Origin of the sequence: Kosakonia arachidis (assembly GCF_900116535.1) — a bacterium.
Lineage (GTDB): Bacteria > Pseudomonadota > Gammaproteobacteria > Enterobacterales > Enterobacteriaceae > Kosakonia > Kosakonia arachidis.
This window is the reverse complement of sequence record NZ_FPAU01000001.1, coordinates 569,358-916,812: the sequence shown is the minus strand read 5'-3', so window position 1 is coordinate 916,812 and position 347,455 is coordinate 569,358. Positions and strand designations below refer to the sequence as shown.

Here is a 347,455-nt window from a genome sequence, read left to right as displayed (position 1 = left end):
CGGCAACGTATCGGGGGTTCGAATCCCCCCCTCACCGCCATCATTTCAGATAAGAGCCTGTACGAAAGTACGGGCTTTTTTCTTTTACATTCTCCACACCTGGGGGGATGAGAATCCCCGACCGGGGTTCGACAACGGGCAACTGCCCGTTGGACAGACCACGAATAACATGAGTGGGCTGCTCGCACAAAAACGCCGGGAGCGTTTTTGAACAACGCCTGCGTTGGCCCCAGGGGGGCGAGGCCATGGGAAGGGTCGAGTAAAGCGAATCAATCCCCCCACACCGCCATCATTTGAAGAAGAGCTCGCACGCAAATGCGGGCTTTTTTTCGTATGTCGCAGATGCGTATCCACAACCTGCATTCAACAATCGCAAAAAACATGCTCATATAAGCTCAGAAGAAAAACCTCTGACCTTGCTCACTTTGTTTCTCACACAGCTCTCACCGGTGCATTACTATGGCGTTCCATAAGCGAAAACGAGAGCCGCAATGAAAGAACGCAATAGCGTAAATGGGAAATTAACGCTGCTGGCCATTATTGGCGATCCCATTGCACAAGTGCGAGCCCCTTTGATGATCAATGCCGCCATGGAAGAGCGGCACATCCCGGATACACTGATGGTTCCTTTGCATGTTGCGCCGGGTAACGTACAGCAAGCAATTGAAGGTCTTAAGGCTGTACAGAATTTCGCTGGCGCCATTATCACCATGCCACATAAAAAAGAGGTTATGCGCCTCCTTGACTCAACGAGTACAGCGGCAGCGCGTTGCAGTGCCTGCAATGTCATCCGCCGTGACCGGCACGGGAAAATCCATGGCACCATGCTGGATGGCGAAGGTTTTGTCGCCAGTCTGCTGGAACGTGATATTGCCGTAGGGCAAAAGAAAATCTATTTGGCAGGAACCGGTGGCGCAGGTACCGCAATCGCACATGCGCTGGCTGCTTATCAGGTTGCAGAATTGGTTATCTATAACCGTACCGTCAGCCGGGCCGAAGCACTTATCCGTGAACTGTCGTTTTTCTATCCGCAGGTGCAGTTTCGTCTGGGCAACGATAAACCCGCAGAAGTTGATATAGCCATTAATGCCACTTCCGTTGGCATGGGTGAGGTGCAAGAACTCCCGTTCTCGCTTATGGCGCTCAACCCGCCGACTGTGGTTTGCGATATCATTATCTTCCCGGAGACGACAGCTTTACTTGCTGCGGCACAGCAGCGCAATTTATGCATACATTCCGGACGGGCCATGCTCGCAGCGCAGATTACATTGATGCTTGAGTTTATGCTGCATGGTAAAAAGGCATAAAAAAACCCGGCAAAAGCCGGGCTCTTTCGTTGAGATGGCATCAATCATAAGCCAGCAGCGTACGCTGACAGAGAGCGGAGCGTACGCAGTCATCTTTGTTAAAGCGTACCACGCCAATCATTTCATCTTCCTCAAAACGCGCCAGCGCATCGCTCAGCCCCGATTTAACTCCGGAAGGCAGGTCGCACTGGGTGATATCGCCGTTGACGATTACCGTCACGTTTTCCCCGAGGCGAGTCAAAAACATCTTCATTTGCGCAGCGGTGACGTTCTGAGCCTCATCAAGAATGACGACCGCGTTTTCAAAGGTACGTCCGCGCATATAGGCGAACGGCGCGATTTCCACCTTACCAATCTCTGGGCGCAGGCAGTATTGCATAAAGGACGCGCCAAGGCGTTTAACCAGCACATCATAGACGGGCCGGAAATAGGGCGCGAACTTCTCCGAAATATCGCCAGGTAAGAAGCCGAGATCTTCGTCAGCTTGCAGGACCGGCCGGGTAACAATAATCCTTTCCACGTCTTTATGAATCAGCGCTTCCGCCGCTTTCGCCGCGCTAATCCACGTTTTCCCGCATCCCGCTTCACCGGTTGCGAAGATCAGCTGTTTACTCTCGATAGCATTCAGGTAGTGCGCCTGAGCTTCATTGCGAGCGGCAATCGGAGAGGTATCACGGCTGTCCCGCGCCATGCCAATTGCTTCTACGCCACTCATCTGCACAAGCGAGGTGACCGACTCTTCTTCACGTTGTTTATGGCTGCGTGAATCACGTCTCAGCACGCGTTTCGCTTCACGACGAGCTTTGATCACTGCTTTTTGTCTTCCCATGGATAGCACCTTGAGTTGTTGGTTTACATCACGCGCGTCTGTTTCGACACGACTATGCGCACAAACGTCTGAGGGTTGGCTTCCTTGTAAGCCTTTTCTTGCCTTTGAATATGATGTGGCTGAGCGACAGGCAGCATCGCCGGTCACATCGTTGAAATCGGGTATGAACAAACAGGAGGAAAATTCAGGGGCGAAGAAGTCGTTGCCGGAGGGGGTATCTCCGTGCCGGGTCTTACGTGGTCTTTTTGCGTGTCCGCTACAGGACTTTACCATCCGCGATCTCCTGAAGAACTTCATCACCACAGGGAAAAACGCTTTAAACTAATTACATCAAAACTTAGCATTATTGCAACATTATTTTCACCCACCCATAACGTGCAAGCACTCTGTGTGGTTACAAAGAGTGTCGGATATGAATATTACAGAAAGATAACAGATACTTTCTCATACGAAAAAATGATATCTGGATGGCAGAAAAAGTATGTCGAAATGCAACGAATGATAGAATATCCTGCCCGCAAGCGGGCAGGATAGGATCTTTACGCTTCGAGCAGAGATTGGGCAAGATAGTGGTTTGCGTCTTTCACGCCGGGCAAAACAAAGAAGTAGCCGCCGCCAATCGGACGAATATATTCTTCCAGTGCCTCGCCATTAAGCCGTTTTTGCACCGTCAGGAAACCCTTTTCCAGATCGTGCTGATAACAGACAAACAGCAAGCCCATATCCAGTTGGCCAGAGTTCGTCACCCCGAGCGAATAGCTATAGCCCCGGCGCATCATCAGACTTGATTGTGTCTCTTTGGTACGCGGGTTCGCCAGACGAATGTGGCTGTCGAGAGCAATCACATCGCCGTCCGGATCTTTCGTGTAATCCGGAACATCGTGCTCTTGTTGCATGCCCAGCGGCGCGCCGGAGTGTTTATCTCGCCCAAAAATCGTTTGCTGTTCTTTAAGCGGCGTGCGATCCCAGAACTCAACATGGAACTGGATAATCCGCACCGCCTGATAACTGCCGCCAACGGCCCAGGCTGGTTCACCTTGATCGCCAGTGACCCAGACCACTTCATTCATCAAGGCGTTATCATGGCTGTCTGGATTGGCGGTGCCATCTTTAAATCCCAGCAGGTTTACCGGTGTCTCTTTGCCTTTACTGCGCGCCGCATGATCGGAAATAAACCCTTCCCGCTTCCAGCGCACGCTGAGTAAATCCGGCGTGTGCTTAATGAGATCGCGCAGCGTGTGAATCACCGTATCCTGCGTATTAGCGCAAATCTGGATGAGTAAATCACCGTGGCACAATGCCGCATCCAGCGAATCATTGGGAAAGCGTTCCATCTTTTGCAGTTTTTTCGGCATCTGCGTCTGCAAACCAAAACGCGTATCGAACAGAGACTGACCAACGGAAACGGTAACCGTCAGATTATCCGGCGCAATGTACGGCCCTAGAATACCGGAATCCATTGGCGGCAACCGTGGATTTGGTGTATCCGGCGCCGGGCCGCCGGAAGTGAGAAAAGTGATGCGCTGTGTCAGTAAGCGAAACAAACGTTCCAGATCGGTCTTATCCGCGGCCAGCACATCAAAGGCAACCAACATCATTGACGCCTGCTGCGGCGTCAAAATCCCGGCTTGATGTACTCCGAGAAAAGGCTGCTTTTCCATCCGCGAATCCGGCGACAGCGTCCCCGGCGCACTCTGTGATTTTGCGGCATGGGCAACCGGGCATCCGCCAGCAATTGCGAGCGCGCCTCCCAGCGCACCCATCCCTTTCAGTAAACGGCGACGCGAAGGCTCACTGACGCCATGATCATCATGTTGCTTCATAGTGTTAATCCAGCCCAAGCACGCCGCGCAGTTGCGCCAGATCTTCCGCCAGTGTGGTGATCGGCCCTTTCAGCGCATTACGGTCGGCATCAGTCAGCTTGTTGTACGTCTCATAACCCTCTTTAGTGCGGTATTTCGCCAGAATGGTATCCACTTTCTTGAAGTTGGCATCGACTTTCGCCAGCAACGCCGCATTCTCTTTTTGCAGTTGCGGGCGCAGCAGATCGACAATTTTCTGTGCGCCATCAACGTTGGCCTGGAAATCCCACAGATCGGTGTGGCTGTAACGATCTTCTTCGCCGCTGATTTTGCTGGCCGCGACTTCTTCAATCAAATCGGCTGCTCCGCCCACCACTTTTGACGGCGGGAAAGCCAGTTCGTTAATGCGCGTTTGCAGCTCCAGCACATCGCTGTTGAGCTGATCGGCATATTTGCCCATCTCTTTGATGCTATTATCGCCAAACAGGGCTTTTTCCAGGCGATGGAAACCGGTGAACTTCGGATCGTCCGCTTTGTGCTCATAATCATCCTCACGGGCATCAATACTGCTATCCAGATCGGAGAAGAGTTCAGCAATCGGTTCGATACGTTCATAGTGCTGGCGGGTTGGCGCATACAGTGCTTTCGCTTTTTCCATATCCCCGGCTTTTACCGCGTCGGTGAAGGCTTTCGTGCCGGAGACCAGCTGTGCGGTTTCCGCCACTACATAGGCTTTATAATCTGTAATGGCCCCGCTCAGGCTCAACAAGGCATCATCTTTTCCCGCATCTGCGGTTGCCGAGCCTTTGACTACCAGTTTCCCTTTCGGGTTAGTGAGCAGGCCGCAGGTCATATCATATTCGCCGGGCTGCAGATTGGCGGTCAGCTTCTGGCTGAAGCCCGGTGCGATGTTTTCACGCTCTTCCACCACCATCACACCTTTGAGGATCTCCCATTCCAGCGCTTTCTGGCTGTGGTTGACGATAATGAACTGCGTTTTGCCCGCGTTAACGGTCAGATTCATCGGTTCACACTGCTTGTCCGTTACCGTGACCTTCACCTGCGGAACATCCGCAGCATGTACCCCGAAAGCGCAAGACATCAGCGCCGCGATCCCTACCTGCAAAGCACTACGACGAAAATGAATAGCCATGACCCTTCCCTTAAGTAAGTATGTTGTAACTACAAAGCAGTGAATGTCATCAGGAAGCCGCCTGCGAAGGCTGCGTACCTGAGCGTGGAGGCAAAACAAACAGCACCAGCACCGGGATCAGGTAGGCAAAGTAGACAAAGACTTCGCTAACGCTCGGTGCTTCCTGATAACCAAAAATGCCTTCCAGCAAAGTTCCCATCAGCGAATGCGTGGTGAGCACGTTGCTTAAATCGAACGCCACATCCTGGAATTGATTCCACAAACCAGCTTCATGGAAAGCGCGGATAGCGCCAGCGGCCAGACCGGCGGCCACCAACAGGATAAACAGGCTGGTCCATTTGAAAAACGCGCCGAGATTAAGACGGATCCCACCCCAGTAGATCAGAAAGCCCAGCACCACGGCCGTTGCCAGCCCAAGCATTGCGCCAAGCGGTGGCCAGATACCGAGATCTTGCTGGAATGCGGCCAGCAGAAAGAACACTGATTCCAGCCCTTCGCGCGCGACGGCGAAAAAAACCATCAAAATCAGCGCCCAGCCGTGATGATTACTGCGCGCCAGGGCGTTATCCACCGCTTGCTCAAGCTGTACTTTGACGTTACGCGACACCTTGCGCATCCAGAACACCATCCAGGTGAGGATCACGACAGCAATCACCGCGACAATCCCCTCAAACAGCTCCTGCTCTTTTTGCGGAAACTCACCGGTGGTTTCGTTAATGGCAATCCCCAACCCCAGGCAGAGCGCGGCGGCAAGGAAAACGCCAATCCACATGACCCCGATCCAGCGTCCGCGTTGGGTTCGTTTCAGGTAGCTGGCAATCAAACTGACGATCAGCGCTGCTTCGAGACCTTCACGTAACATAATAAGAAATGGAACAAACATGGAGAACGCCCCTGAGTCATGTGCAGTCAACGCTTGCAAAGAAAAGTAAATTACATTGATAGTGATTATCATTACGTAAAAAAGAAACTCAAGCGAAATATGACAAGAATAATAACTGGATGTAAATGGATAGCAGGCTAACTCTGGCGAAGCACCCCTTATGCAGAAGTGGTTGAACTGAAGCAACAACTTAGCTTACAAAGCATTAACTTTATGTTTACCGCATCTCGCGGCTATGGCTAAATACTCTCCCATTTATCTGCAAAATTAGAGATATGATTAATTTTCTACACTTTCTGCTGGCGCTGGTGGTGATCCTCGCGCTTGCCTGGCTGGTGAGTTTCGACCGGCGACAAATTCGTTTTCGCTTTATTCTGCAATTGATCGTCATCGAAATGGTGCTGGCCTGGTTTTTCCTGCATGCGCAAAGCGGGTTAACGCTGATTAAATATGTTTCCGGTTTCTTCGAAGCGCTGCTGAAATTCGCCGGAGAAGGCACGGGTTTTGTTTTCGGCGGCATGAGCGAAAAAGGGCTGGCATTTATTTTCCTTGGTGTGCTGTGCCCTATCGTTTTTATTTCGGCGTTGATCGGCATTTTGCAGCACTGGCGGATCCTGCCCGTTTTTATTCGTCTGATAGGCACATTGCTGTCGAAACTCAACGGTATGGGCAAGCTGGAATCCTTCAACGCCGTCAGCTCACTTATCCTGGGTCAGTCCGAAAACTTCATTGCTTACAAAGGAATACTCGCTGACCTCTCTTCACGCCGCCTGTTCACCATGGCCGCCACGGCAATGTCGACGGTTTCACTGTCGATCGTCGGCGCTTACATGACCATGCTTGATGCGAAATATGTGGTCGCAGCGCTGATTCTGAATATGTTCAGCACCTTTATTGTGCTGTCGGTCATTAATCCCGCACGCCCGCAAGCGGAACCCGAAATAAAACTGGAAAAACTCCACGAATCACAAAGTTTCTTTGAGATGCTCGGTGAATATATTCTGGCAGGTTTCAAAGTAGCGATGATTATTCTGGCAATGCTGATCGGCTTTATCGCCCTGATTAGCGCCATTAACGCACTTTTCTCTGCATTGTTCGGTATCAGTTTCCAGCAAATCCTCGGCTATGTTTTCTATCCGCTAGCCTGGCTAATTGGGATTCCACTCAGTGATGCGCTGCATGCTGGTAGCATCATGGCAACCAAGCTGGTGGCTAATGAATTTGTGGCGATGATTGAACTGCAAAAAATCGCCGCACAGATGACGCCGCGCGGATTGGGAATTTTGTCAGTGTTTCTGGTGTCGTTTGCCAACTTTGCCTCAATTGGCATCGTTGCGGGCGCCATTAAGGGGCTGAATGAGCAGCAAGGCAATGCCGTCTCCCGCTTTGGCCTGCGCCTGGTTTACGGGGCAACACTGGTGAGCCTGCTCTCCGCCGCTTTTGCGGGTGTGGTGCTGTAAGTGATTTACCCCTCTCCCCTGCGGGAGAGGGATTTAAAATCAGAACTGAACGCAAACCGGCTGATCCACACGCATCACCGATTCCTGCGCGAAACGTGATTTATAAATCTCGCGCAACGTATCAATTTTCGCGTTAGTTTGTGCATCCACGCTGTGGATAAGCATCAGCGCCTTGCTCGGTTCCTTCGACACTTTCCCGTTGCTACCCAGCCACTGCCCCTGAGCATCGAAAACCGTTAAGCCATCACGAAAACGCGGCGTGACATCGTTATCAACATACTGTTGCCACTCCTGAGCGGTAATCAGTCTACCGCCCTGGCGGCTTAAACCGTAATAGAGCGTGGTTTGTTGCATTTGGTTTTCAACCTTGCAGGTTTGCGTGCTCACACTCGACTTCGATGTTGGCACCGCACAGCCTGCCAGCAAACCTGCAACCACCAGCGCGGTGAACCCTGTCTTTAACTTCATATTGCTATCCTCATTGTTATTTATTCTGAGATAACAGCGTAATTACAATTATTTAGCAAATAAAAAAACCGCCGCAGCGGTTTTTTCGTCAATGGCGCGTTATTCTGCCTGCAAACGGGACGGCGGCGCAGAGTGGTAGTGCGCGTCGGCCTCGGCAAAACGCTGCTGCATCGTCGCAGAAGGCGCTTTGCCCAGCAGGCTGAACACCACAATCCCCAGGCTGCCGAACACAAAGCCCGGAATAATTTCATACAGATCCAGCCAACCGTAGTGTTTCCAGATAATGACCGTTACCGCGCCAATAATCATACCCATCAGCGCACCGTTGCGGGTCATCCGCGACCACATCACTGAGAACAGCACCACCGGGCCAAACGCTGCGCCGAAACCGGCCCACGCGTAACTTACCAACCCCAGCACGCGGTTTTCCGGGTTTGCCGCCAGCGCAATAGCGATAACTGCCACCAGTAGCACCATTGCGCGCCCGACCCACACCAGTTCACTCTGGCTGGCACCTTTACGTAAAAACGCTTTGTAGAAATCTTCGGTGATCGCGCTGGAGCAAACCAGCAACTGGCAGCTCAATGTAGACATCACCGCAGCCAGGATAGCAGAAAGCAGCACGCCCGCAATCCACGGGTTAAACAGCAGTTGCGCCAGCTCGATAAACACGCGTTCGGCATTCTGATTAACCGCGCCCGCCACCGACGGATTGTTATTGAACCAGGCGATACCAAAGAACCCTACGGCGACCGCGCCAGCCAGGCAGAGGATCATCCAGGTCATGCTGATACGACGCGCATGCACAATCGTGTGGTGAGAATCGGCGGCCATAAAGCGCGCCAGAATATGCGGCTGACCAAAATAACCCAGCCCCCAGCCCATCAAAGACAGAATAGCGACAAAATTCAGCCCCTTCAGCATGTCGACGTTTTCGATGCTTTTTTGCTTAATCACCTCCAGCGAATCACCGAAACCGCCAACACTAATAATGACAATCACCGGCGTCAGGATCAGCGCAAAAATCATCAAGCTGGCCTGCACCGTATCGGTCCAGCTAATCGCCAGGAAGCCCCCAATAAAGGTGTAAATAATGGTGGCTGCCGCACCTGCCCAGAGCGCGTGCTCATAGCTCATGCCGAAGGTACTTTCGAACAAACGTGCGCCCGCCACAATGCCGGAGGCACAATAAATGGTGAAGAAGACCAGGATTACCAGGGCAGAGATAATGCGCAGCAGACGGCTTTTATCTTCAAAACGGCCAGTGAAATAATCCGGTAACGTCAGCGCATTATTGTTCACCTCGGTGTGTACGCGCAGACGTCCGGCGACCAGTTTCCAGTTGACCCACGCGCCAAGCACCAGGCCAATCGCAATCCAGCTTTCAGAAATCCCGGAGATAAAAATCGCGCCCGGCAGCCCCATCAGCAACCAGCCGCTCATATCGGACGCCCCGGCGGAAAGCGCAGTGACCATCGGCCCCAGGCTGCGACCACCGAGAATATAATCGTCAAAATTCTTCGTCGAACGCCAGGCGAAAAAACCGATCAATATCATGCCAAAGATATAAATAAGAAAAGTCACCAGCATCGGTGTGCTCATTGCCATAAAGCAGTCTCCAGGGTTCTTCGTCAGCAAAATCATTTTGCTGCTTTATCCATCACCGGAACGTCGTGATGGCGCGTATTGATTATCAGAAGCGCCCGTATCCTGCCGGAAGCCTCCCTTATTCACAATTGATTTAACACAGCATTTACATCAAATTCATCCTGAGCATGATAGCATTTTGCGATAGGTTGCACTGCGTCACACTTTTCAAGGTTGCACCTTTTAAAAGTGTTATCCACCGCATAAAACCTGCTTTACCAGTGAAATATCCAGCGCCTTTTCCTGCTACCAGTAATTAACATTTAATTCATTTTTAACCTTGCCAGCCACGTCACATTTAACAAGGTTGCACAAAGTTGCAACATGGTGGATATTTCTGCCTGAACAGCAAAACAGCCAAAAAAACAGGAGCAAAGCATGGGCACCACCACGATGGGGGTCAAGCTTGATGACGCTACGCGCGAAAGGATTAAAGCCGCTGCAGCGACGATCGACCGCACGCCGCACTGGTTAATTAAACAGGCCATTTTTAATTATCTGGAAAAGCTGGAGCGCAGCGAAGGATTACCAGAACTGACTGCCGCGCCAGGGGGCGCGTCACAAGACGAAGAAAGCGGTGTTCCCGTTGACGAGAGCCACCAACCATTCCTCGACTTTGCCGAGCAGATCCTGCCGCAGTCTGTTTCCCGTGCTGCGATTACCGGTGCCTGGCGCTGGGCGGAAACCGATGCGGTGCCGATGCTGCTGGAGCAGGCTCGTCTGGCACCGCCGATAGCAGAAAATGCCCATAAGCTGGCTTACCAGTTAGCGGAAAAATTACGTCATCAAAAAACCGCTTCCGGCCGTGCTGGTATGGTGCAAAGCCTGTTGCAAGAATTTTCGCTCTCCTCACAGGAAGGTGTCGCGCTGATGTGTCTGGCAGAAGCACTGCTGCGCATCCCGGATAAAGCTACCCGCGACGCGTTGATCCGCGACAAAATCAGCAACGGCAACTGGCAGTCGCACATTGGCCGCAGCCCGTCGCTGTTCGTCAACGCTGCGACCTGGGGCCTGCTGTTTACAGGACGACTGGTCTCTACGCACAACGAAGCAAATCTCTCGCACGCCCTGAACCGCATTATCGGGAAAAGCGGTGAGCCGCTGATCCGTAAAGGCGTGGATATGGCGATGCGCCTGATGGGGGAACAGTTTGTCACCGGAGAAACCATCGCTGAAGCGCTGGCGAACGCCCGCAAGCTGGAAGAGAAAGGCTTCCGCTACTCCTACGATATGCTGGGCGAAGCGGCACTCACCGCCGCCGATGCGCAGGCTTATATGGTCTCCTACCAGCAGGCCATCAACGCTATCGGTAAGGCATCCAATGGTCGCGGGATCTACGAAGGGCCGGGCATTTCAATTAAGCTTTCTGCTCTGCATCCGCGTTACAGCCGTGCGCAGTATGACCGCGTAATGGAAGAGCTTTATCCGCGCCTGAAATCCCTCACCCTACTGGCGCGCCAGTACGATATTGGTATCAATATTGATGCCGAAGAGGCCGATCGTCTGGAAATCTCCCTCGATTTGCTGGAAAAACTCTGCTTTGAGCCAGAGTTAGCAGGCTGGAACGGTATTGGCTTTGTGATTCAGGCCTACCAGAAGCGCTGCCCGTTTGTCATTGATTACCTGACCGACCTGGCAACCCGCAGCCGCCGCCGTCTGATGATCCGCCTGGTTAAAGGCGCGTACTGGGACAGTGAAATCAAACGCGCGCAAATGGAAGGCCTGGAGGGGTATCCGGTGTACACGCGCAAGGTGTACACCGATGTTTCTTACCTCGCCTGCGCAAAAAAATTACTCGCGGTGCCGAACCTAATCTACCCGCAGTTCGCCACCCACAACGCCCATACGCTGGCGGCGATTTACCAGCTTGCAGGACAAAACTACTACCCCGGCCAGTATGAGTTCCAGTGCCTGCATGGCATGGGCGAACCGCTGTACGAACAGGTGGTGGGCAAAATTGCCGACGGCAAACTGAACCGGCCATGCCGCATTTATGCCCCCGTTGGTACCCATGAAACTCTGCTGGCCTACCTGGTGCGGCGTCTACTGGAAAACGGTGCCAATACCTCATTTGTTAACCGCATTGCTGATACGACATTACCGCTCGATGCGCTGGTAGCCGACCCGGTGGCAGAAGTGGAAAAACTGGCCGCGCAGGAAGGTCAGGTGGGTCTGCCGCATCCGAAAATCCCTCTTCCCCGCGCCCTGTATGGTGAAGGACGCATCAACGCCGCTGGTCTGGATCTGGCGAATGAACACCGGCTGGCATCGCTCTCTTCGTCGTTGCTGAACAGCGCCACGCAAAAATGGTATGCCCGTCCGATGCTGGAGCAGAGGGTGATGGAAGGCGAGCTTCTGGCGGTGATCAACCCGGCAGAGCCGAAAGATGTGGTGGGTTACGTGGTGGAAGCTGGCGATGAAATCGTGGAACAGGCGCTGAATAATGCTGTTAATCATGCTCCCGTCTGGTTCGCCACACCGCCGCAGGCGCGCGCTGCCATTCTGCAACGTGCTGCCGTGCTGATGGAGGATCAGATGCCGCAGTTGATGGGCATTCTGGTACGTGAAGCCGGGAAAACCTTCAGCAACGCGATTGCCGAAGTGCGTGAAGCAGTCGATTTCCTGCGCTATTACGCAGGACAGGTTAGCGCCGATTTTGATAACGAAACTCATCGCCCGTTAGGACCGGTGGTCTGCATCAGCCCGTGGAACTTTCCGCTGGCGATCTTTACCGGACAAATTGCCGCCGCGCTGGCGGCAGGGAACAGCGTGCTGGCGAAACCCGCGGAACAAACCCCGCTGATCGCCGCACAAGGCGTGGCCATTTTGCTGGAAGCGGGTGTGCCCGCCGGGGTATTGCAATTGCTGCCAGGACGTGGCGAAACGGTCGGCGCACGACTCACCTCCGATGCGCGGGTGCGTGGCGTAATGTTCACTGGCTCGACTGAAGTAGCCAGTCTGCTGCAACGCACCCTCGCCACACGACTCGATGCACAGGGTCGTCCGACGCCTTTGATCGCCGAAACCGGCGGCATGAATGCGATGATTGTCGATTCGTCGGCGCTCACCGAACAGGTGGTTGTCGATGTGCTGGCCTCTGCGTTCGACAGTGCCGGACAGCGCTGCTCGGCGCTGCGCGTGTTATGCCTGCAAGACGAGATTGCCGATCACACGCTGACCATGTTGCGCGGCGCGATGGCCGAATGCCGGATGGGCAACCCAGGCCGTCTGACCACCGATATTGGCCCGGTGATCGATGCCGAAGCGAAAACGAATATCGACAAACATATTCAGACAATGCAGGCCAAAGGGCGCAAGGTATTCCAGGCGATGCGCGAAAACAGCGAAGATGCCCGCGAATGGCGTACCGGCACCTTCGTTGCGCCAACGTTGATTGAACTGGAAAGCGTCGACGAGCTTCAGAAAGAGGTCTTCGGGCCGGTGCTACACGTAGTGCGCTACAACCGTAACCAGTTACCGCAGTTGATTGAGCAGATCAATGCTTCCGGCTACGGTCTGACGCTCGGAGTACATACGCGCATTGATGAAACCATCGCTCAGGTGACCGCCAGCGCACATGTCGGCAACCTGTACGTTAACCGCAATATGGTTGGCGCAGTGGTCGGTGTGCAACCGTTTGGCGGAGAAGGGTTATCCGGTACCGGGCCGAAAGCGGGCGGACCGCTCTATCTCTATCGTCTGCTCGGTAGCCGCCCGGAAAATGCGGTACTGAAGACGCTTGCCCGCCATGATGTTACCGCGCCGCTGGACACCCGGTTGAAAAATGCCATGGTGCAGCCGTTGGAAGCGCTCAGCGCATGGGCCGCCGATCGTCCGACATTACAGGCGCTGTGCCGTCAGTTTGGCGAGCTTGCGCAGAGCGGGACACAGCGTCTACTGTCAGGCCCGACCGGTGAGCGTAATAGCTGGACGCTGGTCCCGCGCGAACGCGTGCTTTGCATGGCAGATAACGAACAGGATGCGCTGGTACAACTGGCGGCGGTACTCGCCTGCGGCAGCCAGCTATTGTGGCCTGATGCCACGCTGCAACGCGATCTGGCAAAACGTCTTCCGCCGATCGTCAGCACACGCATCCAGTTCGCCAGGACCGATGAGCTGATGTCGCAGTCGTTTGACGCCGTGATTTTCCATGGTGATTCCGATCAGCTGGTTATACTGTGTGAAAACGTGGCCGCACGCGACGGTGCCATTGTCACAGTGCAGGGGTTTGCTCGCGGGGAAAGCCATATCCTGCTCGAACGCCTGTGGCTGGAACGTTCGTTAAGCATTAACACCGCCGCCGCAGGCGGTAATGCCAGCCTGATGACCATTGGTTAAACCCGTGAACAGGCCCGATGGCACTACGCTTATCGGGCCTGCAAAACCATCACCACTGCAGGTGGTGATGGTTAATAGCAAATGCACAATACCCTGTAGAACGGATAAATCGTTATTGTTTCAAGGCGCTTTGTTTCTTAACGTTAAGCCAACATCGCCGCCCGGGTGCACGGCGAGCAATGTCTCCTTCGAATAACCGCTTTCGCTCATCAGGCATGCACAGGCAGCATCGAATATCGCCAGAACCAGCACAATCGAGGTGGTTGCCAGCATATTCAGCGGATCGATCTCGCGGCGAACGCCGGTTGAAATCACCAACCTTGAGGCCTGTGCTATCGCTGAATCCGGGTTTTCCGTCACGCTGATAAGCGCCACACCTTTCGCCGCCACTCCGGGCAGCAGCCGCGTTAGCTCATCGGAATTCCCGCCGCGCGACAGCATAATCAGCAGGTCATTAGCCTCCAGAAAACCCAAATCGCCGTGCGCAGCATCGGTGGCGTTGAGATACATCGCCGGACGCTCAACGCAGGCCAGCATATGGGCGATTTTGCGGGCCGCAATGCCGGATGTGCCAACGCCGGTGACGGCAATTTTGCCGCGACAACCGCGCAGCTCCTCTATTAGCGCCTGCCACTGCGTTTCGTTAAGATGGCGATTCAGCGCCGCCATCTCTTCGCTGTAGTTTTGCCACGCGGCGCAGGCCTGCTGCCAGCTACTGCTCATGTCGGCTCCTGCATTAACGCGCGGTACTTCATATGATCCTGATACATTTCATGGAACACGGTGTATTTAAGATCGTAATACTGCTTAATACGGTTGGTTTGCGGTGTGACAGTTTTACCGATGCGGCTCATCGCCGCCATAGCTTCCGGGAAGCTATCAAACACCCCGGCTGCCACGGTGCCCATCATCGCGCCGCCAAGCAGCATCGCTTCGCTCTCCTCCGGCAACAACATCGCACAGCCGGTCGCGTTGGCATGCTCTTGCACAAAGATCGGGTTTTTGGTGCCGCCGCCGCTGGCCATCACCGTATCGATGCTGTAACCACTCTGATTCATGGTCTCAATAATATGTCGCGTACCCAGTGCGATGGCCTGGATGGTTGCCAGGTACTGCAATGCCATATCTTCCGGCGTGCGCGATAGCTTCAACCCGCTGATTACGCCAGTTAACGTCGGATTAGCGCGCGGTGAACGGTTGCCGTGGAAGTACGGCAAAATATGAATATCACGGGTCAAAAACGCGATATTCTCCGGCTCGCCCGCCATTTTCCGCAGCAATGCGTTCAGCACTTCGTAAATGGTTTGCCCCTGCGTTTTTGCCTGTCCGAGCAGCGTTTCGTAGCACGGATGCGACTGAATAATATGGTCGATCAAAGCGCCGGTTGCCGACTGTCCGCCCTCATTCAGCCAATAGCCCGGCAACACCGCCGAGTAGTACGGCCCCCACACGCCGCCGATAAAGCGTGCCTGTGAGGAGATCGCCATATGCCCGGTGGAGGTACCGCCAATGAGCGCAATGCGCCGGTCGAAATCCGCTACCTCGCCAGAAACACCGCTTGCGCCGAGCGTACCGAGCGTCCCCGCATGAGCATCAATAATCGACACGCTTACCGCCGTGCCCGGCATCAGCCCCATCTCTGTCGCTGCGCGCTGTGTCAGCCCGCGGCCCAGCGGTTCGCCCATGGTTTTCACATAACGGCCAATTTTTTCGGCGTCATGTTCCAGCAGATCTTCAAGCCCAATTTCATGGAAATAACTGTTGTCCCACTTGTCTTCGTGGCCCATGTACGTCCACTTACACACCGTCGAGCAAAGCGAGCGGGTATCATCGCCCGTTGCTCGCCAGGTCAGAAAATCCGGCAAATCAAAGTAGTAACCGGCGTTCGCCCAGGTGTTTGGCATATGCTGTTTCAGCCATAGCAGTTTGGGGGTTTGCATCTCCGGCGAGATAATGCCACCGACGTAATCCAGCACCCGGTGGTGCGTGGCGTTGATGCGGTTGGCTTGGGAGATAGCACGGTGATCCATCCACACGATTATATTCTGCTCACTGCGTCCGGATGGACTAATCGTCAGCGGGTTGCCCTCTTTGTCGAGCACCACCAGCGAACAGGTAGCATCAAAACCCAGACCTTTAACCTGGATCGGGTTGATATCCGCCTGATTCACCGCATCACGCACGGCGTTACACACCGCCAGCCAGATATTGTCAGAGGATTGCTCAACAAAGTCGGCCTGTGGACGATAGATCTCAATGGCCCGGCTCGCCTGGCTGACCATTCTGCCAGTCAAATCAAAGACGCCTGCACGGGCGCTGCCGGTTCCCACATCCACACCAATAAAGTAGCTCGCCATTATTTTCTCCTGAGATCAGGCTTTACGATTTTGTAATGCGATAAAGAGAATCAGCACAGCGCCCCAGAGCGCCATCGTCAGATAGCTGCTGATACCCAACAAGTTAAAGCCGCTCTCCAGCATTTGCAGCACCACCAGCGCCAGTACCAGCCCCAGCACACGCCCAAAGCCGCCGTCGGGATTAATCCCGCCCAGCACCGACGCCAGAATGGTCACCAGAAGATAAGATTCGCCGTAGCCTGCTTTCGCAGAGTTGAATTTCGCCATCATCAGAATGGCCGCCACCCAGCCCAACAGCGCCGAGATGACATAAACCGAAACCTGCACTCGCACCGTGTTCACGCCGCTAAAACGCGTCGCCTGTTCGTTCGAACCCACAAGATAAAGGCTTCGGCCCAGCGTGGTATGTTCCAGCAATACCCACAGCAATAGCGCCACCACAATAAACAGCAACAGCGCTACCGGAATACCGAACAGCGTGGCATTGCCGAGAAACTGGATCGCAGCCGGGAAACCGGAAATAACCGTGCCGTTGGAGAGCAAAATATTAAGCCCGGAAATCAGCGTCATTGTGCCGAGCGTAGCAAGAATGGGCGAAACGCCGATCCATGCCACCAACGCGCCATTCAGTGCGCCAATCGCCACGGCCACCAGCAAACCCGCCAGCAGCGCCAGCGCGAGAAACAGTGGATTATCGGGGTGAGCGACAATCACCGCGGCCATCACCAGTGAACAGGCGTTCGCGCCAGCAATAATCGACAGGTTGATGCCGCCTGTCAGCATGGTGATGCCCATGCCCAGCGCCAGCATGCCAAGGATCGGTAGCTGCGAGCCGATGGACTGGAAGTTGGCGACGCTGAAAAAGCGACTGCCGAGCAGGGCAGGAAAGACCACCGCGACAACGATGATAATCACGCATTGCAAACGGATGATGGCATCACCGGGAAAGAGTCTGGCGATTGATTTCATCTTAAAGCTCCCTTGCGAGTTTGCGTTTTTCATTCCACGCGGTCGCGCTGATGCTGCCGAGAATAATCGCGCCGCTAAAGACCATGTGCCAGTAGGAGGAGACGCCGAGCAGCGTTAAACCATTTTGCAGGAAGGCCAGCAGAACCACCCCCAATAGCGTGCCGGTGAGCGTACCGCGTCCGCCGGACATACTGGTACCGCCAAGCACCACTGCTGCCAGCACCGTCAACTCAAAACCGATCAATGAGTTCGGGGCGACGGACTGGGTAATCTGCGCCTGTACCACTGCGGCCACACCGGCCAGAATGCCCATATAGCCGTAGACATAAAAATGCAGTTTCAGCAGATTAAGGCCCAGACGCGACGCCGCATCGCGGTTGCCGCCCATCGCATAAATCTGGCGGCCCAGTCGGGTGTAATTCATCAGCACGGCGGTGATCATGATCACCAGACCCAGGCACAGCAGCGGCAACGTCAGACCATAGTCATAGCCATCCGCCGCGGTGAAAGAGAACCAGTTAATGCCGTTCATAAACCAGTCCGGGAAGCCATACAGCCAGGTGCCTTTAGTGGCGTAAACCAGCAGCCCGTAATAGACGTTCAGCGTGGCAATCGTGATAATGATCGCCGGGACGCGTAGCCAGTAAACCAGAAAACCATTCACTAAACCGAGCAGCAGCCCGACGGCCATGGCTAATGCCAGCGCCAGCGCGAAGTTGCCGCCGTGGGCGATCACCCAACTGGCCATTGCATATTGCGCAATCGCCGTCATCGCCGGAAACGAGATATCGATCCCCCCGGAGATCAGCACCACAAATAAACCGCAGGCCAGGATACCGAGAATGGCGTAGCTGGTTGCCACGTCTGTCAGGTTGCCCAGTGATAAAAATTCATCGGTACGAACGCTCAGCCCTACAGCTAGCGCAATCACCAGCAGTCCAAGCCAGAATTCATGTTGCCCGACAAGGCGGGAAAGGGATGCGTTACGCATTGACCACCTCTGCAATCTCCTGCTCCGTGCAGCGGTGCGGATTAAATTCCGCCACCAGTTCACCCCGGCGCATTACCAGCACGCGATGGCTGTTGTAATACGCTTCCGGTATTTCGTCGCAAATCATCAGTACCGCCATCCCCTGCTCCGCCAGTTGGCGGGCAATCTGGTAGATCCCCTCTTTGTTAGCGATATCCACCCCAACGGTAGGCGAATCGAGGATCAGGATGCGCGGATGGGTCGCCACCCATTTGGCGATGGCAATACGCTGCGCGTTACCGCCGGAGAGCGTTTTTACCGGCAGTTGCGCATCGGAAACTTTGATATTCAGATTGCGAATCAGCTCCGCGACCAGGTGCCCGGCTTTAGCGTGATCGAGCAGGCCACCGCGCGTATGCAGTTTGTCGAACACAGTGACGATGGTGTTGTCGTAAATCGACTGCTCCATGATCAACCCCTGTGTCAGCCGGTCTTCCGAGACATAACCAATACCGTGACGAATGGCGTCATGGTTATTCCGCAGCTTCACCGGCTTACCGTTAATGCGCATCTCACCATCTTCCGGGTGCGTCATGCCAAACAGGCTCATGCACAATTCGGTGCGTCCTGCGCCTAACAAACCGACAATGGAGACGATCTCGCCGCTGCGCAGCGCCAGATTGATATCGCGATACTTGCCTTTGCGGCTCAGATGACACAGCTCCAGCATCGGTGCCTGATCCACCGGCGGTTTTTCCGGTAGCGGGCTATAGTGGAAACGCTGTCCGGTCATCAGATACGCCAGCTCATGACTATCCAGTTCGTTTGCCGGCCAGGTTCCAATCAGCTTGCCGTCACGCATCACGCTAATGCGGTCGGCCACTTCCATCACCTCATCAAGACGGTGGCTGACAAATACCACGCAGATCCCTGCGGCTTTCAGTTCGTTCACCACACGCAGCAGCCCATTCACTTCCTGGCGGGTCAGCGAGGCGGTCGGCTCATCCATGATCACCAGCCGGGCATCGGCAGCAATCGCCCGGCAAATCGCAACTAACTGGCGATCGGCGATAGAGAGTTTCTCGACTTTTTTATCCGGATCGAGACGCACGCCGATGCGCGCCATCGCGGCCAGCGCTTGCGTACGCATCGCACTGCGTCGCACCCAGATATCGCCACCAGGCAGATAACGGTGGATGGCGATATTTTCCGCCACGCTAAAATTGGGGAATAACGAGAGATCCTGATAAATGACCTGAATGCCGTAATGCGCTGAGAGTTGTGGCGTCAGATGGTGAAAAAGTTTACCGTCCAGGGCAATGCTGGCGCCTTTTTCCGGCTGATAAACCCCGGAAATCACTTTGATGATGGTGCTTTTACCGCAGCCGTTTTGCCCCGCCAGGCAGTGAACTTCGCCTTTTCCCAGCGTCAGGTTCACATTGTCCAGCGCCCGCACGCCCGGAAATTGTTTACTGATATTCTCAAGAGTGATAAATGCGGTGGTGTCTGTCATTGACAATACCCCTGCCAGCGCCCGTAAGGGGCGCGATGGTTATCTGTGCTGCAAAAAGAGCCCGGCCTTACGGCCGGTCTCCGGTTCCCTGGTGTGGCCTGAAAAAATCAGAAGCCGAGTGATTGCGCGTTATCTTTAGTGACTTCGAGGATTTTGTTAAAGCGGATGACTTTCTTGTTCATATCGACGTCGGCTTTGCCCAGCCCGTCGATGGTCAGATCGGGCGTGACTTCCTTGCCCTGCAACAACTGGTCAGCGACGGTAACCAGCGCATAGCCCGCATCACGCGGGTCCCACAGCAGCACTTTTTTGATATCGCCACGCATCAGATACGGCGCAGCCTGGCCCGGCATAGCAATCCCGACAACGGCCAGTTTATCTTTCGCACGTTTTTTCTGTACCGCCTGCCCTGCGCCAATCGGCCCCAGCGAACCAAAACCGATCACCCCTTTCATCTGCGGATAGGTTTTCATTAAATCGAGAGTGGTGGCGTAGGATTTGTCGATGCTTTCGGCCACCGGCAGACGCGAGGTGACTTCAAACATATCCGGGTATTTTTCTTTTTGATATTTAATGGCGTAATCAGCCCAGGCGTTGTGCAACGGTACGGTCAATGACCCGACGTAGATCGCATACCCCCCCTTACCGCCCATATCTTTGGCTAACTCATCAACGTTGGCCTGCGCATATTTTTCGCTGTCGATGGTTTCGATATCCCACTGGCCAATCTGTTGATCCGGGGATTCATGCGTCAGCACCACAATGCCTTTGTCACGGGCTTTTTTCAGCACCGGCTCCAGCACTTTTGCATCGTTTGGCACCACGATGATGGCGTTAACGTTTTTCGCGATCAGATCTTCAATCACCTTCACTTGCTGCGCCGGATCCGGGGTAGAAGGCCCGGTCTGGTAAGCGTTAACGTTTAGTTTCTTCGCTGCGTCATTAACACCGGTCTCCATGCGGTTAAACCACGGAATACCGGTCACTTTTGCAACCACCGCGATCTCATACTTTTCTGCTGCAACGGACTGGCCCGACACCATGCAAGCAGAAATAAGCGCTACGCTGAGTAATGCGAGTTTGAATTTCATAGTTTTACCTTTCTTGGGAACAGAGGAAAGTCGCGACGGGGAGATTAACAACGAAGGGAAGAGGCAAAATAATGTAAAAATTGAAAATGTGATTTATGCCCAAAAAAGTTAAATTTCAGAAAAAATATTGTTAAATTTTAGTAAAAAAAGACCACTTAACCTTCCTGAATAGAATCTCATCTGTTAAAAAAACCATGAAATAAAACATTTTATTAACACTTAATTATCAAACACCGATAAAAGCAGGTATTTGTGCGCTGAATGAATGGCTATAGCGGCGGGGAAAGTTTGCAAATTTGAGAACTGAAACGAGTAAGGCCACACGCAACATCGGCATACTGTTTCCCCTCTTTCAATGCCTTACTTTTTTCTGCAGGAGCCGCATATGCGTTATGCCAGCGCATTAGAAACGCTATTACTCACCGATCCCCGGCGCAGGAACATACTCCAAATCGTTCACGCTATATGCCCTGAAAGCTGGATTGGTGCAGGCTTTGTGCGAGATGCCGTCTGGGATCATCTGCACCATAGTGCGCCACAGCCACCGGCAGGTGATGTGGATGTCATCTGGCTTAATCCACATGAGATGGCGATCGAGGTGGATATCGAGATGGAAAACCGCCTGAGCGCGCACGCGCCAGAGGTTAACTGGTCGGTAAAAAACCAGGCACGCATGCATCTGCGCAACGGCGATGAGCCGTATTCATCACTACTTACGGCACTGCGGCACTGGCCGGAAACCGCCACCGCCGTGGCGGTGCGCCTGGTCGATAAAGTGCGTCTTGATATTATTGCCCCTTTTGGCCTGGACGATCTGTTTGGCTTGCGTCTGCGTCCGACGCCGCACTTTAAAGGGCGTAAATATCCACAGTTTCGTCGGCGGGTCGAAGAAAAACTCTGGCTGGCGCGTTACCCGCATCTTGAACTTATCGCGGCAGATGACATTCCCACGGGGCTATGCTAATAAAACGGCTGAATCAGAGCCTTGTACGGAAGGGGACAGGATGAAACGTTGCATGCTAGCGCTGACCGCGCTGTTAATGAGCAGCCCACTGCTCGCGGACGAGTGCGAGAACGCCTCGACACAGGCTGAACTGAATAGCTGTACTGCCGCACAATATCAGGCCGCGGATAAAAAACTGAACCAGACATATCAGAGTGCCATTAAACGCGCCACTTCCGCGCAGGCGGCACTGCTGAAGAAAGCGCAACAAACCTGGGTAACACTGCGAGACAGCGATTGCGCCTTTGTGAGTTCCGGCGTCGAGGACGGAAGCGTGCAGCCGATGGTGGAAAACCAGTGTCTGGCCGATAAAACCAACGAGCGCGAAGCCTGGCTGGCCTCCTTGCTACAGTGCGGCGAAGGTGATGTCAGTTGCCCACTGTCCCCTGGCCATTAACGGACGCGGATGCCTTCAATGATCATGCTCTGCACATTATCGACCGTGCGCTGAAAGAAGGCCTCATCCTGTAGCGTTGCGCCAGTAACAGCTTCCACCTGGATGGCAAAATCCGCGTAGTGCTGGGTTGAGGCCCAAATCATAAAGATCAGGTGATGCGGATCGACCGCCGCCAGTTTACCGCTGGCGATCCAGCCAGCAATAATGGCTGACTTCTCCTCCACCAACGTTTTTAAATCCCCTGTCAGCTCCGCTTTTAGCAACGGCGCACCCTGCAACATCTCCTGGCAGAAAAGTTTTGATGCCTGCGGATAATCGCGTGACACCTCCAGCTTCAGGCGGATGTACTCCTTAATCGCCACCAGTGGTGTGAAATCTGCGCGGAAGGCTTTTAGCGGTGCCAGCCAGATATCGAGAATCTGCCGCAGCACGGCAATATAGAGCGCCTCTTTCGACGGGTAGTAATAGAGCAAATTGGTTTTCGAAACGCCCGCGCCATCGGCAACCTGCTCCAGCCGTGCGCCGTGAAAACCCACGCGGGAAAAGATCTCCAGCGCCGCGGTCAAAATCGCCTGTCGCTTCTCATTAACTGCCTGCGTACGTTTACCGACCCGCTTCACCGTACCCTGTGCCATTTTCTCTCTCCTTTTGGTTGACAGCAGCATAGCAAAAGGTGCACGTCGACTCGACCCTGTGCACTCTCAATGCACATGAGTGCCTGTTTTTTGTGCACCGTTTTTGACCATTTAGTCCACTTTTTCACGCCTCATTTCATCAACTTTAAGTTAACACATTAATAACAATAATCTTTTTATTGTTGGCATCCAGTTTGCAAACCTTTGATTGCGCGGCTGAAAGGAAAATGCAGGATGCAACGCCACGCCAGACATTCACCTGACAACGCGAGGTAGGTAATGAAAATTGGTGTTTTCGTTCCCATTGGCAACAACGGCTGGCTGATTTCAACTCATGCGCCCCAGTACAAGCCGACTTTTGAACTGAATAAAGCGATTGTGCAGAAAGCGGAGCATTACCACTTCGATTTTGCGCTCTCGATGATCAAGCTGCGCGGTTTTGGTGGCAAGACCGAATTCTGGGATCACAACCTCGAATCTTTCACGCTGATGGCCGGACTTGCTGCGGTCACTTCTCGTATTCAGATTTACGCCACCGCCGCGACCCTGACGCTGCCGCCGGCCATTGTCGCACGGATGGCGTCGACCATTGATTCCATCTCCGGTGGGCGTTTTGGCGTCAATCTGGTGACCGGCTGGCAAAAGCCGGAGTATGAGCAGATGGGTCTGTGGCCGGGCGATGACTATTTCTCCCGTCGCTATGACTATTTGACGGAGTACGTGAAGGTATTGCGCGATCTGTGGGGAACCGGAAAAAGTGACTTCAAAGGCGAATTTTTCACCATGAATGATTGCCGTGTCAGCCCGCAACCCGGCGGCCCGATGAAGGTGATCTGCGCCGGGCAAAGCGATGCGGGAATGGCATTTTCCGCACAATACGCTGATTACAACTTCTGCTTCGGCAAAGGTATTAACACCCCAACCGCATTTGCGCCTACTGCCAAACGCATGCAGGAAGCGGCCAGCGCCACCGGGCGCGATGTCGGCTCCTATGTGCTATTTATGGTTATCGCCGATGAAACCGACGAGGCGGCGCGGGCAAAATGGGAGCATTACAAAGCAGGCGCTGACGACGAAGCGCTGGCATGGCTTACCGAGCAGAGCCAGAAGGATACCCGTTCCGGCGCGGACACGAATGTGCGCCAGATGGCCGATCCGACATCGGCGGTGAATATCAATATGGGTACGCTGGTGGGTTCGTATGCCACGGTAGCGCGCTTACTTGATGAGGTTGCCAGCGTCCCCGGCACCGACGGCGTGTTGCTTACCTTTGATGATTTTTTACAGGGCGTCGAAATGTTCGGCGAGCGCATTCAGCCGCTGATGCAGTGCCGTAGCCATATTCCTGCCCCAACACGCGAGGTTGCCTGATGATTACCCTCAACGCACGCCCGGAATCGGTCGATTTTTCTCCTGAGCGCAGCGCCCTGATTGTGGTGGATATGCAAAATGCCTATGCCAGCGTCGGTGGCTACCTCGATTTGGCCGGGTTTGATGTTTCGGCCACAAGGCCGGTGATTGAGAATATCAATATTGCCGTTGCCGCAGCTCGCAAAGCCGGGATGCTGATTATCTGGTTTCAGAACGGCTGGGATGATCAATACGTGGAAGCCGGTGGCCCCGGTTCGCCGAACTACCACAAATCCAATGCGCTGAAGACCATGCGCAAACGCCCGGAATTGCAGGGCAAATTGCTGGCAAAAGGCGGCTGGGATTATGAACTGGTGGAGGAACTGAAACCGCAAGCCGGCGATATCGTACTGCCGAAACCACGTTACAGCGGCTTCTTTAATACACCGCTGGACAGCCTCCTGCGCAGCCGCGGCATTCGCCATCTGGTATTTACCGGTATTGCCACCAACGTCTGTGTTGAATCCACGCTGCGTGACGGCTTTTTTCTCGAATACTTCGGCATCGTGCTGGAAGACGCTACCCATCAGGCTGGCCCGGCATTTGCCCAGCAAGCTGCACTGTTCAATATCGAAACCTTCTTCGGCTGGGTGAGCGATGTGCAGACTTTCTGCTCCGCCCTGGCGCCTCAAAAACTGGTCAACATTGCGTAAGGAGACTCATCATGCCAAAACAGGTCATTATTCCGCCGGGCACCACCACCCCTATTGCCCCGTTTGTTCCAGGTACGCTGGCTGACGGCGTAGTCTATGTCTCCGGCACGCTACCGTTTGATGCCAACAATAACGTGGTCTTTGTTGGCGACCCAAAGGCGCAAACGCGCCACGTACTGGAAACGATCAAGCGCGTGATCGAGACCGCAGGTGGCACAATGGAGGATGTGACATTCAACAGCATCTTTATCACCGACTGGAAAAATTACGCCGCGATTAACGAAGTGTACGCCGAGTTTTTCCCTGGTGATAAACCGGCGCGTTTCTGCATTCAATGCGGCCTGGTGAAACCCGATGCGCTGGTGGAGATCGCCACCGTTGCGCACATCGGTCTGTGAGGATGCCATGAAGCTAACCTTGGGCGATGCGCCGTATGCAGGCGCGCCAGTGGTGGTGCTAAGCGCCGGGTTAGGCGGCGCTGGCAGCTACTGGCTGGCACAACTCTCGGCGCTGGAAGCCCATTATCAGGTCGTGCGCTATGACCAGCGCGGAACCGGCAATAACCCGGACACGCTACCGGATGGTTATAGCATGCAGGATATGGCAGCTGAGCTGCACCAGGCGTTGCAGGTGGAAGGCATCACCCGTTTTTGCCTTATCGGCCACGCGCTGGGCGCTCTGATTGGCCTGCAACTGGCGCTGGACTATCCGCAGGCGATAAGCGGGCTGGTGCTGGTGAATGGCTGGCTACGGCTGAACGACCATACACAGCGCTGTTTCCGCGTGCGTGAGCGGTTGCTGGCGGCAGGGGGGGCGGAAGCCTGGGTACAGGCACAACCCCTGTTCCTCTATCCGGCGGACTGGATGGCCGTTCATGCACCCCGACTGGAGGCGGAGGAAGCACTGGCACTGGCGCATTTTCAGGGTACCGGCAATCTATTGCGTCGCCTGACGGCGCTGAAAAATGCCGACTTCAGCCACCGTGTGCAAGAGATTCGCTGCCCGACAAACATCATTTGCGCGCGGGACGATCTGCTGGTGCCCTGGACCTGCTCTGCCGACCTGCAAGCAGCAATCCCCGGTAGCCGGTTACAGGTGATGGAGCGCGGCGCGCATGCCTGCAATATCACCGAAAGCGAAGCATTTAATACCCTTTTACTCGATGGGCTGCACAGCATGCTGCCCGTTTTGACCCTGGCTCAGAAGGAGAGTTTATGAGCGAAGCCGTTAACGCTGCGGCGCTGGATACCCTGTTCAACCAGGCGCGCACCCACAATGGCTGGCTGGAACGGTCGGTTAGCGATGAGACGCTGCAACAGATTTACGATCTGCTGAAAATGGGGCCAACGTCGGCCAACTGCAGCCCGGCGCGGTTAGTGTTTATCCGCACACCGGAAGGTAAAGAGAAACTGCGTCCGGCACTTTCCAGCGGCAATCTGGCAAAAACGCTCAGTGCGCCGGTGACGGCTATCGTTGCCTGGGACAGTGAATTTTATGAACAATTGCCGGTGTTGTTTCCCCATGGCGATGCGCGGAGCTGGTTCACCTCCAGCCCGCAACTGGCGGAGGAGACGGCATTTCGCAACAGTTCCATGCAGGCGGCCTACCTGATTTTCGCCTGTCGGGCGCTGGGGCTGGATACCGGCCCGATGTCCGGCTTCGATCGCGCCGTTGTCGATAGCGCATTTTTTGCCGACAACGGCTGGCGCAGCAACTTACTGGTCAACATGGGTTATGGCGATGCCAGCAAACTCTACGATCGGCTGCCGCGCTTGCCCTTTGCTGATGTCTGTCAGTTTGCATGAGGGTTATGTTATGAGTATCGATAGCACCACCTTTCGCGACGCGATGGCCTGTGTCGGCGCGGCGGTCAACATTATCACTACCGATGGTCCGGCGGGCCGTGCCGGTTTCACTGCCAGCGCCGTGTGCAGTGTGACCGACTCACCGCCGACGCTGCTGGTGTGCCTTAACCGTTCGGCGTCTGTCTGGCCGGTATTCAGCAATAATCAGGCGCTGTGTGTGAATACGCTGGCGGCGGGACAAGAAAGCTTGTCGAATCTGTTTGGCGGCAAAACGCCGATGGATGAACGTTTTGCCGCAGCACATTGGCAGCAAGGCGAAACCGGCTGTCCGCGTCTGGCGAATGCGCTGGCCTCGTTTGACTGCCATATCAGCCAGGTAGTGAGCGTTGGGACGCACGATATTCTGTTTTGCCAGATCGTTGATATTGTCCGTCATCCAACGCCGGAAGGGCTGGTGTGGTTTGACCGGCGTTATCACGCCCTGCCAGCTAACCTTCCGACTGTTTAATGCTGTTTTCAGGCGCTGGCAACGGCGCTTTTTTCTTTTTCAGCTTCAGTTCGCTGACCAGCACACCCAGCACAATTAATGCCCCACCGAACAGCGTCAGCAGCGGCAAACGCTCACCGGCCAGACGACCAAATACACCTGCCCATACCGGTTCGCCCGTGTAAATCACCGTCGCCCGTGTGGGCGATACGCTGCGCTGCGCCCAGTTCATGACGACCTGAATAATGGCGCTGAAAATCCCCAATCCCAGAGCGACAAGCAGCAGCCCCGGAGACAGGGTCGGTATCGATTCGCCAGAAGGGATCATGGCGGCAAAGGACACCAGCGAGGCCGTCAGCAGCTGAACCACCGTTACCCGCCGGACATCGACTTTGCCGGCCCAGGCGCTGATCAGAATGATCTCGGCAGCAATCGCCACCGCGCTGGCAAGTGTAATGATTTCACCTTTCCCCAGTGCCAGCATATTGCCTTCCGGCCCGGCCAGCAGCAACAGCCCGCTAAACGCCAGCGCGATCCCAATACACGGCATCAACCCCGGTATCCGTCCCAGGCACAACCACTGCAACAGCGGCACCAGCGGAACATACATGGCGGTGATAAATGCCGATTTACTGCTGGGAATAAATTGCAGCCCCCAGGTTTGCAGGCTGTAGCCAAGGGCGATGGCGATACCGATCACCCCGCCCGCTTTTATTTCCAGCCAGGTGATGTCATTTAAGACTCTCAATGAGAGTAGCGCCACGGCCAAACCGGCGGTGGCAAAACGCAGACCAACAAAGAAAAACGGGCCGCTCATTGTCACAGCATACTGCACCGCAAGAAACGTACCGCCCCAGAATAGCGTGATGACAATCAGTAACGCTTCCTGGGGTTTGATGGTAAAGGCGTAACGAGAGAGGGACATAACACACCGACCAGAGGAAAAACCCGTAGTGTGCGTTGGCGCGACGGGTTGCGCAAGCGCAAAAAAACCGCCGGGGTTCCCCGGCGGCGGGCATAACGACAACCAGCAAAGTTATCAATATCCGACGTTAGCTTTCGCGGCTACCGTGGCTATTTTTGCCCCCTTTTTTACCGGCTTCAGATGCGCGCTGAGGATCGTTTTTGAAATTGCCCCCGCTTTGTTGCCCACCTTTGCGGCCTGCTGCTGATGCTCTTTCACGGTCTTCAGCGAAGTTTCCTGCTCCACCACGATGGTTTGCCATGTCTGACCTCCGGATATGTGAAATGTTAGACATCATACTGCATTCAGTAAAAGAGGATTCTTTCACCTCACGACGTAAAGGCCACGCCTTTATCTGCGCCGTGTGGAACTAAGCTTAGTGGAACATAATCATTCATCCAGCGAATGGTAATATCCTGTAATAGCTTCGCTGCCCGATATCCAATATTCCCTAAGCGAAACCGATAAGCTCCTCTTAATGCTTCAGAATAATGCCGCTACCAATATGTGTCTGATTGTAACCAACAATCAGTCCATGCTTAACTTATTCTTTATCAAAGAAATGGTGCTATTACTTGCACTCTGGCGATCACGTCATACGCTTAAGAAGAACGCAGCGAAGTGCTGCCGAAATCAGCTAATCAGGAGTGATGCAAATGGCTAAAGTGTTGGTGCTTTATTATTCCATGTATGGACACATTGAAACGATGGCGCATGCGGTCGCAGAAGGCGCACAGAAAGTAAATGGCGCAGAAGTGGTCATCAAACGTGTTCCTGAAACAATGCCTGCAGAGCTGTTCTTAAAATCTGGCGGTAAGACGCAAAATGCTCCCGTCGCCACGCCACAGGAGCTGGCCGACTACGACGCGATTATTTTCGGTACGCCAACCCGCTTCGGCAATATGTCCGGGCAAATGCGTACCTTCCTGGACCAGACTGGCGGATTATGGGCATCCGGCGCACTGTACGGCAAACTGGCGAGTGTCTTTAGCTCCACCGGTACGGGTGGCGGCCAGGAACTCACCATTACCTCGACATGGACGACGCTTGCACATCATGGAATGGTCATCGTGCCGATTGGTTATGCCGCGCAAGAGCTGTTTGATGTCTCGCAGGTTCGCGGCGGTACGCCTTATGGCGCAACCACCATTGCCGGCGGTGACGGTTCACGCCAGCCCAGCAACGAAGAACTGTCAATTGCCCGTTACCAGGGCGAATATGTTGCGGGGCTGGCAGTAAAATTGAACGGTTAACCTTCATCAGGAGGAGACAAATGCCAACTCAAGAAGCGAAAGCCCATCGCGTCGGTGAATGGGCCAGTTTACGCAATACCTCGCCAGAGATCGCCGAGGCTATCTTTGAAATCGCCGATTACGACGAGGTGCTGGCAGAGAAAATCTGGGAAGAAGGCAGCGACGATGTGTTACTTCGCGCCTTTGATAAAACCGACAAAGATGAACTCTTCTGGGGTGAACAGACGATAGAACGGAAAAATGTATAACCACTCATGCCCCCGCCTCTGCGGGGGCTTTTTTCATTTCGCCGCATCACGCATCAGCGCATTAAATTTATCTACCGGGCAGAAACCATTGCTGTCTACCGGGCAACCTTTCAGCGCCAGAGTGACGCGCTGCGCCGGAGAAGCCAGCGATAACGGCTCGGTGTTTCGCAGTTGTTCTGTGCTTTGATAAACGTATTCAATTTTCATGACATCGCGTTTACCCGCTGTGTCATGCCAACGCTGGAACACAATTTTGCCGCCTATCGGCGTACGCTCGTACTGGTTATGCAACTGGTAAGGCTCGAAATTGAGCGCGGTCAGCAGGGAAGCAATGTTGGAATCATGTCCGACAAGAACAGTGATTTTCGGTGCGCTGCTTGCCTCTTCCACCAGCGTTTTGTCGAGGTATTTCACCAGTGGTTTTGCGACATTGCGCGCCACTTCCGGCGAGGTGAACAGCGTGTCCTGATAACTGTTTTTCAGCTTCGATAATTCGCGCCATTGCGCATCGTTTTTAATCTCTCCCCACGCCACCTGATCCAGCGGGAAACCTTCGTAATATTGCAACGTAAAAGCGTCCACCAGCGAATTGCCGACTTTCAGCGGCCCGGACACGCCCGGTTCTTGCTGATATTTTGCGCTAAAGGTATCTTTCTCATTGGTGAGCGAGCATTGCTGTTTCTCTTTACAGGCCGGAGAGGTGCGATAGCGCGTAATTTTTTCCAGCAACTGGTAACTGTCATTCAGCGCAAACTTCTGGCGCTGTGCCTCCATTGCGTTGACTGCCTGTTGACTGAATTCAGCCGAATCCTCAGTGATCACCGGATTGAAAGTGGGATCCATGGTGCCCATTTTTTCCTGATGATGAACCTGAACATCACAGCCGGGAAACGCGCCGTTGGTGAAGAACTGTGCCGTAGCCACCGTGCGTTGCAGGCTGTTGGCCCAGACATAGACACTGTTTGCGGATGGACACTCTCCCGCTTTCAACAACTGTTCTTTGACCAGCCATTCGCGCATAAAATGGCCCATATACACTTCCAGTACGCCGCCTTTGGTGGTCAACTCGCCGCCCGGTACATCCCACTGCGGCCAGCGGTTTGGCGTCGATTGTTCCAGAACGCTGCCGTTATTGGCTAACGGCGCACGCAGGTTGTGGCGGCTCATGATCAAAATCTGTTGTAATTGATAGCCCTGGGGTATTTCCTGCGCCAACGCGACCGGTGCGGACATAGCAATCGCCATCGCACTTACCCTAATCAGCTTTTTCATTCTTTTCCCTCGTTTCACGGCCTGAAAGCAAAGATTGTGACACATTTATGACATTTCGCCGGGTACGGTTGTCCGGAGTGTGCACTGGCGCAAAAGGTGAGTTTCAAAAAAACCTCGGGATCGCCAAAAATAGGCTCACCCCACCCTTCGCGCTGCGCCAGTGACAAACCCGACTTTTTATCCCTTTACGCCTCCTCAATGTGGGCTTTGTGTGGGGCGAACAATCATTTCGCTGACATCGACGCCATCCGGCTGTGCGATAGCCCACGCAATGGCTTTAGCGATTGCGTCTGCGGGCAGCGCATGACGACGAAATTCCTCCATCGCCGCTTTTGTACCTTCATCGGTGATGTGATCGGCTAGTTCCGATTGCACCACGCCGGGGCTGATGACGGTAACGCGGATCGTTTCCGTCTCCTGGCGCAATCCGTCGGAGATGGCGCGGACCGCGAATTTACTGGCACAATAGACCGCTGACGAGGGGAAAACAGTATGTGCGCCAATTGACGCCACATTGATGATCTGCCCACCGCCCTGCTGTTCCATAACTGGCAGCACCGCAGCAATACCATTGAGAACGCCGTGCACATTAACATCGAGGGTTTGTCGCCACTCGTCCACTTTCCGCGCCGCCAACGGCGAGAGAGGCATAATCCCGGCGTTATTGATCAGCACATCGATGCGTCCATAGGTCGACTGCGCAAAATCCGCCATCCGTTGCAGATCGCCAGCCTGTATTACATCCACCTGCAGCGCATCGATATTGTCCAGCTCCTCCTGCAAACGCTGTAACTTTGCCAGTCGCCGTGCGCCGATAATCACATGATGCCCTTCCTGTACCAGTTGCCGCACAGTGGCTTCACCAATACCACTACTGGCACCGGTCAGCAGGATAATTTTGCGCTTCTTCATACCGTTTTTTCCTGTGTAGTGTCACCCGCCACAGAGTAGGCGGCGAGGGGGAGACAAAACAGGCCCATTCTTCTCTGATGATTGCCTGTTTCTCTTTGGCTTGTTCACATAACGGGCGCAAAACGGCAGAATAGTTGCTTAATTGTAATGAAGAGAGAAACCATGAGCACTGAAATGGTGTCGCTGCTCAGCAGCCTCGCGCCCAACGAGGGGTATACGTGTTCGCGGCTGGAAACTGTACGTTTCATGCGCGCGGATCGCCCGTTGGGACGCACGCCGGTCGTCTATGAGCCATGCATCGTGATTGTCTGCCAGGGATATAAACGCGGTTATTTGGCCGATCAGGTTTACCACTACGATAAACAACATTACCTGGTGCTTTCTGTGCCGCTGCCCTTCTCTACCGAAACGGAAGCCAGTGCAGAAGAGCCTCTGCTGGCTATTACCGTGCGGCTGGAAATGAGGGTGTTGCTGGAGTTAATGGGTGAGCTGGAGCATTCAGTCCTATCGGTGACCACTGCGCCGGAAGGGATCATTTCCACGCCGCTGGAACCCGAATTGGCGGAGACTACGCTTCGGTTACTGCGAGTGCTGACATCACCACAGGAGGCCAAAATCCTTGGCCCGCAGATCGTTCGCGAACTGTATTATCGGGTTTTGATGGGCGCGCGAGGCGGTGCGATACGCGCCGCGCTGGCCAGCCAGGGACAGTTCGCCGCTATCTCCCGCGTCCTGCAGCGAATCCACACCGAGTTTATGCAACCGCTGCACGTCACCCGGCTTGCAAACGACATCGGTTTAAGTGTGCCCGCTTTCCATAAACACTTTAAAACCGTGACCGGGACTTCACCGCTGCAATACATCAAATCGGTTCGGCTTAACCAGGCACGGCTAATGATGATCCGCGATAATTTGACCGCCGCAAGTGCAGCATTCCGCGTGGGTTATGAAAGCCCCTCGCAGTTTAATCGTGAATTCCGCCGTCTGTTTGGTCGCAGCCCTGGCGAAGAGGTGAAAGAGATGAAAGCGGCATTTTCACTGTTTCCGCCGATCTAAATCAGGAGTCGGGTTTCCACAACACAACGCAGCGAACAGCCCATCACCTCCCGTCAGGTCAAAACCCACCACCGCGCAGGTTATTCTGCGGCGGCCAACACATTCACCGCGCGGCTGAAGGCATCAATGGCCAGTGCGACATCGTCTACCAGTACCGATTCCGCCGGATGATGGCTAATTCCGCCTTTGCAGCGCACAAACAGCATACCCACTGGCCAGCGTTCCGCCATAGCGATGGCATCATGCCCTGCGCCGCTGGGTAACGACAGCGTCTCGCCCTGCACAACCTGAACCGCATCAGCAAGCAGGGTTTGCAGCTTTTGATTACAAGGCGTGGCGGCAATACGGTAAAACTCCTCGGCGCTAAATTGCAGATGGCGGCGCGCTGCAATGGCCTGTGCCACCGCCAGCAATTCATTGAGCAAAGCATCAAGTGGCGCATCCTGCGGGCCGCGGATATCGAGCGACAATGACACCTCGCCAGGGATGACGTTCACCGCACCAGGCAGAACCCGCATATTTCCCACGGTCGCCACCAGATTACCGCCTCGCTGTTGTGTGGTGCGCTCAACTGCGATTATCCATTCGGCAGCCGCGGCCAGCGCATCTTTCCGGTGATTCATCGGCACCGTGCCAGCATGTCCGGCCTCACCGGTAAAGCGGCAATTCAGCCTGCGCGCGCCATTGATCGCCTCGACCACCCCCAGCGCCAACCCCGCCTGTTCCAGACACGGCCCTTGCTCAATATGCAATTCGAGATAGCTGCTGAAGGCCGCCGCATCACGCGCCGCCTGCGGGATCCTGTACGGATCCAGCCCGGCATTTACCATCGCCTGTGCCACGCTCGTCCCCTCCGCATCAGTTTGCGTGAGCCAGTGCGCTGGCCAGCTTCCAGTCAGCCCACGGCTTCCCAGCAACGTGATGCCAAAACGCGTTCCCTCTTCATCACAAAAACCGACAATCTCAATCGCTTGCGCCAGACGTAATTCCTGCTGATGCAGGCTCTGCACCACTTCGATGGCTGTCAGGACTCCGAGCATCCCGTCATAACGCCCGGCGTTACGCACAGTATCAAGATGCGAACCAAGCAACACCGCCGGAGCGCCTTCCTGTGCCGCTTCATAGCGACCACAAATATTGCCCACGCTATCCTGCCAGACGAGCATTCCCGCCTCGCGCATCCATTCAGCAACCCGTTGGTTAGCCTGTAAATGCTGTGCGGAAAGATAAACCCGGGTCAGCGCGTCCGGGGTTTCACTGATCGCGGCCAACTCATCGGCGCGGGCCATCACACGTACTGCCGCCTCGAGGCGTGCCAGTTGAATCATCACACGTCCTCGCAGCGATAGTGATCCCACGCGGCCTGCATCGCCGCCCCTTGCGTGGTGGCGAATTTCAGGTAATTCAGCACCGACTCCAGAGCGCTCAGGGTGTTCATCACACAGGCTTTACGCGCGTTGTAGCCCATGGTGCCGATACGCCACACTTTGCCATGCAGCGGGCCGAAAGAGGTGCCGATCTCAATACCGAAATCCTCCAGCATCAATTTGCGTACCTGGTCACCGTTCACGCCCTGCGGAATGACGACGCCCAGCACATTGTTCATCTTATGTTGCAAATCGCCGTAGGCCTCAAGCCCCATCGCCTGAATCCCTTTCAGCAACGCATCGCCATGCAGCTTATGACGCGCAATGCCATTATCGAGCCCCTCTTGCAGGATCAGCCGTGCGCATTCACGCGCGCCGAATAGCGCGGTCGTCGCTTCAGTGTGATGATTCAGTCGTTCCGGCCCCCAGTAATCCATCACCATGCCGAGATCGAAATAGTTGGAGTAAACCATCTCATCCACACCGTCGAGATGCGCATCGGTGCGAATGCCCTCTTCAACACATTTACGGCGGCGGATAACCTCCTCCATACGGCTACTCAGGGTAATGGGCGACGTACCGGATGGCCCGCCCAGACACTTCTGCATCCCCGCGGAGACGGCATCCAACTGCCAGGCATCGGTTTCCAGCGCATTTCCGCCGAGTGAAGCGGTTGCATCCGTGTAAAACAGCACATCGTAGCGACGGCAAATAGCACCCAGTTCCGCCAGCGGTTGCAGCATGGTGGTTGAGGTATCGCCCTGCACCGTTAACAGCAGGCGCGGACGCACGCGCTTAATGGCATCTTCAATCTGATCCGGTGTGAAAACCTCGCCCCACGGGACTTCAATGGTATGCACGTCGGCGCGGCAGCGGCGGGCGATTTCACACAGCAGATGACCAAAGCGACCAAACACCGGTACCAGCACTTTATCGCCCGGCCGGATTGCGGAAATGAGGATCGCCTCTATTCCAGCGCGAGATGTGCCGTCAATCAGCATCGTCCAGCGGTTTTCCGTACGGAACACGCCACGATAAAGTGCCATCACCTCATTCATATAGTGGGTCATCGCCGGATCGTACTGGCCGATCAGTTGGCTCGACATGGCGCGAAGTACGCGCGGGTCAGCATTGATTGGCCCCGGTCCCATCAACAGACGTTGCGGTGGATTGATTTGCGGAAATTGAGCGATATCCATCTGAAATTCCTTACATTAATTAAGACCGCGCACGGAAGAGATAAACTGCTTCAGCTCGGTGGTCTGCGGGCTGGCAAACAGCGTTTTGCTGTCGCCCTGCTCCCACACCCGCCCCTGATGCATAAACACCACGCGGTCGCCCACTTCGCGGGCAAAATTCATTTCATGAGTGACGAGGATCAGCGTCATCCCTTCGGCGGCCAGTTGTTCCAGCACTTTCAGTACTTCGCCCACCAGTTCGGGATCGAGCGCGGAGGTTATCTCGTCACAGAGTAAAACTTTCGGCGACATCGCCAGCGCACGGGCGATCGCTACGCGTTGCTGCTGGCCGCCAGAGAGATTCGCCGGGTAGTAATCGAGGCGGTCGCCAAGCCCTACTTTCTCCAGCATCCGTTGCGCCAGTTCGCGACACTCGGCGGCGCTTTTTTTCAGCACCCGACGTGGTGCCAGCATGACGTTCTCCAGTGCGGTCATATGCGGGAACAGATTAAAGTTCTGGAACACCATCCCAATGGAGCGGCTGATCTCGCGCGCCTGTGAATCACGGTCAGTAATGGTCACGCCACCCAGCTTAATGCTTCCGTCCTGGTAGCCTTCGAGGCCGTTAATACAACGCAGCAGTGTGCTTTTACCCGATCCGCTACGGCCAATGATCGAGATCACCTCGCCCATATCGATGTCCAGATCGACACCCTTCAGCACGTGGTTGTCGCCGTAGTACTTCTGTACCTGATTAATGGTGATGAGAGGCATTGAATTTATTCTCCAGGTAACGGCTGTAACGGGACAGCGGATAGCACAAAATGAAGTAGCCCAGCGCCACCAGCGCAAAGACTTTAAACGGCTGATAAGTGACGTTCGTCAGCATCGTCCCGGCCTTGGTCAATTCAACAAAACCAATGATTGACGAAAGCGCAGTGCCTTTTATCACCTGCACGGCAAATCCGACCGTTGGCGCAATAGCGATGCGCAATGCCTGCGGTGCCACCACGCGGAATAACGTCTGACCAAAGCTCAGCCCCAGGCAACGAGAGGCTTCCCATTGCCCTTTCGGCAGCGCACGAATGCTGCCATAGCCAATATCCAGTAAAAACGCGCTGGTATAAAACGTCAGCGCCAACGAGGCCGCCGTCCAGGGCGACACATCGATGCCAAACAGCGCCACACCGAAAAAGGCGAGGAATAACTGCATTAACAGCGGTGTGCCCTGGAACAGTTCGATATACGCGCGGATCAGGCGTTTCACCTGACGCCCGCCAGTGAGTCGCAGCAGCAACAGCGGCAACGTTACCAACGTACCGCCCAGAAACGCCACCAACGACAACAACACCGTCCAGCGCCCGGCCAGCAGCAGGTTGCGGATAATGTCCCAGTCAGTAAATGTGGTCATCATGCCTGTACCCCCAACCATTTCCGTCCCGCCGCCATCATCAACTGACGCATGGCAATTGAGAGCAGCAGATAAATACCCGTGGTCACCAGATAGACCTCAAAACTGAGGAATGTCCGCGACTGGATCAGGTTAGCGGCGAAGGTTAGCTCTTCATAAGAGACCTGCGACACCACGGACGATCCCAGCATGACAATAATGCACTGGCTGACCAGCGCCGGATAAATGCGCTGCAATGCAGGGGGAAGCACCACGCGAATAAACGTCTGGCTTCGGCTCAACCCCAGCACGCGCCCCGCTTCCCATTGCCCTTTTGGCGTCACCTGGATCCCGGCACGTACGATCTCCGTGCTATAAGCGCCCAGGTTGACGATCATCGCCAGTAACGCCGCTTCGCCTGCCGTCATCTTGAAACCGATATTCGGCAGACCAAAGACGATAAAAAAGAGCTGCACCACAAACGGTGTGTTACGGATCAGCTCCACATAACCACCCCAGATCCGGCTGAACCACGTTGGCCGACCACTACGAATCGCCGCGCCGAAAATGCCAATCGCCAGACCGCCGACCGTCGCCATCACCGTCAACTGCACGGTGACCCACATTCCCGCCAGCAACTCTGGCCAGTGCGGCCAGAGTGCAGAAAAATGAAGTTGTTCCGTCATTCACACGCCTTATGCGCCAAGGTTTGCCGGCAGCGGCGCTTTCAGCCACTGCTCAGAGAGGCTGTTCAGCGTACCGTCCTTAATCCCTTGCTCAATCAGCGCATTCACCTTCTCTTTCAGCGCCGGTTCGTCCTTTTTCAGGCCGATAAAGCACGGAGAATCTTTCAGCATAAAGCTCGGTACCGGAGCTTTACCCGGGTTCTGCCGGGCAATCGCCGCGACGACAAGGTTACCGGTCGCGATATACTGCACCTGCCCGGAGAGATACGCCGAGAGCGTGGTGTTGTTATCTTCATAACGTTTCACATCGGCATCTTTCGGTGCGATGCTGGTCAATACCATGTCTTCAACCGCACCGCGCGTTACCCCAATACTTTTACCGCTCAGCGCTGCGGCATCTTTCAGTTCCGCCCCTTTCGGCCCGAATACGCCGAGGAAGAACGGTGCATAGGCGCGGCTGAAATCAATCACCTTTTCGCGCTCAGCATTTTTACCCAGGCTGGAAACCACCAAATCCACTTTATCGGTTTGCAGATAAGGCACACGGTTAGCGCTGGTAACCGGCACCAGCTGCAGCTTGAGTTTCATCTGTTTGGCGAGGTAACGCGCCATATCGATGTCATAGCCCTGAGGTTGCAGATCGGTGCCTACCGAGCCAAACGGCGGGAAATCCTGCGGGACAGCAATGCGGATCACGCCGCGCTTTTCAATATCCTGTAATTGGTCGGCCTGCACAGCTGCAGCATAGGTGAACAGACAAGCGGCCCCGGCCAGTGCAATAAAAAGTTTTCTCATGGTGATTACCCGTTACGTTAACATGAAACAAAAGATTCCTTAAATTGATATCTGCAACTAATGTGCCAGCGATGCACAATAAAAATGCCGACACTGAAATCGGCATTTATCGCAGAGAAAACAAAGAAAAGACACCGGAAGCAGGAACATTTCGCGATGATTAAATGCACCATAATGAGGCGTAATCACCACAATGGTGCCCCATTATCGCTGTTCCAGTTCATCCAGCTTCTGGTACAGCGTAGCAATGTCATGTATGCGCGGACGTCCTTTATCGAGAATTTCATGCAAAAACGCATTCGCCAGCAGGTTGATCAAACTGTTGACCGATGCATAGCTGTCATAGGCAGAAACGCTGTCCAGCGGTGCGCAAAGGTGCCAGCTCGCCAGAGGGAAAAGGTTGTGCGCCTGCGGCTCGCACAACAACAGTTGCGGAATGTTCGCGTCCTGTAGCTGCTGCATCAACGGGCGGATAATGCGCGGACGACGACGAAACGCCACCATCACCACCAAATCGTCCGGCGTTAAATCCACCAGTTCTTCACTCAGGCTCTGCCCCGGCTGCGGCAGCACCAGCACTTGTCCGCGCGCCTGCAATAACTGCTGGCGCAGATGCAGCGCCACCGGCCAGGAGTTACGCATACCAATAATAATGATGCGTTGTGCCTTCACTATGGCGTCCAGCGCACCGGAAAATTGCTGCGCATCCAGCGCATTAACCCACTGTGTCAGGTTCGCCATCTCTTGCTTATAGTGGCGCGCCAGCAGTGTATTGCCCTGTACCGCATCGCGGTTATCCGTCAGCGGCATCCCGCTTTGTCGCAGCGTGCGCAGTTCATCGCGCATATCTTTGTATTTTTCATACCCCAAACGCTTGAACAGGCGGCTGACAGTCGCCTTTGACACCCCGCTGAGCTGTGCCAGCTCAGCGCTGTTATAGCTTATGAGATCATCAAAGTGATCGAAGATAAAATCGGCCACCCGCTGTTCCTGGGGCGATAATGCGGCATATTGCCCTTTCAGTCGTTCATCAAGCTGTTCCATAAGACCCCTGTAACTTTCGTTTCATCGCACTATACCGATTTCCCCTTTCACAATGCATGCCAGCCCGGCAAAAAAAGCCATTTACCCTCTCGGTGAAACTTTTTATTCAGAGATGGAACGGCTTTTGCAACCTCAGGCTACTTTTCGGCTTTCGAGGACAGCTAATGCAAAGTAATGTCTCCACCCACGGGATGGCGGTCGCCCCCCACCATCTGGCCAGCCAAAGTGCGCTGTCTGTCCTGCGCGAAGGCGGCAGCGCCATTGAAGCAATGGTTGCCGCTGCGGCGACCATTGCGGTGGTTTATCCCCATATGAACAGCCTCGGCGGCGACGGTTTCTGGCTGATTGTGCCGCCTGAAGGCGAACCGATTGCTATCGATGCCAGTGGTGCTGCGGGTTCGCTGGCGACACTGGCGGCCTACAGCGATCTGGCGACGATTCCACATCGCGGGCCGCGCGCCGCGCTCACTGTTGCGGGCACGGTCAGTGGCTGGGATGAAGCGTTGAAGGTTTCGCACGAAATAACCGGGAAAGCGCTGCCGCTGTCGCGTTTGCTGGCGGATGCGATAGATTACGCCCGGCACGGCATGCCAGTGACACTTTCCCAGGCCACTGCCACTGCGGATAAGCTGGCAGAACTGCGCGATCTCCCTGGCTTTGCCGACACGTATCTGCACAACGGTCAGCCGCCAAAAGCGGGCAGCCTTTTCCGTCAACCGGCACTCGCTACCACCCTGCAACACCTTGCTGAAGAGGGGCTGGACAGTTTCTATCGCGGCCCGCTGGCGGAGAGCCTGGCACGCGGCATGGCGCAATATGGCCTGCCTGTGACGCGAGAGGATCTTCAGCAGCATCACGCACGCCGCACCACGCCGCTGCACTTGCAGCATTCGCAGGGTGACGTGTGGAACCTTGCGCCACCGACGCAGGGGCTGGTTTCACTGGCAATTCTTGGTATTACCGACTGTCTGACGATGGAAAACGCGGACGATGCGGCCACCGTACACCGTATTGTAGAGGCCACCAAGCTCGCTTTCGGCCTGCGCGATGCCCACATCACCGATCCGCGCCATCTGAAAACTGACATACAAAGCCTGCTGGCCGCAAGCGAGCTCCAGGTGCTGGCTAACCGTGTGGATGATCAACAGGCTGCGCCGTGGGGTGCAGGCAAAGGGCCGGGGGATACCGTCTGGATGGGTGTGATGGATAACAGCGGTCTCGCCGTGTCATTTATTCAGAGCATTTATCATGAGTTTGGCAGCGGCGTGGTGCTACCTGACACCGGCATCGTCTGGCAAAACCGTGGCGCGTCGTTCAGCCTCAACCCCGATCACCTGCTGGCGCTGGCACCAGGCAAGCAGCCGTTTCATACCCTCAACCCGGCGGCGGCACGACTGTATGATGGCCGCGTGATGGTCTACGGCTCGATGGGCGGTGACGGCCAGCCGCAAACCCAGGCGGCGCTTTTTACCCGCTACGTGATGCAAGGCGTACCGCTGCAAGAGTCAATCAGCCGCCCACGCTGGCTGCTGGGGCGCACCTGGGGGCAAACCTCGGATTCACTGAAACTGGAAGGTCGCTTCTCGCCCGAGACTGTCGCTCACCTGCGCGCGTCAGGCCATGATGTTGATGTGCTCGCGGATTTCACCGAAGTGATGGGCCACGCAGGCGCGATCGTCCGCCATCCTGACGGCCTGTTTGAAGGGGCATTCGATCCCCGTAGTAACGGCTCCGCCGCCGGTTTTTGAGGAGAGAACCATGAACAATTCACAACCCGAATGGGACGTCTATCTGGACGCCATGATCCGCATTCATGGCATCGAACTCACTGATGAGCGACGCGCCGAGCTACTGCTACAGTTTCGCCGCATTGCCGCGATGGCTGAACCGCTGATGGCGCTGCCGCTGGACGATCGTCTGGAAATTGCCGGAGTGTACAAAGCATGAAGCTGCATGAGATGAGCATTGCCGATATCCGGCAATCACTGGCCGCAGGGGATTTGAGCGCGAGCGACATTGCCCGCCAGACGCTGGCGGCGATTGAGCAAATCAACCCACAGATCAACGCCTGGACGACGGTAACTGCGGCACGCATGCTCGACGAAGCGCAGCGCATCGACACCCTGCGCCAGCATGGCCAGCCGCTGCCGCCACTGGCGGGCATTCCTTACGCGGTGAAAAACCTGTTTGATGTCGCCGGGCACACCACGCTTGCGGGCGCGGAGTTATTCAGCCATCGCTCCGCCGCCACGCAAGATAGCCGGGCCGTGCACCAGTTACAGCAGGCTGGCGGGCTGCTGTCGGGCATGGTCAATATGGACGCTTACGCCTACGGTTTCACTACCGAAAACAGCCACTACGGCGCGACGCGCAACCCGCACGATTTGGCACGCATTGCCGGCGGTTCTTCTGGCGGTTCCGCGGCAGCAGTCGCCGCAGGGCTGGTGCATTTCTCGCTCGGCAGCGATACCAACGGTTCCATCCGTGTGCCTGCTTCTTTGTGCGGTATCTTCGGGCTTAAACCGACATTTGGTCGTCTTTCACGTGCCGGAACGCACCCGTTTGTCGCCAGCCTCGACCATATTGGACCATTCGCCCGCCGGGTCAGCGATCTGGCGGCGGTTTATGACGCCCTACAAGGGCGTGATCCGCAGGATGCTTTTCAGGCGGAAACCGCCAATGAAGCGGCTCAACCGCTGCTGTCACGCGGAATGGAGGGGTTACGCTGCGCGGTGCTGGGTGGTTATTTCACCACCTGGTGCGACGACGATGCCAGAGCCGCGCTCAAGCGCGTGGCACACGCTCTCGATGCGCGCGAAGAAGTGTTCTTTCCCGAAGCGGAACTCTCGCGTTCGGCGGCGTTCATTATCAGCGCTTCGGAAGGCGGTAATCAGTATCTACCCGCGCTGCGCCGCGAACCCCAGCGTTTTGAACCACACTCGCGCGAACGCCTGCTGGCAGGCGCGATGATCCCGGCGGCGTGGTATTTACAGGCGCAGCGTTTTCGTCGCCACGCGCAGCAGGAAAGCCGTGCACTGTTTGCCCATGCGGATGTGTTGATCGCCCCGGCTACACCACGCAGCGCCACGCAGATCGGCGAACAGACGATGGAGATAAACGGCCAGCCGCTGCCTATCCGTGCCAGCATGGGCATGCTGACACAGCCGATTTCGTTTTTAGGCCTGCCGGTCGTAACCGTGCCGCTGCGTACTGCATCCGGAAAACCGATTGGCCTGCAACTGATTGCTGCACCGTTTAATGAACAAGCCTGTCTGCGCGCCGCCCGCGCGCTGGAAGAACAGGGCATCACCGATGCCCGCCCTGCGGAGATAACACTATGATGCATCAGGACGACATTAACCGCCCATGGGTACTGGCGGAGGTCACAGCCGCGTTTTACCGCTATGAAGACGCACTGGTCAGCAACAATATTGCGGTGCTTGATGAGCTGTTCTGGCACGATGCCAGCACCGTGCGTCTCGGCGCAGGCGAGAATCTCTACGGCATTGAGGAGATCCGCGCCTTTCGCACCGCGCGTCCGGCCACCGGCTTGCAGCGCGAACTGCGCCATACGGTGATCACCACTTTCGGCGAGGATTACGCCGTTTGCAGCACCGAATTCACCCGTGAAGGCAGCGATCGCATTGGCCGCCAGCAGCAAAGCTGGGTGCGCTTCCCCTACGGTTGGCGCATCGTGGCCGCCCAGGTCAGTTTGATGAGTTAACAATCACCACCTCCACGGAGGTGGTTTAGGGGTAACAACAAAACGCCCGGATTTTCCGGGCATTTTTTATTGCGCGTAGGGATGGACCTGCCGCCAGTGATCGGCAATTTGCTGGCGGGTACAGACCCAGACGCGATCGTGCTGCTGGATATAATCAAGAAAGCGTTGCAGCGCGCGAAAACGACCAGGGCGTCCCAACAGGCGGCAGTGCATGCCGATGGACATCATCTTCGGCGCGCTTTCACCCTCGGCGTAGAGCACATCAAAGCTGTCTTTCAGATAGGTGTAAAATTGTTCGGCGGTATTAAAACCCTGAGCGGTAGCAAAGCGCATATCATTGGCATCCAGCGTGTAAGGCACAATCAGGTGCGGTTTGCGCGTGCCATCTCGACAAGTGACTTCGCTCCAGAACGGGAGATCGTCACCATAGTAATCACTGTCATAGTCAAAGCCGCCATGCTCGACCACCAGTTGGCGGGTATTGGGGCTGTCGCGCCCGGTATACCAGCCGGTGGGCGCTTTACCAAACAGATCGCGCAGCACCTGCACCGCTTTTTGCAGGTGTTCACGCTCTTCATTGATATCCATGTTCTGATAGTGGATCCAGCGCCAGCCATGGCTGACTACGTCATAATTCGCCGCTTTAATGGCCGCAACGATCTCCGGCTGACGCGCCAGTGCCATCGCCACGCCAAATACCGTCAGCGGCAACCCACGTTTACTGAACTCCTGGTGGATGCGCCAGAACCCGGCGCGACTGCCATATTCATACAGTGAATCCATCGACATATGCCGATCCGGGTAGCTGGCCGCGCCGATAATATCGGAGAGAAATTGCTCCGATCCAGCATCGCCATGCAGCACATGGTTCTCTGAACCTTCTTCAAAATTTAGTACGAACTGCACGGCGATGCGCGCTTGCTGCGGCCACTGCGCGTGCGGTGGTTTCCCTGCGTAACCACGCAAATCGCGCGGATAGTTGTCGTCGAAAAGTGTCATTCTCCCTCCACTCGCTATGGCATTAATGCCTGAAATTTACCGCTCAATGTTTTAGTTTCCGGAAAAGCCAGATCGCCACGCTTGCTGGTCGATAAGCCCAGCGCCACCAGCGATTCCACCATTTTTACCGCCGCGCTGACGCCATCGATCACCGGCACATGCAGTTCACGCGTCAACTCCTGCGCAAGCTGTGCCATTCCGCCGCAGCCGAGCACAATCGCACCACAGCCATCTTCTTTTAACGCCTGAATACAGCGCGCACGGACTTTTTCCTGCGCCAGACCGCTGCCGTCCTCCAGCGCCAGCACCGGTAAATCAATGGCGTGCAGCGCGGCACAGTGCTCCTGAAAACCGTACTGCTGCAACAGATGACGAGCGATAATCAGCGTGCGCGGCAACGTGGTGACGATGGAAAAACGGGTCGCCACCAGCGTCGCCATATGCATCGCGGCTTCGGCGATGCCGACCACCGGCCCCTGCGCCAGCTCGCGTGCCGCCAGTAATCCCGGATCGCCAAAACAGGCAATCACATGGCCATCCACGCCCTGCTGACGCCCGGCCTTCACCTGTTCGAGCACGCCGATGGCGGCAATCGCTTCATCAAAATGCCCTTCGATCGACGGCACACCTTCACTCGGGCACACTGCCAGAATTTCGGTACCCGGTGCAGCCACTGCCCGTGCCGCCGCGCCAATGGTTTCGGTCATCGCCAGGCTCGTATTCGGGTTGATAACTTGTATACAAACGGCAGACATTACGCCTCCTTGTGACCGGCAAACAGCCGGGCGAAATCCGGCAGACAGACGCCAGCCCGCTCGAAACAGAGGCTGTCGACGATATGTTCAAAATGGTGCGTCAGCGCCGCGCTTAGCGCCTGAAGATCCTTTTTACGCAGTAAATCAACCAGCTGTTCGTGATCATTACAGCGACACCCCTGACGCCACGGCGATCCCCAGGTGGCGATCACCAGCGAAGAGCGCTGGCTCAGGCGGGTGACCATCTCTGTCAACACCGGGTTGCCGGAAACAGCCTGAAGCTGAATGTGAAACTCAGCGGAGTAGCGGATGGCGGCCGGGCCGTCATAGGCTTCGTGCGCCTGCTGCTCCTGGCGGATAATGGCTTCCAGCGCCGCCAAATGTGGCGACTGGCAGTGTGCCAGCACGTCAGACAGATTGGCTACTTCCAGCAGCGTGCGGGTTCGGAAGATCGCCTGCGCCTCTTCTACTGTTGGGCTGGCGACGTGTGCACCACGTTTGGGCGTTAAGGTGACCATTTGCACAGCATTGAGTCGTTGCAGCACTTTTCTGATCCCGGTGCGGCTGACGCCAAACACCTCCGCCAGTGCCTCTTCCGGTAATTTGCTCCCCGGGAGTAATTGATGTTCAACAATCGCGGTCATCAGCGACTGGTAGATGGTTTCATCCTTGTCCTGCAAGGCAGCTGCGGCTTGCAGACTGTTTTCATTACTCATTAACCACTCCGCTTTTTACTTTTCGATATCGGATCGTATACATAAAATTAAATTATTGGATACAAGATTAATCATTTTGGCCTGGATCCTGCAATAACCTCAGCACTCCCTTTTCACGGGCTTTTATTGACAGGAGCAGGTTTCATGCCAAATACACAAAACACTCATCAGGTTAAGGCCGCTGATTCCGGAGCGGTATACAGCCCACGGCTTTGTAATGAAGATCTGGCGCCGACGCGCGATCAGAACTGGAGCTGGTACAACATCTTTTCGTTCTGGATGTCGGATGTACACAGTATGGGCGGCTATGTCGTCGCCGCGAGCTTCTTTACGCTCGGGCTGGCAAGCTGGCAGGTGCTGCTCTGCCTGCTGGTGGGCATTTGCATCGTGCAGCTCTGCGCTAACCTGGTCGCAAAACCGAGCCAGATGGCAGGCGTGCCCTATGCCGTTATCTGCCGCCAGGCATTTGGCGTCTTCGGTGCCAACATTCCGGCGGTGATCCGTGGTCTTATCGCCTTCGCCTGGTATGGTATTCAGACCTATCTGGCGGCAAATGCCTTAATGCTGGTGCTGCTGAAGTTCTGGCCGTCGCTCTCTTCTTTAACGCAGGGTTCGCTGTTGGGCCTGTCGCCCCTCGGCTGGCTGTGCTTCGCCACGATGTGGATTCTGCAGGCCATGGTGTTCTGGCACGGGATGAGCGCGATCAAGCGCTTTATCGATATTGCCGGTCCAGCCGTGTATGTGGTGATGCTGTCGCTGGCGGGCTGGATTGTATACAAGACGGGTTTCGACGGTATCTCTTTTACTCTCGCCAGCAAATCACTCAGCGCTGGTGAGCAAACCTGGCAAATGATCACCGCAACTGCGCTGGTGGTTTCCTATTTTTCCGGGCCGCTGCTCAACTTTGGTGATTTTTCGCGTTATGGCAAAAGCATGGGCGAAATTCGTCGCGGCAACCGCTGGGGCTTACCGTTCAACTTCTTGCTGTTCTCGATCGTGACCGTGGTGATTGTATCCGGCACCCAGTCGCTGTTTGGCCGCATGATCACCGATCCGATTGAAACTGTCAGCCGTGTCGGCAACGATCTGGCGGTGGCGATTGGTCTGCTGACCATGATCACCGCCACCATCGGCATCAACATTGTTGCTAACTTCGTCTCGCCCGCGTTTGACTTCTCTAACTGCTCACCGCAGAAGATCAGCTTCCGCACCGGCGGTATGATCGCGGCTGTCGGCTCGATTCTGCTGACACCGTGGAACCTGTTTAACTCCCCGGAACTGATCCACTACACCCTCGACGTGCTGGGAGCCTTTATCGGTCCGCTGTTCGGCATCCTGATTGCGGATTTCTATCTGATCAAACGCGGGCAGGTGTCTGTCGATGACCTGTTTGATGACACACCAAAAGGCAAATACTGGTATCGCAACGGCTTTAACCCAAAAGCGATTGGCGCGTTGGTGCCGTCGGTGGCCGTCGGGTTAATCATCAGTTTTATTCCGACGCTGCACGAAGTCGCCAACTTTAGCTGGTTTATCGGCGTACTGCTGGGCGGTGTCACCTATCGCTGGCTGGCACGCGAAGAGCGCATTGTTGTCACGACATCACGTTTCAACACCAACATCGCGGCACAAAAAGAGTAACCCTTCTCCTCAGGCCGCGGCGTTTCTCGTCGCGGCTGGCACTCATTTTGCTTTACCACTTCACCTGGTATGGAAACGACGAAGGCTGGAACGATGATTGATTATCATGCCGCGATCCGCGGCGCACTGTTTGACATTGCCGACGTCTGCGACAACGCTGACGATATCTCCCGCCACGCACGTTTTATTGAAGACGGTCTGCTGTTTATTCGCGACGGCAAGATTCAGGCGCGAATGAGCTGGCAGGAGGGTGAGCAACATCTGGATGCGCACAAAGGCTACACCGACCGGCGCGGCAAACTGCTGCTCCCCGGCTTTATTGATGCCCACGTGCATTATCCGCAAACCGAAATGATTGGCGCCTTTGGTGAACAACTGCTGGAGTGGCTGACAACGTACACCTTTCCGGTTGAAAGCCAGTTTGCTGATGAAGCTTACGCTACAGAAATTGCCGAATTCTTTATCAACCAGTTACTGAGCCACGGCACCACCACCGCGCTGGTGTTTTGTACGCTGCACCCGGAATCCGTCAACGCGCTGTTTAGCGAGGCGCTGCGCCTGAATATGCGGCTGATCGCCGGTAAGGTGATGATGGATCGCCATGCGCCGGAGTACCTCAGCGAAACGGCTGAACAGAGCTACCAGCAAACACGCGAACTGATCCAGCGCTGGCAGCATCAGGGGCGACTGGGTTATGCCATTACGCCACGCTTTGCCCCGACCTCCTCGCCGGAACTGCTCGAGGCAGTACGACGTTTACGCGAAGAGTTTCCGCAGACCTGGCTGCAGACGCATTTAAGCGAAAATCCGCATGAAGTGGCGTGGGTCAATGATCTCTGGCCGGAGCATCAACGTTATCTCGATGTTTACCACCACTATCAACTGACCGGCGAGCGCAGCGTGTTTGCACACGGCATTCACCTGCATGACGAAGAGTGGCAATGTCTGCACGATACCGGTTCAGCGGTGGCGTTTTGCCCTACCTCGAACCTGTTCCTCGGCAGTGGGTTGTTTCGCCTGCCCGCCTGCTGGCAGAACAAGGTGCGCATGGGCATCGGCACCGATGTCGGCGCTGGCACCACCTTCAGCATGCTGCGCACGCTGGGCGAAGCCTATAAAGTGGGACAGTTGCAAAGCTACCGCCTGCGGGCCAGCGAAGCGTTTTACCACGCCACGCTCGGCGGCGCGCATGCTCTGCGTCTGGAGGATAAAATTGGTAATTTTGCGCCCGGCAAAGAAGCCGACTTTGTGGTGATTGACCTGGACGTTACGCCCTTGCAGCGTCTGCGTAATGCGCGCTGCAAGGACATTTACGAGCAATTGTTTGTGCTGATGACCCTCGGTGATGAGCGCAATATCAGCGAGACGTGGATTAACGGTCAGTGCGCGTGGTCAACTGCCACGGTAAGTTGACCAGCCGCCGGGCGCAATTAAGAACGGCAGATGGAAATGCTCCTCTGCCGTTTGCGCAATCACAAAGTCAATTTGCGCGCAGGGAAACAGGGTCGCCACACCGCGCTTTGCAAACCACTCCCCCGTGTGTGCCACCAGCCGATAATGTCCCGGCGTCAATGAAGATGAAAACTCACCGATTCGCCCGTTCGCATCGGTAACGCCGCTCGCCACCGTCTGTTCGTCGAGTAACAGATAAACCGTCACCCCCTGCGCGGGTTTACCGCTGGAAATATCCAGAATATGGGTACTGAGGCTGTTCATTCGCCAATCGCTCCTGCCAGTCGTAATAAGGTGATTTCTCGTAACTGCTCCAGCGCCGCTGTGATCTCTTCGGCGTCGCTGTTGGTCAACCGCTGTTCCAGCGCGTGCAGAATTTCTTCTCCGCTACGGCCTTTGGCGCGGATCAAAAATACGCGACCAAAACGCGCTTCATAGCGCGCATTCCCTTCACGCAGCGCCGCGGCCAGTTGTGTGTCCCGGTCGTCCACCGCCGACTGCTCCTGGCGCGATAACGCAGCATGCGCCTGCGAACCCGCGGGCTTTTCGCCAATGCGCGGGTGTGCGCTAAGCGCCTGCTCCAGCTCGGCGTGGCCCCAGGTGGCGGCGATGTCACCCGCGGTTTGGTGCAGTGCGGCGATCGAAGCAAACGGACGCGCGGCCACCAGTGCCGCCGTCCAGCCGGGGATCGCCACACATGGCTGCAACAGTGCTACGGCCTCGTCGTCCGGTAACTGATTAAAGTGATTCAGCGCGATCATCATTGCTCCTTGCGTCATTGGCGATGACGGTTTTTTCTTGCGGAATAATCAGGTTCAGGACAATCGCAACGAAACCGCCACAGGTCGCCGCCGAGCCAAACAGATTAGCGATAATGGGCGGGAAATGGGCAAGAAAGGCCGGTACCGCTTCGACCCCCATACCAAAACCAAATGCCAGTCCAACAATCAGCATGTCGCGGCGGGTTAACGGATTCTGAGTAATGATGCGGATCCCGGCCGCCACCACGCAGCCAAACATCACCATCGTTGCGCCGCCCAGCACCGGCAGTGGGATCTGGCGTAATATCTCGCCAAACGGCGGGAACACCCCCAACAGGATAAGGATCACGCCAATATAGCGGCCAACAAAGCGACTGGCGACACCCGTCATCTGGATCACGCCATTGTTTTGCGCAAAGGTGGTATTGGGAAAAGCACCCAGCATCGCCGCAATCATGCAACAGATGCCGTCAGCAAGAATGCCGCCCTTCAGACGGGAACGAAACGCGCTGTTATCGATAGGTTGGTGCGAGATCAAGCAGTTAGCGGTGAGATCGCCGACCGCCTCCAGGATGCATACCAGCGATACCAGCGCCACGGGCAGAAAGATAGCACTATTAAACTGGAAACCAAACGGAAACAGCGCCGGTAAACGAAACCAGGTATCGCCGGTGCCGCTGAAGTGAAACTTACCAACAAGAGCAGCGGCGATGCAACCCAGTGCGATGCCGACCACCACGGAAGAGAGACGCAGCCAGCGGTTTTTCGCGCAACTCAGTAACACAATCGCTGCCAGTGTGCCTGCGCCGAGGCCAATGTTGCTCATACTGCCAAAATCTTTCGCCTGTACGCCGCCACACCAGTTATTCACGCTGACTTTAATCAGGCTGATGCCGATCAGCGCAATCACGCTGCCGGTGATAATCGGCGTAAAAATGCGCTTCAGCGGCTCAATAAAACGGCTGATAATTATCGGCACCAGCGCGGCCACAAAATTGACGCCAAACAGCATCGCCATCACGTCCTGCGCCGTGCCGCCCTGCCCTTTTACCCACATCCCGCCTGCAATCGCAACACCAAGAAAGGCAAAGCTGGTGCCCTGCATGCAAATCATGCCCGCACCAACGCCCCATACCCGGCTGGACTGTAAAAAGGTGCCAATCCCGGAAGCCAGCAGCGACATGCTAATCAACCACGGCATCCACTCCCCCAACCCCAGCGTCGCACCAATGATCAGCGGCGGTGTGATGATGCCCACTAACCCGGCCAGTACGTGCTGTAAGGCGCTGAAGAAAGCCGGAAGCGGCGGGATACGCTGCTCCAGCCCGTACAATAAGGTGCTGTTCGTTTCATCTGACATGGCGTTCCATCCTGTTGTCAATTCGCATCAACGCCCTGATGCACAAAGCAGGCCAGAGTCGCTCCTCCGGCGTCAGCGCTGTGAAACTTTAGATTCCCTGCACCAAATTTGGAAATTTTTGATTCACAAAAAGGCAACATTAATACAAATACGCACTGCAAAGGTGCAACACAACATCACATCGCCTGTTTTATCCCACGCCAGCGCCCGCCGTCATTCTGGTACGCAAATTGCTCAATCAGTCACATGCATGTAAAAGGAGAAGAGAATGAAAGCATTGGTGATTGGCGCAGGTATCGGCGGCCTTAGCGCGGCAGTGGCGTTACAGAACGCGGGCATCGCGTGTCAGGTATTCGAAGCAGTAAAAGAGATCAAGCCGGTCGGCGCGGCGATCTCCATCTGGCCCAACGGCGTGAAGTGTATGAACCATCTGGGGATGGGCGAGATGATGGAAACCTATGGCGGTCCGATGCGCTTTATGGCTTATAAAGATTACCGCAAGGGCGAAACGCTGACGGCGTTTAGCCTCGCGCCGCTGATCGAGCGAGTGGGAGGACGCCCGTGCCCGGTATCGCGGGCGGAATTACAGCGCGAAATGCTCAATCACTGGGGACGCGACCGGGTGCAGTTTGGTAAACGGGTCAACGAAGTGGAAGAGCATGCCGACGGTGTGACGGCGTGGTTCAGCGATGGCACCTGCGCCCACGGTGATTTTCTGATTGCCGCCGACGGCAGCCATTCGGCGCTGCGCCCGTATGTGTTGGGCTATACGCCAGAGCGTCGCTATGCAGGTTACGTTAACTGGAATGGCCTGGTGAAAATCGATGAAGCCATCGCGCCCGCCGAGCAGTGGACAACCTTCGTGGGTGAAGGCAAGCGGGTGTCACTGATGCCTGTCTCCGACGGTCGCTTCTACTTCTTCTTTGACGTGCCGCTACCCGCCGGGCTGGCCGAAGATCGCAGCACACTGCGCGACGATCTGACGCGCTACTTCAGCGGCTGGGCACCGCCGGTGCAACGGCTGATCGCTGCGCTGGATCCGCAAACGACGAACCGCATCGAGATCCATGATATCGAACCGTTCGACACGCTGGTACGCGGTAAAGTGGCGCTTCTGGGCGATGCCGGACACAGCACCACGCCGGATATCGGCCAGGGCGGCTGCGCAGCGATGGAAGATGCAGTGGTGCTGGGAAACCTTTTCCGCGAGCAGAGCGACATCGAAAATGTGCTGCGTCAGTATGAAGCGCTACGCTGCGACCGGGTGCGCGATCTGGTGCTCAAGGCGCGCAAACGCTGCGATATCACCCACGGCAAAGATATGGCACTCACGCAGGCGTGGTATCAGGAACTGAAAGAGGAGACCGGCGAACGCATTATCAATGGCCTGTGCGATACCATTCAGGGCGGGCCGTTAGGCTGATGCGCCAACGCTCTGCATCGCTTCCAGCACCTGGGTCAGTTTTTGGATCGCCATTAGCGCCGGGCGGGAAAGCTGGCGCGATGGTGCGGTACAGAGCGCTAGCGTCAGCGGGCGCAGCAGTTTGTTGCGCAGCGGCACAAACGCCAGTTGCCCGCTTTTTACTTCATCCAGAACATCCAGCAGGCTCAGTACCGTGATACCGCTCCCCTTCAGCACCAGCGACTTAATCAACCGGATGTCATTACAGCTGATGGTATTCGACGGGGCGAGATCGTAGTGGCGATAAAGCATGCCAACACGTTCATGCACAATGAGCGGCGCACCGGGCAGAATATGCCGCGCCTCGCTCAGCTCGCCCAGCGATAACGCCGAAGCGGTTGCCATTTCGTGATCCGCACGCATCACCACGCCCATCTCCAGCTCGGCGAAGGCCAGAACATTCAGCCCTGATTGCCCTTCCGGATCGAGGATCAAACCGAAGTCGAGATCGGCCTGCCGCACTCTCTGGCTAACGGTATGGCTGTCCGCGACCCGAAGTTCCAGCTCCAGCCACGGTTGCCCGGTGATAATGTCGGCCAGTGCGCTGGCAAAGCTCCCCTCCGCCAGCGCCTGCACCATTCCCACACTGACGGTACCGCGTTTCAGGCCTTGCAGCTCATCAAATTTTTGCCGCGTGAGCTGAAACTCTTTTTGCCAGCGCAGCAGATTGTCATACAGCAACTCGCCGGCACTGGTCATGCGTAAACCTTCCGGCAACCGCTCAAACAGCGGCGTACCAAACTCCTCCTCCGCCTGCAAAATCTGTCGGTTAATCGCCGATGCGGAGATATGCAGTTTTTCTGCGGCGCGGCGCAGGCTGCCGCTGCGGGCAACTTCAGCGAAATAGACGGCGAAACGGGAAAATGGACTCATGCTGCACCTGTACACTTTTTTGCAACGCCATAGTGAATTAATGGCGATGGATGTGAACACCCTAATATGACAACAATAAAGTTACAACAATTAAACAATAGCTTTTCCGTGAGCAGGAAGGACGACCATGAAAACAGCACTCCCCACCCCACCCGCCCATTGCACCTTCGAGCCGGAGGACTGGTTACGTCTGGCAAAATGCTGGCATCCCGTCGCCCGTGCCTGCGATATTGGCGCAGCGCCGGTGAAAGCCACGCTGCTTGATGAACAGCTCGTGATTTATCGCGTGAAGGGCCAGGTGGTGGTCGCCCGCGATGTCTGCCCGCACCGCGGCGTGCCGCTGACGCTCGGTTTCCACGATGAAGAGGGCATCGTCTGCCCCTACCACGGGCTACGTTTCGGTGAAGATGGCCGCTGTAACCGCATCCCTTCCAGCCCCGATCAGCCAGTACCGGCGAAACTCAACCTGTTGACGTTTGCCGTTGAAGAGCGCTTTGGCCTGATCTGGACCTGCCTGGCGTTTGACGCGGAGAACCCGCAGCCGCTCCCGACAATGCCGCACTGGGATGATGAAGGTTTTCAGCAGATCAACTGCCCGGCCTTTGAGGTGAACGGCTTTGCTGGCCGCCAGGTGGAAGGCTTTCTCGATGTCGCCCACTTTGCGTGGATCCACACGGACACGTTTGCCGACCCCAATAACCAGTTCGTTCCGGATTACAGCCCGCAGGAAACCGAGTTTGGTTTTATTGCTGATTACTGGAGTTCGGTCGGCAATTATCCGGCGAGTTCTGACTATCGCGCGCCGGAAGGTTTTCGCTGGCTGCGCCATTTCGAGATGCACCTGCCGTTTACCGCCACGCTAACGATTCATTTTCCCGGCGAGGCGCGGCTGGTGATCATGAATGCCGCCTCGCCGGTCTCCTCGCGCATTACCCGCATGTTTGCGCCGATCGCGCGCAATTTCGATCTGCATATCCCGATCGAGGAGGTACAAGCGTTCAACTTGCGCGTGTTTGAAGAAGATCGCCTGATGGTGGAGACACAACGGCCGGAAAGGTTGCCGCTGGATCTGACGCTGGAAGCCCATATTCCGGCGGACAGAAGTTCGATTGCCTATCGCCGAGGCCTGAAAAAAATGGGCTTTGGCGAGTTCTTTCTGGTGTGAGGTGTGCGATGAATGACGTGCTGAACGTGGTGGTTGATGGCTTGTGGCGCCAGGGCGATAAAAACCTCGCTGTGCGACTGGTCGCCGCCAATGGCGAACCGCTTCCAGGCTGGCAGCCTGGCGCACATATTGATGTGCATCTGCCATGCGGCCTGATCCGCCAGTATTCGCTGACCGGGGAGAGCACGACGGAAAGCTACTTGATCTGCGTGGCACAGGAAAGCGCCTCACGCGGCGGCTCACGCTATATCCATCAGACGCTACGCCCCGGCCAGACGCTGATGATCTCAGCGCCGCGCAACCTGTTTGCGCTACGCGATGACGGCCCGGTGCTGCTGCTCGCTGCAGGGATTGGCATTACGCCACTCTATGCGATGCTGCTGCAACGGGAGGCGCAAGGTGTGCCGTTTACACTGCACTATTTCGTCAAACGGCGAGAAGAGGCAGCATTTGCGCGCGAACTCGACCATTCGCTGACGCACGGAGTTTGTCTCATTCACTGCTCCTCGGAAGGCAAAAGCCCGCGGCAGACGCTGGCGGCAACGATCCCCGCTCCCGGTGCCGGGGAGCGCATTTATACCTGCGGCCCGGCGGGTTTTATGGCGGCGGTAAGAGAAGTTGCGGCGGCAAAAGGCTGGGCGGAAACGCAGATCCACAGCGAAGCATTTGCGCCTGTTGCACCCGTTGTGGCGTCGCAACAGGAAGAGACCTTTACCATTACGCTGGCCTCCAGTGGGGAAAAATGGCCCGTTCCGGCCAACAAAAGCATTGCGCAGGTGCTTCAGGATAATGGCGTGGCTGTGCCGCTTTCGTGCGAGATGGGAATTTGCGGTGCCTGTCTGACCCCGGTACTTGATGGCGTGGTCGACCACCGCGATACGGTGCAATCGGCAGCAGAGAAAACCGCCGCCACACAGCATATCGCGCTATGTTGCTCTCGCAGCCACTCGCGGGATTTGGTGATTGATTTGTAGTCGCCGTGGCGGCAAAACCGGCAGCGTTGTTCCGGGGCCGAAGCCTGATGCTTCGGCCCCGGGTATTTTTCACCGTCAACATAGCGTTTAGCGCATCTCTTAATCCGCCAGGCGCTACAACAGAGTGTGGGAAATCTCTTTAATGGCTTTCAGATCCGAGCCAAAACGCATGATGGCATCGCGGTGCTTTTCCAGCTCGCTGTAGGGCAACCAGGCCATATTAAGATCGGTAATGCGGCTGAAGGCCGGGCGCTGTAGCTGGCTTTTAACGTCGTTCTCGCGGCTGTCCGGCGCCACCAGAAAAAGCTCGGTCGACGCGGACAAATCATTGCCGTTGAGTGCCAGATCCAGCATCCGGCAGATCCCCGAGTAGATGGATGTTGAATGCTCAACTTCAAATGCCGCCGCCACCTGGCCACCTTCGGGTTTCAGCCACAGGACATCGATCAGACGCGTCGCTTCAGAACCCTTTACCGACAGGATATGTTCCGGCAGTGCTTTCAGACAGCCATGCGACAGCGCCACGCCCTGGTGCAAACGGCTGCGGTCGTTGGCGGCAATCCATACGTCGTAACCGAGCGCTTTGCCGATATCCCGCAGCCAGGCCTGGATTTCCGTGTGCGTACGTTCATTTTCCCCCTCCTGTATTTGCGCTTTATTTTGCGCCACCGGCGGACGAGCCGCCTCCAGATATGCATTCCAGTCCGCATCGGCAACGGCGGAATTTTCCAGCGGCGGCGCAGGATAGCGACCCGAACCGATATCAAAAAGCAGCCCGCCAATAGCCCCCAAATCGTTTGACAGTAACTCGCGGTACTGTGCGTTCAAATTCAGGATCCCCTGACGCATAGCGAGAAAATGCGGCCAACTGCCAAGTTTAACTTTCGCGCCGGTAAGCGCGTTATAGCCATTCACAATGGCGGTATTAAACGGGGGAATGTGCGTGGGATGGAGAAAATAGAGCAGATTCGCGACCGCCGGTCCGAGACCTTTAATTTTCAACGCATCGATAGCATTGATATGTTCCACAATTTCATCTGCACGCGCCGCGCAGGAGCAGTGATGCAGAAGCCGGGCAAAGGCTTTCTGGTTGGCGCTGTTTTCATAAATATCCGGAATGCGCAACTTCGGTTTCCACAGAAAAGCGTGATCGGCACCTTTGAAGATCTGCTTCTGCTCGGCAATGGAGTGAACAATCGTCTCCAGCGAGGAACCGCGGTAAGCAACACCAAATTTTTCCTGCTCAATTTCATCCACTACTACCGCAATGCCGCTGCGGATCGAGCGGAAGTTTTTCAGCCTCTGCTCCCACAAAAACCACGTCTGATAGGTGGCTTCGGGATCGTTGCGCCAGCGTTGAATTAAACGACGAACGCGATCTGAATGTACTGACTGACGCTGTGGAACAGCATTTTCCATGACCATAACCAGATTGTGTTAATTATCGAAGAGCGGTGCAAACCGCATGCCGGGCAAAAAATCTGCTCTGGTATTCAACAGCGGCATCGCAAGGGAGAGGTTGATATCTGTCAAGATAATGCGGGAGGAGGTGAAAACAGGTGAATGGGTTTTAATTAACACTGTTTTTCGGAGTGTGTTTACCGTTTTTACGAGGATTCAGTAACAACCTGGCGAGACCTAAGAAAGAGAGCGTTTAGAATTCTTGTCACGTTAAAAATTCTACAGCGTCATCACATTATTCAGTCGTCCCTCAAAATAAATGGCTAATTGCGACAATGTCAAATTCCAGCCCTGGATCGGCATTGTCCATTTTTCCTGTGCGTTCATTATCCCCACATAAAGCAGCTTCAACAGACTGTTTTCATTCGGGAAAGCGCCTTTAGTTTTCGTCAGTTTCCTGAACTGACGGTGTACCGATTCGATAACATTCGTGGTGTAAATGACTTTGCGGATATTCGCCGGATAGCGGAAGTATGCTGACAGATTTTCCCATTTGCGACGCCACGACTGGAGCACTACCGGATACTGCTGGCCCCATTTGGCCTCCAGCTCATCCAGCGCCGTTTCTGCGGCTTCTTTCGACACCGCGCGATATACCGGTTTCCTGTCGGTCATGAAGGCTTTATGGTGCTTTGAGGCCACGTATTTAATCGAGTTACGGATCTGGTTAATGACGCACAACTGAACCTCTGTCTGCGGATAAATGCTGTTTATTGCCTCCGGGAAGCCGGTCAGCCCGTCCACGCAGGCAACCAGAATGTCTTCAACACCACGGTTTTGCAGGTCACTCAATACGGATAACCAGAAGTTAGCGCCTTCACTTTCCGACAGATACAGGCCCAGAACTTCTTTTTTGCCTTCCAGATTCAGCGCCAGAACGGTATAAACCGCTTTGCTCTGATAACGGCCATCCTCACGGATTTTATAGTGAATAGCGTCCAGCCAGATGAAGGGATAAACCTTCTCCAGCGGGCGCTGTTGCCACTGTTTTAGTTCAGGGATGACTTTATCGGTTACTGCACTGATGGTGGCGGTGGACACGCTGAAGGCATATAAATCTTCAATCTCCCGGCTGATGTCCTGGTAGCTCATCCCCAGTGCAAACAGGCGAATGATCTTGCGTTCGATCTCGTCGGACAGCGTGATCTGGTGCTTCTTCACTAACCGGGGTTCAAAAGTACCATTACGATCACGCGGAGTTGCCAGTTCAAAGCTGCCGGTAGGGGCTTTAATGGTCTTTTTGCCGGAGCCATTTCTACGGTTAGCTTCAACGTCCTGAGCCAGATGAGAGTCAAGTTCAGCGGCCAGAGCGGCTTCAGTTAACTGTTTGATTAATGGCGTTAAGATGCCATCTTTGCCGGTGAGTGCCTGACCGGACTGGAGGGCCTTAAGCGCTTTGTCAAAATCGAAGGGCTGGGACATGTGTCATTCCTTTTTAATTGTATATTACTGGAATGACACAGAATTTCTAACACTCCCGCGCTCTATGGACGGGCTCTATCACCGATAACCGCAATACGATACCAGAAGCAGCCGGAGCGAGTCATCATATGGCTCCGGCAGAGATCATACTTTTCAAAGCTGTATGGTGATAAGTTGCCATACCGTGCTAATATAAGTATGTTGATAATAGAAATAAATAGCAAAACTTAATATCTTGTTTTTAAATTATTTTTTATATCTGAAAATAATCCTATACGTATTCGCGGGCGAGTTCAAAAATCACTCACCTCTATGCCTGTAACAGGTGTAGCACCGATACGGGATGTTGTAGCTGATTCCTCAACGTGGTTCATCCTTGATAACGAAAATCTTGCCTGACTAAGGGTTCAAAATTCTGCTCCCAAAGTTCTTTCTGCCACTCCTGCCAATCTTTAGGCGTTGTTCAGCGAGCCAGACAATTGCGAATGGCATGGATTGCTATATTAAAATCGGTAGGTGAGAGCTCATCGAAATTGACTTGATCCAGCGGCAACGTTTCCATGATTTTTTCGTGGATTGCCGGATACGTTTCCTGTAAGGCCTCATCAAATAACGCTTCCATGAGATTAGAGGCCTGCCGATTAAGGCCGATATCCAAATTTCTCACACCACTATTTTTACCTTCAGGTTTCAAGCCTACGAAAAAAAAGCCCCCATAGCTACCTCATCAAAATAATTTTATCTTTCTGTGCTTGAGACAGAGTTTTTACAAAATCTAAAAATATCTTTTGAACTCCAATCGAATATCTTTCCTCTCTACTAAAAAAGCGTCTTCAAATTTTATTGTATTATTTCAATTCAATTTAACAGGAGAAACCGTGTAACCACTGATTAAAAATGCCCTGCATTAATTATAGTTTCGGTATTATTGTTGAATAATCGCCCTCCCGGCATCACCGCTTGCCAGTGCCTGTATCGCGGCGGCTGCGGTGGTTATTATTCATGCCAATGCCATTGCCATGAAGGCAATAACATTTAAGTCCACTCCAGTGAACCATCCTTAAGTACCCAGACTGCGCCCCCCGGACATGCCTCATCAAAAAACCAGATACCATCCTCCATCTCTGGTTCTGTCAGGGGGAACGCCCGTCTGAAAAGTTCAACCTGCTCCTCAACACTTCCTTCAAGGAACTTACCGTGCTTGGCAAGTCTAATTCGTCCATCATTCAAAAGCCGTTTTAATACCCAAAAAAATAATTCTCTTCGTTCACTAAAAGTAAAGCCAGGTGGACAGGGATCTGGTACTGCATAACATAAAATTGCATCAAGAGTTTGGCCCTCAGCCGCATCTGCCAGTTCCTTATATTCCTTTTCACTTAGCTCACTAATCATTTAAATTTAATCTCCACACGCGTATATTTATTCCCTAATTCACTGAATTTTTGACTATTCCGTATATCAATAGTCCAACGAGCACCTGTCTGAGCTTCGGACGTAGATACATTTCTGAGTGTTATCACCGATCCATCTGGTAATTTTGAAGTATAGATCCCCTCCCTCACTTCATTCAGTGGCGTTTCTCCTGCAAGTTGCTGTGCATAATTTCGTATTTGATCATCACTAAGATTTTGACTTTCATAAACTTTTGTCGTGCCATAGTTATTACTGGCCTCTCCCTGACGGATAGTCTGGCCATCTATTGTAAGGTCTTTTGATGGATTGCTTTTGTCAAAAATATCACTTAATTCATTAAACCGATTTTGCTGCTGTTCCCTTGCGCGAGCATTCTCCTCATCTTCCGGCCCATGACCTCCCGGCGTTCCTGAACCTGCACCGCCCAGCGCTGCTTTTTCCTCATCCGTCATATTCCCTGCGACATTTGGTGTCGACTCCTGATCCGGATCATCCGAGGAGCACACACGTCCAAATGTGCACTGGGTGGCTTTATCGATGGCCTGACCCAGTTCCTTCAGTTTCTTCGTTAACCCCGATGCAGCGTCTTCTTTCGCTTTTGCTATCTCCACATCGCCTGGTGTGACGCCATACGGAACAGGCCGTTCCTCATCACTCATCGCGTTGTTTTCAACTGTCGTTTTCCCGGCCTGTGCTGCTGCAACCGCACTGGCACCACTGTCTCCCACCAGTGCACCCGCAAGACCCGACGCTAATGTGGCCAGCGCTGAAACGGTCTGTTTCTGCTCCTCGCTCAGTTGGCTGACATCTTTTATGCCCCAGGCGTCGAGGGCAATGATCCCGGCCAGTTCCCCCGTCGCCGCCCCTGCTGCCGCACTGCCTGCATCCTTCCCGCTGGCGGCAGCCAGCGCGGCGTTGACCACCGCGTGCGCCAGAACACGTCCGGCAGGATTGCTTTCCGGGATATGCGCGGCAATTTCGTTTGCAATATACGGCGCGGCAGCCCCGGCCAGCACAGATTTGATATCGCCGCCCGCCAGTGCCTGTATCGCGGCGGTGGCGGCGGTGATGCCGCGTTGCAGGGAGCTTCCCGTACCGTATGCGGCCTCTGCTGTCCGGCCTGCCTGAGCAGCGATTTCCTCTGGCGCAGGATTGCGTTAGCGTTGAATCGCCCCCTTGTACCCACAGCGAAAAGCAGACATGACTTAGACTGATGACAAAGGAGTTCAAAAATGACAGGTGCGGATTTCCGATACACTTACATCGGTCTGACACTATTTCCCACACAAGATGGTGACCCGGGTCTGCAGTTCGGCCTCATGGCAATGTCATCTCGCACCGGAAGTGCATTATGGTTGATAATCTTCATATTCCCAGAAACTGAATCTACTCAATTTTATTGCAGCTTTTGACCAATCCCTATCATCACAGGCGATGATCTTTTTTTCTAAGTAAGAAAGTATCTCATCATAATCATAGACTTCGATAATGATCATTCCCTTACCAGACAGAACCTTATTTGATGCAAGCTCTTGTTGAAGCCAAACTGGCGTACATACCAGCATATCAAAAGCTTCTGCACCGTCTTGATCTTTAGGTCCTATCATTACTCTAACCCAACAACTGAAATTGACAGGGTCAGTTGGCCAATAGTTTATTAAACTGTCTTCCAGTTCCAGCGATCTTAGGCTTTTCAATTCAATATTCATTTGGTTATATCCAGATGCCCATTGCTAATAGGTCTTCCTGTTGGCGTAAGTTTTTGTTCAAAATTAGCCTGAACTCCCGTTGTGGCGTGAGGACTATTAGGTTTGGATGACGGTGGGCGGTAAACTCTCAACCCATCAGAACTTACCCAAGCAGTGCCATCACTAGATACTCGATATCCGGGCCCTACCCATGCTTCACCCAATGCATTAGCATCCTTAGCAGTCGCCTGACCTAAACCAAAATTACCTTTATTTCCTTTTGCAGCATCTCTCAATATACCTATCTGCTCTTCGACAGGAAGGGAAGCGATGTTACTGATATCGGATTTATTTGATTGAGTCTCTGTACTCCGTGTCTTCGCTTCATCCTCAGGCCCCCAGCCTCCTGGTGTTCCCGAACCAGCCCCACCATATTCAGCCTTTTCCTCATCCGTTAGATTCCCTGCGACATTTGGTTTCGACTCCTGATCCGGATCATCCGAGGAGCACACACGTCCAAATGTGCACTGGGTGGCTTTATCGATGGCCTGACCCAGTTCCTTCAGTTTCTTCGTTAACCCCGATGCAGCGTCTTCTTTCGCTTTTGCTATCTCCACATCGCCTGGTGTGACGCCATACGGAACAGGCCGTTCCTCATCACTCATCGCGTTGTTTTCAACTGTCGTTTTCCCGGCCTGTGCTGCTGCAACCGCACTGGCACCACTGTCTCCCACCAGCGCACCCGCAAGACCGGACGCTAATGTAGCCAGCGCTGAAACGGTCTGTTTCTGTTCTTCGCTCAGTTGACTGACATCTTTTATGCCCCAGGCGTCGAGGGCTATTATCCCGGTCAGTTCCCCCGTAGCCGCCCCTGCTGCTGCACTGCCTGCATCCTTCCCGCTGGCGGCAGCCAGCGCGGCGTTGACCACCGCGTGCGCCAGAACACGCCCGGCAGGATCGGTTTCCGGGATTTGCGCGGCAATTTCGTTTGCAATATACGGCGCGGCAGCCCCGGCCAGCGCAGATTTGATATCGCCGCCCGCCAGTGCCTGTATCGCGGCGGTGGCGGCAGTGATACCGCGTTGCAGGGAGCTTCCCGTACCGTATGCGGCCTCTGCTGTCCGGCCTGCCTGAGCAGCGATTTCCTCTGGCGCAGGATTGAGATTCCCTTTGCCGATCAGCGTTTCTTTTGCCGCCGCCAGTGCCGCCGGATCGCTCACAGCTTTCGCTTTCGCTATATCACCTTCCGTACGGGCGATATCAGCCACCTGCGTGCCAATCTCGCTAATCATCTGCGCGGTTTGCAGGCGGCGTTGTTCTTTTTCCTTGTCGAAAATCGGATCGATGCTGCCGTTGGCATGCACGGTGTCGCGGCTCAGCGTGTTCACATCCTGCTGCTGGCTGGCCTGGTCGCGGATCACAATCGCGCCGTCAGCCACCGCCGACTGCGTGGTGCCCTCCGCGTGCCCCTTACCGCCCCCACCGGCCAGCAGGGCGTTCGCCATGTTCCCGAGAACATTACCCGGTACGCTGCCGCCGGTGCTGAACCCGGCACCCTGATGTTCCGTTTTGTAGTCGGCTTTATTGTTGATATCGGAGAAGCCCAGCGTTCCGGTATCAAGGCTGTTTTTGTCCGGTGTGGCGGTGGAAGTGATAACCGCGCCATCAAGCTGCGTATGATTACCGACGGTAATATCGAAGCCGCCTTTGCCCGCGTAGATCCCGGTCTGCTCCTGCACCGAGTCGTAATTGCTGTTCATTTTGTCGCGGCTGTAGCTGAAACTGCCGCCCGGGCCGCCGCCGCCAAAGGTGTAACTCAGCCCGGCGCTGATACTCTGCTGTTTACTGTTGTAGTTATTGCTGTCCTGCTGCCGCCCCCTCGCCAGTGATAGCTGTCGCTTTCCCGTTCGCATCCACCCGGTTCGCCCCGGTGGTCACGGTTAAGTCCTTCGCATGGATGGCGGCATTCACTTCGGTGGCGCGGGAGATAAGGGATAATGCGTCGCTGCCGCTGGCATTCAGCCCCTGGCCTTCGACGGTGATGGTGCCTTTTGTCACCTCGAGCGATGAGAGGTTGCCCGCCGCGTCAAACTGCGGTTTGCCGGTGGTCAGGGTGGCGTTCGGCGTGTTGATAAAACCGCAGCCGTTACAGGTGATGCCGTACGGGTTGGCGACCATCACGTTCGCCGCCTTGCCCGCCACTTCGGTATAGCCCTGCAACTGCGATCGGCTGCCGCCGGTCACTTCGTTGATAATGCCCTGCGCTTCCTGCCCGGCGCGCAGGTTCGGGTTGTTCTGGATAAGCCCGCCAAGCTGCGTCTGCGTCAGTTGCCCGGTGGCGTTATTGAGGATCAGCCCCTCGCTGCCGACGTTGTAGTCATGAAACTGGTTGTGCGAGATGCCTGCCCCATTCGGCGTGGCGATATTGACCACCGGCACGCCGTTGCCGGCTTTATCCATGGTGGCCGGGCCAGTCGGCGTGATGGCTGCCGCGAAGGAAGGTGCCACGGGCTGCCAGACCAGCAGGCCGATAATCAGCCAGCTGAGTGCGCGCTGCGAGAAACGAACCGGTTTATCGGTATTCATCCTTGTCTTCCTTTAAAAAGTAACAGCCACACGCCAGTTAACGGTCAGGTGATCCGGGCCGAGCCAGTCCGGGTAACGCAGCGGTGTGCCAACGGTGATCTGGCTGGCGAACCCGCGTCCTGCGCTGCCAATCCCCGCTGACGCGCCCCATAGCGTGCCGGAGGCATAGCGATCGAGCCGGTCTTTTTCCAGCCAGCCTCCATCCACTGCCGCCGTGGCGCTGATCTGCCCGAGTACCGGCAGCGTGAAGAGGGTGTAATTCACTTCGTTGCGCCAGTAACCGCCGTTATCGCCGGATATGTACTGCTCTTTGAAACCACGCACCGAGCTTTCACCGCCAAGCGTCAGGCGTTCGCTGCCGTAGAGCCGGTCCGGCGACCACTGCGCATACAGACTGGTGAGCCAGACCATGTCGGTACTGAACGGGCGCTGGAAGCTGGCGCTCAGGCTACCTTTGCGGAACTGCGCGCGCGGTTCATCGCCATTTTTGCCTTCATCGGTTTCAGCGTTAAACCACGGCATACCGTGGCTGAATGTCGGGTTGAAGGTCGCCACACCGCCCAGTATTTTTTGCGTATGGCTGATGCCCAGTTGCAGGCTGGAGAGATTGCGCGAGCTGCTGGCCAGCGGGGCATCGTTAAGCCAGTTGCGTGAGGAACGCTGCGTGACACCAGCGGTAAATGCGGTTTTGATATTGCCGTTGCGTAACACCACCCACGAACCGTTCAGGCGGTGCGTTCGGGTGTCGCCGGTGGAGATCCACGGAAAGCCCTGATTGATGAGGGTGGTACGGTAGTTGCTCCATGCATAGCTGTAATCGAGCAGGCCGTAACCGTATGGTATGCTGAACCCGGCCTGAAAATTTTGCGCGTCATAGCCGGTGGCGAAATCGCTGCTGCGCCCGCCGCTCACCTGCCACTGTTCCGCCAGCCCCAGCAAATTACTGGCGGTCAACGAACTATTTAATTGATCGTCACCGGTACTTTTCTGCCCGCTGTTATCCAGCGAAACAAAAGCACTTAACGGAAATTCCGGTGTGGCGGTTAAATTCACGGTGGAATAACCGGGTTCGCTGTCCGGCACTATTTCAATCTGCACCGGCTGACTGCGCAGACGGTTAATCTGCTCCATGCCCTGTTCAATATCCCGCAGATTGAGAACTTTTCCCTCCAGTCCCGGAAATACCATTTTCAGCATGCGCGGGGATTCACCTTCCAGACGTATATGGCGTAATTTTCCTTCCAGCACGACAATGCGTAATTCACCGTGGGATAAATCCTGCTCGGTAAGAAACGCGCGGCTGGTAATATAGCCCCGGCTGATATACCAGTCGGAAATCGCGGCGGTCAGTTCGGTTATTTTCGCCATATTCAGGCACTGGTTCTGCCAGGGTGCCGTCAGTTTCTGCTGTGCTTTTTCGCTGATAAGCGTCACACCGGAAAGCGTAATCGTATGGATGGTAAAACAGGGACCGCCTGGCTGAGAGGCAGACGTGCTCTGGCCTGAACGTGGCAGCGTAGTGCTGCGCTCCAGTTCATCACGCTGCTGCTGGCTCTGACGAAGCAGCTGTTCCTGCTGTTGACGGACTGCATCACGGTCTGCCGGAGATAATGGCGCCGCCTGTGCCGTAAACGCGAGCAATAAAAAAAGAGCCGAACTACGAATGTAATTCAACGGTGGTATCATCCTTGCCATAAAGCAAATTAATCAACGAGTCTGTTTTAATTTCCCATTTAAGGATGCCATCAAAGAGAAAAAATAGAAACAATTAATATTTCTGGAATACCGCCATTGCATTTGTCAGTTTGGCTTTGGATGTGAATTTTATACTGCGCTTATCCTGGCATGCTGGATCGAATCTGAGCTATTCGTGCTATCTTCACGAAAGTAGTCAACCCCAAATAAAACTTAAAGAAAATTCCTTATAAAGGTTTTAGTGTTACTGCCGCTAATTATATAACGCGACTCCGTATTGAGAAACCTCGCCGGGCGACGTAATAAGTAAAACGATTGATGCGCGTTAACTATTAATAATAGTGAAAGGGAAAACATGAAAGTTCAGCTTTTGATTACCGGTGCTTTATCCGCAGCTTTCTTAAGCGGCTGCACGACTAATACGACGTCACATGCCGTGACCGCAAGCAACGGCAGCAAAGTGAATGTTGCTGCCATCTTCAGCCCCGCCGAGATGAACAATAACCTCTATCCAGACGTTAAATTGCGCGAAGTCTCTCCGGCGCCCTCTGGTACCGGAATGGGGCTTGCGGTTCTGGGCGCAGCACTCGGCGGCGGCATCAGCAGCAACGCATTCGATAAAAATGTCTATAAAGGAAACACCATCGATAACCTGCCTGAACCGACCTCTCGCTATTTAGCGCCGAAAGCGGAAGCCAAAATTCACGACTGGCTGGAAAAAAATGGCGGCGGTTACGCCTATCAGGAAACGCTGTACATCGCCGCATCTCAGTGGTCACTGATTTATACCGATATGTCGACCAGCAATAGCAATTACGATCTCACCTACCGGGTTAAATTTTATAAACGTCCGGAGGGCGGCAATGCATTCAGTACTTATGTTAGTGCGGAATGCGCACCGACGGTGAAAACCGCGCCGTTAAACGACTGGAAAGCAAATAACTACGCGAAAGTCAGCGAAGAGACGCAGAAAATGATGGATGCCTGCGTGCTTGAACTGGAGAACCAACTGCCTCGTCTGCTGAAAAAATAAAGGGACTATCGGTCACAGGGGATATCCTGCCACTCACTGGCAAATCGTGTCGCGATAAGCCGCATGTTGTCTGGAATAAGGTGGCTGATTTAAAGCGCAGCACGTTTGCAAACGCACGAATGCATGGTGACGTGATAGCCACTCTGTTCCCCAAAAAAGTACGCTAAGTCTGATCCGGTGAAAGAGCAGATCTCTTTCACCGGTGAACATTAGTTAACCCAGCAACGTGTTGTTGCGTTATCAGGCATTGTGCGGAACACGGAATACGCTGACCAGATCCTTCATGACTCTGGCCTGTTCGTTAAGCATTTCAGAAGCGGCAACCGACTCCTCTACAAGCGCGGCGTTCTGCTGCGTAGTGGTATCGATCTGCCCGATGGCGATATTAATCTGGTGAACGCCATCGCTCTGCTCGAGACTGGCCTGCTCTATTTCTTTCAGAATACTGGTGACGCTATCGACGTTTTGTACCAGTTCATCCATTTTTCCATTTACCTGCCGTACCATCTCCAGCCCGCGGACACTTTGCTGCGTTGAATTCTCGATCAACGTCCTGATCTCCTTCGATGAATTGGCCGTTTTCTGGGCAAGATTGCGAACTTCCTGCGCCACGACTGCAAACCCTTTACCATGTTCACCCGCACGCGCGGCTTCAACGGCAGCGTTAAGTGCCAAAATATTGGTCTGGAAGGCAATGGAATCAATCAGATTAATGATGTCAGACATTTTGTCCGCTGAGCTGCTGATATTCTGGATCTCTTGCGTCAGCGAAGTCATCAATTTTCCGTTATCCGTCACCGCATCACTCGCTTTCGCCGAGAGTTGCGAAGCATTCGCCGTATTATCGCCAGTATTTTTTACCGTTGCGGAGATCTGTTCCATTGACGATGCCGTCTGTTCTATAGAGCTGGCCTGCTCTTCCGTGCGGGCCGATAAATCACGGGTTCCGGCCATAATTTGAGAAGCGCCGGTTGCAATATTTTCGGCTCCGCCACGTATTTCCGTGACTATTTTTATTAACTCATCCTGCATATGCGAAATAGCGCTGGTCAGTTGCCCGGTTTCATCTTTTGATGTCACCTTTATTTCTTCCCCAAGGTTGCCTGCGGCGATGCGCGTAGCTGCCTCAACCGCATGTATAATGGGAGTAACAATAGCGCGTGAAATAACGATCGCCATAGTGGCGCCAAGGATCAGGCAAACTATCGCGATAATGATCATGACCATTTTTGACGTACTGTAATCATGCAAAAAATCAGTATATGACGTTTGCATTTCATCTCGTTGAAGATTGATAAAGGTGGTAATTTTATCAATATACTGTAATTCTCTTTCACGCGTGTTATTTGTATATTCATCAATTGCCGAAGCAGGATCTGACTGGATGTTCTGTACCACCTTATTTCGTGACTGAATATAGAGTTTCCGCATATCCGTAACATTGGCCAAAAGTGCCTGAGAGGCTGAATCGTCTGCCGCAGTATTGAGTTGTTTATAAATCTCGTTTATTTTTTCCGATCGTGAAGTTACTTCCTGCATTAACTGGCTTTGCTTTTGCGGATTTTTTTCTATTAATGCATTGAGAAATAAAACTGTTGATGTATTAACTTCTCTGATAAGATTATTTCCCATTGCCGTGGTGGGATAATCCTCCGTGACAATTTTTGAGATCTTATTTTTAGCTTCGTCAAGGCGATATAATGCATTCCCGGCAATGAAAGTCAGTAACAGGATCAAAATGCCGAACGAAGAAATAATCTTATTTCTGATACTTATGCCTGCAGGCTTTACTATGGTAACTTTGTTTTTCATTATCTTTCCTTAGTGGATTAATAAACATACCCACTGCGCAGTTGCAGAAGGCATAGAAAAATATCGGCAGGATAATGATTTCTCTTAGTTATTGATCGGAATAAACTTAAAAAAACACATATACCATAGGTGGCAGCTATCAAAAACAGGGCATCGATCGTTTATTTATTTCTTATTGCTCGTCAATAAATAATTTATTGATTCCCCCCTCAACTTATCCAAAAATATTGATGATTCTGAAGAGGTTTTTCGAAGTTTTGTAATTAAAAAAATAAAGCGAAATCTATCAGATTGAGTTTTTTCTTGATTAAGAAAAGCTGTAAGCCCTGAGAACTCTAAGGGTAATGCTCAGGGTTATGATATGCATCTACTTATTCCCTCATACTAAATTAAAATCTTTAGCATGACATTGCTAATAGAATCAATCGTGCGGGAAATTCATTATCATTTAAATATCTTTACCTTTTGCAACCTCTTTTATACGAATAAATCCGATATTATTAACTCCCGGAAGTCAAAAACCAAAGTTAGCTACCTTCACTGAAAATCCATGATTTGAACCCCACAGCGAAATCTACTGAAATTCATTTTTTACAACGCACGATAAATAACTTCACTGTATTTCACGCTTCCGGTGAGTTTCTTAATAACTGCGGATGGTAAATGGAAGCATTGTGGGTAATACTTTAATCCATCTGTAAAATTTTCATCGCTATTTCACATTTATTGATCGGACGGAGTCATTTCCCGGGCTGCTTTATCTATCAATTCCGCTACTTTTTCCGGGTGGGATACCATCGACATGTGGCTGGCGTTGAGCATGGTGGTATTTGCACCTATAGCACTGGCAAAACGTGACTGAACCGCAGGCTGAAGTGCATGATCATTTTCAGTAACAAGATACCCGGAAGGTTTGTTTCGCCATGCCGCCTGCGTAATTTTCTCTGAAAAAGCACCCGCTGCAATGGGTTGCTGTACAGAGGCTAATAATGCCGCCTTTTTCTGCGACATATCATTTGCCATAACGTCATGGAATATCTTCGGGTCATCCAGCCAGATAAATCCGTTACTGTCTGCCTGCATCCCTTCCATCGGGGCTTTTAATCGCTGAAGTACATCAGCAACAGATTCGTTGCTGTCTGGCACCAGTGCAGAGAGGTAGAAAAGCCCCTTAACATTTGCCGCGTTTCCCGCCTCGGTAATGACGGCTCCGCCCCACGAGTGACCGACAAGAAGGACGTCTCCCTGCTGACGTTCCAGCACTCTGCGGGTTGCCGCAACGTCATCCCGCAGCGAGGTCAGAGGGTTTTGCACGGCGGTAACATGGTAACCAAGAGACTGAAGGCGTGTTATTACCTCACTCCAGCTTGAGCCATCCGTAAAAGCGCCATGGACCAGGACGATATTTTTAATGGGAACCTCCTCTGCATGCAGTCTGATGGAAAATATAGCGATTAACCCGATGAATGCCAGGCGTTTTAAATTTCGTAACTTAAGGTACATATCTTCGTCCATTCTACAGGTTTCAGCCTGTCCGTGCGCCTAAGTGTAAGGCCGGATAAAGGAGGTATGAAGTGTCTTAAATGACAGATATGATGCAAAATCTGACAACCTGTGGCGGATAAACAATGCATATCGCACTTCTGGCTCTGCCTGGCAGTATGAAATCGGCTATCGCTGGCCTCTCTGACATGTTCTGGCTGGCTAACCAGGCCATCTCGCAAAAGCCTGGCCTTAACACTCCAGCTGACGCTACAGCGCCCTATTTCATGGTCAATGTGATCACACCAGACGGAAAACCGGTGGTTGACGCGCAGGGGCGATTAATTGAAAGCGACGGCGCGTTTAGCTCCGCTGAGAAATTTGATCTGGTGATTGCAAGCGGTATGCGGCTTGATGCCGACAAATTCCCGGTGGATTTTGCGGCGGTAAAAGCGGGCGCAGCGTGGGTTAAACATCACTATCAGCAAGGTAGTATTGTCGCGGGCGTATGTGCGGGAGGGTTTGTGCTGGGTGAGGCAGGCGTACTGAACGGCAGGATGTGCACAACAACATGGTGGCTTTTTCATACGTTGCGTGAACGCTACCCCGCAGCCAACCCCATATGGGGTAAGACGCTGGCGGAAGAGGGAAATGTTATTACCACCGGCGGCCCGTTATCCTGGGTGGATCTTGCCATTCATATTGTGCGAAAAAAACGGGGTAATGAAGCGGCAAGAATGACAGCGGATATGGCCGTCGCTGACAGCCAGCCACTCTCACAGCATATTTACGCTCCCGGTGGATTTCTGAATTCTGTACATCCATTACTTATCAAAGCCGAAAATATTGTTCGTTACCAAAACATCGCTATCTCCGTTGAGCAACTCGCCGAACAGCTGAATATGTCTTCACGGACGTTGCACAGAAAAATGGGGGAATTGTCACAGGAAACACCCAAAAATTTTATCACCCGCGTGCGCATTGAAAACGCCGCTGTGCTGCTGGAAAAACCGGGAAAAACGTTAGCGCAGATTGCCAGCGAATGTGGTTACAGTGACGAAACGGCCTTTCGACGCGCCTTCATTAACGTTATGGGCATGTCGCCTGGCAGGTATAAAGAGTGGATTAAACAAAGAAGCGGCTTACAGCAGCCCTGATACGGGATCATTCCAGCCGTCTGAAGCACGGGTTTACGACAGAGAGGGAAGATGTCGCAGGCGAGTAGAGCAACCCAGCAGCCAGGAGCCGGAAAAACAAAGGGGTTACCTTTCGGTAACCCCTTGTTTAATCTGGCGGAAGCGCAGAGATTCGAACTCTGGAACCCTTTCGGGTCGCCGGTTTTCAAGACCGGTGCCTTCAACCGCTCGGCCACACTTCCGGAATGAGGCGCACTATAAACATCCCCGGGTCGTCTGTAAAGACTGAGAATGCCTGTTTGCCTGAAAAACAATCAAAAACATGTTATTTGTCTGAAATATCAGCATTATGATCGTTTATTCAGCACGCTTCATGGCAAAACTTAGTGTTTCTTGATGTACAAATCTTTTGTCAGATAGACCCCGAGGCTGTCAGGCGCAAAACCACCCACCCACGGTTTCACCAGATGCGTACGCACATAATGGTAAACCGGAATGGCCGGAACATCCTGTCCGAGGATATCTTCCGCTTGCTGGTAGTATTTTCCACGTTCGGCAATGTCCTTCGCTTTCGCCGCATTCTGCATCGCTTCGTCATATGCCGGATTACTGTATTTGCTGGTGTTTTCGCTGTCGCCTGTACGGAAGTTATTCAGGAAGGTCGACGCGTCATCATAATCGGCAATCCACGCATAACGTACCGCATCAAAATTACCGGTATGCATGGTGTCCAGCATGGTTTTCCATTCCTGATTTTGCAGCTTCGCTTCCACGCCGAGATTTTTCTTCCACATAGAACTGGCGGCAATGGCAATGCGCTGATGCGTCTCCATCGTGTTATAGAGCAGATTGAAACTCAACGGATGCGACGCGTTGAATCCAGCTTCGTTAAGCAGTTTTTTTGCTTCGGCTATCCGCTTTTCACGAGGCCATGACGCATAATCCGGCGGCGCAATTTTCACACCGCCGATTTGCGGCTGGCTGATAACCCATGCCGGACGCTGCCCCTGCGCCATCACTTTATCGGCGATGATGTCCTTATCCAGTGCCATATTCAGCGCACGGCGTACACGCGGATCGTTAAACGGCGCTTTGGTGGTATTAAACTCGTAATAATAGGTCGCCAGTTGTGGCGTGACATGCACTTGATCGCCCAGTGTTTTCTGTAGCTGCGCGAACTGATTAACCGGGATGGTATAGGTAATATCGATCTCACCCGCCTTGTAACGGTTAACATCCGCCGTTTCGGCATTAATGGGCAGATAGGTGACTTTATTAATTACCGTCTGTTTGTTGTTCCAGTAGCGCACATTGCGCTCGGCAACGATACGTTCGTTGACCACCCAATCGGTAATTTTATACGCGCCGCTAGTAACGATATGTTCCGGTTTGGTCCACTTATCGCCAAAACGGTTAATCAGCACCGGATCGACCGGCACCAGAGACGGGTGCGCCAGCATCGCCAGAAACGCGGCCGTTGGCTGCGTCAGCGTGACTTCCAGCGTTGAATCATCCAGCGCTTTTACCCCCAGCGTATCAGGCGATTTCTTGCCTAATGCAATGTCCGCCGCATTCTGGATGTGCATGTTGCCAGGAAAGCTGGCGTAAGGCGATGCGGTTTTCGGATCAACCAGACGCTGCCAACTCCAGACCACATCTTTCGCGGTGATGGCGGTACCATCTGACCAGGTGATGCCCGGACGCAGATGGAATACCCACACCGTGTTGCCCTTGTTCTCCCATTTTTCCGCGAGGCGCGGTTCGATGGAACCGTCATTCCTGACGGCCACCAGCCCGTCGAAGATATCGCTGATAATATTAAATTCGACGTCGCTTTCTACTTTATGCGGGTCCAGTGAAGAGGGCTCGCTGCCATTGTTGCGTACCAGTTCCTGTTTTTCTGCCAACACAGTTCCCGCTGGCACGGTTGCGGCAAACACACCAGAGCATGCGCTCAGAATGCCGACAGCCAGGAGAGAAAGTGCAATATGATTACGTGGTTGTGGTTTCATGTCCTTTTCACCTTATTTTCATTTATAGTGTGCCGACGCGTTTACACTCTTAGCGCCCAAAGATTGATATAGCAATAGCTTTCAGTGACATATAAGACACCAATATGGTTCTGCTTCACATTAATCCCTTTATGCTACATGGAGCACATTTCATCGCAGGAAATACTGTGCTGATACCCTTGCTTTATGAGTAAAGATGGGTAAAACAACTTTGTTACAAAGCCAGTTTTTTCTAGACTCAGAAAACAATTACATCCTCATAAGAGAGTGACTTATGGATCGTATTATTACTTCATCGCGTGACCGCAGTTCCCTGCTCAGCACGCACAAAGTTTTACGCAATACCTATTTTCTGCTCAGCCTGACGTTGGCGTTTTCCGCTATCACAGCCACAGCCAGCACCGTGCTGATGCTGCCTTCGCCGGGGCTGATCCTGACGCTGGTGGGAATGTACGGTTTGATGTTCCTGACCTATAAACTGGCCAACAAACCAACCGGTATTCTGGCGGCATTCGCATTCACCGGGTTCCTGGGTTATATCCTTGGGCCAATCCTGAATGCCTATCTGTCAGCCGGTATGGGTGATTTGATTGGGCTGGCGCTCGGCGGCACTGCGCTGGTGTTCTTCTGCTGCTCGGCTTACGTGCTGACCACGCGCAAAGATATGTCCTTCCTCGGCGGTATGCTGATGGCAGGCGTAGTGGTTGTGCTGATCGGTATGGTGGCGAACATTTTCTTGCATCTGCCGGCACTGCACCTGGCAATTAGCGCTGTGTTTATCCTGATCTCCAGCGGCGCGATTCTGTTGGAAACCAGCAACATCATTCACGGCGGTGAAACGAACTATATTCGTGCAACCGTCAGCCTGTATGTTTCGCTGTACAACATTTTTGTTAGCCTGCTGAGTATCCTCGGCTTCGCCAGCAGAGATTAATCGTCACATCCATGCAACAAGCCTCGCTTCTGCGGGGCTTTGTTTTTTGCTACACTGCCGTTGTTGTTGACTGACGTTGTGAAAAACCATGTTGATGTTTGAAGGCAAAGAGCTTGAAACCGATAGCGAAGGCTATCTGAAAGATACCTCCCTCTGGAGCGAAGCGTTAGCAGAGGTTATTGCGCAACAAGAGAGCATCACCCTCTCCCCGGAACACTGGGAAGTGGTGCGCTTTGTGCGCGAATTCTATCTGGAATTTAATACCTCGCCGGCTATTCGCATGCTGGTTAAAGCGATGGGAAATAAATTTGGCGAAGAGAAAGGCAACAGCCGCTATCTGTACCGCCTGTTCCCGAAAGGCCCGGCAAAACAGGCGACGAAAATCGCCGGCCTGCCTAAACCAGTGAAGTGTATTTAATAGCGGATACCAAAATTCGTCCATTCTCTACCGGGTTGATGCGGTTCAGTTAGCACTCTGTCAACCCGGGCGCTGCGCGGTCCACCGGCTTTAAGCCATGCCACCAGTCTGTCGACGTTTTCCGCCTCTCCGCAAGCCACCACCTCGACACTGCCATCGTCCAGATTGCGTGCATATCCCGTTAGCCCCAGACGCTGAGCTTCATGTTGCGTACAGTAACGAAACCCGACGCCTTGCACCATTCCGTGTACCCAGGCAATTGTGCAAACTTGTGTCATATTGTTCCTCCCTTTCTGTTTCTGTGCAGGCGCGTTGCATTTTCCCGACGAACCCGTACCCATAGCGCCCATATACTTCTAGTTTACAGAATAGCTGAGTATGACCGTACGTTTGGTTTTGCAAAAATAGCAGCAAGGAGCACTGACGTGATCCCATTTACCCAATCCCTTTGATTAATGTGAATAGCACGTACCCCAGCGGTTACAATGCCTGCGACTATTCGAATTCGTTGCATTTCCCTGAACTAACCCGGAAAATGACGCCCAATTCTTAGCAATAAAGCATAATAAATTATGAGCGTACGTTTAGTGTTAGCCAAAGGGCGCGAGAAATCGTTGCTGCGCCGTCATCCCTGGGTTTTCTCCGGTGCAGTCGCACGGATGGAGGGCAAAGCCAGCCTCGGTGAAACGATTGATATCGTCGATCACCAGGGTAAATGGCTGGCGCGCGGAGCGCTGTCACCGGCCTCGCAAATTCGCGCTCGCGTCTGGACGTTCGATAAAGATGAAAGCATTGATATCGCTTTCTTTACGCGTCGCCTGCAACAAGCGCAGCAGTGGCGTAACTGGCTGGCCCAGCGCGACGGGCTGGACAGTTATCGCCTGATTGCCGGGGAATCTGACGGACTTCCCGGCGTGACTATCGACCGCTTTGGCAATTTCCTTGTATTGCAACTGCTGAGTGCAGGCGCGGAATACCAGCGTCCGGCGCTTCTCTCCGCGCTGCAAACCCTCTATCCGCAATGTTCTGTTTACGATCGTAGCGATGTCGCAGTGCGTAAAAAAGAGGGGCTGGAACTGACGCAGGGCCCTGTACTCGGTGAGCTACCGCCTGCGTTGCTGCCTATCGAAGAAAACGGCATGAAGTTGTATGTTGATATTCAGGGTGGCCATAAAACCGGCTACTACCTTGATCAGCGCGACAGCCGCCTGGCAACCCGCCGCTATGTCGCAGACAAGCGTGTCCTGAACTGTTTTTCCTATACAGGGGGCTTTGCCGTTTCTGCACTTATGGGCGGCTGCCGCCAGGTTGTCAGCGTGGATACCTCCCAGGAAGCACTGGATGTGGCGAAGCAAAATGTCACACTCAACAAGCTTGATCTAAGCAAAACAGAGTTTGTTCGCGATGATGTGTTCAAGCTGTTGCGCAAATACCGCGATCAGGGCGAAACCTTTGATGTAATTGTGATGGATCCGCCGAAGTTCGTTGAAAACAAGAGCCAGTTGATGGGCGCATGTCGCGGTTATAAAGATATCAACATGCTGGCGATTCAGTTACTGAACCCGGGCGGAGTACTGCTGACATTTTCCTGTTCTGGCTTGATGACCACCGATTTATTTCAGAAAATCATCGCCGATGCCGCAATAGATGCAGGCCGTGATGTACAATTTATAGAGCAGTTCCGTCAGGCCGCCGATCATCCAGTGATCGCCCCCTACCCGGAAGGGCTGTATCTGAAAGGGTTTGCCTGTCGCGTCATGTAACTTGAATTTTGGAGCTGCACCCTCATATCTGAGGGAACAGAAAGTTCCCGGGAGGTGACAATGATAGCCAGCAAATTCGGTATCGGTCAGCAGGTTCGCCATTCACTGCTGGGATATCTTGGCGTGGTGGTCGATATCGACCCTGAATATTCACTTGAGGAGCCGTCGGCAGATGAGCTGGCGGTGAATGACACGTTACGTGCTCTGCCCTGGTACCATGTCGTTATGGAAGATGACGACGGTCAGGCGGTTCACACCTACCTTGCTGAGGCGCAACTCACCAGTGAAGTGATGGATGAGCACCCGGAACAGCCCTCAATGGACGAGCTGGCGCGCACCATCCGCAGACAACTTCAGGCGCCACGCCTGCGTAACTGAGCATGCCCCGCCTATTGCGGGGTATTTTTTTACTTCGCCAGGCCCAGCCGGGGTATTTCAATCGCCGGACAACGATCCATCACCACCCGTAATCCTGCCTCACGCGCCAGCACTGCTGCCTGCTCGTTAATCACCCCCAATTGCAACCACAGCGTTTTCGCACCGGCAGCAATGGCTTCCTGCGCCACACCCCAGGCCGCTTCAGAGTTGCGGAAGACATCCACCATATCGATTTTTTCCGGTACTTCTGCGAGCGTTGCATATCCCAGTTGCCCAAGCAGCATCTTCCCGGCGACTTTTGGCGAAACAGGGATCACGTGATACCCCTCATCCAGCAAGTATTTCATAACGCGATAGCTCGGGCGATCAGGCTTATCACTTGCCCCCACCAGCGCAATAGTCCGGGTCAATTGTAAAATATCAGCGATGTCGGTTTCTTTCATGGTTTCCTCCGGGCGATTTCCCCAAAGTGTACGTCAAACAGCGCCACTCAACCATTTTCAGTTTTTTTTATCTACTTCTCTTGCAGCATCAGGCGCTTCCAGTAATCTGTAGCGAAAATAACTGACGGGAATCAATGATGGAATCAACAACTCGCACCCTACCCGTGCGCAAACATATCGCACTGGTGGCACATGATCACTGCAAGCAATCGTTAATGCAGTGGGTTGAACGGCACCAGCCTGTGCTGGCAAAACATGAACTTTATGCCACCGGAACGACCGGTAATTTGATTCAGCGTGCAACAGGTCTTGAAGTAAACGCCATGTTGAGCGGCCCCATGGGCGGAGACCAACAGGTAGGTGCGTTGATTTCAGAAGGGAAAATCGACGTGCTGATTTTCTTCTGGGATCCGCTGAATGCCGTTCCGCACGATCCAGATGTCAAAGCGCTGCTGCGCCTGGCAACAGTCTGGAACATCCCGGTGGCGACTAACTTATCGACGGCGGACTTTATTATCGCCGCACCGCAATTCAACGACAGCGTGGACATTTTGATCCCGGATTATCAACGCTATCTGGCCGAACGACTGAAGTAAACACAGGCGGCAAAGGCCGCCTGCTGTCAGGGTTTTCTCGCCTGAGGAACATCCAGCGATTTGAGGATATCGACAAAGCGCGACGGGTTTTCCTTATCAAACAGCAGCCAGACACGCTTACGCGCCCGCGTTAACGCTACGTACAACAATCGCCGCTCTTCCGCGTCAGGAAACGTTTCTGTCTGAGGTAGTAGCGCCTGCTCCATAACCGACTCGCGTGCCGGTGCAGGAAAACCGTCCGGGCCTTCATCTAAGCCCACCACAATCACATAATCTGCCTGCTGACCTTTACTGGCATGAATGGTCATAAAATCGAGCTGCAACTTCGGCCAGCGGGTGGCAGCCTTCGCAATACCTGCCGGTTTACGGTGATGGTAACGCGCCAACACCAGAATGCGATCCTCGGGCGTCGCATAGCCGCTGAGTTTATCCAGCAAGGCGTCGAGTTGATCCTCAGCCATCAGCGTTACCGCGCGTTTATCCCCTGCTGTCAGGCTGTTAAGCGGTTTCACCAGTTGCCACGGGTTTTGCTGAATAAAGCGATTTGCCACATCACCGATGCGTGAATTGAAACGATAAGTGGTATCGAGCGCACAAAGATCGCCCTCACCAAAATTGTCATGAAATGCTGTGGTCAACGAAAGCTGCGCCCCGCTAAATCGGTAGATAGCCTGCCAGTCATCTCCGACGGCAAACAACATAGTCTGCGAGTTTTGTTTACGCAAAGCAGCGAGCAGCGCCGCTCGCTGTGGGGAGATATCCTGAAATTCGTCCACCAGGATATGCTTCCATGGGCTGATAAAACGCCCTTTCTCCAGCACATTGATGGCCTGGTGTATCAGACCTGAGAAATCGACCGCGTTTTCCATCTTCAGCGCTGCTTTCCAGGCTTTCAATAGCGGAGCCATCAGCTTAATACGTTTACTGAACAGATCGCGCACCTCTTCAGGCGCGTTAGCAATCATTTCAGCCTGCGAACCACCATGCATTCGCATCAGGCCGATCCAGCGATCGAGACGCGGCCCTATGCGGCGCTGGAGTTTGTCATTTTCCCAGAAATTGCCTTCCGGCACGTTCCAGGCCAGCTCCTCGTCCAACCATTGCCGCCAACCTTTTGCCTGCGCCTTTTTCTCGCTGCATTGCTGACACCAGGTTTCCGTAAGTAGCGCCAGGCGCGCGGCAGTATCGTTCTCCAGTTCGCTTAGCGCAGGCACTTTTTTACTGCCCTGCTGGATGATATACAGCGCCAGTGCATGGAAAGTCCGTGCGGTAATCTCTTCGGTGTGTAGCCGTTCGCGAATGCGCTCATCCATTTCCTGGGCAGCTTTGCGACCAAAAGCTAACAGTAAAATCTGATCGGGAGCCGCCTCGCCGCGCGTAAGCAACCACCCAGCGCGGGCTACTAATACGGAGGTTTTACCGCTGCCGGCTCCGGCCAGCACCAGCAATGACTGTTCGCCATTTACCACGGCTTGCGCCTGCGAAGGGTTGAGCGGGGAACTTTCTATCTGCTCAAAAAAAGCGGCATATTCCGTGAGCATCGACTCGGTATAGGCCTTATTATGCTGCGTCCTTCGTTCTTCCACATCGTTCAACCATGCCTGGCATTGCTGCCAGAGTTCACGGCAGTTCTCAAATTCAGTCAGTCGACTTACGGGCATTGGCAGCGCAGTAAAAGCCTGCTGCAATTGCTGTTGTAGCCCGGTAAGCTGTTTGCGCGTCAGCCATTTCGCCCGATCAACACGCCCGGCAATAAGCTCAAGCTGTTCCGATAGTACACCAGCCGCAACTTCACTCATCTCCGCGCTCCATTTGCGCCAGCGCTCATCAAGATGGTGATAAAAACGTTGGGTTTCGTTCCACTCCGTACCGTGAAGACGCACCACTTTCTTATCGGCAAGCTGAAACTCCATCTCGCCCCAGACCAGGCCGCGTTTGCACTCAATTGCCAGCAACTGATTAAAGGGAATAAGGTATTCATGCCGGTCACCCATGACTTTTATGCCCGCGTTCAGAATTACGGCGCGATCGTACGGATGCTGGGCTAACCGTTTTCCTAGTGAAGTCGCTTTCAGTTCCATGACTTATTGTTCTCAGCCTGTGACAATAAAAATCAGTTTACCTGCCAGAGAATTGTCGCTCCAGTCCAAAAAGTCGTTACAATTGCCGGGATACTCCACACATAGGGTTGTTCTGAGGTTTTATGCGTACTGTTCTGAATATTCTGAACTTTGTTCTTGGCGGTTTCGCCACCACACTGGGCTGGTTGCTTGCAACTGTGGTCAGTATCGTGCTGATTGTGACCCTGCCGCTGACGCGTTCTTGCTGGGAAATCACCAAGCTCTCGCTTATTCCGTGGGGAAATGAAGCGATCCATATAGATGAACTGGAACCAGAGCGCCAGAATAGCCTGCTGAACGCGGGGGGAACGGCTCTGAATATTATCTGGTTTGTATTGTTTGGCTGGTGGTTATGCGTTATGCATATTGTCGCTGGTATCGCGCAGTGCATCACCATTATTGGCATCCCTGTAGGTGTGGCGAATTTTAAAATTGCGGCGATTGCACTCTGGCCAGTGGGCCGTCGTGTGGTTTCCGTCGAAACCGCCCGCGCAGCCCGCGAAGCTAACGCCCGTCGTCGTTTTCAGTAACCGGATCAAGCCGCTATGTTAAGCCCTCTGCTTCGTCGTTACACATGGAATAGCGCCTGGCTGTATAACGTCAGAATTTTTATTGCCCTCTGCGGTACAGCAGCGCTACCCTGGCTGCTTGGCGAGGTCAAATTGACTATTCCCTTAACCCTGGGCGTTGTGGCTGCCGCCCTGGCAGATCTGGATGATCGTCTGAGCGGAAGGCTGAAGAATCTGATCATCACATTGATCTCCTTTTTTATTGCTTCCGCTTCCGTCGAATTACTGTTCCCATGGCCATGGCTATTTGCTATCGGGCTTGTCAGCTCCACCTGCGGCTTTATCTTGTTGGGCGGGCTTGGGCAGCGCTACGCCACCATTGCCTTTGGTGCCTTGCTGATTGCTGTTTACACCATGCTGGGGATTTCGCTTTTCGCCCAGTGGTATCAACAACCACTGCTGCTACTGGCTGGCGCAGTGTGGTTTAACTTCCTGACGCTGGTTGGGTACCTGGTTTTCCCCGTTCGCGCTTTGCAGGACAACCTTTCACGCAGTTATGGACAACTGGCGCACTATCTTGAACTGAAATCACGTCTGTTTGATCCGGATATTGAAGATGAAAGTCAGGCGCCACTTTACGATCTGGCTTTGGCTAATGGTCAGCTCGTTGCCACGCTCAACCAGACGAAGACAACCTTGCTGACGCGCCTGCGTGGCGATCGTGGACAACGCAGTACGCGTCAGTCCCTGCATTACTATTTTGCCGCGCAAGATATCCATGAACGCGCCAGCTCATCTCACATTCAATACCAGACGCTGCGCGAACATTTCCGTTACAGCGATGTGATGTTCCGCTTTCAGCGTCTGCTATCAATGCAGTCGCAGGCCTGCGACAGGCTATCACGCGCCATTCTGCTGCGAACGCCCTACCAACATGATTCACACTTCGAGCGGGCGTTTACGCATCTTGATGCCGCGTTAGATCGCATCCGCGCCAGCGGTGGGACATCAGCCGATCATCTGAAAGCCCTGGGGTTTCTGCTCGATAACCTACGGGCGATTGACGCACAATTAGCCACCATCGAAACAGAACAACCACAGTCCCAGCTTCTGAGTGAGACAGAAAACCAGTTAGCCGATGACAGCCTGAATAGTTTTAGCGATATCTGGTTGCGGCTTCGCAATAATTTGACGCCGGAATCTGCGCTTTTCCGCCACGCCGTCCGTATGTCGCTGGTACTGTGTATAGGCTACGCATTTATTCAGATCACCGGCTTACAGCATGGTTACTGGATCTTGCTGACCAGTCTTTTCGTCTGCCAGCCAAACTATAACGCCACCCGCCATCGCCTGACCCTGCGCGTCATTGGCACGCTGGTGGGTGTAGCGATAGGTTTACCAGTGCTCTATTTCGTTCCTTCCCATGAAGGGCAACTGGTGCTGATCGTGATTACCGGCGTACTGTTTTTTGCTTTTCGCACCGTGCAATACGCCCATGCTACGATGTTTATCACCCTGTTGGTGCTTCTCTGCTTTAATCTGCTCGGTGAGGGCTTTGAAGTGGCGATTCCCCGTATCATCGACACTCTGATAGGCTGCGCGATTGCCTGGGCGGCGGTAAGTTTTATCTGGCCTGACTGGCGTTTTCGCCACCTGCCACTGGTGACAGAACAGGCTTTCGATGCCAACTGCCGTTACCTCGACGCTATTCTGGAACAGTACCATCAGGGGCGCGATAACCGGTTAGCGTACCGTATTGCCCGGCGTAATGCCTACAACCGTGATGCTGAGCTGGCGTCGGTCGTATCCAATATGTCTTCAGAACCTGGTACATCACCTGAACTCCGCGATATGGCATTCCGTTTACTCTGCCTGAACCATACCTTTACCAGCTATATTTCTGCACTGGGTGCGCATCGCGAACAGCTCACCCATCCCGATATTTTGCATCTGCTTGATGACGCCGTCTGTTATGTAGACGACGCGCTGCATCATCTTCCTTCCGATCATGCGCGCGTGCAGGAAACGCTAAGTTCCCTGTCGCAGCGCATTAAACATTTAGATCCGCGTCCGGATAGCAAAGAACCTCTGGTTCTTCAACAGATTGGCCTGCTTATCGCCTTGTTGCCGGAAATTTGCCGACTGAAAAGCCAACTGGTTCATTGAGGATTAGCCGTTTTCTTCATCACAATAGCGAACCATTCCATCAGTTCCTGGCGTGTCTGCGCCGGGAGCGCCGCTTCGTGCAGCCCAGCGATAGCGCCTTCCAGCGCCAGAAGAATTTTCACACCCAGATGGCGGTTCACCTTCCGCAACCTAAGCCAGCTGGCCTTGGCGCCAAGAAGACGCAATGTCTGCACATCCATAATCCCTGCATCACGAAGCTGCATTTCTAGCTGAAACGTCAGATTGGGTAGATCGCGCAGACGTTTCCGGGCGCTGCGTTGCGCTTTTTCACGCCGGGCAGCATCGAGAGAGTATGCCGAAAGTTCCAGCAGCATAGGGCGATCGTTCCATAACGCCTGATCCACAAAGTAGTAATTTAACGAAACCTCCCGTCCGCGTTTGTTGAATACTAAAAGTGGTGCATGGTGCGTTATTGCATACTGAGCACTTTGTTCACAGGCTCGCAGGTAAAGCTCTCCTTCGGCCACCATCGCAAAAACCGTATCATCCACCGACAAGCTATAACCGCCAAAATGGGCGCGGTGACGAATTTCGCCAAGCGATGTGAGGCATTCACATGATTGATGTATACGCTGATAAGAAAGGTCTTCCATGATTTTTTCCTTATAAATCACACAGTAAAGTCACCACAATGTTAGCTGTTTCGTTAGGCAGGAACATAGGCAACTGTGGGCAGGACAGCAAGCGAATTTTACGTTGTGCGCTAAAGACAAAACAAAAATGCGAGATAGTTTCAGAAATTGAGGTTGATCTTTGAACATTCAGGGGTTACTGTATGTTTATACAGTAACCCACAGGGCTGGATTGATTATGTACACTTCAGGCTATGCTAATCGTTCAACGACATTCGATTCCGCACCCACTCCATTAAATCATGCTGAACCCTCCCGCGGTGCGTCCGGGCTTATTAGCGAAGTGGTTTATCGCGAAGATCAGCCTGGAATGACGCAGCTTCTTTTATTGCCCTTGTTGCAGCAACTCGGCCAACAGTCCCGCTGGCAGTTGTGGCTAACGCCACAACAAAAACTGAGCCGTGAATGGGTGCAATCTGCTGGCCTGCCACTCACCAAGGTGATGCAGGTTAACCAGCTTTCACCTTGCCTGACGCTGGAATCAATGATCCGCGCATTACGCACAGGGAACTATAGCGTCGTAATTGGCTGGCATGCGGAAGAATTAACCGAAGATGAGCACCACCGACTGGTGATAGCGGCAGAAGAAGGCAACGCGATCGGCTTCGTTATGCGTCCAGTACGTCACGATCCTCTGGCTGCGAGACAGCATTCCGGGATAAAAATTCACTCAAATTTGTATCATTGAGTAAATTTAAGAGTATTCCTGGTATTTTTTTTGCCTGTAGCTTGCTTTTGCATTTTATCTGCAAAATACAGCAACCAGGCCTGCGTGGCGCGCTTTTCAGTCTAATCGCATCCTAATTACATCGGACAAAATACCGACAGAATTGTTAAATATTGTGTATACAACCCTTTTTTTTCATATGCCTGACAGAGTTCACACTTGTAAGTTTTCAACTACGTTGTAGACTTTACATCGCCAGGGGTGCTCGGCATAAGCCAAAGATATAGGTAAAGATATCTGCTGAATAGTTTTAGTGAGCAACGCCCCCGGTGAAGGATTTAACCGTGATTTCTCATCGAGATTTTCATGGCGATTTTTGGATGATAACGAGGCGCAAAAATGAAAAAGACAGCTATCGCGATTGCAGTGGCACTGGCTGGTTTCGCTACCGTAGCGCAGGCCGCTCCGAAAGATAACACCTGGTATGCAGGTGGCAAACTGGGTTGGTCCCAGTATCATGACAAAGGTGCGGCATGGCAGAACGACGGCCCGACCCATACAAGTCAGCTTGGTGCAGGTGCGTTCGGTGGCTACCAGGTTAACCCGTACGTTGGTTTCGAACTGGGTTACGACTGGCTGGGCCGTATGCCGTACAAAGGCGACACCGTTAACGGCGCGTTCAAATCTCAGGGCGTACAGTTGACAGCTAAACTGGGTTATCCGATCACTGACGATCTGGATATCTACACCCGTCTGGGTGGTATGGTATGGCGTGCTGATGGTCAGAGCAACCAAGGCTTCAAAGATCACGATACCGGCGTTTCTCCGGTCTTCGCTGGTGGTGTTGAGTATGCACTGACTCGTGATATCGCTACCCGTCTGGAATACCAGTGGGTTAACAACATCGGTGACGCAAGCACCGTTGGTGCTCGCCCGGATAACGGTATGCTGAGCGTAGGCGTTTCCTACCGTTTCGGTCAGCAGGAAGAAGCAGCTCCAGTAGTTGCAGCTCCGGCCCCGGCTCCGGCTCCGGAAGTGCAGACCAAACACTTCACCCTGAAGTCTGACGTTCTGTTCAACTTCAACAAAGCAACTCTGAAACCGGAAGGTCAGCAGGCACTGGATCAGCTGTATGGTCAGCTGAGCAACCTGGATCCGAAAGACGGTTCAGTAGTGGTTCTGGGCTTCACCGACCGTATCGGTTCTGACGCTTACAACAACAGTCTGTCTGAGAAACGTGCTCAGTCCGTTGTTGATTACCTGGTTTCCAAAGGTATTCCGGCGAACAAAATCTCCGCACGTGGTATGGGCAAATCCAACCCGGTTACCGGCAGCACCTGCAACAACGTGAAAGCACGCGCAGCGCTGATCGATTGCCTGGCACCGGATCGTCGCGTAGAGATCGAAGTAAAAGGTAGCAAAGACGTTGTAACTCAGCCACAGGCTTAAGTTTACGTCTTAGCAAAAACCCCGCCAGAGTGCGGGGTTTTTTATTGTCTGAAATACTTATCACGTCTTCGAGAAAATTCACTCTTTACCTAGCAGCGCCTGCAAATCATGTTTTAGGGTGGACATCTGCGAAGCATACTTCTCTTTATGTTCCGCATCCTCAATCAGTTGCACAATCGTTTCAGACAGTGTTTTTCCTCGCCGCTGCGCCAGACCCGCAAGCCGTTGCCAGACGACGAACTCCAGGTCGATTGACTTTTTACGCGTATGCTGGTGTTCCGCATTAAAATGGCGTTTACGCCTGGCGCGGATAGTTTGTTTCATTCGGTTAACCAGCGCTGGGTTGATATGAAAGGTAATCCATTCATTCACCTGTACCGGCTCATTTTCGAGGGTCAACAATACATCGACGGCTTCTTTCGCAGCACTGGCCTCTATATAACGCGTGATCAGTTCCCCTTCACGGTGTTTTTTAACCAGATACTTCCATTTCCAGCCGCTTTCGAGATTTTCCAGTTGTTGATATTTCATTGCTCTCTCAACGTTACCGTGTCACTCAGTTCAGAATATCAGTTTTTTGTCACTCTGCTTAAAAGAAATCGTCCACTGTGAGCTATCGTCAGGTTACACATCGCGAAAGTGTGTAATCCCGGTGTGTTAAAGAAGGGTTTACGGTATAATCTCGCCCTTTACACCAAACTAAAAAAACGACTTTGACCATTACAAAACTTGAATGGAACGACCTGGTTCCTGATACTGAAAGCTATCAGGAAGTGTTTGAATCGTCCGAATCAGCGCACGAAGCAGACTTCTCGCTGGCCGATACGCAACCCCGATTACAATACGCGCTGGAGCAACTGCTCTATCCGCAGGCAACGTCACGCTTTTTACTGGCAAAAGCGCCAGAGGAAGCTGAATACCTGGCGCTTATTGCCTGCGCTACCGGAGAAATGATTCCTCAGGATCGCCCGCTTATCGGTGGGCAATACCACATCAACGGCGCATCCGTAAGTTTTGACCCAGCCCCCAGTGCACAATCTGCTTTCACAGGGAGCAAACCAGTAGTGATTGCCGAGTGGATCGAAGCGGAGCAACTGTTTGGTTGTTTGCGTCAGTTCAATCACGAAATTACTTTGCAGCCGGGCCTGGTACATCAGGCAAATGGCGGCGTGCTGATCATTTCCCTGCGCACGCTGCTTGCGCAACCGCTGCTGTGGATGCGTCTGAAAACAATGGTGACGCAGCGCCGTTTTGACTGGGTCTCCTTCGACGAATCTCGCCCTTTGCCTGTCAGTATCCCGCCTATACCATTGGATCTGAAAGTTATTCTTGTTGGGGAACGTGAGTCGCTGGCTGATTTTCAGGAAATGGAGCCCGATCTGGCCGCGCAGGCAATTTACAGCGAATATGAAGAAACACTGCAAATCGTGGATGGCGAAACAATTGGAACCTGGCGTCAATGGGTCGAGCAGGTTGCACACAACGCGCAGCTCCCCTCACCCGGTACCGATGCGTGGCAGCCGTTAATTCGTGAAGCAGTACGTTATACCGGCGATCAGGAGACGTTGCCACTCTGCCCATTATGGCTGGCGCGCCAGTTGCGGGAAGTCGCGGCGACAACCACAGGCTCTACATTCAATGGCGAAGAGCTTCGCTCGATGTTTGCTCAACGTGAATGGCGCGAAGGATTTCTCGCCGAACGGATGCAGGACGAAATTCTGCTGGAACAAATTCTCATCGAAACCGAAGGCGAGCAGATTGGTCAGATCAACGCGCTGTCTGTCATCGAGTTTCCGGGTCACCCACGTGCGTTCGGCGAGCCTTCACGTATTAGTTGCGTCGTTCATGTCGGTGACGGCGAGTTTAACGATATTGAACGCAAAGCCGAACTGGGCGGCAATATCCACGCGAAAGGCATGATGATCATGCAAGCGTTCCTGATGGCGGAACTGGAGCTGGAACAGCAGCTTCCCTTCTCGGCTTCGCTCACCTTTGAGCAATCTTACAGCGAGGTTGATGGCGACAGCGCCTCAATGGCGGAACTGTGCGCCTTAATGAGCGCCCTTGCAGAAGTGCCCATCAAGCAGAGTCTGGCGATCACCGGCTCCGTGGATCAGTTCGGTCGTTCACAGCCGGTTGGCGGATTGAATGAAAAAATCGAAGGCTTTTTCGCCATTTGCCAACAGCGGGAGCTCACAGGTAAGCAAGGAGTGATTATTCCTTCAGCAAATGTGCGTCATCTTTCGTTGCAGCAGGAGCTACTGGACGCGGTTCAGGCACAACAATTCTTTATCTGGGCCGTAGATGATGTCCGTGATGCACTACCTTTATTAACAGGCCTGCCATGGGAAGCTGAAGGACAAAATAACCTCAAGCAACTCATTCAGGAACGTATTGCACAGGCGACGCAACAGGATGGACGCCACCGTTTCCCGTGGCCGCTGCGCTGGTTTAATTGGTTTAACCAAAACTGATCGGACTTGTTCAGCGTACACGTGTTAGCTATCCTGCGTCCGAAATTACAAATAAGGCTTATTGAGAACATGGTAGATAAACGCGAATCCTATACAAAAGAAGATCTTCTTGCCTCTGGTCGCGGCGAACTGTTTGGCGCAAAAGGCCCGCAATTGCCGGCACCAAATATGTTGATGATGGACCGTGTGGTCAAAATGACCGAGACCGGCGGTAACTTTGATAAAGGCTATGTCGAAGCTGAGCTGGATATCAATCCGGACCAGTGGTTCTTTGGCTGCCATTTCATCGGCGATCCGGTGATGCCTGGTTGCCTTGGTCTGGATGCCATGTGGCAGTTGGTTGGTTTTTACCTCGGCTGGCTTGGCGGCGAAGGTAAAGGCCGTGCGCTGGGTGTAGGTGAAGTGAAATTTACCGGTCAGGTTCTGCCGACAGCAAAAATCGTTACTTACCGTATCCATTTCAAACGTATTGTGAACCGTCGTTTGATCATGGGTCTGGCCGATGGTGAAGTTCTGGTCGATGGTCGCGTGATCTACACCGCTTCCGACCTGAAAGTGGGTCTGTTCCAGGACACCTCCGCTTTCTGATAGCGAATTCCCATCTGCTATAAAGGCGAAACCTCCGCAATGCGGAGGTTTCTTTTTAAAGAGACAGAATCAGGCGATAACTACCCTGTCTTCCATGGCCTCTCGCCAGCCTCCCAGCCACTCGGACCTTTGATTCAGGGTTTGGTATGGACACATTTCTTTTGGGCGTCCAGTAATACCAGCCTGATAACCACGTTGATGTGCCCGTTCCAGGCGATCTCGTTTTTGTCTCTTCATGCCTCGTTTCCCTCATTCTTTGATCTGGTGGAAAAGAAAACAGTGGTTACTTAATGTGCAACCACAGGTAACGAATACCTTGAATAAGCGTTGTCGTCAATGCGCAAAATTCACGCCAGTGTCATAAATGTGAGCTATACAGAAATTCATTTGTACAAAAAATGTGAGCCAGCACAGCTAATGTACGGAGCATAATGACAAAAAAACCGCCACAGTTTTTAACTATGACGGTTCATTATCAATTAAATTTACTTATTGCAGACGATTTAGCTGCGCAGCTATGCTCACCGCCTCCTGCTGCCAGCCCTGAGCCAACATTTTCACCATTTCGTCATACCCGTCTTGTTGCTGCTTGAGCGTAATATAGAATGGTCGCTTAATCAGTTGCCCCTGGTGTTTGAGCAACCACTCGCCGCTGACGATAACGCGGCCATCATAACGCCCGTGAAAACCGGTCACCGTCACATTCAGCGTGTCCTGTTCATTGCCCAGCGGCTGCGATGCCACAACCCAACCCGGCAACTGATTGCTCAGGTTCGCGACCAGCGTAGTGCGCAACTGCTGGTCAAGTGGGCTGGCCCACAGATTGTTATTGGCAATAACATACTGCACATCCGTGGTTTGATACACGACGCCATTCCCCGCCAGGTAATCCGGCACTGAAATCTGGTCAACCCATAACTGACGATTACTCTGGCTCTGCCCGCTGCTGGCCTGTACTGCCATTTGTGGCGGCGACGGTAACTGGTAGTAACGTTTATTGTTACCGCTGCTGCTACATGCCGTCAGCAATAGCGCCACAATTATTATCGCGCTCTTTTTCATTGTTTCGCCCTCTTCGGCTGCGGATCGTCTTTCCCTTTCGCTTCGAATACCAGCGCATTGCTCTTGTCGTTGAGTGTTTTCAGCACGGGTTGCAATTCCCGCAGTACCTGATCCAGGCGCTGCATATCCGCCACCATCTTGTTATAGGCAGCAGAGCCAGGCTGGAAGCCCTGCATGCTGCGATTCAGTTCACGCAGCGTGGATTGCATATCAGCCGGTAGCTGCTGCATTGACTGGCTGGCTGTCAGTTTGTTGAGATTATCCAGCGTCGTTTGCAGACGTTTAAGCGTCTGCTGACTTTCAGAAAGCGTTGACGTCGCCTGCTGGATCATCGGATTCAACGGCAGATTATTGATCTTATCCAGCGTATCCATCAGACGCTGCTGGATCTGCGCCAGACCGCTGCTCACGGTTGGAATAACCGGGTAGCCCAGAAATTCCCGCATGCCACTTACGGCAGGTACGTTGTTATAGAAGTCGAGGTCGACATACAGCGCGCCAGTAATAATATTCCCGGTTTTCAACGAAGCGCGCAGACCACGTTTGAGCAGTTCATTTATACGCCCTCTCACGTCGGGATCTTCGCCCAGTTGATTAATCAAACGTCCCGGTTCAATATGAACCAGCACAGGGATCCGGTAATCATCATTCAGCGCCTGATCCAGGCCTTTAGTGGAGAATGGCACCCTACTTACTGTGCCCAGACGAATGCCACGAAATTCAACCGGCGCGCCGGGTTGCAGGCCGCGAACCGAATCTTTGAAGAACATCAGATAGTCAATGTGGTCGGTATAGAGCGACTCCTGAATGCTACGCTGATCGTCATACAGCGTGAAAACGGATTTCTCTGCCACCGGCTGACCAAGATCCACGCCTTCCGGAACGTCAAAACTGACGCCGCCCCCAAACAGCGTGGTCAGAGACCCCATCTCCACGCGCATCCCGTCGGAGGACAAATCAACAGCAATGCCGCTGTCTTTCCAGAAACGTACATTGCTGGTCACCAGCCGATCGTTCGGCGCGTTGATAAACAACTGATAACTCATCGTGCGTTTTTGCGTATCGAAAGTGCTGGTCTCAACCGAACCGACACGATAACCACGGAACAGTACCGGATCGCCAGGGCTCAGTTGCCCGACTTTGCTGCTGTCGAGGATCAAACGTATGCCTTTGGCATCAGGCGGTGCCAGCGGCGGAGAATCGAGCAAGTTATAGCGATCCGGCACACTGCCTTTTGTACCCGGCTGCAGTTCGATATAAGCCCCCGAAAGCAGCGTGCCCAGCCCGCTAATACCTTCACGGCCCACCTGCGGTTTCACAACCCAGAAAGCAGAGTCCTGATGCAACAGCTTTTTCATCCCGGAATTAAGCCGCACCTTGATTTCCACATGGGTTAAATCGTCAGTAAGCATCGTGCTTTCAACCATACCGACATCAACGCTGCGACTCTTGATGGTGGTCTTACCGCCAATAATTCCCTCGGCATTGGTGGTGATCAGTGTCACCTCCGGCCCCTGGTGGCTGTAATGATAAAACAGGATCCATGCACCAATCAGCGCCGTAACAATCGGAAAAATCCACACCGGCGACCAGCTTCTCACCTTTTGTACGTTGGCTTCCCCACCCTTATTCTCCATGCTCTAACGACTCCTCATGGTGCATTTGTGGCTCACGGTCCCAGCTTAAGCGCGGATCGAAAGTCATTGCTGCAAACATCGTGATAATAACGACCAGCGCAAACATCAGCGCACCCATCGCAGGATAAATATTCATCAGCCCGCCCATTCGCACCAGCGCGGAGAGCACGGCGATCACAAACACGTCAATCATTGACCAGCGCCCGACAAATTCCACCACTTCATAAATAAAATGCATCCGCTCGCAGTCTCGTAGACCATGACCTTTTGCATCAATACAGAGCCAGGCAATACCTATCATTTTCAACGTCGGTACCATAATACTGGCGATAAAAATCACCAACGCCACCGGGTAAGAGCCCTCGCTCCACAGTAAAATCACCCCGGCGAGAATGGTCGATGGCATGCGATCACCCAGTAGGTCAGTTACCATAATTGGCATAATATTGGCGGGCAGATAGAGCATCACTGCCGTCATCAACAACGCCAGCGTCCACTGGATACTGTTGCGCCGCCGGACATGTCCACGCGTATGGCAACGCGGGCAAACGGGGTGATCCATCGCGATAATCGCCGTACAGCACGGGCAGGAACGCAGCCCCTGACGAATACCCGTCACACCGACGCGCAATGCCTGTTGCAGCTGCGGCGCAGGTGCAATGTCATCCCACAACCAGTGACGATCAACGCACTGGAAAGCACGCAATTGCAACAAACAGAACAGACACCAGGGAATAAAACTGCTGCCAATGCCAATATCGCCATAGGCCATCAGCTTAACAAAACTCACCAGCACGCCTGCGAGAAAGATCTCCGCCATTCCCCAGCTTTTTAGCTGGAATAACACCCGCGCCAGGTTAATGCGCAGACGAAAATCCATCGGCACACGATTCACCAGCAGCAAGATAGTCACGAGGCAGAATGCCGGAACCAGTTGTACGAACAGCAGGAAAAAAGTGCCGAGACTGGCGTAATCTTCAGAAAACAGCACGCCGGGTATTTCCAGCAGTGTGACCTCACTGGCGACACCGGCGACCTGCATATTAACGAAGGGAAAAAGGTTGGCGAGCAGTAACATGAACAACGCCACGATGGCATAAGCTGTGGGACGCTGCCGGGGCGCATCCCACTCGGTTGTCAGTGTTGTGCCACAGCGCGGACACGTCGCTTTATAACCGTGCTGCAACGGCGGCAACGCCACCAGCATGTCACATTGCGAACAAAGAATGTGCTGTGTGGCGTGATGGTGTTCACACATACTGACTCCCTTTATGAGCCGCTTTTCAAAGCCTCAAGATACTCCCAGCGTTCAAACGCCTCTTCCAGCGCCTGTTCCGCCGCAGCCATATCAGCTAAGACTTTTTGCGTATGATCGTGTGACTGGCTAAAGAAGCTGGCATCAGCGACCTGTGCCTGCAAAGCACCCAGTTCCGTTTCCAGCTGTTCCAGCTTTTGCGGCAATTGTTCCAGTTCTCGTTGCAGGTTATAGCTCAGTTTGTTACTGCTGCGTTTAACAGTTTCTGTTTTTACGGGAACTTCCACCGTTTTCTTCGCTACTTCCTGTTTAAAGGCCTGCGAAGCCGCTTGCTGGCTACGGGCATCGTGGTAACCGCCAACATACCGTCCAATACGGCCTTCACCTTCGAAAATCCAGCATTCAGTCACGGTATTATCAACAAACTGACGATCGTGGCTCACCAACATAACGGTGCCCTGATAACTATCAATCAGTTCTTCCAGCAGTTCCAGCGTTTCCACATCCAAGTCGTTGGTCGGTTCATCGAGAATCAACAGGTTGCTGGGTTTCAGGAACAAACGCGCCAGTAACAGACGGTTGCGTTCCCCGCCGGAAAGCGCACGTACCGGCGTCATGGCCCGTTTCGGATGGAACAAGAAGTCCTGCAAATATCCCAGAATATGGCGTGGTTTACCGTTCACCAACACTTCCTGCTTGCCTTCAGCCAGGTTGTCCATCACCGTTTTATCCGGATCAAGTTCAGCACGGTGCTGATCAAAGTACGCCACTTCCAGCTTGGTACCAATGTGCACGCGGCCGCTGTCGGCTTTCAGTTGATCCAGCATCAGCTTCAGCAAGGTGGTTTTACCGCAGCCGTTCGGACCAATCAGCGCAATTTTATCGCCGCGCTGTACCTGCGTAGAGAAGTCGCGCACCAGCACTTTGCCCTCCACGCCATAATTAACGTTTTCTATCTCAAAGACGATCTTGCCGGAGCGTGAAGCCTCTTCGACCTGCATCTTCGCGCTACCCATCACTTCACGGCGTTCACTGCGTTCACGACGCAACGCTTTCAGCGCACGGACGCGGCCTTCGTTACGAGTACGGCGCGCTTTAATCCCCTGACGGATCCACACCTCTTCCTGCGCCAGTTTGCGGTCGAACTCGGCGTTTTGCAGCTCTTCAACGCGAAGATTCTCTTCTTTCTCCAGCAGGTAGGTGTCGTAATCACCAGGATAGGTAACCAGTTTCCCGCGATCGAGATCGACAATGCGCGTCGCCATATTGCGGATAAACGAACGATCGTGCGAGATAAAGATAATGGTGCCGCTAAAGGTTTTCAGGAATCCTTCCAGCCAGTCAATCGCTTCAATATCCAGGTGGTTCGTTGGTTCGTCCAGCAGCAGCACTTTTGGCCCGCTGACCAGCGCACGGCCCAGCGCCGCTTTACGCAGCCAGCCACCAGATAACGCCGACAGCTCCATATCCGGCACCAGACCGAGTTGCCCCAGCACCTCGTTGATGCGGTCTTCCAACTGCCACAGGCCGTGGTGATCCAGCATCTCCTGCACTTTTGCCAGCTCGTTGAGATTTTTATCACTCGGGTCGGTCATCATCAGATGGGAGATTTCGTGATAACGCTTCAGATACTCAGCCTGTTCTGAAATCCCCTCCGCAACGAAGTCATAGACGCTACCGGCGACATCACGCGGCGGGTCCTGCTGAAGACGCGAAACAATCAGATCCTGTTCGTAAACGATACGGCCGTCATCCAGCCCTTGTTCGCGGTTGAGGATCTTCATCAGCGTCGATTTACCTGCGCCGTTACGACCGACCAGACAGACGCGCTCATTTTCTTCGATATGCAGTTCAGCATTATCGAGAAGCGGCGCATCGCTGAACGACAGCCATGCGCCATGCATACTGATTAATGACATTTATTTATCCTTTCAGGCTGCGGTAATCAGCCAGCAGTTGTGGATTTGACGGTTGCGGGCAAAATCCTGCGACTGCGTTTTTTGGGTAATTTCTTGTGCCTGCAGACCCAGTTTCGCCAGCCCGTCGAGATCCATACGAAAACCGCGTTTGTTATTGGAGAACATAATGGTGCCGCCTTTGCGCAGCAGGCGTTTCAGATCCTGCATCAGACGCATGTGATCGCGCTGCACATCAAAAGAATCTTCCATACGTTTGGAGTTAGAGAAAGTCGGTGGATCGATAAAGATCAGATCAAACTGCTCATCCGTCTCACGCAGCCAGCTCAGACAATCGGCCTGAATCAGGCGATGCATGCGGCCACTCAGGCCGTTAAGGCGCAGGTTGCGCTCGGCCCACTCCAGATAAGTGCGTGACATATCCACCGTGGTGGTGGAACGCGCACCGCCCAACCCGGCATGCACACTGGCACTGCCGGTGTAGGAGAAGAGATTGAGGAAATCTTTACCCTTACTCATCTGCCCCAGCATACGGCGGGCAATACGGTGGTCAAGGAACAAGCCAGTATCGAGATAGTCCGTCAGGTTGACCCACAGGCGGGCGTTGTACTCGCTCACCTCCATAAAGTCGCCCTTCTCGTCCATTTTCTGATACTGATTGGTACCCTTCTGCCGCTCGCGGGTTTTCAGCACCAGCTTGTTCGGTGCGATACCCAGCACCTGGATAGTGGCAGCAATGATATCAAACAGGCGCTGACGCGCTTTTTGCGCATCAATAGTCTTCGGCGCGGCATACTCCTGTACCACCACCCAGTCGGCATAGCGATCGACCGCCACGTTGTAATCCGGCAGATCGGCATCATACAGACGATAGCATTCGATGCCTTCCTGGCGCGCCCATTTCTCCAGCTTTTTAACGTTCTTACGCAGACGGTTGGCGTAGTCTTCCGCCATTGCAGGCGCTTTTGCTTCGCCGGTATTTTCTGCCAGATGGTAATTTTTCTGTACGCAATCCAGCGGGCCATTCTTGGCTTTGAACTGGCGCTCAGCACGCAGTTGCAGGCAGTTAAGCAGATCAACAGAGGCGCTGAACAGCGACAGATTCCAGCCGCCGAACTGCGCTTTCAGCAGGCGGCCCAGCAGGCTATGCAGCGCGATCAGCGCCGGTTCGCTCTCCAGACGTTCACCGTACGGCGGGTTACTGATCACCGTACCGTACGGACCTTTCGGCAACGGGTTGCTGAGCTGGGCGACATCTTTTACTTCGAAGGTCACCAGCTCGCCAATCCCGGCGCGGCGCGCGTTGCTGCGGGCAAGTTCAATGACGCGCACATCGCTGTCGGAGCCATAAAAGCGAGATTCATAACCGGCCAGCCCCTGGCGTGCGCGCGTTTGCGCTTCCGCTTTCACCTCTTTCCACAACGCATCATCATGCTGCGCCCAGCCGCCAAAACCCCAGTGGCTGCGATGCAAACCCGGTGCGCGATCGGTTGCCGCCATGGCGGCTTCGATCAGCAGCGTACCAGAGCCACACATAGGATCGAGCAGCGGTGTACCCGGCTGCCAGCCAGAACGCATCACAATGGCTGCCGCCAGGTTCTCTTTGATCGGCGCAATACCCGTGCGATCGCGGTAGCCGCGCAGGTGCAGACCCTCGCCGCTCAGATCGAGGGAGATATTTGCCGTATCCTGATTTAGCCAGACGTTAATACGCAGATCCGGCAGTTCGCGCTCGACATTCGGGCGCGGAAGGTTTTTACGGGTAAAGCTATCAACGATGGCGTCTTTCACTTTTAGCGCGCCGTACTGGCTGTTGCGAATCTCATCATTCAGGCCACTAAAGTGCACGGCAAACGTCGCACCGGGAGTGAAAATCTCTGTCCAGTTGATCGCCTGCACACCGAGATAAAGATCAAGATCACTGTAAACCTTGCACTCTCCGAGCGGCAGCATAATGCGCGAAGCCAGACGACTCCACATCAGGCTCTGGTACAGAAGCCGCGTGTCACCTTCAAAATGGACACCACCCTGAACCACACGGCACTCCTGCGCACCGAGTTTTTCCAGTTCAGTTTTTAACAGCTCTTCCAGCCCGCGGGCCGTACTGGCAAACAGAGAAATCATAATGTCACTTATACTCAACGAAAATTGTTGCGCATTATAGCTAATCTGGCGGCCATGTCATAAAGTTGAGGGCTTATTTTCGACTTACTGGGAGCAAGACGTGCCAACGATTTCGCGTCTCTTTATCCATCCGGTAAAATCCATGCGCGGTATTGGGCTGACGCATGCGTTTGCCGATACCAGCGGCTTTGCTTTTGACCGTATTTTTATGGTCACTCAGCCCGATGGCACTTTTATTACCGCGCGTCAGTATCCGCAGATGGTGCGCTTTACGCCATCACCATTAACCGACGGCCTGCATTTGACCGCACCGGACGGCAGTAGTGCGATAATTCGTTTTACCGATTTTGCGCCTGACGGCGCACCAACGGAAGTGTGGGGTAACCATTTTTTCGCATTGATAGCACCGGATGAGATTAATCGCTGGCTCAGCGGTTTTTTCGCCCGCGAGGTGCAATTGCGCTGGGTAGGCCCGGAATTAACCCGTCGCGTTAAGCGTTATGAAGATGTGCCGCTCTCTTTTGCTGACGGTTTCCCTTATTTATTGACCAACGAAGCTTCACTGCGTGATTTGCAAAACCGTTGCCCGGCCAGCGTGAAGATGGAGCAGTTTCGTCCCAACCTGGTGGTCACCGGCGCGCAAGCGTGGGAAGAGGATAACTGGAGAGTCGTGCGTATCGGCGATGTGGTGTTTGATGTTGTCAAACCCTGTAGCCGCTGCGTGTTGACCACCGTGAGCCCGGAACGGGGGCAAAAACATCCGACCGGTGAACCGTTAGCCACACTGCAAGGGTTTCGAACCGCACAGGATAACGGCGACGTCGATTTCGGGCAGAACCTGATTGCGCGCAACAGCGGCGTCATCCGCGTAGGCGATGAAGTGGCCGTGCTGGCGACCGCACCCGCAAAAATTTACGGCGCGGGTGCCGTTACAGCAGCACTAGAACCGGAAGTTCAGGCTGCGGGAACAGTAGAGATTAACTGGCAGGGGCAAACATTTATTGGCAACAATCAGCAGGTGCTGCTGGAGCAACTGGAAAATCAGGGGATCCGCGTACCCTATTCCTGCCGCGCAGGTGTATGCGGGTGTTGCCAGATCAAGGTAATTGAAGGTGAAGTGAGCGCGATGAAAAAATCGGCCATCAGGCAGGACGGTACCATCCTCTGCTGCAGTTGTATTCCGAAAACAACACTTCGACTAGAAGCTTAAACCGCCTGTTCGAAACGGAGACTCTCAGTATGAAGCTGGGGTTTCAGGCGATCGTTCATTACTTTAATCGCATCACCCAGTTGCATCGTGCGCCCGGCAATCACCACGCCGGGTTGAGCCAGCAGGCATAGCGCGGCATTTTCGCCTGGCTCAACCACCAGCAGGTTTACGCACTCCTGGGTGTCGCTCAGCCAGACACAGGCACCTTCACCGGTCGTAGGCGACCAGAGCACATCGTGCGTCATAAAATGCCAGCTTTTCGGCATTTGCGGTTTCAGGAAGCGAATCGCCACCAGCGCATTAAGCACCAGTTCCGCACGCTGTTCATTAGAGAGTGCGAGGTTGCGGCATTTTTCCTCAAACGAGAAATATAAAGCAGCGTCATCAACACAAAAACCGGAGGGTAAAAACGCATCCGGCGTCAACATTTTTCGGGCAAAACGGGAGCGAAATAGCATACCATTGGCTAAATCGAGCATCATACGATCATGCTCTTCATCAAAATACCAGCGCCAATTATCATCAGGTTTAATTCGCATTGTTCTCTCCCCTCCCCGTAAACTTCCTGTCGCTTTTTTATCCTGTCGCTGTCTCGCTTATTGCTCTAATAATAAAGACCACAATGTACAAATTAGCAACAGTGAGGGAATATAAAACAACCAGGGCCGGAAATAAAGCCCTGGATGTGCACTGGCAAAAAAAGATTAGATATGGGTGACAATTTCTTTAATCAGCGGCGGGCCTTTAAAAATAAAGCCGGAATAAATTTGTACGATGGACGCACCCGCAGCGATCTTCTCGCGGGCAGCAATCACTGAATCAATGCCGCCAACGCCGATAATTGGCAAACGACCCTTTAATTCCTGCGACAGACGGCGGATTATTTCCGTGCTTTTTAATTGCAGCGGACGTCCACTTAAACCACCCGTTTCATCACAGTATTTCATTCCCTGCACCAGCGATCTTTCCAGCGTGGTATTGGTAGCAATAACACCATCAATATGGTGGCGAACTAAACTGTCGGCTACCTGGATCAATTCTTCCTCAGAAAGATCGGGCGCGATCTTCACCGCCACCGGAACATATTTATGGTGGATGTTTTGCAGCTCGTTCTGTTTATTTTTAATTGCCGTTAAAAGATCGTCCAGCGCTTCGCCATATTGCAGCGAGCGTAAACCTGGGGTATTCGGTGAGGAAATATTAATGGCGATATAACCGGCATAAGCATAGACTTTTTCCATGCAAATCAGATAGTCATCTTTCCCCTGCTCTACCGGCGTGTCTTTATTTTTACCGATATTAATGCCCAGCACACCGTCAAAATGCGATTTTTTGACATTCTCAACCAGGTTATCTACACCGAGATTATTAAACCCCATGCGGTTGATCAGACCTTCAGCATCCACCAGGCGGAAGATCCTCGGCTTGTCATTTCCCGGCTGAGCGCGAGGCGTAACAGTACCGATCTCAATGGAGCCAAAACCCATCGCCCCCAACGCATCAATGCATTCACCGTTTTTATCCAGCCCGGCCGCTAATCCCAGCGGGTTCTTAAACGTCAGTCCCATGCACTGCACAGGTTTTTCCGGCACGCGCTGACGAACCAGCGCCTCAAAAGGCGTTCCGGTAATACGGCGTAACTGCTGGAAGGTCAATTCATGGGCACGCTCTGGATCGAGCTGAAAAAGGGCTTTACGAACGAAAGGGTAGTACATGAACTCTCCTGAATTCCCGGGTGCAAACCGGGGGCGTATTATCAGTGAAAGTGCCGCGAAAGGGAATTGACCTGCGGCAAAAAAAAGCGCATCCGACGCAATCGTTTACTCTCGCTATTTTGCTTTATGCATTTTTCAGCAATTTTTTCTCGAATAAATCATTTAGTGGAATAAATCGCCTCTGCCACACTGGGGGAAATTGTTATGGATGTTATCAAACATAGAACAATTAGTTATAAGGAGCGATTATGCGAGTTGTTACCCTGGCGGGAAGCCCACGCTTCCCCTCCCGCTCCAGCGCGCTGCTGGAATATATCCGCGAGCGCCTCAACGCGCAAAAAGTCGAAGTCTGCCATTGGCACCTGCAAAATTTTGCGCCGGAAGATCTCATTTATGCGCGTTTCGATAGCCCTGCCCTGCAAACCTTTATTGAACAACTTCAAGAAGCAGACGGACTGATTGTCGCTACGCCTGTTTACAAAGCGGCTTATGCCGGAGCGCTGAAAGCCCTGCTTGATCTCCTCCCTGAGCGAGCGCTGGAAGGCAAAGTCGTATTGCCGTTAGCGACCGGCGGCACTGTGGCGCACATGCTGGCGGTGGATTACGCCCTGAAACCCGTGCTCAGCGCCCTGAAAGCACAAGAGATTCTGCACGGCGTGTTTGCCGATGATACCCAGGTGCTGGATTACCAGCACAAACCCAGCCTGACAACAAACCTGCAAATGCGCCTTGATAATGCGCTGGAAACCTTCTGGCAGGCGCTGCACCGTCGGGAGATTCAGGCACCGGATTTTCTCCGCTCACAAGGAGTTACTCATGTTTAATCGGTTCCCCTGGCTGGCGCTGGCCGGGCTGCTGTCGTTTTCCGCTTTATCGCAGGCCGCAGATCCCGCACCGGGCTCGCTGCGCATTGGTTACCAAAAAGGCAGCGTCAGTATGGTGCTGGCAAAAAGCCATGAGCTGCTGGAAAAGCGCTATCCGGGCACAAAAGTTTCCTGGGTTGAATTTCCGGCCGGTCCGCAAATGCTGGAAGCACTCAATGTCGGCAGTATTGATCTTGGCAGTACAGGCGATATTCCCCCCATCTTTGCGCAAGCAGCAGGCGCGGATCTGGTGTACGTCGGCGTAGAACCGCCGAAACCGAAAGCCGAAGTGATTCTGGTGGCGGAAAACAGCCCAATCAAGACGGTAGCCGATCTGAAGGGGCATAAAGTGGCCTTCCAGAAGGGTTCCAGCTCCCATAATTTGCTGCTACGCGCTCTGCAACAGGCTGGGCTGAAGTTCAGTGATATTCAACCTGTGTTTTTGACTCCTGCTGATGCGCGCGCTGCTTTCCAGCAAGGGAATGTGGATGCGTGGGCAATCTGGGATCCTTATTACTCTGCGGCATTGTTGCAGGGAGGAGTACGGGTACTGAAAGACGGCACCACACTCAAGCAGACCGGTTCCTTCTATTTAGCCGCTCGCCCGTATGCAGAAAAGAACGGTGAATTCCTGCAGGGCGTACTGGATACCTTTAGCGAAGCCGATGCCTTAACCCTCAGCCACCGCGACGAAAGCGTGGCGCTGCTGGCAAAAACCATGGGGCTGCCGCCAGCGGTAATTTCAACCTATTTCGATCATCGTCCACCAACCAAAATCGCGCCTGTTAATGAAGCCACGGCAGCGTTGCAGCAACAAACTGCCGATCTCTTTTATGAGAATGGCCTGGTGCCGAAGAAAGTCGATATCCGTACCCGTATCTGGCAACCAACCAAAGAAGGAGCAAAATCATGAGTCTGAATCTGTTCTGGTTTTTACCAACGCACGGTGACGGCCACTATCTTGGCACTGACGAGGGCTCACGCCCGGTGGATCATAACTATTTGCAGCAAATCGCGCAGGCCGTAGACCGGCTGGGTTTTAGCGGTGTGTTAATTCCTACTGGCCGTTCGTGCGAAGATGCATGGCTGGTGGCCGCCTCGTTGATTCCGGTCACTCAGCGGTTAAAATTTCTGGTAGCACTACGTCCAAGTGTGGTATCGCCGACCGTCTCGGCACGTCAGGCAGCAACGCTGGACAGACTCTCCAATGGCCGAGCGCTGTTTAACCTGGTTACGGGCAGCGATCCGCAGGAACTTGCAGGTGATGGCGTATTTCTCGATCACAACGAACGCTATGAAGTCTCCTCCGAATTCACCCATGTCTGGCGCCGCCTGCTGGAGGGCGACACGGTGGATTACGAAGGCAAGCATATTCATGTTCGCGGGGCAAAACTCTTTTTCCCGCCAGTACAGCAGCCACGTCCACCGCTCTATTTTGGCGGCTCCTCGGATGTGGCGCAGGATCTGGCGGCGGAACAGGTCGATCTCTATCTCACGTGGGGTGAACCGCCAGAGCGGGTAAAAGAGAAGATTGCGCAGGTGCGCGCCAAAGCCGCAACCCATGGCCGTGAGGTGCGGTTTGGTATTCGCCTGCATGTCATTGTCCGTGAAACCACCGCCGAAGCCTGGCAGGCGGCGGACCGCCTGATTTCCCACCTTGATGAGGAAACCATCGCCAAAGCACAGTCCGCTTTTGCACGTCAGGATTCCGTCGGACAACAACGCATGGTGGCGCTACACGGCGGTAAGCGCGATCAACTGGAGATCAGCCCGAACCTCTGGGCAGGTGTCGGTCTGGTACGCGGCGGCGCAGGAACCGCGCTGGTCGGCGATGGTCCGACGGTTGCTGCGCGGATTAACGAATACGCCGCGCTGGGGATCGACAGTTTTATTCTCTCCGGCTATCCACATCTGGAAGAGGCATACCGGGTGGGCGAGCTGCTGTTCCCGCATCTCGATGTCGCTATCCCGGAGATCCCGCAGCCACAGCCATTGAAATTGCAGGGTGAAACGGTGGCAAATGAGTTTATTCCCCGTAACGTGGCGCAAAGCTGAGGTTTCTATGGCTTCACAAAACAGATGGTTACTGCGTCTCGCTCCGTGGCTGCTGCCCGCAGGAATTGTGGTGGTCTGGCAAATTGCCTCCTCCACCGGCTGGTTATCTACGCGCATCCTGCCTTCACCGGAAAGCGTCGTAAAAGCGTTCTGGACGCTGAGCGCCAGCGGCGAGTTGTGGCAGCACCTGGCCATCAGTTCATGGCGGGCGGTGATTGGCTTCTCCATCGGTGGCTCGATTGGGTTGATGCTCGGGCTTATCAGTGGCCTGTCGCGCTGGGGAGAGCGCCTGCTGGATACATCCATTCAGATGCTGCGTAATGTGCCGCATCTGGCGCTGATCCCACTGGTGATTTTATGGTTCGGAATCGACGAGAGCGCCAAAATATTCCTCGTGGCGCTCGGTACGCTATTCCCCATCTATATCAACACCTGGCATGGCATCCGCAATATTGACCAAGGGCTGCTGGAAATGGCACGTAGCTACGGCCTTTCGGGTTTTACCCTTTTCATCCATGTGATCCTGCCCGGCGCGCTACCATCGATAATGGTTGGGGTGCGTTTTGCGCTCGGTTTGATGTGGCTGACGTTAATTGTGGCGGAAACTATTTCAGCCAACGCCGGGATCGGTTACCTGGCGATGAACGCCCGCGAGTTCCTGCAAACCGATGTCGTGGTGGTCGCCATTATTCTCTATGCCCTGCTTGGCAAACTGGCGGATGTCAGCGCACAACAGCTGGAGCGTCTGTGGCTGCGCTGGCATCCCGCTTACCACACCAAAGAGGTCACCGCATGAACACTGCCCGGCTGAATCAGGGGATCCCGTTATTACTCAACGGCGTTAGCAAACATTACGACAACAACCTGGTGCTGAATGCGCTGGATTTGCATATCGCCGCCGGGCAGTTTATTGCTGTGGTCGGCCGCAGCGGCGGCGGGAAAAGTACCCTGCTGCGCCTGCTGGCTGGGTTGGAGTCGCCGAATGGTGGAGAGTTACTGGCCGGCAATACACCGCTTGCCGACATTCAGCATGATACGCGCATGATGTTTCAGGAAGCGCGTCTGCTGCCATGGAAATCGGTGATTGATAATGTCGGGCTTGGGCTGAAAGGCCGCTGGCGAAGTGCAGCACAACAGGCGTTGCAGTCAGTGGGGCTGGAACAACGGGCCAATGAGTGGCCTGCTGCGCTCTCCGGCGGGCAAAAACAGCGCGTTGCGCTGGCTCGTGCGCTGGTGCATCAACCGGGACTGTTATTGCTGGATGAACCGTTAGGTGCGCTGGATGCCTTAACCCGGTTGGAGATGCAGGGGCTGATCACCGAACTGTGGCAAACCTATGGTTTTACCGTGGTGCTGGTGACACACGATGTCAGTGAAGCGGTAGCGATGGCTGATCGCGTGTTATTAATAGAGGAAGGGAAAATCGGCCTCGATTTGACCATCGATCTGCCGCGCCCGCGCCGGCTGGGCTCGGTAAGGCTGGCGGAACTGGAAGAAGAGGTACTGAACCGGGTGATGAAACGTGGCGAACGGGAACTGGCTGCATTGCCCCGGACTCGCCACGCTTAACCCGCTTTTTGCCCGATGGCGTATTGTGCCACCGGGCTATACAGCATCACGCCAGCGCTTTGCTGACTTTCTCAAACAGATCGCCCGAGAGATTCGGCAGCGCTTTCAATTGCTCCAGCGCCGCACGCATGAGCGCCTGACGTTTGCTGTCATAACGTTTCAGGCGGATCAGCGGCTCAATCAAACGCGATGCCACTTGCGGGTTGCGGCTGTTCAGCTCGGTTAACATCTCCACCAGGAACTGATAGCCGCTACCATCCTGCGCATGGAACGCCGCCGGGTTGCTGCCAGCAAAAGCGCCGATCAGCGAGCGGATGCGGTTCGGGTTGCTCAGGGAGAACGAACGGTGTTTCAGCAGACTACGCACCATTTCCAGTACGTTATCCGCCGGGCTTGTCGCCTGCAGAATAAACCATTTATCCATCACCAGACCGTCCTGATGCCACTTGTCATCATACTCCTGCATCAGCGCATCACGGCACGGAAGCTGCGCGGCAACAGCTGCGGAGAGCGCTGCCAGCGCATCCGTCATATTGTCCGCATCGTGGTACTGCTGACTAACCAGCTTGTTGGCCAGTTGCGCATCGCCAAACGCCAGGTAGCGCAGCGCAGTGTTACGCAGGGAACGCTTGCCGATATCGGCATGTTCAACATGGTAGCTGTTGAGTTTGTGAGCGTGATAAATCGCCAGGAACTCATCGGCCAGTTCTGTCGCCAGCGTGCGGGTTAACGCTTCGCGAACGGCAGCAATCGCCAGCGGATCGATGATGTCAAACAATTCAGCAATTTCGTTCGCCGATGGCAGTGTGAGGATCTCAGCCGCCAGCGCCGGATCGATTTGCTCATCAAGCAAAATGGCACGGAATGCATCGGCAACATGCAGCGGCAGCGACAATGCCTGTCCTTGCTGGTGGCGGGCAACATTCAGTTTGATATGCGTGGCCAGCAAGCTTTGCGCCGCATCCCAGCGAGAGAAATCGTTGCTGGCATGACGCATCAGGAAGGTTAACTGCTGATCGCTCCATTTATATTCCAGTTTCACCGGCGCGGAAAACTCACGCAGCAGTGATGGCACCGGCTGGAAATAGACATTGTCGAAGATAAAGGTCTGTTCGGCCTGGGTGACATTCAGCACATGATGAACCGGGTGACCCTCTTTCTGCAGTGGAATCACCTTACCTTCGTTATCGTACAGCTCGATGTCGAACGGAATGTGCAGCGGCTGTTTATCCTGCTGCTCAGCGGTTGGCGGCGTGCGCTGGCTGATGGTCAGCGTGTACTGCTCGGTATTCGGGTTGTAATCGTCGGACACCGTTACAATCGGTGTGCCGGCCTGGCTGTACCAGCGGCGGAAATGCGACAGATCGACATTCGACGCATCTTCCATTGCCTGCACAAAGTCGTCACAGGTCGCGGCGCTGCCGTCATGACGTTCAAAGTAGAGCTGCATCCCTTTCTGGAAATTTGCTTCGCCAAGCAGCGTATGCATCATGCGGATCACTTCCGCGCCCTTTTCATACACCGTCAGGGTATAGAAGTTATTCATTTCGATAACTTTGTCCGGACGGATCGGGTGCGCCATCGGGCTGGCGTCTTCGGCGAATTGCAGGCCGCGCATAGTGCGGACGTTGTTAATGCGGTTAACCGCGCGGGACCCCAGATCGGAGCTGAACTCCTGGTCGCGAAATACTGTCAGCCCCTCTTTCAGACTGAGCTGGAACCAGTCGCGACAGGTCACACGGTTACCGGTCCAGTTATGAAAATATTCGTGGCCGATAACGCGCTCAATATCGAGATAGTCTTTATCCGTCGCGGTATCGGTGCGGGCGAGAACGTATTTAGAGTTGAAGATGTTCAGCCCTTTGTTCTCCATCGCCCCCATGTTAAAGAAGTCAACAGCGACGATCATGTAAATGTCGAGATCGTATTCCAGACCGAAACGCTGCTCATCCCACTTCATCGAGTTTTTCAGCGAGGTCATTGCCCACGGCGCGCGATCGAGATTACCGCGATCGACATACAGCTCCAGCGCAACTTCACGCCCGGAGCGGGTAGTAAAGGTATCGCGCAGTACGTCAAAATCACCGGCCACCAGCGCAAACAGATAGCACGGTTTCGGGAACGGGTCCTGCCACTGTACCCAGTGACGGCCATTCTCCAGCTCGCCCTGCGCCATACGGTTACCGTTCGACAACAGGAACGGGTAGCGGGATTTATCGGCAATCAGTTTCGTGGTAAAGCGAGCCAGCACGTCCGGGCGATCAAGATACCAGGTAATGTGGCGGAAACCCTCGGCTTCACACTGCGTGCACAACGCTTCACCGGACTGGTAAAGCCCTTCCAGAGCGGTGTTCGCCGCAGGACTGATCTCATTCACAATGCGCAGAGTAAAACGTTCCGGCAGGCCATCAAGAACCAGCTGGGAGCCTTCTTCTTTATAGTTGGTCCAGGGTTCGTCATTGACATGCACTGAAATCAGTTTCAACTCGCCACCATCAAGGCGCAGCGGCGTCGCAGAGGCGCTATGGCGTGACACGGTACTTAATGCGGTGACGACGGTTTTTGCGGCATCAAGATCAAAAGTCAAGTCAATATCGCTAATCAGGTAATCCGGCGCACGGTAATCGTGGCGGTATTTGGCTTGTGGCTGTTGTGTCATAAAAAAACCTTTAGCATCTTCTGTTTGGTTACGATTCCAGTCTATTCCGGTTGCCCCAATCGCGCCACGCAGAATGTTCATCTTTTCAGAGGGAAAAGCTCTACCTGCTACATTTTTATAACAGGCGGCACAAAATGCCATCGACCCCTTCAGCACGTTATGGTGTGATCAGGGTTCAATAACCTGGTAAACAAGGTATACTCCAGCAACTATCTGCTTTGTTTATTGTACTAAACGCTCCTGTAAGAGGATGCTACTGCGCACCATGACTCAACTCGCTTTCCCTGGTCTGCAAACGCTGCTGGATACCGACGCCTATAAGCTGCACATGCAGCAAGCGGTGTTCCATCACTATTATGACGTGCATGTCACGGCTGAATTCCGCTGTCGCGGCGACGACCTACTGGGTATCTACGCCGATGCGATCCGCGAGCAGGTGGATGCGATGCAGCATCTGCGCTTGCAGGATGAGGAGTACCTGTGGCTCTCCGGCCTCCCCTTCTTCAAAACCGATTATCTCAATTGGCTGCGGACGTTCCGTTACGATCCGCAACAGGTGACGATCAACAACGACAACGGCAAGCTGCATATCCGCCTTTCCGGGCCGTGGCGTGAAGTCATTATGTGGGAAGTTCCACTGCTGGCGGTGATCAGTGAAGTAGTTCATCGCTGCCGCTCGCCGCAGGTTGGCGTGCAGCAGGCCCTGCTGCATCTGGAAGAAAAACTGGCGGATTTTGCTGTTCGCTCACAGCAACTGGATATGTCCGGTTTCCGCCTGATGGATTTCGGTACTCGCCGTCGCTTCTCGCGCGATGTGCAGCAAGCGATTGTCGCACGTCTACAACAGGAACCGTGGTTTATTGGCACCAGTAATTACGATCTGGCGCGTCGCCTGGCACTGACGCCAATGGGCACACAGGCGCATGAATGGTTCCAGGCACACCAGCAAATCAGCCCGGATCTGGCCACCAGCCAGCGCGCGGCATTAGCGGCATGGCTGGAAGAGTACCCCAATCAATTAGGGATTGCGCTGACCGACTGCATTACAATGGATGCGTTTTTACGCGACTTCGGTGCGGAATTTGCCACACGTTACCAGGGTCTACGCCACGATTCAGGCGATCCGGTCGAATGGGGCGAAAAAGCCATTGCCCATTATGAAAAACTCGGTATCGACCCGCTGTCGAAGACGCTGATATTTTCTGACAATCTCGATCTGAACAAAGCACTGGATCTCTACGCGCATTTTGCCGATCGCATTAAATTGGGCTTTGGTATCGGCACACGCCTCACCTGCGATATTCCTGGCGTGAAGCCGCTGAATATTGTTATCAAGCTGGTGGAGTGTAACGGAAAACCGGTTGCAAAATTATCCGACAGCCCCGGCAAAACCATCTGCCACGATAAAGCCTTCGTCCGCGCACTGCGCGAAGCCTTTGACCTACCACAGGTCAGAAAGGCCAGCTAATCACCAGGGAGCCGATGGCTCCCTTCTCTTTTCCGATAATTTATTAATGCTTCCTTGCTAATTCTGCTTGTCTGATGGCGCACGCCAGGTAACATAGAAAACCCCGTCTTTTTGGGCGGACAAAGTGTTTATTTTTTCCGACTATTAATAGAGAGAATATTATGAGCGTTGTGCCTGTAGCCGACGTATTCCATGGCCGCGTTGCCGTTGACAGTGAAGTCACCGTGCGCGGATGGGTACGCACCCGCCGAGATTCTAAAGCTGGTATCTCCTTCCTCGCCGTTTATGACGGCTCCTGCTTTAATCCTGTACAGGCCGTTATTAATAATTCTCTGCCCAATTACAATCAGGACGTTTTGCGCCTGACCACCGGTTGCTCAGTGATCGTCACAGGTAAAGTGGTTGCGTCTCCGGGTGAAGGTCAGAGTCTGGAAATTCAGGCCACCTCCGTTGAAGTAACTGGCTGGATTGAAGATCCAGATACCTATCCGATGGCGGCAAAACGCCATAGCATTGAGTATCTGCGTGAAGTTGCGCACCTGCGTCCGCGTACCAACCTGATCGGCGCAGTGGCCCGCGTTCGCCATACGCTGGCGCAGGCGCTGCACCGTTTCTTCGACGAGCAGGGCTTCTTCTGGGTCTCTTCACCGCTGATTACCGCATCGGATACCGAAGGTGCCGGCGAAATGTTCCGTGTTTCCACGCTGGACATGGAAAACCTGCCGCGTACCGCAGAAGGCAAAGTCGATTTTGATAAAGACTTTTTCGGCAAAGAAGCTTTCCTGACGGTTTCTGGCCAGTTGAACGCCGAAACCTATGCCTGTGCGCTGTCAAAAGTGTATACCTTTGGCCCGACCTTCCGCGCTGAAAATTCCAACACCAGCCGCCATCTGGCAGAGTTCTGGATGCTGGAACCGGAAATCGCTTTTGCCGATCTCGACGATAACGCCCGTCTGGCAGAAGCCATGCTGAAATATGCCTTCAAAGCAGTGCTGGAAGAGCGTCTTGACGATCTGAAATTCTTTGAGGAGCGTGTCGATAAGGACGCAATCAGCCGTCTTGAGCGTTTCATTGCAGCGGATTTCGCGCAGGTGGATTACACCGATGCCGTCGCTATTCTTGAAAAATGCGGCGAGAAATTCGAGAACCCGGTTTACTGGGGCGTTGACCTGGCCTCTGAACACGAACGCTATCTGGCAGAGAAGCACTTTAAAGCGCCGGTGGTGGTGAAAAACTACCCGAAAGATATTAAAGCATTTTATATGCGCCTGAACGACGACGGTAAAACCGTGGCCGCGATGGACGTACTGGCGCCGGGCATCGGTGAAATTATCGGTGGTTCGCAGCGTGAGGAGCGTCTTGATGTGCTGGACGCACGTATGGCCGAAATGGGTCTCAATAAAGAAGACTACTGGTGGTATCGGGATCTGCGCCGTTACGGCACGGTTCCGCACTCGGGTTTCGGCCTTGGCTTCGAGCGTCTTATCGCCTATGTCACGGGCGTACAGAACGTTCGTGACGTGATTCCATTCCCGCGTACGCCGCGCTCCGCGACATTCTAATCAACATCGAGGCCAGCTTCAGCGCTGGCCTTTTTCTTATCCTTTCCTGTCCTGTCAACTTTCGTTAACAACCTTTCGACATCATCGTAGACAATATTGTCACACTTACCTTTCTTTGCGCATTTTTACGCTTGAAATAACTGCGCACAAAAAACACCCCCAAGCTTATTACGGGATATGTCTGACTGTTAATTAGCACATTTGGTCAAAAAACACACAGACATCTGGATAGCTAAATCCTGATTTAAGAAAAAGACAGATGAGAACGGTTCCGGGGCAGTAAAACTCATTAGCTCAATTAAATATAAGTAATTCATATAAATAGGAATGAGAGCGCTGCTTTTATCAGCGGTTGGTGCTGAACTTTGAGATGGTTCACAAAGTTCCCTTAAATTAATACTTTTTTACACAATATTTCTTTTTGTTACTTTTTTAAGACATTTGTAGCACTTTCAGAGTAGCGAAACGATTATATGTTTGGAAAGATGCCTCTCAGACACAGAAAGACACCAAACTCTCATCAATAGTTCCGTAAATTTTTTTTGACGGATTTATTGGCGGCAGTGGCAGGTGTTCATAAAAAACCAATGAGGGTAATAAATAATGATGAAGCGCAATATCCTGGCAGTGGTTATCCCTGCCCTGCTGGTAGCGGGTGCAGCTAACGCTGCAGAAGTCTATAACAAAGACGGCAACAAAGTTGATATCTACGGTAAAGCTGTAGGTCTGCACTACTTCTCTAAAGACAACGGTGCCAACAGCTACGCAGCCAACGGCGACCAGACTTATGCTCGTCTGGGCTTCAAAGGCGAAACTAAAATCAACGACCAACTGACCGGTTACGGCCAGTGGGAATACAACTTCGCTGGCAACAACTCCGAAGGTGGTACTGACGCGCAGACTAACAACAAAACCCGTCTGGCGTTTGCTGGTCTGAAAGCTGGCGATTTCGGTTCTTTCGACTACGGTCGTAACTACGGTCTGGTATACGATGCAATCGGTGTAACCGATATGCTGCCAGAGTTCGGTGGTGATACCGCCAACAGCGACAACTTCTTCTCTAGCCGTAACGGTGGTCTGGCAACTTACCGTAACAACAACTTCTTCGGTCTGGTTGACGGTCTGAACTTCGGCGTTCAGTACTTGGGCAAAAACGAGCGTTCTGACGCAACTCGTTCCAACGGCGACGGTTGGGCTTCTTCTTTAAGCTATACCATCGATGGCTTCGGCATTGTTGGTGCTTACGGCGCGGCAGACCGTACCAATGCACAGCAACTGCTGGCTCGTGGCCACGGTGACAAAGCTGAGCAATGGGCTACTGGCCTGAAATACGATGCTAACAATATCTATTTGGCAGCGCTGTACGGTGAAACCCACAACGCGACCCGCATTACTAATGGTTTTGCGAACAAAACTCAGGACTTCTCTGTTGTAGCACAGTACCAGTTCGATTTTGGTCTGCGTCCGTCCGTCGCTTACTACAAATCTAAAGCGAAAGATGTTGAAGGCATTGGTAGCGAAGACTTCATCAACTACGTTGAAGTGGGCGCGACTTACTACTTCAACAAAAACATGTCTACCTATGTTGATTACATCATCAACCAGATTGATAAAAACAACAAACTGGGCGTAGGCGCTGACGACACCGTTGCAGTGGGTATCGTTTACCAGTTCTAATCAGAGTCACCCCTCGACTGTTATATGCATATCAAACAGGGCCTTTGGCCCTGTTTTTTTATGCCTGAAACCAAAATACCGACGACTTTTAAAAAGCCTCGCGCTTTTTATCGCAAACGGTTGGCAATTCGTGCGTCAGCCGTTACCCTGATAGCGGACTTCCCTTCTGTCATCAAAATGGAACCTCGTCATGTTTGAGAATATAACCGCTGCCCCTGCCGACCCCATTCTGGGTCTGGCCGATCTGTTTCGCGCCGATGAACGCCCTAATAAAATTAACCTGGGCATCGGTGTCTACAAAGATGAAACCGGCAAGACCCCGGTATTAACCAGCGTGAAGAAAGCAGAACAGTACCTGCTGGAAAACGAAACCACCAAGAATTACCTCGGCATTGATGGTATTCCTGAGTTTGGTCGTTGCACCCAGGAACTGCTGTTCGGCAAAGGCAGCGCGATTATCAACGACAAACGTGCACGCACTGCACAGACACCAGGTGGTACTGGCGGTCTGCGCGTCGCAGCGGATTTCCTTGCCAAAAACACCGCCGTTAAGCGCGTCTGGGTAAGTAATCCAAGCTGGCCAAACCATAAAGGCGTCTTTAACTCCGCTGGCCTCGAAGTCTGCGAATACAACTATTATGATGCGCAGAACCACGCACTGGACTTCGACGGCATGCTGGCAAGCCTTAATAGCGCGCAGGCGGGTGATGTGGTGCTGTTCCATGGCTGCTGCCATAATCCAACCGGTATCGATCCGACGCTGGAACAGTGGGAAGCACTGGCGAAGCTCTCCGTAGAGAAAGGCTGGCTTCCGCTGTTCGACTTCGCCTATCAGGGTTTTGCTCGCGGTCTGGAAGAGGATGCAGAAGGCCTGCGTGCTTTTGCGGCGCTGCATAAAGAATTGCTGGTCGCCAGCTCGTTCTCGAAAAACTTCGGTCTGTATAACGAACGCGTGGGTGCCTGTACGCTGGTGACTGCAGACGCAGAAAGTGCCGATCGCGCCTTCAGCCAGATGAAAGCCGTGATCCGTGCCAACTACTCTAACCCACCGGCGCACGGCGCCTCTGTAGTGGCTACCATTCTCAGTAATGACGCGTTACGCGCGATCTGGGAGCAGGAGCTGACCGATATGCGCCAACGTATTCAGCGTATGCGTCTGCTGTTCGTGAATACGCTGCAGGAGAAAGGCGCTAATCGCGACTTTGGCTTTATTACCCGTCAGAACGGTATGTTTTCGTTCAGCGGTCTGACCAAAGAGCAGGTCCTGCGTCTGCGCGAAGAGTTTGGCATTTATGCTGTCGCTTCCGGGCGTATTAATGTCGCAGGTATGACGCCGGATAATATGTCGCCGCTGTGCGAAGCGATTGTCGCCGTGCTGTAAAATGTAACGCATGCAGAAAGGGTCGCCGAAGCGACCCTTTTTTATTCACCACACCGGTAATTCATCCTGCAGGAACGGGTTGTGCAACCGTTCATTGCCCAGCGTTGACATTGGTCCATGACCAGGAATAAAGGTGATGTCATCACCGAGAGGCAGCAATTTACGTTTGATTGAATCAATCAACTGCGCATGATTCCCCTGCGGGAAATCGCTGCGCCCAACGCCGCCTTTAAAGATCACATCGCCGGAAACCAGCAAACGCGACTGGGCATCAAAAAACACCACATGTCCCGGCGTATGACCCGGGCAATGCAATACCTGTAATGTCACCTTACCGACGGTAACCGTATCGCCTTCATTTAACCAGCGATCGGGCGTCAGCGGCGGGCAATCATCCAGACCAAACATCCGGCTTTGGGCAGGCAGCCCTTGTAACCAGAACTCATCATTTTTTTCCGGGCCAATAATCGGCACACCGTAATGCTGTGCCACTTCGGCTGCCGCCCCCACATGATCAAGATGACCATGCGTGAGCAGAACTTGCGTCAACGTCACGCCGGAAGCATCCACCTCGGCGATAATACGCTGCGCATCACCGCCAGGATCGACCACGGCGGCAAGTTGAGTCTGTTCACACCAGACAAGTGAACAATTCTGGGAGAACGCGGTAACCGGAATAATACGATAGTTCATACTGCTCCTGTAGCTCAGGCCTGAGGTTTACCAGTGCCGTACTGGCCCGGTATCAATATGCACAAAGTTGCTGCTGGGGTAGTATCCTACACCACCCGCGCGCAGAGATAACGCTGCTTTGCGAATATTACTCAGAGAAATCCCTTCAATATGGAAATCCATGGCCTGGCCTTTGGTGTGATAACTCTGTTTCGCCACGCCACGGCTATGCGCGCGAAGTTCATTGTTCGTATCGACTGAACGATACCCTGAAATCAGTTGCACAGGCTTGCGTGTTCCCAGCAGCACCTGCAGGCGAAAGATGTGATCAAACAGCTGAGGATCGATGGTTTTAATTTTATTCGCGCGGTAATCACGGAAAAAATGATTCAGTTTTGCTAATTCATCCTGAATATAGCCTCTGCCATCAAAGAACTCGGCTTTAATAGACTCTCCGGTATTCAGATTGTTCAGCGTCAGAATACGCGGTCGTGGCGTGGAAAGGGTAGCAAACGCCTGTGTTGGTAACATGGCGGCGCCAAGAGCAACCCCACCCAACGCCAGCAGTTTGCGGCGATTAGCGTCAAATTTATCCATGATAATAAATTCTATAGATAAGCAAAGTTAAACGTAATTTATGCACTTCTTTAGCGCACGAAAGGCACCTTACCGGGCTACAAACGCCGCGTCAAGGCAGCCTCCCCCCAGCAACGACGGGCTTTGTAGCCTACAAAGCCCATTTATTGCCAGTTATTACGACAATGCTATCTGCCAAACTGCTTCATTTATCTGATTAATTGTTCAGCTTTTGGCAAAATTTGTGCGCCCGATCGTGCAGTAAGATCGTAATTGTAAATATCTGTACGATACTGCGTGCGACCATCGGCCCCCACAAATGCGGTCAGATAGTAGAGATTGACGGGGATGTTGTGACGAATATTTACGTAGCGGGTATCTCCCTGCTTTAAAGCATCGGAGATACGCGTATCGTTCCATCCGGCATCCTGCAACAACATATTTGCCAGTTCAGAGGCCTTATTCACTCGCACACAGCCCGAACTCAGCGCCCGTGTCTCTTTCTGAAACAAGTTATGGTTCGGTGTGTCATGCAAATAGATGGCATCAGAACTTGGCATATTAAATTTGTAACGGCCAAGAGAGTTCTGTACACCCGGCGCCTGCTGGAAACGGAACGGTAAATTCGACGGCGTAATTGTCGCCCAATCAACCATTGACGGATTGATCGCCTCTTTGCTATTCCAGCCGCGCAGCACAGTATAACCGTGGCGTTCAAGGTACGTCGGATCGTTCAGTACTTTCGGAAGAATATCCTGACGCGCCAGCGTTGGTGGTACGTTCCACGGCGGATTGACCACCACATTGTTCAGCGCACTACTCATCATCGGCGTTTTGCGATCGGGGCGTCCTACAATTACCCTTGATGCCAGCACCTGGCTGCCGTTGAGATAATAAACCAGCGAGTACTCCGGAATATTTACCATGATGCCGGTGGAAAGTGTCGCTGGCAGCAGGCGGAGCCGTTGGATATTGAGCGCCAACAAGGCAGCACGCTGCGACGGACTGACATTCAGCCAGTCATGCGTACCCTGGCCAATAACACCATCGGCATGTAGCCCCTGCCAGGCCTGAAAGCGCTTTACTGCCTCAACCAGTTGCCGATCGTAAGCTGCACGCGTCGGTACTTTTTTCCTGGTCGACGCCGCAGAGGTGCTGACTGCGACCCGATCGCCAGGTAGCACGATGTTCGGCCCGCCCTCCAGCATGCCGGTACGCTGCAGGATCTCGCGCAACGCCGGAACATCGTTGCTCCACTGCCCTGGTCGCAGCGTGACGTTACTCACCATTTGTGGCCACGGGCGAGAATCCCCGACCAGCGTCAGCAATGACTGATGCATAGCGGCATATTGCGGATGGTGTGGTGCAAGGTTTTGAATGAATGACGGCAGCGAACCGTTATCCAGCGCCAGTTGCCACTGATTGATCACTGAAATCGCAGGTGTTGCCAGCGCATAGGGTTTGTCGCTATAAAGCCAGCGCTGGCCTTTCGCCTGAATACCGGAAACAAAATGCAGATAGCCCAACATGGCGTCAGAGAGCACCACATCACGCGCCATACCGGAAACACCCGGGTCGGTTAACAGCTCAACCCAGGTGGTGAATTGCGGCTGGAAACCGGCAATCGCTACTTCAGCCAGTTGCTGTTGAAACGCCTGCACCGCATCGCGGTTATCCCACATGGGTTTCTGGCCGCGCGCCGCGTACAGGGCCGCCAGTTGATTCATATAGACGGGCGTCCAGTTGGCGGGCAATTGCGACTGCAATTGTGCGCGAACATCTGCCACAGAAACACCGGCAGGATAAGGCTTAACGCCGATTAACATGGCGGTAGCAGGCGATTGCGCCTGTGGCTGCGGTAACACTGTAGGCTGATCACCCGGCGTGGCGGAACTATCAACCGGCACGATTTCAGGCTCATCGGCCTTCACGCTGAACAGTGGAGCAAATGCCAGTGCCAGACACAAACTCAGCGCTGACACCCGACGACCATTTAACTTCTTAAGCAACATCCCTTGCCCCCTGTTTCTCTTACATTGCTCGTGACCTGTGCGTCACCTTTTCTCAGTATATAAAGACAAAAAAGCATTTGCCTGACCTAATGTAAAGAAATTTAAAGATGAAGCACAGACCGCAGCGGCCCTTTCTGCAATAAAAAAGGCGACACCTCTGTCGCCTTTGTAATCTGCCCTGCCGTTAAGAGGCATCCGCCGTACCAGGGAGCGTTTCCGGCAGTTGAGCAGCAAAACCGCGCAGCCCCACGACGTGTACATGCTCATGATTCTGGAAGACTTTACGCACCAGTTTATAGGTGGTGCCTTTTTCCGGACTGATATTTTCCGGTGCTGCGATGATCAGCTGCATCTGCAAACGCTCGCACAACTCAAACAGCGTAGCGATGGAGCGAGCATCAAGACGCGCTGCTTCGTCGAGGAACAGCAGGCGACACGGCGAAATGTCCTTGCCACGCAGACGACGGGCTTCGTCTTCCCAGCTCTGCACCACCATCACCAGAATCGACATCCCGGTACCGATCGCTTCACCGGTCGACAGCGCACCCGATTCCGCGCGCAGCCAGCCATCGGAACCACGGTTAACTTCCACTTCCATCTCCAGATAGTTGCGGTAGTCGAGCAACTCTTCGCCGATGGTTTGCGGCGTCCGCTGGCCCATGTCGATTTGCGGGTTCAGACGCTGATAAAGTTTCGCCAGCGCTTCTGAGAAGGTCAGGCGGTTACTGTTAAACAGATCCTGATGCTGCTCATGTTGTTCAGAAAGCACCGTCAGCAGCGTCGCGTGGGTTTCCCGCACGTTCACGTTCAGCCGCACGCTATTGACCTGACCAAACGAAACGCTTTGCAGCCCCTGGTTCAGCATGCGAATACGGTTCTGCTCACGCTGAATGGTTTTGCGGATGATGTTCGCTACGCTGCGGGAGCTAATAGCCAATTTCTGCTCGCGCGAGGTCAGTTCTTCCGTCAGACGGCTCAGCTCGATCTCCATTTGTTCGATCGCTTCCACCGGATCGTCAGTGCGAATAATATCCTGACGGATACGTTCGCGCAGATGCTGATACACCGCCACAAAGAACTGGATCTTCCGTTCCGGGCGCTTCGGATCTTCCGACATACGCAACACATCGCGCAGGTGTTCGTTATCCGCTACAGCCAGACGCAGCGCACCCAGCGCTTTATCCGACATGGATCGCAGTTCGTCAGCCGAAAGATAGGCCAGCTCGCGACGGTGTAAACGGCGCTCAACACCATTGTCTTTCACCATCCGCATTACCGCACACCAGCCCGCTTTTGCCGTTACCACCTGCTCCCGCATTTCGTGATAATCGCGCTCCAGGCGACGCAGTTTGCGGGTCAGGTTATCCATCTCCGCTTCACAGAAGGTGAGCGCTTTTTCCAGTTGATTGCGACGCGCACGGTTCGTGGAGAGTTGCGCATGCAGTTCATCACGACGAATGCGTGCCCGCTCTTCCGCGCCGCCATCAGCGCGGACACCGATCTCCTGTAGCTCTTTTTGCAGATCGTTAAGCAGCTCTTTTTTGGTATCAAACGAACTTTTCAGCGAGGCCAGAACCTGGTTGTACTGGCTGAACTGCGCGGCATGGCTGCGCATTGCTTCACGCGCCCGGGTACGTTCAGTTTCCGCCAGCTCCAGACGCTGACGCAACTTCTCGTTCAGATCGTTATTGCCGTTGAACATTTCAGCCGAATCGGCGTAGCTGAAGTGTGCGCGGCGCTGTACCACTTCCGCCAGCGCAAACGCTTGCTGCCGAGCATCGCGTTGTACCTGCTGGGATGTGGCATAGTCGGCTTTTAACTGCTCAAACTGTTCTGGGTCACTTTGCAGTACAGAAACAACCGGCTCCAGTTTTGCCAGTTGGTTGCCAAACTGCTGAATAAAACGCGCGGCTTCCTGCGCTTCGTCCAGGCGTTCCTGTATTTCATCAACGCGATCGGCCAGCGTATCGTCAGCCAGCAAACTCACGCGCGGCAGCAGGCGGTTAAGCTGAGCAACGCCCTCTTTCGCCTGTTCAAACTGCACACGGTTTTGCTGGTTGTCGTTTTCATGATTGCTGATAGCACGTTCCAGCTCGCCGCGGCGGCTGTTGAGCGTACGGATTTCTGCTTCCGGATCGTCCTCAAATGCAACAGCCAGATGGCTGCCGATAAAGCGGCTGAATGCCTGATGCAGACGCTGCGTTTTTTGCACATCGAAAGAAAGCGTCGCAAAACGCTCGGCCAGGGCTTCACGCTCGGCGTGCAGGCTTTCAATTCGGCTTTCGCGCGCCGCACGGCCAAACAGCGGCAGCGATGGGAAACGCGAATAACGCCACTGGCGATCGGCGATTTTCACCACCACCGCTTTTTCCAGCTCGTCGACGGCGAACACGCTATCGTCAAAGGATTGCGGATCCCCTTCGATTAGATAGAGATCTTCCGGGCAATCTTCCAGCCCTTCCAGCATCTCCGCCACCTGCGACAAATCAGGAACTACGATGGCGTGACGCGACGGGCCATACAGCGCTGAATAATAGGGCGCATCGTCGATGCTGACATCGTCATAAATTTCCGACAGCAGCACGCCGCCAAAGCGTTCCGCCAGCGCGTTCAGACGAGCATCTTCCGCACCACCAGGTTGACTTAAGCGTTCAATTTCATCATCGACAGCACGTTTACTCGCGCCAACCTCATCACGCTCAACGATCGCTTCGCGCTCACGCTCCAGCAATTGTTGCAGGTATTCCGTCACTTGCTGGCCAGATTCGAACGCTTCGCCGCTCTGCTCGCTCAGTTGCGTCAGGCTACTCTGCGCCGCCAGCCATACCGGCGCGCGTTTTGTCAGCGTCTGAATGCGCGATTGCAGTTGTTCCAGTTCCTGGCGCAGCGTAAGACGCTGTTCGCCAGCAGTAGCAACGTTATCGGAGAGCGCGGCGATTTGCGCCTCCAACTCCTGATGCAGGTTATCCAGCTCTTCGACATCATACTGTTTGCCCTGACGCTTGCAGAACTCGGCGAACAGACGTTCGGCTTCCTGCTGCTCACGCAGACGCTGTTCCAGCTCATTCAGCCTCATGCGCAGCGGCTGCACCTGTTCAGCCAGATGGCGCTGGTTTACACCATCGCGCAGCAACTCGCGCGCCACTTCCCAGGCTTCATTACGCGCCAGCGGACCGTTGATGGCGGCCACCAGTTGGTAAGCCTGCTCGAACTGGCTGTGCGCGGTCTGAGCAACGCTTAATTTCTGATCCAGCAACAGCAGTTTTTCGGTCGCTTCCTGCTCTTTAGCCTGGAAAGTTTCCAGCCATTCGTTAGCACTTTCCGACGTGAGATCCGGTAACCGACACAGCTCTTTTGCCCGCTCCAGCGCCTGCAATGCCTGGTTGTACTGAATAGCGCGGGTTTGCTGCACATCCAGCGCCTGCTGGTAATCGGCAAGCTGGTTCTTCAACTCATCCACTTCCAGCTCGGCGGCCTCAGCGCGGGCTTCATTCTCTTCGTGACGCTCGGCGGCTTCTGCCACCACTTCGTGCTGTTCTTCGAGGCGAATCTGTAACTCTTCGAGATCCGCTTCGTAGCGTTCGATTTTTTCTTGCTGGCGCAGCGCCGTTTGCACCAGGTTCAGGTGATCGCTGGCCGCCTGGTAATCGGCTTCCAGATCGCCTTCCGCACCGGTATGTTCTGCCAGTTCACGTGCCATATCGACATGCTTAAACTGCTCGGCTGCCAGTTGCTGGCGCGAGGTAAATAGATCACGGCGAAACTCCAGCGCTTTATCCAGATGCACGCGCCGCTCATTGGCATGGCGCATGTAATCCGCCGCCACATAGTTGGTGGCTTCGCTGATCAAATGTTTGAACAGATCGCGATCCGACTGGGTCACGCGAATCGCTTCAAGCGTCATCCGGTTTTCACGCAGCGCCGCTTCCATATCCTGGAACGCTTTACGCACCCCGCTATTTTCCGGTAGCAGATAATCGCGTAGCGAGCGGGTAATGGCGCTGGAAATCCCGCCGTACAGCGAGGCTTCAATTAGACGATAGAATTTGCTGCGATCCGATGCGGAACGCAGACGACGCGCAACGATACCCAGATCGAACATCAGCGCGTGGTAATCGGTGATGGAGTTGAACTGCTTAAACTGTACGCCTTCCATCGCGTCCAGTTTGTCTTTCACTTCCTGCAACGACAGCACGCGCGCCTGACGCTCGTTCAGCGTTTCGGTCAGCAACTGCGTCGGCAATACAGCAGTCGGCAAGCCCTGAATGGCGAAAGGTTTAATATCCACTTTACGATCGCGCCCGGCAACCTGTTGCAGACGCACCCCAACCAGTACGCGCTGATGGCGGGAGTTGATCACGTCCAGCACCGAATAACAGACACCAGCTTTCAGTTTACCGTGCAGCCCTTTATCACGAGAGCCGGAGGTCGCGCCCGCTTCGGTGGTGTTACGGAAGTGCAGCAGCGTCAGATCGGGGATCAGCGCCGTGACAAACGCCGCCATGGTAGTGGATTTCCCGGCGCCGTTCCCCCCGGAAAGCGTGGTAACCAGCTCATCCAGGTCAAAGGTGCGGGCGAAAAAACCGTTCCAGTTAATCAGCGTTAGCGAACGAAATTTACCACGATCGATCATTACTCTTCCTCCGAGCTATCCGGCTGATTTTCTTCAGGCTCATCATTGAGCTGCAAGTGGTTTTCGACTGGCATGGCTTCACCGTCGCGGATCATACGCAGTTGCGCTTCGCGCGGATCGTCGCCAGAGCGGACATCTGCACCAAAGCGGAACACCGATTCCGTGATACGAAATTTGCTGCTGTCATTGCCCATAAACCAGATCATGCCAAGGCGACGCAGACGGTTAAGCGAGGAACGTACCTTTTCCTGCAGCTTCTGCCGGTCAAGATCGGAGCCGGTTGAGCGGTTGTTGACCAGTTTCAACAGTTTCGGTTCATCGGCCAGCGACAGCAGTTCATCGTACAACTCCTGTTGCGTGAAGATCCCTTCATTTGCCAGACGCTCCGGGCTCAGGTACAGGTAGCAGAGAATTTTACCCACCATCATATCCAGCTCGGAAAGCACCGAACGCGGAATCAGCGTGGTGGAGCGCGGGCGAAGATAGAAGAACCCCTCCGGCGCACGGATCAGTTCAACGTTATAACGCGCGTAAAACTCTTCCAGATATTCCTGAAAGTCCATCAAAAAGGCGTGATTATCCAGCTCATCAAGCCCGATATGCCGTCCTGAGCGCAATGCGCTGTCAAGCGCCGGAAACAATGGGTTAGCCAGCGCCTGCGCCAGTTTAACCGGCATCACTTGTTCAATATTTGTCGATGACATGCGCCTGTACCTTGGCTCCGTAATCATTAATCGGCTGCCATTTCGGCGGCAGTCCGGTGAAATCTGCTTGCGCTACGCCAAGACGTACCGCCTGATCGACTACAATACGCGCGATGTCGAAATGCCGGACACGCGGATACTGTGTCAGATATTCGCGGGTGACCAGCCCAAGATCCAGCGGCACACCTTTGGTTTTATAAATCGCCAGTTGCTGCTCAATCATTGCCGCCAACTGTTCGCGGATTTCGTTAAACTCTTCGAACTCCAGATCCGGCGGCAGTTCGCCAGTCACCTCTTCATCGCGTAGCGCCATCTCTTCATCGCGCATATCCAGTAGCCTGTCGGCATTGGCATAGGTCAATGCCCACGGCGCATCAAAATAAGACTGCACCGACTGGCGCAGACGCTGAGCGAAGACGCGGTTTTTATCCATATCGATAGCGGTACGGATAAATTTGTGCACGTGGCGGTCGTAACCGATCCACAGGTCGATCGACTGCTGACCCCAGCTTACAATGCGATCCAGCTTACTTTGCAGGTTGAACACCAGCTGATCGAGGAACTCCAGATCATCCCGGCCTACGGTGGAATCCTGGATGCTCAGCAGATTCGCCTGAAGTTTGTCCCCAGCGGCATCCAGCGTATCCTGCAACTCACGCAGTGTACCGGAGGTTTCTGACAGCAAAAATTCACAACTGGAGATGGCTGCCCGCCAGTCTTTATTCAGCAACTGGGCGATATCATCTTTCACCTGCTGCTGCTGTTCATCCATCAAGCGCTGGGTCAAATCGATGCTGTCGAAAATCTCCGCCACCGAATATTTCAGCGGTGCAAAGACGTTACGATGCCAGTGAAATTCGTCGCCACCCTCTTCCGCCGCGTCAGCCGCGCGTTTTAGCTCGCTTGCTACAATCGACAACTGCATAGAGAGGCGCAGTGTGGAAAATTCACGCTGGCGGATGTAGTAATCAGTGATGCCGATGCCGAGCGGCGTCAAGCGGTAGATCGCATTGCCTTCCACGAGTTCACTGGTAAAGCGATTTAACAAACGCTGACGCACCATGTCATTGATAGCGTTATTGGCGCGCTGAACGATGGTTTCGCTGGTTTGCTCAAACGCCTCGCTGACGTGGCGAAACGCGTCAACCAGTTCGCCTTCGCTCATCTCACCATCAAGACGCTCGCCGTTGAGCGTGGCGATAGCCAGCAAAAAAGAGAGCCTGTCGACTGGCAGCGAGATAGAGAAATCATTCTTCCTGGCCCAGGCAACCAGTTCGGGGACTGTCTGGGAAAATTCACTCATCGTTTGTCCTTCCATCGATTTGCGGCTTAAGCGCTGTCACGTGAATATAGCGGCCAAGGCTGATATATGGCTCCTGACGACAAAAGCGTGTTTCAAGCTCGAGCAATGCGTCAAAACAGTCGTGCTGTTGATGTTTTTCACGCAGGTAATCGTGAAAAACCCGTACGCCGGTTTTACCGGTAATGTGCCAGCCAATCTGTTCGAGCCAGCCGTAAACGTCCGCAGGATTGCGCGGATAGTCCGGGGAAAGGGTGCGTTTTTTACGTTTTGGCATACCTGCTTTCACATAGTCGAAATTCCCTGCCACCATATTGTGCATTAGCAGACCGTCGGCATTATAAAACATCAATGACAACACGCCGCCCGGGCGCAGCATCGACCACAATTTTTCTAATGCAAATAGGGGTTCTGCCACCCATTCAAGCACAGCATGGAACAATATCAGATCAACGGGCGATTCCAAATGCTCAGCCACATCCTGAACGGCGCATTGTACAAAATGCATGTTACCGCTCACACCTTTCGCCTCTGCTGCGATTTGCGCGCGCGCGATCATCTCTTTAGACACATCGCACAGGGTAACGTGGTGGCCCAACTGTGCCATCCGAATCGCTGTTTGTCCTTCGCCTCCGCCAGCATCCAGAACCCGCAACGGAACAGTGCCATGCGTTGCCAGCAGCGCATCAAGATCCTGCCACAGGATCGCCTGGCGCAACTGCCCTTTGGTAGTACCGTAGATGTTGCGCGAGAATTTCTCCGCGATATCGTCGAAGTTACGATCCTGCATGCACGCCCCACGCTTTTGGCAAAACCACTATTTTGTCACAGCCGTGACGAGAATGAACCCTTCTGGTGTAAGATCGGCTGAAATCGCTTGCTGTATGCTCAAAAAGGAGACGGTTCCTGTGCTTTTCAGCCTAAAAAAATTCCTGGGGGGCATGATGCTTCCCCTGCCTTTTTTGCTTTTGGTGATCGGGCTGGGGGTTATGCTTGTCTGGTTCAGCCGCTGGCAGAAAACGGGTAAGACATGTATTACTTTCGGCTGGCTGGTTTTGCTGCTGTTAAGCCTGCAACCGGTCGCGGATGGTCTGCTAAAACCTATCGAAGCGAAATATCCCACGTGGCGCGGCACACAGCCAGTGAAGTATATCGTCGTCCTTGGCGGTGGTTACACCTGGAATGATGCCTGGGCACCCAGCTCAAACCTGATTAATAACAGTCTGCCTCGCCTGAATGAAGGGATTCGCCTCTGGCGGGCCAATCCAGGCGCGAAACTGATCTTTACTGGTGCGGCAGCGAAAACCAACCCAGTCAGCACTGCAGAAGCGGGCGCGCGCGTGGCGGAAAGCCTTGGCGTCCCGCGCAGCGAAATTATGACGCTGAATGATCCAAAAGATACGGAAGAAGAAGCGGCAGCGGTGAAGCGAGCCATCGGCGATTCACCATTTCTGCTGGTGACCTCCGCATCGCATTTGCCGCGGGCGATGATTTTCTTCCAGCATGTAGGGCTGCATCCGCTCCCCGCGCCAGCAAACCAGATGGCAATTGAGTCGCCGTTGAATCCGTGGGAGCGCATTATTCCTTCCCCGGTCTGGCTGATGCACAGCGACCGGGTAGGCTATGAAACGTTGGGGCGTATCTGGCAGTGGCTGAAAGGCAGTTCAGACCAGCCAGGGAAGCAGTGATTTCGAGGCGAGATCGAAATTGACGCGGCTAAATCTGCCTGTGTTCACCAGTTGCGCCACCTCGTCCCAGAGCAGATAGAGCCAGCGCCGCCAGAGGAAGGATTCCGCCACCGGTGCGCGTTGTAAATAGCGCCAAAGCAGCCCTTCCGCCTGCGGCCCATCGACGAGATGAAACAGCTCATATTCACGGGGCGCCCATAGCATAATGCCGGGCCCCACCATCGCCAACAGTTGATCGCTGCGGGCATCCTTCAGCATACTGCGCAAATTAAAGCTGCCGTGCACCAGCACGCAATTATCATTGAAACCGTCAAACAGCGCGGACAGGCATTCGCGGGTGCGAAACAACAGCCGTTTATCCTGCATAGTTAGGCCAGTATTCTGATATTGATTGAGGGTAGTCCACAGCACTTCCACGCGCTGGCGATACCATGACGGCCAGACATTTTCTTGGGTGTTGTCGACCATACCGACGCAGCCGTGGCTGTCCTGACGGTGCCAGGCAAGTAGCGCCTCAACAATTTGGTCCTTTAACTGTTCCCAGCGCTCTGGCGTGCGCGTCGGGGCTTCCACTGGCACGCCGCGCAGACGCTCAATCAGCAACACATCAGGGCCGGGATGTTCTTCATGCGTCATCACCCCGTATACCACCGGCATCCGCACGGCACCGTTTCTTGCCAGCATTGAGATCTTCCAGGCCAGTTGACGAGCAATGCCTGGCGTAGAGAAACTCCGGGCCAGTAGCGGCAGCGGATTTCCCTGACTATCATACAGCGACCAAAGAGCAGAATCAGGCTTTTCACTGACACACTCCATGCGACTCAGTTTTTCTCCCAGCAGATGGCTCAGTTCAGCGCGCAGTTGTTCCATAGCAGAATGCCCTCACAAAAACGACTGCTTTTATAATGAGCGCCTGCAGGACGGATGTCACCCTGGTAAGATCAAAACAGCGCAGGAATTTGACAGGAAACGGAAAATCCCCTCCGGACAGAGGGGATGAAAGGCTTAACGCAGGGCCTGGCGAACGCGCTCAAGATCGTCTGGCGTATCCACACCCGTACCCGGCACAACACTTGCCACAGCAACGTGGATCTTCTCGCCATACCAGAGCACACGAAGCTGCTCCAGCATTTCGATCTGCTCCAGCGGACTGGTTTGCCAACTGACATAACGGCGGATAAAACCAGCCCGATAGCCATAAATGCCGATATGGCGCAGGAAGGTGTCACCAATCGTTTCACGGGAAAGCGCAAAACGGTCCCGATCCCATGGGATCGTAGCGCGAGAAAAGTACAGCGCATAACCTTCAGCATCCATCACCACTTTAACAGCGTTGGGATTGAACGCTTCTTCCGCGCTGTGAATGGGTACGGCGAGTGTCGCCATACCCACATTGCGAATGCTGAGGTTGCTGGCCACCTGACGAATAATCGCTGGCGGGATCATCGGCTCATCACCCTGCACATTAACTATTACCGTATCGTCGCTGAAGCCGCATTTTTCAACGACTTCGGCCAGACGCTCAGTTCCGGACTGGTGATCGGCGCGAGTCATGCAGACTTCACCGCCAGCCGCCTGCACCGCACGCATCACCTCTTCGTTGTCCGTTGCCACAATGATGCGATCGGCACCAGATTCACGCGCGCGTTCCAGCACGTGCACCACCATCGGTTTGCCGTTGATATCCACCAAAGGTTTTCCCGGCAAACGCGTGGAGGCGTAACGCGCAGGAATAATAACAACGAAACTCATGGCCGGCTCTCTTCCGCAGTTAACGAACGCGCTTCAGTTTCCAGCAAGACCGGAATGCCTTCCCGCACCGGGTAGGCCAGACTGTCAATTTTACAGATCAGCTCTTGCTTATCCTGGCTGTAGTAGAGTTTGCCGTTACACACAGGACAGGCAATAATTTCAAGCAAACGGTGATCCATCTTTCCTCCTGAGACACCGACAATTAATGCGTTAAGCTTATCACATCCATTTCTTACACCGCGTCTATTTCCAGCCCGCTTCGGCAGGCTGAAAACAACCCATCCGGCAGACGCGCAAACGTGATCCTTCGGGCCCCCTGCCAACGGGCGAATTCCGTAATGGCGTTTTGCAGCCCCTTTTCCAGCATACAGCCAGGCTTAACCCCGTCCTCAAGATAGAGCGCAATCACTTCCAGTACACCCTCTTTGCGGTGCATTTTGGCATCCATGCGCCCAACCAGCCGCCCACGGTGAAGCAGCGGCAACACGAAATAGCCAAACTGCCGCTTAGGTGCCGGGGTGTAGCACTCCAGACGATAACTGAAATCGAAAAACTGCTCGGCCCGCTTGCGATCCCAAACCACCGGATCAAACGGTGACAATACTGCGCTGTGCGTGGCGGTGAGTTGGTCTTTCTGTGCCGCTGCCAGTAGCGGCAATAGTGACGCATGCAGCCAGGATGGCCCCAGGGTTTCAACATTGACCGGATAAATTTGCCCGGCATCCTGCAACTGCTCCAGTAGTAACGGTAATGCTGGCTGACGCAGACGGTAGTAGTCTGCCAGCCACTGAGCACGAAACACCCCGAGACTACGGGCGCTGTTTTCCAACATCCGGTACTCCGCTGCCTCCTGCGACAGCACGTCTCGCTCATCATCCCAGTGTGGCATTACCCGCTGCGTGAGATCATAGACGCGCTGGAAATTACGGCGTTCGATAACCATCACTTTCCCGGCCGTAAACAATCCCTCCAGATGTCGCTTGTGAGGTTTCCACTCCCACCAGCCACTGGTGCCTTTACGCGGATGCTCAAAATCGGCAGAGCGCACCGGCCCATTTTTCTCAATATGGGCAACAAGCTGCTCAATTTCTTCGGCATGCTCCTGCATCCACTCTTTACGGTACTTCCAGCCCATCTTGTCAGGTGTCAGCATGCGGTGGCGTACAAGGGCAAAATCATCACGCGGTAAGAAACAGGCTTCATGAGCCCAATATTCCATCAGTTCACCACGACGTAGTGCGTCGTCAAGCCACTGCGATGGATACTGCCCAAGGCGGCTGAACAGCACCAGATAAGGGCTACGGGCAACAATATTGATAGTGTCGATTTGCAGCAGCGACATGCGCTGAATCATAGAGAGGATATCGGAAGGTACGGCGCGTCTGGCAGGTTTACGCAGTAAACCTTGCGCGGCGAGATGTAGATGGCGGGCAGATGTTAACGAGAGTTGCGGCACAGACATGGAGATTCCTGTTCAGTTAACAGGGCGCGGCCGATGAAGCGATCGTCAGCGCGCCAGTGTAAGCAATTCCTGCAGTAGCTTATTTGCCTGTTCACCTTCCAGTTGCGCGTCCACAGGCAAATACCACCAGTTATCTTCAGCGAAGGGCCGACATTTCACCGCATCTTTTTCTGTCATCACCAGCGTCTGTCCCGGTTTGACCATCGCCCGAACATCCGAACGGGTTAATGCCTGGTGATCGGCGAGCGCAAAAGTCTGTTCCGGTGTCACACCGCACTCACTGAGCGTAGCGAAAAAACGCGGGGGATGGCCAATACCAGCCATCGCCACGCAAGGCACCAGCTCACGTACTTCACGCCGTTCACCCGTGCGCAAATTAACCGCCATCCCCGGTATCAGGCGCATCGGGATCTCACCCGCTCGTGCTACGCCGCCATTGGCGATCACCGCATCAACCGTTTTCAGACGTGAAGCGCGTTCACGCATCGGACCCGCAGGCAGCCACCAGCCATTGCCAAAACGTCTAGCGCCATCAACAACCACAATCTCTTTGTCTCGCGCCAGGGGATAGTGTTGAAGGCCATCATCGGTCACGATTATCTGCACAGGATGTTGTGCCAGAATGGCTTCCACCGCCTCACGGCGGAGGGGTGACACAGCAACAGGCGCGCCGGTGCGCTGGTAAATCAGCACAGGTTCGTCGCCTGCCTCTTCCGGCGTGGTATCAGACGTCAGCAGCAGCGGATAATGTGCTGCCTTCCCGCCATACCCTCGCGAAACCACCCCTACGCGGATACTACGCTGCTGAAGCTGTTCAACCAACCAGACAACCACTGGTGTTTTACCGTTACCGCCAGCCGTCAGGTTACCGACCACCACCACCGGAACAGGGGCGCGCCAGGATTTTTTGAGCCCCAGACGATAAGCCAGACGGATTGCGCCACTCACCAGGCCATAAAGCCATGAGAGTGGCAATAATAGTAGCCACAGCGGAGATTCACCGGACCAGATACGAGCAATCATGCGCCAAACTGCATTTTATGAAGCTGAGCGTAAACGCCGCGGTGCTCCAGCAACTCGGCATGACTGCCACGCTCAACGATACATCCATCTTCAACCACCACAATCTCATCGGCCTGTTCAATGGTAGACAGGCGGTGCGCGATAACCAAAGAGGTACGGTTTTTCTGCAACTCATTGAGCGCAGCCTGAATAGCACGTTCAGATTCGGTATCCAGCGCTGACGTGGCCTCATCAAGGATCAGGATCGGGCTGTCACGCAGCAACGCTCGGGCAATCGCGATACGCTGACGCTGGCCGCCGGAAAGCAGCACCCCATTCTCGCCAATTATTGTATCCAGGCCACTATCCATTTTATTGATAAAATCAAAGGCATAGGCCATCTTCGTTACTTTCTCAATCTCCTCACGGCTGTATACCTCGGTACGGGCATAGGCAATGTTATTGGCAACGGTATCATTAAAGAGATGCACGTTCTGGGAGACCAGCGCGACCTGGTCACGTAGCGATGTGAGCTTGTATTCGCGCAGATCGTGGCCATCCATCAGGATCTGTCCTTCGTCAATATCATAGAAACGCGTGATTAGGCTGGCCAACGTCGATTTACCAGAACCGGAACGCCCCACCAGTGCAACAGTCTTGCCCGCAGGGATCGTCAGGTTGATATTGCGCAGAGCTGGCGTATCACGGCCAGGATAAGTAAACGTCACGTTGCGGAATTCAATATCGCCGCGAGCACGTTCGATAACACGCGTTCCTTCGTCTTTTTCCTGCTCACTATCGAGGATAGCAAACAGCGTCTGACAAGCCGCCATACCTCGCTGGAACTGAGCATTGACGTTAGTCAACGATTTCAACGGGCGCATCAGGGCAATCATAGAAGAAAAGACGACGGTAATCGTACCAGCCGAAAGCGTCTGCATGACGCTTGGGAAGCTGGCGGCATAAAGCACAAATGCCAGTGCCAGTGAGGCAATTAACTGGATCAAAGGATCGGAAATAGAGGAAGCAGAGACCATTTTCATACCCTGCAAGCGCATTTTGTTACTGACTTTGTCAAAGCGGTGGGTTTCCACTTCCTGACCGCCAAACATCAGCACCTCTTTATGTCCTTTTAGCATCTGTTCCGCGCTGGTGGTCACCTGCCCCATCGTGTTCTGCATGTTTTTGCTGATATTACGGAAACGCTTAGATACCACGCGAATAGCGACAGAAACAATTGGCGCCAGCACAATCAGGATCAGCGACAGTTGCCAGCTATACCAGAACATCATCACGAACAGGCCGATGATCGATGCACCTTCACGCACCACGGTGATCAATGCGCTGGATGAAGACGAAGCCACTTGTTCCGAATCGTAGGTAATACGCGACAGCAATGTGCCAGTCGATTGCTTATCAAAAAATGATACCGGCATACCCATCATGTGGCTAAACAGGCGGCGGCGCATGGTCATCACTACTTTCCCCGAGACCCAGGAAATGCAGTAACTGGAGATATAACTGGTGATACCGCGGAGGATCATCAGCCCGATAACCACCAGCGGCATCCACAGCAGCACCGAACGGTCCGTTTTACCAAAACCATCGTCCAGTAACGGTTTAAGCAGCGATAACATGAATGTATCGCTGGCTGCGTTGAGGATTAACGCAATCCCCGACACGATCAGACCCGTTTTGAACGGCGCAATAGTTGGCCATAGTCGGCGGAATGTCTGCCATGTGGAGAGATCTTTATCGTTCTGCATTCAGAAAACCAGCACTTGTTGAAATAGCCGCATATTCTACCCGTTATCGTTTGGGACGCCAAACCACTGATGATACCAACGCGGTAAAAGTTGATCTCGTAAGCTATGGATTTCCCAGCCCTGGGGAGAAAAAGAGATGGTTATCTGCCCCTGGTGCGGAGTGTCATACCAGCGATATCCCTGTTCCCGGTAACGTTTTACGACCTTTAGCGAAGGGAAGCGCCAGGCGTTATACCGCGACGCAGACGCCACAGCCGCCTTACCTCCAACCCGCTGTAAGAAAGGCAGAGACGACGAGGTATTACTTCCGTGATGAGGTACCTGTACAATGGTAGATTGCAGGTGCTGCCAGTAGTGGCTGAGCATTGCCATCTCGCCCTGTGTTTCGATGTCTCCGGTTAGCAGGATGCTGTGTTGCCCATCCTCCACCTTCACGACACATGAGAGATTGTTCCCCTGCATCTGCGCTTTCGGTAGCGGCCAGTGCACGCTGAACGTCAACCCCTGCCACTGCCATGTTTCCCCACGAAAACAGGGCGTATGGCCAGCCCAACCTAATGGACTGCGTACCCACAGTTCTGGCCAGGTTCTCAGTAACGATGCCAGGCCACCGCGATGATCCAGATGTTCATGGCTCAGAATGATGCCCTCGGGCTGCAGAGCATGCCAGCGCAGCCAGGGAATAATCAGTTGCTGGCCACTATCACCACCAGACCACGCAACGCCGGTGTCATAGAGAATTGCTTTACCATTGCGCTCAATTACCATTGCCAGCCCCTGCCCAACATCCAGCATATGTACGGACCACGCTCCTGGCCGATCACCCCGCCATAGCGGCAATAAGAGCATCGTCAGGCCAGTCAGACACAGGGCAGGAATACGACACCACAGAGACAAGCGCCAGCAGATCAGCATCAACCATGGTACCCAGGCGACTGCCTGCCAACGTGCATCAACGTTGATCCATCCCGCGGGCAACCATCGCAGAAAAGCAAACAAGAGTACGAGTGTTTGGTTCGCCAGGTACCAGCAGGCTTCCTCAATTAATGAGGGCCCGGTCAAGTGCAACAGCATTCCCGTTAAAATCAAGGGTACGGTGACAAATGTGACCAGAGGGATCGCCAGCAGATTGGCGACCAACGAGCTTAGACTGATCCCATGGAACATAGATAATTGTAATGGAATCAGTAATAACGTCATTCCTATCTGCAAATGGATCAGGCTTATACCGTTACGTATAAGCCAGTGTTGTTGAGCTGGCATGGGTAACCACTGATACCAGAACAGTAATGCGGCCACGGCGAAGGCCGATAACCACAAGCTGTATGACAATATGGATAGCGGATCGATAAACAGTATCACGGCGATACAACAGAGCCAGACTTGCCAGGGCGACCACTGCCGACCGGAAAGACGTAGTGTGGCCCAGACACTAAGCGAAATAGCCGTGCGCAATGCAGGGGGCTGTAAGCCGGTGAGACATGCATATCCGATGGCACACAACGTGCCAGCGAGCAGCGGCAAGGCCCAGTTAACCCGATTGGCTGGGAAGTAAAACTGTATACCACGAGTAACAATGCCGCCAAGCATTGCGGCAAGAGCGATATGCAATCCAGATATAGCCATTAAGTGGGCGATTCCTGTCTGACGCATAATCTCTTTTACCGAGCTTTCAAGTGCCGAACGCTCCCCCATTCCCAGCGCCAGAATCACCGGACGCCATAAATAAGGGGAAAGCGTGTGCGTCAGCGACTGCAAATAATCAGCACGCCAGCTACAAGTTGGCTCGATTAAACGCGCATCGCTAAAACGACCGCTAAGAGGAAGATGGCTCGCCAATGCATAGCGCTGAGAATCAAATCCTCCGTCGTTGAGTTGGCCATGCATCGCTCGGACGCGGACGGTCATCGCCCATCGCTGTCCTGTGCAGACCGGGGCAGGTAAATATTGCCCATAGAGCGTTATGCCAGCGGCCGGGAACAGGCGTTTACCATTAAGACTCACTATCTTCGCCTGATGTCGGGTCATACTGTCTGTTTCGGTAATAATGACTTCAACCTGGCGGTTCGCCCCTGGAAGATTCATCGTTGGCCAAAGTGCCTGCATTGCGTTCAAAACGCCCCAGGCAAAAATGAGCAACGTGATACCCCCATAGCGTAAAAACCGTGGTTGTAAGCATGCCAGCAGGCATCCACTAATGATGACGCACCAACTACTGTGAATATCGGGTAATGCTGGCAACCACAACAGCGGCAAAATGCCCAATATAATGCATGCGGCTAATGTAGATAACGCCATGCATACCTCCTTGTGGAGCAGAAGTATGCGGAGCTCTGGTTTGATTCGCTTTCGTATGTTTTCAGGTTTGCGGCGCGAATTGTTGTTTTTTTATCGCGTTACATCACATCAGCAAAAATGTGCGAGGCTGCTTCAGGAAAAGAAACGCATAAAATGAAAAAGGCACCCTTTCAGGTGCCTTCTCGAATGCAATTCTTTGCTTTTCGCTAAGAATTACTCATAAATATTGGCGCGGTCACGTAATTCTTTACCCGGCTTAAAGTGCGGAACGTATTTACCTTCCAGATCCACTTTATCGCCTGTTTTGGGGTTACGCCCGGTGCGAGGTGCACGATAGTGAAGGGAAAAACTGCCGAAACCGCGGATCTCAATGCGCTCACCCTGGGCAAGAGTAGAGGCCATATGCTCCAGCATTTCTTTTACGGCATCTTCCACGGCTTTAGCCGGGATATGCGATTGCTGGCTTGCAAGTCTTTCTATCAATTCTGACTTGGTCATGATTCCTCCGGTTTCCTTCAACGCAATATTCGCTTAATAGCTTTAACAAGGGCGACCGTAGCCGCCCTTTGTCATTGATTACAGGACGAATCCTGTGATCTGTCAAGTAACTCATCGTCGTTCGCACGGTAACTCTGTGACTTTCGTCCTGTTACCAAACAAATAACTCGGGATACTTGATCTTACTCGCCTTTAGCTGCTTTGAAAGCTTCAGCCATAGCGTTAGAGAAGTTGCCTTCTTCCTGTTTGTTGTTAACAGAAGCGATAGCATCTTTCTCGTCAGCTTCGTCTTTCGCACGTACAGACAGGCTAACTACGCGGTTCTTACGGTCAACACCGGTGAATTTAGCTTCAACATCATCACCAACATTCAGAACCAGAGTTGCATCTTCTACACGATCACGAGAAGCTTCAGAAGCGCGCAGGTAACCTTCAACGCCGTCAGCCAGTTCTACGGTTGCGCCTTTAGCATCAACTGCAGTCACTTTACCGTTTACGATTGCGCCTTTCTTGTTCACTGCAACGTAGTTATTGAACGGATCTTCTGCGAGCTGTTTAACGCCCAGAGAGATACGCTCACGCTCTGCATCAACCTGCAGAACAACAGCTGCGATTTCGTCGCCTTTTTTGTATTCACGAACTGCTTCTTCGCCTGCAACGTTCCAGGAGATGTCAGACAGGTGAACCAAACCGTCGATGCCGCCGTCCAGGCCGATGAAGATACCGAAGTCAGTGATAGACTTGATTTTACCTTCAACGCGATCGCCCTTGTTGTGGGTTTCAGCAAACTGCTGCCACGGGTTGGATTTGCACTGTTTCAGGCCCAGGGAGATACGACGACGTTCTTCGTCAATATCCAGAACCATAACTTCCACCACATCGCCAACGTTAACAACTTTGGACGGGTGGATGTTTTTGTTGGTCCAATCCATTTCGGAAACGTGAACCAGGCCTTCAACGCCTTCTTCGATTTCGACGAAGCAGCCGTAGTCGGTCAGATTGGTCACACGGCCAGTCAGTCTGGTGCCTTCCGGATAACGTTTAGCGATAGCTACCCACGGATCTTCACCCAGCTGTTTCAGGCCCAGGGATACACGAGTACGTTCGCGGTCGAATTTCAGCACTTTAACAGTGATTTCGTCGCCAACGTTTACGATTTCGCTCGGATGCTTAACGCGTTTCCATGCCATGTCGGTGATGTGCAACAGGCCATCAACGCCGCCCAGATCAACGAATGCACCGTAGTCAGTAAGGTTCTTAACGATACCTTTAACTTCCATGCCTTCCTGCAGGTTTTCCAGCAGCTGATCGCGTTCTGCGCTGTTTTCGGATTCGATAACCGCACGACGGGAAACAACAACGTTGTTACGCTTCTGGTCAAGCTTGATTACTTTGAATTCAAGCTCTTTGCCTTCCAGGTGCAGAGTGTCACGGACCGGACGAACGTCTACCAGAGAACCTGGCAGGAACGCACGAATACCGTTCAGCTCAACAGTGAAGCCGCCCTTGACTTTGCCGTTGATAACACCGGTAACAGTTTCAGCGTCTTCGTAAGCTTTTTCCAGCGTGATCCAAGCTTCATGACGTTTAGCTTTCTCACGGGACAGCAGGGTTTCACCGAAGCCGTCTTCTACTGCATCCAGAGCAACGTCAACTTCGTCACCAACCTGGATTTCCAGCTCGCCCTGGGCGTTTTTGAACTGCTCAGCCGGAATGGCGGACTCAGATTTCAGACCGGCGTCAACCAGTACAATGTCTTTGTCAATAGCAACAACAACACCGCGAACGATAGAACCCGGGCGGGTTTCGATTTCTTTCAGGGACTCTTCAAAGAGTTGAGCAAAAGATTCAGTCATATTGATAATCTTCAGGATTCTTCAATTTAACGTCCACCTGGCTTCATGCCGGATGGGGTTGTTTCACATGCCTGCTCACATTCCATTGCAGCAGGTACTACGAATTCGGTCGCTTACGCGAGAGCCAATTTTTGGCGTGCATATTGTAGCGCTTTCTCAATCACTTGCTCAATGCTTAAACTGGTTGAATCCAGAACTAAAGCATCAGCAGCGGGAACCAGCGGCGCTACAGGACGATTACGATCGCGATCGTCACGTTCCTTGATCTCGGCCAAAAGGCGTTCAAAGTTAACACTAAAGCCTTTCTCCTGCAACTGGAGCATACGACGATTCGCACGTTCTTCAGAAGAAGCGTCAAGGAAAATTTTTACCGGCGCGTCAGGAAAAACCACTGTGCCCATATCACGGCCATCGGCGATAAGGCCAGGTGCTTCGCGAAACGCGCGCTGGCGGCGTAATAATGCTTCACGCACGCGCGGAAATGCAGCAACCTGCGATGCTGCATTTGCTACTTCCTGGGTACGAATTTCAGCACTCACATCCTCACCTTCGAGGATCACTTCCAGATTTCCATCGGTTGAGATAAATCGCACATCCAGATGCGCCGCCAACGGAACCAGCACCTCTTCCGAGGTCACATCGACGTGGTGATGCAGTGCAGCGAGTGCCAGCACACGATAAATTGCGCCTGAATCCAACAAATGCCATTGCAACGCTTCCGCCATTGCCTTGCAAAGCGTGCCTTTTCCCGCACCGCTTGGTCCATCAATGGTGATTACCGGGGCAATTGCCGTCATCTTTTTCTCCTTAATCAAGGCATATCGTTACGTAAACGCCGCGCATTATACGCGGCAATGCACACAATCGTTACTACTGCGTGCGAATAACAGAGGGGTCTGAAGCTGAGTGTAGAATAAATGTTCGGCAGGCCGGGCTGATTTACACCAGCCCGGAGCAAAGAGAGTTACGCGAGCGTACTAATGCGAGCTAACTGCTCAAAATAGTCGGGGAAGGTTTTCGCCGTGCATTTCGGATCCAGAATGGTGACTGGCGTATCAGACAGCGCCACCAACGAGAAGCACATCGCCATGCGGTGATCGTTATACGTACCAATTTCCGCAAATCGTAATTTTTCCGGTGGAGTAATGCGGATATAATCCTCACCCTCTTCCACCGTTGCGCCCACTTTGCGCAACTCTGTTGCCATCGCAAACAGACGATCTGTTTCCTTTACTCGCCAGTTATAAATATTACGCAGCGTAGTGGTGCCTTTGGCAAAAAGCGCAGCCGTCGCGATAGTCATTGCCGCGTCCGGGATATGATTCATGTCCATATCGATAGCGTTCAGCTCACCGCGTGTACAGGCAATATAGTCATCACCCCAAACCACCGTCGCGCCCATTTTTTCCAGTACATCGGCAAAGCGGATATCACCCTGCACGCTATTGCGCCCAATGCCGGTCACTTTTACTGTGCCGCCTTTGATCGCACCTGCCGCCAGGAAATAAGAGGCAGAGGAGGCATCCCCCTCCACCAGATACTGGCCAGGGGACTGATATTGCTGACCGCCGCGCACCACAAAACGCTGGTAGTGCTGATTTTCGACTACTACGCCAAAGGTTTCCATCAGATGCAACGTGATGTCGATATACGGTTTAGAGACCAGATCACCTTTGATAGTGATAATGGTATCCTGCGGCGCCAACGGCGCAGTCATCAGCAGCGCTGTCAGGAACTGGCTGGAAACGCTGCCGTCCACGCTCACGTCACCGCCGGTAAAACCACCGCGCAGGCGCAAAGGTGGATAATTTTCCTGCTCAAGGTAATCAATTTGCGCTCCCCCCTGACGCAGTGCATCAACCAGGTGTCCAATCGGGCGCTCTTTCATGCGCGGTTCACCGGTCAACACCAGATCGTTTGCCCCAAGACAAAGCGCCGCAGCCAGAGGGCGCATTGCTGTTCCGGCATTGCCAAGAAACAGTTCCAGTTTTTCCGCAGAGTGCAACGGACCACCCACGCCCGTCACTTCACAACGGGTACGGTCGGCAGACAAGGTATAATGAATTCCCAGCGCGCTGAGCGCATTCAGCATGTGGCGCACGTCGTCGCTGTCCAGCAAATTGGTCAGAGCGGTAGTGCCACGGGCAAATGCAGCAAGCAACAAAGCGCGGTTTGAGACACTTTTCGAACCAGGCAGATTGATGGTGCCATCTACCCGCGCGATGGGTTGTAACGTCAGGGATTCCATGAAACTTTACTCTCAACAGACAAAATAAAACCCCGCAGTGCGACTGCGGGGAATACAGACTACAGCAATTAACCGTGGCGACGTTCGAAGTCAACCATAAAGTCGGTCAGCGCCTGTACGCCAGCCAGCGGCATCGCATTATAAATTGAGGCGCGCATACCACCAACGACACGGTGGCCTTTCAGCGCGTGCAGACCCGCAGCGAATGACTCTTCAAGGAAGAGTTTGTCCAGCGCGCTGTCCGCCAACTGGAACGGAATGTTCATGCGCGAACGATTAGACTTCGCCACATCGTTGCGATAAAAATCACTGCGGTCGATTACACCATACAACAGTTCACTTTTTTGCTGGTTGACTTTCTCCATTGCGGCGACGCCACCCTGTTTTTTCAGCCATTTAAACACCAGCCCTGAGAGATACCAGGCAAACGTCGGCGGCGTGTTGAACATAGAGTCGTTTTCATTCAGCACGCTGTAGTCGAGGATAGACGGACAGGCCACATGAGCTTTGCCCAGCAGATCTTCACGTACAATCACCAACGTTAAACCTGCCGGACCGATATTTTTCTGCGCGCCCGCATAAATCACACCAAAACGGCTGACATCAATTTCACGCGACAGGATGGTTGAAGAGAAATCAGCCGTCACTACCACATCATTGGCGAACGCAGGTGTTTCATCGATCGCAATGCCATCAATCGTTTCGTTCGGGCAGTAGTGGAGGTAAGCCGCGTTTTTGCTAAGTTGCCATTCGCTCATCGGCTTCACAGCACGCAGGCCATCAACAGTGATTTTCGCGTCAATAACGTGTGGAATGCAGTATTTTTTCGCTTCTTTGACCGCACTTGCCGCCCAGTAACCGGCATCAACATAATCAGCGGTTGTTTTATCACCCAGCAAATTTAGCGGAATACCAGCAAACTGACCGCGACCGCCGCCGTGACAGAACAAAACCTTATAGTTGGAGGGGATGCCCAGCAGATCGCGAAAGTCCTTCTCCGCCTCTTCAGCCACATGGATAAACTCTTTACTACGATGGCTAATTTCCATCACCGAAGTGCCAAGACCTTGCCAGTCGCACAATTCTTGTTGCGCCTGTTTGAGCACATCCGCCGGTAATACTGCCGGGCCAGAACTAAAATTGAAGACCTGAGTCATTTCCCCTCACCACGCTAAAAAGCAATAAGTTATTCCTGTGACATCGGTTTTATCATTGCGCGTCACGCGCCGCAATGGGTAATAGCCGCGCGGGGGGAAATGTGCGCTCAGTCACATAGCAGAATGTTTTGCACAGCCGAGCCGGGCCCGATAAAAAACCTGTTATGTCACCCGAATTGCCCGACTGGCCTTCGACCATTCCGGATTTGCACAGCGCGCACAGGATCGCTTTTCGCCTGCCTCCAGAGCGACAATTTTACTGCAACGGACGCAAACGTAATCGCCCGTTTCAGGTACCGAGGTATACCGCTCACTGCATCCTTCCGGCAGAATACAGAGCCCGGGTTTAACCTCTTTATCGGGGAAGTAGTAGACGCTGATTTGCCCGTTGTTCTCCATAATAGCCAGCCGAATCTGCCCAAGATGTTCTATGCTCTGGCCGCGCAATTCCATGAAAAACTCAAATTCAGTCATATTCTCTTCATGCAATTTTTCCCATGCAAGCTCACCGTTCTCAACAATGACAATCGGTTTGCCTTCCAGCAGATCTTCCAGCCTTTCGCTGTGGGACATCAGCCACATCACCAGACGGTAAAGCACCGCCAGCGTAATAAAAACCACCAGCACAGGTAGCATTGGAACGTCGTCATAGAAAGCCACATCTCCCGCAGCTGAGCCCAGCGTCAGGATAATGAGGACTTCGAACAGCGACATTTGCCGTACACCACGTCTGCCAGTGATCTTGAGGAATAAAAAGACTAAAACGAAGGTATAGAGGCTACGCAGTGCCACTTCCCACAAAAATTCGAAGGGAACTTTATCCAGTACCATGCGATGAAGGTCGAACGCTTTCATTTTTCCATCCGTGAACAGGCGGTGACTTTCCCTAAGCATAGACCGCTGTTTTATTTTCGCCGGGCAGACGCGGAAGATAGCGCCTGTCACGCAAAACCCGTATCATTGCGCGCTTTACGTACGAAAAAAGTGACCGCCATGACTCAAACATTTATTCCCGGTAAAGACGCCGCACTGGAAGACTCCATCGCCCGCTTCCAGCAAAAGCTCACCGACCTCGGTTTTCACATTGAAGAAGCCTCATGGCTGAATCCGGTACCAAACGTCTGGTCCGTGCATATTCGCGATAAAGAGTGCGCGTTATGCTTCACGAACGGTAAAGGCGCAACGAAAAAGGCTGCGCTTGCCTCTGCGCTGGGCGAGTACTTCGAACGTCTTTCTACCAACTACTTCTTCGCAGACTTCTGGCTGGGCGATGCCATCGCACAAGGCCCATTTGTTCACTACCCGAACGAAAAGTGGTTCCCGCTGGCGGAAGATGACTCGCTGCCCGAGGGGATCCTTGATGCTCGTTTACGTGCATTCTACGATCCACAGGGTGAGCTGACCGCCGGGATGCTGGTCGATCTGCAATCCGGTAATGATGAGCGTGGTATCTGCGCCCTGCCGTTTACCCGCCAGTCTGATGAGCAGACGGTCTATATTCCGATGAACATCGTCGGCAACCTCTATGTTTCCAACGGCATGTCTGCCGGTAATACCCGCAACGAAGCCCGCGTACAGGGTCTATCTGAGGTGTTCGAGCGCCATATTAAAAACCGTATTATTGCAGAGAGCATTAGCCTGCCGGAAATCCCAGAGGAAGTACTGGCCCGCTATCCTGGTGTGGTGGAAGCCATTGCTAAACTGGAGGCCGAGGGCTTCCCGATTTTCGCCTACGATGGCTCGCTGGGCGGTAAATATCCCGTGATCTGCGTTGTGCTGTTCAATCCGGCAAATGGCACCTGTTTTGCCTCCTTTGGTGCACACCCGGATTTTGGCGTTGCGCTGGAACGTACAGTCACCGAACTGTTACAGGGACGCGGTCTGAAAGATCTCGATGTCTTTACCCCGCCGACCTTTGATGATGAAGAAGTGGCTGAACACGCTAACCTCGAAACTCACTTTATCGATTCCAGCGGTTTGATCTCATGGGATCTGTTTAAGCAGGATGCGAATTATCCGTTTGTTGACTGGAGCTTCGCAGGGACCACTGAAGAAGAGTTCGCCACGCTGATGGCCATCTTCGATGCGGAGGATAAAGAGGTTTATATCGCCGATTACGAGCACCTTGGCGTGTACGCCTGTCGTATTCTGGTGCCGGGCATGTCCGATATTTATCCGGCAGAAGATCTGTGGCTGGCGAATAACACCATGGGCAGCCATCTGCGCGAAACTATCCTGTCACTACCGGGCAGCGAGTGGGAGAAAGAGGAGTACCTCAACCTTATCGCCCAACTGGACGACGAAGGTCACGATGATTTTACCCGCGTTCGCGAACTGCTTGGTCTGGCGACCGGTAAAGATAATGGCTGGTACACCCTGCGCATTGGCGAGTTAAAAGCAATGCTGGCGCTGGCTGGCGGCGATATGGATCAGGCTCTGGCCTGGACCGAATGGACCATGGAATTCAACGCGTCGATCTTCAGCGCAGAGCGCGCCAACTACTACCGCTGTCTGCAAACGCTACTGTTGCTGGCGCAGGAAGAGGATCGCGAGCCGCTACAATATCTGAATGCATTCGTACGCATGTATGGCGCGCAGACAGTTGAAGCAGCCAGCGCCGCGTTGAGCGGTGAAGCGCCGTTCTATGGCCTGCAACCAGCAGACGGTACCCTGCAGGCATTCCCGGCGCATCAGGCTCTGTTAGCGGCTTACGAAAAGTTACAACGCGCCAAAGCGGCATTTTGGGCGAAATAACGACAAGTAGTACGACAATATGTAGGCTTCATCGCAGGTCTACGCTATATTACGGGGCAATTTTATTGCCCCTTTTTATTTATATTCTTGCAATGTCAGCCAGTTGTAATAATTAAGTTAAATATGGGTAAATGGTATTATTACCTGCGGACTAATATTGTTACTTCTCATGGCAACTACCCCATTTTAATTAACGATTTTTCGGAGGCTTCATAAAAACAATCAACTCATTTTATAACTTTTAAAATTTATTTTTATTTTGATAATCAATAAGTTACTCCGCATTTGCTGAAAAACCACGCACTTTGCGGTCCTATAAGCCAGGCGAGATATGATCCATATCAAATTCTCTTCTATAATGCTTTGTTAGTATCTCGTCGCCGACTTAATAAAGAGAGAGTTAGTGTGAAAGCTGACAACCCTTTTGATCTAATACTTCCAGCTGCGATGGCCAAAGTTGCCGAAGAAGCAGGTGTCTACAAAGCAACGAAGAAACCGCTGACAACCTTTTTTTTGGCGATTACAGCAGGTGTCTTTATCTCCATCGCGTTTGTTTTTTACATTACTGCCACCACAGGGACAGCATCAATGCCATTTGGCATGGCTAAACTGATTGGTGGGATATGCTTCTCATTAGGGTTAATTCTTTGCGTCATCTGCGGCGCAGACCTTTTCACATCAACTGTGTTGATTGTGGTGGCAAAAGCCAGTGGACGTATTACCTGGGGCCAGTTGGCTCGTAACTGGGTAAACGTCTATATCGGTAACCTGATTGGTGCGCTACTGTTCGTGCTGCTGATGTGGTTATCCGGGGAATATATGGTAGCAAATGGCGGCTGGGGCTTAAATGTTCTGCAAACAGCTGACCACAAACTGCACCATACTTTTGTTGAAGCTGTCGCACTGGGTATTTTGGCGAACCTGATGGTCTGCCTGGCCGTATGGATGAGCTACTCAGGTCGCAGTCTGACAGATAAAGCGCTGATTATGGTGCTGCCGGTGGCCATGTTTGTTGCCAGCGGTTTTGAGCACAGTATCGCAAACATGTTTATGATCCCTATGGGTGTCGTAATCCGTAGCTTTGCTAGCCCGGAGTTCTGGACCGCAGTTGGTTCCAGCCCGGAAAGTTTTTCTCATCTGACTATTACGAATTTCATCATCGATAACCTTATTCCGGTAACAATCGGGAATATCATAGGTGGTGGGTTATTAGTCGGGTTGACATACTGGGTCATTTACCTGCGTGGCAACGATCATCATTAATGGTTGTTTCAGGCAGTAAATAAAAAATCCACTTAAGAAGGTAGGTGTTACATGTCCGAGCTTAATGAAAAATTAGCCACAGCCTGGGAAGGTTTTGCAAAAGGTGACTGGCAGAAAGAAGTCAACGTACGTGACTTTATCCAGAAAAACTACACCCCATATGAAGGCGACGAATCCTTCCTGGCTGGCGCTACTGACGCGACCACCGCCCTGTGGGACAAAGTCATGGAAGGGGTTAAACTGGAAAACCGCACTCACGCGCCAGTTGATTTTGACACCTCTGTTGCTTCCACTATTACTTCTCACGATGCTGGCTACATCAATAAAGCGCTTGAGAAAATCGTTGGTCTGCAAACTGAAGCTCCGCTGAAACGCGCTATCATCCCGTTTGGCGGCATCAAAATGGTTGAAGGTTCCTGCAAAGCGTACAATCGCGAACTGGACCCGATGCTGAAAAAAATCTTCACCGAATACCGCAAAACCCATAACCAGGGTGTATTCGATGTTTATACCAAAGACATTCTGAATTGCCGTAAATCCGGTATTCTGACTGGTCTGCCGGATGCTTACGGCCGTGGTCGTATCATCGGTGACTACCGTCGCATTGCACTGTACGGTATCGACTTCCTGCTGAAAGACAAATACGCCCAATTCCTTTCTCTGCAATCCGATCTGGAAAACGGCGTAAATCTGGAAGCCACTATCCGTCTGCGTGAAGAAATCGCTGAACAGCATCGTGCGCTGGGTCAGATCAAAGAGATGGCAGCTAAATACGGCTGCGATATCTCCGCTCCGGCAACTAACGCTAAGGAAGCAATCCAGTGGACCTACTTCGGTTACCTGGCTGCGGTTAAATCTCAGAACGGTGCTGCAATGTCCTTCGGGCGCGTATCCACCTTCCTGGATGCTTACATCGAACGCGACCTGAAAGCCGGCAAAATCACTGAAAAAGACGCGCAGGAAATGATTGACCACCTGGTCATGAAACTGCGTATGGTTCGCTTCCTGCGTACTCCTGAGTATGATGAACTGTTCTCCGGTGACCCGATTTGGGCAACTGAATCTATCGGCGGTATGGGTGTTGACGGCCGTACACTGGTTACCAAAAACAGCTTCCGTTTCCTGAACACCCTGTACACCATGGGCCCGTCTCCGGAACCGAACATCACTATTCTGTGGTCTGAAAAACTGCCGCTGAATTTCAAAAAATTCGCTGCAAAAGTCTCCATCGATACGTCTTCTCTGCAGTACGAGAACGATGACCTGATGCGTCCTGACTTCAACAACGACGACTATGCGATCGCTTGTTGCGTAAGCCCGATGATTGTGGGTAAACAAATGCAGTTCTTCGGTGCTCGCGCTAACCTCGCGAAAACCATGCTGTATGCAATCAACGGCGGCGTTGATGAAAAACTGAAAATGCAGGTTGGTCCGAAATCTGAGCCTATCAAAGGCGACGTGCTGAAATTCGACGAAGTCATGGAGCGTATGGATCACTTCATGGACTGGCTGGCTAAACAGTATGTCACTGCACTGAACGTTATCCACTACATGCACGACAAGTACAGCTACGAAGCCTCTCTGATGGCGCTGCACGATCGTGATGTCATTCGCACTATGGCATGTGGTATCGCCGGTTTGTCCGTTGCTGCTGACTCCCTGTCTGCTATCAAATATGCGAAAGTTAAACCGATTCGTGACGAAGACGGTCTGGCAATCGACTTCGAAATCGAAGGCGAATATCCGCAGTTTGGTAACAACGACGCGCGCGTCGATGATATGGCAGTTGACCTTGTAGAACGTTTCATGAAGAAAATTCAGAAACTGACTACTTACCGCAACGCTATCCCGACGCAGTCTGTTCTGACCATCACCTCTAACGTTGTGTATGGTAAGAAAACCGGTAACACCCCGGATGGCCGTCGCGCTGGCGCTCCGTTCGGACCAGGTGCTAACCCGATGCACGGCCGTGACCAGAAAGGTGCTGTGGCCTCTCTGACCTCCGTTGCTAAACTGCCGTTCGCTTACGCTAAAGATGGTATTTCTTACACCTTCTCTATCGTTCCGAATGCGCTGGGTAAAGACGATGAAGTGCGTAAAACCAACCTCGCAGGTCTGATGGATGGTTACTTCCATCATGAAGCGTCCATCGAAGGTGGTCAGCATCTGAACGTGAACGTAATGAACCGTGAAATGCTGCTCGACGCGATGGAAAACCCAGAAAAATATCCGCAGTTGACCATCCGTGTTTCAGGTTATGCAGTACGTTTCAACTCCCTGACGAAAGAACAGCAGCAGGACGTTATTACTCGTACTTTCACTCAAACCATGTAATGGTATTGACTGAAATCGCGAAGTAAAAAGCGTACAATAAAGGCTCCACGCAAGTGGGGCCTTTTTAATACCCGAGCCCGCTTTGTCAGAGGTCTATACTTGCTGGATATCTGACAAAACAGACTTAGCGCAAAAGGAAATAAATTGCGTAGACACAGGCCCGGATGGGTCGCATCTGGAGAAAACACCGCAATGTCAGTTATTGGTCGCATCCACTCCTTCGAATCCTGTGGCACGGTCGACGGCCCGGGCATCCGCTTCATTACGTTCTTCCAGGGCTGCCTGATGCGCTGCCTCTATTGTCATAACCGCGATACCTGGGACACGCACGGTGGTAAAGAGATCACGGTTGAAGATCTGATGAGTGACGTGGTGACTTATCGTCACTTTATGAACGCATCCGGCGGCGGCGTAACCGCATCCGGCGGTGAGGCAATCCTGCAAGCGGAGTTTGTCCGCGACTGGTTTCGCGCCTGTAAAAAAGAAGGGATTCATACCTGCCTCGACACCAACGGCTTTGTGCGCCGCTACGATCCGGTGATTGATGAGCTTCTGGACGTTACTGACCTGGTCATGCTCGACCTGAAACAAATGAACGATGAGATTCACCAGAATCTGGTCGGTGTTTCTAACCAGCGTACGCTGGAGTTTGCCCGGTACCTGGCGAAGAAAAATATTAAGGTCTGGATCCGCTACGTGGTCGTTCCGGGTTGGTCAGATGATGACGACTCAGCCCACCGCCTCGGTGAATTTACCCGTGATATGGGCAATGTCGAGAAAATAGAACTGTTGCCCTACCATGAGTTGGGTAAACACAAATGGGTGGCGATGGGTGAAGAGTACAAGCTTGATGGCATCCATCCACCGAAAAAAGAGACCATGGAACGTGTCAAAGGCATTCTGGAGCAGTACGGCCATAAAGTGATGTACTGAGCCACTGAGCCGCAGTAACAGCAAAAGCCACAACACGCCGTTGTGGCTTTTTTATACCGGATTATTTCATCGCCGATGTTACTCAGGCGTGCGCAACCGGAGTGGGATGATGCCCCGCTTTACGCATCAACATCACCAGATAGATAAACGATACGCCCGCAATCATGATAAACAGCAGACTGTCTGAATAGCTTTGCATCAGCATCGCCGTCATCGTCGGACCAAGCAGGCTGCCAATGGTGTAGCTCAACAGCAGGGCCTGATTCATGGCAACCAACTGGTGGTGTTCTACTTTCTCACACGCCCAGGCCATTGCCACCGGGTAAAGCGTAAAACCGGCCGTTCCCAATACAAACAGCGCCGGTGCCATCGCCGCATTACTCAACATTCCCATACAACCGATGATCACGACAAACACCTGCACACGCAGGACCAGCAGCCGGCCAAAACGCTCCGCCAGGCGACCAACAGGCCACTGCCCGATAATGCCTGAGCTCACCATCAGTGCCATCCAGAAACCGATGCCGGAATCACTGATCCCCTGATGTGAAAGATAGAGCGGCATCAGACCATACAATGATCCGAGAATAATCCCTGAGATAATGCAACCATTTACCCCCAGGCGCGCCTGGCGAAGGCGGAGCATCGGCCATACTGAGGTCACGGCTTGCTCGTCGTTCTGTTGATTAACAATACGCGTAAACAGCAGCGGCAGGATCGCCGCCAGCACTAAGCCTGTCATCAAAGGCAGCACGCTCATCAAATCCGTTGGCAATTTGCTGACAATCACCTGTCCCAGCACGGTGCCGACATAATAAACCATCATATAAGCCGCCAGCAGGCGACCACGGTTACGGGAGGTGCCACTGCACATTAATGCGCTTTCCACCACCACCCAGATCATTGCGCAGCCGACACCGGCGATAAAGCGCCAAATCATCCAACTCCAGAAGCCCACCATCAGCCCCAACCCAATGCAGCCAGCAGCGAAAATCAGCGAGGCAATGTAATAGCTACGGTTAAAACCCAGACGACGGATAAGCCGCCCGGTCAATAAAGTGCCGAGTAAATTACCGCTAAAATAAGACGACCCCACCATACCGACCTGCCAGGTAGGTAAGTTTTCATGGGCAAGCCAGAGCGGCACGAGCGTATTCAGCGTCGCGATCGTCAGCGTCAACAGCATCAGGCCACAGAGCAATAGCAGCACCGGCCGGGTATAGGTGGACATGGATTCAAACCGTGAGGAAGTTCAGATTGCGTGCGCATCATGCCACTGGCAAAAGCAAAGTCAATCCACAGAATTCGCGTGCTGGTATGAATTGTGCGTTGTCGATTTGAAAAACTTATCCCGCATCGATTCAACGTATTTCAGATAATATTTATCTGTTTGTTTTTATTATACTAAGGCGCAAAAATAGCACAGAGATCAGTAGAAAAATTTCATGAAAGAAAATTAAAAAGCCGGGCATTTCGCCCGGCCGGGTATAACCCATTAACATATTAGCTGGCAATAGCCATACCTACTGTCATATGCAATCCATAGAACACGCCGCGCCCAATAAGCTCGCCTGCCAGCACCAGGACAAATGCCAGCGACAGCAGCGGCAAAGCAGGCTGGTACCCTTTCAGTTGCGGAATAACCCAGCATGCCAGCGCAATCAGTAGTAGCGCTACCCGCCATGCCATCAGCGAACCGTATGCCGGAACCAGCTCAGAAGCCTGCTGAATCGAGCTATGAATCGTCGCCAGTTCCGTCCCCTGCATCAGTGCAACCATGGCACTGAGCGCCAACGCCAATAGTGAGATAGCAGGCAATAAACGCATCGCCCATCCATCAACGCCCGCACAACGTAATAGCAAGTAACCCAGCAGTGGCCCACCGATAAGCATTGTCAGGAAGAAACCCAGTGAGGTCCAGATGCTGTACCAGGTTGGTACGGTATCAATGCTGTTATAGACGTGTGCCATCATCCACACAAATACCACACCCAGCACCATCGTCACGATCAACCACAGGCTGCGTAACCCTGCAGTTAACTTATCCAGCACTGACAGCAACCAGCCCACACCGCCAACAATAAAGAAAATGGCACCGCTGGCAATTTCATTGCTTAACGCCGATGCGCCCACACGGTTAAGTGCGTTAAAGGCGCGCAACGGTGAGCCGAGGTGCAGAGTCGAGGCAACAAAAGCCACGCCCATGAACACCCATAAGCCAAACATACTCCGTACTGCGCGCCGTTGCTGGTCAACCGGCAGATTGCCTTTCAGTAAAGCCAACGCCAGGACAATAAACCCACCAGCGACACACTGCCCGAAGACCGTGAAGATCATCAGCGGCCACTCATACCATCCACTTCCCATCTCACACCTCCTGCGGATTCGCCAGATAACCGGTGGTGTCCCCTGTCGGGCGGCTATTAGCATTGGGTTTAATTACGATACATGGTTTCGTGAAATGCGCTGCGGGTAGCGGCGCGACAGCCGCCAGTTGGCCATGTTTCTGCCGCAGCTCTTCGATGGGGCCGAAGTCGAGCGCCCGTAATGGGCAAGATTCCACACAAACTGGCTTTTTCCCGTCAGCAACGCGTTCATAGCAACCATCGCACTTGGTCATATGTCCTTTCTGTGCATTGTACTGCGGTGCGCCATACGGGCAGGCCATATGGCAGTAGCGGCAGCCGATGCAGACATCTTCGTCCACCACCACAAAGCCATCCTCTCTCTTGTGCATAGCGCCGCTAGGACATACTTTGGTACATGCCGGATCTTCACAGTGGTTGCAGGCAATCGACAAATAATAGGCAAACACATTCTGATGCCAGACGCCGTTATCCTGTTGCCAGTCGCCACCTGCATATTCATAAATGCGGCGAAAGTTAATGTCGGGAGTTAAGTTTTTGTAGTCTTTACAGGCCAGTTCACAGGTTTTACACCCGGTGCAACGGCTTGAATCAATAAAAAATCCATACTGCGTAGTCATCACTTACTCCTTACGCCTTTTCGACCTGGACAAGGTTTGTATGCGACGGGTTGCCTTTCGCCAGCGGAGAGGGTCGTTGCGTAGTCAGCACATTTATAGATCCTGCCTGATCGACACGCCGGGCATCCGGGTTGTACCAGGCGCCTTCACCCAGCGCGACCACACCGGGTATCATGCGCGGCGTTACTTTCGCTTCGATTTGAGCTTCACCCCGGTCGTTAAAGATACGTACGCGGTCACCGTTGCTGATCCCACGGAGTTGTGCATCTATCGGGTTAATCCACATCTCCTGACGGCAAGCCGCATTCAGCACATCAACGTTGCCGTAGGTAGAGTGGGTTCGGGCTTTGTAGTGAAAACCGGTGAGTTGCAGTGGATAGGTTTTGCTGAGCGGAGCGTCGTAATTTTCAAAACCAGCGCTGTACACCGGTAGCGGATCGATAACATCCTCTTTGTCCAACTCCCAACTCGCCGCAATGGCCGCCAGCTGCGCTGAGTAGATCTCGATTTTTCCTGATGGTGTAGTGAGCGGATTTTTTTGTGGATCGTCACGAAAGGCCTTATAAGCCACATGGTGACCGGCCGGATCGCGCTGTTTGAACATGCCCTGTTTGCGGAATGCATCGAAAGTGGGCATGCCAGGGATTGCCTGGCGAGATTGTTCGTAGAGATAACGCATCCACTCCTCTTGTGAACGGCCTTCGGTGAACTGTTGTTCCACGCCCATACGCTTAGCCAGTTCGCTGGTCATTTCATAGATCGTTTTGCATTCAAAGCGTGGTTTAATTACCTGATCGGCAAAAATGACGTACGACATGTTGCCGCAGGAGGCGTCCAGAGCGAAATCCATCTGTTCCGAGGCGGTACAATCCGGAAGCAGAATGTCGGCATATTTCGCGGAAGAGGTCATGTGGCAATCAATCACCACGATCAGCTCGCACTTCTTATCATCTTGCAAGATGTCATGGGTACGGTTGATCTGTGAATGCTGGTTAATCAGGCAGTTACCGGCATAGTTCCAGATCATCTTGATCGGCACATCCAGCTTATCTTTGCCGCGTACCCCGTCGCGCGTGGCCGTCATCTCCGGGCCACGCTCAATGGCATCGGTCCACAAAAACATCGAGATACTGGTCTGCACCGGATTTTCCAGCGTCGGCATGCGTACAAACGGCAGCTCATATGAGCCTTCACGTGCGCCGCTATTGCCACCGTTGAGCCCAACATTGCCGGTCAAAATCGCCAGCATGGCAATTGCACGCGACACCAACTCGCCATTCGCATGGCGTTGCGGCCCCCAACCCTGGGAGATAAACGCCGGTTTGGTGCTGGCAATTTCACGAGCCAGCATAATAATACGCGCCTGGGGGATCCCAGTAATAACCGATGCCCACTCCGGCGTCTTAGCAATGCCATCATTGCCCTGGCCCAGAATGTACGCCTTATAGTGTCCGTTGGCTGGCGCATCTGCGGGTAACGTTTTTTCATCGTAGCCAACACAGTATTTATCGAGGAAAGCCTGATCAACAAGGTTTTCCGTGATCATCACCCAGGCCAGTGCTGACACCAGCGCAGCATCCGTACCCGGGCGGATTGGGATCCACTCATCTTCACGCCCGGCGCCAGTATCTGTGTAACGCGGATCGATAATGATCATGCGGGCATTCGATTTTTGCCGTGCCTGCTCAACGTAGTACGTTACACCGCCACCACTCATGCGGGTTTCCCCAGGGTTGTTACCGAACATCACCACCAACTGGCTATTTTCAATATCCGACGGACTGTTGCCATCAGCCCATCCCCCGTAGGTATAATTCAGCCCGGCGGCGATTTGGGCGCTAGAGTAGTCTCCATATTGATTAAGGTATCCCCCGCAGCAGTTCATCAGGCGGGCAATGAGTGTCTTGCCTGGCGGCCATGAGCGCGTCAGCGTCCCCCCCAGCGTACCCGTGCCATAATTCAGATAGATAGATTCGTTACCGTATTCTTTAATCAGACGCTGCATATTGCTGGTAATGGTATCGAATGCCTCCTGCCAGCTGATGCGCTCGAATTTACCCTCACCCCGTTTACCCACGCGTTTCATTGGATACTTAAGGCGATCCGGGTTATAGACGCGGCGGCGCATTGAGCGACCACGAAGACATGCGCGCACCTGGTGCAATCCATCATAGTTGTCATCACCGGTATTGTCGGTTTCGACATATTTAATTTCGCCATCTACCACATGCATACGCAGCGGGCACCGGCTACCACAGTTCACGGTACAGGCACTCCACACCACTTTTTCCTGCGCCGGGATAATCGCATCCGCTGCGGATGCCAGTCGGGTAAAAGGCAAGGCGAAAGTGCTACTTGCAACCGCCAGACCACCGAGTGCCGTGGTTTTCATAAACCCACGACGGCTAACCTCAGTATCCAGCAACTCATCAGGCATTTTCATGTTCATAACGACTCACTTTGATTGCTCACAAAGAAAAACCGATATATATGTATTTATATAGCGAAACTGCTTATTATCAGAATTTTGTACTGACTATGCCATTTGAGTACTACTACTTTGGAAGGGGATAATTATTGTTTGGTATCAAGCAAGGACGTAAAAAAAGCGCCAACAGGCGCTTTTCAGGAAACATTTAAGAAGTGTTTAACCGATGAACTCAAGACCGTTCATATACGGACGCAGTACCTCAGGAACTTCGATACGACCATCGGCCAGCTGATAGTTTTCCAGCACAGCAACCAGCGTACGGCCAACAGCTAAGCCAGAACCATTCAGCGTATGCACCAGACGGGTTTTCTTGTCGGACTTGCTGCGGCAGCGTGCCTGCATGCGACGCGCCTGGAAATCCCATACGTTAGAACAGGAAGAAATTTCACGGTAAGTATTCTGCGCCGGAACCCATACTTCCAGATCATAGGTTTTGCATGCGCCAAAGCCCATATCACCAGTACAGAGCAGGATTTTGCGGTACGGCAGACCGAGCAACTGCAACACTTTCTCCGCGTGACCGGTCATCTCTTCCAGCGCGTCCATTGACTCTTCCGGACGAACAATCTGCACCATTTCCACTTTGTCGAACTGGTGCATACGAATCAAACCACGGGTATCACGACCATAAGACCCCGCTTCGGAACGGAAGCACGGTGTGTGAGCGGTCATTTTGATCGGCAGATCATCTTCGTCGATGATCTCATCGCGTACCAGGTTGGTCAGCGGCACTTCAGCCGTCGGGATCAACGCATAGTTGCTGCTGTCAGATTCTTCTTCCAGTGGACGCGTGTGAAACAGATCGCCAGCAAATTTCGGCAACTGGCCGGTGCCATACAACGTGTCGTGGTTGACCAGATACGGTACGTAGTTTTCTGCGTAGCCATGCTGCTCGGTATGCAGATCGAGCATGAACTGTGCAAGCGCGCGATGCATACGGGCGATTTGCCCTTTCATCACCACGAAACGGGAGCCGGTCAGTTTTACTGCGGCAGCAAAATCCAGACCGCTGTGCATTTCACCCAGCGTAACATGATCGCGGATTTCAAAATCAAATTGGCGCGGTGTGCCCCAACGGCTGATTTCGACGTTATCGTTCTCATCGCGCCCGGTCGGGACACAGTCGTCAGGCAGGTTCGGGATAGTCAGCGCAATCTCACGGATCTCGGCCAGCAGGGTTTCCAGCTCGGCTTTCGCTGCGTCAAGTTCTTCACCGAGTTTGTTCACTTCCAGGCGTAATGGCTCAATGTCTTCCCCGCGTGCTTTCGCCTGGCCAATGGATTTCGATCGTGAGTTACGCTCTGCTTGCAGGTTCTCAGTATTAACCTGCAAAACTTTACGACGCTCTTCGAGCGCGCGTAATTTGTCTACATCCAGCTTAAAGCCCCGGCGTGCCAGTTTTTCAGCGACTGCGTCTGGCTCGGTACGCAGCAGATTGGGATCGAGCATGCTTTTCCTGTGCTTGTTGTATTGTAAAAAGAAGAAGTCGATCGCTGCCTGCGATCGATATAATGTACAGCGATAACCTTACCGCAACGCCTGCACTAGCGATAGCGTTTTATAGGGCTTTTATGATCCTGTTCGGCCAGCCAGGCGAGCTTTTCGCCAATCTTGCCCTCAAGACCTCTGTTGGTGGGGTGATAATAACGCGTTTGTGCTAATTCCTGTGGGAAATACTCCTCACCAGCGGCGTAGGCATTGGGTTCGTCATGTGCATAACGATACTCCTGGCCGTATCCCATCTCTTTCATCAATTTCGTTGGTGCGTTACGCAGGTGTACAGGCACATCGAAATCCGGACGATCGCGTGCGTCTGCAAGTGCCGCTTTAAACGCCGTATACACCGCGTTACTCTTCGGCGCACAGGCAAGGTAAACAATTGCCTGCGCAATTGCGCGCTCGCCTTCGGCCGGGCCAACGCGTGTAAAACAATCCCAGGCGGAGATGGCCACCTGCATGGCACGCGGATCGGCGTTGCCGACATCTTCCGAAGCAATCGCCAGACAGCGACGGGCCACATACAGCGGATCGCCTCCGGCAGTGATAATACGTGCATACCAGTAAAGTGCGGCATCCGGTGCACTACCGCGTACCGATTTATGCAATGCGGAGATTAAATCGTAAAAACGGTCGCCTTTGTTATCAAAGCGCGCACTGCGTTCGCCAGCAATTTCGGTCAACAAAGTCGTTTTCAACACACGTTTGCCGGTCGCATCCAGCTCTGCCATATCTGCCATCATTTCCAGCGTGTTGAGCGCCCGTCGGGCATCGCCACCCACCAGTTCGGCAATTGCCCGTCGGGTGTCATCGGGCAAAACGATATCCTGACCGCCATAACCACGGGCTTTATCTTCCATCGCCTGTGTCAATACCTGCTCAATGTCTGCAGTCGTGAGAGACTTCAACAGATAAACACGTGCACGGGAGAGCAACGCTGAGTTGAGTTCAAAAGAGGGATTTTCCGTTGTTGCGCCGATAAAGGTGATGGTGCCATCTTCAATATGCGGCAAAAACGCGTCCTGCTGGCTTTTGTTAAAGCGGTGAACTTCGTCAACAAACAGAATGGTACGCCGCCCGGCATTGCGATTCTGCCGCGCGCGTTCGATGGCTTCACGGATCTCTTTCACGCCAGACGTTACCGCAGAAATGCGTTCAACATCAGCGTTCGCATAACGGGCAATTACTTCCGCCAGCGTCGTTTTCCCCGTACCCGGCGGTCCCCAGAGGATCATCGAGTGCAGATGCCCAGCCTCAATGGCTCTGGGCAAAGGTTTACCCGCCGCCAGAAGGTGCTGTTGGCCTATGTACTGCGCTAAATTTTCTGGCCGCATACGGGCGGCCAGAGGTTGAAACGCATTGTCGGAGAAATCGAGCGACATATTGCTCATCCGCGCCTCTTACTTACGCTGATCGTCAACCGTTACGCCCTTCGGCGGGGTAAAGGTGAATTTAGCAGGATCGATCGCGCCATTTTGCTGTGATTTCAATTGATAGCTGCTGCGCTGATCGTCCTGTTCAATTGCACTGAACTGATGAATGGTGCCATCGCGCCCAACATTGATAGTGAATTGCTTCAGGTTACCGTTGTTACTTTTCGGCGTCAGAACAAAGTCATCGCCCTTTTGCTCTATATTGTACTGCTGCCAGTCGCTGGCCTGATTACGGGCAATCAGCATAAACGGTGTATTGCCGGTGGCATCTTTCAGCCAGGTCGCCGTAGCCTGTTCCACAAACGGATTGTAGAACCACAGGGTTTTCCCGTCAGAAACCAGCACACTTTCGTCCGGCTGGGTCATATGCCAGTTGAACAAATTCGGGCGCTTGACCCACAAATCCCCCTGACCTTCCTGTACCGCAGCACCGCTGCCATCCGTCACTTTTTGAGTGAAGCTGGCATGGAAACTGCTAACTTTATCAAGACGGCTTTTCAGGTCACTGGAAGCATCTGCCCATACGTTACTGGCCAGCAAGCTGCCCATTAACGCACACGCCACAGCGATTTTTTTCATCGTTATTCCTCAAATACGTCACTCCCGACACGGGAGAATACTTCTGTCACTCTAAGCACCGAATGCAAAGAGAGACAGAAGAAAAGACTGAATTTTTACTTATTTACATGGCTTTGCAATCATTCGAACGGCGGAGGGGCCAGCACCTCACGGTTACCGTTGTGTCCTTGCTCGCTGACAATTCCCTGCACTTCCATCTGCTCGATAATACGTGCCGCGCGATTATAGCCGATGCGAAACTGGCGCTGAACGCCGGAAATAGAGGCCTTGCGTTTTTCAGTTACGAAGTTAACGGCCTGATCAAATAACGGATCCAGCTCTTCAGCACCATCAAAACCTCCGCCTGCGCCACCTTCGCTTTCGCTCTCTGACGTAATACCATCGACATACTGCGGGCGACCACGCGCTTTCCAGTCCTGCACCACGGCATGGACTTCCTGGTCACGTACGAATGCACCGTGTACACGTACGGGTGCAGAGGTGGAGTTTGGACCGGAGTAAAGCATATCCCCCATCCCAAGCAGCGATTCAGCACCACCCTGATCGAGGATAGTACGCGAATCAATCTTACTCGATACGGTAAAAGCGATGCGCGTCGGAATGTTCGCTTTAATCAACCCGGTGATAACGTCGACCGACGGACGCTGTGTCGCCAGCACCAGGTGAATACCCGCTGCGCGCGCTTTCTGCGCCAGACGCGCAATCAGTTCTTCCACTTTCTTGCCGACGGTCATCATCAGGTCGGCGAACTCATCCACCATCACCACAATATATGGCAGTTTTTCCAGCACCGGATGCTGCGCATCCATACTGTCGCCAGGCTTCCAGTACGGATCCGGAATTGGACGGCCCATACGCGCTGCTTCAGCGATCTTCTCGTTGTAACCCGCCAGATTACGCACACCGAGCGCTGACATCAGTTTGTAGCGACGTTCCATTTCGTTGACGCTCCAGCGCAACGCATTGGCGGCATCTTTCATATCGGTAACCACTTCGGTCAGCAGATGGGGGATGCCTTCATATACCGAAAGTTCCAGCATTTTCGGGTCGATCATAATAAAGCGCACCTCTTCCGGCGTCGCTTTATACAGCATGCTGAGGATCATGGCGTTCACGCCCACCGACTTACCAGAGCCAGTTGTCCCGGCAACCAGCAGGTGCGGCATTTTCGCCAGATCGGCAATCACCGGATCGCCGGCGATATCTTTACCCAGCACCACGGTCAGCGGCGAAGGGCTTTCCCGGAATTTCACGCAATCCAGTACTTCACGCAGATAGACGGTCTGACGTTTCTTGTTCGGTAATTCCAGGCCAACATATGGTTTGCCGGGGATCACTTCCACCACGCGTACGGCAACGGTGGAAAGCGAACGCGCCAGATCACGAGACAGGTTGGAAATACGCGCGGCTTTCACCCCAGGTGCCAGATTCAACTCAAAGCGGGTAATCACCGGCCCCGGCGAATAATTCACTACATCGGCTTTGATGCGGAAATCGGCCAGACGCGCTTCGACCAGGCGCGCCATTTGCTCAAGCGCAAAGGTATCAACAGGTTCAACTTCCGCTGGCGGTTGCGTCAACAGATCCAGTGATGGCAGCGGCGTAGTCGGTTTCTGCACCGGTCGGCTATCACCATTACGCATCAACAGCGGATGGATCAAACTCTCTTGCGGCTGTGGTGCAGCCTGATGCCGTTGCTGCGCCATAGCGGGCTGCTGAACTGCCTGTTGAACCTGTGGCTGATAGTGCGACTGTGCTGGCTGCTGGTATTGCGGCGGCGTCGGTTGTTGATGATGCGGCTGCTGTACTGGCGGCACTGACTCTGGCATCACGCCTGGCGTGAACAACGGTTCGTGCGGACCATCATCAACCAGCGTTTTCATCGGTGAAAACGCAAAATCTTCAGGCGTAAACGCATGGGCACCTGCTGGTTGGTCCCCCGAATAGCGCTGTTGCTGAGAGGCTGCGAACTGGCTGGCCAGCTCAGCTTCTTCCGCTTCTTCGTCGCTGATTACCGGGCGCTGCGAATGGAACGGTGGTGCTTCGTGCTGGAATTCATTTCCATAGCGATCTTGCTGTGTAGCAGCAAACTGGCGAGCCAGTTCGTTCTGTTGCAGCATATCAGCTTCGTCATCATCATGCTGACGCACTTCTTCCTCGCGGGCGCGCTCTGCTGCCATACGCTGGGAAGGTAATTTGATACCGTAAGACGCCAGCTCGCGGCGCGTCGGAACACGAACGCGGTTCGGACGCGGCAATTGCGGACCAATCCCCTCTTTAACTTGCGGACGCGGCGCACCACCAGAGGCCAGACTAAAGACTGGCGCCACAGCTGCAGCTGCGGCCGTGACATGGCCCGTAGATTGTTGTACACCCGCCGCGACAGGAGCAACGGATGGATCAAATGCTGCGGCCGATGGCGCAGAGAAAACGGCAGGTTTTGTCGCGGGTTCCTCAACAGCAGGCTCAGGGATTGGCTGATACCAGGCGGCAAGTTGTTCGCGCTCACGCGCACGCTTCTCTTCCACTTCTTCAAAGTAGTAAAGCGGCGGACGAGTCTGTTTTACTTCTTCAACGACCGGTTCAGGTTCAGGCGTGACTTTCTGTTCCGGAGCCGGTGCGACTTGCGATTCGCTTTGCCAAGGCAACGGCGCCTGCTGAGCATAAACCTCTTCTTCCGGCGGTACCGGCGCATCAGGCGTCCACACCTCTTCTGCGACAGGTTGCTGCCACTCGGGGAGCGTATGCTGAGGAGAATGAGACGGGACCGTCTGAGCAGCGTCGGCATACTGATCTGGCTGATAAGGCGCTTGCTGTGGCACCTCAGTGGCAGGTGCCTGTGCATATGGCCATTCAACATTTTGCTGCATAGCCGGAACATAAGGATCAGCAGGTGCTGCATACGCCTGCACAGCTGCGGTGGTCGCTGTTGCAGCGGCCACAACGGGTTCAGTAACGCTGTGCCCGTTTAGCAATGGATCGTATTCATGCTCAGCTTCAGTAGCACGATGCCCGGAGAACAGGACGTCGTCAGCATCCGCTGGCACACCGCTCGCGCTGTATGCGATCTCTTCTTCCTCATCGTCCATCCGCTTACCGGAGAACAGCGCTTCGTCAGTTTTACGCCCCATCGGGTTGGCGAATTTTTCAGCCACTCGCTTACGACGTTCCAGCGCCCCACGAAGAATACGAGCACGACGCGACTCACGCGGTTTTTCCTCTTCGTACTCTTCGTCGTCTTCGTATTCATCATCATCAACCCATGTGTCATCGCGACGAGTGCGATTACTGGCGAAGGTCAGAATATTGAGGATGACACTGCCAATTTTCTCAGCGATGGTGACCCAAGACCAGCCAGTAAATAAGGTTAACCCCGCGGCCCAAATGCAGAGCAGCGCGAGCGTACCACCACTGCTGCGCAGCAGAGGTTGCAGTGTCGTACTCAGCAGGCTACCAATCACCCCACCGGAGGCGAAATACCAGATATCATCAGCATTAATTGCGGCCAGACCACAAGAGGTCAGGATCAACGCCAGCGCACCAATCATGCGCAGCGATACGGCAAAGTAATCGATGTAATCTTCACTGGCGCGGTGACGGTAAGCAAACCAGCAACCGCCAATGATGATCACCGGAATGGTGTAAGCCATAATGCCAAAAATAAAAAACAGCGTATCGGCAAGCCATGCACCGGGCACTCCGCCCAGATTATGGATAGGTTCATGCCAGGCCGTTTGCGACCAGCTAGGATCAGACGGGTTAAAACTTAAGAGCGCGGCCATCAACCAGACGGCAGACAGTGAAACGAGAATCAGCAACGCCTCCAGGAGTCGGCGCCCGCTGCTAAGCTTGGTCAGTGTGACTTCTTTGTCTTCGGTGTATTCCTGGCTCAAGACAGGCTCTCCAGGTCCTTGATGCTAAAACGGACAACAGCGCCGGGGCTCCCCGGCACTGTTGCTGTATGGATTAACAGGAGTGTAATCAAAAAACAGCGATTGTGCACCTGTTCCGTATTAGCGCGTCTTAATTACCAGACGATTGCTCTGTTTAACTTCTTCCATCACCACATATGTGCGGGTGTCGTTCACGCCCGGCAGACGCAGCAGGGTTTCCCCTAACAGCTTGCGGTAAGCCGACATATCCGGCACACGCGTCTTCAACAGGTAGTCAAAGTCACCTGAAACCAGATGGCACTCTTGAATTTCTTCAAGTTTTTGCACAGCAGTATTGAATTGTTCAAACACATCGGGCGCGCCACGATTCAGAGTAATCTCAACAAATACCAGAAGTGATGCATCCAGATAATGCGGATTTAGCAGCGCGGTATAGCCCTGGATAAATCCTTGTCTTTCCAGCCTGCGCACACGCTCAAGGCACGGCGTCGGGGAAAGTCCCACTCGTTTAGAAAGCTCGACGTTCGAAATACGCCCATCTTTTTGCAATTCGTTCAGAATATTACGATCAATGCGGTCGAGATCTTTGCCTGGGCGCTTCTTGCTATCTACCATTATTATTGTCTCTCTGTATTCCTTCCCTACTCCTGTCTTGACCCTGTGCACTTCACTGTTCAGAGTCTTTGCCCGTCGCGTTACGGCGCTGCCGAGGCAATATGAAGAAGACCGTTGCCAAAGGCAGCTATCGACATCACGAATGGCGCCTGTCCACGCCATGTGTAGATTTCACTAGCCCGGTAAAAAATGGCATTCACGTGCATGAGTTTGCATCACGCGCGAAACACTGTTTTTTCTTCCTTTGATGTTTTCGCAAATGCGCAGGGGATTGTCAAAGCAAAACATCTTTTTTTAGTACAACGTGCCAGATATTCATCAACACCACTCCCTAATCCTCACTTTATCACCTTATAACAGTCCGATTTTCAGTAGAAATTATTATATTTCTGGCCAAAATCGCCCCCACGTCATCGGCCATTTCTATTACACATATCGTTAACAAAACTGGCGCGCTCTTTTTTTACGATGCTAAATTCCCTACAATTCAGCTCAATGTCTGCCAAACAACAATGAGGATCTCATGGGTACGGCCAAACACAGTAAGTTGCTCATCCTTGGTTCAGGCCCTGCGGGTTATACCGCTGCGGTCTATGCTGCACGCGCAAACCTACAGCCAGTGCTGATTACCGGGATGGAAAAAGGCGGCCAGCTCACCACCACCACTGAAGTGGAAAACTGGCCGGGCGACCCGCACGATCTGACCGGGCCGCTGCTGATGGAACGCATGCATGAACATGCCACCAAATTTGATACTGAAATCATTTTTGATCACATCCACAGCGTGGATTTGCAAAATCGTCCTTTCCGCCTGACTGGCGATAGCGGCGAATATACTTGCGATGCGCTTATCATCGCGACTGGCGCGTCTGCGCGTTACCTGGGGCTGGCGTCGGAAGAGGCGTTTAAAGGCCGCGGCGTTTCCGCCTGCGCAACCTGCGACGGTTTCTTTTACCGTAATCAGAAAGTGGCGGTGATCGGCGGCGGCAATACGGCTGTTGAAGAAGCGCTATATCTGGCGAATATCGCCTCTGAAGTTCATCTGATCCATCGTCGTGACACTTTCCGTGCGGAAAAGATCCTGATTAATCGTCTGATGGATAAAGTAAAGAGTGGTAATGTTGTGCTGCATACGCATCGCACGCTGGAAGAAGTCACCGGCGATCAGATGGGCGTCACGGGTCTACGTCTGCGTGATACGCAAAATGCAGACAACGTGGAATCACTGGACGTTGCGGGGCTGTTTGTAGCTATCGGCCACAGCCCGAACACCGGCATCTTCGAAGGTCAACTGGCGCTGGAAAATGGCTACATCAAGGTGCAGTCCGGTATTCACGGCAACGCCACGCAAACCAGCATTCCGGGTGTCTTTGCCGCAGGTGATGTTATGGATCATATCTACCGTCAGGCGATCACTTCTGCGGGTACAGGCTGTATGGCAGCTCTGGATGCAGAACGCTATCTTGATGGGCTGGCTGAAAGCAAATAATCTTTACAAGTCAGTAACAAAGGTAAAAAAGGCGACTATGAGTCGCCTTTATTTTTGCACCGATGTAACATTGCGCCAGTTAAAAATTCCGATAACTTCACCTGCTAAGCGCGCAATGAACAAAACCCGTCAACAAGAACTCACTCGCTGGTTGAAACAGCAAAGCATTATTTCCCGCCGCTGGTTAATGCTTTCCCGCCTTCTCGGCGTGGTAAGCGGCGCACTGATTGTCGCGCAGGCCTGGATACTGGCGCGCATCCTCAATCATATGATTATGGAGAATATTCCACGCGAGGCGTTGCTGCTTCCCTTCACCTTACTGGTGCTAATCTTCATCCTGCGTAGTTGGGTTGTCTGGCTGCGGGAACGGGTGGGATTCTATGCCGGGGCACATATTCGTTTTGAAATCCGCCGCCAAGTGCTGGATCGTCTGCACCAGGCCGGGCCAGCCTGGATCCAGGGTAAACCCGCCGGAAGCTGGGCGACACTGATACTTGAACAAATTGACGATATGCACGATTTCTATGCCCGCTATTTACCACAGATGGCCCTTGCGGCCAGCGTGCCGCTGTTAATCGTTGTTACTTTATTCCCTGTCAATTGGGCCGCCGCACTTATTTTGCTTGGTACAGCTCCCCTTATCCCACTGTTTATGGCGATGGTTGGAATGGGAGCCGCCGATGCTAACCGCCGTAACTTTAAAGCGCTGGCGCGCTTGAGCGGTCATTTTCTTGATCGCCTGCGCGGTATGGAAACGCTGCGTATTTTTGGTCGTGGCGAAGCAGAAACCGAGAGTATCCGTCGCGCATCTCAGGATTTCCGCAGCAGAACCATGGAAGTATTGCGTCTGGCTTTCTTATCTTCCGGTGTGCTGGAGTTTTTTGCTTCGCTATCGATTGCACTGGTTGCTGTCTACTTCGGCTTCTCTTATCTTGGCGAACTGAATTTTGGTCATTATGGTACCAGCGTTACGTTGTTCGCAGGCTTCCTTGCACTGGTACTGGCACCGGAGTTTTTCCAGCCGCTACGCGATCTGGGCACCTTCTATCATGCCAAGGCGCAGGCTATCGGCGCCGCCGACAGCCTAAAAACGTTTATGGAAGCCCCGCTGGCGCATCCACAACGCGGTGAAACCGTGTTAGTAAGTGATGAGCCTGTTACACTCACCGCACACAATCTGATAATAAAGTCTGCCGAAGGCGCAGAACTTGCCGGGCCGCTAAACTTCACCCTTGCTGCTGGACAACGGGTGGTAGTGGTAGGGAAAAGTGGTTCAGGTAAAAGCTCACTGATTAATGTTCTCTCCGGTTTCTTGCCCTACGAGGGCTCACTGAGCGTAAATGGCGTTGAGCTGAGCGCGCTTGAGCCGGATAGCTGGCACGAAGCAATAAGCTGGGTGGGACAAAATCCACAACTTCCGGCAACCACGTTACGGGAAAACGTTCTGCTGGCGCGGCCAAATGCCGGTGCGGCTGAACTGCAAGCGGCACTGGATAAAGCCTGGGTCAGTGAATTTTTACCTTTGTTGCCGGAAGGGCTGGAAACGCAGCCTGGCGACCAGGCAGTACGCCTCTCTGTGGGTCAGGCGCAACGTGTCGCCGTAGCCCGCGCACTGCTTTCGCCATGTAAATTACTGTTGTTGGATGAGCCTTCCGCCAGCCTGGACGCCCATAGCGAACAACGGGTTATGCAGTCGTTGACCGAGGCTTCTCACCAACAAACCACATTGATGGTGACTCACCAGTTGGAAAATCTGAACAAATGGGATGCCATTTGGGTAATGCAGGATGGCAAGATCATTGAGCAAGGCAGCTATGCTGAACTTGCAACGGCGCAGGGAACGTTTGCCGACCTTCTCGCCCACCGCCAGGAGGAGATTTAAATGCGTGCTTTGTTGCCTTATCTCGCGCTGTATAAACGTCACAAATGGATGTTGTTGCTGGGCGTGATCCTCGCGATTATCACCCTGCTGGCCAGTATCGGGTTGTTAACGCTCTCCGGGTGGTTCCTGTCGGCCTCTGCGGTCGTGGGCGTTGCCGGACTTTACAGTTTTAACTATATGCTACCTGCGGCCGGGGTTCGTGGCGCGGCTATTATCCGTACCGCCGGACGTTATTTTGAGCGTTTGGTCAGCCATGAGGCCACTTTCCGCGTACTGGAACATTTGCGCGTCGCCACGTTCAGCAAACTGCTGCCCCTCTCCCCTGCCGGGCTGGCACGTTTTCGCCAGGGAGAGTTACTGAACCGGGTGGTGGCCGATGTCGATACCCTCGACCATCTTTATTTGCGTGTCATCTCTCCGCTGGTCGGCGCACTGGTGGTCATCATTGTGGTGACGGTTGGTTTAAGCATGCTGGATGCTTCGCTGGCACTGATGCTCGGCGGCATTATGCTGGCGACACTGCTTGTGTTGCCGCCACTCTTTTACCGGGCGGGCAAGCCAACCGGTGAAAGCCTGACAGCCCTGCGTGGCCAGTATCGTCAGCAATTAACCAGTTGGTTGCAGGGCCAGGCGGAGCTGACCATTTTTGGCGCCAGCCAACGCTACCGTGAACAACTGGAGCAAACCGAATTAAACTGGCACGACGCTCAGCGCCGTCAGTCTGATCTGAGTGCCGTTTCGCAGGCGCTGATGTTGCTGATTAGCGGTATAGCGGTCATTGTCATGCTATGGTTTGCTTCCGGCGATGTTGGCGGCAACACGCAACCAGGCGCGTTAATCGCACTGTTCGTCTTCTGCGCACTGGCGGCGTTTGAAGCACTGGCACCGGTTACGGGCGCTTTCCAGCACCTTGGTCAGGTGATCGCTTCCGCCACCCGCATTACGCAAATCACTAACTGCCCGCCAGATGTCACTTTTCCACAAGCCAGTATGTCAGTACCAGAGCGTATAGCGGTGCAATTTAAGGATCTGGCCTTTAGCTATCCCGGGCAGCCACAGCGTGCACTGGAGAATATCGCATTGTCGATAGCCGCTGGTGAACATGTCGCCATTCTCGGCCGTACCGGCTGCGGCAAATCAACTCTTCTACAACTGCTTACGCGCGCGTGGGATCCACAGCAGGGCGAAATTCGGCTCAACGATCGGCCGCTGAGCGATGTGGACGAAGCAACGCTGCGTTCGCTCATTAGCATGGTTCCACAGCGCGTACATCTGTTTAGCGCTACGTTGCGTGATAACTTGCTGCTTGCGGCACCGCAGGCCAGTGATGAAACGTTGAGTGCGATGCTGACGCGCGTCGGGCTGGAAAAGCTGCTCAATGATGGCGGTATGAACGCGTGGCTTGGGGAAGGTGGGCGACAACTTTCCGGCGGTGAATTGCGACGTCTGGGCATTGCCCGTGCACTGTTGCATGATGCTCCGCTGGTATTACTGGATGAACCAACCGAAGGGCTGGACGCCGAAACAGAGAGCCAGGTTCTTGAATTACTTCGTGAAGTGATGAAAGACAAAACGCTGTTAATGGTCACGCATCGTCTTCGCGGCCTGGCGTTTTTTGATCGCATAATTGTGATGGACAACGGACAAATAATTGAGCAAGGTAATCACGCAGCGTTAATGGCGAAACAGGGTCGGTATTACCAGTTTAAGCAGCGTCTGTAGTGGATATTCGTCATTTTGCCGCTTCTGCCGCAGCGCGATTAAAGTGAAATGGCAAAATGACGATATTAAAAGGGGTCCCTTGTCGCGTTGTGGAGCGTTGTTGTCATGCGCCTGGTTCAGCTTTCTCGTCACTCTATCGCTTTTCCTTCTCCTGAAGCAGCGCTACGTGAACCTAATGGTCTGCTGGCGCTAGGCGGAGATTTAAGTCCGGCCCGGTTGCTGATGGCCTATCAGCGCGGCATTTTCCCTTGGTTTTCTCCCGGCGATCCGATCCTCTGGTGGTCACCCGATCCGCGTGCCGTACTGTGGCCACAGACGTTTCATATCAGCCGCAGCATGAAACGCTTTCATAAGTCTTCCCCTTATCGCGTTACCCTCAATCATGCCTTCGGCAAAGTGATTGACGGTTGTGCGCAGGATCGCGACGAGGGTACATGGATTACGCCCGATATCGTGATGGCCTACCATCGCCTGCACGAGCTTGGTCATGCACACTCAATTGAAGTGTGGGAAGGCGACAAACTTGTCGGCGGAATGTATGGTGTGGCGCAGGGTTTGCTGTTTTGCGGTGAGTCGATGTTTAGCCGCAGCATTAACGCCTCAAAGACGGCACTGCTTGTTTTCTGCGACGAGTTTCTCCGTCAAGGCGGCAAACTGATTGATTGCCAGGTACTGAATAGTCACACTGCATCGCTGGGCGCGGTAGAAATACCGCGCAGAGATTATTTGCTCCAGCTTGCTGAATTGCGTGCAGCTCCCCTGCCTTCACATTTTTGGGTGCCGCGTACGCTGTTTTTATCTATTGAATAATGTTTTCGGCACATTTTTTATCAGAGTGTTATAATGGGCGCTCAAAGCAGCTTTTGCCTGTTGCCCCGCCCCATCCGGGAGTTGTTCGTATCAGGGATGCCCTTCGTTTACTCCATCGCTCCCCTTTACGGTTGCGCATTTAGCGCGCCATGGCTGTGGAGGGTAACTGGCAAAAGTCGTTTTGCTGCGTTTTATCAGCACAAATCTTTACTTAACACTAGAACTTCGGCATTATCTTGCCGGTTCAAAAATTATGGTAGTGATACCCCCGAGGATTAGATGGCCAAAGAAGACAATATTGAAATGCAGGGTACCGTTCTTGAAACGTTACCTAATACGATGTTCCGCGTAGAACTGGAAAACGGTCACGTGGTCACTGCGCATATCTCCGGTAAAATGCGTAAAAACTACATCCGTATTCTGACGGGCGATAAAGTGACTGTGGAACTGACCCCGTACGACCTGAGCAAAGGCCGCATTGTCTTCCGTAGCCGCTAAGATCTTCCGCCAGCACAGTTAAGTGCTTCTCTTTTAAAGGCCGGGTAATTCCCGGTCTTTTTTGTTTCTTCGCAACAGAAATAATAGTGCTGCTAAGAGCCTATCCCACCAGGTGTAAAGTGTTGCAGCCAGTTTGGACGCGGACAGCCGGATCGTACATGCAGTACGTGAGGATTACTCGCTTCGCTCGCCCTAAAGGGCTGCCGCAAGCGGCGTTCAAAATGCCAACACATTTTGTGTGAGCACTGCCCAGGACCAAAATAGCAAATGAAATAGCCTAATGGGGTAGGCTCTAAATTAACCTTTAATTAGCTTTTACCCACCGATTTTGTCGGCCCGTTATTTTCTGCCTCTCTACAGTTGCAACATTGGCAAACGGTTTTCTGTCCGATAGTTACGATTTTAAACTGCCTGTGCGGCAGTGAACTGAAGGGAAACGATATCATCCTGTTGTTTTTAATAGATGCCAGGTCTTTATCACAGGTGTTTAGCCAGAAATGTCTCTGTCAGATTCCGAAAAGTTGTTCGCATCTATTTGGTTCCGCACATTGCGCGCCGCCAAGAAACAGAATGCCAGAAGAGAAATTGCAGGCTGTCGCGACATGCAGAATCGCCAAATGAAATCACCCCGGGAGGCCAGCAACCCGCCTGATAGACAAATTACAGGGATAAAAAAACCGGGTTCACATGAGCCCGGTTTTTAGTTGCTAACAGCAGAGATTAATGCGCCGTTTCCGGTTTGTGCTTCTGGGCACTCTGGAAGTCATACTCCAGCACACCGTTTTCCTGATTCAGCGTCACGGTGACCTGACCACCGTCAACCAGCGAACCAAACAGCAGTTCATTAGCCAGCGGTTTTTTCAGGTTGTCCTGGATAACACGCGCCATCGGACGAGCCCCCATGGCACGGTCATAGCCCTTCTCAGCCAACCAATTGCGTGCTTCCTGGCTGACTTCCAGCGACACACCTTTCTGATCCAGTTGCACCTGGAGTTCGACAATAAATTTGTCGACCACCTGATGGATCACCTCAGTAGACAAGTGATCGAACCAGATAATGTTGTCCAGACGGTTACGGAACTCTGGCGTAAAGATCTTTTTAATCTCTTCCATCGCATCGGTGCTGTTATCCTGGTGGATAAGACCGATGGATTTACGCTCGGTTTCACGCACCCCGGCGTTGGTCGTCATCACCAGCACCACATTGCGGAAATCTGCTTTGCGCCCATTGTTATCGGTCAGTGTACCGTTATCCATCACCTGCAACAGCAGGTTAAAGACATCCGGGTGCGCTTTTTCGATTTCATCGAGCAACAGCACCGCGTGCGGATGTTTGATCACCGCATCGGTCAGCAAACCACCCTGGTCAAAGCCGACATATCCCGGAGGCGCACCAATCAAACGGCTGACGGTGTGACGCTCCATATACTCGGACATATCGAAGCGCAGCAGCTCAATACCCAGCGCTTTCGACAATTGTACGGTCACCTCAGTTTTCCCCACGCCAGTTGGTCCGGCAAACAGGAAGGAGCCAACCGGTTTATGGTCCTGACCCAGCCCTGCGCGGCTCATTTTAATGGCTTCGGTTAACGCCTCAATGGCTTTATCCTGACCAAATACCAGCATTTTCAGGCGATCGCCGAGATTTTTCAGCGTGTCGCGGTCGCTCTGAGAAACGCTTTTCTCAGGAATACGCGCGATGCGCGCAACAACCGATTCGATATCCGCCACGTTGATGGTTTTCTTACGTTTGCTCACCGGCATCAGACGCGCACGCGCACCCGCTTCGTCAATCACGTCAATCGCTTTATCCGGCAAATGACGGTCGTTGATGTATTTCACTGCCAGTTCCACCGCTGCACGCACCGCTTTTCCCGTGTAACGTACATCGTGATGCGCTTCATATTTCGGCTTCAGTCCATTGATAATCTGCACCGTTTCCTCAACGGACGGTTCAGTAATATCAATTTTCTGGAAGCGACGCGCCAGGGCACGATCTTTTTCGAAGATGTTGCTGAATTCCTGATAGGTGGTCGATCCCATCACGCGGATTTTACCGCTGGAAAGCAGCGGCTTAATCAGGTTAGCCGCATCCACCTGCCCGCCGGACGCAGCGCCTGCACCGATGATGGTGTGGATCTCATCGATAAACAGAATACTGTTATTGTCCTGCTCAAGCTGTTTCAGCAGCGCTTTGAAACGTTTTTCAAAATCGCCACGGTATTTGGTACCCGCCAGCAGCGAACCAATATCCAGCGAATAGATAGTGCAGTCGGCCATAATTTCCGGCACGTCGCCCTGCACAATCCGCCAGGCCAGCCCTTCGGCAATCGCCGTTTTACCGACACCGGATTCGCCAACCAGCAAAGGGTTATTTTTACGGCGGCGACACAGCACCTGAACCGCTCGCTCAAGCTCTTTACTACGGCCAATCAGCGGGTCAATGCCGCCAACACGAGCAAGCTGATTAAGGTTGGTGGTGAAGTTTTCCATACGTTCCTCCCCGCCTGCTTGCTCTTCGCTGTTCACCTGGTTGCTACTGCTGCTACCTGCATCCGATGACGGTCCCGGTTCGTCTTTACGCGTACCGTGAGAAATAAAGTTCACCACATCGAGGCGGCTCACTTCATGTTTGCGCAGTAGGTAAGCCGCTTGCGACTCCTGCTCGCTAAAAATGGCAACCAGCACATTCGCCCCGGAGACTTCACTGCGACCGGAGGATTGAACATGAAACACCGCGCGCTGCAAAACACGCTGGAAGCTGAGCGTCGGCTGCGTGTCGCGCTCCTCTTCGCTCATGGGTAGAACGGGTGTGGTTTGTTCGATGAAGGCTTCGAGTTCCTGCCGCAGCGCCACCAGATCCACGGAACACGCCTCAAGCGCTTCGCGGGCCGAAGGGTTACTGAGCAACGCCAGTAACAAGTGTTCGACGGTCATAAACTCATGTCGGTGCTCGCGCGCTCTGGCGAAAGCCATATTTAAACTGAGTTCCAGTTCTTGATTGAGCATAGGGCACCTCCCCCAAGTTTTATGCCTGCATTCAGGCTCTTTCCAGCGTACACAGCAACGGATGCTCGTTTTCTCTCGCGTACTTGTTCACCATAGAAACCTTAGTCTCTGCAACTTCGGCGGTGAAAACACCGCAGATAGCCTTGCCGTGATAGTGAACTGTAAGCATCAGTTGCGTTGCACGTTCTACATCATAAGAAAAGAACTTTTGTAGCACGTCAATAACAAATTCCATCGGCGTGTAATCATCGTTCATTAACATGACTTTATACATGGATGGCGGTTTTAGCGCATCGCGCAATTTTTCCTCCGCCAATTGGTCGAAATCAAGCCAGCTATTACTCTTACCCATCGTTAGCGCTTCATCTTAGGTTACAGGTTCCGGCAGTCTTTAATCGGCCGATTACATGAGTCTAGATGTATTTTTAATCTACATCAGATGTCAGATAACAATCATCTATCGTTGCCATACGCGACGGCTGTCACATTCTGTTGTCATAGCGTTAACTGCATCAAAATTTTGATGCGCCGCCTCCCAGAACCCCTGCCAAACGCTTGACGCAGTATACGATTTATCTAAATTGTACAGTCGAGAGTTGGTGAGGTTTTGAACAGCCCGCTCACTCTGCCACCGGTTCATTCCATCTTACTTAAATAAGATTTACGAAGGATGTCGAAGCATGGAAACGGGTACTGTTAAGTGGTTCAACAATGCCAAAGGGTTTGGTTTCATCTGCCCTGAAGGCGGCGGCGAAGATATCTTCGCGCATTACTCCACCATTCAGATGGATGGTTACAGAACGTTAAAAGCCGGACAGACAGTCCGGTTTGATGTACACCAGGGCCCTAAAGGCAATCACGCCAGCGTTATCGTGCCCGTCGAAGTGGAAGCCATGGCCTGACGCCAGCAACCTCATTGTGTACATGCCGCAGTTAAAATGCCAGCCCAATCGGCTGGCATTTTTATTACTCGCGAGCCAACGCATCCACCGGATCCAACCGCGCCGCATTGCGCGCCGGCAACCAGCCAAACAGCACCCCGGTAAACGTTGAACACAAAAAGGCAGTGATCAACGCAACCGCTGAAAAACCAATCTCCCAGCCCGGTAAAAAGAGCTGCAAAGTAAACGCGATCAACATCGAAAGCGCTACGCCGAGCGCGCCACCAACCAGGCAAACAAACACCGCCTCAATCAGGAACTGCGACAACACATCGCCTGCTCTGGCACCCACTGCCATCCTGATACCGATCTCGCGTGTTCGCTCGGTAACCGAGACCAGCATGATATTCATCACACCGATGCCACCAACCAGCAGAGAAATCACCGCCACCAGCGTCAGGAACAATTGAAGAATACGTGTGGTCTTTTCCGCAGTTTTCAATACCCCGTCCATATTCCAGACGAAGAAATCTTTTTTCCCGTGCCGCAAATTCAGCAGCCGGGTGAGCTGCTGTTCCGCCTGCTCACTGCTGTATCCATCTTTCACCCGAACGGTAATAGAGTTTAGCCACGACTGGCCCATAATGCGCCCGGAGAGGGTCGTGTAGGGCAACCAGACGCGCAGGATTTTGCTGCTGCCGAACATGGATTGCTTCTCTTCCACCACACCAATTACCGTTGCCGGCATATTGCCGACCAGAATTACCTCACCTACCACGCTGGATTTATTGGGAAAGAGTTGGCGGCGAGTATTGCTGTCGAGCACAACCACTTGCGCCCGTCCCTTCTCCTGCTCGGTATTGAATGGCGCGCCTTCGCTGAAGGCCATGCCATAAACATTAAAATACTGCCCGCTAACACCATTCGCGCTGGCCGCAACATCAATATTGTCATTGCGCAGACGCAGGTTTTGCGAAACCGCCGGTGTCGCCGAACGCACCCACGACTGTTTCTGGATCGCCAGCAGATCGTCATATTTCAGCGCCTGTTGGTATTGCGGCTTGTCATCACCAAAATCCTTGCCGGGATAGACATCAATGGTGTTAGTGCCGATCGAACGGATATCCGCCAGCACAAGCTGCTTCGCCGCATCACCCACAACCACAATCGAAACCACGGAGGCGATACCGATAATAATGCCGAGCATGGTCAATAACGTGCGCATCTTATTCGACGCCATTGCACGCCAGGCCATGGTTAGCGCTTCGTAAAAACGGCTGATAAACTGCCGCCAGCCCCCCGCCTGCGCAGACACAGCATCGCGGTTATCTGCGGTTATCGCTCGTTCGCGGGCCGGAGGATTACTGATAAGTTCACCATCGCGAATTTCAATCACTCGCTCAGCCTGCGCCGCCACTTGCGGATCGTGGGTGACGATAACCACCGTATGCCCGAGATCACGCAGTTGGTGAAGGATCGCCATCACCTCTTCGCCTGAATGGCTATCCAGCGCACCGGTGGGTTCATCGGCCAGAATGACCTGCCCTCCGTTCATCAAAGCCCGGGCGATGCTGACGCGCTGCTGCTGGCCACCAGAGAGCTGAGAAGGCTGATAATCCGTCCGCTCACCCAGGCCGAGGCGCGTCAGTAACTCCCTGGCACGTATCAGACGCGCTTTACGATCGGTTCCGGCATATACCGCAGGCACTTCAACGTTTTGCATCGCCGTCAGATGCGAAAGCAGATGATAACGCTGGAAGATAAAACCAAAATGCTCGCGCCGCAGTTGCGCCAGCGCATTGCTGTTAAGCGTAGAGACATCCGTTCCGGCAACGCGGTATGTACCGCTGGAGGGTTTATCCAGGCAGCCAAGTATGTTCATCAGCGTCGATTTACCAGAACCCGAAGCTCCGACAATCGCCACCATTTCACCGGCATTGATACTGAGGGTAATCCCCTTCAGCACCTCCACTTGTTCGTCACCTGAAGGATAACTGCGGCAAATATCGCTCAGCTCCAGAAGTGCCGTCATCGGGCAGCTCCGCGATTCATCTCGCCGATCACCACTTCTTCACCGGCATCCAGCCCTTTAACCACCACGACATCGGTATCATTACGCGCACCCAGTATCACTTCACGCTCGCGGGTTTCGCCGTTACGCAGTACTTTCACTTTATAGCGATTATCACCAACCGGATCGCCCAGCGCTGCCAGTGGGATGGTCAGCACATTTTTCAGACTGGTCAGTTGAATATGCACCTGTGCGGTCATATCCAGGCGCAATATGCCCTGCGGGTTAGGCACGGCAAAACGGGCGTAATAGAAGATAGCGTCATTGATCTTCTCCGGCGTCGGCAGAATATCCTTCAGTTCCCCTTCATAGCGGGTACCGGGATCGCCCAGCACGGTGAACCACGCTTTTTGCCCGGGTTTCAGATGGATCACATCCGCCTCTGAAACCTGTGCTTTAACCAGCATGGTGCTCATGTCGGCCAGCGTCAGAATGTTCGGTGCCTGTTGCACCGCAATGACCGTTTGCCCTTGCAAGGTGGTAATTTGCGTCACTTCACCCGCCATCGGTGCCAGAATGCGTGTGAAGTCGAGATTTTTTTTCGCGGTATTCAACGTCGCCTGATTGCGTTTTATCTGCGCATCAATAGTGCCAATCTGTGCCTCTTTAACCGCCACATCAGTGGCCGAGGTATCCAGATCCTGGCGGGAGATAAGATTGCGTTTTACCAGTTGTTGCTGACGCGCCAGCGTCACCTGCGCCAGCTTCAGTTCCGCCTGCGCCTGTCGGCGCTGCGCACGCAGTTCCATCAGCGTGGCATCCACTTCTTTGATCTGGTTTTCTGCCTGGTCCGGATCGATAACTCCGAGCAACTGATCCTTTTTGACTTTATCGCCAATATTGACCAACAGCGTTTTCAGTTGACCATTCACTTGTGCGCCAACATCAACTTTACGTAATGCATCAAGCTTGCCCGTCGCCAGAACACTCTGTTGCAGTTCACCAGGACGGACAATTAGCGTCTGATACTGCACCACCGGCGCGTTTAATTTTCCCCACAGCCAAAAGATGGCCAATAAAATGACCACCACCAGTATGATAAATACCGTCCTGCGTTTTCCCTTACGTTTCATAAAAATCCCGGATAATCTGACTCGCGCCTATAGATAACATTCTTAAACAAACAAAATATCAACGAAACATAAAATCCTTAATCTCTCCATTATTCATTTACATGTTGTTGAAGCACGACCTGCTTAAATGGCGATCTCTGAGATACCGGGATTTCAATATGTCCACCATCGCCGACACAACACATACCGATACGCCTCTACCGAAAACAGCATGGCAATTCTTTCATTCTCTGGCCTCTGGTGAACTGATGCCAGGACAGGCATGGCATCATCCTGCCTATCGTCGCAAATTTCTGCTACGCTCGCTGGCCACGCCCTTCAGCACCGCCCGTTTTCTCACTCGCCTGATACGTCAACCCATGCTGGCCAAAATGTTACAGGTACAGCCTGGTTTACCTTGCCGTCTGCATCGCCCATGGCTGTCCATGAATATCAATTGCGCACAAGCGTCCGACGCGCTGTGCTGGCATTACAACACGATAGCGACCCTGCTCCCCGCCAGAATGGTCAATGGCTACCTTAACAAGTCAGGGATCACCCTTGCTCTGTTGAACGGTAAAGATGAGCAGCAGTATTCGTTACGTCTGTGTTCAGAAGCCATGCTGGACAAGGAAGGCGAAGCAACGCTGGTATTCTGTGATGCGCAGAATACCGTACTGGCCGGGCTGACATTTACCCTGTGCCAATTTGCCGGAAAAAATACGCTGTATATTGGCGGGTTACAGGGAGCCAAAGCCCACGTGCCGCATGAACTTATTCAGACTGCGACCAAATCCTGCCATGGTCTCTTTCCAAAACGCCTGCTGGTAGAAGCGGCTATGACGTTAGGGCAGTTTGTGAACGTACAGCAGATCCGTGCTGTCAGCAACGAAACTCATATCTATCGCAATATTCGTTACCGTCGAAAGAAGCAGGGGCAACTGCACGCGGATTACAATAGTTTTTGGCTATCGTTAGGCGCTGTAGCTGACGCGTCCGGCGATTATATTCTGCCACTGGCGATGACGCGTAAACCGATAGAGGCAATCGCCAGTAAAAAACGCGCAGAGTACCGACGCCGTTACGAGTTACTCGATAGCCTGCATAGCCAGACTGTCAGCCTCTGCCGGAACTAATCCGCTCGCCCGCGCGCCAGCCACAGCACGCGGGAAAACATCCTGCGCAGCAGAGGCGGTACAGCATCTATACCGCGCCGCCCCGCTTCCGTCGCCACTTCTATCGCCAGATCCGGCTTCGATGAGCGGTGAATCGCTTTGATGATCACCCGGCGCATATTCATCCGCACGTTTTCCGGCACTTGCGCCACTCGATGATAAATATCGGCAAAACCTTCCCGGTACATAAAATGTTCCATATCCCGCGCCGGTAACTCAGTCAGATGCTCCCGTGTCTGGACGTGATCATTATCCAGCAGGCTCCGCACCGTGTCGGCATACTTTTTCCCCGCTTCATCGCCGTCCACCAGTACATGCCATTCAATCCCCATACGACGGGCAAACTTAACCAGCGGTTTTAACCCGGACTGGGCAAATTCGATAACTTTCACCCCTTCAGCATCAAAATGATGGCCGCACTGGCGCGCCAGTTCGTTAATCACCCAGGTTTCTGTCTCCCCTTCCACCAGCAGCCAGCAGCGGGCAAACAACGAAGAGGCGCGATTGAAGCGGATATGGAAAGCGATACGTCGCGCATCCTCGGAATTTAAGCCTCCAGGCCCAAGGCGCCAGGCCGCGACACGTGACGACTCACGCACCAGTCGACAGACATGCTCAACCGGCGTCATCGACAACAGCTCACCAGAATTGGTCGTCGTCACCTGCTGCAACGGCAACAAATTCAGCAGTTGCCAGGCGACCGACAACATTATCGGGTGCAGCCGTGTTTCAGGATCTTCCACCAGCAGCAATGGCCGCGCGTCACGGTCGAGACGGACTGTTCCTTTCGCCTGCAATAAGGTGGCAAAAAAACTCAGCAGGATCACCCGGTACATACGACCGCCGGGTTTGTCGATCATACGGTTGATAATATCCAGGTAGCGCCAGCTTCGCTGCTCATCATGGGAGCGACGCCGCATCAGACGCTGGTGCGAAGCTCCACTTCCCTGTTCAGCAAAGTAGTGCTCCAGCAGTTGCACCATCGCGGAGAGACCGTGACGGATCTGCCCGTCGGTCAAATTTTGCGGTCGTGAGACCAGCTCGCGGGAGAGAAAGTCAAGCTGCCTGGCAGTGGTTTCCATTTCGGGTTTATCAGGTATCGTACCACTGCGGATACGCCGTAAAAATCGCGCATCGCGCAGACGCAAAACCGGCATCAATCGCACCAGATGGCGGGCACATTCGTCGATATCGGGAAGATCGAGCAACTCTCCCTTTTCATCCAGAAAACCACGTAATGTCATCACGCTGCCATCCTCAGACAGCTCACCTTCGTGGCGATAAAACAGGCGATGGAACCCGTCGTGACTGGGCACCCAGCATTCGGCAAGAGGACGATAGCGTCGCACACGGTAGCGCCCCGGCTCAGATTCACAGAAAGTCAGAATAATGTGCAGATGGTGCTCACGCCCCAGAATATCTCCCGGTGGGAACCAGAAATCCTCGCGAACAAAATGGTAGAGATCGGTTTCCGGTGACAGTAATAGCGTTAACGCATCAAGCAAACTGGATTTACCCCAGGCGTTCTCGCCAATCAGCACATTATTCTGCTCAAGTAACAACGATAAACGATTGATGCCGCGGAATCCGACAATTTCGACACGCTCCAGAATCATTCTTTCCTCCGGCTAATTCCGTCTTTTCGTCTATGTTTTTCGGGAAGTATAGCGGGGTGAGAAGCGCCAGGATATGCGCTAAGTACAAAATTTTATTGAAAAATATGTAGCAAGCCGCCAATGCGGTCCAGGGAAGGACAACGCTGAGAAAAAAAGAATAAGAACCCAACACTCATCCAAAAATACTATCCGATGCCAGAATAGCTAAATACATAATATATTATATTTTAATTTATTCGTTTTTTTGGTTATCAAATAAAATAGAAGTAACCGCGCATCTATTGGCGCTTTCACTGCGGCAAGGGCATTTGCCCGGTTCTGTTCTTATCAGGTGGCGATATACAGAACAGCAGCAGAGTGCTTTGGCACAGTTTGGCGGCTGCAGCAACACGCTGGGCTTTTCTTTACGTTATTACTACGTCTTTTCACGGCTTTACTCAGTTCCCGCCTTTCGGTAGTGTGTCCGGCGCTTACTCATATTTGCAAGGATTCGGGCTGTTCATGTTTTCAGGATTGCTAATTATTCTTCTTCCGCTGATCGTCGGCTACCTCATTCCCCTGCGTCATACAGCGGCGCTTAAACTGATCAATAAATTACTGAGCTGGATTGTTTACCTGATCCTGTTTTTTATGGGCATCAGCCTCGCGTTCCTTGATAATCTCAGCGCCAATCTGCTGTCGATATTTCACTATTCAGCGGTAAGCGTCGTAGTGATCCTGCTGTGCAATGCCATTGCACTGTTATGGCTGGAGCGTACCCTGCCCTGGCGGCACCAGCATCAGCAGGAAAAACTGCCTTCGCGTCTTGCTATGGCGCTGGAATCCCTGCGGCTGTGCGGCGTGGTGGTTGCCGGTTTTGCCATTGGCCTCAGCGGATTGGCATTTTTACAGCATGCCACGCAAGCCAGCGAATATACGCTGATCTTCCTGCTATTGCTGGTCGGTGTCCAGCTGCGTAACAGCGGTATGACACTGAAGCAGATTGTCCTCAATCGCCGCGGGATGATCATCGCCGTGGTGGTGGCGCTCAGTTCATTGGTCGGCGGTGCAATCAACGCGCTACTGCTTGGCCTGCCGCTCCAGACCGGCCTGGCGATGGCCTCCGGTTTTGGCTGGTATTCGCTGTCCGGGATTTTGCTGACCGAATCTTTTGGCCCGGTCATTGGCAGCGCAACCTTCTTTAATGATCTGGCGCGCGAACTGATCGCCATTATGCTAATCCCCGGCTTAGTACGCCGCAGTCGATCCACGGCGCTCGGTCTGTGCGGCGCAACGTCAATGGATTTTACCCTGCCAGTACTCCAACGCAGCGGCGGTCTGGAACTGGTGCCAGCGGCCATTGTTCACGGTTTTATCCTCAGCCTGCTGGTGCCATTGCTAATGGCCTTCTTCTCTGCCTGATACCTCTTTGGCGGTAACTTTTGGCCGCCAAAATTGCGCTAAATCAATCTCCCTGTAAATTGCACCGAAAAGCGCTTTTAAGGTTTCGCTCACCAGCATAATCTTAAACATGCATTTTAAATATAACTTTAACAACGAAGGTGTGACCATGTTTTGTGTGCAATGTGAACAAACCATTCGAACCCCGGCAGGTAATGGCTGTGCCTACGCGCAGGGGATGTGCGGTAAAACCGCCGAAACGTCCGACCTCCAGGATTTGCTGATTGCCGCGTTACAAGGGCTCTCTGCCTGGGCCTGCAAAGCACGCGACTACGATCTGATCGATCATGAAATCGACAACTTCGCACCGCGTGCCTTCTTCTCGACGCTGACCAACGTAAACTTCGACTCCGTACGCATTGTCGGTTACGCCCGTGAAGCGATCGCCAAACGTGAAGCACTGAAAACGCTCTGCCTTTCTATCGACCCAAACGCCAGTGTTGATAATCCGATGGCCGAGCTGCAACTGGTCAGCGACGATCTGGGCGAATTACAGCGTCAGGCAGCAGAATTCACGCCAAACAAAGACAAAGCCGCAATTGGCGAAAATATTCTTGGCCTGCGCCTGCTCTGCCTGTACGGCCTGAAAGGCGCAGCTGCCTATATGGAACATGCGCACGTTCTCGGGCAGTACGACAACGATATTTATGCCCGCTACCATAAAATTATGGCCTGGCTGGGTACCTGGCCTGCGGACATGAACGCTCTGCTCGAATGTTCGATGGAAATTGGCCAGATGAACTTCAGCATCATGAGCATCCTCGATGCCGGTGAAACCAGCACTTACGGCCATCCGACGCCGACCCAGGTGAACGTTAAAGCCGTCGCCGGGAAATGCATTTTGATCTCCGGTCACGACCTGAAAGATCTTTATAACCTGCTGCAACAAACCGAAGGCACCGGCGTTAACGTCTATACCCATGGTGAAATGCTGCCGGCACACGGTTATCCTGAACTGCGAAAATTCAAACATCTGGTCGGCAACTACGGCAGCGGCTGGCAGAATCAGCAAGTGGAATTCGCCCGCTTCCCGGGCCCGATCGTGATGACCTCCAACTGCATCATCGATCCGACCGTCGGTTCTTATGACGACCGTATCTGGACCCGCAGCATTGTTGGCTGGCCGGGCGTGAACCACCTCGAAGGCGACGATTTTGCACCGGTGATCCGCCAGGCACAGCAAATGTCCGGTTTCCCGTTCAGCGAAATCGAACACCTGATCACCGTCGGGTTTGGTCGCCAGACCCTGCTTGGCGCGGTGGATTCGCTGATAGACCTGGTGAGCCGCGAAAAACTGCGCCATGTCTTCCTTGTCGGCGGCTGCGACGGCGCTCGCGGTGAACGTAATTACTTCACCGATTTCGCCACTCAGGTACCGGATGACTGCCTGATCCTGACACTGGCCTGCGGTAAATATCGCTTCAACAAACTCGACTTCGGCAATATCGAAGGGCTGCCGCGTCTGATCGATGCCGGTCAGTGTAATGACGCCTACTCGGCGATTATTCTGGCAGTAACGCTGGCGGAAAAACTGGGCTGCGGCGTAAATGACCTGCCGTTATCGCTGGTGCTCTCCTGGTTTGAACAGAAAGCGATCGTTATCCTGCTGACCCTGCTGTCGCTGGGTGTCACCAATATCGTTACCGGGCCAACCGCACCGGGCTTCCTGACGCCGGACCTGCTGGCTGTGCTGAATGAGAAATTTGGCCTGCGCCAGGTCACGACCGTTGAACAGGATATGCGGCAGTTGCTGAGCGCGTAAGGAGATAACGATGACCATGCCAACCCCTCAATGCCCGTGGCGTATGCAGGTTCACCATATCCGTCAGGAAACGCCGGATGTCTGGACGCTGTCGCTGTTATGTCACGATTACTATCCGTATCGCGCCGGGCAGTATGCGCTGGTAAGCATTCGCAACAGTGCCGACACGTTGCGTGCTTACACCCTGTCATCCACACCGGGCGTGAGCGAATACATTACGCTGACCGTTCGTCGTATTGATGATGGCGCAGGTACCCGGTGGCTGACCCGGGAGGTAAAACGCGGCGATTATCTGTGGCTTTCCGATGCGCAGGGGGAATTTACCTGTGATAAGGAACCGAACGATAAGCTGTTGCTGCTGGCGGCGGGGTGCGGTGTGACACCGATTATGTCGATGCGTCGCTGGCTGGCGAAGTATCGACCACAGACCGATGTGCAGGTGATCTTCAACGTGCGTTCGCCGCAGGATGTCATTTTCGCCGACGAATGGCGTGAATATCCGGTCACGCTGGTGGCAGAAAATGACGCGACCGCCAGTTTTGCTTCTGGCCGCCTGAGCCGCGAACTGCTCAGCCAGGTGCCGGATCTTGCCGCGCGCACGGTGATGACCTGCGGCCCGGCACCTTACATGGATTGGGTTGAGAGCGAAGTGAAAGCGCTGGGCGTGACGCGTTTCTTTAAAGAGAAATTCTTTACCCCTGTCGCACAGGCTGCCACCAGTGGGTTGAAGTTCAGCAAACTCTCACCGATGAAAACCTTCTACGCGCCGGTGGGCAGCACGCTGCTGGACGCGATGGAGAGCAATAAAGTGCCAGTGAATGCCGCCTGCCGCGCCGGCGTTTGCGGATGTTGTAAAACGCAGGTGATTTCCGGTGAGTACACCGTCAGTAGCACCATGACACTGACGGAGCAGGAGATTTCCGCCGGTTATGTGCTGGCCTGTTCCTGTCATCCACAAGGGGATTTGGTGCTGGCGTAATGTTTTGTGCATAAAATAAAACGCCCTTCCTGTGCGGAAAGGGCGTTTTTCAAGTTTCATTGTCCGGGTATCGTCTTGTCGAACCGGTACTCTGTTAACGCAGTACTACTTCCACGCCGGAGCCACGGAATAGCGGCCCGCGCCAAGAAAAGCAATCACCAGCGCAGCAACAAAGAAGTAAACAATACTCTCAATCGCCCACGCGCCAGTCACATCCAGAGTGCCTGTTTCACCGATGCCGACCAGTAACCAGGCCACCACCATAGTAAACGCCAGCACCAGCGCGGAAGGACGGGTAAGCACACCCAGAATAATCAAGATTGGGCATAACACTTCGCCAATCAGCACGCCATAAGCAATAAAACCCGGTAACCCTTTTGACACCAGCATGCCAGCAATGCCATCAATACCGCCGATTAATTTGTGCAGTCCGTGAAACAACATCAATCCGCCAACCACCAAACGCAGTAACAGTCGGCCAAGATCTTCATGCGAAAACATATTATTAACTGAGTTTAACAATGATTTAACCATTTGAAATGATTCCTGTTTTCATCCACTGTGTCAGAATATTACAGAGCGTAACTGAAATAAACTCCTGTTTTAAAAAAAGCCTCGTTAATCTCATTCCAGGAAGAATCATTGACTAAGCTTGTAAGCAAGATCACAAAAAGGAGCTTTCCATGAAACAGACTGTGGCTGCTTATATTGCTAAAACCCTTGAACAAGCGGGCGTTAAACGGATTTGGGGGGTAACAGGCGATTCTCTTAACGGGCTGAGCGACAGCCTGAATCGCATGGGCACGATTCACTGGATGCCGACGCGTCATGAAGAAGTCGCCGCCTTCGCCGCTGGAGCGGAAGCGCAACTGACCGGAGAACTGGCGGTTTGTGCTGGTTCCTGCGGGCCGGGAAATTTACATCTGATCAACGGCCTTTTCGATTGCCACCGCAATCACGTTCCGGTGCTGGCAATTGCCGCCCACATTCCCTCAAGCGAAATCGGTAGCGGCTACTTCCAGGAAACCCATCCGCAGGAACTGTTCCGCGAATGTAGTCATTATTGCGAACTGGTTTCCAATCCGGAGCAGATCCCGCAAGTGCTGGCGATCGCCATGCGCAAAGCCGTGCTTAATAAAGGTGTGTCCGTTGTTGTGTTGCCTGGCGACGTGGCGCTAAAACCTGCACCGGAAAGCGCCAGCAGCCACTGGTACAGTGCGCCGCAACCGGTGGTCACGCCAACACAAGATGAGTTACAAAAACTGGCGCAGTTGCTGCGCTATTCCAGCAATATCGCCATGATGTGCGGCAGTGGCTGTGCTGGCGCGCATAAAGAGCTGTTGGCTTTCGCCGGGAAACTGAATGCGCCCATCATTCACGCGATGCGGGGTAAAGAACATGTGGAGTATGACAACCCGTATGATGTCGGCATGACCGGGCTGATCGGCTTCTCTTCCGGGTTCCACACCATGATGAATGCGGATACCTTAGTGCTGCTCGGCACACAATTTCCCTATCGCGCCTTCTACCCCACCGATGCCAAAATCATCCAGATCGATATCAATCCGGCCAGCATTGGCGCACACAGTAAAGTGGACATGGCGCTGGTGGGCGATATCAAAGCCACGCTTGCCGCGTTGCTGCCGTTGCTGGAAGAAAAAACCGATCGCCGCTTCCTTGATAAAGCGCTGGCGGATTACAGTGAAGCCCGTAAAGGCCTGGATGATTTAGCGAAGCCGAGCGAGAAATCGATTCACCCGCAATATCTGGCGCAGCAAATCAGCCATTTTGCCGCTGATGACGCGATTTTCACCTGTGATGTCGGCACGCCAACGGTGTGGGCGGCGCGATATCTGAAAATGAACGGCAAGCGCCGCCTGCTCGGTTCCTTTAACCATGGTTCGATGGCCAACGCCATGCCGCAGGCGCTCGGCGCAAAAGCGACCTATCCGGAAAGGCAGGTCGTGGCGCTCTGCGGCGACGGCGGTTTCAGCATGCTGATGGGTGATTTTCTCTCCGTTGTGCAGATGAAGCTACCGCTGAAAATTATCGTCTTTAATAACAGCGTGCTCGGCTTTGTGGCGATGGAGATGAAAGCAGGCGGATACTTAACCGACGGTACAGAGTTACAGGACACCAACTTTGCCCGCATCGCCGAGGCTTGCGGCATTACCGGGATCCGCGTGGAGAAATCCGCCGAGGTCGATGAAGCGCTCCAGCGCGCCTTCTCGATCGATGGCCCGGTGCTGGTGGATGTCACTGTTGCCAAAGAAGAACTGGCGATCCCGCCGCAAATCAAACTGGAGCAGGCCAAAGGCTTCAGCCTCTATATGATGCGCGCCATTATCAGTGGACGCGGCGATGAAGTCATCGAACTGGCGAAAACCAACTGGCTCAGGTAAAACAGACGCTTAACCTGAGACAGAGAAAGGAAATGCCGTGATTGATTTACGTAGTGATACCGTAACCCGCCCGGGGCGCGCCATGCTCGAAGAGATGATGGCCGCCCCGGTCGGGGACGATGTTTATGGTGATGATCCCACCGTTAACGAACTGCAGCGTTACGCGGCAGAACTCAGTGGCAAAGAAGCCGCACTCTTTCTGCCGACGGGAACGCAGGCCAACCTGGTGGCGCTGTTAAGCCACTGCGAGCGCGGCGAAGAGTATATTGTCGGCCAGGGAGCGCATAACTACCTCTACGAAGCAGGTGGCGCAGCGGTGCTCGGCAGCATTCAACCACAGCCAATTGATGCCGCCGCCGACGGAACGCTGCCGCTTGACAAAGTCGCGGCAAAAATAAAAGCCGATGACATCCACTTCGCGCGAACCAAACTGCTCAGTCTGGAAAACACCCACAACGGCAAAGTGCTACCGCGCGACTACCTGAAACAGGCGTGGGAATTTACCCGCGAGCGCGGGTTGTCGATGCATGTTGATGGTGCCCGCATCTTTAATGCCATCGTGGAATACGGCTGTGACCTTAGCGCTATCGCGCAATATTGCGATTCTTTCACCATCTGCCTGTCGAAAGGCCTTGGCACACCAGTCGGTTCATTACTGGTGGGTGACAAAGCCTATATTACCCGCGCCAACCGCTGGCGCAAAATGACCGGCGGCGGTATGCGCCAGGCCGGAATCCTTGCCGCAGCGGGCCTGTATGCACTGAAGCACAATGTCGCACGGCTGAAAGAGGATCACGAGAACGCCGCCTGGCTGGCCGCTCAGCTACAGGAGATTGGCGCCGATGTGATGCGCCACGACACCAACATGCTGTTCGTCCGCGTTGGCGAACCGGCCGCCGCGCTGGGCGCGTTTATGCGCGAACGCGATGTGCTGATCAACGCGTCGCCGGTGGTGCGACTGGTCACCCACCTCGACGTCAATCGCCAGCAGCTAACCGAAGTGGTTCGCCACTGGCAGGCTTTTTTACAGCGCTAAGGAGCGGATGTGGCGCAACAGATCCTGGTGCTGGGTGCCAGCGGTTATATCGGGCAGCGGCTGGTGGCCGCGCTCAGTCAGCAAGGCCACCAGGTCAAAGCGGCGGCGCGACAGTTAACGCGCCTGCAAAAGCAGCAATTGCCGGGCGTAACCTGCCACACTATCGATCTCTATTGGCCGCAGGATCTTACTGCACTGCTTGACGGTGTCGATACGCTCTACTATCTGGTGCACAGCATGGGCGAAAACCGCGATTTTGTGGCTCATGAAAGGCAAATCGCCCTGAATGTGCGCGATGCGTTGCAGGAAACCCCGGTCAAACAGGTTATTTTTCTCAGTTCGTTGCAGGCAAAAGGAACAACAGATTCTGAGCATCTACTGGCACGGCAATATACCGGCGATCTGCTACGGGCAGCCGGTGTTCCGGTTACCGAATTACGCGCAGGGATTATTGTCGGCGCAGGTTCGGCGGCGTTCGAAGTGATGCGGGATATGGTCTTTAACCTGCCGGTTTTGACGCCACCGCGCTGGGTGCGTTCACGTACCACGCCGATTGCGTTGGAAAACCTGCTGTATTATCTGCTGGAGTTGTTGCATCACCCGGCGGCGGAACACCGCGTGTTTGAGGCTGCCGGGCCACATGTGCTGAGCTATCAGCAGCAGTTTGAGCACTTTATGCGCGTCAGTGGCGTACACCGCCCATTGATCCCCATTCCGCTGCCAACGCGGCTGATCTCCATCTGGTTTTTACATCTCATCACTTCCGTGCCGCCAACCATCGCAAAAGCGCTGATCCAGGGATTGAAACACGATCTGCTGGCCGACGATCGCGCACTGCGCCGTTTAATCCCGCAAACGCTGATCCGCTTTGATGATGCGGTGCGCCAGACGTTGCAGGAAGAAGAAAAACTGGTGAATTCCGCGGACTGGGGCTACGACCCACAGGCCTTCTCACGCTGGCGCCCACAATATGGCTACTATCCGAAACAGGCCGGTTATCAGGTAAAAACCACAGCCAGCCTCAGCGCCCTGTGGGAAGTGGTTAACCGTATTGGCGGAAAAGAGCGCTACTTTTTCGGCAATCTGCTGTGGGAAACCCGCGCCGCGCTCGATCGTTTAATCGGCCACCAGCTGCCACGCGGGCGTCCCGATCGCGCCTGGCTGGAAACCGGCGATGCGGTGGATAGCTGGAAAGTAATCATCGCCGAGCCGGAGCAACAGCTGGCATTATTGTTTGGCATGAAAGCACCGGGGCTGGGGCGGCTAACCTTTACGTTGAGCGACAAAGGCGAACATCGGCTGCTGGATGTCCGCGCCTGGTGGCATCCGCACGGTATGCCGGGTTTGTTTTACTGGTTACTGATGTTCCCGGCTCATCTGTTCATCTTTCGTGGCATGGCGCAACAGATCGCCCGTCTGGCAGAAAAAAATAGCGAAAAAGTCTGACGGTTAACGTTTTTCTTTTACTTATCCCATTGCATCGCGGCGTAATTCACGGAAGAATGCGCGCGATAATTGCTTTTCAACACAGTGGATTGATATGAAGGTACTGGTCACGGGCGCAACCAGCGGTTTAGGCCGAAACGCCGTCGAATATCTGCGTCAAAAAGGGATCAGCGTCAGGGCGACGGGCCGCAACGAAGCGATGGGCAAGTTGCTGAGCAAGATGGGCGCCGAGTTTGTGCATGCGGATTTAACCGAACTGGTTTCATCGCAGGCTAAAGTCATGCTCGCGGATATCGATACGCTGTGGCACTGCTCCAGTTTTACCTCACCGTGGGGAACACAGGAGGCGTTTGATCTGGCGAATGTACGCGCCACGCGCCGTCTGGGTGAATGGGCTGTCGCCTGGGGTATACGCAACTTTATCCATATCTCCTCGCCTTCACTCTATTTTGATTATCATCACCATCACAATATTCCGGAAGATTTTCGCCCGGCGCGTTTCGCCAACGAATTTGCCCGCAGCAAAGCCGCGGGCGAGCAGGTCATCGATCTGCTGGCGCAGGCGAACCCCAACACCCGTTTTACCATTCTGCGCCCGCAAAGCCTGTTTGGCCCGCATGACAAAGTGTTTATCCCGAGGCTGGCGCAGATGATGCATCACTACCGCAGCGTGTTATTGCCGCGCGGCGGTGATGCGCTGGTGGACATGACCTACTACGAAAACGCTGTGCATGCGATGTGGCTCGCCAGCCAGCAACAGTGCGACACGTTGCCCTCCGGGCGGGCGTATAACATCACCAACGGCGAGCCGCGCTCGCTGCGCAGTATCGTACAGCGGCTGATTGACGATCTGGCGATCCCCTGCCGTATTCGCTCCGTGCCCTACACCATGCTGGATATGCTGGCCCGCAGCATGGAGCGTTTTGGCGATAAACGCGCGAAAGAACCCGCCTTCACCCACTATGGTGTGTCAAAGCTCAATTTTGATTTCACGCTGGATATCACGCGCGCGCAGGAAGAGCTGGGCTATGCGCCGATCGTGACGCTGGATGAAGGCATCAAACGCACGGCGCACTGGTTAAAAGACCACGGTAAACTGCACCACTGACAAACTCAGAACGGCCCGGATTTAATCTCAGATACCCGCTGGCCGCTCTTATCAATGTAGTACCACTCCCCACCACTTAAAGAGATATGCTCGCCTTCACGCTGCGGTTTGCACCCGATGCAGACCAGCGCTTTGCCGCCATCAAACTGCGAAGCGTAATCATAGCGGGCGGCAATGCGGTTGTGAAAACTGTCATCCCAGTAGCCCACTTTACCGTTCTGCGTTGAGCGCACCAGCCCCTCAACAAACCAGTCAGGCCCGTTATCGAAATGCATCACTGGCAAATACTCGTGCGCAGAACGCACATAATAATCCGCATCCTGCTCCCCCGCTCCACGGGTATAATTGTGCAGCCCGACCCATGACATGCCATCGACATCATGGGTTTTAGCAAATAGCGCGGGTAAAAATTCCAGCTTGCCGTCTTTCAGTACGGCGCACTCATCCAGTGTTTGCACACTGTCACTTTGTTTGTCCCAGTAGGAACATGCGTACGGCGGGTTTGGCGCAGCATGGACAGCAAAAGCCGCCATCAGCAATGCACCTGTCATGATGCGAAACACCATTACCATTGACCTCGTCATAAAAAAACCAGCGGCAATCACCCCTGGCCGTATTTTTCCAGTAATGCCTCGGCAATCGCCTGGCTTTCGGCATCCGCAACACCGTTCCATAACCCCGGACGAAAATGCATTTGAAACGCCTCGATTACCCGTTTCTGCTGCACAGGCGTCATTTCCGGTTTCACTTCATAACCGTAACGCGCCAGCAAATCGAGCAGCGACGCCGTTTCAACCGGTTGGTGGGGAGAACGGCCATTCAGGTAAAATGCCACACGCGCCGCATCCGGCCAGGCGCCAATCCCCTGAGCAGCTAACGCCTGCCATGGGAATAACGGGCCGGGATCGTCTTTACGCTGCGGCGCAATATCGGCATGCGCTACAACATTTTGCGGCGCGATGTTGTACCGCGCGATAATATCTTTTACTAGCGGAATCAATGCACTAATTTGCGCTGGAGCAAATGGCGCGAAGGTTTTTCCACCCGCACTCTGTTGCCAGCCACGGTTTTCTAACTCAATGCCAATAGAGGTATCGTTGATACGCGTCGCGCCGCGCCAGAAACTCACGCCCGCATGCCAGGCAAGATCCTGTTCCGGGACCAGTTGCCAGATGCGCGGTTTACCGTGGTACATCGGCGGCCTGGCGGGTACCAAATAATGAGCGCTCACCTGTTTGTCGGTGAGCGTCGCCAGCGAGACATCAAAATCATCCGCCGTGTAATGAATCACCAGCACCTTGATACGCGGGTAAGCTGCCTGCGCCTGACGCCGCGTATCCAGCTGATAGCCGTTTTTATCGATAATCCCTTTTTCACTTGCACAGCCAGCCAGAAGCAGCGCCAGCATTGCTAATGCATACTTTTTCATTGGCGTATTTTAACCGCCGTACCGCTGACGCTTACCATTAGCATGCTGCTGTCTTTGCCAACGGTTTCATAATCGATATCAATACCGACTACCGCATCTGCGCCGAGCTGCTGCGCCTGTTCACCCAGTTCACGAAAGGCTATTTCCCGCGCTTTACGCAGCTCTTTCTCATAGGCGCCAGAACGTCCACCGACGATATCGCGGATACCGGCAAAAAAATCGCGGAAAATATTGGCGCCCAGAATCGCTTCGCCTGTCACGACGCCGCAATACTCAATAATGGGCTGTCCTTCGAGAGTCGGCGTGGTTGAAAATTGCATAAAGTTCTCCTTTTAAGTGCGCACGTTACGAGACACATTATCAGATCAATACACTATTCTTGAAAGGTCGTGTCTTCTGCAGAGAAATAAGGAAATCAATATGCGCTATTCAGTTTTGACTCTTGTAATGCCGTGCGCGCTGCTGCTGAGCGCCTGTACCACCGTGACCCCGGCCTATAAAGATATCGGCGTCCATAGCGGGCAATGTGTGGAAGGTGGTCCTGACAATGTTGCACAACAATTTTATGACTACCGCATCGCCCATCCGGGCAGCGACCTGACCGCATTGCGCCCATACCTGAGCGACGACCTGGCGAAAATGCTGAATAACGCCAGCCATGATCCGAAAACCGCTGCGCTGCTAAAAACCGATCCTTTCTCCAGCCGCAACGTTGCAGCCGATCATGCAGACGTTGCCAGCGCTTCCACCATTCCCAATAGTGATGCGCGGAATATTCCGCTGCGCGTAACGTTAAGCCAGGGAAGCCAGCACTGGCAGGATGAAGTACTGATGATACGTGAAGGACAGTGCTGGGCGGTGGACGATGTCCGCTATCTGGGCGGCTCGGTACATGCGCCCGCCGGGACGCTGCGCCAGTCAGTGGAACATCGCTAACGGTTTTCACAACATGTGGTAACCCCCGTAAATTGTCTGGCATTCCCTGGGGAATGCCGACATTTATGCCTGCTTCCCCCACCGCCCGGTATTTTGTGCTAACTTCATCGCATAACTTGGTTTATTTTTAAGTTTTAACGCACAAATATTGCATAACTATTCTGTCAACGTTACTATTTGCGGCCTCAATTGCTATCAGACTGCTTCGATGAGTATTAAATTAACCAGCATCAATTGCTTTTATGGCGCACACCAGGCGCTCTTTGACATCACACTGGATTGCCCACAGGGTGAAACGCTGGTGCTGCTCGGCCCAAGCGGTGCGGGTAAAAGTTCGCTGTTGCGCGTACTCAACCTGCTCGAAATGCCGCGTTCTGGCCAGTTAAGCATTGCAGGCAACCATTTTGATTTTGCCAAAACCCCGTCAGATAAAGCGATTCGTGAATTGCGCCAGAACGTGGGTATGGTGTTCCAGCAATATAATCTTTGGCCACATCTGACCGTGCAACAAAACCTGATTGAAGCACCATGCCGCGTGCTTGGTTTAAGCAAAGATCAGGCGCTGGCGCGCGCCGAGAAGCTGCTGGAGCGTTTACGTCTTAAACCCTATAGCGATCGCTATCCGCTGCACCTGTCCGGCGGACAACAGCAGCGTGTCGCTATCGCCCGCGCGCTGATGATGGAGCCGCAGGTTCTGCTGTTTGATGAACCCACCGCCGCACTCGATCCAGAAATCACCGCGCAAATCGTCAGCATTATTCGTGAACTGTCGGAAACCGGCATTACGCAGGTCATCGTGACCCACGAAGTGGAAGTGGCGCGCAAAACCGCCAGCCGCGTGGTGTATATGGAAAACGGTCACATTGTTGAGCAAGGGGATGCAAGCTGCTTTGCCGCGCCGCAGACCGATGCGTTTAAATACTACCTATCTCACTGAAGACTCGGGAATAAAGAAAATGAAAAAAGTACTGATTGCCGCACTACTTGCCAGCGTCAGCCTTAGCGCTACAGCAGCCCAGACCATTCGTTTTGCCACGGAAGCGAGCTACCCTCCGTTTGAATCCACCGATGCTAACAACAAGATCGTCGGCTTTGATGTGGATCTGGCGAATGCGCTGTGTAAAGAGATCGATGCGACCTGTACCTTTACCAACCAGGCCTTTGACAGCTTGATTCCGAGCCTGAAATTCCGTCGTTTTGACGCGGTAATGGCCGGTATGGATATCACGCCAGAGCGTGAAAAACAGGTTCTGTTCAGCACACCGTACTACGATAACTCTGCGCTGTTCGTCGGCCAGAAGGGTAAATTCACCAGCATCGATCAGCTGAAAGGCAAACGTGTTGGCGTACAGAACGGCACCACCCACCAGAAATTCATTAACGATAAACACCCGGAAATCACCACCGTGCCTTACGACAGCTATCAGAACGCGCGTCTGGACCTGCAAAATGGCCGTATTGATGCCGTCTTTGGCGACACCGCAGTGGTGACCGAATGGCTGAAAGCCGATTCCAAACTGGCAGCAGTGGGCGATAAAGTGACGGACAAAGATTACTTCGGTACCGGTCTGGGTATCGCCGTGCGCCAGGGCAACACTGAATTGCAGCAGAAATTCAACGCTGCGCTGGAAAAAGTGAAGAAAGATGGGACTTACCAGACCATCTACAGCAAATGGTTCCAGAAGTAATCCTTAATGAACGAAATGTTTCCATTAGCAAGCGCCGCCGGGATGACCGTCGGCCTTGCCGTTTGTTCGCTGCTCATCGGCCTGGTGCTGGCGATGATCTTTGCCGTATGGGAGTCCGTTAAGTGGCGTCCCATTGCATGGATCGGTACCGCGCTGGTCACGCTGCTGCGCGGCCTGCCGGAAATCCTCGTGGTGCTGTTTATCTATTTCGGCGCTTCGCAACTGCTACTGACGCTCTCTGATGGTTTTACCATCAATCTGGGCGTGGTGCAGATCCCGGTGCAGGTACAGATTGAAAACTTCGATGTCAGCCCGTTCCTGTGCGGCGTGATCGCCCTTTCTCTACTCTATTCGGCTTACGCTTCGCAAACACTGCGCGGTGCGTTAAAAGCAGTGCCGGAGGGTCAGCGCGAATCCGGCCAGGCGCTCGGTCTGTCGAAAGGGGCGATCTTCTTCCGTCTGGTGATGCCGCAGATGTGGCGCCATGCGCTGCCGGGTCTGGGTAACCAGTGGCTGGTGCTGTTGAAAGATACTGCACTGGTATCGTTGATCAGCGTTAACGATCTGATGCTGCAAACCAAAAGCATTGCTACCCGTACCCAGGAACCCTTCACCTGGTACATTGTGGCGGCGGCGATTTACCTGGTGATCACCCTGCTCAGCCAGTGGATCCTCAAACGCATTGATCTGCGTGCGACGCGCTTTGAACGGAGGCCGGAATAATGCTTGCCTATTTACCAGAGCTGTTTAAAGGCCTGCATACCAGCCTGACGCTGACCATCGCGTCACTGATAGTGGCGCTGATTTTGTCGCTGCTGTTTACCGTCGTACTGACGTTGAAAACGCCAGTTTTGACGTACATCGTACGCGGCTATATCACGCTATTTACCGGTACGCCGCTGCTGGTACAGATCTTCCTGATTTACTACGGCCCCGGTCAGTTTCCGTCGTTACAGAACTATCCGTTCATCTGGCATCTGCTGTCGCAGCCGTGGTTGTGTGCGCTGCTGGCGCTGTCGCTGAACAGTGCGGCATATACCACGCAGCTGTTTTATGGTGCGATCCGCGCGATTCCGCAAGGTCAATGGCAATCCTGCGGCGCGCTGGGAATGAGCAAGAAAGACACGCTGGCGATCCTGCTGCCTTACGCCTTTAAACGCGCCCTTTCGTCCTATTCCAACGAAGTGGTACTGGTGTTTAAAAGTACATCGCTTGCTTACACCATCACGCTGATGGAGGTGATGGGACACGGCCAGTTAGTGTATGGCCGCACCTATGACGTAATGGTTTTTGGCGCAGCCGGGTTGATTTATCTGGTGGTGAACGGTCTGTTGACGCTAATGATGCGTCTGATTGAACGCAAAGCGTTGGCCTTCGAACGCCGCAACTAATTGCATAAATAACAAACAAAATAATAAGCAAAGGCGAGATAATCCTTTAATTTCTCGCCTTTTTTATAAATTAATAAATATATTTAAGCGTTTTTATTGCATATAAATTCAATTAATGGCATCGTGGATGCCATGCTGAAGACATAGCAATAACAAGAAGATTGATTGACAGGAGTTCAAAAATGAAAAAACTGATGCTGGCCGCCGCCTTGATTGTGACTTTCGCTGCGAGCGCTTCTGCTGCTGATAAAATCAATTTCGGCGTTTCCGCTACCTACCCGCCGTTTGAATCGCTGGACGCCAACAATAAAATCGTCGGTTTTGATATCGACCTGGCAAATGCGCTGTGTAAACAGATGCAGGCAGACTGCACCTTCACCAACCACGCGTTTGACAGCCTGATCCCATCGCTGAAATTCAGAAAATATGATGCGGTGATCTCCGGTATGGATATTACGCCAGAGCGCGCCAAACAGGTTTCTTTCACCGATCCGTACTACGCGAACTCTGCCGTGGTGATTGCGAAAAAAGACGCGTTTAAATCTTTCGACGATTTGAAAGGCAAACGCATCGGGATGGAAAACGGCACCACACATCAGAAATATTTGCAGGATAAGCACCCGGAAATAAAAACCGTAGCTTATGACAGCTACCAGAACGCGATTATCGACCTGAAAAATGGTCGCATCGACGGTGTATTTGGTGATACCGCCGTGGTTAATGAGTGGCTGAAAACCAATCCGCAACTTGGCGTTGCCACACCGAAAGTGACCGATCCGCAATATTTCGGCACCGGTCTCGGCATCGCTGTTCGCCCGGAAAACAAGGCGCTGCTGGAAAAACTGAATACCGCCCTGAAAGCGATCAAAGCTGACGGTACGTACCAGAAAATCAGCAACCAGTGGTTCCCGCAGTAAGTACTGCCCAGCCCGGTAGCGTTGCGCTTACCCGATCAACGGACTTCTAATCTGTAATTCGGGTAAGACGAAGCCTCAAGATTATAAAAAAGCCGCTTGCGCGGCTTCATTGATTTTTCATCCTGAAAAAGGTACGTTTTCGCCTTCATTCCAGCGTGGACATGTCAGCATTATGCCGATTATTCAGTCTGTTGAACGTGCGTTGCAGATCCTCGACCTGTTTAACGAGCAGGCCACAGAGCTTAAGATCACCGACATCAGCAAACTGATGGGGCTGAGCAAAAGTACCCTCCACTCGCTGCTGAAAACCCTACAGCTTCACGGCTATATTGATCAGAACCCGGAGAACGGCAAATATCGTCTCGGCATGAAGCTGGTCGAGCGCGGCCACTTTGTGGTGAGTTCAATGGATATTCGTCAAAAGGCGAAAGTCTGGCTGACGGAGCTGTCACAGCGTACCGGGCAGACCACCCATCTGGGCATCCTGGACGGTCGCGAAGGGGTCTATATCGAGAAGATTGAAGGCAAGCTGGCCGCCATCGCCTATTCGCGCATTGGTCGACGCCTGCCGGTGCACGCCACCGCCATCGGCAAGGTGTTGATTGCCTGGCTGGGCGAGGTTGAACTGAATGCTCTGCTTAAGGACTATCAGTACACGACTTTTACACCTGCAACGATCGCCTCCCGCGAAGCATTGCTGACTGCGTTGACCCAGACTCGCGAGCAGGGTTACGCCCTGGACCGCGAAGAGAACGAGCAGGGCGTGCGTTGCGTTGCGGTGCCTGTGTGGAACCATGAGTCCCGCGTGATTGCCGCGTTGAGCCTGTCGACGCTGACCTCGCGGGTAGATGATGCCGAACTGGCCAACTTCCGCGAACAGCTCCAGCAGGCCGGGCTCCAGCTCTCACGCGCACTGGGTTACCCGGCCTGAGCCGTTACTCCGCGAGCGGTTCGTAGGTGAAGTAGTCAAAATCAGCGTGGCAGCCGTCACCGCTGATGTCCTCACAGTGCAGCCCCACAAATGCGCCGGTGAAGAAACCGCGCCCGCCGATATAGTCATCCGACAGTTTCCACGCCTCATAGGTGACAGGCACGGTGTACCACGTCTCGCCGTCGAACGAATAGCTGTAGCGATAGACCAGTTTATTCACGTCAACGCGCAGCCAGATACTCTCCGCGCTCTCCGGCACCGGAATGGGCTGCTCGTGCAGCGGCCACGACGGTACGTTGTGGTCGAGCTGGATCACCTTGATCGTTCTGCCTTGCCCCTCCTCATAGTCCACAAAGCAGTAGCTCCAGTTTTTACTGTTGTAATAGCAGGTCATCCCCGCGCTCTGCTGAAAGTGAACCGGTGAGAACTGCATCCGCGTCTCTGCCTGAAAGGCGAAGTGCTGCCAGCGGCGCGCCACGGTCGACTGGGTGAAGGTCGAGTTGAGCGAGTCGTTGCCGTAAAGCCGTAAATAGCCCGCACGCGCGCTGAGCGAGCCAAGAGTTTCGTCGAACGGGATGCGTAATGTCTGCAGCTCCGGGTCGAGCGTGCTGCCGTCAAAATCATCCCGCCAGTTGGCGGAGGCAGATACCGGGCTTTCCGCCACCGGTAGTCCAGGCACGGTGACCTGGGCATGTTTGCCGCCCTCAACATACGGCCAACCGTCGCGCCACTCAATGCGCGCGATGCCGGTCTCACGCCCCAGCGGGCAGTAGCCGCGCCCGCCAGAGGCCAGCAGCGGTATGCCGGGCAGACGCAGCGGTCGGCTGGTGAGGTAGGCCATGTACCACTCCCCGGTGTGGGTTTGCAGCAGCGAGCCGTGCCCGCTTTTTTGCAGCGGGTTTTCTGGCAGATGCCAACTGGTCATCATCGTCACGTCCGGGTGCAGCTCGTACGGCCCGTCAATATTTTTTGAACGCAACACCACAACCGCGTGCTCATAGCTGGTGCCCCCCTCGGCTACCATCAAATAGTACCAGCCATCTTTGCGATACAGGTGCGCCCCTTCGGTGTAGCAGAGCGCTGTGCCGGTAAACAGGGTTTTACGCGCAGGCGAGAGGGTGCCGGTCTGCGGGTCAAACTCCTGCATCACAATGGTGTTGTAAGGGTTGCTGTGGTGGCGCGGCCCCCACGGGCGATAGAGATAGTATTTGTGGCCATCGTCATCGTGGAACAGAGACGGATCGAACCCGCCATTACCCATCGGAGTCGGCTCGCTCCACGGCCCTTCAATGGAGGGCGCAGTGACGAGAAAGTTGCGGCCGTTCTTCCACGGGGAATCGACAATTTTCACATCGGTATAGAGCAGCCAGAACTGCCCGTCGGCGTAGCTCAGGCACGGTGCCCAAATGCCGCCAGAGTCCGGGTTGCCCTTCATGTCCAGCATCGACACCCTGTCCAGTGGCGTGCTGACCAGCGACCAGTTGTTTAAGTCGCGGGAGTGGTAGATGCGCACGCCGGGAAACCACTCGAAGGTTGAGGTGGCGATGTAGTAGTCTTCGCCCTGACGGCACAACGACGGATCCGGGTTAAAACCAGTCAGGATCGGGTTGGTAATGGTTGTCATGTTGCCTCCAGTTAATGGGATGCGGCTGTCGCAGCGGCGGGTATGGCGTCACTTTGTGCTGCACGATGCTTGATCAGCTGCTGGCTGATGGCCTCCACACGGGCGTCGCTGAGCTTATAGAGCGACAGCATGATGAACATGCCTACATAAAGCACCACGGGCACCACGCAGAACAGAATTTTGATGGTAGTCAGCACCTCGACTGGCTGCACGGCACTACCGGCGGAGTAATTCACGTATGCAAGGATCCAGCCCACAATCGCGCCACCAATGGCCAGGCCAATCTTCAGGCTGAACAGATAAGTTGAGAACACCAGGCCATCGAGGCGGCGCCCGCTGCGGCTCTCTTCGTAATCCACCACGTCTGAGGCCATCAGCCACTGCAATGGCGTGGTGGTGTTAAAGACAAACAGGAACAGAATGTTGAGGGCGAAAATCAGGGCCATGTACTCAGCCGGGATGAAGAAAATAAGCAGGCTGATCAACGAGTAAATCACAATGTTCCACTTGAATGCCTTCACGCGGTCAAAGCGTCCCAGCAGGCGGGAGGAGCAGAGCGAGCCGAACATGGTGGCGATGCTGCCGTAGAGTAAAAACTGCGTCGCCATCTCCGGGTGATCCATCACGTACTTGACGAAGTAGAGCGTCGCCCCGCCGCGAACCACGTTGGAGCAGGTCGCCATCATCTTGAATGCGCACATGATCCGCCACTGGCTGTTGCCCAGCAGCAGTTTGAGATCTTTAGAGACCGACGAACCGGGTTGCACCTCAAAGGTGTAGCGCTCTTTGGTGGTGAAGAAGCAGACATACAGCAGCACCACGCCGCTCAGCCCCAGCACGCACATGGCACCAAAGTACCCGATCTGTTCGTTGCCTTTACCGATGATGCTCACCAGCGGCAGTGCGACGCCGCTGATGGCAAGCGATCCCGCCGCAGCGAGGAAAAAGCGCCAGGACTGCAGGGCGTGGCGCTCTTTTGGGTCGGCGGTGATCACGCCCGGCATCGCGCAGTAAGGGACATTAACGAAGGTGTAGACCAGTGTCAGCAGAATGTAGGTCACGCAGGCGTAGATAATTTTGCCCTGCGCGGAGAAATCCGGCGTGTAAAAGGTCAGCACGCAGACGATGCCAAACGGGATCGCCCCCCATAGCAGGAACGGGCGGAACTGGCCGTGACGAGTGCGGGTACGGTCAACCAGCAGCCCCATCAGCGGATCGGTAACCGCATCCAGCACGCGGGAGACCAAAAACAGCGTCCCCATAATGCCCGCCGACAGGCCAAATACGTCGGTATAGAAATAGGCCAGCAGGAACATGGTAGCCTGCCAGACAAATCCACAGGCGGTGTCACCCAGCCCGTAGCCAATTTTATCTTTCATGGTTAATTGCATAATCATTGTACCTTTATTTTCGCATGCTGATTTCACAACATCGTGTTAATAGAGTGTAATGAGCTGTTCAATTAACCAGCAATGGCCGTATCTTATTTCCGAATTACGTTATTTCGCTTTTGTGATGTCACGCTATATATAGTAACTTGTTGTTTGAATTGATAAAAAATAAAAACAAAAGCCGCCCACGGGATATTTCCCATAGGCGACAATCGTTAAATATAATTAAATGCCGAGCGCTTTCTTACCGGCGTTAATTACCTCAATAATTTTATCGGTATCATAAATACAGCCTTTCCATGTGCCACCGCTTATTGACTGCAGGGCTGCCCACAGGCGAGTATCATCCGGTAAAAACTCATGCGCATGTAGCTGTGGATGCACTGCCCGCGCCGCCAGCGCCTGCGCCCCCTCTTCCGGCGTCAGCGGTTTTTCCGCCGTGCCGATGAAGTTGACGCTTCCGGTCAACGTCAGGCGATCGACCGCAATTTCAATGATGTCGTTGTCGCGCAGCTTGCCAATGGGCCCGCCCGCCAGTGCCTCTGGCGACACGTGGCCGAAGCAGGCGCCCGTCGATACACCCGAAAAGCGCGCATCGGTGATAAGCGACACCGTTTTACCCCACGAAATATGCTTCAGTGCGGAAGTCAACTGGTAGGTCTCTTCCATGCCGGTGCCGGACGGACCGCCGCCGATCACCACCATGATATCGCCCTGCGTAATCTCTTCGTGCTTGATGGCTTTAATCGCCTGTGCTTCCGAGATAAACACCCGCGCCCGGCCGGTATGGCGGTATACCCCATCTTCACCCACCACGGAGGGATCGATGGCCGTGGCTTTGATAACCGAACCTTCCGGCGCGATATTGCCCGTCGGGAAGCACACCGTTGAGGTCAGCCCCTTCGCTTTAGCGCGCGCAGGTGGCAGGATCACGTCATCCGGATCCACGCCATCCTGCTCGCGCAGGCACTGGCGGAAACGAGCCCGGCGCTCTGACGCCTGCCACCAGTCGAGGTTTTCCCCCACCGTCTGGCCGGTGACGGTCATCGCATCTTCATGCAGCAGACCGAGAGCGCGCAGATGGAGCATCACCTCCGGCACGCCACCCGCAAGGAAGGCGCGCACGGTCGGATGGTAGTCCGGCCCGTTTGGCAACACGCTGACAAGACGCGGAACCTTACGGTTGATACGCGTCCAGTGTTCAACATCAGGAATAGTGCAGCCCGCCGCGTAGGCAATGGCCGGGATATGCAGCAGCAGGTTGGTGGAACCGCCAAACGCCGCGTGGATCACCATCGCGTTTTCGATGGCTTTATCGGTCAGGATATCCTGCGTGGTAATCCCGCGGTTATCCAGCTCGCTCACCGCCCGCGCCGACTGGCGGGCGATTTCCAGCCACACGGCCTGCCCTGATGGTGCCAGCGCGGAGTGCGGCAGCGCCAGCCCCAGCGCTTCGGCGACGACCTGGGATGTCCCCGCCGTGCCGAGGAACTGGCAGCCGCCGCCGGGAGATGCACAAGCGCGACAGCCCAGCTCGGCGGCCTCCTGCAGGGACAGCTCATGGTTGGCAAAGCGTGCGCCAATGGTCTGCACCTTTCCGGCATCTTCGCCTACGGTTGGCGGCAGAGTTGCCCCGCCCGGCACCAGAATGGTCGGCAGGTTATGCATCGCGGCCAGCGCAATCATGGTGGCAGGCAGCCCTTTATCGCAGGTCGCTACCCCAATGACTGCCCGGCGCGTTGGCAGCGAGCGGATCAGACGACGAAACACAATCGCCGCATCGTTGCGGTACGGTAGGGAGTCGAACATTCCGTGCGTGCCCTGAGAGCGTCCGTCGCACGGATCGCTGACGAAGGCCGCAAACGGGATCCCGCCGTTACGCGTGATCTCCTTCGCCGCCGCCTGCATCTGCATGCCAATTTCCCAGTGTCCGGTGTGATAGCCCAGCGCAACAGGCCGCCCGTCCCCGGCGCGAATGCCACCCTGGGTGCCGATAATCAGCACCTCTTTGCCAGTCAGCTTGTTCGCATCCCAGCCCATCCCGGCGTTTTGCGTCATGCCGAACAGGTTGCCGCTGGGGGATTCCATTAGCATTTGCGGGGTCAGCGGCAACGCGCCCTCCGGCCCCGCCGCATGGGTGATGACGGCATAAAAGGCATCATCCTGCGGGGTGTAAATCTTCTCAATAGTCATGGTTGTCTTCCGACTCAGCAGAGCTTGAGCTGTTGCAACAAGGTTTTCAGTTGCGCTTTACGCGGCTCGTCCAACGGTGAAGCAGGTGGCAGCACATGCGTGGAGATCGGACGCCCGCAGAGCACAATCGCCTCTTTTATCACGTTCACAAACGGCGTATCGAGCTGATATATCTGCGGGATTTGCAGCAGAGTCTGATGATACTTCGCTGCTTGAGCCACGTCGTTCTCACGGTACGCTTTCAGTAGATTGACCGACACCTGCGGAGCAAAGTTACCGCTGGCGGAGATCGCCCCATCGCCGCCGAGCAGCAGCGTATTAAAGAGATGATCGTCATAGCCACACAGCACCGAGAAATGCGGATGTGCCGTTTTGACGGTGAGGATCATGCTGCGTAGATGGCCGACGGAATCAATCGTGTCTTTAATGCCGACAATATTGCTTCGCGAATCAGCCAGGGTTTTGACCAGCTCAGGGGTCAGATCCTGGCCAGTCAGCGCCGGGAAGTTATAGAGCACAACCGGCAGCGTGACGCTGTCGGCTACCTGTTCAAAGTAATGGATTAGGTTCGCTTCCGACACTTTCCAGTAGTACGGGTTGATCACCACGATGCCGTCAGCGCCGCTCTGCTGCGCGTGCTGGCTGAGTTCAATGGTTTCCCTGGCGTTGGTGCTGCCGGTGCCAATCAGTACGGGCACACGACGATCGACATGGTCGATCGCAAATCGGGCAATCGCTTTACGCTCTTCGGCGTTTAGCTGGGAGAATTCGCCGCCGCTGCCCAGAAAAAACAGGCCGTCGACGCCCGCCTGGATAAGATCGTCAATCAGCGCGGCGGTGCCTTGCTTATCAAGCTGACCTTCAGCGGTAAAGATGGTGGAGACAGGGGGAATGATTCCCGTGAATAACGCACGCTGCGACATGAGATCTCCTGGTTGAATCATTTTGTTCTACATTATAGAACAGTGTTCATTAATTTTATAACCATACTATGCCGCAGGAAAGGCGCAGGTAAATGGGATGTGACGAGGGAGTGTGGGAAATTTAACCGCGATCACATATTGTCCCCACTTCCCTCTCCACTGGGGCTGAGGGATCCCCAGAAAATCCATACCAGTAACCCAGCAACCTACTTCGGTAGATGCTGGTTAGCTGACATAATATTTTTTCAGGATCTACCTGCATGAGGATATTAGATAAAGTCCTGACCTCACGGCCTGGACTTTATCAGCAGTCTGAAACCACTTGCGCGGCTTTTTTATTGCTTAACCAACAGCGTCAATACCTCGTAATGCGCGGTATGCGGAAACATATCAAACAGTTGCACGCGTTCGATGCGGTAGCCCGGAAGTTGTTGAATATCCTTCGCCATCGATTGTGCATTACAGCTTGAATAGACGATAAAAGGCGGCGCCATACGGCTTAAGTAGTCACATAATTCCGCCCCGATGCCGCGTCGCGGTGGGTTAACCAGCACCAGATCCGGCACATCCTGTTGCGCAGTAGCGAATTGCGTGGAATCGAGCGCCTGAAAATGCAGATTGTGCAGCCCCAACACCTCCGCCGACTGCGTTGCACAGGCGATCGCTTCCGGGGCGATCTCGATGCCGGTCAGCCGCATCTCAGGGGTGGCGCAGTGAAGACCAAAACCGCCGACGCCGCAGAACAGATCCCACATATGCGTGACCGGTAAAGCGCGCACCCACTCACGGGCGGTGGCGTACAGTGCGCTGGCGACAACCGGGTTGGTCTGAAAGAAGCTTTGCGGGCGGATCCATAGTGGCACACCATTGAAATTTTCCGCCAGCGCCTGCTGTTCGGTGAGGAAAATCTCCGTCTCCCCTTCCATGATCGCCATATGCACCGGCTGGATATTTACCGAAATGATCTTCAGCTGCGGTAATTGCGCCTGCAGCCACGGCAGTGCAGCGCGCAGTTGCGCCAGCTTGCTTTCAGAACGCAATACAAAACGCAGCATCATGCCACCCTCCTGCTGGCTTTCGGTCAGCAGCAGGTATTTCAGTTCGCCGCGCTTACGTGCCACGTTGTAAGGCGTTAACCCCGCGCGGGCAATAAAGGGTTTAAGCGCAGCAAAAACCGGGGCAAAAGAGTCAGGATAGAGCGGGCAATCCGTGAGATCTTCCGGCGTACCGTCGCGATGCAGCATACCGAGCAACGGTTTTTCTACGCTACCACTGACCACCATTTTGGCTTTATTGCGAAACCCCTGCGCCGGGCCGCTCACCGGCGTGCGCCACTCTGCTACCGACACCCCCGCCAGCAGGTGATGGAGATGGTCCATCTTGGCGGTAAGCTGGGTAGCAAGCGGTTGTTCGAGCCACTGACAAGAGCGACAGCGACCTGCATCGTAGAGAGCGCACTGCATAATAAAGCCTTTCATTTTGCGGGGCCGGGATTGTACCATCGTTATTGCAGGCGGAAAAAGCGTCGGCTGGGCGTGGGGATAAACAGCAGGAACAACACCAGCATATCGGGCAGTTTTTGCAGCATCAGCGAACGGAAAATCTCCCGGCGCGATCCGCCAGCAATACTGAACAGTTCCGGATAACCATAACCGAGCGAGGCGGCCCACAAATAGCCAGTGGCCACAAGCTGCGTCAGAAGATAGAGCCAGCGCGCCCAGTTGCGTCCTTTCACCACCGAAAACGCGCAGAGGATCTCGATAAATACCAGCAACAGGCTGCCAAGAAAAATCAGCGTCAGCGCCCAGGTCTGCGCGCTACGCTGGACAAAATCGACAATACCGCGCCCGCCCAGTACATTGAGCACCATCAGCACATCGACACAGCGAATGGTGATGATGGCAATAGCGGCCACCTGCACTATCGCGGGTACATTCAGTTTCGCGTGATGAGTGGTTTTCTTAAAGAAGCCCAATCCTGTGATTTCCCTGTGAAAAAATGCCGCGACAAGCGCGGCATCAGCGACACAATTTCCCGATTTTAATGAGAATGATCTTGTCTTGCACGTTGGATATCACGAACCCGCTGTTTTTCCGTGCGCGCCATCAGATACCAGGCGATTAAACCAACAATTCCAACCACGCCAAGGATCAGCGTCGCCAGCGCGTTGATTTCCGGGTTTACCCCCATACGTACGCTGGAGAAGACCAGCATGGGCAGCGTGGTCGCGCCCGGCCCGGAGACAAAGCTGGCGATCACCAGATCATCCAGCGACAGCGTAAAGGCCAGCAGCCAGCCGGAAATCACCGCGGGCATGATCATCGGCAGCGTAATGACAAAGAAAACTTTCAGCGGCGTTGCGCCCAGGTCCATTGCTGCCTCTTCAATCGAGCGATCGAGTTCACGCAGGCGAGAGGAGATCACCACCGCCACATAAGCGGTACAAAACGTGACGTGCGCCAGCCAGATGGTTAACATCCCGCGATCCGAAGGCCAGCCAATCGCATGCCCGAGTGCCACAAACAGCAGCAACAGCGACAAGCCGGTAATCACATCCGGCATTACTAGCGGCGCGGTAATCATAAAGGCGAACCCGTTGGAGCCACGGAAATGGCCAAAACGCACCATCACGACAGCAGCTATGGTGCCGAGGATCGCCGCCATCGTTGCAGCACAGGCGGCAATGGTCAGGCTTAAACCCACCGCACTCATCATCGCATCATCGTGGAACAGTTCACCGTACCAGCGCGTTGACCAGCCCGCCCATACCGTTACCAGCTTCGAACTGTTGAACGAGTAGATCACCAGCATCAGCATCGGCGCATACAGGAATGAGAATCCAAGCACCAGGATCAGGATGCGCCATGGTGATCGCACTACCGGTAAGTTGTTCATGCGTGATCCCCCGCCTGTTTCTGCTGATGTTTGTGGAACCACATGATCGGTACAATCAGCAACAACAGCATGATCACCGCGACCGCAGAGGCCACTGGCCAGTCGCGGTTATTAAAGAACTCCTGCCACAGCACGCGCCCAATCATGATGCTGTCCGGGCCACCAAGCAGTTCCGGGATCACAAACTCACCTACCGCCGGGATAAACACCAGCATCGACCCGGCGATAATCCCGCCTTTGGTCAGTGGCACAATCACGCTGAAGAAGGTTTTCAGCGGCCGCGCGCCGAGATCCAGCGAAGCTTCTACCAGTGAATAGTCGATACGCGTCAACGCGGTATAAATCGGCAACACCATAAACGGCAGATAGGCGTAAACGATGCCAATATAGACTGCCAGGTTGGTGTGCAGAATGTTCAGCGGCTGATCGATAACGCCCAGCCACATCAGAACGTTATTCAGCACGCCATTGCTCTTCAAAATACCCATCCACGCATACACGCGGATCAGGAACGACGTCCACGACGGCAGGATCACCAGCAACAGCAGTATATTGCGTGTTGACGGCTTACTGTGCGCCACCGCCCAGGCCAGCGGATAGCCAAGCAGCAGACAGCACAGCGTGGAAATCGCCGCCACTTCCAGCGATTGCAGGTACGCCTCGATATAGAGCGGATCGTCGGTCAATTGCAGGAAATTGCCGATATTCAGCGTGACCGTAAGCTGGCTGTCGGCCCACTCAATCAGATCGGTATACGGCGGGATTTGGCGCGCCATTTCCGCAAGACTGATTTTGAAGACAATCAAAAACGGCAGTAGAAACAGCAAAATCAGCCAGATATAAGGCAGTGCAATCACCAGCTTGCGCCCGTGGCGCATCTGCATACTCGCCAGCCACAGTCTTAAACCGCCCACTTTTTCAACGCGGGCCGGCGGCTCCAGTGTACTCATCACCGCTCCTTAAACCGTCAGAACCACACAACTATCGGCATCCCAACAGAGACGAACTTCGTCGCCCCAGGTGGGTGCGCCTTTACGGTAGCGATGCGCGTTTTGCAACTGGGCGCTGATCATCTGCCCGCTTTGCACACGCACGTGATAAATAGAAAGGTCGCCAAGGTAGGCAATATGCACAACTTCGCCGACGGCAAAGTTGTAGCCATCGGCTGGCGGCTCGTCACAGAGCATGATTTTTTCCGGTCGCAGCGCCACGTACACCGGCACGTTGTCCACCACCGAAGCATCCGGATCAACCTTCAGTGGATGCACCAGCCCCGGAGACTCTATCACCAGGCCATCATCCTGACGCGCTTTCAGCAACCCTTCGAAGACATTGACCGAGCCAATAAATTCAGCGCTGTAGCGGGTGGTTGGATGCTCATAAATCTCTTCCGGCTCGCCAATCTGCACGAATTTACCGCGGTTCATGATGGCGATACGGCCAGCCATGGTCATCGCTTCTTCCTGATCGTGCGTCACCATCACGCAGGTCACGCCAACGCGCTCGAGGATATCCACTACCTCCAGTTGCATACGGTCACGCAGTTTTTTATCCAGCGCCCCCATCGGTTCATCCAGCAGCAGCAATTTCGGGCGTTTCGCCAGGCTGCGCGCCAGCGCCACACGCTGACGTTGCCCACCGGAAAGTTGATGCGGCTTACGTTTGGCGAACTCACTCATATGCACCAGATTGAGCATCTCTGACACGCGGCTGGCAATTTCCGCTTTCGGCAACTTGTCCTGTTTCAGGCCGAACGCAATGTTCTGTTCAACCGTCATATGCGGGAACAGGGCATAAGACTGAAACATCATATTGATGGGGCGTAGATACGGCGGCACATGCGCCAGATCGACGCCGTCGAGCATAATTTGCCCCTGCGTTGGCTGCTCAAAACCGGCGAGCATACGTAGCAGGGTCGATTTGCCGCAACCGGACGCGCCGAGCAAAGCAAAAATTTCACCTTTGTAGATAGTGAGGCTGACATCATCGACGGCATGCTGGCCGTCAAACGATTTGGTCAGATTGCGGATTTCAAGCAGCGGCGTCAGATCCTTGCGGCTCTTCGCCTGTGGGCGGGGAATAGCGTCGTTCAATCCAGTGCTCTCCGGCATAAACATCATCCTGTTTCAACAGGTTGACTTACAAATGGCTGAACAGAGGTGCAGTACCTCTGTCCAGCTTTAGGGCAATTGCACCATGGTAGTGCAATCAAATCACCGATCAGGTAATTGATTTACTTGCCGCTTTTAACTTTAGTCCATGCGCGGGTTCTTACGCGGTCAATCTTCGGATCCTGGACTTTCAGCGTAAACAGCTTAGCGAAGACATCCGGCGGCGGGAAGATTGCCGGGTTGTTACGCACTTCTTCGCTGATCAGCGGCACAGAAGCTTTGTTGCCGTTCGCATAGAACACGTGATCGCTGATATGGGCAATCACATCCGGGCGCATCAGATAGTTAAGGAACTGATAAGCTTCATCTTTATTTTTCGCATCAGCTGGCATCGCGAAGACATCAAAGAATGCCAGCGCGCCTTCTTTCGGAATGGTGTAGGTCACGTTGACGCCATTTTTCGCTTCTTTCGCGCGATTAGCGGCCTGCCATACGTCCCCTGCCCAACCAATCGCCACGCAGATGTCGCCATTCGCCAGATCGTTGATGTATTGCGAAGAGTGGAAATAACGGATATTCGGACGCAGCTTCAGCAGCAAGTCCGTTGCCGGACCGGTGTAATCATCCGCTTTGGTGCTATTCGGATCTTTGCCGAGGTAGTTCAGCACAGTGGCAAAAATTTCTTCCGGCGCATCGAGGAAAGAGACGCCGCAGCTTTTCAGTTTTTCCAGGTTTTCCGGCTTCAGTACCAGATCCCAACTGTTCACCGGCGCGTCTTTGCCCAGTATGGCTTTAACTTTATCGACGTTATAACCAATACCGGTGGTCGCCCACAGGTACGGCATGGCGTATTTGTTGTCCGGATCATGCTTGGCAACCATCTTCAGCACGTCCGGATCGAGGTTTTTCCAGTTTGGCAGCTTGCTCTTATCCAGCGGCTGGAATACACCGGCTGCCAGTTGGCGCTCAAGGAAACTGGCCGATGGCACCACCAGGTCGAAGCCGGTGCTGCCCGCCATCAGTTTGCCTTCCAGCACTTCGTTGGAATCAAACACGTCATAAACAACTTTAATACCGGTTTCTTTTTCGAAATTTGCGACGGTATCCGGCGCAATATAATCAGACCAGTTATATACATGCAGCGTCTTTTGCTCGGCTGCGAGCGTGCTGGCAGAGACAGCCATCAACGCACCCGCGACAAGACCTGATACCCATTTTTTGCTCAAGGCGGTCATATCTCATTCCTTCTGGAAAGCCAGTTAACATACGAACCAAATGTACGCATTTTAAGGTATGCAAGAATCATGCATATTTTGTCATTCTGCACAGACTCGGAGGAGAAAACGCTTCCGGCAGACACCACATGCTGTTGTTTACCCTAAATAATTCGAGTTGCAGGAAGGCGGCGACGCAGCCAATCCCCGGGAGCTTACTCCAGTAAGTGACTGGGGTGAGCGAGGAAAGTCAACGCACATGCAACTTGAAGGATGACGGGTATAAACAGCGCAAGAATAACTGTAGCCAGGGTTTGAGGCTATAGGTCAGATTAAAAAACGCGGTTTATCAATTTTTTATGCAGGATATGTCTATGGGATAAGCCTTCACCGCCGGAAGTGCGGTGAATAGTTCTTTAGAGAAAGGTTAAAAGCAAAATAAAAATATTTATTTTGCAGCCGCGTTGGCAGCGACTGCATGAATTACGGCCAGGAGTCAGTGGAGAAAATTGCGCGTTGCGTCACCCTCAACGAACTCTTCCTCGCCTTCTGTCGCAAGAAACAGCATCTGGTGCGCGTTGGCTTCCATAATCACCATGGAAACCTGCTCCTCACTCTGGCGCATAAACCAGGCGAACTGCTCGAAGGTCACACCCGGCCCAATGCATAAAGACTGGCACACCACCAGCTTCGGCAGATTATCATCCTGAATATCGAGAAACGCTTTTACGGTCAGCGAACTGGCGTTAATAGCAGAGAGATCCGCTGACAGCGCCAGCAGCGCCGAAGGTTTCACTTCCGCCATCGCCGTAAACAGCATGATGTCGTTCACCAGGTCGAGCTTCGCATCGAACACACCATCAAAATTTTGCATATGCGGCAGGTGCAAAGCCTGACAGTTATCACACTCAAAAAAAGTGATACCCAGTTCGTCGAGCCAGTGACGAAGCGTGTCCAGAACAGGAACGACGAGTGAATCCATAACGTAATGCTCTCTTACTGAAAAATTGCCCATAGCTTACGCAAAAAGGGCGCCAGCTACCATTAATAGCGCAGGAAAATGCCCTAGCCGCCTGTTTTCAGGCAAAATCCAGGCGTTGCCTGACGTTCAATCCACTCGATCATTCGCCCGGCAATATCCATGCCGGTGGCTTTTTCGATGCCTTCCAACCCCGGCGACGCGTTCACTTCCATCACCAGCGGCCCTCGATTTGCACGCAGAATATCAACACCCGCAACATCCAGCCCCAGAGTATGCGCGGCAGCCAGCGCGATTTCGCGTTCGCGCGGCGTGATGTTGGCGACGGTTGCCTGCCCCCCCCGGTGCAAGTTAGAACGAAAATCCCCCTCTTTCGCCCGGCGTTCAATGGCCGCAACCACTTCATTGCCGACGACAAGACAGCGAACATCGCACCCTTTCGCTTCGGCGATAAATTCCTGCACCAGAATATGCGCATTCAGACCGCGAAACGCGTCAATCACGCTTTCTGCTGCCTGCCGGGTTTCCGCCAGCACCACGCCAATCCCCTGCGTACCTTCCACCAGCTTTACCACCAGCGGCGCGCCGCCGACCATATCGATCAGATCGCTGGTGTCATCCGGCGAATGCGCAATACCGGTCACCGGTAAATCGATCCCCTGGCGTGCCAACAGTTGCAGCGAGCGCAGTTTATCCCTGGCGCGGGTAATTGCGACGGATTCATTGAGCGGATAACTGCCCAGAATTTCAAACTGGCGCAGTGCAGCCGTACCGTAAAAGGTAATGGCGGAGCCAATGCGTGGGATCACTGCATCAAAATGCGGGAGCTGACGGCCTTTATAGTGAATGGACGATGCCGCAGGGCTGATATTCATGTAACAGGAGAGAGGATCGAAAATTTCGACCATATGGCCGCGTTGCGCAGCCGCTTCGCGCAGGCGTTTACATGAATAAAGCGTTCCGTCCCGGGACAATATGGCAATTCTCACCCTGCACCTCGCTAAAAAAGAGCCGTTAAAGCCCGCGTATCATACACGCAGAGAAGTGCAGGATGAACGGGAATTAGCGTGTTGCCCATCCCTGTTTATGCAAATAATCGAGAATAAAAGGACGATTCTCTTTAATCAGTGTGCGACGGATATGATCGCTCCACGTATCGCGGCGCGTATTACTGTCACGCGTAAGATAGTAGTTGGCGAGATCTTCGTCATACTGCGCCAGTACCTCGCGATCCAGCGGCTGATAATGGTTTTCATGCACCAGCAATGACGCTGGCATACGGGGTTTTAAACCCGGATCATCCGCCGGCCAGCCAAGACACAGGCCAAACAGCGGCAGCACATGTTTTGGTACCTTTAACAGTTCGCCCACCGCTTCGATATTGTTACGAATACCACCGATATAAACACCGCCGAGACCCAGAGATTCCGCCGCCGTAAAGGCATTTTGCGCCATCAGCGCGGTATCCACCACACCCAGCAGCAGTTGTTCCGCAAGGCCGGGTTTCGCTTCCGGGCTGATCTCAAAGTTACGATGGAAATCCGCGCAGAACACCCAGAACTCAGCCGCCTGAGCGACATGCTGCTGCCCGCCGGTCAATGTCACCAGTTGCTCACGCATCGCCGTATCGGTTATGCGAATGATCGAGCTACATTGTAAAAAGCTGGAACTGGAGGTCGCCTGCGCGCTGGCGATAATTGCCTCACGCTGTTCCTGGGTGACAGGCTGATCGGTAAAGTGGCGAATGGAACGATGGGCGCACAGCAAGTCAATCGTTGGTGTCATGATGAATAATCCCCGTATAAACAAGACTCCCGAGTATAGGACAGAGACGGAGGATTGCAGTAAGCCGAAATTGTCCTGAAAGGTTGCAGAGATTAATGCAACAGGCAGAACCTGCTTTCCATCTGGCCGCGGGTTGTTCATGATAGCGGTCATTAGCCTTCAGGTTTAAGGAGAGAGTATGTTTGCTGTAATTTTTGGCCGCCCAGGCTGCCCGTACTGCGTGCGCGCAAAAGAGCTGGCAGAAAAACTGACTGTTGAACGTGATGATTTCAACTATCGCTATGTCGATATTCATGCGGAAGGGATCACGAAAGCCGATCTGGAAAAAACCGTCGGTAAACCGGTCGAAACCGTACCGCAGATTTTCCTCGACCAGCAACACATTGGCGGCTGCACTGACTTTGAAGCTTACGCCAAACAGCATTTCGGCCTGTTTGCATAACAGCATGACGCCCGCCCCCCATTTCCGGGGGCGTTTAGTGCCTGAACATTCTGCCGACAAACAGAGACACCAGACCGCCGATACCACACCAGAACACTGCGCTGAACAGCCAGGCCAGTTCCTGCCACACCGATCGCGACGGCAACAGAAACAGATGCATCAGTACAAAGCTGAACGGTAGCGCCAGCAGCGCCCCCAGCAGCGCATTAACCACTCTGCGACGGCGAGCAGCAAGGCCGCTGGCAATACCGGGCAATATGAAAAACAACAAACCTGTTTCAGGTTTACCCGTACCTGGCAAATCCCCTTCCATGCTAACGACCAAAGAAAGGCATACCGCAATAAAGAGTAAAAAACTACAAATAACACCGAGCCGACGCCGCCTGAGCTTCAAACAACCCTCCTGACTCTCTATCACACACCCGTTCGTTCCAAAGAATGTCCGGACAGATAAAGGGGAACGGCAATCCATATCTGAAATGGTCTGGCCGTAAACACGCGATTCTCACTAGCCGTTGTAATCCAATCCGATTAAACTATCGCCCTGTTTTTGTTTTGCGAAAAATGCGTGGAGCAACGCCGCTTTTTTATGCCAGCACACGTTCAAAACACTAGCTCAAATAACCATTCCTTTCAACAACTTACAAGTAAACAAGAAGTTAGCCTCCGTGAATATAAACGTCGCAGATTTGTTAAACGGGAATTACATACTGTTATTGTTTGTCGTACTGGCACTCGGCCTGTGTCTTGGTAAATTACGTCTGGGTTCGGTACAACTCGGTAATTCCATTGGCGTTTTAGTCGTTTCACTATTATTAGGTCAGCAGCATTTCAGCATAAACACGGATGCATTAAATCTTGGCTTTATGCTGTTTATTTTTTGTGTGGGTGTTGAAGCTGGCCCCAACTTTTTTTCGATTTTTTTTCGCGACGGCAAAAATTATCTGATGCTCGCGCTGGTATTAGTTGGCAGCGCGCTACTAATCGCCTTAGGTCTGGGAAAATTGTTCGGCTGGGATATTGGCCTCACTGCCGGGATGCTGGCAGGCTCAATGACCTCAACCCCCGTGCTGGTTGGCGCAGGCGATACGCTGCGTCATACCTCGATGGAGAGCGGTCATCTTGCCAAAGCGCTGGATAACCTCAGCCTTGGCTACGCGTTAACCTACCTGATTGGTCTGGTCAGCCTGATTTTCGGTGCGCGTTATTTGCCAAAGCTGCAACACCAGGATCTGCAAACCAGCGCCCAACAGATCGCGCGCGAACGCGGCCTCGATACCGATGCCCATCGCAAAGTTTATCTGCCGGTAATCCGCGCTTACCGCGTCGGGCCGGAGCTGGTGGCCTGGGCAGACGGCAAAAACCTGCGTGAGTTGGGGATCTATCGCCAGACCGGTTGTTATATTGAGCGTATTCGACGCAACGGTATTCTCGCCAGCCCGGACGGTGACGCGGTGCTGCAAATGGGCGATGAGATCTCGCTGGTCGGTTATCCGGACGCGCATGCGCGCCTCGATCCAAGTTTCCGCAACGGCAAAGAGGTGTTCGATCGCGATCTGCTGGATATGCGCATCGTGACGGAAGAGGTGGTGGTGAAAAACCACAATGTGGTTGGTCGCCGTCTCGCACAGCTGAAATTGACCGATCACGGTTGCTTTCTTAACCGCGTGATCCGTAGCCAGATTGAGATGCCGATCGACGACAATATCGTGCTCAACAAAGGCGACGTGCTGCAAATCAGCGGCGATGCCCGCCGGGTGAAAACCATTGCTGACCGCATCGGCTTTATCTCGATTCACAGCCAGGTTACCGATCTGCTCGCCTTCTGCGCCTTCTTTATTGTTGGCCTGATGATCGGCATGATCACTTTCCAGTTCAGCTCGTTCAGTTTTGGCGTGGGTAATGCCGCCGGTCTGCTGTTTGCCGGTATCATGCTTGGCTTCCTGCGTGCGAACCACCCAACGTTCGGCTATATCCCTCAGGGTGCGCTGATGATGGTGAAAGAGTTTGGCCTGATGGTGTTTATGGCTGGTGTGGGTTTAAGTGCCGGTAGCGGCATTGGTCATGGCCTGGGTGCCATCGGTGGGCAGATGCTGATCGCCGGGTTGATCGTAAGCCTTGTTCCGGTGCTGATCTGTTTCCTGTTCGGCGCATACGTGCTGAAAATGAACCGCGCCCTGCTCTTTGGTGCCATGATGGGCGCACGTACCTGCGCGCCCGCCATGGAGATCATCAGCGATACCGCGCGCAGCAATATCCCGGCACTGGGCTATGCCGGAACCTACGCGATCGCCAACGTGTTGCTAACCCTGGCGGGGACGCTGATTATCATCATCTGGCCGGGGCTCGGATAACTCCGAAGCTGGAAAATATTTCAGTTATGCGCAGAACTTTTTTCTGGGGTGTCAGTCATAACTAGTGCCACTGCTTTTCTTTGATGTCCCCATTTTGTGGAGCCCATCAACCCCGCCATTTTGGTTCAAGGTTGATGGGTTTTTTGTTGCCTGCTATTTAATGATTCATAAATCAGCTAATTAGAGCAGCGCATCGAAGCTGATGGCGATGGAGAGGCGGCAGCGCCAAAATGTGTTGCATTAGTCGAAGCCCCTCCCTCTAAATTTTTCCTTCTCATCACATCTGAAAACCATCGCTTCGCGAAAGCAAATGAATAGAATCGTAGAAAACGCCTGCAAGGAAAGCGCATGTTCGATTATTACCCCGAGAAAATATACAGCAGATCAGAAGCCATGAGCAGGCCAATGCCTGTTCCTGCAGTGAATGGTATCGATTTCTAGTGGTTCAAAGTGATTCACCCCTGGCGTTCCGACTGCGGGTTGTATCACTCATGATGGTTACACACTGCTTTATGTTGGTATTTCACCCAATAAAAAAGGTAAACCTAATAGCCGCGCCAATTTGCGACAGCGAATAAAAACTCATTACAGTGGCAATGCCGAAGGCTCGACATTGAGACGAACGCTCGGAGTATTACTTGCTACGGAAAGTAATTTCCCGCTGCGCCGGGCTGGCTCAGGAACCAGAACGACATTTACCCATTCTGGTGAGCAATGGCTTGACCAGGGGATGGAACAGAATGCAAAAGTTTATTGGGTAGCAGACGAGGAACAATGGTTACTGGAAGAAAGTTTAATTGCCAATATTTCGCTACCGTTAAATATTCAGGGTAACAACCATACTTTCAAGCCGATACTTTCTGGAATGCGTAGCAAAGCAATAGCAGAGGCCAAAATCATGGAGACCGCAGACGAAGCAGGATTTAGCAGACGTCGGATTACGGCGATGGTTTAGCAACAAATACAAAGTGAATAAATTATATGAAGCCCGCCTCAGTATTATCTAATTTATTCTCAAACTGCATTTAGTCAGCGCCACTTAACAGCGTTAATGCTGTAAACGCATCGCTTGCCTGTAGTGCTTTTCACCTTATCAGATAACGCTACGGCGGCGACACGCCCAATTTCAGCGGTAACGCTCATGACATAATGCGGCAACTTCTCTTTTGCCAGTTCACTCGCCGGAACACACGGCAGGTAATGAATCACCGCCAGAAGCCATCGACCAGCGTTGAGCCTTACGTGAGATCGGTCAGCAGCCAGATATCTGCTGCCGTAAATTGATGCGGATGAATTGGGTTCAGCTTGTTACGTAGTGTTTGAACGTTCATTCCTGCACGCGCCGCCAGCCTTGCCATATTGTGGCTTAAAGCAAACGCACAGCAGGCATCATGGATGATGTTCTTGTTGGGAAACTTTAAAATCAAACATAGTTTTTCATATGCAAACCCATCGCAGAATCGAACTGAAGAGGCCATGAAAATACGCATCCGATTTTCAAGCGGACAGTGCATCAACAGTCAAAGCGGCGATGTTAATCATTATCTTTTCACGCTTTTTGTCTTTACGTAAGTGATGGCGAGGTATGCGACCATCGGCCAACTTGTCGTTAACCGTATCGACAGAGAGACTTGTCAGTTCGCTATAACGTTCAATAGTGACGTGGGGAGTATTCAGAGTGGTTGAAATGTTAGGGGTCATAGTGCAACATTCCTTATTAAGTTCGACTTGTGGCTAGCCGTTATCGTTAGTGATTAGTAGTGAAGGCTCCGAAAGAGTACTTCGGGTTCAACTTTAAGATCGCTTTTGGAATCTGTTAATGGATTTTGGTTTGATTTAGAGGACTTATGGATTTCAATAGCGGTGCCAAGAAATTCATTGAGCAATTAGTCGAGGCATATGGGTTTACTACCCGCCAGGCTCTCTGCGACCACTTAGGTGTCTCAAAGAGCACTATGGCGACTCGCTACATGTGTGACATTTTTCCTGCTGATTGGGTTTTGCAATATGTAATGGAGACCGGCGTTTCTATTGATTGGCTGGTGTCAGGCAAAGGGGAGTTAAGGGTTGCCGAAGCCGCAACCTTGGCTGATATCGAAACTCACGAACTGAAAAATGGTGAAATCGTGCCTATTGATACATACAAATTTTCCCCATTTTTGCTTCTCAAAGAAATTAAATCTCCCTTGGCTATAAAATCCCATCAACATATATATAATCAAGGGGATACTGTTATCTCCGATGGACAGTTGTTAGTAAGAATTGAAGGGAAGTTAAGCATTAAAAAATCAATTTAATTCCTGTTAAAAAACAATAATTACTGACATAGCTTTTATTTTGAATGCGATATTAATGACATCGAACCGTTAGTTAGAGTTTTTACTGTAATTAGTGAGGCTTAAATGGATATCAAGTGGGAATGGAATATTCATGATGAATTCTTTGGCGAGCAGTTACCCGTAGATACTTTAGATAGACAGAAGTATGCAAAATATTTATATGAAATATGTGCCGCCCGTGGTGAAAATGCTAATCTTGTAATCAACCTTAATGCTGAATGGGGAGCAGGGAAGACTTATTTTACTAAACGCCTAGCTAAAACAATAGCAGAAAACCATCCAACTATTTATATAGACTCTTGGAAAGAAGATTTTTCTGATGACCCATTACTAACAGTTTTTAGTTCTATAAAAGAACAATTAACAGGGCAGTCAGATCAATTCACAAAGATGATGAATAACACTATAGATGCTATCGGGCCACTTTTAAAATCAGCAGCACCAGCAATTTTAGGAGGGTTAGCGAAAAAATATACAGGTGTTGAGAACATATCAGACATCACCAAAAGCCTTTCGCAAAAACTGTTAGAATTACATTCTGAAAAATCCAAACGAATAGCTACAATAAAAAAAGGAATTAGTGAATGGGTTCGCTATATCAAGCAGAAGGATGGGATAAACAAAGCATTGCCTTTATTCGTCATCATCGATGAATTAGATAGATGCAGACCAAGTTTTGCGATAAGTTTATTGGAAGTCACTAAACATATTTTTAATATCCCAGGTGTAGTATTCATAATTGCTACTGACACAGAACAACTACAACATTCAATAAAAGTTATTTACGGGAGTAATTTCTCAGCGAATCTATATTTAAGTCGTTTTTTTGACAGAAGATTTTTATTACCATCACCTAAAATGGCCAATTTAATAAAAACTCATACACTGAAAGAACTTTCAGATGGGTTTAATACAAAACGAAATATTCTTGTATTGGTTCCACCTTCACTCGATGATTTTATAGATAATTGCACATCCATTCTTGAGGCATTTGAAATTAATTTGCGAGATGCATTAAAGATTTACAATTCATTGATGGATTATATTCTCATAGGAACTAAAAAAATTGATGCTTCTTTATATTTGATATTATCCTGCATATATATGCTTAACTCCGAAATATACTTTAGCATTAAAAATAATAGAGATGTAAAAAGCAGCACATTTTATGATAAGGAAATATTATTAAAATATGATCTTTCAAGTTCAATGACTGGAGTCAATTACTTTTCAAATCCGGACGGTTTAATAACAAACACATTAAAGAATGAAAAAATAAAAATAAATATAAAAAACTACATCACATACAACTTCAGAATACTTGAAGAACGAAACGCAACATCAAATCCCTATAATGCACGCTATCCATTGCCATGGAAAACTGGAGGTTTGAGAGCTACCTTCAATGACATGGATGTATTATTAAAGGTGGGGTGGGCGGACACTAAAGAAAATAATCTAGGTATAACACAATCACAATATTTTGAATTAATTGAGTTGAGCACAACACTGGATAGCGATGTATAAAAAAATAAGAACAAACATTATTCAAATACACAGTTAAATTTAGCCCTCAGATATGAGGGCTTTTTTATGACGGTACGGAAACTCGATACTGGAAAATGGATTGTGAATGCTACCCCACCGGGAGCAGCGCTCGTCATGTGTGTAAGCAGTTCGCCACCAAAGGCGAGGCATTAGCCTTTGAACACCATACAATGGAGGAGGCTGAGGCTAAACTCTAGCTGGGTGAATCGCTAGCTCTCCGGACACTTAAAGATGTCGTAGAACTCTGGTTCAAACTGCACGGCAAATCTCTAACCGCTGGCGAACACGTTTATGACAAGCTACTCCTGATGTTTGATGCTCTCGGAAATCCCCTTACTGCCGCTCTCACTTCCAGTGTTGTTCGCGTACTATCGCGATAAACGCCTCACTGGAGAAATCTACTTTAGCGAGAAATGGAAGAAAGGAGCCAGTCCCGTAACTATCAACCTTTAGCAGAGTTGTTTAAGCGGTGTTTTCAGTGAGCTTGCACGCCTCGGGGATGGACCGTGCCGAACCCGCGAGAGAATATGCGTAAATTCACTATTGCAGAAAAGGAGATGGCCTAGCTGTCGCATGCGCAAATTACAGAACTCTTATACGACTGTAGCCGTCAAAGCGCCCTTCTCGCTTTGGTTGTCAAAATTTGCCTCAGTACCGGTGCACGTTGGCGCGAAGCAGTGAATCTCACTCGTTCGCAGTTCACTAAATACCGCATTACCTTTGTCAGAGCCAAGGGTAAAAAACTGCAGCATTCCGATCAGCAAAGAACTGTATAAAGAAATCATTGCTCTGGACGGCTTCAATTTCTTCACAGATTGCTACTTTCAGCTTTTAGCGGTGATGGAGAAAAACATCGATTGTGCTTCCCTGATGACAACTAACCCACGTGCTGCGCCACACGTTTGCGGTGCATTTTATGATGTCCGGCGGAAACATCCTTGCTCTGCAAAAAATACCGGGGGGCACCACGACATAAAAATGACCATGCGCTATGTTCATCTCGCTCCAGATCACTTAGAAACAGATCTAAAATTCAACCCTCTCGTAACAAGAGAGCATTCTTCTCTTTAGATTAGAATATTTATATTGAGGACTTCTCTAAATTTAGCACTAATTAAATGAAAAAAAACCATGAGCGCTCATTCAGGGATCAAATATTATAAAAAACGATCGATGCTTGCAATAATATAATCTACGTAATTTGACTCTTAATATCCTTCACGTAATCTATGAAATCATTGTCTCCAAAAGATGCCTCAGGAAATTCCTTGCATATATCATCGAAAATTTGAAGTTTAGTTTTATATTTGATTGCATCAATGGCCCCTTCTATTCTCAGTCCATTTCTTACATCTTCAGAACAACCAGAAACAAAAACTTCCCCATCAATAATAAGATGTTCTAGGTATGAAAACCTTTCTATTAACTCTCTGTATCCGAAATACTGATTCCCTTTTTTGGCATGAGCCACATTTATTATTAAAAGAAGCGTAATCTCAGTATTCAAAAATGATCTAACCATGCTTGTATAGAATTTTTTCTTCTTGTAAGCATTTACATAGCCATAATAATTCCTATCAATATGCTTCATTAGATAATAAAGAACTCTAAAATAACTACCATAAAAAGAATCTAAATTATGCATCCGTTGGTTTGCTGATACCAAATCTTTCTCATCTCCAAACCCAAGCACCTCTGATAGATTTTTAGAAAAATCAGGATGGTTTAGAAGAGTCTTTAGCTGTTCGTTATGTTGTTCAAGTAGCAGTGAAAAATTACGTTCAAATGTATCTCGCTTGCTATTTTTGACAGAAATATATAAAGCTACTACGACGGAAGACATCGTACCAAATGCAACAAAAAACTGAACCAGTTGGGCGTAACTTTTTGAAAATACATTTAATGAATTAAAAGCTAAGGAAATTACACTCATTAATTCACCACCAATAGTACCTATAAGAAAAATTATAATTACCGGAGGCCAAAAAAGCCTCTCCACCACTGTCATAAATCACCTTTACCATACCCTTAAGATATGTGTATTAATTTCATTTTTAATTTAAGCACTGAATTCAATATAGCCTATTTTTGAGGTGTCATATAGATTACAATGCCTGTTACTAGCGTATTTTAAGTCTATACTCAACTACAGTCACGTAATATCTGTCAATATAGAAACTGTTTTTTCAACTTAAGTACGACCACTGCCAAATGGCGGCAAAGATTGGTATTACCCCTTAGTTGCCCGTACTTATCAAAAACCTAATCCATTGATTTTTATGCAAGTGATTGTTTTTGAAAACCCATTTATCTAAATGGGTTTTTGTTGCCCGAAATTCACTCCTTAAGGAATTACTCAACGCGCTCCAGTAGCCTTTATTACTCCGCTTACAGGTTATCGTCTTTACCGCTTGCCGCTTTGCCCTCACCGTTAACGGGTGCGCCCAGTGTCTGTTTGAACCATTCGACTACCGTTTTGATCACCTCCTGCTGGAACCAGGAAATATCGCCATGTTCTGCGCCGTTGAGCAGAATGTATTTCACCTTGTCATGCTTCTCTTTTAACGCATTGTAAAGCTGTGCGCTCTGCACTGGCGACACCAGTGTGTCGGCGCTGCCGTGCATAATAAGGAACGGAGGCTCATTACCGCTGATATTCCCCATCGGGCTGGCATTCAGCGCTTTTTGTTTATCGCTGTCGATGGTCGCGCCGGGGAAATGACTGAAAGCCACGCCGTTCACCAACAGCGATTCAGTGACCGACGGGGAGTAATGCACCCGCTGGATCTCTTCCGGGAATCCTTCGCCAATATTCAGCAAGTTTGAAATGCCATATAACGTCGCAACCGCCTGTACTGCCGACGATTGATCGAGGTTGTCGCCAGTATCGAAGGTTTTTATATTGTTGGTTGTGCCGAGCATCTGGGCCATCCAGCCACCAGCAGAATCCCCCAACACACCGATTCGTTGCGGATCGATGTTGTACGCCTTCGCATGTTCGCGTAAATAGCGCACTGCAGCTTTACCATCTTCCAGCGGCGCCGGGAAAGTATCCGGCACAACACGGTACTCCGCCGCGGCGACAACAAATCCCGCCTCTGCCAGCGCCATACGCATTTCAATAAATTGGTCGTAATCGGTGGAAATAAAACCGCCACCAGGGAAGTAGATGAGGGCTGGTTTCAGCGCGCTGGTGCGTGGAACCAGGAGTGACATGTTTAATTGGCGAACGGAACGTACATTCCGAATCTGGCTGTAAACGATATTGCTCAGTAAATCTATCTGCTCGCGGGATTTTTTAACATTAATGACTTCCGCGCCAGGCGTATTGCCCGCCAGTTCATGGTCAGAAGCCAATGCCGAAGCTGAAATATTCGCCATTATAACCACCCCACTATCGTGAATCGACCTCGCATCATGCACCTCTCCATTCTCATTAAAAAATATGGGAGGGCAGGCAAAGCGGGAATGGACATCACAGACGTTACCAGCGATTTTTTTAACGTCAAATCCAATAATCGGATGAAATTCATCTGAATTGTAGATGCGTTTATCCAGGCACTTTGCCAGCAGATCGCCAATGAACTGTTTTTTATCGCACTATTCTGCTTTATTAGCGGACGACAACGAACAGAGGCCTCCCCTGATGAGCAATGCCTGGTACAACCAAAACCCGTTTGAAGTGCGGCTGGAGTGGGGTTTAGCGGCGGCAGAACATCTGGCGCACGAAGCAGATTGCGTGGTGATTGTCGATGTGATGTCGTTTTCCACCTGCGTCAGCCTGGCAAATGATAACGATGCACTGATCTACCCATGGCCGTGGAAAGATGACAGCGCGCTGCGCTATGCACAGGAGAACGATGCAGATGTCGCCAGTTTCGAACGCACATTCAGTGGCGATTGCTATACGCTCTCACCGACCTCATTGCGCGATATTCCCGCCGGGCACCGGCTGGTGCTGCCCTCGCCGAACGGTTCGACGATCGCCTTCAAAGCACGCGATTGCGGCGCGGCGGTATTTAGCGGCTGCTTCCGCAACCGGAGTGCCACCGCACAGGCCTGCGCCGGTTTTCAACGCATTTTGCTGATCCCGGCCGGAGAGCGCTGGCCGGATGGTAGCCTGCGCCCGGCGGTAGAGGATTATCTGGCGGCAGGCGCGATTATTGCCGCCCTCGGCAAACGCCATCTATCCCCGGAAGCCCATGCGGCAGCGGCGGCATTTGGTGAAAGCAGCCTCGCTGATTTGCATCACTGTGCCTCAGCAAGAGAGCTTCAGGATAGAGGTTTTGCCCACGATGTCGCGCTGTGCCTGGCGCTGGATGTCAGCCGTCGTGCCTGCCGGTTGCAGGATAACGCATACCGCTCAGAGCCCGGCGATACGGCCAATCATTAGGCGGATCTCTTCGCGGCTCAGCGGCTGCCTGTCGGTCACAAAGTGCAGCGTCATCCCTTCGATAAAGGCATCCAGCGCGCGTGCCGTGACCGGATCAAACCAGCGTTCAAGTGTCGTCTGGCTGGATCGCATCCAGTTTTGCATCACGCTTTTCAACATTGGCTGGCGGCTCATAAACGCATAGAGCTGGTACATCAGTTCCATATTGCGCGCGGTGGTCACCTGCGCGCCGTAGATCAGGTCTGTAAGCGCATCACAGGCCCGTGCCGGGCTGTCGACACCCTCAAAAAAAGCGGCGTACTGGGCTGACATCTGGCCGGTAAAGCGGCTGAATGCCTCTTCCAGCAGCGCATCAATGCCAGAAAAATAGTAAGTCATCGAGCCGAGCGGGACATCCGCACAGCTGGCGATTTTGCGGTGGGTTACCGCCTGGATGCCGCATTCGGCGATAGTGTCCAGCGTCGCTTCAAGAATGCGGTCGCGCCGCTGCGGGTCGTTCGGTCGTCGTGCCATAGCGCCTCTCACGGATTTATGTACAAATGTACACTTCCTTGCTAGTGTTGTCTTACCTTTTCATTTTCCGACGTTCCGACGTGAAGCTATGACCGCAACCGCCTCCCGCAATGCCCTGCGCAACCGTCTATGGGCGCTGTTTACTTTCTTTTTTCTGCCCGGATTACTGATGGCCTCCTGGGCAACGCGTACGCCTGCAATCCGCGATATTTTGTCCGTCTCGACGGCGGAAATGGGCGGCGTGCTGTTTGGCCTGTCGATCGGTTCCATGAGCGGTATTCTCTCTTCCGCGTGGCTGGTTAAACGCTTCGGCGCACGCAAAGTGATCCGCGCCAGCATGTCCTTTTCCGTGCTCGGCATGATTATCCTCAGCCTCGCGCTGTGGGTCGCTTCACCGCTGCTGTTTGCCATCGGGCTGGCCGTGTTCGGCGGCAGCCTCGGCGCGGGCGAAGTCGCGATGAATATTGAAGGTGCGGAGGTCGAACGCGAAATGAATAAAACCGTGCTACCAATGATGCACGGTTTTTACAGCTTCGGCACGCTGGTCGGCGCGGGGATCGGCATGACGTTAACCGCGCTCGGCCTCACTGCCAATGTGCATATTCTGTTGGCGGCGCTGGTCGCTATTTTGCCGATTATCGTGGCGATTGCCGCTATTCCGGATGGCACCGGCAAAAACTCCGCAGAAGAGAACGCACAGAGGAAGAAGGGAATCCCCTTCTGGCGCGATAGCCAATTGTTGCTGATTGGCGTGGTGGTGCTGGCGATGGCGTTCGCAGAAGGTTCCGCCAACGACTGGTTGCCGCTGCTGATGGTGGACGGCCACGGTTTTAGCCCTACTTCCGGCTCACTGATCTACGCAGGTTTCACCCTTGGCATGACTATTGGCCGTTTTACCGGCGGCTGGTTTATCGATCGCTATAATCGCGTGACGGTGGTTCGTGCCAGCGCACTAATGGGTGCCCTGGGAATTGGTTTGATTATCTTTGTCGACAGCGCCTGGGTGGCAGGCGTGTCGGTGATTTTGTGGGGACTTGGCGCATCTCTGGGGTTCCCGCTGACCATCTCAGCCGCCAGCGACACCGGCCCGGATGCCCCTACCCGCGTTAGCGTGGTAGCAACCACCGGTTACCTGGCTTTCCTCGTCGGCCCGCCGCTGCTCGGTTTTCTCGGCGAGCACTACGGCTTGCGCAGCGCCATGCTGGTGGTACTCAGTCTGGTGCTGATTGCCGCGCTGGTCGCCCGCGCCGTGGCAAAACCGGCCCCGGAAGCACAAGCGGAAACCTGTTAACCGCAAGGCGGCGCACAGACGTGCCGCCGCCTTAACTGTCCAGCGAATTCCCCACGCGCTTATCGCGCAGAAACACCACCATCAAGCCAATCCACAACGCACCGTTTACCAGGTTGAAAAGGCTGAACAGACCATTGCCACCCGCCAGCCAGGCATGTTTGCTGATTTCGATACCGACGGTAAAGATGAACATCTGCAACATGCCCATCGCTGCCGACACCGTGCCCTTACTCATCTCGCTGGCGAACAGTGTCAGGCGCACCAGCCCGGCATTCGCCAGCCCGATGCCAAAAGCGTAGAGGCTCAACCCGGCAGTCATCCACAAATAAGCATGTGATGACACCAACGTCGCAACTGTCGCCAGCAGCAACCCGGCAGCAATCGGCCAGCCGCCCATAATGATCAGAGCCCGTACGGTGCGCCGCGACGTCAAACGCGCCAGCGCCAGGTTACCGAGAATCAACGCGCCGAAAATCGGCACCTGCAACAGGCCGTACTGATAGCTACTGAGTTGTTCACCGCTAATGATGATAATTGGCGATTGGGCGATCCACGCCAGTAACGGCAGGCTGACAAACCCCGTCGCCAGCGCACCGGCGACAAAACGCAGGTTTTTCATGACTTCCGCATAATCGCGCCACAACGCCTTCAGCGAGAGTGGCTCCCCAAGACGGGTCGCCGTTTCCGGCATCGCTTTTTGCAGACCAAAGAAGGAGAACGCCGCCAGCAGCGCGAACAACACAAACATCCCCTGCCACGGCGCGGCATGGACCCAGGCGGCCCCCACCAGAGGGCCAAGCAGCGGCGCAATCAGCGCCACATTGGCCATCAGCGCAGTGATTTTAATACACACTGCCTCTTCAAAGGATTCCTGAATCGCGGCGTAGCCCACCGCGCCAATAAAGCACAGGCTGATGCCCTGTAAAAAACGCAGCAGCGTGAATTGTTCGATGTTTTGCGCCAGCAGCGTGGCAAGGCAGGTCACAATGAACCACACCACGCCGGTCAGCATCACCGGACGGCGGCCAATGCGATCCGACAGCGGCCCCAAGAGCCACTGTAAAAACATGCCACCCGCCAGGTAAGCGGTCATGGATGTTGGCACCCATTCGATCCCAGCGTTGTACTGCTCCACCACGGCCAACATGCCGGGTTGGATCATGTCATTGCCGATGTAAGTCGAGAATTCGTAAAGCACCAGGCAAATGGGAAAGAGTAGCGCCCGTCGTCCCAGACGTTGGCCCGATAAGGAATAGTTTTGCATGCAGTCTCTTCATCTATGAAAAATCGCGCAGAGTGTAATAAAAGCCGTCCGGCAGTGATAGCGCATTTACAGCCATTGCCTAAATTTAGCGCTTTTCGGCCAATTAAGGTTTTCTTAATCGCCTGGATGTAATGTGCGCAATTATTACGGTTTTGTTTAAGAATCGTCTAACTCTCCGGGGTGTAAGATAAAACCCCTTTACCGTTTGTCGACGCGCTTTTAAGGTGGGCGCTTTCGTGCAAATGCGGTCGTTTAATCAAAGAGTAACAAACCTATGTTAGAGAGCCTCAATCACACGCTGTTCTACTGGATTAACGCAACGCCCGACTCCCCACGCTGGTTAATTGCGCTGGCCGAATTTAGCGCCAGCGATCTCATTAGCATTGTACCACTACTGGCGGTAGGTCTTTGGCTATGGGGCCCCCATCATCAGGTTAGCGCCCAACGTCAACTGGTGATTAAAATTTCGATGGCGATAGTAGTCAGCATGAGCATCTCACTGTTATTAGGCCACTTTTTTCCCCACGACCGCCCCTTTGCCGATCATGTCGGCTATAACTTCCTGCCGCATGCGCCGGACAGTTCTTTCCCAAGCGACCACGGTACAGTCATCTTTACTTTTGCCGTGGCTTTCCTCGCCTGGCACCGCCTGTGGTCGGGCGCTGTGCTAATGGCGGTTGGTCTGGCGATCGCCTGGTCCCGCGTCTATCTTGGCGTCCACTGGCCGCTGGATATGTTCGGCGCGCTGGTCGTCGGCATCAGCGGTTGTCTGAGCGCGCAAATCCTGTGGCAAGCTTTTGGTCCGGCGCTCTATCGTATCATTCAGCAGATTTATCGGTTCTGCTTTGCAACGCTGATTCGCCGTGGCTGGGTACGTGACTAACCCCACCACCAAAGGTAAGATGAACGCCCTGCTCAATGCAGGGCTTTTGTTTTATTCAGGGGAAATATGGAAACAAGACGTGACGAACGGATTAGCCAGCTACTGACGGCGCTCAGGCACAGTGACAAGCTGCATCTGAAAGAGGCAGCAATGCTGCTTGGCGTTTCAGAGATGACTATTCGCCGCGATCTCAGTACCAACAGCGCTCCTGTGGTTCTGCTGGGCGGCTATATCGTGCTGGAGCCGCGCGCGGCCAGCCACTATCTTTTAAGTGATCAAAAAACCCGGCTTGTCGAAGAGAAACGCCGCGCCGCAAAGCAGGCTGCGGCGCTGTTGCACGCGCATCAGATGGCCTTCTTCGATTGCGGCACCACCATGCCGTGGGTAATTGACGCCATTCCTGACGATTTACCATTTATCGGCGTTTGCTACTCTCTGAATACTTTTCTGGCGTTACAGGAAAAACCGCTTTGCCGCGCAATCCTGTGCGGCGGCGAATTTCATGCCAGCAATGCTATTTTCAAGCCTCTGAATTTTAATGAGACGCTGAAAAATCTGTGCCCGGACATCGCCTTCTATTCGGCGGCAGGCGTGCATGCACAACAGGGCGCGACCTGTTTTAATCTTGAAGAGTTGCCGGTGAAACACTGGGCAATGGAGAGTGCGCAATATCACGTCCTGGTGGTGGATCACAGCAAATTCGGTAAAGTGCGCCCGGCCTGCATGAGCGCGCTCAGCCAGTTTGACGTGATTGCCAGCGACTGCCGTCCGGATAACAGCATGGTGCAGTTCGCAGAACAGCAGCAAATCACATTGATGTACTGACCGTGCCCAGCGGGGCACGGTCAGTTAACGTCAGGAGAACCAGCCGCCAAACCACTGGTGGAATTTCAACATAACGAAATCCCAGATCCGGCCGATAAACCCGGCCTCTTGTACCGCTTCCATCACCACCAGTGGACGCTGTTCGATGGTTTTACCGTTCAGTTGAAAATTGATCGTGCCCACCACCTGGCCTTTGCTCAGCGGCGCCTGCAGTTCCGGCTGCGTCAGCGTGTAGCTCGCTTTCAAATTATTAAGCTGCCCTTTCGGGATAGTGATCGAGCCCGCCTCACCCGCGCCGAGCTTCGCTTCGCTACTGTCGCCAAACCAGACGCGCTGTGTGACAAAAGTGGCATCGGGTTTGATTGGCGTCACGGTATCGAAGAAGCGGAAACCCCAGCTGAGGAGTTTCTCGGATTCATTAAAGCGGATGCGGTCGGTTTTCGCGCCCAGCACCACCGAGATCAGGCGCATATCGCCCTGTGTCGCGGAAGCCACCAGATTGTAACCGGCGCCGTCGGTCGTGCCGGTTTTCATGCCGTCCACATTCATACTGGTGTTCCACAGCAGCCGGTTACGGTTCGGCTGGTGGATCTTATCAAAAGTGAACTCTTTTTCCTTGTGAATGGCGTACTCATCGGGCACATCATGAATTAAGGCTTTCCCGAGTAGCGCCATATCGCGCGCGGTACTGAACTGGCCCGGCGCATTCAGACCGTGTACGGTTTTAAAGGTGGTATTGGTCAGCCCCAGTTTCTGCGCATAGCTGTTCATCAGGCTGACGAATGCATCCTGGCTCCCGGCGACATAGTCAGCAATGGCGATGCAGGCATCGTTGCCGGACTGAATAATCACCCCTTTATTCAAATCCGCGACCGACACCTGATCGCCCGGTTTCAGAAACATCAGCGTAGAACCACGCAGTACCGGGTTGCCGGTCGCCCAGGCATCTTTACCGATGGTTACCGTATCGGTGAGATGAATTTTTCCGGCTTTCAGCGCCTGGCCCACCACATAGCTGGTCATCAGTTTGGTGAGGCTGGCGGGATCGAGTTTCTCGTCGGCATTACCTTCAGCCAGCACTTTGCCGCTGGCGTAATCCATCAGGATCCATGCGCGTGCGTCAACCGGCGGCGCGGCCGGATCCGAGTTTTGTTCAACCGCGTAGAGTGAAGGAGAAAAGAGAAATAACAGCGCGGAGCCCGCAGCCAGGCTGCGAAGGGATAAAGCGAAATGCGTCATAGATAGCCACCCGAGTATCCATTCAAACAAACGTCACAACACGTGCCGCAACAAACGGTGAGTAATAGCGCACAAACGGAGCGAAAAAAACCGTCGGTGAGTAAAGTTTTTAAAGTTTATGCAATAACAGGGTGTTGCGCTCACTTTGTGCGATCTTTTTCTAAGTCGTTGCCAGAACGTTAACTTTCCCCCACCATGAATCCCCTGACAGAGATCCACTTCAAAGGGGTAAAAATGATAACGCTATGGGGCAGGAATAACTCAACTAATGTCAAAAAAGTTCGTTGGCTGCTGGAAGAACTGGAGTTGCCGTACGAGCATATTCTGGCGGGTGGGCAATTTGGCCTGAATCACGATGCCGAATATCTGGCGATGAACCCGAATGGGCTGGTGCCGTTGCTGCGTGACGATGAAACCGGCGTTGTGCTGTGGGAATCAAACACCATCGTGCGTTATCTTGCCACCCAATATGGTCAGGGCCGCCTGTGGATTGAAACTCCCGCCGTGCGCGCAGAAGGGGAAAAGTGGATGGACTGGACGATTGGCACCCTGGCGCCGAAATATGCCCAGGTGATGATTGGACTGGTGCGCACGCCGCCAGAGCAGCGGGATAACGCCGCGATTGCGGCAGCAATACAATCGCTTGAAGGAATGTTAGCTATTCTTGATAACGCGCTGGCGGAACAGATCTGGTTTTCCGGCGAAAGCTTTGGCTGCGCCGATATCGCCGTTGGCCCATTTATCTACAACCTGTTTGCTATTCCCGATTTAAGCTGGGCGCCACGCGCCAATCTACAACGCTGGTACGCACAACTTTGCGAACGTCCAGGGTTCCGCACAACCGTGATGATTCCGGTAACCTGATACCCGACATTACCGGGCAGGGATGCCCGGTAAACCCGACCGACTCCGCCATATCCATCATCGGCAAACAGGCAAACGGCGCTTCCCCTTCGTCACGAAGCCGGACGCACTTTCCACAGCTCGCCGTCCGAAGAATCGGTCAGCACATAAAGGTAGCCATCCGGCCCCACGCGCACATCGCGGATGCGCTGCTTACGATCAGCAAGAATGCGACCCTCTTCCGTAACGTTGTCGCCATTAACACTCATCACGATGACATCTTCATCTTTGAGCGCGCCAATAAAGAGTTTCTTTTTCCACTGTGGGAAAGTGTCGGCGTTATAGAATGCCATACCACTTATCGCCGGGGATTTCGGCCAGTAGAAGATTGGCTGTTCGGTGCCAGGCACAATCTGCCCTTTCGCCTCGGGAATTTTCAGCCCGCTGTAGTTGATGCCCCAGGTGGCAATCGGCCAGCCGTAATTTTTGTCTTTTTGCACAATATTAATTTCATCACCGCCACGCGGCCCGTGTTCGTGCCACCACAGAGCATGGCTCCATGGGTTTATTGCCATTCCTTGCGGGTTACGAATGCCATATGACCAGATCTCCGGACGGGCATTTTTGCGACCGACAAACGGGTTGTCATCCGGCACTTTCCCCTGATCGGTCAGCCGTACCAGTTTGCCCTGCAATTTATCCAGCGCCTGCGCCGTCGGGCGCTGATTGTTCTCGCCCAGCGCAATCCACAGATATCCTTTGCCGTCAAACACCAGCCGACCGCCAAAGTGGTTACCGGTTGAGAGTTTCGGCTGCTGGCGGAACACCGTTTGAAACGACTCCAGACGGGTGAAATCGTCGCTCAGGCGACCATAACCGACTGCGGTACCGGCTTTGCCTTCTTTGTCCGCTTCCGCATAGCTTAGCCATACCCGGCGCGACTGGGCAAAATCAGGCGCCAGCACCACATCCAGCAAGCCGCCCTGCCCGTGCGCCCATACGTTCGGTACACCGCTTATCGGGTCGGAAAGCCCCTTACCGGGCCGCCACAAGCGTAGTTGACCACCACGCAAAGTGATTAACATGCCATGATTATCGGGTAAAAATGCCAGCGACCAGGGGTGATCGAGTTTGCCTTGCAGAACATCAACCTTCACCGCCGCAGGCTCAGCAAATACCGGGACGGAAAGAAACAGCAGCAACAGGGGAAGACGGCGCATCGGGTTCTCCTTTATTCAGCTATTCAGCAGCTTCGCAGAGTAAAGGGTAGACCGGGACGCAGAAATGAAACGCTGGTTTACAGAATTTATACATTCGACATGAAAGAAAATGGGCAGACAAGAAGGGGGAGTTCCCTCCCCCTTGAAGGGGGAGTTCCCTCCCCCTTGCGCCTAAACCTTTTCGAGCGGTGAATGCTCGTTAAGGTAGAGAATGGCGTGATCAAGCACCTTCAGTGAACGTTCGAGTTTATCGGCATTCACAGAGATATACGTTGGGCAATCCTGTCGCCCGCTCAGCAGGCAAACGGCCGCTGAAGAGAGAGCCTCTTCGGCGCGGTACAATGCACCCCGCGTCTCGCGATCCGGCATGTTGTTCAGCCGTTCCCCTTTATCACGAATATCAAGTGCCAGGGCAAACAGACGTTCACGCAGACGATCGTTTTCGCTGACCGACATATAACCTTTTACCTTCCTCATCTGGGTGTAGGCCACAAGGTCCGTTCTGACAGCAGTCAACTTCGTCAACAGACGACGAACAAGTTCATCAACGCTCATACATATTTCCTCCCTTGTCAGCCAATGGGGCAAGATAATAGTATGGCTGCTATTTGCACAAAATCATGTACGCGGTCAATAATTAATCGATATTGACAATCCTTTACAAAGAGGAAGCCAGCCAGGCGCGCCATCCGCCGTAAGACGTGATCTCCTGTGCCCCCTGCAAACCATAATTTTCACAAATGAATCCACTCAACCAGCGGCCATCTTCCAGCTCAACTTTACCCAGCCCAAGCGGTGCCGGAATACCGGCAAGGAAAGAGCCAACTTCGCTGTGCGGCAGTTCCCACACCTCCACGGCAATCGCTGCGCCTTGCTGCTCGTCACGTACCATAGCCGGTCGTTTACCATCTGCCAGCGCATATAACCGATACTGCGGCGCGCTGCGAGTGGCGCGAAGTAAGGTCGCGCCCCGCTGACGCAACTGACCATTAAGCGCCAACCCATCCAGATGTGCGCCGCACACCACCAGCGCCAGCCGATCGTGGCTCGCGGCGTTTGCCGGAACGGCAGTCTCCATTTTCCGCCCGCCGGGCAAGGCCAGTAACGTGCTGCGCTGCATCGCATCGGCAAGGCTCAGCAGATACTGATCGGTAAAGGCGCGGCCAAACAACGTAACGCCGGAAGGCAAGCCGTTGGCCATTATCCCGTTAGGTACCGCAACAGCAGCGTAATCCAGCAGATTCATAAAATTGGTGTAGTAACCGAGATCGGCATTGCGTTTTACCGGTTCATCGGCCAGCTCCGCCAGCGTTACCGGGCGTGGGTAAGTTGGCGTCAGCACACAGTCCAAATCGATGAGCAGCGCATCGCACTGCGCTTTGTAGGCCTGTAAACGGTATTGCGCATCAAACGCTGCCACCGCATCCGTGGAGGGTGCATTGCTCAGCACCGCTTTGATCACGGGCAGCACTGCATCAGGCTGTTTTTCAATCAGCGGCCCGACGACGTGGTAGCGCTCCGCCACCCACGGCCCTTCATACAGCAGGCGCGCAGCGGCAAGGAACGGGGTGAAATCAAGTGGCACCGCTACACCGCCAAGCGACGCCAGACGAGCTTTTGCCGCATAAAACAGCGCTTCACTCTCTGCACAGCCGAGGAATTCCAGCGTTGCCGGGACGCCAAAACGGAAACCCGGTTGCGGCACGCCAAAGGCCTGTGCATCGTTCCACGCCGGGTTACCACGACTATAGGCATCGTGCGCGTCTTTCACTGCCGTTAGCGCCAGCAAGCGACTGGCTTCAGCGGCGGTAGCGGTAAAAAACGTGACGCAATCGAGCGTGCGACAGGCAGGCACCACACCTGCCGTGGAGATCAACCCTTTGGTCGCTTTCAGACCAACCAGATTATTGAGTGACGCCGGAACACGCCCGCTGCCAGCGGTATCCGTACCCAGCGCAAAGCTTGCCAGCCCCAGCGCCACCGCCAGCGACGATCCGGCACTGGAACCGCCCGCCGGATAATCGGCATGTACGCTGTTACGGCAGGCACCATAGGGTGAACGCGTGCCGTTCAGCCCGGTGGCGAACTGATCAAGATTGGTTTTACCCAGCGGTACCGCACCCAGCGCAATCAATTGTGCGACGATGGTCGCATTCTGTTTTGCGGTATACGCAAATGCCGGGCAAGCCGCAGTGGTAGGAATGCCTGCCAGATCAATATTGTCTTTGATGGCAAACGGCACACCGTACAGCGGCAGAGACTCAGGCGGTACGTTATCCAGCGCCGTCAGATATGGCTCCAGTTCCGCCGCGCTGAGAAGATAAATAAAGGTGTTGAATTCCGGGTTCAGCGCCAGCGCTCGCTCCCGCAACGTCGCTATGACGTCGCGCGGCGTTAAAAGGCCATCGCGGTAAGCCTGTGCCAGTACATCAAGGCGTAAATCAAACGGCTGCATCATACTGTTTTCTCCAGAACCACCACACACTGCCCCGCGCGCACCGAACTGCCCGGCTGCACGCGTACCTGGCTTACCACGCCGTCATGGGCGGCAAGCAACGGTATCTCCATCTTCATCGACTCCAGCACCACCAGCACATCACCTGCGCGAACCTGGCTGCCCGGTGTGACATTCACCTGCCACAAGTTGCCGGAGATTGGGCTGTCGATGCCCTGTTGCCCCGGTTGTAATGGCGCATCCTCACCCTCTTCCGCCAGCGCTTCACTGCTGTCAAAATGTGCCTGGCCGCTGGCGATCCAACGATCGCGCTCGGCGGCGAAAGCGCCCTGCTGATGCGCACGGAATGTAGCAATACTTTGTGCTTCATCGGCGAGAAACTGTTGATACTCTGCCAGCTTCAGCGTGGTGTGCTCAATGCGCAGCGGATAACGCCCGAGCGGGAAGTCGCGACGAATGGTTAACAATTCATCGGCAGCAACCGGATAAAAACGGATCTGGTCGAAGAAACGCAGCAGCCACGGCTTACCGGCAAAATCCGCCACGGTATGGTAGCGATTCCACATTTGCAGCGTCCGCCCGACAAACTGATAGCCGCCCGGCCCTTCCATGCCATACACGCAAAGGTACGCGCCACCAATGCCAACCGAGTTTTCCGCAGTCCAGGTGCGCGCCGGGTTGTACTTGGTCGTGACCAGCCTGTGGCGCGGATCGAGCGGTGTTGCCACTGGCGCGCCAAGGTAGACATCACCCAGTCCCATCACCAGATAGCTGGCGTCAAACACCGTTTTGTAGACTTCATCGATATTCGACAGATCGTTAATGCGGCGGATAAACTCCAGGTTGCTCGGGCACCACGGCGCATCGCGGCGCACGGTGGTCATATATTTGTCGATGGCTTTCTGACATGCCGGGTCGTCCCACGAGAGCGGTAGCCAGACAATGCGCGACGGCACATCCAAATCCTGGCGCTCACACACGCTCTGCCATAGTCCGGCCACCGTCTCCAGCAGTTGCGCCAGCCCCAACGTTTCCGGCTGGTAGTGAATTTGCAGCGAGCGAATACCCGGCGTCAGATCGATCACCCCCGGCAGCGCCAGCGCTTCCAGCGCCTGCATTAAGGCGTGAGCGCGAAAACGCAGCACCAGATCCAGCTCCGGCTCGCCGATCTCAAGCAACAGATGCGTATCGCCGGAAAGTCGCGCCACCAGGCGCTTATCCGCCTCGCCACAGTTCAGAACGATTGGCGAAGCCAACGCCACGGGTTGCCACGCCACCACCTGCGGCTTGAGGCTGGCGATTTGCGCTTCCTGCGCCTGCGCCAGATGGCGTGCAGTGGCGATATCAACCGGGATAAAACGCACTTTATCACCCGCTTTCAGTTGGCCAATGGCCGGTAGATCCGCTTCAATAATGGTCACCGGACAGACAAAACCACCAAGACTCGGGCCGTCCGGGCCAAGGATCACCGGCATGTCGCCGGTAAAATCCACCGCACCGATAGCATATGGGTTGTCATGAATATTGGAGGGATGCAGACCGGCTTCGCCGCCGCTGTCGCGCACCCACTCCGGTTTCGGGCCGATCAGGCGTACGCCGGTGCGGCTGGAGTTAAAATGCACTTCCCAGTCGGTAGCCAAAAAGGTTGCCATATACGCCGGGGTGAAGTACTCCGGCGCACCATGAGGGCCATAAATCACCCGCAACTCACGCACCGGGGAAAGCGGCGTATGCAGCGCCTGCGGCAACGCCGTTTCGCCACATGGTTCCGTTAATGGTGCCAGATGCAGCACATCGCCGGTACGCAGTGCTCGCCCGGCATGGCCGCCAAACTGCCCCAGCGTGAAAGTACTTTTGCTGCCCAGGTACTCCGGTACCTGGAAGCCCCCGCGCAGACAGAGGTAACTGCGCACCCCGTCACCGCTGATGTCGCCGATGTGCAGCGTCATCCCCGCCCGTAGCGTGAAGATACGGTTCATCGCCAGCGGCTCACCATTGAGCGTCAGCGCAATATCCGCGCCAGTGACAACCGCCTGTGCATCGCAGTTAAATTTCAGCGTCGGGCCGCTCAGGGTGATCTCCAGCGCCGCCGCGTTGTCATCATTGCCCAGCAGACGGTTGCCAAGACGCAACGCACGGTTGTCCATCGGCCCGGATGGCGGCACACCCACTGCCCAGTACCCTATACGCCCGGGATAATCCTGCACAGTAGTTTGCGTCCCGGCGTTCAGCACTTCCAGCGTATGCGCCTGATACGTCAGACCTTCAAGGCAGCGCGTCCAGGGTTCACCACAGGCGAACGGGGTAAAGGTTAAGATCTGCTGTAAATAGGTACGGCTGGTCTCCACGCCGTATAAACGGGTGGTGCCCAGCGCGTCGTACAGCGCATGCACTGCCGCCTCACGCGTTGGCTCCCAGGCGATGATTTTCGCCAGCATCGGGTCGAAGAATGGCGGTACTTCACAGCCGGATTCCACCCAGCTATCGATGCGCAATGCCCGGCGATCGTCCGCCGGAAAGGCCACGTCAGTCAGTAAACCGGGTGATGGCTGGAACTGGCGGCCAGGATCTTCCGCATAAACCCGCGCCTGAATCGCGTGGCCGCTGGGCATCAGGCTGTCGCGAAGCTGCGCCAGTGGCGGCAGTTCCCCGGCGGCGAGCGCAATCATCCAGCCAACCAGATCCACGCCCCATACCTGCTCTGTCACGCCATGCTCAACCTGCAAACGGGTGTTCACTTCGAGGAAGTAAAACCGTTTGGCTTCGCTGTCGTAGACAAACTCCACCGTGCCCGCGCTGCGATAGTTGACCGCTTTACCGAGCTTAATGGCCGCACTGCACAGCGCTTCTTCCATGCCCGCAGGCAGGTTTGGCGCGGGGGTTTCTTCCAGCACTTTCTGGTTGCGACGTTGCACGGAACAATCGCGCACGCCAAGGGCAATCACCTCACCTGCGCCATCGCCGAAAATCTGCACTTCCAGATGACGGGCGCGGGCGATGTACTTCTCAATAAATACGCCCGCGTCGCTGAAGTTGTTTTTCCCCAGCCGGACTACCGCGTCAAATGCGTCGTGTAATTCGCTCGCCGTCGTGCAGACTCGCATCCCAATGCCGCCGCCGCCCGCCGTGCTTTTCAGCATCACCGGGTAACCGACGCTTTCTGCGGCACGTAGCGCTTCATCCACATCCGCAAGCAGTTCGGTGCCTTCCAGCATTGGCACGCCCTGTTGTTTCGCCAGTGCGCGAGCGGTATGTTTCAGGCCGAAAACGCGCAGTTGCGCAGACGTCGGGCCAACAAAAGCAATGCCTGCCGCTTCACAAGCTTCGGCAAAGGCCGCGTTTTCAGAGAGGAAACCATATCCGGGATGAATCGCCTGTGCCCCGCTCTCGCGGGCGGCGGCAATGATTTTTTCCGTCACCAGATAGGTGCCTGCTGCCGGGCCGTCGCCGAGGCTAATCGCTTCGTCGGCCTCGCGAATATGCAAGCTGCTGATATCGGCATCAGAATAGACGGCAACGCCGCCAATCTGCATTGTGCGCAAAGTGCGCATGATACGGCAGGCAATCGCCCCGCGGTTGGCGATCAGGAGTTTCGTAAACATAGGTCAGACTCAATCGTGGCAGGTCGTCCTGCCGAACATTGGCTCACCGCATGGTCGTCCATGGGGAAAATGCGATTACAGCAGAATGCGTACCGCGCAGAGGTGGTAACGCGCCAGGCGCAGCCGCTGCCAGCAATTTGGCGTCAGTTCCATACCAGCACTTCCGCAGGCGTTGGGTTCCAGCCATTGCATGGATTGTTGAGTTGCGGGCAGTTGGAGATCAGCACAATGACATCGCACTCAGCGCGTAATTCGACATATTTACCCGGCGCAGAGATACCATCTTCAAATGTCAGCCCACCCTCTGGGGTTACCGGCACGTTCATAAAGAAGTTGATGTTTGCGCCAATGTCGCGCTTTTGCAGCCGACCATCGTGCAGGCAGGCACAGAGAAAGTTATCGCGGCAACTGTGCATGTGCCGTTTATCCAGCGCATAACGCACAGTATTGCTCTCCTGTGCACAAGCGCCACCGAGGGTGTCGTGGCGACCGCAGGTATCAGCGACAATGGTCAGCAGCGGGTTGCCGAGGTTGGAGTACAGTACGCTGCCGCGGGTAAGATAGGCGTTGTTCTGCCGACGCAGGGTGCGCTGGGCATCGTAGCGTTCACGCGGGTTCTGCGCATTGTAGAACAGCGTATCAATGGCCTGGTTTCCTTCCAGATCCAACAGACGCAGCGTCTGGCCTTTTTTCACTTCAAACAGATACGGTTCACCCGCCGGGATCACATGGCGGAAAACGGCATGCTGGGCTTGTTTTTCGCTGGCAACAGTCATCGTGCGGCTCCTTACAGGGCGAAAAGTTGGGTATTAGTAAAAGCGCGGCTGTTTTCCGGGCGCGTCAGCAGGGTATTGATCATCGCCTGCTCATCGTCAGCCTGCCGCCAGCTCAGTTGTACCGGACGCGGTGCATACTCGCGGGAAGGGTCCATCGGATGTTGCAGCGCAGTCAGCACGACCAGCACATCCATCGGCGCAAACAGTTCGACATAGCTTCCCGGTTGAGAATGGCCGCTGTGGAAAGTGAACTGGCCGTTATCATCGACCGACACTTTGCTGAAGAAGTTAACCACCATCAGCAGATCTTCGAGGTTGAGATCCCACTTACCCATTTCCACCAGCAGGTTATCCGCACCGTTACGGAAGAAGCCATTGCGCAGCTCCTGGTAGCGTCCCTGGCCATACTTTTCTGCCACTTCGGCTGCGTTCAACACGCCGCCAAAAGGATCGTGCCAGCCGCTGGTATCGGCAGTGATGCCCGCCAGCACGCGCCCCATATCGGAGTAGAAACAGTGCCCGGCCGTCAAGCGTGCGGTGTGCTGGCCTTTCAGGGTATCCGGCAGGTTCAGGCGCTCACTTTTTTCATGAGCGTTGAACATCATCAGGCTGACGTTTGCGCCGCCTTCGATGTCGGTCATGCGCAGGATCTGCCCGCGTTTGAGGATAAAAGAGAGATGGCCGCCGCCAGGCAGGATCTCGTCGCGAAGAACAGAAATTGGGTTCACAGGATTATCTCCTTAATGCGTAGACGTTATCGGGCTTCGCGCCGCTCATTGCGGAGAGCCGCGTTTCGTTGAGCGGGATGTCATAGGTGATGCGTGCGCCGTAAGCATTGGGTGCTTGCGGATCAATACGCACCTTGTCGAACACCAGCAGACGGGTGCCGAGATTGAAGCCTTCTGAAAGATCGTGGGTTACCATAAAGACCGTCATGCGGGTTTCACTCCACAGTTGCAGCAGCAGCGCATGCATCTCTTTACGGATCCCGGGGTCAAGAGCACCAAACGGCTCATCCAGCAGCAGGACGCGCGGTTGCATAATGAAAGCCTGAGCGATGGCTAAACGCTGTTGCATACCACCAGAGAGCTGCGCCGGATATTTCTTCAGCGCGTGGCCAAGGCCGACTTTTTCCAGCAATTCTCTGGCCTGCTCGCGGGCAGCGTGCTTTTTCGCGCCAAAAAAACGCCCAAAGAACGGGGATTGCGGAAGTTCGAGGCCAATGGCGACGTTATCCAGCACGGTGAGATGCGGGAACACCGAGTAGCGCTGAAATACCACGCCACGGCTACGATCCGGTTCGGCGCTCAACGGTTTACCCGCCAGCGTGATGACACCGCGGCTCGGTTTTTCCTGGCCGAGCAGCAGGCGCAGAAAGGTTGATTTGCCGCAGCCGGACGCACCGACCATCGAGCAAAACTCCCCCTCTTTCACCTGCAAGTTCAGGCGCTCCAGCACCACATGGTCGCCGTACTCCTGCCAGATATTGTCGATAGTGATAAAGCTCATGCCTTCCCTCCTTCCGCCCAGGGAAAACAGGTTTTGTGTAACTGACGCAGCGCCAGATCCATCAGCCACGCCAGCAACGTGATCCACAGGACGTACGGGATGATGATGTCCATCGCCATATAGCGACGCACAAGGAAAATGCGGTAGCCCAGCCCGGCAGTGGAGGAAATGGCCTCTGCCGAGATGAGAAACAGCCACGCCGACCCCAGCAACAGACGCAGCGACATCAGCAGGCGCGATAGCAGCTGCGGCAACACCACCCGCAGAACCAGCGTCCAGCTATTGGCGCCAAGCGTCTGCGCTTTGATCAGGATCTCCGCCGGGATTTCACAGGCGCGCTGCTCCAGATCGCGGGCCAGCATCGGCGTGATGCCAATAACAATCAGCATCACTTTCGACAGCTCATCGAGTCCGAAAACGATAAACAGCACCGGTAAAATCGCCAGTGGCGGGATCATCGACAGCACGGTCATGAGTGGCGACAACGACGCCCGCCACAGCGGGAAAACGCCGGAAGTGATGCCAATGCACAGCCCGATCACCGAGGCGATAGCCAGGCCCATTAACAAGCGGCCGAGGCTCACCAGTGTGTCCATCCAGAACAGGTATTCGCCGCTACGTTTATCCGGGGTAAACGCCATCCGTGAAAGTGCGTCCAGCATCTCTTGCAGGCCGGGCAGCAGCTTGTCCTGCGGGTTGGCCTCCAGCCGTACTGCCGAGCCCATAAAATAGGCGGCCAGCAGCAGGACAAAAGGCAGCAGGATCAGCAGCGTCCGCATGCCAGGGGTGGGATGGCGATTAATTTGTCGCATGGCGAACTCCGTCAGTTATCACAGCTTGCCGGCAGCGGCCATCTTCACGAAGCTGTCGTCAAAGCGCAGTTTCACGTTATTCGCATCGCCCTGCGTAACATTGCCGGGGAAGGTCATACCGATAAAATCCGCGCTCTGCGCACCATCGCCGAGCAGGCCTTTCTCAAAGGAGAATGACGCAACGCGCTGCATGGTTTTCGCCAGCTCTGCTGACGTCACAAAAGCAATGTTGTCCGCCGGGGTATAGAACAGGTGGGTGGTTTTCAGTTGTGCCTTGTAACCGGCCAGATCGGTGCCGGAAGCGGCGGCCATCGAATTAAGTACCGTGGCGTCCTGCGCTTTCATCAAGCCCATCATTTCGTACCATGCGCCGGTGAGCGCTTTACCCAGTGCCGGGTTATCTTTCAGGGTGGCGCTGTTGACCACCATCATGTCGATCAATTCGCCCGGCACTTGCGAGGAGCTAAAGACTTCGGTGGTTTTCGGCGTGGCTTTAATCACGGAGAGCTGCGGGTTCCAGGCGACGGCAGCCTGCACATTTGGCGTACCAAACGCCGAGACAATATCCGCATCGGAGGTGTTCACCACGGTGACGTCTTTCTCCGCCAGCCCGGCTTTTTCCAGCCCGCGCACCAGCAGATAGTGAGAAACGGAGAGTTCTGGCAGGTAGACTTTCATCCCTTTCAAATCTTTGAGGGTTTTGCCCTCGCCTTTCATTACGACGCCGTCGTTGCCTTCGGAGTAACTGCCGAGGATCAGCGCTGTACTGTCAACGCCGCCCGCAGCCGGAATGGTCAGCGCATCCATATTGGTCATGGTGCAGCCATCAAACTGGCCAGCGGTGTACTGGTTGATGGATTCAATATAGTCATTCAGTTGCACAATATTGATCTTGATACCGTATTTGCTGGCCCATTTATCAATGATTTTGCTACTGCTGATGGTGCCCCACGGCATCCATCCGGCGTAGATAGTCCAGCAGATGTTGAACTCTTTTTTCACGGCGGCAAAGGTGGGGAGACTGACCAGCATCGCCAGCGACAACACAAGAGAGCGGAACAATGGAAATTTCTTCATTCTTGACCTCTGATTGGCACAAAGTTAGGGGGGCAGCGCGACACCCATTGGTGCTGCTGTCTCCCGGGTTTTTGTCCCGCCGTGTAACCTCGCAGAGGTCGCCAGCTCTTGGACCAGTCATTCACCAAAGTGAACCGGAACCCTAGCCAGCTATTTTCAAATTGTGTGTTGCACTGCGCTCTCGCTTTTGCAAGTGCTGTGCCAGGTTGTTTTTGCTTTACCGTCATAACGTTAGCGAATTGTTACGTTACGCTGTCCCTGTTTTGGTGAGCCACAACAAGGCACTGCACCACGCTGGTGCTACGGCGCAAGTGGCGGGAATGCATTTAGCTGGTGTATTGTTTTTAAACGATTAATCACGCAGACGGACGTTCGTAATATGCTCAAAATCCTTGGCAAAACTTCTTCTATCAATGTGCGTAAAGTGTTGTGGACCTGCGAGGAAGCGGGGCTGGATTATTTACAGGAAGATTACGGCAGCGGTTTTGCCTCCACCGAGACCGACGCATTCCGTGCACTGAACCCGAACGCCATGGTGCCCGTCCTGCTGGATGATGAGTTTGTGCTATGGGAATCAAACTCGATTTGCCGCTACCTGGCGCGTAAAACGGGGCGCAATGATCTATTGCCTGCCGAACCGCAGGCCTGCGCCATGGTGGAGCACTGGATGGACTGGCAGGCCACCGAGTTTAACAACGCCTGGCGCTATGTCTTCCCCGCGCTGGCGCGCAAAAACCCGGCCTTTAACGATCCAAAAGCCATTGAGGCGGGAATCAAAGAGTGGAACCACTGCATCGGCATTCTGGAGCAGCAGCTGCAACGCACCGGTGCCTTTGCCGCAGGCGATACCTTCACGCTGGCGGATGTGGTGCTGGGGCTGTCGGTGAACCGCTGGAAAATGACGCCGTTTGAACATCCGGAGGTGCCCGCTATCGACGCGTGGTTTGCGCGACTGAACCAGCGCCCGGCATTTTTGCGCCATGGTAATAATGGGATGGTGTGACGAGATACAGAGTACTTTTACGATTTGCTAACCACCTCATTGACACCACCCGCAGGCAATGCTGACTGATCTGCCGGAGCCTACTGGCTCCGGCAATTCGGCTCAGAGAAACACGTCGAGCTCCACTACCCCGTCATCGGTACGCAGCCAGCGCGGCATTTTCAGCGTATCGGCAAAGAAACTGATCAGCGTAGACAGCAAATCGCCAACGACGCGTTGCTGACTGCTTGCCAGTGAGCCGCTTATTAATAACTGCGTCAGCAACTGGCAGTAACGACATAACTGATCGCTTTCGGCCTCAAACACCGGGGATCGGGTAGGGAGATGATCAACCGTCAGACTGGCTTTGATAAGGTCGGGAACAGGTTCCTGCAACGTGGATTGCAGCAGCGCCAGGCAGGCAGAGAGCCGCCCGCAGAGCGCCATTTTATGCGCCGGGTCGTCGCACTCCACCATCACTTCGGTAAAACGTTCGCAGTTATCCGCAAGCTCGGTGAAATCGGTCGCGTAATGAAAAGGGACAGTCAGTAATGCAAGTGGAAAGGTTGAGGGTGTAGCCATAAGAATCGCCTTCTGTATGTGGTATATATCCGCCACCGGAGAGGCTAATCTCGCGGGTGGCAGAACCAGACGGGGTTAGCCTTACCGGCCATACAGAAACCGGTGCGTCTTGCGACGCCCCCGTCCGGCCCACCATTGTGATGCAGCCAGACGCGCGACACTTCTACTACGTGTCACCTGTATGGTCTTCAGGAGGCTAATCCCGACGCCTGATTTTGCAGGCGCGGTGTAACCATAAGGAAAGCCATTACACGCGACAAGGGATTATAGCTAACTTTATGAACTGATTGCTATTGTTGGAAGCACGCTCGCAGAATATTGCAACGTTCAATATACATTATGCAGGGGGGATCTAACACATTCAGTCATTGTACAAACTGCCTGGCATGATGTTTTATGGACAGAGCAGTGGTAATTCGCTGCTTTATCCCTGAATTATGCGCTAACAAAAATTAAAAACGTTCCATCTTCAGATTTATTGAGATAGAAATTAAAGCATATTGAAGAATATCTTCAATAATAGTTATATAAAAACCATTAAGTATTTAATTAATGAAGCAGAGCTCCCGGAAAATACTTTTGACCCCATTAAAAATAGAGATGAATTACGTATCAGTTATTAATACTTCGTTCCGAACTCAAAACAGTTATCTGTCGAATCTGAGACTAATGCATCAATTCAAGAGGTTATTCGGCGTTTTGGTACATTATTTATCGCAATTAAAGTGTAGTGAATGGTAAAAAACCATATCAAGATTTCGTTAATAAAATACAGAATCAATTTTAGCTCTGAACTATATCACTTATTAAATATACATTCTACATGCACGCGAAAAGCCACTTAAATACTCAGAGCAATGTGTATTTCAACGAATGACTGAAACAGAACCCTAACAGCGATGAAAAAGACTTAAGCACAAGTAACCAAAGCATACAAAAATGTTTATCCCCGAAAAAAAAGTATCCCTCTATGCTTTTGCTTACGGAAACTCGACACAGTAACCCCGATACCTTTACCTCCTCATCCGGTAGCACTTAACGCAAATTTTTAATGCATACCCTTATGATTTATGTGACAATAAGTGCTCAAATAAAAACCATAAGTAAAGGGACGTTATGATCAAAAAAATTCTTTTTTATACACCAGCAAAAAACGATGACATCAGCCCAGCTTTACTTTTCTCAGTAGCCCGGATGAGGGTAAATGATGATCAACACTAAACCCCATAAATCACACTACGGCATTATGCTGGTGTTTGGGTTCTCAATCGGCGATTTCAGAAACCTCGTTTTACATACCGATCTTTACCGCACCCTACAATTTCATGGATCATTCCCTATCGGTGATGGCTTAGATTCCGTTACAAATAAAATAACCCTGAAATTCGACGAATTCCTTTTTGAGGGAACGAATAATTATTTGCATGAAGAGTTTGGTCACTATTGTGAGGCAATGGATCACCAGAACTCACTATACATAGATCTGATAAAAGAACATGCCCGTAACGCTGTATCAATGGAACTTGTAACCACGATGCCAATGATCAGTGCTACATCACAATACTGTGTCCACCTACTCCATTGAGAAAAAATGTGAATCGTATCTTCTCTGTCTGTAAATGATTCTAAACCTGCCAATAAACTTCATTAAGGATGATACAATGCCGACTGGTCATTTTCTTCGTAAAGGCGACAAAACAACATGCGGTGGTAATATACTTTCAGGCTCCCCAAATCACAGGTTGGAAGGAATTTCGACCGCGAGAAATGGCGACTCTGTATCTTGTGGTAAAGATGGCAAGTTATACCATATTGTAGGTGGCATCCCTAATTACTGGATTGACGGCGTAGTAGCAGCAGGAACTTTGCATAGCCGGAGTACATGTCCCTGTAGAGCAAGATTCATTTCATCTTTTCCCTACGCATCCTACGGGGTTGAGGAAGCAAAACCATTTAAAGCAGCACCTGGAGTTGCTCCTGCCCCCTTAGCGGTTGCTTTACCAGCAGAAGTGGAAGAACCAGTACAGCATGCTCAAGTTGCAAAGAAACATAATGATTATGCTAAGACATGCACTCCTGATGATAATCCATTACGTGATGGTGTTTATATTTGGGTTGAGGTACAGGAGGCTGGGCATGCTTTTGTTTCTGTACACCAAAGTAATAAAATTTTTGTATATACATACGGACGTTTCGGGCGAGTTGGTATGGCTGGACTAACTGGCGATGGTATATTGCTATTCATGAAGGGTGATGATGCTCGTTTATATTATCGAGAGGAACTTTATCAACGCGAAGCTGTAGTTTACAAAATAAATGATGTTGGCCTTCTACGTGCCAGAGATGTGTTTCAAAAATTATGGGACTCAGGAACTACACCGCAAGTGACTAAAGATATGGGTGAACGTACTAAGAGAAATGGTAAGGTCATTGATGGATACCATTTGACCGGAAGTAACTGTACAACTCATACTGTAAATGCAATTAGTAAAGCAGGTTCACATGTTTTTAATACAAGATATGTTTCAACAACAGGCATACCAATAGAAGGACACGAAGATTTCACAATTCCTACATCACTGAAAAAATATTTAAGTAATAAAAGTAGAGAACTATCGTCAATGAATGTTATAAATTTTACCGAAAAATTCAAAGAGCAATATCAAAATATAAACGGTTTTACTCCATCGAAGTCTGATTTCCGTGGGAAATCGTTTGAATTATCTACTGAGGGTTTATCCAAAGCGGGTTCATCAACAGGTTATTCAGCAGGGTCAATAGGCGGGTTGTTGGGTGGGACTTCTGATGCTAAATAAAACAGTATTAAGGTGGATGGGGATTATTGCTACAGTTATTTTCTATATTATAGCTGTTATGATACCTGTTTTTGGTTATGGATTAACCATGAAATATAACTCACCTCCGTCAACAGGAACTATGAATGTGGATACATGCGATGGCATTATAGATATTCTTTCGCAGTCATTTGATCAATTGCTAATGACATCTCTTATCGGTAATATTGCTTGCGTAGTTATCACACTCTATATTTTTAAAAAAATAAGATGAATTATAGTAATCTTATAAAGCTTTGAGTGTTTTTATATTATTAGCAGATACAGTTATCTTTATAAAAATATAAATCAGCCCCTCCCTATGACTTACACCACAGGGGGATTCTTTATGTTTTTTAAACGGAAGCAATAAAATGGTTGTTCAAAATCCTTTCGACCACATTAAAAAAGAGATGAATGGGAGTTTTTCATGACTAACCCAGAGAAGGAAATAATCAAAAACACGCAATGAGCTTTATTTAAAAATAAGTTTTGACGATTGTATTGGCATGGATTGATCTTATAGAAAAATTTCGCATCAGTTATCGATACTTCGTTCCGGACTCAAAAAAAGGTTATCTGTCGAACCTAAGATCAATGCATCAATTCAAGAGGTTATTCGGCATTTTAGTACTGGCGTACAGCGTTTACCGCCGTTCCGATGGCGGGCAACGCGATCTTCTTCTCAAGGCAAAACCCTCCGTGCGAATCGGAGAACAAAGCCATACCGGATGAGATGGAAAAACTCTCTCGTCGTGGAATACGTTGTGGAATAGATACCTCCACCAACACGGAGGCACTGCGTTAAGCTTGCCGGGACGATTTTTTGGCTCTCAGGTAGATATCCGGTCGGGCAATCGACCAGGTATAATTTGGTCTATTGATTGGCTGATAGCCAAACTTTTCGTACAGCCAGGGCGCGGTGCTGGTAAACAGCATAATGCGGCGTAATTTCTCAAACACCGGATGCGCATGCCAGCAATCGATCAGCCAGCGCCCTAACCCCTGGCCCTGGTACTCTTCCAGCACATAGACATCGCAGAGATACGCAAAGGTGGCGTAATCGGTAATCAGGCGGGCAAAACCTATCTGCGCGCCGTCATGGAAAAGGCCAAAATTGAGGCTGTTTTGCACCGACAATGCCACCGTCTCTCTGTCGATGCCCGGAGCCCAGGTTGAGCGCGTCAGATAGCGGTGAATTTCCGTAATATCCTGTTTTTCTACGTCAGTACTGATCAGAAAGCCGTCTTTATGCCACTCTTGTACCATCTTCCCCACCCTCACCAACTGAAAAAACCATCATGGCATGAAATTTATCCACCAGAGAAGGGGCTGACGTGTAGGCAATACCATCACGATGTTAAAAAATGCGCGGCGCGTAAATTGTCGTCACTTTCACAGCCGCTCTGAACACTAACGAGTATAAATACCTCAGCCCGGTTCATACACGAGGAAATGAGATGAAAAAATGGCAATTTTACGTCAATGACATCACAGTGAATGCCCATGAGAAAAACATAATGTCTGCAGAAAAGCGTCGTCAATTGAAAGAGGAAGGCTTTCATAAAATGCCTTTTGAGACCGAAGCCAAAGATGAAGCGCAGGCGGTGGATAAGATGTTGCAGCATTTCAAGGAGAACACTGCCGACCTTGAAGAATTCACCAAAGATTACTGCATTCCCGCCATGATTTTTGAACTAATTTACGTCTTTGCCCGATAAAGCGAAGGCCGCAGATACGGCCTTTTTTAATACGATGCGAGCAGCGACTCCCCGGACATATGCAAGATGACCACGTTCATCGACGCATCAAACATCGCACCGTGCGTCAGCCCTGGATAGAGCAAATACGTAACAGGCAAATCATCAGCGCGCAGGCGGGAAACTCTGTGTTGTATGGCGCTCAGCACACCAGAAGTCGTGTTTTCATCATCAGCCTTGCGGTCGCCATCACCTTCGAGAAACCACAGCGATTTATGGCTGAATGTCGCTTTTGGCAACATCGCCATTGCGTTAAGCAACGTCTTCTGTTATCACCTGCTGGAACTGCTACTTAAGCGGTAGATACATCTTGTTTATCATTCTGAGGTTTATTACTGTTATGTGAGATATGGATAGGGAGAAACACGGGAAGTTTTCATGAGCTACAACTCGCTTATACTGAATAAACTTGATGCTGATCGCTACATGGCTAACCTGCTAGATAAAAGCCTTGCTGGTGTCCAACAGCAAGCCGTACAACAGGCTCATTTAATATACTTAGGGGTAGAAAGACTTTCGTGGTACAGCTCTTGCTTCTTCGACAACTACCAGGACGTTTGTACACGTTTAAAGCAAGAAGATAAGAGGTTCTTGAAAGCTCTTGTAGTACTTGTAAAGCATCAAGACACTATAAGAGATATGCTTGAAATATATATCAACTATATGTTTGAAAATCTCTCAGACCAGCGTATCAGGAACATCACTCTAACCTTATCTAAAGCTGGTGCTGGTTTCACAACTGCGACCCTGACTAAGTTCACGATTTCCTACAGTATCGCTACGTTGGCGGCCTCTTCGCTTTCTATGCAAGTATCCATTAGTTCAGCACTGACAAAGTGGAGTACCCGTGGTGTAGTTGTTGCGGGGGTTTATGGCTACGTACAAGAAGCATCCCAGGCAGTTGAACGACTTCGCCACACTAACCCACGCTACTATAGAGATCTCTACGGGCGTGATCTTGAAATGTTATATTTCCTTATTGAACCCGTAATTAATAAAGTGAATGTATTCAATCAGTACCAAAAAAGTGATAACGATATTGTTTCTGATATTCTTAGGATTATTCGATGAAAAAGATGCTCTCTGTATTTTGGGCTGAATTAGTTAGGCTTGTTACTCAAGTCTATATACCAATTGGATTATCTATAATATTTGGTATGTTAGCTGTAGCCTTTTGGGAAGATTACGCCCTGATATCTACGGTCATATTTCTGATAGTTGCTTTTATCGTTAGCGACCGTATATTTAAGAAAAAACGCTGATTCATGCTAAACCTACACCTAACAAACCAAACCCCTTTGTAGGTGTAGCGTGAAACCGGAGTGTACGTTATTCGGTGATTAATGGTAAAGTAATTGCACTACCTTTCATAAATTTAGGAACATCTTTCGATGGACTGCAGAAAAGCAAATATCGCTCTTATAACAATAGTTTCTACATTATTAATAATTACATGCTTGGTACTTATAAAGTTTCTTTTTTCTGGCAATGAAGGTTTCGAGTGGGGTTCGGTTAGTGACTGGTTTAGTTCTATTGCCAATCTTATTATGGCTGGTGCAGCCCTATATGCTGCATGGAACGCTAAAAATTGGTTTCAAACTAAAATAAAGGAAAATGAATTAAATCACGTTACTAAATTCTGGACTAACTGTGACCTTTTTTCTTTAGAAGTATTAAAAACATATGAAAATGTACGTAATCTCAATAATACTGAACCAGAAATAGAACCAATAAATTATGCACAGTTAGTTAAAACTGAACGAGAAGTCATTGATCAATTACAAATAAAGTTAGTAGCTTTGAAAAGTGAATTGCAGTCACTTACCTTTTGGAAAGTATCACCAAAGGACGAGTCCGTTTTCGAAGATTATTTCTTTAGCAATCAATTAGCTTTAGAAGGATTACGGGAGGTTATAGGTTTTGATGTAAATGATATTCATGAGCGTTATCATTACAATCAAAACTATGGAAGAATGTTGGTAGAAACTGCTAAAAAATTAAGAAAAACACATGCATCCTTAAAAAATGACATGAATAATCTTTTCCATTTCTCTAATTAGAATCTACAACATTTAACAAGCGGTGGAGTATCTTCACCGCTATAATTAATGTTTCAATATATGGATTAATTAATGATTCGTTAAAGTACTCATCCTTTCGTTCTCTTATGTTTAAGTACTGGAACGGATCACCTAAACCCCTTACCCTCGAATCGGGGGTTTCCATTTGCAAACCATTAATACCATTAGTTTCAATCCGTGCTTCCTCAGTAACGTAGAGAAAATAGTATGTTCCATCCTCATATGTATTAAATTCCATTCTTATCCTTTCGTAAACTCCATAGTAGGTTAGTACTGCTAACCTTTCTATGTATTTACTATTAATTATGAATTAAGCACTAAAACAGAATATATAACTATTTTAAAAATACCCTCACCATATTCAGTGAGGGTACTTAATAAAATGAGGTATTAGCGATTGGCCTGAAACTTTCTTAGTACCAAGCGTGTGAGCAAGAACAGTATGGTAGCGTAGATAAGTACCATCAGGATTAAGGCAACGAACCTTATCGGATCTGCATCAGCTTCATATGACCCACTCAGGCCGGAACCGAAAGTACTATAGGCGGTATCCATGACCCATTGCGTTAGTCCATTGAGAGGTTTACCGAAACTTGATAGCCACCATGCAAAAACAATACAGATACTGTATATGGCCGCATTCTTAACGAATCCTGCACTTCGCATAGTCGCTCCCCCCTTGCACATCAACATAACCATATGCCATCAATCCAGTCCTTGATCCTGTTACTTTAACCTTTTTAGTACGGAGCAACTGACCACGTACAGCATAAAAATCGACCCGATTAACGAAAGTAATGCACCCCTCTGAGATACCAGAACCATCCGGCCTGAGAGGATGTAACCGGAAACTACCACGCGATACACCATTAATCATTATGCTATCCGTCATGGTTTGAGCACTGAAGAGTGCAAACCATTCTGAATGGTCATTTCCTGTGATTGTATCAACGCCCCATGTCCGGATCTTATTCAATGTAGAGCCAGTTGGCCTATCAACTATCCAGTACCGTCCAGTAGGTATTGCACTATTTGGCATGAACGCACAATTGGGATCATTGGTATATGGGTTTTGCCCACTGAATACCGAGAAAGTTCCTATTCCATAGACGTGTAATTTGGCATAGCCATTTTTATCAATGTCGTCGTATGTCATCCTCATTATTTGTATTTTGTTTTCCCTGCTGTTTGCATATGGGGATTCTAACATATGGATAGTGCATTGAGCAGACCTATAAAAATCGTAGGAAGGCAGCTATAGGCACTCAACATAATTGTTTCTCTACAAAGAATTTCACCCCTCTGATTGGAATAATAACAAGGGTATATATAAATACATAAAGGGCTTTAACAGCCCGATACCCTGCCCTTTGAGCGAAGCGGTACAGCGAAATACTTTAGGCACGTAGTGCCGCCCCCTACTTTTATATACTTAATGAAAAAAAGAAATTGAATGATATTTGTATGTACTCGCCAGTATCAGGTACTTTCAAGAAGAAGTACATTAACTACTCAAGCGAGTACCTACAAATAGAAATTCAAAGCCGAACGCTTTAGCATTTGTGCTTCTTTATTTTTATGTCTTTTAAGTCCATTCCCGTGACAATCGTTAGCTCTAAACCTATCAACTCAAGGAATAAACGCAGTACTTCATCTACCTGATCATGTGAAATTCTGTCAAGGTTCTCACAGTAAAGCCAGGAGTCAGACGGTATCGCATTGTTTTTTATGGCGTCTATGAAGTCGCCCAATTTACCCGCCCGATTCTTCCCGCGAAATGCACTGACGCCAGGCTCAATAATTTCAACCCTTTTAAGGCCAGCTTCTTCAGCATAGGCTTTTGCCGCCGCTAGTTGCCTGTTCCTACCTTGTTGTTCCCCTCGCCTGGCGATCTGTTGACCACCTGATGTAGCTATAAAGTTGCGTCATCTATATAATCCCCGGCATTGTGAGCAACTGATTGTACAAAAAATGTCTAAGATTGGATTTATATCACTAGGCTGTCCGAAAAACCTGGTCGATTCTGAACGCATCCTTACCGAGCTGCGCACTGAAGGTTACGACGTTGTCCCGACTTATAACGATGCCGATATGGTTATCGTCAATACTTGCGGCTTTATTGACAGTGCGGTGCAAGAGTCGCTGGAAGCCATCGGCGAAGCGCTGAACGAAAATGGCAAAGTTATCGTGACCGGCTGTCTGGGCGCGAAAGAAGATCAAATCCGCGAAGTGCATCCGAAGGTACTGGAAATCACCGGGCCACACAGCTATGAGCAGGTGCTTTCCCATGTTCATCACTATGTGCCGAAACCGCAGCATAACCCGTTTATCAGCCTGGTGCCGGAACAGGGCGTAAAACTGACGCCACGTCACTACGCATATCTGAAAATTTCCGAAGGCTGTAACCACCGTTGCACCTTCTGCATCATCCCGTCGATGCGTGGCGATCTGGTAAGCCGTCCGATTGGTGACGTGCTGGCCGAAGCCAAACGTCTGGCCGATGCAGGCGTGAAAGAGTTACTGGTGATCTCACAGGATACCTCCGCTTATGGCGTGGATGTGAAACACCGTATGGGCTTCCATAACGGTGAGCCGGTGAAAACCAGTATGGTTGGTCTGTGCGAGCAACTGGCGAAACTTGGCATCTGGACGCGCCTGCATTACGTTTATCCGTATCCGCACGTTGATGATGTTATTCCGCTGATGGCAGAAGGGAAAATCCTGCCGTATCTGGATATCCCGCTGCAACACGCCAGCCCGCGCATTCTTAAGCTGATGAAGCGTCCGGGTTCGGTCGATCGTCAATTAGCGCGTATCAAACAGTGGCGTGAGATTTGCCCGGATCTGACGCTGCGCTCCACCTTTATCGTTGGCTTCCCAGGCGAAACCGAAGAAGATTTCCAGATGCTGCTGGATTTCCTGAAAGAAGCGCGTCTGGATCGCGTCGGCTGCTTCAAATACAGCCCGGTGGAGGGTGCAACGGCCAACGAACTGGCGGATCAGGTGCCGGAAGAGGTGAAAGAGGAGCGCTGGAACCGCTTTATGCAGTTGCAACAGCAGATCTCGGCGGAACGTTTGCAGGAAAAAATCGGCCGCGAAATTCTCGTCATCATTGATGAAGTGGATGAAGAAGGCGCGATTGGCCGCAGCATGGCAGATGCGCCAGAGATCGACGGCGCGGTGTACCTGAACGGTGAAACACGTGTCAAACCGGGCGATGTGATCCGCGTAAAAGTGGAAAACGCCGACGAGTACGACCTGTGGGGCACCCGCGTTTAATCCCATGAAAACCCGGCCAATGCCGGGTTTGTTGTTTCTGCGGTACCCCATTTCCCTCAGGCCGGATAAGCCGAAGCCGCTATCCGGCACGCTATCTGATCGGCCTTACCCTTTAATCTTCGGATCCAGCGCGTCGCGCAGACCGTCGCCGAACAGGTTAAACGCCAGCACCGTCAGAAAGATCGCCAGTGATGGAAACAGCGCCACATGCGGGGCAATCACCATATCCGCACGGGCTTCGTTGAGCATCGCGCCCCACTCCGGCGTTGGCGGCTGCGCGCCCATGCCGAGAAATGACAGGCTGGCGGCAGAGATAATCGAGGTGCCAATACGCATGGTGAAATAGACCACAATCGACGATACCGTTCCCGGCAGAATATGATGAAACAAAATCACCGTATCGCTGGCACCGATGCTGCGCGCCGACTCGATAAACGTCTGCTGTTTTAGCACCAGTGTGTTGCCACGCACCAGACGGGCAAAAGCGGGGACCGAAAACACAGCCACGGCGATGATCACGTTCGCCATCCCGCTGCCCATCACCGCCACCACTGCAATTGCCAACAAAATGCCGGGAAAAGCAAACAGCACATCACAGATGCGCATGATAAGGCGATCCCACCAGCCTTCGTAATACCCCGCCAGCAGCCCAAGCACCGTACCAATGGCTGCGCCAATCATTACGGCAAAAAGACCGGCCGCCAGCGAGATCTGCGCGCCAACCAGCACGCGACTGAAGATATCGCGGCCCAGAGAATCGACGCCAAACCAGTGCACCAGCGACGGCCCTTCATTCAGCCGGTCATAGTCGAAGTAGGTTTCCGCATCGTAGGGGGCAATCCACGGTGCAATCACCGCCAGCAGGATCAGCAGCAACACAAACAGCCCGGCGGCCATAGCCAGCGGCTGACGGCAAAAACGTCGCCAGAACTCATGCCACGGCGTGCGGACATGTCCAGGTTTCACTACCGGCATGGCGTTCAAAATCGCCTGTCGGCGCCAGTTAAACAATCGCATCCTTACTTATACCTGATAGCAGGGTTGAGCGCGGCGTAGAGCACATCAACCACCAAGTTGATAAGAATAAATTCCAGCGAGAAGAGCAGCACCTCTGCCTGGATCACCGGGTAGTCGCGCATTTCCACCGAGTCCACCAGCAAACGCCCCAGCCCCGGCCAGTTAAAGACTTTTTCCACCACAATCGAGCCGCCCAGCAGGAAGCCAAATTGTAGCCCCATCATCGTGACGACCGGGATCATCGCATTACGCAGACCGTGCTTAAGGATCACCCAGCGTTCGCTGACGCCTTTAGCGCGCGCGGTACGCATATAATCTTCATTCAGCACATCGACAAACGAAGCGCGGGTGAAGCGCGCCATCACGGCGGCCACAGCCGCGCCCAGCGTCAGAGAAGGCAAAATATAGTGCTGCCAGCTATCAGCGCCCACGGTCGGCAGCCAGCCCAACTCAACGGAGAAGATTTGCATCAGCAACATCCCCAGCGCAAAAGCGGGGAATGAGAGCCCAGTGACCGCCAGCGCCATTCCCAGATGATCCGGCCAGCGGTTGCGCCACACGGCTGCGGCAATTCCGGCACCCAGCCCGAACAACATCGCCCAGAACATGCTGGTGAGGGTTAGCAGCAGCGTCGGCATAAAGCGGCTGGCGATCTCATCCGCCACCGGGCGGCGGGACGCCATCGACGTGCCGAAATCCCCCTGCAACACGCTGGTAATGTAGTGCCAGAACTGTAACCACAGCGGCTGATCCAGCCCAAGCTGACGGCGCACCAGTTCAATTACCTGTGCATCAGCCTCCTGCCCGGCAATCAGCCGGGCCGGATCGCCGGGCAGTAAATGCACAAACAGAAACACCAGCACGGCCACAATCAGTAGCGTCGGGATCAGGCCCAGCAGACGTTTAATAATATAATTCAGCATCGCTCGTTCCCTCATGCCCCCTTCCATCAAGCCAAGGTGGAATGAGTCAGTTATTTCACCAAATCAGCATTGTCAAAACTGAACCCGGTATCGGGCATGATATAGAAACCGGTCAGCTTCTTGTTATGCGCGGAGACCAGCTTTTCCACCACCAGCGGCACCCATGGCGACTCCTGCCAGATGATGTCCTGCGCCTGTTTATACAAACGCTCTTTCTCTTGCGGGTTGGTGGTTTTCAGCGCATCGGCAAAATCTTTATCCACCTGCGGGTTACTGTAAAACGCGGTGTTGAACTGCGTTGGCGGCCAGTTCCATGAAGCAAACAGCGGCGACAGCCCCCAGTCCGCTTCGCCCGTTGAGGCCGACCAGCCGGTATAAAACATGCGTACACCGCTCTGTTTCTGCCCTTCGGCTTCCACTTGCGCCGCACGCTGCCCGGCATCCATTGCTGTCACCTGCACTTTAATCCCCACCTGCGCCAGTTGTTGCTGGGTAAACTGCAATACTTTCTGCGCGGTACTGTGGTTATGCGACGACCATAGCGTCGTGCTGAAGCCCTGCGGATAACCCGCCTCTTTCAGCAGCTCGCGGGCTTTTGCCGGATCGTAAGGCCAGGGCTGATACGCCTGTGAATAGGGAATCGACGGTGGCAACACGCCGGTCGCGGGCGTGGCGAAACCGGCAAAAGCTACCTTCACCAGCGCCGGGCGGTTGATCGCGTAGTTAATCGCTTCGCGCACTTTCGGGTTATCAAAAGGCTTTTGCGTGACGTTCATGCTGATGTAACGCTGCAAAATCGACGGGCTGGCGACCAGTTCAAGTTTACTGTTTCTCTTCAGCACTTCCGCCTGCTCATAAGGGATCGGAAATGCGAACTGCGCCTCGCCGGTTTGCAGCATTGCCGCACGGGTATTGTTATCCACCACCGGACGCCAGGTGATGGAATCGAGTTTTGGCAGCCCTTTTTGCCAGTAGCCATCGAACTTCTTCACTTTCACAAAGTCGGTCTGATTCCAGGCTTCCAGTTCATACGGGCCAGTACCTACTGGATGAAAACCGATATCTTTGCCGTACTTTTTCAGCGCCGCCGGGGAGATCATCACCGTTGCCGGATGCGCCAGGATATTGATAAACGCCGAGAAAGGCTGCTTAAGAATGATTTTTACCGTGTAGCGGTCCACCACTTCGGTTAAATCGATATTTTTATACAGGTTGTAGCGCTTCAGGCTGTTATCCGGATCGCTGGCGCGATCGAGGTTGACCTTAACGGCAGCGGCGTCAAAATCGGTTCCATCCTGAAACTTCACGCCCTGACGCAGGAAAATAGTGTAGATCAGCCCGTCGGCAGAAACCGTGTAGCTTTGTGCCAGCACATTCTCCAGTTTCATATCTTTATCCAGGCCAAACAGCCCCTGATAAAAGGATTTCGCTACCGCCTGCGACAGCGTGTCATTGGCATCATAGGGATCGAGTGTGGTGAAATTGGAGCCAACCGCGACCACCACGTCTTTCGCGGCAAAGGCCTGCGCGGCGGTCAGCGCGAACAACACGCCTGCAACGAGCCGCCAGTGCCGGTAAACGAATTGTGTCATGTTGCTCTCCTGAATAACCCTGCCACTGCTCAGTTAAAAACGGGACTGCGTACTGCCAGGCGTGGAACAGGCGACATAGTGCCCCGGCCCCACATTCTGCAACTGCACGCGTTGCATAGACTCGCCGAGCTTGAGGATATTGCTGGGCATGTCATCAGATAGCAGCACTCTTTGCGCATGGGTATGCGCAGGATCAGCCACCGGAACCGCCGACATTAATTTGCGCGTATAGGGGTGTTGCGGGTTTTCGAATACCGCGCGGCGCGGGCCAATCTCAACAATCTGCCCAAGGTACATTACCGCCACCCGGTGGCTGATGCGCTCCACCACTGCCATATCGTGGGAAATAAACAGGAACGCGATCCCCATTTCACGCTGAAGATCGAGTAATAAATTGATAATCTGCGCACGGATTGAGACATCCAGCGCTGAGACCGACTCATCCGCTACCACGACACGCGGATTCAACGCCAGCGCACGGGCAATGCAGATACGCTGCCGCTGGCCACCAGAAAATTCATGTGGATAGCGCCAGGCGTGTTCCGGTTTCAGGCCTACACGTTCCAGCAACCACTCAATCCGCTGATGCCCCTCATTTTCCGCTAATAAATTGTGCACCCGCAGCGGCTCGATAATCGAATCGCCTACCGTCTGGCGGGGATCCAGCGAAGCATAAGGATCCTGGAAAATAAACTGAATATCGCGACGCACCTGTTTCAATTTACTGTCCGGCAACGTGTCGATCCGCTGGCCGTTAAAGATAATCGAACCACCCTGACTCTCCACCAGCCGCAGCAACGCCCGCCCGGTAGTTGACTTTCCGCAGCCAGATTCACCGACCAGCGACAGCGTTTCGCCCGGCCAGAGATCAAAGCTGATGCCTTCCACCGCATGCACCTCTTTGGTCACGCGGTTGAGAATGCCGCTGCGCAGCGGAAAGCGCACTTCCAGGTCGCGCACCTGCAAAATCGATTCGCCCGGTACCACGGTATTCTGTTCGGTTTCTGCTTCCTGATACAGAGGGTTTTTCATGGAAATTAGCGGAAAACGACGCGGCAGGTTGCTGCCATTCATCGCGCCGAGTTTAGGCACCGCGGCCAGCAGCACTTTGGTATAAGGATGAGACGGTGCATTGAAAACCTGATCGGCCGAGCCAGTCTCTACTGCTTCGCCATCCTTCATCACCAGCACCCGATCGGCGACATCCGCCACCACGCCCATATCGTGAGTGATAAAAATTACCCCCATCGACATCTCTTTTTGCAGCACCGCGATCAGTTGCAGGATCTGCGCCTGAATGGTGACATCCAGCGCGGTAGTCGGCTCGTCGGCGATCAGCACCGCCGGACGACACGACAGCGCCATGGCAATCATCACTCGCTGGCGCATGCCGCCGGACAGTTGATGCGGAAAACTGGATAAAATGGCCTGCGACTCCGGAATGCGCACCAGGTCGAGCATACGCCGCGCTTCGTTCATCGCATCTTCACGCCCCAGCCGCTGGTGCAGACGAATCGACTCGGCTATCTGCTCACCAACCGGGAAAACCGGGTTGAGCGAGGTCATCGGTTCCTGAAAAATCATCGCAATGTCAGCACCACGCACGCTGCGCATTTGCGATGAAGAGAGGCGGGTCAGCTCCACTTTCTGGCGATTTCGCCGCGTCAGACGCATATGATCGCAGCTCACTTCACCGCCCGCCGGTTCAATCAGGCGCAGCAGCGACAGCGCCGTCACCGATTTACCGGAGCCGGACTCGCCGACAATCGCCAGCGTTTCTCCACGCTTCAGAGAAAATGAAAGGTGACGTACTGCCGGGGCCAGCGCTTTTTCATCACGAAAACCGATATTCAGATTGCGGACATCCAGCACCACATCGGCATCTGTCTCTACCCCGTACGACACCCCACTCTCCTTATTCACGATAAATGCCAACGTTTGGCGCGTCGCCAGCATAGCCCCAGGCACGGTACATGCCTTCACTGTTAAACGGCAATGCGACATTGCCTTCACGATCGATAGCAATCAGCCCGCCGCTCCCCCCCAGCACCGGGAGTTTATCCATCACTACCGCTTCGCAGGCTTCGTGCAGGCTTAATCCGCCGTAGTCCATCAGCGCCGCAATATCGTACGCAGCCAGTGTGCGGATAAAGACTTCGCCGGTACCAGTACAGGAGACTGCCACGCTGGCGTTATTGGCATAACACCCGGCACCCGGTAATGGGCTGTCGCCGACGCGTCCCGGCAGTTTGTTGGTCATACCGCCGGTCGAGGTGGCGGCGGCAAGGTTCCCTTGTTTATCGAGCGCCACCGCACCCACAGTACCGAATTTTTTGCTCTCATCGAGCGGCGCAGAGCCATGATCGAGCACCGTTTGCCCGTTTGCCCGCGCCTGCAACAGTTGCTGAAAACGCGCCGGCGTGGAGAAGATCGTCGGGGAAACCTCGGCCATACCGTGCGAAAAGGCGAAATCCTCCGCCCCTTTGCCAATCATTAAGACATGCGGGCTTTGCTCCATTACCAGACGCGCCGCCAGAATTGGGTTGCGCAGGCGGCTGACGCCCGCGACGGCTCCGGCATGCAGCGTGTTGCCATCCATCACGCAGGCATCAAGTTCGTGGGTTTCATCGCGAGTGAATACCGCGCCGATCCCGGCGTTGAACAGCGGACACTCTTCCAGCAAGCGCACCGCTTCAGTGACCACGTCCAGCGCGCTTTCTCCCGCATTCAGCATCCGCTGGCCGGTTTCGACAATCGAAGAGAGCGCCTCGACATAACACAGTTCTTGTTGCTGGCTCATCTGCGCACGGGCGATAGCTCCCGCCCCGCCATGTATTGCGATTACCGCTTTCACCATTTATGTTGCCCGGGTTCTCTTCGTTTCCGACGATTTCTGAATATAGAAATTCGTTACAACGATGTAAAGCGATGTGATTACAACGAGGTAGCCGCGAAGCGTGTTGGCGACACGCCTTTTCTGCCATAATGTGTCCCTTAACGCATTGTGCAGGACAGTAAATATGGAATCATCAAATGGCCTGATCTCACTGGAGACGGCCCTGTCACAGATGTTGTCACACATCTCGCCGCTGACAGAAAGCGAAACATTGCCGCTCATCGCCTGCTTTGGCCGCGTAGTGGCAGAAGATATTATCTCCCCGCTAAATGTCCCTGGTTTTGATAACTCGGCGATGGACGGTTATGCCGTGCGTCTCGCCGATGTCAATAACGGCAGCGCTTTACCGGTGGCGGGCAAAGCCTTTGCCGGGCAGCCTTTCGCAGGCGAGTGGCCGGCTGGCACCTGCGTGCGCATTATGACTGGTGCGCCGATTCCTGCCGGTTGCGATGCTGTCGTGATGCAGGAGCAAACCGAACAAACGGACGCCGGTATCCGCTTTACCGCCGGGGTACGCCAAAATCAGAATATCCGCAGGGCCGGTGAAGATATCAGCAAAAACGCCGTGGTGTTTCGCGCCGGTACCAAACTGACCGCCGCCGAGTTGCCAGTGCTGGCGTCGCTGGGTATTGCTGAAGTTGCCGTGTTGCGTAAAGTCCGTGTGGCGCTGTTCTCTACCGGTGATGAACTGCAACTGCCGGGGCAACCGCTGGCCGACGGGCAAATTTATGATACCAACCGCCTGGCTATCCATCTGATGCTGGCGCAACTGGGTTACGAGGTGATTAACCTCGGCATTATTCCTGACGATCCGGAAAAACTGCGCGCGACCTTTATTGCCGCAGATCAGCAAGCCGATGTGGTCATCAGCTCCGGTGGCGTGTCCGTAGGCGAAGCCGATTATACGAAAACCATCCTCGACGAACTGGGTGAAATCGCCTTCTGGAAACTGGCGATTAAGCCCGGCAAACCGTTCGCCTTCGGTAAGCTGAGCCAAAGCTGGTTCTGCGGTCTGCCCGGCAATCCGGTTTCCGCTGTCCTCACCTTCTACCAACTGGTGCAGCCGTTGCTGGCAAAACTGAGTGGCGATACGGCCACGTTCCAGCCGCTGCGTTTTCGCGCCCGCGCCATGGAGCGGTTGAAAAAGACACCGGGGCGTCTCGATTTCCAGCGCGGCATAGTAAACCGTGGCGAAGATGGCTCGCTGGAAGTGCGGAGTACCGGCCATCAGGGTTCGCACATATTCAGTTCATTCAGCCAGGGTAACTGTTTCGTGGTGCTGGAGCGCGAGCGCGGCAATGTCGAAGCGGGCGAATGGGTGGACGTTGAGATGTTTACCCCTCTGTTTGGAGTCTAAAGATGGTTGAACTCAGCGATGCGGAGATGATGCGCTACAACCGGCAGATCATTCTGCGTGGTTTTGATTTTGACGGTCAGGAGCGGTTAAAAACTGCCAGCGTGCTGGTGGTCGGCCTGGGGGGGCTGGGTTGCGCTGCCGCACAGTATCTGGCGGCAGCGGGTGCCGGACAGATGACGCTGCTCGATTTCGATACTGTGGCGTTCTCCAATCTGCAACGCCAGACGCTACACAGCGATGCGAATATCGGTGCGGCAAAAGTAGATTCCGCCCGTGAATCGCTGCTGCGCATTAACCCGCACGTACAGTACACCGTCATCAATGCGCTGCTGGATGAAACAGCGCTGTTCGCGCAAATTGCCGCCCATGACCTGGTGCTGGACTGCACTGATAATGTCGCCATTCGTAATCAACTCAACGCGGGTTGTTTTCAGCATAAAGTGCCGTTGGTTTCCGGCGCGGCCATCCGTATGGAGGGGCAGATCAGTGTCTTTACCTGGCAAGAAAATACCCCCTGCTACCGTTGTCTGAGTCGTCTGTTTGGCGAAAACGCGTTGACCTGCGTGGAAGCTGGGGTGATGGCACCATTGGTGGGCGTGATTGGTTCGTTGCAGGCGATGGAAGCGATAAAAGTACTGGCGCACTATGGCACGCCAGCGGCGGGAAAAATCGTCATGTATGATGCGATGACCTGCCAGTTCCGCGAAATGAAACTGCCACGAAATCCCACCTGTGAGGTGTGCGGCGGCTGACGTTATTGCCGGATGGTGCGCCACCCGGCTTATCACTCAGAGCGTGACACGTCCAAAGGCCACCAGCCAGTCCTGTTCAAATTTCCCAACGGCCGCACTCACCGCCGGAGCGGCAATCATCTGCTGTGCGACATCCAGCGGCAGCGTGATAGATGCGCAGCCCGCCAGCAGGCAATCCAGCGCCTGGCGCGGTGTTTTAAAGCTCGCCGCCAGCACGTTCGACTGCGGCGCATGCAGTGTGAGCAGGCGCTGCAAATCCGTCACGGTCTGAATTCCGTCGCCGCCCTGCGCATCCACGCGGTTAACATACGGCGCGATATACTCTGCGCCCGCCAGCGCCGCCAGCAATCCCTGTGCTGCGCCGTAAACGGCGGTCCCGAGCGTTGGGATACCTTCAACCTTTAAGCGCTTGATGGCCGCCAGGCCTTCTGACGTCACCGGTACTTTCACCACCAGATCGGCCACCATTCCCCGCAGCTTATGCGCTTCAGCCACCATATCCGCAGCGTTATTGGCCAGCACCTGGGCAAACAGCCGCCCACGGCCGTCCAGCGCCTCATGCAAGGCGGGCAACAGTTTCTCAATTGGCACTGCGCCGCTGGCAACAATGCTGGGGTTCGTGGTTACACCCGCCAGCGGGAAAATACGCGCCAGTTTCTTCACTGCCGCGACATCAGAGGTATCAAGATAGAGTTCCATCGTTTTCACCTGAAGTGTGAGTTTTCGCATGCTTTAACGCTATCACGCGACAACCTGCCTAAGCGTTGACCTTTATCAAAATAACTTTCATATGAAAGTTATTTAATATTCAAATGAAGTACCGGAGGCAAATTATGATTTTCAATATTCAGCGTTATTCCACCCATGATGGCCCCGGCATCCGTACGGTGGTCTTTCTGAAGGGCTGCTCACTGAGTTGCCGCTGGTGCCAGAACCCGGAAAGCCGATCCCGCACGCGTGATGTGCTGTTTGATGCACGCCTGTGCCTTGCAGGTTGCGATTTGTGTCAGCAGGCTGCACCGCAGGTCATTGAGCGTACGCTGAACGGTTTGCTGATCCACCGGGAAAAGCTAAACGATGCGCAACTTAACGCCCTGACTGATTGCTGCCCAACCCAGGCGCTGAGCATCTGCGGTGAAACGAAAAGTGTGGATGAAATCATGGCCGTGGTGCTGCGAGATAAACCTTTTTACCTGCGCAGCGGTGGCGGTATTACCCTTTCTGGCGGGGAACCATTTATGAATCCGCAACTGGCGCAGGCACTACTGCAAAGCAGCCACCGGCAAGGTATTCATACGGCGGTGGAAACCTGCCTGCATGTGCCGTGGCGCTATATCGAGCCTTCCTTGCCTTATGTTGATCTGTTTCTGGCGGATTTGAAGCACATTGATGACGCGGTGTTTCGTCAGTGGACTGGCGGTTCGGCCAGGCGCGTGCTCGAGAACCTGAAACGGCTGGCGCAGGCGGGGAAAAAGATGATCATTCGCGTGCCACTGATCCCCGGTTTTAATGCTGACGAAGCGTCGATCAAAGCCATTACTACCTTTGCCGCCGACGAGCTGAACGTCAGCGACATCCATTTTTTGCCTTACCACACGCTGGGCATGAATAAGTATCACCTGCTTGGCGAACCCTACAACGCCCCAGAAAAGCCGCTCGATACCCCGCAATTGCTGGCATTTGCCGAGAATTTTGCCAGCCAGAAAGGGCTGACGGCGACATTACGAGGATAACATCATGACTACCCTGCAACTGAACACGCTGACTGACCGCATCAAAGCGCATAAAACGGCGCTGGTTCATATTGTTAAACCGCCTGTCTGTACCGAGCGCGCCCGTCATTACACACAGATTTATCAGCTTAATATGGATAAACCTCTGCCAGTGCGTCGCGCGTTGGCGCTGGCACACCATCTGGCACAGCGTACGATCTGGATCAAGCATGACGAGTTGATCATCGGCAACCAGGCCAGCGAAGTTCGCGCCGCGCCGATCTTTCCGGAATACACCGTTTCGTGGATTGAAAAAGAGATTGACGAACTGGCGGATCGACCCGGTGCCGGTTTTGCCGTCAGCGAAGAGAACAAGCGTATACTGCATGGGATCTGCCCGTGGTGGCGCGGCCAGACGGTACAGGATCGTTGTTATGGCATGTTTACCGACGAACAAAAAGCGCTGCTCGACACCGGCATTATTAAAGCCGAAGGCAATATGACCTCCGGCGATGCGCACCTCGCCGTCAACTTTCCACTGCTGCTGGAGAAAGGGCTGGATGGCCTGCGGCATAAAGTGGACGAACGCCGCACACGCATCAACCTGACGGTGCTTGACGATCTGCACGGTGACCAGTTCCTGAAAGCGATCGATATTGTGCTTGAGGCTGTGAGCCTGCATATTGAGCGTTTTGCCGATCTGGCACGGAAAATGGCGGGTGAAGAAACGCGCCTAAGCCGTCGCGACGAACTGCTGGCAATGGCAGAAAACTGCCTGATTATTGCCCATGAACCGCCGAAAACTTTCTGGCAGGCGTTGCAGCTTTGCTATTTTATCCAGTTGATTTTGCAAATTGAATCCAACGGCCACTCGGTCTCGTTCGGCCGCATGGATCAGTATCTTTATCCCTACTACCGCCGCGATGTTGAACTGCAACAGTCATTACAACGAGAAGATGCCATCGAGTTGCTGCACAGTTGTTGGCTGAAGCTGCTGGAAGTGAACAAGATCCGTTCCGGCTCGCACTCGAAAGCATCGGCGGGTAGCCCGCTGTACCAGAACGTCACCATCGGCGGGCAGCAGTGGGTTAACGGCGCAGCGCAGGATGCGGTAAACCCGCTGTCATATGCAATTCTGGAATCCTGTGGTCGTCTGCGCTCCACGCAGCCGAACCTGAGCGTGCGTTACCACGCCGGGATGAGCAACGACTTCCTCGACGCCTGCGTGCAGGTGATCCGCTGCGGCTTCGGCATGCCGGCGTTCAATAACGACGAAATTGTGATCCCGGAATTTATCAAACTGGGCGTCGAAACAACCGATGCCTACGACTATGCCGCAATTGGCTGTATCGAAACCGCCGTTGGCGGCAAATGGGGTTACCGCTGCACCGGCATGAGTTTTATCAACTTCGCCCGCGTGATGTTGGCCGCGCTGGAAGGCGGTCGCGACGCCACCAGCGGCAAGGTTTTCCTACCGCAGAGCAAAGCGCTTTCCAGCGGTAATTTTGCGGCATTTGATGACGTGATGCAGGCGTGGGATCGGCAGATCCGCTATTACACGCGTAAATCCATCGAGATCGAGTACGTCGTCGATACCATGCTGGAAGAGAACGTGCCGGATATTCTCTGCTCGGCGCTGGTTGACGACTGCATAGAACGGGCGAAAAGCATCAAACAGGGTGGCGCGAAGTATGACTGGGTCTCCGGTTTACAGGTCGGGATCGCCAACCTCGGCAACAGCCTGGCTGCAGTGAAAAAACTGGTCTTTGATCAGGGCGTCATCGGGCAGCAGCAACTGGCAGAAGCGCTGGCAGCGGATTTTGACGGCCTGACGCACGAACAACTGCGCCAACGGTTGGTGAATAGCGCGCCGAAATACGGTAACGACGATGACAGCGTGGATAACCTGCTGGTGCGCGCCTATCAGACCTATATCGACGAGTTGAAACAGTACCATAATCCGCGCTACGGCCGTGGCCCGATTGGCGGAAATTACTACGCCGGAACATCGTCGATTTCCGCCAACGTGCCGTTTGGTGCCGCCACGATGGCGACGCCGGATGGCCGCAAAGCGCACACGCCACTGGCAGAAGGTGCAAGCCCGGCTTCCGGTACCGATCATCTCGGCCCGACAGCGGTTATCAGTTCGGTGGGTAAACTGCCGGTCGAAGCGATCCTCGGCGGCGTGTTGTTGAACCAAAAACTGAACCCGGCAACGCTGGAAAACGAGAGCGACAAGCAGAAACTGATGGTGCTGCTGCGCACCTTCTTTGAAGTGCATAAGGGCTGGCATATTCAGTACAACATTGTCTCGCGCGAGACATTGCTGGAAGCGAAAAAGCATCCGGATCAGTACCGCGATTTAGTGGTGCGTGTGGCGGGTTACTCGGCGTTCTTCACCGCCCTGTCGCCGGATACGCAGGACGATATTATCGCCCGTACCGAGCATACGTTGTAATGCGATTACCGGATGGCTGATTACCGGATAGCGGCCATCCCCATTCCCTTCACACTTTTTAACCTATGGATTTCGAACCGCAGGTACGTTGGCTGCGGTTCGAAAGACGACGGCCAAACTTTCATATGAAATAAAATTTGTGCATCAGCTCACATTGTCTCTAGAATATTGCTCGTTACAAGAATATTCAGGAGCGCAACATATGACCGTCAAAGTTATCGTCACGGATATGGATGGAACTTTCCTTGATGACGCCAAGCAGTACGATCGCACGCGGTTTATGGCGCAATTCCAGCAACTGCAGCAGCGCGGTATCGAGTTTGTCGTCGCCAGCGGTAACCAGTACTACCAGCTGATCTCCTTCTTCCCGGAACTGAAAGAGACGATTAGCTTCGTCGCTGAAAACGGCGCGCTGGTGTATGAACATGGCCAGCAACTGTTCCACGGTGAGTTGACCCGCCACGAAGCGCAGGTCGTCATGGGTGAACTGTTAAAAGACAGCAGCCTGAACTTTGTCGCCTGCGGGCTGGAAAGCGCCTACGTAAGCGAGAACGCCCCGGCAGAGTTTGTCGATCTGATGTCAAAACACTACTACCGCTTAAAACCGGTGCGCGATTTCCAGCAGATTGACGACACGCTGTTTAAGTTCTCGCTGAACTTACCGGACAGCGATATTCCGCAGCTCATTGATGAACTGCATGTCTCTCTTGATGGCATTATGAAGCCTGTCACCAGCGGTTTTGGCTTTGTTGATTTGATTATCCCTGGTCTGCATAAAGCCAACGGCATTACCCGCCTGCTTAAACGCTGGGGCGTGTCGCCGCAGCAGTGCGTCACCATTGGCGACAGCGGGAATGACGCCGAAATGCTGCGAATGACGGAATTTTCCTTTGCCATGGGCAACGCCGGGGATGTCATTAAAGCCATTGCCCGCCATCAGACCGATGACAATAATCATCAGGGCGCGCTGAACGTGATTCAGGCCGTGCTCGAAAATAGTGCGCCGTTCGACCGCTAATCTCCCGCTGGAGCACCCGCTCCGGCTTTTTCCTCCCTTCTGTTCCCGCTTTTCGCTCTTTGTGCTCCCCATCAACTTTTTAAACTTGCATTAACTTATTTTTAACTTAGATTATCACTTGTAAGTTTAATTTCTTTCGAATGAAAGTTGAGAGGTTCACATGACATTTACCAGCGAGACCTTGCCTGCCGATCACAACGCATCGATTCGTCAGATGAAACAGGCACTGCGCGCGCAGATCGGCGACGTACAAAGCGTCTTTAACCACCTGAGCCAGCAGATTGCCGCCCGCGTCACGGAGATCAAAGCGCTGCAAGCACGTGGCGAATCTGTCTGGCCACAAATCCCTTATGCCGATGTCGCACAGGGCCGCGTTAGCGATGCACAGCGGGCGCTGATTAAGCAGCGGGGCTGCGTGGTGATCAAAGGCCATTTCCCGCGCGATCGGGCGCTAGGCTGGGATCGCGCAATGCTGGATTACCTCGACGCTAACCATTTTGACGATCGCTATAAAGGCCCGGGCGACAGCTTCTTCGGCACGCTGGAAGCGTCACGGCCGGAAATCTACCCGATTTACTGGTCGCAGGCGCAAATGCAGGCGCGGCAGAGCAATGAAATGGCGGCGGTTCAATCTTTCCTTAATCGTCTGTGGCGTTTTGAAAGCCAGGGCCGCCAGTGGTTCGACCCGGACGTCAGCGTGATCTATCCGGACCGCATCCGCCGCCGCCCGCCAGGAACGACCTCGAAAGGGCTCGGCGCGCATACCGATTCCGGTGCGCTGGAGCGCTGGTTACTGCCCGCTTACCAGCGCGTGTTCGCCAACGTGTTTAACGGCAAACTGGAAGAATACGATCCGTGGGATGCTGCGCATCGCACCGAGGTGGAAGAGTATACGGTAGATAACACCACTAAATGCTCAGTGTTTCGTACCTTCCAGGGCTGGACGGCGCTGTCAGACATGATCCCCGAGCAGGGATTGCTACATGTGGTGCCGATCCCGGAAGCAATGGCGTATATCCTGTTGCGTCCACTGCTTGATGATGTACCGGAAGAGGAATTATGTGGCGTCGCGCCGGGCCGCGTTCTTCCCGTTTCAGAAAAGTGGCACCCGCTACTGATTGAGGCGCTGAGCAGCATACCGGCGCTGGACGCGGGCGATTCCGTGTGGTGGCACTGCGATGTTATCCACTCGGTCGCCCCGGTGGAAAATCAGCAGGGCTGGGGAAACGTGATGTATATTCCCGCTGCGCCGCTCTGCGAGAAGAACCTTGCCTATGCCCGCAAGGTGAAAGTGGCTCTCGAGCAAGGCGTATCGCCGGGGGATTTCCCGCGCGAGAACTACGAAAGCGACTGGACAGGCCGCTTTACGCTTGATGATCTGAATCCGCACGGTAAACGCGCGCTGGGTATCGACGTTTAAGCATCGTATAACCCCTGCCATTCAACGGTGGTGCGTTGCTGCCCCGAACGTATCCGCCGTACAGATTCCCGCACCGCCAGCGTGCCGTTCAACAGCAGCGAACCGACTGCCGCCTGCGGGCGGATCAAGCGCTGCTGTAACAGGTGCACCGCTTCAACACCCAGCTCATCACGCGGAACATGCACCGCCGTCAGCGGGACATCCTGAATCGCCGCCAGGTTAAAAGCATCAATACTCATCACTGAGACATCCTGCGGCACGCGCAAACCGTGCTGCTGCAATGCCCGCACCGTGCCTTCCGCCATAAAATCCCCACCAACAAGAAACGCCGTGGGCGGCATATTATGCGCCGGGTCATCCAGCCATTCACCCACCCGCAGTTGCGCTTCGCGGGCGCTGAAACTGGGCACCGTGATCAAATTGCGCTTGCTGTTAAAACGCAAATTGTCATGTAGCCAGGCATCTTTGATGCCCGCCAGGCGCAGATCCATCGTGTAGCGGCGCAGGCACATAACAGTGACCACGTCCCGGTGGCCCATATCAAACAGATAGCGTGCGGCAAATTCACCAATGGTGCGGTGATCCGGCGCAATCGACGGTAGGCACATCCGCCCATCGCGACAGTTGATCAGCACGCAGGGTTTGCCGCTTTCCGCTGCCAGATCGTGAATATGTGGATCGTCGATGCCGAGCAGGATCGCTGCTTGCGTTTCTGCAGACTGTATCCTGTCAAGAAACGTACTGGCGTCGCTGTCTAACTCCTCCAGCGCACAGTAGCGCAGCCGCACTTCGTGAGAATCGAGTGCTTTGTTGATGCTCTGGATCACGCGGTAATAAAAGATGTCGGACCGCTCATCAAAAGCGCGCTGCGGCGCAAAGACTATCAGGTTATTCAGCAACAGACGCCCGGCAGCAATGCCCTCCATTACGCCCAATTCACGGGCGCATGCAAGCACCGCCCTGCGTGCCCGCTCGCTGGTGTTCGCTTTACCGGCCAATACCCGGGAAACGGTACTGGCAGACAGGTTTGTACGACGGGCAATTTCACTGATTTTCAGCTTTTTATCCATTCTGTGATCTCGCTCCATTTGCTGAATGAGAAAATTTTCATGAGCCACAAACCCTGCTATTCATGGGCTAAAAAAGAGTTTGCCGCATGTTTCCCGCAATTGATGAGAATCCTTGCACAAAATCCACTATGGCTAAGCATTTTTCTCACCTAACGTAAACCTGTCATACAACTTCCATACTAGTTGTATGCGGTTTGATGGCAAAAACGAAAAAAATCTTCTGGCGAGCGACTTCGGTTTAACACATCCGTAAGGCTCGCCCCGACTTCCCTACAAAACGATGTGCGGAGAAAAGAATGAGCCAGGGAATCAACAACGAAATGGCGGCCAGCAAGAGCCGCCGAATAGTGAAAAAATTACGCTGGTGGATGCTGGTGCTGTTTTTATTCGGCGTGACGGTGAACTACATCACCCGTAACTCGCTGGGAATTCTGGCGCCGGAGCTGAAAAGCAGCCTCGGCATCACCACCGAACAGTACTCCTGGATTGTCGGTGCCTTTCAGCTCGCTTACACCCTTTTCCAGCCGCTGTGCGGCTGGCTGATTGATGTCATCGGCCTGAAAGTCGGCTTTATGGTGTGCGCCATTATCTGGGCGCTGGCCTGTATCTTCCACGCTGGTGCGGCCAACTGGGTGCATCTGGCGATCCTGCGTTTTACCATGGGCGCATCGGAAGCTGCAGCAACACCCGCCAACGCCAAAACCATCGGCGAATGGTTCCCGAAAACGGAGCGGCCCGTTGCTGCGGGCTGGGCGGGCGTCGGCTTCTCAATTGGCGCGATGCTGGCACCGCCGATTATCTACTTCGCTCATGCCTCGTTTGGCTGGCAAGGCGCGTTTATGTTTACCGGCGTACTGGCGCTGGTGTGGGTGATATTGTGGTGGGCGTTTTACCATAATCCGGATAAACACCCGAACCTGGGCAAGGACGAACTGGCCTTTATTCAGCAGGATCACGAACCACCGGCGGTGAAACTCCCCTTCCTCACCGCGCTGAAAACCGTATCGAAAAACAAACGCTTTTACGGTATCGCCATTCCCGCTTTTATGGCGGAGCCCGCGTGGGCTGTGCTGAGTTTCTGGGTGCCGCTCTATCTGGCGAAAGAGTACGGCATGGATCTGAAGCAAATTGCGATGTTCGCCTGGCTCCCGTTCCTCGCCGCTGACCTCGGCAGCGTGGCGAGCGGTTATCTGACCAAACTCTATACCCGCTGGTTTGGCTGCACCCGCGTTAATTCGGTGGTGGCCAGCTCCGTGACCGGCGCATTCCTGATGATTTCACTGGCCGTGGTCGCCATCACTCGCGATCCGTACATCACTATTGTGTTGATTTCGATTGGCGGTTTTGGTCACCAGATCATCTCCTGCATGTTGAGTGCGCTGGTGGTCGAGTCTTTCGATAAAGGACAGATGGCGACGGTAAACGGCATGCGCGGATCGGCGGCGTGGATCGCCAGCTTTCTCTTTTCACTGTTGATCGGTGTCACTGCCGACAAGATTGGCTTCAATCCGCTGTTTATTGCCATGGGTTTCTTTGACCTGATTGGCGCTCTGTTCCTGGTGTCATTTATTGCTGAACGTCGCGCTAAACGCGCCTGATTATGGATCGTTGAAATGAAAACACTGAAGAACTGGACGTTACAAAAACAGGCGGCTCACCACGTTGAGTTGCTGGTGGACGGGCAACACACCTTGTGCCTGTATGTGCTGGAAGAGCGTCTGTTTCGCGTACTGTTGAAACACAAAGGCGAACTGGCGCTGGACAGAACCTGGAGTATCGCGCCGCGTGAAGATGTGCCGTGGGAAGGCCGCTCGCGCGACGATGTGTCGGGTTTCACCCTGCCCGCCTGGACACTGACACAGCAGGCCAACACGCTGGTAATGGAAAGCGCACAGTTACGCGTGACGGTTCATCAGCCGCTGTGGCTGGAGTGGCACTACCGCGATGACGCGGGTAAGTGGCAGTGGCTGGCAGGCGATCGGCCTACCAGCGCCTATCTGGTGAACGCGCACGGTGACGGCGTAGCGCACTATCTTAGCCGCAAAAAAGAGGAGCGCTTTTACGGTCTCGGCGAAAAAGCGGGCAACCTGCAACGTAACGGCCTGCGCTATGAAATGCGTAACCTTGATGCGATGGGATATAACGCCGCCAGCACCGATCCGCTGTACAAGCATATTCCCTTTACCCTGACGCGCAGGGACGATATCAGCTACGGCTTGTTTTATGACAACCTCAGTAGTTGCTGGCTGGATCTGGGCAATGAAATCGATAACTACCACACCGCTTACCGCCGCTGGCAGGCCGAAGCCGGTGATATCGATTACTACATTTTTACGGGCGCACGCGCGCTCGATGTAACCAAAGCGTTTGTCCGCCTGACCGGAAAAACCCTGTTTGGGCCGAAATGGAGCCTCGGTTACAGTGGCTCGACCATGCATTACACCGATGCACCCGATGCGCAAAATCAGCTGATGAACTTTATTCGCCTGTGCGAAGAACATGCGATTCCGTGCGATTCGTTCCAGCTCTCGTCTGGTTATACCTCGATTAACGGTAAGCGCTATGTCTTTAACTGGAACTACGACAAAGTGCCGCAGCCGAAAGTGATGAGCCAGGCGTTTCACGATGCCGGGCTGAAGCTGGCAGCGAATATCAAACCTTGCCTGTTGCAGGATCATCCGCGCTATAACGAAGTGGCGGAGAAAGGCCTGTTTATTCGCGATTCGGAATGCGACGCACCGGAGCGTTCAAGCTTCTGGGATGACGAAGGTTCCCATCTTGATTTTACTAACCCGCAGACCGTTGCCTGGTGGCAGGACGGTGTAACGACACAACTGCTGGAGATGGGAATTGATTCCACCTGGAACGATAATAATGAATTCGAAGTGTGGGACGGCGAAGCACGCTGTCAGGGTTTTGGCCGCGAAATCGCCATCAAACATATTCGCCCGGTGATGCCGTTACTGATGATGCGCGCCTCGATGGAAGCGCAGCAGCGTTTTGCGCCGCAGAAACGTCCGTATCTGATCTCCCGTTCCGGCTGCGCCGGGATGCAACGGTATGTGCAGACCTGGAGCGGTGATAACCGAACCAACTGGGATACGCTGCGTTATAACACGCGTATGGGCGTTGGCATGAGCCTTTCCGGGTTGTATAACGTCGGTCACGATGTTGGCGGTTTCTCCGGCGATAAACCGGATGCGGAACTGTTCGTTCGTTGGGTACAAAACGGCGTAATGCATCCGCGTTTTACCATCCACTCCTGGAACGACGATTGCACGGTAAACGAACCGTGGATGTACCCGGCAATTACGCCGGCGATCCGCAGCGCCATTGAGTTGCGCTACCGCCTGTTGCCCTATCTCTACACGCTGCTGTGGCAGGCACACGCCGACGATGAGCCGATACTGCGCCCGACGTTCCTCGACCATGAGCATGACCCACAGACGTTTGAAGAGTGTGACGACTTCCTGCTCGGCCGCGATATTCTTGTCGCCAGCGTGGTTGAAGCTGGCCAGCGTGAACGCCGCGTGTGGTTACCGGCCAACGACAGCGGCTGGTATGACTTTTACAGCGGCACCTGGTATGCGCCAGGCCAGTGGGTGGCGCTGGATGCACCGCTGGAAACCCTGCCGTTGCTGGTGCGTGCCGGTGCCGGATTACCGATGAGCGAGCGCATCTCGCATGTGGATGCCAAAGCGGATAACACCCGCGAGCTGAAACTGTTCCCGCTAAAAGGTACGGGGCGCTCCCACGGTCTGCTGTTCGAAGATGATGGCGAGTCCTGGGGATATAAAGACGGCAATGCGCTGTGGCTTGAGTGGGAAATGGTTTGCAGCGGCAGCACCGTGGATTTACAGGTGCACACCCGCGGTGATTACCGCCCGGCCTGGCAGACGCTGAAAGTGACGCTGCCTGCGGGAAATAAACGCCAGTTGCTGATCAATGGTGTGGCAGCGACGGAGTGGATGTTGAGTTAAAAGAAGCCGGATGATGCAGTTTCACTGTGCTAATCCGGCCTATAAGCATCATCATTTACCTCAGTATTTCGCATTGCAGGAAGGCGGCAAACCTGAGTATCCCCGGGAGCTTACTGAAGTAAGTGACCGGGGTACGAAAGTGCAGCCAACACACCTGCGCCGCGAAAGACGACGGTAAATTTACTCGATGCCCTGACTGCGCAAATAATCTTCATAGTTCCCGGTGAAATCCACCACGCGCTGCGGCGTAATCTCAATCACGCGGGTTGCCAGCGAGCTTACGAATTCACGGTCGTGAGAAACGAAGATCAGTGTGCCCTGATACATCTCCAGCGCCATGTTCAGCGACTCGATGGATTCCATATCAAGGTGGTTGGTCGGTTCGTCCATCACCAGGATATTTGGTTTTTCCATCATCAACTTACCGAACAGCATACGGCCCTTCTCACCACCGGAAAGTACCTTCGCCGGTTTCTTAATATCGTCCTGACTGAACAACAAACGACCGAGAATACTACGCACCGCCTGCTCATCATCGCCTTCCTGTTTCCACTGGCTCATCCAGTCGAACACGGTCAGATCGTTATCAAAGTCTGCGGCATGATCTTGCGCGTAATAACCGATGCTGGCATTTTCAGACCATTTCACCGTCCCGTTATCCGCTTGCAGATCGCCGACCAGCGTTTTCAGCAGAGTGGATTTCCCCACGCCGTTAGTACCGAGCACCGCCACCTTCTCGCCCACTTCCAGTAGCAGATTGAGGTTTTTAAACAGCGGGCCGTTATCAAAGCCCTTGGTCAGTTGCTCCACTTCGAGCGCATTACGGAACAGTTTCTTGTCCTGCTCGAAGCGAATAAACGGGTTCTGACGGCTGGAAGCCTTCACCTCATCCAGTTTGATCTTATCAATCTGACGGGCGCGGGAGGTTGCCTGGCGAGATTTAGAGGCATTGGCGCTAAAGCGGCTGACAAAGGATTGCAACTCGGCGATTTGCGCTTTCTTCTTGGCGTTATCCGCCAGCAGACGTTCGCGCACCTGCGTTGCCGCCGTCATGTACTCATCATAGTTACCCGGGTAAACGCGCAGCTCGCCGTAGTCGAGATCCGCCATGTGGGTACACACCATATTGAGGAAGTGACGGTCGTGCGAAATGATGATCATGGTGCTGTCACGCTCGTTTAGCACCTGCTCCAGCCAGCGAATGGTATCGATGTCCAGGTTGTTGGTCGGTTCATCGAGTAGCAGAATATCCGGGTTAGCGAACAGCGCCTGCGCCAGCAGCACACGCAGTTTCCAGCCTGGCGCCACTTCGCTCATCGGGCCGTAGTGCTGTTCCACAGGAATGCCAACACCGAGCAGCAGTTCGCCCGCGCGCGCTTCAGCGGAGTAGCCGTCCATTTCGCCGTACTGCACTTCGAGATCGGCCACTTTATAGCCATCCTCTTCGCTCATCTCAGCCAGGCCGTAGATGCGATCGCGTTCCTGTTTCACTTCCCACAGTTCTGCGTGGCCCATGATCACCGTGTCGAGCACGCTGAACGTTTCAAAGGCAAACTGATCCTGGCGCAGCTTACCGATACGCTCGTTGGGATCGAGAGAGACGTTCCCCAGCGTCGGTTCTAAATCACCGCCAAGGATCTTCATAAAGGTGGATTTTCCGCTCCCGTTAGCGCCGATCAGGCCATAACGGTTGCCGCCGCCGAATTTGACGGAAATATTTTCGAACAGCGGCTTGCTGCCGAATTGCATGGTGACGTTGCTGGTGACTAACACAGAGGTATCCTGAAATATGTGACAAACACCCTATTATGCCACAATTCCGAAGGAGTTTCCTGCCCGCTGTCAGACCACTAAAATGCAAGCAAAAGGAAAAAAGTGTGATTTCGTACACATCTGAATTCCCTGAAAGCCGGAATGCACATATAATCCGCTTCCTGCATTCTCAACTCAACGGCCTGTGTGGCAAAAATCTCGCACAAAATGAACATGAAAATAAAAACTCTTTTCGCGGCAGCTTTCGCTGTCGTGGGATTTTGCAATAACGCGTCTGCTGTAACTTATCCACTGCCGACAGATGGTAGCCGTCTTGTTGGTCAGAACCAGGTCGTTACGATCCCGGAGGGCAATACTCAGCCTCTGGAATACTACGCCTCTGAATATCAGATGGGTCTGTCCAATATGCTGGAAGCCAACCCGGGCATCGACGCCTACCTGCCGAAAGGTGGCACGGTAATGAACGTTCCGCAGCAGTTGATCCTGCCGGATACCGTTCACGAAGGCATCGTCGTCAACAGCGCAGAAATGCGTCTCTACTACTACCCGAAAGGCACCAATACGGTGATCGTACTGCCTATCGGTATCGGCCAGCTCGGGAAAGACACCCCGATTGCCTGGACCACTAAAGTTGAACGTAAGAAAGCCGGTCCGACATGGACGCCGACCGCGAAAATGCACGAGGAATACATTGCAGCAGGACAACCACTGCCGGCAGTGGTTCCAGCAGGCCCTGACAACCCGATGGGTCTGTATGCACTCTATGTTGGCCGTCTGTATGCGATCCACGGCACCAACGCCAACTTTGGTATCGGCCTGCGCGTAAGCCACGGCTGTGTGCGTCTGCGTAACGACGACATCAAATTCCTGTTCGAAAATGTGCCGGTCGGCACCCGTGTACAGTTCATTGATGAGCCAGTAAAAGCGACCACCGAACCGGATGGCAGCCGCTATATCGAAGTTCACAACCCGCTGTCCACCACGGAAGCACAGTTCACCGGCGGCGAACTCGTGCCAATCGCGCTGACCAAAGCGGTACAGGCCGTCACCAGCCAGTCTGATGTGGATTCGAACATTGTCGATCAGGCAGTGCAGAACCGCTCCGGTATGCCGGTACGTCTGAACTAATCAGCGGTTTAATGCCCGGTAGCGCTACGCTTACCGGGCATTAAAAGCGCCTGCCCGGTTAAGGGTCAAGCCGCTATCCGGCAAAATCACCCGTTATTGACCACAATTATCCCGCCGTGATCATAGCGATAATGGCAGTGGGCGTACTCCAGCGGCGTGCCGTCCTCCAGATAAATAACCTGCTCCACTTCCAGCACTGGATCGGTCTCTTCACAGTTCAAATACTGTTTATCCTCCGCCCACGGTTTCAGCGCGCGCACAATGCGATACGAACCCATGATCTTCAGCGCCAACTCTTCCTGCACATAGCGAAAGACGGAGCTTTCCAGATGCCCGCGATTCAGCCCCGGCACCAGATTGACCGGCATCAGCGTGAACTCCAGAGATATTGGCTCACCTTCCAGCATGCGCAAACGGATAAAGTCGTATACCGGATCGTCCGGCCCCACCAACAGTGATGCCTGCTCTTTCTCACTGGGAAAACGCAGTTCGAAGCGGATAATTTTACTCGTCACCTCGCCAACACTCTCCCAGGTTTTGGTGGCACCAAAATAGTCACTGCCGGGCAGATCCCAGCGCGACAACTGAAGAAAGTTTTTGCGGATGAACGTACCCTGCCCCTGGCGGGTATAGACCAGGCCCTCCACAATCAGCTGGCGCATCGCCTGCTGGATGGTCATCCGACTGGTATTAAACTCTGCCGCCAGCGCAAATTGATCCGGTAACGGCGCGCTGGCAGCATAGTGCTGGCTAAGAATGCGTCGCTTAATCTCGCGCGCAATCGTGATGTATTTTGCCGCCATAATCCTGCTCTGTAATTATTCTATCCCATTGTTTTTCAAGGCCACTCGCTCAGAAATTTTGAGGAAAGGCAGGTAAAAGAATACACCAAAGACAATGATGATCAACTGCACGACCACCGCCCGCCAGTCGCCCGCCGTCGCCAGCCAGGCGCTGAGAATTGGCGGTGTAGTCCAGGGGATCATCACCACACAGCGCGACATCCAACCCAGTGTCGTACATAGCCAGGCAAACCAGATGCCAAGCGCCGGCAACAGTACAAACGGAATCATCAACGGCAGGTTGAAAACGATCGGCAAGCCGAAAATCACCGGCTCGTTGATATTGAACAGCCCTGGCGAAACGGCGAGGCGCGCCACCTGCTTCGCCGATTGCTGTTTCGAAAAGAGAAAGATGGCGAGCAGCAGGGAAATCGTACTGCCGGTGCCGCCAATCATGCCAAAGGTCGGAACGAAGATATTGTTGATGATATGTGGGATCGGCTGCCCGTTGGCGAAAGCCAGCATATTTTCGTTGGTGTTGATCAGCAAGAGCGGCTCCAGGATCACACCATTAACCACCGTCTGGTGGATGCCCAGCGTAAACAAGAAATTGCCGAAGCTATAGATAAACAGAGTGCCCGGCAGGCTGGTGTTGATTTGCCGCAACGGTTGCTGGATAAGCGTGGTGATCAGATGGATCAAATCGGTGTGCAGCAGATTCGCCAACAGCGCGGCAACGATGGCAAACAGCGACAGGGTAATAATGGCCGGGATTAACGAGGAGAACGATTGCCCTACCGCCGCAGGCACATTCTCACCCAGTGAAATTGAAAACCGTTTCACGCTGGCGACACGAATAAACAGCTCGGTGGAGATCAGCCCGATAATCACACCGGCGAAAATTCCGGTCGAGCCGATGTTAGTGAAAGCCAGCATCTGCGTCACGCTGACCGTGGCTTTCGCACCCACCGGCACCACCTCAAGTTGCATCGGCATCATGATAATAAAGCTGGACAGTGCAATGACGACCGCCGACACCGGGTTACCGAAGTTCTTATTCCGCGCCAGTGACCAGGCGGTCATCGGCGCGATCAGTAGCGCGGCAATATTCAGCGTTCCGTTAATTACCGCTTCGCCCCACACTTTAAAACGCGCCAGTGTCTCCCCGTCCAGCACCCAAGGAAAAATGACGTTGTTGATCAGTACCGCCAACCCGGCAAGGATAAAAATTGGCATCACAGCCGCAAAGGCATCACGCAGGGAACGCAGATGCACCTGGTTTGCCAGGCGTGCGGAAAAATCGACGAACCTATCGACGAATGACTGCATCTTCGGCGTGATTTTAGTTTCAGACATAGCACAGTCCTCTCAATCAATGCGTTACATGTCGCGCCCGTTACTGCGGATCACCTGTTGCAGCCAGTGATAACTCTTCTTCGGTACACGTTTCATATCTTTCAGCTCGTGGTTTTCCCGGTTCACGTACACTACGCCGTAGCGTTTACGCATATCGCCCTGTGAACTGAGAATGTCGATTAATCCCCAACCGAGATAGCCAATTACCTGTGCGCCATCAATGAACATGGCATCCTGCATCGCCTGAATATGGTCGCGGTGGTAGGCAATGCGGTAGTCGTCATCGATGGGGTTTACGCCGTCCCACTCCTCAATCACACCAATGCCGTTTTCAATCGGGAACACCGGCAAGCGCCAGTTGTTGTAGTAACGAGTGATAATGGCGCGAAAACCGAGGGGATCGATTTGCCATCCCCATTCGGTAGCGTCGAGGTAGGGGTTGGCTTTATCGCCCTGTTGCAGGTAGTAATTAACCGGGGTATCTGGCGAAATAGCGTCGCTATCGAGGGTCTTACTGGCGTAATAGCTGAACGCCATAAAGTCGTTTTTCACGCGGGCGATTTGTGCCATATCCTCATCGCGATAGATATCGCGGAAACCTTCGCGATCGACAACCGCCAGCACTTCCGGGCTATAGCCCTGCCCGGCAAACACCCGCAACAAATTCTGGTTGAGAAACTCGTCATACTGAGTCGCGCAAAAAACATCGCGCGGCTTGCAAGTCGCCGGATAAATCAGTTGATGCGCCAGCATGCCGCCCATTAGCCGTCCGGGTTGCGTCTCGTGTAGATAGTGGGTGAGCAGCACATGCGACATCATCACGTGATGCTGGATCTGGTACAGCTCGCGTAGCGTTTTCCCGCCGTTGAGATAGCCACCCACCTGAAACGCGCCTGGCATATGGTAAATGTTCTGCTCATTGAAGGTCAGCCAGAACTTCACCCGGCTACCAAAGCAATCGATCATTTTTTTGCCGTAGCGCACAAAGGCATCTTGCACATGTCGATCGGCAAAACCGTTGTACTGCTGCGCCAGTGCCAGCGGCATATCAAAGTGGTAAAGGCACACCATCGGTTCGATGCCACGCGCCAGCAGATCGTCAATAAAGCGGTCGTAAAACGCGATACCCTCCTCATTGAACTCGCCGTCACCCTGCGGACAGACGCGGCTCCAGGCAATCTGGAAGCGATAGCAGTTCATGCCCAGATCCTGCATGAGATCGAAATCTTCACGGTAGCGGTGGTAAGAATCAGTGGCGACTTTCCAGTCTGAGGCAAATTCGCTGGCTTCACGGACATCATATACTGACATCCCTTTTCCGCCCTCATTCCATGCCCCTTCAGTCTGCATGCTGGAAACGGAATTCCCCCACAGGAAGCCGGCCGGTAACGTTTTTCTCATCGCGCTTTCTCCATGACTAGTCATTTAATGAATATGACTAGTCATATAGATAACGACGAAAAAATGGGCAAAGAGAGATGTACAGATTTGTGATGGTTTTCGAAAGAATAGCCGGATGACACGGCAAAATCGGGGGGTTATGTCCGGGGGAGCCGGGGAAAATGTATTGTCGGATGATAACTGGCCTTATCCTGACGGGGCTGTAGCACTCCAGGCCCGGTAAGCGCAGCGCTACCGGACCTGATACAGCAGAAAAAACTACGATTTTAACTGGTTTCGGCGATACTCGCCCTGGCGTTCCAGCATCCAGCCGGGATACTCGCGCGGCAACGCGCTTACGGCATTGAGCTGTTGCAGCTCATCTTCACTTAAGCGAATCGCTGTGGCGGCCAGGTTGTCATCCAGTTGTTCCAGCCGTTTAGCACCAATAATCACACTGGTCACTGCCGGCTGATGCAGCAGCCAGGCCAGCGCGATTTGCGCTACCGAAACGCCTTTGCTCTCGGCAATGGTGCGCATCACATCCACGCAGTCAAAAGCGCGCTCTTTATTCACTGGCGGAAAATCAAACTCCAGCCGACGGCTGCCTGCTTCTCCATTGCCATCGCGATCGTATTTACCGCTGAGCAAACCACCAGCCAGCGGGCTCCAGACCATCAACCCGACACCTTCGCTCTGCATCATTGGCACCAGCTCACGTTCCAGATCGCGCCCGGCAATGGTGTAGTAAGCCTGCAACGAGGCAAAACGTGCCAGCCCAAGCCGTTCGGAAATCCCCAGCGCCTTGGTAATTTGCCACGCCGCCCAGTTAGAGACGCCGATATAGCGCACATGCCCGTGCTGCACCAAATTATCCAGCGCGTAGAGCGTCTCTTCTATCGGCGTCGCCGGATCAAAACCGTGCAGTTGATAGAGATCGATATGATCGAGCTGCAAGCGACGCAGACTCTCTTTCACGCTGTTGATAATGTGGTAGCGCGAACTGCCTCGTGAGTTCACTCCGGCGGTGCCGGTTTCACCAAACACTTTAGTGGCGACAACCACGTTTTCACGCGGGATTTTCAGGTTCTTCAGCGCCTGGCCGGTGATCTCTTCCGAGCGCCCTTCGGAGTAAACATTGGCGGTATCGATAAAGTTAATGCCCGCATCAAGTGCTCGGCCAATCAACTGATCCGCCTGCGTCTGCTGTAGCTGGCCGATTTTGCCCCACATTCCGCCTTCACCGCCGAAGGTCATGGTGCCAAGGCATAACTCAGAAACAAACAGTCCAGTATTCCCTAATTTTTGATAGCGCATGATGGCGTCTCCTCATCGGTTTAGTTGACGCAATAGTTATACGGAATCTTTTGGCAGGAGGAATGTGGGGATCCTGCCTGTTTCTTGCCCAATTCTCTGATTATCCGCGAGGCGCATCACCAAAGACTTTGTAATCAGGCAGTTGCACATTTTGATACGGTTCCCAGCCGCCGCCGAGTGCCTTGTACAGCGCCACAAGGTCAAGACTACTCTGCACGCGCGCCTGCTCATGCTGCTGGCTGGCCTGCGCCAACTGACGCTGGGCATCCAGCACATCAATAAAGCTGGCGATCCCTTTGCGGTAGCTGTCGCTGGCAAGGTCAAAAGCGTTTTGCAGGGCATGCATTGTTTTATCCAGTCCCACTTCCCGTTGCTGATCGGCGCGATAGCTGACCAGTGCATTTTCCACATCGCCTAATGCGCTCAGTACCGTCTGGCGATAATTGAGCACCGCCGCGCCCTGCTGTGCACGGGCCAGCTTAACGCTCGACACCAACCGCCCGCCCTGGAAAATCGGAATCGAAATCTGTGGGCCAATGCTGTAGAAGTGGCTGCTCCAGTCGGTCAGCCAGTTAGTTTCGCTGTTGCGCAGGCCAAACTGACCGCTCAACGACAAGCTCGGGAATAACTCAGCAACCGAAACGCCAATCTGCGCCGTAGCGGCATGCAAGCTGGCTTCGGCTTCGCGAACATCAGGACGACGGCGCGCCAGCGTCGAAGGAATACCTGTTGGCACAATTCCTGGCAATGCCGGAAGCGGCTGCGCGTTACGCAGTTCGCCATCCAATGCGCCCGGCGGTTTCCCCAACAGGATCGCCAGTGCGTTCATTGCCTGCCGCTCCTGCGCCTGATACTGCGGTAATTGCGCCTCAAGATTACCGACCTGCGCCCGGGCATTTTCCACATCCATCTGCGGTGATAACCCGCCTTTCTGACGATCCTCTGTCAGGGTAAAAGTCTGCTGCGCGCTGTCGATTTGCGTATTCAATGTAGCAATAATGCCCTGTGCGCCGCGCAGTTGCAGCCAGGCGCGCGCCACTTCCGCTTCCAGAGACACCAGCGCATCATTGCGTTGTTCTATTGCCTGCTGTTGCTGCGCAGAGGCGGCTTCAACCTGGCGGCGCACTTTCCCCCACAGATCCAGCTCCCACTGCGCATCAAAGCTACCCTGATAAAGGTTCACAGGCTGGGTTAATGCACCCAGGGCACCGCTGATTGCCGGGTCAGCATTATCCAGTTGCCCGTACACATCATGGGATTTCAACTCGCCTTCAAGACCAAGTTGCTGACGCGTGACTTTCAGAGAACCGTTGACCGACGGCAAAAACGCACCGCCAGCCTGATTGATTTGCTCACGCGCGCCGGCAATTCGCAGCACGGTTTGTTGCAGTGACAGGTTACCGGCAATTGCACGCTCAATCAGGCTGTTGAGCTGCGGCGACCGAAACGTAGTCCACCAGCGCGGGTTAAGCGCCTGCATAGAAACCTGTGACTTCACCGCACGGTCTCCCGGATCGTTCCAGCGTGCAGGAGTTTGTGGTTGCGGCGGCTGATAATCCGGCCCCACAGCACAACCTGCCAGCCACAGCGATAACAGGGTTACGGGAAAATGACGCCACCTCATATTAATGTGCTCCTGCGCTACCTTCGCTTTTGATCGGCGAAAGCAATAGACAAAATGGAATCAGTAATAACGCGACCACGCTCAAAATCGTGAAGACATCAATGTACGCAAGGAAACGCGACTGGGCGACCATCGCTTTGTACATCTGCCCGCTGGCGTTGGAAAGTGGATCGCCCAACAGACTCGTGAAATTGCGAATCGCCTCGGCAGTCTGACGCAACGCCAACTGGAATTGCTCATTAAACGAGGAGGTATGTTCCGACAAATGTGACATGTGCGCCTGCGAGCGCTCCGTGATAGCCGCAGTGGAGAGCGAAATGCCGATCGAGCCCGCTACGTTACGGAACATGGTAAACAACGCAGCGGCGTCCCCATTGAGTTCGCGTGGCGTGGAGATAAACGCAATGGTGGTTAGCGGCACGAATAGAAAGCCAAGACCTATAGATTGCGCGCTGCGAAAAAGCACTAACGTTTCAAAATCGATATCCGGCGTCAGCGTACGCGACCACCAGAATGAGGCGGCGAGGCAGAAAAAGCCGAAGGCGATAATCCAGCGCGTCTGCACTACCGGCATCAGCTTCAATACCAGCGGAATGGTCAGCACAATCAGCACCGCGCCAGGCGAAAGCACCAGACCGGACCAGGTGGCGGTATAGCCGAGATCCTGCTGCGCCAGTTGCGGGATCACCACCGAGCTGCCATAAAGAATCATCGCCATGCCCGCCATCAGCAGGCTGGAGACGGTAAAGTTTTTGTCCGCCATGCAACGCAAATCCACCACCGGTTTTTTGGCGTACAGCAGCCAGTAGATTGCACCGACGATCCCTACAGCCGTCAGCACCGCGAAAATACGGGTGAAATCTGACGCGAACCAGTCTTCATCTTCACCGCGATCGAGCATCACTTGTAGGCAGCCCAACCCCAGCGCAATCAGCCCAATCCCCGGCCAATCGATGGCCAGTTTTTGCTTCGATTTCCGCTCCCACGGTGGATCTTCCAGTAACTGATAGATCGCCAGCACAGTGATAATGCCCACCGGAATATTGATGAAAAAGACCCAGCGCCAAGAGTAGTTATCGGTGATCCAGCCGCCCAACGTCGGCCCCATTACCGGCGCAACAATGATAGCAATCGACGACAGACCAAACGCTTTGCCGCGATCCTCCGGCTTAAAGTAATCCAGTAACACCGACTGCTGCGTCGGCTGCAGGCCTCCGCCAAAAAAACCCTGCATAATACGAAACAGGATGATTTGCCACAGCTCAGTTGCAATGCCGCAGAGAAATGAGCAGACGGTGAACATCACAATGCAGATAAGGAAAAACTGCTTGCGGCCAAACGTCCGGCTGAGAAAGGCCGAAATCGGCAGCACAATACCGTTCGCTACCAGGTAGCTGGTCAGAACCCATGTCGATTCGTCGTAGCTGGCCGACAGCGAACCGGCAACATGCGGCAGCGCCACGTTAACAATCGTGGTGTCGAGGATCTCCATGAACACCGCGAGTGTAACCACCCATGCCACGGCCCATGGGTTGCTGGCGGGTCGCCAGTTTTCGTGGCTGTGATCGGTCATTCCAGCGTTACCTTCGGTTCGACGGAGAGACCCAGCGGCAATGGCTTATTCGCGTCCAGTCCTTTATCAATAACGATTTTCACCGGCACGCGCTGCACGATTTTGACAAAGTTACCGGTGGCATTTTCTGACGGGAAAGCGGCAAATTTCGAACCGCTACCCTGCTGAATACTGTCGATGTGCCCTTCCAGTTGCAGATCCGGCCAGGCATCCACTTTGATGCTTACTTTATTGCCCGGACGCATCCGCTCAAGTTGCGACTCTTTGAAATTGGCCACCACCCAGATTTTCGGCGACACCAGCGAGAATAGCGCCGTACCTGCCTGCACCAGCGTACCGTTTTGTACGTTACGTTTGGTGACGAAGCCATCGAACGGCGCGCGGACTTCCGTCCAGGAAAGATTCAGTTCCGCCGTTTCTAATTGCGCTTTCGCCTGAGCAACCTGCTGCTGGCGAGCCTCAACGTTGGTCTCCTGCTGGCGGATTTGCAGTTGCACCTGTTCCGCCACTTCCAGTTGGGCGCGGGCACTAGCAAGCTGTGCCTGCGCGCTGCGCAATTGAGCATTGGCGCTGTCGATATTTTGCTGCGTGGTCGCACGGGGATCGACACCGCGCTGACGGCGGTAAGCAGCTTCGGCGTTGGCCAGATCCGCCTGCGCTTTCAGTACCTGCGCCTGCGCTTCATCGCGCTGTGCGGGATACTGCACTTTTGAGAGTTCAAGTTGTGCCTGCGCCTGGTGCAGTTGCGCCGTTGCCAGCCCTAACTGCGCCTGTGCCTGATCGCGCTGCGCGGTCGCATCACGGGGATCGATGACCACCAGCAAATCGCCCTTTTTCACACGCTGGTTATCGTTGACCCGCAACTCGGTAACATAACCTGCGACTCTCGGTGCAATAGTGACCGCATCGCCATCGGTGAAGGCGTCATCGGTACTCTCTTCGTTACGGGTTAATAACCACCATACCAGCGCAACGATCACCATGACGCCAACCACAATGGCGAGGATAATCAGCGGTTTCTTTCCGGGGCGTTTACGGGTGTCGTCATTATTATTTTCCTGAACATCGTCAGGAGAGGTTGTGTTTTCTGCCATAGTATCGCAACGGTCCTGTCAGGTAACGGTGCCAGGGATGCACCGTTACCTAAAGTTAGGCGGTTGCTATACATTTTCCAGGATAAACTGACAAATCAGCACTATCTGAATAAGAATAATCCGTACCCAACGGCCGCAGCCCACAGCAACATCGGCAGGGAATAGAGGTGAAAGCGCCACCAGATACGGCGATCGTTTGCCATCCGCAGTGCAATAAGGTTGGCCAGCGATCCGGGCAATAAACCAAAACCGCCGACGTTCACCGCCCAGGCCAGCAAGGTATCCGGCGGAACATAGTTGAGCAGCAAAATGGTGGCGGGCACGTTACTGATAAATTGCGACAAACCAATGGCCGCAAGCCACAGGCCGGAAGGCGAAAGCTGGCTGGTGCTGGTCAGCACACTGTGCAGCGCAGGAAGCTGGATAAGCAGATGTACATCGATAAACATGGCAATAAAGACCAGCAGCAATGTCCAGTCAACGCTCAACACCACGCGACGCGCCAGCAGCAGAAAACCGGTCGCGATCAGCGCCAGTCCCCACAGCTCCTGCTTTAGCTCCAGTGCAGTAATAAAAACGAGGTAAAACCCGAGGCAACTCCATACCAGACGCGGTTGCCAGTCGGCAGTGTGCGCGCCACTGTGGTAGTTGAGGGCTTTATTAGGAAAACAAAACCAGCACAGCACCAGCAACGTTGCCATCATCGCCAGCGCCAGCGGCGTCATCTGCCAGATAAACGCCGGGAATGAGAGGCCAGAACGTCCCCACAATAAGATGTTTTGCGGGTTACCAATTGGCGTCAGCAACGAACCGGCATTGACTGCCAACGCTTCAAAGATGATCAGCCGGTTTACCGGGATTTCACACAGCTTCTTTAACGTAATGGTCAGCGGCACCACAATAAACAGCGCCACATCGTTGGTTAAGAAAGTGGAGAGCAGCGCCGCCGCCAGCACCATAAACATCGCCAGGCGGCGTTCATTGTGAAAACGACGCACCATGCGCCGCCCGAGCACATCGAAATAGCCGCTAAGCTCAACGCCCTTAGTCAGCAGCATCAGTCCACTCAGCGTGATAATGGTGTGCCAGTCAATGGCTCCTGGCCAGCGCGCAGGCGAGAACGGAACGAAGAAGCAGAGCGCAACGCCAATAATCAACAATAGATGGAGGAAATGGTCGCGCGCCAGTGCGCGAAACAGCGGTATACTCATTCGGAAGGCAGCCCGTGTTGCAGGGTAAAACGGCGGAAACAGTCGAGAGTTTCCTGGCTGACGTGGTGCTCCATCCCTTCCGCATCTCGGCGGGCAATCTCCGGGCTGACGCCAAGCACCAACAGAAAACTTTCCACTATTTGATGGCGTTCGCGGCTCTCCTGTGCCAGTTTCTCCCCTTCCGGTGTCAGGAAAACACCGCGCCACGGGATCTGCTCAATCAACCCGACGGTTGCCAGTTTTTTCAGCATTTTTGCCACGGTAGGTTGCGAAACGCCAAGACGCGCCGCCATATCCACCTGGCGGGCTTCACCCACTTCGCGAATTAAATCGGAAATCAGTTCAACGTAGTCGTCAATCAGCTCGCGACGATGGGCTTCTCGCACCTGGCGAAAGCCTTCGACGTGCTCTTCAACATTTACCAGCGTCACTTTTTTTATTGTTGGATTCGCTGCGCGACGGTTCATTGTGCTTCCTCTGTCAGTGTGACGCGGTGCTGCATCATATAAGAGAAGCGCCATTGTAAACCATCCGTGAACCAGCACAAAAAATTAACGCATTAGCCGTAGCTATAAAACATAGCTCGTGCTATATCTGTATGTAATGCGTTCACCTTTCACGGAGCGAAGGGCCACGAAAGCGTAAGGAGGTTCCGATGAATGAGTTCAATAGGTGCATGCTTGTGTTTAGTCACTCTCCCTTTAAAGTCCGTTTAATGCTGCTGAATATGCTGTGCGATATCATCAATGGCAAACCGCAGCAGAACCCGGACAAACCTTCCCACTAATGCGGCGTCGCGGTACGCCGCTTCATTTTTCTGTCACAATACCCCGCCATACTGAAGGTTTTACCTAAGAATTCACGTATTTTTGCTGGATTTGCAATCACCCTCTCAAAACAACTGGTTAGCTGGTGTTGACCTTCGTTGCGCCTCGCTCTATCTTTGCGCTGCCCTGCACAAATTGCGGCTCACAGAAGCGGACCACATCCCCTCTCTACGCACTGTTCGGCAGGTTTTGACCCTTACGCCAGGGTGAGCACATGGCGGTTTCGCGATAGTCATCAATGAGCCTAATTCTGAAAGAATCCGCTGCGTTTCGCAGCCAGACCGTCAATCCGTGGACGGGTTTCTATTTTCTCCAATCGATGTTGATTAATTTTGCTCTTGGTTACGAATTTAGCGTGTTGTATGCCATTGTCCTGAGCTGCGCCCTGATTGTGCTATGGCGTCATGCGCCGCGCGCGCAGAAAGTGTTTATCGGCATAATTTCTCTGGTGGCTGGGTGTTATTTCCCGTTTGGCCAGGCCTACGGTGCGCCGAACTTCAATACGCTGCTCGCTCTGCTGTCGACCAATATGGAAGAATCCACGGAAATTCTGACTATTTTCCCGTGGTATCACTATGTAATTGGCCTGTTTATCTTCTCACTGGGCGTCATTTCGATGCGTCGCCGCATTCCGGCCGCGTCGACGCCGTGGATAAAGTGGGATACCGTAGGCACCGTGTTTTGTGTGGCGTCTTATTTTATCGGGCCGGTACAGAACCACTTTCTGGGATATGACTTCAGGATTATCGACACCGGCGTGCCGGTGCTGCGTTTCGTGCGCGACGTGGCGTTTAACTACCATGAGGTCGTGGTCGAACAGAAGAATATGGCGCAGCTCTCCAGCATGAAAGACACCTGGACCATAAGTGCGTTCAAACCGAAGTATCACATTTATGTGGTAGTGATTGGTGAAAGCGCGCGCCGCGATGCGTTAGGCGCGTTTGGTGGCTACTGGAATAACACGCCTTTCGCCAGCCAGGCGAACGGCACTTTCTTTATGGATTACGTGTCTGCCAGCGGTTCAACGCAGAAGTCGCTCGGTCTTACGCTGAACCGGGTGGTTGATGATAAACCGCAATACCAGGATAACTTTGTTACGCTGGCGAATCGTGCGGGTTTCCAGACATGGTGGTTCTCTAATCAGGGACAAATTGGCGAATACGATACGGCGATCGCCAGTATTGCAAAGCGCGCCGATGAAGTGCAGTTCCTAAAAGATGGCGATTTTGAAGCAAATAAAAACACCCGCGACGAAGAACTGCTGAAGTTGACCGCTCAGGTCTTTTCAACCCCGCGCACGCAGCCGCAGATGATCGTTATGCATCTGATGGGATCGCATCCGCAGGCCTGCGATCGCACCGGCGGTAAATACAACGAGTTTGTACAATCGAAAGAAACGTCCTGCTACCTTTACTCCATCACGCAGACAGACGATCTGCTTGGCAAGCTCTATTCCCAGTTGGTGAATACCGGCGAAAGTTTTTCAATGGTCTATTTTTCCGATCACGGTCTGGCAATTAAAGAGCGTGGTAAAGAGGCGCAGTATCTGGCACATGCCGACAAGTTCCAGCAGAATTTCCAGGTGCCGTTTATGGTGATCTCCAGCGATGATACAAAGCATAGGATCATCAAGGCTCGCCGTTCAGCGAATGATTTTCTCAGCTTCTTCTCACAGTGGACCGGGATCACCGCCGAGGAGATAAAAAATCCTTACCGCTTTTTCTCCGAGCAAAAAGCCGGACCAGTCTACATTACTAACTTTAAGTTACAGAAAGTTGACTATAACCAACTGGGCACGGATCTTTTTGATACTCACAATAAGCTCTGATTGGTGCGTGTTTCAGGCAAAAAAAATCCGCCCAACTGGGCGGATTTTTTATATCGCCGAAGCGATTAGAAACGGTAACCAACACCGGCAATCCAGGTGCCAACGTCAACGCTACGAATACGGCTCTGCTCGTAGGAGAAGTCCAGAGCAACGTTTTCCATCGGGTTGAACTGCAGACCAGCACCGTAAGAGAAGCCGTAGTCGCTGGTGTCAGAAACTTTAGCGGTATCAACAGTCTGCTGGAATTTACCGTAACCAACACCGACTACGCCATAGATGCTCGCCCAGTCGTTCAGACGGTAAGCCGGACCTGCGGTGATGCCGTAGTACTGCGCTTTGTTGTAAACGCCATCTTCGGAACGATCTTTTTCAGTGTAAGTAAAGGAACCGATAACACCCAGCGGGTTGTCATTCTGCTCGTAGCGGTATTTCAGGTTGAAACCGCTAGCTTTGTTAGCAACGCCAGACATATCGCTCTGAGCGTAGCCGCCGGTAACGGTTGAAGTTGCTGCTACTGCGGAACCTGCAGATACCGCCAGAAGAGCGGCCAGTGCTGAAAGACATGCAATTTTTTTCATAATCCACCTCAAATGTGCTTCAAGTAAATCCTACGTCCTACGCGTTTAAATATATCAAAAATGATAAGGAAACTCTTTGCAGGAATTAGAGTCTAACGTGCCATTTGATGTAACAGAAAGTTTCCGCCACTGAACAACCCTTTCAAAAAACACGCATTTTCCCGCATAACCCGCCATTATGTTGCTCACTAAATGGCATATTCATCCAGATAATTCTTAAATCAACAGGTTAATTAACCACCAGGCAGCCCTTATACTACGGATATTCGCGCACTTTTTTCAACGAGCGCTCAACCAGCCGAAGGTATTTTCAAGTAGACTGACAGCTTTACTTCACTTGACATAAATTGACGGGAGAAAGGATGCCAGGGGTGTCTCGTAAGTTGCCGGTATGGCTGCCGGTGTTGGTGTTACTTATCGCCATGATCTCTATTCAAGGCGGTGCATCGCTGGCGAAATCTTTGTTTCCCATGGTGGGCGCGCCTGGCGTTACTGCACTGCGTCTGGCGCTCGGCACGATTATCCTTGCCATCGTCTTCAAACCCTGGCGGCTACGTTTCACCCGCGAGCAACGTTTGCCGCTACTGTTTTATGGGCTGTCGCTTGGCGGGATGAACTATATGTTCTACCTCTCCATTCAGACCGTACCGCTTGGTATCGCCGTGGCACTGGAATTTACCGGGCCGCTGGCGGTTGCTCTGTTCTCCTCACGCCGCCCGGTCGATTTTATTTGGGTGATCTTTGCTGTACTCGGGCTGTGGTATTTGCTGCCGCTGGGAGAAAACGTCTCACATGTGAATCTGAGCGGCGCAACCTTTGCCCTCGGAGCCGGGGCCTGCTGGGCGATTTACATCCTCTGCGGCCAGCGCGCGGGTGAGGAGCACGGCCCGGCAACGGTCGCGCTTGGCTCGTTAATTGCGGCGGTTGTGTTTGTCCCTCTCGGCGCTCTCCAGTCTGGCGAACTACTTTGGCACTGGTCGATTTTGCCGCTTGGTATCGCCGTTGCCGTGCTGTCCACCGCACTGCCCTACTCACTGGAAATGATTGCATTAACCCGGCTTCCCACCCGCACCTTTGGTACGCTGATGAGTATGGAGCCGGCGATGGCAGCCATCTCAGGCATGATTTTCCTTGGCGAAACGCTCGCTTTGCAGCAGGTGCTGGCGCTAATGGCCATCGTCATCGCCTCGATGGGCTCCACACTGACGCTGCGGCGGGAAAGCCAAATCCGCAAAGTAGAGATTGGTTAAATATTTATTATTCAGTATGAGATTCATCTTATGCTGAATATTCCCCAACTGCAGAGACATTATTTCTTACGTTTACGTACATTTCTATTTAAATAGTATTACTGTCCTCTTTTATGCCGAAAATTATTTAATTTTTCTTATAATTCAAATTGTTAGCTGTTACCACCTAAAAAATGGGCCTATATTCTGGTTTTGCTATTGAACCGATAGGCACAGCCAAAACAGATAAAAGAAATCTGGTGCTATACTAAGTCCTGTAATTACCTGGGACACAAACATCAAGAGGATATGAGATTATGAGTACCGCTAAACTGGTTAAAACGAAAGCGTCTAATCTGCTTTATACCCGCAACGATGTAGCGGATAGCGATAAAAAAGCGACCATTGAGTTGTTGAATCGCCAGGTGATCCAGTTCATTGATCTGTCGCTGATTACCAAACAGGCCCATTGGAATATGCGCGGTGCTAATTTCATTGCCGTACATGAAATGCTGGATCAGTTCCGTACTGCGCTGACCGACCACCTTGATACGATGGCGGAACGTGCCGTGCAACTGGGTGGAGTAGCTCTGGGCACCACACAGGTGATCAACAGCAAGACCCCGCTGAAAAGCTACCCGCTGGACATCCATAGCGTTCAGGATCATCTGAAAGAGCTGGCCGATCGTTACGCCATCGTGGCAAATGATGTGCGTAAAGCGATTAGTGAAACGAAAGACGAAGATACTGCAGATATCTTCACCGCAGCGTCCCGCGATTTGGATAAATTCCTGTGGTTCATCGAATCCAATATCGAATAACCCATAAGCATTGCCAATGACCCCCTTCGTATCCCGCGAAGGGGGTTGCACCATAAAAGTGCATTTCTTTTCCTTTTTTCCTGCCTAAAGTTTCCCCTCCGTTATTATTGCGTCACAGATTTGTTAATAACCGATTGTTTTACACCCATGATCTGCGCTAAAAAAGAGCAAAATTCGTCACGCCATTTTTACGCACCAAAACAGAGCACTAAAATAGTGCGAAACGGTATCGCTGCTATACTTATTGTGCAACCGGTTAAAGCATCGCCTTTACAAAACAATAGGTTGTAAACATGGCATGATTTTTTCATACTGCGTTCATTCTCGCAGGGGATCGCTCCCTGGATACAAAAGGAAAAACTATGAAGTCTGTATTGAAATTTTCCCTGGCTGCACTCGCTCTCGCCTTTGCTGTTTCCTCTCAGGCCGCTGATAAAAAACTGGTGGTTGCTACCGACACCGCATTTGTTCCTTTCGAGTTCAAACAAGGCGACAAATACGTTGGTTTCGACGTGGATCTGTGGGCAGCTATCGCGAAAGAGCTGAAACTGGATTATGAACTGAAACCGATGGATTTCAGCGGCATCATCCCGGCACTGCAAACCAAAAACATCGACCTGGCGCTGGCAGGCATTACGATTACCGAAGAGCGTAAGAAAGCGATCGAATTCTCTGACGGTTATTACAAAAGCGGTCTGATGGTGATGGTAAAAGCCAACAACAACGACGTGAAAAGCGTGAAGGATCTGGATGGCAAAGTGGTAGCGGTGAAAAGCGGCACCGGTTCTGTTGATTATGCGAAAGCAAACATCAAAACCAAAGACCTGCGCCAGTTCCCGAACATTGACAATGCTTACATGGAGCTGGGCACTGGCCGCGCAGATGCCGTTCTGCACGACACACCGAACATCCTGTATTTCATTAAAACTGCCGGTAACGGTCAGTTCAAAGCGGTCGGTGAGTCTCTGGAAGCTCAGCAGTATGGTATCGCTTTCCCGAAAGGCAGCGACGACCTGCGTGAAAAAGTGAACGGTGCGCTGAAAACCCTGCGCGATAACGGCACCTACAATGAAATCTACAAAAAATGGTTCGGTTCTGAGCCTAAATAATTATAAAAAATAAAGTGTTACTACTCAGGGGCGCTCTTCGCCCCTGATACATTTGTTATAACCACGGTATACAGGAACACATCATGCAGTTTGACTGGAGCGCCATTTGGCCTGCCATTCCGCTTCTGATCGAAGGTGCGAAGATGACGCTGTTGATCTCGGTCCTCGGCCTTATTGGCGGGTTGATCATTGGTCTGGCAGCGGGTTTTGCACGGACTTTCGGCGGCTGGATTTCCAACCACATCGCACTGGTATTTATCGAAGTTATTCGCGGTACGCCTATCGTCGTACAGGTCATGTTTATTTACTTTGCCCTGCCGATGGCGTTTAACGATCTGCGTATCGATCCTTTCTCGGCTGCCGTCGTCACCATTATGATTAACTCTGGCGCCTATATCGCGGAAATCACCCGTGGTGCGGTGCTTTCTATTCATAAAGGTTTCCGTGAAGCGGGCCTCGCGCTGGGTCTGTCGCGTGGCGAAACCATTCGCCATGTGATCCTGCCGTTAGCGCTACGCCGTATGCTGCCGCCGTTGGGTAACCAGTGGATCATCAGCATCAAAGATACTTCGCTGTTTATTGTTATCGGCGTCGCCGAGCTGACCCGTCAGGGCCAGGAAATCATTGCCGGCAACTTCCGTGCGCTGGAGATCTGGAGCGCCGTTGCGGTTGTCTATCTGATCATTACCCTCGTGCTGAGCTTCATTCTGCGTCGTCTTGAAAGAAGGATGAAAATCCTGTGATTGAATTTAAAAACGTCTCCAAGCACTTTGGTCAAACCCAGGTGCTGCATAACATCGATCTGAATATCACTGAAGGTGAGGTGGTGGTCATTATCGGGCCGTCCGGCTCTGGTAAATCAACACTGCTGCGCTGCATTAACAAGCTGGAAGAGATCACCAGCGGCGATCTGATTGTTGATGGCCTGAAAGTCAACGATGCAAAAGTGGATGAGCGCCTTATCCGCCAGGAAGCTGGCATGGTTTTCCAGCAGTTCTATCTGTTCCCGCATCTGACGGCGCTGGAAAACGTCATGTTTGGCCCACTGCGCGTGCGCGGAACGAATAAAGCTGATGCTGAAAAGCTGGCAAGAGATCTGCTGGCGAAGGTCGGGCTGGCGGAACGTGCACATCATTATCCATCTGAGCTTTCCGGCGGTCAGCAGCAGCGCGTTGCGATTGCCCGCGCGCTGGCAGTGAAGCCGAAAATGATGCTGTTCGATGAGCCAACTTCCGCGCTGGATCCGGAGCTGCGCCACGAAGTGCTGAAAGTGATGCAGGATCTGGCTGAAGAAGGTATGACCATGGTGATCGTTACGCACGAAATCGGCTTCGCCGAAAAAGTAGCATCGCGCCTGATTTTCATCGACAAAGGCCGTATTGCCGAGGACGGTAATCCGCAGCAGTTGATCGAAAACCCGCCCAGCCCGCGCTTGCAGGAATTTTTGCAACACGTTTCCTGATGCACTACCGCCCCACGGCCTGGTGGGGCGGTCCCCCTGGATTGTTCTCATTTACTGCCCTGCTTCGCCCGGCATCTATACTATCTATACTTATCATTTTGCTGGACTTTCTCACCGGAGGAGCATATGCCGTGGATATTGCTATTCATCAGTCTGCTGTGCGCGCCGCTTCAGGCCGCGACGATACCCGGCATCACACTACCTACAGCCAATAGCACGTCGTCTACACAAAGCAATGAACCCAGTGTCGAACAAAAAAAAGCAGCCTATGCGGCACTGGCAGACGTGCTGGAAAACGATGATTCGCGCAAAGAGCTGATTGATCAGTTGCGGAAAGTTGCCGCCACACCACCACAGGAACCGGTGCCGGTGATCACGCCGCCAGAAGTCAAAGAGCAGAAAACGGTACTGGAGAATGTCACCGAAGTCAGCGGCTACTACGGCGACGCGCTGGCCTCCCGCTTTGCCCAACTCTACCGCAATATCACCGGCTCGCCGCATAAGGCCTTCAACCCGCAAACCTTCACTAACGCCGCCAGCCACTTTTTATTACTCGCAGTGCTGGTTTTTGCTTTCTGGATAGTGGTACGTCAGTGCGTTATGCCGCTCTACCGACGGATGGGTAACTGGGGAAGGCGCAAAAACCGCGAACGCCGGAACTGGTTGCAGTTGCCCGCCATCATAATGGGTGCCTTTATTATCGACCTGCTGCTACTGGTGCTGACGCTGTTTATCGGCCAGTTGCTTAGAGCCAGGCTCAATGCAGGCAACAGCACCATCGCTTTCCAGCAAAGCCTGTTCCTCAATGCATTTGCGCTGATTGAGTTTTTCAAAACCATTCTGCGGCTGATATTCTGCCCGCGCATTCCGGAACTGCGTCCGTTTCGTATTGCCGACAACACTGCTCGCTACTGGCATCTGCGCCTGAGTGCATTGAGCAGCCTGATTGGTTATGGCTTGCTGGTGGCGGTGCCGATTATCTCCAATCAGGTAAATGTGCAGGTCGGTGCACTCGCCAACGTGGTGATTATGCTGTGTATTACCGCCTGGGCGCTCTATCTTATTTTCCACAACAAGCGCGGGATCCAGCATAACTTGATTGTGCTTGCCGATCATTCACTGGCCTTCTTTAGTTTGTTTATCCGCGCTTTTGCTTTGGTCTGGCACTGGCTCGCCAGCGCTTACTTTGTCGTGCTGTTCTTTTTCTCGCTGTTTGACCCGGGCAACAGCCTGAAATTTATGATGAGTGCCTCGGTTAACAGTCTTGCCATTCTGAGTATTGCGGCGTTCCTCTCCGGTATGCTGTCACGCTGGTTGAATAAAACCGTCACCCTCTCGCCACAGGTGCAGCGTAACTACCCGGAGCTGCAAAAGCGGCTGAATGGCTGGCTGTCCGCGGCGCTGAAAACGGCGCGCATACTGGTGGTATGTGCCACCATCATGCTGCTGCTTAATGCCTGGCGGCTTTTTGATTTCTGGCACTGGCTCAACTATGGCGCAGGGGAGAAAACCGTCGATATATTGATCCGCATTGTGCTGATCCTCTTCTTCTCGGCGGTGGGCTGGACGCTGCTGGCGAGCCTGATAGAGAACCGTCTGGCATCCGATATTCACGGCCGCCCGCTGCCAAGCGCGCGTACGCGCACACTGCTGACACTGTTCCGCAATGCGCTGGCGGTGGTGATCAGCACCATCACGGTGATGATTGTGCTCTCAGAAATTGGCGTCAATATCGCACCGCTGCTCGCGGGTGCCGGAGCGTTAGGGCTGGCTATCTCGTTCGGTTCACAAACACTGGTAAAAGATATTATCACCGGAATTTTTATTCAGTTCGAAAATGGAATGAACACCGGGGATCTGGTGACTATCGGGCCACTAACCGGCACCGTCGAGCGAATGTCGATTCGGTCCGTTGGCGTGCGCCAGGATACGGGGGCATACCACATTATTCCCTGGTCATCGATTACCACCTTCGCCAACTTTGTCCGCGGTATTGGTTCGGTAGTAGCGAACTATGATGTCGATCGCCATGAAGAGACCGATAAAGCGAATCAGGCGCTGAAGGATGCGGTGGCCGAACTGATGGAACAGGAAGATATTCGCGGGCTGGTCATTGGCGAGCCGTCATTCGCCGGGCTGGTCGGGCTGACCAATACCGCTTTTACGCTGCGTGTCACCTTCACCACCCTGCCACTGAAGCAGTGGACGGTCAGGTTCGCCCTCGACACCATGGTGAAAAAACATTTCGACCGTGCGGGCGTTCGCCCACCGGTGCAGACGTATCAAATGCTGCCTGCACCGCAAATCTCACCGCAACCGACATCACCGGCCAGCACGCCGCCAGCAGCAGAGCCTACCCTTTAAATCGGCTCTGCGCCCAGCGTTTACGCTGGGTCTCATCAAGGAAAGTCCAGGTGATAAAGCGGCTCTGCTTTTGACCCTGGGCCATCTCTTTTTTCATCACTTTCACCGCACCAGCCTGCGTCAGGGCACGATACAACTCAGGCAGGTTATCGCCGCGCGAAACCAGCGAGGTGAACCACAGTACCTGGCGGGCAAACTGTTGGCTTTCCACAATCATCTTGCAAATAAAGGCAACTTCGCCGCCTTCGCACCATAACTCCTGCTGCTGACCGCCAAAGTTGGCGACATCGCTGACGTCTTGCCCCAGATTACGGCGTTTACGCTCACTGCCCGCTTGCACGCTCTGCACTGAGTCGTGAAACGGCGGGTTACAGAGCGTGGCATCGTACTGCTCATTTTTATGGATAATGCCCGCAAGAATTGCCGACGGATCTTTTTGCCGACGCAAACGAACTGCGCGGCTCAGTCCCGGATTAGCGCTGATAATCGCCTGTGCGCTGGTCAGCGCCGCATCGTTAATTTCGCTGCCGGTAAAACGCCAGCCATATTCATGGTGACCAATCAGCGGATAGATACAATTCGCTCCAGTGCCAACATCCAGCACGCTGGCCTGTTCAGGGATCTGCCCTTCGTTGCCCTCGGCCAGCACATCAGCCAGATGGTGAAGATAATCGGCTCGTCCTGGCACTGGCGGGGTGAGAAAACCCTCGGGGATATCCCACTCACGCACGCCATAGAAGTGCGCCAACAGCGCTTTGTTTAAGGCCTTCACCGCCTGCGGTTCGGCGAAATCAATGGTCGCCTCGCCTTTTGGGTTTGCGATGATAAAGGCGCGCAATGACGGATTCGCAACGCACAATGCGTCAAGATCGTAGCGACTGTGATGACGGTTACGCGGGTGCAAACCCGGCTTCTGGGCATTCATGGCATTCTCCTGTTAACAGCGGCGTAAGATACCCGTTGACGTTGGCCGGGTAAATAAGTGAGGCTGAAGAAACTTATCTGATACCAGGAAACGCTATGTATTTTTATGAACCAACAAAAGGCCACGGCCTGCCGCACGATCCGCTGAATGCGATTATTGGTCCGCGTCCTATCGGCTGGATTGCCTCGCTGGATGTTCAGGGCCAGCGAAACCTTGCGCCGTATAGTTTCTTTAACTGTTTCAATTATCGCCCACCGATTATCGGTTTCGCCAGCAGCGGCTGGAAAGATAGCGTACGCAATATCACTGAAACCAAAGAGTTTGTCTGGAACCTGACTACCCGCGATTTGGCGGTACGGATGAACGAAACCTCGGCGTCGCTGCCCCACGGTGAAGATGAGTTTACCCGTGCAGGCCTGACACCCGTTGCGGGCCGTATCGTCAGTGCGCCGCGCGTGGCGGAAAGCCCGGTCAATTTCGAGTGTCGTCTCTCCCAATGTATTCAACTAACCACCGCTGACGGCAGCGCCATCGATACGTGGCTGGTGCTGGGGGAAGTCGTCGCGGTACACATTGATGAATCGCTGCTAGAAGACGGCATTTATCAGACTGCGAAAGCACAACCTGTCCTGCGCGCTGGCGGCCCGTCTGCCTATTACGGGATCAGTGAAGCACAGCGCTTTGATTTGGTTCGCCCGGATAACCGCTAACCCCGTTTACCTGGCCCGATGGCGACACTTTGTCATTGGGCATTTGCTATAGTTACGCTATTGCAACTAAGGAGGCGATGATGGCTTCAGGCTGGGCAAACGATGGGTCAGTACAACAGCAGATCGACAATACGATTGAAGATGCCGTGGCGCGCGCCCGCCGTGATTTACCCCACGGCGAAAGTCTACTGATCTGCGAAGAGTGTGGCGAACCGATCCCGGACGCGCGTCGTAAAGCGATTCCCGGAGTGCGTTTATGCCTCTCCTGCCAGCAGGAGAAAGATTTACATAACTCTACATTCTCAGGATATAATCGCAGAGGCTCCAAGGATAGCCAGCTACGTTGACCTTTCCTGACGTTTTTCAACAGCGCAAGCGGTTGCCTTTACATCCACAAACTCTCGCTGTGAAAGTAGCAAAATGTGCCGCAATATTGTCTGTTGCGCAATCCTGCTAATGAGCTCCCTTTTTTATTGCGTAAAACCCTTTTAAATCATACAGCTATATCTTATTCAATTTTTTAGAATAAGGTCGTCAATTCTCTTCGATTTTATCTCTTGTTAAAAACCATGATACTTATCACATCGACGGAACAACGTCACTAATACAGAATAACCTGCGAGAAATTGACCATGAAAACCATTAAATATGCTGTTACTGCTATCGTCCTTTCTACTCTCTCTTTCGGTGCCTTTGCAGCCCAGTCCGTGACTGCCACTCAGGCCGAAAGTCTGAACAAAATCGGTGTTGTTTCTGCTAACGGCGCAACCACGCTGGACGGTCTGGAAGCCAGGCTGGCTGCCAAAGCGCAGGCTGCCGGCGCAAGCAGCTACAGCATCACCTCTGCTGCCGGTAATAACAAACTGAGCGGCACCGCGATTATCTACAAATAATCCACCCGAAGTTGTCCCCCCCGGCAAATTAACCCTCTGCCGGGATGCTCCACCCTCATTGACCCTGTTGTTACCCCTGTTTTTGCCCGTCCTGGATTGTGACGGGCTTTTTTTTGCTTAAAAACTTTGCGCCACCCGCGCCAGCGCTTCTTCCAGCGTCGCGCTTTCTCCGGTTGCCACCAGGCAACAGGCCAACTGAATCTTTAATGACTCTGGTATTGCTTCGCGCCCGGCAAGACAGTTTTCGATCCAGCGAGCCGTGCTCTCTGCATCTTTTTCCACACCCTCCAGAGCAACCTGCTCAGCGGCATCGTTGCGCGCAAAGAGGATCCGCTCACCCACCGCGTCAATCAGGTTGATCTGCGGACAGCGCTGCGGATTTGCATACACTTCCCCTTCCGTACCGGCCATCAGCAGTGCACGGCCACCGATGTCGGCAAAAAATTTCCCCACTCGCGTCAGGTATTCGGGATGAGAAACGCTGGATAAACGCAGTGCCGCGTCGGTTTTAAACGGGGTTACAAGCTTCGCCAGCGTATGTGCACTGTTGCGTACGCCCATGCGCCAGCGCATTGCCAGTTGTTTTTCCAGCGGCGGGCAGAGGGCGTGTATCGGAATAAACACCGGATGATGGCCTTCCAGCTTCGCCTGCGCCTGCCCGGCATGCAGCGTCGGCTTAATGTCCAACAAGGTGAAAATACTTTCGCTGATCACACGCGTGGGATCTGAGCTGACGCCGTGCACCACCACCGGAAAACCCAGCTTATTCAGCAAAATAGCCAACAATGGCGTGAGATTGGGCTGTTTGCGCGCACCATTATAGCTAGGAATAACAATCGGCATCGGTTTAGCCACCGGAGGCGTCAGCGCCAACGTGTGCTGCTGCATCGCCTCGTAGAAGCCGCGCATTTCCGCCTCGCCTTCGCCTTTAATGCGCAGCGCAATCAAAATGCCGCCCATCTCCAGATCCGGTACCTCGCCGTTCAGCATCTGCGCATAAAGACCACGCGCGGTGTCAATATCCAGATCCCGGGCGTGGTTCTTTCCGCGACCAATCTCTTTGATAACTTTACGGTAATCCATGACAGTTCCTCGCATGCTCACATCGTTAACGGCGCCTGCGGCGCTTTTGTTCTGGTTTCTTCACTATAACGTCCGGCATTGCCGGTTGGGAAATAGGAAACACCGGTAGCGCATCAAGTAGACGTTTTCCATAGCTTTTGGTCAGCAGGCGCTTATCATAAATCACCACTTCGCCGCGACAGCCGTGGCTGCGGATAAGCCTGCCGACCTGCTGGATAAGATTAAACGAAGCGCTGGGCAAACTCTGTACTTCAAACGGATAACGGTTGAGGCTCTTCAGCCATTCGCCTTCAGTGATCACCACCGGGCTATCAATCGGCGGAAAAGCGATTTTATGAATATGTACCTGCGTCAGATAATCGCCTTTCAGATCCAGCCCTTCGGCAAAGGATTGCAAGCCAACCAGCACGCTGCGCTCGCCAGAATCGATCCTTTTACGGTGCAGCTCAACCAACCGATAGCGCGGCTGATCGCCCTGTACCAATAGCAGCAGGCGTAAATCGGCCACATAACTTAAAAACAGCTGCATCGCGCGCTGGCTGGCGAACAGCACCAACATGCCCGGATGGGCTTTACTTTCCACCTGCTCACGAAACCAGGTCGCCATTTCGGCGATATGCTGCTCTTCATTTTCAATCAGCGGTTCGTAGCGCATTTGCGGGATAACAATCTTCCCCTGTTCGACGTGATTGAAAGGCGAATCCAGCGAGACAAATCGGTCGCCTGCTTTCTCTTTCAGGCCACTCATTTCTTGCAAACGATTAAAACTGTTCAGCGATCGGAGCGTGGCGGAGGTGATGACAATATGCGGCACGCTGCGCCACAGTAACTTCTCCAACTGATCGCTGACGCGAATGCCCACACAGTGAAACAGCAGATGCAACTGCCCCTCCCGCACTTCGCGCGTCGCCCATTTCGATACCGGCGCGCCGGATGCCTGCACCATCGAGGCCAGCCGCCAGAGTTTGCTCTGGCCTTCAAACATGCCAAGCGCACGGTTCATTTGCAGGATCAGACGGTGTAAACGCACAATATCGTGGCTACCGGTCTTTTCGCTTAAATCGTTGAGGAACAGCTCCGCCAGCCCGCGCAGCATTTCTGTTAGCTTCGCCAGCCGCTGACAAATCGCCATCACCTCATCCGGCAGCTCGCCCATAGCAAAGCGGTATTCGGCTTCCTGGTTGGCAGGAAGATAGAGGTTGAGCATGTTATTCAATGATGAAATCAGCCCGAACAGCTCTTCGCAATGGGCATTGAGCCGCTCGGGCGTCGCCAACGGCGGCAGGGTTTTCGGCCGAAACTGCTCCAGGCATGTCGCCACCAGCCGGGTAAATAAGTCGAGTTGTAGCTGATACCAGGACGCCGTTATTTCAGCACTCATTTCCAGCGCATCGCGCGCCACATCCGCCAGATGATGGCCTTCATCCAGAACCAGTAGCAGATTTTTCGGCTCCGGCAAGACGGCTTCACTCTCCAGCGCCGCCATCACCAGCGCGTGGTTCGCCACCACCACTTCCGCTTCCTGAATTTCACGCCGAGCGACAAAGAACGGGCATTCCCGATAGTAGTGGCAGTTGCGGTTCAGGCAACTGGCTTTATCGGTGCTGAGGCGACGCCATAACTCATCACTGATGGCTTTATCAGTGTGATCGCGCAAACCATCCCATTTATAGCTGTCGAGATCGGCTTTCAACGTCGCGCACTGCTTCTGTTCCTCTTTGCTGCCCGGAGTCAGCTCATCATCAAGGAACGCCAGCAGATCCTGCTGGTCTGGCTCGCTACTGGCCAGCGCGGCCAGATTACGCGGGCAGACATAGCGCCCACGGCCAAACGCTGCGGTAAAACGTAAATCGGGGATAATTTTGCGCAACAGCGGCAGGTCTTTACTGTAGATCTGATCCTGCAACGCCACGTTGGCGGTACTGACCACCAGCGTTTTTTGCTCTTCGCGGGCAATTGCAATACCCGGAATTAAATAAGAGAGGGTTTTCCCGACGCCGGTCGGCGCTTCGATCGCCAGATGCCTGCCCTCTTCACCCGCCAGCGTTTTCGCAACATCAGCAATCATCTGCCGCTGCGGCGCACGGGGAATAAAGTCTGGGATCTGCTGTTGCAACGCCTTATACCAGGCAGCGATCTGCGCTTTTAGCGCGGCGGTAAGAGCCATGAAGAAACCTGAAATACTGTATAAACAGCCACTATTGTGGCATTTTTAGCGCCCGCTGGGTAACCCTTTTTGCCATTCTGGAAGCGGCCGCGAAAACACATTAGCCCTATCTGCACTACAGGATATTTTTCGCCAGCGGATCATAAATTAACAGATCCGTACATAAGTACTCTATATAGCACGTTGAACATTTAACAGGGCAGATTATGTCCGTTACTGTATTTACGTTTTGTCCATTTTTGTTTGTGGGCGTTAGCGATGTGGTGGCTGGAAACGAGTAACCAGAACTACAAATGAATGGCCGCCGGGGATTTTCACCGGTACTGCGCTCTCCGGTGACATTATCTGACTGATGAAAAAGATAGACGTAGTGGCGGGGGGTGTAGTCGGCACGCTGTCGATGAGCGCGCGGTCACCCACACCGAACTGAATCCGGTGACCGGTGAATTGATCCGGACGCGAAAGAATAACGACTTTGTCTGGTACGCTTTAATCGCGAACGTAAGATAAAACAACGCCGCCAGCCGGTAAATTGCCCGCTGGCGGCGTTGATTACCGGATAAGGGGTATATCCGGCCTGAAAATGCGTTACTGGGCGGCAGACGGTTTACGCGGACGGCGACGGCGAGCGCCGTTTCCTGCCGGTTTACCCTGGTTGTCACGCGCAGGCTGGGCGTTACCATCCAGGCGGCGTGAACCCCCTTCACTGCGGCGTGGCGTTCGTGGTTTTTGCGCTTCACCGTCAGTACGACGCGGGGCGCGCGGTTTCTGCTCTTCACCCTCATTGCGGCGCGGTGCAGACTGACCACGACCACCACCGCCCTGCCCGCGACCACCACCCTGACGGCCGCCGCCCTGACCACGACCATTCTGTATCGGTTCGGCTTTGATTGACGGATCCGGGTCATAGCCTTCGATGGCAATGCGCGGGATCTCTTTTTGCAACAGACGCTCGATGTCACGTAGCAATTTGTGTTCATCAACGCAGACCAGCGACAGCGCTTCACCGGTAGCAGCCGCGCGCCCGGTACGGCCGATACGGTGGACGTAATCTTCCGGTACGTTCGGCAGCTCATAGTTCACTACGTGCGGTAACTCTTCGATGTCGAGCCCGCGAGCCGCGATATCCGTTGCCACCAGCACGCGAATATCCCCGGATTTAAAATCCGCCAACGCACGGGTACGCGCGCCCTGACTCTTGTTACCGTGGATAGCCGCACTGGTGATGCCATCTTTATTCAGTTGTTCCGCCAGGTGGTTGGCGCCGTGCTTGGTACGGGTAAAGACCAGCACCTGCTGCCAGTTACCCTGGCCAATCATCTGCGACAGCAGTTCACGCTTACGTTTTTTATCCACGAAGTGCACATGCTGCGTCACCTGTCCGGAGGCGGTGTTGCGGCGCGCCACTTCGATTTCCAGAGGGTTGTGCAGCAGTTTTCCCGCCAGCGCTTTGATGTCGTCGGAGAAAGTCGCAGAAAACAGCAGGTTCTGACGGCGCGAAGGCAGTTTTGCCAGCACGCGGCGAATATCGTGAATAAAGCCCATATCCAGCATGCGGTCAGCTTCATCCAGCACCAGAATTTCCACGCTATCGAGGCTCAGCGCATTTTGGTGTTCCAGGTCGAGCAGACGGCCAGGCGTAGCCACCAGCACATCAACACCACCACGCAGTTTCATCATCTGCGGGTTGATGCTGACGCCGCCAAACACCACCAGCGAACGGATGTTCAGATACTGGCTGTAGTCGCGTATGTTCTCACCGATTTGCGCCGCCAGTTCGCGGGTTGGCGTCAGGATCAACGCGCGTATCGGACGGCGGCCTTTCGCGTGCGGCTCTTTTTGTACCAGCAGTTGCAGCAGCGGCAGGGCGAAGCCAGCTGTTTTACCGGTACCGGTCTGGGCACTGGCCATCAGGTCGCGGCCTTGCAGTACGGCGGGGATCGCCTGCTGCTGAATAGGGGTCGGCTGAACATAACCCTGCTCGGCGATAGCGCGCAGGATATCCGGGTTCAGGCCAAGGGCATCAAATGACATAACAACTCCGCACCGCCCCGACCTGTCACAGGTGTAGTTTTCAGGGAGATAATAATTTGACTGATGACAAAAACCACAGTGTCATGAAGGTGCGAAGTGTATCAGCTTTTGTGATCGAGCGCATAAATATCCGCCATGGAATCATCGGCAATATTTCCTCCTGTTGCAGGTCAACCTTACCGCGCTGTCTGGACCGGTTCGGTTCACTCGTCACCTTTTCCCTGTCTGGCGCTGGACAAGCTTCGCTCTCAAGCATAAATTTAATCAATCGATTGATTAATTATTTTGCTGCCATGAATACACCCCCCACGACCAGTAAAGGCGAACAGGCCAAACAACAGTTGATTGCCGCCGCGCTGGCGCAATTCGGTGAATACGGGCTGCACGCCACCACCCGCGATATCGCCGCACAGGCCGGGCAAAATATTGCGGCAATTACCTACTATTTTGGCTCGAAAGAGGATTTATACCTCGCCTGCGCTCAGTGGATCGCCGACTTTATCAATAAGAATTTCCATCCACATGTCCAGGCGGCCGAAGCGCTGTTCGTGCAGCCGGAGCCGGATAAGGAGGAGATACGCGCCCTGATCCATAGCGCCTGCCGTAATATGATAACGCTGCTCACCCGCGATGAGACACTCAACCTGAGCAAATTTATCTCCCGCGAGCAACTCTCGCCAACGCGGGCGTATCAGCGGGTGCACGATCAGGTCATTGCGCCGATGCACAGCTATCTCACCGCTCTGCTGGCGGCCTACACCGGGCGGGATGCCACGGATACCGAAACCATTATTCACACCCATGCGCTGTTCGGTGAAATTCTCGCGTTTCGTCTCGGGCGGGAAACTTTCTTGCTGCGTGCGGGCTGGCCGCAGTTTGATGAAGAGAAAACCGAGCAAATTTATCAGGTTATCACCTGCCATATTGATCTCATTTTGCAAGGATTAACGCACAGGAGTCCGGAGTGATGAAAAAACCTCTCGTTACGGTGTTGATAGTGGTGGTGGTTATCGCCGCACTGGCTGGCGGCTGGATGTGGTATCACAGCAGGCAGGAGCGCGCGCTCACCCTGTATGGCAACGTTGATATTCGCACAGTGAATTTGAGTTTCCGCGTCGGCGGGCGGCTCGCTTCGCTAAACGTTGATGAGGGCGATGCAATCCATGCCGGACAGACGCTCGGTGAGCTCGATAAAGCGCCCTATCAGAATGCCTTGTTGCAGGCGCAGGCCAATGTCTCCACAGCGCTCGCTAAATACGATCTGGCTACCGCCGGTTACCGTGATGAAGAGATTGCCCAGGCTGTCGCGGCGGTGAATCAGGCGCGGGCCGCCTATGACTATGCGCAAAACTACTTTCAGCGTCAGCAAGGGTTATGGAAAAGTCGGGTGGTCTCCGCCAACGATCTGGAAAATGCCCGTTCCACACGAGATCAGGCACTGGCAACGCTGAAATCCGCGCAGGACAAGTTAAGCCAGTACCGCACAGGTAACCGCCCGCAGGAGATTGAACAGGCGAAAGCGGGCCTTGAACAGGCGCAGGCTGCACTGGCGCAGGCGCAACTGGACCTTCATGACACCACGCTGGTTGCCCCTTCTGCCGGGACAATCCTGACCCGCGCCGTTGAGCCAGGTAGCATGCTCAGCGCGGGCGGCACCGTATTCACCGTGTCATTAACCCGTCCGGTATGGGTGCGCGCCTATGTTGATGAGATCAATTTGCAGCAGACGCAGCCGGGGCAGGACGTGCTGCTCTACACTGATGGACGACCGAATAAGCCCTATCACGGCAAAATCGGCTTTGTCTCGCCCACCGCCGAATTTACACCCAAAACCGTGCAAACCCCGGATCTGCGAACGGATCTGGTGTATCGCCTGCGCATTATCGTTACCGATGCTGACAACTCGCTGCGCCAGGGGATGCCAGTAACCGTGCGTTATGCGGGCGAGGCGCATCATGAATGAGGCATCCATCCTTTTACACGGGCTGGTAAAACGCTTTCCAGGTATGGAAAAACCTGCCGTCGCAAAGCTCGACTGCGAGATTCACGCCGGTTATGTCACCGGTCTGGTCGGCCCGGATGGTGCAGGGAAAACGACGCTGATGCGTATTCTTGCCGGGCTGATGAAGCAGGATGAAGGCAGCGTGCAGGTGATGGGGCTGGATCCGCTGCGCCAGGATAGCGAACTGCACGCTATGCTCGGTTATATGCCGCAAAAATTTGGGCTGTACGAAGATTTAACGGTGATGGAAAACCTCAATCTGTACGCCGATCTGCGCAGCGTCACCGGCGAGCAGCGTCGTCAGACCTTCGAACGCCTTCTGGCGTTTACCTCCCTCGCGCCGTTTACCGAACGACTGGCCGGAAAGCTCTCCGGCGGAATGAAGCAGAAACTGGGGTTGGCCTGCACGCTGGTCGGCGAACCGAAAGTGCTGTTGCTGGATGAACCGGGCGTCGGCGTTGACCCGATTTCCCGCCGCGAACTGTGGCAGATGGTGCATGAACTGGCGGGCGAAGGGATGCTGATCCTCTGGAGCACTTCCTATCTTGATGAAGCGGAGCAGTGCCGCGATGTGCTGTTGATGAACGGAGGAGAATTGCTTTATCAGGGCGAGCCGACTGCGCTGACGAAACGCATGGCCGGGCGCAGTTTTCTTGTCACCAGTGCGCAGGAGAATAACCGCCGCTTACTGCGTCTTATTCTGCGTCAGCCACAAGTCAGCGATGGCATGATTCAGGGGCGATCAGTACGCATGATTCTGAAAAAAGAGGCACATGTCGACGAAATTCGCCGCGCAGAGAATATGCCGGCATTAGAGATAGCGGAAACCACGCCGCGCTTTGAAGATGCGTTTATCGATCTGCTCGGCGGCGCGGGCGAGTCCGAATCGCCGCTGGGGGCGATTCTGCATACGGTGGAAGGCAGCACGGACGAAACGGTGATTGAAGCCCGCGCGCTGACCAAAAAATTTGGTGATTTCGCCGCTACCGACCACGTCGATTTTGCTGTCAAGCGCGGTGAAATCTTTGGCCTGCTGGGGCCGAACGGCGCGGGTAAATCGACCACCTTCAAGATGATGTGCGGATTGTTGGTGCCGACCGACGGCCAGGCGCTGGTGCTGAATCTCGATCTCAAAGTCAGCTCCGGTAAAGCGCGCCAGCATCTGGGTTATATGGCGCAAAAATTCTCGTTGTACAGCAACCTGACGGTGGAACAGAACCTGCGCTTTTTCTCCGGCGTCTATGGCCTGCGTGGACGGGCGCAAAATGAAAAGATAACCCGTATGAGCGAGGCGTTTGGGCTGAAAGCCATTGCCCGTCATCCTACCGATGAATTGCCACTGGGCTTTAAGCAGCGCCTGGCGCTGGCCTGCTCGCTGATGCATGAGCCGGATATTCTGTTCCTTGATGAACCCACGTCCGGTGTTGATCCGCTAACGCGCCGGGAATTCTGGCTGCACATCAACAGTATGGTGGAAAAAGGCGTGACCGTGATGGTCACTACACACTTTATGGACGAAGCCGAGTATTGCGATCGTATCGGGCTGGTGTACCGCGGGAAACTTATCGCCAGCGGCACGCCGGATGATTTAAAAGCGCAAAGCGCCGATGCAGATAACCCAGATCCGACAATGGAGCAGGCTTTTATTACGCTTATCCATAACTGGGATAAGGAGCACGGCCATGCATCTTAACACCCTCAGTTGGCGGCGCGTGCGGGCGCTGTGCGTCAAAGAGACGCGGCAGATTATCCGTGACCCCAGTAGTTGGCTGATTGCTGTCGTCATCCCGCTGTTGCTGCTGTTTATCTTCGGTTACGGCATCAACCTTGATTCCAGCAAGCTACGCATTGGCGTGCTACTGGAGCAGCAGAGCAAAGAAGCAATGGATTTCACCCATACGCTAACCGGCTCGCCCTATATTGATGCCACGATTAGCGATAACCGCCCACAACTCATCCAGATGATGCAAGCCGGGCGTATTCGTGGACTGGTGGTGGTGCCGACAAATTTCGCCGCGCAGATGGCGCGCGCAAATGAAGTTGCCCCGATTCAGGTGATCACCGATGGTAGCGAACCGAATACCGCCAACTTTGTGCAGGGCTACGTTCAGGGGATCTGGCAACTCTGGCAGCAGCAGCGGGCAGAAGATCGGGGCCAAACATTTGAGCCGTTGATCGATGTGCAGACCCGCTACTGGTTTAACCCGGCAGCCATCAGCCAGCATTTTATTATTCCCGGCGCAGTGACCATCATCATGACGGTGATAGGCGCCATCCTCACCTCGCTGGTGGTGGCACGCGAATGGGAGCGCGGCACGATGGAGGCCCTGCTTTCAACAGAAGTGACGCGCGCGGAATTGCTGCTGTGCAAGCTGATTCCCTACTATTTCCTCGGCATGCTGGCGATGCTGCTGTGCATGCTGGTGTCAGTGTTTATTCTCGGCGTGCCTTATCGCGGCTCGCTGCTGATTTTATTTCTCATCACCAGCTTGTTTTTGCTCAGCACATTGGGGATGGGGTTGCTGATTTCCACCGTCACACGTAACCAGTTTAACGCCGCGCAAGTAGCCCTGAACGCCGCTTTTTTACCGTCAATTATGTTGTCCGGTTTTATCTTCCAGATTGACAGCATGCCAGCAGTGATCCGCGTGGTGACCTATATCATACCGGCGCGTTATTTCGTCAGTACCCTGCAAAGCCTGTTCCTGGCGGGGAATATCCCGCTGGTGTTGATGATTAACGTACTGTTTTTGATTGCCTCGGCGATTATGTTTATTGGCCTGACGTGGCTGAAAACCAAACGCAGACTGGATTAAGGAAAACCCATGTTTCACCGTTTACTGACGCTTATCCGCAAAGAGTTACAGTCGCTACTGCGCGAACCGCAAACCCGCGCCATTCTGATCCTGCCGGTGCTGTTGCAGGTATTGCTGTTCCCCTTTGCCGCCACGCTGGAAGTGACCAACGCCACTGTCGCCATTTATAACGAAGATAACGGCGAGCACGCAGTTGAGCTGACGCAGCGTTTTGCCCGCGCTAAAGCCTTTACCCATATTCTGCTGCTGAAAAGCCCGCAGGAGATACGTCCGACTATCGATACACAGAAAGCGTTGTTGCTGGTGCGTTTTCCGGCCGATTTTTCCCGCAATCTTGATAACGGAATCAGCGCGCCAATGCAGTTGATCCTCGACGGACGCAATTCCAACAGCGCGCAAATCGCCGCCAATTACTTGCAACAAATCGTGCAGGATTATCAGCAGGAGTTGCTGAGCAACCAGCAGAAACCGAATAACAGCGAGCTGGTGATACGCAACTGGTACAACCCAAATCTCGATTACAAATGGTTTGTGGTGCCTTCGCTGATCGCCATGATCACCACTATCGGCGTGATGATTGTGACCTCACTTTCTGTGGCACGCGAACGCGAACAAGGCACGCTGGATCAGCTGCTGGTCTCGCCGCTGTCAACATGGCAAATTTTTGTCGGCAAAGCCATCCCGGCGCTGATTGTCGCAACGTTTCAGGCGACGATTGTGCTCGCCGTCGGCATTCTGGCCTATAAAATTCCCTTTGCAGGATCGCTGCTGCTGTTCTATTTCTCAATGCTGATTTATGGGTTATCGCTGGTGGGTTTCGGCCTGCTGATTTCATCGCTTTGTGCTACGCAGCAGCAGGCATTTATAGGTGTATTTGTCTTTATGATGCCCGCGATCCTGCTGTCGGGCTATGTGTCGCCGGTGGAGAACATGCCGGTCTGGTTGCAGGATTTGACCTGGGGTAACCCTATCCGGCACTTTACCGATATCACCAAGGAGATCTATCTGAAGGATGCCAGCTTAACGATTGTCTGGCAGAGTTTATGGCCGCTGATGGTGATTGCGGCCATCACAGGATCAGCGGCGTATGCGCTGTTTCGCAGAAATATTGCCTAACTTGCGTTCTTTGGTCAGAAGCGAAACCACCGCTGGCCCCGCAAGAATCGCCAGCCCGGCGGCAGCCAGAATAAAGTGATTAGTCAGCACGCGGGAAAGTAGCCAGATAACGATCAGCGACGCGCCGAAATACCAGGTGGTGGTCAACTCTTCCAGCACATCGCCGATGCCTCGCCAGCGTGCATCATGGTGTCGCTGCAGAAACAGCATCAACAGCACAGACATACCGTAAAGTACGCACAGACCCAGACCAATGTGCACCAGAGAACCACTCATCCAGCCCATCACCAGTAGCGCTACAATCAGCATATGCAACATAATCTGCCAGCAACTCAGGCCAGTTACATCACGAACGTGCTGTTGCCACTTCATGGTCTCTCTCCTGAAGAATTTTTGTCTTTCTGAAGAGTACGCGGATTTACGGAAAATTCCGTAACCCCGCCACAATTTGTGACAGGGACTACAATTTATTTTCACGAGGAGAGTGACGCTGGCAGGAGAATTATGACCCAACACGCGCGACATTTTTCATTGAAAGTGCTCACCATCAATACCCATAAAGGCTTCACCGCGTTTAACCGGCGCTTTATTTTGCCTGAGCTGCGTGACGCGGTACGGACCGTCAGCGCAGATATCGTCTGCCTGCAAGAAGTGATGGGCGCCCACGAAGTGCATCCACTGCATGTGGAGAACTGGCCGGACACGACCCACTATGAGTTTCTTGCCGATACCATGTGGAGCGATTACGCCTACGGACGCAACGCGGTTTATCCCGAAGGGCATCACGGGAATGCAGTGCTTTCACGCTATCCGATTGAACACTTTGAAAATCTTGATGTTTCGATCGATGACAGCGAAAAACGTGGCCTGCTCTACTGCCGCATTACACCACCGGATCTTGGCCATTCATTACATGTTATTTGTGTTCATCTTGGACTGCGGGAAGCCCATCGCCAGGCGCAGCTCACCATGCTGGCAGAGCGGGTGAATGCGCTACCCGAAGGCGAACCGGTTGTGGTGGCAGGCGACTTTAATGACTGGCGACAAAAAGCGAACCATCCGCTGAAGAGGCAGGCTGGGCTGGAGGAGATCTTCACTCGCGCTCATGGCCGCCCTGCCCGCACTTTCCCGGTTGCGCTGCCAGTGTTAAGGCTCGATCGCATCTATGTGAAAAACGCCAATGCCAGTGCGCCGACCGCACTGCCGCTGCGTAACTGGCGACACCTTTCCGATCACGCTCCTTTAAGCGCGGAGATCCACCTATGAAATGCACATGGCGGGAAGGTAACCATATTCAGTTACTGGAAAACGGCGATAACTACTATCCTGCGCTGTATGACGCTATCGACCATGCGCAGCAACGCGTCATCCTGGAAACTTTTATCTGGTTTGAGGATAACGTTGGTCGCCAGTTGCAGCAGGTGTTGCTGCGGGCCGCCCGTCGCGGGATCAACATCGAAGTGCTGCTGGATGGTTATGGCTCGCCGGATTTAAGCGAGCCGTTTGTCAACGAGCTGACCACCGCGGGCGTGGTATTCCGCTATTACGATCCGCGCCCGCGTCTTCTCGGTATGCGAACCAATCTCTTTCGCCGCATGCACCGTAAAATTGTGGTGATCGATAACACCGTAGCTTTCGTCGGTGGCATTAACTATTCAGCGGAACACCTCACCAGCTATGGTCCGGAAGCCAAGCAGGATTACGCCGTGCGTGTTGAAGGGCCAATCGTGGAAGATATTCTGCAATTTGAGCTGGAGAATCTACCGGACAACGCTCCGGCAAAACGCTGGTGGAAACGCAGACGCCATCGACCGGAAGAGAACCGCACGCCCGGCGAAGCGCAGGCACTGTTTATCTGGCGCGATAATAATGACCATCGCGACGATATTGAACGTCATTATCTGAAGATGCTGGCCAACGCCCGCCGTGAAGTGATTATTGCCAACGCCTATTTCTTTCCCGGTTATCGCCTGCTGCACGCCATGCGCAACGCTGCCCGACGCGGTGTGTCGGTGAAGCTGATTGTGCAGGGCGAGCCAGATATGCCGATTGTCAAAGTCGGTGCGGAGTTGCTGTACAACTATCTGCTTAAAGGCGGCGTTCAGGTGTATGAATATCGCCGCCGTCCGCTGCACGGCAAAGTGGCACTGATGGACGATCACTGGGCGACAGTGGGTTCCAGCAACCTCGATCCACTCAGTCTGTCGCTAAATCTGGAGGCTAACCTCATTATTCATGACCGTAAATTTAACCAGACGCTGCGCGACAATTTGCAGGCCATTATTCGCGAGGATTGCGTGCGTGTGGATGAGTCGATGGCACCGAAGCGCACCTGGTGGAACCTCGGCAAGAGCATTGTCGTGTTCCACTTCTTACGCCATTTTCCGGCCATGGCCGGCTGGCTTCCTGCGCATACGCCACAGCTGGCACAGGTGAAACCGCCCATCCAGCCAGAAATCGAAACCCAGGATCGCACAGAAACAGAACATTCGGGGGTAAAACCCTGATGAAAAAATCACATCCTCGCTGGCGGCTGGCGAAAAAGATCCTGACGGTGCTGTTTTTTATCGCCGTGGCCGTATTGCTGGTACTCTACGCGCAGAAGGTTAACTGGGACGATGTCTGGCAAGTGATTCGCGGCTATAACCGCACCGCACTGCTGAGCGCCGTCGCACTGGTGATTGTCAGCTATGTGTTGTACGGGTTTTATGATCTGCTCGGCCGCGCTTATTGCGGGCATAAACTGGCGAAACGCCAGGTAATGCTGGTGTCGTTTATCTGTTATGCCTTTAACCTGACGCTCAGCACCTGGGTTGGCGGCATCGGCATGCGTTATCGGCTCTATTCACGCCTTGGGTTGCCCGGCAGCACGATCACACGGATTTTTTCACTCAGTATTACCACTAACTGGCTGGGCTACATCTTGCTCGGCGGCGTGATCTTTAGCTTTGGCGTAGTGCAGATCCCGGCGCACTGGTATATCGATGGGCGCACGCTGCGTATTGTTGGCGTGGTGCTGCTGCTGGTGATTATCGGCTATTTAGGGTGCTGCGCTTTCGCTAAGCGCCGTCATCTGACGGTGAAAGGCCACAAGCTGGTACTGCCTTCGTGGAAATTCGCCGTCGCCCAGCTAGTGATATCCAGCGCCAACTGGATAGCGATGGGCGCGATTATCTGGTTATTGCTGGGCATGAAAGCAGATTTCTTTTTTGTGCTCGGTGTACTGCTGGTAAGCAGTATCGCCGGAGTCATTGTGCATATTCCAGCGGGTATCGGCGTGCTGGAAGCCGTATTTATCGCACTGCTGGCGGGTGAACATGTGGCACAGGGAACCATTATCGCGGCCCTGCTGGCTTATCGCGTGCTCTACTATTTTCTGCCGCTGCTGCTGGCACTGATCGGTTATCTGGCGCTGGAGAGCCGGGCGAAAAAACTGCGGGAGAAAAATGAACGTGCGATGGAGAAAGTGGGCTGATTGAGTAGAAAGCGCCCGATGGCCGGATAGCGGCTTATCGGGCATAAGGATCAGTCATGAACAATGCGCCATCAGGCGATTTGCCTGATGGCGACTGACAATTTAACGGCGGTTGCCGAAAATGCGCAACAGCATCAGGAACAAGTTGATAAAGTCGAGATACAGCGTCAGCGCGCCGAGGATCGAGTACTTACGCAGTTGCGAGGCATCGCGTGTATCGAGCTGCTCGCCAATGTTTTTCAGCTTTTGCGTGTCGTACGCCGTCAGGCCAACAAAAATCACCACGCCGATATAGGTCACCGCCCACATCAGCGCCTCGCTTTTAAGCCAGAAATTCACCAGCGAGGCAAGCACAATGCCAATCAGCCCCATAAACAGCATGTTGCCGAAGCCGCTGAGATCCCGTTTGGTGGTGTAACCGTACAGGCTCATCGCACCAAACATTCCGGCGGTTACCACGAAGGTTGCGGCAATAGATTGCGCGGTATAAACCAGCAAAATACTGGAGAGCGTCAGTCCGGTCAGCGCGGAATAGAGCATAAACAGCGTGGTCGCCATACCCGCGCTCAAACGCTGAATCAAGCCGGAAAGCACAAATACCAGCGCCAGCTGCGCGATGATCAGCCCAAAAAAGGTTATTCGGCTTGAGAAGACAAACGACATTACCGCTTCACTGTTGGCCGCATACCATGCGACAAAAGCGGTGAGCAGCAGGCCGCAGGTCATCCAGCCATAGACCTGTGCCATATAGGTCTGAAGCCCGGTGCGGCTCTGCTGGACGATAGAATCAGAACGAGGATAACGGTCCATAGTCACTCCTGATAGATGGGGTTACATCACTAAGACTAACACATCCCGGTTCAATGAATTACCAACGCTGTGCAGCCTGTTTATCACTGTCGCGGGCTTCAACCCAGCGATCGCCTTCTGCGGTGGCTTCACGCTTCCAGAACGGCGCGCGGGTTTTCAGGTAATCCATAATAAATTGCCCGGCATCAAAGGCGCTGCTGCGATGGGCGCTGGCGACGCCGACAAACACGATTTCGTCGCCCGGCCAGAGTTCTCCGACGCGGTGATAAACCGTTACGCGGCCAAGCGGCCAGCGGCCACGCGCCTCTTCGACAATTTCCGCCAGCGATTTTTCAGTCATGCCCGGATAATGCTCCAGTGTTAATGCGCTGACGCTGTCGCCGAGATTGTGGTTACGCACTTTGCCGGTAAAGGTCACCACGGCGCCATCTTCCTCCTTCGCCGCCAGCCAGTTGTACTCTTCTCCGACGTTAAATGCCGCGCGCTCGACACAAATTCGCGTTTCGCTCATTTCAGCCTCCGGTGACCGGTGGGAAAAACGCCACTTCATCACCGCTACTCAACGGGTGTTCGAAGCTGACCAGCGTCTGGTTCACCGCCGCCAGCAGCTTGCCCTCTTCCAGCGCCAGCGCCCAGCGATCGCTTTTTGCCGCCAGATGCTGACGCAGCGCCTCAACGGACGGAAAAACCGTCTCAGAAACCAGGCTGTCGCAGCCGACCAGCTCGCGCACCTGAGCAAAGAAAAGAATATTAATCATTGTGTTGCACCTTAAAATCCCCCGATTTGCCGCCGCTTTTTTCCAGCAGGCGCACCGGGCCAATCACCATATCTTTCTGCACGGCTTTACACATATCGTAGATAGTCAGCGCAGCAACTGAAGCCGCTGTCAGCGCTTCCATTTCGACGCCGGTTTTACCGCTCAGACGGCAAACCGCTTCAATACGCACACGATTATGCTCCGGCTGCGCCTGCAACTGGACTTCCACTTTGCTGAGCAGTAGCGGGTGACACAACGGGATCAACTCCCAGGTGCGTTTTGCTGCCTGAATGCCCGCAATGCGCGCGGTGGCAAACACGTCGCCTTTATGGTGGCTACCTTCGACAATCATCGCCAGCGTGCGAGCCTGCATAGTGACAAACGCTTCCGCGCGCGCTTCACGAACAGTTTCGGTCTTGGCGGAAACATCCACCATGTGCGCTTCACCCTCGGCATTAATATGGGTCAGTTGTGACATAACTTATTTCTTAAGATGAGGATGGAAATTACACGGACGCGTGCGCGCATCAAGCTGCGGCGCAATGATATTTTCCCAGGCGGTGCGACAGGCTTTTGTCGAACCGGGCATGGCGAAAATGAGCGTCCTGTTGGCGATACCGGCCACCGCGCGTGACTGCAATGTCGCGGTGCCAATCTCTTCGAAGGAGAGCATGCGGAACACTTCGCCAAACCCCTCGACTTCGCGATCGAACAGCGGCAGCAGCGCTTCCGGCACCTGATCGCCCTCGGTCAGCCCCGTGCCACCGGTAATCAGCACCACCTGCACGTCGTCGCTGGCGATCCACGCAGAAACTTGTGCACGGATCGCGTAACGGTTCTCTTTGACAATCGCTTTCGCCACCAGTTGATGACCGGCATCGTGTGCGGCGTCGCGCAACCAGTGACCGGAGGTATCGTCCTCTTCACCACGACGGTTTGACACCGTCAAAATAGCAAGTCTGAGCGGAATAAATTCAGCGCTAACCTGGCTCATCTCATTCTCCTTGCGGCTTAACCGCCAATGTAGGAAAGGTTTTGCGTAATGCCCGTGTTGCCATCATGCAGGAAGTGCGTCTGCTTCTTATGCGTCAGCGCTACCGCAATACGTTGCTCGAGCATCGTTTGCTGCACATCGGCCTGCATCAGGTCGCGCAGATTCACACCGCCATCGCCGAACAGGCATAAATGCAGTTTGCCCGTAGAGGAGACACGCAGACGGTTGCAACTGGCGCAGAAATCTTTTTCATACGGCATGATAAGACCAATTTCACCCATATAGTCCGGATGACAGAACACTTGCGCCGGGCCGTCGCTGCGCTGGCGCAACTGGTGGATCCAGCCGCGTTTGAGCAACGCGTCGCGCAGCACCATGCCAGAGATGTGATGATTGCGGAACAGCTCGCTACCCTCGCCGGTCTCCATCAATTCGATAAAGCGCAACTGGATGGGCCGTGATTTGATCCACGCCAGAAAGGTATCAAGCTGGTGATGATTTACATCTCGCATCAGCACAGTGTTTACTTTGACTTTGGCGAAACCAGCGGCAAACGCAGCATCGATGCCGTCCATCACCTGGCGGAATTTGTCCTGCCCGGTAATCGCATGAAACTGGCGGGCATCGAGGCTGTCGACGCTGACATTGATGGCGGTAAGCCCGGCATCGCGCCACAGCGCAACGTCTCGGGCCAGCCGATAACCGTTGGTTGTCACCGCGATCTGGCGAATGGAGGCGTTTTCATGTACGGCGGCGATGATGTCGGGGAAATCCCGGCGCAGCGACGGTTCTCCGCCAGTCAGGCGCACTTTTTCGGTGCCCATGGCGCTGAAGGCGCGCGTGACACGGCGAATTTCATCGACGCTGAGGAAGCCGTTGTTGTTGACGCCGCCCGGTTTGTAACCGTCCGGCAAGCAGTAGGTGCAACGAAAGTTGCACACATCCGTGATCGACAAACGCAAGTAATAGAACTTACGCGCGAACGCATCAGTAAGTTGTGAGGCCATGTACACCTTTCCAAGTACGGGAGATGCAGTCATTTCTTCCTGCACCCTGGCAGCGAAAACCGTTATCGGTTTTGCTACGGCCAAATCGTCATATTTCACGGTTAACCGGAAACGTAGACGAAGAGGCTAGAGTGTATGTTTTGTCCGTAACGCTAAAATTGCTTATGCCGATAGTAGCGCGGGAGAACGTTTTTCGCCATCATGTATATCGCTATATATATTCATATATAGCGGAATGATCGCGCACTTTCGTTACAGAATACGAGAAAATAGCGTTTTTGCATTGATGTGTATCATTTTCCACTCAGCGAAGCATCGTCTTTTGGTGGTATTTAGGCTAACGTAACGCGGTAAATCTTACTAAGGAATCATTATGCGTAATCGCACACTGGCAGATCTGGATCGTGTTGTCGCACTCGGCGGCGGGCATGGTCTGGGGCGAGTGATGTCTTCGCTTGCGTCGCTGGGATCGCGTCTTACCGGCATTGTAACCACTACCGATAATGGTGGTTCTACCGGGCGAATTCGCCGCTCAGAAGGCGGCATTGCCTGGGGCGATATGCGCAACTGTTTGAACCAATTAATCGCCGAGCCGAGCGTCGCCTCGGCGATGTTCGAGTACCGTTTTAGCGGCAATGGTGAACTTTCCGGGCATAACCTCGGAAATCTGATGTTAAAAGCGTTAGATCACCTGAGCGTGCGGCCTTTGGAGGCCATCAATTTAATTCGTAATTTATTAAAAGTGGATGCTTTTTTAATTCCCATGTCGGAACAGCCCGTCGATTTAATGGCCACCGACAGTGAAGGACATCAGGTATATGGTGAGGTGAATATCGACCAACTCCATGCGCCCATTCAGGAATTACTCTTGTTTCCCAGGGTATCCGCCACCCGGGAAGCAATACAGGCGATTGCCGAAGCGGATTTGATTCTCATCGGCCCCGGCAGCTTTTACACCAGTCTGCTGCCGCTGTTGCTGCTGGAAGAGTTAGCGCAGGCGCTGCGCCGCACGCCAGCGCCTGTTGTGTTTATCAGCAATCTGGGCAAAGAACTCAGCCCCGCCGCTGCCAGCCTGTCGCTCGCCGATAAGCTGGCCATTATGGAACAATATGTCGGCAGAAAGATAATCGATGCCGTGGTGGTCGGGCCGAAAGTGAATGTCAGCGCCGTCACTGAAAGATTAATTATTCAGGAAGTACTGGAAGCCGGCGATATTCCCTATCGCCACGATCGTCATCTGCTGCGAGCCGCGCTGGAAAAGGCGGTTCAGCAATTGGGGTAGCTTTTCGGTGGCCATTTTTGCTCGCCGCTGGATTGCTTAATTTCTTAAGGTTGTCTTAAAAAAGGCCTGTCAGCATAGCGCCTCTTTCGTTTGCTGGACTTGAAAATACGTATGCTTCACCTTCGTCGACCGACGTTAAGCCGTCTTCAATTTATTATTCTGTTTGCGCTCTATATAGCGCTGGCGCTGAATATCGTTTTCTACCATCAGGCTTTTACGCTATTACCGGTGAACTCGCTGCATAACTGGCTGGTGTTTCTGTCAATGCCGCTGGTCGCGTTCAGCGTGATCAATATCGTGCTGTCGCTGGCGTCATTCTTCTTCCTTGAACGCCCGGTGATCACGCTGTTTGTGCTGGTCAGTGCGGCAGCGCAATATTTCATTTCGGCCTTTGGTATCGTCATCGACCGCTCGATGATCACCAATATTCTCGACACCACTGCTGCGGAAAGTTTCGCTCTGATGTCGACAAAAATGGTGTTGACGATTTTACTGACGGCCATTGTGCCGGTACTCATTGCATGGCTGATTAAAATTAAACCTGCGCAGTCAGCGCTGCACAGCATCGCGTATCGCGCTGCCAGTATCGTTATTTCTGCGCTGCTTATCGTACTTGTGGCGCTGCTGTTTTATAAAGATTACGCCTCGCTGTTCCGCAACAATAAAGAGCTGGTGAAATCCCTCAGTCCGTCCAACTCCATTGTGGCGTCGCTGTCCTGGTATTCCCATAATCGTATGGATAATTTGCCGCTGGTATCTATTGGCGAAGATGCCCGGCAACGCCCGGAAATGAAAAATGGTCCGCGTAAGAACCTGACCATACTGGTCGTGGGTGAAACGTCCCGCGCGGCAAATTTCTCACTTGGTGGTTATGAACGCGAAACTAACCCGCTATTAAAGCAGGATAATGTTATTTACTTTCCGAACGCGACATCCTGCGGTACCGCTACTGCTGTCTCGGTCCCATGCATGTTTTCGGGGATGACGCGGGAACATTACGACGATCAGCTTGCCCACCATCAGGAAGGGCTGCTGGATATTATCCAACGCGCCGGTATTCAGGTTTTGTGGAATGAGAATGATGGCGGTTGTAAAGGTGCCTGCGATCGCGTACCGCACCAGGATGTGACGCAATTAAACCTGCCGGAATATTGCATTGACGGCGAATGCCAGGATGAGATCCTATTCCACGATCTTGCCAGCTATATCGACAAATTACAGGGCGACGGCATTATCGTTTTACATACCATTGGTAGCCACGGGCCGACTTACTACAACCGTTATCCGGCGCAGTTCCGCAAATTTACGCCGACCTGTGATACCAACGAAATTCAGAGTTGCTCACAGCAGCAACTGGTAAATACCTACGATAATACCATTTTGTATATCGACTATATCGTTGATAAAGCGATTAAATTATTGCAATCCAAACAAGACAGATTTACCACCAGCCTGGTTTATCTCTCCGATCATGGTGAATCACTGGGTGAAAATGGCGTCTATTTGCACGGCCTGCCTTATTCCATCGCACCGGAGACACAAAAACATATTCCGATGCTGATCTGGTTGTCCGATGACTACCAAAAACGCTACGGCGTGAATAACCAGTGTCTGCAAAAAAATGCGCGGGAGAAGGCGGTTTCGCAGGACAACCTCTTCCCGACAATGTTGGGTATACTGGGGGTCAGCACGAAAGAGTACCGTGCTGAAGACGATATTTTAGCGTCGTGCCGGGAGCTGGCGAAATGAAGATTCTGGTGGTTGAAGACGATGCCCTGCTGCTGCAGGGGTTGATTCTGGCGATGCAAAGCGAGGGATACGCCTGTGATGGCGTATCCACCGCGCACGAAGCGGTGTTGTGTCTGGCGAACGGCCATTACAGCCTGATCGTGCTCGATCTTGGTCTGCCCGATGAAGACGGACTACATTTACTCGCCCGTTTGCGTCGAGAAAAATACACCCAGCCGGTGCTGATTCTCACCGCACGCGATACGCTGGAAGATCGCGTCGCCGGATTGGATACCGGCGCGGACGACTACCTGATCAAACCCTTCGCACTGGATGAGCTGAATGCCCGTATCCGCGCGCTGCTGCGCCGTCGTCATAATGAGGGTGATAATGAAATCACCCACGGTAATCTGACGCTAAATGTCACCCGCCGCCAGGCGTGGCTGGACAACCAGTTGCTGGATCTGACGCCGAAAGAGTACGCCCTACTTTCGCGCCTGATGCTTAAAGCTGACAGCCCGGTGCATCGGGAAATTCTCTATAACGATATCTACAACTGGGACAACGAGCCCTCGACCAATACGCTGGAAGTACATATTCATAATCTGCGCGACAAAATCGGTAAGTCACGCATCCGTACTGTCCGCGGGTTTGGCTACATGCTGGTTCAGCCGCAACACCGGGAGTAATCAATGGCGTTTTTCAATTTCAGCCACTGGAGCATGCGCCGCCGTCTGCTGTTGACTATCGGCGGGATCCTGGTGTTTTGTCAGTTGGTCAGTGTGTTCTGGCTGTGGCATGAAAGTGAAGAGCAGATCCAATTGCTGGTGCAAGCAGCGCTCCACAACCATCACAACCGTAAACATGTTGAACATGAAGTCCGCGAAGCGGTCGCCAGCCTGCTGGTGCCAAGCCTGCTGATTATCGGGCTGGCGTTACTGCTTTGCATGCAGGCGGTCAAAGCCATTACCCGCCCGTTGCTGGAGTTACAGGAAGAGCTGAATAAACGTACGCCGAACAACCTGCAACCGATTACGTTAAACAACAGCGTCAGCGAAGTGGAAGCAGTTACGACATCGATTAACAACCTCGTTTCACGGCTGACGCTCACGCTGGATCGGGAGCGATTATTTACAGCAGATGTGGCGCATGAGCTACGCACGCCGCTGGCCGGGTTGCGGTTACACCTGGAACTGATGGCAAAAACCAGCAACATCAACGTGGATCCACTGGTACAGCGGATCGAACAAATGACGGAAAACATCGCCCAGTTGCTGCTGCTTGCCCGTGTCGGGCAATCTTTTTCGGCAGGCAGTTACCAGCAGGTACAGCTGATGACCGACGTGGTGATGCCCATTCGCAGCGAGCTGGAAACCATGCTCGCTGGCCGCCAGCAAACGCTGTCGGTACCGGAAGTTGACGCTGATATTGCCGTCCCCGGCGATGCCACGCTGTTAAGGCTGCTGGTGAGAAATCTGGTGGAAAACGCATACCGCTACAGTCCGAAAGGTTCAGTCATTACGATACGCATCGAGCAGGCTGCTACGCCAGTGCTGGCCGTAGAGGATGAAGGTCCGGGGATTGATGAGAGCTGCAGCGGAGAACTGAGCAAAGCGTTTGTCCGCATGGACAGCCGTTACGGTGGAACTGGGTTGGGGTTAAGCATCGTATCGCGCATCGCACAGCTTCATGACGCGCAGTTCTTTTTGCACAACCGCCTGACGCAATCCGGGGTGCGGGCGTGGGTTAAATTTCTTCCGGCTGCCTACCATTTGCCATCAGTAACTCAAGACCCAAAGATGAGCGAAACCGATCACTAACGCCAGTGCGAAGGCGACGGCTAAAAATTCACGAACGTTAAACTTCTGCATGACACAGCCCTCCAAAATAGCGAAGTACTGTGCCATGAACAGGTTAAGCAAACATTAAGATGCAGCAATAAACAGTTCACGTAGTTGGTGAAGTTGATCGCGCACCTGCGCCGCCTCTTCGAATTCCAGATTCTGCGCATGCTGCATCATCAGCCCTTCCAGTTCGTGGATTTTCTGTTGCAGCGCTTTTGGTGTCAACGCCAGTTCTGCCGCTTCCACCTGAGCCGGGGTGCGGGTTTTGCCACGCCCTTTCGCACGCGTTTTCGCCAGTCCTTCGCCCAGCGCCAGAATATCCACCACCTTCTTGTTCAGACCCTGCGGCGTGATACCGTGCTCTTCGTTGTAGAGATGCTGTTTTTCGCGGCGGCGTTCGGTTTCACTGATGGCTTTCGCCATTGATGGCGTGATCTTATCGCCATACAGAATCGCTTTCCCGTTGATGTTACGCGCTGCGCGGCCAATGGTCTGAATCAGTGAACGCTCCGAACGCAGGAATCCCTCTTTGTCCGCATCCAGGATCGCCACCAGCGACACCTCAGGCATGTCCAACCCTTCGCGCAGCAGGTTAATGCCCACCAGCACATCAAACTCGCCGAGACGCAGGTCGCGGATAATTTCCATACGTTCAACTGTATCAATATCGGAGTGCAGATAGCGCACCCGCTCACCGTGTTCTTCCAGATATTCGGTGAGATCTTCCGCCATACGCTTGGTCAACGTCGTCACCAGCACGCGCTCGTTGATGGCCGCGCGGATGCGGATTTCCGACAACAGATCATCAACCTGTGTAGCCACCGGACGTACTTCGATGATGGGATCCAGCAAACCTGTCGGACGTACTACCTGGTCAATCACTTCATCGCCGGATTTCTCCAGCTCGTAATTGCCCGGCGTTGCCGAAACATAGATAGACTGCGGTGCCAACGCCTCAAACTCTTCAAATTTCAACGGACGGTTATCCAGCGCCGACGGCAGACGGAAACCGTACTCCACCAGCGTCTCTTTACGCGCGCGGTCGCCGCGGAACATCCCACCGATCTGCGGGATGGTGACGTGGGATTCGTCAATCACCAGCAAACCATCGGGCGGCAGGTAATCAAACAGTGTCGGCGGCGGCTCGCCGGGGCCACGCCCGGAGAGATAGCGCGAGTAGTTTTCAATACCGGAGCAATAGCCCAGCTCGTTCATCATCTCCAGATCGAACTGTGTGCGCTGGCTGAGGCGCTGCTCTTCCAGCAGCTTATTGTTCGCCAGCAACGTTTTGCGCCGTTCCGCCAGTTCATCTTTGATCTCTTCCATCGCCTGCACGATACGCTCTCGTGGCGTCACATAGTGCGTTTTTGGGTAGATGGTGAAGCGTTGAACGATCGATTCCTGATGCCCGGTGAGCGGGTCAAACAGCGACAGACGCTCCACTTCTTCGTCGAACAACTCCACGCGCAGTGCCAGGTCATCCGATTCCGCCGGGAAGATATCGATCACTTCCCCACGCACGCGGAACGTCCCGCGCTGGAAAGCCTGATCATTGCGGGTATACTGAAGCTCTGCCAGCCGACGCAGAATCGAACGTTGGTCGATAATCATGCCGTTAGTCAGATGGAGCATCATCTTCAGATAGAGATCCGGATCGCCCAAACCATAGATGGCTGAAACGGACGCCACGACCACCACATCCCGCCGTTCCAGCAGCGCCTTCGTCGCTGACAGACGCATCTGCTCGATATGTTCATTCACCGACGCATCTTTTTCAATAAAGGTGTCGGAACTGGGCACATAGGCTTCTGGCTGGTAATAGTCATAGTAGGAGACGAAATACTCTACCGCGTTTTCCGGGAAGAACTCCTTCATTTCGCCATATAGCTGCGCCGCCAGCGTTTTGTTCGGTGCCAGCACCATCGTAGGGCGTTGCAGATCGGCAATAACATTGGCGATAGTAAAGGTCTTACCCGATCCAGTAACCCCCAGCAGCGTCTGGTGCGCGAGGCCGTCTTCCAGACCTTCCTTAAGCCGACGAATCGCCTCAGGCTGGTCACCGGAGGGGCGAAAAGCGGAATTCAGTTTGAACGGTTTACTCATCAACGGCTACCTGGTGAAGGAATGGGCGGGCAGGTAACATATTTTACTCACCCTGTTCACTTTTGCCAATAAATAATACTGGATGGAAAAACAGTAGCAGGTTAGCTGATTTCGTCTACCTGCGATAAGAAAATACGTTTCCGCGTGAAATTTCCCCCCTGACCAGATAAAACACTAACCCTGGAGGGTTATCCCCAGGAGTCTTTGCTTTTTAACAATTGTCAAGTTGCACCTTGAAAGTTTTGTGGCAACCGGTGACACTTTTCTTACAACCATTGATTTTATATAACCATCTGATAAATAATAATTAATTCAAAAAGCCGCGTTTCGCGCCAATTCAGACGCAAGCCGCGTCCGCTCTCGCTTGCCGCGCGTTTTCTAACTCTAATACACAAGGTTATCCACAGGAATAGTGGATAACTGCCTCCAGCCCGTATACCTCGCCAGCCGACAAATTCCCAACAAGACCCAACCGCTCTTCGTTAAAAAATTTTTATCACTTCTTTTTGCTTATTATCAGCTAAAAACAGACGTCGTTCTCATGAGAGACCTATCACAAATTGTCGCTTTGCTGCACCACAATCCAACACTGGTAGCACTGGCAAAGTGCAGGATATTTACCTGCGTTCTCTCTTTCCTGCATGTTAAACGACACAGATATCAGCCTCATCCGAAAAAAAAGCCTTTTTTCGCTTCTGGCAAGCCTTTTGCAATACGGAATAGTCACCAGAGCCGTAAGGAGGAGCGGACAATGTTGAGCTTACGCGCAATAAACCAGTACTACGGTAATCAGCATACGTTATGGAATGTTGATCTTGATTTAACCCCAGGCGTATGTAATTCGATCATCGGCATGCCAGGAATGGGGAAAACGACACTCATAAATTGCATTTCCGGTTATTTACCCATTGAGAGCGGCAGCATGATTTGGCAGGAAGCCGGCGCACCGCCGTGCGATCTGCTGAATGTTCAGGCGGAACACCGCAGCGCGATGGGAATTGGCTATGTGCCACAGGACCGGCGCATATTTTCACAATTGACCGTGGAGGAGAATCTGCATATTGCCATGCGTGCTGTCGGCGAGCCGGGAAGCGTCATGGGACGCGATATTTACGACCTGTTCCCGGAGCTGTATACGATGCGCCCGGTACGTGGAGCCGAACTGTCAGAGGATAACCAACAGCAACTGGCGATGGCACGGGCGTTAGTCACACGCCCGCGATTGCTCCTGCTTGATGAGCCGACGCGCGGGCTGGGCCAGGCGTTTATCCATAAACTGGGCAACCTGATCGTGCGCTTGAATCAGGAATTCGGCATGACCATTTTACTGGCCGAGCAGCATCTTTCATTCATTCGCCGGGTAGCCGACCGTTTTTGTCTATTGCACCGGGGGCGCAACGTCGCTCAGGGAGATGTCAGACAGCTGGATGATCAAATGCTGTCACACTGGATGACACGGGAGTCAATACGCTGAGATCAAGAAAATGACCTGTTTTTTCTTTTTCGGGCGCGTGGGCAAACCAGGGGATTTCACCAATCAGTGGAGCCTGCATCACGCGCCGCAGCGTCGCCATATACTCCCGGTGACGCGCGCCCGGCTCCACCACATCGTTAGCAATCCAGCCCGCCAGTCTTAATCCTGCCTGGTGTACCGCCTGCGCGGTCAGTATTGCGTGGTTGATACAGCCCAGTTTCACGCCTACAACCAGAATCACCGGTAACTGCTCCTGGATAACCCAGTCCGCATAGGTGAACGTTTCGGAAAGCGGCGTAAACCAACCCCCCGCCCCTTCCACCAGCAGCCACTCAGCTTGCATTTCCAGCGTGCGTAAACCGCCAGACATCACGGCGAGGTCAATCGGTTCGCCGAGATCAGCGCTAACAATATGCGGCGAGGTCGGTTCCGCAAAGGTATAAGGATTCACGGTTTTATAATCCAGCGGCAGACTGCTGTGCTGCTGCAACGCCAACGCGTCACTATTACGCAGCCCCTGCGCCGTCATTTCACTGCCGGATGCAACCGGTTTATAACCTGCACTGCGCAAACCGCGCAGATTTGCCGCCTGTAGCAGTGCGCAACTGGCGACAGTTTTCCCCACTTCGGTATCTGTGCCAGTAACAAAATAACGTTCATTCACGCGAGATAACTCCCCAAAAAAGATGATACGTCAGAGGACATTTCCCCTGCTGCTGCGGCCAGCCGAGTTGCAGACGTTGCAATTTGCCCCGTGTCAGTCCCTGCTGCCTGCCATCGTGTAAATGTGTCGCGCCAATGCCTTTCAGCGATCGCAGCGCGCAGGCGGCGTCATCAAAGTGCAAGGTGATGCTCTCGACGCCACTGCGTAACGACCGGCCCGCTAAAGCCTGTTTGATTGTCAAAAGGGATAAAAAGCGATTGGCATGCGGCTGGTCATCCACCGCTCGCCAGGCCTGATTCAATTCCGGCAACGACGCTTCCACGAGGGTAGTAAATGCCAGCAGACCGCCAGGTTGCGTCACGCGACAGAGTTCGTTGATGGCCAGGCGTAAATCATCACACCACTGCACGGCGAGATTGCTCCACACCAGCGAGAACTGTGCATCCGCCAGCGGCAGCGCTTCGATATCGCCCAGTAGATAGCGATCGGCGCTCTGCTGCCGGCGCGCCTCATCCAGCATGGTGGCTGAGAGATCCAGCGACGTCACGTTACTGCCCAGCCTGCGCCAGTAACGGCTCATGGAACCGGGGCCACAACCGGCATCAAGAACGTTCGCCGGGGTAATTTCGCCCAGTTGCCTCAGCAGCAGATCGGCGCTCATCCGCTGCAATGCGTCGTGGTGGGCGTAACTTTGCGCCGCACGACCAAATGCGGCGGCAACGGCGCGTTTATTCACCGCCATATAACGCCTCCAGCAGACGATCAATATCTTCCGTCTGGTGAGCCGCCGTCAGCGTCAGGCGCAGGCGTGCGGTGCCCGGTGGGACGGTCGGCGGACGAATCGCTGTTACCCAGCAACCTTGCTGCCGCAGACGCTCCGCCAGTCGCAGGGCGCGCGCGTTATCACCGACAATCAGCGGCTGAATGGCACTCTCTGAATCTACCAGCCTCATCGGCAGTTGCGCCGCGCCGTGGCGAAAACGCGCGATCAGCGCCGCCAGTGTTGCCCGGCGCTGCTCACCTTCATCACTGCGGATCACCCGTAATGCCGCACTGAGCGCCATTGCCTGCGCGGGGGGCATTGCGGTGCTGTAAATCAAATGGCGAGCAAATTGCAACAGATAGTCGGCAACCGTTTCGCTGCACAGCACCGCCGCGCCACTGACGCCGAAGCCTTTACCAAAGGTAACAATCAGTATCTCGGGGTTGATGCCATGCAGATGACAACTGCCACGCCCCTGCTCGCCCACCACACCCGTGCCGTGGGCGTCGTCAACCATCAGCCATGCCTGTGCTTCGCGTGTCGCCTGGGCGATGTCCACCAGCGGCGCACTGTCGCCATCCATGCTGAAAACGCCTTCAGTGACCACCAGTTGCTGGCCGTCAAGGGGTTTTGTCAGTAGCGTTCGCATCTGCGCTACATCATTGTGCGCAAAACGCCGTAACTGCGCCGGACTGTGGCTGGCAGCTTCCAGCAACGAAGCGTGGCTCAGCTTGTCGGCGACAATCCTATCCTCTTTGCTGGCCAGCGCGGCGATCACCGCCTGATTGGCGGAAAAACCAGAGATAAACAGCAGCGCACGCGAGTATCCCAGCCATTCGGCCAGTTCGCTTTCCAGTGCCTGATGCGCCACGGTGTAGCCACTGACATGCCCGGAACCTCCGCTGCCCACACCGTAGCATTCCGCGCCCTGTTGCCAGGCGCTCACCACTGCCGGATGCTGGCTTAAACCGAGGTAATCATTGCTGGAGAAGTTGTAAAAACGCCGCTCCCCAACTGTCAGCCAGCGCCCTGCGCCCTGCGCCACCGTCTGTCGCGATCGCAGGGCATCTGCCGCATGGCGTTCACGAAGCCGCAAATCAATGCGTTGTTGCCAGCTCATAGCGCTGCCGCGTTGTAGAATTGCTCCGTATCGGCGTGCAACAATTGTTCCTCAATCTGCTGTTGCTGTTCGTTATCGCCATTCAGCACTTCCGTCTGCCTGGGATTCAGCCCAAGCTTGCGGAACAGTTGCCGATCTTTATCCTCTTCCGGGTTTGGTGTGGTCAGCAGTTTGCAACCGTAGAAAATGGAGTTCGCTCCGGCCATAAAACACATCGCCTGAGTCTGTTCGTTCATCTGTTCGCGACCGGCAGAAAGACGCACATGGGAAGTGGGCATCATGATACGGGCAATGGCGATGGTACGGATGAAATCAAAGGCATCGACATCATCGTTATCGGCCAGCGGCGTACCTTTGACCTTCACCAACATGTTAATCGGCACGCTCTCCGGCGGTGTGGGCAGGTTCGCCAGTTGCAACAGCAGACCAGCGCGATCTTTCACCGTCTCCCCCAGCCCGACGATGCCGCCTGAGCAGACTTTGATCCCGGCTTCGCGCACTTTATCCAGCGTGTCGAGACGCTCCTGATAGGTGCGAGTAGTGATGATATTGCCGTAAAACTCCGGCGAGGTGTCGAGGTTGTGGTTGTAATAATCCAGACCGGCATTGGCAAGGCGCTGCGCCTGGTTTTCATTCAACGTGCCAAGCGTCATACAGGCTTCCATCCCCATCGCTTTGACCCCTTCAACCATTTTTTCAAGGTACGGCATGTCACGATTGTGCGGGTTTTTCCAGGCTGCGCCCATACAAAAACGCGTTGATCCCGCGAGCTTCGCCTGGCGTGCGGATTCCAGCACCTGCTCCACTTCCATCAGCCGCTCGGATTCCAGCCCGGTTTTGTAGCGCGCGCTCTGCGGGCAATATTTGCAATCCTCCGGGCAGGCACCGGTCTTGATAGACAGCAGCGTACTGACCTGAACCTGGCGCGGATCAAAGTGCTGACGGTGAACCTGCTGTGCCTCGAACAGCAGTTCAAGAAGGGGTTTTTCAAACAGAGCGGTAACTTGCGTCATTGTCCAGCGTGCGTGGTGAGCCATTGGGCGTCTCCAAAGGGTGTTGTTAATTTTTGATTCGGTGTAAACTTGTAAACCTAAAACTTTTTAATTTGGTTTACAAGTCGATTATGACTGCAGACGATTTCGCTTTTGACCATCGCCATATCTGGCACCCGTATACGTCAATGACCTCTCCCCTGCCGGTTTATCCGGTGCAATCTGCCCAGGGCTGCGAGCTTTACCTCAGCAACGGAGAGCAGTTGGTAGATGGTATGTCTTCCTGGTGGGCGGCCATTCATGGCTATGGTCATCCGGTGCTGAACGCGGCGATGAAAGCCCAGATTGATGCGGTTTCTCATGTGATGTTCGGCGGCATAACGCATCAACCAGCGATCGATCTCTGTCGCAAGCTGATCTCGATGACACCTGAGGCACTGGAGTGTGTGTTCCTGGCCGATTCTGGCTCGGTGGCGGTGGAAGTGGCGATGAAGATGGCGTTGCAGTACTGGCATGCAAAAGGCGAGGCGCGAGAACGTTTTCTTACCTTCCGCAACGGCTACCACGGCGATACCTTTGGTGCAATGTCGGTCTGCGATCCGGACAACTCCATGCACAGCTTGTGGAAGGGTTATCTGCCGGAGAACCTGTTCGCGCCTGCGCCGCAAAGCCGCTTCGATGGTGAATGGGACGAGCTTGATATGGTGGCGTTTGCCCGACTGATGGCAGCGCATCGCCATGAGATCGCGGCAGTGATCCTCGAACCCATCGTACAGGGGGCTGGCGGTATGCGCATGTATCACCCGGAGTGGCTGAAACGTATACGCAAAATGTGCGATCGCGAAGGCATCTTGCTGATTGCTGACGAAATTGCCACTGGCTTTGGCCGTACCGGTAAACTGTTTGCCTGCGAACATGCGGATGTCACACCGGACATTCTGTGCCTCGGCAAAGCGCTGACCGGCGGCACGATGACACTCTCCGCCACACTGACCACGCGCCAGATCGCCGAAACCATCAGTAACGGCGAAGCGGGCTGTTTTATGCATGGCCCGACATTTATGGCCAACCCATTGGCCTGCGCGGCAGCCGCTGCCAGCCTGACGCTTCTCGAAACCGGCGCATGGCGCAAGCAGGTTGCGGCCATTGAATCCCAGCTCAAAGAGGAACTGGCCCCTGCGGCGCAAGCTGTCACAGTCGCGGACGTTCGTGTGCTCGGCGCGATTGGCGTGGTGGAAACCCGCTCGCCGGTCAATATGGCGGCGCTACAGCGTTTCTTCGTTGAACAAGGCGTATGGATCCGGCCATTTGGCAAGCTCATCTACCTGATGCCGCCGTACATCATTACGCCAGAGCAGTTGTCACGACTAACTCGCGCGGTGAATCGTGCCGTTGCACGAAGCGATCTGTTCGCATAGGCTACACTTCGGCCTGAACGAACAAAGGAGCCCGTAATGAAGCTTATCAGTCATGATTTACGTGACGGCGAAAAACTGCCGCATCGCCATGTGTTTAACGGTATGGGTTACGATGGCGACAATCTTTCCCCGCATCTGGCATGGGACGATGTCCCTGCCGGAACCAAAAGTTTTGTCGTCACCTGCTATGACCCGGATGCGCCGACCGGCTCTGGTTGGTGGCACTGGATTATCGCCAACCTGCCTGCCGATACGCGCATTCTGCCGCAGGGCGCTGGTTCTGGCGTTGCTGAACTGCCGGAAGGGGCGATTCAGACGCGCACCGATTTCGGCAAAGCCGGTTACGGTGGTGCTGCGCCGCCGAAAGGCGAAACCCATCGCTACATCTTTACCGTTTACGCACTCGATGTGGATCATCTGGAGGTGGATGAAAATGCCAGCGGTGCGATGGTCGGTTTTAACGTCCATTTTCATAAACTGGCCAGCGCCAGCATTACTGCGATGTTCAGCTAATTAGTGTGCGCGCAACGTAGTATTTCCGGCGACTGGGTGGATTTTCGTCGCGAGCAGGAAACGGGTATTGAGAGCGTCAGCGCCCACTTCACCGGGCATGCCTACGATCCGCACGATCATGACGAAGTGCTGGTGGGTGTGACCCAGCAAGGCGTGCAGCGTTTTAACTGCCACCGCGAGTTGCACACCAGCCGCCCAGGCCGCGCGATTTTGATTGAGCCGGGCGCGGTGCATGACGGGCATGCGCCGGACGAAAATGGCTTCACCTATGTGATGCTTTACTTACCGCAACGGTGGGTAACCACCATGCTGCAACAGCACGGGCACAGAGACGTATCGCAAATCGAAGCGGCCTTTCGTAACACGCTGACCGATGACAACATGCTGATCCACGCCATTCAGCAGGCATTTTTTGCGATTCATCATCATGAAGGCCGTCTCGCCCGCGATCAGAGTCTGGATCACCTCATGAAGCTACTCACCCGTCATATTGATGGCAAAACCGCCCTGCCGCCGGACGAAACCGTGCTGCGTATGCAGCGAGTAAAAGAGATGCTGCATGACCACATGGCGGACGATATTGGGCTGGACGCGCTTTCGGCACACTGCGGTATTGACCGTTTTCGCCTGAGCAGACAATTTCAGAAAGCGTTTGGCCAGACACCGCATGCGTATTTGGTACGCCTGCGATTGCGTACCGCCAGAGCATTGCTGGCGCACGGGCTGGAGCCCGTGCAGGTAGCGGCACAGGTGGGTTTTGCCGATCAAAGTCACCTTGGCCGATGGTTCCAGCGCGCGTATCGTCTCTCTCCCGCCGCCTTTCAGCGCCAGTGCACAAACGTTCTATCCCGCTGAACGCGCTTCTTCGAAGATGGGCTTTTTACGCTAGACGGAGAAGAAAAACGCATGTTTGATACCAAAGTTGCTCTTGTGGTACGTGACGATCTGGAAAGCTGGCAACGGTTGAATGTGGTGGCGTTTCTCGCCACTGGTGTGGTTTCTGCCGCGCCGGAAGTGCTAGGAGAACCCTACGTGGATGCCGCCGGGCGTCGCTATGAGCGCATTGCCGGGCAGCCGATGTTGATTTTCGCCGGTACGCTGGCTGATTTGCAGCGTACCCACCGCAAAGGGCTGGAGCGGGAAGTGACGGTTGTGCCATATGTGGAAGCGATGTTCTCTACTGGCAATGATGACGCTAACCGCGCCGTATTTCAGTTAGAAGATCCGGAAGCGATGAACCTGGTCGGCATTGCCCTGCGCGGGCCGAAAAAAGCCATTGATAAAGTGATCAAAGGTCTCGCCCTGCATCCTTAATGCCCCTTCCCGCCGATGCCTTTGCGCGGCGGGAATTTCCCCATCCGCCAAATAGCGGCCACTTTCGCTCACTTACCGCCGACTTTTTTCGATTTTGGCTTCCCGTTTCGCTCAACTTAGTATAAAAATGCAGGCTTTGACGTAACCCTTTCAATTTTGCATAGTCTGGAGCACGCTTTGAACACATCATCGGTTTCCCGTCTGGCGCTGGCGCTCGCTTTTGGCGTGACACTGACCGCCTGTAGCTCAACCCCGCCGGCTGAACGTCCCTCTGAACAGAAAGCACCGGGCACGACGTCACGTCCTGTCCTCAGCGCGAGCGAAGCGAAAAACTTCGTGGCGGATCGCTACTTTACCTCAATGACGCCGGACGGCGCAGTATGGAAACCGTCTTCGATCCGTCTGCCGCAAAAAGCAGACTTCGTGGTTGGCCCGGCAGGTACTCCAGGCGTAACGTACACCACCATTCAGGCTGCGGTAGACGCAGCGATCAACAAGCATGCCAGCGATCGTCAATATATCGCCGTGATGCCGGGCGAGTATCAAGGCACGGTGTATGTGCCTGCTGCCCCTGGCAGCCTGACCATTTACGGTACCGGCGAGAAAGCGCTGGACGTAAAAATCGGTCTGGCGATTGACTCTGAAACCGATCCAAATACCTGGCGTCGTCTGGTCAATCCATCAGGCAAATATATGCCGGGTAAACCAGCGTGGTACATGTTCGATAACTGCCAGAGCAAACGCACCGCAACGGTCGGTGTGATGTGTTCTGCGGTTTTCTGGTCACAAAACAATGGCCTGCAATTGCAGAACCTGACTATTGAGAACACGCTGGGTGACAGTGTTGATGCGGGAAATCACCAGGCGGTGGCTCTGCGCAGCGACGGCGATAAAGTGCAAATCAACAATGTCAACATTCTGGGTCGCCAGAATACTTTCTTTGTCACTAACAGCAGCGTAGACAATACCCTGCGTAACGATCGCCAGCCCCGTACGCTGGTGACCAATAGCTACCTCGAAGGGGATGTGGATATCGTCTCTGGTCGCGGCGCGGTAGTGTTTGATAACACCGATTTCCGCGTAGTGAACTCCCGCACGCAAAAAGAAGGCTACGTCTTCGCCCCGGCGACGCTCTCTAACCTGTACTACGGCTTTCTCGCCGTCAACAGCCGCTTTACCGGCAACGGCGTGGCGCAGCTCGGCCGTTCCCTGGACGTTGATAGCAACACCAACGGTCAGGTCGTTATCCGCGACAGCGTGATTAATGAAGGCTTTAACGTCGCTAAACCATGGGCAGATGCCGCTGTTTCTGGCCGTGCGTATGCAGGCAATATTGGCACGGTGGATGATAAAGGCAATGTACTGCGTGAGCTGAACAACCCGCAGTTCAACCGTATGTGGGAGTTTAACAACCGCGGCGTAGGCAGCAAGGTTGTCGCTGAGCCGAAGAAGTAATTCAGTGGTACTAAAAAACCTCGCCGCGGCGAGGTTTTTTTATGGCTGATGTTCAGTATCAGAAGGCGTTAACCACCACCCACATTGGCCCCTGACCTACCGCATAACGCGCTTTCTCAGTCAGCAGCCCCTGCTCGCCGGAGATCTCATATAGCGTGATATGGTGCGATTTCTGCCCGGCCGCGATCAGATACTTCCCGCTCTTATCGATGTTGAAACCGCGCGGCTGTGTTTCCGTCGGCTGGAAACCTTCCAGCGACAGCACGCTGCCATCTTCCGAGACACTGAAAATCGTCAGCAGGCTGGCAGTACGATCACAGGTATAGAGATGACGGCCATCCGGTGTGATGTGAATATCTGCCGCCCAGCGGGTATCGGCAAAATCTGGCGGCATGATATCCAGCGTCTGTACGCACTCGATTTTGCCGTGCGCATCACTCAACTGCCAGACATCAACGGAACTGTTCAGCTCATTCACGCAATAGCCGAAACGCGCGTTCGGATGGAACGCCATATGACGCGGGCCTGCGCCTTCCACGGTGGTCACTTCCGCCGGGTTTTGCGCCGTCAGATTGCCGTTATCCGCCAGCGTGAACAGGCAGATACGATCCTGCTTCAGCGCCGGAACCCACAGCGTACGGTTGTCCGGAGAGATGTTCGCCGAGTGGCACCCTTCCAGCCCTTCCACGACATCGACGTTCTGTGTCGGAATACCGTCTTCCAGGTGTGTCACGCTGACGCTACCCGCATTGTAAGAGGCACTGAACAGGAAACGGCCACTATGATCGGTGGAAATGTGCGTCGGGCTGCCCGGCAACGGCGCTTCTGCCGCAAACGTCAGCGCACCGTCGTCAGGGGCGATACGGTAAGCGATAACGCGAAATTCTGGGCGAACGCCCACGTAGAGGTAACGTTTGTCCGGGCTGACCACCATTGGCTGAACCTGACCCGGCACATCAACGACCTGAACCAGTGTCAGGGTGCCCTCAGAATTCAAACGCCAGACGTGGATCTGCTGACTTTCCGGACTTGCGGTATAGACGGTTTGTTTCATGAACACTCCTTTCCTCTAATTCTTATTTGCGTTAAGTAACCAGGATAGCCTTTTTTCTGGCTTGATGCTGATTTTCTACGCCAGATTTTGCGCATCCGGCGACGCGGTGTACCATGCCCGGACGCAGAAATTTCAACATCGACCACGGAATATGTTATGACTTCGCGAGTTATTGCTCTGGATTTAGACGGTACCCTACTGACACCGAAAAAAACGCTTCTGCCCTCATCCCTCGAAGCGTTGGCCCGCGCAAAAGCGGCAGGACATCAACTCATTATTGTCACCGGTCGGCATCATGTCGCCATCCACCCTTTTTATCAGGCACTGGCGCTGGATACACCTGCAATTTGTTGTAATGGCACTTATTTGTATGATTATCGTGCAAAAAAAGTACTCTCTGCCGATCCACTGCCGGTACCGCAAGCGCAACAACTCATTACGCAGCTTAACGAACATGACATTCATGGTCTGATGTATGTCGATAACGCCATGCTGTACGAGAAACCGACCGGTCATGTGCTACGTACCAACAACTGGGCGCAATCACTGCCGCCGGAGCAACGTCCGGTGTTTGAACAAGTCGCCTCGCTGAGCAGCGCGGCACAGGAAGTGGAAGCCATCTGGAAGTTCGCGCTCACCGATGAAGATACGCAAAAACTGAAGGATTTCGTCCACCATATTGAGCAGACGCTGGGGCTGGAATGTGAATGGTCGTGGCACGATCAGGTTGATATCGCCCGCGCCGGAAACAGTAAAGGCAAACGTCTGGCCGAATGGGTGGCATCACAAGGTTTATCGATGCAAGACGTGGTGGCATTTGGCGATAACTATAACGATATCAGCATGCTGGAAGCGGCAGGCGTCGGCGTGGCGATGGGGAATGCCGACGATGCAGTCAAAGCACACGCCGATGTGGTGATTGGCGACAATACCGTCGACAGCATTGCCAGCTTTATCTACAAAGCGCTGCTGTGATCAGGCCGTAATCGACACGCTCTTGATTTGCGCATACAGCCACTGGCCCGCTTTAACACCCAGTTCATCTCTTGCCCAGGGGCTGATGCGCGCCCACAATGTGCGGCTACCGACCTCCAGTTGGACTTCTACCTGCCCATCGACATCGAAACATTGCGTCACTTTGGCGCGCAGAATATTACGGATACTGGTATTCACCGGTGGTTGCAGCACCAGGGAAACATCCGTCGCCTGAACACGGATGCGTAGCGTGCTTCGCAGCGGGCGATCGACTCTGTTCACCCAGATATGCTGATCGCCAAGTGCCAGTGCGGTCATGGCGTAGTGCGGATGGTGTTCCAGCACCGCCACTTTAAACACGCTGCTTTGCTGCTCGGGTGGCAGCCAGGGGTTCATCACGCGACTGCCCCAGACATCTTCCAGGCTACCAAAGGCTTTCACTTCACCCGCTTCCAGCACCATCACTTTATCGGCCAGGTGCAGGATCTCATCCAGCGAGTGGCTGACATACAGCATCGGAATGTTGATCTCCTGCGCCAGCCGCTGCAAATAGGGTAACAACTCCCGTTTACGCGGAATATCCAGCGAAGCCAACGGCTCATCCAGCAACATCAGTTCCGGCGCGGTTAACAACGCGCGGCCAATGGCGACGCGCTGTTTTTCGCCGCCGGAGAGCGTACCCGGCAGTCGCTCCAGCAAAGGCTCAATGCCCAGCAGTGCCACCAGCTTGTCGAATTGTCCGGCCATTGATTTCGCCATGCCATAACGCAGGTTACCGAGCACTTTGTAGTGCGGGAACAAGCGCGCATCCTGAAAAACATAACCGACACGACGTTTTTCCGGCGGCAGGCAAATTTTGCGTGTGGTATCGAGAAGTACACGATTGTTCAGGGTAATACGCCCCTCTTGCGGGTGCGTCAGGCCCCCGATCGCATTAATCAGCGAGGTTTTCCCGGCGCCGGAAACACCAAAAATCGCCGTAATCCCGCTGGCAGGCAGCGATTCGGCGACACGCAGTTGATGTGTTCCCAGCGTTTGGGTGAAATTGAGCTCCAGCATAGGTTATCTCCCTGTCCGTTCACGGCTGATACGCGCCAGCCATTCCGATACCAGCAAGGAAATTAGCGCCAGCACAATCGAGATAATACATAGCCGCGCCGCCGCGCTTTCGCCGCCAGGCATCTGGATCAGGGTGTACATCGCCGACGGGATAGTGCGCGTTTCCCCCGGAATATTGGAGACGAAGGTGATAGTCGCGCCAAACTCACCGAGGGAGCGGGCGAAAGCCAGCACCGTACCGACAATAATTCCCGGCAACGTCAGCGGCAGCGTGATGGTGACAAAGACACGCCAGCGCCCGGCACCAAGCGTGCGTGCCGCCTGTTCAAGCTTTCTGTCCACACCTTCCAGCGCCAGACGGATTGCGCGCACCATCAATGGAAAAGACATCACCGCGGCGGCTAACACCGCGCCGCGCCAGCTAAACGCAAAGGTGATACCGAACCAGTCATATAGCCACTGACCGATAAAACCGCGTCTGCCCATCGCCACCAGCAACAGATAACCGACCACCACTGGCGGTAAAACCAGTGGCAGATGCAGTACGCTATCAAGGAGAGCCTTCCCCGGAAATGTACAACGCACCAGCAGCCAGGCGAAGAAGATCCCAAAGGGCAAACTGAATAATACCGCGAGGGATGAGACTTTTAGGCTCAGCAGTACCGCCTGCCATTCGGGATCCGTCAATATCATTAGTGCGTTGTAAATCCGTAACGTTTGAAAATTTCAGAAGCCTGCGGGCCTTTCAGGTAATCATAAAACGCCGTTACCGTTGCGTTTTTATGCCCGTCGATGATAGCCAGCGGGTATTCCACTTTTTGGTGCGAATCTTCCGGGAAGGTCCCCACCACTTTCACACCTTTACTGACAACCGCGTCAGAACCGTAAACGATGCCCAGTGGCGCTTCTCCTCGCTCTACCAGAGCCAGCGCACCACGTACATCTTCTGCCGGAGCCAGCTTCGGTGACAAGGTGTCCCATGCCCCCAGTTTTTGCAGCGCTTCTTTGGCATAAATCCCTGCCGGAACGTGGTCCGGGTCGCCAACGGCAAGGCGACCGCCTTTCAGCAAGCTGGTCCAGTTCGTTTTAGCATTAACGGTAATATCGCCCTGAGCGCTACTTTTTGGTGCTACAACCACCAGGCTGTTGCCCAGCAGGGTCTCACGCGTCGCCGTATCAATGGATTTTTTCTCGACCGCGTAATCCATCCATTTCTGATCGGCAGAGATAAACAGATCGGCTGGCGCGCCTGCTTCAATCTGACGCGCCAACGTTGATGAGGAGGCGAATGAAGAGACCACCTCAACGTTTTTCTCTTTTTTATACGCCGCCGCAATATCCTGCAGCGCATTGGTCAGAGACGCTGCTGCAAAAACGGTAATTTTGCCCTCTTCCGCCAGCGCATGCCCGGCAACAGAAAGCGATAAAGTCGCCCCAGCAAAAAGGCGTAACCATGTACCTGCCATTTGTAGCTCCTATGAGTATCGTTATATACATTGAAACATAACGATGTTATCAGAGTTTTAATGACCACAGGTAATACCCATAAAGAATGAGTAACTTCAGTGAATATATCGGCAGGATGTCACAAAATCTTGAACAGTAAAACGCCCACTAAAGTGGGCGTTTTCGAAAGGATCAGCGCTGCTGGCTGGAACGGTCGCGACGACCAACGGCGGAAAAGACGTTAAACACTTCACCCAGGCCATAAATCAACCCCAGGATGATAGCCATCACCACAGGAACCATGATCACGGCAAAAACCAGACTTTTCAACAACTCTAACATGATCGACTCCGGATATTGTGAAGGAAATATTCTAGCCTGATTCCACAGAAAAACACTCGCCTTTTGTGCGATTGCGTGAGCTACTTTGCTATCAATATCAGGGCTCAGGCTAGGCGTAATACCGCTTTTCCTTCACAATACTCTTTTTGTCAGGACATTGCGTAATGCAGGCTGAAATTCTCTTAACCCTCAAACTCCAGGAACGCCTTTTTGCCGATCCGCGCCGTATTTCTCTGCTGAAACAGATTGAACAAACGGGGTCGATTAGCCAGGGGGCGAAGAACGCAGGCATCAGTTATAAAAGCGCCTGGGATGCCATAAATGAAATGAACCAACTGAGCGAACATACGCTGGTTGATCGTGCTACAGGCGGTAAAGGCGGTGGCGGCGCGGTAGTGACCCGTTACGGACATCGTCTGATTCAGCTTTACGATCTGCTGGCGCAGATCCAGCAGAAGGCATTTGACGTGCTGAGCGACGACGACGCGCTGCCGCTGGACAGCCTGCTGGCAGCCATTTCCCGCTTCTCCCTGCAAACCAGCGCACGCAACCAATGGTTTGGCACCGTCACTGCCCGCGATCACCAGCAGGTGCAGCAGCATATTGAAGTGCTGCTGGCCGACGGTGAAACGCGCCTGAAAGTCGCTATCACCGCACAAAGTGGCGAACGACTTGGCCTTGATGCAGGAAAAGAGGTACTGGTATTGCTGAAAGCACCGTGGGTTAATATCACGCAGGATGCACAGTGCGCAGCGCTTGCCGACAACCAGCTTAAGGGGTTTATCAGCCACATTGAGCGTGGCGAACAGCAAAGCGAAGTGCTGATGACCTTGCCCGACGGACAGCAGCTCTGCGCCACGGTGCCAACGTATGAGGTGGATAATTTGCAGAAACAGCACGAAGTGACGGCATATTTTAATGCCGATCGCGTCATTCTCGCCACGTTATGCTAATCGCATTGACAAGTGAGTACATTGCTCGTATCCCTGAGCTTCATTGCTGCAAAAAACGGGATGTATCATGTCATCATTGCAAATTTCGCAAGGCACGTTTCGTCTTAGCGATACACGCACGCTGCACCTTGAACAGTTAATCCTGCGGGCGGGTGAAAGCTGGGCTTTTGTTGGTGCTAACGGCAGCGGGAAATCCGCGCTGGCACGCGCGCTTTCGGGAGAACTGACGCTATTGAACGGTGAACGTCAGTGTCAGTTTACTCGCCTGACGCGCCTCTCTTTTGAACAGTTACAAAAACTGATCAGTGATGAGTGGCAGCGCAACAACACCGATATGCTCAGCCCTGGAGAAGAAGATACCGGGCGTACCACCGCCGACATCATTCAGGATGAGGTCAAAAACCCACAGCGTTGTGAACAGCTGGCGGCGCAGTTCGGCATCACTCATCTACTGACACGCCGCTTTAAATACCTTTCGACCGGTGAAACGCGCAAAACACTACTGTGCCAGGCGCTGATGTCCGAGCCGGAACTGCTGGTTCTGGATGAACCGTTCGACGGGTTGGATGTGAGCTCCCGCCAGCAACTGGCGGAACTGCTGGCGCGACTGAATGCAGAAGGTTACACCGTAGTGCTGGTGCTTAACCGATTCGATGAAATTCCAGCGTTTGTACAGCATGCTGGCGTACTGGTGGATTGCACCCTGACGGAAACCGGTGAAAAGTCAGACCTGCTGCAACAGGCGCTGATTGCACAACTGGCGCACAGTGAAAAACTTGCTGGTATTGCCCTGCCGGAACCCGATGCCCCCCCGGCCCGAGAAACGTTACGCGCGGGCGAGCCGCTGATTGTGCTGAACGATGGCGTCGTTTCTTATAATGACCGGCCAATCATCAATCAGCTTTCCTGGACGGTAAACCCTGGCGAACACTGGCAGATCGTCGGCCCGAACGGCGCAGGAAAATCAACGCTATTGAGTCTGATCACCGGCGATCACCCGCAGGGTTACAGCAACGATCTGACGCTGTTTGGCCGCCGTCGGGGCAGCGGTGAAACTATCTGGGATATCAAAAAACATATTGGTTACGTCAGCAGCAGCCTGCATCTCGATTACCGCGTCAGCACCAATGTGCGCAACGTGATCCTCTCCGGCTATTTTGACTCAATTGGTATCTATCAGGCGGTGTCAGACAAACAGCACAAACTGGCCCAGCGCTGGCTGGATATTTTAGGGTTCGACGCCCGCACCGCCGATGCGCCATTCCAGAGCCTTTCGTGGGGACAACAGCGACTGGCGCTGATTGTCCGTGCGCTGGTGAAACATCCGACATTACTGATCCTTGATGAGCCGCTGCAAGGCCTGGATCCGCTGAACCGTCAGTTGATCCGCCGCTTTGTTGATGTGTTAATCAGTGAAGGGCAAACCCAATTGCTGTTTGTTTCGCATCATGCTGACGATGCACCAGCCTGTATTACTCACCGGCTGACCTTTGTGCCGGAAGGCGACAGCTACCACTACCACTTCGAAACGCACGCTTCCTGAGCAGCATCGCCATGGCGAACATCTGGAATAGAGTCTTTTATCCTGCACGCCGATTGCCTGACTGCCATCAATGACTTATAACCTCTCGGGACGTTGTCCGGCTTTGCCGGCAGCGTCTGCGTTGCTGTAACGCAATACAGCCATTTTAAGACTGTTCAGACTCGCCGGATAAGTGCTGCTAAAGCAGTGCTTTTCCGGCGGTTACACGACAAACCGGACGACAGAAAATTGAGTGTAAACGATTCCACTAATTTATCCCATATCACAGTTTTCACCTCTCTGTTATGCTAAGGTTTGTTCATATCAAATGCTTTATGGAGTGAAATATGCGAGTTCTCGTTACTGGTGGTAGCGGTTACATAGGAAGCCACACCTGTGTGCAACTGCTGCAAAACGGCCATGACGTCATCATTCTGGATAACCTCTGTAACAGTAAGCGCAGCGTGCTCAATGAAATCGAGCGCTTCGGCGGAAAATCCGCGCTGTTCGTTGAAGGCGATATTCGTGATGAAGCGCTGCTGGCCGAAATCCTGCACGATCATGCCATTGAAGCGGTCATTCACTTTGCCGGGCTGAAGGCCGTTGGCGAATCCGTGGCGAAGCCGCTGGAGTACTACGACAACAATGTCAACGGTACGCTGCGCCTGATCAATTCCATGCGTGCCGCCAACGTCAAAAACCTGATTTTCAGCTCATCCGCCACGGTTTACGGCGATCAACCGAAAATCCCTTATGTCGAAAGCTTCCCCACCGGGACGCCGCAAAGTCCGTACGGCAAAAGCAAGTTGATGGTGGAACAGATCCTCACCGACCTGCAAAAAGCACAGCCGGAGTGGAGCATCGCGCTATTGCGCTACTTCAACCCGGTCGGTGCACATCCGTCAGGAGATATGGGCGAAGATCCACAAGGTATCCCAAATAACCTGATGCCTTACATCGCGCAGGTTGCCGTTGGCCGCCGTGATTCGCTGGCAATCTTCGGCAACGATTATCCGACGCCGGATGGCACAGGTGTGCGTGATTATATTCATGTGATGGACCTTGCTGACGGTCACGTTGCGGCTATGCAACAACTGGCTGGCAAACCGGGCGTACATATTTACAACCTCGGCGCCGGTGTCGGTAGCAGCGTACTGGATGTGGTTAATGCATTTAGCAAAGCCTGCGGCAAACCAGTGGCATGGCATTACGCGCCGCGCCGCGAGGGCGATTTACCGGCTTACTGGGCCGATGCGACCAAAGCCGATAAAGAGCTGAACTGGCGCGTGACCCGCACGCTTGACGAAATGGCAGAAGATACCTGGCGCTGGCAGTCACGCCATCCGCAGGGTTATCCGGACTGAAGGAGCAGTAATGACGCAATTTAACCCGGTAGATCACCCACATCGCCGCTACAACCCACTGACCGATCAGTGGATCCTGGTTTCTCCGCATCGCGCAAAGCGTCCCTGGCAAGGGGCGCAGGAAACGCCTGCGAAGCAAGCATTGCCTGCGCACGATCCGGATTGCTTCCTGTGTCCGGGCAATACTCGCGTAACGGGCGATAAAAACCCCGATTACACGAGTACTTACGTGTTCACCAATGATTTTGCGGCGCTGATGACCGACACGCCGCAGGCACCCGAAAGCCGCGATCCGCTGATGCGCAGCCAGAGCGCGCGAGGAACCAGCCGGGTTATTTGCTTCTCGCCGGATCACAGCAAAACGCTGCCGGAACTGAGCCTGAGTGCGCTGGAAGAGGTAGTGAAAACCTGGCAACAGCAAACCGCCGAGCTGGGCCAGCAGTATCCTTGGGTGCAGGTTTTTGAGAACAAAGGCGCGGCAATGGGCTGCTCCAACCCACATCCGCATGGTCAGGTGTGGGCGAACAGCTTCCTGCCCAACGAAGTGGAACGCGAAGACCGCCTGCAAAAAGCGTACTTTGCTGAACATCACTCGCCAATGCTGGTTGATTATGTGCAGCGCGAGCTAAATGACGGCAGCCGTACGGTAGTGGAAACGGATCACTGGCTGGCCGTAGTGCCTTACTGGGCGGCCTGGCCCTTCGAAACGTTGCTGTTGCCGAAGGCACATATCCAGCGTATTACTGATTTAACCGCAGCGCAGCGCAGCGATCTGGCATTGGCACTGAAAAAACTGACCAGCCGTTACGACAACCTGTTCCAGTGCTCTTTCCCTTACTCAATGGGCTGGCACGGCGCGCCGTTTAACGGTGAAGATAATGAGCACTGGCAATTGCACGCGCATTTCTACCCACCACTTCTTCGTTCCGCTACCGTACGTAAATTTATGGTGGGTTACGAAATGCTGGCGGAAACTCAGCGCGATTTGACGGCGGAACAAGCCGCTGAACGCCTGCGTGCGCTAAGCGATGTCCATTTTCGCGAATCCGGAGAATAACAATGAGTCTGAAAGAGAAAACACAATCCCTGTTTGCTGAGAAATTTGGCTACCCTGCGACACATACCATTCAGGCTCCGGGCCGCGTGAATCTGATTGGCGAACATACTGACTATAACGACGGTTTTGTACTGCCCTGCGCTATTGATTACCAGACGGTGATTAGCTGCGCACCGCGCACCGATCACATTGTGCGGGTGATTGCCGCTGATTACGATAATCAGACGGATGAATTTTCCCTCGACGCCCCCATTGTTACTCACGACAGCCAGCAGTGGTCCAACTATGTGCGTGGCGTAGTGAAACACCTGCAAAAACGAAACGCGAGCTTTGGCGGTGCCGATCTGGTGATCAGCGGCAACGTACCTCAAGGTGCGGGGTTAAGCTCCTCAGCGTCGCTGGAGGTGGCGGTTGGCACCGTCTTCCAGCAACTTTACCATCTGCCGCTGGATGGCGCGCAGATTGCCCTTAACGGCCAGGAGGCGGAAAACCAGTTCGTCGGCTGTAACTGCGGCATTATGGATCAGTTGATCTCGGCGCTGGGCAAAAAAGGCAGCGCGTTGCTGATCGACTGCCGCTCTCTGGGTACCAAAGCAGTGTCGATGCCGGAAGGTGTGGCAATTGTCATCATTAACAGTAACTTCAAACGCACGTTGGTGGGCAGTGAATACAACACGCGTCGTGAGCAGTGCGAAACTGGCGCACGTTTCTTCCAGCAGAAAGCGCTGCGTGATGTCAGCATCGACCAGTTCAATGCGGTAGCGCATGAGCTGGATCCGTTGGTCAGCAAACGCGTACGCCATGTGCTAACAGAAAACGCGCGCACGGTGGAAGCTGCGTCCGCGCTGGAGAAAGGCGATCTGCAACGCATGGGCGTACTAATGGCCGAATCCCACGCGTCGATGCGCGATGATTTTGAAATCACGGTGCCGCAAATCGATACGCTGGTCGAGATTGTAAAAGCCACTATCGGTGACAAAGGCGGCGTACGCATGACCGGCGGCGGCTTCGGCGGCTGCGTTGTCGCGCTGGTGCCGGAAGCACTGGTTCCTGTGGTGAAACAGGCCGTGGAAAACCAGTACGAAGCCAAAACCGGCATCAAAGAAACCTTTTATGTGTGCAAACCTTCACAAGGAGCAGGACAGTGCTAAACGAATCTGCGACGGCGGCTCCGGATGGGCTGCCCTTTCGTCTCATCACGCTGCGCAACAGCGCCGGAATGGTGGTGACAGTGATGGATTGGGGCGCGACGCTGCTCTCAGCGCGCGTGCCCCTGAAAGATGGCACGGTACGTGAAGCGCTGCTCGGTTGCGCTTCACCGGAATACTATCTGCAACAATCCGCATTTCTCGGCGCTTCGGTGGGCCGCTACGCCAACCGTATCAGCAAAAGCCGTTTTCAGCTTGATGGCCAGACGTATGCGCTTACACCCAGCCAGGGCGAAAATCAATTGCACGGTGGCGCGGAAGGTTTCGACAAGCGTCGCTGGCGAATTGAGCGTCAGAATGAAAATGAAGTGCTGTTTTCGCTGTCTTCACCGGATGGCGATCAGGGTTTTCCGGGCAACGTAAATGCCACGGCGAATTTTCGCCTCGGCGAGGATAACCGTCTGGCAATTGAATATCGCGCCACGACCGACAAACCCTGCCCGGTCAATCTGACCAACCACGCGTATTTCAACCTGGATGGGCACCAGTCTGATGTGCGTAGCCACTCCCTGCAACTGCTGGCAGATGAATATCTGCCGGTGGATGAGATGGGGCTGCCGACCGGTGGGTTGAAAAAAGTCGCGCTGACCAGTTTTGATTTCCGTACGCCAAAAACCGTGGCAGAAGAGTTTCTCAGCGACGACGATCAGCGCGTGGTAAAAGGCTACGATCATGCGTTTTTGTTGCAGGCAAAGGGCGATGCCAGCCAGCCTGCGGCACAGCTGTGGTCGGCGGATAATCGACTGCAAATGACCGTTTATACCAGCGCCCCTGCGCTCCAGTTCTATTCCGGCAATTATCTCGACGGGACGCCAGCGCGCGGAGGGAAAACCTACGCTGCATGGCAAGGCCTGGCGCTGGAGAGCGAATTTTTGCCCGACAGCCCGAATCGCCCGGACTATCCGCAGCCGAACTGTATTTTACGCCCCGGCAGCGAATATATCAGCCTGACGGAATATCACTTTATTGCGCTTTAATCTCAGCCCTCCTTCCGGAGGGTTTTTTTTGCTCATTTTGCTGAAATAAGCGCCACTTATCGACAAAACCATAACCCCTGGTTCACAAGCACCTTACACTGCGCGGCTATTTTCGCTATGGTTATGGGTAATCGTTGCCGGGGATCGCTCCCCGGCAATATAATGAGAATTGTTATCATTCAATCAAGCTTACAGGAGTAAGAGTATGGCTGTTACTAAGCTGGTTCTGGTTCGTCATGGCGAAAGCCAGTGGAACAACGAAAACCGCTTCACCGGTTGGTACGATGTCGATCTGTCAGAGAAAGGCGTTGGTGAAGCGAAAGCAGCAGGTAAGCTGCTGAAAGAGGAAGGCTACTCCTTCGATTTTGCTTACACCTCCGTGCTGAAACGTGCCATCCACACACTGTGGAACGTGCTGGACGAACTGGATCAAGCATGGTTGCCGGTAGAAAAAAGCTGGAAACTGAACGAGCGTCACTACGGTGCATTGCAGGGTCTGAACAAAGCCGAAACCGCAGAGAAATATGGTGACGAGCAGGTTAAACAGTGGCGTCGTGGCTTTGCCGTTACCCCGCCAGCGCTGACCAAAGATGACGAGCGTTTCCCGGGTCACGATCCACGCTACGCCAAACTGACCGAAGCCGAGCTGCCGCAGACCGAAAGCCTGGCGCTGACCATCGATCGCGTTATTCCTTACTGGAATGAAACCATTCTGCCACGCCTGAAAAGCGGCGAGCGCGTGATCATCGCTGCGCACGGTAACTCCCTGCGCGCACTGGTGAAATATCTCGACAATATGAGCGAAGAAGAAATCCTCGAACTGAACATCCCGACCGGCGTACCGCTGGTTTATGAATTCGATGAAAACTTCAAACCGCTGAAACACTACTACCTGGGCAATGCGGAAGAGATCGCTGCGAAAGCCGCTGCGGTGGCAAACCAGGGTAAAGCGAAGTAAGTTTTCGCCCATTAAAAAAGCGTGGATTGCTCCACGCTTTTTTTTGCACGCCACACACTATCAGAGACACAAAATATTTCGCCGCGCAGAAAGGCGGCAGCACAACGAATCCCCGGCGGCTAACACAGATAAGCGACCGGGTTAGTGATAAAAGCTAACACCTCTGCGGCGCAAATCAGGCGCGACGTGCTTTTACTGCCGCCGCTAACTGATGCAGGATCGTGTCAGTATCTTCCCAGCCGATGCACGCATCGGTGATGCTCTTACCATAGAGCAGTGGTTCGCCGCTCTCCAGGCTCTGATTGCCTTCCACCAGGTGGCTTTCAATCATCACACCGATAATCGCTTTTTCACCGTTGGCAATCTGCTGGCAGACATCATTACCAACATCCATTTGCTTTTTGAATTGTTTACTGGAGTTCGCATGGCTGAAATCGATCATCACCTGCGGTTCCAGGCCCGCTTTGGTCAGACCAACTTTCACTTCTGCCACATGTTTTGCGCTGTAGTTTGGCTCTTTGCCGCCGCGCAGAATAATGTGGCAGTCACCATTACCGGCAGTATTCACAATCGCAGAGTGACCCCATTTGGTGACGGACAGGAAGCAGTGCGGCGCGCTGGCAGCGTTAATGGCATCGATCGCCACTTTGATGGTGCCGTCGGTACCATTTTTGAATCCAACCGGACAGGAGAGACCAGAAGCCAGCTCGCGGTGTACCTGTGATTCCGTAGTTCGGGCGCCGATCGCCCCCCAGCTCATCAGATCCGCCAGATATTGCGGGGTGATCATATCGAGGAATTCCCCCGCTGCTGGCAGACCGCTGTCATTAATTTCCAGCAGTAACTTACGGGCAATGCGCAGGCCGTCGTTGATCTGGAAGCTGTTATCCATATACGGATCATTGATCAGTCCTTTCCAGCCTACTGTGGTACGCGGTTTTTCAAAATAGACGCGCATCACTACTTCCAGCTCACGGCTAAGCTCTTCACGCAATACCAACAGGCGTGAAGCGTACTCTTTCGCCGCCGCAGGATCATTAATGGAACACGGACCAATTACCACCAGCAGACGATCGTCATCGCCACGCAGTATGTTGTGGATCGCTTTGCGGGCGCTGGATACCGTTTGGGCGGCAGTTTCAGTGGCGGGGAATTTTTCAAGGAGCGCTACAGGAGGTAATAACTCGTTGATCTCTTTAATACGTAAATCGTCGTTCTGATAATTCATGATCTTTCCAGTGTGGCCATACTTTTTGTAATGAATGCAATCTTTCCAATCTATCTCGTCAGGCCTGAAGTGTAAACGCCCTTTTACACTTCAGGCGGATAATTCCTGGAATGACGCAAAAAACCATGTAAAAGTCGCAGAGTGTAAGATTGGAGCTACACTTTTTAACTGTAAACACCGTTAAATTGAATTTTAGCAACATTACATTCTGCCGTTAATCATTAAATCGGCATCTTTCACCACTGAGCGTGATAACTCGTTCGCGCTGCTTTTATCGCCTTTGCCGGTGATGAAAACGACCAGAACAGGAGCTTTATGATGAAAATGAATAAATTAGCGACGCTTTTACTGACCTCGACCCTGACCCTTGCAAGTGGGGCAGCATTGGCTGCCGATTCTGCATCGGATGCTTCATCCAATAATGGTCAGGCCAACGCCTCGGCAGCTGCTGGGCAGACAGCCCCAGATGCAAAGCAAAACCTTGCGCCGAAAGGGGTTGATAACAGCAAAATTAACAACGGCAGCACAAATTCCGCTTCGGGTACACATCAGACTCACTCATCACAGCATATGAGCAAAGATGAAGTGCACAAAAACACGATGTGTAAGGACGGGCGTTGCCCGGACGTGAACAAAAAAGTCCAAACTGGTAATGGCACCAATAATGATGTCGATACCAAAACCGATGGTACAACCCAGTAAAAAGAGTGACGCCGTAAGAGGTTAATAGGTAAGGAGAGCTTTGGCTCTCCTTATTTTTTTCTTCTCACCGGTTAAAAATCTGTAATGATGTAAGACGTTCAGCCTGGTTAAAAGGAAGGAGCCATTTATGGCGCACTCACATTCACACTCTCCTGCCGATGCCAACGTCCGGCGTTTGTTGCTGGCATTTATCGTCACCACCATTTTCATGTTGATAGAGGTGGTCGGCGGGATTATATCCGGCTCGCTGGCGCTGCTGGCTGATGCTGGTCACATGCTTACCGATGCCGCTGCCCTGCTCTTCGCGCTATTAGCTGTCTGGTTTGCGCGTCAGCCGCCCAGCGCACATCGTACGTTTGGCTGGCTGCGGCTGACGACACTCGCCGCCTTTGTGAATGCGCTGGCGCTGGTGCTGATTACCGTGTGGATTGTCTGGGAAGCCCTTCAACGCTTTTACCATCCGCAGCCGGTCGCCGGATTAACCATGATGGTGATCGCCATTGCCGGTCTTCTGGCAAACATACTGGCGTTCTGGTTGCTGCATCACGGTAGCGAAGAGAAGAACCTCAATGTGCGTGCCGCGGCGTTGCATGTACTGGGTGACCTGCTCGGTTCCGTTGGGGCAATCGTCGCGGCGCTGGTGATTATGCTGACCGGATGGACACCAGTCGATCCAATACTCTCCGTGCTGGTTTCCGCGCTGGTGTTGCGTAGCGCCTGGCACCTATTGAAGGAAAGCGTCAATGAATTGCTGGAAGGCGCGCCGTCGACATTCGACATTGGCACACTGAAACGCCATTTGCGCCGTGCCATTCCGGAAGTGCGTGACGTACACCATGTTCATGTCTGGTTGGTCGGTGAAAAACCATTAATGACATTGCATGTACAAGTTATTCCGCCGCGGGATCACGATAAGTTACTCAGTGAGATCCAGCATTTCCTCACCCATCATTACCAGATTGAGCACGCCACCGTGCAGATGGAGTATCAGCGCTGTAACGGGCCAGACTGCACGCTGGGAGAATCACAGCCTGACCATCACCATTAATGTGAAAACGCGTGAGAACCCCGCTCACGCGCGCTGTTCATCCACATCCGACTGCCATTAAGCGCAATGAATGTCAGGATCAGATATTCAAGCGACATCGCCCACACGCCTTGTAACGCGAAAACCACCACGCTGATGATGTTGATGAGCACCCAAAGCAGCCAGTTTTCAACGTATTTGCGCGTCATCAGGATCATCGCCACAATCGACAACACCATCATGGAGGAATCCCAGAACGGGAAAGCATCCGGTTGTAGTTGCGGCATCGCCACATTCAGCCCCAGAGTGTGCATGACTGAAACGGCAATGGTGGTCAGAAATGCAAAGACAGGATCAATAAACGCGGTCATCAGGCCAATCGCAACCACGCACACGGCCAACCATGCCAGCGCCTTCGGCAACGGTAGCCAGCGAATTTGCAGCTCAGCCTCGTTTTGCGATGTCTGACGTGACCAGGCGTACCAACCGTAAATATTGGCAGCAAAGAAAAAAAGCTGGAGTAACAGGCTGGCGTAGAGCTGGATCTGGAAAAAGATAATGGCGAACAACGTGACGTTTATCAAACCAAACGCGTAATTACTGATTTTCTCCAGGCTCGCCAGCCAGATACAAATTAAGCCCGCCAGTGTGCCTGTGGCTTCTATCCATGAGAGATCGTACCCACCGGCACCCAGCGGTATGTGTACCAGGATGTTCTGTGTACTAAAAAAATCCATTCTTTCCTCAGAGCGTATTGTTACGCGTTAAAAAGTATTAAGCCTGTAGTGTAGCCGCAAAGTCCAGCATGCGGTTCAGCGATACCAAGGCACCTTCGCGTAGTGCCGCATCAACGTGGATCTCATGCTCAGCACCTGCATGTTCCAGCCCTTCTGCAATCGCTTTCAGGCCATTCATCGCCATCCATGGACAGTGAGCACAACTACGGCAAGTCGCCCCTTCGCCCGCCGTCGGTGCTTCAAACAGCTCTTTTTCCGGTACGGCTTGCTGCATCTTATAAAAGATACCCCGGTCAGTGGCCACAATAAGCTGTTGGTGCGGCAGCGTTTTCGCCGCGGTAATCAATTGGCTGGTGGACCCCACGGCATCCGCCATTTGCACGACCGATTGCGGTGATTCCGGATGCACCAGAATAGCGGCTTGCGGGTAGAGCGCTTTCATGCGCATCAGCGCCTGGGTTTTAAACTCATCGTGAACAATACAGGCACCCTGCCAGCAAAGCACATCTGCACCGGTCTGTTTCTGCACGTAGCTTCCCAAATGTTTGTCTGGTGCCCAGAGAATTTTCTCCCCCAGACTATCGAGATGCTCAATCAGCTCCACGGCAATACTGGATGTTACGACCCAGTCGGCGCGCGCTTTCACTGCGGCCGAGGTATTCGCGTAGACCACCACGGTGCGGTCCGGATGAGCATCGCAGAAAGCAGTAAACTCCTCAATCGGGCAACCCAGATCGAGCGAACATTCGGCGTGCAACGTTGGCATCAGAATGGTTTTTTCCGGGCTGAGAATTTTGGCAGTTTCGCCCATGAACCGAACGCCTGCAACCAGCAGCGTGGAGGCTGGATGTCTGGCGCCAAAGCGCGCCATCTCCAACGAATCAGCTATACAGCCACCCGTCTCTTCCGCCAGTTGTTGGATCTCCGGGTCGGTATAGTAGTGCGCAACCATCACCGCATCCCGCTCTTTCAGCAAGCGTTTGATTTTCTCGCGGTAAAATTGCTTGCCTTGCTGATCCAGCGGCAGAGGTTTTGGCGGAAAAGGATAGATTGCGGCTTCAGGGTCAAACATTACGCTCATTATGCTTACTCGTTTTTCTTGCTGAACTTAGCAACCGTATTAGCCGCCAGGTAAGCGGCTAATACGATAGAGATGTTTTATATACTAAACAAGATAGCCGATTGCGTAAAAAATGTCGTGAGGAATTTTTAAGGAATAACAGATGTGCCTCCGACAGTTGCGCTACGCCTGGCAGGCCTACAAATGGATACTACGAGATTTAAAAAGGGCAGATAGCAAAAAAGCGCCTTTAGGACGCTTTTTACATTGGTGGGTCGTGCAGGATGACTCGCTTCGCTCACCCTTCGGG

General features: G+C 53.4%; 310 protein-coding genes, 1 tRNA gene, 3 pseudogenes and 2 riboswitches. Of the genes and pseudogenes, 140 read left to right on the top strand and 174 right to left on the bottom strand.

Annotated features, from left to right (window positions below):
* Positions 1 to 491 precede the first annotated feature (491 nt).
* Entirely contained in the window at positions 492 to 1,307 is an 816-nt protein-coding gene (locus tag BM427_RS04390) for a shikimate dehydrogenase family protein (protein WP_090119563.1), read from the top strand.
* A 40-nt stretch (positions 1,308 to 1,347) separates the two neighbouring features.
* Here BM427_RS04390 and phoH read toward each other — a convergent pair whose 3' ends face one another.
* The 4 genes from phoH to efeU all read right to left on the bottom strand — a co-directional run bounded on the left by phoH (position 1,348) and on the right by efeU (position 5,974).
* Positions 1,348 to 2,136, bottom strand: a complete 789-nt coding sequence (gene phoH, locus BM427_RS04385; RefSeq protein WP_043953937.1) for a phosphate starvation-inducible protein PhoH — start codon at positions 2,134 to 2,136, stop codon at positions 1,348 to 1,350.
* A 539-nt stretch (positions 2,137 to 2,675) separates the two neighbouring features.
* Complete coding sequence (gene efeB / locus BM427_RS04380) at positions 2,676 to 3,959, bottom strand: iron uptake transporter deferrochelatase/peroxidase subunit (RefSeq protein ID WP_090119559.1); 1,284 nt, start codon at positions 3,957 to 3,959, stop codon at positions 2,676 to 2,678.
* 4 nt (positions 3,960 to 3,963) lie between these two features.
* On the bottom strand, positions 3,964 to 5,091 hold the full coding sequence (gene efeO, locus BM427_RS04375) for an iron uptake system protein EfeO (RefSeq protein WP_090119557.1): 1,128 nt from the start codon (positions 5,089 to 5,091) through the stop codon (positions 3,964 to 3,966).
* Between the two features lie 49 nt (positions 5,092 to 5,140).
* The gene (efeU, locus tag BM427_RS04370; RefSeq protein ID WP_090119555.1) at positions 5,141 to 5,974 is read right to left on the bottom strand and encodes an iron uptake transporter permease EfeU; all 834 of its coding nucleotides are present in this window, start codon (positions 5,972 to 5,974) and stop codon (positions 5,141 to 5,143) included.
* Positions 5,975 to 6,249: 275 nt separating this feature from the next.
* On the opposite strand from efeU, the gene BM427_RS04365 reads away from it, so the two are divergent.
* On the top strand, positions 6,250 to 7,434 hold the full coding sequence (locus BM427_RS04365; RefSeq protein WP_090119552.1) for a NupC/NupG family nucleoside CNT transporter: 1,185 nt from the start codon (positions 6,250 to 6,252) through the stop codon (positions 7,432 to 7,434).
* A gap of 39 nt (positions 7,435 to 7,473) precedes the next feature.
* On the opposite strand, the gene BM427_RS04360 is transcribed toward BM427_RS04365, so the two are convergent.
* Together BM427_RS04360 and putP are read right to left on the bottom strand one after the other, a co-directional pair.
* A complete protein-coding gene (locus tag BM427_RS04360) occupies positions 7,474 to 7,902 on the bottom strand; it encodes a DUF3574 domain-containing protein (protein ID WP_090119550.1) in 429 nt (142 codons plus the stop codon).
* Positions 7,903 to 8,001: 99 nt separating this feature from the next.
* Positions 8,002 to 9,510 carry a sodium/proline symporter PutP gene (gene putP / locus BM427_RS04355; protein WP_090119548.1) on the bottom strand — a complete coding sequence of 503 codons (1,509 nt, stop codon included), beginning with the start codon at positions 9,508 to 9,510 and terminating at the stop codon, positions 8,002 to 8,004.
* 417 nt (positions 9,511 to 9,927) lie between these two features.
* On the opposite strand from putP, the gene putA reads away from it, so the two are divergent.
* Positions 9,928 to 13,887 (top strand): trifunctional transcriptional regulator/proline dehydrogenase/L-glutamate gamma-semialdehyde dehydrogenase, encoded by a 3,960-nt coding sequence (gene putA, locus BM427_RS04350; protein ID WP_090119546.1) that lies wholly within the window; start codon positions 9,928 to 9,930, stop codon positions 13,885 to 13,887.
* A 120-nt stretch (positions 13,888 to 14,007) separates the two neighbouring features.
* On the opposite strand, the gene BM427_RS04345 is transcribed toward putA, so the two are convergent.
* The 6 genes from BM427_RS04345 to BM427_RS04320 form a co-directional block, all read right to left on the bottom strand.
* Complete coding sequence (locus tag BM427_RS04345) at positions 14,008 to 14,610, bottom strand: KpsF/GutQ family sugar-phosphate isomerase (protein ID WP_090119544.1); 603 nt, start codon at positions 14,608 to 14,610, stop codon at positions 14,008 to 14,010.
* On the bottom strand, positions 14,607 to 16,244 hold the full coding sequence (locus BM427_RS04340; protein ID WP_090119542.1) for an FGGY-family carbohydrate kinase: 1,638 nt from the start codon (positions 16,242 to 16,244) through the stop codon (positions 14,607 to 14,609). The genes BM427_RS04345 and BM427_RS04340 overlap by 4 nt, the downstream gene beginning before the upstream one ends.
* 15 nt (positions 16,245 to 16,259) lie before the next feature.
* Positions 16,260 to 17,213, bottom strand: a complete 954-nt coding sequence (locus tag BM427_RS04335; protein ID WP_090119540.1) for an ABC transporter permease — start codon at positions 17,211 to 17,213, stop codon at positions 16,260 to 16,262.
* Position 17,214: 1 nt separating this feature from the next.
* Complete coding sequence (locus BM427_RS04330; RefSeq protein ID WP_090119538.1) at positions 17,215 to 18,204, bottom strand: ABC transporter permease; 990 nt, start codon at positions 18,202 to 18,204, stop codon at positions 17,215 to 17,217.
* Positions 18,197 to 19,696: a sugar ABC transporter ATP-binding protein gene (locus BM427_RS04325; protein ID WP_090119536.1), complete on the bottom strand. Its 1,500-nt coding sequence runs from the start codon at positions 19,694 to 19,696 to the stop codon at positions 18,197 to 18,199. Before BM427_RS04325 ends, BM427_RS04330 begins: the two co-directional genes overlap by 8 nt.
* Before the next feature lie 107 nt (positions 19,697 to 19,803).
* Positions 19,804 to 20,787: an autoinducer 2 ABC transporter substrate-binding protein gene (locus tag BM427_RS04320; RefSeq protein WP_090119534.1), complete on the bottom strand. Its 984-nt coding sequence runs from the start codon at positions 20,785 to 20,787 to the stop codon at positions 19,804 to 19,806.
* 385 nt (positions 20,788 to 21,172) lie between these two features.
* On the opposite strand from BM427_RS04320, the gene BM427_RS04315 reads away from it, so the two are divergent.
* Together BM427_RS04315 and BM427_RS04310 are read left to right on the top strand one after the other, a co-directional pair.
* Positions 21,173 to 21,751 (top strand): nucleotidyltransferase family protein, encoded by a 579-nt coding sequence (locus BM427_RS04315; protein ID WP_090119532.1) that lies wholly within the window; start codon positions 21,173 to 21,175, stop codon positions 21,749 to 21,751.
* A gap of 40 nt (positions 21,752 to 21,791) precedes the next feature.
* The gene (locus BM427_RS04310; protein ID WP_090119530.1) at positions 21,792 to 22,187 is read left to right on the top strand and encodes a lysozyme inhibitor LprI family protein; all 396 of its coding nucleotides are present in this window, start codon (positions 21,792 to 21,794) and stop codon (positions 22,185 to 22,187) included.
* Here BM427_RS04310 and rutR read toward each other — a convergent pair.
* On the bottom strand, positions 22,184 to 22,822 hold the full coding sequence (gene rutR / locus BM427_RS04305) for an HTH-type transcriptional regulator RutR (RefSeq protein ID WP_090119528.1): 639 nt from the start codon (positions 22,820 to 22,822) through the stop codon (positions 22,184 to 22,186). The two genes, BM427_RS04310 and rutR, sit on opposite strands and share 4 nt — an antisense overlap.
* Positions 22,823 to 23,101: 279 nt before the next feature.
* Between rutR and rutA the strand changes: the two genes are divergently transcribed.
* From rutA to rutF, 6 genes are read left to right on the top strand one after another with little or no spacing between them, the layout of a single operon-like run.
* Entirely contained in the window at positions 23,102 to 24,193 is a 1,092-nt protein-coding gene (gene rutA / locus BM427_RS04300) for a pyrimidine utilization protein A (RefSeq protein WP_090119526.1), read from the top strand.
* Positions 24,193 to 24,885 carry a pyrimidine utilization protein B gene (gene rutB / locus BM427_RS04295; protein ID WP_090119524.1) on the top strand — a complete coding sequence of 231 codons (693 nt, stop codon included), beginning with the start codon at positions 24,193 to 24,195 and terminating at the stop codon, positions 24,883 to 24,885. Before rutA ends, rutB begins: the two co-directional genes overlap by 1 nt.
* Before the next feature lie 11 nt (positions 24,886 to 24,896).
* A complete protein-coding gene (gene rutC / locus BM427_RS04290) occupies positions 24,897 to 25,283 on the top strand; it encodes a pyrimidine utilization protein C (protein WP_090119521.1) in 387 nt (128 codons plus the stop codon).
* Positions 25,284 to 25,290: 7 nt separating this feature from the next.
* Complete coding sequence (gene rutD, locus BM427_RS04285; RefSeq protein ID WP_090119519.1) at positions 25,291 to 26,103, top strand: pyrimidine utilization protein D; 813 nt, start codon at positions 25,291 to 25,293, stop codon at positions 26,101 to 26,103.
* Entirely contained in the window at positions 26,100 to 26,690 is a 591-nt protein-coding gene (locus tag BM427_RS04280) for a malonic semialdehyde reductase (protein WP_090119517.1), read from the top strand. The genes rutD and BM427_RS04280 overlap by 4 nt, the downstream gene beginning before the upstream one ends.
* A 10-nt stretch (positions 26,691 to 26,700) precedes the next feature.
* A complete protein-coding gene (gene rutF, locus BM427_RS04275; protein ID WP_090119515.1) occupies positions 26,701 to 27,198 on the top strand; it encodes an NADH-dependent FMN reductase RutF in 498 nt (165 codons plus the stop codon).
* Here rutF and BM427_RS04270 read toward each other — a convergent pair.
* Positions 27,179 to 28,102: a DMT family transporter gene (locus BM427_RS04270; RefSeq protein ID WP_090119513.1), complete on the bottom strand. Its 924-nt coding sequence runs from the start codon at positions 28,100 to 28,102 to the stop codon at positions 27,179 to 27,181. The two genes, rutF and BM427_RS04270, sit on opposite strands and share 20 nt — an antisense overlap.
* A 127-nt stretch (positions 28,103 to 28,229) precedes the next feature.
* The gene (locus BM427_RS04265) at positions 28,230 to 28,403 is read right to left on the bottom strand and encodes a con-10 family general stress protein (RefSeq protein ID WP_071532050.1); all 174 of its coding nucleotides are present in this window, start codon (positions 28,401 to 28,403) and stop codon (positions 28,230 to 28,232) included.
* A gap of 394 nt (positions 28,404 to 28,797) precedes the next feature.
* Here BM427_RS04265 and wrbA point away from each other — a divergent pair, with 394 nt between their 5' ends.
* Complete coding sequence (gene wrbA / locus BM427_RS04260) at positions 28,798 to 29,394, top strand: NAD(P)H:quinone oxidoreductase (protein WP_090119510.1); 597 nt, start codon at positions 28,798 to 28,800, stop codon at positions 29,392 to 29,394.
* Positions 29,395 to 29,414: 20 nt separating this feature from the next.
* Entirely contained in the window at positions 29,415 to 29,642 is a 228-nt protein-coding gene (locus BM427_RS04255; RefSeq protein ID WP_090119509.1) for a YccJ family protein, read from the top strand.
* 33 nt (positions 29,643 to 29,675) lie between these two features.
* Here the strand turns inward: BM427_RS04255 and agp are convergent, their stop codons facing one another.
* Together agp and BM427_RS04245 are read right to left on the bottom strand one after the other, a co-directional pair.
* Positions 29,676 to 30,914, bottom strand: a complete 1,239-nt coding sequence (gene agp, locus BM427_RS04250; protein WP_090119507.1) for a bifunctional glucose-1-phosphatase/inositol phosphatase — start codon at positions 30,912 to 30,914, stop codon at positions 29,676 to 29,678.
* A 195-nt stretch (positions 30,915 to 31,109) separates the two neighbouring features.
* Positions 31,110 to 31,826 (bottom strand): SDR family oxidoreductase, encoded by a 717-nt coding sequence (locus tag BM427_RS04245; RefSeq protein ID WP_090119505.1) that lies wholly within the window; start codon positions 31,824 to 31,826, stop codon positions 31,110 to 31,112.
* A 162-nt stretch (positions 31,827 to 31,988) separates the two neighbouring features.
* On the opposite strand from BM427_RS04245, the gene BM427_RS04240 reads away from it, so the two are divergent.
* Positions 31,989 to 32,882, top strand: coding sequence for an AraC family transcriptional regulator (locus tag BM427_RS04240; RefSeq protein WP_244316593.1), 894 nt, complete (start codon positions 31,989 to 31,991; stop codon positions 32,880 to 32,882).
* Between the two features lie 80 nt (positions 32,883 to 32,962).
* On the opposite strand, the gene hpxK is transcribed toward BM427_RS04240, so the two are convergent.
* The 7 genes from hpxK to hpxU form a co-directional block, all read right to left on the bottom strand.
* On the bottom strand, positions 32,963 to 34,210 hold the full coding sequence (gene hpxK / locus BM427_RS04235; protein WP_090119501.1) for an allantoate amidohydrolase: 1,248 nt from the start codon (positions 34,208 to 34,210) through the stop codon (positions 32,963 to 32,965).
* Positions 34,210 to 35,448, bottom strand: a complete 1,239-nt coding sequence (locus BM427_RS04230) for a pyridoxal-phosphate-dependent aminotransferase family protein (protein WP_090119499.1) — start codon at positions 35,446 to 35,448, stop codon at positions 34,210 to 34,212. Before BM427_RS04230 ends, hpxK begins: the two co-directional genes overlap by 1 nt.
* 15 nt (positions 35,449 to 35,463) lie before the next feature.
* Entirely contained in the window at positions 35,464 to 36,201 is a 738-nt protein-coding gene (locus tag BM427_RS04225; protein ID WP_090119497.1) for an amino acid ABC transporter ATP-binding protein, read from the bottom strand.
* Positions 36,182 to 36,838: an amino acid ABC transporter permease gene (locus BM427_RS04220; protein WP_167518577.1), complete on the bottom strand. Its 657-nt coding sequence runs from the start codon at positions 36,836 to 36,838 to the stop codon at positions 36,182 to 36,184. Before BM427_RS04220 ends, BM427_RS04225 begins: the two co-directional genes overlap by 20 nt.
* Complete coding sequence (locus BM427_RS04215; protein ID WP_064567380.1) at positions 36,838 to 37,503, bottom strand: amino acid ABC transporter permease; 666 nt, start codon at positions 37,501 to 37,503, stop codon at positions 36,838 to 36,840. Before BM427_RS04215 ends, BM427_RS04220 begins: the two co-directional genes overlap by 1 nt.
* 9 nt (positions 37,504 to 37,512) lie before the next feature.
* Positions 37,513 to 38,298 carry a transporter substrate-binding domain-containing protein gene (locus tag BM427_RS04210; RefSeq protein ID WP_167518518.1) on the bottom strand — a complete coding sequence of 262 codons (786 nt, stop codon included), beginning with the start codon at positions 38,296 to 38,298 and terminating at the stop codon, positions 37,513 to 37,515.
* Between the two features lie 204 nt (positions 38,299 to 38,502).
* A complete protein-coding gene (gene hpxU, locus BM427_RS04205) occupies positions 38,503 to 39,342 on the bottom strand; it encodes a MurR/RpiR family transcriptional regulator HpxU (protein ID WP_090119492.1) in 840 nt (279 codons plus the stop codon).
* 164 nt (positions 39,343 to 39,506) lie between these two features.
* Here hpxU and BM427_RS04200 point away from each other — a divergent pair, with 164 nt between their 5' ends.
* Genes BM427_RS04200 through hpxZ form a run of 4 tightly spaced genes read left to right on the top strand, consistent with a single transcriptional unit; the run spans position 39,507 to position 43,066 of the window.
* The gene (locus BM427_RS04200; RefSeq protein ID WP_090119490.1) at positions 39,507 to 41,090 is read left to right on the top strand and encodes a gamma-glutamyltransferase family protein; all 1,584 of its coding nucleotides are present in this window, start codon (positions 39,507 to 39,509) and stop codon (positions 41,088 to 41,090) included.
* A 10-nt stretch (positions 41,091 to 41,100) separates the two neighbouring features.
* Positions 41,101 to 41,289: an oxalurate catabolism protein HpxX gene (hpxX, locus tag BM427_RS04195; protein ID WP_090119489.1), complete on the top strand. Its 189-nt coding sequence runs from the start codon at positions 41,101 to 41,103 to the stop codon at positions 41,287 to 41,289.
* A complete protein-coding gene (locus tag BM427_RS04190) occupies positions 41,286 to 42,683 on the top strand; it encodes an AtzE family amidohydrolase (RefSeq protein ID WP_090119487.1) in 1,398 nt (465 codons plus the stop codon). The genes hpxX and BM427_RS04190 overlap by 4 nt, the downstream gene beginning before the upstream one ends.
* Entirely contained in the window at positions 42,680 to 43,066 is a 387-nt protein-coding gene (hpxZ, locus tag BM427_RS04185) for an oxalurate catabolism protein HpxZ (protein ID WP_090119485.1), read from the top strand. Before BM427_RS04190 ends, hpxZ begins: the two co-directional genes overlap by 4 nt.
* A 66-nt stretch (positions 43,067 to 43,132) precedes the next feature.
* On the opposite strand, the gene puuE is transcribed toward hpxZ, so the two are convergent.
* The 3 genes from puuE to BM427_RS04170 are packed head-to-tail and all read right to left on the bottom strand — an operon-like array spanning position 43,133 to position 45,536.
* A complete protein-coding gene (puuE, locus tag BM427_RS04180; RefSeq protein ID WP_090119483.1) occupies positions 43,133 to 44,065 on the bottom strand; it encodes an allantoinase PuuE in 933 nt (310 codons plus the stop codon).
* Positions 44,066 to 44,079: 14 nt separating this feature from the next.
* A complete protein-coding gene (gene hpxA / locus BM427_RS04175) occupies positions 44,080 to 44,820 on the bottom strand; it encodes an allantoin racemase (protein WP_090119481.1) in 741 nt (246 codons plus the stop codon).
* Positions 44,820 to 45,536 carry a GntR family transcriptional regulator gene (locus BM427_RS04170; protein WP_090119479.1) on the bottom strand — a complete coding sequence of 239 codons (717 nt, stop codon included), beginning with the start codon at positions 45,534 to 45,536 and terminating at the stop codon, positions 44,820 to 44,822. Before BM427_RS04170 ends, hpxA begins: the two co-directional genes overlap by 1 nt.
* A gap of 144 nt (positions 45,537 to 45,680) precedes the next feature.
* Between BM427_RS04170 and BM427_RS04165 the strand changes: the two genes are divergently transcribed.
* Together BM427_RS04165 and guaD are read left to right on the top strand one after the other, a co-directional pair.
* Complete coding sequence (locus BM427_RS04165; protein ID WP_090119477.1) at positions 45,681 to 47,177, top strand: NCS1 family nucleobase:cation symporter-1; 1,497 nt, start codon at positions 45,681 to 45,683, stop codon at positions 47,175 to 47,177.
* Positions 47,178 to 47,270: 93 nt separating this feature from the next.
* Positions 47,271 to 48,590, top strand: coding sequence for a guanine deaminase (guaD, locus tag BM427_RS04160; protein ID WP_090119475.1), 1,320 nt, complete (start codon positions 47,271 to 47,273; stop codon positions 48,588 to 48,590).
* On the opposite strand, the gene uraH is transcribed toward guaD, so the two are convergent.
* Genes uraH through BM427_RS04145 form a run of 3 tightly spaced genes read right to left on the bottom strand, consistent with a single transcriptional unit; the run spans position 48,570 to position 50,750 of the window.
* Positions 48,570 to 48,893 (bottom strand): hydroxyisourate hydrolase, encoded by a 324-nt coding sequence (gene uraH / locus BM427_RS04155; protein WP_090119473.1) that lies wholly within the window; start codon positions 48,891 to 48,893, stop codon positions 48,570 to 48,572. The two genes, guaD and uraH, sit on opposite strands and share 21 nt — an antisense overlap.
* A complete protein-coding gene (uraD, locus tag BM427_RS04150; protein ID WP_090119471.1) occupies positions 48,890 to 49,390 on the bottom strand; it encodes a 2-oxo-4-hydroxy-4-carboxy-5-ureidoimidazoline decarboxylase in 501 nt (166 codons plus the stop codon). The genes uraH and uraD overlap by 4 nt, the downstream gene beginning before the upstream one ends.
* Positions 49,368 to 50,750, bottom strand: a complete 1,383-nt coding sequence (locus BM427_RS04145; RefSeq protein WP_090119469.1) for a nucleobase:cation symporter-2 family protein — start codon at positions 50,748 to 50,750, stop codon at positions 49,368 to 49,370. The genes uraD and BM427_RS04145 overlap by 23 nt, the downstream gene beginning before the upstream one ends.
* Before the next feature lie 268 nt (positions 50,751 to 51,018).
* Here BM427_RS04145 and hpxO point away from each other — a divergent pair, with 268 nt between their 5' ends.
* Entirely contained in the window at positions 51,019 to 52,173 is a 1,155-nt protein-coding gene (hpxO, locus tag BM427_RS04140; protein WP_090119467.1) for an FAD-dependent urate hydroxylase HpxO, read from the top strand.
* On the opposite strand, the gene hpxR is transcribed toward hpxO, so the two are convergent.
* Positions 52,165 to 53,085 (bottom strand): LysR family hpxDE operon transcriptional regulator HpxR, encoded by a 921-nt coding sequence (hpxR, locus tag BM427_RS04135; RefSeq protein WP_139234378.1) that lies wholly within the window; start codon positions 53,083 to 53,085, stop codon positions 52,165 to 52,167. The two genes, hpxO and hpxR, sit on opposite strands and share 9 nt — an antisense overlap.
* A 127-nt stretch (positions 53,086 to 53,212) precedes the next feature.
* Here hpxR and hpxD point away from each other — a divergent pair, with 127 nt between their 5' ends.
* Both hpxD and BM427_RS04125 read left to right on the top strand, forming a co-directional pair.
* Positions 53,213 to 54,250 (top strand): molybdenum cofactor-independent xanthine hydroxylase subunit HpxD, encoded by a 1,038-nt coding sequence (hpxD, locus tag BM427_RS04130; protein ID WP_090119465.1) that lies wholly within the window; start codon positions 53,213 to 53,215, stop codon positions 54,248 to 54,250.
* Positions 54,251 to 54,258: 8 nt separating this feature from the next.
* Positions 54,259 to 55,224 (top strand): PDR/VanB family oxidoreductase, encoded by a 966-nt coding sequence (locus tag BM427_RS04125; RefSeq protein WP_090119463.1) that lies wholly within the window; start codon positions 54,259 to 54,261, stop codon positions 55,222 to 55,224.
* 114 nt (positions 55,225 to 55,338) lie between these two features.
* On the opposite strand, the gene BM427_RS04120 is transcribed toward BM427_RS04125, so the two are convergent.
* From BM427_RS04120 to BM427_RS04085, 9 genes and pseudogenes are all read right to left on the bottom strand, one after another.
* A complete protein-coding gene (locus tag BM427_RS04120) occupies positions 55,339 to 56,643 on the bottom strand; it encodes a type II restriction enzyme NmeDI-related protein (protein ID WP_090119461.1) in 1,305 nt (434 codons plus the stop codon).
* A 261-nt stretch (positions 56,644 to 56,904) separates the two neighbouring features.
* Complete coding sequence (locus BM427_RS04115; RefSeq protein ID WP_090119459.1) at positions 56,905 to 58,107, bottom strand: IS256 family transposase; 1,203 nt, start codon at positions 58,105 to 58,107, stop codon at positions 56,905 to 56,907.
* A 463-nt stretch (positions 58,108 to 58,570) separates the two neighbouring features.
* The gene (locus BM427_RS25650) at positions 58,571 to 58,774 is read right to left on the bottom strand and encodes a hypothetical protein (protein ID WP_152406439.1); all 204 of its coding nucleotides are present in this window, start codon (positions 58,772 to 58,774) and stop codon (positions 58,571 to 58,573) included.
* A gap of 368 nt (positions 58,775 to 59,142) precedes the next feature.
* On the bottom strand, positions 59,143 to 59,499 hold the full coding sequence (locus tag BM427_RS04110; protein ID WP_090119456.1) for a DUF596 domain-containing protein: 357 nt from the start codon (positions 59,497 to 59,499) through the stop codon (positions 59,143 to 59,145).
* Entirely contained in the window at positions 59,496 to 60,536 is a 1,041-nt protein-coding gene (locus tag BM427_RS25645; RefSeq protein ID WP_244316594.1) for a VENN motif pre-toxin domain-containing protein, read from the bottom strand. The genes BM427_RS04110 and BM427_RS25645 overlap by 4 nt, the downstream gene beginning before the upstream one ends.
* A gap of 333 nt (positions 60,537 to 60,869) precedes the next feature.
* Entirely contained in the window at positions 60,870 to 61,229 is a 360-nt protein-coding gene (locus tag BM427_RS04100) for an immunity 8 family protein (protein ID WP_090119452.1), read from the bottom strand.
* Positions 61,226 to 63,121 (bottom strand): VENN motif pre-toxin domain-containing protein, encoded by a 1,896-nt coding sequence (locus tag BM427_RS04095; RefSeq protein ID WP_090119450.1) that lies wholly within the window; start codon positions 63,119 to 63,121, stop codon positions 61,226 to 61,228. The genes BM427_RS04100 and BM427_RS04095 overlap by 4 nt, the downstream gene beginning before the upstream one ends.
* A pseudogene (locus BM427_RS26215) lies at positions 63,084 to 63,794 on the bottom strand (filamentous hemagglutinin N-terminal domain-containing protein); the annotation flags it as partial. The pseudogene BM427_RS26215 and the gene BM427_RS04095, both read right to left, overlap by 38 nt.
* Before the next feature lie 12 nt (positions 63,795 to 63,806).
* The gene (locus tag BM427_RS04085; protein WP_090119448.1) at positions 63,807 to 65,480 is read right to left on the bottom strand and encodes a ShlB/FhaC/HecB family hemolysin secretion/activation protein; all 1,674 of its coding nucleotides are present in this window, start codon (positions 65,478 to 65,480) and stop codon (positions 63,807 to 63,809) included.
* Between the two features lie 364 nt (positions 65,481 to 65,844).
* On the opposite strand from BM427_RS04085, the gene BM427_RS04080 reads away from it, so the two are divergent.
* Positions 65,845 to 66,522, top strand: a complete 678-nt coding sequence (locus BM427_RS04080; protein ID WP_090119446.1) for a hypothetical protein — start codon at positions 65,845 to 65,847, stop codon at positions 66,520 to 66,522.
* Between the two features lie 240 nt (positions 66,523 to 66,762).
* On the opposite strand, the gene BM427_RS04075 is transcribed toward BM427_RS04080, so the two are convergent.
* Both BM427_RS04075 and BM427_RS04070 read right to left on the bottom strand, forming a co-directional pair.
* Complete coding sequence (locus tag BM427_RS04075; RefSeq protein WP_090119444.1) at positions 66,763 to 68,334, bottom strand: methyl-accepting chemotaxis protein; 1,572 nt, start codon at positions 68,332 to 68,334, stop codon at positions 66,763 to 66,765.
* Between the two features lie 723 nt (positions 68,335 to 69,057).
* On the bottom strand, positions 69,058 to 69,849 hold the full coding sequence (locus BM427_RS04070) for an alpha/beta fold hydrolase (protein WP_425280061.1): 792 nt from the start codon (positions 69,847 to 69,849) through the stop codon (positions 69,058 to 69,060).
* A gap of 113 nt (positions 69,850 to 69,962) precedes the next feature.
* Here BM427_RS04070 and BM427_RS04065 point away from each other — a divergent pair, with 113 nt between their 5' ends.
* Positions 69,963 to 70,973: a GlxA family transcriptional regulator gene (locus tag BM427_RS04065; RefSeq protein WP_090119442.1), complete on the top strand. Its 1,011-nt coding sequence runs from the start codon at positions 69,963 to 69,965 to the stop codon at positions 70,971 to 70,973.
* Between the two features lie 133 nt (positions 70,974 to 71,106).
* Here the strand turns inward: BM427_RS04065 and BM427_RS04060 are convergent.
* Both BM427_RS04060 and BM427_RS04055 read right to left on the bottom strand, forming a co-directional pair.
* Positions 71,107 to 71,194, bottom strand: a tRNA-Ser gene (locus BM427_RS04060).
* Positions 71,195 to 71,335: 141 nt separating this feature from the next.
* Positions 71,336 to 72,964 (bottom strand): ABC transporter substrate-binding protein, encoded by a 1,629-nt coding sequence (locus BM427_RS04055; protein ID WP_090119440.1) that lies wholly within the window; start codon positions 72,962 to 72,964, stop codon positions 71,336 to 71,338.
* Positions 72,965 to 73,238: 274 nt separating this feature from the next.
* Between BM427_RS04055 and yccA the strand changes: the two genes are divergently transcribed.
* Together yccA and tusE are read left to right on the top strand one after the other, a co-directional pair.
* On the top strand, positions 73,239 to 73,898 hold the full coding sequence (gene yccA / locus BM427_RS04050; RefSeq protein WP_090119437.1) for an FtsH protease modulator YccA: 660 nt from the start codon (positions 73,239 to 73,241) through the stop codon (positions 73,896 to 73,898).
* 88 nt (positions 73,899 to 73,986) lie between these two features.
* Positions 73,987 to 74,316, top strand: coding sequence for a sulfurtransferase TusE (gene tusE, locus BM427_RS04045; RefSeq protein WP_090119435.1), 330 nt, complete (start codon positions 73,987 to 73,989; stop codon positions 74,314 to 74,316).
* Here the strand turns inward: tusE and yccX are convergent.
* A complete protein-coding gene (gene yccX / locus BM427_RS04040) occupies positions 74,313 to 74,594 on the bottom strand; it encodes an acylphosphatase (protein ID WP_090119433.1) in 282 nt (93 codons plus the stop codon). The genes tusE and yccX overlap by 4 nt on opposite strands.
* Before the next feature lie 294 nt (positions 74,595 to 74,888).
* Between yccX and rlmI the strand changes: the two genes are divergently transcribed.
* Both rlmI and hspQ read left to right on the top strand, forming a co-directional pair.
* The gene (gene rlmI / locus BM427_RS04035) at positions 74,889 to 76,079 is read left to right on the top strand and encodes a 23S rRNA (cytosine(1962)-C(5))-methyltransferase RlmI (protein ID WP_090119431.1); all 1,191 of its coding nucleotides are present in this window, start codon (positions 74,889 to 74,891) and stop codon (positions 76,077 to 76,079) included.
* 60 nt (positions 76,080 to 76,139) lie between these two features.
* Positions 76,140 to 76,457, top strand: a complete 318-nt coding sequence (gene hspQ / locus BM427_RS04030; protein ID WP_090119429.1) for a heat shock protein HspQ — start codon at positions 76,140 to 76,142, stop codon at positions 76,455 to 76,457.
* 29 nt (positions 76,458 to 76,486) lie between these two features.
* Here hspQ and BM427_RS04025 read toward each other — a convergent pair whose 3' ends face one another.
* Positions 76,487 to 76,900, bottom strand: a complete 414-nt coding sequence (locus BM427_RS04025) for a CoA-binding protein (protein WP_090119427.1) — start codon at positions 76,898 to 76,900, stop codon at positions 76,487 to 76,489.
* Positions 76,901 to 77,037: 137 nt separating this feature from the next.
* Between BM427_RS04025 and mgsA the strand changes: the two genes are divergently transcribed.
* Entirely contained in the window at positions 77,038 to 77,496 is a 459-nt protein-coding gene (gene mgsA, locus BM427_RS04020; protein WP_090119425.1) for a methylglyoxal synthase, read from the top strand.
* A gap of 26 nt (positions 77,497 to 77,522) precedes the next feature.
* On the opposite strand, the gene helD is transcribed toward mgsA, so the two are convergent.
* Complete coding sequence (gene helD / locus BM427_RS04015) at positions 77,523 to 79,577, bottom strand: DNA helicase IV (protein WP_090119423.1); 2,055 nt, start codon at positions 79,575 to 79,577, stop codon at positions 77,523 to 77,525.
* Positions 79,578 to 79,699: 122 nt separating this feature from the next.
* Between helD and BM427_RS04010 the strand changes: the two genes are divergently transcribed.
* Complete coding sequence (locus BM427_RS04010) at positions 79,700 to 80,146, top strand: YccF domain-containing protein (RefSeq protein ID WP_090119420.1); 447 nt, start codon at positions 79,700 to 79,702, stop codon at positions 80,144 to 80,146.
* A gap of 15 nt (positions 80,147 to 80,161) precedes the next feature.
* A complete protein-coding gene (gene yccS / locus BM427_RS04005) occupies positions 80,162 to 82,291 on the top strand; it encodes a YccS family putative transporter (protein ID WP_090119418.1) in 2,130 nt (709 codons plus the stop codon).
* Here the strand turns inward: yccS and BM427_RS04000 are convergent.
* Complete coding sequence (locus BM427_RS04000) at positions 82,285 to 82,905, bottom strand: TfoX/Sxy family DNA transformation protein (protein WP_090119416.1); 621 nt, start codon at positions 82,903 to 82,905, stop codon at positions 82,285 to 82,287. The genes yccS and BM427_RS04000 overlap by 7 nt on opposite strands.
* A 217-nt stretch (positions 82,906 to 83,122) precedes the next feature.
* Here BM427_RS04000 and sulA point away from each other — a divergent pair, with 217 nt between their 5' ends.
* On the top strand, positions 83,123 to 83,632 hold the full coding sequence (sulA, locus tag BM427_RS03995) for an SOS-induced cell division inhibitor SulA (RefSeq protein ID WP_090119414.1): 510 nt from the start codon (positions 83,123 to 83,125) through the stop codon (positions 83,630 to 83,632).
* 378 nt (positions 83,633 to 84,010) lie between these two features.
* Entirely contained in the window at positions 84,011 to 85,060 is a 1,050-nt protein-coding gene (gene ompA / locus BM427_RS03990) for a porin OmpA (RefSeq protein ID WP_090119412.1), read from the top strand.
* A 78-nt stretch (positions 85,061 to 85,138) separates the two neighbouring features.
* Here ompA and matP read toward each other — a convergent pair whose 3' ends face one another.
* Complete coding sequence (gene matP / locus BM427_RS03985) at positions 85,139 to 85,591, bottom strand: macrodomain Ter protein MatP (RefSeq protein ID WP_090119410.1); 453 nt, start codon at positions 85,589 to 85,591, stop codon at positions 85,139 to 85,141.
* A gap of 182 nt (positions 85,592 to 85,773) precedes the next feature.
* Between matP and BM427_RS03980 the strand changes: the two genes are divergently transcribed.
* Both BM427_RS03980 and fabA read left to right on the top strand, forming a co-directional pair.
* Positions 85,774 to 87,534 carry an AAA family ATPase gene (locus tag BM427_RS03980; protein WP_090119408.1) on the top strand — a complete coding sequence of 587 codons (1,761 nt, stop codon included), beginning with the start codon at positions 85,774 to 85,776 and terminating at the stop codon, positions 87,532 to 87,534.
* Between the two features lie 69 nt (positions 87,535 to 87,603).
* The gene (fabA, locus tag BM427_RS03975) at positions 87,604 to 88,122 is read left to right on the top strand and encodes a bifunctional 3-hydroxydecanoyl-ACP dehydratase/trans-2-decenoyl-ACP isomerase (RefSeq protein ID WP_090119406.1); all 519 of its coding nucleotides are present in this window, start codon (positions 87,604 to 87,606) and stop codon (positions 88,120 to 88,122) included.
* A gap of 69 nt (positions 88,123 to 88,191) precedes the next feature.
* On the opposite strand, the gene rmf is transcribed toward fabA, so the two are convergent.
* The 6 genes from rmf to rlmKL all read right to left on the bottom strand — a co-directional run bounded on the left by rmf (position 88,192) and on the right by rlmKL (position 96,116).
* Positions 88,192 to 88,359, bottom strand: coding sequence for a ribosome modulation factor (gene rmf / locus BM427_RS03970; protein WP_090119404.1), 168 nt, complete (start codon positions 88,357 to 88,359; stop codon positions 88,192 to 88,194).
* A gap of 252 nt (positions 88,360 to 88,611) precedes the next feature.
* Positions 88,612 to 89,184: a membrane integrity-associated transporter subunit PqiC gene (gene pqiC, locus BM427_RS03965; protein WP_090119402.1), complete on the bottom strand. Its 573-nt coding sequence runs from the start codon at positions 89,182 to 89,184 to the stop codon at positions 88,612 to 88,614.
* Positions 89,181 to 90,821, bottom strand: a complete 1,641-nt coding sequence (gene pqiB, locus BM427_RS03960) for an intermembrane transport protein PqiB (RefSeq protein ID WP_090119400.1) — start codon at positions 90,819 to 90,821, stop codon at positions 89,181 to 89,183. The genes pqiC and pqiB overlap by 4 nt, the downstream gene beginning before the upstream one ends.
* The gene (gene pqiA, locus BM427_RS03955; protein WP_090119399.1) at positions 90,811 to 92,079 is read right to left on the bottom strand and encodes a membrane integrity-associated transporter subunit PqiA; all 1,269 of its coding nucleotides are present in this window, start codon (positions 92,077 to 92,079) and stop codon (positions 90,811 to 90,813) included. Before pqiA ends, pqiB begins: the two co-directional genes overlap by 11 nt.
* 11 nt (positions 92,080 to 92,090) lie before the next feature.
* Complete coding sequence (locus tag BM427_RS03950; RefSeq protein WP_090119397.1) at positions 92,091 to 93,995, bottom strand: ABC transporter ATP-binding protein; 1,905 nt, start codon at positions 93,993 to 93,995, stop codon at positions 92,091 to 92,093.
* A gap of 12 nt (positions 93,996 to 94,007) precedes the next feature.
* Positions 94,008 to 96,116 carry a bifunctional 23S rRNA (guanine(2069)-N(7))-methyltransferase RlmK/23S rRNA (guanine(2445)-N(2))-methyltransferase RlmL gene (gene rlmKL / locus BM427_RS03945; RefSeq protein WP_090119394.1) on the bottom strand — a complete coding sequence of 703 codons (2,109 nt, stop codon included), beginning with the start codon at positions 96,114 to 96,116 and terminating at the stop codon, positions 94,008 to 94,010.
* A 100-nt stretch (positions 96,117 to 96,216) separates the two neighbouring features.
* Between rlmKL and BM427_RS03940 the strand changes: the two genes are divergently transcribed.
* Complete coding sequence (locus BM427_RS03940) at positions 96,217 to 97,326, top strand: YcbX family protein (RefSeq protein WP_090119392.1); 1,110 nt, start codon at positions 96,217 to 96,219, stop codon at positions 97,324 to 97,326.
* On the opposite strand, the gene zapC is transcribed toward BM427_RS03940, so the two are convergent.
* Both zapC and pyrD read right to left on the bottom strand, forming a co-directional pair.
* Positions 97,323 to 97,865: a cell division protein ZapC gene (zapC, locus tag BM427_RS03935; protein ID WP_090119390.1), complete on the bottom strand. Its 543-nt coding sequence runs from the start codon at positions 97,863 to 97,865 to the stop codon at positions 97,323 to 97,325. The genes BM427_RS03940 and zapC overlap by 4 nt on opposite strands.
* 165 nt (positions 97,866 to 98,030) lie before the next feature.
* A complete protein-coding gene (gene pyrD / locus BM427_RS03930) occupies positions 98,031 to 99,041 on the bottom strand; it encodes a quinone-dependent dihydroorotate dehydrogenase (protein WP_090119388.1) in 1,011 nt (336 codons plus the stop codon).
* A gap of 248 nt (positions 99,042 to 99,289) precedes the next feature.
* Between pyrD and ssuE the strand changes: the two genes are divergently transcribed.
* The 5 genes from ssuE to ssuB are packed head-to-tail and all read left to right on the top strand — an operon-like array spanning position 99,290 to position 103,528.
* Complete coding sequence (gene ssuE / locus BM427_RS03925) at positions 99,290 to 99,865, top strand: NADPH-dependent FMN reductase (RefSeq protein WP_090119386.1); 576 nt, start codon at positions 99,290 to 99,292, stop codon at positions 99,863 to 99,865.
* Positions 99,858 to 100,817: a sulfonate ABC transporter substrate-binding protein gene (locus tag BM427_RS03920; protein WP_090119383.1), complete on the top strand. Its 960-nt coding sequence runs from the start codon at positions 99,858 to 99,860 to the stop codon at positions 100,815 to 100,817. Before ssuE ends, BM427_RS03920 begins: the two co-directional genes overlap by 8 nt.
* Entirely contained in the window at positions 100,814 to 101,959 is a 1,146-nt protein-coding gene (gene ssuD / locus BM427_RS03915; RefSeq protein ID WP_090119381.1) for an FMNH2-dependent alkanesulfonate monooxygenase, read from the top strand. Before BM427_RS03920 ends, ssuD begins: the two co-directional genes overlap by 4 nt.
* Positions 101,960 to 101,966: 7 nt before the next feature.
* Entirely contained in the window at positions 101,967 to 102,755 is a 789-nt protein-coding gene (gene ssuC, locus BM427_RS03910; protein WP_090119379.1) for an aliphatic sulfonate ABC transporter permease SsuC, read from the top strand.
* Complete coding sequence (gene ssuB / locus BM427_RS03905) at positions 102,752 to 103,528, top strand: aliphatic sulfonates ABC transporter ATP-binding protein (RefSeq protein ID WP_090119377.1); 777 nt, start codon at positions 102,752 to 102,754, stop codon at positions 103,526 to 103,528. Before ssuC ends, ssuB begins: the two co-directional genes overlap by 4 nt.
* Before the next feature lie 46 nt (positions 103,529 to 103,574).
* On the opposite strand, the gene pepN is transcribed toward ssuB, so the two are convergent.
* Entirely contained in the window at positions 103,575 to 106,187 is a 2,613-nt protein-coding gene (pepN, locus tag BM427_RS03900; protein ID WP_090120673.1) for an aminopeptidase N, read from the bottom strand.
* A gap of 265 nt (positions 106,188 to 106,452) precedes the next feature.
* Between pepN and pncB the strand changes: the two genes are divergently transcribed.
* From pncB to BM427_RS03875, 4 genes are all read left to right on the top strand, one after another.
* Positions 106,453 to 107,655 carry a nicotinate phosphoribosyltransferase gene (pncB, locus tag BM427_RS03895; protein WP_090119376.1) on the top strand — a complete coding sequence of 401 codons (1,203 nt, stop codon included), beginning with the start codon at positions 106,453 to 106,455 and terminating at the stop codon, positions 107,653 to 107,655.
* A 161-nt stretch (positions 107,656 to 107,816) separates the two neighbouring features.
* A complete protein-coding gene (gene asnS / locus BM427_RS03890; protein ID WP_090119374.1) occupies positions 107,817 to 109,217 on the top strand; it encodes an asparagine--tRNA ligase in 1,401 nt (466 codons plus the stop codon).
* Between the two features lie 603 nt (positions 109,218 to 109,820).
* Positions 109,821 to 110,894 (top strand): porin OmpF, encoded by a 1,074-nt coding sequence (ompF, locus tag BM427_RS03880; RefSeq protein ID WP_090119372.1) that lies wholly within the window; start codon positions 109,821 to 109,823, stop codon positions 110,892 to 110,894.
* Between the two features lie 190 nt (positions 110,895 to 111,084).
* On the top strand, positions 111,085 to 112,275 hold the full coding sequence (locus BM427_RS03875; RefSeq protein ID WP_090119370.1) for an amino acid aminotransferase: 1,191 nt from the start codon (positions 111,085 to 111,087) through the stop codon (positions 112,273 to 112,275).
* 45 nt (positions 112,276 to 112,320) lie between these two features.
* Here BM427_RS03875 and BM427_RS03870 read toward each other — a convergent pair whose 3' ends face one another.
* From BM427_RS03870 to cmoM, 7 genes are all read right to left on the bottom strand, one after another.
* The gene (locus tag BM427_RS03870; protein ID WP_090119369.1) at positions 112,321 to 112,968 is read right to left on the bottom strand and encodes an MBL fold metallo-hydrolase; all 648 of its coding nucleotides are present in this window, start codon (positions 112,966 to 112,968) and stop codon (positions 112,321 to 112,323) included.
* 27 nt (positions 112,969 to 112,995) lie between these two features.
* Positions 112,996 to 113,544 carry a peptidoglycan L,D-endopeptidase MepK gene (gene mepK / locus BM427_RS03865; RefSeq protein ID WP_090119366.1) on the bottom strand — a complete coding sequence of 183 codons (549 nt, stop codon included), beginning with the start codon at positions 113,542 to 113,544 and terminating at the stop codon, positions 112,996 to 112,998.
* A gap of 188 nt (positions 113,545 to 113,732) precedes the next feature.
* Positions 113,733 to 115,535 carry a L,D-transpeptidase gene (gene ldtD, locus BM427_RS03855; RefSeq protein WP_090119364.1) on the bottom strand — a complete coding sequence of 601 codons (1,803 nt, stop codon included), beginning with the start codon at positions 115,533 to 115,535 and terminating at the stop codon, positions 113,733 to 113,735.
* A 184-nt stretch (positions 115,536 to 115,719) separates the two neighbouring features.
* Positions 115,720 to 120,168: a chromosome partition protein MukB gene (gene mukB, locus BM427_RS03850; RefSeq protein WP_090119362.1), complete on the bottom strand. Its 4,449-nt coding sequence runs from the start codon at positions 120,166 to 120,168 to the stop codon at positions 115,720 to 115,722.
* Positions 120,168 to 120,872, bottom strand: a complete 705-nt coding sequence (gene mukE, locus BM427_RS03845) for a chromosome partition protein MukE (protein WP_043954037.1) — start codon at positions 120,870 to 120,872, stop codon at positions 120,168 to 120,170. Before mukE ends, mukB begins: the two co-directional genes overlap by 1 nt.
* Entirely contained in the window at positions 120,853 to 122,175 is a 1,323-nt protein-coding gene (gene mukF, locus BM427_RS03840; RefSeq protein ID WP_090119359.1) for a chromosome partition protein MukF, read from the bottom strand. The genes mukE and mukF overlap by 20 nt, the downstream gene beginning before the upstream one ends.
* On the bottom strand, positions 122,168 to 122,962 hold the full coding sequence (gene cmoM, locus BM427_RS03835) for a tRNA uridine 5-oxyacetic acid(34) methyltransferase CmoM (RefSeq protein ID WP_090119357.1): 795 nt from the start codon (positions 122,960 to 122,962) through the stop codon (positions 122,168 to 122,170). The genes mukF and cmoM overlap by 8 nt, the downstream gene beginning before the upstream one ends.
* A gap of 118 nt (positions 122,963 to 123,080) precedes the next feature.
* On the opposite strand from cmoM, the gene elyC reads away from it, so the two are divergent.
* On the top strand, positions 123,081 to 123,860 hold the full coding sequence (elyC, locus tag BM427_RS03830) for an envelope biogenesis factor ElyC (protein WP_090119355.1): 780 nt from the start codon (positions 123,081 to 123,083) through the stop codon (positions 123,858 to 123,860).
* Here the strand turns inward: elyC and BM427_RS03825 are convergent.
* From BM427_RS03825 to BM427_RS03765, 13 genes are all read right to left on the bottom strand, one after another.
* Positions 123,837 to 124,730, bottom strand: coding sequence for a YcbJ family phosphotransferase (locus BM427_RS03825; RefSeq protein ID WP_090119353.1), 894 nt, complete (start codon positions 124,728 to 124,730; stop codon positions 123,837 to 123,839). The two genes, elyC and BM427_RS03825, sit on opposite strands and share 24 nt — an antisense overlap.
* A 135-nt stretch (positions 124,731 to 124,865) precedes the next feature.
* A complete protein-coding gene (gene kdsB / locus BM427_RS03820; protein ID WP_090119351.1) occupies positions 124,866 to 125,612 on the bottom strand; it encodes a 3-deoxy-manno-octulosonate cytidylyltransferase in 747 nt (248 codons plus the stop codon).
* The gene (ycaR, locus tag BM427_RS03815) at positions 125,609 to 125,791 is read right to left on the bottom strand and encodes a protein YcaR (protein WP_007374147.1); all 183 of its coding nucleotides are present in this window, start codon (positions 125,789 to 125,791) and stop codon (positions 125,609 to 125,611) included. The genes kdsB and ycaR overlap by 4 nt, the downstream gene beginning before the upstream one ends.
* A 53-nt stretch (positions 125,792 to 125,844) precedes the next feature.
* Positions 125,845 to 127,074: a winged helix-turn-helix domain-containing protein gene (locus BM427_RS03810; RefSeq protein WP_090119349.1), complete on the bottom strand. Its 1,230-nt coding sequence runs from the start codon at positions 127,072 to 127,074 to the stop codon at positions 125,845 to 125,847.
* A 45-nt stretch (positions 127,075 to 127,119) separates the two neighbouring features.
* Complete coding sequence (lpxK, locus tag BM427_RS03805) at positions 127,120 to 128,097, bottom strand: tetraacyldisaccharide 4'-kinase (protein ID WP_090119347.1); 978 nt, start codon at positions 128,095 to 128,097, stop codon at positions 127,120 to 127,122.
* Positions 128,094 to 129,842 carry a lipid A ABC transporter ATP-binding protein/permease MsbA gene (gene msbA, locus BM427_RS03800; RefSeq protein WP_090119345.1) on the bottom strand — a complete coding sequence of 583 codons (1,749 nt, stop codon included), beginning with the start codon at positions 129,840 to 129,842 and terminating at the stop codon, positions 128,094 to 128,096. The genes lpxK and msbA overlap by 4 nt, the downstream gene beginning before the upstream one ends.
* Positions 129,843 to 129,878: 36 nt before the next feature.
* The gene (locus BM427_RS03795; RefSeq protein ID WP_090119343.1) at positions 129,879 to 132,140 is read right to left on the bottom strand and encodes a ComEC family protein; all 2,262 of its coding nucleotides are present in this window, start codon (positions 132,138 to 132,140) and stop codon (positions 129,879 to 129,881) included.
* Between the two features lie 213 nt (positions 132,141 to 132,353).
* Positions 132,354 to 132,638, bottom strand: coding sequence for an integration host factor subunit beta (gene ihfB / locus BM427_RS03790; RefSeq protein WP_007374142.1), 285 nt, complete (start codon positions 132,636 to 132,638; stop codon positions 132,354 to 132,356).
* A gap of 182 nt (positions 132,639 to 132,820) precedes the next feature.
* Positions 132,821 to 134,494, bottom strand: a complete 1,674-nt coding sequence (gene rpsA / locus BM427_RS03785; RefSeq protein ID WP_090119341.1) for a 30S ribosomal protein S1 — start codon at positions 134,492 to 134,494, stop codon at positions 132,821 to 132,823.
* A gap of 113 nt (positions 134,495 to 134,607) precedes the next feature.
* Positions 134,608 to 135,291 carry a (d)CMP kinase gene (gene cmk / locus BM427_RS03780; RefSeq protein ID WP_090119339.1) on the bottom strand — a complete coding sequence of 228 codons (684 nt, stop codon included), beginning with the start codon at positions 135,289 to 135,291 and terminating at the stop codon, positions 134,608 to 134,610.
* Positions 135,292 to 135,458: 167 nt separating this feature from the next.
* Positions 135,459 to 136,742: a 3-phosphoshikimate 1-carboxyvinyltransferase gene (gene aroA / locus BM427_RS03775; RefSeq protein WP_090119337.1), complete on the bottom strand. Its 1,284-nt coding sequence runs from the start codon at positions 136,740 to 136,742 to the stop codon at positions 135,459 to 135,461.
* A 68-nt stretch (positions 136,743 to 136,810) separates the two neighbouring features.
* Complete coding sequence (gene serC, locus BM427_RS03770; protein WP_090119335.1) at positions 136,811 to 137,899, bottom strand: 3-phosphoserine/phosphohydroxythreonine transaminase; 1,089 nt, start codon at positions 137,897 to 137,899, stop codon at positions 136,811 to 136,813.
* A 162-nt stretch (positions 137,900 to 138,061) separates the two neighbouring features.
* Positions 138,062 to 138,754, bottom strand: coding sequence for a DUF421 domain-containing protein (locus BM427_RS03765; RefSeq protein WP_090119333.1), 693 nt, complete (start codon positions 138,752 to 138,754; stop codon positions 138,062 to 138,064).
* A gap of 138 nt (positions 138,755 to 138,892) precedes the next feature.
* Between BM427_RS03765 and ycaO the strand changes: the two genes are divergently transcribed.
* The 4 genes from ycaO to pflA all read left to right on the top strand — a co-directional run bounded on the left by ycaO (position 138,893) and on the right by pflA (position 145,183).
* Positions 138,893 to 140,653, top strand: a complete 1,761-nt coding sequence (ycaO, locus tag BM427_RS03760; RefSeq protein ID WP_090120672.1) for a 30S ribosomal protein S12 methylthiotransferase accessory factor YcaO — start codon at positions 138,893 to 138,895, stop codon at positions 140,651 to 140,653.
* Between the two features lie 405 nt (positions 140,654 to 141,058).
* Entirely contained in the window at positions 141,059 to 141,916 is an 858-nt protein-coding gene (gene focA, locus BM427_RS03755) for a formate transporter FocA (RefSeq protein WP_139234377.1), read from the top strand.
* Between the two features lie 51 nt (positions 141,917 to 141,967).
* The gene (gene pflB / locus BM427_RS03750) at positions 141,968 to 144,250 is read left to right on the top strand and encodes a formate C-acetyltransferase (protein WP_090119329.1); all 2,283 of its coding nucleotides are present in this window, start codon (positions 141,968 to 141,970) and stop codon (positions 144,248 to 144,250) included.
* A gap of 192 nt (positions 144,251 to 144,442) precedes the next feature.
* The gene (gene pflA / locus BM427_RS03745) at positions 144,443 to 145,183 is read left to right on the top strand and encodes a pyruvate formate lyase 1-activating protein (RefSeq protein ID WP_090119327.1); all 741 of its coding nucleotides are present in this window, start codon (positions 144,443 to 144,445) and stop codon (positions 145,181 to 145,183) included.
* A gap of 82 nt (positions 145,184 to 145,265) precedes the next feature.
* Here pflA and BM427_RS03740 read toward each other — a convergent pair whose 3' ends face one another.
* The 9 genes from BM427_RS03740 to lrp all read right to left on the bottom strand — a co-directional run bounded on the left by BM427_RS03740 (position 145,266) and on the right by lrp (position 158,677).
* A complete protein-coding gene (locus BM427_RS03740) occupies positions 145,266 to 146,414 on the bottom strand; it encodes an MFS transporter (RefSeq protein WP_090119324.1) in 1,149 nt (382 codons plus the stop codon).
* Between the two features lie 272 nt (positions 146,415 to 146,686).
* Positions 146,687 to 147,550, bottom strand: a complete 864-nt coding sequence (locus BM427_RS03735) for a dimethyl sulfoxide reductase anchor subunit family protein (RefSeq protein WP_090119322.1) — start codon at positions 147,548 to 147,550, stop codon at positions 146,687 to 146,689.
* A gap of 1 nt (position 147,551) precedes the next feature.
* Positions 147,552 to 148,169 (bottom strand): DMSO/selenate family reductase complex B subunit, encoded by a 618-nt coding sequence (locus BM427_RS03730; RefSeq protein ID WP_090119320.1) that lies wholly within the window; start codon positions 148,167 to 148,169, stop codon positions 147,552 to 147,554.
* A gap of 10 nt (positions 148,170 to 148,179) precedes the next feature.
* On the bottom strand, positions 148,180 to 150,618 hold the full coding sequence (gene dmsA / locus BM427_RS03725) for a dimethylsulfoxide reductase subunit A (protein WP_090119318.1): 2,439 nt from the start codon (positions 150,616 to 150,618) through the stop codon (positions 148,180 to 148,182).
* A gap of 198 nt (positions 150,619 to 150,816) precedes the next feature.
* Entirely contained in the window at positions 150,817 to 152,109 is a 1,293-nt protein-coding gene (gene serS, locus BM427_RS03720; protein ID WP_090119316.1) for a serine--tRNA ligase, read from the bottom strand.
* Between the two features lie 95 nt (positions 152,110 to 152,204).
* Positions 152,205 to 153,548 (bottom strand): replication-associated recombination protein RarA, encoded by a 1,344-nt coding sequence (gene rarA / locus BM427_RS03715; protein ID WP_090119314.1) that lies wholly within the window; start codon positions 153,546 to 153,548, stop codon positions 152,205 to 152,207.
* A 9-nt stretch (positions 153,549 to 153,557) separates the two neighbouring features.
* Positions 153,558 to 154,169, bottom strand: coding sequence for an outer membrane lipoprotein periplasmic chaperone LolA (gene lolA / locus BM427_RS03710; RefSeq protein WP_090119313.1), 612 nt, complete (start codon positions 154,167 to 154,169; stop codon positions 153,558 to 153,560).
* Positions 154,170 to 154,288: 119 nt separating this feature from the next.
* The gene (locus tag BM427_RS03705; protein ID WP_090119311.1) at positions 154,289 to 158,062 is read right to left on the bottom strand and encodes a DNA translocase FtsK 4TM domain-containing protein; all 3,774 of its coding nucleotides are present in this window, start codon (positions 158,060 to 158,062) and stop codon (positions 154,289 to 154,291) included.
* A gap of 120 nt (positions 158,063 to 158,182) precedes the next feature.
* The gene (gene lrp, locus BM427_RS03700; protein ID WP_000228473.1) at positions 158,183 to 158,677 is read right to left on the bottom strand and encodes a leucine-responsive transcriptional regulator Lrp; all 495 of its coding nucleotides are present in this window, start codon (positions 158,675 to 158,677) and stop codon (positions 158,183 to 158,185) included.
* Between the two features lie 523 nt (positions 158,678 to 159,200).
* Between lrp and trxB the strand changes: the two genes are divergently transcribed.
* From trxB to infA, 5 genes are all read left to right on the top strand, one after another.
* Positions 159,201 to 160,166 (top strand): thioredoxin-disulfide reductase, encoded by a 966-nt coding sequence (gene trxB, locus BM427_RS03690; protein ID WP_090119309.1) that lies wholly within the window; start codon positions 159,201 to 159,203, stop codon positions 160,164 to 160,166.
* 115 nt (positions 160,167 to 160,281) lie between these two features.
* The gene (gene cydD / locus BM427_RS03685) at positions 160,282 to 162,048 is read left to right on the top strand and encodes a heme ABC transporter permease/ATP-binding protein CydD (protein WP_090120670.1); all 1,767 of its coding nucleotides are present in this window, start codon (positions 160,282 to 160,284) and stop codon (positions 162,046 to 162,048) included.
* Positions 162,049 to 163,770 (top strand): heme ABC transporter ATP-binding protein/permease CydC, encoded by a 1,722-nt coding sequence (gene cydC / locus BM427_RS03680; protein WP_090119307.1) that lies wholly within the window; start codon positions 162,049 to 162,051, stop codon positions 163,768 to 163,770.
* A 105-nt stretch (positions 163,771 to 163,875) separates the two neighbouring features.
* The gene (gene aat, locus BM427_RS03675; protein ID WP_090119305.1) at positions 163,876 to 164,580 is read left to right on the top strand and encodes a leucyl/phenylalanyl-tRNA--protein transferase; all 705 of its coding nucleotides are present in this window, start codon (positions 163,876 to 163,878) and stop codon (positions 164,578 to 164,580) included.
* A 279-nt stretch (positions 164,581 to 164,859) separates the two neighbouring features.
* On the top strand, positions 164,860 to 165,078 hold the full coding sequence (gene infA, locus BM427_RS03665) for a translation initiation factor IF-1 (RefSeq protein ID WP_001040187.1): 219 nt from the start codon (positions 164,860 to 164,862) through the stop codon (positions 165,076 to 165,078).
* Between the two features lie 720 nt (positions 165,079 to 165,798).
* Here infA and clpA read toward each other — a convergent pair.
* Together clpA and clpS are read right to left on the bottom strand one after the other, a co-directional pair.
* Positions 165,799 to 168,087, bottom strand: coding sequence for an ATP-dependent Clp protease ATP-binding subunit ClpA (clpA, locus tag BM427_RS03660; RefSeq protein ID WP_090119303.1), 2,289 nt, complete (start codon positions 168,085 to 168,087; stop codon positions 165,799 to 165,801).
* 31 nt (positions 168,088 to 168,118) lie between these two features.
* Positions 168,119 to 168,439, bottom strand: coding sequence for an ATP-dependent Clp protease adapter ClpS (clpS, locus tag BM427_RS03655; RefSeq protein ID WP_007374120.1), 321 nt, complete (start codon positions 168,437 to 168,439; stop codon positions 168,119 to 168,121).
* A 328-nt stretch (positions 168,440 to 168,767) separates the two neighbouring features.
* Here clpS and cspD point away from each other — a divergent pair, with 328 nt between their 5' ends.
* Complete coding sequence (gene cspD, locus BM427_RS03650; protein WP_007374119.1) at positions 168,768 to 168,989, top strand: cold shock-like protein CspD; 222 nt, start codon at positions 168,768 to 168,770, stop codon at positions 168,987 to 168,989.
* Positions 168,990 to 169,053: 64 nt separating this feature from the next.
* On the opposite strand, the gene macB is transcribed toward cspD, so the two are convergent.
* Positions 169,054 to 171,000: a macrolide ABC transporter ATP-binding protein/permease MacB gene (gene macB / locus BM427_RS03645; protein ID WP_090119300.1), complete on the bottom strand. Its 1,947-nt coding sequence runs from the start codon at positions 170,998 to 171,000 to the stop codon at positions 169,054 to 169,056.
* Positions 170,997 to 172,112, bottom strand: coding sequence for a macrolide transporter subunit MacA (macA, locus tag BM427_RS03640; protein WP_090119298.1), 1,116 nt, complete (start codon positions 172,110 to 172,112; stop codon positions 170,997 to 170,999). The genes macB and macA overlap by 4 nt, the downstream gene beginning before the upstream one ends.
* A 158-nt stretch (positions 172,113 to 172,270) precedes the next feature.
* On the opposite strand from macA, the gene BM427_RS03635 reads away from it, so the two are divergent.
* Entirely contained in the window at positions 172,271 to 173,227 is a 957-nt protein-coding gene (locus tag BM427_RS03635; RefSeq protein WP_090119296.1) for a VirK/YbjX family protein, read from the top strand.
* Here BM427_RS03635 and BM427_RS03630 read toward each other — a convergent pair.
* A complete protein-coding gene (locus BM427_RS03630) occupies positions 173,224 to 174,882 on the bottom strand; it encodes an ATP-dependent endonuclease (protein WP_090119294.1) in 1,659 nt (552 codons plus the stop codon). The two genes, BM427_RS03635 and BM427_RS03630, sit on opposite strands and share 4 nt — an antisense overlap.
* 501 nt (positions 174,883 to 175,383) lie before the next feature.
* Here BM427_RS03630 and BM427_RS03625 point away from each other — a divergent pair.
* From BM427_RS03625 to hcr, 3 genes are all read left to right on the top strand, one after another.
* A complete protein-coding gene (locus BM427_RS03625; RefSeq protein ID WP_090119292.1) occupies positions 175,384 to 176,283 on the top strand; it encodes a LysO family transporter in 900 nt (299 codons plus the stop codon).
* A gap of 148 nt (positions 176,284 to 176,431) precedes the next feature.
* Positions 176,432 to 178,084 (top strand): hydroxylamine reductase, encoded by a 1,653-nt coding sequence (gene hcp / locus BM427_RS03620; RefSeq protein ID WP_090120669.1) that lies wholly within the window; start codon positions 176,432 to 176,434, stop codon positions 178,082 to 178,084.
* Between the two features lie 10 nt (positions 178,085 to 178,094).
* Positions 178,095 to 179,063 (top strand): NADH oxidoreductase, encoded by a 969-nt coding sequence (hcr, locus tag BM427_RS03615; RefSeq protein ID WP_090119290.1) that lies wholly within the window; start codon positions 178,095 to 178,097, stop codon positions 179,061 to 179,063.
* Between the two features lie 105 nt (positions 179,064 to 179,168).
* Here hcr and BM427_RS03610 read toward each other — a convergent pair whose 3' ends face one another.
* Positions 179,169 to 179,597 (bottom strand): DoxX family protein, encoded by a 429-nt coding sequence (locus BM427_RS03610; RefSeq protein ID WP_090119288.1) that lies wholly within the window; start codon positions 179,595 to 179,597, stop codon positions 179,169 to 179,171.
* Between the two features lie 149 nt (positions 179,598 to 179,746).
* Here BM427_RS03610 and poxB point away from each other — a divergent pair, with 149 nt between their 5' ends.
* The 4 genes from poxB (at position 179,747) to BM427_RS03590 (ending at position 185,055) form a co-directional block, all read left to right on the top strand.
* Entirely contained in the window at positions 179,747 to 181,465 is a 1,719-nt protein-coding gene (poxB, locus tag BM427_RS03605) for a ubiquinone-dependent pyruvate dehydrogenase (RefSeq protein WP_090119286.1), read from the top strand.
* Positions 181,466 to 181,502: 37 nt separating this feature from the next.
* Complete coding sequence (ltaE, locus tag BM427_RS03600) at positions 181,503 to 182,501, top strand: low-specificity L-threonine aldolase (protein WP_090119284.1); 999 nt, start codon at positions 181,503 to 181,505, stop codon at positions 182,499 to 182,501.
* 9 nt (positions 182,502 to 182,510) lie between these two features.
* Positions 182,511 to 183,947: a DUF2867 domain-containing protein gene (locus BM427_RS03595; protein WP_090119282.1), complete on the top strand. Its 1,437-nt coding sequence runs from the start codon at positions 182,511 to 182,513 to the stop codon at positions 183,945 to 183,947.
* A 94-nt stretch (positions 183,948 to 184,041) separates the two neighbouring features.
* On the top strand, positions 184,042 to 185,055 hold the full coding sequence (locus BM427_RS03590; RefSeq protein WP_090119280.1) for a 3-beta-hydroxysteroid dehydrogenase: 1,014 nt from the start codon (positions 184,042 to 184,044) through the stop codon (positions 185,053 to 185,055).
* A 5-nt stretch (positions 185,056 to 185,060) separates the two neighbouring features.
* Here BM427_RS03590 and BM427_RS03585 read toward each other — a convergent pair whose 3' ends face one another.
* The 3 genes from BM427_RS03585 to BM427_RS03575 are packed head-to-tail and all read right to left on the bottom strand — an operon-like array spanning position 185,061 to position 186,804.
* Complete coding sequence (locus tag BM427_RS03585; protein ID WP_244316595.1) at positions 185,061 to 185,639, bottom strand: WG repeat-containing protein; 579 nt, start codon at positions 185,637 to 185,639, stop codon at positions 185,061 to 185,063.
* 17 nt (positions 185,640 to 185,656) lie between these two features.
* Positions 185,657 to 186,484 carry an N-acetylmuramoyl-L-alanine amidase gene (locus tag BM427_RS03580; protein ID WP_090119276.1) on the bottom strand — a complete coding sequence of 276 codons (828 nt, stop codon included), beginning with the start codon at positions 186,482 to 186,484 and terminating at the stop codon, positions 185,657 to 185,659.
* Positions 186,481 to 186,804 (bottom strand): heavy metal-binding domain-containing protein, encoded by a 324-nt coding sequence (locus tag BM427_RS03575; protein ID WP_090119274.1) that lies wholly within the window; start codon positions 186,802 to 186,804, stop codon positions 186,481 to 186,483. The genes BM427_RS03580 and BM427_RS03575 overlap by 4 nt, the downstream gene beginning before the upstream one ends.
* Positions 186,805 to 186,904: 100 nt before the next feature.
* Between BM427_RS03575 and BM427_RS03570 the strand changes: the two genes are divergently transcribed.
* The 7 genes from BM427_RS03570 to xynR all read left to right on the top strand — a co-directional run bounded on the left by BM427_RS03570 (position 186,905) and on the right by xynR (position 192,347).
* Positions 186,905 to 187,420, top strand: coding sequence for a lipoprotein (locus BM427_RS03570; protein ID WP_090119272.1), 516 nt, complete (start codon positions 186,905 to 186,907; stop codon positions 187,418 to 187,420).
* Between the two features lie 208 nt (positions 187,421 to 187,628).
* Complete coding sequence (gene artP / locus BM427_RS03565; RefSeq protein WP_090119270.1) at positions 187,629 to 188,357, top strand: arginine ABC transporter ATP-binding protein ArtP; 729 nt, start codon at positions 187,629 to 187,631, stop codon at positions 188,355 to 188,357.
* A gap of 19 nt (positions 188,358 to 188,376) precedes the next feature.
* Positions 188,377 to 189,108 carry an arginine ABC transporter substrate-binding protein ArtI gene (artI, locus tag BM427_RS03560; RefSeq protein ID WP_090119268.1) on the top strand — a complete coding sequence of 244 codons (732 nt, stop codon included), beginning with the start codon at positions 188,377 to 188,379 and terminating at the stop codon, positions 189,106 to 189,108.
* 6 nt (positions 189,109 to 189,114) lie between these two features.
* On the top strand, positions 189,115 to 189,831 hold the full coding sequence (gene artQ, locus BM427_RS03555) for an arginine ABC transporter permease ArtQ (RefSeq protein ID WP_090119267.1): 717 nt from the start codon (positions 189,115 to 189,117) through the stop codon (positions 189,829 to 189,831).
* Positions 189,831 to 190,499, top strand: a complete 669-nt coding sequence (gene artM / locus BM427_RS03550) for an arginine ABC transporter permease ArtM (RefSeq protein WP_090119264.1) — start codon at positions 189,831 to 189,833, stop codon at positions 190,497 to 190,499. The genes artQ and artM overlap by 1 nt, the downstream gene beginning before the upstream one ends.
* Before the next feature lie 182 nt (positions 190,500 to 190,681).
* Positions 190,682 to 191,416, top strand: coding sequence for an arginine ABC transporter substrate-binding protein ArtJ (gene artJ, locus BM427_RS03545; RefSeq protein WP_090119261.1), 735 nt, complete (start codon positions 190,682 to 190,684; stop codon positions 191,414 to 191,416).
* Positions 191,417 to 191,588: 172 nt separating this feature from the next.
* On the top strand, positions 191,589 to 192,347 hold the full coding sequence (gene xynR, locus BM427_RS03540) for a DNA-binding transcriptional repressor XynR (RefSeq protein WP_090120667.1): 759 nt from the start codon (positions 191,589 to 191,591) through the stop codon (positions 192,345 to 192,347).
* Between the two features lie 4 nt (positions 192,348 to 192,351).
* On the opposite strand, the gene BM427_RS03535 is transcribed toward xynR, so the two are convergent.
* From BM427_RS03535 to nfsA, 13 genes are all read right to left on the bottom strand, one after another.
* Positions 192,352 to 193,971, bottom strand: a complete 1,620-nt coding sequence (locus BM427_RS03535) for a glycoside hydrolase family 43 protein (protein WP_090119259.1) — start codon at positions 193,969 to 193,971, stop codon at positions 192,352 to 192,354.
* Between the two features lie 11 nt (positions 193,972 to 193,982).
* Positions 193,983 to 195,365: an MFS transporter gene (locus tag BM427_RS03530; protein ID WP_090120666.1), complete on the bottom strand. Its 1,383-nt coding sequence runs from the start codon at positions 195,363 to 195,365 to the stop codon at positions 193,983 to 193,985.
* A gap of 222 nt (positions 195,366 to 195,587) precedes the next feature.
* Complete coding sequence (yagF, locus tag BM427_RS03525) at positions 195,588 to 197,555, bottom strand: xylonate dehydratase YagF (protein WP_090119258.1); 1,968 nt, start codon at positions 197,553 to 197,555, stop codon at positions 195,588 to 195,590.
* Between the two features lie 14 nt (positions 197,556 to 197,569).
* The gene (locus tag BM427_RS03520; RefSeq protein WP_090119256.1) at positions 197,570 to 198,478 is read right to left on the bottom strand and encodes a dihydrodipicolinate synthase family protein; all 909 of its coding nucleotides are present in this window, start codon (positions 198,476 to 198,478) and stop codon (positions 197,570 to 197,572) included.
* Between the two features lie 335 nt (positions 198,479 to 198,813).
* Positions 198,814 to 199,941: a 23S rRNA (uracil(747)-C(5))-methyltransferase RlmC gene (gene rlmC, locus BM427_RS03515; protein WP_090120665.1), complete on the bottom strand. Its 1,128-nt coding sequence runs from the start codon at positions 199,939 to 199,941 to the stop codon at positions 198,814 to 198,816.
* A 41-nt stretch (positions 199,942 to 199,982) separates the two neighbouring features.
* Entirely contained in the window at positions 199,983 to 200,453 is a 471-nt protein-coding gene (locus BM427_RS03510; protein ID WP_090119254.1) for a YbjO family protein, read from the bottom strand.
* 65 nt (positions 200,454 to 200,518) lie between these two features.
* A complete protein-coding gene (gene potI, locus BM427_RS03505) occupies positions 200,519 to 201,373 on the bottom strand; it encodes a putrescine ABC transporter permease PotI (RefSeq protein ID WP_090119252.1) in 855 nt (284 codons plus the stop codon).
* Positions 201,370 to 202,323 (bottom strand): putrescine ABC transporter permease PotH, encoded by a 954-nt coding sequence (gene potH / locus BM427_RS03500; protein WP_090119250.1) that lies wholly within the window; start codon positions 202,321 to 202,323, stop codon positions 201,370 to 201,372. The genes potI and potH overlap by 4 nt, the downstream gene beginning before the upstream one ends.
* 9 nt (positions 202,324 to 202,332) lie before the next feature.
* A complete protein-coding gene (gene potG / locus BM427_RS03495) occupies positions 202,333 to 203,466 on the bottom strand; it encodes a putrescine ABC transporter ATP-binding subunit PotG (RefSeq protein WP_090120663.1) in 1,134 nt (377 codons plus the stop codon).
* Between the two features lie 140 nt (positions 203,467 to 203,606).
* Entirely contained in the window at positions 203,607 to 204,719 is a 1,113-nt protein-coding gene (gene potF / locus BM427_RS03490; protein ID WP_090119248.1) for a spermidine/putrescine ABC transporter substrate-binding protein PotF, read from the bottom strand.
* A gap of 475 nt (positions 204,720 to 205,194) precedes the next feature.
* Positions 205,195 to 205,680, bottom strand: a complete 486-nt coding sequence (locus BM427_RS03480; protein ID WP_090119246.1) for a type III secretion system chaperone family protein — start codon at positions 205,678 to 205,680, stop codon at positions 205,195 to 205,197.
* 83 nt (positions 205,681 to 205,763) lie between these two features.
* Positions 205,764 to 206,666: a 30S ribosomal protein S6--L-glutamate ligase gene (gene rimK / locus BM427_RS03475; RefSeq protein WP_090119243.1), complete on the bottom strand. Its 903-nt coding sequence runs from the start codon at positions 206,664 to 206,666 to the stop codon at positions 205,764 to 205,766.
* 73 nt (positions 206,667 to 206,739) lie between these two features.
* The gene (gene nfsA / locus BM427_RS03470; RefSeq protein ID WP_090119241.1) at positions 206,740 to 207,462 is read right to left on the bottom strand and encodes an oxygen-insensitive NADPH nitroreductase; all 723 of its coding nucleotides are present in this window, start codon (positions 207,460 to 207,462) and stop codon (positions 206,740 to 206,742) included.
* 178 nt (positions 207,463 to 207,640) lie between these two features.
* Between nfsA and BM427_RS03465 the strand changes: the two genes are divergently transcribed.
* Positions 207,641 to 207,904 carry a GrxA family glutaredoxin gene (locus tag BM427_RS03465; protein WP_090119239.1) on the top strand — a complete coding sequence of 88 codons (264 nt, stop codon included), beginning with the start codon at positions 207,641 to 207,643 and terminating at the stop codon, positions 207,902 to 207,904.
* Between the two features lie 34 nt (positions 207,905 to 207,938).
* Here the strand turns inward: BM427_RS03465 and ybjM are convergent, their stop codons facing one another.
* On the bottom strand, positions 207,939 to 208,298 hold the full coding sequence (gene ybjM / locus BM427_RS03460; protein WP_090119237.1) for an inner membrane protein YbjM: 360 nt from the start codon (positions 208,296 to 208,298) through the stop codon (positions 207,939 to 207,941).
* A 274-nt stretch (positions 208,299 to 208,572) separates the two neighbouring features.
* Between ybjM and BM427_RS03455 the strand changes: the two genes are divergently transcribed.
* Together BM427_RS03455 and BM427_RS03450 are read left to right on the top strand one after the other, a co-directional pair.
* Entirely contained in the window at positions 208,573 to 210,258 is a 1,686-nt protein-coding gene (locus BM427_RS03455) for an aspartate:alanine antiporter (RefSeq protein ID WP_090119235.1), read from the top strand.
* Between the two features lie 484 nt (positions 210,259 to 210,742).
* Complete coding sequence (locus BM427_RS03450; RefSeq protein WP_367888883.1) at positions 210,743 to 211,213, top strand: GIY-YIG nuclease family protein; 471 nt, start codon at positions 210,743 to 210,745, stop codon at positions 211,211 to 211,213.
* Between the two features lie 74 nt (positions 211,214 to 211,287).
* Here the strand turns inward: BM427_RS03450 and BM427_RS03445 are convergent.
* Positions 211,288 to 211,689 (bottom strand): annotated as a pseudogene (locus BM427_RS03445) (phage regulatory CII family protein).
* Between the two features lie 66 nt (positions 211,690 to 211,755).
* Entirely contained in the window at positions 211,756 to 211,959 is a 204-nt protein-coding gene (locus tag BM427_RS03440; RefSeq protein WP_090119231.1) for a regulator, read from the bottom strand.
* Positions 211,960 to 212,105: 146 nt separating this feature from the next.
* On the opposite strand from BM427_RS03440, the gene BM427_RS03435 reads away from it, so the two are divergent.
* The 3 genes and pseudogenes from BM427_RS03435 (at position 212,106) to BM427_RS03425 (ending at position 215,216) form a co-directional block, all read left to right on the top strand.
* Complete coding sequence (locus BM427_RS03435; protein ID WP_244316597.1) at positions 212,106 to 212,555, top strand: phage repressor protein CI; 450 nt, start codon at positions 212,106 to 212,108, stop codon at positions 212,553 to 212,555.
* Positions 212,556 to 212,660: 105 nt separating this feature from the next.
* Positions 212,661 to 214,124 (top strand): KAP family P-loop NTPase fold protein, encoded by a 1,464-nt coding sequence (locus BM427_RS03430; protein ID WP_090119229.1) that lies wholly within the window; start codon positions 212,661 to 212,663, stop codon positions 214,122 to 214,124.
* Between the two features lie 66 nt (positions 214,125 to 214,190).
* A pseudogene (locus tag BM427_RS03425) lies at positions 214,191 to 215,216 on the top strand (phage integrase).
* Positions 215,217 to 215,337: 121 nt separating this feature from the next.
* On the opposite strand, the gene BM427_RS03420 reads toward BM427_RS03425, so the two are convergent.
* On the bottom strand, positions 215,338 to 216,153 hold the full coding sequence (locus BM427_RS03420; protein ID WP_090119227.1) for a putative phage abortive infection protein: 816 nt from the start codon (positions 216,151 to 216,153) through the stop codon (positions 215,338 to 215,340).
* A gap of 380 nt (positions 216,154 to 216,533) precedes the next feature.
* Complete coding sequence (locus BM427_RS03415) at positions 216,534 to 217,526, bottom strand: alpha/beta hydrolase (RefSeq protein ID WP_090119225.1); 993 nt, start codon at positions 217,524 to 217,526, stop codon at positions 216,534 to 216,536.
* A 265-nt stretch (positions 217,527 to 217,791) separates the two neighbouring features.
* Here BM427_RS03415 and BM427_RS03410 point away from each other — a divergent pair, with 265 nt between their 5' ends.
* Positions 217,792 to 218,538, top strand: a complete 747-nt coding sequence (locus BM427_RS03410; RefSeq protein ID WP_090120661.1) for a 2-phosphosulfolactate phosphatase — start codon at positions 217,792 to 217,794, stop codon at positions 218,536 to 218,538.
* On the opposite strand, the gene BM427_RS03405 is transcribed toward BM427_RS03410, so the two are convergent.
* Positions 218,509 to 219,051: a TetR/AcrR family transcriptional regulator gene (locus BM427_RS03405; RefSeq protein WP_090119222.1), complete on the bottom strand. Its 543-nt coding sequence runs from the start codon at positions 219,049 to 219,051 to the stop codon at positions 218,509 to 218,511. The genes BM427_RS03410 and BM427_RS03405 overlap by 30 nt on opposite strands.
* Before the next feature lie 88 nt (positions 219,052 to 219,139).
* Between BM427_RS03405 and BM427_RS03400 the strand changes: the two genes are divergently transcribed.
* Positions 219,140 to 220,342, top strand: coding sequence for an MFS transporter (locus tag BM427_RS03400; RefSeq protein WP_090119219.1), 1,203 nt, complete (start codon positions 219,140 to 219,142; stop codon positions 220,340 to 220,342).
* 31 nt (positions 220,343 to 220,373) lie between these two features.
* Here BM427_RS03400 and BM427_RS03395 read toward each other — a convergent pair whose 3' ends face one another.
* Positions 220,374 to 221,606, bottom strand: a complete 1,233-nt coding sequence (locus BM427_RS03395; RefSeq protein WP_090119217.1) for an MFS transporter — start codon at positions 221,604 to 221,606, stop codon at positions 220,374 to 220,376.
* A 274-nt stretch (positions 221,607 to 221,880) separates the two neighbouring features.
* On the opposite strand from BM427_RS03395, the gene ybjG reads away from it, so the two are divergent.
* Both ybjG and deoR read left to right on the top strand, forming a co-directional pair.
* Entirely contained in the window at positions 221,881 to 222,489 is a 609-nt protein-coding gene (ybjG, locus tag BM427_RS03390; protein WP_090119215.1) for an undecaprenyl-diphosphate phosphatase, read from the top strand.
* 66 nt (positions 222,490 to 222,555) lie between these two features.
* A complete protein-coding gene (gene deoR, locus BM427_RS03385) occupies positions 222,556 to 223,314 on the top strand; it encodes a DNA-binding transcriptional repressor DeoR (protein ID WP_090119213.1) in 759 nt (252 codons plus the stop codon).
* Between the two features lie 30 nt (positions 223,315 to 223,344).
* Here the strand turns inward: deoR and dacC are convergent, their stop codons facing one another.
* Complete coding sequence (gene dacC / locus BM427_RS03380) at positions 223,345 to 224,553, bottom strand: serine-type D-Ala-D-Ala carboxypeptidase (protein ID WP_090119211.1); 1,209 nt, start codon at positions 224,551 to 224,553, stop codon at positions 223,345 to 223,347.
* Between the two features lie 234 nt (positions 224,554 to 224,787).
* Here dacC and BM427_RS03375 point away from each other — a divergent pair, with 234 nt between their 5' ends.
* Positions 224,788 to 225,417 (top strand): glutathione S-transferase family protein, encoded by a 630-nt coding sequence (locus tag BM427_RS03375; RefSeq protein WP_090119209.1) that lies wholly within the window; start codon positions 224,788 to 224,790, stop codon positions 225,415 to 225,417.
* 92 nt (positions 225,418 to 225,509) lie between these two features.
* Here the strand turns inward: BM427_RS03375 and BM427_RS03370 are convergent, their stop codons facing one another.
* The 9 genes from BM427_RS03370 to BM427_RS03330 all read right to left on the bottom strand — a co-directional run bounded on the left by BM427_RS03370 (position 225,510) and on the right by BM427_RS03330 (position 236,847).
* Positions 225,510 to 226,616 carry a PQQ-dependent sugar dehydrogenase gene (locus BM427_RS03370; RefSeq protein WP_090119207.1) on the bottom strand — a complete coding sequence of 369 codons (1,107 nt, stop codon included), beginning with the start codon at positions 226,614 to 226,616 and terminating at the stop codon, positions 225,510 to 225,512.
* Between the two features lie 171 nt (positions 226,617 to 226,787).
* Positions 226,788 to 227,171, bottom strand: coding sequence for a biofilm formation regulator BssR (locus BM427_RS03365; RefSeq protein ID WP_090119205.1), 384 nt, complete (start codon positions 227,169 to 227,171; stop codon positions 226,788 to 226,790).
* A gap of 103 nt (positions 227,172 to 227,274) precedes the next feature.
* Entirely contained in the window at positions 227,275 to 229,074 is a 1,800-nt protein-coding gene (atzF, locus tag BM427_RS03360; RefSeq protein ID WP_090119203.1) for an allophanate hydrolase, read from the bottom strand.
* Positions 229,071 to 232,673 (bottom strand): urea carboxylase, encoded by a 3,603-nt coding sequence (gene uca, locus BM427_RS03355; RefSeq protein WP_090119201.1) that lies wholly within the window; start codon positions 232,671 to 232,673, stop codon positions 229,071 to 229,073. Before uca ends, atzF begins: the two co-directional genes overlap by 4 nt.
* Positions 232,674 to 232,816: 143 nt before the next feature.
* Positions 232,817 to 233,449 (bottom strand): urea amidolyase associated protein UAAP2, encoded by a 633-nt coding sequence (locus BM427_RS03350; RefSeq protein WP_090119199.1) that lies wholly within the window; start codon positions 233,447 to 233,449, stop codon positions 232,817 to 232,819.
* An 11-nt stretch (positions 233,450 to 233,460) separates the two neighbouring features.
* Positions 233,461 to 234,177 carry an urea amidolyase associated protein UAAP1 gene (locus tag BM427_RS03345; protein WP_090119198.1) on the bottom strand — a complete coding sequence of 239 codons (717 nt, stop codon included), beginning with the start codon at positions 234,175 to 234,177 and terminating at the stop codon, positions 233,461 to 233,463.
* A 4-nt stretch (positions 234,178 to 234,181) separates the two neighbouring features.
* Entirely contained in the window at positions 234,182 to 234,958 is a 777-nt protein-coding gene (locus BM427_RS03340; RefSeq protein ID WP_090119196.1) for an ABC transporter ATP-binding protein, read from the bottom strand.
* Positions 234,955 to 235,770 carry an ABC transporter permease gene (locus BM427_RS03335; protein WP_090119194.1) on the bottom strand — a complete coding sequence of 272 codons (816 nt, stop codon included), beginning with the start codon at positions 235,768 to 235,770 and terminating at the stop codon, positions 234,955 to 234,957. The genes BM427_RS03340 and BM427_RS03335 overlap by 4 nt, the downstream gene beginning before the upstream one ends.
* 18 nt (positions 235,771 to 235,788) lie before the next feature.
* Positions 235,789 to 236,847: a putative urea ABC transporter substrate-binding protein gene (locus BM427_RS03330; protein ID WP_090119192.1), complete on the bottom strand. Its 1,059-nt coding sequence runs from the start codon at positions 236,845 to 236,847 to the stop codon at positions 235,789 to 235,791.
* Positions 236,848 to 236,905: 58 nt separating this feature from the next.
* Positions 236,906 to 237,004, bottom strand: a riboswitch (guanidine-I (ykkC/yxkD leader).
* Positions 237,005 to 237,226: 222 nt separating this feature from the next.
* On the opposite strand from BM427_RS03330, the gene BM427_RS03325 reads away from it, so the two are divergent.
* The gene (locus tag BM427_RS03325) at positions 237,227 to 237,850 is read left to right on the top strand and encodes a glutathione S-transferase family protein (RefSeq protein ID WP_090119190.1); all 624 of its coding nucleotides are present in this window, start codon (positions 237,227 to 237,229) and stop codon (positions 237,848 to 237,850) included.
* A gap of 102 nt (positions 237,851 to 237,952) precedes the next feature.
* Here the strand turns inward: BM427_RS03325 and BM427_RS03320 are convergent, their stop codons facing one another.
* Positions 237,953 to 238,411: a hypothetical protein gene (locus tag BM427_RS03320; protein WP_090119188.1), complete on the bottom strand. Its 459-nt coding sequence runs from the start codon at positions 238,409 to 238,411 to the stop codon at positions 237,953 to 237,955.
* A gap of 1,204 nt (positions 238,412 to 239,615) precedes the next feature.
* Here BM427_RS03320 and BM427_RS03315 point away from each other — a divergent pair.
* From BM427_RS03315 to BM427_RS25180, 3 genes are all read left to right on the top strand, one after another.
* Positions 239,616 to 239,996 (top strand): hypothetical protein, encoded by a 381-nt coding sequence (locus BM427_RS03315; RefSeq protein WP_090119186.1) that lies wholly within the window; start codon positions 239,616 to 239,618, stop codon positions 239,994 to 239,996.
* A 76-nt stretch (positions 239,997 to 240,072) separates the two neighbouring features.
* Entirely contained in the window at positions 240,073 to 241,227 is a 1,155-nt protein-coding gene (locus BM427_RS03310) for a PAAR domain-containing protein (RefSeq protein ID WP_090119184.1), read from the top strand.
* Complete coding sequence (locus BM427_RS25180; protein WP_139234376.1) at positions 241,217 to 241,480, top strand: hypothetical protein; 264 nt, start codon at positions 241,217 to 241,219, stop codon at positions 241,478 to 241,480. The genes BM427_RS03310 and BM427_RS25180 overlap by 11 nt, the downstream gene beginning before the upstream one ends.
* Positions 241,481 to 242,049: 569 nt before the next feature.
* Here BM427_RS25180 and BM427_RS03305 read toward each other — a convergent pair.
* Positions 242,050 to 242,514 carry a GNAT family N-acetyltransferase gene (locus BM427_RS03305; RefSeq protein ID WP_090119182.1) on the bottom strand — a complete coding sequence of 155 codons (465 nt, stop codon included), beginning with the start codon at positions 242,512 to 242,514 and terminating at the stop codon, positions 242,050 to 242,052.
* A 191-nt stretch (positions 242,515 to 242,705) separates the two neighbouring features.
* Here BM427_RS03305 and BM427_RS03300 point away from each other — a divergent pair, with 191 nt between their 5' ends.
* On the top strand, positions 242,706 to 242,966 hold the full coding sequence (locus tag BM427_RS03300; RefSeq protein WP_090119180.1) for a hypothetical protein: 261 nt from the start codon (positions 242,706 to 242,708) through the stop codon (positions 242,964 to 242,966).
* Positions 242,967 to 242,992: 26 nt separating this feature from the next.
* Here the strand turns inward: BM427_RS03300 and BM427_RS03295 are convergent, their stop codons facing one another.
* Entirely contained in the window at positions 242,993 to 243,265 is a 273-nt protein-coding gene (locus BM427_RS03295; protein ID WP_175539122.1) for an alpha/beta hydrolase, read from the bottom strand.
* 118 nt (positions 243,266 to 243,383) lie between these two features.
* Here BM427_RS03295 and BM427_RS03290 point away from each other — a divergent pair, with 118 nt between their 5' ends.
* The 3 genes from BM427_RS03290 (at position 243,384) to BM427_RS03280 (ending at position 245,065) form a co-directional block, all read left to right on the top strand.
* The gene (locus BM427_RS03290; RefSeq protein WP_090119178.1) at positions 243,384 to 244,076 is read left to right on the top strand and encodes a hypothetical protein; all 693 of its coding nucleotides are present in this window, start codon (positions 243,384 to 243,386) and stop codon (positions 244,074 to 244,076) included.
* Entirely contained in the window at positions 244,073 to 244,267 is a 195-nt protein-coding gene (locus tag BM427_RS03285; RefSeq protein ID WP_090119176.1) for a hypothetical protein, read from the top strand. Before BM427_RS03290 ends, BM427_RS03285 begins: the two co-directional genes overlap by 4 nt.
* Before the next feature lie 129 nt (positions 244,268 to 244,396).
* Positions 244,397 to 245,065, top strand: a complete 669-nt coding sequence (locus BM427_RS03280) for a hypothetical protein (RefSeq protein ID WP_090119174.1) — start codon at positions 244,397 to 244,399, stop codon at positions 245,063 to 245,065.
* Here the strand turns inward: BM427_RS03280 and BM427_RS03275 are convergent.
* From BM427_RS03275 to BM427_RS03260, 3 genes are all read right to left on the bottom strand, one after another.
* Positions 245,058 to 245,324, bottom strand: coding sequence for a hypothetical protein (locus tag BM427_RS03275; protein ID WP_090119172.1), 267 nt, complete (start codon positions 245,322 to 245,324; stop codon positions 245,058 to 245,060). The genes BM427_RS03280 and BM427_RS03275 overlap by 8 nt on opposite strands.
* 405 nt (positions 245,325 to 245,729) lie before the next feature.
* A complete protein-coding gene (locus BM427_RS03265; protein WP_367888881.1) occupies positions 245,730 to 246,242 on the bottom strand; it encodes a DUF2778 domain-containing protein in 513 nt (170 codons plus the stop codon).
* 397 nt (positions 246,243 to 246,639) lie between these two features.
* Positions 246,640 to 246,978: a recombinase family protein gene (locus BM427_RS03260; protein WP_244316617.1), complete on the bottom strand. Its 339-nt coding sequence runs from the start codon at positions 246,976 to 246,978 to the stop codon at positions 246,640 to 246,642.
* 79 nt (positions 246,979 to 247,057) lie between these two features.
* On the opposite strand from BM427_RS03260, the gene rimO reads away from it, so the two are divergent.
* Positions 247,058 to 248,365 carry a 30S ribosomal protein S12 methylthiotransferase RimO gene (rimO, locus tag BM427_RS03255; protein ID WP_090119168.1) on the top strand — a complete coding sequence of 436 codons (1,308 nt, stop codon included), beginning with the start codon at positions 247,058 to 247,060 and terminating at the stop codon, positions 248,363 to 248,365.
* 105 nt (positions 248,366 to 248,470) lie between these two features.
* Here the strand turns inward: rimO and gsiD are convergent, their stop codons facing one another.
* From gsiD to iaaA, 5 genes are read right to left on the bottom strand one after another with little or no spacing between them, the layout of a single operon-like run.
* Positions 248,471 to 249,382 (bottom strand): glutathione ABC transporter permease GsiD, encoded by a 912-nt coding sequence (gene gsiD / locus BM427_RS03250; protein WP_090119166.1) that lies wholly within the window; start codon positions 249,380 to 249,382, stop codon positions 248,471 to 248,473.
* A 2-nt stretch (positions 249,383 to 249,384) separates the two neighbouring features.
* Positions 249,385 to 250,305: a glutathione ABC transporter permease GsiC gene (gene gsiC, locus BM427_RS03245; RefSeq protein WP_090119164.1), complete on the bottom strand. Its 921-nt coding sequence runs from the start codon at positions 250,303 to 250,305 to the stop codon at positions 249,385 to 249,387.
* 50 nt (positions 250,306 to 250,355) lie between these two features.
* A complete protein-coding gene (gene gsiB, locus BM427_RS03240) occupies positions 250,356 to 251,897 on the bottom strand; it encodes a glutathione ABC transporter substrate-binding protein GsiB (RefSeq protein ID WP_090119162.1) in 1,542 nt (513 codons plus the stop codon).
* Positions 251,898 to 251,930: 33 nt separating this feature from the next.
* Complete coding sequence (gene gsiA / locus BM427_RS03235) at positions 251,931 to 253,853, bottom strand: glutathione ABC transporter ATP-binding protein GsiA (protein ID WP_090119160.1); 1,923 nt, start codon at positions 253,851 to 253,853, stop codon at positions 251,931 to 251,933.
* A complete protein-coding gene (iaaA, locus tag BM427_RS03230; RefSeq protein WP_090119158.1) occupies positions 253,813 to 254,754 on the bottom strand; it encodes a beta-aspartyl-peptidase in 942 nt (313 codons plus the stop codon). Before iaaA ends, gsiA begins: the two co-directional genes overlap by 41 nt.
* Positions 254,755 to 254,917: 163 nt before the next feature.
* On the opposite strand from iaaA, the gene moeA reads away from it, so the two are divergent.
* Positions 254,918 to 256,150, top strand: a complete 1,233-nt coding sequence (gene moeA / locus BM427_RS03225; protein ID WP_090119156.1) for a molybdopterin molybdotransferase MoeA — start codon at positions 254,918 to 254,920, stop codon at positions 256,148 to 256,150.
* Positions 256,151 to 256,152: 2 nt separating this feature from the next.
* A complete protein-coding gene (gene moeB / locus BM427_RS03220) occupies positions 256,153 to 256,902 on the top strand; it encodes a molybdopterin-synthase adenylyltransferase MoeB (RefSeq protein ID WP_090119154.1) in 750 nt (249 codons plus the stop codon).
* Between the two features lie 36 nt (positions 256,903 to 256,938).
* Here moeB and fsa read toward each other — a convergent pair whose 3' ends face one another.
* Positions 256,939 to 257,601: a fructose-6-phosphate aldolase gene (gene fsa / locus BM427_RS03215; protein WP_090119152.1), complete on the bottom strand. Its 663-nt coding sequence runs from the start codon at positions 257,599 to 257,601 to the stop codon at positions 256,939 to 256,941.
* Between the two features lie 134 nt (positions 257,602 to 257,735).
* Between fsa and BM427_RS03210 the strand changes: the two genes are divergently transcribed.
* The 4 genes from BM427_RS03210 (at position 257,736) to BM427_RS03195 (ending at position 263,510) form a co-directional block, all read left to right on the top strand.
* Positions 257,736 to 258,635, top strand: coding sequence for a glycyl-radical enzyme activating protein (locus BM427_RS03210; protein WP_090119150.1), 900 nt, complete (start codon positions 257,736 to 257,738; stop codon positions 258,633 to 258,635).
* A 4-nt stretch (positions 258,636 to 258,639) separates the two neighbouring features.
* Positions 258,640 to 261,072 carry a formate C-acetyltransferase/glycerol dehydratase family glycyl radical enzyme gene (locus BM427_RS03205; RefSeq protein WP_090119148.1) on the top strand — a complete coding sequence of 811 codons (2,433 nt, stop codon included), beginning with the start codon at positions 258,640 to 258,642 and terminating at the stop codon, positions 261,070 to 261,072.
* 202 nt (positions 261,073 to 261,274) lie between these two features.
* Positions 261,275 to 262,090 (top strand): Cof-type HAD-IIB family hydrolase, encoded by an 816-nt coding sequence (locus BM427_RS03200; RefSeq protein ID WP_090119146.1) that lies wholly within the window; start codon positions 261,275 to 261,277, stop codon positions 262,088 to 262,090.
* 160 nt (positions 262,091 to 262,250) lie between these two features.
* Positions 262,251 to 263,510, top strand: a complete 1,260-nt coding sequence (locus BM427_RS03195) for a DUF1479 domain-containing protein (RefSeq protein ID WP_090119144.1) — start codon at positions 262,251 to 262,253, stop codon at positions 263,508 to 263,510.
* Here BM427_RS03195 and BM427_RS03190 read toward each other — a convergent pair.
* Positions 263,507 to 264,580, bottom strand: coding sequence for a LacI family DNA-binding transcriptional regulator (locus BM427_RS03190; protein WP_090119142.1), 1,074 nt, complete (start codon positions 264,578 to 264,580; stop codon positions 263,507 to 263,509). The genes BM427_RS03195 and BM427_RS03190 overlap by 4 nt on opposite strands.
* A 296-nt stretch (positions 264,581 to 264,876) precedes the next feature.
* Between BM427_RS03190 and BM427_RS03185 the strand changes: the two genes are divergently transcribed.
* Complete coding sequence (locus tag BM427_RS03185) at positions 264,877 to 266,178, top strand: MFS transporter (protein WP_090119140.1); 1,302 nt, start codon at positions 264,877 to 264,879, stop codon at positions 266,176 to 266,178.
* A gap of 15 nt (positions 266,179 to 266,193) precedes the next feature.
* Positions 266,194 to 268,560 carry a glycoside hydrolase family 31 protein gene (locus BM427_RS03180; protein ID WP_090119138.1) on the top strand — a complete coding sequence of 789 codons (2,367 nt, stop codon included), beginning with the start codon at positions 266,194 to 266,196 and terminating at the stop codon, positions 268,558 to 268,560.
* A 180-nt stretch (positions 268,561 to 268,740) separates the two neighbouring features.
* On the opposite strand, the gene BM427_RS03175 is transcribed toward BM427_RS03180, so the two are convergent.
* On the bottom strand, positions 268,741 to 270,333 hold the full coding sequence (locus BM427_RS03175; RefSeq protein ID WP_090119137.1) for an ABC-F family ATPase: 1,593 nt from the start codon (positions 270,331 to 270,333) through the stop codon (positions 268,741 to 268,743).
* Between the two features lie 207 nt (positions 270,334 to 270,540).
* On the opposite strand from BM427_RS03175, the gene ldtB reads away from it, so the two are divergent.
* Complete coding sequence (gene ldtB / locus BM427_RS03170; protein ID WP_090119135.1) at positions 270,541 to 271,461, top strand: L,D-transpeptidase; 921 nt, start codon at positions 270,541 to 270,543, stop codon at positions 271,459 to 271,461.
* Positions 271,462 to 271,547: 86 nt separating this feature from the next.
* On the opposite strand, the gene BM427_RS03165 is transcribed toward ldtB, so the two are convergent.
* The 9 genes from BM427_RS03165 to mntR all read right to left on the bottom strand — a co-directional run bounded on the left by BM427_RS03165 (position 271,548) and on the right by mntR (position 282,265).
* Positions 271,548 to 272,264, bottom strand: a complete 717-nt coding sequence (locus tag BM427_RS03165) for a GntR family transcriptional regulator (RefSeq protein WP_090119133.1) — start codon at positions 272,262 to 272,264, stop codon at positions 271,548 to 271,550.
* Positions 272,265 to 272,279: 15 nt separating this feature from the next.
* A complete protein-coding gene (locus BM427_RS03160; protein ID WP_090119132.1) occupies positions 272,280 to 273,599 on the bottom strand; it encodes a PTS sugar transporter subunit IIC in 1,320 nt (439 codons plus the stop codon).
* 24 nt (positions 273,600 to 273,623) lie between these two features.
* Complete coding sequence (locus BM427_RS03155) at positions 273,624 to 275,000, bottom strand: glycoside hydrolase family 1 protein (RefSeq protein ID WP_090119130.1); 1,377 nt, start codon at positions 274,998 to 275,000, stop codon at positions 273,624 to 273,626.
* A gap of 258 nt (positions 275,001 to 275,258) precedes the next feature.
* The gene (locus BM427_RS03150) at positions 275,259 to 276,296 is read right to left on the bottom strand and encodes an aldo/keto reductase (protein ID WP_090119128.1); all 1,038 of its coding nucleotides are present in this window, start codon (positions 276,294 to 276,296) and stop codon (positions 275,259 to 275,261) included.
* A 100-nt stretch (positions 276,297 to 276,396) separates the two neighbouring features.
* Positions 276,397 to 277,920 (bottom strand): efflux transporter outer membrane subunit, encoded by a 1,524-nt coding sequence (locus tag BM427_RS03145; RefSeq protein ID WP_090119126.1) that lies wholly within the window; start codon positions 277,918 to 277,920, stop codon positions 276,397 to 276,399.
* Position 277,921: 1 nt separating this feature from the next.
* A complete protein-coding gene (locus tag BM427_RS03140) occupies positions 277,922 to 279,493 on the bottom strand; it encodes a DHA2 family efflux MFS transporter permease subunit (RefSeq protein WP_090119124.1) in 1,572 nt (523 codons plus the stop codon).
* Positions 279,490 to 280,587 carry an HlyD family secretion protein gene (locus BM427_RS03135; RefSeq protein ID WP_090119122.1) on the bottom strand — a complete coding sequence of 366 codons (1,098 nt, stop codon included), beginning with the start codon at positions 280,585 to 280,587 and terminating at the stop codon, positions 279,490 to 279,492. Before BM427_RS03135 ends, BM427_RS03140 begins: the two co-directional genes overlap by 4 nt.
* A 101-nt stretch (positions 280,588 to 280,688) precedes the next feature.
* Positions 280,689 to 281,798 (bottom strand): anion transporter, encoded by a 1,110-nt coding sequence (locus tag BM427_RS03130; RefSeq protein ID WP_090119120.1) that lies wholly within the window; start codon positions 281,796 to 281,798, stop codon positions 280,689 to 280,691.
* Entirely contained in the window at positions 281,795 to 282,265 is a 471-nt protein-coding gene (gene mntR / locus BM427_RS03125; RefSeq protein ID WP_007374005.1) for a manganese-binding transcriptional regulator MntR, read from the bottom strand. Before mntR ends, BM427_RS03130 begins: the two co-directional genes overlap by 4 nt.
* A gap of 188 nt (positions 282,266 to 282,453) precedes the next feature.
* On the opposite strand from mntR, the gene mntS reads away from it, so the two are divergent.
* A complete protein-coding gene (mntS, locus tag BM427_RS03120; protein ID WP_090119117.1) occupies positions 282,454 to 282,585 on the top strand; it encodes a manganase accumulation protein MntS in 132 nt (43 codons plus the stop codon).
* Between the two features lie 278 nt (positions 282,586 to 282,863).
* Positions 282,864 to 284,453: a phosphoethanolamine transferase gene (locus BM427_RS03115; protein WP_090119116.1), complete on the top strand. Its 1,590-nt coding sequence runs from the start codon at positions 282,864 to 282,866 to the stop codon at positions 284,451 to 284,453.
* 65 nt (positions 284,454 to 284,518) lie between these two features.
* Here BM427_RS03115 and ompX read toward each other — a convergent pair whose 3' ends face one another.
* The gene (gene ompX / locus BM427_RS03110) at positions 284,519 to 285,031 is read right to left on the bottom strand and encodes an outer membrane protein OmpX (RefSeq protein ID WP_090119114.1); all 513 of its coding nucleotides are present in this window, start codon (positions 285,029 to 285,031) and stop codon (positions 284,519 to 284,521) included.
* Between the two features lie 362 nt (positions 285,032 to 285,393).
* Here ompX and rhtA point away from each other — a divergent pair, with 362 nt between their 5' ends.
* The 6 genes from rhtA to ybiO all read left to right on the top strand — a co-directional run bounded on the left by rhtA (position 285,394) and on the right by ybiO (position 292,016).
* Positions 285,394 to 286,281 carry a threonine/homoserine exporter RhtA gene (gene rhtA, locus BM427_RS03105; protein WP_090119112.1) on the top strand — a complete coding sequence of 296 codons (888 nt, stop codon included), beginning with the start codon at positions 285,394 to 285,396 and terminating at the stop codon, positions 286,279 to 286,281.
* A 296-nt stretch (positions 286,282 to 286,577) separates the two neighbouring features.
* The gene (dps, locus tag BM427_RS03100) at positions 286,578 to 287,081 is read left to right on the top strand and encodes a DNA starvation/stationary phase protection protein Dps (RefSeq protein ID WP_090119111.1); all 504 of its coding nucleotides are present in this window, start codon (positions 286,578 to 286,580) and stop codon (positions 287,079 to 287,081) included.
* A 362-nt stretch (positions 287,082 to 287,443) separates the two neighbouring features.
* On the top strand, positions 287,444 to 288,190 hold the full coding sequence (glnH, locus tag BM427_RS03090) for a glutamine ABC transporter substrate-binding protein GlnH (protein WP_090119106.1): 747 nt from the start codon (positions 287,444 to 287,446) through the stop codon (positions 288,188 to 288,190).
* An 83-nt stretch (positions 288,191 to 288,273) separates the two neighbouring features.
* Complete coding sequence (gene glnP / locus BM427_RS03085) at positions 288,274 to 288,933, top strand: glutamine ABC transporter permease GlnP (protein ID WP_007373997.1); 660 nt, start codon at positions 288,274 to 288,276, stop codon at positions 288,931 to 288,933.
* The gene (gene glnQ, locus BM427_RS03080) at positions 288,930 to 289,652 is read left to right on the top strand and encodes a glutamine ABC transporter ATP-binding protein GlnQ (RefSeq protein WP_090119105.1); all 723 of its coding nucleotides are present in this window, start codon (positions 288,930 to 288,932) and stop codon (positions 289,650 to 289,652) included. Before glnP ends, glnQ begins: the two co-directional genes overlap by 4 nt.
* Before the next feature lie 126 nt (positions 289,653 to 289,778).
* A complete protein-coding gene (gene ybiO, locus BM427_RS03075) occupies positions 289,779 to 292,016 on the top strand; it encodes a mechanosensitive channel protein (RefSeq protein WP_090119103.1) in 2,238 nt (745 codons plus the stop codon).
* Here the strand turns inward: ybiO and rlmF are convergent.
* Complete coding sequence (gene rlmF / locus BM427_RS03070) at positions 292,006 to 292,941, bottom strand: 23S rRNA (adenine(1618)-N(6))-methyltransferase RlmF (RefSeq protein WP_090119101.1); 936 nt, start codon at positions 292,939 to 292,941, stop codon at positions 292,006 to 292,008. The genes ybiO and rlmF overlap by 11 nt on opposite strands.
* A gap of 95 nt (positions 292,942 to 293,036) precedes the next feature.
* Here rlmF and BM427_RS03065 point away from each other — a divergent pair, with 95 nt between their 5' ends.
* The 3 genes from BM427_RS03065 (at position 293,037) to ybiJ (ending at position 294,544) form a co-directional block, all read left to right on the top strand.
* Entirely contained in the window at positions 293,037 to 293,651 is a 615-nt protein-coding gene (locus BM427_RS03065; RefSeq protein WP_090119099.1) for a flavin reductase family protein, read from the top strand.
* A gap of 80 nt (positions 293,652 to 293,731) precedes the next feature.
* Positions 293,732 to 293,998, top strand: a complete 267-nt coding sequence (locus tag BM427_RS03060) for a DksA/TraR family C4-type zinc finger protein (RefSeq protein ID WP_090119097.1) — start codon at positions 293,732 to 293,734, stop codon at positions 293,996 to 293,998.
* A 285-nt stretch (positions 293,999 to 294,283) separates the two neighbouring features.
* Positions 294,284 to 294,544, top strand: a complete 261-nt coding sequence (gene ybiJ / locus BM427_RS03055) for a DUF1471 family protein YbiJ (protein ID WP_090119095.1) — start codon at positions 294,284 to 294,286, stop codon at positions 294,542 to 294,544.
* Positions 294,545 to 294,661: 117 nt separating this feature from the next.
* Here the strand turns inward: ybiJ and ybiB are convergent, their stop codons facing one another.
* The 3 genes from ybiB to rhlE form a co-directional block, all read right to left on the bottom strand.
* Positions 294,662 to 295,627 carry a DNA-binding protein YbiB gene (gene ybiB, locus BM427_RS03050; RefSeq protein ID WP_090119093.1) on the bottom strand — a complete coding sequence of 322 codons (966 nt, stop codon included), beginning with the start codon at positions 295,625 to 295,627 and terminating at the stop codon, positions 294,662 to 294,664.
* Positions 295,628 to 295,652: 25 nt separating this feature from the next.
* On the bottom strand, positions 295,653 to 297,794 hold the full coding sequence (gene dinG, locus BM427_RS03045; protein WP_090119091.1) for an ATP-dependent DNA helicase DinG: 2,142 nt from the start codon (positions 297,792 to 297,794) through the stop codon (positions 295,653 to 295,655).
* Between the two features lie 588 nt (positions 297,795 to 298,382).
* Positions 298,383 to 299,828 (bottom strand): ATP-dependent RNA helicase RhlE, encoded by a 1,446-nt coding sequence (gene rhlE, locus BM427_RS03040; RefSeq protein ID WP_090119089.1) that lies wholly within the window; start codon positions 299,826 to 299,828, stop codon positions 298,383 to 298,385.
* 293 nt (positions 299,829 to 300,121) lie between these two features.
* Here rhlE and cecR point away from each other — a divergent pair, with 293 nt between their 5' ends.
* Genes cecR through BM427_RS03015 form a run of 5 tightly spaced genes read left to right on the top strand, consistent with a single transcriptional unit; the run spans position 300,122 to position 305,762 of the window.
* The gene (gene cecR, locus BM427_RS03035) at positions 300,122 to 300,796 is read left to right on the top strand and encodes a transcriptional regulator CecR (RefSeq protein ID WP_090120658.1); all 675 of its coding nucleotides are present in this window, start codon (positions 300,122 to 300,124) and stop codon (positions 300,794 to 300,796) included.
* Positions 300,796 to 301,791 (top strand): secretion protein HlyD, encoded by a 996-nt coding sequence (gene hlyD, locus BM427_RS03030; RefSeq protein WP_090119088.1) that lies wholly within the window; start codon positions 300,796 to 300,798, stop codon positions 301,789 to 301,791. The genes cecR and hlyD overlap by 1 nt, the downstream gene beginning before the upstream one ends.
* A complete protein-coding gene (locus tag BM427_RS03025; protein WP_090119086.1) occupies positions 301,784 to 303,523 on the top strand; it encodes an ATP-binding cassette domain-containing protein in 1,740 nt (579 codons plus the stop codon). The genes hlyD and BM427_RS03025 overlap by 8 nt, the downstream gene beginning before the upstream one ends.
* Positions 303,513 to 304,646 (top strand): ABC transporter permease, encoded by a 1,134-nt coding sequence (locus BM427_RS03020; RefSeq protein ID WP_090119084.1) that lies wholly within the window; start codon positions 303,513 to 303,515, stop codon positions 304,644 to 304,646. The genes BM427_RS03025 and BM427_RS03020 overlap by 11 nt, the downstream gene beginning before the upstream one ends.
* A gap of 9 nt (positions 304,647 to 304,655) precedes the next feature.
* On the top strand, positions 304,656 to 305,762 hold the full coding sequence (locus BM427_RS03015; RefSeq protein ID WP_090119082.1) for an ABC transporter permease: 1,107 nt from the start codon (positions 304,656 to 304,658) through the stop codon (positions 305,760 to 305,762).
* On the opposite strand, the gene BM427_RS03010 is transcribed toward BM427_RS03015, so the two are convergent.
* On the bottom strand, positions 305,724 to 306,134 hold the full coding sequence (locus BM427_RS03010) for a YbhQ family protein (RefSeq protein ID WP_090119080.1): 411 nt from the start codon (positions 306,132 to 306,134) through the stop codon (positions 305,724 to 305,726). The two genes, BM427_RS03015 and BM427_RS03010, sit on opposite strands and share 39 nt — an antisense overlap.
* A 132-nt stretch (positions 306,135 to 306,266) precedes the next feature.
* Between BM427_RS03010 and BM427_RS03005 the strand changes: the two genes are divergently transcribed.
* From BM427_RS03005 to BM427_RS02995, 3 genes are read left to right on the top strand one after another with little or no spacing between them, the layout of a single operon-like run.
* On the top strand, positions 306,267 to 307,028 hold the full coding sequence (locus tag BM427_RS03005; RefSeq protein WP_090119078.1) for an endonuclease/exonuclease/phosphatase family protein: 762 nt from the start codon (positions 306,267 to 306,269) through the stop codon (positions 307,026 to 307,028).
* Positions 307,025 to 308,269: a cardiolipin synthase ClsB gene (gene clsB, locus BM427_RS03000; RefSeq protein ID WP_090119076.1), complete on the top strand. Its 1,245-nt coding sequence runs from the start codon at positions 307,025 to 307,027 to the stop codon at positions 308,267 to 308,269. The genes BM427_RS03005 and clsB overlap by 4 nt, the downstream gene beginning before the upstream one ends.
* On the top strand, positions 308,269 to 309,237 hold the full coding sequence (locus BM427_RS02995) for a lysylphosphatidylglycerol synthase domain-containing protein (protein WP_090119073.1): 969 nt from the start codon (positions 308,269 to 308,271) through the stop codon (positions 309,235 to 309,237). Before clsB ends, BM427_RS02995 begins: the two co-directional genes overlap by 1 nt.
* Positions 309,238 to 309,339: 102 nt before the next feature.
* On the opposite strand, the gene BM427_RS02990 is transcribed toward BM427_RS02995, so the two are convergent.
* The 6 genes from BM427_RS02990 to moaA all read right to left on the bottom strand — a co-directional run bounded on the left by BM427_RS02990 (position 309,340) and on the right by moaA (position 312,806).
* The gene (locus tag BM427_RS02990) at positions 309,340 to 310,047 is read right to left on the bottom strand and encodes a Bax inhibitor-1/YccA family protein (protein ID WP_090119072.1); all 708 of its coding nucleotides are present in this window, start codon (positions 310,045 to 310,047) and stop codon (positions 309,340 to 309,342) included.
* A 58-nt stretch (positions 310,048 to 310,105) separates the two neighbouring features.
* Complete coding sequence (gene moaE, locus BM427_RS02985; protein ID WP_090119071.1) at positions 310,106 to 310,558, bottom strand: molybdopterin synthase catalytic subunit MoaE; 453 nt, start codon at positions 310,556 to 310,558, stop codon at positions 310,106 to 310,108.
* 1 nt (position 310,559) lies between these two features.
* Complete coding sequence (gene moaD, locus BM427_RS02980; protein ID WP_043954175.1) at positions 310,560 to 310,805, bottom strand: molybdopterin synthase sulfur carrier subunit; 246 nt, start codon at positions 310,803 to 310,805, stop codon at positions 310,560 to 310,562.
* Positions 310,798 to 311,283, bottom strand: a complete 486-nt coding sequence (gene moaC, locus BM427_RS02975) for a cyclic pyranopterin monophosphate synthase MoaC (RefSeq protein WP_090119069.1) — start codon at positions 311,281 to 311,283, stop codon at positions 310,798 to 310,800. Before moaC ends, moaD begins: the two co-directional genes overlap by 8 nt.
* Before the next feature lie 3 nt (positions 311,284 to 311,286).
* Complete coding sequence (gene moaB, locus BM427_RS02970; protein ID WP_090119067.1) at positions 311,287 to 311,799, bottom strand: molybdenum cofactor biosynthesis protein B; 513 nt, start codon at positions 311,797 to 311,799, stop codon at positions 311,287 to 311,289.
* 17 nt (positions 311,800 to 311,816) lie between these two features.
* The gene (gene moaA / locus BM427_RS02965; protein WP_090119065.1) at positions 311,817 to 312,806 is read right to left on the bottom strand and encodes a GTP 3',8-cyclase MoaA; all 990 of its coding nucleotides are present in this window, start codon (positions 312,804 to 312,806) and stop codon (positions 311,817 to 311,819) included.
* A riboswitch (molybdenum cofactor riboswitch) is annotated at positions 312,794 to 312,952 on the bottom strand. (Overlaps the previous gene by 13 nt.)
* Before the next feature lie 227 nt (positions 312,953 to 313,179).
* Between moaA and yvcK the strand changes: the two genes are divergently transcribed.
* From yvcK to pmrB, 4 genes are all read left to right on the top strand, one after another.
* On the top strand, positions 313,180 to 314,088 hold the full coding sequence (yvcK, locus tag BM427_RS02960; protein ID WP_090119063.1) for a uridine diphosphate-N-acetylglucosamine-binding protein YvcK: 909 nt from the start codon (positions 313,180 to 313,182) through the stop codon (positions 314,086 to 314,088).
* Between the two features lie 105 nt (positions 314,089 to 314,193).
* Positions 314,194 to 315,837, top strand: a complete 1,644-nt coding sequence (gene eptA, locus BM427_RS02955; protein WP_090120656.1) for a phosphoethanolamine transferase EptA — start codon at positions 314,194 to 314,196, stop codon at positions 315,835 to 315,837.
* Positions 315,834 to 316,505 carry a two-component system response regulator PmrA gene (pmrA, locus tag BM427_RS02950; RefSeq protein WP_090119061.1) on the top strand — a complete coding sequence of 224 codons (672 nt, stop codon included), beginning with the start codon at positions 315,834 to 315,836 and terminating at the stop codon, positions 316,503 to 316,505. The genes eptA and pmrA overlap by 4 nt, the downstream gene beginning before the upstream one ends.
* A 3-nt stretch (positions 316,506 to 316,508) precedes the next feature.
* Positions 316,509 to 317,636: a two-component system sensor histidine kinase PmrB gene (gene pmrB, locus BM427_RS02945; RefSeq protein ID WP_090119060.1), complete on the top strand. Its 1,128-nt coding sequence runs from the start codon at positions 316,509 to 316,511 to the stop codon at positions 317,634 to 317,636.
* A 105-nt stretch (positions 317,637 to 317,741) separates the two neighbouring features.
* On the opposite strand, the gene uvrB is transcribed toward pmrB, so the two are convergent.
* On the bottom strand, positions 317,742 to 319,763 hold the full coding sequence (gene uvrB, locus BM427_RS02940; RefSeq protein ID WP_090119058.1) for an excinuclease ABC subunit UvrB: 2,022 nt from the start codon (positions 319,761 to 319,763) through the stop codon (positions 317,742 to 317,744).
* Between the two features lie 751 nt (positions 319,764 to 320,514).
* Between uvrB and BM427_RS02935 the strand changes: the two genes are divergently transcribed.
* Positions 320,515 to 321,237: an ABC transporter ATP-binding protein gene (locus BM427_RS02935; protein ID WP_090119056.1), complete on the top strand. Its 723-nt coding sequence runs from the start codon at positions 320,515 to 320,517 to the stop codon at positions 321,235 to 321,237.
* Here the strand turns inward: BM427_RS02935 and bioD are convergent.
* From bioD to bioB, 4 genes are read right to left on the bottom strand one after another with little or no spacing between them, the layout of a single operon-like run.
* Positions 321,179 to 321,901, bottom strand: coding sequence for a dethiobiotin synthase (gene bioD, locus BM427_RS02930; RefSeq protein WP_090119054.1), 723 nt, complete (start codon positions 321,899 to 321,901; stop codon positions 321,179 to 321,181). The genes BM427_RS02935 and bioD overlap by 59 nt on opposite strands.
* Entirely contained in the window at positions 321,894 to 322,643 is a 750-nt protein-coding gene (bioC, locus tag BM427_RS02925) for a malonyl-ACP O-methyltransferase BioC (protein ID WP_090119052.1), read from the bottom strand. Before bioC ends, bioD begins: the two co-directional genes overlap by 8 nt.
* Positions 322,630 to 323,784, bottom strand: a complete 1,155-nt coding sequence (gene bioF, locus BM427_RS02920) for an 8-amino-7-oxononanoate synthase (RefSeq protein WP_090119050.1) — start codon at positions 323,782 to 323,784, stop codon at positions 322,630 to 322,632. The genes bioC and bioF overlap by 14 nt, the downstream gene beginning before the upstream one ends.
* Positions 323,781 to 324,821, bottom strand: a complete 1,041-nt coding sequence (gene bioB / locus BM427_RS02915) for a biotin synthase BioB (protein ID WP_090119048.1) — start codon at positions 324,819 to 324,821, stop codon at positions 323,781 to 323,783. Before bioB ends, bioF begins: the two co-directional genes overlap by 4 nt.
* An 86-nt stretch (positions 324,822 to 324,907) precedes the next feature.
* Here bioB and bioA point away from each other — a divergent pair, with 86 nt between their 5' ends.
* From bioA to BM427_RS02890, 5 genes are all read left to right on the top strand, one after another.
* Positions 324,908 to 326,194 carry an adenosylmethionine--8-amino-7-oxononanoate transaminase gene (bioA, locus tag BM427_RS02910; protein ID WP_167518522.1) on the top strand — a complete coding sequence of 429 codons (1,287 nt, stop codon included), beginning with the start codon at positions 324,908 to 324,910 and terminating at the stop codon, positions 326,192 to 326,194.
* A gap of 36 nt (positions 326,195 to 326,230) precedes the next feature.
* A complete protein-coding gene (locus tag BM427_RS02905; RefSeq protein ID WP_090119044.1) occupies positions 326,231 to 326,707 on the top strand; it encodes a kinase inhibitor in 477 nt (158 codons plus the stop codon).
* 3 nt (positions 326,708 to 326,710) lie between these two features.
* Positions 326,711 to 327,562 (top strand): AraC family transcriptional regulator, encoded by an 852-nt coding sequence (locus BM427_RS02900; protein WP_090119042.1) that lies wholly within the window; start codon positions 326,711 to 326,713, stop codon positions 327,560 to 327,562.
* Between the two features lie 51 nt (positions 327,563 to 327,613).
* The gene (locus tag BM427_RS02895; protein ID WP_090119040.1) at positions 327,614 to 328,021 is read left to right on the top strand and encodes a DUF2000 family protein; all 408 of its coding nucleotides are present in this window, start codon (positions 327,614 to 327,616) and stop codon (positions 328,019 to 328,021) included.
* A 177-nt stretch (positions 328,022 to 328,198) separates the two neighbouring features.
* On the top strand, positions 328,199 to 329,476 hold the full coding sequence (locus tag BM427_RS02890) for a putative acyl-CoA thioester hydrolase (RefSeq protein ID WP_090119038.1): 1,278 nt from the start codon (positions 328,199 to 328,201) through the stop codon (positions 329,474 to 329,476).
* 58 nt (positions 329,477 to 329,534) lie between these two features.
* On the opposite strand, the gene pgl is transcribed toward BM427_RS02890, so the two are convergent.
* A complete protein-coding gene (gene pgl, locus BM427_RS02885) occupies positions 329,535 to 330,530 on the bottom strand; it encodes a 6-phosphogluconolactonase (RefSeq protein ID WP_090119036.1) in 996 nt (331 codons plus the stop codon).
* 156 nt (positions 330,531 to 330,686) lie between these two features.
* Between pgl and BM427_RS02880 the strand changes: the two genes are divergently transcribed.
* Positions 330,687 to 331,505: a pyridoxal phosphatase gene (locus BM427_RS02880; protein WP_090119034.1), complete on the top strand. Its 819-nt coding sequence runs from the start codon at positions 330,687 to 330,689 to the stop codon at positions 331,503 to 331,505.
* Here BM427_RS02880 and modC read toward each other — a convergent pair whose 3' ends face one another.
* The 4 genes from modC to BM427_RS02860 form a co-directional block, all read right to left on the bottom strand.
* Positions 331,506 to 332,564 (bottom strand): molybdenum ABC transporter ATP-binding protein ModC, encoded by a 1,059-nt coding sequence (gene modC / locus BM427_RS02875; RefSeq protein ID WP_090119032.1) that lies wholly within the window; start codon positions 332,562 to 332,564, stop codon positions 331,506 to 331,508.
* A 3-nt stretch (positions 332,565 to 332,567) separates the two neighbouring features.
* Positions 332,568 to 333,257, bottom strand: a complete 690-nt coding sequence (gene modB, locus BM427_RS02870; protein ID WP_090119030.1) for a molybdate ABC transporter permease subunit — start codon at positions 333,255 to 333,257, stop codon at positions 332,568 to 332,570.
* Complete coding sequence (gene modA / locus BM427_RS02865; RefSeq protein WP_090119028.1) at positions 333,257 to 334,030, bottom strand: molybdate ABC transporter substrate-binding protein; 774 nt, start codon at positions 334,028 to 334,030, stop codon at positions 333,257 to 333,259. Before modA ends, modB begins: the two co-directional genes overlap by 1 nt.
* A 172-nt stretch (positions 334,031 to 334,202) precedes the next feature.
* A complete protein-coding gene (locus BM427_RS02860; RefSeq protein ID WP_035885954.1) occupies positions 334,203 to 334,352 on the bottom strand; it encodes an AcrZ family multidrug efflux pump-associated protein in 150 nt (49 codons plus the stop codon).
* A 164-nt stretch (positions 334,353 to 334,516) separates the two neighbouring features.
* Between BM427_RS02860 and modE the strand changes: the two genes are divergently transcribed.
* The 7 genes from modE to gpmA all read left to right on the top strand — a co-directional run bounded on the left by modE (position 334,517) and on the right by gpmA (position 342,391).
* Complete coding sequence (modE, locus tag BM427_RS02855; RefSeq protein ID WP_090119026.1) at positions 334,517 to 335,305, top strand: molybdenum-dependent transcriptional regulator; 789 nt, start codon at positions 334,517 to 334,519, stop codon at positions 335,303 to 335,305.
* A 67-nt stretch (positions 335,306 to 335,372) separates the two neighbouring features.
* Complete coding sequence (gene modF, locus BM427_RS02850) at positions 335,373 to 336,848, top strand: molybdate ABC transporter ATP-binding protein ModF (RefSeq protein WP_090119023.1); 1,476 nt, start codon at positions 335,373 to 335,375, stop codon at positions 336,846 to 336,848.
* Positions 336,849 to 337,174: 326 nt separating this feature from the next.
* Positions 337,175 to 338,191 (top strand): UDP-glucose 4-epimerase GalE, encoded by a 1,017-nt coding sequence (galE, locus tag BM427_RS02845; RefSeq protein ID WP_090119021.1) that lies wholly within the window; start codon positions 337,175 to 337,177, stop codon positions 338,189 to 338,191.
* Between the two features lie 10 nt (positions 338,192 to 338,201).
* Positions 338,202 to 339,248, top strand: a complete 1,047-nt coding sequence (gene galT / locus BM427_RS02840) for a galactose-1-phosphate uridylyltransferase (RefSeq protein ID WP_090119019.1) — start codon at positions 338,202 to 338,204, stop codon at positions 339,246 to 339,248.
* A 2-nt stretch (positions 339,249 to 339,250) separates the two neighbouring features.
* Positions 339,251 to 340,399 carry a galactokinase gene (galK, locus tag BM427_RS02835; protein WP_090119017.1) on the top strand — a complete coding sequence of 383 codons (1,149 nt, stop codon included), beginning with the start codon at positions 339,251 to 339,253 and terminating at the stop codon, positions 340,397 to 340,399.
* A complete protein-coding gene (gene galM, locus BM427_RS02830) occupies positions 340,393 to 341,433 on the top strand; it encodes a galactose-1-epimerase (protein WP_090119015.1) in 1,041 nt (346 codons plus the stop codon). Before galK ends, galM begins: the two co-directional genes overlap by 7 nt.
* A 205-nt stretch (positions 341,434 to 341,638) precedes the next feature.
* The gene (gene gpmA, locus BM427_RS02825; protein WP_074775320.1) at positions 341,639 to 342,391 is read left to right on the top strand and encodes a 2,3-diphosphoglycerate-dependent phosphoglycerate mutase; all 753 of its coding nucleotides are present in this window, start codon (positions 341,639 to 341,641) and stop codon (positions 342,389 to 342,391) included.
* Positions 342,392 to 342,566: 175 nt separating this feature from the next.
* On the opposite strand, the gene aroG is transcribed toward gpmA, so the two are convergent.
* The gene (gene aroG, locus BM427_RS02820; RefSeq protein ID WP_090119013.1) at positions 342,567 to 343,619 is read right to left on the bottom strand and encodes a 3-deoxy-7-phosphoheptulonate synthase AroG; all 1,053 of its coding nucleotides are present in this window, start codon (positions 343,617 to 343,619) and stop codon (positions 342,567 to 342,569) included.
* A gap of 318 nt (positions 343,620 to 343,937) precedes the next feature.
* Here aroG and BM427_RS02815 point away from each other — a divergent pair, with 318 nt between their 5' ends.
* Both BM427_RS02815 and zitB read left to right on the top strand, forming a co-directional pair.
* Complete coding sequence (locus BM427_RS02815) at positions 343,938 to 344,321, top strand: YbgS-like family protein (protein ID WP_090119011.1); 384 nt, start codon at positions 343,938 to 343,940, stop codon at positions 344,319 to 344,321.
* A gap of 127 nt (positions 344,322 to 344,448) precedes the next feature.
* Entirely contained in the window at positions 344,449 to 345,369 is a 921-nt protein-coding gene (gene zitB, locus BM427_RS02810) for a CDF family zinc transporter ZitB (protein WP_090119009.1), read from the top strand.
* On the opposite strand, the gene pnuC is transcribed toward zitB, so the two are convergent.
* Together pnuC and nadA are read right to left on the bottom strand one after the other, a co-directional pair.
* Positions 345,366 to 346,085, bottom strand: coding sequence for a nicotinamide riboside transporter PnuC (gene pnuC / locus BM427_RS02805; protein ID WP_090119007.1), 720 nt, complete (start codon positions 346,083 to 346,085; stop codon positions 345,366 to 345,368). The genes zitB and pnuC overlap by 4 nt on opposite strands.
* A gap of 37 nt (positions 346,086 to 346,122) precedes the next feature.
* Complete coding sequence (gene nadA, locus BM427_RS02800; protein WP_090119005.1) at positions 346,123 to 347,166, bottom strand: quinolinate synthase NadA; 1,044 nt, start codon at positions 347,164 to 347,166, stop codon at positions 346,123 to 346,125.
* Positions 347,167 to 347,455 lie beyond the last annotated feature (289 nt).

Bases quoted from the DNA above. Each gene is read 5' to 3' on its own strand.
- BM427_RS04270 (WP_090119513.1), bottom strand. From the start codon at position 28,102: ATGTCCCTCTCTCGTTACGCCTTTACCATCAAACCCCAGGAAGCGTTA.
- uca (WP_090119201.1), bottom strand. From the start codon at position 232,673: ATGTTTACGAAACTCCTGATCGCCAACCGCGGGGCGATTGCCTGCCGT.
- BM427_RS03305 (WP_090119182.1), bottom strand. From the start codon at position 242,514: ATGGTACAAGAGTGGCATAAAGACGGCTTTCTGATCAGTACTGACGTA.
- BM427_RS03165 (WP_090119133.1), bottom strand. From the start codon at position 272,264: ATGGCGGCAAAATACATCACGATTGCGCGCGAGATTAAGCGACGCATT.
- BM427_RS03205 (WP_090119148.1), top strand. From the start codon at position 258,640: ATGACTACCCTGCAACTGAACACGCTGACTGACCGCATCAAAGCGCAT.
- pepN (WP_090120673.1), bottom strand. From the start codon at position 106,187: ATGACACAACAGCCACAAGCCAAATACCGCCACGATTACCGTGCGCCG.
- BM427_RS03335 (WP_090119194.1), bottom strand. From the start codon at position 235,770: ATGCGACAAATTAATCGCCATCCCACCCCTGGCATGCGGACGCTGCTG.
- BM427_RS03315 (WP_090119186.1), top strand. From the start codon at position 239,616: ATGATGATCAACACTAAACCCCATAAATCACACTACGGCATTATGCTG.
- serC (WP_090119335.1), bottom strand. From the start codon at position 137,899: ATGACTCAGGTCTTCAATTTTAGTTCTGGCCCGGCAGTATTACCGGCG.
- BM427_RS03160 (WP_090119132.1), bottom strand. From the start codon at position 273,599: ATGTCTGAAACTAAAATCACGCCGAAGATGCAGTCATTCGTCGATAGG.
- mukF (WP_090119359.1), bottom strand. From the start codon at position 122,175: ATGAGTGAATTTTCCCAGACAGTCCCCGAACTGGTTGCCTGGGCCAGG.
- ompA (WP_090119412.1), top strand. From the start codon at position 84,011: ATGAAAAAGACAGCTATCGCGATTGCAGTGGCACTGGCTGGTTTCGCT.
- BM427_RS03870 (WP_090119369.1), bottom strand. From the start codon at position 112,968: ATGAACTATCGTATTATTCCGGTTACCGCGTTCTCCCAGAATTGTTCA.
- ybiJ (WP_090119095.1), top strand. From the start codon at position 294,284: ATGAAAACCATTAAATATGCTGTTACTGCTATCGTCCTTTCTACTCTC.
- moaC (WP_090119069.1), bottom strand. From the start codon at position 311,283: ATGTCACAACTGACCCATATTAATGCCGAGGGTGAAGCGCACATGGTG.
- BM427_RS03145 (WP_090119126.1), bottom strand. From the start codon at position 277,920: ATGAGGTGGCGTCATTTTCCCGTAACCCTGTTATCGCTGTGGCTGGCA.
- efeB (WP_090119559.1), bottom strand. From the start codon at position 3,959: ATGAAGCAACATGATGATCATGGCGTCAGTGAGCCTTCGCGTCGCCGT.
- rlmI (WP_090119431.1), top strand. From the start codon at position 74,889: ATGAGCGTACGTTTAGTGTTAGCCAAAGGGCGCGAGAAATCGTTGCTG.
- BM427_RS02990 (WP_090119072.1), bottom strand. From the start codon at position 310,047: ATGGACCGTTATCCTCGTTCTGATTCTATCGTCCAGCAGAGCCGCACC.
- hpxA (WP_090119481.1), bottom strand. From the start codon at position 44,820: ATGTCTGCCGTTTGTATACAAGTTATCAACCCGAATACGAGCCTGGCG.
- artP (WP_090119270.1), top strand. From the start codon at position 187,629: ATGAGTATTAAATTAACCAGCATCAATTGCTTTTATGGCGCACACCAG.
- macB (WP_090119300.1), bottom strand. From the start codon at position 171,000: ATGACGGCACTTCTGGAGCTGAGCGATATTTGCCGCAGTTATCCTTCA.
- BM427_RS03140 (WP_090119124.1), bottom strand. From the start codon at position 279,493: ATGACCGATCACAGCCACGAAAACTGGCGACCCGCCAGCAACCCATGG.
- macA (WP_090119298.1), bottom strand. From the start codon at position 172,112: ATGAAACGTAAGGGAAAACGCAGGACGGTATTTATCATACTGGTGGTG.
- galT (WP_090119019.1), top strand. From the start codon at position 338,202: ATGACGCAATTTAACCCGGTAGATCACCCACATCGCCGCTACAACCCA.
- moaB (WP_090119067.1), bottom strand. From the start codon at position 311,799: ATGAGCCAGGTTAGCGCTGAATTTATTCCGCTCAGACTTGCTATTTTG.
- BM427_RS04080 (WP_090119446.1), top strand. From the start codon at position 65,845: ATGAAAGTTCAGCTTTTGATTACCGGTGCTTTATCCGCAGCTTTCTTA.
- bioC (WP_090119052.1), bottom strand. From the start codon at position 322,643: ATGGCGGTGAATAAACGCGCCGTTGCCGCCGCATTTGGTCGTGCGGCG.
- cydC (WP_090119307.1), top strand. From the start codon at position 162,049: ATGCGTGCTTTGTTGCCTTATCTCGCGCTGTATAAACGTCACAAATGG.
- BM427_RS04240 (WP_244316593.1), top strand. From the start codon at position 31,989: ATGAGCACTGAAATGGTGTCGCTGCTCAGCAGCCTCGCGCCCAACGAG.
- gpmA (WP_074775320.1), top strand. From the start codon at position 341,639: ATGGCTGTTACTAAGCTGGTTCTGGTTCGTCATGGCGAAAGCCAGTGG.
- BM427_RS03410 (WP_090120661.1), top strand. From the start codon at position 217,792: ATGAGCAATGCCTGGTACAACCAAAACCCGTTTGAAGTGCGGCTGGAG.
- BM427_RS03630 (WP_090119294.1), bottom strand. From the start codon at position 174,882: ATGATTCTGGAGCGTGTCGAAATTGTCGGATTCCGCGGCATCAATCGT.
- BM427_RS03920 (WP_090119383.1), top strand. From the start codon at position 99,858: ATGTTTAATCGGTTCCCCTGGCTGGCGCTGGCCGGGCTGCTGTCGTTT.
- BM427_RS03590 (WP_090119280.1), top strand. From the start codon at position 184,042: ATGAAGGTACTGGTCACGGGCGCAACCAGCGGTTTAGGCCGAAACGCC.
- BM427_RS04325 (WP_090119536.1), bottom strand. From the start codon at position 19,696: ATGACAGACACCACCGCATTTATCACTCTTGAGAATATCAGTAAACAA.
- artM (WP_090119264.1), top strand. From the start codon at position 189,831: ATGCTTGCCTATTTACCAGAGCTGTTTAAAGGCCTGCATACCAGCCTG.
- BM427_RS03730 (WP_090119320.1), bottom strand. From the start codon at position 148,169: ATGACTACGCAGTATGGATTTTTTATTGATTCAAGCCGTTGCACCGGG.
- BM427_RS02895 (WP_090119040.1), top strand. From the start codon at position 327,614: ATGTTTGATACCAAAGTTGCTCTTGTGGTACGTGACGATCTGGAAAGC.
- cydD (WP_090120670.1), top strand. From the start codon at position 160,282: ATGAACAAAACCCGTCAACAAGAACTCACTCGCTGGTTGAAACAGCAA.
- BM427_RS04310 (WP_090119530.1), top strand. From the start codon at position 21,792: ATGAAACGTTGCATGCTAGCGCTGACCGCGCTGTTAATGAGCAGCCCA.
- BM427_RS03200 (WP_090119146.1), top strand. From the start codon at position 261,275: ATGACCGTCAAAGTTATCGTCACGGATATGGATGGAACTTTCCTTGAT.
- BM427_RS03190 (WP_090119142.1), bottom strand. From the start codon at position 264,580: ATGGATAAAAAGCTGAAAATCAGTGAAATTGCCCGTCGTACAAACCTG.
- rutA (WP_090119526.1), top strand. From the start codon at position 23,102: ATGAAAATTGGTGTTTTCGTTCCCATTGGCAACAACGGCTGGCTGATT.
- BM427_RS03480 (WP_090119246.1), bottom strand. From the start codon at position 205,680: ATGGATTCACTCGTCGTTCCTGTTCTGGACACGCTTCGTCACTGGCTC.
- BM427_RS04245 (WP_090119505.1), bottom strand. From the start codon at position 31,826: ATGAAGAAGCGCAAAATTATCCTGCTGACCGGTGCCAGTAGTGGTATT.
- ybiO (WP_090119103.1), top strand. From the start codon at position 289,779: ATGCCGTGGATATTGCTATTCATCAGTCTGCTGTGCGCGCCGCTTCAG.
- BM427_RS04365 (WP_090119552.1), top strand. From the start codon at position 6,250: ATGATTAATTTTCTACACTTTCTGCTGGCGCTGGTGGTGATCCTCGCG.
- hpxD (WP_090119465.1), top strand. From the start codon at position 53,213: ATGAAAACAGCACTCCCCACCCCACCCGCCCATTGCACCTTCGAGCCG.
- BM427_RS03275 (WP_090119172.1), bottom strand. From the start codon at position 245,324: ATGGAATTTAATACATATGAGGATGGAACATACTATTTTCTCTACGTT.
- rutF (WP_090119515.1), top strand. From the start codon at position 26,701: ATGAGTATCGATAGCACCACCTTTCGCGACGCGATGGCCTGTGTCGGC.
- ihfB (WP_007374142.1), bottom strand. From the start codon at position 132,638: ATGACCAAGTCAGAATTGATAGAAAGACTTGCAAGCCAGCAATCGCAT.
- ybjG (WP_090119215.1), top strand. From the start codon at position 221,881: ATGTTAGAGAGCCTCAATCACACGCTGTTCTACTGGATTAACGCAACG.
- mntR (WP_007374005.1), bottom strand. From the start codon at position 282,265: ATGAACCGTCGCGCAGCGAATCCAACAATAAAAAAAGTGACGCTGGTA.
- mntS (WP_090119117.1), top strand. From the start codon at position 282,454: ATGAATGAGTTCAATAGGTGCATGCTTGTGTTTAGTCACTCTCCCTTT.
- deoR (WP_090119213.1), top strand. From the start codon at position 222,556: ATGGAAACAAGACGTGACGAACGGATTAGCCAGCTACTGACGGCGCTC.
- BM427_RS03020 (WP_090119084.1), top strand. From the start codon at position 303,513: ATGCATCTTAACACCCTCAGTTGGCGGCGCGTGCGGGCGCTGTGCGTC.
- BM427_RS02935 (WP_090119056.1), top strand. From the start codon at position 320,515: ATGTTGAGCTTACGCGCAATAAACCAGTACTACGGTAATCAGCATACG.
- BM427_RS04000 (WP_090119416.1), bottom strand. From the start codon at position 82,905: ATGGAAGACCTTTCTTATCAGCGTATACATCAATCATGTGAATGCCTC.
- matP (WP_090119410.1), bottom strand. From the start codon at position 85,591: ATGAAATATCAACAACTGGAAAATCTCGAAAGCGGCTGGAAATGGAAG.
- BM427_RS03520 (WP_090119256.1), bottom strand. From the start codon at position 198,478: ATGTCGCAGCGTGCGTTATTCACGGGAATCATTCCCCCTGTCTCCACC.
- dacC (WP_090119211.1), bottom strand. From the start codon at position 224,553: ATGACGCATTTCGCTTTATCCCTTCGCAGCCTGGCTGCGGGCTCCGCG.
- aat (WP_090119305.1), top strand. From the start codon at position 163,876: ATGCGCCTGGTTCAGCTTTCTCGTCACTCTATCGCTTTTCCTTCTCCT.
- dmsA (WP_090119318.1), bottom strand. From the start codon at position 150,618: ATGAACATGAAAATGCCTGATGAGTTGCTGGATACTGAGGTTAGCCGT.
- moeA (WP_090119156.1), top strand. From the start codon at position 254,918: ATGGAATCATCAAATGGCCTGATCTCACTGGAGACGGCCCTGTCACAG.
- BM427_RS03180 (WP_090119138.1), top strand. From the start codon at position 266,194: ATGAAAACACTGAAGAACTGGACGTTACAAAAACAGGCGGCTCACCAC.
- BM427_RS04055 (WP_090119440.1), bottom strand. From the start codon at position 72,964: ATGAAACCACAACCACGTAATCATATTGCACTTTCTCTCCTGGCTGTC.
- lolA (WP_090119313.1), bottom strand. From the start codon at position 154,169: ATGAAAAAAATCGCTGTGGCGTGTGCGTTAATGGGCAGCTTGCTGGCC.
- BM427_RS03365 (WP_090119205.1), bottom strand. From the start codon at position 227,171: ATGAGCGTTGATGAACTTGTTCGTCGTCTGTTGACGAAGTTGACTGCT.
- potF (WP_090119248.1), bottom strand. From the start codon at position 204,719: ATGACCGCCTTGAGCAAAAAATGGGTATCAGGTCTTGTCGCGGGTGCG.
- dinG (WP_090119091.1), bottom strand. From the start codon at position 297,794: ATGGCTCTTACCGCCGCGCTAAAAGCGCAGATCGCTGCCTGGTATAAG.
- zitB (WP_090119009.1), top strand. From the start codon at position 344,449: ATGGCGCACTCACATTCACACTCTCCTGCCGATGCCAACGTCCGGCGT.
- potI (WP_090119252.1), bottom strand. From the start codon at position 201,373: ATGAACAACTTACCGGTAGTGCGATCACCATGGCGCATCCTGATCCTG.
- glnH (WP_090119106.1), top strand. From the start codon at position 287,444: ATGAAGTCTGTATTGAAATTTTCCCTGGCTGCACTCGCTCTCGCCTTT.
- BM427_RS03015 (WP_090119082.1), top strand. From the start codon at position 304,656: ATGTTTCACCGTTTACTGACGCTTATCCGCAAAGAGTTACAGTCGCTA.
- galK (WP_090119017.1), top strand. From the start codon at position 339,251: ATGAGTCTGAAAGAGAAAACACAATCCCTGTTTGCTGAGAAATTTGGC.
- sulA (WP_090119414.1), top strand. From the start codon at position 83,123: ATGTACACTTCAGGCTATGCTAATCGTTCAACGACATTCGATTCCGCA.
- rutB (WP_090119524.1), top strand. From the start codon at position 24,193: ATGATTACCCTCAACGCACGCCCGGAATCGGTCGATTTTTCTCCTGAG.
- BM427_RS04390 (WP_090119563.1), top strand. From the start codon at position 492: ATGAAAGAACGCAATAGCGTAAATGGGAAATTAACGCTGCTGGCCATT.
- wrbA (WP_090119510.1), top strand. From the start codon at position 28,798: ATGGCTAAAGTGTTGGTGCTTTATTATTCCATGTATGGACACATTGAA.
- ldtD (WP_090119364.1), bottom strand. From the start codon at position 115,535: ATGTTGCTTAAGAAGTTAAATGGTCGTCGGGTGTCAGCGCTGAGTTTG.
- artJ (WP_090119261.1), top strand. From the start codon at position 190,682: ATGAAAAAACTGATGCTGGCCGCCGCCTTGATTGTGACTTTCGCTGCG.
- yvcK (WP_090119063.1), top strand. From the start codon at position 313,180: ATGCGTAATCGCACACTGGCAGATCTGGATCGTGTTGTCGCACTCGGC.
- hpxU (WP_090119492.1), bottom strand. From the start codon at position 39,342: ATGGAACAGCTTGATGAACGACTGAAAGGGCAATATGCCGCATTATCG.
- BM427_RS03375 (WP_090119209.1), top strand. From the start codon at position 224,788: ATGATAACGCTATGGGGCAGGAATAACTCAACTAATGTCAAAAAAGTT.
- hpxK (WP_090119501.1), bottom strand. From the start codon at position 34,210: ATGATTCAACTGGCACGCCTCGAGGCGGCAGTACGTGTGATGGCCCGC.
- hcp (WP_090120669.1), top strand. From the start codon at position 176,432: ATGTTTTGTGTGCAATGTGAACAAACCATTCGAACCCCGGCAGGTAAT.
- BM427_RS03060 (WP_090119097.1), top strand. From the start codon at position 293,732: ATGGCTTCAGGCTGGGCAAACGATGGGTCAGTACAACAGCAGATCGAC.
- galE (WP_090119021.1), top strand. From the start codon at position 337,175: ATGCGAGTTCTCGTTACTGGTGGTAGCGGTTACATAGGAAGCCACACC.
- rlmKL (WP_090119394.1), bottom strand. From the start codon at position 96,116: ATGATTTCTCTGTTTGCCAGTACGGCCCGCGGGCTGGAAGAGCTGTTA.
- guaD (WP_090119475.1), top strand. From the start codon at position 47,271: ATGATTGATTATCATGCCGCGATCCGCGGCGCACTGTTTGACATTGCC.
- hpxO (WP_090119467.1), top strand. From the start codon at position 51,019: ATGAAAGCATTGGTGATTGGCGCAGGTATCGGCGGCCTTAGCGCGGCA.
- BM427_RS03310 (WP_090119184.1), top strand. From the start codon at position 240,073: ATGCCGACTGGTCATTTTCTTCGTAAAGGCGACAAAACAACATGCGGT.
- putP (WP_090119548.1), bottom strand. From the start codon at position 9,510: ATGGCAATGAGCACACCGATGCTGGTGACTTTTCTTATTTATATCTTT.
- BM427_RS04025 (WP_090119427.1), bottom strand. From the start codon at position 76,900: ATGAAAGAAACCGACATCGCTGATATTTTACAATTGACCCGGACTATT.
- BM427_RS03010 (WP_090119080.1), bottom strand. From the start codon at position 306,134: ATGAAGTGGCAACAGCACGTTCGTGATGTAACTGGCCTGAGTTGCTGG.
- iaaA (WP_090119158.1), bottom strand. From the start codon at position 254,754: ATGGTGAAAGCGGTAATCGCAATACATGGCGGGGCGGGAGCTATCGCC.
- puuE (WP_090119483.1), bottom strand. From the start codon at position 44,065: ATGACACTTTTCGACGACAACTATCCGCGCGATTTGCGTGGTTACGCA.
- helD (WP_090119423.1), bottom strand. From the start codon at position 79,577: ATGGAACTGAAAGCGACTTCACTAGGAAAACGGTTAGCCCAGCATCCG.
- BM427_RS03005 (WP_090119078.1), top strand. From the start codon at position 306,267: ATGACCCAACACGCGCGACATTTTTCATTGAAAGTGCTCACCATCAAT.
- gsiC (WP_090119164.1), bottom strand. From the start codon at position 250,305: ATGCTGAATTATATTATTAAACGTCTGCTGGGCCTGATCCCGACGCTA.
- pncB (WP_090119376.1), top strand. From the start codon at position 106,453: ATGACTCAACTCGCTTTCCCTGGTCTGCAAACGCTGCTGGATACCGAC.
- BM427_RS02995 (WP_090119073.1), top strand. From the start codon at position 308,269: ATGAAAAAATCACATCCTCGCTGGCGGCTGGCGAAAAAGATCCTGACG.
- modE (WP_090119026.1), top strand. From the start codon at position 334,517: ATGCAGGCTGAAATTCTCTTAACCCTCAAACTCCAGGAACGCCTTTTT.
- ybiB (WP_090119093.1), bottom strand. From the start codon at position 295,627: ATGGATTACCGTAAAGTTATCAAAGAGATTGGTCGCGGAAAGAACCAC.
- BM427_RS03580 (WP_090119276.1), bottom strand. From the start codon at position 186,484: ATGAAAAAGTATGCATTAGCAATGCTGGCGCTGCTTCTGGCTGGCTGT.
- rutR (WP_090119528.1), bottom strand. From the start codon at position 22,822: ATGGCACAGGGTACGGTGAAGCGGGTCGGTAAACGTACGCAGGCAGTT.
- BM427_RS04345 (WP_090119544.1), bottom strand. From the start codon at position 14,610: ATGAGCAGTAGCTGGCAGCAGGCCTGCGCCGCGTGGCAAAACTACAGC.
- infA (WP_001040187.1), top strand. From the start codon at position 164,860: ATGGCCAAAGAAGACAATATTGAAATGCAGGGTACCGTTCTTGAAACG.
- BM427_RS03535 (WP_090119259.1), bottom strand. From the start codon at position 193,971: ATGACAACCATTACCAACCCGATCCTGACTGGTTTTAACCCGGATCCG.
- uraH (WP_090119473.1), bottom strand. From the start codon at position 48,893: ATGAACAGCCTCAGTACCCATATTCTGGATATTTCCAGCGGTAAACCC.
- BM427_RS03300 (WP_090119180.1), top strand. From the start codon at position 242,706: ATGAAAAAATGGCAATTTTACGTCAATGACATCACAGTGAATGCCCAT.
- asnS (WP_090119374.1), top strand. From the start codon at position 107,817: ATGAGCGTTGTGCCTGTAGCCGACGTATTCCATGGCCGCGTTGCCGTT.
- modA (WP_090119028.1), bottom strand. From the start codon at position 334,030: ATGGCAGGTACATGGTTACGCCTTTTTGCTGGGGCGACTTTATCGCTT.
- ssuD (WP_090119381.1), top strand. From the start codon at position 100,814: ATGAGTCTGAATCTGTTCTGGTTTTTACCAACGCACGGTGACGGCCAC.
- BM427_RS04220 (WP_167518577.1), bottom strand. From the start codon at position 36,838: ATGACCACATTTACTGACTGGGACATTATCCGCAACCTGCTGCTGGCC.
- yccS (WP_090119418.1), top strand. From the start codon at position 80,162: ATGTTAAGCCCTCTGCTTCGTCGTTACACATGGAATAGCGCCTGGCTG.
- BM427_RS03585 (WP_244316595.1), bottom strand. From the start codon at position 185,639: ATGACGAGGTCAATGGTAATGGTGTTTCGCATCATGACAGGTGCATTG.
- fabA (WP_090119406.1), top strand. From the start codon at position 87,604: ATGGTAGATAAACGCGAATCCTATACAAAAGAAGATCTTCTTGCCTCT.
- ssuC (WP_090119379.1), top strand. From the start codon at position 101,967: ATGGCTTCACAAAACAGATGGTTACTGCGTCTCGCTCCGTGGCTGCTG.
- rpsA (WP_090119341.1), bottom strand. From the start codon at position 134,494: ATGACTGAATCTTTTGCTCAACTCTTTGAAGAGTCCCTGAAAGAAATC.
- rutD (WP_090119519.1), top strand. From the start codon at position 25,291: ATGAAGCTAACCTTGGGCGATGCGCCGTATGCAGGCGCGCCAGTGGTG.
- hpxZ (WP_090119485.1), top strand. From the start codon at position 42,680: ATGATGCATCAGGACGACATTAACCGCCCATGGGTACTGGCGGAGGTC.
- hpxX (WP_090119489.1), top strand. From the start codon at position 41,101: ATGAACAATTCACAACCCGAATGGGACGTCTATCTGGACGCCATGATC.
- ompF (WP_090119372.1), top strand. From the start codon at position 109,821: ATGATGAAGCGCAATATCCTGGCAGTGGTTATCCCTGCCCTGCTGGTA.
- hcr (WP_090119290.1), top strand. From the start codon at position 178,095: ATGACCATGCCAACCCCTCAATGCCCGTGGCGTATGCAGGTTCACCAT.
- rlmF (WP_090119101.1), bottom strand. From the start codon at position 292,941: ATGAATGCCCAGAAGCCGGGTTTGCACCCGCGTAACCGTCATCACAGT.
- trxB (WP_090119309.1), top strand. From the start codon at position 159,201: ATGGGTACGGCCAAACACAGTAAGTTGCTCATCCTTGGTTCAGGCCCT.
- BM427_RS04315 (WP_090119532.1), top strand. From the start codon at position 21,173: ATGCGTTATGCCAGCGCATTAGAAACGCTATTACTCACCGATCCCCGG.
- BM427_RS03405 (WP_090119222.1), bottom strand. From the start codon at position 219,051: ATGGCACGACGACCGAACGACCCGCAGCGGCGCGACCGCATTCTTGAA.
- BM427_RS02815 (WP_090119011.1), top strand. From the start codon at position 343,938: ATGAAAATGAATAAATTAGCGACGCTTTTACTGACCTCGACCCTGACC.
- BM427_RS03570 (WP_090119272.1), top strand. From the start codon at position 186,905: ATGCGCTATTCAGTTTTGACTCTTGTAATGCCGTGCGCGCTGCTGCTG.
- BM427_RS04320 (WP_090119534.1), bottom strand. From the start codon at position 20,787: ATGAAATTCAAACTCGCATTACTCAGCGTAGCGCTTATTTCTGCTTGC.
- BM427_RS03740 (WP_090119324.1), bottom strand. From the start codon at position 146,414: ATGTCCACCTATACCCGGCCGGTGCTGCTATTGCTCTGTGGCCTGATG.
- BM427_RS03115 (WP_090119116.1), top strand. From the start codon at position 282,864: ATGAGCCTAATTCTGAAAGAATCCGCTGCGTTTCGCAGCCAGACCGTC.
- tusE (WP_090119435.1), top strand. From the start codon at position 73,987: ATGTTGATGTTTGAAGGCAAAGAGCTTGAAACCGATAGCGAAGGCTAT.
- BM427_RS04110 (WP_090119456.1), bottom strand. From the start codon at position 59,499: ATGATTAGTGAGCTAAGTGAAAAGGAATATAAGGAACTGGCAGATGCG.
- efeU (WP_090119555.1), bottom strand. From the start codon at position 5,974: ATGTTTGTTCCATTTCTTATTATGTTACGTGAAGGTCTCGAAGCAGCG.
- BM427_RS04230 (WP_090119499.1), bottom strand. From the start codon at position 35,448: ATGGATATCGCTCAATTTCCGCAAATCAATCCACCGCAACGTCTGTTG.
- BM427_RS04085 (WP_090119448.1), bottom strand. From the start codon at position 65,480: ATGATACCACCGTTGAATTACATTCGTAGTTCGGCTCTTTTTTTATTG.
- BM427_RS03290 (WP_090119178.1), top strand. From the start codon at position 243,384: ATGAGCTACAACTCGCTTATACTGAATAAACTTGATGCTGATCGCTAC.
- pflA (WP_090119327.1), top strand. From the start codon at position 144,443: ATGTCAGTTATTGGTCGCATCCACTCCTTCGAATCCTGTGGCACGGTC.
- nadA (WP_090119005.1), bottom strand. From the start codon at position 347,166: ATGAGCGTAATGTTTGACCCTGAAGCCGCAATCTATCCTTTTCCGCCA.
- putA (WP_090119546.1), top strand. From the start codon at position 9,928: ATGGGCACCACCACGATGGGGGTCAAGCTTGATGACGCTACGCGCGAA.
- BM427_RS04120 (WP_090119461.1), bottom strand. From the start codon at position 56,643: ATGGAAAATGCTGTTCCACAGCGTCAGTCAGTACATTCAGATCGCGTT.
- BM427_RS25180 (WP_139234376.1), top strand. From the start codon at position 241,217: ATGCTAAATAAAACAGTATTAAGGTGGATGGGGATTATTGCTACAGTT.
- cmoM (WP_090119357.1), bottom strand. From the start codon at position 122,962: ATGCAGGATCGTAACTTCGACGATATCGCGGAGAAATTCTCGCGCAAC.
- yccA (WP_090119437.1), top strand. From the start codon at position 73,239: ATGGATCGTATTATTACTTCATCGCGTGACCGCAGTTCCCTGCTCAGC.
- BM427_RS03440 (WP_090119231.1), bottom strand. From the start codon at position 211,959: ATGACCCCTAACATTTCAACCACTCTGAATACTCCCCACGTCACTATT.
- ompX (WP_090119114.1), bottom strand. From the start codon at position 285,031: ATGAAAAAAATTGCATGTCTTTCAGCACTGGCCGCTCTTCTGGCGGTA.
- BM427_RS04340 (WP_090119542.1), bottom strand. From the start codon at position 16,244: ATGGCGAGCTACTTTATTGGTGTGGATGTGGGAACCGGCAGCGCCCGT.
- BM427_RS03420 (WP_090119227.1), bottom strand. From the start codon at position 216,153: ATGACAGTGGTGGAGAGGCTTTTTTGGCCTCCGGTAATTATAATTTTT.
- fsa (WP_090119152.1), bottom strand. From the start codon at position 257,601: ATGGAACTCTATCTTGATACCTCTGATGTCGCGGCAGTGAAGAAACTG.
- moeB (WP_090119154.1), top strand. From the start codon at position 256,153: ATGGTTGAACTCAGCGATGCGGAGATGATGCGCTACAACCGGCAGATC.
- BM427_RS04200 (WP_090119490.1), top strand. From the start codon at position 39,507: ATGCAAAGTAATGTCTCCACCCACGGGATGGCGGTCGCCCCCCACCAT.
- BM427_RS03625 (WP_090119292.1), top strand. From the start codon at position 175,384: ATGTTTTCAGGATTGCTAATTATTCTTCTTCCGCTGATCGTCGGCTAC.
- BM427_RS04215 (WP_064567380.1), bottom strand. From the start codon at position 37,503: ATGACGGAACAACTTCATTTTTCTGCACTCTGGCCGCACTGGCCAGAG.
- BM427_RS03635 (WP_090119296.1), top strand. From the start codon at position 172,271: ATGTCCACCATCGCCGACACAACACATACCGATACGCCTCTACCGAAA.
- BM427_RS04255 (WP_090119509.1), top strand. From the start codon at position 29,415: ATGCCAACTCAAGAAGCGAAAGCCCATCGCGTCGGTGAATGGGCCAGT.
- phoH (WP_043953937.1), bottom strand. From the start codon at position 2,136: ATGGGAAGACAAAAAGCAGTGATCAAAGCTCGTCGTGAAGCGAAACGC.
- modF (WP_090119023.1), top strand. From the start codon at position 335,373: ATGTCATCATTGCAAATTTCGCAAGGCACGTTTCGTCTTAGCGATACA.
- pnuC (WP_090119007.1), bottom strand. From the start codon at position 346,085: ATGGATTTTTTTAGTACACAGAACATCCTGGTACACATACCGCTGGGT.
- bioF (WP_090119050.1), bottom strand. From the start codon at position 323,784: ATGAGCTGGCAACAACGCATTGATTTGCGGCTTCGTGAACGCCATGCG.
- pqiB (WP_090119400.1), bottom strand. From the start codon at position 90,821: ATGGAGAATAAGGGTGGGGAAGCCAACGTACAAAAGGTGAGAAGCTGG.
- BM427_RS03395 (WP_090119217.1), bottom strand. From the start codon at position 221,606: ATGCAAAACTATTCCTTATCGGGCCAACGTCTGGGACGACGGGCGCTA.
- BM427_RS03265 (WP_367888881.1), bottom strand. From the start codon at position 246,242: ATGACATACGACGACATTGATAAAAATGGCTATGCCAAATTACACGTC.
- BM427_RS03435 (WP_244316597.1), top strand. From the start codon at position 212,106: ATGGATTTCAATAGCGGTGCCAAGAAATTCATTGAGCAATTAGTCGAG.
- lrp (WP_000228473.1), bottom strand. From the start codon at position 158,677: ATGGTAGATAGCAAGAAGCGCCCAGGCAAAGATCTCGACCGCATTGAT.
- potH (WP_090119250.1), bottom strand. From the start codon at position 202,323: ATGAGTACACTGGAGCCGCCGGCCCGCGTTGAAAAAGTGGGCGGTTTA.
- hpxR (WP_139234378.1), bottom strand. From the start codon at position 53,085: ATGAGTCCATTTTCCCGTTTCGCCGTCTATTTCGCTGAAGTTGCCCGC.
- clpS (WP_007374120.1), bottom strand. From the start codon at position 168,439: ATGGGTAAGAGTAATAGCTGGCTTGATTTCGACCAATTGGCGGAGGAA.
- ycaR (WP_007374147.1), bottom strand. From the start codon at position 125,791: ATGGATCACCGTTTGCTTGAAATTATTGCCTGTCCTGTGTGTAACGGC.
- BM427_RS04065 (WP_090119442.1), top strand. From the start codon at position 69,963: ATGCATATCGCACTTCTGGCTCTGCCTGGCAGTATGAAATCGGCTATC.
- serS (WP_090119316.1), bottom strand. From the start codon at position 152,109: ATGCTCGATCCCAATCTGCTGCGTACCGAGCCAGACGCAGTCGCTGAA.
- rutC (WP_090119521.1), top strand. From the start codon at position 24,897: ATGCCAAAACAGGTCATTATTCCGCCGGGCACCACCACCCCTATTGCC.
- BM427_RS03415 (WP_090119225.1), bottom strand. From the start codon at position 217,526: ATGGCGAATATTTCAGCTTCGGCATTGGCTTCTGACCATGAACTGGCG.
- BM427_RS03130 (WP_090119120.1), bottom strand. From the start codon at position 281,798: ATGAGTATACCGCTGTTTCGCGCACTGGCGCGCGACCATTTCCTCCAT.
- gsiD (WP_090119166.1), bottom strand. From the start codon at position 249,382: ATGCGATTGTTTAACTGGCGCCGACAGGCGATTTTGAACGCCATGCCG.
- BM427_RS02860 (WP_035885954.1), bottom strand. From the start codon at position 334,352: ATGTTAGAGTTGTTGAAAAGTCTGGTTTTTGCCGTGATCATGGTTCCT.
- BM427_RS04190 (WP_090119487.1), top strand. From the start codon at position 41,286: ATGAAGCTGCATGAGATGAGCATTGCCGATATCCGGCAATCACTGGCC.
- aroG (WP_090119013.1), bottom strand. From the start codon at position 343,619: ATGAATTATCAGAACGACGATTTACGTATTAAAGAGATCAACGAGTTA.
- BM427_RS03795 (WP_090119343.1), bottom strand. From the start codon at position 132,140: ATGGCGTTATCTACATTAGCCGCATGCATTATATTGGGCATTTTGCCG.
- clsB (WP_090119076.1), top strand. From the start codon at position 307,025: ATGAAATGCACATGGCGGGAAGGTAACCATATTCAGTTACTGGAAAAC.
- yagF (WP_090119258.1), bottom strand. From the start codon at position 197,555: ATGACTATTGAGAAGATTTACACCCCGCAGGATGATGCCTTTTATGCC.
- BM427_RS04265 (WP_071532050.1), bottom strand. From the start codon at position 28,403: ATGGCAAACCATCGTGGTGGAGCAGGAAACTTCGCTGAAGACCGTGAA.
- BM427_RS03330 (WP_090119192.1), bottom strand. From the start codon at position 236,847: ATGAAGAAATTTCCATTGTTCCGCTCTCTTGTGTTGTCGCTGGCGATG.
- kdsB (WP_090119351.1), bottom strand. From the start codon at position 125,612: ATGAGTTTCGTTGTTATTATTCCTGCGCGTTACGCCTCCACGCGTTTG.
- BM427_RS03400 (WP_090119219.1), top strand. From the start codon at position 219,140: ATGACCGCAACCGCCTCCCGCAATGCCCTGCGCAACCGTCTATGGGCG.
- dps (WP_090119111.1), top strand. From the start codon at position 286,578: ATGAGTACCGCTAAACTGGTTAAAACGAAAGCGTCTAATCTGCTTTAT.
- atzF (WP_090119203.1), bottom strand. From the start codon at position 229,074: ATGATGCAGCCGTTTGATTTACGCCTTGATGTACTGGCACAGGCTTAC.
- nfsA (WP_090119241.1), bottom strand. From the start codon at position 207,462: ATGACACCAACGATTGACTTGCTGTGCGCCCATCGTTCCATTCGCCAC.
- agp (WP_090119507.1), bottom strand. From the start codon at position 30,914: ATGAAAAAGCTGATTAGGGTAAGTGCGATGGCGATTGCTATGTCCGCA.
- moaD (WP_043954175.1), bottom strand. From the start codon at position 310,805: ATGATTAATATTCTTTTCTTTGCTCAGGTGCGCGAGCTGGTCGGCTGC.
- mukE (WP_043954037.1), bottom strand. From the start codon at position 120,872: ATGTCATCGACAAATATTGAACAAGTGATGCCGGTTAAACTGGCGCAG.
- BM427_RS03735 (WP_090119322.1), bottom strand. From the start codon at position 147,550: ATGGGAAGTGGATGGTATGAGTGGCCGCTGATGATCTTCACGGTCTTC.
- BM427_RS04280 (WP_090119517.1), top strand. From the start codon at position 26,100: ATGAGCGAAGCCGTTAACGCTGCGGCGCTGGATACCCTGTTCAACCAG.
- BM427_RS03195 (WP_090119144.1), top strand. From the start codon at position 262,251: ATGACATTTACCAGCGAGACCTTGCCTGCCGATCACAACGCATCGATT.
- rhlE (WP_090119089.1), bottom strand. From the start codon at position 299,828: ATGTCATTTGATGCCCTTGGCCTGAACCCGGATATCCTGCGCGCTATC.
- uvrB (WP_090119058.1), bottom strand. From the start codon at position 319,763: ATGAGTAAACCGTTCAAACTGAATTCCGCTTTTCGCCCCTCCGGTGAC.
- BM427_RS03325 (WP_090119190.1), top strand. From the start codon at position 237,227: ATGCTCAAAATCCTTGGCAAAACTTCTTCTATCAATGTGCGTAAAGTG.
- BM427_RS03340 (WP_090119196.1), bottom strand. From the start codon at position 234,958: ATGAGCTTTATCACTATCGACAATATCTGGCAGGAGTACGGCGACCAT.
- BM427_RS04010 (WP_090119420.1), top strand. From the start codon at position 79,700: ATGCGTACTGTTCTGAATATTCTGAACTTTGTTCTTGGCGGTTTCGCC.
- moaE (WP_090119071.1), bottom strand. From the start codon at position 310,558: ATGAGCGAAACGCGAATTTGTGTCGAGCGCGCGGCATTTAACGTCGGA.
- cmk (WP_090119339.1), bottom strand. From the start codon at position 135,291: ATGACGGCAATTGCCCCGGTAATCACCATTGATGGACCAAGCGGTGCG.
- rmf (WP_090119404.1), bottom strand. From the start codon at position 88,359: ATGAAGAGACAAAAACGAGATCGCCTGGAACGGGCACATCAACGTGGT.
- BM427_RS03875 (WP_090119370.1), top strand. From the start codon at position 111,085: ATGTTTGAGAATATAACCGCTGCCCCTGCCGACCCCATTCTGGGTCTG.
- BM427_RS03025 (WP_090119086.1), top strand. From the start codon at position 301,784: ATGAATGAGGCATCCATCCTTTTACACGGGCTGGTAAAACGCTTTCCA.
- BM427_RS02880 (WP_090119034.1), top strand. From the start codon at position 330,687: ATGACTTCGCGAGTTATTGCTCTGGATTTAGACGGTACCCTACTGACA.
- BM427_RS04225 (WP_090119497.1), bottom strand. From the start codon at position 36,201: ATGCCTCTCATCACCATTAATCAGGTACAGAAGTACTACGGCGACAAC.
- ldtB (WP_090119135.1), top strand. From the start codon at position 270,541: ATGAACATGAAAATAAAAACTCTTTTCGCGGCAGCTTTCGCTGTCGTG.
- BM427_RS04210 (WP_167518518.1), bottom strand. From the start codon at position 38,298: ATGAGAAAACTTTTTATTGCACTGGCCGGGGCCGCTTGTCTGTTCACC.
- BM427_RS03465 (WP_090119239.1), top strand. From the start codon at position 207,641: ATGTTTGCTGTAATTTTTGGCCGCCCAGGCTGCCCGTACTGCGTGCGC.
- BM427_RS04095 (WP_090119450.1), bottom strand. From the start codon at position 63,121: ATGCGAACGGGAAAGCGACAGCTATCACTGGCGAGGGGGCGGCAGCAG.
- BM427_RS04145 (WP_090119469.1), bottom strand. From the start codon at position 50,750: ATGTCAGATGAAACGAACAGCACCTTATTGTACGGGCTGGAGCAGCGT.
- xynR (WP_090120667.1), top strand. From the start codon at position 191,589: ATGCCGATTATTCAGTCTGTTGAACGTGCGTTGCAGATCCTCGACCTG.
- BM427_RS04100 (WP_090119452.1), bottom strand. From the start codon at position 61,229: ATGAATATTGAATTGAAAAGCCTAAGATCGCTGGAACTGGAAGACAGT.
- BM427_RS04165 (WP_090119477.1), top strand. From the start codon at position 45,681: ATGCCAAATACACAAAACACTCATCAGGTTAAGGCCGCTGATTCCGGA.
- clpA (WP_090119303.1), bottom strand. From the start codon at position 168,087: ATGCTCAATCAAGAACTGGAACTCAGTTTAAATATGGCTTTCGCCAGA.
- uraD (WP_090119471.1), bottom strand. From the start codon at position 49,390: ATGATCGCGCTGAATCACTTTAATCAGTTACCGGACGACGAGGCCGTA.
- mgsA (WP_090119425.1), top strand. From the start codon at position 77,038: ATGGAATCAACAACTCGCACCCTACCCGTGCGCAAACATATCGCACTG.
- BM427_RS03765 (WP_090119333.1), bottom strand. From the start codon at position 138,754: ATGAAAGCGTTCGACCTTCATCGCATGGTACTGGATAAAGTTCCCTTC.
- BM427_RS03370 (WP_090119207.1), bottom strand. From the start codon at position 226,616: ATGCGCCGTCTTCCCCTGTTGCTGCTGTTTCTTTCCGTCCCGGTATTT.
- modC (WP_090119032.1), bottom strand. From the start codon at position 332,564: ATGCTGGAGCTCAATTTCACCCAAACGCTGGGAACACATCAACTGCGT.
- rlmC (WP_090120665.1), bottom strand. From the start codon at position 199,941: ATGCAGTGCGCTCTCTACGATGCAGGTCGCTGTCGCTCTTGTCAGTGG.
- BM427_RS03950 (WP_090119397.1), bottom strand. From the start codon at position 93,995: ATGTCATTAATCAGTATGCATGGCGCATGGCTGTCGTTCAGCGATGCG.
- BM427_RS03320 (WP_090119188.1), bottom strand. From the start codon at position 238,411: ATGGCTACACCCTCAACCTTTCCACTTGCATTACTGACTGTCCCTTTT.
- BM427_RS03285 (WP_090119176.1), top strand. From the start codon at position 244,073: ATGAAAAAGATGCTCTCTGTATTTTGGGCTGAATTAGTTAGGCTTGTT.
- mepK (WP_090119366.1), bottom strand. From the start codon at position 113,544: ATGGATAAATTTGACGCTAATCGCCGCAAACTGCTGGCGTTGGGTGGG.
- BM427_RS04075 (WP_090119444.1), bottom strand. From the start codon at position 68,334: ATGAAAAACAAAGTTACCATAGTAAAGCCTGCAGGCATAAGTATCAGA.
- BM427_RS03280 (WP_090119174.1), top strand. From the start codon at position 244,397: ATGGACTGCAGAAAAGCAAATATCGCTCTTATAACAATAGTTTCTACA.
- BM427_RS04125 (WP_090119463.1), top strand. From the start codon at position 54,259: ATGAATGACGTGCTGAACGTGGTGGTTGATGGCTTGTGGCGCCAGGGC.
- yccX (WP_090119433.1), bottom strand. From the start codon at position 74,594: ATGACACAAGTTTGCACAATTGCCTGGGTACACGGAATGGTGCAAGGC.
- pmrA (WP_090119061.1), top strand. From the start codon at position 315,834: ATGAAGATTCTGGTGGTTGAAGACGATGCCCTGCTGCTGCAGGGGTTG.
- BM427_RS03155 (WP_090119130.1), bottom strand. From the start codon at position 275,000: ATGAGAAAAACGTTACCGGCCGGCTTCCTGTGGGGGAATTCCGTTTCC.
- efeO (WP_090119557.1), bottom strand. From the start codon at position 5,091: ATGGCTATTCATTTTCGTCGTAGTGCTTTGCAGGTAGGGATCGCGGCG.
- rimO (WP_090119168.1), top strand. From the start codon at position 247,058: ATGTCTAAGATTGGATTTATATCACTAGGCTGTCCGAAAAACCTGGTC.
- bioA (WP_167518522.1), top strand. From the start codon at position 324,908: ATGACTGCAGACGATTTCGCTTTTGACCATCGCCATATCTGGCACCCG.
- cecR (WP_090120658.1), top strand. From the start codon at position 300,122: ATGAATACACCCCCCACGACCAGTAAAGGCGAACAGGCCAAACAACAG.
- BM427_RS03185 (WP_090119140.1), top strand. From the start codon at position 264,877: ATGAGCCAGGGAATCAACAACGAAATGGCGGCCAGCAAGAGCCGCCGA.
- BM427_RS03825 (WP_090119353.1), bottom strand. From the start codon at position 124,730: ATGGAACAACTGCGCGCTGAACTGAGCCATCTGCTGGGAGAAAAACTG.
- BM427_RS03065 (WP_090119099.1), top strand. From the start codon at position 293,037: ATGTATTTTTATGAACCAACAAAAGGCCACGGCCTGCCGCACGATCCG.
- BM427_RS03575 (WP_090119274.1), bottom strand. From the start codon at position 186,804: ATGCAATTTTCAACCACGCCGACTCTCGAAGGACAGCCCATTATTGAG.
- zapC (WP_090119390.1), bottom strand. From the start codon at position 97,865: ATGCGAATTAAACCTGATGATAATTGGCGCTGGTATTTTGATGAAGAG.
- glnP (WP_007373997.1), top strand. From the start codon at position 288,274: ATGCAGTTTGACTGGAGCGCCATTTGGCCTGCCATTCCGCTTCTGATC.
- BM427_RS04360 (WP_090119550.1), bottom strand. From the start codon at position 7,902: ATGAAGTTAAAGACAGGGTTCACCGCGCTGGTGGTTGCAGGTTTGCTG.
- pqiA (WP_090119399.1), bottom strand. From the start codon at position 92,079: ATGTGTGAACACCATCACGCCACACAGCACATTCTTTGTTCGCAATGT.
- artQ (WP_090119267.1), top strand. From the start codon at position 189,115: ATGAACGAAATGTTTCCATTAGCAAGCGCCGCCGGGATGACCGTCGGC.
- pyrD (WP_090119388.1), bottom strand. From the start codon at position 99,041: ATGTACTACCCTTTCGTTCGTAAAGCCCTTTTTCAGCTCGATCCAGAG.
- mukB (WP_090119362.1), bottom strand. From the start codon at position 120,168: ATGATCGATCGTGGTAAATTTCGTTCGCTAACGCTGATTAACTGGAAC.
- gsiA (WP_090119160.1), bottom strand. From the start codon at position 253,853: ATGCTGGCGACGCGCCAAACGTTGGCATTTATCGTGAATAAGGAGAGT.
- pflB (WP_090119329.1), top strand. From the start codon at position 141,968: ATGTCCGAGCTTAATGAAAAATTAGCCACAGCCTGGGAAGGTTTTGCA.
- moaA (WP_090119065.1), bottom strand. From the start codon at position 312,806: ATGGCCTCACAACTTACTGATGCGTTCGCGCGTAAGTTCTATTACTTG.
- pmrB (WP_090119060.1), top strand. From the start codon at position 316,509: ATGGCGTTTTTCAATTTCAGCCACTGGAGCATGCGCCGCCGTCTGCTG.
- pqiC (WP_090119402.1), bottom strand. From the start codon at position 89,184: ATGAAAAAGAGCGCGATAATAATTGTGGCGCTATTGCTGACGGCATGT.
- BM427_RS03210 (WP_090119150.1), top strand. From the start codon at position 257,736: ATGATTTTCAATATTCAGCGTTATTCCACCCATGATGGCCCCGGCATC.
- cspD (WP_007374119.1), top strand. From the start codon at position 168,768: ATGGAAACGGGTACTGTTAAGTGGTTCAACAATGCCAAAGGGTTTGGT.
- ssuB (WP_090119377.1), top strand. From the start codon at position 102,752: ATGAACACTGCCCGGCTGAATCAGGGGATCCCGTTATTACTCAACGGC.
- poxB (WP_090119286.1), top strand. From the start codon at position 179,747: ATGAAACAGACTGTGGCTGCTTATATTGCTAAAACCCTTGAACAAGCG.
- BM427_RS02905 (WP_090119044.1), top strand. From the start codon at position 326,231: ATGAAGCTTATCAGTCATGATTTACGTGACGGCGAAAAACTGCCGCAT.
- BM427_RS04070 (WP_425280061.1), bottom strand. From the start codon at position 69,849: ATGGACGAAGATATGTACCTTAAGTTACGAAATTTAAAACGCCTGGCA.
- ycaO (WP_090120672.1), top strand. From the start codon at position 138,893: ATGACTCAAACATTTATTCCCGGTAAAGACGCCGCACTGGAAGACTCC.
- hspQ (WP_090119429.1), top strand. From the start codon at position 76,140: ATGATAGCCAGCAAATTCGGTATCGGTCAGCAGGTTCGCCATTCACTG.
- lpxK (WP_090119347.1), bottom strand. From the start codon at position 128,097: ATGATTGCTCGTATCTGGTCCGGTGAATCTCCGCTGTGGCTACTATTA.
- rhtA (WP_090119112.1), top strand. From the start codon at position 285,394: ATGCCAGGGGTGTCTCGTAAGTTGCCGGTATGGCTGCCGGTGTTGGTG.
- BM427_RS03610 (WP_090119288.1), bottom strand. From the start codon at position 179,597: ATGGTTAAATCATTGTTAAACTCAGTTAATAATATGTTTTCGCATGAA.
- rarA (WP_090119314.1), bottom strand. From the start codon at position 153,548: ATGAGCAATATGTCGCTCGATTTCTCCGACAATGCGTTTCAACCTCTG.
- msbA (WP_090119345.1), bottom strand. From the start codon at position 129,842: ATGCAGAACGATAAAGATCTCTCCACATGGCAGACATTCCGCCGACTA.
- BM427_RS04115 (WP_090119459.1), bottom strand. From the start codon at position 58,107: ATGTCCCAGCCCTTCGATTTTGACAAAGCGCTTAAGGCCCTCCAGTCC.
- BM427_RS03810 (WP_090119349.1), bottom strand. From the start codon at position 127,074: ATGTCTGTGCCGCAACTCTCGTTAACATCTGCCCGCCATCTACATCTC.
- BM427_RS04335 (WP_090119540.1), bottom strand. From the start codon at position 17,213: ATGAAATCAATCGCCAGACTCTTTCCCGGTGATGCCATCATCCGTTTG.
- gsiB (WP_090119162.1), bottom strand. From the start codon at position 251,897: ATGACACAATTCGTTTACCGGCACTGGCGGCTCGTTGCAGGCGTGTTG.
- ssuE (WP_090119386.1), top strand. From the start codon at position 99,290: ATGCGAGTTGTTACCCTGGCGGGAAGCCCACGCTTCCCCTCCCGCTCC.
- hlyD (WP_090119088.1), top strand. From the start codon at position 300,796: ATGAAAAAACCTCTCGTTACGGTGTTGATAGTGGTGGTGGTTATCGCC.
- BM427_RS03150 (WP_090119128.1), bottom strand. From the start codon at position 276,296: ATGCGCTATCAAAAATTAGGGAATACTGGACTGTTTGTTTCTGAGTTA.
- BM427_RS03430 (WP_090119229.1), top strand. From the start codon at position 212,661: ATGGATATCAAGTGGGAATGGAATATTCATGATGAATTCTTTGGCGAG.
- BM427_RS03350 (WP_090119199.1), bottom strand. From the start codon at position 233,449: ATGACTGTTGCCAGCGAAAAACAAGCCCAGCATGCCGTTTTCCGCCAT.
- BM427_RS04170 (WP_090119479.1), bottom strand. From the start codon at position 45,536: ATGAGTAATGAAAACAGTCTGCAAGCCGCAGCTGCCTTGCAGGACAAG.
- bioB (WP_090119048.1), bottom strand. From the start codon at position 324,821: ATGGCTCACCACGCACGCTGGACAATGACGCAAGTTACCGCTCTGTTT.
- pgl (WP_090119036.1), bottom strand. From the start codon at position 330,530: ATGAAACAAACCGTCTATACCGCAAGTCCGGAAAGTCAGCAGATCCAC.
- aroA (WP_090119337.1), bottom strand. From the start codon at position 136,742: ATGGAATCCCTGACGTTACAACCCATCGCGCGGGTAGATGGCACCATC.
- artI (WP_090119268.1), top strand. From the start codon at position 188,377: ATGAAAAAAGTACTGATTGCCGCACTACTTGCCAGCGTCAGCCTTAGC.
- BM427_RS03135 (WP_090119122.1), bottom strand. From the start codon at position 280,587: ATGGCAGAAAACACAACCTCTCCTGACGATGTTCAGGAAAATAATAAT.
- modB (WP_090119030.1), bottom strand. From the start codon at position 333,257: ATGATATTGACGGATCCCGAATGGCAGGCGGTACTGCTGAGCCTAAAA.
- BM427_RS04330 (WP_090119538.1), bottom strand. From the start codon at position 18,204: ATGCGTAACGCATCCCTTTCCCGCCTTGTCGGGCAACATGAATTCTGG.